The sequence below is a fragment of the Marinobacter sp. M5B genome, assembly GCF_042604615.1.
Classification (GTDB): domain Bacteria; phylum Pseudomonadota; class Gammaproteobacteria; order Pseudomonadales; family Oleiphilaceae; genus Marinobacter; species Marinobacter salarius.
Genome location: NZ_CP156894.1, coordinates 115,344 through 576,716, shown reverse-complemented (window position 1 = coordinate 576,716; position 461,373 = coordinate 115,344). Strand labels below are relative to the sequence as shown.

General features: G+C 58.6%; 421 protein-coding genes and 5 pseudogenes (1 of these 426 cut by a window edge). 206 read left to right on the top strand and 220 right to left on the bottom strand.

The annotated features are described in order from the left end of the window. The 8 genes from AAGD24_RS02620 to AAGD24_RS02585 all read right to left on the bottom strand — a co-directional run. On the bottom strand, window positions 1-157 hold the start of the coding sequence (locus tag AAGD24_RS02620; protein ID WP_227517975.1) for a bifunctional allantoicase/(S)-ureidoglycine aminohydrolase. 680 nt of this gene lie to the left of the window's left edge; 157 of the gene's 837 nt are visible here — the first part of the coding sequence; it begins with the start codon at window positions 155-157; its stop codon lies beyond the left edge, outside the window. An 11-nt stretch (window positions 158-168) separates the two neighbouring features. Further along, complete coding sequence (gene puuE, locus AAGD24_RS02615; protein WP_041334473.1) at window positions 169-1,119, bottom strand: allantoinase PuuE; 951 nt, start codon at window positions 1,117-1,119, stop codon at window positions 169-171. Between the two features lie 110 nt (window positions 1,120-1,229). Continuing rightward, complete coding sequence (locus AAGD24_RS02610; RefSeq protein WP_379866418.1) at window positions 1,230-2,468, bottom strand: urate hydroxylase PuuD; 1,239 nt, start codon at window positions 2,466-2,468, stop codon at window positions 1,230-1,232. A gap of 50 nt (window positions 2,469-2,518) precedes the next feature. After that, the gene (gene uraH, locus AAGD24_RS02605; RefSeq protein ID WP_075195336.1) at window positions 2,519-2,872 is read right to left on the bottom strand and encodes a hydroxyisourate hydrolase; all 354 of its coding nucleotides are present in this window, start codon (window positions 2,870-2,872) and stop codon (window positions 2,519-2,521) included. Window positions 2,873-2,948: 76 nt separating this feature from the next. Then, window positions 2,949-3,707 carry an outer membrane protein OmpK gene (locus AAGD24_RS02600; protein WP_085681759.1) on the bottom strand — a complete coding sequence of 253 codons (759 nt, stop codon included), beginning with the start codon at window positions 3,705-3,707 and terminating at the stop codon, window positions 2,949-2,951. A gap of 66 nt (window positions 3,708-3,773) precedes the next feature. Continuing rightward, on the bottom strand, window positions 3,774-5,150 hold the full coding sequence (locus tag AAGD24_RS02595; RefSeq protein ID WP_369810916.1) for an NCS2 family permease: 1,377 nt from the start codon (window positions 5,148-5,150) through the stop codon (window positions 3,774-3,776). A 232-nt stretch (window positions 5,151-5,382) separates the two neighbouring features. Then, on the bottom strand, window positions 5,383-6,684 hold the full coding sequence (gene guaD / locus AAGD24_RS02590) for a guanine deaminase (RefSeq protein ID WP_228210329.1): 1,302 nt from the start codon (window positions 6,682-6,684) through the stop codon (window positions 5,383-5,385). Window positions 6,685-6,874: 190 nt separating this feature from the next. Beyond that, window positions 6,875-7,564: a TetR/AcrR family transcriptional regulator gene (locus tag AAGD24_RS02585; RefSeq protein ID WP_075195340.1), complete on the bottom strand. Its 690-nt coding sequence runs from the start codon at window positions 7,562-7,564 to the stop codon at window positions 6,875-6,877. A 280-nt stretch (window positions 7,565-7,844) separates the two neighbouring features. On the opposite strand from AAGD24_RS02585, the gene xdhA reads away from it, so the two are divergent. The 8 genes from xdhA (at window position 7,845) to AAGD24_RS02545 (ending at window position 18,952) form a co-directional block, all read left to right on the top strand. After that, window positions 7,845-9,404 carry a xanthine dehydrogenase small subunit gene (gene xdhA / locus AAGD24_RS02580; RefSeq protein WP_379866415.1) on the top strand — a complete coding sequence of 520 codons (1,560 nt, stop codon included), beginning with the start codon at window positions 7,845-7,847 and terminating at the stop codon, window positions 9,402-9,404. Further along, the gene (gene xdhB, locus AAGD24_RS02575; RefSeq protein ID WP_075195342.1) at window positions 9,397-11,763 is read left to right on the top strand and encodes a xanthine dehydrogenase molybdopterin binding subunit; all 2,367 of its coding nucleotides are present in this window, start codon (window positions 9,397-9,399) and stop codon (window positions 11,761-11,763) included. The genes xdhA and xdhB overlap by 8 nt, the downstream gene beginning before the upstream one ends. Further along, window positions 11,748-12,626, top strand: a complete 879-nt coding sequence (xdhC, locus tag AAGD24_RS02570; RefSeq protein WP_075195343.1) for a xanthine dehydrogenase accessory protein XdhC — start codon at window positions 11,748-11,750, stop codon at window positions 12,624-12,626. Before xdhB ends, xdhC begins: the two co-directional genes overlap by 16 nt. Before the next feature lie 170 nt (window positions 12,627-12,796). Further along, window positions 12,797-14,152: an 8-oxoguanine deaminase gene (locus tag AAGD24_RS02565; protein ID WP_136632873.1), complete on the top strand. Its 1,356-nt coding sequence runs from the start codon at window positions 12,797-12,799 to the stop codon at window positions 14,150-14,152. Window positions 14,153-14,222: 70 nt separating this feature from the next. Further along, entirely contained in the window at window positions 14,223-15,620 is a 1,398-nt protein-coding gene (locus AAGD24_RS02560) for a uracil-xanthine permease family protein (protein WP_085681763.1), read from the top strand. 61 nt (window positions 15,621-15,681) lie between these two features. Next, on the top strand, window positions 15,682-16,101 hold the full coding sequence (locus AAGD24_RS02555; RefSeq protein ID WP_041334451.1) for a heme-binding protein: 420 nt from the start codon (window positions 15,682-15,684) through the stop codon (window positions 16,099-16,101). Window positions 16,102-16,149: 48 nt separating this feature from the next. Then, a complete protein-coding gene (locus AAGD24_RS02550; RefSeq protein WP_228210326.1) occupies window positions 16,150-18,072 on the top strand; it encodes a methyl-accepting chemotaxis protein in 1,923 nt (640 codons plus the stop codon). A gap of 67 nt (window positions 18,073-18,139) precedes the next feature. Beyond that, the gene (locus AAGD24_RS02545) at window positions 18,140-18,952 is read left to right on the top strand and encodes a substrate-binding periplasmic protein (RefSeq protein WP_379866411.1); all 813 of its coding nucleotides are present in this window, start codon (window positions 18,140-18,142) and stop codon (window positions 18,950-18,952) included. A gap of 41 nt (window positions 18,953-18,993) precedes the next feature. On the opposite strand, the gene AAGD24_RS02540 is transcribed toward AAGD24_RS02545, so the two are convergent. The 9 genes and pseudogenes from AAGD24_RS02540 to AAGD24_RS02500 all read right to left on the bottom strand — a co-directional run bounded on the left by AAGD24_RS02540 (window position 18,994) and on the right by AAGD24_RS02500 (window position 28,176). Further along, entirely contained in the window at window positions 18,994-19,596 is a 603-nt protein-coding gene (locus AAGD24_RS02540) for a hypothetical protein (RefSeq protein WP_036202760.1), read from the bottom strand. 117 nt (window positions 19,597-19,713) lie between these two features. Further along, window positions 19,714-20,535, bottom strand: coding sequence for an alpha/beta fold hydrolase (locus AAGD24_RS02535; RefSeq protein ID WP_379866409.1), 822 nt, complete (start codon window positions 20,533-20,535; stop codon window positions 19,714-19,716). Window positions 20,536-20,571: 36 nt separating this feature from the next. Further along, the gene (locus AAGD24_RS02530; RefSeq protein ID WP_379866407.1) at window positions 20,572-21,648 is read right to left on the bottom strand and encodes a hypothetical protein; all 1,077 of its coding nucleotides are present in this window, start codon (window positions 21,646-21,648) and stop codon (window positions 20,572-20,574) included. A 25-nt stretch (window positions 21,649-21,673) separates the two neighbouring features. Continuing rightward, entirely contained in the window at window positions 21,674-22,672 is a 999-nt protein-coding gene (locus tag AAGD24_RS02525; protein WP_369810917.1) for an oligopeptide/dipeptide ABC transporter ATP-binding protein, read from the bottom strand. Between the two features lie 99 nt (window positions 22,673-22,771). After that, window positions 22,772-23,698: pseudogene (locus tag AAGD24_RS02520) on the bottom strand (ABC transporter ATP-binding protein); the annotation flags it as partial. Window position 23,699: 1 nt separating this feature from the next. Further along, window positions 23,700-24,641, bottom strand: coding sequence for an ABC transporter permease (locus tag AAGD24_RS02515; protein ID WP_305937522.1), 942 nt, complete (start codon window positions 24,639-24,641; stop codon window positions 23,700-23,702). Then, window positions 24,642-25,559, bottom strand: a complete 918-nt coding sequence (locus AAGD24_RS02510) for an ABC transporter permease (RefSeq protein WP_305937523.1) — start codon at window positions 25,557-25,559, stop codon at window positions 24,642-24,644. A 2-nt stretch (window positions 25,560-25,561) separates the two neighbouring features. Then, window positions 25,562-27,103 (bottom strand): ABC transporter substrate-binding protein, encoded by a 1,542-nt coding sequence (locus AAGD24_RS02505; RefSeq protein WP_305937524.1) that lies wholly within the window; start codon window positions 27,101-27,103, stop codon window positions 25,562-25,564. A gap of 152 nt (window positions 27,104-27,255) precedes the next feature. Further along, entirely contained in the window at window positions 27,256-28,176 is a 921-nt protein-coding gene (locus AAGD24_RS02500; protein ID WP_228210317.1) for a LysR family transcriptional regulator, read from the bottom strand. 201 nt (window positions 28,177-28,377) lie between these two features. Between AAGD24_RS02500 and AAGD24_RS02495 the strand changes: the two genes are divergently transcribed. After that, window positions 28,378-29,631, top strand: coding sequence for a porin (locus AAGD24_RS02495; RefSeq protein ID WP_228210316.1), 1,254 nt, complete (start codon window positions 28,378-28,380; stop codon window positions 29,629-29,631). A gap of 267 nt (window positions 29,632-29,898) precedes the next feature. After that, a pseudogene (locus AAGD24_RS02490) lies at window positions 29,899-30,429 on the top strand (cytochrome b). An 86-nt stretch (window positions 30,430-30,515) separates the two neighbouring features. Here AAGD24_RS02490 and AAGD24_RS02485 read toward each other — a convergent pair. The 10 genes from AAGD24_RS02485 to AAGD24_RS02440 form a co-directional block, all read right to left on the bottom strand. Beyond that, window positions 30,516-31,952 carry an efflux transporter outer membrane subunit gene (locus AAGD24_RS02485; RefSeq protein WP_228210314.1) on the bottom strand — a complete coding sequence of 479 codons (1,437 nt, stop codon included), beginning with the start codon at window positions 31,950-31,952 and terminating at the stop codon, window positions 30,516-30,518. Window positions 31,953-31,963: 11 nt separating this feature from the next. Continuing rightward, entirely contained in the window at window positions 31,964-33,898 is a 1,935-nt protein-coding gene (locus AAGD24_RS02480; RefSeq protein ID WP_228210313.1) for a MacB family efflux pump subunit, read from the bottom strand. Between the two features lie 2 nt (window positions 33,899-33,900). After that, on the bottom strand, window positions 33,901-35,073 hold the full coding sequence (locus AAGD24_RS02475; protein WP_228210312.1) for an efflux RND transporter periplasmic adaptor subunit: 1,173 nt from the start codon (window positions 35,071-35,073) through the stop codon (window positions 33,901-33,903). A gap of 172 nt (window positions 35,074-35,245) precedes the next feature. After that, a complete protein-coding gene (locus AAGD24_RS02470; RefSeq protein ID WP_228210311.1) occupies window positions 35,246-35,869 on the bottom strand; it encodes an O-methyltransferase in 624 nt (207 codons plus the stop codon). After that, complete coding sequence (locus tag AAGD24_RS02465; RefSeq protein WP_228210310.1) at window positions 35,862-36,194, bottom strand: DUF2218 domain-containing protein; 333 nt, start codon at window positions 36,192-36,194, stop codon at window positions 35,862-35,864. The genes AAGD24_RS02470 and AAGD24_RS02465 overlap by 8 nt, the downstream gene beginning before the upstream one ends. A gap of 50 nt (window positions 36,195-36,244) precedes the next feature. After that, window positions 36,245-37,078, bottom strand: a complete 834-nt coding sequence (locus AAGD24_RS02460; RefSeq protein WP_228210309.1) for an ABC transporter ATP-binding protein — start codon at window positions 37,076-37,078, stop codon at window positions 36,245-36,247. Further along, window positions 37,075-38,157: an iron chelate uptake ABC transporter family permease subunit gene (locus AAGD24_RS02455; RefSeq protein ID WP_228210308.1), complete on the bottom strand. Its 1,083-nt coding sequence runs from the start codon at window positions 38,155-38,157 to the stop codon at window positions 37,075-37,077. The genes AAGD24_RS02460 and AAGD24_RS02455 overlap by 4 nt, the downstream gene beginning before the upstream one ends. A gap of 8 nt (window positions 38,158-38,165) precedes the next feature. Beyond that, window positions 38,166-39,191, bottom strand: coding sequence for an iron ABC transporter permease (locus tag AAGD24_RS02450; RefSeq protein WP_305937525.1), 1,026 nt, complete (start codon window positions 39,189-39,191; stop codon window positions 38,166-38,168). A gap of 5 nt (window positions 39,192-39,196) precedes the next feature. Beyond that, entirely contained in the window at window positions 39,197-40,150 is a 954-nt protein-coding gene (locus tag AAGD24_RS02445) for an iron-siderophore ABC transporter substrate-binding protein (protein ID WP_228210306.1), read from the bottom strand. Window positions 40,151-40,179: 29 nt separating this feature from the next. Beyond that, window positions 40,180-42,156 (bottom strand): ligand-gated channel protein, encoded by a 1,977-nt coding sequence (locus AAGD24_RS02440; RefSeq protein WP_305937526.1) that lies wholly within the window; start codon window positions 42,154-42,156, stop codon window positions 40,180-40,182. A 109-nt stretch (window positions 42,157-42,265) separates the two neighbouring features. On the opposite strand from AAGD24_RS02440, the gene AAGD24_RS02435 reads away from it, so the two are divergent. Continuing rightward, the gene (locus AAGD24_RS02435) at window positions 42,266-43,180 is read left to right on the top strand and encodes a LysR family transcriptional regulator (protein WP_228210304.1); all 915 of its coding nucleotides are present in this window, start codon (window positions 42,266-42,268) and stop codon (window positions 43,178-43,180) included. Between the two features lie 117 nt (window positions 43,181-43,297). After that, window positions 43,298-44,170 (top strand): ABC transporter substrate-binding protein, encoded by an 873-nt coding sequence (locus AAGD24_RS02430; RefSeq protein ID WP_228210303.1) that lies wholly within the window; start codon window positions 43,298-43,300, stop codon window positions 44,168-44,170. A 112-nt stretch (window positions 44,171-44,282) separates the two neighbouring features. Here AAGD24_RS02430 and AAGD24_RS02425 read toward each other — a convergent pair. The 3 genes and pseudogenes from AAGD24_RS02425 to AAGD24_RS02415 all read right to left on the bottom strand — a co-directional run. After that, a pseudogene (locus AAGD24_RS02425) lies at window positions 44,283-44,654 on the bottom strand (methyl-accepting chemotaxis protein); the annotation flags it as partial. Between the two features lie 204 nt (window positions 44,655-44,858). After that, window positions 44,859-45,590: pseudogene (locus AAGD24_RS02420) on the bottom strand (PAS domain-containing protein); the annotation flags it as partial. Window positions 45,591-45,753: 163 nt separating this feature from the next. Continuing rightward, window positions 45,754-46,644, bottom strand: coding sequence for a LysR family transcriptional regulator (locus AAGD24_RS02415; protein WP_075195350.1), 891 nt, complete (start codon window positions 46,642-46,644; stop codon window positions 45,754-45,756). A gap of 116 nt (window positions 46,645-46,760) precedes the next feature. Here AAGD24_RS02415 and AAGD24_RS02410 point away from each other — a divergent pair, with 116 nt between their 5' ends. Then, a complete protein-coding gene (locus tag AAGD24_RS02410; RefSeq protein ID WP_085681784.1) occupies window positions 46,761-47,105 on the top strand; it encodes a DUF1127 domain-containing protein in 345 nt (114 codons plus the stop codon). On the opposite strand, the gene AAGD24_RS02405 is transcribed toward AAGD24_RS02410, so the two are convergent. Genes AAGD24_RS02405 through AAGD24_RS02380 form a run of 6 tightly spaced genes read right to left on the bottom strand, consistent with a single transcriptional unit; the run spans window position 47,091 to window position 53,714 of the window. After that, a complete protein-coding gene (locus tag AAGD24_RS02405; protein ID WP_085681785.1) occupies window positions 47,091-48,893 on the bottom strand; it encodes a long-chain fatty acid--CoA ligase in 1,803 nt (600 codons plus the stop codon). The two genes, AAGD24_RS02410 and AAGD24_RS02405, sit on opposite strands and share 15 nt — an antisense overlap. Further along, window positions 48,890-49,699 (bottom strand): ABC transporter ATP-binding protein, encoded by an 810-nt coding sequence (locus tag AAGD24_RS02400; protein WP_036202733.1) that lies wholly within the window; start codon window positions 49,697-49,699, stop codon window positions 48,890-48,892. The genes AAGD24_RS02405 and AAGD24_RS02400 overlap by 4 nt, the downstream gene beginning before the upstream one ends. Window positions 49,700-49,707: 8 nt before the next feature. Further along, complete coding sequence (locus tag AAGD24_RS02395) at window positions 49,708-50,916, bottom strand: ABC transporter substrate-binding protein (protein ID WP_379866399.1); 1,209 nt, start codon at window positions 50,914-50,916, stop codon at window positions 49,708-49,710. 59 nt (window positions 50,917-50,975) lie between these two features. Next, a complete protein-coding gene (locus AAGD24_RS02390) occupies window positions 50,976-52,019 on the bottom strand; it encodes a branched-chain amino acid ABC transporter permease (RefSeq protein WP_041334440.1) in 1,044 nt (347 codons plus the stop codon). A gap of 1 nt (window position 52,020) precedes the next feature. Next, entirely contained in the window at window positions 52,021-52,899 is an 879-nt protein-coding gene (locus AAGD24_RS02385; protein ID WP_036202727.1) for a branched-chain amino acid ABC transporter permease, read from the bottom strand. Further along, window positions 52,899-53,714 carry an ABC transporter ATP-binding protein gene (locus tag AAGD24_RS02380; RefSeq protein ID WP_213479971.1) on the bottom strand — a complete coding sequence of 272 codons (816 nt, stop codon included), beginning with the start codon at window positions 53,712-53,714 and terminating at the stop codon, window positions 52,899-52,901. The genes AAGD24_RS02385 and AAGD24_RS02380 overlap by 1 nt, the downstream gene beginning before the upstream one ends. Before the next feature lie 248 nt (window positions 53,715-53,962). Between AAGD24_RS02380 and AAGD24_RS02375 the strand changes: the two genes are divergently transcribed. Continuing rightward, on the top strand, window positions 53,963-54,757 hold the full coding sequence (locus AAGD24_RS02375) for an enoyl-CoA hydratase/isomerase family protein (RefSeq protein WP_213479972.1): 795 nt from the start codon (window positions 53,963-53,965) through the stop codon (window positions 54,755-54,757). 3 nt (window positions 54,758-54,760) lie between these two features. Here the strand turns inward: AAGD24_RS02375 and AAGD24_RS02370 are convergent, their stop codons facing one another. Together AAGD24_RS02370 and AAGD24_RS02365 are read right to left on the bottom strand one after the other, a co-directional pair. Next, complete coding sequence (locus AAGD24_RS02370; RefSeq protein WP_041334439.1) at window positions 54,761-55,447, bottom strand: NAD-dependent epimerase/dehydratase family protein; 687 nt, start codon at window positions 55,445-55,447, stop codon at window positions 54,761-54,763. Continuing rightward, complete coding sequence (locus AAGD24_RS02365; RefSeq protein WP_169052541.1) at window positions 55,444-56,286, bottom strand: hypothetical protein; 843 nt, start codon at window positions 56,284-56,286, stop codon at window positions 55,444-55,446. The genes AAGD24_RS02370 and AAGD24_RS02365 overlap by 4 nt, the downstream gene beginning before the upstream one ends. A gap of 112 nt (window positions 56,287-56,398) precedes the next feature. Here AAGD24_RS02365 and AAGD24_RS02360 point away from each other — a divergent pair, with 112 nt between their 5' ends. Then, window positions 56,399-57,472, top strand: coding sequence for a mechanosensitive ion channel family protein (locus tag AAGD24_RS02360; protein WP_041334436.1), 1,074 nt, complete (start codon window positions 56,399-56,401; stop codon window positions 57,470-57,472). A gap of 3 nt (window positions 57,473-57,475) precedes the next feature. Here AAGD24_RS02360 and AAGD24_RS02355 read toward each other — a convergent pair whose 3' ends face one another. Continuing rightward, window positions 57,476-58,363, bottom strand: a complete 888-nt coding sequence (locus AAGD24_RS02355) for a chemotaxis protein (RefSeq protein ID WP_041334433.1) — start codon at window positions 58,361-58,363, stop codon at window positions 57,476-57,478. 173 nt (window positions 58,364-58,536) lie between these two features. Here AAGD24_RS02355 and AAGD24_RS02350 point away from each other — a divergent pair, with 173 nt between their 5' ends. After that, a complete protein-coding gene (locus tag AAGD24_RS02350; RefSeq protein WP_041334429.1) occupies window positions 58,537-58,956 on the top strand; it encodes a DUF4864 domain-containing protein in 420 nt (139 codons plus the stop codon). 103 nt (window positions 58,957-59,059) lie between these two features. Beyond that, a complete protein-coding gene (locus tag AAGD24_RS02345) occupies window positions 59,060-60,064 on the top strand; it encodes an AraC family transcriptional regulator (protein WP_041334426.1) in 1,005 nt (334 codons plus the stop codon). A 15-nt stretch (window positions 60,065-60,079) separates the two neighbouring features. Here AAGD24_RS02345 and AAGD24_RS02340 read toward each other — a convergent pair whose 3' ends face one another. The 17 genes from AAGD24_RS02340 to AAGD24_RS02260 all read right to left on the bottom strand — a co-directional run bounded on the left by AAGD24_RS02340 (window position 60,080) and on the right by AAGD24_RS02260 (window position 83,218). Beyond that, the gene (locus AAGD24_RS02340; RefSeq protein WP_379866395.1) at window positions 60,080-61,261 is read right to left on the bottom strand and encodes a thiolase family protein; all 1,182 of its coding nucleotides are present in this window, start codon (window positions 61,259-61,261) and stop codon (window positions 60,080-60,082) included. Window positions 61,262-61,277: 16 nt separating this feature from the next. Further along, window positions 61,278-62,429, bottom strand: a complete 1,152-nt coding sequence (locus tag AAGD24_RS02335; RefSeq protein WP_036202699.1) for an acyl-CoA dehydrogenase family protein — start codon at window positions 62,427-62,429, stop codon at window positions 61,278-61,280. A gap of 158 nt (window positions 62,430-62,587) precedes the next feature. After that, a complete protein-coding gene (locus AAGD24_RS02330) occupies window positions 62,588-64,216 on the bottom strand; it encodes an acyl-CoA synthetase (protein WP_126810713.1) in 1,629 nt (542 codons plus the stop codon). A gap of 54 nt (window positions 64,217-64,270) precedes the next feature. Beyond that, a complete protein-coding gene (locus AAGD24_RS02325) occupies window positions 64,271-65,656 on the bottom strand; it encodes a phosphomannomutase/phosphoglucomutase (RefSeq protein WP_041334423.1) in 1,386 nt (461 codons plus the stop codon). An 84-nt stretch (window positions 65,657-65,740) separates the two neighbouring features. Further along, entirely contained in the window at window positions 65,741-67,204 is a 1,464-nt protein-coding gene (locus tag AAGD24_RS02320; protein WP_379866392.1) for a mannose-1-phosphate guanylyltransferase/mannose-6-phosphate isomerase, read from the bottom strand. 81 nt (window positions 67,205-67,285) lie between these two features. After that, window positions 67,286-68,470 (bottom strand): alginate lyase family protein, encoded by a 1,185-nt coding sequence (locus AAGD24_RS02315; RefSeq protein WP_157665625.1) that lies wholly within the window; start codon window positions 68,468-68,470, stop codon window positions 67,286-67,288. A 33-nt stretch (window positions 68,471-68,503) separates the two neighbouring features. Further along, window positions 68,504-69,928, bottom strand: a complete 1,425-nt coding sequence (locus AAGD24_RS02310; RefSeq protein ID WP_075195358.1) for an alginate biosynthesis protein AlgX — start codon at window positions 69,926-69,928, stop codon at window positions 68,504-68,506. Next, a complete protein-coding gene (locus AAGD24_RS02305; RefSeq protein WP_041334419.1) occupies window positions 69,925-70,578 on the bottom strand; it encodes an alginate O-acetyltransferase AlgF in 654 nt (217 codons plus the stop codon). Before AAGD24_RS02305 ends, AAGD24_RS02310 begins: the two co-directional genes overlap by 4 nt. An 11-nt stretch (window positions 70,579-70,589) precedes the next feature. Beyond that, window positions 70,590-71,741, bottom strand: a complete 1,152-nt coding sequence (locus AAGD24_RS02300) for an alginate O-acetyltransferase (RefSeq protein ID WP_379866389.1) — start codon at window positions 71,739-71,741, stop codon at window positions 70,590-70,592. A gap of 11 nt (window positions 71,742-71,752) precedes the next feature. Next, the gene (locus AAGD24_RS02295) at window positions 71,753-73,171 is read right to left on the bottom strand and encodes an MBOAT family O-acyltransferase (RefSeq protein ID WP_379866387.1); all 1,419 of its coding nucleotides are present in this window, start codon (window positions 73,169-73,171) and stop codon (window positions 71,753-71,755) included. A 1-nt stretch (window position 73,172) separates the two neighbouring features. Beyond that, window positions 73,173-74,765, bottom strand: coding sequence for a right-handed parallel beta-helix repeat-containing protein (locus tag AAGD24_RS02290; RefSeq protein ID WP_379866385.1), 1,593 nt, complete (start codon window positions 74,763-74,765; stop codon window positions 73,173-73,175). 9 nt (window positions 74,766-74,774) lie between these two features. Further along, on the bottom strand, window positions 74,775-76,214 hold the full coding sequence (locus tag AAGD24_RS02285) for an alginate export family protein (RefSeq protein ID WP_075195362.1): 1,440 nt from the start codon (window positions 76,212-76,214) through the stop codon (window positions 74,775-74,777). Between the two features lie 5 nt (window positions 76,215-76,219). Continuing rightward, a complete protein-coding gene (locus AAGD24_RS02280; RefSeq protein WP_075195363.1) occupies window positions 76,220-77,596 on the bottom strand; it encodes a tetratricopeptide repeat protein in 1,377 nt (458 codons plus the stop codon). Between the two features lie 14 nt (window positions 77,597-77,610). Further along, a complete protein-coding gene (locus tag AAGD24_RS02275; RefSeq protein ID WP_051946516.1) occupies window positions 77,611-78,792 on the bottom strand; it encodes a PilZ domain-containing protein in 1,182 nt (393 codons plus the stop codon). A 63-nt stretch (window positions 78,793-78,855) separates the two neighbouring features. Then, a complete protein-coding gene (locus AAGD24_RS02270; protein ID WP_041334401.1) occupies window positions 78,856-80,340 on the bottom strand; it encodes a glycosyltransferase family 2 protein in 1,485 nt (494 codons plus the stop codon). Window positions 80,341-80,433: 93 nt separating this feature from the next. Next, entirely contained in the window at window positions 80,434-81,744 is a 1,311-nt protein-coding gene (locus AAGD24_RS02265) for a nucleotide sugar dehydrogenase (protein WP_036202667.1), read from the bottom strand. A gap of 712 nt (window positions 81,745-82,456) precedes the next feature. Continuing rightward, window positions 82,457-83,218: an SDR family NAD(P)-dependent oxidoreductase gene (locus AAGD24_RS02260; protein WP_007153315.1), complete on the bottom strand. Its 762-nt coding sequence runs from the start codon at window positions 83,216-83,218 to the stop codon at window positions 82,457-82,459. A gap of 102 nt (window positions 83,219-83,320) precedes the next feature. On the opposite strand from AAGD24_RS02260, the gene AAGD24_RS02255 reads away from it, so the two are divergent. The 15 genes from AAGD24_RS02255 to AAGD24_RS02185 all read left to right on the top strand — a co-directional run bounded on the left by AAGD24_RS02255 (window position 83,321) and on the right by AAGD24_RS02185 (window position 95,994). After that, window positions 83,321-83,767, top strand: a complete 447-nt coding sequence (locus tag AAGD24_RS02255; protein ID WP_041334396.1) for a MerR family DNA-binding transcriptional regulator — start codon at window positions 83,321-83,323, stop codon at window positions 83,765-83,767. Between the two features lie 25 nt (window positions 83,768-83,792). Next, a complete protein-coding gene (locus AAGD24_RS02250) occupies window positions 83,793-84,959 on the top strand; it encodes an isovaleryl-CoA dehydrogenase (protein ID WP_075195364.1) in 1,167 nt (388 codons plus the stop codon). A gap of 177 nt (window positions 84,960-85,136) precedes the next feature. Next, on the top strand, window positions 85,137-86,744 hold the full coding sequence (locus AAGD24_RS02245) for a carboxyl transferase domain-containing protein (protein ID WP_075195365.1): 1,608 nt from the start codon (window positions 85,137-85,139) through the stop codon (window positions 86,742-86,744). A gap of 14 nt (window positions 86,745-86,758) precedes the next feature. Then, window positions 86,759-87,562 carry an enoyl-CoA hydratase-related protein gene (locus tag AAGD24_RS02240; protein WP_379866381.1) on the top strand — a complete coding sequence of 268 codons (804 nt, stop codon included), beginning with the start codon at window positions 86,759-86,761 and terminating at the stop codon, window positions 87,560-87,562. A 5-nt stretch (window positions 87,563-87,567) separates the two neighbouring features. Beyond that, the gene (locus AAGD24_RS02235; protein ID WP_379866379.1) at window positions 87,568-89,565 is read left to right on the top strand and encodes an acetyl/propionyl/methylcrotonyl-CoA carboxylase subunit alpha; all 1,998 of its coding nucleotides are present in this window, start codon (window positions 87,568-87,570) and stop codon (window positions 89,563-89,565) included. Continuing rightward, the gene (locus tag AAGD24_RS02230; RefSeq protein WP_379866377.1) at window positions 89,565-90,470 is read left to right on the top strand and encodes a hydroxymethylglutaryl-CoA lyase; all 906 of its coding nucleotides are present in this window, start codon (window positions 89,565-89,567) and stop codon (window positions 90,468-90,470) included. The genes AAGD24_RS02235 and AAGD24_RS02230 overlap by 1 nt, the downstream gene beginning before the upstream one ends. Then, window positions 90,470-91,048 (top strand): peroxidase-related enzyme, encoded by a 579-nt coding sequence (locus AAGD24_RS02225; RefSeq protein ID WP_136633753.1) that lies wholly within the window; start codon window positions 90,470-90,472, stop codon window positions 91,046-91,048. The genes AAGD24_RS02230 and AAGD24_RS02225 overlap by 1 nt, the downstream gene beginning before the upstream one ends. Window positions 91,049-91,105: 57 nt before the next feature. Then, window positions 91,106-92,788, top strand: a complete 1,683-nt coding sequence (locus AAGD24_RS02220) for an AMP-binding protein (RefSeq protein WP_379867385.1) — start codon at window positions 91,106-91,108, stop codon at window positions 92,786-92,788. 217 nt (window positions 92,789-93,005) lie between these two features. Beyond that, window positions 93,006-93,263: a type II toxin-antitoxin system Phd/YefM family antitoxin gene (locus tag AAGD24_RS02215; protein WP_041334385.1), complete on the top strand. Its 258-nt coding sequence runs from the start codon at window positions 93,006-93,008 to the stop codon at window positions 93,261-93,263. Beyond that, the gene (locus AAGD24_RS02210; RefSeq protein WP_228210290.1) at window positions 93,251-93,553 is read left to right on the top strand and encodes a type II toxin-antitoxin system RelE/ParE family toxin; all 303 of its coding nucleotides are present in this window, start codon (window positions 93,251-93,253) and stop codon (window positions 93,551-93,553) included. The genes AAGD24_RS02215 and AAGD24_RS02210 overlap by 13 nt, the downstream gene beginning before the upstream one ends. 93 nt (window positions 93,554-93,646) lie before the next feature. Continuing rightward, window positions 93,647-94,141: an ATP-binding protein gene (locus tag AAGD24_RS02205; protein WP_041334381.1), complete on the top strand. Its 495-nt coding sequence runs from the start codon at window positions 93,647-93,649 to the stop codon at window positions 94,139-94,141. A 78-nt stretch (window positions 94,142-94,219) separates the two neighbouring features. Continuing rightward, window positions 94,220-94,531 carry a hypothetical protein gene (locus AAGD24_RS02200; RefSeq protein ID WP_228210289.1) on the top strand — a complete coding sequence of 104 codons (312 nt, stop codon included), beginning with the start codon at window positions 94,220-94,222 and terminating at the stop codon, window positions 94,529-94,531. Further along, on the top strand, window positions 94,528-94,851 hold the full coding sequence (locus AAGD24_RS02195) for a hypothetical protein (protein ID WP_041334375.1): 324 nt from the start codon (window positions 94,528-94,530) through the stop codon (window positions 94,849-94,851). Before AAGD24_RS02200 ends, AAGD24_RS02195 begins: the two co-directional genes overlap by 4 nt. Before the next feature lie 164 nt (window positions 94,852-95,015). Then, a complete protein-coding gene (locus tag AAGD24_RS02190; RefSeq protein ID WP_228210288.1) occupies window positions 95,016-95,414 on the top strand; it encodes a YciI family protein in 399 nt (132 codons plus the stop codon). A gap of 13 nt (window positions 95,415-95,427) precedes the next feature. Then, window positions 95,428-95,994 carry a GNAT family N-acetyltransferase gene (locus AAGD24_RS02185; protein ID WP_228210287.1) on the top strand — a complete coding sequence of 189 codons (567 nt, stop codon included), beginning with the start codon at window positions 95,428-95,430 and terminating at the stop codon, window positions 95,992-95,994. Between the two features lie 8 nt (window positions 95,995-96,002). On the opposite strand, the gene AAGD24_RS02180 is transcribed toward AAGD24_RS02185, so the two are convergent. Next, complete coding sequence (locus tag AAGD24_RS02180) at window positions 96,003-97,673, bottom strand: methyl-accepting chemotaxis protein (RefSeq protein WP_228210286.1); 1,671 nt, start codon at window positions 97,671-97,673, stop codon at window positions 96,003-96,005. A gap of 404 nt (window positions 97,674-98,077) precedes the next feature. Between AAGD24_RS02180 and AAGD24_RS02175 the strand changes: the two genes are divergently transcribed. After that, window positions 98,078-98,395 (top strand): antibiotic biosynthesis monooxygenase, encoded by a 318-nt coding sequence (locus tag AAGD24_RS02175; protein WP_228210285.1) that lies wholly within the window; start codon window positions 98,078-98,080, stop codon window positions 98,393-98,395. A gap of 12 nt (window positions 98,396-98,407) precedes the next feature. Here AAGD24_RS02175 and AAGD24_RS02170 read toward each other — a convergent pair whose 3' ends face one another. After that, window positions 98,408-99,340: an AraC family transcriptional regulator gene (locus AAGD24_RS02170; protein ID WP_228210284.1), complete on the bottom strand. Its 933-nt coding sequence runs from the start codon at window positions 99,338-99,340 to the stop codon at window positions 98,408-98,410. A gap of 196 nt (window positions 99,341-99,536) precedes the next feature. On the opposite strand from AAGD24_RS02170, the gene AAGD24_RS02165 reads away from it, so the two are divergent. Further along, a complete protein-coding gene (locus AAGD24_RS02165) occupies window positions 99,537-100,622 on the top strand; it encodes an aldo/keto reductase (protein ID WP_228210283.1) in 1,086 nt (361 codons plus the stop codon). 67 nt (window positions 100,623-100,689) lie between these two features. Here AAGD24_RS02165 and AAGD24_RS02160 read toward each other — a convergent pair whose 3' ends face one another. Continuing rightward, on the bottom strand, window positions 100,690-101,124 hold the full coding sequence (locus tag AAGD24_RS02160; protein ID WP_075195385.1) for a GFA family protein: 435 nt from the start codon (window positions 101,122-101,124) through the stop codon (window positions 100,690-100,692). 36 nt (window positions 101,125-101,160) lie between these two features. Beyond that, complete coding sequence (locus tag AAGD24_RS02155) at window positions 101,161-102,099, bottom strand: carbon-nitrogen hydrolase family protein (RefSeq protein ID WP_228210282.1); 939 nt, start codon at window positions 102,097-102,099, stop codon at window positions 101,161-101,163. A 144-nt stretch (window positions 102,100-102,243) separates the two neighbouring features. Here AAGD24_RS02155 and AAGD24_RS02150 point away from each other — a divergent pair, with 144 nt between their 5' ends. Together AAGD24_RS02150 and AAGD24_RS02145 are read left to right on the top strand one after the other, a co-directional pair. Continuing rightward, window positions 102,244-102,927: a helix-turn-helix domain-containing protein gene (locus AAGD24_RS02150; RefSeq protein WP_228210281.1), complete on the top strand. Its 684-nt coding sequence runs from the start codon at window positions 102,244-102,246 to the stop codon at window positions 102,925-102,927. Window positions 102,928-103,035: 108 nt separating this feature from the next. Further along, window positions 103,036-103,716, top strand: coding sequence for a DUF2959 domain-containing protein (locus tag AAGD24_RS02145; RefSeq protein ID WP_228210280.1), 681 nt, complete (start codon window positions 103,036-103,038; stop codon window positions 103,714-103,716). Between the two features lie 17 nt (window positions 103,717-103,733). Here the strand turns inward: AAGD24_RS02145 and AAGD24_RS02140 are convergent, their stop codons facing one another. Together AAGD24_RS02140 and AAGD24_RS02135 are read right to left on the bottom strand one after the other, a co-directional pair. After that, window positions 103,734-104,030 carry a type II toxin-antitoxin system RelE/ParE family toxin gene (locus AAGD24_RS02140; protein ID WP_041334366.1) on the bottom strand — a complete coding sequence of 99 codons (297 nt, stop codon included), beginning with the start codon at window positions 104,028-104,030 and terminating at the stop codon, window positions 103,734-103,736. Beyond that, the gene (locus tag AAGD24_RS02135) at window positions 104,030-104,269 is read right to left on the bottom strand and encodes a type II toxin-antitoxin system ParD family antitoxin (RefSeq protein ID WP_041334363.1); all 240 of its coding nucleotides are present in this window, start codon (window positions 104,267-104,269) and stop codon (window positions 104,030-104,032) included. Before AAGD24_RS02135 ends, AAGD24_RS02140 begins: the two co-directional genes overlap by 1 nt. Before the next feature lie 194 nt (window positions 104,270-104,463). On the opposite strand from AAGD24_RS02135, the gene AAGD24_RS02130 reads away from it, so the two are divergent. Next, on the top strand, window positions 104,464-104,586 hold the full coding sequence (locus tag AAGD24_RS02130) for a hypothetical protein (RefSeq protein ID WP_256713578.1): 123 nt from the start codon (window positions 104,464-104,466) through the stop codon (window positions 104,584-104,586). Between the two features lie 137 nt (window positions 104,587-104,723). After that, window positions 104,724-105,356: a glutathione S-transferase family protein gene (locus AAGD24_RS02125; RefSeq protein ID WP_228210279.1), complete on the top strand. Its 633-nt coding sequence runs from the start codon at window positions 104,724-104,726 to the stop codon at window positions 105,354-105,356. Window positions 105,357-105,404: 48 nt separating this feature from the next. Here the strand turns inward: AAGD24_RS02125 and AAGD24_RS02120 are convergent, their stop codons facing one another. Genes AAGD24_RS02120 through AAGD24_RS02110 form a run of 3 tightly spaced genes read right to left on the bottom strand, consistent with a single transcriptional unit; the run spans window position 105,405 to window position 106,811 of the window. After that, window positions 105,405-106,106, bottom strand: coding sequence for a helix-turn-helix transcriptional regulator (locus tag AAGD24_RS02120; protein ID WP_228210278.1), 702 nt, complete (start codon window positions 106,104-106,106; stop codon window positions 105,405-105,407). Further along, on the bottom strand, window positions 106,103-106,450 hold the full coding sequence (locus tag AAGD24_RS02115; protein WP_228210277.1) for an antibiotic biosynthesis monooxygenase: 348 nt from the start codon (window positions 106,448-106,450) through the stop codon (window positions 106,103-106,105). The genes AAGD24_RS02120 and AAGD24_RS02115 overlap by 4 nt, the downstream gene beginning before the upstream one ends. A 1-nt stretch (window position 106,451) precedes the next feature. Next, the gene (locus tag AAGD24_RS02110) at window positions 106,452-106,811 is read right to left on the bottom strand and encodes an NIPSNAP family protein (protein ID WP_075195391.1); all 360 of its coding nucleotides are present in this window, start codon (window positions 106,809-106,811) and stop codon (window positions 106,452-106,454) included. 129 nt (window positions 106,812-106,940) lie between these two features. On the opposite strand from AAGD24_RS02110, the gene AAGD24_RS02105 reads away from it, so the two are divergent. The 4 genes from AAGD24_RS02105 (at window position 106,941) to AAGD24_RS02090 (ending at window position 109,238) form a co-directional block, all read left to right on the top strand. Beyond that, window positions 106,941-107,555, top strand: coding sequence for a class I SAM-dependent methyltransferase (locus tag AAGD24_RS02105; RefSeq protein ID WP_228210275.1), 615 nt, complete (start codon window positions 106,941-106,943; stop codon window positions 107,553-107,555). Between the two features lie 42 nt (window positions 107,556-107,597). Then, complete coding sequence (locus tag AAGD24_RS02100; RefSeq protein ID WP_036202542.1) at window positions 107,598-107,810, top strand: hypothetical protein; 213 nt, start codon at window positions 107,598-107,600, stop codon at window positions 107,808-107,810. A gap of 96 nt (window positions 107,811-107,906) precedes the next feature. Further along, window positions 107,907-108,728 (top strand): YciI family protein, encoded by an 822-nt coding sequence (locus tag AAGD24_RS02095; RefSeq protein WP_228210274.1) that lies wholly within the window; start codon window positions 107,907-107,909, stop codon window positions 108,726-108,728. Between the two features lie 24 nt (window positions 108,729-108,752). After that, the gene (locus tag AAGD24_RS02090) at window positions 108,753-109,238 is read left to right on the top strand and encodes a VOC family protein (RefSeq protein ID WP_036202538.1); all 486 of its coding nucleotides are present in this window, start codon (window positions 108,753-108,755) and stop codon (window positions 109,236-109,238) included. 14 nt (window positions 109,239-109,252) lie between these two features. Here the strand turns inward: AAGD24_RS02090 and AAGD24_RS02085 are convergent, their stop codons facing one another. Further along, on the bottom strand, window positions 109,253-110,143 hold the full coding sequence (locus tag AAGD24_RS02085) for a LysR family transcriptional regulator (protein WP_228210273.1): 891 nt from the start codon (window positions 110,141-110,143) through the stop codon (window positions 109,253-109,255). Window positions 110,144-110,260: 117 nt separating this feature from the next. Here AAGD24_RS02085 and AAGD24_RS02080 point away from each other — a divergent pair, with 117 nt between their 5' ends. From AAGD24_RS02080 to AAGD24_RS02055, 6 genes are all read left to right on the top strand, one after another. Beyond that, window positions 110,261-110,698 carry a DoxX family protein gene (locus tag AAGD24_RS02080; RefSeq protein WP_228210272.1) on the top strand — a complete coding sequence of 146 codons (438 nt, stop codon included), beginning with the start codon at window positions 110,261-110,263 and terminating at the stop codon, window positions 110,696-110,698. Between the two features lie 16 nt (window positions 110,699-110,714). Beyond that, window positions 110,715-111,488: a DODA-type extradiol aromatic ring-opening family dioxygenase gene (locus tag AAGD24_RS02075; protein ID WP_379866366.1), complete on the top strand. Its 774-nt coding sequence runs from the start codon at window positions 110,715-110,717 to the stop codon at window positions 111,486-111,488. Between the two features lie 116 nt (window positions 111,489-111,604). After that, window positions 111,605-112,009 carry a DUF2946 domain-containing protein gene (locus AAGD24_RS02070; protein WP_228210270.1) on the top strand — a complete coding sequence of 135 codons (405 nt, stop codon included), beginning with the start codon at window positions 111,605-111,607 and terminating at the stop codon, window positions 112,007-112,009. Window positions 112,010-112,048: 39 nt separating this feature from the next. Beyond that, complete coding sequence (locus AAGD24_RS02065) at window positions 112,049-113,446, top strand: PepSY domain-containing protein (protein WP_228210269.1); 1,398 nt, start codon at window positions 112,049-112,051, stop codon at window positions 113,444-113,446. 56 nt (window positions 113,447-113,502) lie between these two features. Beyond that, entirely contained in the window at window positions 113,503-114,141 is a 639-nt protein-coding gene (locus AAGD24_RS02060) for a TetR/AcrR family transcriptional regulator (RefSeq protein ID WP_228210268.1), read from the top strand. After that, window positions 114,138-115,763 (top strand): NAD(P)/FAD-dependent oxidoreductase, encoded by a 1,626-nt coding sequence (locus tag AAGD24_RS02055; protein ID WP_228210267.1) that lies wholly within the window; start codon window positions 114,138-114,140, stop codon window positions 115,761-115,763. The genes AAGD24_RS02060 and AAGD24_RS02055 overlap by 4 nt, the downstream gene beginning before the upstream one ends. Before the next feature lie 4 nt (window positions 115,764-115,767). Here the strand turns inward: AAGD24_RS02055 and AAGD24_RS02050 are convergent, their stop codons facing one another. Beyond that, complete coding sequence (locus tag AAGD24_RS02050) at window positions 115,768-116,724, bottom strand: YafY family protein (protein ID WP_228210266.1); 957 nt, start codon at window positions 116,722-116,724, stop codon at window positions 115,768-115,770. 150 nt (window positions 116,725-116,874) lie between these two features. Between AAGD24_RS02050 and AAGD24_RS02045 the strand changes: the two genes are divergently transcribed. Beyond that, on the top strand, window positions 116,875-117,510 hold the full coding sequence (locus AAGD24_RS02045; protein ID WP_199447598.1) for a glutathione S-transferase family protein: 636 nt from the start codon (window positions 116,875-116,877) through the stop codon (window positions 117,508-117,510). 3 nt (window positions 117,511-117,513) lie between these two features. On the opposite strand, the gene AAGD24_RS02040 is transcribed toward AAGD24_RS02045, so the two are convergent. Next, complete coding sequence (locus tag AAGD24_RS02040) at window positions 117,514-118,431, bottom strand: LysR substrate-binding domain-containing protein (RefSeq protein ID WP_228210265.1); 918 nt, start codon at window positions 118,429-118,431, stop codon at window positions 117,514-117,516. 121 nt (window positions 118,432-118,552) lie between these two features. Here AAGD24_RS02040 and AAGD24_RS02035 point away from each other — a divergent pair, with 121 nt between their 5' ends. Together AAGD24_RS02035 and AAGD24_RS02030 are read left to right on the top strand one after the other, a co-directional pair. Beyond that, entirely contained in the window at window positions 118,553-119,275 is a 723-nt protein-coding gene (locus tag AAGD24_RS02035; protein WP_228210264.1) for an FMN-dependent NADH-azoreductase, read from the top strand. A 19-nt stretch (window positions 119,276-119,294) separates the two neighbouring features. Next, a complete protein-coding gene (locus AAGD24_RS02030; protein ID WP_036202511.1) occupies window positions 119,295-119,789 on the top strand; it encodes a gamma-glutamylcyclotransferase family protein in 495 nt (164 codons plus the stop codon). Between the two features lie 13 nt (window positions 119,790-119,802). Here the strand turns inward: AAGD24_RS02030 and AAGD24_RS02025 are convergent, their stop codons facing one another. Continuing rightward, window positions 119,803-121,086: an FAD-binding oxidoreductase gene (locus AAGD24_RS02025; RefSeq protein WP_228210263.1), complete on the bottom strand. Its 1,284-nt coding sequence runs from the start codon at window positions 121,084-121,086 to the stop codon at window positions 119,803-119,805. 259 nt (window positions 121,087-121,345) lie between these two features. Here AAGD24_RS02025 and AAGD24_RS02020 point away from each other — a divergent pair, with 259 nt between their 5' ends. After that, window positions 121,346-122,809: an aldehyde dehydrogenase gene (locus tag AAGD24_RS02020; protein WP_379867383.1), complete on the top strand. Its 1,464-nt coding sequence runs from the start codon at window positions 121,346-121,348 to the stop codon at window positions 122,807-122,809. A gap of 52 nt (window positions 122,810-122,861) precedes the next feature. On the opposite strand, the gene AAGD24_RS02015 is transcribed toward AAGD24_RS02020, so the two are convergent. Both AAGD24_RS02015 and AAGD24_RS02010 read right to left on the bottom strand, forming a co-directional pair. Continuing rightward, window positions 122,862-124,226 carry a glutamine synthetase family protein gene (locus AAGD24_RS02015; RefSeq protein WP_273622785.1) on the bottom strand — a complete coding sequence of 455 codons (1,365 nt, stop codon included), beginning with the start codon at window positions 124,224-124,226 and terminating at the stop codon, window positions 122,862-122,864. A gap of 120 nt (window positions 124,227-124,346) precedes the next feature. After that, complete coding sequence (locus AAGD24_RS02010; protein WP_305936218.1) at window positions 124,347-125,411, bottom strand: endonuclease/exonuclease/phosphatase family protein; 1,065 nt, start codon at window positions 125,409-125,411, stop codon at window positions 124,347-124,349. Window positions 125,412-125,568: 157 nt separating this feature from the next. On the opposite strand from AAGD24_RS02010, the gene AAGD24_RS02005 reads away from it, so the two are divergent. Next, the gene (locus tag AAGD24_RS02005) at window positions 125,569-127,521 is read left to right on the top strand and encodes a hypothetical protein (protein WP_379866360.1); all 1,953 of its coding nucleotides are present in this window, start codon (window positions 125,569-125,571) and stop codon (window positions 127,519-127,521) included. Here the strand turns inward: AAGD24_RS02005 and AAGD24_RS02000 are convergent. The 13 genes from AAGD24_RS02000 to AAGD24_RS01940 all read right to left on the bottom strand — a co-directional run bounded on the left by AAGD24_RS02000 (window position 127,518) and on the right by AAGD24_RS01940 (window position 140,980). Further along, complete coding sequence (locus AAGD24_RS02000; protein ID WP_041333636.1) at window positions 127,518-128,513, bottom strand: branched-chain amino acid ABC transporter permease; 996 nt, start codon at window positions 128,511-128,513, stop codon at window positions 127,518-127,520. The two genes, AAGD24_RS02005 and AAGD24_RS02000, sit on opposite strands and share 4 nt — an antisense overlap. A gap of 2 nt (window positions 128,514-128,515) precedes the next feature. Beyond that, entirely contained in the window at window positions 128,516-129,403 is an 888-nt protein-coding gene (locus tag AAGD24_RS01995; protein WP_075195407.1) for a branched-chain amino acid ABC transporter permease, read from the bottom strand. Between the two features lie 114 nt (window positions 129,404-129,517). Beyond that, complete coding sequence (locus tag AAGD24_RS01990) at window positions 129,518-130,732, bottom strand: ABC transporter substrate-binding protein (protein ID WP_075195408.1); 1,215 nt, start codon at window positions 130,730-130,732, stop codon at window positions 129,518-129,520. 92 nt (window positions 130,733-130,824) lie between these two features. Next, entirely contained in the window at window positions 130,825-131,547 is a 723-nt protein-coding gene (locus tag AAGD24_RS01985; protein ID WP_305936220.1) for an ABC transporter ATP-binding protein, read from the bottom strand. Further along, window positions 131,544-132,320, bottom strand: a complete 777-nt coding sequence (locus AAGD24_RS01980) for an ABC transporter ATP-binding protein (RefSeq protein ID WP_379866357.1) — start codon at window positions 132,318-132,320, stop codon at window positions 131,544-131,546. The genes AAGD24_RS01985 and AAGD24_RS01980 overlap by 4 nt, the downstream gene beginning before the upstream one ends. Before the next feature lie 70 nt (window positions 132,321-132,390). Then, a complete protein-coding gene (locus tag AAGD24_RS01975) occupies window positions 132,391-133,200 on the bottom strand; it encodes an alpha/beta fold hydrolase (protein WP_075195409.1) in 810 nt (269 codons plus the stop codon). A 4-nt stretch (window positions 133,201-133,204) separates the two neighbouring features. Beyond that, window positions 133,205-133,621 carry a PaaI family thioesterase gene (locus AAGD24_RS01970; protein WP_075195410.1) on the bottom strand — a complete coding sequence of 139 codons (417 nt, stop codon included), beginning with the start codon at window positions 133,619-133,621 and terminating at the stop codon, window positions 133,205-133,207. Beyond that, window positions 133,618-135,267 carry an AMP-binding protein gene (locus tag AAGD24_RS01965; RefSeq protein ID WP_379866354.1) on the bottom strand — a complete coding sequence of 550 codons (1,650 nt, stop codon included), beginning with the start codon at window positions 135,265-135,267 and terminating at the stop codon, window positions 133,618-133,620. The genes AAGD24_RS01970 and AAGD24_RS01965 overlap by 4 nt, the downstream gene beginning before the upstream one ends. A gap of 158 nt (window positions 135,268-135,425) precedes the next feature. Continuing rightward, complete coding sequence (mmsB, locus tag AAGD24_RS01960; protein ID WP_136633429.1) at window positions 135,426-136,319, bottom strand: 3-hydroxyisobutyrate dehydrogenase; 894 nt, start codon at window positions 136,317-136,319, stop codon at window positions 135,426-135,428. A 45-nt stretch (window positions 136,320-136,364) separates the two neighbouring features. After that, complete coding sequence (locus tag AAGD24_RS01955; protein WP_036202467.1) at window positions 136,365-137,459, bottom strand: enoyl-CoA hydratase/isomerase family protein; 1,095 nt, start codon at window positions 137,457-137,459, stop codon at window positions 136,365-136,367. Window positions 137,460-137,498: 39 nt separating this feature from the next. Further along, window positions 137,499-138,278, bottom strand: coding sequence for an enoyl-CoA hydratase (locus tag AAGD24_RS01950; RefSeq protein ID WP_036202464.1), 780 nt, complete (start codon window positions 138,276-138,278; stop codon window positions 137,499-137,501). A 35-nt stretch (window positions 138,279-138,313) separates the two neighbouring features. Further along, window positions 138,314-139,480, bottom strand: coding sequence for an acyl-CoA dehydrogenase family protein (locus tag AAGD24_RS01945; RefSeq protein WP_041333630.1), 1,167 nt, complete (start codon window positions 139,478-139,480; stop codon window positions 138,314-138,316). Between the two features lie 9 nt (window positions 139,481-139,489). Continuing rightward, window positions 139,490-140,980: a CoA-acylating methylmalonate-semialdehyde dehydrogenase gene (locus AAGD24_RS01940; protein WP_075195413.1), complete on the bottom strand. Its 1,491-nt coding sequence runs from the start codon at window positions 140,978-140,980 to the stop codon at window positions 139,490-139,492. A gap of 149 nt (window positions 140,981-141,129) precedes the next feature. Here AAGD24_RS01940 and AAGD24_RS01935 point away from each other — a divergent pair, with 149 nt between their 5' ends. The 7 genes from AAGD24_RS01935 (at window position 141,130) to AAGD24_RS01905 (ending at window position 149,941) form a co-directional block, all read left to right on the top strand. Continuing rightward, window positions 141,130-142,005, top strand: a complete 876-nt coding sequence (locus AAGD24_RS01935; RefSeq protein WP_041333627.1) for an AraC family transcriptional regulator — start codon at window positions 141,130-141,132, stop codon at window positions 142,003-142,005. Window positions 142,006-142,116: 111 nt separating this feature from the next. After that, window positions 142,117-143,172 carry an NAD(P)-dependent alcohol dehydrogenase gene (locus tag AAGD24_RS01930; protein WP_075195414.1) on the top strand — a complete coding sequence of 352 codons (1,056 nt, stop codon included), beginning with the start codon at window positions 142,117-142,119 and terminating at the stop codon, window positions 143,170-143,172. Between the two features lie 158 nt (window positions 143,173-143,330). Beyond that, window positions 143,331-144,524, top strand: coding sequence for a diguanylate cyclase (locus AAGD24_RS01925; protein ID WP_379866350.1), 1,194 nt, complete (start codon window positions 143,331-143,333; stop codon window positions 144,522-144,524). A gap of 34 nt (window positions 144,525-144,558) precedes the next feature. Next, window positions 144,559-145,365, top strand: a complete 807-nt coding sequence (locus AAGD24_RS01920) for a crotonase/enoyl-CoA hydratase family protein (RefSeq protein ID WP_379866348.1) — start codon at window positions 144,559-144,561, stop codon at window positions 145,363-145,365. Further along, window positions 145,362-145,982 carry a metallophosphatase domain-containing protein gene (locus AAGD24_RS01915; RefSeq protein WP_041333624.1) on the top strand — a complete coding sequence of 207 codons (621 nt, stop codon included), beginning with the start codon at window positions 145,362-145,364 and terminating at the stop codon, window positions 145,980-145,982. The genes AAGD24_RS01920 and AAGD24_RS01915 overlap by 4 nt, the downstream gene beginning before the upstream one ends. 9 nt (window positions 145,983-145,991) lie before the next feature. Then, window positions 145,992-147,692, top strand: a complete 1,701-nt coding sequence (locus tag AAGD24_RS01910) for a VRR-NUC domain-containing protein (protein WP_379866345.1) — start codon at window positions 145,992-145,994, stop codon at window positions 147,690-147,692. After that, window positions 147,689-149,941, top strand: coding sequence for an ATP-dependent DNA helicase (locus AAGD24_RS01905; protein ID WP_379866343.1), 2,253 nt, complete (start codon window positions 147,689-147,691; stop codon window positions 149,939-149,941). The genes AAGD24_RS01910 and AAGD24_RS01905 overlap by 4 nt, the downstream gene beginning before the upstream one ends. Here AAGD24_RS01905 and AAGD24_RS01900 read toward each other — a convergent pair. Then, a complete protein-coding gene (locus AAGD24_RS01900; protein WP_198324878.1) occupies window positions 149,938-151,134 on the bottom strand; it encodes an MFS transporter in 1,197 nt (398 codons plus the stop codon). The two genes, AAGD24_RS01905 and AAGD24_RS01900, sit on opposite strands and share 4 nt — an antisense overlap. 189 nt (window positions 151,135-151,323) lie before the next feature. Between AAGD24_RS01900 and AAGD24_RS01895 the strand changes: the two genes are divergently transcribed. From AAGD24_RS01895 to AAGD24_RS01880, 4 genes are all read left to right on the top strand, one after another. Beyond that, window positions 151,324-153,801, top strand: a complete 2,478-nt coding sequence (locus AAGD24_RS01895) for an ExeM/NucH family extracellular endonuclease (protein ID WP_379866341.1) — start codon at window positions 151,324-151,326, stop codon at window positions 153,799-153,801. A gap of 128 nt (window positions 153,802-153,929) precedes the next feature. Further along, a complete protein-coding gene (gene nadN / locus AAGD24_RS01890) occupies window positions 153,930-155,765 on the top strand; it encodes an NAD nucleotidase (protein ID WP_379866339.1) in 1,836 nt (611 codons plus the stop codon). Between the two features lie 79 nt (window positions 155,766-155,844). After that, window positions 155,845-156,849: an LLM class flavin-dependent oxidoreductase gene (locus tag AAGD24_RS01885; RefSeq protein WP_305936230.1), complete on the top strand. Its 1,005-nt coding sequence runs from the start codon at window positions 155,845-155,847 to the stop codon at window positions 156,847-156,849. A 19-nt stretch (window positions 156,850-156,868) separates the two neighbouring features. Next, entirely contained in the window at window positions 156,869-157,399 is a 531-nt protein-coding gene (locus AAGD24_RS01880; RefSeq protein ID WP_379866337.1) for an alpha/beta fold hydrolase, read from the top strand. Between the two features lie 11 nt (window positions 157,400-157,410). Here the strand turns inward: AAGD24_RS01880 and AAGD24_RS01875 are convergent, their stop codons facing one another. The 4 genes from AAGD24_RS01875 to recC are packed head-to-tail and all read right to left on the bottom strand — an operon-like array spanning window position 157,411 to window position 167,376. Then, window positions 157,411-157,869, bottom strand: a complete 459-nt coding sequence (locus tag AAGD24_RS01875) for an META domain-containing protein (RefSeq protein WP_075195423.1) — start codon at window positions 157,867-157,869, stop codon at window positions 157,411-157,413. A 35-nt stretch (window positions 157,870-157,904) separates the two neighbouring features. Continuing rightward, a complete protein-coding gene (gene recD / locus AAGD24_RS01870) occupies window positions 157,905-160,076 on the bottom strand; it encodes an exodeoxyribonuclease V subunit alpha (protein WP_379866335.1) in 2,172 nt (723 codons plus the stop codon). Next, window positions 160,073-163,780, bottom strand: a complete 3,708-nt coding sequence (recB, locus tag AAGD24_RS01865; RefSeq protein WP_379866333.1) for an exodeoxyribonuclease V subunit beta — start codon at window positions 163,778-163,780, stop codon at window positions 160,073-160,075. The genes recD and recB overlap by 4 nt, the downstream gene beginning before the upstream one ends. Next, the gene (gene recC / locus AAGD24_RS01860; RefSeq protein WP_379866331.1) at window positions 163,777-167,376 is read right to left on the bottom strand and encodes an exodeoxyribonuclease V subunit gamma; all 3,600 of its coding nucleotides are present in this window, start codon (window positions 167,374-167,376) and stop codon (window positions 163,777-163,779) included. The genes recB and recC overlap by 4 nt, the downstream gene beginning before the upstream one ends. 182 nt (window positions 167,377-167,558) lie before the next feature. On the opposite strand from recC, the gene dctP (AAGD24_RS01855) reads away from it, so the two are divergent. From dctP (AAGD24_RS01855) to AAGD24_RS01835, 5 genes are all read left to right on the top strand, one after another. After that, entirely contained in the window at window positions 167,559-168,587 is a 1,029-nt protein-coding gene (dctP, locus tag AAGD24_RS01855) for a TRAP transporter substrate-binding protein DctP (RefSeq protein WP_075195426.1), read from the top strand. Window positions 168,588-168,696: 109 nt separating this feature from the next. Beyond that, on the top strand, window positions 168,697-169,290 hold the full coding sequence (locus AAGD24_RS01850; RefSeq protein ID WP_036202413.1) for a TRAP transporter small permease: 594 nt from the start codon (window positions 168,697-168,699) through the stop codon (window positions 169,288-169,290). 33 nt (window positions 169,291-169,323) lie between these two features. Then, window positions 169,324-170,607 carry a TRAP transporter large permease gene (locus AAGD24_RS01845; RefSeq protein ID WP_075195427.1) on the top strand — a complete coding sequence of 428 codons (1,284 nt, stop codon included), beginning with the start codon at window positions 169,324-169,326 and terminating at the stop codon, window positions 170,605-170,607. Window positions 170,608-170,640: 33 nt separating this feature from the next. After that, the gene (locus tag AAGD24_RS01840) at window positions 170,641-171,081 is read left to right on the top strand and encodes a universal stress protein (RefSeq protein ID WP_041333611.1); all 441 of its coding nucleotides are present in this window, start codon (window positions 170,641-170,643) and stop codon (window positions 171,079-171,081) included. 23 nt (window positions 171,082-171,104) lie between these two features. Then, window positions 171,105-172,517 (top strand): sodium:alanine symporter family protein, encoded by a 1,413-nt coding sequence (locus AAGD24_RS01835; RefSeq protein WP_075195428.1) that lies wholly within the window; start codon window positions 171,105-171,107, stop codon window positions 172,515-172,517. 15 nt (window positions 172,518-172,532) lie between these two features. On the opposite strand, the gene AAGD24_RS01830 is transcribed toward AAGD24_RS01835, so the two are convergent. Continuing rightward, a complete protein-coding gene (locus AAGD24_RS01830) occupies window positions 172,533-174,770 on the bottom strand; it encodes a GGDEF domain-containing protein (protein WP_379866328.1) in 2,238 nt (745 codons plus the stop codon). A gap of 246 nt (window positions 174,771-175,016) precedes the next feature. Between AAGD24_RS01830 and phnD the strand changes: the two genes are divergently transcribed. The 5 genes from phnD to AAGD24_RS01805 are packed head-to-tail and all read left to right on the top strand — an operon-like array spanning window position 175,017 to window position 179,385. After that, the gene (gene phnD / locus AAGD24_RS01825) at window positions 175,017-175,967 is read left to right on the top strand and encodes a phosphate/phosphite/phosphonate ABC transporter substrate-binding protein (protein WP_305936236.1); all 951 of its coding nucleotides are present in this window, start codon (window positions 175,017-175,019) and stop codon (window positions 175,965-175,967) included. A gap of 20 nt (window positions 175,968-175,987) precedes the next feature. Then, on the top strand, window positions 175,988-176,806 hold the full coding sequence (gene phnC / locus AAGD24_RS01820) for a phosphonate ABC transporter ATP-binding protein (protein WP_126810761.1): 819 nt from the start codon (window positions 175,988-175,990) through the stop codon (window positions 176,804-176,806). A 2-nt stretch (window positions 176,807-176,808) separates the two neighbouring features. Next, the gene (gene phnE / locus AAGD24_RS01815; RefSeq protein WP_075195432.1) at window positions 176,809-177,612 is read left to right on the top strand and encodes a phosphonate ABC transporter, permease protein PhnE; all 804 of its coding nucleotides are present in this window, start codon (window positions 176,809-176,811) and stop codon (window positions 177,610-177,612) included. Between the two features lie 5 nt (window positions 177,613-177,617). Then, window positions 177,618-178,424 (top strand): phosphonate ABC transporter, permease protein PhnE, encoded by an 807-nt coding sequence (phnE, locus tag AAGD24_RS01810; RefSeq protein WP_198324879.1) that lies wholly within the window; start codon window positions 177,618-177,620, stop codon window positions 178,422-178,424. Between the two features lie 4 nt (window positions 178,425-178,428). After that, the gene (locus AAGD24_RS01805; protein WP_305936237.1) at window positions 178,429-179,385 is read left to right on the top strand and encodes an HAD-IIA family hydrolase; all 957 of its coding nucleotides are present in this window, start codon (window positions 178,429-178,431) and stop codon (window positions 179,383-179,385) included. Window positions 179,386-179,415: 30 nt separating this feature from the next. On the opposite strand, the gene AAGD24_RS01800 is transcribed toward AAGD24_RS01805, so the two are convergent. The 6 genes from AAGD24_RS01800 to AAGD24_RS01775 all read right to left on the bottom strand — a co-directional run bounded on the left by AAGD24_RS01800 (window position 179,416) and on the right by AAGD24_RS01775 (window position 186,053). Further along, entirely contained in the window at window positions 179,416-180,459 is a 1,044-nt protein-coding gene (locus tag AAGD24_RS01800) for a PotD/PotF family extracellular solute-binding protein (protein ID WP_041333606.1), read from the bottom strand. Then, a complete protein-coding gene (gene potC / locus AAGD24_RS01795) occupies window positions 180,456-181,226 on the bottom strand; it encodes a spermidine/putrescine ABC transporter permease PotC (protein WP_041333605.1) in 771 nt (256 codons plus the stop codon). The genes AAGD24_RS01800 and potC overlap by 4 nt, the downstream gene beginning before the upstream one ends. After that, entirely contained in the window at window positions 181,223-182,083 is an 861-nt protein-coding gene (gene potB, locus AAGD24_RS01790) for a spermidine/putrescine ABC transporter permease PotB (RefSeq protein WP_075195436.1), read from the bottom strand. Before potB ends, potC begins: the two co-directional genes overlap by 4 nt. Beyond that, window positions 182,076-183,206 (bottom strand): spermidine/putrescine ABC transporter ATP-binding protein PotA, encoded by a 1,131-nt coding sequence (gene potA, locus AAGD24_RS01785; protein ID WP_305936239.1) that lies wholly within the window; start codon window positions 183,204-183,206, stop codon window positions 182,076-182,078. The genes potB and potA overlap by 8 nt, the downstream gene beginning before the upstream one ends. After that, entirely contained in the window at window positions 183,203-184,273 is a 1,071-nt protein-coding gene (locus tag AAGD24_RS01780) for a TRAP transporter substrate-binding protein (RefSeq protein ID WP_075195438.1), read from the bottom strand. The genes potA and AAGD24_RS01780 overlap by 4 nt, the downstream gene beginning before the upstream one ends. Before the next feature lie 103 nt (window positions 184,274-184,376). Beyond that, a complete protein-coding gene (locus AAGD24_RS01775; RefSeq protein ID WP_075195439.1) occupies window positions 184,377-186,053 on the bottom strand; it encodes a methyl-accepting chemotaxis protein in 1,677 nt (558 codons plus the stop codon). Between the two features lie 267 nt (window positions 186,054-186,320). Between AAGD24_RS01775 and AAGD24_RS01770 the strand changes: the two genes are divergently transcribed. Next, window positions 186,321-187,682, top strand: a complete 1,362-nt coding sequence (locus tag AAGD24_RS01770) for a CHAD domain-containing protein (RefSeq protein ID WP_041333601.1) — start codon at window positions 186,321-186,323, stop codon at window positions 187,680-187,682. A 19-nt stretch (window positions 187,683-187,701) separates the two neighbouring features. On the opposite strand, the gene rarD is transcribed toward AAGD24_RS01770, so the two are convergent. After that, on the bottom strand, window positions 187,702-188,601 hold the full coding sequence (gene rarD / locus AAGD24_RS01765) for an EamA family transporter RarD (RefSeq protein ID WP_036202390.1): 900 nt from the start codon (window positions 188,599-188,601) through the stop codon (window positions 187,702-187,704). Continuing rightward, window positions 188,598-188,945, bottom strand: coding sequence for a YchJ family protein (locus tag AAGD24_RS01760; RefSeq protein ID WP_075195441.1), 348 nt, complete (start codon window positions 188,943-188,945; stop codon window positions 188,598-188,600). The genes rarD and AAGD24_RS01760 overlap by 4 nt, the downstream gene beginning before the upstream one ends. A 251-nt stretch (window positions 188,946-189,196) precedes the next feature. On the opposite strand from AAGD24_RS01760, the gene AAGD24_RS01755 reads away from it, so the two are divergent. Further along, the gene (locus AAGD24_RS01755; protein ID WP_036202386.1) at window positions 189,197-189,928 is read left to right on the top strand and encodes a sulfite exporter TauE/SafE family protein; all 732 of its coding nucleotides are present in this window, start codon (window positions 189,197-189,199) and stop codon (window positions 189,926-189,928) included. An 8-nt stretch (window positions 189,929-189,936) separates the two neighbouring features. On the opposite strand, the gene AAGD24_RS01750 is transcribed toward AAGD24_RS01755, so the two are convergent. Further along, window positions 189,937-190,617 carry a hypothetical protein gene (locus tag AAGD24_RS01750; protein WP_379866324.1) on the bottom strand — a complete coding sequence of 227 codons (681 nt, stop codon included), beginning with the start codon at window positions 190,615-190,617 and terminating at the stop codon, window positions 189,937-189,939. Window positions 190,618-190,890: 273 nt separating this feature from the next. Between AAGD24_RS01750 and AAGD24_RS01745 the strand changes: the two genes are divergently transcribed. The 8 genes from AAGD24_RS01745 to AAGD24_RS01710 all read left to right on the top strand — a co-directional run bounded on the left by AAGD24_RS01745 (window position 190,891) and on the right by AAGD24_RS01710 (window position 204,303). After that, window positions 190,891-193,527 (top strand): endo alpha-1,4 polygalactosaminidase, encoded by a 2,637-nt coding sequence (locus AAGD24_RS01745; protein WP_336146345.1) that lies wholly within the window; start codon window positions 190,891-190,893, stop codon window positions 193,525-193,527. Between the two features lie 4 nt (window positions 193,528-193,531). Beyond that, complete coding sequence (locus tag AAGD24_RS01740) at window positions 193,532-196,999, top strand: tetratricopeptide repeat protein (protein WP_228210246.1); 3,468 nt, start codon at window positions 193,532-193,534, stop codon at window positions 196,997-196,999. 11 nt (window positions 197,000-197,010) lie between these two features. Then, entirely contained in the window at window positions 197,011-197,535 is a 525-nt protein-coding gene (locus AAGD24_RS01735; RefSeq protein ID WP_379866322.1) for a hypothetical protein, read from the top strand. Between the two features lie 25 nt (window positions 197,536-197,560). After that, window positions 197,561-198,925, top strand: coding sequence for a PelD GGDEF domain-containing protein (locus AAGD24_RS01730; RefSeq protein ID WP_127402323.1), 1,365 nt, complete (start codon window positions 197,561-197,563; stop codon window positions 198,923-198,925). Further along, complete coding sequence (locus AAGD24_RS01725) at window positions 198,915-199,901, top strand: HEAT repeat domain-containing protein (protein WP_036202376.1); 987 nt, start codon at window positions 198,915-198,917, stop codon at window positions 199,899-199,901. The genes AAGD24_RS01730 and AAGD24_RS01725 overlap by 11 nt, the downstream gene beginning before the upstream one ends. Then, window positions 199,898-201,418, top strand: a complete 1,521-nt coding sequence (pelF, locus tag AAGD24_RS01720) for a GT4 family glycosyltransferase PelF (protein WP_036205546.1) — start codon at window positions 199,898-199,900, stop codon at window positions 201,416-201,418. Before AAGD24_RS01725 ends, pelF begins: the two co-directional genes overlap by 4 nt. Then, window positions 201,418-202,794: an exopolysaccharide Pel transporter PelG gene (pelG, locus tag AAGD24_RS01715; RefSeq protein ID WP_036202374.1), complete on the top strand. Its 1,377-nt coding sequence runs from the start codon at window positions 201,418-201,420 to the stop codon at window positions 202,792-202,794. The genes pelF and pelG overlap by 1 nt, the downstream gene beginning before the upstream one ends. 171 nt (window positions 202,795-202,965) lie before the next feature. Beyond that, window positions 202,966-204,303 (top strand): HD-GYP domain-containing protein, encoded by a 1,338-nt coding sequence (locus tag AAGD24_RS01710; protein WP_286810073.1) that lies wholly within the window; start codon window positions 202,966-202,968, stop codon window positions 204,301-204,303. Here AAGD24_RS01710 and AAGD24_RS01705 read toward each other — a convergent pair. Further along, window positions 204,268-204,696, bottom strand: a complete 429-nt coding sequence (locus AAGD24_RS01705) for a hotdog fold thioesterase (RefSeq protein ID WP_036202370.1) — start codon at window positions 204,694-204,696, stop codon at window positions 204,268-204,270. The genes AAGD24_RS01710 and AAGD24_RS01705 overlap by 36 nt on opposite strands. Window positions 204,697-204,915: 219 nt before the next feature. Between AAGD24_RS01705 and AAGD24_RS01700 the strand changes: the two genes are divergently transcribed. The 6 genes from AAGD24_RS01700 (at window position 204,916) to AAGD24_RS01675 (ending at window position 209,556) form a co-directional block, all read left to right on the top strand. Beyond that, window positions 204,916-205,077, top strand: a complete 162-nt coding sequence (locus AAGD24_RS01700; RefSeq protein WP_159265582.1) for a hypothetical protein — start codon at window positions 204,916-204,918, stop codon at window positions 205,075-205,077. A gap of 177 nt (window positions 205,078-205,254) precedes the next feature. After that, complete coding sequence (locus AAGD24_RS01695; RefSeq protein ID WP_199480295.1) at window positions 205,255-205,341, top strand: DUF1826 domain-containing protein; 87 nt, start codon at window positions 205,255-205,257, stop codon at window positions 205,339-205,341. A 51-nt stretch (window positions 205,342-205,392) separates the two neighbouring features. Further along, complete coding sequence (locus AAGD24_RS01690; protein WP_379866319.1) at window positions 205,393-206,706, top strand: hypothetical protein; 1,314 nt, start codon at window positions 205,393-205,395, stop codon at window positions 206,704-206,706. Window positions 206,707-206,755: 49 nt separating this feature from the next. Next, window positions 206,756-207,883 carry a hypothetical protein gene (locus AAGD24_RS01685; RefSeq protein ID WP_127402326.1) on the top strand — a complete coding sequence of 376 codons (1,128 nt, stop codon included), beginning with the start codon at window positions 206,756-206,758 and terminating at the stop codon, window positions 207,881-207,883. Continuing rightward, window positions 207,873-208,802: a metal ABC transporter solute-binding protein, Zn/Mn family gene (locus tag AAGD24_RS01680; RefSeq protein ID WP_379866317.1), complete on the top strand. Its 930-nt coding sequence runs from the start codon at window positions 207,873-207,875 to the stop codon at window positions 208,800-208,802. Before AAGD24_RS01685 ends, AAGD24_RS01680 begins: the two co-directional genes overlap by 11 nt. Next, entirely contained in the window at window positions 208,795-209,556 is a 762-nt protein-coding gene (locus AAGD24_RS01675) for an ABC transporter (protein ID WP_127402328.1), read from the top strand. The genes AAGD24_RS01680 and AAGD24_RS01675 overlap by 8 nt, the downstream gene beginning before the upstream one ends. Here AAGD24_RS01675 and AAGD24_RS01670 read toward each other — a convergent pair. Next, window positions 209,536-210,399: a substrate-binding periplasmic protein gene (locus AAGD24_RS01670; protein ID WP_379866315.1), complete on the bottom strand. Its 864-nt coding sequence runs from the start codon at window positions 210,397-210,399 to the stop codon at window positions 209,536-209,538. The two genes, AAGD24_RS01675 and AAGD24_RS01670, sit on opposite strands and share 21 nt — an antisense overlap. Window positions 210,400-210,487: 88 nt before the next feature. Between AAGD24_RS01670 and AAGD24_RS01665 the strand changes: the two genes are divergently transcribed. Then, window positions 210,488-211,171 (top strand): type 1 glutamine amidotransferase domain-containing protein, encoded by a 684-nt coding sequence (locus tag AAGD24_RS01665; RefSeq protein ID WP_379866314.1) that lies wholly within the window; start codon window positions 210,488-210,490, stop codon window positions 211,169-211,171. On the opposite strand, the gene AAGD24_RS01660 is transcribed toward AAGD24_RS01665, so the two are convergent. The 10 genes from AAGD24_RS01660 to AAGD24_RS01615 all read right to left on the bottom strand — a co-directional run bounded on the left by AAGD24_RS01660 (window position 211,172) and on the right by AAGD24_RS01615 (window position 220,643). Continuing rightward, entirely contained in the window at window positions 211,172-211,639 is a 468-nt protein-coding gene (locus tag AAGD24_RS01660) for a thioesterase family protein (protein ID WP_075195450.1), read from the bottom strand. Between the two features lie 51 nt (window positions 211,640-211,690). Further along, a complete protein-coding gene (locus AAGD24_RS01655) occupies window positions 211,691-212,866 on the bottom strand; it encodes a benzoate/H(+) symporter BenE family transporter (RefSeq protein WP_379866313.1) in 1,176 nt (391 codons plus the stop codon). A 125-nt stretch (window positions 212,867-212,991) separates the two neighbouring features. Further along, window positions 212,992-214,344: an MFS transporter gene (locus AAGD24_RS01650; RefSeq protein ID WP_379866312.1), complete on the bottom strand. Its 1,353-nt coding sequence runs from the start codon at window positions 214,342-214,344 to the stop codon at window positions 212,992-212,994. A 46-nt stretch (window positions 214,345-214,390) separates the two neighbouring features. After that, entirely contained in the window at window positions 214,391-215,170 is a 780-nt protein-coding gene (benD, locus tag AAGD24_RS01645; protein WP_336146337.1) for a benzoate diol dehydrogenase BenD, read from the bottom strand. Next, window positions 215,167-216,195, bottom strand: coding sequence for a benzoate 1,2-dioxygenase electron transfer component BenC (gene benC / locus AAGD24_RS01640; RefSeq protein ID WP_075195454.1), 1,029 nt, complete (start codon window positions 216,193-216,195; stop codon window positions 215,167-215,169). Before benC ends, benD begins: the two co-directional genes overlap by 4 nt. Before the next feature lie 20 nt (window positions 216,196-216,215). Further along, window positions 216,216-216,707: a benzoate 1,2-dioxygenase small subunit gene (gene benB, locus AAGD24_RS01635; RefSeq protein ID WP_075195455.1), complete on the bottom strand. Its 492-nt coding sequence runs from the start codon at window positions 216,705-216,707 to the stop codon at window positions 216,216-216,218. Continuing rightward, the gene (locus tag AAGD24_RS01630; protein ID WP_127402335.1) at window positions 216,704-218,095 is read right to left on the bottom strand and encodes a Rieske 2Fe-2S domain-containing protein; all 1,392 of its coding nucleotides are present in this window, start codon (window positions 218,093-218,095) and stop codon (window positions 216,704-216,706) included. Before AAGD24_RS01630 ends, benB begins: the two co-directional genes overlap by 4 nt. Before the next feature lie 32 nt (window positions 218,096-218,127). Beyond that, window positions 218,128-219,069 carry a catechol 1,2-dioxygenase gene (gene catA / locus AAGD24_RS01625; RefSeq protein WP_075195457.1) on the bottom strand — a complete coding sequence of 314 codons (942 nt, stop codon included), beginning with the start codon at window positions 219,067-219,069 and terminating at the stop codon, window positions 218,128-218,130. Between the two features lie 113 nt (window positions 219,070-219,182). Next, a complete protein-coding gene (gene catC, locus AAGD24_RS01620; protein WP_075195458.1) occupies window positions 219,183-219,473 on the bottom strand; it encodes a muconolactone Delta-isomerase in 291 nt (96 codons plus the stop codon). Window positions 219,474-219,521: 48 nt separating this feature from the next. Beyond that, window positions 219,522-220,643 carry a muconate/chloromuconate family cycloisomerase gene (locus tag AAGD24_RS01615; protein WP_379866309.1) on the bottom strand — a complete coding sequence of 374 codons (1,122 nt, stop codon included), beginning with the start codon at window positions 220,641-220,643 and terminating at the stop codon, window positions 219,522-219,524. Between the two features lie 106 nt (window positions 220,644-220,749). Here AAGD24_RS01615 and AAGD24_RS01610 point away from each other — a divergent pair, with 106 nt between their 5' ends. Next, complete coding sequence (locus AAGD24_RS01610) at window positions 220,750-221,652, top strand: LysR family transcriptional regulator (RefSeq protein WP_379866308.1); 903 nt, start codon at window positions 220,750-220,752, stop codon at window positions 221,650-221,652. Window positions 221,653-221,654: 2 nt separating this feature from the next. On the opposite strand, the gene AAGD24_RS01605 is transcribed toward AAGD24_RS01610, so the two are convergent. Further along, complete coding sequence (locus tag AAGD24_RS01605; RefSeq protein WP_136633856.1) at window positions 221,655-222,434, bottom strand: IclR family transcriptional regulator C-terminal domain-containing protein; 780 nt, start codon at window positions 222,432-222,434, stop codon at window positions 221,655-221,657. A 197-nt stretch (window positions 222,435-222,631) separates the two neighbouring features. On the opposite strand from AAGD24_RS01605, the gene AAGD24_RS01600 reads away from it, so the two are divergent. The 5 genes from AAGD24_RS01600 to AAGD24_RS01580 all read left to right on the top strand — a co-directional run bounded on the left by AAGD24_RS01600 (window position 222,632) and on the right by AAGD24_RS01580 (window position 227,329). Further along, the gene (locus AAGD24_RS01600; RefSeq protein ID WP_136633519.1) at window positions 222,632-223,447 is read left to right on the top strand and encodes a CoA transferase subunit A; all 816 of its coding nucleotides are present in this window, start codon (window positions 222,632-222,634) and stop codon (window positions 223,445-223,447) included. Then, window positions 223,447-224,223, top strand: coding sequence for a CoA-transferase subunit beta (locus tag AAGD24_RS01595; protein WP_075195463.1), 777 nt, complete (start codon window positions 223,447-223,449; stop codon window positions 224,221-224,223). Before AAGD24_RS01600 ends, AAGD24_RS01595 begins: the two co-directional genes overlap by 1 nt. 8 nt (window positions 224,224-224,231) lie before the next feature. After that, complete coding sequence (pcaF, locus tag AAGD24_RS01590; RefSeq protein WP_136633520.1) at window positions 224,232-225,434, top strand: 3-oxoadipyl-CoA thiolase; 1,203 nt, start codon at window positions 224,232-224,234, stop codon at window positions 225,432-225,434. A 14-nt stretch (window positions 225,435-225,448) separates the two neighbouring features. After that, entirely contained in the window at window positions 225,449-226,237 is a 789-nt protein-coding gene (locus AAGD24_RS01585) for an alpha/beta fold hydrolase (RefSeq protein ID WP_136633521.1), read from the top strand. Window positions 226,238-226,402: 165 nt separating this feature from the next. After that, entirely contained in the window at window positions 226,403-227,329 is a 927-nt protein-coding gene (locus AAGD24_RS01580; RefSeq protein ID WP_136633522.1) for a methyl-accepting chemotaxis protein, read from the top strand. 45 nt (window positions 227,330-227,374) lie between these two features. Here AAGD24_RS01580 and AAGD24_RS01575 read toward each other — a convergent pair whose 3' ends face one another. Next, window positions 227,375-229,273, bottom strand: coding sequence for a sigma-54-dependent Fis family transcriptional regulator (locus AAGD24_RS01575; protein WP_136633523.1), 1,899 nt, complete (start codon window positions 229,271-229,273; stop codon window positions 227,375-227,377). 340 nt (window positions 229,274-229,613) lie between these two features. Between AAGD24_RS01575 and AAGD24_RS01570 the strand changes: the two genes are divergently transcribed. The 9 genes from AAGD24_RS01570 (at window position 229,614) to AAGD24_RS01530 (ending at window position 239,071) form a co-directional block, all read left to right on the top strand. After that, on the top strand, window positions 229,614-230,525 hold the full coding sequence (locus AAGD24_RS01570) for a transporter (protein ID WP_075195468.1): 912 nt from the start codon (window positions 229,614-229,616) through the stop codon (window positions 230,523-230,525). A 55-nt stretch (window positions 230,526-230,580) separates the two neighbouring features. Next, window positions 230,581-231,177, top strand: coding sequence for a gluconate 2-dehydrogenase subunit 3 family protein (locus AAGD24_RS01565; protein WP_075195469.1), 597 nt, complete (start codon window positions 230,581-230,583; stop codon window positions 231,175-231,177). 16 nt (window positions 231,178-231,193) lie between these two features. Continuing rightward, window positions 231,194-232,759: an FAD-dependent oxidoreductase gene (locus AAGD24_RS01560; RefSeq protein WP_075195470.1), complete on the top strand. Its 1,566-nt coding sequence runs from the start codon at window positions 231,194-231,196 to the stop codon at window positions 232,757-232,759. A gap of 30 nt (window positions 232,760-232,789) precedes the next feature. Then, window positions 232,790-234,250, top strand: coding sequence for a benzaldehyde dehydrogenase (locus AAGD24_RS01555; RefSeq protein WP_136633954.1), 1,461 nt, complete (start codon window positions 232,790-232,792; stop codon window positions 234,248-234,250). 236 nt (window positions 234,251-234,486) lie between these two features. Further along, a complete protein-coding gene (locus AAGD24_RS01550; protein WP_136633955.1) occupies window positions 234,487-235,659 on the top strand; it encodes an ABC transporter substrate-binding protein in 1,173 nt (390 codons plus the stop codon). A 98-nt stretch (window positions 235,660-235,757) separates the two neighbouring features. Beyond that, window positions 235,758-236,621, top strand: coding sequence for a branched-chain amino acid ABC transporter permease (locus tag AAGD24_RS01545; RefSeq protein ID WP_136633956.1), 864 nt, complete (start codon window positions 235,758-235,760; stop codon window positions 236,619-236,621). 13 nt (window positions 236,622-236,634) lie between these two features. Then, on the top strand, window positions 236,635-237,591 hold the full coding sequence (locus AAGD24_RS01540; RefSeq protein ID WP_075195474.1) for a branched-chain amino acid ABC transporter permease: 957 nt from the start codon (window positions 236,635-236,637) through the stop codon (window positions 237,589-237,591). A gap of 2 nt (window positions 237,592-237,593) precedes the next feature. Next, a complete protein-coding gene (locus tag AAGD24_RS01535; RefSeq protein WP_136633957.1) occupies window positions 237,594-238,361 on the top strand; it encodes an ABC transporter ATP-binding protein in 768 nt (255 codons plus the stop codon). Beyond that, complete coding sequence (locus AAGD24_RS01530) at window positions 238,358-239,071, top strand: ABC transporter ATP-binding protein (RefSeq protein ID WP_075195476.1); 714 nt, start codon at window positions 238,358-238,360, stop codon at window positions 239,069-239,071. Before AAGD24_RS01535 ends, AAGD24_RS01530 begins: the two co-directional genes overlap by 4 nt. 25 nt (window positions 239,072-239,096) lie before the next feature. On the opposite strand, the gene AAGD24_RS01525 is transcribed toward AAGD24_RS01530, so the two are convergent. Beyond that, a complete protein-coding gene (locus AAGD24_RS01525) occupies window positions 239,097-239,978 on the bottom strand; it encodes a LysR substrate-binding domain-containing protein (protein WP_075195477.1) in 882 nt (293 codons plus the stop codon). A gap of 165 nt (window positions 239,979-240,143) precedes the next feature. On the opposite strand from AAGD24_RS01525, the gene AAGD24_RS01520 reads away from it, so the two are divergent. The 4 genes from AAGD24_RS01520 to AAGD24_RS01505 all read left to right on the top strand — a co-directional run bounded on the left by AAGD24_RS01520 (window position 240,144) and on the right by AAGD24_RS01505 (window position 244,209). Further along, window positions 240,144-241,262: an S-(hydroxymethyl)glutathione dehydrogenase/class III alcohol dehydrogenase gene (locus AAGD24_RS01520; RefSeq protein WP_227664798.1), complete on the top strand. Its 1,119-nt coding sequence runs from the start codon at window positions 240,144-240,146 to the stop codon at window positions 241,260-241,262. Between the two features lie 52 nt (window positions 241,263-241,314). After that, window positions 241,315-242,154 (top strand): S-formylglutathione hydrolase, encoded by an 840-nt coding sequence (gene fghA, locus AAGD24_RS01515; protein ID WP_085681855.1) that lies wholly within the window; start codon window positions 241,315-241,317, stop codon window positions 242,152-242,154. Window positions 242,155-242,274: 120 nt separating this feature from the next. After that, entirely contained in the window at window positions 242,275-243,279 is a 1,005-nt protein-coding gene (locus tag AAGD24_RS01510) for a porin (protein WP_036202354.1), read from the top strand. 120 nt (window positions 243,280-243,399) lie between these two features. Continuing rightward, window positions 243,400-244,209, top strand: coding sequence for an IclR family transcriptional regulator (locus AAGD24_RS01505; protein ID WP_136633959.1), 810 nt, complete (start codon window positions 243,400-243,402; stop codon window positions 244,207-244,209). Here the strand turns inward: AAGD24_RS01505 and AAGD24_RS01500 are convergent. From AAGD24_RS01500 to AAGD24_RS01405, 20 genes are all read right to left on the bottom strand, one after another. Next, the gene (locus AAGD24_RS01500) at window positions 244,206-245,162 is read right to left on the bottom strand and encodes an AraC family transcriptional regulator (RefSeq protein ID WP_199480274.1); all 957 of its coding nucleotides are present in this window, start codon (window positions 245,160-245,162) and stop codon (window positions 244,206-244,208) included. The two genes, AAGD24_RS01505 and AAGD24_RS01500, sit on opposite strands and share 4 nt — an antisense overlap. Window positions 245,163-245,339: 177 nt before the next feature. Further along, window positions 245,340-246,284 carry a ketopantoate reductase family protein gene (locus AAGD24_RS01495; RefSeq protein WP_228210241.1) on the bottom strand — a complete coding sequence of 315 codons (945 nt, stop codon included), beginning with the start codon at window positions 246,282-246,284 and terminating at the stop codon, window positions 245,340-245,342. 28 nt (window positions 246,285-246,312) lie between these two features. Continuing rightward, a complete protein-coding gene (locus AAGD24_RS01490; RefSeq protein WP_228210240.1) occupies window positions 246,313-247,011 on the bottom strand; it encodes a hypothetical protein in 699 nt (232 codons plus the stop codon). Window positions 247,012-247,049: 38 nt separating this feature from the next. Then, on the bottom strand, window positions 247,050-247,241 hold the full coding sequence (locus tag AAGD24_RS01485) for a 2-hydroxymuconate tautomerase (RefSeq protein ID WP_007152856.1): 192 nt from the start codon (window positions 247,239-247,241) through the stop codon (window positions 247,050-247,052). Window positions 247,242-247,250: 9 nt separating this feature from the next. Beyond that, the gene (locus tag AAGD24_RS01480; protein ID WP_228210239.1) at window positions 247,251-247,886 is read right to left on the bottom strand and encodes a glutathione S-transferase family protein; all 636 of its coding nucleotides are present in this window, start codon (window positions 247,884-247,886) and stop codon (window positions 247,251-247,253) included. Next, window positions 247,883-248,476, bottom strand: a complete 594-nt coding sequence (locus AAGD24_RS01475; protein ID WP_228210238.1) for a 2-hydroxychromene-2-carboxylate isomerase — start codon at window positions 248,474-248,476, stop codon at window positions 247,883-247,885. Before AAGD24_RS01475 ends, AAGD24_RS01480 begins: the two co-directional genes overlap by 4 nt. 33 nt (window positions 248,477-248,509) lie before the next feature. Further along, window positions 248,510-249,304 carry a 2-oxo-3-hexenedioate decarboxylase gene (gene dmpH, locus AAGD24_RS01470; protein WP_136633699.1) on the bottom strand — a complete coding sequence of 265 codons (795 nt, stop codon included), beginning with the start codon at window positions 249,302-249,304 and terminating at the stop codon, window positions 248,510-248,512. After that, on the bottom strand, window positions 249,301-250,338 hold the full coding sequence (gene dmpG, locus AAGD24_RS01465; protein WP_136633700.1) for a 4-hydroxy-2-oxovalerate aldolase: 1,038 nt from the start codon (window positions 250,336-250,338) through the stop codon (window positions 249,301-249,303). Before dmpG ends, dmpH begins: the two co-directional genes overlap by 4 nt. 12 nt (window positions 250,339-250,350) lie before the next feature. Continuing rightward, on the bottom strand, window positions 250,351-251,286 hold the full coding sequence (locus AAGD24_RS01460) for an acetaldehyde dehydrogenase (acetylating) (RefSeq protein ID WP_379866300.1): 936 nt from the start codon (window positions 251,284-251,286) through the stop codon (window positions 250,351-250,353). A gap of 23 nt (window positions 251,287-251,309) precedes the next feature. Beyond that, window positions 251,310-252,095, bottom strand: a complete 786-nt coding sequence (dmpE, locus tag AAGD24_RS01455) for a 2-oxopent-4-enoate hydratase (protein WP_336146330.1) — start codon at window positions 252,093-252,095, stop codon at window positions 251,310-251,312. Further along, on the bottom strand, window positions 252,095-252,955 hold the full coding sequence (locus tag AAGD24_RS01450) for an alpha/beta fold hydrolase (protein ID WP_379866298.1): 861 nt from the start codon (window positions 252,953-252,955) through the stop codon (window positions 252,095-252,097). Before AAGD24_RS01450 ends, dmpE begins: the two co-directional genes overlap by 1 nt. Window positions 252,956-252,962: 7 nt before the next feature. After that, complete coding sequence (locus tag AAGD24_RS01445) at window positions 252,963-254,423, bottom strand: 2-hydroxymuconic semialdehyde dehydrogenase (RefSeq protein ID WP_379866296.1); 1,461 nt, start codon at window positions 254,421-254,423, stop codon at window positions 252,963-252,965. 31 nt (window positions 254,424-254,454) lie between these two features. Then, window positions 254,455-255,378, bottom strand: a complete 924-nt coding sequence (locus AAGD24_RS01440) for a catechol 2,3-dioxygenase (protein ID WP_379866295.1) — start codon at window positions 255,376-255,378, stop codon at window positions 254,455-254,457. A 5-nt stretch (window positions 255,379-255,383) separates the two neighbouring features. Continuing rightward, a complete protein-coding gene (locus AAGD24_RS01435; protein WP_379866293.1) occupies window positions 255,384-255,719 on the bottom strand; it encodes a 2Fe-2S iron-sulfur cluster-binding protein in 336 nt (111 codons plus the stop codon). Window positions 255,720-255,732: 13 nt separating this feature from the next. Continuing rightward, window positions 255,733-256,794 carry an NADH:ubiquinone reductase (Na(+)-transporting) subunit F gene (locus AAGD24_RS01430; protein ID WP_286810081.1) on the bottom strand — a complete coding sequence of 354 codons (1,062 nt, stop codon included), beginning with the start codon at window positions 256,792-256,794 and terminating at the stop codon, window positions 255,733-255,735. Between the two features lie 10 nt (window positions 256,795-256,804). Further along, entirely contained in the window at window positions 256,805-257,164 is a 360-nt protein-coding gene (locus AAGD24_RS01425) for a phenol hydroxylase subunit P4 (protein ID WP_379866291.1), read from the bottom strand. Window positions 257,165-257,230: 66 nt separating this feature from the next. After that, window positions 257,231-258,778 carry an aromatic/alkene/methane monooxygenase hydroxylase/oxygenase subunit alpha gene (locus AAGD24_RS01420; RefSeq protein WP_286810082.1) on the bottom strand — a complete coding sequence of 516 codons (1,548 nt, stop codon included), beginning with the start codon at window positions 258,776-258,778 and terminating at the stop codon, window positions 257,231-257,233. A gap of 14 nt (window positions 258,779-258,792) precedes the next feature. Continuing rightward, window positions 258,793-259,062, bottom strand: coding sequence for an MmoB/DmpM family protein (locus tag AAGD24_RS01415; protein WP_041333559.1), 270 nt, complete (start codon window positions 259,060-259,062; stop codon window positions 258,793-258,795). After that, window positions 259,059-260,060: an aromatic/alkene monooxygenase hydroxylase subunit beta gene (locus tag AAGD24_RS01410; protein ID WP_041333558.1), complete on the bottom strand. Its 1,002-nt coding sequence runs from the start codon at window positions 260,058-260,060 to the stop codon at window positions 259,059-259,061. The genes AAGD24_RS01415 and AAGD24_RS01410 overlap by 4 nt, the downstream gene beginning before the upstream one ends. Before the next feature lie 48 nt (window positions 260,061-260,108). Then, window positions 260,109-260,360 carry a phenol hydroxylase subunit gene (locus AAGD24_RS01405; RefSeq protein ID WP_041333555.1) on the bottom strand — a complete coding sequence of 84 codons (252 nt, stop codon included), beginning with the start codon at window positions 260,358-260,360 and terminating at the stop codon, window positions 260,109-260,111. Window positions 260,361-260,741: 381 nt separating this feature from the next. On the opposite strand from AAGD24_RS01405, the gene AAGD24_RS01400 reads away from it, so the two are divergent. From AAGD24_RS01400 to AAGD24_RS01375, 6 genes are all read left to right on the top strand, one after another. Next, window positions 260,742-262,448, top strand: coding sequence for a sigma 54-interacting transcriptional regulator (locus tag AAGD24_RS01400; protein WP_379866289.1), 1,707 nt, complete (start codon window positions 260,742-260,744; stop codon window positions 262,446-262,448). A gap of 258 nt (window positions 262,449-262,706) precedes the next feature. Next, window positions 262,707-263,696: a YCF48-related protein gene (locus AAGD24_RS01395; RefSeq protein WP_041333553.1), complete on the top strand. Its 990-nt coding sequence runs from the start codon at window positions 262,707-262,709 to the stop codon at window positions 263,694-263,696. An 11-nt stretch (window positions 263,697-263,707) separates the two neighbouring features. After that, window positions 263,708-266,173, top strand: a complete 2,466-nt coding sequence (locus AAGD24_RS01390) for an RND family transporter (RefSeq protein WP_075195490.1) — start codon at window positions 263,708-263,710, stop codon at window positions 266,171-266,173. A 43-nt stretch (window positions 266,174-266,216) separates the two neighbouring features. Continuing rightward, window positions 266,217-268,118 carry a DUF1302 family protein gene (locus AAGD24_RS01385; protein WP_379866287.1) on the top strand — a complete coding sequence of 634 codons (1,902 nt, stop codon included), beginning with the start codon at window positions 266,217-266,219 and terminating at the stop codon, window positions 268,116-268,118. 15 nt (window positions 268,119-268,133) lie between these two features. Further along, a complete protein-coding gene (locus AAGD24_RS01380) occupies window positions 268,134-269,462 on the top strand; it encodes a DUF1329 domain-containing protein (RefSeq protein ID WP_379866286.1) in 1,329 nt (442 codons plus the stop codon). A 64-nt stretch (window positions 269,463-269,526) separates the two neighbouring features. Beyond that, window positions 269,527-271,098: a methyl-accepting chemotaxis protein gene (locus AAGD24_RS01375; protein ID WP_379866284.1), complete on the top strand. Its 1,572-nt coding sequence runs from the start codon at window positions 269,527-269,529 to the stop codon at window positions 271,096-271,098. A gap of 67 nt (window positions 271,099-271,165) precedes the next feature. Here the strand turns inward: AAGD24_RS01375 and AAGD24_RS01370 are convergent, their stop codons facing one another. Then, window positions 271,166-272,278, bottom strand: a complete 1,113-nt coding sequence (locus AAGD24_RS01370; protein ID WP_379866283.1) for an S-(hydroxymethyl)glutathione dehydrogenase/class III alcohol dehydrogenase — start codon at window positions 272,276-272,278, stop codon at window positions 271,166-271,168. A gap of 89 nt (window positions 272,279-272,367) precedes the next feature. Between AAGD24_RS01370 and AAGD24_RS01365 the strand changes: the two genes are divergently transcribed. From AAGD24_RS01365 to AAGD24_RS01350, 4 genes are all read left to right on the top strand, one after another. Beyond that, window positions 272,368-272,955, top strand: a complete 588-nt coding sequence (locus tag AAGD24_RS01365) for a TetR/AcrR family transcriptional regulator (protein WP_228210233.1) — start codon at window positions 272,368-272,370, stop codon at window positions 272,953-272,955. A gap of 75 nt (window positions 272,956-273,030) precedes the next feature. Then, on the top strand, window positions 273,031-274,152 hold the full coding sequence (locus AAGD24_RS01360) for an alkene reductase (protein ID WP_091641572.1): 1,122 nt from the start codon (window positions 273,031-273,033) through the stop codon (window positions 274,150-274,152). Between the two features lie 32 nt (window positions 274,153-274,184). Then, the gene (locus AAGD24_RS01355) at window positions 274,185-274,934 is read left to right on the top strand and encodes an SDR family oxidoreductase (protein WP_379866281.1); all 750 of its coding nucleotides are present in this window, start codon (window positions 274,185-274,187) and stop codon (window positions 274,932-274,934) included. 98 nt (window positions 274,935-275,032) lie between these two features. Then, on the top strand, window positions 275,033-275,512 hold the full coding sequence (locus AAGD24_RS01350) for a DUF6231 family protein (protein ID WP_085681862.1): 480 nt from the start codon (window positions 275,033-275,035) through the stop codon (window positions 275,510-275,512). 9 nt (window positions 275,513-275,521) lie between these two features. Here AAGD24_RS01350 and AAGD24_RS01345 read toward each other — a convergent pair whose 3' ends face one another. Next, the gene (locus tag AAGD24_RS01345) at window positions 275,522-276,349 is read right to left on the bottom strand and encodes a fructosamine kinase family protein (protein ID WP_379866279.1); all 828 of its coding nucleotides are present in this window, start codon (window positions 276,347-276,349) and stop codon (window positions 275,522-275,524) included. A gap of 35 nt (window positions 276,350-276,384) precedes the next feature. Here AAGD24_RS01345 and AAGD24_RS01340 point away from each other — a divergent pair, with 35 nt between their 5' ends. The 8 genes from AAGD24_RS01340 (at window position 276,385) to AAGD24_RS01305 (ending at window position 284,177) form a co-directional block, all read left to right on the top strand. Then, entirely contained in the window at window positions 276,385-276,804 is a 420-nt protein-coding gene (locus tag AAGD24_RS01340; protein WP_075195505.1) for a YkvA family protein, read from the top strand. A 64-nt stretch (window positions 276,805-276,868) separates the two neighbouring features. Then, entirely contained in the window at window positions 276,869-277,645 is a 777-nt protein-coding gene (gene pomA, locus AAGD24_RS01335) for a flagellar motor protein PomA (protein WP_075195506.1), read from the top strand. A gap of 2 nt (window positions 277,646-277,647) precedes the next feature. Beyond that, window positions 277,648-278,565 (top strand): MotB family protein, encoded by a 918-nt coding sequence (locus AAGD24_RS01330; protein ID WP_041333542.1) that lies wholly within the window; start codon window positions 277,648-277,650, stop codon window positions 278,563-278,565. A 223-nt stretch (window positions 278,566-278,788) separates the two neighbouring features. After that, window positions 278,789-279,997, top strand: coding sequence for an ammonium transporter (locus AAGD24_RS01325; RefSeq protein WP_075195508.1), 1,209 nt, complete (start codon window positions 278,789-278,791; stop codon window positions 279,995-279,997). Between the two features lie 214 nt (window positions 279,998-280,211). Further along, window positions 280,212-281,645 carry a circularly permuted type 2 ATP-grasp protein gene (locus tag AAGD24_RS01320; protein ID WP_091641618.1) on the top strand — a complete coding sequence of 478 codons (1,434 nt, stop codon included), beginning with the start codon at window positions 280,212-280,214 and terminating at the stop codon, window positions 281,643-281,645. Continuing rightward, window positions 281,639-282,577: an alpha-E domain-containing protein gene (locus AAGD24_RS01315; RefSeq protein WP_036202232.1), complete on the top strand. Its 939-nt coding sequence runs from the start codon at window positions 281,639-281,641 to the stop codon at window positions 282,575-282,577. The genes AAGD24_RS01320 and AAGD24_RS01315 overlap by 7 nt, the downstream gene beginning before the upstream one ends. Beyond that, a complete protein-coding gene (locus tag AAGD24_RS01310; RefSeq protein ID WP_036202229.1) occupies window positions 282,574-283,359 on the top strand; it encodes a transglutaminase family protein in 786 nt (261 codons plus the stop codon). The genes AAGD24_RS01315 and AAGD24_RS01310 overlap by 4 nt, the downstream gene beginning before the upstream one ends. A gap of 92 nt (window positions 283,360-283,451) precedes the next feature. Next, window positions 283,452-284,177 (top strand): proteasome-type protease, encoded by a 726-nt coding sequence (locus AAGD24_RS01305; RefSeq protein ID WP_336146314.1) that lies wholly within the window; start codon window positions 283,452-283,454, stop codon window positions 284,175-284,177. Between the two features lies 1 nt (window position 284,178). Here the strand turns inward: AAGD24_RS01305 and AAGD24_RS01300 are convergent, their stop codons facing one another. Genes AAGD24_RS01300 through AAGD24_RS01290 form a run of 3 tightly spaced genes read right to left on the bottom strand, consistent with a single transcriptional unit; the run spans window position 284,179 to window position 288,212 of the window. After that, on the bottom strand, window positions 284,179-285,279 hold the full coding sequence (locus AAGD24_RS01300) for a lipocalin-like domain-containing protein (RefSeq protein WP_136633991.1): 1,101 nt from the start codon (window positions 285,277-285,279) through the stop codon (window positions 284,179-284,181). Continuing rightward, entirely contained in the window at window positions 285,276-287,543 is a 2,268-nt protein-coding gene (locus AAGD24_RS01295) for an ABC transporter permease (protein ID WP_336146313.1), read from the bottom strand. Before AAGD24_RS01295 ends, AAGD24_RS01300 begins: the two co-directional genes overlap by 4 nt. Before the next feature lie 3 nt (window positions 287,544-287,546). Further along, entirely contained in the window at window positions 287,547-288,212 is a 666-nt protein-coding gene (locus tag AAGD24_RS01290) for an ATP-binding cassette domain-containing protein (RefSeq protein ID WP_336146312.1), read from the bottom strand. Between the two features lie 241 nt (window positions 288,213-288,453). Between AAGD24_RS01290 and AAGD24_RS01285 the strand changes: the two genes are divergently transcribed. The 3 genes from AAGD24_RS01285 (at window position 288,454) to AAGD24_RS01275 (ending at window position 291,405) form a co-directional block, all read left to right on the top strand. Beyond that, on the top strand, window positions 288,454-289,533 hold the full coding sequence (locus tag AAGD24_RS01285) for a GGDEF domain-containing protein (RefSeq protein ID WP_036202215.1): 1,080 nt from the start codon (window positions 288,454-288,456) through the stop codon (window positions 289,531-289,533). A 70-nt stretch (window positions 289,534-289,603) separates the two neighbouring features. Beyond that, the gene (locus AAGD24_RS01280; protein ID WP_075195512.1) at window positions 289,604-290,872 is read left to right on the top strand and encodes a sensor histidine kinase; all 1,269 of its coding nucleotides are present in this window, start codon (window positions 289,604-289,606) and stop codon (window positions 290,870-290,872) included. Further along, window positions 290,869-291,405, top strand: a complete 537-nt coding sequence (locus AAGD24_RS01275; protein ID WP_075195513.1) for a response regulator transcription factor — start codon at window positions 290,869-290,871, stop codon at window positions 291,403-291,405. The genes AAGD24_RS01280 and AAGD24_RS01275 overlap by 4 nt, the downstream gene beginning before the upstream one ends. Window positions 291,406-291,445: 40 nt before the next feature. Here the strand turns inward: AAGD24_RS01275 and AAGD24_RS01270 are convergent, their stop codons facing one another. Then, complete coding sequence (locus AAGD24_RS01270) at window positions 291,446-292,828, bottom strand: MATE family efflux transporter (RefSeq protein WP_199447657.1); 1,383 nt, start codon at window positions 292,826-292,828, stop codon at window positions 291,446-291,448. Window positions 292,829-292,958: 130 nt separating this feature from the next. Beyond that, entirely contained in the window at window positions 292,959-293,387 is a 429-nt protein-coding gene (locus AAGD24_RS01265) for a helix-turn-helix domain-containing protein (RefSeq protein WP_075195515.1), read from the bottom strand. A gap of 78 nt (window positions 293,388-293,465) precedes the next feature. Here AAGD24_RS01265 and AAGD24_RS01260 point away from each other — a divergent pair, with 78 nt between their 5' ends. Continuing rightward, complete coding sequence (locus AAGD24_RS01260) at window positions 293,466-293,957, top strand: DUF2938 domain-containing protein (RefSeq protein ID WP_199480269.1); 492 nt, start codon at window positions 293,466-293,468, stop codon at window positions 293,955-293,957. Between the two features lie 36 nt (window positions 293,958-293,993). Next, window positions 293,994-294,218: a DUF2798 domain-containing protein gene (locus tag AAGD24_RS01255; protein WP_227664787.1), complete on the top strand. Its 225-nt coding sequence runs from the start codon at window positions 293,994-293,996 to the stop codon at window positions 294,216-294,218. A 191-nt stretch (window positions 294,219-294,409) separates the two neighbouring features. Here AAGD24_RS01255 and AAGD24_RS01250 read toward each other — a convergent pair whose 3' ends face one another. Together AAGD24_RS01250 and AAGD24_RS01245 are read right to left on the bottom strand one after the other, a co-directional pair. Beyond that, entirely contained in the window at window positions 294,410-294,994 is a 585-nt protein-coding gene (locus AAGD24_RS01250; protein WP_379866274.1) for a class I SAM-dependent DNA methyltransferase, read from the bottom strand. A 100-nt stretch (window positions 294,995-295,094) separates the two neighbouring features. Next, window positions 295,095-295,316 carry a DUF3565 domain-containing protein gene (locus tag AAGD24_RS01245; RefSeq protein ID WP_199480267.1) on the bottom strand — a complete coding sequence of 74 codons (222 nt, stop codon included), beginning with the start codon at window positions 295,314-295,316 and terminating at the stop codon, window positions 295,095-295,097. A 99-nt stretch (window positions 295,317-295,415) separates the two neighbouring features. Between AAGD24_RS01245 and AAGD24_RS01240 the strand changes: the two genes are divergently transcribed. Beyond that, window positions 295,416-296,441, top strand: a complete 1,026-nt coding sequence (locus tag AAGD24_RS01240) for an IS110 family transposase (RefSeq protein WP_379866272.1) — start codon at window positions 295,416-295,418, stop codon at window positions 296,439-296,441. Between the two features lie 374 nt (window positions 296,442-296,815). On the opposite strand, the gene AAGD24_RS01235 is transcribed toward AAGD24_RS01240, so the two are convergent. Together AAGD24_RS01235 and AAGD24_RS01230 are read right to left on the bottom strand one after the other, a co-directional pair. Next, entirely contained in the window at window positions 296,816-297,172 is a 357-nt protein-coding gene (locus AAGD24_RS01235; RefSeq protein ID WP_379866271.1) for a hypothetical protein, read from the bottom strand. A gap of 113 nt (window positions 297,173-297,285) precedes the next feature. Further along, the gene (locus AAGD24_RS01230) at window positions 297,286-297,606 is read right to left on the bottom strand and encodes a hypothetical protein (RefSeq protein ID WP_379866269.1); all 321 of its coding nucleotides are present in this window, start codon (window positions 297,604-297,606) and stop codon (window positions 297,286-297,288) included. Window positions 297,607-298,043: 437 nt separating this feature from the next. Between AAGD24_RS01230 and cobS the strand changes: the two genes are divergently transcribed. The 4 genes from cobS (at window position 298,044) to AAGD24_RS01210 (ending at window position 302,308) form a co-directional block, all read left to right on the top strand. Continuing rightward, window positions 298,044-298,814: an adenosylcobinamide-GDP ribazoletransferase gene (cobS, locus tag AAGD24_RS01225; RefSeq protein ID WP_085681888.1), complete on the top strand. Its 771-nt coding sequence runs from the start codon at window positions 298,044-298,046 to the stop codon at window positions 298,812-298,814. Window positions 298,815-298,877: 63 nt separating this feature from the next. After that, a complete protein-coding gene (locus AAGD24_RS01220) occupies window positions 298,878-300,392 on the top strand; it encodes a DNA-3-methyladenine glycosylase 2 family protein (protein WP_305936271.1) in 1,515 nt (504 codons plus the stop codon). After that, entirely contained in the window at window positions 300,389-300,910 is a 522-nt protein-coding gene (locus AAGD24_RS01215) for a methylated-DNA--[protein]-cysteine S-methyltransferase (protein WP_305936272.1), read from the top strand. Before AAGD24_RS01220 ends, AAGD24_RS01215 begins: the two co-directional genes overlap by 4 nt. Window positions 300,911-300,994: 84 nt before the next feature. Then, entirely contained in the window at window positions 300,995-302,308 is a 1,314-nt protein-coding gene (locus AAGD24_RS01210) for an MFS transporter (RefSeq protein ID WP_305936273.1), read from the top strand. 5 nt (window positions 302,309-302,313) lie between these two features. On the opposite strand, the gene cbiB is transcribed toward AAGD24_RS01210, so the two are convergent. After that, the gene (gene cbiB, locus AAGD24_RS01205; RefSeq protein ID WP_305936575.1) at window positions 302,314-303,255 is read right to left on the bottom strand and encodes an adenosylcobinamide-phosphate synthase CbiB; all 942 of its coding nucleotides are present in this window, start codon (window positions 303,253-303,255) and stop codon (window positions 302,314-302,316) included. Between the two features lie 152 nt (window positions 303,256-303,407). On the opposite strand from cbiB, the gene cobT reads away from it, so the two are divergent. Together cobT and AAGD24_RS01195 are read left to right on the top strand one after the other, a co-directional pair. Continuing rightward, complete coding sequence (gene cobT / locus AAGD24_RS01200; RefSeq protein WP_305936274.1) at window positions 303,408-304,466, top strand: nicotinate-nucleotide--dimethylbenzimidazole phosphoribosyltransferase; 1,059 nt, start codon at window positions 303,408-303,410, stop codon at window positions 304,464-304,466. Between the two features lie 7 nt (window positions 304,467-304,473). After that, complete coding sequence (locus AAGD24_RS01195; RefSeq protein ID WP_305936275.1) at window positions 304,474-305,088, top strand: histidine phosphatase family protein; 615 nt, start codon at window positions 304,474-304,476, stop codon at window positions 305,086-305,088. Here AAGD24_RS01195 and cobU read toward each other — a convergent pair whose 3' ends face one another. Further along, window positions 305,089-305,604, bottom strand: a complete 516-nt coding sequence (gene cobU, locus AAGD24_RS01190) for a bifunctional adenosylcobinamide kinase/adenosylcobinamide-phosphate guanylyltransferase (protein ID WP_085682073.1) — start codon at window positions 305,602-305,604, stop codon at window positions 305,089-305,091. Between the two features lie 131 nt (window positions 305,605-305,735). On the opposite strand from cobU, the gene AAGD24_RS01185 reads away from it, so the two are divergent. Next, on the top strand, window positions 305,736-307,610 hold the full coding sequence (locus AAGD24_RS01185) for a putative nucleotidyltransferase substrate binding domain-containing protein (RefSeq protein ID WP_036202158.1): 1,875 nt from the start codon (window positions 305,736-305,738) through the stop codon (window positions 307,608-307,610). Then, window positions 307,603-308,325 (top strand): 3'-5' exonuclease, encoded by a 723-nt coding sequence (locus AAGD24_RS01180; protein ID WP_379866266.1) that lies wholly within the window; start codon window positions 307,603-307,605, stop codon window positions 308,323-308,325. The genes AAGD24_RS01185 and AAGD24_RS01180 overlap by 8 nt, the downstream gene beginning before the upstream one ends. A gap of 9 nt (window positions 308,326-308,334) precedes the next feature. Here the strand turns inward: AAGD24_RS01180 and msrB are convergent, their stop codons facing one another. The 4 genes from msrB to AAGD24_RS01160 form a co-directional block, all read right to left on the bottom strand. After that, entirely contained in the window at window positions 308,335-309,555 is a 1,221-nt protein-coding gene (msrB, locus tag AAGD24_RS01175) for a peptide-methionine (R)-S-oxide reductase MsrB (protein WP_075195528.1), read from the bottom strand. A gap of 118 nt (window positions 309,556-309,673) precedes the next feature. Next, window positions 309,674-311,155, bottom strand: coding sequence for a sensor histidine kinase KdpD (locus AAGD24_RS01170; RefSeq protein WP_091641519.1), 1,482 nt, complete (start codon window positions 311,153-311,155; stop codon window positions 309,674-309,676). A gap of 3 nt (window positions 311,156-311,158) precedes the next feature. Beyond that, window positions 311,159-311,869 carry a response regulator transcription factor gene (locus AAGD24_RS01165; RefSeq protein ID WP_036202148.1) on the bottom strand — a complete coding sequence of 237 codons (711 nt, stop codon included), beginning with the start codon at window positions 311,867-311,869 and terminating at the stop codon, window positions 311,159-311,161. An 84-nt stretch (window positions 311,870-311,953) separates the two neighbouring features. After that, a complete protein-coding gene (locus AAGD24_RS01160) occupies window positions 311,954-312,934 on the bottom strand; it encodes a nitronate monooxygenase family protein (RefSeq protein ID WP_075195530.1) in 981 nt (326 codons plus the stop codon). Between the two features lie 115 nt (window positions 312,935-313,049). Between AAGD24_RS01160 and AAGD24_RS01155 the strand changes: the two genes are divergently transcribed. Next, entirely contained in the window at window positions 313,050-313,571 is a 522-nt protein-coding gene (locus AAGD24_RS01155; RefSeq protein ID WP_174447638.1) for a QsdR family transcriptional regulator, read from the top strand. A gap of 138 nt (window positions 313,572-313,709) precedes the next feature. On the opposite strand, the gene AAGD24_RS01150 is transcribed toward AAGD24_RS01155, so the two are convergent. The 5 genes from AAGD24_RS01150 to AAGD24_RS01130 all read right to left on the bottom strand — a co-directional run bounded on the left by AAGD24_RS01150 (window position 313,710) and on the right by AAGD24_RS01130 (window position 320,720). Further along, a complete protein-coding gene (locus AAGD24_RS01150; RefSeq protein WP_228210214.1) occupies window positions 313,710-315,125 on the bottom strand; it encodes an aldehyde dehydrogenase family protein in 1,416 nt (471 codons plus the stop codon). A gap of 15 nt (window positions 315,126-315,140) precedes the next feature. After that, entirely contained in the window at window positions 315,141-316,247 is a 1,107-nt protein-coding gene (locus AAGD24_RS01145) for a zinc-binding dehydrogenase (RefSeq protein WP_379866263.1), read from the bottom strand. Window positions 316,248-316,252: 5 nt separating this feature from the next. Then, window positions 316,253-317,437: an acetyl-CoA C-acyltransferase gene (locus AAGD24_RS01140; RefSeq protein WP_228210213.1), complete on the bottom strand. Its 1,185-nt coding sequence runs from the start codon at window positions 317,435-317,437 to the stop codon at window positions 316,253-316,255. Window positions 317,438-317,508: 71 nt separating this feature from the next. Next, on the bottom strand, window positions 317,509-319,602 hold the full coding sequence (locus tag AAGD24_RS01135; protein ID WP_228210212.1) for a 3-hydroxyacyl-CoA dehydrogenase NAD-binding domain-containing protein: 2,094 nt from the start codon (window positions 319,600-319,602) through the stop codon (window positions 317,509-317,511). A 293-nt stretch (window positions 319,603-319,895) separates the two neighbouring features. Beyond that, a complete protein-coding gene (locus AAGD24_RS01130; protein WP_041335593.1) occupies window positions 319,896-320,720 on the bottom strand; it encodes an IclR family transcriptional regulator in 825 nt (274 codons plus the stop codon). Window positions 320,721-321,004: 284 nt separating this feature from the next. Between AAGD24_RS01130 and AAGD24_RS01125 the strand changes: the two genes are divergently transcribed. Next, a complete protein-coding gene (locus AAGD24_RS01125; protein WP_228210211.1) occupies window positions 321,005-321,934 on the top strand; it encodes a glyoxylate/hydroxypyruvate reductase A in 930 nt (309 codons plus the stop codon). Window positions 321,935-321,955: 21 nt separating this feature from the next. Here AAGD24_RS01125 and AAGD24_RS01120 read toward each other — a convergent pair whose 3' ends face one another. Next, entirely contained in the window at window positions 321,956-323,308 is a 1,353-nt protein-coding gene (locus AAGD24_RS01120) for a hypothetical protein (protein ID WP_228210210.1), read from the bottom strand. 196 nt (window positions 323,309-323,504) lie between these two features. Here AAGD24_RS01120 and AAGD24_RS01115 point away from each other — a divergent pair, with 196 nt between their 5' ends. Then, window positions 323,505-324,710: a 3-oxoadipyl-CoA thiolase gene (locus AAGD24_RS01115; protein ID WP_036205534.1), complete on the top strand. Its 1,206-nt coding sequence runs from the start codon at window positions 323,505-323,507 to the stop codon at window positions 324,708-324,710. Between the two features lie 34 nt (window positions 324,711-324,744). Continuing rightward, the gene (locus AAGD24_RS01110; protein WP_036202119.1) at window positions 324,745-325,914 is read left to right on the top strand and encodes an acyl-CoA dehydrogenase; all 1,170 of its coding nucleotides are present in this window, start codon (window positions 324,745-324,747) and stop codon (window positions 325,912-325,914) included. 142 nt (window positions 325,915-326,056) lie between these two features. Here the strand turns inward: AAGD24_RS01110 and AAGD24_RS01105 are convergent, their stop codons facing one another. Further along, window positions 326,057-327,379, bottom strand: coding sequence for a porin (locus AAGD24_RS01105; RefSeq protein WP_228210209.1), 1,323 nt, complete (start codon window positions 327,377-327,379; stop codon window positions 326,057-326,059). A gap of 331 nt (window positions 327,380-327,710) precedes the next feature. Between AAGD24_RS01105 and AAGD24_RS01100 the strand changes: the two genes are divergently transcribed. The 4 genes from AAGD24_RS01100 to AAGD24_RS01085 are packed head-to-tail and all read left to right on the top strand — an operon-like array spanning window position 327,711 to window position 331,333. Further along, window positions 327,711-328,907 carry an acyl-CoA dehydrogenase family protein gene (locus AAGD24_RS01100; RefSeq protein ID WP_091641505.1) on the top strand — a complete coding sequence of 399 codons (1,197 nt, stop codon included), beginning with the start codon at window positions 327,711-327,713 and terminating at the stop codon, window positions 328,905-328,907. Between the two features lie 10 nt (window positions 328,908-328,917). Beyond that, window positions 328,918-330,060 (top strand): acyl-CoA dehydrogenase family protein, encoded by a 1,143-nt coding sequence (locus AAGD24_RS01095; RefSeq protein ID WP_379866259.1) that lies wholly within the window; start codon window positions 328,918-328,920, stop codon window positions 330,058-330,060. 17 nt (window positions 330,061-330,077) lie between these two features. Further along, entirely contained in the window at window positions 330,078-330,839 is a 762-nt protein-coding gene (locus AAGD24_RS01090; protein ID WP_228210207.1) for a class II aldolase/adducin family protein, read from the top strand. Between the two features lie 38 nt (window positions 330,840-330,877). Next, window positions 330,878-331,333: a MaoC family dehydratase gene (locus AAGD24_RS01085; RefSeq protein WP_036202105.1), complete on the top strand. Its 456-nt coding sequence runs from the start codon at window positions 330,878-330,880 to the stop codon at window positions 331,331-331,333. A 78-nt stretch (window positions 331,334-331,411) separates the two neighbouring features. Here the strand turns inward: AAGD24_RS01085 and AAGD24_RS01080 are convergent, their stop codons facing one another. The 12 genes from AAGD24_RS01080 to AAGD24_RS01025 form a co-directional block, all read right to left on the bottom strand. Further along, window positions 331,412-332,560 (bottom strand): ABC transporter substrate-binding protein, encoded by a 1,149-nt coding sequence (locus tag AAGD24_RS01080; RefSeq protein WP_075195540.1) that lies wholly within the window; start codon window positions 332,558-332,560, stop codon window positions 331,412-331,414. A 53-nt stretch (window positions 332,561-332,613) separates the two neighbouring features. Continuing rightward, window positions 332,614-333,321 (bottom strand): ABC transporter ATP-binding protein, encoded by a 708-nt coding sequence (locus AAGD24_RS01075; protein WP_007155440.1) that lies wholly within the window; start codon window positions 333,319-333,321, stop codon window positions 332,614-332,616. Continuing rightward, window positions 333,308-334,078, bottom strand: coding sequence for an ABC transporter ATP-binding protein (locus AAGD24_RS01070; protein WP_036202098.1), 771 nt, complete (start codon window positions 334,076-334,078; stop codon window positions 333,308-333,310). The genes AAGD24_RS01075 and AAGD24_RS01070 overlap by 14 nt, the downstream gene beginning before the upstream one ends. Then, complete coding sequence (locus tag AAGD24_RS01065; protein WP_085681908.1) at window positions 334,071-335,102, bottom strand: branched-chain amino acid ABC transporter permease; 1,032 nt, start codon at window positions 335,100-335,102, stop codon at window positions 334,071-334,073. The genes AAGD24_RS01070 and AAGD24_RS01065 overlap by 8 nt, the downstream gene beginning before the upstream one ends. A 2-nt stretch (window positions 335,103-335,104) precedes the next feature. Further along, a complete protein-coding gene (locus tag AAGD24_RS01060; protein WP_085681909.1) occupies window positions 335,105-335,968 on the bottom strand; it encodes a branched-chain amino acid ABC transporter permease in 864 nt (287 codons plus the stop codon). 161 nt (window positions 335,969-336,129) lie between these two features. Continuing rightward, window positions 336,130-337,797, bottom strand: coding sequence for a long-chain fatty acid--CoA ligase (locus AAGD24_RS01055; protein WP_228210206.1), 1,668 nt, complete (start codon window positions 337,795-337,797; stop codon window positions 336,130-336,132). A gap of 22 nt (window positions 337,798-337,819) precedes the next feature. Continuing rightward, entirely contained in the window at window positions 337,820-338,599 is a 780-nt protein-coding gene (gene surE / locus AAGD24_RS01050) for a 5'/3'-nucleotidase SurE (RefSeq protein ID WP_379867381.1), read from the bottom strand. 14 nt (window positions 338,600-338,613) lie between these two features. After that, on the bottom strand, window positions 338,614-339,678 hold the full coding sequence (locus AAGD24_RS01045) for a phosphotransferase (protein ID WP_228210205.1): 1,065 nt from the start codon (window positions 339,676-339,678) through the stop codon (window positions 338,614-338,616). A gap of 169 nt (window positions 339,679-339,847) precedes the next feature. After that, a complete protein-coding gene (locus AAGD24_RS01040) occupies window positions 339,848-340,615 on the bottom strand; it encodes an SDR family NAD(P)-dependent oxidoreductase (RefSeq protein WP_228210204.1) in 768 nt (255 codons plus the stop codon). A 176-nt stretch (window positions 340,616-340,791) separates the two neighbouring features. Next, window positions 340,792-341,994: an acyl-CoA dehydrogenase family protein gene (locus AAGD24_RS01035; protein WP_228210203.1), complete on the bottom strand. Its 1,203-nt coding sequence runs from the start codon at window positions 341,992-341,994 to the stop codon at window positions 340,792-340,794. Between the two features lie 24 nt (window positions 341,995-342,018). Next, the gene (locus AAGD24_RS01030) at window positions 342,019-342,459 is read right to left on the bottom strand and encodes a PaaI family thioesterase (protein ID WP_036202088.1); all 441 of its coding nucleotides are present in this window, start codon (window positions 342,457-342,459) and stop codon (window positions 342,019-342,021) included. Further along, on the bottom strand, window positions 342,459-343,253 hold the full coding sequence (locus AAGD24_RS01025) for an SDR family NAD(P)-dependent oxidoreductase (RefSeq protein WP_228210202.1): 795 nt from the start codon (window positions 343,251-343,253) through the stop codon (window positions 342,459-342,461). Before AAGD24_RS01025 ends, AAGD24_RS01030 begins: the two co-directional genes overlap by 1 nt. 140 nt (window positions 343,254-343,393) lie before the next feature. Between AAGD24_RS01025 and AAGD24_RS01020 the strand changes: the two genes are divergently transcribed. Beyond that, complete coding sequence (locus AAGD24_RS01020; RefSeq protein WP_228210201.1) at window positions 343,394-344,980, top strand: class I adenylate-forming enzyme family protein; 1,587 nt, start codon at window positions 343,394-343,396, stop codon at window positions 344,978-344,980. A gap of 1 nt (window position 344,981) precedes the next feature. Here the strand turns inward: AAGD24_RS01020 and AAGD24_RS01015 are convergent, their stop codons facing one another. Then, window positions 344,982-345,722: an enoyl-CoA hydratase/isomerase family protein gene (locus AAGD24_RS01015; RefSeq protein ID WP_227544299.1), complete on the bottom strand. Its 741-nt coding sequence runs from the start codon at window positions 345,720-345,722 to the stop codon at window positions 344,982-344,984. 171 nt (window positions 345,723-345,893) lie between these two features. On the opposite strand from AAGD24_RS01015, the gene dctP (AAGD24_RS01010) reads away from it, so the two are divergent. The 4 genes from dctP (AAGD24_RS01010) to AAGD24_RS00995 all read left to right on the top strand — a co-directional run bounded on the left by dctP (AAGD24_RS01010) (window position 345,894) and on the right by AAGD24_RS00995 (window position 349,585). After that, window positions 345,894-346,943, top strand: a complete 1,050-nt coding sequence (gene dctP, locus AAGD24_RS01010) for a TRAP transporter substrate-binding protein DctP (protein ID WP_379866254.1) — start codon at window positions 345,894-345,896, stop codon at window positions 346,941-346,943. An 81-nt stretch (window positions 346,944-347,024) separates the two neighbouring features. Continuing rightward, window positions 347,025-347,573, top strand: coding sequence for a TRAP transporter small permease subunit (locus tag AAGD24_RS01005; protein WP_228210200.1), 549 nt, complete (start codon window positions 347,025-347,027; stop codon window positions 347,571-347,573). Then, a complete protein-coding gene (locus AAGD24_RS01000; protein ID WP_007155586.1) occupies window positions 347,570-348,880 on the top strand; it encodes a TRAP transporter large permease subunit in 1,311 nt (436 codons plus the stop codon). Before AAGD24_RS01005 ends, AAGD24_RS01000 begins: the two co-directional genes overlap by 4 nt. A gap of 123 nt (window positions 348,881-349,003) precedes the next feature. Further along, window positions 349,004-349,585, top strand: a complete 582-nt coding sequence (locus AAGD24_RS00995) for a hypothetical protein (RefSeq protein WP_091641494.1) — start codon at window positions 349,004-349,006, stop codon at window positions 349,583-349,585. Between the two features lie 69 nt (window positions 349,586-349,654). Here the strand turns inward: AAGD24_RS00995 and AAGD24_RS00990 are convergent, their stop codons facing one another. From AAGD24_RS00990 to AAGD24_RS00980, 3 genes are all read right to left on the bottom strand, one after another. Then, window positions 349,655-351,037: a sodium-dependent transporter gene (locus AAGD24_RS00990; protein ID WP_036202075.1), complete on the bottom strand. Its 1,383-nt coding sequence runs from the start codon at window positions 351,035-351,037 to the stop codon at window positions 349,655-349,657. A 153-nt stretch (window positions 351,038-351,190) separates the two neighbouring features. Then, on the bottom strand, window positions 351,191-352,768 hold the full coding sequence (locus AAGD24_RS00985; protein ID WP_085681917.1) for a PAS domain-containing methyl-accepting chemotaxis protein: 1,578 nt from the start codon (window positions 352,766-352,768) through the stop codon (window positions 351,191-351,193). Window positions 352,769-352,924: 156 nt separating this feature from the next. Continuing rightward, a complete protein-coding gene (locus tag AAGD24_RS00980) occupies window positions 352,925-353,791 on the bottom strand; it encodes an EamA family transporter (protein WP_041335698.1) in 867 nt (288 codons plus the stop codon). Window positions 353,792-353,956: 165 nt separating this feature from the next. Here AAGD24_RS00980 and AAGD24_RS00975 point away from each other — a divergent pair, with 165 nt between their 5' ends. Further along, window positions 353,957-355,345, top strand: a complete 1,389-nt coding sequence (locus AAGD24_RS00975) for an MATE family efflux transporter (protein ID WP_085682075.1) — start codon at window positions 353,957-353,959, stop codon at window positions 355,343-355,345. 14 nt (window positions 355,346-355,359) lie between these two features. Here the strand turns inward: AAGD24_RS00975 and AAGD24_RS00970 are convergent, their stop codons facing one another. Beyond that, a complete protein-coding gene (locus AAGD24_RS00970; RefSeq protein ID WP_085681918.1) occupies window positions 355,360-356,355 on the bottom strand; it encodes a GGDEF domain-containing protein in 996 nt (331 codons plus the stop codon). A gap of 240 nt (window positions 356,356-356,595) precedes the next feature. Between AAGD24_RS00970 and AAGD24_RS00965 the strand changes: the two genes are divergently transcribed. Continuing rightward, entirely contained in the window at window positions 356,596-357,717 is a 1,122-nt protein-coding gene (locus tag AAGD24_RS00965; protein WP_228210199.1) for an HD domain-containing phosphohydrolase, read from the top strand. Window positions 357,718-357,735: 18 nt separating this feature from the next. Here AAGD24_RS00965 and fghA (AAGD24_RS00960) read toward each other — a convergent pair whose 3' ends face one another. From fghA (AAGD24_RS00960) to AAGD24_RS00950, 3 genes are all read right to left on the bottom strand, one after another. Continuing rightward, on the bottom strand, window positions 357,736-358,581 hold the full coding sequence (fghA, locus tag AAGD24_RS00960) for an S-formylglutathione hydrolase (RefSeq protein ID WP_228210198.1): 846 nt from the start codon (window positions 358,579-358,581) through the stop codon (window positions 357,736-357,738). 36 nt (window positions 358,582-358,617) lie between these two features. Continuing rightward, window positions 358,618-359,037 (bottom strand): CBS domain-containing protein, encoded by a 420-nt coding sequence (locus AAGD24_RS00955; protein WP_036202051.1) that lies wholly within the window; start codon window positions 359,035-359,037, stop codon window positions 358,618-358,620. Window positions 359,038-359,155: 118 nt separating this feature from the next. Beyond that, a complete protein-coding gene (locus AAGD24_RS00950; protein ID WP_051946491.1) occupies window positions 359,156-360,127 on the bottom strand; it encodes an alpha/beta fold hydrolase in 972 nt (323 codons plus the stop codon). 243 nt (window positions 360,128-360,370) lie between these two features. On the opposite strand from AAGD24_RS00950, the gene AAGD24_RS00945 reads away from it, so the two are divergent. Both AAGD24_RS00945 and AAGD24_RS00940 read left to right on the top strand, forming a co-directional pair. Further along, the gene (locus AAGD24_RS00945) at window positions 360,371-361,729 is read left to right on the top strand and encodes a sodium:alanine symporter family protein (protein ID WP_036202046.1); all 1,359 of its coding nucleotides are present in this window, start codon (window positions 360,371-360,373) and stop codon (window positions 361,727-361,729) included. Between the two features lie 138 nt (window positions 361,730-361,867). Beyond that, a complete protein-coding gene (locus AAGD24_RS00940; protein ID WP_036202044.1) occupies window positions 361,868-362,521 on the top strand; it encodes a peroxiredoxin in 654 nt (217 codons plus the stop codon). A gap of 75 nt (window positions 362,522-362,596) precedes the next feature. Here the strand turns inward: AAGD24_RS00940 and AAGD24_RS00935 are convergent, their stop codons facing one another. The 3 genes from AAGD24_RS00935 to AAGD24_RS00925 form a co-directional block, all read right to left on the bottom strand. Further along, on the bottom strand, window positions 362,597-363,379 hold the full coding sequence (locus AAGD24_RS00935) for a MetQ/NlpA family ABC transporter substrate-binding protein (protein ID WP_036202041.1): 783 nt from the start codon (window positions 363,377-363,379) through the stop codon (window positions 362,597-362,599). A 180-nt stretch (window positions 363,380-363,559) separates the two neighbouring features. After that, window positions 363,560-364,237, bottom strand: coding sequence for a methionine ABC transporter permease (locus AAGD24_RS00930; RefSeq protein WP_036202037.1), 678 nt, complete (start codon window positions 364,235-364,237; stop codon window positions 363,560-363,562). Further along, the gene (locus tag AAGD24_RS00925; RefSeq protein WP_007155139.1) at window positions 364,237-365,244 is read right to left on the bottom strand and encodes a methionine ABC transporter ATP-binding protein; all 1,008 of its coding nucleotides are present in this window, start codon (window positions 365,242-365,244) and stop codon (window positions 364,237-364,239) included. Before AAGD24_RS00925 ends, AAGD24_RS00930 begins: the two co-directional genes overlap by 1 nt. Before the next feature lie 201 nt (window positions 365,245-365,445). On the opposite strand from AAGD24_RS00925, the gene AAGD24_RS00920 reads away from it, so the two are divergent. Further along, window positions 365,446-366,867 carry an HDOD domain-containing protein gene (locus tag AAGD24_RS00920; protein WP_379866249.1) on the top strand — a complete coding sequence of 474 codons (1,422 nt, stop codon included), beginning with the start codon at window positions 365,446-365,448 and terminating at the stop codon, window positions 366,865-366,867. 30 nt (window positions 366,868-366,897) lie between these two features. Here the strand turns inward: AAGD24_RS00920 and AAGD24_RS00915 are convergent, their stop codons facing one another. Genes AAGD24_RS00915 through AAGD24_RS00905 form a run of 3 tightly spaced genes read right to left on the bottom strand, consistent with a single transcriptional unit; the run spans window position 366,898 to window position 369,321 of the window. Beyond that, window positions 366,898-367,605 carry an anti-sigma factor domain-containing protein gene (locus AAGD24_RS00915; RefSeq protein WP_036202034.1) on the bottom strand — a complete coding sequence of 236 codons (708 nt, stop codon included), beginning with the start codon at window positions 367,603-367,605 and terminating at the stop codon, window positions 366,898-366,900. Next, entirely contained in the window at window positions 367,602-368,159 is a 558-nt protein-coding gene (locus AAGD24_RS00910; RefSeq protein WP_041335689.1) for a sigma-70 family RNA polymerase sigma factor, read from the bottom strand. The genes AAGD24_RS00915 and AAGD24_RS00910 overlap by 4 nt, the downstream gene beginning before the upstream one ends. A 31-nt stretch (window positions 368,160-368,190) precedes the next feature. Beyond that, window positions 368,191-369,321, bottom strand: coding sequence for a PLP-dependent cysteine synthase family protein (locus AAGD24_RS00905; RefSeq protein WP_379866247.1), 1,131 nt, complete (start codon window positions 369,319-369,321; stop codon window positions 368,191-368,193). A 262-nt stretch (window positions 369,322-369,583) separates the two neighbouring features. On the opposite strand from AAGD24_RS00905, the gene AAGD24_RS00900 reads away from it, so the two are divergent. From AAGD24_RS00900 to AAGD24_RS00885, 4 genes are all read left to right on the top strand, one after another. Then, window positions 369,584-371,059, top strand: a complete 1,476-nt coding sequence (locus AAGD24_RS00900; protein ID WP_036202030.1) for a DUF4331 domain-containing protein — start codon at window positions 369,584-369,586, stop codon at window positions 371,057-371,059. A gap of 10 nt (window positions 371,060-371,069) precedes the next feature. After that, entirely contained in the window at window positions 371,070-371,321 is a 252-nt protein-coding gene (locus AAGD24_RS00895) for a hypothetical protein (protein WP_041335685.1), read from the top strand. An 88-nt stretch (window positions 371,322-371,409) separates the two neighbouring features. Next, the gene (locus AAGD24_RS00890) at window positions 371,410-372,507 is read left to right on the top strand and encodes a tetratricopeptide repeat protein (protein ID WP_379866245.1); all 1,098 of its coding nucleotides are present in this window, start codon (window positions 371,410-371,412) and stop codon (window positions 372,505-372,507) included. Further along, window positions 372,504-373,625, top strand: coding sequence for a HupE/UreJ family protein (locus AAGD24_RS00885; protein WP_041335681.1), 1,122 nt, complete (start codon window positions 372,504-372,506; stop codon window positions 373,623-373,625). Before AAGD24_RS00890 ends, AAGD24_RS00885 begins: the two co-directional genes overlap by 4 nt. Window positions 373,626-373,673: 48 nt before the next feature. Here AAGD24_RS00885 and AAGD24_RS00880 read toward each other — a convergent pair whose 3' ends face one another. Further along, window positions 373,674-374,309, bottom strand: coding sequence for a hypothetical protein (locus tag AAGD24_RS00880; protein WP_036202020.1), 636 nt, complete (start codon window positions 374,307-374,309; stop codon window positions 373,674-373,676). A gap of 149 nt (window positions 374,310-374,458) precedes the next feature. Next, the gene (locus tag AAGD24_RS00875; RefSeq protein ID WP_379866242.1) at window positions 374,459-375,946 is read right to left on the bottom strand and encodes an amidase; all 1,488 of its coding nucleotides are present in this window, start codon (window positions 375,944-375,946) and stop codon (window positions 374,459-374,461) included. Between the two features lie 52 nt (window positions 375,947-375,998). Here AAGD24_RS00875 and AAGD24_RS00870 point away from each other — a divergent pair, with 52 nt between their 5' ends. Together AAGD24_RS00870 and AAGD24_RS00865 are read left to right on the top strand one after the other, a co-directional pair. Beyond that, on the top strand, window positions 375,999-377,117 hold the full coding sequence (locus AAGD24_RS00870) for a hypothetical protein (protein WP_379866240.1): 1,119 nt from the start codon (window positions 375,999-376,001) through the stop codon (window positions 377,115-377,117). 14 nt (window positions 377,118-377,131) lie between these two features. Beyond that, window positions 377,132-377,896, top strand: coding sequence for a sulfite exporter TauE/SafE family protein (locus AAGD24_RS00865; RefSeq protein WP_041335677.1), 765 nt, complete (start codon window positions 377,132-377,134; stop codon window positions 377,894-377,896). Here the strand turns inward: AAGD24_RS00865 and AAGD24_RS00860 are convergent, their stop codons facing one another. Next, window positions 377,897-380,251, bottom strand: a complete 2,355-nt coding sequence (locus AAGD24_RS00860) for a GGDEF domain-containing protein (RefSeq protein WP_091641489.1) — start codon at window positions 380,249-380,251, stop codon at window positions 377,897-377,899. Between the two features lie 217 nt (window positions 380,252-380,468). On the opposite strand from AAGD24_RS00860, the gene AAGD24_RS00855 reads away from it, so the two are divergent. The 6 genes from AAGD24_RS00855 (at window position 380,469) to AAGD24_RS00830 (ending at window position 384,400) form a co-directional block, all read left to right on the top strand. Beyond that, window positions 380,469-381,269, top strand: coding sequence for a MotA/TolQ/ExbB proton channel family protein (locus tag AAGD24_RS00855; protein ID WP_136632971.1), 801 nt, complete (start codon window positions 380,469-380,471; stop codon window positions 381,267-381,269). After that, entirely contained in the window at window positions 381,256-381,657 is a 402-nt protein-coding gene (locus AAGD24_RS00850) for a biopolymer transporter ExbD (protein WP_136632970.1), read from the top strand. Before AAGD24_RS00855 ends, AAGD24_RS00850 begins: the two co-directional genes overlap by 14 nt. Further along, complete coding sequence (locus AAGD24_RS00845) at window positions 381,654-382,064, top strand: biopolymer transporter ExbD (RefSeq protein ID WP_126810853.1); 411 nt, start codon at window positions 381,654-381,656, stop codon at window positions 382,062-382,064. Before AAGD24_RS00850 ends, AAGD24_RS00845 begins: the two co-directional genes overlap by 4 nt. Then, window positions 382,064-382,858: an energy transducer TonB gene (locus AAGD24_RS00840; RefSeq protein ID WP_379866237.1), complete on the top strand. Its 795-nt coding sequence runs from the start codon at window positions 382,064-382,066 to the stop codon at window positions 382,856-382,858. The genes AAGD24_RS00845 and AAGD24_RS00840 overlap by 1 nt, the downstream gene beginning before the upstream one ends. Before the next feature lie 198 nt (window positions 382,859-383,056). Further along, window positions 383,057-383,575: an Hcp family type VI secretion system effector gene (locus AAGD24_RS00835; RefSeq protein ID WP_007155157.1), complete on the top strand. Its 519-nt coding sequence runs from the start codon at window positions 383,057-383,059 to the stop codon at window positions 383,573-383,575. A gap of 123 nt (window positions 383,576-383,698) precedes the next feature. Next, window positions 383,699-384,400 (top strand): hypothetical protein, encoded by a 702-nt coding sequence (locus tag AAGD24_RS00830; RefSeq protein ID WP_136633637.1) that lies wholly within the window; start codon window positions 383,699-383,701, stop codon window positions 384,398-384,400. On the opposite strand, the gene AAGD24_RS00825 is transcribed toward AAGD24_RS00830, so the two are convergent. Continuing rightward, complete coding sequence (locus AAGD24_RS00825) at window positions 384,380-387,055, bottom strand: nitrate reductase (protein ID WP_136633636.1); 2,676 nt, start codon at window positions 387,053-387,055, stop codon at window positions 384,380-384,382. The genes AAGD24_RS00830 and AAGD24_RS00825 overlap by 21 nt on opposite strands. A gap of 477 nt (window positions 387,056-387,532) precedes the next feature. On the opposite strand from AAGD24_RS00825, the gene AAGD24_RS00820 reads away from it, so the two are divergent. The 9 genes from AAGD24_RS00820 to AAGD24_RS00780 all read left to right on the top strand — a co-directional run bounded on the left by AAGD24_RS00820 (window position 387,533) and on the right by AAGD24_RS00780 (window position 399,339). Then, the gene (locus AAGD24_RS00820; RefSeq protein WP_036201980.1) at window positions 387,533-388,159 is read left to right on the top strand and encodes an ANTAR domain-containing response regulator; all 627 of its coding nucleotides are present in this window, start codon (window positions 387,533-387,535) and stop codon (window positions 388,157-388,159) included. Between the two features lie 22 nt (window positions 388,160-388,181). Continuing rightward, the gene (locus AAGD24_RS00815) at window positions 388,182-389,423 is read left to right on the top strand and encodes a CmpA/NrtA family ABC transporter substrate-binding protein (RefSeq protein WP_379866234.1); all 1,242 of its coding nucleotides are present in this window, start codon (window positions 388,182-388,184) and stop codon (window positions 389,421-389,423) included. Window positions 389,424-389,635: 212 nt separating this feature from the next. Then, complete coding sequence (locus AAGD24_RS00810) at window positions 389,636-390,991, top strand: CmpA/NrtA family ABC transporter substrate-binding protein (RefSeq protein WP_036201974.1); 1,356 nt, start codon at window positions 389,636-389,638, stop codon at window positions 390,989-390,991. 24 nt (window positions 390,992-391,015) lie between these two features. After that, window positions 391,016-392,011 carry an ABC transporter permease gene (locus tag AAGD24_RS00805; protein WP_228210183.1) on the top strand — a complete coding sequence of 332 codons (996 nt, stop codon included), beginning with the start codon at window positions 391,016-391,018 and terminating at the stop codon, window positions 392,009-392,011. Between the two features lie 189 nt (window positions 392,012-392,200). Beyond that, window positions 392,201-393,070, top strand: a complete 870-nt coding sequence (locus AAGD24_RS00800; RefSeq protein ID WP_379867379.1) for an ABC transporter ATP-binding protein — start codon at window positions 392,201-392,203, stop codon at window positions 393,068-393,070. Window positions 393,071-393,365: 295 nt separating this feature from the next. Further along, window positions 393,366-394,595, top strand: coding sequence for an NAD(P)/FAD-dependent oxidoreductase (locus AAGD24_RS00795; protein ID WP_305936307.1), 1,230 nt, complete (start codon window positions 393,366-393,368; stop codon window positions 394,593-394,595). Between the two features lie 29 nt (window positions 394,596-394,624). Beyond that, on the top strand, window positions 394,625-397,138 hold the full coding sequence (nirB, locus tag AAGD24_RS00790) for a nitrite reductase large subunit NirB (RefSeq protein ID WP_379866231.1): 2,514 nt from the start codon (window positions 394,625-394,627) through the stop codon (window positions 397,136-397,138). 199 nt (window positions 397,139-397,337) lie between these two features. Beyond that, window positions 397,338-397,706: a nitrite reductase small subunit NirD gene (gene nirD, locus AAGD24_RS00785; RefSeq protein WP_379866229.1), complete on the top strand. Its 369-nt coding sequence runs from the start codon at window positions 397,338-397,340 to the stop codon at window positions 397,704-397,706. 265 nt (window positions 397,707-397,971) lie between these two features. Next, window positions 397,972-399,339, top strand: coding sequence for a wax ester/triacylglycerol synthase family O-acyltransferase (locus AAGD24_RS00780; RefSeq protein ID WP_305936309.1), 1,368 nt, complete (start codon window positions 397,972-397,974; stop codon window positions 399,337-399,339). A 3-nt stretch (window positions 399,340-399,342) separates the two neighbouring features. Here the strand turns inward: AAGD24_RS00780 and AAGD24_RS00775 are convergent, their stop codons facing one another. The 8 genes from AAGD24_RS00775 to AAGD24_RS00740 all read right to left on the bottom strand — a co-directional run bounded on the left by AAGD24_RS00775 (window position 399,343) and on the right by AAGD24_RS00740 (window position 408,068). Continuing rightward, window positions 399,343-399,750 carry a TM2 domain-containing protein gene (locus AAGD24_RS00775; RefSeq protein ID WP_041332848.1) on the bottom strand — a complete coding sequence of 136 codons (408 nt, stop codon included), beginning with the start codon at window positions 399,748-399,750 and terminating at the stop codon, window positions 399,343-399,345. 60 nt (window positions 399,751-399,810) lie between these two features. Further along, complete coding sequence (locus AAGD24_RS00770; RefSeq protein WP_136634151.1) at window positions 399,811-400,956, bottom strand: iron-containing alcohol dehydrogenase; 1,146 nt, start codon at window positions 400,954-400,956, stop codon at window positions 399,811-399,813. Between the two features lie 45 nt (window positions 400,957-401,001). Continuing rightward, window positions 401,002-402,387, bottom strand: coding sequence for an aldehyde dehydrogenase family protein (locus AAGD24_RS00765; RefSeq protein ID WP_041332845.1), 1,386 nt, complete (start codon window positions 402,385-402,387; stop codon window positions 401,002-401,004). A 9-nt stretch (window positions 402,388-402,396) separates the two neighbouring features. Beyond that, window positions 402,397-403,764 (bottom strand): glutamine synthetase family protein, encoded by a 1,368-nt coding sequence (locus AAGD24_RS00760; protein ID WP_091642578.1) that lies wholly within the window; start codon window positions 403,762-403,764, stop codon window positions 402,397-402,399. A gap of 102 nt (window positions 403,765-403,866) precedes the next feature. Then, window positions 403,867-404,913, bottom strand: coding sequence for a TRAP transporter substrate-binding protein (locus AAGD24_RS00755; RefSeq protein ID WP_379866226.1), 1,047 nt, complete (start codon window positions 404,911-404,913; stop codon window positions 403,867-403,869). Between the two features lie 90 nt (window positions 404,914-405,003). After that, window positions 405,004-406,326: a TRAP transporter large permease subunit gene (locus AAGD24_RS00750; protein ID WP_041332842.1), complete on the bottom strand. Its 1,323-nt coding sequence runs from the start codon at window positions 406,324-406,326 to the stop codon at window positions 405,004-405,006. Continuing rightward, window positions 406,326-406,832, bottom strand: a complete 507-nt coding sequence (locus tag AAGD24_RS00745; RefSeq protein ID WP_036201937.1) for a TRAP transporter small permease subunit — start codon at window positions 406,830-406,832, stop codon at window positions 406,326-406,328. Before AAGD24_RS00745 ends, AAGD24_RS00750 begins: the two co-directional genes overlap by 1 nt. Before the next feature lie 129 nt (window positions 406,833-406,961). Then, the gene (locus AAGD24_RS00740; protein WP_036201934.1) at window positions 406,962-408,068 is read right to left on the bottom strand and encodes an AraC family transcriptional regulator; all 1,107 of its coding nucleotides are present in this window, start codon (window positions 408,066-408,068) and stop codon (window positions 406,962-406,964) included. A gap of 244 nt (window positions 408,069-408,312) precedes the next feature. Between AAGD24_RS00740 and AAGD24_RS00735 the strand changes: the two genes are divergently transcribed. Next, window positions 408,313-409,203: a metal-dependent hydrolase gene (locus AAGD24_RS00735; protein ID WP_041332837.1), complete on the top strand. Its 891-nt coding sequence runs from the start codon at window positions 408,313-408,315 to the stop codon at window positions 409,201-409,203. 29 nt (window positions 409,204-409,232) lie between these two features. Here AAGD24_RS00735 and AAGD24_RS00730 read toward each other — a convergent pair whose 3' ends face one another. Together AAGD24_RS00730 and AAGD24_RS00725 are read right to left on the bottom strand one after the other, a co-directional pair. After that, the gene (locus AAGD24_RS00730; RefSeq protein ID WP_036201928.1) at window positions 409,233-410,330 is read right to left on the bottom strand and encodes a GGDEF domain-containing protein; all 1,098 of its coding nucleotides are present in this window, start codon (window positions 410,328-410,330) and stop codon (window positions 409,233-409,235) included. 139 nt (window positions 410,331-410,469) lie between these two features. Beyond that, entirely contained in the window at window positions 410,470-411,285 is an 816-nt protein-coding gene (locus AAGD24_RS00725) for an SDR family oxidoreductase (protein ID WP_041332835.1), read from the bottom strand. Window positions 411,286-411,523: 238 nt separating this feature from the next. Here AAGD24_RS00725 and AAGD24_RS00720 point away from each other — a divergent pair, with 238 nt between their 5' ends. Together AAGD24_RS00720 and AAGD24_RS00715 are read left to right on the top strand one after the other, a co-directional pair. Continuing rightward, window positions 411,524-411,982, top strand: a complete 459-nt coding sequence (locus AAGD24_RS00720) for an NfeD family protein (protein WP_041332833.1) — start codon at window positions 411,524-411,526, stop codon at window positions 411,980-411,982. A 2-nt stretch (window positions 411,983-411,984) separates the two neighbouring features. Further along, window positions 411,985-413,019 (top strand): SPFH domain-containing protein, encoded by a 1,035-nt coding sequence (locus tag AAGD24_RS00715; RefSeq protein ID WP_036201921.1) that lies wholly within the window; start codon window positions 411,985-411,987, stop codon window positions 413,017-413,019. Between the two features lie 32 nt (window positions 413,020-413,051). Here AAGD24_RS00715 and yfbR read toward each other — a convergent pair whose 3' ends face one another. Continuing rightward, window positions 413,052-413,645 carry a 5'-deoxynucleotidase gene (gene yfbR / locus AAGD24_RS00710; protein WP_041332831.1) on the bottom strand — a complete coding sequence of 198 codons (594 nt, stop codon included), beginning with the start codon at window positions 413,643-413,645 and terminating at the stop codon, window positions 413,052-413,054. Between the two features lie 110 nt (window positions 413,646-413,755). On the opposite strand from yfbR, the gene AAGD24_RS00705 reads away from it, so the two are divergent. Next, the gene (locus AAGD24_RS00705) at window positions 413,756-414,595 is read left to right on the top strand and encodes an amino acid ABC transporter substrate-binding protein (RefSeq protein ID WP_379866222.1); all 840 of its coding nucleotides are present in this window, start codon (window positions 413,756-413,758) and stop codon (window positions 414,593-414,595) included. 12 nt (window positions 414,596-414,607) lie between these two features. Here AAGD24_RS00705 and AAGD24_RS00700 read toward each other — a convergent pair whose 3' ends face one another. Beyond that, window positions 414,608-417,520 (bottom strand): DUF748 domain-containing protein, encoded by a 2,913-nt coding sequence (locus AAGD24_RS00700; RefSeq protein ID WP_379866220.1) that lies wholly within the window; start codon window positions 417,518-417,520, stop codon window positions 414,608-414,610. A 224-nt stretch (window positions 417,521-417,744) separates the two neighbouring features. On the opposite strand from AAGD24_RS00700, the gene pdxH reads away from it, so the two are divergent. From pdxH to AAGD24_RS00685, 3 genes are all read left to right on the top strand, one after another. Continuing rightward, window positions 417,745-418,380: a pyridoxamine 5'-phosphate oxidase gene (gene pdxH, locus AAGD24_RS00695; RefSeq protein WP_091642588.1), complete on the top strand. Its 636-nt coding sequence runs from the start codon at window positions 417,745-417,747 to the stop codon at window positions 418,378-418,380. Window positions 418,381-418,420: 40 nt separating this feature from the next. Next, window positions 418,421-419,008, top strand: coding sequence for a DNA-3-methyladenine glycosylase I (locus AAGD24_RS00690; protein ID WP_379867377.1), 588 nt, complete (start codon window positions 418,421-418,423; stop codon window positions 419,006-419,008). 219 nt (window positions 419,009-419,227) lie between these two features. Beyond that, complete coding sequence (locus tag AAGD24_RS00685) at window positions 419,228-419,680, top strand: DUF3429 domain-containing protein (protein WP_041332826.1); 453 nt, start codon at window positions 419,228-419,230, stop codon at window positions 419,678-419,680. A gap of 24 nt (window positions 419,681-419,704) precedes the next feature. Here AAGD24_RS00685 and AAGD24_RS00680 read toward each other — a convergent pair whose 3' ends face one another. From AAGD24_RS00680 to AAGD24_RS00645, 8 genes are all read right to left on the bottom strand, one after another. Further along, complete coding sequence (locus AAGD24_RS00680) at window positions 419,705-420,703, bottom strand: RNA polymerase sigma factor RpoD/SigA (protein ID WP_379866218.1); 999 nt, start codon at window positions 420,701-420,703, stop codon at window positions 419,705-419,707. Between the two features lie 119 nt (window positions 420,704-420,822). Beyond that, the gene (locus AAGD24_RS00675) at window positions 420,823-422,265 is read right to left on the bottom strand and encodes an aspartate kinase (RefSeq protein ID WP_075196330.1); all 1,443 of its coding nucleotides are present in this window, start codon (window positions 422,263-422,265) and stop codon (window positions 420,823-420,825) included. Window positions 422,266-422,316: 51 nt separating this feature from the next. Next, the gene (ectB, locus tag AAGD24_RS00670; protein ID WP_278368262.1) at window positions 422,317-423,585 is read right to left on the bottom strand and encodes a diaminobutyrate--2-oxoglutarate transaminase; all 1,269 of its coding nucleotides are present in this window, start codon (window positions 423,583-423,585) and stop codon (window positions 422,317-422,319) included. 131 nt (window positions 423,586-423,716) lie between these two features. Then, entirely contained in the window at window positions 423,717-424,232 is a 516-nt protein-coding gene (gene ectA / locus AAGD24_RS00665) for a diaminobutyrate acetyltransferase (RefSeq protein ID WP_036201897.1), read from the bottom strand. A 149-nt stretch (window positions 424,233-424,381) separates the two neighbouring features. Then, entirely contained in the window at window positions 424,382-425,344 is a 963-nt protein-coding gene (locus AAGD24_RS00660) for a metallophosphoesterase (protein ID WP_085678085.1), read from the bottom strand. Between the two features lie 11 nt (window positions 425,345-425,355). Further along, window positions 425,356-426,759, bottom strand: coding sequence for a sodium:solute symporter (locus AAGD24_RS00655; protein ID WP_085678087.1), 1,404 nt, complete (start codon window positions 426,757-426,759; stop codon window positions 425,356-425,358). A gap of 186 nt (window positions 426,760-426,945) precedes the next feature. Continuing rightward, complete coding sequence (locus AAGD24_RS00650; protein ID WP_228210666.1) at window positions 426,946-427,908, bottom strand: radical SAM protein; 963 nt, start codon at window positions 427,906-427,908, stop codon at window positions 426,946-426,948. Between the two features lie 76 nt (window positions 427,909-427,984). After that, window positions 427,985-430,174, bottom strand: a complete 2,190-nt coding sequence (locus AAGD24_RS00645) for an FAD-dependent oxidoreductase (RefSeq protein ID WP_228210665.1) — start codon at window positions 430,172-430,174, stop codon at window positions 427,985-427,987. 219 nt (window positions 430,175-430,393) lie between these two features. Between AAGD24_RS00645 and AAGD24_RS00640 the strand changes: the two genes are divergently transcribed. The 9 genes from AAGD24_RS00640 (at window position 430,394) to AAGD24_RS00600 (ending at window position 436,943) form a co-directional block, all read left to right on the top strand. Then, complete coding sequence (locus tag AAGD24_RS00640; RefSeq protein ID WP_228210664.1) at window positions 430,394-431,014, top strand: RNA polymerase sigma factor; 621 nt, start codon at window positions 430,394-430,396, stop codon at window positions 431,012-431,014. Further along, window positions 431,008-431,271 (top strand): zf-HC2 domain-containing protein, encoded by a 264-nt coding sequence (locus tag AAGD24_RS00635; RefSeq protein ID WP_379866214.1) that lies wholly within the window; start codon window positions 431,008-431,010, stop codon window positions 431,269-431,271. The genes AAGD24_RS00640 and AAGD24_RS00635 overlap by 7 nt, the downstream gene beginning before the upstream one ends. A 147-nt stretch (window positions 431,272-431,418) precedes the next feature. Next, a complete protein-coding gene (locus AAGD24_RS00630) occupies window positions 431,419-431,829 on the top strand; it encodes a hypothetical protein (protein WP_007154865.1) in 411 nt (136 codons plus the stop codon). Between the two features lie 81 nt (window positions 431,830-431,910). Continuing rightward, window positions 431,911-432,663, top strand: a complete 753-nt coding sequence (locus AAGD24_RS00625) for a YiiX/YebB-like N1pC/P60 family cysteine hydrolase (RefSeq protein WP_041332814.1) — start codon at window positions 431,911-431,913, stop codon at window positions 432,661-432,663. Beyond that, the gene (locus AAGD24_RS00620) at window positions 432,660-433,331 is read left to right on the top strand and encodes a TVP38/TMEM64 family protein (protein ID WP_041332810.1); all 672 of its coding nucleotides are present in this window, start codon (window positions 432,660-432,662) and stop codon (window positions 433,329-433,331) included. The genes AAGD24_RS00625 and AAGD24_RS00620 overlap by 4 nt, the downstream gene beginning before the upstream one ends. Window positions 433,332-433,349: 18 nt before the next feature. Continuing rightward, window positions 433,350-434,684, top strand: a complete 1,335-nt coding sequence (locus AAGD24_RS00615) for a DsbA family protein (protein WP_379866211.1) — start codon at window positions 433,350-433,352, stop codon at window positions 434,682-434,684. Between the two features lie 59 nt (window positions 434,685-434,743). After that, window positions 434,744-435,499 carry an amino acid ABC transporter substrate-binding protein gene (locus AAGD24_RS00610; protein ID WP_041332806.1) on the top strand — a complete coding sequence of 252 codons (756 nt, stop codon included), beginning with the start codon at window positions 434,744-434,746 and terminating at the stop codon, window positions 435,497-435,499. A 26-nt stretch (window positions 435,500-435,525) separates the two neighbouring features. After that, a complete protein-coding gene (locus AAGD24_RS00605) occupies window positions 435,526-436,200 on the top strand; it encodes an amino acid ABC transporter permease (RefSeq protein ID WP_075196337.1) in 675 nt (224 codons plus the stop codon). After that, a complete protein-coding gene (locus tag AAGD24_RS00600; RefSeq protein ID WP_036201846.1) occupies window positions 436,197-436,943 on the top strand; it encodes an amino acid ABC transporter ATP-binding protein in 747 nt (248 codons plus the stop codon). Before AAGD24_RS00605 ends, AAGD24_RS00600 begins: the two co-directional genes overlap by 4 nt. 26 nt (window positions 436,944-436,969) lie before the next feature. Here the strand turns inward: AAGD24_RS00600 and AAGD24_RS00595 are convergent. Then, a pseudogene (locus AAGD24_RS00595) lies at window positions 436,970-437,764 on the bottom strand (DUF547 domain-containing protein). Between the two features lie 218 nt (window positions 437,765-437,982). Here AAGD24_RS00595 and AAGD24_RS00590 point away from each other — a divergent pair. After that, window positions 437,983-440,070 carry a TonB-dependent receptor gene (locus AAGD24_RS00590; RefSeq protein WP_379866208.1) on the top strand — a complete coding sequence of 696 codons (2,088 nt, stop codon included), beginning with the start codon at window positions 437,983-437,985 and terminating at the stop codon, window positions 440,068-440,070. 33 nt (window positions 440,071-440,103) lie between these two features. On the opposite strand, the gene AAGD24_RS00585 is transcribed toward AAGD24_RS00590, so the two are convergent. Beyond that, entirely contained in the window at window positions 440,104-441,021 is a 918-nt protein-coding gene (locus AAGD24_RS00585; RefSeq protein WP_085678099.1) for a sucrase ferredoxin, read from the bottom strand. After that, window positions 441,018-441,884: an ABC transporter ATP-binding protein gene (locus AAGD24_RS00580; protein ID WP_379866206.1), complete on the bottom strand. Its 867-nt coding sequence runs from the start codon at window positions 441,882-441,884 to the stop codon at window positions 441,018-441,020. The genes AAGD24_RS00585 and AAGD24_RS00580 overlap by 4 nt, the downstream gene beginning before the upstream one ends. Window positions 441,885-441,995: 111 nt before the next feature. Here AAGD24_RS00580 and AAGD24_RS00575 point away from each other — a divergent pair, with 111 nt between their 5' ends. The 3 genes from AAGD24_RS00575 to AAGD24_RS00565 are packed head-to-tail and all read left to right on the top strand — an operon-like array spanning window position 441,996 to window position 444,993. Beyond that, complete coding sequence (locus AAGD24_RS00575; RefSeq protein WP_379866204.1) at window positions 441,996-442,952, top strand: ABC transporter substrate-binding protein; 957 nt, start codon at window positions 441,996-441,998, stop codon at window positions 442,950-442,952. Next, on the top strand, window positions 442,946-443,950 hold the full coding sequence (locus tag AAGD24_RS00570; RefSeq protein WP_085678108.1) for an iron ABC transporter permease: 1,005 nt from the start codon (window positions 442,946-442,948) through the stop codon (window positions 443,948-443,950). The genes AAGD24_RS00575 and AAGD24_RS00570 overlap by 7 nt, the downstream gene beginning before the upstream one ends. Beyond that, complete coding sequence (locus AAGD24_RS00565) at window positions 443,947-444,993, top strand: iron ABC transporter permease (RefSeq protein WP_085678111.1); 1,047 nt, start codon at window positions 443,947-443,949, stop codon at window positions 444,991-444,993. The genes AAGD24_RS00570 and AAGD24_RS00565 overlap by 4 nt, the downstream gene beginning before the upstream one ends. 49 nt (window positions 444,994-445,042) lie before the next feature. Here the strand turns inward: AAGD24_RS00565 and AAGD24_RS00560 are convergent, their stop codons facing one another. From AAGD24_RS00560 to AAGD24_RS00535, 6 genes are all read right to left on the bottom strand, one after another. Next, window positions 445,043-447,181, bottom strand: a complete 2,139-nt coding sequence (locus tag AAGD24_RS00560; RefSeq protein WP_075196345.1) for a TonB-dependent receptor — start codon at window positions 447,179-447,181, stop codon at window positions 445,043-445,045. Between the two features lie 119 nt (window positions 447,182-447,300). Beyond that, complete coding sequence (locus AAGD24_RS00555) at window positions 447,301-447,522, bottom strand: formate dehydrogenase subunit delta (RefSeq protein ID WP_075196346.1); 222 nt, start codon at window positions 447,520-447,522, stop codon at window positions 447,301-447,303. Then, window positions 447,515-448,405: a formate dehydrogenase accessory sulfurtransferase FdhD gene (gene fdhD, locus AAGD24_RS00550; RefSeq protein ID WP_083637256.1), complete on the bottom strand. Its 891-nt coding sequence runs from the start codon at window positions 448,403-448,405 to the stop codon at window positions 447,515-447,517. The genes AAGD24_RS00555 and fdhD overlap by 8 nt, the downstream gene beginning before the upstream one ends. Next, the gene (gene fdhF, locus AAGD24_RS00545) at window positions 448,386-451,292 is read right to left on the bottom strand and encodes a formate dehydrogenase subunit alpha (RefSeq protein WP_379866201.1); all 2,907 of its coding nucleotides are present in this window, start codon (window positions 451,290-451,292) and stop codon (window positions 448,386-448,388) included. The genes fdhD and fdhF overlap by 20 nt, the downstream gene beginning before the upstream one ends. Before the next feature lie 24 nt (window positions 451,293-451,316). Beyond that, a complete protein-coding gene (locus AAGD24_RS00540; RefSeq protein WP_036207822.1) occupies window positions 451,317-452,855 on the bottom strand; it encodes an NADH-quinone oxidoreductase subunit NuoF in 1,539 nt (512 codons plus the stop codon). Between the two features lie 17 nt (window positions 452,856-452,872). Continuing rightward, window positions 452,873-453,364 (bottom strand): formate dehydrogenase subunit gamma, encoded by a 492-nt coding sequence (locus AAGD24_RS00535; RefSeq protein WP_036207823.1) that lies wholly within the window; start codon window positions 453,362-453,364, stop codon window positions 452,873-452,875. A 132-nt stretch (window positions 453,365-453,496) separates the two neighbouring features. Here AAGD24_RS00535 and AAGD24_RS00530 point away from each other — a divergent pair, with 132 nt between their 5' ends. After that, window positions 453,497-454,573, top strand: a complete 1,077-nt coding sequence (locus AAGD24_RS00530) for a substrate-binding domain-containing protein (RefSeq protein ID WP_286810512.1) — start codon at window positions 453,497-453,499, stop codon at window positions 454,571-454,573. Window positions 454,574-454,673: 100 nt separating this feature from the next. Here the strand turns inward: AAGD24_RS00530 and AAGD24_RS00525 are convergent, their stop codons facing one another. After that, entirely contained in the window at window positions 454,674-455,303 is a 630-nt protein-coding gene (locus tag AAGD24_RS00525; protein ID WP_036207624.1) for a YbhB/YbcL family Raf kinase inhibitor-like protein, read from the bottom strand. A gap of 165 nt (window positions 455,304-455,468) precedes the next feature. Between AAGD24_RS00525 and AAGD24_RS00520 the strand changes: the two genes are divergently transcribed. Then, on the top strand, window positions 455,469-455,999 hold the full coding sequence (locus AAGD24_RS00520) for an ankyrin repeat domain-containing protein (protein WP_085678122.1): 531 nt from the start codon (window positions 455,469-455,471) through the stop codon (window positions 455,997-455,999). Here AAGD24_RS00520 and AAGD24_RS00515 read toward each other — a convergent pair. Beyond that, entirely contained in the window at window positions 455,977-456,924 is a 948-nt protein-coding gene (locus AAGD24_RS00515; RefSeq protein ID WP_379866198.1) for a putative RNA methyltransferase, read from the bottom strand. The two genes, AAGD24_RS00520 and AAGD24_RS00515, sit on opposite strands and share 23 nt — an antisense overlap. Before the next feature lie 11 nt (window positions 456,925-456,935). On the opposite strand from AAGD24_RS00515, the gene AAGD24_RS00510 reads away from it, so the two are divergent. Both AAGD24_RS00510 and AAGD24_RS00505 read left to right on the top strand, forming a co-directional pair. Then, a complete protein-coding gene (locus tag AAGD24_RS00510) occupies window positions 456,936-457,673 on the top strand; it encodes a spermidine synthase (RefSeq protein ID WP_379866196.1) in 738 nt (245 codons plus the stop codon). 137 nt (window positions 457,674-457,810) lie between these two features. Further along, window positions 457,811-459,913, top strand: a complete 2,103-nt coding sequence (locus tag AAGD24_RS00505; protein WP_085678127.1) for a NosR/NirI family protein — start codon at window positions 457,811-457,813, stop codon at window positions 459,911-459,913. A 31-nt stretch (window positions 459,914-459,944) separates the two neighbouring features. Here AAGD24_RS00505 and AAGD24_RS00500 read toward each other — a convergent pair whose 3' ends face one another. Beyond that, a complete protein-coding gene (locus AAGD24_RS00500; RefSeq protein WP_127402062.1) occupies window positions 459,945-460,499 on the bottom strand; it encodes a carboxymuconolactone decarboxylase family protein in 555 nt (184 codons plus the stop codon). Between the two features lie 122 nt (window positions 460,500-460,621). Here AAGD24_RS00500 and AAGD24_RS00495 point away from each other — a divergent pair, with 122 nt between their 5' ends. Beyond that, window positions 460,622-461,227, top strand: coding sequence for a TetR/AcrR family transcriptional regulator (locus AAGD24_RS00495; RefSeq protein ID WP_379866193.1), 606 nt, complete (start codon window positions 460,622-460,624; stop codon window positions 461,225-461,227). Window positions 461,228-461,373 lie beyond the last annotated feature (146 nt).

Below are 461,373 nucleotides of genomic sequence, written 5' to 3'. Positions count from 1 at the left end.
GGGTTTTTTCCCAATGCGGCAAGGCACTGGCGACGATATCCCGCATCACGCCCCTGGGAATGATGGCGTAGGCTTCGGTAAAAACCGCACGGTCAGACAACAACTGGGTCTGAGGTGGATGCCCGCCAGCGGGAGCGTAATACGTAGGTTTGTTCACAGATCGATTGCTCATTGCTGCTCCTTGGATGAGAGCGGGTGGTGGTGCTCGGCCCAATGGCGAGCAATATCCACACGTCTCGTAACCCAGACACGATCATGGGCTTCTATGTGATCGAGGAATCGCTGCAGGGCCCGGAAGCGTCCCGGCCGGCCAACCAGCCGACAGTGGAGACCAACAGACAGCATTTTTGGCGCGTCCTCACCCTCGGCATAAAGCACGTCGAAGGCATCCCGTAAATACTGGTAAAAGTCCTCGCCGGTACCGAAGCCTTGCGCTGAAGCGAAGCGCATGTCATTGGTGTCCAGGGCATAAGGCACTACCAGGTGGTTGTGCATTTCGCCCTCACTGTCGTACTGACGGGTCCAGAACGGCAGATCGTCCCCGTAGTAATCGCTGTCGTAGAGAAAGCTGCCTTCGTCCAGCACCAGACGGCGCGTGTTCTCGCTGTCGCGACCGGTATACCACCCTGCCGGTTTCTCGCCGTATAAAGCCTCGAAGATCTCGATGGCCCGGCGCATGTGCGCGCGCTCTATACCTTCCGGAATATTCTGGTAGTGAATCCAGCGCCAACCGTGACAGGCAACCTCGTGCCCCAGCTCTTTAAACGCATGGGCAAGCTCGGGGTGCCGCTCAAGGGCCATCGCCACGCCAAATACCGTCAGCGGCATGCCGCGGCGCTGAAACTCCTTCAGTACCCGCCATACCCCTGCCCGCGAGCCGTACTCATAGATTGACTCCATGCTCATGTGCCGGCTTGGGTAGGCCTCAGCCCCGGCGATTTCGGACAGGAACTGCTCCGAATGCGTATCGCCATGCAGGACGCAGTTCTCCGCACCTTCCTCGTAATTGAGAACGAACTGCACGGCAATGCGTGCCCGGCCAGGCCAATTTGCATGGGGAGGCTCAGAACCGTAACCAATCAGGTCTCGGGGGTAATGGTCTGGATTAGCCGGATTCATCAAGCAACTTCCTTCTTCCAATCCGTTTGGCAGGCCGTTGGTACCAGCTCGCCTTCAATATGCATTGTATACTTAAATATACTATATTGTGTCCAACTCGAACGCAACACTCATTCACCCCAGTTCTTGATGATTTCGCGTTCTTCTTCGGTCATGTTCGTGGCGTTGCCCAACGGCATGTATCCGTTCGCCACAACCTCCTGGATCTTGGCCTGATGGCTGAGGATCTGATCAACCGCATCAAACGCAAATCCCGCCGGCGGAGCCGAAAACGCCGGGTTCTCAGGTTGCTTCGAATGGCATCCCGCACAGTGTTGCTCAATGGTCGCGCCCACGTTGGCAGCAAGGGGGGATTCACTTGTCTCATGCGTCGTCGTATTGGGCTCGGCGTTTGCCTGAGCCGTTGCCACCTGGGACTCTCCCGTGGGAGCGGCCACCCAGAACGCCAGCAGAATCAGCACACCACCGGCCAGAAGGTAGGAAGGTTGGGTTTTGCCCGCGTGCATCAGTACAAAGAACTGGCGGATAACGGCGCCGGCAAATATGAGCAGCGACATGACCAACCATGCCTGAGCCTCTGTATAGGCGAAGGCGTAGTGATTACTGATCATCAACAGAACGACGGGAAGCGTGAAGTAGGTATTGTGGACAGAGCGTTGTTTACCGCGCTTGCCATCAATCGGATTGGGCTCCTCGCCCGCCTTCATGGCATCGACCATGCGGCGCTGGCCCGGAATGATCCAGAAGAAAACGTTCGCGGACATGGCTGTCGCCATGACAGCACCGGTCAGAAGGAACGCAGCACGGCCAGCAAACAACTGAGTGCTTACATAGGCAACTATGACAAGCAGCACCCCAACCGCAATACTCAGAATGCCGTCCCGCTCCATGTTCGGGCTTATGCGCTTGCACAGATCATTGTATACAACCCACCCGAATACCAGGAAAAGCACCGCCGCAACGTTGGCCTGCCATCCACTTAACTCAGCAGCCCACTGCCAACTGCTATTGGTGTTCACCAGGTAGAAGCCTGGGTTGACCATGTAGAGAATAACGAACAGCGCGAAACCCGACAGCCAGGTGGTGTACGATTTCCAGAACGACCAATGCAGGTCGGCAGGCAAGGTACCCGGGCTGGTGGCGTACTTTTGGTTGTGATAGAAACCGCCCCCATGCACGGCCCACATCTCACCAAAAACCCCCTTCTTTTTGCAGTTTTCGGCCTGTGGCGGCTTGAGGCTGTTATCCAGCATCACGAAGTAGATTGACTCACCAATCCACGCAATCGCCGCAATCACATGCAGCCACCGCAACATGAAATTCACAAAATCCAGAATGTAAGCTTCCATTAACCTGTTCTCTTGTTCGCACTGTTGTATTGATGACTGACCATCTCGACTCAGCTACCGCGGTAGGTGGAGTAGCTATAGGGAGAAAGCAGGAGGGGCACATGAAAGTGCTGGGAGGCGTCAGCCACGCCGAAACGCAATGGGATAACATCGAGAAAGCGCGGTTCGTCAGCCTCTACGCCCTGGCGCCGGAGGTAGTCTCCAGCGTGAAAGACCAGCTCGAACTGGCCCTCGGTAAAGGCCTCACCTTCAAGTATCGGGGCATCGCAACGGCCATCATCATTAGTGGTGACTTCTTTCAGCAAGGTGCGCGATTCACCCTCCAGTCGGTAAACCTCGATACGAATACCCTGCCCGGGGCGTCCCAGCGAAGTATCCAGTACGTGTGTGGTAAGGCGTCCCATAAAGTTCTCCTGTCATGTGATGGCAGCTGGACCGCTGAAACCAGCGGCCCAATGGATCCGATGATGATAGCGCGGGTCAGAAATGGAACTTGACCAGTGCGCTAACAGCGTTCTCCGTATCTATGTTTGGGCTACCGAATTTATTACGCCAGTACGAGTACTCTATACCGGCATACAACACGCCAGCCTCTCCCGTGAAATGACCAAGGTCGAGTTTGAACTGCGGGTTGATGTGCAAGTCTGCACTCTGAGCACCGCTTACCCCCGATGAATAGTCGATAAAACCGTCAAAGAGAAACGCCGCGCTGCCCAGTTCGAACGGCACCCCCCATGTTACGGTCAGCTGCCAGTCGTCCGGCGTGTCGAACGCGGTGTTGTTTTCAACATAGTAGGCATTGGTGTTGAAGTATTGGAATCCAGGGATGTCCCAGCCCAATCCAAGACCGTACATGTAGTTGTTCGCCTCTACCCCACCATCGAACTCATACTGGGTTGCCAGGTAGACGTCATTAACCGGCCCGAAGCCCAGATCCTGGCCGCTTAGCCAACTCAGGCTCAACCGGGGCGCGAACTCCCCATAGGTGGAGTCAGCGTTACCGGAATCCCCCTGAACCTGATAGCGGTCAATGAAGAAGAACGTATCCCCCCAGTTGTGGGCGGTCACGTTTTCAAAGGTAAACACGGTCGCAGACTCTTTTTGAGAGCCAAAGATTTCATAGTCATCGCTATAAAGCAGCGACACACTGGAACTGCCGAAGAACTTTTCAGCGTGAACAACCGGAACAAACGCGGTGAAAACGCACGCCGCCAGCAGGATTTTTTGCAACAGTTTCATTTTTACTACCTCTCGTTTTGTTGTTTTGGGGTAAAACCTCGGGTTCGGGTCAACCGTGTGCCTTGATCACAGGAAGGCGAACTTGGCGATGAAGATGACACAGAGAACATACAGGCTGACGGATACTTTCTTCCTCTGCCCGGTAAGCAGCTTCAACGTGGCATAGGTAACGAAGCCCAGCGCAATGCCATTGGCGATGGAGAAGGTCAGCGGCATCATCACCACAGTAATGATGGCCGGAATGGTGTCGGTGATGTCCTTCCAGTCGATGTGGGCCATTCCACTCATCATCAGCATAGCGACGTATATAAGTGCGCCTGAGGTCGCGTAGGCCGGGATCATTCCCGCAAGAGGTGCAAAGAAGGTTGCCAGCAGGAATAGCACGCCGACAGTGACGGCTGTCAGACCAGTGCGACCACCCGCGGCTACGCCTGAAGCGCTTTCAACGTAGCTGGTTACCGGCGGGCAACCCACAAATGAGCCCAGGACACTGGATGTACTGTCCGCTTTAAGGGATTTGGAAAGGTTTTCTATCTTGCCGTTCTCGTCAACCAGGTTTGCACGATGAGCCACCCCCATCAGTGTTCCCGCGGTGTCGAACATGTTCACGAAGAGAAACGCGAGCACAACGCTGATCATTCCCACGTTCAACGCGCCCGCAATATCCATCGCCAGCCAGGTTGGCGCCAGGCTGGGAGGGAGCGACACAACACCGCCATACTCCACAAGCCCCATACTCCAGCCGATCCCCGTTACAATGAGCATGCTCAATAGGATGGCGCCAAACACATTGCGGTGGCTAAGCACCGCGATCAGCAAGAAGCAGATGGCGGCCAGTAGTGCCGAAGGCTCACCAAAAGACCCCATCGTCACCAGCGTCGCGGGGCTGTCGACGACAATGCCCGCCGTCTTCAGGCCAATGAGCCCGAGAAACAGACCAACCCCTGCCCCCATGGCAAAACGCAGGCTCATCGGAATGCTGTTAAGCAGCCATTCGCGGATTCGCGAGAGGCTCATAATCATAAACAGGATGCCGGAGAGGAAGACCGCGCCAAGGGCAACCTGCCAGGTGTAACCCATTTCACCAACGACGGTGTAGGTAAAAAACGCGTTGAGCCCCATGCCCGGCGCCAGTCCCACCGGCCAGTTGGCGTAGAACCCCATGAGCAGGCAGCCAAGTGCCGCCCCCAGACAGGTGGCGACGAACGCAGCACCATGATCAAGGCCGGCCGCAGCCATAACATTGGGATTAACGAAGATAATGTAGGCCATGGTTACGAAGGTGGTCAGGCCTGCTATCAGCTCAATCTTGACTGAGCTTCCATGCTGACGGAGCTTGAAAATGCGCTCGAGCCAGTCCGTTCTCGCTAACGCTCCGAGCGAGCGCTTCTGCTGATCGATGTTTTCCACAAGGTATTCCTCATCATTGTTGTTTTCTATCACCCAGAGCAGAGCCCTTGAGGCAGGTGATGGCTGGTTTGCCATATCGGCATTTCCTGACTTATCGGTCAGGAACCACAACTCCGATTATGCTTTTGTATACAACAATTGCAACAAAATTCTTATAACGATTGTGCACAAGAAAAAAGAAGGACCCGAAGAGGCGTGGTAGAAAGATTCTGGACCGAGGGTGGGCGCGCCCATCAGCGGCAACGGGCAGCCCACCAGTGGCACGCTATCGGCGGTGAACGGACATGCCCGCGCTGAAGGTTTCCTTCACCACGCGGTCATCGCCAAGAATCATGAGGGCAAACAGTGTTTCCTCGAGGCTCTTGGATTGCTTCAGGCGGTAACTGATCAGCGGCGTGGCTTCGTAATCCAGCACAACAAAGTCCGCTTCTTTCCCGGCCTGCAGGCTGCCAATCCTGTCATCCAGGTAGAGGGACCGGGCTCCGCCGAGCGTTGCAAGGTAAAAGGCTTTGAAAGGATCCAGTTTCTGCCCCTGCAGCTGCAACACCTTGTACGCCTCGTTAAGGCTTTGAAGCTGGGAAAAGCTGGTACCCGCCCCTACATCCGTGCCCAGGCCAACGCGAACCCCATGGGACTCCAGGTGCGCCAGGTCGAGCAAACCACTGCCAAGGAAGAGGTTCGACGTCGGGCAAAAGGCAACCGCAGAGCCAGTGTCGCCCAGCCGCCTGCACTCGTCGTCATGCAGGTGAACACCGTGTGCAAACACTGACCGTTCACCAATCAGGCCATGGTGGTCGTATACATCAAGGTAACCATCCCGTTCAGGAAACAGCTCTTTAACCCACTCAATCTCCTGTCGGTTCTCGGAAATGTGGGTGTGCATGTACAAGCCCGGGAATTCCTTGAAGAGCTTACCCGCCAGCTCGAGTTGCTCATCGGAGCTCGTCGGCGCAAATCGGGGCGTCACCGCATAGGACAAACGGCCCTTTCCATGCCAACGCTCAATAAGCTCCTTGCTGTCCGCATAACCGGATTCCGCTGTATCCACCAAATAGTCAGGCGCGCAACGGTCCATCAACACCTTGCCCGCAATCATCCGCAGGTTCAGCTTGGAGGCATGTTCGAAAAAGGCATCCACCGACTGCTTATGGACGGTTCCGAAGACCAGGGCCGTCGTTGTCCCGTTTCTCAACAGTTCACGGAGGAAGATCTCAGCCTGGGCATGAGCGTGCCGTGAATCATCAAACTGTCCCTCGCAGGGAAAGGTGTAGGTTTCCAGCCAGTCCAGCAACTGGGCGCCATAGGAGCCGATGATTCCCACCTGCGGATAATGGATATGGGTATCGACGAAGCCCGGGGTTATCAGGGCATCCTCGTAGTGGACGACCTCGATACCAGGAGACAGTGATGGCAACAGGCTCTCCGCCGCGCCTATCTCGACGACCGTGCCGTCCTCGACCACTAACAGGCCATCTTCAAAATACTCGTAGGAACGTTCCGCACCCACCACGCCCGGGTCGGCGATGCAGTGGAAAACAGAGGCACGGTAGGCTTTGCGCTGGGACATGGTCACTCTCGTCAGTCTTGTTGTCGCATTGGTATTGTTGGCGACGATTGGATTGCGTGTCTCAGGGAAATTTAAACAGGATTGGTAGCCTGGTCAATAAAAAACTGACCAATAAGTCAGGAAATTTTCAAGACCGAACGCCATTGAAGGCATACGACGGGCGGTATGCCAGGCATTCCGGAGTCAGGCGTTAAGGCTCGGCGAGGCCACAACCGCGCAGGATGACAGACGTCAGGAAATCCGCAGCGTGCTGAAAGTCACTTTCGGTGTATTCGCTCTTGTCCTCAATCGCGAGGATCTGGACCTGGAAGTCAGCGTAGTGTTGCGTGGATGACCAGATCAGGAGGATGAGTTGCACCGGATCAACGGGCGCCATTCGCCCCGCGTCGATCCACTGCTGAATCACACCCGCTCGCGCCTGCACCCACTCACGCATGGTCGTAGACAGATGGTCCTTGAGGACCGGCGCCCCCTGAATGATTTCCAGCGCAAACAGGCGCGATGCCAGGGGGTGGGTCCTGGATAGCTCTACCTTGGCGTGAATAAAACTGGCCAGGGTCGTGGCGGGGTCATCTTCTGGCTGTATCTTCGAGAACATCTCGTTCCACCGCCCCATGATGTCATCCATCAACGCGTAGTAGATGCGTTTTTTATTGCTGAAATAGTAAAGCACGTTGGATTTCGGCAGCCCCGCCCTGTCCGCAATCTTCTGAACGGTGGTTGCCCCGAAGCCGTTCTGGGAAAACTCCTTTTCCGCGGCCATCAGAATACGCTCACGATTGCGCTCACGGATTCGGCCCGGACGCACTTTCTTGCGCTTGCTGCCTGATGACGTTGTTCGCTTCGTTTCGGGGGAGTCTGGTTCGATTTGACGGGTCATGGTGTCGAGTAGCTTCAGGTTGGAACGTCGAGGCTCCGACGATAGCCGATCTCTGTGCGGCAATCAAAGGAATAGTCTTTACACAAAAAACTGGACTATTTGGTCAGGAAATTGTAAAAAGAATAACGGGCCCATGTGACTTTTGGCATCCGTGATGCGGCATCGCCTGTGCAACTACTGAAATCAATCAAGGGCTTACGCCAATGACTCTGATGCTCAGTCTTAAACAAAGAGAAAAGCAGAAAGAGACAGGCGCAAGTGCAGAAGAGCGGGAAAATTTGTGATCAGATTCTACTTGAACGGCCAACTACAAAAACTCAACCAAGTCGACCCGAATCTAAGCATCCTCGACTGGCTGCGCACCAGGAAGCGACTGACAGGCACCAAGGAAGGCTGCGCATCGGGTGACTGCGGGGCTTGCACCGTGGTGATCGGATCGCCCGATCCTGAGCAGTCCGGGCAACTCCGCTACGACAGCGTGAACAGCTGCATCGCGCTCGTCGGAAGCCTGCATGGCAAACATCTGGTGACCGTCGACGCGCTAACCCAGGAGCCAGCTCACCCGGTACAGAAGGAGATGGTGGAGTGTCACGGAGCCCAGTGCGGCTTCTGCACACCAGGCATCATCATGTCGCTGTTTGCCCTGCATACAGAAAGCGCAGCGAACGGTTCCGTGCCCGACGACGACGCCTTATTGGAGGCGCTGTCCGGCAACCTTTGCCGCTGCACGGGTTACCGGCCAATCATCGAGGCCGGGCGTCGGGCTTGCGTGCAAACGTGGGAACCCGGCACCGGTAACGCGGTTCTGAGCCGAAGCAGTGCGCTCAGCGGCCCGGATGGCGCGGCTCCGAACAACCCCGCGCCGGGCCTTAGCGGCATAGCCTGGCTGCAGAACCCCGAAATGATCGCCGACCTGTTAAGCGTACAGAATACGGCTGGCGAACTCACCGACGATCACGGCTACCGATACGATGCGCCAGCCACTCTGGACGCGCTTCGTGGACTGTGCCGCCAGTTTCCCAAGGCAAGGTTGATTGCCGGCGGCACCGACCTGTCCCTTGAAATCACCCAACAGCTCAAAGACCTTGATCACCTGATCGGTCTGAGTGGCATCAAGGAGCTGCAGGAGATCCACGAGGACGAAGACGGGATCTATCTCGGAGCCGGAGTGACCTACCGCGCCATGTTCCATAAGCTCGAGGAGCGTTGGCCGCACTTCGGGCCGATGCTGGAGCGCCTGGGTTCGCGCCAGATCCGCAACCGCGGGACTGTTGGGGGCAATATCGGGAACGCTTCGCCAATCGGCGACATGCCGCCCGCACTGATTGCACTGGGCGCAGAGCTCGACCTGGACAGCGTTGATGGCACCCGGCGCCTGCGCCTTGAGGACTTCTTCCACGGCTACAAGCAGACCGACCTCCAGCCTCACGAATTCATTCGGGGCACCTGGATCCCCAACCCGGCACCTAACGAAAAGCTGTTCATCTACAAAGTCTCCAAGCGCATTGATGACGACATTTCGGCAGTGCTGGGTGCCTTTTGGCTCAAGCGCGACGGCGACACCATCAAGGACTGCCGACTGGCCTTTGGCGGGATGGCGGCAACGCCAAAGCGGGCCAGTGGTGCTGAAGCGGCGCTTCGAGGCCAGCCCTGGAATGCAGACACGGTTGCGGCCGCCATTGCCGCACTGGAACTCGAATTTGAACCCATGACAGACGTGCGGGGGTCCGCAGCCTATCGCCTGCAAGTAGCCGGCAACCTGCTGCGCCGCGCGTTTTTGGAGAGCACTCAAGACACCACAACAACAAACCAGCCCCTCATGGTGACTGACTATGCGTAAACTACCTCCCAATATTCCGCGGCCCACCACAACGGCGAAAGGGCTGACAGGCACCCAGGCATTTCATGACAGTGCCTGGAAGCACGTTCGTGGACAGGCCCGCTATATAGACGACCTCCCCGAGCCCGCAGAACTCCTGCACGCGGCCGTCGGCCAGAGTACGCACGCCCACGCCCGTATCACCGCCATGGATCTCAGCGAGGTTTGGGCCTACCCCGGCGTGGTTTCGGTCATGACAGTCGAGGACGTGCCCGGCCATACCGACATCGGGCCGGTCTTTCCTGGCGATCCGGTTCTGGCCGGAGATGTGGTCGAACATGTGGGCCAGCCGCTGTTTGCCGTTGCGGCAACGAGTCATCGGGCGGCCCGCCAGGCGGCCCGACTTGCGAAAGTCAGCTATGAACCCCTTCCTGCCGCGTTGACCGCGGAGGCCGCGCTTGATCAGCAGTTGTTCGTGCGCCCCAGTCATACCCAGCTGAGGGGCGACCCGGATAAAGCACTTGCCGAAGCGCCGAATCGCCTACAGGCCCAGATGCACGTTGGCGGACAGGAGCATTTCTACCTGGAAGGACAGGCGTGCCTGGTAGAGCCTACCGAAGACGCGGGCGTGTTTGTTCATACCTCCAGCCAGCACCCCTCCGAGGTGCAAAAGCTGGTGGCCGAAGTGCTTGACCTCCCCATTCATGAAGTCCAGGTGGAAGTACGGCGCATGGGTGGCGGCTTCGGCGGCAAGGAAACCCAGGCCGCACCGCTGGCCTGTATCTCGGCCCTGCTTGCCCGACGCACCGGGCGGCCCGTTAAATACCGGATGGCGCGCTACGACGACATGGTACAAACGGGCAAGCGACACGACTTTTTCAACACCTATGACATTGGGTTCGACAACGAGGGTGTGCTGCGGGGGGCCGACATCATGGTGGCTGGACGCTGTGGCTTTTCGCCCGACCTGTCCGATGCCATCGTCGACCGCGCCATGTTTCATTCCGACAACGCCTATAGCCTGGGGCAGGCGCGTGTTGTTGGCCACCGCTGCAAAACCCATACGGTTTCCAATACCGCCTTCCGAGGCTTCGGTGGCCCCCAGGGCATGATGATCATTGAGCGGGCAATGGACGATATCGCCCGCCATCTCGGCATGGACCCGCTGGATGTGCGCAAGCGCAACCTGTACGGACCTGGCCGTGATGTAACCCACTATGGTCAAATCGTCGAGCAGCACGTTTTACCGGACCTGATCGACACGCTCGAGGCCAGCTCGGACTACCGTCAGCGTCGTACCGAGATTTCCAGGTTCAACAAAGAAAACTCGATCCTGAAACGGGGTTTGGCCCTGACACCGGTGAAGTTCGGCATTTCATTCACGGCCAAGCACCTCAACCAGGCCGGTGCACTGGTGCACGTTTACACCGATGGCAGCATTCACCTCAATCACGGCGGCACCGAAATGGGCCAGGGGCTTTACATCAAGGTAGCCCAGGTCGTAGCCGCAGCCTTCCAGGTAGACCTGGACCGGGTAAAAGTGTCCGCGACCCGGACCGACAAGGTGCCCAACACCTCACCAACGGCTGCCTCCTCGGGCACTGACCTGAACGGCATGGCTGCCCTGGATGCCTGCGAGAAAATCAAGCAGCGCCTGGTCGAGTTTGCCGCCGAAACCTACGGTGTGAGCGCGGACTCGGTACGGTTTGAAAACAACCAGGTCAATGTCGGTGAGCAGCAGTTCGGCTGGGCGGAGTTCGTGCAGCAGGCTTACATGGCGCGGGTTTCGCTGTCTTCCAACGGGTTCTACAGTACACCCAAGATTCACTATGACCGAGAAACCGGTCAAGGCCGGCCCTTCCTGTATTACGCCAACGGGGCTGCCTGCGCAGAGGTGGTGGTTGATACCCTCACCGGAGAGTACAAGACCATGCGGGTGGACATCCTTCACGACGTGGGGCAGTCGCTGAATCCGGCCGTGGACATTGGCCAGATTGAAGGCGGCTTTGTTCAGGGCATGGGCTGGCTCACCACCGAAGAGTTGGTATACAGCGACGAAGGCCGACTGTTGTCCAACGGCCCGGCGACGTACAAAATCCCGGCTGTGTCAGACGCGCCACCGGATTTCCGGGTGGCCCTGCTGCCTCACAGCCCCAACCGGGAAGCCACCGTATTCCGCTCAAAGGCTGTGGGCGAACCGCCACTCATGCTGGGCATGGCAGTATGGTCTGCCCTGCGTGACGCTGTTTCGAGCGTGGCGGACTATCGCTACAGCCCGCCCCTGGACACGCCTGCGACACCAGAGCGGGTGCTCCAGGCTGTCACGGCAACCGAGCGCTGGGTAGCAGCTCAGGGGGAACCGTCATGCAAGAACGCCTGACCTGGATCCAAGCCGTTGCTGACTGCGAACGTCGCGGTCAGCCCTATGTTTTGGTCACGGTACTGGGCGTAACAGGCTCGGTACCACGGGAGCCGGCCAGTAAGATGGTCGTCACCCGGGAACACAGCTACGACACCATCGGCGGCGGCCACCTGGAATACCGGGTGATCGCCCGCGCCCGCGAGCGCCTGGCAAACCACGAATACAGCTACGAGCTGGCGCACTTCCCTCTGGGTGCCAGCCTTGGACAATGCTGTGGTGGTAGCGTGGCGGTCCTGCTGGAGGCCCAGTCCGGCGGCGATGCCCGCCTTGTGGTCTTTGGTGCGGGTCACGTCAGCCATGCCCTGATGCGTATCGTGGGTGATTTGCCCTGGCAGATCACCTGGGTCGACTCCCGGCAGGAATGTTTTCCGGACAGGACGCCCGACAACACCACGGTTCATTGCACCGACGACCCAGTTGGGGACGTTCCCGAACTGTGCAGCAACGCCCATGTACTGATTCTGACCCACAACCACGCACTGGATTATGACCTCTGCCAGGCGCTGCTGAAACGGGACGATGTGCGCACGATCGGCCTGATCGGTTCGCAGACCAAGGCGGAGCGTTTTCGCCAACGCCTTGCTCACCGCGGGTATACCGAAGCCGATATCGACCGCATCCGGTGCCCCGTCGGGCGCAGTGACATCCCGGGTAAGCGGCCCATGGAAGTCGCGGTGTCCATTTCCGCCGAGCTTCTTAGCCTGGTCGCTTCCGACACGGCCGAGAAACCATCAAAACGAGGCCTCTCCTGGGGGGCTCTCAAAGCGCTTACAAAAGAAGTTAAGCCTAACGAGGTTGAAGTCGCGGGCCAGAAAACGTAACCCAGCAGACAACCTACATCGCTGCCAACCCCGGGCTGGCGCCCGCTTGAGCGCTGGCCCGGCAAATACCCTGTCATTAAAAGTTCAATTTGCTCACAATTTTTATTGACAAGTAATACATATTTGTACGAAGTTATCGGTCATAATGTATACAACAAAGAGCTGTAGAAATGACCGAAACAGACCACAGATTATGGATTCGCAATCCGCTTGCCTGCTCTGACCCAGGCGCAGCCGGCGGTATTGTCGTCACGGGAACAAGAATTGTGGAAAAAGTGGCCGGGGGGCAACAACCTCACCAGCCCGTTAACGAGACCTTCGATGCTTCCGGGCATGTCCTGTTACCCGGCTTGGTAAATACCCACCATCACTTCTACCAAACCCTGACCCGAGCCTATTCCCCCGCGCTCAATAAAGAGTTATTTCCCTGGCTGACCACGCTTTACGATGTCTGGGCCAATCTCAACGACAGCCAGATGGCCCTGGCCAGCGAGTTGGCGATGGTCGAGCTGCTGATGTCGGGATGCACCACCGTAGCGGACCATCATTACGTCTTTTCCGGTGCCTTGGTAAACGCGATTGACTGCCAGGTCGAAACCGCCCAGCGCCTTGGCGTTCGTGCGGCACTGACTCGCGGGTCCATGAGCGTCGGGCGCGACGATGGCGGTCTGCCGCCACAGACCGTGGTGCAGGACGAGCAAACCATTGTCGATGACAGCCAGCGTCTTATCGACCGTTACCACCAGCGTGCTGAAGGGGCCATGACCACCATCGCCCTGGCGCCTTGTTCACCGTTTTCAGTCAGCCGGGAATTGATGCGCGAGAGCGCGCGGCTTGCAGAGAACAACGACGTTCGCCTCCACACCCATCTTGCCGAAACCGAAGATGAGACCGCTTACTGCCAGAAGCTGTTTGGCATGCGCCCGCTGGATTATCTCGAGGACAGTGGCTGGCTCACCGATCGCACGTGGCTGGCCCATGGCATTCATTTCAATGACGACGAGATTCAGCGCCTTGGCCGTGCAGGCACGGGCATCGCTCACTGTCCCTCGTCAAACATGGTTCTGGGCTCAGGGCTGTGCCGGACCCTGGAACTCGAAGCGGCGGGCTCACCGGTCGGATTGGCGGTCGATGGATCAGCATCGAGCGACCACTCGAACCTTGCCTCGGAAATGCGTCAGGCACTGCTTCTGGGCCGCCTGCGTTACTCGCCGAGCCAGGTAACACACGAAGCCGTCATCCGCTGGGCAACGCAAGGCTCGGCCCGTTGCCTGGGACGAACCGATATCGGTGGACTGGAGCCAGGCCAGCAGGCTGACCTGGCGCTGTTCAAACTTGATGAGCCGCGTTTCTCAGGCGCGGAGAATCCACTGGCGGCGTTGCTGCTGTGTGGTGCACAACGCGCTGACCGGGTCATGGTCGCCGGGCGCTGGAGAGTGACCGGCGGCCTGCCCTGCGACGTCGATCTTGACGCGTTGATGGCACGCCATGATGAAGCAGCCCGCCAACTAAGGAGAGCTATTTAGAAAATCTTTGTAGAGCTATTGGTAGTCAACAGTCAGGCATTCCTACAAAAACAACACCTAGGAGAGACTCATGACAACAAGTACATCCGAACGGCCAGATACCGGTCCAGGTGACCGTTATAGCACCCGCGACGTTAATTCCATGCCGCCCTTGCGCCGCGCGATACCGCTGGGCATTCAACATGTTCTGGCGATGTTCGTTAGCAACGTGACCGTGCCAATCATCATCGCCGGGGCGGCGGACCTGCCTCCCGATCAGACGGCTTTTATGGTTCAGGCCGCGATGTTTGTCGCAGGCATCGCTACTCTGTTGCAGTCCCTGGGCCTGGGGCCCATCGGTGCTCGCCTTCCTATTGTTATGGGGACCAGCTTCGGATTCGTACCGGTCCTGATTCCCATAGCCATCGGCATGGGGTTGCCCGCCGCCCTTGGAGCGGCGTTGTGCGGTGGCGTCGCGATGGCGCTAATGGGGTTGTTTCTTCCCTGGTTCCGGTTTTTGTTCCCGCCAGTGGTGACTGGAACCTTTGTCGTGATGCTGGGCATTCTGTTGATGCCCGTTGGTCTTGCCTACGCCGGTGGTGGTTTCGGCGTGTCGGATTTCGGCGCCCCCCATCACATCGGACTGGCCTCGCTTGTTCTCGTCGTAACCGTGGGACTTCATCAGTTCGGCCGAGGTATCTGGAGTGAAGTTGCCCCACTGGCCGGCTTGCTGGTTGGCTTCGTTGCTGCCGCGGCTTTTGGCTATGTCGATTTCTCCAAGGTGGGCGATGCCGACTGGGTGACGTTCCCCACCCCACTGGGCATTGGTATCGAGTTCCATATGGCCGCCATCATCCCCGTGGTGGTGCTGTCGCTGGTCACCGTGGCCGAATCCATCGGCGATATAGTGGGTACTACAGCGGGCGGGCTGAACCGTGAACCCACCAAGAAGGAGCTCTCCGGCGGTGTCATGGCCGATGGCATCGCGAGCGTGTTTGCCGCTGTTTTCAATGCGTTCCCCCAGATCAGTTTCAGCCAGAACGTAGGCATGGTTGCATTAACGGGCGTCGTTAGCCGCTATGTGGTGGCGATTGGCGGCGGATTCCTGGTGTTGGCCGGCCTGTTGCCAAAGCTCGGCGGTCTCGTTTCCAGTATTCCCAACGCGGTGCTCGGCGGTGCGGTACTGCTGATGTTCGGCATGATCGCCAGTGCCGGCATTAAGATGCTCAGCCAGGTGCCGTTCGACAAGCGCAACATGCTGATCATTGGCACCTCTCTGACCATCGCAGTGGGTTTGCCAGCGCAAGAAGGGCTCTATGCCAACCTGTCCGAAAACCTGCAAGCGATGATCGAATCCGGTTTGATCCCCGGGGCCATTACCGCCATCGCGCTGAACCTTATTCTTCCCAAAATCCCAAACCCGGTGCCCGATAGCTCTGAGTGCCCTGAAAGCTCCAAGAGCACGGAAATGAGGCCGGACTCACTTTGAATATCTGGGTGATTGAGGGCCGAACGGCCATGTTTCCCAGCGATAAACCAAGGATAACTCGATGAAAACAAAACCAGTGCTAGGCTTAACAGACGTCAATCTGATTCTCGACGCGGCTCAGAAAGAGGCCGACGCCAACGGCTGGCCGGTAACCATCGCGGTAGCGGACGATGGCGGCCATGTCCTGGGGCTGCGTCGGCTGGACGCAACGGCGCCATTCACCGCGCATGTCGCCATGGAAAAGGCCCGTAGCGCCGCCATGGGCCGAAAAGAGACACAGATTTTCGAAGACATGATCAACAATGGGCGAAATGCTTTTCTTTCAGCACCGCTCCAGGGGCTTCTCGCCGGCGGCGTGCCGGTGATCCTGGACGATCAGGTGGCCGGAAGCGTGGGAGTCTCCGGCGTCAAACCCGATCAGGATGTGCGGATAGCCAAGGCTGGCATTGAGGCGATCACCTCATCCGTGAATCGCCTTTGAAAAGTGGATTGCCCCATTAACCACTGAAGCCATCGCACTGGAGTATCCATGAGCATTCGCCTAAAGCTAATCATCGGAATGGGGGCAGCACTGCTTGCCAGCACGTTGCTGTTGGTTTCCCTTAATATCGTCCAGATGCGAGGGCTTCTTGATCGATACCTGCTCAACTCCGCCCTGCCATCCAGTCTGGAAGCGATAGCAAACTCCGTTGAGCGCGACCTCCAGGCGCCTATTACAGCGTCACGGCTGATTGCGGGGAACAGCTACCTCAAAGAGTGGATCGGTGACAACGAACCACAGCAGGGGCTCGACCCCGCCACCCGATATCTGGAGGGAGTCAGGCGCAGCCAGGAAGCCGCCTCCGCCCATTTCGTGTCGGTAAATACTGGCAACTACTACACCCATCAGGGCATCGACAGGGTGGTGACTCCCCAGGCGGACCGCTGGTTCTATAATTTCCTGGAAAGCGGCGAGACCATGGAGCTATCGCTGGACGTGGACAAAGCAACGGGTAAACCTACCCTCTTCATCAATGCCCGCATGGAGGATGGCGGCGAGGCTATCGCAGTAACCGGCGTCGGAATCGGGCTTGATCAGATGGCGGAGCGAATCAGGGAATTCCGCTTTGGTGAAACCGGTATCGTTTACCTGGTGTCTGAAACCGGCCAGGTCAACATTCATCCTGACCTGCAGCAAACAGATCAGCCCCTATCGAAGGTTATTTCTCCAACGGCCGCCGCCGAACTGTTGAAAGACCCGACATACCATCTGACCGAGTTTGATCGTGATGGCCGTCGCTTCATCGCCGCCAGCTTGCCTCTGTCGATCACAGACTGGCGTGTCGTTGTAGAGGTTCCGTCTACCGAGATCTACGGCGAAGCCAGCCGGGCCAACCAGACCTCCTTGCTCGTCGGCGTCCTCGTGGCTCTTGTTTTCCTCGGCATCATAGCTTTGGTCGCCACTCGCATGACGAAGCCACTGACGAAAATCACTCGGGCGTTGACCGAAATTGCCAAGGGTGGCGGCGATCTCACCCAGGAACTGGCGGTTGAACGCAAAGACGAGCTGGGCCAATTGGCGACCGGGTTTAACCAGTTTGTCGGGGCACAACGAGAGATGGTTCGGGGTCTTTTGGAGACGGCAATCCGGCTCAAGGCCTTTGTCGATCAAACCTCCACCGTGATGACGGCCAACACCGACCGGGCCAAGGAACAAAGCAGCCTGACGGACTCCGTCGCCACGGCGGTGTGCGAGATGGAAGCCACGGTTCAGGAGATTGCCAAAAGCGCCACGGAAACGGCAAACCAGCTGGAGCAGGTCGGCAACAGCGCCAGTGACATTCGTGAAGGCATGTCGCGTTCCATCGCCCAGGTCGAGGGAATGGCGAATAACATCCGCGAATCGGCCTCGGCGATCCAGCAGTTGGCTACCGAAGCGCGGGATATTGGCCAGGTGATCGAAGTGATCAATGCCATATCCGATCAAACCAATCTACTGGCTTTGAACGCAGCGATCGAAGCAGCACGTGCTGGTGAACATGGGCGCGGGTTCTCGGTGGTTGCTGACGAAGTTCGCAGCCTTGCACAGAAGACGCAATCATCTACCAAGCAAATTCGAACCATTATCGAGCGTTTGCAGGAGGGCTCCGAGCGTGCGGTCGAGACGATGGCCACAAGCGAGAAAGCCACCGAAGAAACCGTCAGCACTTCCGCCAGCATGGGCAAAGCCCTGGATGGAATCGGCGAGAACGTGGACCGGATTGTAGAGATGAGCCACCAGGTGGCTGCAGCAACCGAAGAACAGAGCTCCGTCACCGAGGAGATCAGCTCAAACGTTCAGGACATCTCTCATCTCAGCGCACGTTCGAGTGAGGACATGACCACAGCCAGCCGTGAAATCGAAGAATTACGTGCGATGGCGGAAAAGCTTGAAGCTCAAATGAAAGCGTTCCGGCTCGACCGTGAAGACTGACTTAATGAAGAAAAGATTCGGGCGCTATACAGCTCATCCAACAACGACTAACTAGAGGGAGCCATCAGTGAAACAGATATTCGCCGCCTGCCTGCTGTTTGCCTTGACCGCCCAGGCAACTGCGCAGACATACGTGGTTGGAGTAGAACAGGGAAACTTCCTGCCCCATTACGGGGTTGACGAACAAGGCCAATACAATGGCTTCGCCCGTGAACTACTGGACCTTTTCGCCGAACATGCCGGTGTAACCTTCATCTATAAACCCTTGCCGGTCGATGAATTGATGCCGGCCCTCGTTGAAGGCGAGGTGGACTTCAAGTACCCGGATCATCCCGACTGGGCCCGTTCGGCAAAAACTGAGGACAGGATCAGCTACAGCCGCCCCGTCGTGGAATATGTTGACGGCGTTCTGGTGTCTCCGCGGCGACTCGGCCTGGATGGGGACCACCTCAAACGCATCGGCCTTGTCGATGGCTGGACGGCCCGGGGATACGAGGAAAAGATCGAAGCCTCACAGATACTTCCGGTGCCCAGCGACAGCCTGCCCGAAATGATTCACCAGGCGTTGCTGAAGAACAGCGACGGCGCTTACTACAACGTGGTGGTCGCCCTGCACCACATCAACAATGTTCGGGTAAGACCGGGCGTTCTCGTGTTCGACCCCAACCTCCCGCATACCCGAAGCTCCTACCGGCTTTCAACGATCAGGCATGGGGATTTTCTGCCACGCTTCGACAGTTTTCTTGATGAGCGCCACGAACAGGTCGCGGCGATCAAGGCCAAGCATCGGGTAGAGGCCAACATTGGCACCGAGTACTTTGGCATGGAGCAATGGAAAGTGGACTTTCTCAAACGGCAAAAGGCGAGAAACACTCAGTGACACTGCCCCTCTCGCCGTATTCTTGCCCAAACAGACCAAGGCTATTGAGGGCACAGCTCCGTTTCCAGCCAGCGGCGCACTTCATGCCGGTGACGCCTGCGGTTGAGCTGTTCACTGTGGATATCGCGGGGGAAAATTTCCGATGCACCGTCATGTCTTAGCCAGAAACGCCGGCGTACACCCACGGCATAGCGGCTGGGGCCGTGAACCACTGCGGCCCGAATTTCTACAGCAGTAACATCCTCGAACAGGTAGTCGCTGTCACTGTCGCTATCGTCACTTCGGCGGCCCAGGATAATGTTGCGAAACGAACCCAACACCAGGTACCCGCCGGGCTGCAACGGCCCCTGCCGCAGTACCTGGTGTACATTGCTGTCGTCTGCCCCAACCCGGCGATACTCGGTAACGGTCAGGGTTCTCTCTTCACCGCTACGGGTTTGCAGCACCACCTGCACACACTGCACATGGATGGTTTCCTTGCCCATATTCACCAGCAGACACAGGGCGTCCGGGTTCTCGTTCTGGGCATGGTGAATAACCATATAGGGGCGGTTATTGCGCTGATACTGGATCAGGAACAACTGAAAATAGACGATCCAGATAACCGCCATGACGGCGCTGCTGATGGGGCTTATGTATTCCATTTGCTCTCCTGGTTCAGCCGATGTATCCATGGTCATGTTCTATCGCGACACCGGAATTTCAAGCCCGGTGTCTCGACAGGTTAGCTGATTCTGGAACAACGACTGGGAGGCAACCCCCTATGCCCCCGCGATCAGGAACTCCTTTAACACCGTGTTATACCAACGTGCATCCTCCATATAGGGCGCGTGCCCCAAGCCGGCCAGTTCCACATGCCGCACATCCGGTATCCGGTCCAGTAGCGGCTGAGCCTTGGTCAGTGGCGCCACCTTGTCCTCATCGCAGGTAATGACCAGCGTGGGCGCCTGGATTCTGGTCAACTCGGGTTGCAGGTCTTCGGTCTGTATCGCCCAGGCGGCGTTGGCAACGCCTTCTGAGCGGGATTCCGCAGCAACTCGCGCCACTTTCCGGAAAATACGCTCGTCGGTGCCCGCAGGCAGCATGCCTTTTGCCCGCCGCTCACCGTAGACCTCCGGCGGAAGGTCCCGGAGCTCTTCAAGCCGGCGCCGATAGCGCTCGTTGGCGCCACCACTCTGCCCCAGACCATGCCCGGGATGGGTGCAGGACAGCACCAGCCGCTTGATCAGTTGCGGTTCAAGCACCGCCATTTTCATGGCCACCAGCCCCCCCATGGAATGGCCAACCACGTTGATGGGCCCTGGCCATACCCGTTTTGCAAACGCGCTCGCCACGCGGGCGAGCGCCTCGACCGTATTGCCAGCGGCGTCCGATTTGCCATAGCCGGGCGCATCCCAGGCGACCATTTTCATGTCCGGCGCCAGCTCACTGAACTGGTCCTGCCAACTGGACGCATTGCCGTTGAGGCCATGAAGGAAGAGCACCGGTTCACCGTCGCCACTTTCCAGAAAGCTGACCCAACCGTGGTCCAGATTGACCCCGAATCGCGGAGCCGCGCCTTGTGTACTGCGTGCATCGTTCATGTGGGAACTCACTCTGTGTAGCGTGTCCTGGATCAATCAGTCCATGTCCGCAAACGGGTCGTCTTCCGCTCCGGAGCCCTGGAGTAACTCGTTCTTTTCCCGCGGTTCACCGCTTTCTCCACGGTCGGACTCGTTGTCCAACGGGAACAGTGCCCGTTCCTTCTCACCCGCCAGCAGGTATCGGGCGCCGGCTACCGACATCTTCTGGCCGCTGTGGCCGATGCCGTAGACGGTTTCCAGTTCCCAGTTGAATTCCGTACCCAGTTCTTCCGCCTTGGCCTTGTTCGCGGCGTAGAAGTTCTTGCCCTTCTCCAGGCGGTGGGCACCCTGGGCGATGGCGATATCCAGCTTGCTGAGCAGGCGGTGGGAGGGGTCGTTGTCGGCAGTGCCGAGCATAACGACGAGGTGATGCGCATAGGAGGGCTTGAGATCGTCTTCCTCAACACCGGTATTCTTGAGCCCGTAGCGCAACGGCAGGGTCCAGTCCGGGAAGGTGTAGGTGCCGGAGTTGGCGGCCACGGCGGTGCCAATCCGGGCCTGCGGGTAGAGCATCACCATGCGGGTGACAAACTGGGCACCGCTGCCGTGGCCCCAGATGTCGTATTCGGTGGCCTCCAGCGCGAAGGCGTCCCGCAGCTTGTCGAACGCCCGCTCCAGAGCGGCGAAAGAGGACTGCTCTGGCGGGTTCCTCTGCCCCTTGGTTTCGTCCACCGAGGACGAATCCGGCGTGACCCAGTTACCGGTCTGGTAGCCCCAGCCGGTCGGGAAGTCGTCGTCCGATATTTCCGGGGCCATAATCAGCACATCGTATTCATTGGCGTAGGCGCCCCAGTAATCCCGGTACACATCGGCATCACGGCGGCCGCCGTGCATTACCATCATCACCGGCGTATCGGCGGTCAGTTCGTCCGGGCGTGTGTACCACAGCCGCATGTCCACCGGCTTTTCCGGGGTGCCGGCCTCGACCACGATCGAGCTGTAGCGCTCGAAGGTTTCCGGGTCAAAAAGGTCGGATTCACTGTCTTCCGAATAGGCGACAGGTTCGGTTGTGACTGCCTGACAGCCCGCCAGCAGCGAGAAAAGCGCGGCTAAAAAAATGGCGATCATCTTCATGGCGCAAATTCCTTCCTATTGTTGTTTATGGATGCTTTGCCTGATGGCTGAAAGTCCGTGCCTTCCAGCATTTCACAAAGGTGGTATCGATGATTTCCGGTTTGGGAACCTCTTCCCGGCACTGCTGTTCCGCGACAGGACAGCGGGGATGGAACGGGCAGCCGGATGGCCGGTTCATCGGGTTCGGAAACTCGCCGGACAAACCGGGCGCTGGCACGCTCAGGTCCGGTGAGATGCTGAGCGCGGAGTCCAGCAACGCGCTGGTGTACGGATGCTTGGGATTGGACAACACCTGGCTACGTTCCCCGCACTCCACGATCTCCCCGAGGTACATCACCGCCACCCGGTCGGCCATGTGCTGAACAACAGAGAGGTCGTGGGTGACGAACAGGTACGTCAGGTCCAGTTCATCCCGCAAATCGAGCAGCAGGTTCAGGATCTGTGCCTGCACCGACACGTCCAGTGCGGACGTGGGCTCGTCACAGATGACGATCTCCGGGTCCATGATCAGGGCGCGGCCAATCGCCGCCCGCTGGCGCTGCCCACCGGACAGCTGGTCCGGGTAGCTGTTGAACACGCGCCGTGGCAGGCCCACGTGCTCCATCATTTTGTGGACCTTGGCGAGCTGTTCGGCTTTGGTACCCATACGGTTGACCACCAGGGGTCGCCCGATAATGTCGCCAATGGTCTTGCGGGGATTCAGTGACGAATACGGGTCCTGGAAGATCGGCTGGATCATACGAGCTCGCTGCCCGGCCGGCAGGGTACTGATCTCGTGCTGGCCCAGGCTGACGGAACCGGTATCCGGTTGCTGCAGCCCCATGATGGTTCGCGACAGGGTGGTCTTGCCACATCCGGATTCACCGACCAGCGCCAGTACCTCGCCCTTGCGGATATCCAGGCTGATACTATCGAGTGCTTTCAATGACTTGCGCTTGCCGAACAACCCACGACGTACCGAGAAGGTACAGCTCACGCTGTCGACCGTCAGCACCGTGTCACCCGGCGTTTTCGGAAGCTCCACCGGCACTTCGTTGGCGGCTTCTTCCGCACTGAACGTGTCCTGGTTCCTCGTTGCCTCAGGATCGTGGCAGACGTAGGTTCGGCCTGGCCCCAACTGCTTTCTCGGTGGCAGGTCAGTCTTGCAGGCGTCCACGGCTCTCGGGCAGCGGGAGGCAAAGGCGCATCCCCTAATGGTGCCGGTCATGGAGGGGACAATGCCCGGAATCGAGCCCAACCGGTGGGCATCGTTGCCGCGATAACCCGGCACACACTCCAGCAGGCCCTGGGTATAGGGATGCTGGGGATTCTTGAGCACCTCTTCCGCGGTGCCGGTTTCCACAATGTCGCCGGCGTACATCACCGCGATCTTGTCGGCTGAACGGGAGACCACACCCAGGTCATGGGTGATCAGGATCATCGACATGCCCAGTTCTTTCTGCAGATCCTGCAACAGGTACAGGATCTGTGCCTGGATGGTCACATCCAGTGCGGTGGTGGGCTCGTCGGCAATCAGCAATTCCGGCTCATTCATTAGCGCCATGGCGATCATCACCCGCTGGCGCTGGCCACCCGAGAGCTCGTGGGGGTATTGCTTCAACCGACTGGCCGGGTCAGGCAGGCCCACTTTCTCCAAAAGGTAAATGGCACGTTGCTCGGCCTCGGCCCTGGACACATTGCGGTGCAGGGTCATGGTTTCAGTCAGTTGGCGTCCGATGGAGTACACCGGGTTCAGGCTGGTCATGGGTTCCTGGAAGATCATGCCAATGCGCTGGCCGCGCACCTTGGTGGCCAGTTCCCGTTCACCGGAATGGGTCAGGTCGCTGCCATCAAAGTTGATGCAGGCGGCAGCGCGCCTGGCGGAAGGCGGCAGCAAATTCATGATCGCCAGCGCGGTCATGGACTTGCCGGAACCGGATTCGCCGACAATGCCCAGAGTCTCGCCGCGCTTGAGGTCCAGGCTGATACCCCTCACCGCTTTCAAGGTGGCGGAGTCTGTGGGAATCTCGACGGACAGGTCCTGGATATCCAGGATGGATGCCGTGGTCATATCAGTTCCTCCGGTTGGTAACGGTGACATCGCGGACCCCATCCCCCAGCAGGTTGATGGCAATCACGAGGATAAACAGGGCGATACCGGGCAGGATCACCAGCCAGGGCTGGAAGAACATGGCGGTCTTGCCTTCGGCGATCATCAGGCCCCAGGAGGGAAGCGGCGACGGAATGCCCAGGCCAAGGAACGACAGGGTGGCCTCATTGAGGATGGCCACGGCCACTTCCAGGGTAAAAATCACCATGATCTGGTTCACCAGGTTCGGCAGCACTTCGCGCACCGCAATCTGGAACTTGCTGCAGCCCATGGCGTTGGCGGCGGCGACGAAATCCAGTTCCCGCAGCCGCAGCGTGGCGGAGCGCGTGACCACCAGGTAGAACACCCAGTGGGTGGCGCCGATCACAAAGATCACCACAGTGACCGACTGGCCGATAACAAATACCAGCGCCATGATCAGCAGCAGGCTGGGTACGGCCAGTTGGCAGGTCACCAGGAAGTTGACGGCCTGATCGATCCAGCCACCGAAATAGCCGGCAATCAGCCCCAGGGTGACACCAATCACCGCACCGATGGATGCAGCACCCAGACCGATGGTCATCGAGATGCGGGCACCGTGAATAAGGCGACTGAGGTAATCCCGCCCCAGGTGATCGGTACCCAGCAGGTACTCCCAGTTTCCACCCTCGTTCCATACCGGAGGCAGCATGCGCAGGGACAGGTTCTGCATGTACGGGTCGTGCGGTGCCAGCCAGGGCGCGAACAACGCGAAAACGGCCATCACCAGCAGAATGCCAAAACCGATCTTCAGGCCGTGATGTTTGCGGGCCCGCTTCAGGGCGGCCATGGTGGGGCTCAGCCCCAGGCCGCCCTCCTCGAGCTCGGACGGTGTTTCAACGGTGGCGATGTTGGCATCGCCGAGTGCTTGTCCTGTGGTCATCATTCACCCCATCCGGATACGAGGGTCGAGCCAGGCGTTGATCAGGTCAGCGGCCAGCGTGAGCAATACAAAGGTCAACACGAATATCAGGATCAGCGACTGCACCGTAGGGATATCCGAGTTAAAGATGGACTCCACTGCCAGCCGGCCCAGGCCGTTCATGCTGAACACCGATTCGGTCACCACCGAACCACCCAGCTTGTGGCCAAGCTGCACCGCCAACACGCTGACGATGGGGAGCAAGGCGTTGCGCATGGCCTGCTGCAGGATCAAGCGATAGCCCATGAACCCCTTGGCGCGAGCAGTTCGGATGTAATCCGACGACAGCACATCCAGCAGTCCGGTCCGTGTCAGCCGCATCACAGCGGGCACCGAACTGGCACCCAGCACCAGTGACGGCAGCACATAGTGTTTCCAGGTGGCGTCACCGGACACCGGGAAGATCGGAAAGGTGACGGCAAACAGGATGATGAACATCAGCCCGAGCCAGAAATTGGGTATGGCCTGGGCCGATACCGCCGTTGATAATGCGAGGCGATCCACCCAGCTGTTGGGTTTGAGGGCGGCACTGATGCCCAGCGGCAGCGCAATCACCACCGTCACCATCAGGGCCGACAGCGCGAGCAGGATGGTGACCTTGGCGTGTTCCTGGATCAGCTCAACCACCTGCTGCTTCCAGAAATAGCTCCTGCCGAAATCCCCCTGCAGCACGCCGCCCAGCCAGTCGCCGTATTGCACCAGCACCGGGCGATCGAAACCGTATTGCTCGCGGATCTCATCCACCATTTCCTGGGGCGCGTCCTCGCCAGCAATGGTCTGGGCCGGATCGGTGGCGAAATGGAACAACGCAAAGGTTCCGAAGGACACCGTCAGGGCCACCAGCAGTGCCATGAACCCTCTGCGCAGCACATAGTTCAACATGATTACTGCCTCCAACTGGCTTGCCAGAACCGGGGAACGCCGTCCTTGGGCACGGAGAATTCCAGCTCGGGTGTTAATAGGAAGTTCTGGCTGTAGGAAAACATCGGCGCCCAGTAGGCCTGCTCCGCAATGCGGTTAAGGGCCTGCCGATACAGGCGCTTGCGCTCCTCGGCATCGATGGTCTGTTCCGCCGCGATCACGGTCTCCGCAAGCGCTTCGTCACCGCTGTAATTACGGGCGGAATTGGCCGCGAAATGAACCCCGGTAGAGGCAGACGCGTCCGCCGTGCCGCCACTGCCGTAGGAGGCGAAGAACGCCTGCATATCCTTGCTGTTGCGAACCTTGGAAAACACGTTCAGCTTGACGAACCGCAGGTCTACATCCAGGCCAATGGCCTTCAGGTTGCTGACCACGGCCTCCGCAATGATCTTTTCCCGGTAGGCCCACAGCTTGAAGGAGAACCCGTCCGGGTAACCGGCTTCGACCAGCAGTTGTTTTGCCTTCTCAGGGTTGTAGGGATAACGCGGGCCATCCGCATTGCACCCGAACTGGCGTGGGTGGCAGGCGAAATGAACCACCTCGGCACTGCCACGCATCAGGTATTTGGTGATTTCCTCACGATTGATGGAGTGATTGATGGCCTTGCGCACCTTGAGCTTGGTAAACGGTGAGTCCGGGTCGACATAGCCGGCGGCATCCAGGGTGATATAGCCGATGCGGATATCATTGCCCTCCAGGCGTTTGACGCCCGGCAGGTGGCTGACGTTGTCGGCCACATCCGGCGGCACGTCCATCATGATATCGATACCGCCACTGAGCAGTTCCGCCTGTTGCGTACCCTGGTCCGGGATGACCCGAAACACCATGTTCTCTATGGCCGGATTCGCCTTTGGACTGGCCTGGTAATAGTCCTCGAAACGCTCAAGGACAATTTCGCGGCCAGCACTGAAGGCCGTCACTTTGTACGGACCGATCCCGTTTAACGGCTGCTCGTCCGTCTCGTCCCCTGCCTCATCGTAGGTACCCTGCTTGCGCAACGGTATGCTGATCGCCATATCGCGCAACGCCATGGGGTAAGGCAGCTTCAGGTTAAAACGAACCTTCCCGGGGGCCAGCTTTTCGACGCTTTCAAGCCAGCTACGGATCACCGGCCCACGGCTGGTGTCCGAGTCTTCGTTGATCACCCATTCGAAGGTGTAGACAACGTCTTCCGCCGTCAGCGAGCTGCCATCGTGAAACACCACGTCGTCACGAACAGTGACGTCTAGTTCGGTGTCTGACACCCATTCATAGGAGGACGCCGCGAGAGGGACAAACTCGAGGGTGTCCGGGTCCACGAAGAACAGGCCGTCGTCGGTCAGCCGGGAAAGGATCAACCCTTCGCGCTGAATGGAATACAGCCGGTCAACCGTTGTCAGCGGCTTGGAAAGCGCCACCACCAGGGTGTCGTCTTTCGGGCCAGCGCTGGCATGAAAAGGCAGTACGCAAAGGGCTAGCAAGCCAATAAGGCAGTGACCGATGGGCACCGGGGGCCGGATCCTCATATCTCCTCCTGTTGTAATTATTGGAGCACCTGATGGTTGTTTGGTTCGCATCCAGATCAGGGATTGGAAATCAGTCTAGGCAGGCCGAATTGATTTTAAAATTGAATATAAGTCATATTTCTATGCAATTAATGCATCTATAAACACCCGGGTTATGCGGTGCCCGTCATCGTGGCGTGCTCCCCCAACGCGGAAGCCACCTCTTCCTGAAGACATCGCACCAGGCTGGTGGTGGCCGGCGTTTCTTCAAAACCCGGCGGAAACAGCAACACAAACTGCAACCGGTAGTTAGGGCTTAATGGGCGCAGGCAAAACCGTGACTGGTCCACTGCCAGCGCAGCCAGCCGATCAATGATCGTGACCCCCAGCCCCTCCACCACCATCTGGCACGCCAGCACGCTGGACGTGGTTTCGATCTTGCAATCGAGGGCGACGCCGGCCGCGTTGAAGATTTCCTCCATCTGGAAACGGGGACGTAACCCGGGCGCCAGGGCAATGATGTCGTGCTCCGCCATCTGGGCCGGGGAAACGGATTCCAGAGCTTCCAGGGGATGCCCGCGAGGAATCATCACCATCGCGTCGGTGTCAAAAAAGGGCCGTTGAATAACGGAGGGGTGATTGCAGGGCTTGGTCAACGCCACGGCAATGTCGTAGTGGCGACCGGCCACCCATTGCTCGATGTCCCGATGCCCTCGCACATCCACACTAAAGCGCTGGTCCGGGTGCTCCTTCACGAATCGCGCCAATGCCGGCGACACCAGACTGTTCGCCAGCCTGGCCAACGCCACAATCCGCAGAGTCCGGGTCCCCCCCGCCTTGATCTCCTGCACGATGCGGGGCAGATCATCCAGGTTCGACAGGATCTTCTCGGTTTCCCGGTAAAACTCCTTGCCTTCCGGCGTCAGCACCAGGCGCCGCTTCTCCCGCTTGAACAGTTTCAACTTCAGTTCGTCCTCCAGCGTGGAGATCAATCGGCTGGTCGCAGGCTGGCTCAGGTTCATCACATTGGCGGCCGCCACCAGGGAGCCGTGAATCACCACAGCGCGAAAGCACTTCAACTTTTTGATATTCAATGGCTTCTCCAAATTACATGCAGAAAACGCATATACCTATCTAATGTTTTCAATTTACATAGGTATCAATAGTAGCCGATAAAGTAAGCGTGGAAAGCGCCATGAGACCAGACTGATAACAAAGACACGTCTCGAATTGGCCGAATACAAACAGGTGAACTCTGCGGACGAAACCTTACAAAACAAGAAACCGGAGGCAATATGAGGTTTTTCAAATCGATGCTGGCGGCTGGCGTAGTTGGCCTGACGGCACTCCCCGTATCTGCGCTGGAAGTCGAGGTCGGCGGCCAGGTAAACCGCGCTGTCATGTACGCCAAGGATGGCTACAGCGCGAACAACCTGGGCGTGGGTTCGGACACCGAGTTCTACCATGTGGATAACCGCAACAGCCCGACGCGCTTCAACATCGGCGGTACTCAACGGTTGTTTGACGGCTGGACAGCCGGAGCGCTCATCGAAGTGGGCGTGTTTTCCAACGCCTCGAACGACGTGGACCCGGATGCCAAGAACACAGGGCCGGAAGTGGATGAGCGCATTACCGATGCGTTTGTGGATACACCCTACGGCAAGGTGACCCTCGGCCTGGGCGAGGGTGCAGCCTACAATGCCGGACGCCGGGATTATTCCGGTACAGGCGTCATCAGTTTTCGTAACCCGAACCTGATCGGTGGCAGCCTCCGTTACGAACTGAAATCGTCCTCTTTCAAGCGCACCTTTGACGGCAGCGGCAATTTCACGGGCAATGAGCCGTTCGACCTGGCGAATCCCGCGCAGAACGAGTCGTCCATTTCCGGCAGTATTCGTGACTACAATTTTGAAGGGCGGCACAACCGGATTCGCTACGACAGCCCCCGCATCGGCCCTGCCACGGTGTCGGTCAGTGCCGGCCACGATGGTGACGATGGGCACAACTCCGTTCTGCAGGTAGGTGTCAAATCCGGCCTCCGGGTGCCGGGCGGCCGCATGCTGGTCGGCGTGGGCTATTCCCGTGCGACCCAGAACAATGAGGACCCGGGTGGCTCAGACGGAGAAGACGTCAACATCTACGGTGGTTCGGTCTCGTACTTTCACAGCAATACCGGCCTGAACCTGTCTTTAGCAGCGGTTAACCGGGCCCAGGAACTGACGGAAGAGGAGGCAACGGACACGTTTGATGCAACGAACTCGGAACTGGGACAGTTCCGCTACGTCAAACTGGGCTATCGCCCGAATCGCCAGCACGCGTTCGACATTCACTACGGTGAGAACCGCGACCGCAACAAGGAAGACGAGAAAGGTTCCGTGATCGGGGTTGGCTACGTCTGGAGCCCCACGGACATGTTCGACGTCTACGGTGGCGCCAAGATACACAGCTTCGAGCGCGCCGAATGGTGCACCACTTCCGGAAGAACCTGCTACAACCCGGAATACGAGGACATCACCATCGTAACCACCGGTCTGCGCGTGAAGTTCTGACCGGGCAGCAGGGCCGGGACCCGGCCCTGCAACGCTCCGCACGGCGTTATCGTTTTGACCTTCTGCCCCTCTTGTAGGGGCTTTTTTAGGGGCTTTTTTGTCTCACATGTTGGTTGCCTGTCGGCTTTGGTGAGAACCTGCGTTCTTTGGGTTTCGGAACATAGGAGGTTAGCATGCATCAAACCTCCAAGGTGAGATTAAGACGGGCGTATTTGACAACCATCGGCGTTGCGATAGCCTTGTTTGCAGGATTAAAGGAGATCACTGATGACAATGGCTGACGACACTGATCGTTACGGACGTGTAAGTAGAGTTCTTCACTGGGGCATGGCGCTTCTAATCCTCTGGCAATTCCTCAGCGCAGGGGCGCACTTTCTTCTGGGCGATACTGCTGTCGAGGAATTCTTCTGGGCTACCCATAAACCGCTTGGTCTCCTGCTTTTCGTGCTGATTTTCGTCCGCGTCCTATGGGCATTGATGAACGTCTCTCGTCGGCCACAATCCGTAAACGCGGCTGCAAAGGCCGGTCACATTGCACTGTATATGCTCCTGGTTATTGTTCCCGGACTGGCTCTGCTTCGGCAATATGGCTCCGGAAAATCCTTCGAGCCATTCGGCATTCCGCTTTTCTCAGGGTTTGAGGGAGACGAGACCCCCTGAATGGTCGCTCCGGGAGATCTGCTTCACAGCTGGCTCGGATGGGTGTTGCTCGCCATAATCTTGGGACACATTTTTATGGTGGTCTGGCACAGAAGAAGTGCGAGCCAACCCGACGTGCTCCCGCGTATGTGGCGGTAGGAGTACCCACAAAAAAGGGATATCCGACTAACAATGGGGCTCATCATGGTTGGCAGGATTATTCCCTGCTTCATGGGTTCCTCCGTCTAATGCGAGTCCAGAGCCACCTCATTCCGATACCTACCCTTCCAGCCACCCCCCAACGCCTTATACAGATCCACCGTTGCCACCAGCCTGGCCAGCCTCAGTTGCACCAGTTGGTCACGGGTCTGGAACAGGGTGCGCTGGGCATCCAGCAGGGTCATTAGTTCATCGCTGCCTTCCCGGTAACGCAGTTCGGTCAGCTCCAGGGTGCGGGCGGCACGTTCGTTGATGGTTTGCTGTAGTTCTTCCCGGTGTTGGCTGGTCTGCACGCGGTCCAGGGCGTCGTCGGTTTCCTGAAGCGCGATGAGTATGGCACTGCGGTAGCTTTCCACCAGTTCCAGCCGCTGGGATTCGCTAATCGCTTGCTGGGCGTCGAGGCGCCCGCCGTCAAACAGGGTCTGGGCCAGCGACATTGTCCAGCCGGCGGTTTCCACCGGGTTTACCAGGGTCAGCAAGTCAGCGCTGCTGGCACCGGCACTGAGCCCAAGGGAGACCGACGGCAGAAAGGCGGTGCGGGCCTGTTCCACATTGGCATCCGCCGCCTGCAGCCGGGCCTCGTCCCTGGCCAGGTCCGGCCGCCGGATTAGCAGATCGGATGGCACGCCGGCATCAACGGAAGGCAGCACCATGGCCAGCAGTGTTTTATCAGCGGTATCCATATTGAACCCCAGGGGCGAGACACCCACCAGGACAGCGAGCGCGGATCGGGTTTGCCGGTACTGCAATTGAAGCGGCACCAGACCGGCTCTCTGATTCAGCACTTCCGTCTGCTGGCGCAACAGTTCCGCCCGGCTGGCGGCGCCGTTGCGGTAACGGGCGCCCACGATCTGCTCGGTGCGCTCAGCAATATCCAGGTTTTCCCGTGCCACCCGCAGTTGCTCTTCCAGGGCAAGCAACTGGAACCAGGTGGTGGCTACGCTGCTGGCTAGGGTCAGGCGAACGGTGTCGTAATCGAACGTCGTCGCCCGGAAAGAGGCTTCCGCTTCCTCCCGGCTGGCGGCAAGGTTGCCCCAGACATCCAGCTCGTAATTGGCGCTCAGGGTGGCGGAGGTGGATTCACTGCGCCGGGATGTACCCTCTCCATCGGTCAACCGGGCGCCGGTGCTGCCGTTCAGGTTCAACGAGGGCAATAGGCTGCTGCCGGCAATGCGCGCCTGCTGCTCTGCCTGGAACACCCGCTCGGCCATGGCGGCCAGGTCCGGGCTCTGTTCAAACGCCTGCAGGATCAACCGATCCAGCTCCGCCGAACCAAAGGCCTGCCACCAGAGCGAGTCTGGCGGCACGGTGTTTACGGTGACGACTTCCGGGGCGTTCCAGGCCTCCCCTATCGCCAGCTCGGGCCGGTCGATCGGGGAGGTCGTGGCACAGCCAGAAAGGGTGACGGCTGCCACCGCCAGGACCAGCGCACGGAACGAATTCTTTCTGATATCAATCGACATTCAACAACACCTTATTCCGTCGCCAATGCGGCCACCGGGTCCAGCCGCGCGGCCTTGCGCGCCGGCAGGAAACCGAACAACAGGCCGGTACCAAACGCACATCCGAACGCCAGCAATACCGGCAACAGCGAATAGCTTACCGGTGTTCCAAAATGGGCCACCACGGCCGCTGCGCCCAGCCCCAACCCAACACCAATCACGCCGCCCAGCGCCGAAACCGCCAGGGCCTCCAGCAGGAATTGCTGCAGGATGTGCCTTGCGCGGGCACCGGTAGCCATGCGAATGCCAATCTCCCGGGTGCGCTCGGTCACGCTGACCAGCATGATGTTCATCACGCCGATACCGCCTACCAGCAGGGAGATAGCGGCCACCGAGCCCAGTAGCCAGGTAAAGGTATCCTGAGTCTCGGAAACGGTATCGATCAGCGAGGCCATGTTGCGAATCTGGAAATCCTCTACGCCGTGGCGCTGCAGCAATAACTGATGCACCTGGGCCTGGACTTCATCCATCAGCGAGGTATCGTCCACCGCAATGGTGACGTTGCGCAGGTGGCGCTGGCCGAAGATCCGCATGCTGCCGGTGGTGTAGGGCACCAGCACCACGTCGTCCTGGTCCTGCCCCATGGGCGAGGCACCGCGTTCACTCATAACGCCGATCACCTGGAACAGCACATTGTTCATCAGGATATAGCGCCCGACCGGGTCTGCCTCGCCGAACAGCGCTTCGGACGCAGTCTTGCCCAGCACCGCTACTGGCGCGTATTCCCCCTCATCCGCTTCACTAAAGAAACTACCCCGAGCCACCGGCCATTGGCGTGCCATCGGGAATTGCCAGGAGGTGGCATTCACTTCCGCCTGGTGGTCTGCGTTGTCGTATCTCAGGGTCTGGCTGCCAGTCAGTTCCGGAATGGCGGCGGTGATATTGGGCAGGGTGTTGATGGCATGAACATCCTCAGGCACCAGGGTGGCGATATTCCAGCCACCCCGTCGCTGCCCCGGAGCTCCGGGGCGAACCAGCAGCAGGTTGCTGCCCATGGCGCTGATCCGATCCACCACCGATTCCCGGGCACCGTCGCCAATGGCCAGCATGGTAATCACCGAGGCCACGCCAATCACGATGCCCAGCAACGTCAGGGCGGTACGGAACAGGTTGCCGGTCATTGAGCGGATGGCGGTGCGGGCACCCTGGTAGAGCTCCCTGGCGAGGGACGGCCTGTGCGCCAGGGGTTGACGTTGCAATGACGCATCCGAGAGCGACCCAGCGCTACCCGGATCGCTGACGATCTCGCCATCGGCAATCTCGATCTGGCGATGGGCATGTTCCGCCACGTTGCTGTCGTGGGTAATCAATATGACGGTATAGCCTTCTGCAGACAGCTCCTTCAGCAGTGCCATAACCTCCCGACCACTGTGGCTGTCCAGAGCCCCCGTCGGCTCGTCCGCCAGGATAATCTCGCCGCCATTCATCAATGCACGGGCAACGGACACTCGCTGCTGCTGGCCACCGGACAGCTGGCCGGGCTTGTGGCCCATGCGCTCATCAAGCCCCAGTCGCTGCAACAGTTTCGCAGCCCTGGCCTGACGGTCGCGGGACTTGAGGCTGGCGTAACTGGCAGGCATTTCCACGTTTTCACTGGCGGAAATACCGGGTAGCAGGTTGTAACTCTGAAATACAAAACCGAAGGATTCCCGACGCAATCGGGCAAGGCCGTCGCTGTCCAGGCTGAACACGTCCCGCCCATCGAAGCGGTACTCGCCAGTCGACGGCCGGTCCAGGCAGCCAAGGATGTTCATCAGGGTGGACTTGCCAGAACCCGACGCCCCCATAATGGCCACGAACTCGCCCCGGTGAATCGACAGGTTGATGCCCCTCAAGACCGGCACCGCCACTTCGCCGTTGTAGTAGGTGCGGGTGATATCCCGCAGTTCTATCATTGGCTGGGACATGCCTACATCCTCATGCCAAGCATCCGGCGCGGGCCACCTTCGCTGCTTTTACCGCCAGCACCGCGCGGGCTGCTGACAACCCGGTCGCCCTCTTCCAGGCCATCCACAATCTCCGCCTGCACCCGGTTGGTAACACCGACGGTTACTGCCCTCTGCTCCGGCTGCCCATTGCTGCCCAGTACCTGAACGGTGGCACCCGGGCCCCGCCCGTTAAGGGCTGTCACCGGCACCAGCAAGGCCCCCCTGGCCTCGGCGTTGACGAAAAACACCTGGGCGGTCATTTGCGTCATCAGCCGGCCTTCGGGGTTGGGAACCTCGAACACCGCGTTGTACAGCACCACGTTGTTCTCCACCACCGGGGTGGGCTCTAGCCGGTCGAGCCGGCTCTCCCAGCGCTGTTGCTGACTACCCAGAGTGGTGAAGTATACCGGCATGTCGGGTGTCAGTTTGCCGATGTCCGCTTCCGACACCTGGGCTTCCACGGTCATGGCGGAGAGGTCGGCAATGCGCATCAATATCGGTGCCTGCTGGTTCACGTTCAGGGTCTGGCCCTGCCGCGCTTCAATGGACACCACGGTGCCGTCCATTGGGGCATAGATCCGTGCGTACTCCAGATTGGCTTCTTCTGCGCGAAGGGTGGATTCGGTCTGTTCAATCTGGGCACTGATGGCCTCAATCTGAGCCCGCGCGGACTGCAGGGTGGCTTCGGCGGTTTGCGCCGCTTCACGGCTGGTGGCCTCTTCCCGCAACAGGTTCTGTTGCCGACGATACTGCAGTTCCGCCAGGGTCAGTTGGGCCTTGCGTTCCATCAACTGGGCTTTCTGGTTGCGCAACTGGGCGCGAGTGGCGTCCACCCGTGCGACATAGAGAGTGGGGTCAATTTCCGCAAGCAGGTCTCCCTCTTTGACGTCATCCCCGATCCGCACGTGAAGCACTTCGAGCTGGCCGGACACCTGGGCGCCCACATCCACATAATCCCGTGGCTGCAGCACGCCGGTGGCGGTCACCAGGTCTTCCAGGTCCCCACGCTGTACCGACACCGTCAGCAGATTCTGATTCGGCTGACGGTCACTCTGGAACCACCAGCCACCAACAGCAACCGCAGTAACCAGCACCACAATCAACAGAAACCAGATGTGTTTTCGGCGGGAAACCACAACAGCCGGTGAAGCCATACATACCTCGCAAGAGAGATCCATTCAGCCAACCCTTCCCGGGGCGAGAAGGGCGGAAGGCCTGGGTGAAAGTCTGGAAAGTTCAGGTGGATTATGGGGAATAACGCGGTGGCGTAGTATGGCCTGCCAGCGATTTTACGTAACCTTTACGCTTTGCTGGCAATCGTGGTCTTCACTCTCCCGCAGTCGCCAAGCGGCTGATTTCCAGCCCACTGCCCACCGGCAACATGACACTACTGATACCCGGTTTGGCACGGATTGCCCTGGCGTATGCTTCCACACCCGTATTGGCAGGGCGAATCATGTTGTCCGCGACTACGATCGCACCCGGGTTAAGCTTCGGATAGAAAGCCTCAAGGCAGGGTACGTAGAGGTCCTTCCACAGGTCCAGCAGAACGAAATCCACGCCACCCTGCAGTTGCTCAATCAGGGCCACCGCATCGCCCACCTGGAAGTCGATGAAGTCCGCCAGCCCGGCCTCCGCAGCCATTTTCTGCGCATACCGCGACTTATACTCGTGCATTTCCATGGTGATCAGCCGGCCACCACTAGCCCGCGCCGCCTCTCCCAGCCAAATGCCGGAGTATCCGAAGGAGGTACCAATTTCCAGTATGCGGGGGGCTTCAAGGCTCCTGGCCAGTATGTTAAGCAGTTCCCCGGTTTTTGACCCCACGGCTCGCATGCGCATGTCCTGGCCGCCATCGCGACCACCCGGTGGCTCTGTACGCGGCTGCGTTCTCTCCTCATTGATCCGGTCGTGGTACACATCGAGAACGGCCTGTATCCGATTATCCATTGGTGGCCTCTCCTTCGGTTCCAGAGTCGCTGGTCTCGCCCCAGACGACGGTCAATTCTTCCGCCTCTTTTGCACCGGCCGCGAAACGCTCCAGGTGGGATCCAACCACCTGACAGAGTTGCTCCAGATTGTTGTTGTCGTTCGCGTCTGATCGCAGTCGCAGCGTTGTATCCGAAGCATGCAAATGGCAGGTGCCCATGGGAAACCGGATTTCACCCTGCTGTTTTTCCCAGCTTGCCGGAACCTTGTGGCTGAAATGTCGACACAGGCGGGCAATATAGCGGTCGGCGTTGGGCGTCAACACATGAGCGGTGCGTGTTTTCATAGGGTTTTCCTTATTTACGGACACCGGCCTGGTGGCCGGTGTGGTCAGGTTTATCGGGACTCCGGCGCACGCTGGATATTAACCAGCAAGGGTGCGCCAGTGATTGGGTCTTCCATCAGTTCGCAGGTGATGTGATAGAGGGACCGGAGCAGTTCCGGCGTCACCACCTCTGCGGGACGGCCTTCGGCAACAATCTCCCCTTCCTTCATGGCCACCAGGTAGTCAGCGTAGCGACAGGCGCTGACAAGATCATGCACCACCATGGCGATGGTCTTGCCGGCCCCGGCCAGGTTGCGGATCAGTTCAAACACTTCCACCTGGTGACCAAGGTCCAGCGCCGAGGTGGGTTCATCCAGCAACAGCAGCGGAGTTTGCTGGGCAATGCTCATGGCAATCCAGGCCCGCTGGCGCTGCCCTCCGGACAACGTGTCCAGCGCCCGGTCCGCAAGCTCGGCCATATCTGCCGCTTCCAGGGCCTGTTGCACCGCCGCCTGGTCCTCCGGGGACCACTGCCTGAGCCAGTCCTGGTGGGGCTGGCGGCCGAAGCGGATCAGGTCGAGCACGGTCATACCTTCCGGTGCCGAGGTTTCCTGGGGCAGCAGCGCCAGCTTGCGGGCCACCTCGCGGGACGGCCGTGTCAGGATATCCCGGCCATCGAGCAACACGGCACCGGCGCGAGGCCGATGAATCCGCGCCAGGCCATTGAGCAGGGTGGATTTTCCGCAGCCGTTGGGGCCAACGATGGCCGTGACCTTACCATTGGGGAGCGACAGGTTCAGCGCGTCGATGACCCGATGGTGGCCATGGGCCATGGCCAGCTCTGTCGCGGCCAGGCGGTCGACTTTCGTCTCTGGGCTTATGTCGGCGAATGCATTATCGGTCATTGCAGGTGTCCGGAAGGTCGTTTCAATAAAATCCACAGCAGGTAGGGGCTGCCGGCGAGCGCGGTGACAATGCCTACCGGCACCTCAAGGGGCGACAGCATCACTCGCCCCGCCAGGTCCGCCAACACCATCACGATAGCTCCGATCAGCGCCGAAGCCAGCAGCGGCACATAGCCGGCGCGGTTAAGCGCCCGCGCAAACTCCGGGGCAATCAGCGCCACCATCCCGACGGGGCCGGCCACGGCCACCGCCAGCCCGGTCAGCAGCACCGACACCACCAGGCAGCCCGCCCGGATACGCCCAGGGCGCCGGCCCAGGCCAATAGCAACGGCATCCGGGAGCTGGAGCGTTGTCAGCCCGCGGGCGAGCATCAGGCACAGGGGCCAGGCCAACAGACAACCACCTGCCAGAATCTGCGTGGCCAAGGGGTCCCGGGCGTTCAGGCTACCCACCGTCCAGGGATAGGCGGCATTGGCATCGTCTATGGCCACACGGCTGAGCATGAACTGGGTCATGGCACCGGCAATGGCACCGATACCCAGGCCGGTAATGATAAAGCGATAACCCCGGGTGCCGCTGGCGCCAGACAGGCCGAAGGCCAGCGCGGTTGCCGTAGCAGCACCGGCCAGCGCCATCATCGGGGGTGCCACGCTGATACCGGTTCCGACAACGGAAGCCACCGCAAAGGCCGTGGCGGCGTTATCGATGCCGATGATGCCCGGCGTTGCCAGGCGATTGCGGGCCAGGGTCTGCATCAGGCAACCCGCCAGCGCGAAACCGGCACCCGTCAATGTCGCCGCCAGCAGCCGTGGCAGCCGAAGTTCCCCGATGACGAAACGACTCACCGGGTCCCCGTTCCCCATCAATGCTTGCAGCACCTGTTGGATTTCCAGGTTAACGGTGCCGAGGGAAAGACTGGTGATCCCGCACAGCGCCAAACCGAACATCAACGCCAGATTGACCAGCGTTGCCCGGCGGTTGAACAGCAGGTTGCGCCCCAAACCCTCTCCCTTCCCCGGCAACAGACATTGCCAATAGCCGGGAGGCGGGGTGCAGGAGGCGGACCGGTTGAACAACATTGGGCTTCTCATAGTGTGGGCATCCTCCGGGCTCGGACAATAGCCAACAGCACCGGTGCACCGATCAAGGCGGTGACCACCCCCAGTGGCAATTCAGCGGGCGCCGCTAACAACCGGGATACCGTATCCGCCAGCAGCACCACGGAAGGGCCGAGGGGCAGGCAAAGCCACAAGGTCTTGCGAATGTCCGCGCCGGCCAGTGCGCGGGCCAGGAACGGCACTACCAGACCCACGAAGACCAAAGGCCCGGCCAAAGCCGTTGCTCCACCCACCAACAACGCCACGGCAAGCACCACCAGCAAGCGGATTCGGCCCGGATGGTTGCCCAGACCGGCGGCCACCCTTTCACCCAGCGTCAGAGAAGCCAGGGGTTGCGCCACCGCCACCACCATTGCTCCCGCCAGCAACAGCGAAGGCAGGGCCGTAGTCAGTTGCGACCACTGCCGGCCGGCAATGCTGCCGGTGACCCAGAAGCGAATCTCATCCGCGGCCCGCTGGTCCACCAACATGAGCAGGGAGGTCATGGCCAGCAGCAGACCGGACAGGGTGGCGCCCGCCAGCACCAGACGGATCGGATCATTACCCAGCCCTTTCATCCGCGATGCGGCAATCACCAGGGAGCAACCGCCCAGGGCACCGGCCTGGGCCACCAGGGTTGTCAGTGTGACCGTGCTCGCCCCAAGCAAGATCGCCAGCGACACCGCAAAGGCGCTGCCGGCGCTGACACCGAGCAGCCCCGGTTCCGCCAACGGATTACGGGTCATCGCCTGCAGCAGGGCGCCAGCCACGCCAAGAGCCAGACCGGTAGTGACTCCCACCGCCAGCCGGGGTAGGCGCAGTTCCATAAGTACGAACCGGGCTTCCTCACTGCCCTCGCCCACCAACACCGCCAGGGCATCTCCGGGCGCCACGGGCCCGGCACCTAACACAAGGCTCGCCAGACTGATGATCGCCATCACCAGTACGGAAAACCCAAAAGCCTTCGTACGAAGGCTATGGGGCAAGGCTATCTGTGTATGCAAAACCGTGGTCAAGGAATCTATCTGCCAACTGCCGCTTCAAGGGTGTCCAGGATCTCGCCGGCGGCCAGGGGACCGGAGGCACTGGTCCATATCTGACCATCCACCGGCACCACCTGCCCGCTCTCAACGGCCTGCAGGCGGTTGAAAGCCGGGGATCGCCTGGCAGCTTCCAGAGCTTCCTGGCCATCGGCGTTCAAGGTCGCCAGGAACAGCCAGCTCTGATCGATCATAGACAGGTTTTCCTCGCTCAGGGGATGGCTATGAGGCCGTCCTTCCTTCACCAGGTCACTGTCGTTGACGTCAAAACCGACACTCTCCACCAGGGTGGCCGAGAAGATACCCGAGGCCATCACCAGCGCGCCCTGGGGCATCCAGCGAACCACGGAGGCATTACGCTCGCCTTCCGGCACATTGGCGCTAACCTGCTTAGAAACCTCAGCGATACGGTCCCTCACCTTGCGGATGGCGGCCTCGCCCTGCGCTTCCCTTCCCAGCGCCCTGGCGAACAGCCGGGTTTCCTGAATCCAGGAATCGCTCTGGTACGGCGTCACATCCGGCACCACCGTGGGGGCGATGGCCGACAGCAGTTCATACTGTTGCTGGTTGGTCCGCGCGGAGGCCAGGATGAGATCCGGTTGTAGGGCGATCACCGCTTCCATATTGGTCTCGCCGGGTGTGCCCACAATCTGGATATCGCCAGCCAGGGGCTGGATGTATTCCGCTACCGAGGTGCCACCCCGGGTGATGATCGCTCCTACCGGCTTGGCACCGGAGGCAATCGCCGCATCCAGGGCACCCTCATACAATGTGACGATTCGCGTTGGCGTGCCATCGACTTGCACGGGGCCATACTTCGTCTCGATGGAGCGAGGATCCGCGTCGGCCAGCCGTGTTGCCAGGCCCAGGACGGCAATGCAGGCCGCCATGGTCATCAGGCGCATCAGTGGGCGGTAGAGATTGGTCATGGTCATCAGTTCTCCGCAAAAGGTGTTTAAAAAATTCAGAAGCCGATATTCAGGGCCAGCCAGTAACGGCGACCGTCCTCAACCAGGCCGTACTCTTCGTCGGTAATTTCCTTGTCAAACAGGTTGTATACCCCTGCCTTGATCTGGGCGTTATCGGTTAACTGGTAGCCCAGGCCGGTGTCCAGGATGGTGTAGGACGGTGCAATCAGGGCATCCTGGGAGGGGCCGGTGTTAGGTTGGCTTTCCTTGCCACGATAGGTGGCCTTGATCCAGGGCGAGAGCCGGTCGGTCGGGAACCAGTTCAGTGACAGCGTTGCCAGGTGTTCCGGCAGTTGAGTCAGCGGCTCTCCCTCATATTCGCCGCTCTTCTGCTCAGAGTCGGTATAGGTGTAGCTGGCGCTGGCTTCCAGTGCTGTGCCAATCGGGCTGTTAAAGCCCACTTCCACGCCCTGGGTGACGGCCTCATCCACGTTGACGCGGTAGGTGGGGTCGGAACCAAACTGGTTAGGGCCGGCGTCACAGATGTCGATCGGGCAGGCAATCCGCGTAATCTTGTCCTCGAAGTCGTTGTGGAATACGGTCACATTGCCACGCATCCCGCCGGGAACCGTATAGTGAACGGACATTTCCTTGTTGAGGGATGTTTCCGGTTCCAGGTCCGGGTTGCCATAGACATCGCCACCACGGCTGGTCTGCCCCCAGTTAGGTACCGTTTCACGCAGGTTTGGTGAACGGAAACCGGTTGAAACACCGCCTTTCAGTGTCCAGCGCGACGCCATCTGCCAAACGCCGTATAGCCGTGGACTGACATGACTACCGTAGTTCTCGTCTTCATCCAGTCGAGCTCCGCCGGTAAGAGCGAAATCCTCGGTCAGCATCCATTCGTCTTCGGTGAAAAACGCCCACTTGTCGCCTTCCACCTCTGTCAGGTCCGATATCTGGTTCGACGTTTGGTCGTCCAGCGCCTCCTTTTCATAACTCGCGCCGACGGTCACCATATGGTTACCCAGTAGCACCACCAGACTGCTCTTGGCAGTCGTGTTTGTGATTTCCATCTGACGGCCTTCGTTCTTCACCGACTCCTGCTGAACGTAAGAGTTCGTGGTTCCCAGCTGCCAGCGTCCGGTATGAGAGAGAGCGTAATATTCGCGGAAGTGACTGCTGTCGGAATCCGTACAACCACCGCGGCAGCCATCCACGGGCCCGGACACACCCACAAACGAACGCCGGCGCTGATCCACGATACCGGATTCCAGCACGATGTCGTGGTCCTGGTTGGGGGTGAAGGATAGGCGGCCGGTCACGCTCTGCAATTCCTTTTCCTCGAAGCCATTGATAATCCGGTCTTCCTCACGGTTGTATTGCCGGCCATATATCTGCAGGCCGAGCAGATCGGACACCAGCGGACCGCCTACGTGGAAATTGGTCTGGAAAATATTGCCGGAGTCCTGGTTTTCCTGCAGGACGGTATCTAGTTGGAGCTCACCGCTCCAAGACTCGGGAACCTTGCGGGTGATCACGTTGATTACACCGCCAATGGCGTCGGAACCGTAGAGGGTCGACATAGGCCCGCGAATCACTTCAATCCGCTCGATCGCTCCCATCGGGGGCAACCAGTCCTGTTCAAAACCCGCACTGCCGTTGGGGCGGCTTTCCCGGCTGGATACCCGCTTACCGTCCACCAGCAGGAGCGTATAGGAAGCCGGCATGCCCCGCATGGTGATATCAGCACCGTTGTCGCCGGCACCGCCCCCGGTCACAATCACCCCGGGCACATCACGGAGTACATCGGTAATGTCCTTGTAAGCGCCACGCTCGATCTTTTCCCGGTTAATGACACTGATGGACGCCGGTGCATCCGTCAGTTCCTGCTCGTAACCGGTGGCACTGACCACCAGCTCATTAAGCTCGTGCGGCTCCTCGGCCAACAATGGCATCGCGCTGAGGGACACGGCCAGCACTGCCGTTGGCCGTGCCAGGCATCTGCGGAAAACGGGGAATGAGTCGCTCATGGGTGCACCTTATCTGGCTTAAAAAGTGCGAGAATGATAATACTTCGCATTAGCTTTAATAAGGTGATACTCTGGTACGCGTTGTTGCAAAAAGTGGAACCCTCCCGTCATGTATGACCTGAAAGAACTCGAAGCCTTCGCCGCTGTAGTCCGCTCCGGCAGCCTGAGCCTGACCGCTCGTGAACTGAACCTGCCCAAATCCACACTCAGCCGTCGAATCCGGCAGTTGGAAGCGGGCGTGGGGCAATCCCTGCTCCGGCGGGAATCCAACCAGTTGATCCCCAACGAAGCCGGGCACGTGTTCTACCGCTACTGCGACGAGATACTGGGCCTGGCCAGACAGGGGTCGGAGGCGCTGAACGAGTTGCACGAGGTGATTACGGGCGAATTGGTGCTGCGCTCCCATGAGGCGTTTATCCGGGGCTGGTTTGCGCAGGTAGTGGAAACATTCCTGGCACGGCATAGCAACGTCAACGTCCGGGTGCACACCCAGACAGAGACACCGGACGACCAGACGGACGGCATCTGCCTGTGGCTCGGCGAGCCCGGGGAGAACCGGCTGCGCCAGGAGCGACTGGGCTCACTGAGCCAGGGCATATACGGCCACCCCGAGTATCTCGAAAAGCGGGGGCGGCCGCAGACTCCCGGAGACCTGCAACACCACACTTGGGTGGACCTGCTGGGCCAGCGTGAGGGAGCGCGGCCACTCACCCTTCACCACAGTGTCCACGGCAGTTATCCCCTGCAACCAGCGGCCTCTTGCCTGCGGTTCGACCAGTTCTGCCTGCAGGGCGACGCCATTGTCCGCCAAAGCGGCCTCGGGCTGATGCCCCACTGGATGGTGGAGCGCCGCCTGCAGGCCCACCCGGGAACCCTGGAACTGTGCCTGCCGGAATGGCAGGGGCCATCGCTGTCCATCTGGCTGCTCTATCCTTACGGCAGCCTGCCAAGACGCACCCGGGCCTTCTTGGCACATTTGCGGGAATCCCTGCCCTCCGCCTGGTGTAACCGACGGGCAGCGTGAAGCCTGCAAAGCGTTGCATTTTCCGGAACGACGCGTGCAAACACTTTCCCGAAACACCGTGGTAGCCTTTTGTGCATGATACTCATTCCCATCTGAGAAAATGCATCAGGAGACTCCATGACGCTCATTAAACGCATGGCCCTTGCGGCCACCATAGGCGCCACCCTGGCACTTCCCGCCACTGCAATCGCCAGCAATGCCAGCCCCGGCGTCATCAGTTTCAACCACGGCAGCCTGGATACCCTCGAGGCCCTCGATCTCGGCGACCATGTCCTCGCCGTTCCCAAGCAGAGCCTGCCGGGCTACCTGTCAAAGTACGCCAGTGACGACTACCCTGACGCCGGCGGCCTGAAATCGCCGGACCTTGAGGTCATCGGCAACCTCAAACCGGACCTGGTGCTGATCACCGGTCGCCAGGGCGACATGCTTGATGACGTGGCGGAGGGCATTGAGGTTGTGAACGTCGGTCTGCCCGAGAGTGATTTCGCGGAAGGCGTTAACACCCGGGTGCTGGAACTGGCCGCCCGATTCAACGCAACCAATCGTGCCGAAAAGGCCCTGGACGGGCTCTGGCATTACGCGGAAACGCAAAAGCAGACCATCGAAGGTTCGCCGCAAGTGCTGGTAATCACCCACAATGACGGCAAATACGGCCTGAGGCACGAACCGGTGGTTGCCGACCTGTTGGGGCTTTCATCACCGGAGATTCCCGAGGGTACGGAAACCTTCACCCGAGGACCCCGTACCTTCACGCCGCTGACACCCGAGGTGATTGCCGCCATGGCGCCGGATGCCGTGCTGGTAGTGGATCGCAGCGCGTCCATCGGCCAGCCGGGGTTGGAAAAGGCCACGTTGGTTGGTCAACTGGAGGCGGCCGGCATGGACAAGCCCGATGTAACGATCCTGTCGCCGGGGCTGTGGTACCTGTCCGGAGGTGGACTTCAAAGCATCCGCCTGCAGATTGAGGAAGTGATCCAGGCCCTGCGTTAACCAGCTGCATCATCTCAGATCCAGGAACGTTTCCTTCACATACCTGGCCCGGCACCGCTCCACACGGCATTATCGTTTTGACCTTCTGCCCCTCGCGTAGGGGCATTTTTGTTTACTGCTCATTACTCAACCGCGCCACCACCGCCGCCAGATCCGTCATGCCCTTTTCCACCTGCTGAATACCGGTAGCAATGCCGGAGATTTCATCCGAGCTGCGGCGTGAAAGCGTTGACACCCCGTCCATATTCGCGCGCAGGGACTCGATCAAGTGGCTGTTCTTGCCCACTACCGTGGAAATTTCTTCCAGGGATTCAGCGGTCTTTGCCGCCAGTTTACGTACCTCGTCGGCTACCACTGCGAACCCCCGCCCCATTTCGCCGGCACGGGCGGCTTCGATGGCAGCGTTCAGGGCCAACAGGTTGGTCTGCTCAGCCACAGAGCGAATGGTGCTGACAATACTGCCAATCTGCTCGGCCTGGGTTTCCAGATCCCGGCTTACCTCCGTGGCGCTGGCCACCTCAGCCAGAGCCGATGCCGAGGTTTCCACCGCAAGGTTGAGGGCACGGGTAGCTTCAGCCGCAATCTGTGAGGTCTCCTCGGAAGTGGCGGCAGCCACGTCGGCTGCCTCGCGGGCGTTGTTCACCCGCGCGGTAATGTCCGAGGCGAATTTGATCACCTTGTATACCTGCCCGCCAGCATCCAGAACAGGGCTGTAGGTGGCTTCCAGCCAGATACTCTTGCCGTTCCTGTCCCTGCGCTCAAACTGCCCTGAAAAACTCTCACCACGGGCCAACCGCTTCCAGAAGTCAGGGTTATCGCGATAGAAATCATCAAAGCAGAACATCCTGTGGTGCTGATGGATGATCTCGTCCTTGGCGTAGCCGGTGGTGGCCAGGAAGTTCTCGTTGGCCTCCAGTATCGTGCCGTCGGGCGTGAACTTGATGACGGCCATGTAGCGGTCGAGGGCATCAAGCATGGCGGTATCATCCGCCACTTTGTCCTGGGCGGCAGTCGCGTCTGTTGCCAGTTTGATGACCTTGAAGATTTTCCCGTCCTCATCGGTGACGGGAAAATAGGTGGCCTCCAGCCAGACACGCCGACCATCCTTGGCAAAGCGGGGGAATGTGCCCTGTTTCTTGATACCGCGCCCGAGATCCTCCCAGAAGTGCTGGTATTCCAACGACGCCGTATAGCTTGAGTCACACAGCGCCCGGTGGTGCTTGCCAATGACCTCCTGGCGCTCGTACCCGACAATGGATAGCAGGATATCATTGGCAGACTCTACAATTCCCGAAGGGCTGAACTCGATATACCCGATCTGGGAGGCAATGGCATTCAGGGTTTGCTGAATCCTCTCCTGTTCGCCCCTGGAGACCGTTAACTGATCCGTCAATTCCACAATACGATGGCGCCCAAACATGACATTCTCTCCCTGATGGATGAAGCAGCACATTGCTCAATATATGCTCAACCCATCGGGGAAATAAGTAGCTTAAGGTACAGTTAAGGCAACGAACTGTAAGAAGCAATTACATTACATGTTTATCGATATGACCATCTTGAGACCAAGAGATCTCCGGAGATCATCTCCAATCCAGAAACGCATCCTTCACATGCCCCGCCAGCGCGTCGTTGACCGGGTTGCTGCCACTTCGCACCAGTGCAATCTGATACTCCGCCAGCGCCGGCAGCCCTTCCCGGTCGAGTTTTCGTAGCGGCGGGCGCACCAGGCTGACGGGGAACGGTGCAACCGCCAGGTCCGACAACATCGCCGCTTCCTGGCCGAAGCAATTATCGCAGGTGTAGGCAACCCGATAGGAAATATGGGCGTCATCCAGGGCCGTCAGCGCTGCCCGGCGCCATACGCAACCATGGCTGGCAAGCGCCACCGGCAGGGGTGACCGGTTGGCAGCGACACCCCCTTCGCGGCCGGCCCACACCAACGGTTCGGTGTGTACAACTTCACCGCGTCGCTCCTGCCCCTCATTGCCAATGGTGACCAGCACCATATCCAGCTCTCCCGCATCGAGCCGGTCCAGGTTCTGCTGACTGGAGCCAACCACGACATCCACCTGAACCGCCGGATACGAGCGCGCGAACTGCGCCAGTACGCCCGGCAGGATACGGCTGCCCACATCGTCTGAAGTGCCCAAACTGACCCGGCCTTCCAAAACGGGAGAGAGGAACTGCCGGATAGCCTCCTCGTTCAATCGCAGCAGTCGCCGGCCATACCCCAGTAGCACTTCTCCCTCGGGCGTCAGCCGGACGCGACGGGCTTCGCGCACAAAAAGTACATGACCGAGAATTTCCTCGAGCCGTTTGATCTGCATGCTCAGGGCCGAAGGGGTGCGAAAAACCTGCTTCGCGGCCCGGGTGAAACTTCCACTCTCGGCAATGGCCACGAAGGTTCTCAATACGTCGGTATCCAGTAGCGGGCCAACCTCGCGGTTAGGCGCAAGTTCGGTACTGTTCATAAGCCACCTTTCAATTTTTCTTAACTCAGATGTTAAATCTTTTCGTTTGTTTGATCAAAGGTGACGTTGCATGCTGATAACCATGCCCCCGCAAACACGCGAGGGCACCCATACTGATGACTGAACTGGAGATTGAAACGATGAGCCATTATCAGGATTTTCGCCGCCCCCAGCTTCGTCCAGACGCCCCCGCCAAGCCCCCGGAGCTGGAGCTTTACATGCCGGCCACCCCGCCACTGGCGTTCATGGCAACGGTTGAGTTCTGGGTCAGAATCTTCCGGCGCAGGCACCATTTTCGTCGCCTGTTCCTGCCTTTGCTGAAGGAAGATGACGAGATGCTGGCGGACATCGGCTTCGAGAGGACGGATATTCAGTGGGCGCTCAATCTCCCACTGAAAATCGACGCCCTCAAGGCGCTGGAGGCATGTCGCAGAGCGCGGGTTTGTTCAAACGTAAAGTGACTCGATCACATCCGTATACTTCTCATAGATGTTGCTTCTGCGCACCTTCATGGTGGCTGTCACTTCATCGTCGTCATGGTCGAGCTCTTTGGTGAGCAGGTGGAAACGCTTGATCTGTGCCACTTGGGGTAACTGATCATTACCCCTGCTCACCTCGGCCTGGATCAGTTCGTTCACCCGCTGCTGTTCTGTCAGGCTGCGGAAGGTGGTATAGGCAATCCGTTGCTGTTCGGCCCACTTGGCCACCGTGTCAAAATCGATCTGTATCAGGGCGGAAACGTATTTCCGGGCCTCACCGATCACAATGCATTCCTTGATATAGGGGCTGGCCTTGATGGTGTTCTCAATCTCCGTCGGCGACAGGTTCTTGCCGCCGGCGGTGATCATGATGTCTTTCAGCCGGTCGACAATCTTGAGCTGGCCATTCCGCCACTCGCCTACGTCGCCGGTATGCAGCCAGCCGTCTTTCAGGGTAGAAGCAGTCGCCGCGTCGCTCTTGTAGTAGCCCTTGAACATGCTGCCACCGCGCATAATGATCTCGTTCTGATCACCGAGTTTGACCTCAACGCCGGCGATCGCGACACCCACGGTTCCCAGCTTCACGTCATCCACCGGCTGTGCGGTTGCCACGCCGGTACTTTCCGTCTGGCCATAGACTTCCAGCAGCGGAACACCAATGGTCCGGAAGAATTCCAGAATCCCGGTGGAAATGGGGGCCGCTCCGGTCATCGCGATGGTACATCGGCGCAGGCCAATGAAATTCTGCAGGGCCCGGAACACCAGCCAGTAACTGAGGCTGTACAGGCCTTTTTCTTTCAGGCTCCACTGCGCCCGGGATTTGGTCGCCATAGGCGAACACGCGCGGATGGCCCAATCGAACAATGCCCGGCGGAAACGCCCTGTTTCCTGGACCTTGATATAGATGGCGGAGTGCAGCTTCTCCCAGATTCTGGGCACGCCCAGGAAAAAGGTCGGCGCAATTTCCCGCAAATCCTCCTGAACGGTCCGCAGGCTCTCGCCAAAGCTGACGGAGCTGCCTGCGTAAACCGGCGCAATGTTGGTTACCGCCTGCTCCGCCACATGGCACAGAGGCAGGTAGGAAAGGCTAGAACCGCGATCGTCCGCCTGCAGCAATTCAATAAGACCGGGAGCGGCAGCGTGAAGATTGCCCCAACTGATCATCGCGCCCTTCGGCCGTCCGGTGGAACCGGAGGTGTAGATCATCAGTGCGGTGTCATCCATCCGCTGGCCATCCAGCAATTCATCCACCAGTCCGGGATGGTCTTTTTCATACTCCCGGCCTCTGGCCTCAATGTCCTCGAACGCCGCCGGGGGCTCTGGATAGTAGCGAAGGCCTTTCATATCAATGGCAATGGTGTGCTTCAATTGGGGCAGTTGGGGCCAGGCTTCCAGCACCTTGTCGGTCTGCTCCTGATCCTCACACACCACAATGCTTGCATCGCTGTGTTCGAGAACGTAGGCCACTTCATTCCAGGGACTGGTCGGGTACACCCCAACACAGATGCCCCGAACCATGCCAATACCCATCTGGGCAATCACCCACTCCACCCGATTTTCCGAGATGATGGCCACATGGCCGCCCTCCTCCAACCCCATGGCGCGGAGGCCAAGACCAAAATGCCGGGCGCGATTGTAGTAGTCCCGCCAGGAATAAGCCTGCCAGATACCGAAGTCTTTCTGACGCAGGGCCAGGGCATCCGGCCGCTCTTGAGCATGGGCCCGCAGCATCTGGGTCAGGGTCAGATCAGGTAGGGAAGGTGTTGTCATGACAGCCACCGTTTACGGCGTTTATAGTGCTTGATATCACGGTAACTGCGGGCTTCACCTTCCTTGCCACCCACACCCAGGTAGAACTCCTGAACGTCCTCGTTCGCCGTGAGCTTGTCTGCCGGCCCGTCGATCACGATTTTGCCGTTCTCCATGATGTAACCGTATGAGGCAATCGCCAGAGACACGGCCGCATTCTGCTCCACCAGAAGAATCGCGGTGCCCTGTTCACGGTTGATCCGCGCCACGATGGTAAAAATCTCTTCCACCAGCAGCGGTGCCAGGCCCAGGGAGGGCTCATCAAGCATGATCAGGTCCGGCTGGGCAATCAGCGCCCGGCCCAGAGCCAGCATCTGCTGTTCGCCACCGGAGAGGTAACCCGCCAACTGCTTGCGGCGTTCCCTCAGGCGCGGGAAATAGTCATAGACCAACTCGTAGCTGTCACTCAACGAGGGCTTGCTGCCACTGAGTGCGTAGGTGGCGGCAACCAGGTTCTCCTCCACCGTGAGGTCTTCAAAGACACGGCGGCCTTCCATGACATGGAAGAGTCCGTTACGCACCAGTTTTTCGGGAGGCGTACCCTTTACATCCCTGCCCCGGAAACGTACTTCCCCGGCGGTCACCTCCCCGTCTTCCAGGGTCAGCAGGCCGGAGACGCTCTTCAGCGTGGTGGATTTGCCCGCACCATTGGAACCGAGGAGCGCCACAATGGCGCCCTCCGGCACCCGCAGCGACAGGCCCCGAAGAACCTGTACCGACTTGTTGTAGACCACCTCGATATTATCGATTTCCAGTAAGGCTTCCATACAGCCCCTCAGTCGAGGTGAATCCAGTCCGATACCGGCTCATAACGGCCTTCTTCAGCATTCACCCGCCAGATACGGCCGACCGGGAAGGACATGTTCCGCACGGTGACCGGAATGCCGATGATGCCGCCAGTATCCCAGTCCTCAATAGAGGCAAGAGATTCCGCCATGTTGTCTCCGGTCAGTTCTTTCCCCGCATCGAGCGTGCGCTTGACCACTTCTGTCCAGACCATGGCATTGAACCACCCCTGCATGTAGCCGGTAGGACGGTAGCCCGCTTCCGGATCGCTCTTCTCCGCCTGGGCACGGAGGGCATTAAGCATGGGCCCGCTTTCCTCGCTGTCGTAATAGTTGTAGGGCATTACGCCCATGTAGCCATCGGCATCCGCTCCCATCTTGTCGATGATCAGTTTGTCCGAGGACCAGAAGGTGCCCATGAACTGGGTATCGAGGCCCATCTGGCGCATCTGCACCATGAACTCGTTGATCGGCGACAGTACGTAGCCATGAAACACCACAAAGTCCGGTCGCACCCGGCGAAGCTTCAAAACCTCGGCGGACACATCCACACTGCCGGGCTTGGTCACAATCTCCTCGACAACCTCGATGCCCAGCTCGCCCGCGCGGGCTTTGCCGTTTTCGATGGGGTCCTTACCGAATTCGGTATCACTGTAAACAAAGGCCACGGTAGGCATATCACCGCCTTCACCCTGGGTGGCGATGTACTCCAGAATGATGCCGAACATCTGACTGTAGTTCGGGCCGGGAATGAACTGGTAAGGGTATTGCTCGTTATCCGTCAGCGCGGTCGCGAACGACGCCCCGCTCATCAGAGTATTGCCCTGGCTATTGAGCTCAGCGGCAATGGCTTTCATGAAACCGGTGCTGTCGCCGTAATAGGTAGCCGGGGAACTGCTACCGGAAATTTTCTTGAAGGCCGCCACCGAACGATCCACCTCATAGGCGGTGTCTTCCATCACATACTCGACCGGGTGGCCATTGATGCCCCCCTGGCTGTTGATCCAGTTGGTGTAGTCGGTCAGACCGGCGTGGATGTGAATACCGGCAAACGCAAACACGCCGGAGAGCGGTATGGAGCCGCCAAACACGACGGGCTCCTTGTCCTGTGACATCACCGGCGCGGCGACTGTCAGCGCAGCAACCAGGCTACCAAGCCCGGCAAGCCGGCGACCTTTTTTGAGGATGTTTCTGAACATGTTCATTCTCCTTGCGGCTTCTTGTTGTTGGTGTTGCACGGGTTCCCGTGAGAGAACCATTAATTCCGGAACGGCCAGAGGCGGAAAAAGCGACGGATACGGTGCCAGATTTCCGCAAGCCCATGAGGTTCAAAAATCAGGAAGCCCACGATCAGGGCGCCAAAGATGATTTCCAGCATCGGCGACATGAACACGGGCGCGTTGGGGTAGAACGGCGTCAGGGCCGCTGTCAGCAGTTTCAGCGCTTCCGGCACCAGGGTCATGAAAGCAGCACCGAGGATGCCCCCCAACAGATTGCCCATGCCCCCCACGATCACCGCCGCCAGATAGAAAATGGACATGGAAAGCGGAAAGCTCTCCGGGGTAACCACACGGTAGAAATAGGCAAACAGGCCACCGGCCACGCCGGCGTAGAACGAGCTGAGCGCGAACGACATCAGTTTGTAGCGCAGAAGGTTAATGCCGAGAATCTCGGCGGAAATATCCCGGTCTCGAATGGCAATAAAGGCCCTGCCGATTCGTGTCCGGAACACATTCCGGGCCGCCAGCACCATCAGCACCGCCAGCGGCACGATGATGAAATACATCATGAAATCACTCTGGAACGTCAACCCGAACAGGTGCGCTGGCTCCAGGCTCAGGCCACCCATGCCACCGGTGACGGATTCCCACTCGGCAAAAATGAAGTGCAGGAACACGCTCGCGGCCAGGGTGGCGATGGCCAGATACAGGCCTTTGACCCGCAGTGATGGCAGGCCCACCAGAATCCCGACGGCAGCAGCCATAAGCCCGGCCAGCACCAGAGTGACCGGGAACGGCAGGCCGGTGTTGATGGACAGCCAGGCCACCGTGTAGGCGCCAACGCCCATGAACCCCGCCTGCCCCAGGGAAATCAGCCCGGTAAAGCCGGTCAGGATGTTCAGGCCGGTGGTGCTGATTACGGCAATGCCAACCAGGCAGCCCAGGTACAGCAGGTAAGAGTCGACGGCAAACGGGAACACCACAAGAATCAGCAGGAAAAGACCCAGCCACAGCTTCTGGGTCTGGCTGGTCCAGATTGCCTCATCGGCCTCGTAACTCTGTTTCGCGTCACCGATGCGCATCTTACACTCGCTCTATTTCGTGGGTGCCAAAAAGGCCGTAGGGACGGATCACCAGGATCACCGCCAGCACCAGGAATGTTGCCGGCATACGGTACTCGCCCCCGAGGTAGGCACCGGCAACCGTTTCCAGCCAGCCAATGAACACGCCAGCCACCAGGGCACCGAGAATGCTGTCCAGGCCGCCAACGATCACCACCACCAGCACACTCAGACCAATGATCCCGAACTGCGGACTGAGGCCGCCGGTGGCGGCCACCAACACACCGGCCAACGATGCCGCAAGAGAGCCAAACACCCAGGCCATGTTGAATACCCGGCGCACGTTAATGCCCATGGAATAGGCCGCCGCCTGATCCGAGGCCGTTGCCCTCAGGGCCACGCCACCCCTGGAGAAGCGGAAATAAAGCAGATAAATAATGAGCAGGGCCGAACCGATCAGAAAGCCGTAGGCAATTTTTGGAGCGAGGTAGAGTGGGCCGATAAACACCGGCTCCCGTGGCAGAAAACGGGGCAACAACTGCGGATCGGCGGTCCAGATGAACTCCACCAGGCCCACAAGGATACTGCCAATGCCGATGGTGACCATCACCACCGAGATGGGGGACTCACCCAGCATGGGCCGGATCATGGTCTTCTCGATCACACCGCCCAGAATACTGCCACCGATCACCGCCAGCGGCAGGGCAATCCATGGTGACAACTCCATGCCACCAGCAAAGGCCAGGAACAGATAGGCGGCAAACATCATGATCTCGCCAATGGCAAAATTGATCACCCGGGTGGCCTTGTAGATGATCACAAACCCCAGCGCGATAAGGGCGTATAGCCCGCCCATGGCCAAACCGGCGAGGCTGATTTCACCAAAGAACAACCAATCCATCAGGCAACCTCCCCTTCTGGATTGAGCTTTCTTCGCAAACTGTCGATGTCACTGTTGCCCAGATAAGCCTTGATCACCTCGGGGTTGTTCTGAACATCCGCCGGCACGCCTTCGGTAATAACCTGGCCGAAATTCAGCACCGCGATATGGTCGGATATGTCCATCACCATGCCCATGTCGTGCTCTACCATCAGCACGGTAATGCCCCACTCTTCCCGGATATCCAGAATAAATCGGGCCATGTCCTCTTTCTCTTCCCGATTCATGCCGGCCACCGGTTCGTCCAGCATCAGCACCTTTGGTTGCATGGCTAGGGCCCGGGCAAGCTCAACCCGTTTTTGAAGCCCGTATGAGAGGCTGGCCACCGGCTGGCGTCGTATATGATCGATTTCCAGGAAGTCGATAATCCGCTCTTCCACTTCCCTGCGAACAGCCATTTCCTCCCGGCGGGCCGGCCCGAAATAAACCAGCGCACTGAGCAGTCCGCTCTTCATGTGCACATGGGCGCCAAGCTTGATGTTGTCGAGTACTGTCATACCCCGAAACAGGGCTATGTTCTGGAAGGTTCGGGCAAGGCCAAGGGCGGCTCGCCTCGGCGGCTTGATACTGCCCGGCAACTCTTGGCCATGGTAGCGAATGGTGCCCTGCTGCGGTTTGTAAAAGCCGGAGATGCAGTTAAAAAGCGAGGTCTTGCCCGCACCGTTCGGGCCGATAACGGTCGTGACGGTGTTTTCAGGCACCTGAAAACTGACATCCTGCAGCGCCTTGACGCCACCAAATGAGAGAGACAGGTTACTGATCTCAAGGATGCTCACATTACCTCCCGGCACCCCTGGCGCCGGGCAGACAGGCTCGCGAACACGCCCTGCTGGTACCCATCTCACGCCCGAAGATGATTGTCGTTGTTGTTTTTTCTTGTCATCGGGAGATCCCCGATCCAGATTAAAAGTAGTCCATTCAGGCAACATTGGGCAAACCCTTCTACCCTGTTACCTGTCAGACACCGAAGGGCGCTGAACAAATAGTGAAACCATGGCCCACTACGATGAGAGAAACATCCACCATGTCAGACTCATTGGTAACCACCGAATTCGACGCCGATACGGGCATCGCAACGATGACTTTCAACCGGCCAGCAGCCCTGAATGCAATCAGTGTGCCCATGGCAGAAGCCTTTCTCGCGGAGGCTCAGGCACTGAAAGACCGATCAGGCCTTCGATGCATCGTTCTGACCGGCTCCGGGCGCGCTTTTATGGCGGGCGGGGATATCGCCAGTATGACCGGCTCTCCCGAACAGGCGGGCAAAGCCGTCAGCGCCATCCTGGGTGCGGTCAACCCGGCCATCCTCCTGTTGCGCAGCATGGACGCCCCGGTGATCGCGGTGGTCAAGGGGGTTGCCGCTGGTGCCGGGCTGAGCCTGGCACTGATGGCGGACCTTGTCATTGCTCAGGAAGACACCAAGTTCTTGCTGGCCTACAACGGCATTGGCGCCATTCCTGACTGTGGTGGTAGCTGGTTCCTGGCCCACAAGATCGGCGCTGGGCGGGCAGCCGAGTTAATGCTGCTGGGCCGAACCCTGAGTGCGACCGAAGCCAGGGACTGGGGCATGATCACCGAGTCTGTTACGGAAGCCGACTTTGAAAAACGAGTAACTGAGATTACGAGAAACGTCGCGAATGGCCCCACCCGAGCCTTCGGTGCCTTTCGACGGCTTACGGACGGAGCCTGTGGCGATCAGTTGGCTGCCCAACTGGAAGCCGAAAAGGAAGCGTTCCTGGAACTGACCCGGACCGGGGATTTCGCAGAAGGCGTCGCCGCGTTCCTGGCCAAGCGCCCCCCTGAATTTCACGGATCCTGACTGTCAGGATGCTACATCCTGGGCAGCCAACGCCTTGATGTCCGGGTACTCGTGTACCCGAACCTCCGATTGCGCGGGCGCCTGCTGAGCAAGCGCCGACACCTCATTAACCATTGCCCTGGCCACGGTGACCGCCTCAATACCGCGAAACTTTTCCAGTGGGCCGATCAACGCCCGGTTGATGAGAGGCATGGCTTTTATGCCCAGTGCTTCGGCGGTGCGCTGCTCGCTGCGTTCGCCCAGCAGCAGACTGGGTTGGTAGATGGACAGGCAGGGATAGCCCAGCGACTTTATGCCGTCTTCCAGTTCACCCTTCACCCGATTGTAGAAAACGGTGGAAGACGATGAGGAGGCAATGGCAGACATCAGCACGAATACCTGCGCACCGTTTGCCCGGCCAAGCTCCGCCGCTTTCATCGGGTAACCGTAGTCCACTTTACGGAACTGCTCGCGAGAGCCGGCCTTCTTGATGGTGGTGCCCAGGCAACAGACGATGGCATCCACCGCGAACAGATCACTGTGTTCATCCAGGCGGTCGAAATCCACTTCCTGCTGATGCAGTTTTTCATGGTTCAGCGGCAACGCTCGACGCACGGGCGCGACGACCGATGACACGTCTTCCCGCGCCAGCAGACCCTTTAGCACCTGGCCACCGGTCAGGCCAGTGGCACCCAATAGCATCACTTTCATAGAATCTCCCTCAACCACGAAACAACACCCGGACACCCACTAGTATCCAGCACAAACTCCTGCCCCCGCGAGGCACTTTTCAGAGTGCAGTATTCCCCGTCCCGGGACCAGCGGGCGAGGTTACCGTGAAAACTCATCGCGGTGTCCGCCGAATCCGGATAGAAACACCCGGGTAATCGCCATTGCGTGGTCGAAGCGGCATCCGGTGCCGTCAGGCGTTGCCGCTCCTCCAGGCGTCCAAACACCCCGGCACCCGGAAGGCCGGTTGATCGCCCCTCAAGCTGCAGGGCATCGGAGGCCACATAGAGCGTATTGCCACCATCTGGCTGACCATGGAAGTGTGGATGGTAGCGGGCCCACCGCAGGTCACTATCCGACAACTCATCAATGCGGTAAACATCGCCAATCTGGAGCCAGCCCCACAGCCCGTGAAACGGGCGGGCCTGTTTTACAAACTGCCAACGTCTGCCCTGTTTTTCCACGTCCCGAAACAGACCGAAAAACAGGAACAGATCCCCCACCCCCACCTGCTGTTTACGGAGGTGCCCCTGTGCGGCGCCGGTTTGCCCCAGGCAGGGCCGCCAGCCGGTTTCCCGGGGATAAGCGTCAGCGATCAGGTCCGGGTCGAGGTGGGCCTTTCGGGCGCCACCACGCCGGTTGCCGGTCAGGTCGGCCACCAGCTTGCCAACATTCAGACCATCGTGATGGATATCATGGTAGGTGATCCGGGAACGCGAGTCCGGGATCGGCAGGGTATAGAAAGACCTGTCAGGGAACACCGGGCTGGGACAGCCGCCTGCGGAGGAATCAAAGCCTTTACGGCTGAGGATCAGTTTCATAAACGCATTTTGGAGCAAGGAACGAAGCGCAACCATATCACGCCATTGAAAAGCAGTTTAAACTGACGACAACAACAGACTGGCCCACCCGCTGATTCAATGCCGATCGCCCATGACTGATTTTGAAACCCTGAACACGCTGAAGGCAGGCCTTGAAGCCTGGTGGCACCCGGGCGTTACCGTCCTGCTCTCAATGGCTATCACCTTTCTTGTGTACAAGGGGTTGCTGGCAACGGTTCAACGCTTAACCCGCAGCAAAACAGTTCCCCGCCTGTTCCTGGATGCCTCATCAACCGCTCTGGGCATTGCCATTACCCTGGTGGTGCTCAACGCCATCCTGGAAGCGGCGTCCCAGGACCTGCCTCTGATCAACCACTTCCGCCACGCCGCCACGCTGCTGCTGATTGTGGCCGTCACCTGGGCGCTGGTGCGCTGCACGTCAGCCATCGGCGACGTCATCGTCTCTCTGAATCCAGTCCTGGAAGGCCAGTGGAAACGCGCCCGCAAAGTGGAGACACAAACGCGCTTCCTGGTGAGGGTGCTGAACATTCTCATCGTCATCGTGGGCCTGGGCGCCGCGCTGGTCACGTTCGAGCCGGTTCGTCATCTTGGCAGCAGCCTGCTGGCATCTGCGGGCATTGGCGGCATTATTCTCGGCTTCGCCGCCAAACCGGTGTTGGGCAACCTGTTAGCGGGCATGCAGATCGCCCTCACCCAACCGTTCCGCATCGATGACGTGCTGCATGTACAGGGCGAATGGTGCTGGGTGGAGGAAGTCACCGCCACCTACGTGGTGCTGAGGGTCTGGGATTTGCGGCGGCTGGTAGTGCCGCTGCAATGGTTTATCGAAAACCCGTTCCAGAACTGGTCGAGAAACGACACCGAAATGATGGGAACGGTGTTCATCACCGTCGATTATTCCATGCCTATCGAACCACTACGAACCGAGTTTGAGAGGCTGCTGGAACAGGCGCCGGACTGGGACGGGAAGACCAAGATCGTGCAGGTGACCGAAGCCGGCGAGGCCAATATCGAGGTGCGCTTCCTGCTCAGTGCCAGGGACTCAAGCTCACTCTGGAATCTCCGCTGCGCCATCCGCGAGGGGTTGATCACCTTTATACAGGCGCAGTTTCCGGCGCATCTACCAAGGGTTCGTGCCAGGCTGGTGGAAACGCCCGACCAGTAACCCTCACCCCTGCTCTGCCCCGCGCAGCATGGCGTGCAGCAGCTCTTCGGCATCGAATTTGGTCAATGCCTCGTCTGCCCCCACCTGTTTGGCGTAACTCACGCTCATTTCACTGTTCAGGGAGGTATGCAGAATGATGTACGGCTGCTTCAGGGCGTTGCCGCTGTCCCTCACATTGAAGGTCAACTCGTAGCCGTCCAGGCCGGGCATTTCGATGTCGCTCACCAGGATGTTGATGGGTTTTCCATCGCGGTTGGCGTTCAGCATCAGGTCCAGTGCATCCTGCCCGTTGGTGGTGACAAAATAGCTCACATCCTTGCTGTCCAGGGCGTCCGAGAGCTGTTTGCGAGCCACCTGGGAGTCGTCCACCAGCAGGATATTCAGGCCTTTCAGAGTTTCCCGTTGAACGTCTGTCAGCGTGACTTCCCGGGGGTTTACGGACTCCGGGTACACCCGTGCCAGCAACAGTTCCACGTCCAGCAACTGCACGATCTGATCATCGATATTCACCAGGCCGGTAATGAAGGCACGGTCGCCAAGACTCTTCGGCGGGGGCATCACCTTCTTCCACTCGGTTTCCACGATTTTCCGCACACTGCGCACAAGGAACCCGATTTCCTGGCGCTGAACATCGGTCACAATGATCGAAGCGGTCTTGCGTTCTTCCACCGTCAACGGCTGGTAACCCACGGCAGCAGCCATGTCGATCACCGGCACGGCGGAGCCGCGAAAACTCATGGTACCGATCACCGCCGAATGGCTGTGCGGTAGCTTGGTCAGCGGAACAAAGGGCATGATTTCCCGGATTTTCAGGGTGCCCAGGCCGAATGGCCTCTGATTGGTCAGATAAAACAACAGCAGTTTCTGGGGGTGTTTGGTACCCTCGGCCATAACCTCAAACCTGTCAGGAGCTTTGGAAAAAGTATAACAGGCGAAAGATAACATGCCGCCCAAACCGACATTGTAAGATTTTGCAGCCCTTCGGAGGTCGCATCGGCTGCCAGTGAATCCAGCGCTTCCTCTCCCGCGTATCACCTATACTGTTGTCATCGGGAGGCTATTCGATGAAACGCGCCTTTGCACTAATATCGGTATTCCTGTTCTTCGCCGTCTTGGCCGTGGGTGGTCATGCCGACGACGACAATATCGATGACGCCATCCAGAACACGATCCTGTCGCAGATTGAAGCCTTCGCCAATGACGACAGGCAAGCTGCCTGGGACCATGCCTCGGAAGGCATCAAGCAGCAATCCGGCTCGATAGAGTCGTTCTACGATATGGTGAAGCTATCCTATGCGCCCGTCCACCGGGCCTCGTCCATTGAGTTCATGGAGCGCATACCCCACCCCGGTTTCCAGATTCAGGTGGTACGGTTGTTGGGGCCGGAGGGCAAACGCTGGATCGCCCACTACCATATGGTCAAGAATGGTGATGACTGGAAAATCGGCGGCGTCGGGCTCAAAGAGGGTCCAAGCTCTATATAATCGCTGACCGGCTAATGGTTTCTGACGCCTATGTCTTTCAGCTCTGTCCGTCCGTAAGATACAGTCCATGAACCTGATTGCCGGCAGAGCCTGAACACCACCTATGAAGAACCTGACCTTCTCCTCTCATTACGCCAGGGCCGTTCTTTATGGCCTGGAGAAGGCCGGTGGCTATTCCGACGAACTGCTTCGCAATAATGGCATCGACCCAGAGTTCATCCACTCGCCACGGGCACGGGTGCCCACGGAACAGTTTATCCGCCTGTTCCGGCTGGTGTGGGGCAAACTGGATGACGAGTTCATGGGCCGTACCACACAGCCCTGCCGCGTGGGGCACTTTCACCTGATGGGATCGTTGGTGGTACACAGCAGCAACCTGGAAGAGGTGATCCGCCAGAGCATTCGCTGCTACCGGCTGTTCTCCGATGACATGGTGATTGAGCTGGACACCCGCGGCGATGAAGTGGAGCTGAGCATCACCCACCGCCATCCGGAACTGGACCCGGACAACTTCCTGGTGGAATGGTTACTGATGGTGTGGCACCGATTAATCGGCTGGCTGATCGGACGCAAGATCGTACTCAGCCACGCCACCTTCCAGCATGATTTGCCCGGACACTTTGACGAGTACCGGTTTGTTTTCCCCTGCCAGTGTTTCTTTAACCGCGACCGCAACAGCCTGTTTTTCAGCCACAATTATCTGGACATGCCGGTGACGCGAACACCGGAGGAACTGGATGGTTTTATTGAGAAGTCGCCGCGCAACCTGCTGATCTGGACCGATGAGGACGACAGCCTGACAACCCAGGTTCGGCAGATTCTGGAAAACGTGGACGATGATCGCCTGCCCACGCTGGAACAGATCGCCGGGCAGCTGCATATGACCGCCTACACCCTGTCGCGCAAACTGAAGGCGGAGGGCAGTTCCTACCAGAAGATCAAGGACAACCTGCGGCGGGACCAGGCCGTGATTATGCTCACGCGGCAGAACCTGACGGTGTCGGAGATCTCATCACAGCTGGGATTTACCGAGCCCGGCGCTTTTTCCCGTGCCTTCAAGCACTGGACCGGGCTCAGCCCACTGGCCTACCGCAAGCAGGACCAGTAGTTCTTCTTTCTCCGCTTACAGCAGTTCGATCGCGACAGCGGTACCTTCCCCGCCCCCGATACACAGGGACGCCACACCGCGCTTGAGACCACGCTGCTTCAGGGCGTTGATCAGGGTGACCATGATCCGCGACCCTGAGGAGCCGATGGGGTGACCCAGGGCGCAGGCGCCGCCATGGACGTTGACCTTGTCGGCATCGAGCCCAAGCTCATTGATGGCGGCCAGGGTAACCACGGCAAACGCTTCGTTGATTTCGAACAGGTCGACGTCGTCGCGGTTCCAGCCGGCTTTCTTCAGTACCTTTTCGATGGCACCGATGGGCGCAAGGGTGAACTCGGCCGGCAGGCGGGCATGTGTCGCGTGGGCGACGATGCGGGCCTGGGGAGTGAGGCCGCGCTTTTCGGCTTCTTCGCGGGTGGCCAGTACCATCGCGGAGGCGCCGTCGCTGATGGAGCTGGCGTTGGCGGCGGTGACAGAGCCGTCTTTGGCAAAGGCCGGTTTGAGGTGGGGAATTTTCTCGGGTTTGGCTTTGCCGGGCTGTTCGTCGGTATCCACCACGGTGTCGCCGCCACGGCCGGAGATGGTCACGGGGGTGATTTCGTCGGAGAATCCGCCGTTCTTGATGGCCGACAGGGAGCGCTCGAGGGAGGCGATGGCGAAGTTGTCCATGGCCTCGCGGCTGATGTCGTATTTGTCGGCGGTGCGCTGGGCGAAAACGCCCATGAGGCCGCCTTCGTAGGCGTCTTCAAGGCCGTCGAGGAACATGGAATCCATGACCTGCCCGTGGCCCATGCGCATGCCGGCTCGGGCTTTTGGCAGCAGGTAAGGTGCCTGGCTCATATTTTCCATGCCGCCGGCGATCATGATGCTGTTGGTGCCGGCTTTGATCTGGTCGTGGGCCATGATGACGGCTTGCATGCCGGAGCCGCACATTTTGTTGACGGTGGTGCAGCCGCTGGAGTCGGGGATGCCGGAGGCGCGGGAGGCCTGGCGTGCGGGTGCCTGGCCGAGGCCACCTGGCAATACGCAGCCCATGATGACTTCCTGGATGTCGGCGGGTTGCAGGCCGCTTCTTTCGATGGCGGCCTTGATGGAGATGGCGCCGAGATCCGGGGAGCGCACGGAGCTGAGATCGCCCATCATGCCGCCCATGGGAGTTCTTGCTGATCCTGCGATGACTACATCGTTGCTATTCATGTCTTCAATCCTCTGATTAAGCCTTACCTAAAACCGACCGTGCGATGATTTCTTTCATCACTTCCGAAGTGCCGCCGTAAATTCTCTGCACTCTGGCGTCGATAAACGCTCTCGAAATCGGATACTCGCTGGTGTAACCGTAACCGCCGAACAACTGCAAACAACCGTCGGCTACCCGGCACTGCATTTCCGTGGCGCTGTACTTGGCCATGGAAGCTGTGGGCGCGTCGAGTTCGCCTTTTTCGTACAACGCAATGCACTCGTCGACAAAGGCGCGGTTAACGCGGCAGTCGGTTTCCATGCGGGCGATTTCGAAGCGGGTGTTTTGCAGTTGGGCCAGTTTCTGGCCGAACAGTTCCCGTTCCTGGGCGTAGTTGATGGTCAGGTCCAGTGCGCCGCGGGCGGCAGCAACACCCAACGCACCGATGACGAGGCGCTCGCGAGGGAGTTCGCGCATCAGGTACATGAAGCCCTGGCCTTCTTCACCCAGCAGCGCGGAGGCGGGGATGCGCATGTCGGAGAAGAAGAGTTCCGAGGTATCGCCGGAGTGCTGGCCGATTTTGTCGAGGTTGCGGCCTTTGCTGTAACCGGGCAACGAGGTGTCGACCAGGAACAGGCTGATGCCACGGGCACCGGCCTTGGGGTCGGTTTTGGCGGCAACGATGACCATGTCGGCGTGTTGGCCGTTGGTGATGAAGGTTTTGGAGCCGTTGAGGATGTAGTCGTCCCCGTCTTTCACCGCGCTGGTGCGGATGGCCTGGAGATCGCTGCCGGCGCCGGGTTCGGTCATGGCGATGGCACCCACGGCTTCGCCGGAGACCATTTTCGGCAACCAGTACTGGCGCTGTTCTTCGTTGCCGATATGGCTGAGGTACGGGGCGACGATGTCGGAGTGCACCATGACGTTGGTGGACAGGGCGCCGAAGCCCATGCGGGCCATTTCTTCGCCCACGACGACGGAGTACAGGAAGGGCGCACCGCAGCCGCCCCAGTCTTCGGGTACGTCCACGCACAGCATGCCGGCGTTGCCCAGGGTGTTCCAGAGTTCCCGGGGTACGATGCCGGAGTGTTCCCACTCTTCGTAGTGGGGCGTTACTTCGGTTTCCAGGGCCTTGATGACGGACTCCCGGAACATGTCGAGTTCTTCTTTATCAACAGCGCTGGTCATGGGTGTCTCCCGTCGGTGATTAGTGTGGCCTTGATTGGATAACGGTCAGTCTGTCGCAGTCACGGTCTGAGCGCCATGACATAACCGGGCAGGAAATTTGATAAAAAATAGCACCCCGGGACTGCATCGCTGGCAGCCCCGGGGTTTATAACGCGCGGTCAGAGGTTTTTGGCGTCGTCCCGCAGCACAAACTTCTGGATCTTGCCGGTGGAGGTTTTCGGCAGTTCGCTGAACACAATGGTCTTGGGCACTTTGAACTTCGCCAGTCGCTCCCGGCAGAAGGCGATGATGTCGTCTTCGCTGACGTCCCCGGCTTCGGGCTTGAGGGTGACGAAGGCGCAGGGTGTTTCGCCCCACTTTTCGTCCGGCCTTGCTACCACGGCGGCTTCGAGGATGTCGGGATGACGGTAGAGTATGTCCTCCACCTCAATGGTGGAGATGTTCTCGCCGCCGGAAATGATGATGTCTTTCAGGCGGTCCTTGATCTCCGCGTAGCCATCCTCATGCCAGACGGCCAGGTCCCCGGTGTGGAACCAGCCGCCGCGGAATGCCTCTTCGGTGGCTTTGGGGTTTTTCAGGTAACCCTTCATTACTGTGTTGCCGCGCAGGAAGATCTCGCCGATGGTGTTGCCGTCTTTCGGCACTGCTTCCATGGTTTCCGGGTCACCCACCATCATGCCGGCCAGGGTATGGTAGCGAACGCCCTGCCGGGCCTTGATTCTGGCCCGGTCTTCCACTGGCAGGTCGTCCCACTCGGACTTCCAGGCGCATACCGTGACCGGTCCGTACACCTCGGTAAGCCCGTAAACGTGGGTCACGCGAAAGCCCATGTTTTCGATGGCTTCGATGACTTTGGCCGGGGGTGCCGCGCCTGCGGTCATTGCCTGAACCGTATGGCTGAAGCTGGATTTTGCAGCGTCCGAAGCGCCCAGCAAGGTGTTCAGTACGATAGGCGCACCACACATGTGGCTGACTTTGTGTTCGCTGATCAGCTGCAGGATTTTCTCTGGTTCTACCTTACGCAGGCACACATGGGTGCCTGCAAAGGCGGTGATGGTCCAGGGGAAACACCAGCCATTGCAGTGGAACATCGGCAGTGTCCACAGGTACACCGGATGCATACCCATGGACCACACCGCCTGGTTGCCCATGGCGTTCTCATAGGCACCGCGATGGTGATACACCACGCCTTTCGGGTTACCAGTGGTGCCGGAGGTATAGCACAGCGAAATCGCATCCCATTCATTTTCCGGCATTTGCCAGTCAAAGGCCGGGTCGCCGCTGGCCACGAAAGCGTCGTAATCCAGATCGCTCACCTGGGTTCCGGCACCACTGAATTCGGGGTCGTTGACGTCAATCACCTGTGGCGGGTTGTCGAGCATGCCGACGGCTTCGTTGATGACGTCGCCAAACTCCCGGTCGGCAATCAGCACTTTTGCCTCGCCGTGCTCCAGCATGAAGGCGATGGCTTTGGCATCCAGGCGGGTGTTCAGGGCATTGAGTACTGCCCCCAACATGGGGATGCCAAAATGACACTCCAGCATGGGCGGAATGTTTGGAAGCATGGCAGCAACGGTGTCGCCCTTGCCGACACCTTTGTCAGCCAGCGCGGACGCCAGGCGGCGACAACGCTCGTAGGTCTGCTGCCAGTTGCGGCGTGTGGCACCATGAATCACCGCCGGGTATTCCGGGTACACGCTGGCCGTGCGGGCCAGGAAATCCAGCGGTGTCAGTGTGGCGTTATTGGCGTCGGTTGGCTCTAATCCCTTGTCGAAGATGGAGTTCATACTGGTCTCCTGGTGTTGTTATCCAACACCTGACTATAGGGCACAGCCGACGTTTCAGCGAGCCCCCGCAGCCGTTCGACGGGTATCCGGCTGATCCAGCCGCGCCATTTCCGCCAGCAGCTCCGAGGTCTTTTCCTTCATCAGGGCAATGTCCCCCCGGGACTCCACATTCAGCCGCACCAGCGGCTCCGTGTTCGACATCCGGAGATTGAACCGCCAGCGTTCAAACTCAACACTCAGGCCATCAACGTGTCCCACAGATACCGCATCGGCACCATAGATCTCCTCGATCACCGCAAGCAACCGGGCCGGATCATCCACCGTGCGGTTAATCTCCCCACTGGCGGGGAAAGCGTCAATGCGGGCGTCGATCAGCGACGATAACGGCTGCCCGGTCTGGCACAGGCGTTCGGCAACCAGCAGCCATGGAATCATGCCGCTGTCGCAGTAGGCGAAGTCCCGGAAGTAGTGGTGGGCACTCATTTCACCCCCATACAGGGCATCTTCCTCGCGCATGCGCTGTTTGATGAACGCGTGTCCGGTTTTGCTTTCGATAGGTGTTCCGCCAGCCTTTCGAACCAACTCCTGGGTGTTCCAGGTCAGCCGCGGGTCGTGAATGATCTTGCCGCCGTCTACCTTCTGCAGGAACTGGTCCGCCAACAGGCCCACGATGTAATAGCCTTCGATAAACCGGCCATTTTCGTCAAAGAAAAAACAGCGGTCGTAGTCGCCGTCCCAGGCGATCCCCATGTCGGCCCCTTCGCGCAGAACCGCCTCAGCCGTTACCGCCCGGTTTTCCTCCAGCAGGGGATTGGGAACCCCGTTCGGGAAGTGCCCGTCGGGTTCGTGATGCAGTTGTACGAAATCAAAGGGCAGCCATCGTGACAACGCGTCGATGACCGGGCCCGCACCGCCATTGCCCGCGTTAACCACCACCTTCAGAGGGCCAATCGTGGTGCCGTCGATGTATCCCAGCAAGTGATGGATATAGTCGGCCTCCACTGACAGGCTTTCCAGGCGCCCGGGAATGGCAGCATCCATAAACGGCTGGGAGACTCTGTCACGGATGGTGTTCAGGCCGTTATCCGAGCTGATGGGGCGCGATTCGCGGCCAACCAGCTTCATACCGTTGTGATCCTTGGGGTTATGGCTGGCCGTCACCATAATGCCGCCATCCATACTGTAATGACTGGTGGCAAAGTAGATCTGCTCGGTACCGCAAAGACCGATGTCATAGACATCTGCCCCCGCCGCCCTGAGCCCGATGGTCAACGCTTCTGCAATCTCCGGGCTGGATAACCGGATGTCATACCCCACCACAACCCGGCGGGCACTTGTCAGCTCCACGTAAGCACGCCCGATTCGCTCTGCCAGTTCAGGATTCAACTGGTCGGGAACCCGGCCGCGCAGGTCATAAGCCTTAAAACAGGACACGTCCATAGCTGTTTCTCCGTCTAACCTTCGATCAATGGCGCGGCCCACCCTGCTGCCCCTGGCGGTTTTGCAAAGCGGGCCGCGTTGGTCCTATACCTTTTCCGACATCACCGGAATCTGCTCTTCCTCCACGTCCGGGGTGGGCGCCGCGCGACCGTACCGGTCGTCCAGGCGTTCAATGTCATCCTCGCCAAGGTAGGCGCCGGACTGGACTTCAATCAGCTCCAGGGGAATGCGACCGGGATTGAACAGCCGGTGTACCGCGCCGATCGGTATGTAGGTGGACTGGTTCTCGGACAGCAGGAACGTTTCCTCGTCACGGGTCACTTCGGCAGTACCCTTGACGATGATCCAGTGCTCAGCCCGGTGATGGTGCTTCTGCAACGACAGCTTCTCGCCCGGCTTGACGCTTATGCGCTTCACCTGAAAACGGTTGCCCATGTCGATGCTGTCGTAGCTGCCCCACGGGCGATACACCTGCCTGTGCGTGCGGGTTTCCGAGCGCTGGTCACCGTTCAGCCGCTTCACCAGTTTCTTGACGTCCTGCACCTTGTCCTTGTGGGCAACCATCAACGCATCTTTGGTGTCGACCACCACCAGGTCTTTCACGCCCAACATGGCCACCAACTTATCTGAGGTGTGCACCAGGCAGTTGTTGCTGTCTTCCAGGCAGGCATCACCCAGGATGGCATTGGCGTTCTCGTCCTTGTCGGTCACATCCCAGATCGTGGACCAGGAGCCAACGTCGCTCCAGCCTGCATCCATGGGCACCAACAAGGCTTTCGATGTTTTCTCCATCACTGCGTAGTCAATGGAATCGTCCGGGCAATGCTCGAATATCTCGGCGGGAATACGGGTGAAATCCATGTCGCGCTCGAGGCTTCGGGCGGCCAGAAGACAGGTGTCGTAAATGTCCGGGCTGTGTTTCTTCAGCTCCGCCAGGTAGCTGTCGGCCCGGAACATGAACATGCCGCTGTTCCAGTAGTAACCACCGGCAGACAGCAGCGCGGCGGCTTTTTCGGCGTCCGGCTTCTCGATAAAGCGGGACACCGGCCGGGCAGCGCCAGGCGCCTCTCCGGACTGGCCAGCAGCGATATAGCCGTAGCCAGTCTCCGGCCGGGTTGGCGTAATACCAAACAGCACCAACCCTCCGGACCTGGCGGCTTCCTGTCCCTGGGTAACAGCCCGCTGGAACGCCTCGACATTTTCAATGGCATGATCCGCGGGCAACACCAGCATGATGGCTTTGGGATCTTTTCGCGCCACTTCGATAGCGGCCATCGCGACCGCCGGGGCGGTGTTGCGGCCAAACGGCTCCAGCAGTATCGACAACGGTTGACGGCCTATGGCCTCCAACTGCTCTTTGACAATAAAGCGGTGCTCATCGTTGGCCACCACAACCGGCGACTCGGCGTCGTCGACCGGCAGCCGGCACAGAGTTTCCTGCAACATACTTTGTTCCCCCACCAATGGGAGGAACTGCTTGGGATAGGCCTGGCGCGAGAGGGGCCAAAGCCGTGAACCGTTACCACCTGAGAGTATGACTGGAATCATCGTTCTGCTCCTTTGCTCTACAAAGACGTACCACAGGGACGTCCGTTGGCGTATTAATCTGGACCCTTGAACCAGGGCCCGTTAGAACCGTTTACTTAGGGTGATGTTGCTGGGTGGATCCGGCTGCGCGCCCTCGGGCCACAGCGGGTTAATGCCGTACAGATAGGAAATATCGCCACCCAGACGGGTGGATTTCATCGGCCGAAGTTCATCCAGAAAGGCGGGCATTCCCTCAACAGGTCCCCAGGCGGCCTGCCAGGGTTCCATCCAGGCCAGGGACCAGGCCTTATAAAGCCCGTCGACAATCTGCTCGTCTCCGGTGATGTCTTCAATTCGTTCCGGATCATCCAGCCCCGCGACGACATTTCCGGCCATTTTCGTAAACTGATCCTGGTAACGCTCATAAACAGAGTTGCCATTGACCTCGGCAAACAGCGCGATCATGGTCAGGGGCTGCATGGCGTAGTTCATGTATTCCAAGGCCCGGGTTTCCCGGCTGAGTTCCTTGGGCAGGTAACCGTCCTCATTGATCTGCCCCATGGCTTCATCGAACTTGGCCAGCGACCAGTTCCAGTCGTCGCAGTCCTGGGTTGCCACCGATGCCGACATCACGGCCCAGGCGGCCCAGTAATCATGGTTGTTGACCTTCTTGGCTTTTCGATCCGTGTAGTAATCACGGACCCCATCACTCAAGCGCAGAAACCAGTCTTCAATTCGGCGCGCCCGCTCCAGATCCATGGCGGCCTCCGGCGCCGACGTCCACATCCTGAGATAGGCGTTCGCAGCGGCTGCCAGTGCCCATTTGCGTACCGCCTGACCGACGTGATTGATGTCATCCGTCAACAGGGCATCCGATGATGCCCACGCGTCGAGATTGTCCAATACGCAATCCAGCGCTTCGGGGCCATCGCCATCAACCTGGTAGTCATCGGCGGCAGCGATAACAGCCTTCTCGAAATCACGCACGTTGCTGGTGGCCTTCTTGTACTCTTCATAGGCCTGCTTGTTCAGATTGTTGCGAGCGCTGTCACTGCCCTTGTACTTACTGGTCAGCGACAGCGAGCCGACGTGCGGCTCCACCCGCTCGCAGTCGTAGTCACCGCCATCCTTGTCTTCCGGCGTCTGGTAATAGCCCACCGGAGCACGCAGTTGTCCGTTCAGGCACTGCCCGGCGTGAACGCTGCTCACACCAAAGACGGCGGTTATCGCCGCAGACAGCAGCACCCGGCCCCATTGTCGATGTTCAGAGCGTTGTTGGATTCGCATAACCATCCTCTCTATGCGTTGGATGAATGTGCGTCAGATGTCCTGACGGCGACAGATTTTCGTGGTTACCGTTAAGCCTTCCGAGACCTGCTCCGGTTTCAGCGCGAGGTCCAGCGACATGAACATTTCATCGTTCCAGTTCGGCCCTTCCGGGAGCTCGAAGACAAACCGGCCAGGGGTTTCAACCCGATCGCCGTACTCCATATCCACGCGGTCCTTGCGCCCGAACACGTACCAGATGAAGGCATCAACCTCTTTCACCCCCGGGTCACTGAACTGCAGGTCGACGACGTACTCGTTGCTCGGCATTTCGATGAACTGTCCACCGCCGTTGTAGAGCACTTCGGTGGTCCCGGCCTTGACCGGCGTGGTTTTCTGCAACACCGGCTCCTGGCTCTCACAGGCACCACTGATCATCGGTGTGACCTGCCGATAGAACTCCGCACTGTCGAGGTTGTGGTAACCGGGCACCTCCCAGATCATGATCTTGGGTGGCGACTCCCGGAAGTTGTCGGAAAGCAGGTATTCGAACATGGAGCCGTCGTAGCTACCGCCGGCAACCGCCACGTTGAGCACCTCGACACCCAGAAACTCCTGCAGCGCCCCGACAAAGTTGTAGTCCTGGGCACCCTTACTGTTACTGGTGCCCACCAGGGTGATGGGGGGCAAGTCCTGGTCGCCAAACAGGGCGCTGGCTTCAGCGGATTGGCCGGTACCGGAGGACTCGGTGCGAAACTCGTCCACGTACTGCGAGCCGTACTCGAAACCGCATATCCGTTTAACCGCGTCCTGAAGCGACCCGTCCTTTCGGATCAACCCGGACCGACGAGTCACGAATTCCTGCTGCGACAGCGACTGATAGGCCGGCATGTCCTTGATTCGCTCCGCCACGACCTCTGCGGTCCGCCGGGCACCATAAGGTGTCCAGTGGTGATCCCGCTTAAAGAAGAAGGCGTCTTCACGTGTCTCTTCGTCCAGAAGGGGCGTCAGGTCTGGAACCACCAGCCCTGCCTGGCGAAAACGCATCAACGCGTCAGCGTAATTTTTACGGGCCACGTTCCAGCTGAACGGCACCGGCGATGTCGCGGGCAGATGATTGGGATGAACCAGGCCTTTTGTCGGCTGGAACACCATCACCAATTCGGTACCGGTGGTTTGCTTCAGGTGCCTGGCAAAGCGCTTCAGGTGTTTCAGGCCTTCCAGGTTCGGCCCGAACTGCTCAACCAGTTCCGCTTCCGAACGGAACAGCCAGCCGTCTTTGCCCTGAACCAGCATCTTGAAGTTCTTCAGATAACCGGTGTCGTAGCTGGATGGGTATGCCGTGAGTGGGCACAGGTCACAACAGCGTTCGATGTTGTACTCGGGCAGTTCGGCGGCGCTGGCCTTTACACCCGCGACGCTGAGCAGCCCGAGCGCAACCAGCGCCCATAATCCACGGCCTCTGAACACCTGCTTCATACCGATGTATCCACTCGGTTTTCAGCGACAACCAGCCTCGGCTCGCCACCAACGTCGATGGCAAATACGCTGAATACCTTGCCGCGCTGCAGATTGACTTCACTGGTGGTTGCCAGCGCCTTGTTGCTTTGGAAAGCGCCCAGCGCAATGCTGACGGCGTTGATTTCGCGATTGGCCACATCAAGGGAGCCCACTGCATCAATCACGGCTACCTTGCCGTCGGACGTTTTCAGAGTGACCCCGCTATTGCTGGTCAGGTTGTAGAATGAAAGCAGTGCCTTGCGAGGGTTGTCGAAGGCGACATCCTTCATCACTTTCATCTCACCGGAATCCAGTACAACCACGGTGTAGAACTCGTTCTTTTTCATGTTGACGGACGTCTTCTGACCGGCAACGTCCACCTGATAGTTACCCTCAGAGAGGTAAATGTAGGGGCTCGCCTCCAACGGCGATACTTCCTTGATCACCTTGTCGCCCACAGAGGCGCGAGCGATGGCGCCGCTGGCATCCGCGTTCACCACGCGAATGAAGGCCGCCCCGTCCGGCGCCTCCGCGGCATAAAGCGCGTCCTCGCCGGCCTGGGCCATGTTCATGGAGACCAGCAAACTGCTGATCAGGGCAAAAAAAGCGGTATGCATCAGTGCTCTCATTTTCATCATCCTCAGGGGTTGGTTTCAGAACGGCTATCCGCTTGCGCGGTCAGCGTGTTATCAGCCCGGCGGAACCAAGCCTGGGCCTGTTCGGACTCCAGTGGCTGTGCCAGGTAACGCTCGGGAAATTCCCAGATCACCAATTGCGGCGGTTGATCCCGGAAATCGGAAGAGTTCAGGTAATCGATCATTGGTACGATAGGGCCGTCGCCTTCTTCGGCCACGTTGATCAGGTCCTGCCCCAGGTGCTTTCGCAAGGCGCCGGGGAAATCCCACTGTTCATTGGCGCTGTAACTTGTGCCAACCAGAACGGTGTTAGTGACGTCATCGCCAAACAGGGCGCTGGCGTTCGCCTGGCCGTCGTTCTGGGCGCGCGTCGTTCTCGGTTCCAGTTGGTCAGGTGCAGGACCGAAGTCGGTAAACGCTGGCTCCACTGGAATGTAATTGAGCAGGTCACCACGGTGCTGGACCGGTTGGCCAATGGATGTCACAAAGCTCTGCTCGCCCCAGGACAGGCCATTGAAGCGATCGCGGATGAACTCGGCAGCGCCTTTCGCGTAGAGGTTTGCGCCGTTCGGCGACCAGTGGGTGTCAGTTCTCAGGAACACCGATTCTCCATGACGTGTCGCCTGCTCCAACAACGGTTTCAGCTCCGGCGCGGGAATGCCCGCTGTCGCCAGTGACTGCTGGAACCGGTCGTACAGTGACATCATCGTCGGTTCGGGCTTCGTACTGCCCAGCATGTCCGAATGGATTCGGGCCTTGGCGGGCACCACCAGCACAACCAGCGGAACGCCCTCGGCCAACAGATAGTCGGCGACGCGCTGTACACGACTCAGGTTGCGATCGACCACCTCGCCGTCACGGCTGGCCGGGTAGATTTCCTCATCGGTAAACAGCCACTCGTCTTGTCCCACGACAACGCCTTTCCGGCCCTCGTCAAAGAGCGTGTAGTTGATCGCGGCCCAGAGATTGGTTCCCAGATCCTTCGCCGGGAATTGATCGTCGTAATGGCTCTCCAGGTTGCGGGCCAACTCACCGTTGACCGGGCTCAGCCCCGTTTCAGCCTGATAGCCCAGCAAGGGCCGCAAGGACAGCACACCCAGCCCCAGAACCAGCGCGATGAAGAGAACAGCTGTGATTCGTGCAGACGTTTTAGTCATCAAATCCACCCTCAGAACTGGAAGTACAGGAACGGTGAGAAACTCTCAGCGGACAGTTTCAACACGGCGAGCGCAAACACCGGAACCAGCAACGGCGCAGCGGCGGACCGCCAGCCGGACAGGATGGGGCCAACCTCACGATGCCCGAGCCGATCCTTCAGCCCCATCATCGCGATCACTCCGAAAGCCACGACCAGGATCGCCAGGTTCAGGTCCCGGATGCCCTGGACAAAGACATCACTCAGGCCGGCACCGTCGAAGCTGAACATGGCACCGTAGAAGCCGAAGGCCTCGGTGAGCGTGCTGGCCCTGAAGGTGACCCAACCGAGCATCACGAACAGGAAGGTCAGCGCCCACCGGAAGAACCGGAACCCGGACGGGCTGCCCGACACACCCAGCGCCCTTTCCACCGACAACAACAGACCGTGCCAGGCACCCCACAACAGGAACGTCCAGTTGGCGCCGTGCCAGAGGCCGCCGAGCAACATGGTGAGTAGCAGGTTGCGATAAGTTTTGACGGTACTGTTGCGGTTGCCGCCCAGGGGGATGTACAGGTAATCCCGCAGCCAGGTGGACAGGCTGATGTGCCAACGACGCCAGAACTCGGTAATGCTCTGGCTGATGTAGGGCTGGTTGAAGTTCTCGTTAAACCGGAAGCCCATCATCAGACCCAGGCCGATGGCCATATCGGAGTAGCCGGAAAAGTCGAAATACAACTGCGCGGTGTACGCCAGGATGCCCAGCCAGGCATCCGCCGTACTGGGGTCAGACAACGCAAAGGCACTGTCCGCCAGCGGTGCTATCGAATCCGCAATGAAGACTTTCTTGATGAAGCCCTGCATGAACCTGAACGCGCCCTCACCGAACTTTTCCATGGTATGGGTGCGGTAGGTGAACTGATCCGCCAGGTCCTTGTAACGCAGCACCGGCCCGGCAATAAGCTGGGGGAACAACGCAATGAAAGCCGCGAAATCAATAAACCGCCGGGTCGGTTCCGTATCCCCTCGATAGACATCCACCACGTAGGAAATGGCCTGGAAGATGTAGAAGGAAATGCCGATGGGCAGGATGATATTCGCCAGTTCCAGCGGCTGACTGCCGGCGCTGACCAGCAGGTCGTTCAGGCTGTCGACACCAAAGTTGGCGTACTTGAAGTAGCCGAGCGTCGCCAGGTCACCACCAACACCGATGGCAACCCACTTGCGGGCACTCGCGGTGCCAACACCGGCGCGGTGTATTGCCAGGCCGATGAAATAGTTCCAGAAGGTCACGGCCACGAACAGCAACAGGAAATCCACCCGCCACCAGGCATAGAAGGCGTAGCTGCCGATCAGGATAACCAGTGAGCGGTGCCTGAACGGTGTCAGGTAATACAGCCCCAGGAAGGCGGGCAGGAACAGAAACAGGAAGATATTGGATGAAAAAACCATGTCAGTTCTCCGCCTGCGTAACCTGGCCCGACACCACAGCCGTGGGCTCTATGAATACTGCACGCCCCTGGTTCCGTAGTGCGTCAAAAATCTGCATCTGGTATTTGCCAAGCACACCCTCGAAGTGGATCCCCACGTCTGACCTGGGGAATCGCATTCCAACGTCATAAATTGCGATGTAAGCAGGGTTGTCGGTCGACAGGGGGCCGCTGGCGTTGGAGGCTAGTTCGCCGCCCACCACGTTCATCGACACCTCGTAGGAGTAGAAGTCTTCTTTGAAATTACGGTCGGTGGCGGACAGGTCTTTCAACTGACCATAAATACCCCAGGTGCCGTTGAGCACCGCAACGTTGTGGTAGACATTCACATTGCTGCTGTTTCTGACCCGGATGCCATTGCGCAGATTGTTCATCAACCGGTTGCCCCAGAGCAGGTTGTCCGGCGACTCGTAGAGCCCGATACCGTCACCCTGGTTGTCATAGGAAACGTTATTGGCCACCACGTTGTTGGAGCTCTGACGATCCAGAACGATGCCGGATAGTCCGTTGTCGTAGCTACGGTTTCCAACAATCCAGCTGTTATTTACCTCGCGGGAGATGATGATGCCGTGCTTCTCACGGGTGCCATAAACCTCGTTGTTGGCAATCAGCAGTCGGCTGGAGTAGTCATGGGGGTCGATGCCATACACGATGTTGTCTCGGTAGACGTTATCGACGATGGCAACGTCTTCCGCCTCATAGCAGTAAAACCCGTAGTAGAGATCCTCGAAGGTGGATTCCACCAGCCAGGCATGGGGCGCGCTGCGCTGCAGACGGGCGTTGTCGTACTCAGAGTACTGGGCCACGGTAAACCCATAGGATTTACTCTGGAGATAACCCAGATTTGCCATGGTGGTGCCGAGAATAAAATTCTCGCTACCGCCCCAGCCCACATAGAACGGACGGAAGTTGCTTTTCTTCTGGAACGTGGCCGGGCCATTGGCCTCCTCGCGCCACCCAATAATCTTGCTGTCAATGGCAAACAGCCAGCCGTCGTTGGCAATAAACGAACCACGCTCCTCCGAAAGCCGCAGAGTCTCATCGCGCAGAACCAGGGTGGCCTCTTGTTTGACCGCCAGCGGCAAACGAATGATGTAAGTACCATCGCCGACCTGTTCCATGTAGCGACGATCATTCACCTGCCGATAGACATCCTCCAGCGTCACCTTCCCGCTGTTAACCATAATCGCCTGAGGATGTGAAAACTGACGGATCACCCACTCGCGCGCCCGCCCTTCGTCCACGAAATCCCCCAGTGCACTGACCCCGCCCATACGTTCCACCGTTACATTCGGTGCGGAATCCTGCCGACCGGCAAGCTTTGACTCGATGGCGTCACGGCTATAGCCGGATACATCAGGGATCTCAGGCTCAGGCAAATACAGCTCCTCGCCAGACTTTATCTCGATGTCATAGTCTTCCTCCAAGGGCGCAATCGCCGGCGGCGCATTTACCACATTGCCATCGTCGGCGCTGGCTGCAGCCAACGCATTCAGCGGCAATATGAGCACCGTGGTAAGAAGGCAAAAAGCCCATCGGGTTTCCAGGATTTTCATGAGTTCTCCTCAGAACCGCTTCGACACGTCTACAACTACCCGATGCCTGGCGTCATCTGCGTCCTCGCCGTAGGCATCCCCTGGCATGAAAACGCCACCACGCAAACGGACATCAAACGCCGCCCAGGAGGTTGAAGCGCTATCGCCGTAGTAGCCCAATACCAGATCCACAGATTGGCCCAGGTCATCACTGCTGCCGGTAAAGCCTGGCTCGACCAGGTCGGAACGCACGGCGCCGTTCTCATCACTCAGCCAGTAACGGTGGTACAGCAGGTTGGCGTCCCAGGTATCGCGGTCAGACAATGCGGTGTAGAAGGTCAAGACCCGGATATTGCTCCACTCCGGTTGAATGGCTTCACCAAACCGCGGCACCTGGGAGCGGGTTCCCGTAAACCTTGAGCGGTTGCTTTCCAGGCTGGTTTGCTGAAAGGCATCACTTTCGCCAGGCTCACCACCACCGGACGCAACGGCACCGTGAGCGCCGACAACCCAGCGGGGCGTATCCAGCAATTGGGCACGCGCGCCCAGGTCTGCCGCCCAACCGGAGACATCGCGTTCACGATCGCTGAAGCCATTGGGCGCACTGGGGTCTGTGCCGACCACAGTGTCCGTACCATTCACTGCCGCAACCGACGCGAAATACTGGAACGTATCGTGGGAGTGCCAATCGAAATAGCTCCGATCCGCCTGGAGGGCCGTCCAGGTCAGCGAGTCCGTGAAACCTTCATCCAGCGTCTGGCCTCGCAATGCGTATTCTTCAGCCTGATCTCCGTAGCCCTGGCCATGGGTCACCAGGAAGCCCAGGTAGTGACCTTTCCGCCACTGCCAGCGTGTATGGGCAAAAAATCGAGCAATGTCCTGCTCTTCGTCCTGAAGTTCGTTGTTGTCAGTCCGCAACTCGGCGAACTTCTGGGCGACACCCACGGTGGTGTCCAGCAGCGACGTGTTGAAGATCCATCGCGTGAGGGTAATATCGTCGTCCCACCACATACCGCTGTTTTCCTTCAGACGCTCACGGCCAAAGCGAATCGACTCCCCGGGATAGTCGCTCAGGCCGTTGTAATCCAGCCAAGCCTCCCTGAGCGCAAGAAAGCCGTCGGTGGTGGTCGTGCCGCCAATTTCGTCGCTAACATCCACCTGACCGGTTGCGCCAAACGCCTGCAGACGCAGTTTTGAGCGCCAGTGAGGTGACAATTGCCAGACCCACTCGGGCTTGATGTCGAGGCCGGCTTCGTTGGATTTGGTCTCGCCATTGGAGCCCAGTCCAAGGCGCCGGTCGCCTTCGCTGATAAAACTGAGCTTGGACTTTATGTTCTGTTCAACCAGCCGCGGATAACTCTGGTTCGCCTCGTCTGTAGACTGCGCTACGGCGGGCGCTACGCCGAGTGATGCCAGGCAACTGACAGAGAGTGCGAGGCGAGTTAATCGATAGTTCGTTATAAGCTGCATTGAGCTTATCCTCCTTGTTTTGTGGTCGTTGCCGGGCCTGAAGTGCCTCCGGCGATCATCTGTCGCCGCGCGGCACGTTCCTGCCTGTACAGGGCCTCAGCTCTCTTTTCGGTGTGTTCGGGTAGCGACAGAACCATATCCACCATCAGTTCTTTGGCACGCTCAACGCCGCCCTCCACTGCCAGCAACGCGAAACTCCAGGCATAAACACGGTTCACCTCGATGCCTTTTGCTTCCCAGTAAAGCTCGGCAAGGGCGTAATCCGCCTTTGGAAAGCCTCGGCGTGCCGCCGTCAGAAGATGCTGCTTGGCCTTTTCGGGATCTGGCTCCCCGAGATAGCCACGCTTGTAGATGCGCCCGAGCAGGTATTCCGCCGAGGGGTATTTTTCACGCGCTTCCATGGCGTACTCGATCGCCTTCTTCGGATCGGTCGGCACAATGCGGCCTCGCTCATAGGCCCGGGCCAGTGACAGCGACGCCTTCAGGTCACCGTTGGCTCGCGCCTCCCGAAGCATCTCGATAACGACCTCCGGTTCAGCGAGGTAGTTGTTCTCCATGATCAACTTGGCGCGCGCCGTCAGGGCGGGCACGTAGTCGGGCGTCAACATCTGGTAGAGTTCGTTGGTGGCAGCCACCTGTTTTTGCGGGGTTTCGTCGTCCGACAACCACCGCGCGAACAGGTACAGATCGCGATCTTCAATACTGCCCTGCTCCCAGGCCTGCTTGGCCCGGTCAACAAGTGCCTTCAGATCCTCACTCCGGCCATCAACCAGATACACTCTGGCGAGCAGTTGGAAGCATTCGGGCTGGGCCTCGGCAATGGGCGCGCACAGGCCTTCAATCTCGTCCGTATGATTCTCGAACTGGCCGGTCAGAAGGTAGTAACGGGCCAGCGCCACGTCGCCTTTCGGATCTCCGGCGGCGCGGGCCTGCTGAATCAGCTCAAGCGGTTTGCCGTTGGGGAACTCCCGGGGGAAATGGATGTACAGGTTGATCAACGGGATCAACGCCGTCTTATCACCTTCCGCAAGCGCTTTGCGCAGGTAACGGGCGCCATTGGCCCGCTGCTCCGGGGTTTCCCCTTCCCGCGCATTCATCTTGCCTATCCGGATAGCAGCTCGTTCACTACCCTGCTCCGCGGCCTTCCTGTACCAATCCAGCGCCTTCTGGCGTGCTTCCGGTGTGTCCTGCGCACCATAAAGATCCCCCAGCTCCACCTGGGCGTCCGCCAGGCCAAACTTCGCCAGCTTTTCCAACTGCGCCCGGGCCTCCTGAACGTCACCTTCGGCAGCAGCCTTCTCAGCCCGCTGAATGTCGGGCAGGTTGCCACAACCAGACAGCACCAGAGTGAACAGACCGGCAATGCACGCTACTCGCTTCATGCTCCGCAACTCCCTCAACCTTCCGAAAACCGTTCAACAACCTTCTGCAGGCTCGGCATCCGGAACTGGTCGACCGTGACACCAATGGGGCGTCCGATTGCTTCAATCGGCAGCGGTTCGGCGGATTCGATAGACGCACTGATAACGTCGACCAGCCCGCCCTGAGCCTGGGAGTTCACATACAGCGACGTAATGTGCCCGGTCTGTTCCTTGCCGTTGGGGAGCCGCAATATCACCTGCTGCCCTTCTTCGAGCTTTTCACCCTGGTTAAACGGGAAGTTGGCAACAACGTGGGCGGACGAGTCCATCGGCGCCATAACCGCAAGCTGCTCACCCTTGCTCATGTACTGGTCTTCCGCCGGCCTCATGTTCACCACCTTGCAGTCACAGGGGCTGGTGATCGTTCCCCGAACCCGCTGGTCCAACAGCTCTTCGATCTGGCCGACGCTGTAGTTGCCCTCTCCAACCAGGTCATTCACATAAGACATCATGGGCGCGTCAAAAGTAGCGATAGCCTCGCCCGCCTTGACCTCCTGCCCAGGCTTGACCAGCGTTGTAACCTTTGCGTCTTTGGGAATCCGCAGGGGAATCTGCTCCGACGCCACCATGGCGGACTCCGCCTTGGTTACGAAGTAGATGTCCCACAGTTCGGAAACCACAAAGCTGATCGCAAACAGACCTATCAACATCACGATCAGGCTTCCGACCATGGCGCGAAGCTTGCCGAAGAATCCAAGGTCATTGCTGCCCTTGCCTTTGCGGGCCTTGGTGAAGTTTTCGCGGGACAGCGTGTTGAGCACATCGCCGGCGGAAACCACTTCACCGCTGAGGAATGCGGTAATGAGGTATCTCAGGGCGGAAACCTCCCGGGCTCCCAGATCCTGAAACTCACACCCACAGCGATCATTCATCGAATCGAAACTGCGCGGGACAAAGTTCACGTCAATGGCAAGATCAAAGCCGTCAACCTTGAACACCAGGCGACCCTTGTAGACCCGGCCCTGACGAAACGACTCCAGGCCCGTGTTGACACTGAACCCACCGGCCGAAAGATCGGCCACCGGAAAGTTGTGGGTTGAGCCACCAAGGTTTACAAACAGCTTGGCCGGAATTCTTACCCGGGCATACTGTCGCTGTGCCTCGGATTCATGGACAAACTGCGGTTCAATATCTGCCCTACTTGCTGCCATATTCATTGCTTTGATCCTTGTGTGTTGTCCCAACGATGATTGGTGTACATAAGAAAAACTCCCCTTGCGCTATACCAGCTTCATCACCACCGCCAGAAAGACACTGCCTGCGGATATCGTCATCACTCTTGACGACCAACGGTTCATGCGTTGTTGGAAAGACGCGTTGTTCGCGCTGAACCGGGTTTTCTGGCGTGTCCACGACTGTCGGTCGAGCCGGAAAAAGACATAGATTTTCACCAGCGAGCCGAAGATCTGGTTGAAATAGAGAATGCACGGATAGGCTGGCCCGACCGAGTGTCCGGTAGTGATAAGCAGCAACGTCAGCACCAAACGGGTAAGCCCAATCCAAAGCAGGTAGGCCACCAGCACAATACCGGAGTACTTGATGGACGCGACGATAGCCGCAGTCAGCCCCAGGATGCTGGTCCACATTGAAATGCGCTGGTCATAAAGCACGTACCAGGTAAACCATCCAAGGCGCCGGGGGCCAAGCTTGGTAGCCCGTGAATTCTGCCGCAGGGAGTTGCCATACCAGCGAAACATCAGCTGACGGGCAGAACGGATAAAGCTGGGATCAGGTGGATGCTCCACTGTGCGAATCGTGGCGTCCGGCACATAGAAGGTGTCGTAGCCCAGGCGCATCATGCTGAACCAGCTGGACTTGTCATCGCCGGTCAGAAAGCGGAATTCGCCCAGCCGCCAGTGCTTCAGGGAGTCATACTCCACGTCGCTGATGAACTCCGGGCGCGTAACCACGCTGGCCCGGAATACCGACATGCGACCGGTGAGCGTCAAAACCCGATACGACAGCCCCATCGAGCACATATTCATGTGGCGCTGGGCGAACCTCAGCTTGTGCCATTCAGACATCAGATAGCTGCCGCGCACCTCGCAAAACTCGTTGGTGGTCAGCGCGCCGATGTTCGGCATCAACCGGAAGTAAGGGGCGGTTTTACGTACCACTCCGGGTTCCAGCACGGTATCGCCGTCCACCACGGCCACCACGGCATTCTCGTCAGGCAGATCCCGTGAAATGGCACGAAAGCCGTACGCCAGACCATCCCGCTTACCGGTCCCCGGAATGCGCACAATCTTGAGCCTGATGTGGCTGGGTGGGTCAAGCTTCCGCCACATTGCCCGCATGAGCATTTCATCGGAAAGCTCCACCACCGATGCCACCACCGTTGTCGGCCAACCACACTCAACCGCTTCGCGGATAATAGAGTTGTAAACCATGGCCGTGGTGTCGGCATCGATACGGAAACTGGTCACCATCAGATAGACATGGGACGGAGCGGCGTCTTCGCCCAACGCCTTTGCCCGGCGCCGAATCTTGGGGAATGCCCATTTAAGGAAATACATCGCACGCAAAAAGTGGATAAACCCAACGGAGTACCGCCAGATACCAATCACCCCGATGACCAGGAGGAAGTGGGCGCCGCCCCTCACCGTATAGGTAGTGGGCAAAGAGATCGCCAACGCCCCGAGTACGGAGAGAAAAAGCAGCCAACCGCCTGTTCTGGACACTATGTTGTCTGAGATATAAGACATGCCGTCCGTTCCTGAAATAACATTCCGTGCGTTTTCTGAGCGTGACGCCCCGCCCCACCAGGGCACCAGGACGTCACGCATGGGGGTGAAGACTTACCAGCAGATGCCTTCCAGCACCTCGGTACTTGTGGTCTTCATGAAGCCCACAAGGTCAATCACCCGCTTGCCCTCAGGCACCTCCGAAATCACCGTTTCGAACAGCTCGTCGTTGTTGCCGACCACGATCACGTCCGCGTGATCAATCACGCCACGCAGGTCGCTGTGCATCAGGTTCGAGAGGTGCGGAATCTTCTGGTTGATGTATTCGCGGTTGGCGCCGTGGGTGCGGGCGTAATCCACGTTGCGGTCGAAGATCTGCAGGTCATACCCCTTGCCAATCAGCATCTCGGCCAGCTCCACCAGCGGGCTTTCCCGCAGATCATCGGTGTTGGACTTGAAGCTCAGGCCGAGCATGCTCACCTTGCGACAGCCGTAGCCGGTGAGGATCTTGAAGGCATGAGCAACCTGCTCATTGTTACTGCTCATGATCGAGCTCAGCAGAGGGTGCTTCACGTCCATCTGATTGGCCCGGTAAGTCAGTGCGCGCACGTCTTTGGGCAGACAGGAACCGCCGAAGGCGAAGCCCGGGCGCATGTAATAGCGGGAAATGTTCAGCTTCTTGTCCTGGCAGACAACGTCCATGACGTCCCGGCCGTCCACGCCCATCGACTTGGCAATATTGCCGATCTCGTTGGCGAAGCTGACTTTGGTCGCGTGCCAGATGTTGCAGGTGTACTTGATCATCTCAGCCACTTCGATGGGCTTACGGATGATGGGGGCATCAAGGTCCTGGTATATCCGCGCCAGGAACTCGCCGGAGCGTTCGTCGAGCTCACCAATGACCGTCATCGGAGGGTGGTCATAATCCTTGATCGCCGTGCTTTCCCGCAGGAATTCCGGGTTCACACACACACCGAAATCAACGCCGGCGCGTTTCCCGGACGCTTTCTCCAAAGCCGGGATGACCACCTCACGAACCGTTCCGGGCAGCACCGTGCTACGCACCGCTACCAGGTGCCAGTCACCCTTGTCCTTCAGGGCATTACCGATATCGCTACACACTTTCTCGACAAACTGCAGATCAAGATCGCCATTTGGCTTGCTGGGCGTGCCCACGCAGATCATCGACAGCTCACTCTCCTGAACCGCGATGTGCCCGTCGGTAACGCCGTTGATGAATCCGTTCTCGCGCCCGCTCCGGAGCAGCTCCTCCAGCCCCGGCTCCACAATGGGAGACCTGCCGCTGTTGATCAGATCAATTTTGATGGGCGACACATCCACACCGACCACGTGATGCCCCCGCTGGGCCAGACTGGCGGTACACACCGCCCCGACATAACCCAAACCAAAAATACTGACTCGCATATCCTTTACTCCCCTGACTGTCATCCAGCGACTCCCACCCGGGAGCCGCCATGAATCCAACGACTGACTACTGGTTGACTGATGACACTCAAAAGGCTCGGTACAGCGACCCCGAAATCGGAAAGAGGTTCTTTTTTGAACTTTTCCCCGCGACCGGTGTCTGATTACGAACAGGCACGCTCAACAGAAAACGTTGCCCTGATGCGCCTTTTGAGTATCCAGTTTGAGTTGGGGGAACACGAAGACGGACAAATCACCGGCAAGCGATCTACGTCGTCCACAGCGTTCCAACAGCCAGAAAACTATCGTAACGAAACGTTAAATGCCTGTTACGAAAAGATAATTTCAACTATAGGCAAGGGATACATGTCTTGATTTTTGGTGTGCACAATTGGAATACAGGAAAGACCTAGTCGCCTGACAACGCAGAAGAAATGAAAAAGGAAATCATCAGAGCATGCACCGATAAGGTACATATGAGAGAAAGGAGTGCGCTTTTCTATTTCGTAATCGCAAAAAAATAAAAATCGATATTATAAAATCGAATCAAACGCGATTTTTTCGTATGGAACCCATTTGAATCTTTCGTCGTTATACAGGGTCGTATCGAGAAAAATACCCCTCAAAGACAGTGAAACTCAGCCGATCACCGACTGAGCCCCACCACTGAACCTCACCAAAGAGGTGAGATTCGTGTTAACGCGCAGCTGCTTTATTTAGGCGCCATGCGCAGTGCACAGTCCAGGCGGATAACCTCCCCGTTGAGGATCGGGTTGCGCACCATTTGATCTACCAACATGCCAAACTCTTCAGCCTTGCCCAATCGCTTGGGGAAAGGCAGCGTGGCCGCGAGACTGTCCTGCACTTCCTGTGGCATGCCCGCCATCATTGGCGTCATAAAGATTCCCGGAGCAATAGTGTTGACCCGAATACCTTCCCGGGCAAGCTCGCGGGCGGCCTGAAGTGTCAGCGATACCACGCCACCCTTTGACGCACTGTAGGCTGCCTGGCCAATCTGGCCCTCGTAAGCCGCCACAGACGCCGTGTTGATAATCACACCCCGCTCGCCATCCGCGTTGGGCTCCCGCTGGGCCATATCGGCCGCGGCGAGACGCAGAATGTTAAAGGACCCAATCAGGTTGACCTGAACCACCTTGCTGAATGCCTCAAGCGGCATCACACCATCCCGGCCCAGGATCTTTGCGGCCGGAGCAATACCCGCGCAGCTGACCGCCACGCCACAGGGCCCATGCGCCTTACGGGCTTCGCTGAACGCAGCTTCCGCACTCTCAGAAGACGTCACGTCGCAGTAAATAAAGACGCCCCCAATGTCTTCCGCCACTTTTCTACCCTGCTCCTCCTGAACATCCAGAATCGCCACACGGCACCCAGCTGCCGCCAGGGCACGCGCTGAGCCCTCGCCCAAGCCGGATGCACCGCCTGTTACAATCGCTGCCACATTTTTGAATTCCATCATTCACTCCTGTTTCACATATCTGTTGGTTGAAATCGGGCCTTAAAAATACTTTACGTTTACGTAAACTTTATCTAACCTAAGTCTAAAAAGGAAATCTCTATGGACATCAAGAAAACTTACAGCATCAGCGAGCTGGCCAAAGAGTTCGACGTGACGACACGAAGCGTACGCTTCTACGAAGATCAGGGTCTACTGCACCCTACCCGGCGCGGCCAGACCCGGATCTTCAGCTCGAAGGACCGGGTGCGGCTGAAGCTGATCCTCCGGGGCAAACGCATGGGCTTTTCCCTGGCGGAAACCAAGGAGCTTTTTGACCTGTGGGACGAAACCCTCAGCGGCAACGAAAAACAACTCCTGCTGATGCTGGACACCCTGGCCCGTAAGCGGGCGCAACTGGAGCAACAGAAGAACGACATTGCCCAGGCTGAAATGGAAATGGACACCGCAGAAGCAAGATGCCGCGAGGCGCTTGCTGACCTGCAACAACGAAAGCGTAAACAGACAAAGGCCACCACCAAAGAGCCTGAGTCCACCGAGCAGAAATAACAGCAAGATCAAAAGGTAGCCAACCATGAAATCACAATACTCAGAGTTCAACTTCGGCCTCGGCGAGACCCTGGACATGCTGCGCGAGCAGATCAACGGCTTTGCCGCCAGTGAAATCGCCCCCCGCGCCGAAGCCATCGACCATGACAACCTGTTCCCCAACGACCTGTGGAAAAAGTTCGGTGACATGGGCCTGCTGGGTATTACCGTTGACGAAGCCTACGGCGGCTCCGGCATGGGCTACCTCGCACACGTCATCGCCATGGAAGAAATCAGCCGCGCCTCGGCCTCCGTGGGACTCTCTTACGGCGCGCACTCCAACCTGTGCGTTAACCAGATCAACCGCAACGGCTCCGACGAGCAAAAGGAGAAATACCTGCCCAAGCTCATCAGCGGTGAACACATCGGCGCCCTGGCCATGTCCGAACCCAACGCCGGTTCCGACGTCGTCTCCATGAAACTCAGCGCCAAAGATGCCGGCGACCACTACGTGCTCAACGGCAGCAAAATGTGGATCACCAACGGCCCCGACGCCCACGTCTATGTGATCTACGCCAAAACCGACCCGTCAGCCGGCCCGCGCGGCATCACCGCCTTTATTGTGGAACGCGACACCCCGGGATTCAGCCAGGCCCAGAAGCTCGACAAACTCGGCATGCGCGGCTCCAACACCTGTGAGCTGGTGTTCGAAGACGCCAAAGTGCCCAAGGAAAACGTCATGGGCGGCGAAGGCAACGGCGCCAAAGTCCTGATGAGCGGCCTCGACTACGAACGCCTCGTGCTCTCCGGCGGCCCGCTGGGCATCATGCAGGCGGCCATGGACGTGGTGGTTCCCTACATCCGCGAACGCAAACAGTTCGGCCAGGCCATCGGTGAATTCGAACTGGTGCAGGGCAAAGTGGCTGACATGTACACCTGGATGAACACCGCCAAATCCTACGTTTACATGGTCGCCATGTCCGCCGACCGCGGCAACACCACCCGCAAAGACGCCGCCGGCGCTATCCTCTACTCCGCCGAAATGGCCACCAAACTGGCCCTCGACGCCATCCAGTTGCTGGGCGGCAACGGCTACATCAACGAGTACCCGACAGGCCGTTTGCTGCGGGACGCCAAGCTCTACGAAATCGGCGCTGGCACGTCCGAAATCCGCCGGATGCTGATTGGTCGTGAGCTGTATCTGAACAATTAAAGGCAGTGGCATCGCAAGGCCAGCACCCAAGAACGACGAGGGTCTGGTGGCATGGCGCTCCGGGACCGTAAAAAACAGGGATGTTTTTTACGAGCCTACAGGGACGTATTCACGGCGTGTCCCGGAGCGCCATGCCATCAGACCCGACGCACGGACTAAAAAACGGACTAACAAGCCATGACCATACTCCAAAGCAAAGTGAACCCAAGGTCCGAAGAATTCCAGGCGAACCAGGAATCCATGGCCAAGGCCGTGGCCGACCTGCGGGACAAAGTAACCACCATCCAGCAAGGCGGCGGCCCCTCCTACCAGGAACGCCACATCGCCCGCGGCAAACTGCTCCCAAGGGAACGCATCAACCGCCTCCTGGACGACGGCTCCCCCTTCCTGGAAGTCGGCCAGTTCGCCGCCTACAACGTCTACGATGAAGAAGTGCCGGCCGCAGGCGTCGTCGCCGGCGTCGGCCGCGTCTCCGGCACCGAATGCATGATCATCGCCAACGACGCCACCGTTAAAGGCGGCAGCTACTACCCGTTGACGGTCAAGAAACACCTGCGCGCCCAGGAAATCGCCCTGCAGAACCGCCTGCCCTGCATCTATCTGGTCGATTCCGGCGGCGCCAACCTGCCACGGCAGGACGACGTCTTCCCGGACCGCGACCACTTCGGCCGCATTTTCTACAACCAGGCCCGCATGTCCGCCGACGACATTCCCCAGATCGCCGTCGTCATGGGCCTGTGCACCGCCGGCGGTGCCTACGTACCCGCCATGGCCGACGAATCCATCATCGTGCGCAACCAGGGCACCATCTTCCTGGCCGGCCCGCCGCTGGTAAAAGCCGCCACCGGTGAAGTCGTCAGCGCCGAAGACCTGGGCGGCGCCGACGTGCACTGCAAAGTCTCCGGTGTGGCCGATCATTACGCCGAAAACGACGCCCACGCCCTGGAAATCGCCCGTCGCTGCATCTCCAACCTCAACCGCCGAAAACCGGCCGACGTGGAGATCCGCAAACCCAAGGCACCGCTGTACAACGCCGAAGAAATCTACGGCATTGTCGGCACCGACCTGCGCAAACAGTTCGACGTGCGCGACGTCATCGCCCGCATTGTCGACGGCTCCGAATTCGACGAATTCAAACGCTACTACGGCCAGACCCTGGTGACCGGTTTTGCCCATATCCACGGCTACCCGGTGGGCATCATCGCCAACAACGGCATCCTGTTCAGCGAATCCGCCCAGAAAGGCGCGCACTTTATTGAGCTGTGCTGCCAGCGCAACATCCCGCTGCTGTTCCTGCAGAACATCACCGGCTTCATGGTGGGCCAGAAGCACGAATCCGAAGGCATCGCCAAGCACGGCGCCAAGATGGTCATGGCCGTGGCCTGCGCCGAGGTGCCCAAGATCACCGTATTGATCGGCGGCAGCTTTGGCGCCGGCAACTACGGCATGTGCGGCCGCGCCTACAGCCCCGACTTCCTGTGGATGTGGCCCAACGCCCGCATCTCCGTCATGGGCGGCGAACAGGCCGCCGGCGTACTCGCCACCGTCAAGCGCGAAGGCATGGAGCGCAAAGGCCAGGAGTGGAGTGCCGATGAAGAGGCCGAGTTCAAGAAGCCCATCGTCGACTCCTACGAACACCAGGGCCACCCCTACTACGCCAGCGCGCGGCTGTGGGACGACGGCGTGATCGACCCGGCCCAGACCCGGGAAGTGGTTGCCCTCAGCCTGTCCGCCACCCTTAACCGCCCGGCCAAGCCAACACGCTTCGGCGTGTTCCGGATGTAATCGGGGAGACTGACATGACAGACAACGAATCCGCAGTCCTGCTCAGACACCGGTCCGACGGCATTGCCGAGGTGGTTCTCAACCGCCCGGACAAACGCAACGCCTTCGACGACGTGATTATCCAGCAACTGATTACCGCGCTTGAGAACGTCGACGCTGACAACAACGTGAAGGTCGTCATCCTGCGCTCCGAAGGCAAACACTTCTCCGCCGGGGCGGACCTGGGCTGGATGCGCCGCATGGCGGACAACAGCCGCCAGGAAAACCTGGACGACTCGCGGGAACTGGCGCGGCTGATGAACGTGCTTAACCACCTGTCCAAGCCGGTGATCGGCCTGGTGCAGGGTGCCGCCTTCGGCGGAGCCGTCGGCCTGGCCGCCTGCTGCGACATCGTGCTCGCCACCGAGAAAGCCAGCTTCTGCCTGAGCGAAGTGAAACTCGGCCTGATCCCCGCTGTGATCAGCCCCTACGTGGTACGCGCCATTGGCGAGCGCCAGGCCCGCCGTTACTTCCTGTCCGCCGAAGTGTTTTCCGCAACGCAGGCGCAGGAATACGGCCTGGTGCACATCGTCTGTGACGATGTTGAAGCCATGAACGCACGCTGTAACGAGATGCTGCAGCAACTGGCCATCAACGGCCCAGAAGCCATGAAAGCGGCGAAAGACCTGGTGTTTGCCGTCAGCCACAAGCCGATCAGCGCCGATGTAATCGACGATACCGCACAACGCATTGCCGACATCCGGGTGGGTGCCGAAGGGCAGGAGGGACTTGGTGCCTTCCTGAACAAACGCAAGGCCAACTGGGTTCCGGAGGAATAACAACCATGTTCAGCAAAATCCTGATCGCCAACCGGGGCGAAATCGCCTGCCGGATCATACAGACCGCCCACCGCATGGGCATTCGCGTTGTCGCTGTCTACTCTGACGCCGACGCCGACGCGCGCCATGTCGCCATGGCCGACGAAGCCTTCAACATCGGCCCCGCCGCCAGCTCCGAGAGCTACCTCAAAGCCGACAAGATCATTGAGGTGGCGAAAGAAAGCGGCGCCCAGGCCGTTCACCCGGGCTACGGGTTCCTCTCCGAGAACACCCAGTTCGCCGAAGCCTGCGAAGCCAACAACATCGTGTTCATCGGCCCGCCCTCGTCCGCCATCGCGGCCATGGGTTCCAAGTCCGCCGCCAAGGCCATTATGGAAAAAGCCGGTGTGCCGCTGGTGCCGGGTTACCACGGTGACGACCAGACTCCGGACACCCTGCGCAAGGAAGCCGAGAAGTGCGGCTTCCCACTACTACTGAAAGCCGTCGCCGGCGGTGGTGGCAAAGGCATGCGCGTGGTCGAGCGCATGGAAGACTTTGACGATGCCCTGGCGGCTGCCAAACGGGAGTCGAAAAACGCCTTCGGCAACCCGGACATGCTCATCGAACGCTACCTGACCCAGCCACGCCACGTGGAAATTCAGGTGTTCTGCGACAAGAGCGGTAAGGGTGTGTACCTGGCCGAGCGCGACTGTTCGGTGCAGCGCCGCCATCAGAAAGTGCTGGAAGAAGCCCCCGCTCCGGGCCTGAGCGAAGACACCCGCAAAGCCATGGGCGAAGCGGCCGTCAAAGCCGCCCAGGCCATCAACTACGTGGGCGCCGGCACGGTGGAATTCCTCTACGACGTGGACGGTTCGTTCTTCTTTATGGAAATGAACACCCGCCTGCAGGTGGAGCACCCGGTCACCGAAATGGTCACCGGCCAGGACCTGGTGGAATGGCAATTAAAAGTCGCCTGGGGCGATGCGCTGCCGCTGGAACAATCCCAGGTGAAAACCCGGGGCCACGCCCTGGAGGCACGTATTTACGCCGAAGACCCGGACCAGGATTTCCTGCCCGCCACCGGCAACCTGCGCTACCTGAGTACGCCGGATGAAAGCGCCCACGTGCGGGTGGATACTGGCGTCACCGAAGGCGACGACATCAGCATCCACTACGACCCGATGATCGCCAAACTGATCGTGTGGGACGAAACCCGGGACCAGGCCATCAACCGCATGGTGCAGGCTCTGGAGCACTACCGCATCGCCGGCGTGAAAACTAACATCCGTTTCCTCCACGCCCTGGCCGACGCCCAGCCGTTCCGGGAAGCGGATCTGACCACCGGCTTTATCGAGGACCATCGCGAACTGCTGTTCCCGAAATCCCGGCTCGACACCCACAAGGCCCTGGTGCTGGCCGCCGGCTTCGTGCTGGAACAGCGCAAGTCCCGGGAAGTGATCAGCACCGACCCCTGGTCGCCTTTTGGCCGCCAGAACAGCTGGCGCATGAACTCTGAATACGCCCAGCCCCTGCAACTGCAGGTGGGTGAGGACATCCACGAACTGAAAGTGCTGGAACGGGACGACCGCTATCAGGTGTTTGTGGGTGACAGTGTCTACAACCTGACCGCCAAGCTGGACGATGACTACCTGCAGGCGGTCATCAACGGCCATCGCATCAGCGTTCACGGCAATCTGCACGAGGACAAGCTGGTGCTCTTCTACGAAGGCGACACCTTCCAGTGCATCCTCTACCGGGAAACCTACGGCTTCGAGGAAATGGCCGGTGAAGGCAGCCTGGCCGCGCCCATGAACGGCGCCATCGTGGCGGTACAGACCAAGGTGGGCGACACCGTGACCGCCGGCCAGAGCTTGGTGATCATGGAAGCCATGAAAATGGAGCATGCCATCAAGGCCCCGGCCGACGGTGTGGTGACCGACATCTTCTTCGCCGAAGGCGATCAGGTGTCCGAAGGCGCCGAACTGATCGCCATCGAAGTCACCGACGACGAGGAGGCAGGCTAATGGCCTTTCCGACGCAGGTAAGACTGGTTGAAATGAGCCCCCGGGACGGCCTTCAGAACGAACCCGGCCCGGTGATCGACACCGCCATCAAGACCGGCCTGATCGACCGGCTGGCCGACTGTGGCCTCAACCACATCGAATCCGCCAGCTTCGTGTCGCCGAAATGGGTTCCCCAGATGGGCGATGCCGCGGACGTGATGGCCGGCATCAAGCGTAAAGCCGGTGTGCGCTACTCCGTGCTCACCCCCAATCTCAAGGGCTTCGAAAACGCCCTGGCGGCCGGGGTGGACGAAGTCGCCGTGTTCGGCGCTGCGTCGGAATCGTTCAGCCAGAAAAACATCAACTGCTCCATCGCCGAAAGCCTCGAGCGCTTCCTGCCGGTGATGGAAGCGGCCAAACAACACCACATCCCGGTACGCGGCTACGTCTCCACCGTGCTCGGCTGCCCCTACGAGGGCGACATCGCCCCCGAACAGGTGGCCAAAGTCGCCAAGGCCCTGGCCGAACTCGGCTGCTACGAAATCTCCCTGGGCGACACCATCGGCGTGGGCACCCCGCTGAAAGCCAAACGCATGCTCGAAGCCGTGGCCGCCGAAGTGCCGATTGAGAAGCTCGCTGCCCACTTCCACGACACCTACGGCCAGGCCCTGGCCAATCTTTACGCGGTGCTGGAAGAAGGCATCTCGGTGATTGATGCCTCCGTCGCCGGCCTCGGCGGCTGCCCTTACGCCAAGGGCGCCTCCGGCAACGTCGCCACGGAAGACGTGCTATACCTTCTGAACGGATTGGGCATCAAGACCGGCGTCGACCTGGACAAACTGGTCACCACCGGCGAGTGGATCAGCGAACAACTCAAACGCCATAACGGCTCAAAAGTCGGCCAAGCTCTCGGAGGAAACTGCTAATGAGCCATCACAACAACGTCGTCGCCCTGGATCTCCCGATCCCCGAGATCAAGGACATGCCGGAAGACACCCAGAAGTACTTCCAGATCTGCCAGGAAAAACTCGGCATGATCCCCAACGTGCTGACCGCATACAGCCAGAACCTGAAGCAGCTTGAGGGCTTCACCCGCCTCTACAACGAGCTGATGCTCGGCGAAGGCGAACTCAGCAAACTGGAACGCGAGATGGTCGCTGTTGTGGTGTCCTCCGAAAACAAGTGCTTCTACTGCCTGGTGGCCCACGGCGCTGCCGTACGGGTACTGAGTGGCGACCCCGTGCTGGGCGAACACATGGTGATGAACTACCGCAGCGCCAAACTCGACAAGCGCCAGCGCGCCATGCTCGATTTCACATCGCACCTCACCCGCTCCCCGGCGACCGTTACCGAAGAGCACACCCAGGCCCTGCGGGACGCTGGCCTCAGCGACAGTGCCATCTGGGACCTGAGCAACCTGATCGGTTTCTACAACATGTCCAATCGAGTGGCCATCGCCAGCGATATGCAACCGAACCCTGAGTATCACAGCCAGAGTCGCTAGCAGATTTCACACTGCTTGCCCTCGACGACAAAAACAATGGAGGCAGACACCATGAGCATGACTCTTCCCAGCTACACCAGCGGTACCTCCGAAGTACCCCTGCTGGGCATGACCATCGGCGCAATGCTCGACCGCACCGCCGAGAAATACCCGGACACCGAGGCCCTGGTCGCCCTGCACCAGGACATCCGTTGGACCTATAAAGAGTTCGTGGCAAAGGTCAACGAAGCCGCCCGCGCCTTCATGGCCATCGGCGTCAAACGCGGCGACCGCGTAGGCATCTGGTCCCCCAACCGCTACGAGTGGACCGTCACCCAGTTCGCCACCGCCAAGGTGGGCGCCATCCTGGTCAACATCAACCCGGCCTACGGCGTGCACGAACTGGATTACGCCATGAACCTGGCCGGCATCTCCGTACTGGTCACGGCAGACAGCTTCAAGGCCTCTGACTACCGCAAAATGGTCTACGACCTGGCTCCCGAACTGAAAGCCGCCGCCCCCGGCAAGCTCAAAGCCCAGAAAGTGCCCGAGCTGCGCGCCGTGATCAACCTGGACAAAGACAAACACGACGGCATGTGGACCTGGGCCGAGTTTGTCGGCTTCGCCAGCGACGTCAGCCAGGAAGAACTGGACAAGGTACAGGGCCAACTGCAGTTCGATGACCCCATCAACATCCAGTTCACCTCCGGCACCACTGGCAACCCCAAGGGCGCCACCCTCACCCACCACAACATCCTCAACAACGGATATTTTGTGGCGGAGAGCCAACTGCTCACCGAGAAAGACCGCCTGGTGATTCCCGTGCCCCTGTACCACTGCTTCGGCATGGTGATGGGCAACCTGGGCTGCATCACCCACGGCGCTACCATGATCTACCCGGGTGAAGGCTTCGAGCCCCAATCCGTACTGCAGGCCGTGCACCAGGAAAAAGCCACCGCCCTGTACGGCGTGCCCACCATGTTCATCGCCGAACTGGCCGAGCCAGACTTCGAAACCTACGACCTCTCCACCCTGCGCACCGGCATCATGGCCGGCTCCATCTGCCCGGCGGAGGTGATGAAAAAGGTCAACGGCAAGATGAACATGAAAGAAGTGCAGATTGCCTACGGCATGACCGAAACCAGCCCCGTATCCACCCAGACCAGCTCCCTGGACCCGTTCGAGAAACAGGTCACCACCGTGGGCCGCACCCAGCCACACCTGGAAACCAAAATCGTCGACCCCGGCAACGGCAACGTGGTCCCACGCGGCGAAATCGGCGAGCTGTGCACCCGTGGCTACAGTGTGATGCTGAAGTACTGGAACAACGACGAGAAAACCCGCGAAGCCATCGATAGCGCCGGCTGGATGCACACCGGCGACCTGGCCACCATGGACGAAGACGGCTACATCCAGATCGTCGGCCGCATCAAAGACATGGTCATCCGCGGCGGCGAGAACATCTACCCGAAAGAAATCGAGGAATTCCTCTACACCCACCCCGCCATTGAGGAAGTGCAGGTCACCGGCATCCCCGATGACAAGTACGGCGAAGAACTCATCGCCTGGGTGAAACTGCGCCCGGACGCAGACCCGGTCACCGGCGACGAGCTGCGGGAATTCTGCAAAGGCAAAATCGCCCACTTCAAGAACCCCAGGAACTACAAGTTCGTGGATGAATTCCCGATGACCGTCACCGGGAAGATCCAGAAGTTCAAGATGCGGGAGATTTCTATTGAGGAGATGGGGTTGAAGAAGTAAAAGCCCCTCTTCCAGTCCGTTCCTACCTCAAACCCCAGCCATGTGCTGGGGTTTGTGCTTTGTGTACTCTGCGTATACGCTCCTAGAGAAATTGGAATCATGCGGCGGTCAAATATACGCAATCACTGCGACGTCGATCCAACTGCTGTTAGCTATGATCGCCTCACCCGAAAAGTGATACTATAGTGTCACTATAAATTTGGACCAGGGTGGGCCCATGAAAATTGAGCTTGTTACAAACCTTAAGCGCCAAGCTACAAAAATCTTGGCAGACCTGCATCTGTCTAAAGAGCCGGTATTGATCACCGAGCATGGCCAGCCATCGGCTTATCTTGTTGATGTGCAGGATTACGAATTCATGCAGCGTCGGCTTGAGCTACTTGAAGGGCTCTCACGAGGAGAGCGTGCTGTACTTGAGGGAAGAACGTACAGTCAAAATGAGGCCAGGGAGAAAATGAGTAAATGGCTGAAGTAATCTGGACTGAGCCGGCCCTTCAAGAGTTAAGCGCAATCGCAGAGTACATTGCTCTGGATAATCCCGCCGCTGCAAGCCGCCTGGTAGAAGAGGTTTTCGATAAAACCGACCGTTTGGAAGGTTTTCCGCAGTCCGGGCGGATTCCTCCAGAGCTTCCTAATTCGGTATACAGGGAAGTAGTTGTTCCACCGTGTCGCATTTTTTATCGTGAGGATGAGACGCGGGTTTTTGTCCTCTTTGTCATGCGAGAGGAGAGGCTGCTTCGTGCATACATGCTTGGGAGCAGCTAACCAGGCGCGTCACTCGAATGCCCTTGTCTCCGCTTCACTACGTCAAGGCCACCGGTGCGCTCAGCGTTATGCACCAAAAGAGAATCACGACCAATGGCGAGACTAATTATTGTTACCGGTCCAACAGGTGTTGGGAAGACCACATATTCCTTATCTTTATCTAAGGACATTGGGGCAGTCCGCTTCTCTATAGATCCGTGGATGCAGAATCTGTTTTCAAAAGATATGACCTCCCTTGATTATGCCTGGATGATTGAGAGGGTATATCGGTGCTATGTTCAAATCTGGCAGGTTGGTGAACAGATTTTAAAATTGAACGGCAACGTGGTTTTAGATTTAGGCTTCACTACTAAAGAGCAGCGCGGTCATTTTGCTGCTCTAGCAAAGGAGCTCGACATTGAGTCAGAAGTACATTATTTAAGTGCGCCAAAAGATGTTCGCAAAAAGCGCGTAGAAAAAAGAAACGTAGAGAAAGACCCTAGCGTTTACTCCTTTGAAGTTACTGATTTCATGTTTAACTTTATGGAGCCAAAGTATGAGATCCCTGACGAACAAGAGTTGGCAAATGGCCGTGTCATAAATGCCTAAGTTATTGTAGTTTGTTCTGGACTTACCCCGATGCAGTAGGCACTCCTAGCCTATGATCAGAGCATAGGAGGAATTGTCATGAGCAGCCAACGTTATCCCCCGGAATTCAAGAACGAAGCAATCCGAAAAGCCCAGCGCAATGGAAACATGCTGGAAATCATGTTGCCGGCAGTTGTGCTGACAACGATCTTCCTCGGCAATAATTCAGCACAAGCTGCGTACAACATCCACTCCACGGACTGGGCCCAGTTTGCGGAAGCAATGACCCACATTTCGCCGATGGTCAGGAAAAGAATTGTGACCATCTCCCAGATGCAACGCCTACGCGCCGGCTTGTCCTACGAACAGACTCAATTCTGGCGCGCAGTAGAAGCGGGGGGGCAGCCATGAGAATTCGTAAATCCGCCATCCTGCTTTGTCTGGGTTTGCTTTCCGCAGGTTGCCAGGCCGGAGGGGGCCCGTCTGATGCACATCGGTATATACAATCAGTTATTGAGCAACTGGAGGCATCTACCGCCTACACAGAGGTGGAAGATTTGATCTCCAGCGTCAAGCCACTGATCTACGGGAAAGAGACCTGGGCTCTGAAAGAGCGATACTTCCAGTTGCCAGAAGCGATGAGGAAGGAACTGGAGTCGATACCCTATTTTCGCGAGCCTTTTCGGAACATTCCAATCATCAAAGAGCTGGAATCTGAGAACAGGCCATAACGATTCGGCACCCATCATGGTTCGGTTGTTACAAAAAAAGGGACAAGTTTATTTCCTGACCGCATCGAAAAAATTCGCTCGATTGTCGAAAACCGTGATGCCCGATCGACTACCCGATGAGCCTATTAAAGGTTTTTGATGAAACGACAATCGGGAGAAACGCCATGAAATACATGCTGCTGGCCTACGGAAACGAAGAAAAGTTCAACAAGATGAGCAAAGACGAACTGGCCGAGGTTGGAGAGAAATGCGAGCGCTTCGACGCCGAGATGCAGGCGGCGGGCGAGGTCACCTGGGCCGGAAGCCTGGACTGGAGCTCGAAGTCGATGCGCCTCAAGGACGGCAAACTGATAGTCACCGACGGGCCGTTCGCGGAAACCAAGGAAGTCGTGGGCGGCGTGGTGATCATCGAAGCGCCGGACTTTGACGCAGCGGTTAAGCTCGCCTCGCTGCACCCGGCAGCGCGTATGGGCGAGGAACTAGGCTGGGGCATCGAGCTCCGCCCGATAAACTTCTGCCCCGCGATCCGCGAGGCAGCTTCTAACGTCCGTCGTCAGGAGTAAGGCTCATCCAGTTATGGCAGAATTATTGGAATTTCAAACCGAACGACTACGTTTGCGCCAATGGCGCGACAGTGATCTCGAGCCGTTCGCTGTTCTAAACGCAGACCCAAAGGTTATGGAGTTTTTCCCCGAGCCTCTGAGTGGGCATGCAAGCAACGAGATGGCGGAGACAATTCGTTCGCTCATCAAACAACGTGGCTGGGGGTTCTGGGCGGTAGAGGTCAAGGGCGTCGAGCCCTTTATTGGCTTTTGCGGGCTACACGTCCCCGTTGCAACGATGCCTTTTTCTCCGTGTGTGGAGATCGGTTGGCGCCTATCGTTCGCCCACTGGGGGAATGGCTATGCGTCAGAAGCTGCTCGCGGCGCCCTGGATGTCGGGTTTCAACAGCTGGGGCTTTCTGAAATTGTCTCCTTCACCACCGTTGGTAACCTGCGATCACGCAGTGTCATGGAGCGAATCGGCATGACGTACAGTGGCGAGTTTGAACATCCCAGTTTGCCCGAGAGTAGCCCGTTGCGGCCACATGTGCTTTACCGGTTGCAACGAGAGCAGTGGGAAGTAGAAAAGCCTAACCATTAGCCCTTACCTCAAGTTCTGAATTGCACGACTATCGATTGCAGCTCGCTCGCCATCCGGGTGAGATCCCGTCCAGCCGTGGCCGTTTCCTCCGCGCCCTGGGCCGTTTGTTCACTCATTGCGTTGAGCCGAACAATGTTCGAGTTAACCTCTTCCGTGACGCCTACCTGCTGTTCCGACGCGCTGGCGATCTGCGTTGCCATCTCGTTGATCGACGACATAACCTGAGTAATGGTGGCAAGCTTGGTGCCGGCACCAGCGGCAAACTCGACGGTTTTACCGACCTGTTTTCGATTGTTATCCATAGAGGTAACCGCCTCATGGGAGACCGATTGCAGCTTGCCGATCATTTCGTCAATTTCCCGGGTCGACGAATGCGTGCGGGAGGCCAGAGCCCGAACTTCATCGGCGACAACCGCGAACCCACGTCCATGATCACCGGCCCGAGCGGCTTCAATAGCCGCATTGAGGGCCAGCAGGTTAGTCTGCTCTGCAATCGACTGAATAACCTGAAGCACGCCGCCGATCGTGGCGCTGGTCTCTTCGAGCCTCTTGATGGCCTGGGTGGAGACTTCGATTTCGTCGGAAAGGGCGTGAATCTCGTCAATGCTTTTCTCGACCGTTGATCGTCCTTCCTGGGCATGCTGGTTCGCCTCGGTGACGGCCGTGGCGGTGTCGCTGATGTTGCGGGCAATCTCCTGAGCGGTAGCGGACATTTCGTGGATGGCCGTTGAAAGCTGTCCTGTTTCATTACCCTGCTGATCGATGGTGTGGGCCGTCTGCTCAGTAATCACCGACATTTCTTCCGCGGCAGCGGCCAACTCAGCTGTGATGTTTGAAATCTGGCCGATCATGGCCAACAGTTGTTGACGCATACCATTCATGGCCTCAAGTAACTCGCCAACTTCGTCACGACTGTCGACTACAATTTCCTGGGATAGATCACCCGAGGCCGTCACGATTGCTTTCCTGATACCTCTTATTATCGCGCTGGCCACTATCCAGCTCACCAAAAGACCCACTACGATGCTGATCGCAACAAGGAACATAGTGGTGTTTAGCGCTGTCTTTTCGTGGGCTGTCGCAATGACTGCACTCTGTCTGGTGAAGGCGACTATCTCCTGCTGCAGATCCTCCAGGGCATGATCAAGCTCTTCAGCATGGTCATCTATGCTCGCCGACACGGATCCGACCGTCTCAAAGTCCGCTCTGAGCAATGCGTCAAAGGCCTGCTCTACTTCCTGCTCAAAAGCCTTATGGCTTACAGTGATATCCTTGATAGCGGCATCGATCTTCTCGAATTCACTTCTGGTGCGTTCGTCCGATGTCTCGTTGGCCGAAATCGCAATGTCGTGTGCGCGTTCAATTTCCTCATCGACCGCGATCGATAGCGTCCGGAATCTACCGATGGATTCTTTGACGGAAGCACTTTTCACTCCGTCTGAATAGGCGAACCGAATCGCATTCCCATACGCTATCGTTTGTTCCAACTGGTGGACCGTAACTTCAGAAATCACCTGAGTGAGGGGAAGATCTTTCTCTGAGATGAGAGTCAGTTCATTGCTGATACCCGCCATTGAGTACAGCGTGTAACCAGAACTGATCGAGAAAATCAGAAGAATAAGGACCGCAGTCCCGACGATTTTTGTTCTGAGATTTAGTGCATTGAGGAAACGGTTCACGGCAACTACTCCACAGCCGCGCCTGACCATTTATTTCGGATCACACCTCCTAGATCCAGCACAATGTACAGGACATCACCAATTCCCTCTTACCCTCCGGCCAAGCTATGGAAGGGCTGCAGAGAAAAATTACCCCAGGTCGGATAATTTGTAAAACTAATTAGTGCATCAACCTGTTGCGAGAATGAAAAACTTTTTGAAAGGTATATTCACCTAACTACCAAACTTCTAAATATTGTTAGAGAAAATCTAAGAGTTTTCTTAACCCTGCGACCATCCGCCCCAGTGAATACTCAGGATGCTGAACGCCCGGCTCAAAAACGTTCGTAAATGCGGATGATCTCGAGGATCATTTACAATGAGCGCACGTCTACTACACAACTATGACTCGCCTGGAGTGACCAATGTCCGACATCGCTGATACGCCCAAGCCCCCCTATTACGCTGTCATCTTCAGCAGCCACCGCACAGACGGCGACAACGGCTACGGCGAAATGGCCGAGCGAATGGCTGAACTAGCGGCACAACAACCCGGATACCTGGGTCTGGAATCCGCCCGGGAAGATCTGGGCATTACGGTGTCCTACTGGGAAAGCCTCGAGGCTATTCGCAACTGGAAGCAGAACGCGGAGCATCAGGAGGCCCAGCGGCTCGGCCATCAGCAATGGTATTCCAGTTTCCGGGTGCGGATTGCGAAGGTTGAGCGGGAGTACGGTATTTGACCGGCAACCCCCTCATACACCACTCTCAATCGCCACGCTGGAACGCATCACGGCCTTGTCCCGCCCCGGTGGTGCGCCAAACAGTTTGCGGTAATCGCGGCTGAACTGGGACGGGCTTTCATAGCCGACCCGGTAGCCAACACTCGCCACTTCCTGATCGCTTAACAGCAGCCGCCGGGCTTCCTGCAGGCGCACCAACTTTTGGAACTGCACAGGCGTTAAACGGGTGATACTCTTGAAATGCCGGTGGAAGGTCGCCGGGCTCATACTCGCCATTGCCGCCAGCTCGGCCACCCGGAAGGGCTGTTGGTAGTTCGCCTGCATCCAGGCCGTTACCCGGCCAATGCGGGCGGTGTCGCTGTCCTTCAGGCCGATCTGCTGCAGGGCCGGCCCCAGCGGCGAACGCAATATACGCCAACAGATTTCCCGACGGACAAGCGGCTCCAGAACTTCATGGTCATCCGGTTGATCAAGCAACCGGAGCAGGCGGATGACAGGATCGTACAGTTCATCCGGCATCCCGGCCGTGACCAGTGCCGGTTGTTTTGGGCCCCGATACGCCATTTCCGGATGGGTCACCAGCAGCTCGGAAATCATCGCCGGATCAATCGACAGGCTCAGCGCCAGATACGGCTTATCGGGGAAGGCCTGCACGATCCGGGAGTTCACTGGCACATTGACGGACGCCAGCAGGCACTCGCCCTGGCGATAATGAAAAGCCGACTCCCCAACCGCCGTTACCTTGGCCCCCTGCAATACAATGCAGAACGAGGTCTGATAAAGAGCCCGGATGGTGCCGCTGGGTTCCAGGGCGCGGGTCAGGCGTAAACCGTCTATCGCGCTCTCCGGGCCATGGGTCTGCCATTGCTGCTCAACAAGATCACGGAGCCGGCTCAGGGATGGGTTGTCCGGTTGCATTGGTATGACGTTGGGCTGGGCGGTCATGGTGGTCTCCTGTTCTGATGGGATCATAAACCGTCCGGCGCCGCACTTCAGCAGGGACGTCCCCGCGCTGAGATCAGGTTGAGAGGATTGTGCAATCCTCTGAGAGTTTCCGCCAGCTCGATTGGCCGTGCGTCGCCTAGTATGAACCCACGGCCCTGCTCCGGCAGGTTCATCCATAACGAAAAGGTGATCGGCTATGACAACGCCCAACTTACCCCAATCCACCCATGACGCACCCCTGCGCCTGCGGACGCTGGGCAACTCGGGGCTGTTTGTATCGGAACTGTGCCTGGGCACCATGACCTTCGGCGGCGGGGACGACATGTGGGGGCTGATCGGCCAGTTGCAGCAGGAACAGGCCGACGATCTGATGAAGACGGCCTTGGAGGCGGGCATCAACTTTATCGATACCGCCAACGTGTACGGTGGTGGTGCCAGTGAACGCATCGTGGGGCAGTCCCTAAAGAATCTGGACGTTCGCCGCGAAAATGTCGTACTGGCCACCAAGGTGCTCGGGCCTATGGGTGAAGGCCCCAACGCCCGTGGTGCCTCCCGTGGCCACATCATGAGCGAGTGCAAGGCCAGCCTGCAGCGACTGCAAACCGACTACATCGACCTGTATCAGATCCACGGCTTCGACCCGGCCACGCCGATAGAGGAGACCCTGGAGGCGCTGAATACCCTGGTGCATCACGGCCATGTCCGTTACGTCGGCCTGTCGAACTGGGCCGCCTGGCAGGTGATGAAAGCCGTTGGCATTACCCGAGCCCGCCGCCTGTGCCCGATTCTGTCGCTGCAGGCTTACTACACCCTCGTGGGCCGGGATCTCGAACGGGAAGTGATCCCCATGCTGGAGTCCGAAAACATCGGCTTGATGGTGTGGAGCCCGCTGGCAGGCGGCTATCTCTCCGGCAAGTACGAAGGGCCGGACGCCTCCGAGGAGAACCGGCGCGCCAAGTTTGATTTCCCGCCCGTGAACCGGGAGCGTGGCAGTGCTGTCATCGCCGTGATGCGGGAGATCGCCATCAGCAAGAAGGTCGACGGCCAGCCCGTCAGTGTGGCTCAGATTGCGCTTGCCTGGCTTTTGCACCAGAACGCCGTAACCAGTGTGATTGTCGGGGCCAAGCGGGTAGACCAGTTGCGGGACAATCTCCTGGCGGCACAGGTCCGGTTCTCAGCCGACGAACTGGCAGCTCTGGATGAGGTCAGCCGCCTACCGGCGGAGTATCCGGGCTGGATGCTGGAGCGACAGGGGGAGTATCGGGCGCATATGAAGGCGTGATATGCGGCGCTGCCCCGGCGTTACAGGTCGGGGCAGGCTGTTTTACTTGAAAGCAGTTAGACTCCGCCTATTCAGCCACCTCGACCCCACTACCACCCATTTCCGAAGGCACATCCTTCAGTTTCGGAAGGCCATCGCGGATTCGCAGCACAGCCTCCTGATAGTGAACATGCACACCGGGCTCATAGGGGAACTCCGGAATGATCCCAGCGTAGACATCCGTCAGCCCCATGGAAGGGTGCTCGGTGAACAGGTGACCGCCACAGGTTTTGCACCATTTACGGCTGCTTCCCGGTGTCTTGTTGTAGGTGCCAATGTTGTCTGAGCCCTGTTGGATGGAAACAGCGTCCGGCTTCCATAGGGTGAATGCGTTCACCGGGCTGGCCGACCAGTGCCGGCAGGATTCGCAATGGCAGTAGCCCATGGCTTCCGGATTACCCCTGACGGTTAACTGGACCGCCCCGCAAAAACAGCTTCCGTGGTAGACCTTTTCTTCGTTCATGACACATCCCCCTCATTGATTCCGTCACTTGTCTCCCTATTCATTGAAGCTGACCGGCCTTTGCGGCCGGGTGTTCACTTGCAGTGAGAAGATGTCCGGCCGGGCGTAGTGGCCGACGATATCAAGGCTGCGCCTTGCCGCGTTCACTTCGGTGACATCAATGTCTGCCAGCAGGAGGCCGGTCTCCTTTCGCAGGGGGCCGGCTACGATTTCCCCGGCGGGCGAAATGACCACGGAATCACCACAGTTAATCCATTCTTCCTTGTCCGGATACAGGCGGTCAACCTCCGGAAAGTCATCGGGCAGATCGCTCGTGCGTAGCACATTACCGGCGCCGAGCACCCAGCACCCGCCTTCCCTGGCAATGTGCTGAAGGGTGCGAACCCAGCGGTCGCCGCTGTCGTAGGTGGGGGCGATGTATATATCGATGCCCTGGGCGAACAGTGCGTAGCGCGCCAGTGGCATGTAGTTTTCCCAGCACACCAGTGACCCGACCCGGCCAACGGGGGTGTCGGTGACTTTCATCCCGCTGGCATCGCCGAAGCCCCATACCATGCGTTCCGGGTTGGTGGGCATGAGTTTGCGGTGGCAGTTCTGCACCGTGCCCTCGGGGCTGATGGTGATTACCGAGTTGTAGAGGGTGGCACGGCTGGTGTCTTCGTCGCGTTCGTCGATGCCGCACACGATGGTCACCTGCATTTCCTTGGCGACCTCCAGCAGGGGCCGCAACTGGTCAGAACCAAGCTGGACAGCGTTGTCCAGCAGTCGCCGGTGCAACTGCTCCGAGAGCCCCCAGTCACCGCCCGGTTTCAGCCGCCATATCCAGGCGGGATAACCGGGGATGAAGGCTTCGGAAAAAACGATCAGCCGGGCCCCCTGGTTGGCGGCGTCCTGCACCAATTGCACTGCTCTTGCGATGGTCTTTTCCCGGTCCAGAAAGACCGGTGGTTCCTGAACGATGGCGAGCTTGATCATGGTGTTCCCCTTTCCCGTGGTGTCTGCAATCACTATCCCCCCGGCCAGGTACCGGCGATAGTCCAGAAAATGGAGCGCCAGCCATGCGAAAAAGGGCTAGGATGAAAGTTCGGGGCACTCACGCCGCCCAGGGAGCCAAAGCCCATGACCAACTATGGACAGTTCTGCACCGTTGCCCGGGGCTCGGAAATACTCGGGGAGCGATGGACACCGCTGGTGGTGCGGGAGCTGCTGTGTGGCAGTACCCATTTCAACGAGATACGGCGGGGGTTGCCAAGAATGTCAGCAACGCTCCTGGCCCAGCGTTTGAAAAAGCTTGAGGAAGTGGGCGTGCTTCGCCGCGTGCAGGAGGGCAACAACCAGGAGTATGTGCTTACACCGGCCGGTGAGGAATTGCGCCCGATCATCCTGGCAATAGGTCACTGGGGAGCGAGATGGATTGGCAGCCGCTTGCAGGCAAACCAGCTCGATGCAGGCTTCCTAATGTGGGATATCCGCCGTTTCGCACACATTGACGAATTCCCTTCTGACCGCAAAGTGGTCATTCACTTTTTCCTGAACGACGCCCGGCAACGGGAACGGCACTGGTGGCTGGTGGTTGCCAACGGCGAGATCGACCTGTGCCGTGAAGACCCGGGCCACGAGCTGACCCTGGTGGTAGAAGCCAGCGTCGCCAGCCTGACCGAAATCTGGACCGGAGACAGCGACCCGGATGCCGAGCAGCAGGCGCGCCGCCTGCTCGTGCGTGGCGGTCGGCGGGATACCCGGGACCTATGGCGGTGGCTGGGGCGGAGTGTGTTTGCTTCCAGTAAAGTCCCTGTGAAATAAACCCAGCGCGTCCCTAGTCATGGCGATAGCTGGCAGAAGCTTGTCATTGCACCATCGCCATGCTTCACTTTCCGGGGTCGCACCCATGCCCCAACCGGAGACAACTCTATGCCGCATCCAGTGACTGCCAGCTCAATAACACCATCCATCGCAAGGCGTCTGGGGCTGGTGTTTTTCAGTGTCGCGCTGCTCGGAGGGTGCTCCTCGCTGTACTACAACACCATGGAAAAACTCGGCTTTGAAAAACGCGACATCCTGGTGGACCGCGTGGAAAACGCGCGGGACAGCCAGAACGATGCCCAGGAGACGTTCCGCTCGTCCCTTGAACGTTTCCAGAGCGTGGTGGACACGCCGGATACCGATCTCAAAGATCGCTACGCCGAGATCAGCGATGCCTACGAAGACAGCAAGTCCAGCGCGGAAGATGTTCGCGACCGTATCGACAAGGTTGAAGACGTAGCAGAAGCCCTCTTCGAGGAATGGGAAGACGAACTCGGTGAATACGAAAGTGACTCCCTGCGCCGCAGCAGCGAACAACAGCTTGATGAGACCCGCGCCCAGTACAGCCAGTTGATCAGCCGCATGCACGACGCCGAAGAGCGCATGGACCCGGTACTGGAGGCATTTCAGGATCAGGTGCTGTATCTCAAGCACAACCTGAACGCCCAGGCGATCGGTTCGCTGGAGAACGAGCTGGTGGGTATCCGCCAGGACGTGGATGCGCTGATTCGCAATATGGAGCAGTCGATTGCGGAATCCGAGGCGTTTATCCGGCGTTTTCGTCAGTAAGTCAGAGCGACGAAGCCCTATAGCAAATGCCCCTCGGGCAACATGCGCTTATGAAGGATCCGGATAATTTCAGTTGCACCGTCTGCAGCTAACCGATAAAAAATGATATGGCTGCCCTGAGGGTATTGCTGGTAGCCAGGGCTGATTTCGTGGCAGGCCCGCCCCAGGTTCGGGTTTTCGCCCAGGAGGTGGAAACACTGGTCGAACTGAAGGAGGTAATGATTTCGTTGATCTCGACCCCATTTACGTTCCGTGTAAAGTGCAATCGATCTAAGATCAGCTTTGGCCTTCCTGGAAAGCTTGAAGTTTGGCATTATCGTTTTTCGCTATCCAGCTCCTGAATGAATGAATCGTAGGAGTAGTCTTCAAAACCACTGTCCTCTCCTTCCTTAAGTAGTTTTCGGAGTGTTGTCAGACGGGTTTCAGACTCTTCAAGCAGGCGCAACCCTGCACGTACAACTTCGCTGGTCGAGCTGTATCGGCCATTTTTGAGCTGTTCTGTAATGAACGCATCAAAGTGTTGGCCTAAAGTGATGCTGGTATTCTTTTGCATCGTGACACCTCACTGGTACCAATAATTGGTATATTTTGATCTAGACTGGGGTGCATTTCAATCCGTGCGATGCCTCCCTTATCACCGCCACCCGCAGAGTCAGAGCGACAAAGTGTCTAAGGTGCATTCAGGGTACCTTCGACGACCTCCACAAAGCTGCGTTCCTATAGTGAAAGGGGGCAAGTTCATGTCTGGTGCCGGGAACGCCCCGCTACGCCAAGAGCCCGGTGCGGGACGAGGAAACCTACCGTAAGAAACTGGCGATCACTCAGGGATACTTCCGGCCAGACTGGTCGGTTCTGGATCGGTTTTCCTAATCGCCCGGAAGTGACTCGTTAACTTCAATCATTGCTCAAAGGTAAAATTACAATGTGATGTCGATTTCACATGCTCCGGTTCGACTTAATTAAGAACCCATCGAACAAACGGTGCCCACGCATCGGAGAACCAGGACATGCTGAAATTATACGGAACACCCCCAACCCGCGCCTTGCGCGTTGTCTGGCTGCTTAACGAACTGGGCCTTGAGCACGAACTGCACCCGGTAGACCTTATGCAGGATGAGCATCACCAAGAGGACTTTCTTTCTCTCAACCCTGCCGCCAAGGTGCCGGTATTGGTGGATGGGGACCTTGTGTTAACTGAATCGGCCGCAATTCAGCTCTACCTGGCCGAAAAATACCCTCAGGCCGGATTCATTCCCGAGACACTGGAAGACAGGGCGCAGATGCACCGCTGGATGTTCTTCCTTGTAACCGAGGTTGAACAACCTTTGTGGCGCATCGCCCGCCACACGTTCGTTTACCCGGACGAGAAGCGAATACCTCAGGATGTCGAGCTGGCGAGACAGGAATGCCTGGAAATGATAGCGGTGCTTGAACGGCACATGTCTGAACGCGAGTTCATAGTCGGCGACCGGCTAAGCGTGGCGGATTTCAACGCGGCATATACACTGGACTGGGCCAACACAGAGGAGATGCTTGAGAGCGCTCCGCGGTTGCGGGACTATCTCAAGGCAATGTACTCCCGTCCCACAGCTCCGCCAACCATCGTTGAAGCGTTCTCCGCGATGGAGAGCAGCGGCTGAGGGCCAACAAGGGTATTGTCCACGGTCTTCGGAAACGCTTCGCCACAATTACACCTCACTCCAGCGTTCCGCACCCAACCAGCGACTCAAGGCTGTGGCGCCTTTCGCAGTCACTTTTAATTCGCGACCTGCCTCACGCCGTCGCAGATAGTCGTTATCGAGCAGGTGGTTGCAAATTTGCTGTCCCAAAGGGCCGGCTATGTGAAACCGGCGCTCGCTCCAGTCGAGACATGGGCGACACCAAGACACGGAGTTAACAGATTGGGGCTGGCCGAACGACAATCCAATGGGCGCCAATGCTGCCTGCAGCCGGTCTGTTAGAGCGCCCCCATCAGGTTCGAGCACAATGGCTTGCTCTGCCACCAAATAGTCTGCAACGGCAACACCCAGGCGACCACCAAGATGGTCGTAACACATCCTTGCCCGCCTCATGCCGGGATCGCGTGGACCGGTATCGACCCTGGGCGGTTTCCGGCCCAACGCGGCGACCTGCATGATGCCCTCCAGCATTGTCGCCACCTCCCTTGACGCCAGGCGATGGTATCGATGCCGCCCTTGTTTCAGCAACACCAACAACTCCGCCTCAACCAGAAGCGACAGATGACCGCTGGCGGTCTGAGGAGAAACCCCTCCTATTCTCGCCAACTCATGCGCGGTATACGCACGGCCATCCATGAGTGCCAGCAACATGGTAGCGCGGGCAGGAACTCCCACTAGTGACGCTATTCGGGCAATTTCGTTCGTGTTCACGAGTTATGATGAGCCTTTGAATCGTTAGGCGCTGCTGATCGATCAGAAAGCCCATAATCCCGGACAACGTCCGCCACTCTCAACCGATAGTCGGAAAAGATATCACTCCGTCCTTTTGCCTGGGCGTGACGATGGGCTTCCATGTTCCGCCATTGCGCAATGGCGGCTTCATCCCGCCAGAGCGACAGGGACAGTATCCGGCCAGGGTGCGTGAGGCTCTCGAAACGCTCAATGGATATGAAGCCGTCTATTTGTTCTAACAGCGGCGCCAACGCGGCTGCTTCATCGAGATATTCGGCGGTTTTACCCGGGCGTGGTTCCAACTCAAATATCACTGCCAACATTTTAGATCTCCTCCACAGAGTCAGAGCAACGACGTGTTGAAGGTACATTCACGGTGCCTTCGGCGGCTTCCACAAAGCTGCGCTCTTCCCGTAGTATAAAGCGCTGGGATTCAGCGAGCGCAAAGTTCCTTTTTCCGGCCTCATCCGCCTTCAGGCGACACCGATACGATTCGTAGCTTGCAAGAGAATCAAACCCGATAAGGCCCCAGGCGATGTCGTTGGTTCCTTCCGAGGGCAGGAAGTAGCCGATCAAGTCACCGCCGCAACGCGGAATGATGTCACCCCAGTTTTTGGCGTAAACTTTAAACTGCTCTTTCTGGAACGGGTCTATCTGATAGCGAATGACGCAAACGATGGGCATTGAAAGCCTCCTGAACCGTTAGTTTAGGCGCCTATTGTGCAACTTAATTCAATGCGAATGTTTCGCTGTGGACCGAAGTGAATCCGGGACAGATTTTACTGACAGCCTGCTTACAGGAGCGTTTGCACGATGAAGGCATCAAAGGAATTTTGGGACAAGAGCGCACGCCGCTACGCCAAGAGCCCGGTGCGGGACGAGGAAACCTACCGTAAGAAACTGGCGATCACACAGGGATACTTCCGGCCAGACTGGTCGGTGCTGGAATTCGGCTGCGGCACCGGCAGCACTGCCCTGGTTCATGCGCCCTATGTAAAAGAAATTCTTGCGACCGACATATCCGGCAAAATGCTGGACATCGCCACGCAGAAAGCCCGCGATGCCGGCATTGAGAATGTGCGCTTTCAGCAGGGCACCCTGGAAAGCCTGGCGCTGGAGGCGGAAACCTTTGATGCGGTGCTGGGGCTCAATATTCTCCATCTGCTGGACAACCCCGAAACGGCGATTGCCCGGGTTCATGAACTGCTGAAACCCGGTGGCGTTTTTGTTTCCAGCACTGCTCTGGTGGGTGAACTGATGGTGCTCTGGCGGCTGTTGATTCCAGCCATGCAGGCGGTGGGGTTGGCGCCGTTCGTGAACCGCTTTAGCCGGCAATCACTGGTAGCGATGCTGGCCAAGGCAGGGTTCAGCATCGATTATGAATGGCAGCCGGGTAAGTCGTCAGTGTTTTTGGTGGCCCGGAAGTGACCCCGTCAACAGAGAACCCTGTTGGCTCAACGAGGATTTAGTATGGCAGAAGTACCTCAAAAACAGTCCGGAACCAGCGGCTACTCCTGGAAACTGTCTGCCGTTGCAGCCGTGGCGTCTGTCATCGGCGCGGTAGTCTCGTTCGGGGAGGTGTCACCAATTATTACCGGGTTGATTCTCCTTGCCGCCGTTGGCTGGGGCTTTACCGCACGGGACAACAAACGAGCGGCGGAACAGGCAAAAGACGCACAATAAACGACGTTCCTGAAAATTTTTCCTTCCCCTGTCGATTTCGTCCCGTCCCACGCGACTAACCAGTGAAACCACCAACAATCACTGGAGAACGACGACATGAAATACATGCTGATGCGCAAGGCCGATGCGGACACCGAGAATGGCGTAATGCCCACGGATGACCTCTTGCAGGCGATGGCGGACTATAACGAGCGTATGACGCAGGCAGGGGTGTTTACCGGTGGCGACGGTTTGTGGCCCACCCGCGAAGGCTGCCGCATTCAGTTCCGCAACGGTGAGCCAACTGTTATCAACGGGCCCTTCGAGCAGACCAGCGAGCTGCTGGCCGGCTACAGTGTGCTTGAGGTGGATTCTTTTGAAGACGCCATCGCCTGGGCAAAACAGTGGCCAAAAGAGGATGCTGGCGGCAATGTCACCCTTGAGTTACGCCGTTACTTTACGCTGGAGGATTTCGCGCCCAGCCCCGCACTTGAGAAGCATCGTTCGCAGGAAAAACTGCCACGGGAGATGAACGTGCACGTGGCGTTTGGCGGCAACTGCCGGGAAGCCATGGAATTCTATGCGGAGGTCACCGCCGGCACTCTGGAAGCCGTGATTACCTACGGCGAAACGCCAGCGGCAGAGGATGTGCCGAAGGAAATGCACGACCGCGTTGTTCATTCCTCCCTTAACATCCGTGGCCGTCGGCTGATGGGGGCGGATATGGCGGGAGACTGTTATCAGGCGCCGCAGGGTACGCAGATCCACCTTGAATACGATGATACCAAGCAGGCGGAGCGGGTTTTCCGGGCACTGTCCGAAGGAGGCGCAGAGATCATGCCGTTCGAACAAACCTTCTGGGCGCATCGTTTCGGAATGACCAAGGATCGATTTGGGGTCCAGTGGATGATCAGCAGCGGGCTTGAGCAGTGCCAGTAAATGACAACAACCGGGAGCCATTCAATGACCAAGCGAGCGAAAAACACCATATGCCTCTGGTACAACGGCGATGCTGAGGAGGCGGCAAATTTCTACGCCAGAACCTTCCCGGATTCGTCCGTGGATGCTGTAAATCATGCGCCGGCAGACTACCCATCAGGTTCGGAAGGGGATGTACTGACGGTGGAGTTTACCGTGCTGGGCATTCCCTGCCTCGGGCTCAATGGTGGCCCCATCTTCACGCACAGCGAAGCGTTTTCATTCCAGGTGGCCACCGCGGATCAGGAGGAAACCGATCGCTACTGGAACGCGATTGTGGGCAACGGCGGCGAGGAAAGCGCCTGCGGCTGGTGCCGGGACAAGTGGGGTATTTCCTGGCAGATTACGCCGCAGGTGCTGTCAGACGCCATTGCCGACCCGGACCGCGCAACCGCGAAACGGGTGTTCGAGGCGATGATGACGATGGGTAAAATCGATGTTGCGGCTATTGAGGCGGCACGGCGAGGGTAGAAACACAGCTACGCCTACACAACCTCCGGAAACGCCGACACCAGGAAATCCACCAGCGCCCTCACCTTGGGAGTGACGAATTTGCGGGTGGGATAGACCGCGTACACACCCAGTTCGTCGGAGCGGTAATCCGGCATCAGCTCCACCAGTCGGCCTGCGTCCAGGTCATCCTGCACCAGAAAACTGGGCTGGTGGATCACCCCTTGACCGGCCAGGGCGGCGGCACAGCAGGTTTCGCCGTTGTTGGCATGCATCCAGGGGCGTATCCGTGTGCTCACTGATCCATCGGGGCCGTCAAAATGCCAGTCGTTACCCGTGGCCAGGTTGCTGTAGGCGATGATCTTATGATGGATCAGATCCTCGGGATGTTCTGGCGTGCCGTGGGCGCTGAGGTATCCGGGAGAGGCGCATACAACAAGCCGCGTGGTGGTGAGACGCCGGCTGACCAGGGTGGAATTTCTCAAGCTGGCAATTCGGATCGCCAGATCAAAGCCTTCCTCAACAATATCCACAATGCGGTCGGACAGGTCGATGTTGAGTTCCACATCCGGATATTCACTATGAAACTGCCCCCACAAGGGCGCAAGGTGGCGAATGCCAAAACTCACCGGGGCATTAATGCGCAACACACCCTTGGCGACGCCGCTGCGTGAGGTCAGTTCTGCCTCCGCCTCTTCCACTCCCGCGAGCAGTTCCCGGCATCGCACGTAGAACACTTCCCCTTCCGCGGTCAGCGACAGTCGCCGGGTGGTGCGGTGAAGAAGTCGCACCCCAAGCCGGGATTCAAGTTCACCAACGTAGCGGGATACGGCGGCTTTCGACATCCCCATTGCCTCCGAGGCGGCCACAAAACTGCTCTCGTCCACAACGGCGCAGAAGGTCTGCATCTCCAGCAATCTATCCATTCTATTGTTCCAATTTTTGAGACAGTTAATCCAATAAAAGCATGTTTATCCCAAAATAAGATATTCGTAAAGTATCCCCATGCTCAACGCACATCTCATACACAAGGAAACAGGATCATGAACAGTACATTCCTCAACAAACTGCTCGACACCAACGCTGGCTGGGGCGCGCTTGCCCTGCGCATTCCCGTCGGCATCATTTTCGTGGCTCACGGCGCCCAGAAGCTGTTTGGCTGGTTCGGTGGCTACGGTCTGGAAGGCACCGGGCAGTGGTTGGATTCCATCGGCCTGAGCCCGGGTTACCTCATGGCTCTTCTGGCCGGTGGCACCGAGTTCCTGGGCGGCTTGGCGCTCATTATTGGGCTACTGGTTCGCCCCGCCAGTGCAGCACTGGCCTTCGCCATGTTGATTGCCATCTTCAGCGCGCATTTCCAGAATGGCCTGTTCATGAGCAACAACGGTTATGAATTCGCGCTGGCACTACTGGCGGCTTCAGTTTCCCTGCTGTTTAGCGGTGCCGGGCACGCTTCCGTAGACCGTTTGGCAACGAAATAAACAGGAGTATCGCGCCATGACCAGTCTGTTCGTATCCCACGGCGCTCCCACCTTTGCACTGGAGCCGGGCCTGGCAGGCCCGGCCCTCTCGCAGCTTGGAACGGAACTGCCCCAACCAACTGCGGTGCTGGTGGTGTCGCCCCACTGGATGACACAGGAAGTGCAGGTGGGGCTGTCAGAGGTACCGGCTACCATCCATGACTTTCGAGGCTTTGAGCCCGCCATGTACGAACTGGAGTACCCGGCGCATGGTCATCCCTCGCTCGCAAAGAAGGCTCTATCTCTGCTGGACAATGCCGGATGGAAGCCCGTCGCCGATGCCCAACGCGGTCTTGACCATGGTGCCTGGGTGCCGCTGACGTACCTTTACCCGGGGGCGTCGGTGCCGGTTTTCCAGGTCTCTCTGCCGGCAAACCTCAACAGCCAGTCCGCCTACCAACTGGGCCAGGTGCTGGCTCCGCTGAAAGAGGAAGGTGTGCTGATCGTCGGTTCGGGCAGTCTGACTCATAACCTCTACGAGGTACGCTGGAGGGATAACAACAGTGCAGAGTACGCAAAGGCCTTTAGCCAATGGGTTCGTGAAGCGGTTCTGGAGAACGACCAGGCACGCCTGATAAACACTCTGGCGCTCGCGCCCCATGCCCAACGCGCACACCCCACCACGGAGCACTTTCTGCCGTTGCTGGTTGCACTGGGTGCCGCTGGCCCCGACGCACGCGGCTCGGTCATCGAGGGCGGCATTGAGCATGGTGTGCTGTCGATGGATTCCTTTATCTTTCGCAATGCCTGAAACCCGGAACCTTTGCTGCCGTATCTAATTCCGTTGCCCTGAACTGACCGATAACGGTAAAGTTCCTGCAGCAAAACGGACGCGGGGATGACCAGCCCCATGGATACGGGTGGAATGTGACACTACAACGGCACAATCGATGGCCTGTATGGATAGCCCTGCTATCCATGCTGCTCATCTATCTGGGGCCATTGCTCACCAAAGCCCAGCTGCCCCAGCACGCCGAACCAACGCATCACTCGGCCGAGCCTTCCCATCACGCCAAGCACAAACACCACGGCCACCCACCTGAGCACGCTCCCGACAAGCATTCTGACCCGTTCGAGCACCTGGCCCATGGGGACTGTGGCTACTGCGTTTTGCTCACCAAACTGCCGGCCATGTCACCCCAGGGCGCCCAAGGTGCACCTTCAGACCATCCTGGCAGCCGTCACCCTGCATCGCTGACCTCGATCTCTGCCCCACGGGGCATTCCAAGTTTTCCCAACGCGCCTGTTCGCGCCCCACCGCTCATCGTCTGACCTCCGCACTTTCCCTTTAAATCCGTAGTGAGGAAGACCATGAACGAATCACGATCCACCGGCGCGCCGCGCTGGGGATACACTCTGCTATTGCGCCTGCATTTCTACGCAGGACTTCTCGTTGGCCCGTTTATATTCGTGGCCGCCCTTTCAGGCGCGCTGTTCGCACTGACGCCACAGATTGAAAGCTGGCTCTACCACACCGAACTGACCACCGAGTTCACTGGCAATGCTCACCCACTGGCCAGCCAGATCGGGGCTGCACGGAACCACATTGGCAACGATGCCGCCCTCGCTGCAGTCCGCCCGGCACCGGAAGCGGGCCAGACCACGCGGGTCATGTTTGCGGTGGATGACCTGCAACCCTACGAACATCAGGCGGTGTTTGTGGACCCGGTTTCCCTGGCGATTCGCGGTGACCTGGTGGTTTACGGCACCAGCGGCACCCTGCCGTTCCGCATCTGGATCGATTACGTACACCGGCATTTGCATTTGGGTGAGGTTGGTCGCTACTACAGCGAACTGGCCGCCTCCTGGCTCTGGCTGGTGGCACTGGGGGGCCTGTTCCTGTGGTGGCGACGCCGCTCAACCAGCCGAAGCGGCAAGGACACGGAGAGAAGCACACTTAGCAAATGGCATAGTCGTATTGGCGTGGTGTTGTTGATGGCCTTTCTGTTCTTCTCGGTAACCGGCCTGACCTGGTCCAAGTGGGCCGGTGCCAATATTGCCGAACTGCGCACGCAACTGGATTGGGGCACACCAGGGCTGAACACGCAGATCGCCGATTCAGCCGCCGCTCAGGCTCACAGCCATGGTGAACACGCCGGACACGGAATGGCCATGCCAATGGCCACGGGCAGAGACAACGCACCCACCTATGATGCCGTACTGGAACGTGCCCGGGCTGCGGGCATCGATGCCGGCATGGTGGAAATCAAGCCGTCGGCAGACGCTACCCGTGCCTGGGTGGTTCGTGAAATCGACCGCAGCTGGCCGACACAGGTGGATATGGTGGCGGTTGATCCCAAGTCCATGGCTGTGACCGACCGGGTGGATTTCGAAACCTTCCCGATCGCCGCCAAACTCACCCGCTGGGGCATCGACGCCCACATGGGCATTCTGTTTGGCCTGGCCAACCAGCTCTTTGTGGCGGCCTGCGCCTTGGGTCTGTGCGTGATGATCGCGTTGGGCTATCGAATGTGGTGGCTGAAGCGCCCGACGCGAGGGGCATCCAATCAGCGGTCCGCCCAGCGGGTGTGGACAGAATTGCTCAAGGCACCGCCCCTGGCAATGCTGGCCATGGCGATAGTTGCGGTCGGATTAGGATGGTTTGCGCCGGTGATGGGCGTCAGCCTTGGGGTGTTTCTTGTTGTGGATGGGTTTCTGGCCTTCCGGAGCTACAAGCAAAGCGAACAAGCAACTTCCGAATACAGTTGACAATCTCCTGCGCCCTATGATGTTATCACCGGTAACAATGTTATCGGTGATAACTTATGACTGTTAGCTCCACCCCACTCAAAACCAATTACCACCATGGTGACCTGCCCCAACAGGCGCATCAGTTAGCTCTGGAAATTCTGCGGGAACATGGCGATGCGGCGATCAGCCTGCGGGCCCTGGCCAAGCAGATTGGGGTCAGTGCACCTGCGCTGTATCGACACTTCGTTGACCGGGATAGCCTGCTCGCAGAGCTCGCCATCACCGGTTTCAATGCACTACGGGAACGACTGCTCGCCGTTGATCAAAGCGACCCCAGGCGGGCGCTGATTGATATCGGCCTGGTTTACGTGTCGTTCGCCCGGGACGAACCCAACTTGTACCGGCTGATGTTTGGCGGGCGGGTGCTGCCCAAAGGTATTCACCCGCGCCTGGACACCGCCGGAAAGGGAGCTTTCCAGGTCCTGGAAGACACCATTGCACAAGCGCAGGCGGTCGGTTACGTCAAACCGATTCCGTTGTCACTGATGACAGCTGCCGCCTGGTCCCTGGTACATGGCCTGTCCCAGTTGTCTATCGACGGGCACCTGCCCAGCACGAAGGCGGAACCTCACCTGACCGAAGGTGTTGTCACACTCCTGCTCGATGGCTCAATTGCCGAAAACAAACAACACAATAAGGACACCACATCATGAGTAGCCCCAAACCCAGTACTATCCGTGTCGGGCGGCGCTATCGCGCCAATCGTCTTGATGGCCCCTATGACGCCATTGTCATCGGCTCCGGTATTGGCGGGCTCACCACCGCCGCCTGCATGAGCAAAATGGGTAAAAAAGTGGTGGTGTTCGAGCAGCACTACACCGCCGGGGGCTTTACTCACAGCTACGATCGCAACGGCTACGAATGGGATGTAGGTGTGCATTACATTGGTGATGTGGGCGCGGACCACACCCTGAGCAAACGACTGTTCGACCACATTACCGACGGCCAGTTGAAGTGGGCGCCTATGGACAGCCACTTTGACCGCATCTTTATTGGTAACCGCCATGTGGATCTTGTCGCCGGCCCGGACGCCTTCAAAGCAGAGTTAAAGAAGGAGTTTCCCGGCGAGGAACAGGCCATCGATACCTACCTGGGTTATCTGCGGCAAGTGGCCAAGGCCATGCCCGGGCTGGTGATAGGCAAGGTACTGCCGGACCTGGCCGCCGGCCCCCTGCGCAAGCTGGTCGACCGCACCGCGCCTGCGTTCCTCAACAAGCCCACTCGAGAAGTTCTGGAGAGCCTGACCAACAATCAGGAACTGATCGCGGTGCTCACCGGCCAGTGGGGCGACAACGGCCTGCCACCAGCAGAATCCAGTTTCATCATCCACGCCCTGATTGCCCGCCACTACCTGTACGGCGGCTACTACCCCATCGGCGGTGCCTCTGAAATGGCGAAGACCATTATTCCGGTCATCCAGCAGAGTGGCGGGGAAGTGTTCACCTATGCCGACGTAAAAGAAATTCTGATCGAAAAAGGCAAGGCCGTGGGTGTGCGCATGGCAGACGGCGAGGACGTTCGTGCCCCGCTGGTGATCAGCAATGCCGGCGTATTCAACACGTTCGACAAACTGCTGCCGGAAACGGCACCCCACCGGGACTATTACCAGGAAAAGCTGAAAACCGTGGAACGCTCGATGGCCAGCAACTGCCTGTACATCGGCCTGGAAGATACCGCTGAGAACCTGAAGTTGCCGAAGACCAATTACTGGATCTATCCGGGCACCAACTACGAGAAGCAGGTCAGCGACTTTGTGGCCGCGCCGGACGAACACGACATTCCGCTGACGTACATCTCGTTCCCTTCCGCCAAAGACCCAAGCTTTGCCGAGCGCTACCCCGGCCGCGCCACGATCGAGATCGTCGCCCCCGGGCCTTATGACTGGTACGAGGACTGGGCGGACGAGACCTGGGGTAAACGTGGCGACGAGTATGAGGCAAAGAAAGAAGCCTACGCCCAGCGGCTACTGGCGAAGCTGTATGAGAAGTTCCCGCACCTGGAAGGCAAGGTGGATTACTACGAGCTGTCGACGCCGCTGTCTACCGATTACTTCTGCCGCTACAGCAAGGGCGAAATCTACGGCCTGAACCATTCGCCCAGCCGCTTTGAACAGGACTGGCTGAAGCCCAAGACCCGCATTCCCGGCCTGTACCTGACCGGCCAGGATGTGATGACCTGCGGTGTGGCCGGGGCCATGATCGGCGGTCTGCTCGCCACCGTGGCGGTCAGTGGCCTGAAGGGGTTGCCGTTGGCGAAGAGGATGTTTGTGGGGTAAATCCTCACTCACAACATTCCAGCAACCGCGTGGCATGCTCCCGCAACGCGTCCTTGAGCCCATCCGGCTTGAGGATGGTAAACCGGAACGGGAGCTGTGCCAGCCACCAGGAAAACCACTCAAAGCTGTCGGTTTGGGTGGTTAGCAACAAGCCATCTTCACGCTGTTCGAATCCCTCCGCACAGGAGGAATGAAAACCAAACACGGCTGAGGCCGACTCACGGTCCGTATGGAGCACCAGCGACACCTCGTGGGTACGCCCCCAGGACAGGAAGCTCTCACTCAGGAAATCCGCCGCATCAAAATCCGGTGGCCGCTGAAAAGTGGCCGTTAACAGATGGACATGGCTGATGCGGTCCAGCCGGAACGAGCGCATGGCCTGGCGGAGATGGCAAAAGCCAGTTAAATACCAGCGCCCCTGACGGAACACCAGGCCGTAGGGATCCACGCTGCGGTCGATCCCGCCGTGGTCCGGGGAGTGGTAGGTAAACCCCACCGAGCGCATCGCTTCCGTGGCAACGGTCAGGGTTTGAAGGGCGCGGTCGTCCAGGCTGGGTTCGCCCCGGGGAAGGATCACCCGAGTGGTGTCGCTGACACCTCGTACCCGCTTTTTCAGGTTGGCCGGCATTACCCGTTCCAGCTTCGCCTGCACGCTGGCAATGGCCGGCGCAGCATCCGCCAGCCCGAGCTGTCGGGCAGCCAGTAGCCCAAGGGAGACCGCCAGGGTTTCCTCGTCGGTAAACATCATCGGTGGCAACTTGAAGCCTGCCACCAACCGGTAGCCGCCGTAGCGCCCCTGCTCGGTCATCACCGGAATGCCCAGGTCTTCAAGCACCGTGATGTAGCGGCGGATGGTTCGCCGGTCCACGCCCAACCGCTCCGCCAGTTCGGCACCGCCGATCTGGCCATGGGTCTGCAACAATTCCAACACGGTTAACACGCGGGTCGTGGGACCAGACATCGTGGCCTACCTCCTGGCAGCTTTTCGGCTTTTCTACATTAAAAATGCATCTTCCCATTTATCTAGGACAGATATTCGCCTAATTCCACATTAATCTGATCTCGCAGTAACCCATACCCCTGAAAAAACAGGCTCGAAAAGGAGATCAGCATGTCGGAACTCACCTTTTACACCCACCCCATGTCACGTGGCCGCGTTGTACGCTGGATGTTGGAAGAAGTCGGTATCCCCTACACGGTAGAGACGATGGATTTCGGCCCGGACATGAAAACCCCGGAATACCTGGCCATCAATCCCATGGGCAAGGTGCCCGCCATCAAACACGGCAGCACCATTGTGACCGAGGTGGCGGCCATCTGCGCTTACCTGGCGGACCAGTTCCCGGACAAGAAGCTTGCCCCACCGGCTGCCTCTCCGGAACGTGGCGCCTATTACCGCTGGCTGTTTTTCATGGCGGGCCCTTTCGAGATGGCTACCAGTGCGCTGGCCCACGGCTGGAAGATCGACAGCACAAACGTGCAGGCCGTCGGTTGCGGCCGGGTGGAAGACAGTATCAACACGCTGGAGAAAGTGTTGGGCAAGAGTCCCTACATTTGCGGTGACACGTTTACCGCAGCGGATGTGCTGGTCAGCAGTTACCTGTGGTGGGAAACCATGCAGAAAAACATTCCGCCGAACAAGGTATTCCAGGAGTACATCCAACGCACGGAAAGCCGGCCAGCGGCCAAGCGTGCCAATGAGCTGGATGATGCCCTGGTGGAGTCGATGAAAGCTGTCACAGCCTGACGATCAGGCGGAAGCAGCCGGCGATACTGGGCATAATCCCCCGGGTACATTCAGTACCCAATCGCGGATGGCCAGTATCGTCGGGTCCTGCCGGCGGCTTTCCGGGTACACCAGATAGAAAGGCTTACCTTCAAGCTCCGGGCCGAAGGGCTGCACCAGCCGACCTTCGGCCAACTCATCCTCAATCAACGGCCGGCTCATCAACGCCACGCCCTGGCCACCTACCGCAGCGGAGATGGCGTGGGTTTCATCCGAAAACACCAACCCGGCACTGACATCCAACCCCGATATTTCCGCCTGTTTCTGCCAACCCGCCCAATCTATCGGGTTGACTATGGTCTGCTGGGGACGAAAGTGAATCAACGGATGGTTGGGCAGATCTTCAGGCCGTTTCAGCCCGAGGTGGGGGCTGCAAGCCGGTATAAACGTGTTATCGAACAGCTTCTCCGCGACCAAACCCGGCCAATGACCATCACCGTAGCGAACGGCGAGATCCGCCGTAACCCCGTCCAGGGCCACTGGTTCGTGTGAGGCGTGGATGCGCAGATCAATGTTCGGATGGCTGTCCCGCAACATACACACCCAGGACAACAACCAGCGCACCGCCACAGCCGGCGTGGTCGAGAGAGTAACCGCCTGGCGCGATGGCACCGCCTTCAGCCGCTCTATGGCATTGCCGATGTTATCGAACGCAGCCCCCAGCACCTCCTGCAGTTCTCGCCCTTGGGACGTCAGCACCAATTGCCGGGGTTTGCGAATGAATAGCTCAACCCCCAGTGCCTCCTCAAGCCCGCGAATCTGATGGCTGATGGCCGTGGCGGTCACCGACAGCTCCTGGGCAGCCTGCTTAGCACTCTCATGGCGGGCAGCAGCCTCAAAGGCTCGCAAGGCGGATAGCGAAGGCAGACGACGGGGGTTCATGGGTGAATTTGTCTCATCTATAGGTGCGAAAAATCATCGTTTGTGGCCCTTTAAGTATGGTTTTAGGCTTAATTCACTGTCAACAACAGATGAATTTACTTACAACCTGATGGAGCCCAAAATGACTCATATCCTGCAACTCGACGCCTCTGCCCGCCCTGGCCGCGCCGGCATCCACGAACACGGCTCCCACAGCCGCAGCCTGACACACCGGTTAGTTTCCCGGTGGCAGGCTCAACGCCCTGGCGATACCGTGACCTACCGCGATATCGGCGGCACGCCCCCATCCTTCATTGATCAGCAATGGATACAGGCGGCCTTTACTCCGCCCGAAAAGCACGAGCCCTGGATGAACGACACACTGGCAGAAAGTGACCAACTGATCGATGAACTGGTCGCCGCAGACATCCTGGTCATTGGCGCGCCACTCTATAATTTTGGTATGCCAGCAGCGCTGAAGGCATGGGTGGACCTGGTGGTTCGCATGGGCAGGACTGTGGAATACGACCCCTCCACTCCCGAAGCCCCCTTTACCCCGCTACTCGCCGACCGCCCGCGCCATGCGGTTATCCTGTCATCCCGCGGTGGCGTTGGCTTTGGACCGGGAGGCGAGCTGGCACATATGAATCACCTTGAGCCAGGCCTGACCACGGTGCTTGAGTTTATCGGCATCACCAATGTGCACAGCATTGCCATTGAAAATCAGGAGGAAGGCGGCGAGGTGTTGGCGCAATCCGTTGCCGAGGCAGAACAACAGGTGGATGAACTGGTGCTGGCGTTGCTGGAAACACTCACCAAGGCGACACCTGCCATGACGTCGTCATCACTGGTAGGCTCGGTGTAATCGCCAACAAGGACATTGCATGCTCTGCTTCAGCTATGGCTCCAACATGTCGCAACGACGACTCCAGGCCCGGGTTCCATCAGCCCGATTCATAGCTGTCGCAGAGCTTACAGCCCATCGGCTCCGCTTTCACAAATCCGCCAGCGACGGCTCCGCCAAATGCGACGCGGAAGAGACCGGCAACCCGGGGGACTGGGTGACCGGCGTGGTGTACGAAATTGATGATTCAGAGAAACCAGACCTGGACCGACATGAAGCTCTGGGGTTTGGCTACGATGAGAAGCAGGTTGAGCTGAAAACCGAACAAGGCACCCTGCACGCCTGGATGTATTATGCCACCCGCATCAACAACTCACTTAAACCCTTCCACTGGTACAAGGACCACGTGCTCATCGGCGCCCGGGAAAACGGCTTGCCGGCGGACTACATTGCGCAGATTGAAGCCGTGGAGTCCATTGATGACCCCAAACCAGAACGGCACGCCCGGGAGCTGTCGATTTACAGCAACACATAGGCTGCCGGCTTCCTTACACCCCCAACCGATCCCGCAACGCGTAATACCAGGCCCCTATTGCCGTCAAAGGCACCCGAAACGCCCGCCCTCCCGGAAACGGGTAATGCGGCAGGCTGGCGAAGGCGTCGAAACGTTCGGCCTGGCCCTGGATGGCCATCGCCAACGCCTTGCCGGCAACGTGGGTAAAAGTTACGCCGTGGCCGGAGCAGCCCTGGGAATAAAACACGTTATCCTGCAGCCGGCCCATTTGCGGCAGGCGTGACAGGGTGAGGAGGAAGTTGCCGGTCCAGGCGTAGTCGATCTTCACGTTGGCCAACTGCGGGAAGGTTTTCAGCATATTGGGGCGAATCAACCGTTCAATGTTGGCCGGGTCGCGGGCGCCATAGACCACGCCACCGCCGTAGATCAGGCGTTTGTCGCCAGACAGGCGGAAGTAATCCAACAGGTAGTTGCAGTCTTCCACACAGTTGTCTTGTGGCAGCAGGCGTTTAGCGACCTCATCATCAAGCGGCTCGGTGGCGATGATCTGGGAGCCACAGGGCATGGACTTGGCGCCCAGTTCCGGCACCAGGCCGCCGAGATAGGCATTGCCCGCCAGCACCACAAACCGTGCCCGCACTTCGCCTTGATCGGTTTTTACCGTGGCCGGCTGGCCATGAACAATCCCGGTAACGGCTGAATGTTCGTGGATCACGCCACCGAGGGATTCCAGGGCAGCCGCCTCGCCCAGGGCCAGGTTCAGGGGATGGATATGGCCGCCGCTGTGATCAATCGCACCGCCCACATAGCGCTCGGTGCCGACCCGGGCACGAACCCCTTCCCGGTCCAGCAATTCCAGTTCCCCGTATCCAAACCGCCGCCAAAGTGCCTGCTGGGTTTCCAGATGGCCCAGTTGCCGTGTGTTCAGGGCCGCGAAAATCCCACCCTCTTTCAGGTCGCACTGGATGCCGTAGTCCCGTACCCGTTGACGGATGATCTGGCTGCCTTCAAACGCCATGGACGCCAAGTGGGTCAGGTGATCCGCTGTGGTCTGGCGTTCGATTGCGTCGAGGTCACGGCTGAAGCTGTTGACGATCTGGCCGCCGTTACGGCCGGAGGCGCCCCAGCCCACGGTAACGGCTTCGAGCACTACCACCCTGAAACCGGCTTCAGCCAGGAAGAGCGCCGTGGACAACCCGCTGTAGCCGGCACCAACCACGCATACATCGGCCTCGCAAGCGCCTTGGAGCACCGGCCGTGTCGGGGCCGGATTGGCCGACGCTGCGTAATAGGATGGAACCGGGGAATACTGGGTCATGGAGGTGCGCCAAATGGGTTATCAAAAGGGTTCTTGGGCAGGCAATGAAAAGGGCAATCCTGTTGCCCGTCGAACTCAGTCTATGCCGGCTTTCAGCCCACGGGAAGACACGTTCTTGTACCTATATGGAAGGCCGTCGACGCGGCTCAAACACCTGCTATGATGACGCCATTCCTTTGCCTTCGAGGCCGCCATGTCTGACCCTGTATCCACCAATGCCATTTCCGGAACACCCACTAGCCAGCCCGAGTGGCAGGCAATGGCCGACACCCTCGCCATAGAGGGCCGCGCCTATGTAAAGGGCAGTTATCGCTGGGCGGTAAACGGTGAAACCTTTCCGTCGATCAGCCCGGTAAACGGCCGCGAACTGGCCCAAGTGGCCAGTTGCGACAAAGCCGATGCGGACAAAGCCGTAGCCATCGCCCGAAAAGTCTTTGAGCGCGGCGACTGGCGTGAGCTGGCCCCGGCCAAACGCAAAGCTGTGCTGATTCGCTTTGCGGAATTGATCGAAGCCCACGGCGACGAACTGGCCCTGCTGGATACCCTGGATATGGGCAAACCCATCAGCCATGCCCGTACGGTGGACGTACCGGCCACCGCCCGCGCCATACGCTGGACCGCCGAAGCCATCGACAAGGTGTATGGGGAACTCGCCCCCACGCCCCATAACCAGATCGGCATGATTTCCCGGGAGCCTATGGGTGTGGTGGCCGCCATCGTGCCCTGGAACTTCCCGATGATCATGGCGGCCTGGAAAATCGCGCCGGCGCTGGCCACCGGGAACTCAGTGATCCTCAAACCCTCGGAAAAATCGCCGCTCACAGCCATTCGCCTGGCTGCACTGGCCACCGAAGCCGGCATACCCGACGGCGTGTTCAACGTACTCCCCGGTTTCGGCCATACCGTGGGTAAGGCCCTGGCCTTGCACATGGACGTGGACTGCTTGGTGTTCACCGGTTCCACCAACGTGGCCAAGCAACTGATGGTCTACGCCGGCCAGTCCAACATGAAACGGGTGTGGCTGGAGGCCGGCGGCAAGAGCCCCAACATCGTGTTTGCGGATGCCCCGGACCTGAAAAAAGCCGCCGCCGAAGCCGCCAGTGCCATCGCCTTCAACCAGGGCGAAGTCTGCACCGCCGGTAGCCGTTTGCTGGTGGAGGAAAGCATCCGCACCGAATTCGTTGGGCTTATCCGCGAGGCCCTGAAAACCTGGCGCCCCGGCCATCCGCTGGACCCAGCCACCACCTGCGGCGCCATCGTCGACCAGGCTCAGCTTGATCGCATCATCGACTACATCGGCATTGGCCAGTCGGAAGGGGCAACACTGGTGGAAGGCGGTCAACGAGTGATGGCAGAGACCGGAGGTCTGTTCGTGCAGCCCACGGTGTTCGATGGCGTGAACAACCGCATGCGCATTGCCTCGGAGGAAATCTTCGGGCCGGTGCTCTCGGTGATCGGTTTCACCACCGCCGAGGAGGCCATCGAGATTGCCAACGATTCCATCTATGGGCTCGCAGCCGCCGTATGGACCTCCAATATCAATACCGCCCACAAAGTGGCCAAGGCACTGCGGGCCGGCAGTGTGTGGATCAACCACTACGACGGCGGCGACATGACTGCACCGTTCGGAGGTTTCAAGCAGTCCGGCAACGGGCGCGACAAGTCCCTGCATGCATTCGATAAATACACGGAACTGAAGGCCACCTGGCTGGTGCTTGAATAGTTCCCACGAAAAACGGCGCCCTGTGGCGCCGTTATCGGATGACGGGAAGCCATTAAACCGTATGCAGGTACCAGAGATATTCGAGATCTGAGATGGTCATCTCGAACTCGTTCAGTTCGTGCTCCTTGCAGGCGACGAACACATCCAGAAATTCCCTTCCCAGATAGTCCGCCATCACCGGCGACTGACCGAGCTCCCGCAACGCATCCCGCAGGTTATTCACCAGACTGGCTTCGTGCTGTTCGTGGGCATTGCCCACGGTCACGGGCGGTGGCTCGATGCGGTTGGAAATACCGTAGTGAATGCCCGCCAACACCGCCGCCATCAGCAGGTACGGGTTGGCATCAGCACCCGCAACGCGGTGCTCAATCCTCAGCGCCTCGGGATCTCCACCCGGCAGGCGCAGGCTGGCCGTGCGGTTATCCACGCCCCAGGTCGCCGCACTGGGCACGTAATACTCCGGGCTAAACCGGCGGTAGGAGTTGATGTTGGGGCAGAACAGCGCCATGGCGTCGTTCATGGTGGCCACAAGCCCACCAACGGCCCAGCGCAGCATGTCGTTAGGTTGCTCGGCGTCGCCGGCAAATACATTGCGCCCTTCCCCATCAATCAGGCTGACATGCAGGTGCATGCCGCTACCCGCCTGGTTGTGATACGGCTTGGCCATGAAGGTGGTGTCCATCTCATGGTCGTAGGCCATATTCTTGATCAGGCGTTTGAGCAGGGTGGCGTGGTCGCAGGCCTGCACGGCGTCATCCACGTAATGCAGGTTCACCTCAAACTGGCCAGGGGCGGATTCCGCCACCAGGGCGTCCGCCGGCAACTCCTGCTCATGGGCCGCATCCAGCACATCCGCCAGAAATTCCGCGTATTCATCCAGGTCGTCAATGGAGTAGGCCTGGGTGCCCGCCGGGCGCTTGCCGGAAATGGGCGACTTGGGAGGCTGGGGTCGGCCGGCGAGGTTTTCCTGGTCGATCAGGTAGAACTCCAGCTCATAGGCGGCGACCGGGGTCAGGCCCAGTTCCTCGAACCGCTTGACGATGTTCTGCAGCACCACGCGCGGGTCCGCAAAAAAGGGTGTCTCACGATCCAGCTCATACATGGTCAGCAGCAGTTGGCCAGTGGGCCGCTTCTGCCAGGGTTCCATGGTGAGCGTACCGTCGATGGGCAGACACACTCGGTCCGCCTCGCCAATATCCAGGCCCAGACCGGTCTCTTCCACGGTGGTGCCCTGGATATTCAGGGCAAAGATGGACGCCGGCATGGCGATGCCCCGCTCAAACACCTTGGGCAGGGTTGAAGGGTCCACGCGTTTACCGCGGACAATGCCGTTCATATCCGGGATCAGCAGGTCAATAAACTGCAGTTCGGGGTGTGCCTGAAGGAATGCGTCAGCGCTCGCAAAACCAGAACCCATAAGGTCAGCCTTTCAAAACTCAAACAGGCCTGTGGCGAGGGGCCGGCACAGGAGATTTTCAAGGCTCCTTTATCCTGCTTTCCGGGGCAATTTGCAAGATAGGGACATACCACAGCGCGCCTAGTCATCCTGCTCCCGAATCTTGCCTTCGCGGATGTTCTCACGGGCTTCCTGGTGCTCGTCGCGGTCCGCTTCCGGAGCCTCGTGCTCATCCGCTCTTGAGGGGCGGAAGCACAGCGTGGTCAGTATCGGAAAGTGGTCGGAACCAAAGGGGGCGAGCCTTTCAATTCTGCCCAGCGTAAAATGCTCGGTGGTGAAGACGTGGTCCAGCGGCCAGCGCAGGTACCAGCGTTCGGCGTGAAAGCTGTTGAACATGCCCCGCCCCCGACGCGGGTCCAGCATGCCGCTGACGCGGCAAAACAGCCGCGTGGTGCGGGACCAGGCCACATCGTTCAGGTCACCGGCGACAATGGCGGGGTAACCATCTTTATGAATCTGTTGGCCGATCAGTAACAGTTCAGCATCCCGCCACAGGGACTCCTCACTTTCACTGGGTGCCGGTGGGCGCGGATGCACGGCGTGCAGTTTCACACGATCACCCGAGGGTAACCTCAACCAGCCGTGGATCGAAGGGATATCGTCCTGAATCAGGTAGCTCACCTCGGCCTCTTCCAACGGCAGCCTCGAATACAGATGCATGCCATAGAGGTTGTCCAGCGGCACGCGGATAATGGTCGGCCAGTCACCAAAAGCCGCATCCAGCTGATCGCCCCACCACTGATCCGATTCCAGAGTCAGCAACACATCTGGCCGGTGTTCCTGGACCTGGCGAATCAGACCCTCGCTGTTGCGGTTGGGCGTCAGTACGTTGGCAATCATCAATGTGACACAGCGGTCTTCCTGGCCGGACTCCGCTGATTGCACCTGCAGGGGCCATAAGCGTGTCCACGGCAAAATGCGGTACAGCTGCAACGCAAGCACCACCACCAATATCGCAAGCACCCACTTTTGCAGGCCATCGTTCTCCAGCCATAGCGCTGCGAACGCCACCAATACCGCCAGGCTGACAATCTGAACACGGGGGAACTCACAGGCACGGATCCACCAGTCATGAAGGCGCACTTTGCCGAGGACGGTCACCGCGAGCAGGGCGATGGCCAATGTCAGCAGGGTATAGTCGATCAAACAGGCCTCCGAGACAGAGTCGTATATCTGTACCTACACCATAAACGATTGACACGACTTCTGCTGGACGACCTGATCATCGCCAGCTTTGTCTCTGGCCCGGGGCCGACTACACTGCCAGTGACGGAGCGAGGAAAAACGAAAAAGGAGTTAACCCTTGGATCTTGCCCAGGCTTCATTGCAATTCGATGCCGCTCTGGCAGACTTTGCCCGCGCCCGCAGCGCGTCACCACAAGCCTCCAGCCTGGGGCTGCTGGAGCGTGCGCGCCTTCTAATGACGCTGCCGGGAGGTTTCGATGTCCTGTACCGCCGGGTTCGCGCTCTGGAATCCGCCGGTATATTCGGCACCAGTGACTGGTCCAAGCCCGCCATACTGCAACCTGCCCTGGCCAAGCACTCACTGCGAGAAGCCGGTGCGGTTACCACCGTTGTCGAGGCGATCAGCGAAATACGGCTGCTGGCGGTGGTGCGCGGTGACTATTTTCACCCTGGCATTTCCTCCGAGCAGGCCCGGCATTTCCTCACCCAGGTGATGGCCCTGAACCTGGACCTGCTGTCTGGCACTCTCACCGAGGCCGATCGCGAACGGCCCAAGCAACTCGGCCCCTTGGTGCTGGGGCTTTACCAATACCTGATATCCCACCTTGGCTACGAGAACCTGCTGGACAGCCTGGTGGCTGAGGTGTGGCGGCTACTGGAACAAGGTCCTGTGCAGGTGGACAGCATCTGCGACATGATTGGCCAGATCGCCAAATGCCTGTACGACCCGGAACTGAAAACCACCGGCACGGCCGACGCCACCCGGCTGGTACGGGCCCTGTTCGCACCCACACCCGGCAGCCGCGAAGACCCCGGATTGGACGTTTACCAGCTACGCCTGACCCAGATGGACGACGTTGAACTGTCCGCGGAAGCCAGCGAGTTCGCCCGCAACATGCACGACACCGGGCTTGCGTCGCCCTATCATGCCGTGTTCTTACGGTTCCTTCGTACCAGCGACGAGGACGAACTTATCCCCACGGCCCTGGGCCTGACAATGACCGGGCTGGATGACCTCTACTGCTACAACCAGCTTGTGGATGCCTTGATTGATGAAGCCATCCATCCGGAAACCTGTCAGGCGGTCTACGGGCTGACCATGATGCTGGAGCGGGGTTCGCTGTTCACCCCACCGGTCGCCCAGGCACTGTGGCGGCAGATCAAGCTTAAATTATCGGCGGAAACCGAGCAGGCTCTGTCAGAAGCGTTCGGCGATGAGGTTCCACCAAGAGTGTTCCTGCTGGCCGGCGTGCTCAACCTTCTGGGCCAGCCACTGGGCGTGGGCCAGGGCAACAACCCCAGTTGCCAGTCTGCCATAGGATTGTCCATGTGGGCGGCCAACGAGGCTGATTACCTGCTGCAGGTACTCACCTGGGCAGCCCGCGACAACGAGGTACTGAGTCGGTTTGAAGGCTGGGAAGTATCGTCCAAGAACCTGGAGCCGGGTCTGGTCAAGGACACCCCGGTGGATGTGGACCCGGTGTCACTGATCCTGATTCCCCATCTGGACCGGATATACGGTGAGATGTGGCGGCGCTGCGAAGACCGTAACGACGACGCCCACCGCTGGATCAACCCGGAGTTCTATGGCTGGTGGGTCAGCCACGGCTTCAAGGTGGTGGCCGACATCCATACTGGAGAAGTCACCGACTACGACGATTTCATCCGGCACTTCTACGCCAGCTATCACCCCTACTACAACGGCAACATTCCGGTGATTCACCACCAGCCTGCCGGTATCGCCGTTACCGACAGCGCCGCCCGCTTCGTCGGCCGACATGCCATTACTATCCTGAGAGTGGCCCTGAGCCCCAGAAACGAAATGCGGGTGTACTTCTTCAACCCCAATAACGACAGCGGCCAGGACTGGGGCCAGGGCATCACCTGCTCAACCCGGGGAAACGGAGAGATTCGGGGTGAGGCATCCCTGCCGGTGGCGGAATTCACATCCCGCCTCTATGTGTTTCACTACGACACCCTGGAACTGGGCGATCTGGCAGCCATACCCGAGGCCGAAGTGGCCCGGGTCATGGCGTTGGGGTATGGCAGTTGGGCGGCCAGCGACGATTAACTCATGTTCTTGCGCATGAAGTTCTGGATCTCTCCCACAATACCCGAGCGGAAGGCCATCACCGTCAGCACGAAGATACCGCCAAGAATAGGATCTACCCAGTCACCCAGCGGCCCCTGGGCCAGCTGATATTCCAGGTTCACCACGAACGTGGCGCCGACCACCGGGCCCAGCAACGTGCCGGTACCACCCAACAGAGTCATCAGGATGACTTCGCCGGACATGTGCCAATGAGCGTCGTTGAGAGACGCAAGCTGGAACACCACGGTTTTCACCGATCCGGCCAGGCCGGCCAGGCCTGCGGAGATCACGAATGCGAGGAGCTTGTAGCGATCCACGTTGTAGCCAAGGGACACCGCCCTGGGCTCGTTCTGCTTGATCGCCTTGAGCACCTGCCCGAAGGGCGAGCCGACAATGCGCTGCACCGCCAGATAGCCTCCCAGGAAGACCGCCAGCACGAAATAGTACATGGCGTAGTTGTTACTCAGGTCAACAAAGCCGAACAGGTGGCCGCGGGGTACGCCATGCATACCGTCCTCACCACCGGTAAACGGGGCCTGTACGAAGAAGAAGTAGACCAGTTGCGCCAACGCCAGGGTGATCATCGCGAAATAGATTCCCTGGCGGCGAATGGCCACAACCCCGAAGCCGAGCCCCAACACCGTTGCCGCCGCCGTGCCCACCAGAATCCCCATTTCAGTCGTCAGACCGGAGAAATTCGAGAGCAGGTAACCGGTGGTGTATGAGCCCGCCGCCAGGAACGCAGCGTGCCCGAAAGACAGCAGGCCGGTGTAACCCAGCAGGAGGTTGAACGCCACTGCGAACAGGGCGAAGCACAGGATTTTCATCAGGAACACGGGGTACATCACCGCCGGTGCCAATAGGAGCAGCGCCAGCAGCACAAGATTCAAAATCTGCTTCTTGCGTTGCTCGGATTTCTGCTGCTGAATAATACTTTGCTGGATATCTGTCTGCGTGGTTGCGTTCGCCATGACTATGCCTCCTTACCAAACAGGCCCGACGGGCGAATCAACAGGACAACCACCATCACCAGGAAGATCACGGCTGCCGACCCTTCCGGGTAGAACACTTTGGTAAACCCTTCTACTACCCCCATCATCAGGCCGGTAACGACGGCCCCGGCGATAGAACCCATGCCGCCGATGACGACCACAGCAAACACCACGATGAGTATGTTGGAGCCCATTACCGGCGATACCGAATATATGGGTGCGGCAAGCGCACCGGCGAAGGCGGCGAGCATGACACCAAAACCGTAAGTGAGGCTGATCAGCAGTGGCACATTGATGCCAAAACCCTGCATCAGCTGGGAATCTTCCGTGCCGGCCCGCAGGTAGGAGCCAAGCCGGGTTTTCTCAATCATGAACCAGGTTGCGAAGCACACCAGCAAGGCAGCCACGATCACCCAGGCTCGATAGTAGGGAAGGAACATGAACCCGAGGTTCATACCACCTCTGAACACCTCCGGCATGGAATAACGCAGGCCGGAAACGCCGTAAATATTGGTCAGAACACCTTGAAGGATCAGTGCAATCCCGAAGGTCAACAACAGGCTGTAGATGTGATCCTGGCCCGCGATGCGGCGCAACAGGAAGTACTCCAGCAGAATGCCGAAACAGCCAACAATCACGGGTGCGACGAAAAGCGCTACCCAGTAGTTGACTCCGAAGGCATCAAAAATCAGTACGGTACACATCGCACCGAGCATGTACATGGCACCGTGGGCGAAGTTGATGATTTTCAGCAGGCCAAATATTACCGCCAGGCCGAGGCTCAGCAGAGCGTAAAAGGCACCATTGATCACCCCGAGCATCAACTGGCCAGACAGCACGGCCACGGGGACTCCCAGAATCTCGGTCATGTTACAAACTCCAAAAGCAGCGCAACGGATCATTCACAAGTTGCGTGTCTGCAGGTCAGTGGCCGCCCCGCCAGCACTGCTGGATAGCGCGGGACGGCCCAGTCGGTCAGAACATCAGTTTTTGGTTACGAGCTTGCACTTGCTCTCAGACAGCGGGCGATAGGCCTCGTCCCCTGGGATGGTGCGTACGATGTCGTACAGGTCCCACTCGCTCTTGGACTCCTCGGGCGTTTTCACTTCCGCCAGGTACATGTCGTGAACCATACGGCCGTCCTCACGAATGATGCCGTTCTTGGCAAACATGTCGTTGATCGGCGTATCCATCATCTGCTTGCGTACCGTTTGGGCGGCATCCGAACCGGTGGCCTTCACGGCGTTCAGGTACTGCATGGTGCTGGAGTAGATACCGGCGTGAACCATGGTGGGACGAACGCCTGTTTTCTCCATGAAACGGTCAGACCAGGCACGGGTTTCGTCGTTCATGTCCCAGTACCAGCCGGTGGTGAGCTGGATGCCCTGGGCAGACTGAGCACCCAGTGCGTGAACGTCGGTCAGGAACAACAACAGCGCCGCCAGGGTCTGGCCGGACTGGGTCAGGCCGAATTCACCGGCGGTAGTGATGGCATTGGTGGTGTCTGCACCGGCGTTTGCCAGGGCCACCACGTCAGCGCCTGAGGACTGCGCCTGCAGGATAAAGGACGAGAAGTCAGAGGTCGGGAAGGGATGACGCACTGCCTGCATCACTTCGCCGCCATTCTCTTCCACCACACGGGTTACGTCGCCTTCCAGGGCGTGACCGAAGGCATAGTCAGCGGTCAGGATAAACCAGCTCTTGCCACCTTCTTTAACCACCGCGCTTGCCGTACCGTTGGCCAGCGGATAGGTGTCATACACGTAGTGGATGTGGTTCGGCGTGCAGTGCTCGTTGGTAATACTGGACGCGGCAGAACCGGAGACGATACCGAGTTTGTCGTTTTCTTCCAGGATGTTGCTGACGGCAATGGTGACCGAGGAAGCAACCAGGCCGGCGATCAAATCAACGTTCTCGTTCTCCACCCAGCGCCGGGCAGTACTGGAGGCGGAATCCGGGCTGTTACGATCATCCGCGCTGACCACTTCGATCTTGGCGCCATTGACCGTGCCACCGAAGTCCGCGATGGCCATTTCCAGGGCTGTCTGGCCATTGGGGCCGGCCAGGTCACGATAGGTGCCGGACATGTCGGCCAGGTAACCGATTTTAACGGTGTTGTCGGATATCTCAGCCTGGGCAGCACCCACAAACATGGCTGATGCAATCGCTGATGTCAGAAGCTTTTTGGTGATTGTCATTGTTGTTTCTCCGCTACTGTCTTTGCGTTGGTTTTCGGGTTTCGTTCTTATTGCTCTTGTTGCACTCTTTATTTCACTCTCATCCCCAGGCCTTACACACCCAGGTACTTGTCCAGCATCGACTGCTTGGCCTCAAGCTCATCGGCGCTGATCTCCTCCACAATCTGGCCGTGTTCCATCACATAGTGACGGTCCGCCAGGGGTGCGGCGAAATGGAAATTTTGCTCAACCAGGACAATGGTCAGGCCTTTTTCCTTCAGCTTGACCAACACCTCGCCCAGTGTTTCAACGATGACCGGAGCCAGGCCTTCGGTGATTTCATCCAGCAACAGCATGTTGGCGCCCGTTCTCAGAATCCGGGCCATGGCCAGCATCTGCTGCTCACCACCCGATAGTTTGGTGCCAGGGCTGGCACGGCGCTCGTACAGGTTGGGGAACATGGAGAAAATTTCCTCCAACCCCATGCCGCCACTTCGGACGACCGGCGGAAGCGTCAGGTTTTCCATGACATTGAGTCCGGAAAAAATGCCCCGGTGTTCGGGGCAATACCCTACTCCCAACCTTGCAATGTGGTGAGGCGCACACGTCATGGTCTCCTCACCGTTAATCATGATCGAGCCGGTGCGGCGGCCCACCATATTCATAATCGCTTTCAGGGTTGTGCTGCGCCCGGCCCCGTTGCGGCCCAGAAGAGTGACCAGTTCGCCGCGCTGAACCTCCAGATCAATGCCATGGAGAATGTGGGACTCGCCATAGAACGCGTGAAGCCCGGAGATTCGTAGCTGTTCGTAATCTTTCGAGTGGGCCTGGGTCATTCCGCCGCCTCCTGCTTCTTGGTGGCCGTGCCACCCATATACACCTCACGCACACGGGGGTCATCGGACACCTGTTGGTAGTCGCCTTCGGTGAGCACGGCCCCCTGTGCCAGCACGGTGACCCGGTCGCACAGTTTGCTGACCACACCCAGGTTGTGTTCCACCATCAGCACCGTGCGGCCTTGAGCGGCCTTGCGCACCAGTTCAACGACCCGCTCCACGTCTTCACTGCCCATTCCCTGTGTGGGCTCATCCAGCAACAGCAGCTCCGGCTCCATGGCCAGAGTGGTGGCCAGTTCCAGGGCGCGTTTACGACCGTAGGCGAGTTCGACGGTGGTGGTATTGGCGAATTCAGTCAGCCCCACACTGTCCAGCAGTTCCATGCAACGCTCATTGAGCTTGTTCAGGGACTCGCCGGATTTCCAGAAGCGAAAGGAGCTTCCTTCAAAGCTCTGCAGAGCGACGCGAATGTTCTCGAGCGCCGTCATATGGGGGAAAACCGCAGAAATCTGAAAGGAACGGACCACCCCTTTGCGGGCAATGGCCGCCGATTTCATTGAAGTGATGTCCTCACCCTTGAACAGGATTTTGCCTCGGGTAGGAATCAGGAATTTGGTGAGCAGGTTGAATACCGTGGTCTTGCCCGCGCCATTAGGGCCGATCAGGGCATGTATGTGGCCACGCTGCACCTTCAGGTTAACGTCATCGACCGCCACAAAGCCCTTGAACTCTTTGACGAGGCTTTGGGTCTCCAGAACGAACGGGTCACTCATGAGCCATTCTACCTTTGTTATTGTTGTGCGTTTATACTGTGTACAGAGTAGATTGACGTCTACGTAAACGTCAACCGAAAATCGTACTTTTTTGGCCAATCGCCATTCGCAAAAAATCACTGACCAACGTCAGCGCCTGGGCAGGCTGCTGCAAGTGGGGCGAATGCCCCGTGCCAGCCATGAACACCGGTTCAGCCCGATGCCCGATACCCTCCACAATCCGGGTCACCTGTTCTGGAACGCCGTATTCATCATCGTCCCCCTGAATGATCATAGCCGGGCAACGAATGGCGTCCAGCCAAGGGCCAAAGTCCATGGACTCTTGAAATCCCTCATCCAGCCAGACGTCCTGCCAGGCGTAGAACAACGCATCAGTGCGTTCGCCGTGATGGCGCAGTAACTTCTCGCGAATACCTTCTTCCAGGTAGCGACGGCGCATGTCGCGGATACCAGCCAGGGTGAGGTGATCGGCCCAGGTATGGGCGGCCATGGTGACCAACCCTTTTACCCGCCCTTCCAACGCTGCTGCGGCAATCAGGGCAATGGAGCCGCCATCGCTGTGGCCCACCAGAATCACCTCATCAATCGCCAGCGCATCCAGCAGCCGGGGCAACCACACGGTGCCTTCCTGCTCCAGATAATCGTAGGGACGGGGCAACGGCTCGTCACTGGAGGCACCGTAACCACGGCGCTCATAAATCAGCGCATCGAGGCCCGTGACCTCCGCCAACTGGCGCGGGAACTGCTTCCACAAGGCAATGTTGCCCAGGGATTCATGCAGGAACACCAACACAGGTCCGGTACGGTCACCGTGGCTCAGGCGCTGGGCCTGAACCCTGACGCCCTCCCCCAGGGAAACCGAAAGATTGCTGACGTTCATGCCGTCACCGCTGCGCCGGAATCGCGTAGGTGATGGTGGCATGGGCAACCGGGTCTTCCAGGCCATCGGAGAGAATATAGACTTCACCCACCCCACTGGTCTTGCCGATTCTCAGCATGCTGGCCCGCGCCCGGATCGGGCTGTGGGCCACGGGCTTGCGCAGGAAGTTGATGTTTAGGTTACTGGTCACCGCCAGCGGCACCAGGCCGATTTTTCCCAGCAGTGCGGCATACAGGGCCACGTCCGCCAACGCCATCATCGCGGGGCCGGACACCGTGCCGCCGGGGCGCAGATGCTCTTCAGCAACCTCCAGCTTCATTTCGGCCCAACCGTCGCCCAGTTCCTGCAGGGTGCCGTAGCGGGCACCCTGGGGAAACTGTTCGGCGAGGAAGGCCTGCAGCTCCTCGAAGGTGACAATCATCCCTGTTTCTCTTCCTTCGCCTGGTTACGCAGAACAAAGCGCTGGATCTTGCCACTGGGGGTTTTCGGCAGCTCATCCACGAATTCAATTTCACGGGGATAGGCGTGAGCGGAAAGGCGATGGCGAACCAGCTCCTGCAGCTCGTCCTTCAGGGCATCTTCGCTTTCAGGCTCCTGGTCACCCTTGATAACCACATAAGCCTTGATGATCGAACCCCGCTTTTCGTCGGGCTTCGCCACCACACCAGACTCGGCCACCGCCTTGTGCTCCAGCAGGGTGCTTTCCACATCGGCCGGGCCCACGCGGTAACCAGCAGTGGTGATAATGTCATCGTCACGGCCGCTGAATGAGAAGCAGCCACCGCCGTGATTCACCACCATATCGCCGGTGAGGTAGTAGCCATTCACGAACGGGTCTTTTTCGCCCCAGGTGTAGCCGTCGAAATGGAACAATGGCGAGGCCTTCACATCCACTGCCAACTGGCCGATCTCACCTTCGCCCACAACTTCATTCTTTTCATTGAGGGCAACGACTTTGTGGCCAGGAGAGGAATAGCCCATGGAGCCCTGGCGCACCGGATGATCAAGGCCATGGAAGTTACAGCAGGTCATGCCGGTTTCGGTCTGGCCATAGTGGTCCTTGACCGGGCAGAAATGACGCCGCTCAATCCAGCTCACCACTTCCGGGTTCAGCGGCTCACCAGCACTGCTGGCCACCCGAAGGCCAAGACTCTCTCCTTCCGGAAGAACGTGGTCATTGGCTTTCAGCAACCGATAAGCAGTCGGGGCCGCCGCCAGGTTGGTGATCTTGTACTTGCGGATCATGTCGTAGGTGGTTTCCGGGGTAAACGCGCCCGGGTTGAAATGGGTGGCATGCCCCATCAGCAACGGGCCCACCACGGCGTAGTAAAGACCGTAGGCCCAGCCCGGATCAGCGACGTTCCAGAACACATCATCGTCCCGCAGGTCGATGGCATATTTCATGTACACGTAAAACGCCAGCAACGCCTTGGCAGGAACCGCAACACCCTTGGACTTACCAACCGTACCCGAGGTAAACATCTGCAGGAACGGATCACCACCCTTGATCAGTACCGGTTCAAACTGGCCAGACTGCTCTGCCAGTGTCTTTTCAAAGTCCGGGATATCGCCACTGACTTCGGCCGCGCTCACGCACACCACAGGTGCGCAGTCCTTGACCTCGGTAAGTTTCGGGTAGTTGACGGGGTCAGTGACCACCAGTTTGGTGCTGGCGCGCTCGAAACGATACTCGATGGCACCAGGGCCAAAGGCGGTGAACAGCGGCTGGTAAACGGCGCCAGCGCGAAGGGCGCCCGCGATGACAATCAACAACTCAGGGCTGCGAGGCAGCAGGGCGGCAACCCGGTCGCCCTTGCCGATACCGCGGGAGGTCAGGTAGTTCGCAAAACGGGCGGATTGTTCTTTCAGCTCGGCGAAGGTCAGCTTGCCGGAACCGCCATCAGCTTTTTCGTAATAAAGCGCAACCCGTTGGGGGGCGTCTGCCCATTTGTCACAGATTTCCGTACAGACGTTCAGGCCATCGTTCAGGTTACCCTCCAGAATCTCGGCTTCGAGGCTGGCGGGGTCGAAATTGTCATAGACCGATTGGTAATCCGGGAGGCTCATAATCCAGTCCTTTTATTGTTGTGGCAAATTCTGAACTCAATGTGTATCACAGGCTATAGTTTACGTAAAGGTAAACTTCAAGCTAAAAATAAGCGCCTTCAAAACCCATCAGCATGAACGAAAAGCTCGACCCAGATGGTCCTGAAGGCGCTGCCTGTTCAGCCCTGCTCGCGGTAATAGAACTTCTGTATGCTGGAGAAATCCAGCCCGCCATTACCCTCGTTGGCATGGAGCGCAAACAGGTTACGGGCCAACGACCCCATGGGGATGGGGGCCTGATTCTTGACCGCATTGTCGAAGGCCAGCCCCAGGTCCTTGTTCATCAGGTTCACCAGGAAACCGCCTTCGTAGTCACGGGACGCCGGAACACCCTCCATGACACCCGGCCAGGGGTTGTAGACGTTCAGCGCCCAGTTACCACCGGAACTCTGTTTCATGATTTCCGACAGTACCGCAGGGTCCAGGCCGTTCTTCACGCCCAGTGCCAATGCTTCGCTGGTACCGCTCATCAGGATGGCCAGCAGCATGTTGTTGCAGATCTTGGCAACCTGCCCGGAACCGTGGGGGCCAGCGTGGAAGATGTTCTTCCCCATACCTTCAAGAATGGGTTTGGCGCGCTCGAACGCGTCCGCCTCACCACCACAGATAAAGGTCAGCGTGCCCGCCTTGGCGCCACCAACACCGCCGGAGACCGGCGCATCCATAAAGGTGATACCAGCCGCCACAGCTGCTTCGGCCACACCTTTCGCGGTTTCCGGTGCGATGGTGGAGGAGTCGATCACCAATGTGGTGGACGGCAGGTTTTTCAGCAGGCCGTTGTCGCCCAGGTAAACCGCTTCCACGTGCTGGCCCGCAGGCAGCATGGAAATCACCACCTCGGCACCCTCCACTGCTTCCTGAATCGTCGCTGCAGATTTCGCACCTTCGCTGGTGAGCGCCTTGACCGCCTCGGAAGACAGATCAAACACCGTCAGGTCGTGTCCCGCCTTAACGAGGTTGGCGGCCATAGGGCCACCCATGTTGCCAAGACCGATAAATGTGATAGTCGCCATATTGTTGTTCTCCATTTTTGATCAGTGTTGGTCTGTTCGGTTTTTTCAGGGCTCGATAAAGAATCGGTCGATCCATTCCGGGTCCACGCTCTTCAGTGTCGGGAAATGCCAGCGTGGCTTCAGGTCCTTGTCGATCAACAGTGCCCGGACGCCCTCGGCAAACTCACCCATCTTCAGGCAGCGTTTCGATATTTGAAGCTCCTTGTCGAAAACCTGGGACAGGCTGTCGTGCAAGGTGTCGTGATAGTGTTGCCAGGTCAGAGTCAGGGACGCCGGCGACGCCGCCGCGACCGTCTTGACCGCCTTGATCAGCCAGGGATCTTCGCCGGCGTACTGGCTCAAGTTATCCACCACGTCCACCAGCGAATCGCCGTCGGTAAGGGCCTGGATCACATCAAAGTGCTCGCGTACCACGGCCTGTGGCATTGCCTCGCGGGAGCCCTCCTCGAATCTGCGCAACACTTTGCTAACAGCGGCATGGGCGCCACCCTCAAGGCCGGCAAAGCCCGACTGCTGCAAGGCCTGCTTGACCTCCTCGCGCATGTCGTGGCGAATAAACCGATCGGCCAACCCGGTAAACAGCGCATCAGCGCCGTTCATCCGCGCCCCGGTCAGCCCCAGGAACAAACCGATCCGGCCCGGCATTTTGTTGAGGAACCAGCCAGCGCCGACATCCGGGTACAGGCCGATACTCACTTCCGGCATCGCCACACGTGAATGCTCCGTCACCACGCGATGGGAGCCGCCAGACATCAGGCCGATGCCGCCGCCCATCACCACGCCATTGCCCCAGACAATAAAAGGCTTGGGATAGGTGTGAATCTGGTAGTCCAGTTCGTATTCGTCGGTGAAGAATCTATCCCCTTCACTGACGGCACGACTGTCAGAGCGCGGCTCTGTCATGTCGCGATACAGCGCCACAATGTCCCCGCCGGCGCACAGGGCCTTGTCGCCCTCGCCTTCCAGCCACACGGCGCCGATGGTGTCGTCCGCGGCCCACTGGTCCAGCTTTGCCTTCAACAGGTGGATCATCTCCAGCGACAATGCGTTCATGGCGCGCGGAGCGTTCAGCCGTGCCACACCAATGCGGCTACCGCCAGCGGCTTCCAGTTCCTCAAAAATGACTACTTGATCGCTCATACCATTCACTCAGTAATCCGGCCCGATTTATCGATGCTTTTAACGGTTTTTCCATTCCGGCGTGCGCTTTTCAAGGAACGCATTCACGCCTTCGCGCTGGTCTTCGGTGCTGAACAGTTCGATAAACAGTTCCCGCTCCATTCTCCAGCCATCGTCGTGACTGCGACCGTCACGGGCGCTCATCACCAGGGTCTTGCAGCGGGCAACAGACGACGGGCTCTGCTTGCCGGCCATCTCCGCCAGCTCCAGCGCCTTGTCGAGGGCTGCGCCCTGCGGCACCACTTCCTCCACCAGCCCGATGCTCAGGGCCTTGTCGGCCTTGATACGCTCACCACACAGGATCATGCGCTTGGCCCAGCCTTCGCCGACCAGCCAGGGCAGGTTCTGGGTGCCACCGGCACAGGGCAACAGGCCAACGGTGGCCTCTGGCAATGCCATCTGGGCATGCTCCTCGGCAATGCGGATGTCACAGGCCAGGGCACACTCCAGGCCACCCCCCATGGCATAGCCGTTCACGGCCGCAATTGACACGCCACGGAAGCGAACCAGGGCATCGAAAGCCTGGCCAAACGCCTGCGCCATGACACTTGCGTTACCAATGTCGCCATCGGCGAAGGCCTTGAGGTCGGCACCGGCGGAGAAAAACTTTTCGCCCTGGCCAGTGACCACCAGCGCAAAGATATTGCGATCGGCGTTGAGCGCCTCAATCGTCTCTTCCAGCGCTTTCAAAGAAGCCTTGGTCCAGGTATTGGCCGGTGGATTGTTAATGGTGATGATCGCGGTGTGACCGCGTTTTTCCAGCTGAATCAGTTCGCTCATGTAAATTCTCGCCTTTTGTTAGTTGGCAGAAGCGTTTATTGAATAGCTTCAGCGACACCAGGCTCCAGTAGCCGGCGGGCTACGATCAGCCGCATGATTTCGTTGGTGCCTTCCAGAATCTGATGCACCCGCAGGTCGCGTACGTAGCGCTCCAGCGGATACTCGCGGATATAGCCGTAACCACCGTGGAGCTGAAGTGCTTCGTTGCACACCTCGAAACACGCATCGGTGGCGAAGCGTTTGGCCATGGCGCAATGCAGCGTGGCTTCGGTATCGCCCTGATCCAACCGATAGGCTGCCAGGCGAACCATCTGCCGTGCGGCTACCAGGTTGGTTGCCATGTCCGCCAGCTTGAACTGCAATGCCTGGAAGCCCGCCAGGGCCTGGCCGAACTGCTCGCGCTCGTGCATGTAATTGCGGGCACGCAGCAGCGCCGCCTGGGCACCACCCATGGAGCAGGTGGCAATGTTCAGGCGCCCGCCGTCCAGGCCTTTCATGGCGATCATGAAGCCCTGACCTTCTTCGCCCAGCCGGTTATTCGCCGGCACGCGCACGTTCTCGAAGGTAATCTGGCGGGTGGGCTGGCTGTTCCAACCCATTTTTTCCTCGGCCTTGCCGTAGTGGATGCCATCACTGTCAGCGGGCACCACAAACGCACTAATACCCTTGGGACCACTGCCCGGCTCACCGGTACGGGCCATTACCACCAGCATCTGGGTGGCGCCGGCGCCGGAAATAAACACCTTGCTGCCATTCAGTACATAGCTGTCGCCGTCCCGTGTGGCCTTGGTGCGCAGGTTACCGGCGTCAGAGCCGGCACCCGGTTCCGTCAGGCAGTAGGAACCCAACCATTCACCACTGGCCATTTTCGGGGCGATCTGTTTCTGGATATCGGCATTGCCAAATTGCGCCACCATCCAGGTCGCCATGTTGTGGATGGTGATGTAGGCGGCCGTGGAAGGACAGGCAGCCGCCAGCTCTTCCACGATCACGCTGGTATCCAGCCGCGACAGCCCCATGCCGCCCTGGGCTTCCGGTGTATAGATCCCGCAAAAGCCCATTTCGCCGGCTTCGCGGATCACTTCCACCGGAAACACATGCTCGGCATCCCATTTGGCAGCGTGAGGCGCCATGGCCTTCTCTGCGAAGGCCCTGGCGGCCTCGCGGAAGGCCAGCTGATCTTCAGTCAGATCAAAGTTCATGGGCTCCCCTTACCGCATGCGGATGGAGAAGTTGGTTTCAGCCACCGCATCGCTGCTGAACCAGCGACAGGTAATGGTCTTGGTCTCGGTGTAGAACTTCACCGCCTGCTTGCCGTAGGCGTGCTGGTCACCGTAGAAGGAGCCTTTCCAGCCAGTGAAGGAGAAGAACGGCAGGGGCACCGGAATGGGCACGTTGATACCCACCTGACCCACTTCGATCTCATGCTGGTAGCGACGTGCTGCTCCACCGGAGCTGGTGAAGATGGAAGTACCGTTACCGTAAGGGCTGTCGTTGACCAGGTTGATGGCATCTTCCAGGGTGTCCACTTCCATGCAGGCCAGAACCGGGCCAAAGATCTCTTCCTTGTAAACATCCATCTCCGGCTTGACCCCGGCGAACAGCGTCGGCCCTACCCAGTTGCCGTCAGGCAGACCATCAACGGTGCAGTTGCGGCCATCCAGCAGCAGCTTGGCGCCTTCTTCCTCACCGCGGGTAATCAGCGATTCCACGCGCTGCTTCGCCTGCTTGCTGATAATCGGCCCATAATTGGCTCCCTTGTCGTTCCAGGCACCGGGTCTGACCGCAGCCAGGGCTTCCTTCACTTCCGGAATCCACTCCTGGGCCTCGCCCACGAACACGGCCACGGAAATCGCCATGCAACGCTGGCCGGCAGCACCAACCGATGCGCCTACCAGAGCTTTGACCACCTGATTCTTGTCCGCGTCCGGCAGGATCACCATGTGGTTCTTGGCGCCGGCAAAACTCTGTACACGCTTCATGTTACGGGTGCCGGTTTCGTAGATGTAACGGCCCACCGGTACGGAGCCAACGAAGGACACAGCCTTGATGGCCGGATCGGTCAGCAGCACGTCTACCTGTTCTTTACCGCCGTGGACAACCTGCAACACACCCTTGGGGGCGCCTGCTTCTTCAAACAGCTCCGCCAGACGCATCGGGGTCAGCGGGTCCTGCTCGGACGGCTTGAGAATGAAAGTGTTACCGGAGGCAATGGCCATCGGGAACATCCACAGCGGGATCATGGCCGGGAAGTTGAACGGCGTGATACCGGCACAGACACCCAGCGGCTGGGTGTAGGAATAGGTGTCGATCTCGCGGGCCACGTTCTCAACGGTTTCACCCATCATCAGTGAGGGGATGTTGGCTGCGTGTTCCACAACCTCGATACCACGCCATACGTCGCCTTTGGCATCTTCGAAGGTTTTGCCGGTTTCGCTGGACAGGATCTCGGCGATTTCATCATGGTGTTCTTTCAGCAGGGCCTGGTAACGCATCATCACCCGGGCGCGCTCGGAGACCGGGACCTCTTTCCAGGTCTTGAACACTTCGCCTGCGTTGTCGATAGCGCGACGCATCTCGGCGTCGGTGGTGCAGGGTGCACGGGCAATCACTTCATTGGTAGCTGGGTCAGTAACGTCAATCCACTGCTCAGTCTGGCTTTGGACGAACTCACCACCGATATAAAGGGGTACGTTTTTCATAGCAATATTCCCTGTCATTGTTGTAGGTCTTTGGGCCTGTGCCCTATGGTTGTCATCGATCCTAGCACAGCCTTCTGCCGCTTAATGATTGACTAAGTTTCGACCATGATGGACTATCTTTCGAAACCATCATGAAACAGGCGCCTACGATGACCAAAACATCACAGTGGCCCGTACCGCCGGACAGCATTCGTTATGTCATCCCTGACCCGGTCATACGCGGCCTGTCACGACATCCGCTGACCCGCGACCTGTACCCGCTCGCCTTCGGTCACTATCGCCGCGCCGCAGGCCACCACATGCACCGGGAGCACCACAATGACGATCTTTTGATCCATTGCACGGAGGGGGAAGCCTACCTGAATGTCGAAGACGAACCCTGCCTGATACGGGCGGGCGACCTGGTGCTGATACCGGCCGGCGCCGCCCACCGATACACCGCCGCACCGGAGAACCCATGGACAATTCATTGGGTGCACTATGCAGGCCCATTGGCGGAACACTTTCGGGAACACATGGGATTTACCGACGGCATCCGCGTTCAGCACATCGGTCGGCAACCCCGATTGCTGGTGGACTTCAACGGCCTGCTTTCGGTACGGCAGACCGGTTTCCGCACCCCCGGCCTGGTCCATGTGGCCAACCGGCTACGCCAGTTGCTGGCGGCCGTTCCGCTGAGCGTCGGCGAGGCCGGCCAGGCGCAGCAGCCAGACCTGGACATCATTCATAACTTCATGCGCGAGCATCTGGATGAGCGCATCACGCTCAATCAACTGGCGGACCTGACGGGGCTCTCACCCGCACACTTTGCCACCCGCTACCGGGCCCTGACCGGCGTCTCCCCGATCCAGCATTTCCTGCACCTGAAAGTGGAACAGGCCTGCCAGTTACTGGACACCACGGACCACTCCTTTACCCAGATCAGTAGCCTTCTGGGCTATGACGACAACTATTATTTTTCGCGACTGTTCAAGAAGGTCATGGGCCAGTCCCCCACCGACTACCGCCACACCCATCGTCATTAACCCTTGATGATATTCCTTTCATAAAAGGAACTTGCGGTTGAAAAACTGACTCACACCCGGAGTTACTGCGTATAGGTTTGAACATTTACCGACAAAGAAGGAACACGGACCATGGCGACTGCAAAAGGCTACGCAGCTGAATCAGCCGACTCAAAGCTGGCCCCCATCAGCTTCGAACGGCGCGAACCGCGCCCGGACGATGTCTCCATTGAGATTGACTACTGCGGGGTCTGCCACACCGATATCCACTTCGCCCAGAACGATTGGGGCGTCACGCAGTTTCCGGTAATTCCCGGCCACGAGATCATTGGCCGTGTCACTGCTGTTGGCTCCGACGTGACAGACTATAAGGTGGGCGATACGGTCGGCGTAGGCTGCATGGTGGATTCCTGCCGTAGCTGTTCCGCCTGCGAATCCGGCCTCGAACAGTATTGCCTGGAAGGCATGACCGCCACCTACAATGGCGAGGACCGTTATGACGGCTCCATCACCTACGGCGGTTATTCCGACCGGGTTGTGGTCAGCGAGCGCTTTGTGGTGAAAGTCCCGGAAAAGCTGGACCCAGCCTCCGCCGCCCCCATTCTCTGCGCAGGCATTACCACCTACTCCCCACTACGCCACTACGGCGTTCGACCTGGCGACAAAGTGGGCGTTATCGGCATGGGCGGCCTCGGCCATATGGGCGTGAAATTCGCCAAGGCCCTGGGCGCGGAGGTCACCATCTTCACTCGCTCCGAAAGCAAGGTGGCCGAGGCGAAGAAACAGGGCGCCGACCATGTTGTCGTCTCCACCGACGACAGCCAGATGGAAGCGGCCGCCGAATCCTTCGATTTCATGCTGGATACCGTGCCGGTACAGCATGACCTGAATCCGTACCTGAACTGCCTGACGTTCGACGGCACCCACATCCTCGTGGGCTTACTGGAACCGGTCGATCCGCCCCTGGAAGCCGGCGGCCTGGTATTCAAGCGCCGCGTGCTGGCAGGCTCTCTCATCGGCGGTATGCCCGAAACCCAGGAAGTGCTGGATTTCTGCGCCGATCACGGCATCACCTGTGACGTGGAAATGCTCGACATCAAAAACATCAACGAAGCCTACGAGCGCATGAAGAAAGGCGATGTGAAGTACCGTTTCGTGATCGACATGAAGACACTGAAAGCCGCATAACCAAACGGCCAGCCGCCAGCCACGCTCTGCCGGCGCTGGCGGCTGCGGCTGCTCCCTGTTAGCTTATGCACTAAGAAACGACACACAAAGCTTACTGATCGTAACGTCCCTGGGGGCGTACTCTGTGAAACTGCGAAAATCCGTCACCAGGGATGACTATGGGATTTACCGTTCACCTGCCGACTTTGCTGCTGCTTTCTGTCGCGATCAATCTATTGATCGGTGGGTTATTGTGGGCCATTTTCCGGCTGCGTTCCCGCCAGCATTGTTTCCGGTTGTGGGCACTGGCGTGTATGACCTTCGCGGTGGGTACCCTGTTCGCAGGTACACGCGCCTTTATCGATACGCCCTGGATCACCGTGTTCCTGGCTCACCTGTTTCTCGGCCTTTCCCCGTTGCTGGTATTGGCGGGCCTGCAGCGCTTCTCCGGCAGTGCATCGCGTAAAACCCGCCGCTCCCGCCATGCTCTGCGCTTATCCGCGGCCTGTTATCTGCTGATCCTGCTGCTCACCTTCCAAGGCGATCCGCTGAATGCCCGCCTGCTAACAGCCCTGTTCTCGGCCGCCATTTTCATTTTTGCGGTCTACACCCTGTCGAAACTGGATACCACACCGTCACTGCCCGTCAGGATTCTGAAAGCGCTGTTTACGATGCATGGGGTACTGATGATGTCCCAGGCACTGGTGATCGGCATGGACTGGCTTGGCCTGAATCAGGCCAATACCGGTTTCGTGCTGCAGTTAATCCTCGTCAACCATATTCTGCTGGCTACCGCGACGACCCTGGCACTGCCATTGCTGGCCTTTACCCATTCCGAACAGCGCCTGAGAGTGATGGCGGAGCGCGACGGCCTGACCGGGCTCTACAACCGCCGCTCCCTGTTCCGGGAAGGCATCCGGGCCTTTGACCAGGCGACACAGTCCCAGACGCAGTTGGCCGTACTGATGTTGGACCTGGATCACTTCAAACAAGTCAACGACCGCTGGGGACATGCAGCCGGAGATGACGCCCTCCGCCTGGTCGCACGCACGCTGAAAAACGAACTCAGGGATGACGACATCATTGGCCGTGTCGGGGGAGAAGAGTTTGCGATGGTGCTTCGCATCACCGGTGATGACGACGTGCGCACCATCACCCGCCGTCTGCTGGACACCATCGCCACCAACGGCCAGGAAATAGACGGGTTGCCACTGTACATCTCCGCCAGCATAGGGGGTGTTGAAAAAGCCGGCCATCACAAAACCTTCGCAGATATGATGATCGAAGCCGACGCGGCGCTATACAATGCCAAGGACAAGGGCCGGAACCGGGCAGAATTCGGAAGACTGACGCCGGAGACCAGCGTTAGCTGAAACGGCCCGACAACAATAATTCGTTGGAGGCCATGTGACACCCCCACCCGTATACTCTCAAGCCAGCGGTCATGTGCTGACCATTGTTCTCGCCCGCCCGGAGAAACGAAACGCCGTCGACCGCGAAACTGCCAACGCCCTGCGCCAGGCGTTCACCGACTTTGAGGCTGATGACACCCTCAAGGTGGCTGTGCTCTGGGGCGAGGGTGGCAATTTTTGCTCCGGCGCCGATCTGGAAGCCGTCGGCGATCCGGAGCGCCGCAACGAGATCGAGGCAACCGGAACAGCCCACGGCCCAATGGGCCCTTCCCGCATGTCATTGTCGAAGCCGGTGATCGCTGCCGTATCCGGCTACGCCGTGGCCGGGGGGCTGGAGCTGGCACTGATGTGTGACCTGCGAGTCGTAGAGGAATCCGCCACCTTCGGCGTGTTCTGCCGCCGCTGGGGGGTACCGCTGATCGATGGAGGCACCGTACGCCTGCCACGCATTGTTGGCCACGGCAACGCCATGGATATGATTCTGACCGGTCGACCGGTCAATGCGGAAGAAGCCAAGGCGATGGGGCTTGCAAATCGGGTGGTGCCTGATGGACAGGCGCGATCCGCAGCAGAAGCTTTTGCCGCCGACATTGCAGCGTTCCCGCAGAAGTGCCTGCGCGCCGACCGACACTCTGCCATTCACCAGTGGGACCTGGAACTGTCCGAAGCCTTGGCGGCGGAAGGCGCTGGCGGCTATCCTGTGGTGTTCGAGGAAGCCATCGAGGGCGCCGGCCGGTTTTCCGCTGGTGCCGGACGCCATGGTGTTTTTTATAGTCCCGACGAACCCGGCGAGCCATCATGAGACTGGTCTGCATATCCGATACCCACAGCATGCACCGCCAGGTGGTGGTGCCCGATGGCGACGTGCTGATCCACGCCGGCGACTGCCTGGGAGTGGGCACCCTTGAGGAACTCGAGGACCTGGACAACTGGTTTTCCGAACAGCCCCACCGCCACAAGATCCTGATTGCCGGCAACCACGACTGGTGCCTGCAGGATGAGCCTGCGGACGCCGAAGCACTGATCAGGAACGCCGTTTACCTTCGGGACAGAAGTATCGACATCGAAGGACTGAAATTCTGGGGCAGCCCCTGGACACCGATCTTTTTCGACTGGGCATTCAACCTCGAGCGTGGAGCGCCTATTGCTGAGCGCTGGGCACAGATACCGTCAGACACTGACGTTCTTATAACCCATGGTCCGCCAGCAGGCATCCTCGATAAGGTGAACGAGTCACTGGCGGTAGGCTGTAGCGATCTGGCCAGGGAGCTGGAACGGCTCACGCTCAAACTCCACATCTTCGGGCATATCCACGAAAGCTATGGCCAGCAAATGCTGAATGACTGCCTGCATGTCAACGCCAGCACCTGCACCGGCCAGTTCAAGCCGCTGAACCCACCGATTGTCGTGGATATCTGACGCCCAGCCATGCCCCTCGCATCAGACCAGCAGACTCACATTCCCGGCACCGCGGACCTGGACAATCCGCTGTACTATCTCGAGAACTTCGAGACAGTGGTGCGCTGGGTCCGGCGTTTTCACAGCGATCTGCTGACCGCCGATGAAATCGGAAAGGTAGATGGCCTGCTGAGCCTGGATCAGCCGGCAAGGGCACTGCTGGCTCGTATGGTCATGCGCACCGGCGACCTGTTCCGGGTGGAGAAGTTCAACTACCCGGAGATCGGTGTACCGGTGAATGACGCCGTGAGCGCGCTCGCCACCAAGGGCTGGATTGAGGACAATCCGAGCGTTCCCCTTGCCGAGCTGTTTCGCCTGTTCACGCTCGGCGAGCTTCGCACTGCCCTCGCTAACCAGATCTCAGCGGCCGGCCTGCCAGCGACGGCCGCCAAGGGTCTTCTGAAAGACACCCTGATTCCACTGCATCCCGACATCGCTCCTGTGGACCTCTGGCTACCAGACGTCTCCACACAGGTAATCCGCCTGAACCACATGGCCCTGTTTGACCGACTGCGGCTGATGTTTTTCGGCAACCTGCGCCAGAGCTGGTCCGATTTCGTACTGGTGGAGCTGGGCCACCAGCAGTATGAACAGGTACCGCTTTCTGCCGAGTCCCGGGCTTTTGACGAACGTGACGACGTGGATCGTTATCTGGTGATGCACCACTGCCGGGAACGCCTGGATCAGGGCGAGGCGCCAGAAACGGTATGGCAGGACATCCCCACGGCCAATGAGAATGCCTGGTTGGAAAGCCGGCGCGGCCGCTTGCTGTTCGAACTGGGCAAGCTGGCGGAGCGCGGCGGTAACACCGAGCTGGCGTTGAAGGCCTATCGCCTCAGTGGGCACCGCGAATCACGGCTGCGCCAGCTACGCCTTCTGGAACGGCTGAAGCAACACCACGAGGCCTGGAAGATTGCCCAGGCCGCCACCGACGAACCCAGGTTTGGCGCCGAGGAACGCGGACTCGAACGCATCCTGACGCGGTTGGCGAAGAAACTGGGAGAGGCGCTACCCCAGCAAAGCGAACGCCCGCAACTGACGGCGTTCACCCTGGAACTGGACAATCCGGACGGCCACTCGGTGGAGTGGGCGGCCATGCAACACCTGAGCGAACCCGACACCCCCGTTGCCTATGTGGAAAACACCCTCATCAATGGCCTGTTCGGCCTGCTCTGCTGGCCCGCCCTGTTCGAACCTTTGCCCGGCGCATTCTTCCATCCCTTTCACACCGGGCCGGTGGACCTGTACCGGGAGGATTTTGTAGAACGTCGTCAGGCACTGTTTGACGACTGCCTCGGCACGCTGGCCTCTGACAATTACAAAACCCGAATCCGCGATACCTGGCAGGAAAAACAGGGCATCGCGTCGCCGTTTGTGATCTGGCCAATACTCTCGGAGGAATTGCTTGAAATGGCGCTGACGTGCATCCCGGCCCAACACCTGGAGCGGATGTTCCGGCGCCTGCTGGGCAACCTGCGCGAACACCGCAGCGGCTTTCCTGACCTGATCCGCTTTCGGCCCGACCACAACGATCCAAACCGGCGCTATGAAATGATCGAGGTCAAAGGCCCTGGCGACCGCCTGCAGGATCATCAGACCCGATGGCTTGAGTTCTGCGTTGACCACGGCATTCCCGTCTCCGTCTGCTATGTGCGCTGGACCGACCGATGACCGACCTCAACGTCGCGGTACGAACGCTGTGTGAATTCGCCGCCCGCAAGGGCGATCTGGACCTGCGCTACACCCCGGCGCCCACGTCGGAAGAAGGCATTGCCGGCCACGGTTCGGTGCGGGCCCGTCGCGGGCCGAGGTATCAAAGCGAAGTGGCGCTGGCCGGCCAATGCGGCAAACTGATGGTCAGCGGGCGGGCCGACGGTTATGACCCGATCGCCGGCCGCCTGGAGGAAATCAAGACCCACCGCGGTGACCTGTCCCGGGTACGGGAAGCCCAGCGCAATCTACACCGTGCACAATTGCGGGCCTATGGAGCACTACTGTGCCGACAGGAAAAGTTGAGCCAGATCGATCTCGTCCTGATCTACTACGATGTCGGCAAGGACAAGGAAACCCCCATCACCGAAACCGCCCTCGCAGAGGAATTGTGGCAGGAGCTGGAACATCTCTGTGAACACTACAGCGACTGGGCTGAACAGGAAGCCAATCACCGGCATGAGCGGGATCTGGCGCTGAAAAACCTGGCCTTTCCCTTCCCGGACTTCCGACCTCAGCAGCGCGCCCTGGCGGAAACCGTCTACAGGAACAGCGTCCGTCAACAGACATTGTTGCTGGAAGCACCCACCGGCCTAGGCAAGACGCTTGGCACCCTTTTCCCGGCCCTGATGGCGATGCCCACGGCCAGACAGGACCGCCTGTTCTACCTGACCAGCCGCAATACCGCCCGGCAACTGGCCGTCGATGCCGTTCACCTGTTGCGGGAAAAGCAACCCGGCCCGTTGCCCCTGCGAACCCTGGAACTGGTGGCCAAGGATCATGCCTGCGAGCACCCGGACAAGGCCTGCCATGGGGATTCATGCCCGCTGGCCAAAGGCTTCTTCGACCGGCTACCGGCCGCCCGGGCAGATGCCGCTAATCACACCGGCGCCCTGACGCAGACAGTTCTGGCGGATATCGCCAGCCAACACGGCATCTGCCCCTATTTCCTGGCCCAGGAAATGGCCCGCTGGTGCGATGTGGTGGTGGCCGATGTAAACCGGATGTTCGACCAGTCCGCCCTGCTCCATGCCCTGGTTCGGCAGAACGACTGGAAAGCCAGCCTGCTGGTCGACGAGGCTCACAACCTGGTGGACCGCGCCCGCGGCATGTACTCCGTGGAGCTGAGCCAGGCACATCTGCTGCGGGTTCGGAAACAGTCGCCCAAGGCTTTGAAATCAAAACTCGATGGCGTGTCCCGGGCGTGGCAATCGGTGATCCGCGACCATTGCCCCGAGATCAGCCGCGAACCGGTGATGCTGGACAACCTGCCAGGCTCGCTGACCGGCGCTCTGAATCGACTGGTCTCCGCCATTACCGACTACCTGGCGGACCATCCGCCGGACCTTGCCCTGCAGGAACTGATGTTCGAGAGCCTCGCCTTTACCAAGCTGGCGGAGGTGTTTGGCGATCATTCCCTGTGCGAGCTGATCAGGCCGGCGAGAGGAAAGGCCAGACTCACCATCCAGAACCTGATCCCGGCGGACTTCCTGGCCCCGCGCTTCGAAGCCGCCGACAGTACGCTGATGTTTTCCGCGACCCTGTCGCCTGGTGTCTATTACCGGGACCTGCTGGGCATGCCGGAGGACACCTGCTTCCGCTCCCTGCCAGGCCCCTTTACCCGCGACCAGCTTGAGGTGAATTTCACCCCGGACATCAGCACCCGGCAGCCGGACCGGGAACGCTCGCTGACGCCCATCGCGGAACTGATCCACCGGCAGTACCAGCAGCGGCCCGGCAACTACCTGGCGTTTTTCAGCAGCTTTTCCTATCTCAATCGGGTACAGGACACTCTTCTGCAACAGGCTCCCGACCTGCCGCTTCGAGCCCAGCGCCCCGGCATGTCCACCGATGAGCGCACGGCGTTCCTCAAGGCCTTCCATGAGGACAATACCGGCGTCGCACTGGCCGTACTCGGAGGCGTGTTCAGTGAAGGCATCGACCTGCCCGGCGACCGACTCATCGGCGCCTTCGTCGCCACCCTGGGCCTGCCGCCCTTCGACAAGTGGCATGAAATCCTGCGCCAGCGGCTGGAGCAGCGCTTCGGTGCCGGCCACGCCTACACCTATCTGATTCCCGGCCTGCAGAAAGTCGCCCAGGCCGCCGGCCGCGTCATCCGCACGCCGGAGGACCGGGGCGTGATCTGGCTGATCGACGACCGCTTCCTACAACCGCAGATCCGCAACCTGCTACCGGCCTGGTGGGCTTAGGTCGGTTCCACGGAGATCTTCTTCTGGCACATCATCAAGGCAATGGTCAGCAGGCAAAATGCGGCACCGGCATAAAACGTCAGCGCAGGGCCGGCCCAGGTCCATAACATTCCCGCAACCGCACTGGCCAGAAACAGAGCAACACCGCCAACCAGATTGAAAAAGCCAAACGCGGTACCACGCAGGGCTTTGGGTGCGGTATGGGCAACCATGGTAGCCAGCAGTCCCTGAGTCATTCCCATGTGCAGCCCCCAGATAACGGAACCAACGAGCGTCCACAGCCAGTGGTTGCCCAGCGCCAGGACCAGGTCCGCGATGAGCAAGACCACCAGGCCCGTAACCAGTAGCTGGCGATGGTCCATACGATCAGACAACTTGCCGAACGGGTAGGCCGATAGGGAATAGGCAATGTTCATAACGACCAGAACGACCGGCAGCCAGGCAACACCCAGCCCTCCGTCTTCCGCTCGCAACAGTAGGAAGGCTTCGCTGAATCGGGCCAGGGTGAACAAGGCGCCGGTGGCCACCACTGCCCAATAGGCTCGGCTCAGTTGCTTCAGACTCTCACGGCTTATGGGATTGGCCCGCCGCTCAGTAAGCGGCTGTTCCGGCTCGCGAATTCCAACGATCAATAGCAACACGGCCAGAGCTGCGGGCACCACCGCCACCCAGAACACCGCCTGATAGTCGTTTTGCCAAAGCAGCATCAAGCCGATCGCCAGCAGGGGACCGATAAACGCCCCCACGGTATCCAGGGACTGACGCAGACCGTAGGCAGCGCCTCGCATTTCAGGGGGTGCGAGATCCGCCACCAAGGCGTCGCGCGGCGCACCTCTGATGCCTTTTCCGACACGATCGGTAAGCCGGGCCGCCAGAATCCACCCCAACCCCGGTGCGAGGGCAAACACCGGTTTGGTCAGTGCGCCCAGACCATACCCCAAAACCGCCAGCCCCTTGCGCTTACCCAGATAGTCACTCAGGGCGCCCGAAAACACCTTGACGATCGGCGCGGTCGCTTCCGCCGCGCCCTCAATCAGCCCGACCATTAGCGCGCTCGCGCCGAGGACGGAAACCAAATAGATCGGCAACAGGCTGTGAATGATCTCCGAAGAAATATCCATCAGAAGACTGACAAATCCGAGTATCCAGATGCCTGTTGGTAGCTGGCGTTTGGCAAGCGTGGATGTCGTCACACGTGTTCCTTGATGCTGCGATGAGGCTTTTCCGAAAGCGGATCATTGTGCCTCAAATGCAAATGTATATCGATATCATTAATAACTGATTCATAAAACCAACATCCCCTCGTCACAGTCCGTTCCCAGACTGGAACAGGCGGCGCCGATCGCCCCCGACAACTTCAATGACCACTCAGGGAAAGAACCATGACGATAAAACAATCCGTACTGGCTGCAGCCATTGCCAGTACCCTCACCGCCCCCGCCTTTGCGAAGCTGGTGATCAGTGAATACGTGGAAGGTTCCAGCAACAACAAAGCCATTGAACTGCTCAACACCGGCACCAGCGCCGTTGATCTCACCGCCTGGGAACTGCAGGTTTTCTACAACGGCAGCAACGCAACTGGCCTGACCATCAACCTCGACGGCACGGTTGCCCCCGATGGCACTTTCGTTTTCGCCCACAGCCAGTCCGACCCCGCCATCCTCGCGGTCGCCGACCAGACCACCGGTGCCGGGCTTTTCAATGGCGACGACGCGGTGCTGTTGCTGAACGGTGGCGTGGTTGCCGACAGCATCGGACAGGTCGGTGTCGATCCCGGCAGCTACTGGGGCGACACGGTGCGCACCCAGAACCAGACCCTGCGACGTCGTGACGGCACCAACGCAGACAACAACCCCGACGATGCGTACGATCCCGCTGTCGTCTTTGACAGTTTTGCAGTGGACAGCTTCGATGACCTCGGCAACGGTGCGGGCGACGGTGGCGAAGAACCGACAGATCCCGGCCTTCCCGATATGGCGTGCGGTAATCCCGCGAGCCTGATCTCGGACATTCAGGGCGCCGGTGATGTCAGCCCGCTTGCCGGTGAAAATCTGGTTGTGGAAGCCGTCGTGACCGCCGCATTTAACGGCGACGATGGCCTTGGCGGTTTCTATATTGAAGCTGAGGCCGACCAGCGCGACAGCAACCCAAACACCTCGGAAGGTCTGTTTGTCTATGCGCCGGGCGAGAGCGTCACGGTCGGCCAGCGCCTGAGGATCGCTGGCGAAGTGACCGAGTTCGGCAACCTGACCGAACTCACCAATGTGACGAACCTGGCCGACTGTGGCACCGCAACACTTCCGGCACCCGTCAGCATCACACTGCCCTGGGCCTCCGCTGGTGCCCCGGAAGCCTTCGAGTCCATGCGTGTCCAGTTTGACGAGCCGTTGACCGTCAATGACAACTACGACCTGGCCCGCTATGGCAGCCTGACACTCGGCAGTGGCCGGCACTTCATTCCGACCAGCATCGCCGAGCCCGGGGAAGACGCCGCCATTGTGGAAGAACTCAACACCCTGGATCGCCTGATCCTGGACGACGGCAGCAATCGCCAGAACCCGGCGGTGGTCCCCTACCCATCCCCGGAACTGAGCGCAACCGCCACCGTTCGCGCCGGTGACACTGTGAACGACCTCGTCGGTATACTTGACTATCGGTTCTCCGAATGGCGCCTGCAGCCGCTGTCGGCCCCCAGCTTCACTCAGAGCAACCCGCGCAACCCCAGCCCCGAACTGGAAGACAGCGGCAACCTGATCGTTGCCTCCTTCAACGTACTGAACTATTTCAACGGTGATGGCATGGGCGGTGGCTTCCCCACCGCTCGCGGCGCCGACGATGCTGAAGAGCTGAGCCGCCAGACCGCCAAACTCGTCAGTGCCATTACGGCACTGAACGCAGACATCGTGGGCGTGATGGAAATTGAAAACGACGGTTACGGCGACAGCAGTGCGATTGCACAACTGGCGGACAGCCTCGGTGGTAATTGGTCCTACGTCGACCCCGGCCTGCCACAACTCGGTGGCGACGCCATCGCAGTGGGCTTTCTCTACAACGCCGACCGGGTGGAAACCGTTGGCGACGCGGCAACACTGGCCACCGCACCGTTCGACGACCTTAACCGCCAGCCTCTGGCCCAGACCTTCCGTGCCATCGACAGCGATGATGCGTTGACCATTGCCGTTAACCACTTCAAGTCCAAGGGCTGCGGCAGCGCTGAGGGGACCAATGCCGAACAGGGTGACGGCCAGGGCTGCTGGAACCCGGTTCGCACCCAGGCGTCAAACGCGCTGGCGAGCTGGCTGGCCTCGGACCCCACCGGTACCGCCGAGGAAGACGTACTGATCATCGGTGACCTGAATGCCTACGCCAAGGAAGACCCGATCCGCGCACTGATCAACAACGGCTATACCGATCTGGCCGCACAGGCGGACGGGGAAAGCGCCTACTCCTACGTGTTCTTCGGCCAGGCCGGCTACCTAGACCACGGCCTTGCGAACAACTCACTGGCACCGAAAGTGACCGACACCACGGTGTGGCACATTAACGCCGACGAGCCCCGCGCGTTGGACTACAACACCGACTTCAAATCGCCTGAACAGCAGGCCAGCTTCTACGCGCCGGACAGCTACCGCGCCTCTGACCATGATCCGGTGATCATCGCCCTTGAGATGGTAACCGCGTCGATGGCAGACCGGGCGGACCTGAACGGGGATGGTCGCGTTGACGGCCGGGACGTCGCACGATTCATCCTGGCAAGGCTGTTTGGCCGGGCCTCCGTTGAGCATTACGACGTCAATGGCGACGGTCGCGTTAACTACCGCGATCTGCTGGCGATTCTGGAGTCGAAACACCAGCGCTGACAGTCATTGATACTCACAAACGCCCGCCTTCGTGCGGGCGTTTCTTATTTCGGCAACAAAAGCATCACATCACTGACATCCAGGACATGGAACATGCGGGGAATAAATCAAAAAGCAGGAGCAAGGAAATGATCCGCAAGTCAGCCTGGGTATTACTCCCCTTAATCGCACTGGTCGGCTGTAACAGCGACGATGACGACAACGGCAGCAACGACAACACAGCCAGCCCGTTGAGCCTGAACGTACTGCACATCAACGATCACCACTCGCACCTTGAGAGTGGATCGCAGTCCCTGACCATTGCCGGCCAGGAAACTGAATTCTCTGCCGGAGGCTTCCCCCGCGTTGCCGCCAAGATCGCGGAGCGTGAGACGGCTCTGGAGAACGTGCTGAAGCTGCACGCTGGCGACGCCATCACCGGCACCCTGTACTTCACCTCCTACGAAGGTGAGGCCGATGCCGAGCTGATGAACCTGGTGTGTTTCGACGCCTTTGCGCTGGGCAACCATGAATTCGACCGTGGCGACGAAGGCCTGAAGAAGTTCCTGGATTTCCTCGCCAGCGGCAGCTGCCAGACACCGGTCCTGGCGGCCAACGTGGTCCCCGAAGTCGGCACGCCGCTGGCGCCGACAGCCGTTGACGATTACATCAAGCCCTATGTGGTGAAGGATGTGGCCGGGCAGAAAGTGGGCATCATCGGCATTGATATCGCCAACAAGACCCAAAACAGCTCCAGCCCGCTGGACACCACTCAGTTCTTGGACGAGACCGAGAGCGCCCAGGCCGCTATCAATGAGCTCGAGGCCGACGGCGTCAACAAGATCATCCTGCTGACCCACTACCAATACAGCAACGACCTGGTGCTGGCTGAGGCGCTGTCTGGCGTCGACGTCATCATCGGTGGTGACTCCCACACCCTGCTGGGCGACTTCGCCGATTACGGCCTGAGCTCCGGCGGTGCCTACCCCACGGAACTGACCAACGCCGACGGCGACAAAGTCTGTGTTGCTCAGGCCTGGCAGTATTCCCAGGTGGTGGGCGAACTCAACATCCAGTGGGATGCCGAGGGCGTTGTTGAATCCTGTGCCGGAGTGCCCCACCTGTTGCTGGGCGACGAGATTGTCCGTGAGGACGACGGTGGCAATGAGTACACCCCCGAGGGCACCGAGCTACAGGCGATTCTGGATGCCGTCGAAGCGGCTCCGCAACTGAGCATCGTGACCGAAGACGCCACCGTGGCGAATGCCCTGGCCAACTACACCCAGCAACTGGACACCTTCCGCAACGAGGTGGTGGGCACCGCAACGGAAGACCTCTGCCTGGAGCGCATTCCCGGCCAGGGCACCAGCAGCCTGCCAAGCTGCGCCGGCACAACCGATGAACGCGGCGGTGACATCGCCAATATCGTGGCCCAGGCCTTCCTGTTCCTGAGCAAGAACGCCGATGTGTCGATACAGAATGCGGGCGGCGTGCGCACGGATATCGAGGCCGGCGACATCACCATTGGTGACGCCTATACCCTGCTGCCCTTCGCCAACACCCTGGTCGACCTGACCATGACCGGCGCCGAGATCCGCCAGGTGCTGAACGAGGCCGTAGCCTTCGCACACGCCCCGGATGGCTCCACCGGCGCCTACCCCTACGCCGCCGGCCTGCGCTGGGACGTGGACATGACCCGCGCCGAGGGTGACCAGCTCTACAACATCGAAGTGAAAGGCCGCGACGAGACCCAGTGGCGCGCCCTGACCGACGCCGAAACCCTGAATGTGGTCACCAACAGCTTTACCGGTGGCGGCCAGGACGGCTACGTGACCTTTGGTACCGTGACCGACGACGGTCGCTCGGTGGATACCTTCCTCGACTACGCCCAGTCCTTCGTGGACTACGTCAGTGAGCAGGGCACCATCAGTAAACCGGCATTGGATGAGTACTCAACCCAGTCCTACACCCCGTCGGCTCCCTAGGAAATGCTCTCGCACCGGCCCGCTTTATCGCGGGCCGGTTTTTGTTATGCTGCCGGATAGTTCAGACCCGGAGCATTCAATGACGCAGTCTTCCCGTGCCCAATTCCCTGCCTACTCCCTTCTGGAACTGGCCTCCGTTCGCGAAGGTGATTCCGTGGGGCAGACCCTGACCAACAGCGTCGCCTACGCCCGCCATGCCGAAAGCCTCGGCTTTAACCGCTTCTGGCTGGCCGAGCATCACAACATGGAAGGCATCAGCAGTTCCGCAACGGCGGTACTGGTGGGGCACATTGCCGGCGCTACAAGCACCCTCCGTGTGGGCTCCGGCGGCATCATGCTGCCCAATCACCCCCCGCTGGTGATCGCCGAGCAGTTCGGCACCCTGGAGAGCCTCTATCCCGGGCGGATTGACCTGGGTCTGGGCCGTGCGCCTGGCACCGACCCCGTGACCAGCCGGGCGCTGCGCCGGGATGGCATGGGTGCGGAACAGTTCCCCGAGGATGTAGCGCGGCTGCAGATGCTGCTGGGGCCACTCCAGCCCGGCCAGCCGGTGAAAGCCATTCCCGGCGCCGGCACCAATGTCCCCATCTGGCTACTGGGTTCCAGCCTCTACAGCGCCCAGCTCGCCGCCATGCGGGGACTGCCCTACGCCTTTGCCGGCCACTTCGCGCCCCGGCTCTACCGCGAAGCGATCCAGACCTACCGGGACAACTTCCAGCCTTCGGATCAGTTGGACAGGCCCTATGTGATTCTGGCGGTTCCTGCCGTACCGGCGGAGACCGACGAGGAGGCGCGGTTCCTGGCTACTACCAGCTACCAGCGCATCCTGTCCCTGTTCCGCGGCCAGCCACTGTGGATGCGGCCGCCGGTCACATCCATGGACGGTCTTTGGAACAGTGGCGAGAAGGCGGGTGTGAAGGATTTCCTGTCACTGCAGTTACTGGGCAGCGAAGACAGCATCCGCGAACAACTGGAGCGGTTGTTGCGGACTGTGGACGTGGACGAACTGATGTTTACCGTGGATCTGTACGACCCCGAGAAACGGCGGCACGCGCTGGATATCCTGGCCGCCACCCGACACTGACCTCTTACCGGAGACAACCATGGCCACGCCCGAATTTCATGTTTTCCTGTCCCACGGCCTGGAAAGTGGCCCTAGAGGCACCAAAGTACAGGCGCTGAAAGCCGAAGCGGAAACCTTTCCCGGTGTAACCGCGATTGCCGTGGATCATCGCAGCACGAAAGATCCCGCCGAACGCCTCACACAGATGAGAGCAGCCATCTCCGAGGCGGGTGCCGACCCGGAAAGAACCATCCTGGCCGGGTCCAGCATGGGAGGCTGGGTGTGTGCTCGCACCAGTGCAGAAACACCGTTACTGGGGTGCTTCCTTCTGGCGCCGGCTTTGGCGATGTCGGCCTATCCGCAATCCAGCCCCCGGATTCAGGCCCGGCACACCCAGATCATTCACGGCTGGGACGACGATGTGGTGCTGCCGATGCCGGTGATTGAGCTGGCACGGGAGCAGAAGTTGCCGTTGCTGGTACTTCCGGACGGACACCGCCTGGAAAACAGCCTGGCGCGGCTGGTGATCGAATTCAGGGGCTTCATGACCGACTGTCTGTCTGACGCCTGACGACCGGCGCCTTATTTCATCCGTGAGGCTTCGAACACTGCCAACTCTTCGCCGGCTTCACCCAACAACCGAAGCTCGATGCCTTCGAGATTGACACCAACGGTCTTCGCCAGGGCCGCGAACAGCAACTGTTCCGTCTGATTATCCGGGCAGGCCCTGCGAGTGCTGCTCATGGAATCAAACAGCAGGTTCTCACCCGTGACCTGATAGTTACCCATGTATTGATTGCAGCCACTGAAGCCACTTACCCGGCCGTCGTCCAGAAACAGAATGTGGGGTTTCTGGTCGGCGTTGGTTTCTGACACCGGTTCACCCCCGATGCTCAACAGCTGCCAATAGGTGTTGGTCAACGGCATCGCCACGATGTCATCGGCTGAACGGCTGGTAGCAGGTGACCCGACGCAACCGGCCAGGAAAAGCAGAGCAAACAGAATTGCCACATGCCCAGGTACCGACACGACTCCTCTCATGTGCTTTCTCCCTATAAGGGTTAACAATAGACGCTTCAAGCCAACAACCCAGCCAGCCCTGACGCCCTGATCACGCTACGCCCCACTGCCTCTTTCAGCACACCGTCCTGGCATACCGCCAGGCTGAGCCAGTGACGTGCCCGCGTGATGCCGGTGTATACCAGCTCCCGGGTCAACACCGGGGTCAGGCGGTCCGGAATCACCAGGCAGGCGTGGGTGAATTCCGAGCCCTGGGACTTGTGCACGGTCATGGCGTAGACCGTTTCCATCGATTGCAAACGGCTGGGCGATATCCATCGGACACCTCCGCTACCGTCACTGGACGGAAAGGCGACCCTCAGGGTCTCAACCGGCTCACCCGCGTCGTTACGATCCCAGGGCACGCTCAGGGTGATGCCGATATCGCCATTCATCAGCCCCAGATTATAGTCGTTTCCGGTGATCAGTACCGGACGACCGGCGTACCAACCGTCGGTGCGCTCGATCAAACCGGCACCGTGTAAACGCCCGGCAATGCCATGGTTAAGCCCTTCCACTCCAAACGGCCCCTGACGCAACGCGCAAAGCACCTTGAAGCGATTGAACGCCGTGAGCACTTCGGTTGCCCAGGCGTCCCATGATTCACGCCCATCCGCCTCGACGTCGATGACAGGTTTGCGGTCACGAATCAGCTTTAGATAGTGGCCGTAGCCAACCGGAGGATCAACCGGCGCAGCGCCAACCACGCGCTGCATGCCCTGGTTGTGGAAGCGTTCCGGGCTGCCGGTCAGGGCGTGATTTGCCAACCACCCCATGTCGTTCTCACCAGTCAGCCAGGCCACATCCTCAAAGCCCTGGTTGCGGCATTGGCCGATCAATTCCCTGCTGAGCTGGCCCGCATTGGTGGCCGACGCCAGCACGCCGATACCGCTATGCTCGTCAAACCGATAGCTCTTTCGCAGCATGGCAACCGCCTGGTCCAGGGCCAGGCCTTCGGAGTCCAGCAGCTCTGATGGCAATTGACATCCGGTCACCGCTTGCAGCCATTGCGACGTTTGCGGCAGGTAGTGTGCGCCTTCGGCGCGCTGGCAGAGCTCCCCCAACACCGCACCAGCGTCCACCGACGCCAGTTGATCCTTGTCCCCCAGCATAATCAGCCTGGCCTTGTCGGGCAGGGCGGCAAAGACCGACGCCATCAGGTCCACATCCACCATGGACGCTTCATCAATCACCAGGATATCCAATGGCAACGGATTGTCCTCGTTGTGACGAAAACTCCGTGAACCCGGGCGACTGCCCAACAGCCGGTGTAATGTAGTGACCTGGGTTGGAATGGCGGATTTATCCGGTGCACCCGGCAGGCTTTCCAGCGGCAGACGGTCAACGGCACCCCCGATGGACTCACTGAGCCTTGCGGCCGCTTTTCCGGTTGGCGCCGAGAGGCGGATGCGCAGGTAAGGGTTGGCACCGGCGGTCTCAGCCGATTCACAAGCCATCGACTGCAAAGCCGCCAGCAGGTTGACTACCGTGGTGGTTTTACCGGTGCCGGGACCGCCGGTAATGACACTGAAGCGGTTCCGTGCTGCCAGGGCACAGGCCACTTTTTGATAATCCGGCGGGCCATCGGAATCGTTTTCCGTGCCGAACAGGGTATCCAGTGCCGTTTTCAACGGAGCGGTATCCGTCAACGCCACACGGTTGTCGAGACGTGCCCGAATACCGGCGGCAATAGCCTGCTCATAGCGCCAGAATCGACGCAGGTACAGCCGCGAGCCATCCAATACCAGCGGTGCTGCCTGCTCGCCGTTGCTGACAGCGCAGCTTTGCCCCAGCATCCCAATCAGTTGGTCAGCGTCGACACTGGCAAACAGATCCGACGGCCTAGGGCTGTTTTCAGGTAGAGAACCGACGCCTTCCGGCGGCAGCACCAGCGTTGGTTCCGTGGCACGACAGAGATGACGCACATCCAGGCAAACGTGCCCCCTCCCCACCTGGTGTGACACCATCGCTGACAGCAGCGCAAGCATGGCCACCGGCTGCTCTCCCTGTTCACGGACCATCGTGCAAACAAACGTCGCGAAGGCATGATCGAGGGCACGAATCCAGTCGCGCTCCACCCACTCATCCAGCAGGGCCAGAGCGTCGGCAGCGGTTTGGGGCAACCGTGGTGCCGGTTCGGGCTCAACGGCGTCGAACAGGTCCGCAATGGTTCCGCTTTCTCCGGTCATGCTGCTTTCTCCCCCTGGCCACTGAACAGCCGGTCCAGTTCCTCAATCAGGGCCCTGTCCGGTCGTTCGGTAAAAGCGCCGGCGCCCGGTGCATCACAGCCACGCAGGAACAGGTAGACGGCACCTCCCATGTGGCTGTCGTAATCGTAGTCCGGCAGGCGCGCTTTCAACAGGCGGTGCAACGCCAGCAGGTAGATGACGTACTGCAGGTCATACCGTTTCTCAAGGATTTTGTCTTTCATCACGTCACGGATATAGGCCTGATCGTCCTCCCCCAGGAAGTTCGACTTGTAGTCCAGCACGTAATAGCGGCCTTCGTGTTCAAACACCAGGTCGATAAACCCTTTCAGCATGCCATTGAAGGTGGCTTGCTGAGCCTCGGGACGCGGATCACCACCCAGCGTATGCCGGCGGACCAGTCTGTCCATGGCGAGGGTGTTCACCTCATGGCTTTCAAACCAGAACTCCAGTTCCGGCCGAAAGGTTTCAAGGCCCGCCAGGGAGCATGTCCTGCTGCTGCCCGGAAGCGGGATGTCCATGGTGATCAGGGTGTAGATCCAGGTTTTCAGGGTGTCAGTCCAATCACTCCAGTTGCGTAACTGGCAGCGTCGCTCCAGCAGCTCGTGGAGATCCTCCGGCGCATCAGCCACCTTATGGAACCCCTCTCCAGCGCACCACTCCAGAATATCATGCAGGAAGGTGCCGGGGCCGGAGCCTTTCGGGAAAGCATGCTGGTTGACCGGTTGCGGCCCTTGCCAGTCGGGAATCATTGCGGCCAGGGTATCGGCCACAACGGGCTCGTCCTCGTCACGCAGGTTCTCCTGCTCCGCATCCTCACTGGCCGGTGCGAAGTCGTTCCCGTAGCCACCGCGGGCGCCATAGGTGATCGCGGAATAGCTTGCGATCCACCAGTTTTCCCGGGCTTCCCGCACTGGCTCCAGGGCGTTGCCAAGCTCCGGCTCCTCGTCGCCCGCGTAAACGTCGTCTCCTGGCTCAGGCATGGGCGCCACATCGATTGCGGGCTCGCCGGTGGCCACGGACTGCAGGAAGGGCATCAGGTCCGTGTCTTCATCGCTGGCAGAGCGGCCAATCAGGTGCCCCAGACCACTCTGCCGCCAGCCTTTGATGCCGCTGGCGCCAACCCAGGTGGCGTGACGGGATCGGGTCAGGGCAACGTAGAGTTTGCGAATATCCTCACCCAGTCGTTCGCGGTCGGCCCTGGCCAGGGTGTCTTCATCCGGCTCCAGGGAAATCTGCAGTCGGCCTTCGTCATCGTGGTACTTGATAAACGCCTGGTTCGGCTTTTCCTCGCGGAATTCGGTGGCAAACGGCAGGAACACCAACGGGTACTCCAGGCCTTTGGACTTGTGGACAGTAACCACCTTGACCAGCCCGGCATCACTTTCCAGGCGCATGGTGCGGTGTTCGTCCTCATCGTCGGAATCCTGCAACATCTCGGTGTAGTGGTGAATGAGCGCATGTTCGCCGTCCAGCTGCTGGCTGTCCTGCTGAAGCAGTTCGGCAATATGCAGAATGTCAGTCAGGCCGCGTTCGCCGTCAGGCCCGGACAGCAGCTTCGCCGGCACGTCATAGTCCATCAGCAGGCGCCACAGCATCGGCAGTACGCCCTGTTGCTGCCAGAGTTCACGGTAGCCCTGAAAGCGGTTGATCTCGCGGTCCAGCGCATTTTCGTCACTGAACAGACGGTCCAGCTCCTGATAAGCCAGGCCCATGGTGGGCGTGGCGAGTGCCGCGCGAATCAGCGGAAGCTGGCCCGGTTCGGCGCAGGCCTGCAGCCACTGCAACATCTCCAATGACTGGACCGACTGCAGCACGGAATTACGGTCTGAGAGGTACACACTGCGAACGCCCCGGGCGCCCAATGCTCGCCGGACGGCATTCGCCTCGTCACGTTTGTTGACCAGCACAGCAATGTGCTCCGGTCGCACGGGCTCAAACGACGTGCCCTCGGCCCCAAAGCCCGCCTCGCCGCTCTGCCCCAGATTCAACAGGCGGGCAATCTCCGCCGCACAGGCCTCGGCCATGGCCTCCCTGCCGGTTTCCTTGGCGATAGGGCGCTCATCGGTCAGGGTCCAGAACGTCAGTGGTGGTCGCGGCTGCCCGTTAACAAGCCATTGCTGGCTGGTACCTTTGGCCTCCACGGGGCTGAAGGGCAACGGGTTGTCGTCCCCGGCTCGAAACAGGAAGGCCCCTTCGGGCAGGGACTGGTCGGCTTGGGCGAATACCCGGTTGACGCCGTCTACCATGGCGACAGCTGAGCGGTAGTTGGTCCCCAGCGTGTAGGTTCGGCTGCTGACCGCCCGACGGGCATCCAGATAGGTGTAGATATCAGCGCCACGGAAACCGTAAATCGCTTGTTTGGGGTCGCCAATCATCAACAGGCTGGTGTCCTGGTCGTTGCTGGCCACCCGGTATATACGGTCAAAAATCCGGTACTGCACCGGGTCGGTATCCTGGAATTCATCGATCATCGCCACCGGAAACTGCCGACGAATAGTGCCTGCCAGGCGTTCGCCCTGGGGGCCGCCCAACGCGGCATCCAGTCGTGTGAGCAGGTCGTCAAAGCCCATACTGGCCAGGCGCTGTTTTTCGCTGTCCAGGCGACGGGCGATCCAGCAGGCGGCATGATTGAGAATGTCCGCTTTCGCCACCGGCATGGTTTTCAATGCCGGTTTGAGTTCGGTGATGGCGTCCATGGCAGGATGATGCGGAGGCTCATCCTCGCCGGTCCATTTTTCGGCAAACGCGTCCGCCTCCAGGGTATCGAAACCCTTGGTGCGTTTGCTCGACAGGAACTCATGCGGTTCAGCCGCATCGGTTGTGGCCCATTCCCGAAGGTGTTCCACGGCTTTTTGAAGGGAGTTTTTGGTGGTGCCATGCAGCGGTTTCGACTTTCGCTTCGTGGTTTCCGCCAACAGCTCGTCCAGTTCGTCGCACCAGGCCGGCCAGGGGGCTTTCAGAGCCTGCAGTTCCACCTCCCGCAGGCGTTTCGCCTCCTCCGCAGCGGCCAGTGGGTCACGTTCCGGCACTGGCAGGGCATCAACGTGTGGCAACAGGTTGCGCACTGACTGGCGCAGGCTTTCCGGGGTTTTCCAGGTGTCCAGCACCTCCCCCATCAACTCCGGTGGCATGGGGTAGATAAAGGTGCGCCAGTAATCCCTCACAACGTCATCCAGCAGGTCCGTCTGACTGGTCTCCAGGGTCTGACGGAACAGGCTGCCGCTGTCGAAGGCATGCTCGCTGAGCATGCGATTGCACCAGCCGTGGATGGTGGACACGGCAGCCTCGTCCATCCATTCCGCGGCCAACAGCAGCTTGCGGCGGCAGGCTGGCCAGTCGGCCGCTGGGCAGGCGTTGCGCAGATTCACCAGTGGGTCTTTTGACATCACCGTGGTGTCGACGGTGTCCGGTTCAGCCGCGAATAACGCCGCGGCTTCGGTCAGACGGGCGCGAATCCGGTCCCGGAGTTCCTTGGTGGCGGCCTCGGTAAAGGTCACCACCAGCAGGTTGGGCGGCATGATGCCCTCACCGAGGGGTTCTTCCACGGTGCGATGGCCTAGTACCAGGCGCACGTACAGCAGCGCCAGGGTAAAGGTCTTGCCGGTGCCGGCACTGGCCTCGATCAGCTGGCTGCCACGCAACGACAGTGTGAGGGGATCCAGCTTGCGGATCTCTTCCGTCATTTTGTCGACTCCTTTCCCGCACCGCCAGGCTTGGCCCGACCGGCCTGTTCGGCGTGCCAGAGTGGCTCATACAGTGCCGACACCAACCGCGGGAATTCGTCATCCGCCAGCAGATGATCTACCTCCGGATAGGCCCGGCGCAGGTAACCACTGTCGCGCTCCAGAGCCTTGCCGTAGGCGTCCGTCGCCTTCAGCAGTGCTTTGTCTTCACTGCCCTCGCCCCTGGCGGGAAAAAGGCCCCGCAAATAGCCGAAGGCCGCACCCGACTCTATCGGCAGCGGCCGCGTCTGGCCCTGAATCCAGTAGCCCAGGATGCCGGCCAGGTATTCCCTGGCCTGGTCGGTGTCCAGAGGCAACAGGTTGACGACACGCTTTTCCTCTTTGGCGATCATCAGGGTGTGGAAAGCGTCGTAGCGAATATTACCTGCCAGGTGTGCCACCCAGTGTTCCAAGAGGGCCGGGAACTTTAGCTGGCGAGCGCTTCCGGACCCTTCCAGCAAATTGCTACTGGCGATCACCACCCGGCAGAGGTCACCGCCCGGGCGGGTACGCAGGTTGCCCAGCCTGTCGTTAACAGTGACCGCCGCGTCGCCATGCTCATGGCGGTACTCAAAGCCTGAGATATCTTCCACCGGCTCAGGCCAGAGCGCCACGGCCTCCTGATAACGCCGGTACAGGTCTGGCATGCGGCTTTCCAACTGCCGGGTCAGGGCGGTTTCGGTCACTCCCATGCCCAACTCACCTCGCCGGGTCATGCTCGCCAGGGCAGCCTCCAGCCGCTGATGCAGCTCGTCCTCGGTGCCCGATTTCATCACCGCATGACGGATCAGTTCGTCCTCCAGGCGCCAGTGGTGCAAGCCGTCCATGGCGAATGCCTCGTTGTCGGTGTCCAGGCTCTCCACATCGGTAAACCGGACCTGCAGCCGGCGCTGGTAAAAGGTGTCCACTGGTCGCTTGAGGAAAGCGCCAATATCAGCAATCGTCAGTGGCTCCGCCGGAGGCAGGAAAGGCAGTTCGACGCCCACCACATCGGTTTCCCGTTGCTGGTGCGCACTGAGCCATTCACTGTCATAGGTGAACAGGCGCCGCGTTGCCAGCACTGCGTTCACGTCCGGCGAGCCATTGTGCCCGGCTCCGCGATTTCCGGCGGGAAAATACTCACGGCTGAACGGCTGCAGCGGGTGTTTGATCGTCAGGGCCGGAGAGGCTTTTCGGTCCGACTTTTCCACCTGCCACACCGCATCAAGATGGTCACAGAGCTGGCTGACCAGTACCGAGGGTGGCCGTTCCGAATCATCACGGATGCTGCGCCCTACCCAACTGATGTAAAGCTGCTCCCGCGCGGAGAGCAATGCCTCCAGAAACAGGTAGCGGTCGTCCTCCCGGCGGGAACGGTCGCCCGGCCGGTAATCCACGGCCATCAGATCAAAATCCACCGGCGGTCGCGAGCGCGGGTAGTCACCGTCGTTCATGCCCAACAGGCACACCCGCCGAAAGGGGATGGCGCGCATGGGCATCAGGGTTGCAAAATTGACCTTGCCGGCCAGGAAGCGCTGATTGAGGCCGCCTTCTTCCAACCCTTCCAACAGAATTTCCCGCACGATGCTCAGGGGCAGTTCCACGTCTTCCATGCCCGCACTGTTGCAATCCTGGAGCCATTGCTCTGCCTGCCGGCGTAACCGATTCACCAGTAGTAAATCGTCGTCAGACAGTTCAGCGAAGAAGCGTTCGAGGATGGACTGCAGCCGATCGAGCCAGCCGGCCGGCGTTGCAGCGGACCTGAGCTCGTGCCAGAGCTCTTCCAACCGATCCACAAAGCGGTAGAGATTGCCCGCCACACCTGCCTGCAGGCCGCCGATTTCCTCGAACGGTTCAATGCCCTGCCAGGGATCGTCGCGGCCAGCGCCATAGCCCAACAGCATCCGCCGCAGCCCCGCCTGCCAGGTGTTGCGTTCCAGCCCCTCAGGCAAGTCGAGACTGCTGCGATGTTCGCTGTGCAGGCCCCAGCGAATGTTGGCGCCGTCCACCCATTGGCGTACCAATGGAAGATCGCCCTCGGCGATACCGAACCGGCTGCGTACGGCCGGCACTTCCAGCAGGCTGATGATCTCGCTGACGCCAAAACGGCTTTCGGGGAGCGCCATCAACGTGTCCAGTGCAATCAGCACCGGCTGACGATGCCGCTGGCCCTGGTCGGAAATGGTGAACGGGATGTAGCGCCGGGACGACGACGGGTAACGGCCAAACACCGCCTGGATGTGAGGTGCGTAGGTGTCGACGTCTGGCACCATGACGATCACGTCGCGGGGCCGAAGCTGCGGGTTGCTGTTGAATGCCGCTAGCAACTGGTCGTGAAGAATCTCCACTTCCCGTTGCGGGCTGTGGGCATTGTGAAACACCACGGAATCGTCCTGGAACGGATCGAGGGTCCGTGCCTGCCCCAGCATCTCTGCCTGGGAAGTGAGCGAACGAATGTCGTTCTGGATCTGATGCAACAGCGCAGGCTTATCCGGATCTCCGTGGGGCGTGAAAATATCGATCCGGCCCTCCGGAGTTGCCACGCGGCCCTGGTACGCCTCGGGGTTGTCGAATTCGTCCAGCAGGCGAATGTAGTCCCGCCCCTGTTTGCCCCACGCCGCCAGCAGGGGGTTAGCGTGCTGGTGGAGAGCATCAGGGTCGGTCAGTGCCGCCAGTTCCGGGTGGGTCTTGCCGCGCTTGCGGTCCGCCGTCAGCAGGTCACGGTCGCTGATGATGTCGGCCCAGTAAAATTCGCTGGGATTATGGACACAGAGCACCACCTGGCTGACCCGGCTGAGAACGGACAGGGCTTCCAGCGCCTGCTTCGGCAGGGATGACACACCGAAGACCACAATACGACGGGGCAGGTTTGGAGGCCGGTCTGTGGCTGTCAGTGCCTGCCCTTGCGCCATGAACCGGGTGTGAATGCGTGAACGGCTGGTACCCGCGAGTTCGCCCACATCGGCCACCAGCCTGCGCCACAGTACCGCCTGCCAGCGCAGCTCATCGCCCAGCTCACGGTATTCGCCGCGCGCCATCCGCAGCCGGTCATGGCCGGCTTCCCAATCCGCCAGCCAATCGGCGCGGAAAACCTGATACTGGTCGAACAGGTCCGCAATCTTGCCGGCGAGCTGGTAGCGTCGGGCTTCAGTATCCGTTCCGGCCATGAATCGTCGCAACGGCGCAAACACGTCGTCGTCCGCGATCAACTCCGGCAGTAGTCGGAACAGGCGCCAGACCAGTCGGGACTTATCAAACGGGGACTGTTCCGGTACGCCCTCCGAGGTCAGTACCGCACGGTAGGCCTGCCAGATAAAGCGGGCGGGAAACAGAAAATCCATGCCGGCCGCAATCCCCAGGCCGCCGACCCCGACATCAGCACCTTCCTCGGACGGGTCTTCAGCCAGTGCCAGCTTGAGCCATTGGGCAATACCATTGCTCTGCACCAGAAAGGTTTCACTTTCCAGCGGTGGCAGGGGGCTTTGCCGGCAGATCCAGACCACAGCCCGGCGCAGGTCTTCCAGATGATTCGCGTGGATGGCGTGAAAGCCGGGCTCGATGGATGGCGTTACTGGCATACCTGCCCTGTGTGTTGTTTCCGGTAAGAAACAAAAGCCTACCACAACTTGCATGGGCGACCGGAACGCGTCGCTTTCGGCCCCAGGTAAATTCGCCAATTTCTTGCGAAATCGGGATTGTTTTGCCAGTCTAAATAAATGTAACAGATCATTTCAGCAAAAAAATAAGCGGAGACAACGCGATGAGCACCATGAGCAAGTTCAAGAAACTGGCAGGATTTTCTGCGTTTGCCTTTGCCGCAATGACAGCGGCGAATTCGGTGAATGCTGCCAACTGGCGCTATGCGCACGAAGAATATGAAGGTGATGTCCAGGACGTATTCGCTTACGACTTCAAGGAATACATCGAAGACAACTCCGACCACACCTTGCAGATTTATCGTTTTGGTGAGCTCGGCGAATCCGACGACATCATGGAGCAGACCCAGGCTGGCATCCTTAACTTCGTCAACCAGTCTCCCGGCTTCACCGGCTCGCTGATTCCGGAAGCGCAGATTTTCTTCATTCCTTACCTGATGCCGACCGACATGGACACGGTGATCAAGTTCTTCCGTGAAAGTGAGGCGATCAACGAGGACTTCCCGGAGCTGTATGCCCAGAATGGTCTGGAGCTTCTGCAGATGTACCCGGAAGGCGAAATGGTTGTAACGGTGGACGAGCCCGTCAGCAAACCGGAAGACTTCAACAACAAGAAGATCCGTGTCATGACCAACCCGCTGCTGTCGGAAACCTATTCAGCGTTTGGTGCAACCCCCACGCCGCTGCCCTGGGGTGAAGTTTACGGCGCCCTGCAGACCAACATGATCCAGGGTCAGGAAAACCCGATTTTCTGGATCGAATCCGGCGGTCTTTATGAAGTTTCCCCGAACCTGGTCTTCACCAGTCACGGCTGGTTCACCACTGCCATGATGGCCAACAAGAACTTCTACGACGGCCTGTCCGACGAAGACAAGAAGCTTGTTGAGGACGCTGCGGATTACGCGTTCGAGAAAATCATCGTTCACATCGATGGTCTCGCTGAAGAAGCCCTTGAGAAGATCCAGAAAGCCAGCGACGAAGTCACCGTCACTCGCCTGAACGACGAACAGATCGAAGCCTTCAAGGCCCGCGCGCCGCAGGTTGAAGAGAAGTTCATCGAGATGACTGGCGAAAGCGGTAAAGAACTGCTGAACCAGTTCAAGGAAGACCTCAAGGAAGTTCAGAGCAACTGATCCTGAAGGAACCATTCCCGCCGGCCCTGCCCGGCGGGAATCTGTTTTAACCCCGCCCCGCCGGGGACCTCCTGCCGGCTGGGAGCGATATGTTCTGGAGCAACCCCCCATGTCCGAGAACTCCCCGGATCTAGAAGACGATACCGGCACCTACGAGTCCGGCCTGCCCGGGTTTCTGGGAACCATTGATGAAGTTATTGCCAAAACTGAGGCCGTGATGCTCGCGGTTGGCGTCATCCTTATGGCCGTCAACACATGCATCAACGTTATTGCACGCTTTGTCTTTGGAGAAGGCCTGTTTTTCTCCGGCGAGATTAACCGGATTCTTATTATCCTGATCACGTTTGCCGGCATCGGCTACGCGGCCCGCCATGGCCGCCATATCCGCATGTCTGCGGTTTATGATGCGATCCCGCCAAAAGGGCGCAAAGTACTGATGATTTTCATCGCCCTGTTTACCTCTTTGGTAATGTTCTTCCTCTGCTACCACTCCTATGGATACGTCGAGACCCTTTACAGCCGTGGGCGAATTCTCCCTGCGTTGGGCTTTGAGATCTGGTGGATTTACGTTTGGGCGCCAGTGGGCTTTGCGATTACCGGCATTCAGTATTTCCTCACAGCGATCAAGAATCTCACCAGCAAGGATGTTTATCTCTCCACTGGTGTGATCGACGGCTACTCTGATAGTGAGTCGGAAGTCTGAACCTGCAGCTGCTTTAACAAAGGATAGAAACTCATGGCGACTATAATGATGGTAATCATGATCGGGCTGCTGCTCCTGGGCTTCCCGATGATGGTTCCGCTGATTACCGGTGCGGTGGTCGGTTTTGTAATGATGTTTGATGGCTTCGGCCAGATGGGCACGTTCGTCCAGCAAATGATGGGAGGTATCCGTCCAGCCTCTTTGATTGCTGTGCCCATGTTCATTCTGGCGGCTGATATCATGACTCGCGGGCAGTCCGCCGACCGCCTTATCCATATGGTGATGGCCTTTATCGGGCACATCAAAGGCGGGCTGGCGATCAGTACAGCCACCTCGTGCACCCTCTTTGGTGCGGTATCCGGCTCCACCCAGGCGACGGTTGTGGCTGTTGGTTCTCCCTTGCGTCCCAAACTGCTTAAAGCGGGCTATTCCGACTCGTTCTCACTGGCGCTGATCATCAATTCCAGTGACATTGCCTTTTTGATCCCCCCCAGTATCGGCTTCATTATCTACGGGGTTATTTCCGGAACCTCCATTGCCGAACTGTTCATTGCAGGCATCGGCCCGGGCGTCATGATTCTGATGATGTTTTCAATCTACTGCCTGATCTATGCATACATTAACAAGGTCCCCACCGAGGAAAGGGCCGGCTGGAGAGAACGGGGGGTCGCCGTCCGCGAAGCACTATGGCCTCTTTTCTTCCCGGTCATCATTGTTGGTGGTATCTACGGCGGTATTTTCAGCCCAACGGAGGCCGCCGCTGTGTGCGTGCTGTACGCCTTCTTACTCGAATTCGTGGTGTTCCGCTCGCTGAAATTGCCGGATATCTATCGGATTGCCAAGTCCACCGGCCTGATTACCGCTGTGGTTTTCATACTGGTTGCCGTGGGCAACGGCTTTTCCTGGATTATCTCGTTTGCACAGATTCCACAAACAATACTGGAAGCAGTTGGCGTCAATGAAGCCGGCCCGGTAGGTGTCCTGATTGCGATCTGTATCGCCTTCTTTGTTGCCTGCATGTTTGTTGACCCGATCGTGGTGATACTGGTGCTGACGCCGATCTTTGCACCGGCGATCGAAGCCACCGGTCTGGACCCAGTGCTCGTCGGAGTTCTGATTACACTGCAGGTCGCCATAGGCTCTGCAACGCCACCCTTTGGTTGTGACATATTCACCGCCATCGCCATATTCAAGCGCCCATACTGGGAAGTAATCCGTGGTACGCCACCGTTCGTCTTTATGCTGGTGGCAGCGGCCGGGCTGATCATCGCCTTCCCGCAAATTGCGCTGTTCCTTCGTGACGTTGCGTTCCGCTGAGGGATATAGAGACCGGACTTCAGGGAGAGTGAAATGTTCAAGAAAATTCTGGTGGCCGTTGACGGTTCCAAGTCATCCTTCAAGGCCATGGACAAGGCCATTGAGCTACAAAAACTCATGGACACCGAGATCTATCTGATCTGTGTTTACAAGCATCACAGCCTGTTTGAGGCATCTCTGTCGATTGGCCGGCCGGATAGCATGGATATCCCTGACAAGGTGCTATCGGAATACGCCAAGGAGATCGTCAACCATGCCAAGGAAAAGGCCAAGGAAAAGGGGGCGGTAAAGGTTCGGGGCTTTGTTAAAGCCGGCCGTCCTTCCAGCGTGATCGTCAAGTTTGCCAAGGACAAGGAAGTAGACCTGATTGTGGTCGGTACCCGGGGCACTCACAGCGATAAAGAGGGTATGCTGCTTGGCAGCGTGTCCCACCGCGTCGCTTCCAAGGCGAAATGTCCAGTGCTGGTAGTTTAACGACAACTGTTTAAGGAAGAACTATGACCACTATCGTAGATTCGCTGAACTCCATTCTGTGGGGCTACGTTCTGGTCTACGGCCTGCTGGGCGTTGGTGTCTTTTTCACCATCCGTCTGGGTTTTCTGCAATTCCTCAATTTTGGGGAAATGATCCGCGCCATTCGTGGCTCCCGTGACAGCGATGTCCACGGTATATCGCCGTTCCAGGCCCTATGCACCAGCCTTGCCTCTCGCGTGGGCACCGGCAACCTCGCCGGTGTCGCGGTGGCCCTGTATCTTGGCGGTGCTGGCGCCATCTTCTGGATGTGGATGGTCGCCCTGGTCGGTATGGCAACCGGCTACGCGGAGAGCACGCTGGCACAGCTCTACAAGGTACGTGATGGCAAAGGCCAGTATCGGGGTGGGCCTGCGGTCTACATAACCAAGGGCCTGAAGGCGCCGTGGGCGGGCAGTATTTTTGCCGTCTGCCTGATCCTGTCCTTCGGACTGGTCTTCAACGCTGTTCAGGCAAATTCCATTGCCGATGCCATGCAGGGTGCCTTTGGAGTGCCCAAGATTTGGGTTGGCATTGTGATCGCTGTTCTCGCGGGCATTGTCATCTTTGGTGGCCTGCGCTCCATCGTCCGGTTCGCAGAACTGGTAGTGCCGCTGATGGCGGGTCTCTATGTGCTTATTGCTCTGGTGATTATGGCCATTAACATCACTGAAGTGCCGGGCGTGCTGATGACCATCGTAAAGAGCGCTTTCGGGCTGGAAGAAGCCGCCGGCGGCGCGGCGGGTTCCATTACCGCCGCCATGCTCAATGGTATCAAGCGCGGGCTGTTCTCCAACGAGGCCGGCATGGGCTCGGCGCCCAACATTGCGGCAACGGCCACACCAGCGCCCCACCACCCGTCATCCCAGGGATTGGTGCAGGCTTTCGGCGTGTTTGTCGACACCATCATTATCTGCACCGCAACAGCAGTGATGATCTTGCTCTCCGGCGTCATGGAACCAGGCTCGGGCATTACCGGAACCCAGCTTACCCAGGATGCCATGCAAAGCCACATTGGTGAGTCCGGCGCCTATTTCATCGCCATTGCCATCCTGTTCTTTGCATTCACGTCCATTGTCGCCAACTACACCTACGCAGAGAATGCCCTGATCCATCTGGGCGGTGACAGTACCATCGCCATTACACTGCTTCGCTCTGCCGTCCTGGGGATGGTTGTCTGGGGCAGTTACGAGGCGGTGGTGACTGTTTTCAACGCCGCTGACGCATCCATGGGTTTGATGGCAACCATCAACCTGATTGCCATTGTCATGCTGTCAGGTACGGTAGTGAAGCTGACAAAAGACTATCTTGCCCAGCGCAAACAGGGCGAGGTACCCCACTTCAAATCAAAAGACTACCCTGAGCTGCACGAAAAGATCGACGGCAACATCTGGCATTAGTACCCGTTCCGGCGCCTATGAAATTTCTACCCGGTCCCTGCCCGCCTCCTTGGCGCGGTAAAGGGCCCGGTCGGCAAGTCCGAGCAAGCTGTCTGGGGAATCGCTGCACTCGGGCCAGCTGGACACCCCCACCGATATGGTTACGTGGCCCAACTCAAAGCCACCATGTTCCACCGGCATAGCACGGACGGCATGGGCCAGTTCTCGCGCCTTATCGTAAGCGGCTTTTGCGGTGGAGCCGGCCATGATGATGACAAACTCCTCGCCTCCAAAACGACAGACCACATCGCTGTCGCGGAAATGCCGCGCCAACACACCGGCCACGGCTTTCAGAGCGGAATCGCCGGCTTCGTGGCCATGAGTGTCGTTAAAGCGTTTGAAATGATCGATATCCACCATCAGCAGTGACAGCGGCTGGTCACCACGCAAGGCCACCGCCGACTCGTGCTCCAGAAGCTGATCAAAATAACGGCGATTCTTCAGGCCGGTGAGCGCATCCTCATACGAGTATTTCTGCAGTTCCTCCCGCAAGCTGATGCTTGAGAGCGCGATACCGATTTTCTGCACCCCCTGACTTAACGTCTGGAACAAGCGGGCCACGCCGTAATCCGTGCCGTCAGCCGCAAACTCGTCCGGCACTTCCACAAACAACAGCGCCATTGTCACCGCCCCCTCGGTTGCCGACTGCAGATTGATCCACAAACACAATGACTCATCCTCGTCCTTCTGCCACCCGGACCAGGACTGATCCAGGTCCTGAACATGGCGGGCCGGTATCTGGCTATGGGGCGGCGGGCCCTCAGGAGTTTCGATGCGTAATGGTGATTCCGGTTCCCCGGCATACCCCCAGCGAGTCAACAGTTCATAGGCGCTGCCGTTTTCCACACGCTGATATAGCCTTCCCCGCAGAGGACTGCACAGGTCAGGAAGTCGTCGCGCCAGGATATGGAACGTCTGGTTGAGGCTGATGCAATCCTGCAGTTCCCCGTTGATGTCGTTCAGAACACGGGTTTTTTCATTCTCGAACGTGAGCAGCCTCACCCTGGCCTGCTCACGGCGAGCCAACGATTCCGCCTTCTGGGTTCGCTCTGTTACCTGCTGCTCCAGCGACAGGTTCAACCGATGGAGCGCCTGTTGGGTTCGTGCATAATGCCAGAGGGAAATCATCACTACGGCCAGCGAGAAGACCAGCGTTCCCCAACTGACCGGTACCCGCCCCCAGGGCAGGACGCCGTGGGCAACGGCCATATCCACCACCAACAAGCTGCAGAACACGCCATAAGCGGCGAGGATGATCTGCTGTTCAATCTTCAGTTGTCTGAACCGCTTTACGACAACGACCGTGACGGTTGCAAGGGACGCTAACAGCAGCGCATCAAACGGCGGGTACGTTGATGACAGGTCAACCACACCCATTAATGCCAGCCCTATCGCCACCACCGCGTAGACAAGGTGAATCTTCCAGACCAGATTAATCAACCAGGGCCGGCGATCACTGAACCACTGCTCCAGCAACAATGCCATGGCCACCGGCAGCATGTAGTAGGAACCAGCGGCCAGATAGTCCCACATCATCGGCAGGTTCCAGATCAACTGACTGGCCTGGCTGTCGGACAGAAGCAGAACAGCGGACGACAAAGAGAACAGGGCAATGCTGCCGAAACTCTTCTTTTCCGTTTGCAACAGGGCAAAGATCATCGCTAGCATGGCAATCAGGGCTGAAAAGCCGGAAATGACCAGGGCTTCGAGGGAGTTTTTCACGATAAACAGGGTCAGGGCCGGCTGCTCCATAATGGAGACTTCACCCCACAGACCAATGTCGGTGTAATCAGAGAAAATGCGAAAGTAGATCGGCGTACCCGCAAACTCTTCAGGCAGCGGAATCGCGTGCCAGGGCCAACCTTCAAAACGCCCCCGGCCCTGATCATCAAACGTGCCGTACTGGTAGATGTTCTCGCCGTCGAGCCAGACCTGGACAATCAGATCGACACTGTAGATATACAGAACCGGCTCCTGCCACTCGCCCTCCGGAAGGGTGACGCGATACCACACATGTTCTTGTCCGTTGCGACCAGGCGGGTTGGATGGAAAGCTGATAGCGTTCCATTGCCAGGGGGCCTGACCCAGAGTCCACTCCGGCACCCCCTCCTCGGTCAATGGAGAATCGCCCCACCGATATTCCCATCCCTCGTCCAGGTCCACTGCCGCATACGCCGCCGAAGGCACCAAAAAGCTCAAAGCGATCAGGAGCATCAGCCTTACGGCGTTTAGGGAGTACAACATCTGCATACAGTGGGCTTGCCTGTCGCCAAATAGTACAGTAGTGCAATTATACAACATCTATGGAGTTAAACTCGCTCAGGCGCGCCATAAAAACAAGTGCTAACTGAAGCCATAGCAACGCTTTCGCGTTTTTGCCCGTTCTACCTGTCACAAAACCATCACACAGTTTCCGTAGTGTCATATTCACGTCATCAACAGGACACAAGGAACTGCCTCATGAACCGTACCATTGCTGCTATCACCATTGCCTCAATACTCCTGCCCGTCGCTGCCCACAGCGCCTTCAAGCTGGATTCACGATACCAGGATCGTGATGGCGACCTTGTTGCCGACATCCCGGAACAGACCGAAAAGCAGACCGACCCGTCCACCCTCGTATTTGCCTATACACCGGTTGAAGATCCAGCGGTCTATCGTGAGGTGTGGTCCGGTTTCCTGGACCACCTGTCGGGCATCACCGGCAAGCAGGTGCAGTTCTTTCCGGTTCAGTCCAACGCCGCCCAGATTGAAGCGATGCGTGCGGGTCGCCTTCACATTGCCGGCTTCAACACCGGTTCCAACCCCCTGGCCGTTGCCTGCGCTGGATTCCGTCCATTCACCATGATGGCTGCCGCCGATGGCTCCTTCGGATACGAGATGGAAATCATCACCTACCCGGGCTCTGGTGTTGAAAAGGTGGAAGACATTCGCGGGGGAGAGCTGGCGTTCACCTCCCAGACCTCCAACTCCGGCTTCAAAGCGCCGTCAGCCATTCTCAAGGCCGACTACAACATGGTTCCTGACCAGGACTTTGAGCCAGTGTTCTCAGGCAAACACGATAACTCCATTCTTGGCGTCGCCAATAAAGACTACCAGGCCGCGGCGATTGCCAATTCGGTACTCAACCGAATGTTGCAACGGGATGTCGTGAGTGACGAACAGATCGTCAGCGTCTACAAATCACAAACCTTCCCGACCACCGGCTACGGCATTGCCCATAACCTGAAACCGGAGCTCCAGGAACAGATCCAGGAAGCCTTCTTTACCTTCGACTGGAAAGGCTCCGAACTGGAAGAAGAGTTCTCCAAATCCGGCGAGGCACAGTTCATTCCCATCACCTTCAAGGAACACTGGGAAGTAATCCGCAAGATCGACGATGCCAACGGCGTTGAATACAACTGCCGTTAATCCGGCCACGGCAGGTTACTGTGCTCGAACTCAAACACCTTTCGAAAACCTACCGCACCGGCGACCAGGCCTTGACCGACATCGGCTTTACCGTGCCGGCAGGGCAGGTCGTTGGCCTGATCGGCCCGTCCGGTGCGGGAAAATCCACACTGATCCGCTGCATCAACCGGCTGGTTGAACCGTCCCGGGGCTCAGTCGTCCTGGGCGATACCGAACTGACAACCCTCCGCGGCCGGGCGTTGCGCAAAGCCAGAAGGCGTATCGGTATGATTTTCCAGGAGTACGCCCTGGTGGAACGACTGACCGTGATGGAGAACGTCCTGTCGGGGAGACTGGGCTACGTGGCCGGATGGCGGTCGTTTTTGCGCCGTTTCAATCGCGAGGACATTGCCCTGGCCTTTTCGTTGCTGGAAAAAGTCGGCCTGGCAGAGCACTACAATAAGCGCGCGGATGCCCTGTCGGGCGGCCAGCGACAGCGTGTGGGAATCGCACGGGCGCTGGAGCAGAACCCGGAGCTGCTTCTGGTGGATGAACCCACCGCCTCCCTGGACCCCAAAACCTCCCGTCAGATCATGCGCTTGATCCAGACGGTTTGCCGGGAACGCAACCTGCCCGCGATCATCAATATCCACGATGTCATGCTGGCCCAGCAGTTCTCCGACCGTATCATCGGCCTGCGCGCAGGCGAGGTGGTGTTTGACGGCAAACCGGAAGAGCTGACGGACGACGTGCTAACACGCATCTATGGTGAGGAAGACTGGGCCCAGGTACGCAAGGACCAAACAGATGAAGACAACGACAGGGCATCCCCAGCCGTTGATCTGGCGGAGGGTGTCTAGTTTTGTCCAACGCCACGCCCTCTACCTGGAGACGCCCGCCCGTTCTGCTGAAAAACCCGCTCTGGCGACGGGCATTCTACCTTGGCGCGATTGTCTATCTGGCACTGGCCCTGCAAAGCGTCGAGGTCAACTGGATGCGGGTGTACGATGGCCTTGAGCGCGGCTGGCGATTTGTGGAAGGCTTCCTTGTACCCGATTTCACGTCTCGTTGGACCGATATCCGGGCAGGGCTGATCGAAAGCCTGACCATGACGGTTACTTCTACAGTCGCAGGCATCCTGATCTCGGTGCCCATCGGCATAGGCGCTGCCCGCAACCTGGCGCCTGCACCCGTTTACCTCGCCTGCCGGGCCATTATTACCCTATCCCGTTCCTTCCAGGAGGTGATCATCGCCATCCTGCTGGTGGCAATGTTCGGATTTGGCCCCTTTGCCGGCTTCCTCACCCTGGCGTTTGCCACCATCGGCTTTCTATCGAAGCTGTTGGCCGAAGATATCGAGGCCTGCGATCGCAACCAGATTGAGGCGATCCGCGCTACCGGCGCAGGCTGGTGGCAAGTGGTCAACTACGCGGTGCAGCCCCAAGTGATGCCCCGCCTTGTGGGTTTGTCCCTGTACCGTCTGGATATCAACTTCCGAGAGTCAGCGGTGATCGGCATTGTCGGGGCCGGAGGTATAGGCGCCACCCTCAACACCGCCATCGATCGTTACGAATACGACTCCGCTGGCGCCATCCTGATTATCATCATCGCCATTGTACTGGCGGTTGAGTATTCCTCTTCACATATCCGTAGGTGGGTCCAGTGATAGACGTGAGCGCACGACACCACGCAGACTGGCAGTTCCGTTCCGGTAAACAGCAACTGGCGCGATGGGTCGGATGGTTTTGGCTGGTGGCCCTGACGGTATTCTGCTGGGAGTTGATGAACCGGAATACCATTTGGGCTTTCGTATCGGACGCACCGGACCAGGCCGCCGATATTGGTGAACGGATGTTTCCACCCGCATGGAGCTACGTGAACCAACTCTGGACGCCACTGTGGGACACTCTCAATATCGCAACCCTGGGCACGATTATCGGTGTGATTATCGCCATCCCAGTAGCCTTTCTGGCCGCCAGCAACACCACGCCCAGCCGTCGTTTCGTGCGGCCAGTGGCACTGCTCATCATCGTCTCCTCCCGCTCCATCAACTCGCTGATATGGGCGCTGTTGCTGGTAGCCATAATCGGTCCTGGTCTATTGTCGGGTATTGTCGCTATCGGACTGCGCTCCATCGGGTTCGTCGCAAAGCTTCTGTACGAAGCCATTGAGGAAATCGACGTCAAACAGGTTGAGGCGGTGCGCGCCACCGGAGCCTCCGGAGCGCAGGTCATTGACTATGCGATTGTGCCGCAGATCCTGCCCGCCTTCTGGGGCATCAGTGTTTTTCGCTGGGACATCAACATCCGCGAATCCACCATCCTTGGGCTGGTGGGCGCGGGCGGGCTCGGCCTGCAGCTGCAAGCATCCCTGAGCACCCTGGCGTGGAATCAGGTCACCATGATTTTCGTGGTGATACTGGTCACGGTGGTGGCCTCGGAATGGGTTTCCGCGAGGGTGCGCCAAGCGGTACTCTAGGCCAATGACCGATACCCACCCCACCTCGTTTAATGGCATAAAACCCACTCCAGCCTGGGCTTTCCACCAGTATGAGCAGATCCGTCGCTGGCTGCCTGCGGGCCTGCCGACCTCAGAACAGCCTCGACCAGTCACGCTGGAGGATATGGCGCCGCTGGCGGACCGGTTCCAGGTATACGTGTTCGATGCCTTTGGGGTGCTGAATGCCGGACCCAGGGCCTTCCCCGCAGCCATTCAACGGTTTCGCGAGCTGCAACGAATGGGCAAACACGTCCAGATTCTCTCCAACGCGGCTACCGCCAGCCACGCCAAACTGGTGGAGAAGTATCGGCGCATGGGGTTCGACATCACGCCGGAACAGTTGATTTCCAGCCGCTGGTTGTTGGAGCAGTCTCTGTCCGACCGGGGACGCGAAGGGCTATGGGGTGTCATTGCCCCGGAGAATTCCGAACCGGACACGCTGCCGCTAGACTGGCAACCGGTGCGGCCCCCCGTCACGGAGCAACTGAAACGAAAACTGGATAGCTATGACGGCCTGATCATGCTCAGCAGCGAGGATTGGAACGAGGAGATGCAGGCGGCACTGGAGGCCACACTGACAGAACGGCCGAGGCCACTGGAAATCGCCAATCCAGATTTGGTGGCCCCCCGCGGCGACTGCCTGACGCTGGAACCCGGATTCTTCGCCCACCGGGCCCGTGAGGCCAGCGGTGTCCAACCGCAGTTCTACGGCAAGCCCTATGCACCTGCTTTCCAGGCTGTGCTTGAGCGCTTCGCGGACGTGCCGCCGGGGCAGATACTCATGGTGGGCGACACCCTTCATACGGACATCCTGGGCGGGCAGAACGCCGGCATGAAAACCCTGCTGGTGACGGCCGAGGGCTCCCTGCAGGGTATGGATATACCGCGCTGCATCGCGCAGTCTGGTATCGCGCCTGACTTTATCGCCCCGGAGATCTGATTTCCGGGGCGGATCAAGCCGTTTGCGGGTTTACTGCCCGGACTTCAGCATTTCCCAGTATTTGGTATAGACCTGCATGGCATCGTCACCCACGTCCTTCTGGAACTCGGCGTTGGTCAGGTCTTCCGGTGTCGGGTAGCTGGTGCGGTCGTTGGCCACTTCATCGCTCAACAATTCGCGGGCCGCAAGGTTGGGCGTGGCATAGCCGATGTCTTCACTGATCAGCGCGGAGATTTCCGGCCGCATGACAAAACTGATGAATTGATGGGCAGCGTCTGCATTCTCGGCGTTCTTGGGAATCACAAAGCTGTCGAGCCAGACAATGATGCCCTCTTCCGGATAGACGTATTCAAGGGACGGCATGTCCTCCTCACCCATCACGGCTTCACCATTCCAGATCATGCCGATGTCGGTCTCGCCTTCAAGATAGGGCATTCGCGGTGCATCCGAGTTGAAGGTACGCACCGCAGGCATCAGTTCGGTCAGCTTGTCATAAGCCGCCTCGATCTCTTCGGGATCGGTGCTGTTGCCAGAGTATCCGAGCACTCTCAGCCCGATGTGGAACACCTCGCGCATGTCGTTGGTGAGCATCACGCGGCCTTCGTATTTCTCGTCCCACAGATCCGACCAGGCCGTTACCTCTTCGCCCTCAACATCATTGGCATCGTAGGCCAGCCCTGTGGTGCCCCAGAGGTAGGGAACGCTGTATTGGTTTTCAGGGTCGATATCCAGGTTCGTCAGCTCGGGGTCGAGCTTTTCGAAGCCTTCCAGTTTCTCGTGGTTGATCTTTTCCAGCAGCCCTTCCTTACGCATTTTGTTGACGTAATAGGTGGAGGGCAGCGCAAGATCGTACTGGCCGCTGTCATCCAGAAGTTTCAGCCGCGCATACATAGCCTCATTGCTGTCATAGGTGGTGTAGACCACCTGGATACCGGTTTCCTCCTCAAAGCGGTCCAATACCTCCTGGGGCATGTACTCAGACCAGTTGTAGAGGTTCAGTACCTGCGGCTCTTCCTGCGAGCTGCATCCGGTCAGGGTTGCAGCCATCAGGCCCGCCAACGCCAGTTTCTTCATCGTTTGCTCCTTGTCAGTATCCATTGGGACAGCATCAACATTGCCAGGGAAAACACCAGCAGCAGGGTGCCCAGGGCATTCACTTCGGGTTTCAGGCCCACACGCACCATAGAGTAGATGCGAAGTGGCAGAATTTCATAGCTAGGACCACTCACAAAGGTGCTCACCACCACATCGTCCAGTGACAGGGTGAAGCCCAACAGCCATCCAGCCAGCAATGCTGGCATGATTACCGGAATCAGTACCGTGCGGGTCATGGTGAAATCATTGGCGCCCAAATCCCGCGCCGCTTCGGGCAGGCTTTCATCGAACCCGCTCAATCGTGCCATTACGGTGATCACCACAAATGGCAGGCAGAAGGTAACGTGGGCCAGCAGCAGAGAGACAAACCCCAGTTGCAGGCCCACCAACAGGAACAACGCCAGCAAAGAGATGGCCAATACAATCTCGGGCGACATCATCACCACAAACAGCATCCCGCGCAGCACACGCTTGCCACGAAAGCGATACCGGTGAAGAGCCAACGCTGTCAGCGCGCCAATAATGGTCGATACCGTGGCCGCCGCCAGTGCCAGCCAGAGGGAATTCCACATGGCCTGGACCATGGCGTGGTTATTGAACAGCGACTCGTACCATTGCAGACTGAGCCCGCCCCAGCGGTACCCGGTGCGGGAACTGTTAAACGAAAACACCACCAGCACCAGGATCGGCAGGTAGAGCAACACATACACCAGGGTGAGATAGGTTTTCGGCAGCCAGCGATTCATGCCCTGGCCTCCTCACCGAGCCGCCGCTGGCTGAGCCGGTGCGCAAACAGCAGGACAGCCATGGCAACCGTCAACAGAATGCTGGCGGCGGCACCGAAGGGCCAGTCACGGGCGTCCAGGAACTGGTTCTTGATGACATTGCCGACCAGCAGATTGCGGGAACCACCCAGTATGTCCGCCACGAAGAACAGGCCCATGGCAGGCAACAGCACCAGCATCACGCCCGCCAGCACGCCCGGCAAGGTCAGGGGTATCGTCACGTGCAGGAACGTCGAAAGCTTTCCCGCTCCCAGGTCGTGCGAGGCCATCAGCAGCTCTTTCCTCAGGTCATCGAACACGGAGTACAGAGGCAGGATCATGAACGGCAGCAGCAGGTATACCAGCCCGATGATCACAGCACCTTCGGTGTAGAGCATTCTCAGCGGCTCGTCGATCAGCCCCAACCCCATGAGTGCATTGTTGATCAGGCCGTTGGTGGCCAGCAGCAGTTTCAGGGCGTAGGTGCGCACCAGGGAATTGGTCCAGAAAGGCACAATCAACAGGAAAATCAGCAGCATCTGGCGCTGTTTGCCCAGGCCCGATAATGCCCAGGCAAAGGGATATCCTATCAGCAGGCAGAAGACGGTCGTCATGCCGGCCATGTAGAGGGAGTTCAGGAACACGTCCAGGTACAGCGGGTCGAACAACTGCCGGTAACTGTCCAGGTTCAGCGGCAACGAGAGGAAGGTGCCGGGGTCTCGTGTCATCACACTGGCACCCACCACCAGTAGGTTCGGGGTGAGCACAAGAAGCAACAACCAGCCCCAGACCAGAATCAGCACTGCGGTTTTGAAGGGCTGCTGTAACACCCTATGCATTCGTACTCAGCCCTTCTTCTGCGTCGTTGTTGACGGGCTCCAGTTCAACCGGCAACAACCATTCCCAGCCGTCGACCCAACTGACCCGCACGGGCTCGCCCAGTTTATAGTCAAAGGCAGGATCGTCCTCATCAAAAAACTCACTGGCCAGCACTTCAGTACCGTCCTCAAGATGAATCACTGAGTCCAGCGTGCTGCCCTTGTAGTTTCGCTCCACAATCCTGCCGGCCAGACCCTTTTCGTCTTCAGGAGCCAGCACACGAATATCCTCCGGACGCAGCAGGACATTCACCTGCTCACCTTTGTGCAGCGTAAACCCGGGCTTCTGAAGGGTACGGCTCAGGCCCAGGATATCCAGGGTAATGCCAGTATCTTCAACCGAGGTCAGATATCCCGGAAAGAGGTTGGTCTCCCCAACGAAGCGCGCCGTAAAGAGATTGGCGGGCCGCTCATAGATTTCCCGGGGCGTACCCAGCTGTTGAATCGCGCCGTCTTTCAGGACCACCACCCGGTCCGACATCGACAGGGCTTCTTCCTGATCGTGGGTCACGAATACAAACGTGATGCCCAACTCCCGTTGCAGTCGCTTCAACTCCACCTGCATGGTCCGGCGCAACTTGTAGTCAAGCGCAGACAGAGGCTCATCCAGCAACAGAAGTTGCGGACGCTTGACCACGGCACGGGCAATGGCCACCCGTTGCTGCTGTCCACCAGAGAGTTGATGCGGTTTGCGGCGGGCGAAATCCTGCAGTTGCACCATGGCAAGCACTTCATCCACGCGCTGGCGAATTTCGTCCCTGGGCCGTTTCTCCATCTTCAGGCCATAGGCGACGTTGTCGTACACCGACATATGGGGAAACAACGCATAGTTCTGGAACACGGTATTCAGGGGGCGGTGTTCGGGGGCGGCATGGGTAATGTCATGGCCAGACAGGCTGACTGCCCCGGTGTCTGGCTGCTCAAAACCCGCCATCAGGCGCAGCAGGGTGGTTTTGCCGCAACCCGACGGCCCCAGAAGGGTGATGAACTCGCCGTCCAGGATGTCCAGGTCCAGCGAGTTCAACACGGTTTTGTCGTCAAACGCCTTGGAGACGTTTTTCAACGAGAGAAGCGTCTCTTTCATTCACCCGAAACGCTGTTCAGATAGGCCTTATCGGAAATGTTGGTCCACTGACGAACCTGCTTCAGATAATCCTGCTGGGAAGTGATGATTTCCCGTGCCAGTTCATCCTTCTCCGCCTCTTCGGCCAACAGCTTCTCTGTGGCATCACGAAGCGCTTCAATGACCTCTGGCGGGAAGGTTTTATGGGTAACATCCGGATAGTCTTCCTTCATACGATCCCAGGCCACGCCACTTTCATGCATGCTCTGGATGTACATGTCGTAGGCGGCGGTCCGCATAGCCACCCGCAGTACTTCCTGGAGCTCTTCGGGAAGCTTGTTCCAGGTTTTCTCGTTAATCAGGAACTGAACTTCAGCGCCAGGCTCCTGCCAGCCGGAGTAGTAGTACTTTGCGATCTGATGGAAGCCCATCTGAAAATCCAGTGCCGGGCCGACCCACTCCAGAGCGTCAATCGTGCCTCGCTCCAGCGCGCTGTAGAGCTCCCCGGGGGGGATGTTGGTCACCGCAACGCCCACTTCGGACATCACTTCGCCGGCGAACCCGGGTGTGCGCATTTTCAAACCCTGGAGGTCCTCAACACTGTTGATTTCCTCGCGGAACCAGCCACCCATCTGGTTGCCGGTATTGCCACCGGGGAACGACAGCAAGCCATGGGGACGATATACCTTTTCCATCAATTCCATGCCGCCACCGTAGTAAAACCAGGCGTATTGCTCAGGTGCAATCATCCCGAAGGGAACGGTGGTGAAATACATGGCATTGGGAATCGAGCCTTTGTAGTAATACGAGGCGGTATGCCCCATATCGTACTGGCCCGCCTTCACCATATCGAAAATACCGAATGGCGCCTTGTGCTTGTTGGATGAGTCAATGCGGAACTGCAGGCGGCCGCCCGACATCTTCTCAGCCATCGAGGCCATGTGGCGCGTTGTTTCACCCAGAATCGGAGAGTTGGGCCCCCAGGTTTCTGCGAGGCGAAGCGTATAGGTTTCCTGGGCCGACAGCGACGCGCTTGCCAGCGCGAACACCAATGCCAGGACGGTCATGAAAGATTTGCGAATAGTCATAGCGAGGTCAGGTTCCGTTTTTTGTAGTGGTCGGATCAGATCGCCCACATCATAGCTTGCTGGCCGGCTGACGCCAATCGTCGACCGACCAGAAGCAACGGTTCTATACCTTGAACTGGCCTACCAGCTCACGCAGACTCTCACCAAGCCGCGCCAACTCGTGGCTCGCCTCGTTGGTCTGGTTCACACCAGTATCGCTACGCTGCGCCGCGTCCACGATGCGCACCACGTTCTGGTTGATTTCCTCGGCCACCTGGCTTTGCTGTTCCGCCGCGGTGGCAATCTGGGTCACCTGATCATGAATATGGCCCACAGACTTCTCAATGGTGCGCAGGGCGTCAGTGGCGTGGTTAATGCGCTCAACCGTTTCGCTGGAGCGTTGGCGGGACGCATCCATCCGCTCCACCGCTGCGCGGGACTCGGTCACGAAGCCGTCAATCATACCGCGAATCTGATCAGCGGATTCCGCACTGCGTTTGGCCAGCTGGCGGACTTCATCGGCAACCACCGAGAAACCACGGCCATGCTCACCGGCCCGGGCGGCCTCAATGGCTGCGTTGAGGGCCAGCAGGTTGGTCTGGTCAGTGACGGCGTGGATGACGTCCAGCACCTGGGTAATCTCGTCGGTTTTCTCAGCCAGATTACTGATACGGCCAGAGCTGGATTCAATCTCCTCCGACAACTGATTGACGGACGCCTGTGCGTTGGCAATGGTCTCGCCGCCATCCCGTGCAAGCCTGTCGGCGTCAGAGGCGGCGCTTTCCACCGAGTTGGCATTGCCGGAAATCTGCTGGATCGTGGCCGCCATCTCATTAATGGCGGAGGCAATCTGATCGGTTTCCGAACCCTGTTCCTGCACCGACGCACGGGTTTCATTGGCAACACGGCTGAGCTCTTCCGCGGCCGAGGCAACCTGGTCAGTGGTCGCGCCGACATCGCGGATGGTGTCCTGGATTTTCACCACGAAGGCGTTGAAGCGACGCCCAAGCTCGGCGAGTTCGTCGTTTCCTTCGTCCGGCAGACGGTGGCGGAGGTCGCCCTCACCCTCGGCGATGTCCTTCATCATGGCAATAACGGTGTTCAGCGGCTTCGTTACCGTACGGCCGACAAACATGCCGATGAGCAGTGCGATAATCACCACAACCACCGTAACCAGAACGATAAAACCGAGGGTTTCGGCTATCTCCGCTTCAATATCCGCGCGAGCGGCAGAAACAACCCGGTCAATGTCAGTGACATAAACGCCAGTGCCAATCATCCAGTCCCAATCTGGAATAATCGTTGAATAAGACACCTTTGGTTCTACCTCGCCTGACTCTGGATTGGGCCAGTCGTATCCGAAAAAACCACCATCCTCGGCCGCATTGAACAGTGACCGAACCAGTTTCTGCACGTCTGGATTGGTTGTGGGGCCTTCGCGAGAAGGGTCGGGGGCGTAGGCCAGATTTTCCAGGTCGCGAGCATATGCGAAAACATAGTTTCCGCCCTCGTACCTGATTGAACGCAGACGCTTCCGTGCTTCCTCCTTCGCTTCGCGATCCGAAAGATCCGGATTGTTCTTGGCGTTCAAAACCAGAGAGCGCGCAGTATCCACAAGGTTCTTTACACCTTCCTTTCGTGCCTCAAGCAAACTTGCTTCAAGGCGCTCAAGCTCAGCCTCACCACCGCTTTTGATCTGGGCGACCGTAATCCAGGCAAGGGTTGCCGCCGTTATTACTACCGGGATCAGAACGCCCAGCAGAAGACGGGAACGAATGCGTAACCGGCTCAGCAATGTCATCAAGAAGTTCTCCGTATGAGATCAAATGTTCAGCGTAATTATCCACAACCGGGCACCCAGGGTGTGTTCCAGTTTGTAATACCGGTGTGTGCGACTTCGGGGTGTAAAGCTGCGACACTGCCACAACTCATTCATGCATTTGCTTTTATTGTTAAAAGTCTTAACGGCCGGTAGCGGATGGACTTGAACCAGCGTTAGACTAAAGGTCTAGCCCCAAACGTCCGATTCATCAAACCTGGCCCAATAAAACCAGTTTCAGGGGCACGGATGAAACACCTCTATTTGATTCGCCACGCCAAATCCAGCTGGGCCGATGATGGCCTTCGTGATCACCAGCGCCCCCTCAACAACCGGGGCCTGAAACAGCTGGCTCCCATGAGCAGGGCAATCCGTGCGGATGGGGCGTTCGATGGAACGGTCTACTGCAGCAATGCCACCCGCGCACAACAAACCCTGGAAGGCCTGATCCCGAGCAACCATCAACACGCCGTCAAACTGGCGCCTGTTCTATACACGTTTAACCATGAGGTCGTGCTCGACTGGCTGCGCGACCGGAACGAAGACAGCATTACCCTGGTTGGCCACAACCCTGCGCTGGAGGATCTGGCAGGCTTACTGCTGAAGCACGCACCCGACACCTTCCCCACGTGCAGCTACATGCACATCACCCTGCCCATAGAGCACTGGTGCGAGATCGGCAAGAACAGGGGCCGGCTTGAACGGTTCCTGACGCCCAAAGACGTCAGCTATGAGCAGTTTCATCGCAAAAGGACGAAAATCCGTATCGACGAGCACTCTCCGCTGGCATGGCACATCCCGGAATCGCTGTTACACCAGTATCAACGCATCAGGGATCTGGAACCGGGCGTATTGCAGGGGTACGACGACGAGTTTCTGCATCAGTACCGTATTGCCATTCGCCGCAGCCGGGCCATCGCCGAAGCAGTTGTCGACATCAGTGGTGACAGCGATTTACGCAAGGCCGTCAAGAGTCTGAAACGGCATGGCCAAGCCACCAGCCGGCTCAGAGACCTTCACGTGCTACTGGGTGACCTGGCGCAATGGCCACTGGAGGAAGATACCCGGTTGGCCCTGGTGAGCTCCGGCGCCCGCAGCTATTTTGCCAACCTGGCAGACATTGAACACCAGGAGCTGACCAAACGCCTGAGCAGCGGCCAATACCGCAAAGACATGGATGAGTGGTACCAGCTTATCACCTCCCGCCACTTGAAGAAGATAACCCGGAAACTGGCTATCGAAGACATCCACAAAGCCCTGAAAAAGCACATACACAAGCACGACGCCGTGGCGCGGCAACTGAACGAACAGTCCCCGGACGATCACTTTCACGACCTGCGCAAACGGCTGAAACGCATACGCTACCTGGCCGAGTTGAACAAACCGGCGTTTCACGACAGGCTCAGGCCATTAAAACATCGACAACAACGGTTCGGAGACTTTCAGGACCTGCACGTGCAGATTGACATGCTGCTGGCCTTTCGCAACAGCATTGCCACGGAGCCGGACATGCTGGCGCCCGTGGCGGGCCTGAACACGCTGATTTCAGACCTTGCCGTGGAGAAACATCGCGTACGGGCTGACATACTGACCCTCGGCGGTATTGCCTGACAACCCACTAGGCAACCCACTATTTGGGGGTGGGATTCATCCCACGCCCTATCCAGGCCGACCAGGAATAAAGCCCCAGCGCCACCCAGATCATCACGAAGCTCGCCAGCTTCTCCCCACTCATGGGTTCATCAAACACAAACAGCGCGATGAAGAACTGCAGCGTGGGGTTGATGTACATCAAAAAGCCCACGGTTGCCAGGCGTAGCCGGCGGGCCGCACCGGCGAAGAACAACAGGGGGATGGCGGTGACGATACCGCTGGACATCAAAAGCAAGGCAATGGTGATGTTGTCATTGAAATGGGATTCTCCGGCCGAGCCCAGAAACCCGAGAGCCAGCAGACCGACCGGTAACAGAAGCAGCGTCTCAACAAACAGGCCCGAAAGACCATCCAGCTCCACCTGCTTTCGAAGCAGGCCATAGGTTCCGAAACTGAACGCAAGTACCAGGGTGATCCAGGGCACCACGCCCAACAGAAAAAGCTGATAAAGGATGGCGATGGTCGCCAATGCAACCGCCACAATTTGCAGTCGGGTAATGCTCTCCCGCAGCACCAGCATGCCCAGACCGACGTTCACCAGGGGCGTGAGGAAATACCCCAGGCTCGCCTGGAGCACATGACGGGTTTCCACGGCATAGATATAGACCCCCCAGTTCAGCGCAATGAATACCGCACAGCCGAATACGAAACCAAGCTTTTTAGGGCGTGCCAACGCAGCAGTGATGGGTTTCCAGCGCCCCAGGAAACTCACCACGATGGCGAGAAAAACACAGGACCAGACGATCCGGTGAACCAGCACCTCGTAAGAGGGCACACCCTCGAAAAGCGCGAAGTAAATGGGGAAACAGCCCCACAAGGTATAGGCGGCCAGGCCGAAACCCACGCCTTTTGCTGCATCAGGCGTAGCATGTTTCACAGACAACAGGCCTTGTATTTTCTGCCACTTCCGCAGGGGCAGGATTCGTTCCGGCCAGGCTTGAGGGTCCCTTCGCGGGTATCGCCCGACACGTAGTACCAGCGCTCATCATCGCGGACAAAGCGGGAGTTCTCTTCCAGATACCCCCAGCCGCCGCCTGCCCGGTAAAGGGCGCGAAAGTGCACCGTGCCTTCGTGTTCACCTTCCTCTGACGACAGTACCTGCAGCGACACCCACTTCGGCGCCTCGGTCAAATCAAGGTCTTGAGGCCGGGTGCTGGTGTGCCATGTGGCTTTCAGATAGTCCGTCAGATTCAGTACAAACGCGCTGTAGCGAGATCGCATAAGGGCTTCCGGTGAGGATGCCGGTTTGCCCTGATGGCATGGCTCGCAACAAGTACTGTACGGTTGGCGGCTGCCACAGGGGCAGTCGTCCGGGGTAATCTCTGGCGCCATCGGGTCGTCCTTATCGCCGGTTAGTGCTGTTCACGGACCCGGCAGACCCAGGACACGTAAATGATTCATTTTAACAGTTTTAGTTGCCCTGCGGCTGTGCTATCAACAATCATCAACTGACCTGATCGAGTAGCCCGATTGTGACTGACCTCTCCCTGCTGCAGATACTCCTTGCTAACCTGGCTTTGCTGGCCGGCGCCTGTTTGCAAGGCGTGGCAGGTTATGGCATCGGTACGCTGGCGGCACCATTGCTGTTCCTGATCAGCCCCATACTGATACCGGCGCCGCTGGTTCTGAACGCCGTGGTGCTGACGATTCTCATGCTACTGAGGAACCGGGGCGCGTTACAGGTCCGCGAGGTGCGTTTTGCCATTGGCGGGGGCGTTGGCGGCATGATCCTGGCCGGGATCACGCTGATGCTGATTTCACCCACGGGGTTCGAGCTGGCGTTCGGCGTTCTGATCCTGATTGGCGTATTACTGAGCGCAGGGGGTTTGCGACCTGCCCTGAACGCTCGCAACAGTATCCTGGCCGGCGCTGCCTCGACCTACATGGGAACCATTACCGCCGTTGGCGGCCCACCGATTGCACTGATCTACCAGAATCAAAAGGGGCCGCTGGTGCGGGCCAATATGTCGGCCTTCTTCCTGGTGGCGAGTTTTTTCAGTATTGCCGCCCTGGTGGTTTCCGGTTACCTGGGGCAGCGAGAGCTACAGTTGTTTGCGGTCACCTTTCCAGGGGTTCTCATCGGCTTCTGGCTTTCCGGCAAGCTGGTCAACCGCATGCCTTTTGACGGACTGAGGCCGGTCATTCTTGGCATCGCCGCCGTTGCGGGTGTGGCGGCACTGGTTCGCGGGCTGATGTCGCTCTGACCCCGGGACTACTCGGCCCACAGCCTCGCCCGGAAATGGCTCTGTTTCCACAATACCGCGACCCATATCGCGTGAAGATTGATCAAAAACGCCAAAATCCACTCGAAGGCGTCGTCTATCTGGCTGTACACCCCTGGCACAACGGCTGTGAGGATAACCGATAGAATACCCACCGCCAGTATCAGCCCACACAGCCACAGCAGTCGCTTGCCATTGGCATGCCATCGCGGGTGTCCCTTCAGGGCCGAGCTGATCAGCAACTGTGCAATGAACGTCAGCGAAAAATACAGCACGACACCTATTCGGCGAATCAGATTGAAACCGTCCCCTTCGTGGCCCAGAGCCAGCGTGTATGCGGCCAGCGACATACACGCGACAAAGCCCAGCCAGGAGACCCAGGGCCGACCGCGGCTGGTGGCACCCAATTGCTGTAGCCAACGACCGTTGAGGGCCCAGAACAGAATGCCGAGAATCGCCGCCGGCAACATGGTGCCCTTGAAAATGAAATAGCTGGTACCGTATCGGCCGGTGCGGCTAATGCTCGTGCAACTGTCCCAATAGGGAATACACCAGGAAATATGCCCCTCCAGCACCGACACCGCGAAGGTTGCGTGAATGGTGACCAGCGGCGTCAGCGTGGCGGCGAGCGCCAGCCACCACAGGGGGATGCCATTCCTCACGGAGGTCATAACGTTATTCTCTCATTACAAAATAGTTGGAAAATCGAGTGCTTGCAGACTGTCATCTATAATAGATTAGCAACGTATTACTCATTCGCGATGACTTTGTGCGCATCATTCAGTCGCTTCTCTACCTGATTTCGGTTCCACATGATAAGACGACACCCTCTGCTTCAACTGCTTGCAGTCGCCCTACTTTTACCCTTCGGTTTTGCCAATGCTGTGGGTCAGCCGCCTAACATCGCGTTCTATTACGGTAACGAAGCCCCAATAGGCAGCTTGATGGCCTACGACTGGGTGGTACTGCAACAGGATCAGGCCAGCGATGCACGTATCGACCTGCTGACCGAAGCCCGCACAACGCCCATTGCCTACGTCAGTGTCGGAGAGATGGCCCGCAGCCACCGCCTGTTCGCAAGCCTGCAGAACAGCTGGCTGATCGGCAAGAACCCGGCCTGGTCGAGCGCAGTGCTGGACCTGCGCAACCCCGAAGTCCGCGCCTTTCTGCTGGACAACCTCATTGACCCGGCCTTCGAACGCGGCTTTCAGGGGGTGTTTCTCGATACTCTGGACAGCTTCACGCTTGCCGCCAGTGGCGAAGCGCAAATGCAAGCCTTCGCCGAAGCCCAGACAAAACTGATTTCAGACATCCGCGCCAGGCACCCGAATGGCAAGATCATCCTCAACCGCGGTTTCCACCTGCCGGACAGCGTTATCGGCCAGGTCGACGGGCTTGCCCTGGAGTCCTGGCGTAATGGCTACAACGCCAAGGACAAGCGTTATTACAAAGTCTCTGAAACGGATCGCCAGTGGCTGGACAAACAGCTACAACGCTGGCGTGAGGCACGACCTGACATGCCCCTGATTGCCATCGATTACGTCGCGGACGCCTCCCAGGCCGAGGAACTAGCAGGCCAGCTACGTCGCGACGGTTTCGTGCCCTGGGTGGCCAACCCGGCCCTTGATCGCCTCAGCCCGTCCAAACCCGTCCAGGTGAAACGCCACGTTCTGGTGATTCATGACTTGCCGGAATTCAACATGGACCGAAGCGCTGCCCATCGTTTTGGTGGCATTATCCTGGAGCGTTCTGGATTCATCCCACAGTATCATTCCGCGCTAGAGCCCCTGCCAACGGAGCCCACCGAAGACCGGTATGCGGGTATTCTGGTGTGGTGGGAAACCGGGGATCGCCACAGCGGCCTTTGTTCATGGCTTGCCCGGCAGCAGGACAAGGGCGTACCCGTGGTGCTGATGGGGCTGATTCCCGGCAACCCGGCGTGCAGCGGCGTGATGGCCGCCAGCAGTACCGCTGTGCCTGCTGCGCCTCTGAGTCATGAGCGCGCACACCCATCGGTGACCAACTACGAAGGTAGGCGGCTTCCTTCCCTGACCACACAGGCCATGCCGAAAGTAGAAGGACACACGCCCTGGCTGACCATCACTGACGCGCAGGGCCAGCAATTCTCGGCCATCTACACCCATGACAAAGGCGGCGTGGCCTCAGCGCCCTTCCTGTTCGAAACCGGACCCGACGACGAAGCCTACTGGCTGTTCAATCCCTTCGAGTTTATCCAGCAGGCCTTCAGTGCACCTGCCATGCCGGTAATTGATACCACCACGGAGAATGGCCGCCGCATACTCACCGCCCACATTGACGGCGATGGCTTCGTCTCGCGGGGGGAATTCCCCGGCAGCCCGCTGAGCGCCCAGGTCATCCAGGATGAGATTCTGTCACGGTATGAGGTGCCCCACACCGTTTCGGTCATCGAAGCGGAAGTTTCACCCGAGGGCCTATACCCGCGCGCCAGTAAAGAGGCAGAACGCATCGCCAGGGCCATATTCGGAATAAATTCGGTGGAAGTTGCATCTCATACCTACAGTCATCCGTTCTTCTGGCAATCGATAGAAGGTGGCCCCGCACCGAGGCTTGAAAACACACTGTATGGCTATTTCATGAACATCCCGGATTACCAGGCTTCCCTTGAACGCGAAATCGAAGGCTCGGTGGGATACATCAATCAACGCCTGGCCCCGGCGAACAAGCCCGTATCGGTGTTCCTCTGGACAGGCGACGCCCGGCCCGGCGCCAATGCGCTGAAACGGGTTCGGGAAGCCGGTCTGGTCAACGTCAATGGCGGCAACACCAAGCCATTGCCTTACGCTTCCGAACTGGCGGATACCTGGCCCGATGCCAGGCCGGTAGGCGATGAGTTGCAAGTGTACGCACCGGTGATGAACGAAAACGTCTATACCAACAACTGGACAGGCCCCTATTACGGGTTTCGCAATGTGACGGACACTTTCCGAATCCTTGAGGACAAAGGCCGGCTGAAACCCATGGGCATTTACTACCACTTCTATTCGGGCACCAAACCCGAGGCCCTCGGAGCCTTACATGAGGTCTACAAATACGCCCTAGATCAACCCGTCACACCGCTCTATCTCAGCGACTACGCCAAGCGCGTGCAAACCCTCTATTACTCGGCGTTGCTCAGGGACGATAACGGTGGCTGGCACTGGCGCGGTATTGGCCAACCCCACACCGTCACCATTGAGCAGGACCGGTTTCCCGACCTGGAGAGAAGCACTGGCGTCGCCGGTTTCCACGATGCTGCCGGCCACCGCTACGTGCATCTGACCGGTGATTCGCCCCGCCTGCTCCTGACCGACTCCGCCCCGAAAGGCCCCTGGCTGGCCCACGCCAATGGGGTACTTACCCAATGGCAGCGCGAGCAGGTAGCCGGGAAATGGCGGATAACGCTGGGTTTGCAAAGCCATCGGAACGTGGAATTCACCCTTGCCGGAACCCGCCGATGTACAACCAGCGGCGGTTCGGCACGGATGTCACGGTCGGGTGAACAGGTGCGGATTGTTCTCAGCAGCCGGCAAACAGAATCCCTGATGCTGGAGTGCCAATAGCGTTATGCGTCGGAACAGGGAGTCCTTTTTCAGCTTGCCCGCGCTGGTCCTTATGGGAGCGCTTATCGCGCTGGCGTTGTATCTGCTGTTTCCGCGACAGGCAGTGTTCGAGAACCCGGAGTACCTTGAAACGCCAGACGCCCTTTCCATCGCCTATCTGGAAGTGCTACTGCGTTCGGATTCAGACAACGTTCCCTTACGCCTCAGCCTGGCCCGGGCCCTGAGCACAACCGGCCAACTGGAACGCGCAGACCAGGTACTGGCCCCCTTGATGGCACAACAGACGGTGCCGGAGGAGGCCTTTGAGTTTTACCTGGAACTGCAGGCTCAACGCCTGTTTGCAATCCCAGAAGGCCCCCGGAGGGAGGCCCGGAAAGACCAACTCTTTGCCGACGCCCAGGCGCTGGTCCGCCAATCCTATGAACCGGAACGCATTCTGGAGCTCTTAAGGCCAGCCTCCAGCTGGCTGAGCCAGCCCCGTTACCTGACACTGCTGCAAGGCGTCGAGGACCGGATGACCAGCCCCGGCCAACGGCTTCAACTGGCCCGTGAAATCGCTCGGCTGGAGGAAGCAGAGGGTCGGCCTGGAATGGCTGCAGCGACCTTGCGCCCTTATATTGACACCGTCCGCCCCGAGGCCCGCGATGAGTTCATCGACAACATCATTCGCCTGGAGCTTGCCGGCGGCAATCCAAAAGCGGCGCTGGCACTCTTCAAGCAAAAGCTCCCGGACACCCGGATGTCGGAACCAGCACAGACCGAAGGTATCCGGCTGGCAAGACTGGCTGGTTCGGCTACGGACGAAGCCACCTGGATTCGGCAACGGGCGGACCGGCATCCCGACAACACAGAGTTCCAGCGAGAATTGCTGGCCTTTCAACTCGCCGCCGGGAATCTGAAAGCAGCGCTCAATGCTATCCGGAGGCTACAGAAGACACCGGACAGACTCACTCGCGAAGATCGGCAAACCATTGCTCAAGTGCTGGAGTGGAACGGCCTGCCGCAGGAAGCGCTGCCTGTATGGGTGTCCCTCTATCAACAAACCGGTTCCGCGCAAGCCTTCCAACGATCGGTGGATCTGGCGCGCGGACTCTTCCAGTGGGACACACTGCGAATGCTGTTAACCGAGGGGGCCAGGCAGGAGCGTTTGCAACCGGAAGGCTATATCACCCTGGCCGACGCATTGGTGGGTTCCGGGCGTTTCAATGATGCAAGGGAATGGCTAACGGAAGGCCGATCACGATTTCCCCGGTCCGACACGCTTAGGGAACGACTACTGACGCTGCTGGTTAACCTGCGTGATTTCCCCGCCGCCATTGAACTGCTGGAAAACGAGCCACGGTTATCCGACGCCGACCGCATACAACTGGCCTCTCTTTACTGGCGCACACGGCAACCTGAACGCGCCCTGGCGCTGTTGAATTTCGAGCCGCAAGACCGGCAACTGGCCGAGACAGTTCAAATCATGCGGATGGACCTGGCCAACAGCCTGGGTAGAACCGACATCCTGAAGCGGGATTATGAAAGTCTCCTGGCCAGAAGCGACTCTGAGCTTACGCCGAATTTAAAGGAGCGCCTGCTCAACCTGGCAGCCCTTTTCGAGGACTACCCAAGGGCCCTGTCGTTGAGCGAACATCTTTTCCTTGAAACCGGGGAACCCCGGTTCCTGGCCGCTATCGCTGAATACCAGTTGGCGCTCGGGCAATGGCAGGAACTGGAGCAAACCCTCGAACGCTGGCAAACGGACGTTCCCACTGCCCGCAACAACCCGCGCTACTGGTCACTTCGGGCATTGATTCACCAGCGCAACGACGAGGTCCTGGCAGCAAACGATGCCTACCGCGCCGCGTGGGAGTTGGCACCCGACGATGAGAACCTGATGATCAGTTGGGCCTGGCTGCAACTTGCCAATACGGAACAGTTCGCCGACACCCTTCCGGCCCTGCTGGCCCGAATCGGTGATACACCTTCTCCCGCCGCCTATCCGGTCCTGGCGTACGGTTACAGTGCCCTGGGCCAGCCGAGACGGGCTCTGAACTGGTTTCGTCAGGGTATGGATACCCGCAGTGATGACATTGAGTGGCTTCTGGCGACGGCAAGACTGCTGGATCAGACCGGTGCACCCGGCACCGCAACCGATCTTCGCCAAAAGGCCGCGAAAAGATTACAGGAAGACCCATCCACCCGCTCCAGCCGCTTTGCGGTGTACAGTGAGGAAGGGCTGCTCAAACTGGCCTGGCAAACCTTGGCGACCTTTCCTCGCAGCGGCGAAGGCGACGACCCTGACCAGAGGGGATTACGCGAAACCCTGGCGTACTTTGCGTCCAATCAGGGTGACACGCTGGTCGCGGAGGCCCTGCTACCGGCACCGGACGGCCGAAACGCAGCGGTGCGCCAACGCATCGGACAAACCCTACGGTCTGCGCCGGAAAACCGCGAACAACAGACAGGCCGCTATGTTCGGCAGCTTGATCGACTCAACAGTCCGATGACGGCGGAACAACAGAGGGTGACGATGCAGGACACGGTAAATCTACACCAGACGTTCAACCGTGCCATTCAAGTGGGCAGCCGCTGGCAGAACCTGGGTAACTTTACCGTTCAGCGCAGCGGGATAACCGGGCAGTTCAGCGAAGACGAGTTTCGCTGGAAATTGTCTGCCAGCACTCTCAAGGCGAGCGATTCCGGGCGACTGATAAGCACCCCCGGTCGCAGCAGCGAGACTTCTTTCGAGGTGGACAGGCGCTCAGGCAATAGCGCCTGGTCGCTATCGGTCAGCCAGTTGCCACGCTACCAGCAGGATGACCTGGCCATCAGCGCTGCCTTCGACCAGCAATGGTCTGACCGCATCGCCTTCGGCGCCGGCTACCATTTCCAGGAACGCACACCGGACAGCGCCGAAGCCTGGTGGCTGACCCGCCGCGACCGCGCCTACGCCAGCGCCAGCTACACCCCTTTCTCCCGGCTTAACCTGAATGCCCAACTTGAGCAACTGACGGTCAACAGCCTGGAGAACGATCAACTGGCGGACGGCTACGGGCTGGACCTGAATGCCACCTACACCATTTTTCGCAATGACCCGGCCTGGATTATCAGCGCCGGTTATCGAAACCAGCAGCTATCCCTGGCCGAAACCCTGCCCTCATCCACCCTTGCGGCACTGGATCAGCCACTGGAAACCGCCAGCCTGCTGACCGAGGAGTATGAACGTATCGGTGTGGGCACACGTTGGTTCCATGGCTCACCCCACGCTCTGTATCGCTCGACACCCTCACCCCGCGCATTTCTCGGTTTGGACGCCGGTTATGTATTATCCACTTCAACGGCGGAAATCGGTGTGGAAGTGGGCCTGGGTTGGCGGGTGCTGGGGGATGATGAACTGGCCCTGTCTGGACGCTGGTCGTCGGAAGGGCTGGACGGCAACGGCCGAACCGAATTCAATCTTACGTACACGATTTACCCTGGTCGCTGAAGGAGACTGTTATGAAAACACTACGCCATAGCCTCTGGCTCACCCTGTTACTTCTGGCTGGCTGTTCGGTTATCCAGAGCCAGGAGGGCTCGCCGATTCCGAAGGATGGACAGTTTGCGGTGCTGCCGCTGATCAACCTGTCACAGACACCCCAGGCCGGAGACCAAGCCGCCAGTGTGCTGTCCGCGATCCTGAGAGCCAAGGGCAGCGAAAACGTGACCCTCTACCTGCCCGATGACCGCAACCCCCTGCTGTACGAAAGCAGTGAACGACAGCAAACAGCTCTCGCCACGGCCCGCAACGATGGCGCGGACTACCTGTTCACGGGCACCGTGGAAGAATGGCGCTACAAAAGTGGGCTGGATGGCGAGCCCGCCGTAGGCATTACCCTGGAAATACGCAACGCAGACGACAATCGCGTAGTGTGGTCCGGCACCTCGGCCCGCACGGGATGGGGTCGTGAAAGCCTGAGCGTGGCGGCCCATAAGGTTCTGGACGAGCTGGCCAACGCCATGCCACTGATCGAAAGCCAATAATACCGCCTGAGCAACAGGGTTCACTATGGACGAAGCAGAGCAGATAACGGGCGAGAAGGTACGGGTACCCATTGCACTGAAGTGGCTGGAAACCCTGCTGATTACCGCGTTTTTCCTGGCCTTTAGCGTTTGGCACCGGCCGGATGATCCGTTCTATCTGACGGGAAACTTTCCCTGGCCCGTGCTGGGACCGCTACTGGTAGGCCTGAGGTACGGCTTTTTCATGGCGCTGATTTCAGCCCTGATCATCATCGCCGCCCTGGGTTTTCACTTGCGGTTTGAGATCACCAGCGGCACCCGTGATTTTCCCTACGTGTGGACCACCGGGGTACTCGGCATCAGCCTGTTGGCGGGTGAGTTTCGGGACTACTGGGGCCGCCAGCAGCAAAAACTGGAAGCGAGCAACGACTACCGCGGTTCCCGCCTGGAAGAGTTCACCCGCAACTACTATCTGCTCAAGGTGTCCCATGACCGACTCGAGCAACAACTGGCCGGCAGTTCCAGCAGCCTGAGAGAGGCGCTTAGACGCCTGTACGCACAGATTGGCGAAGCCGATCAGGCCGGCCTGAATCAGGAGACGGCCTCATTGATGCTCCAGCTACTGGGGCGTTACGGACAACTGCAGATTGCCGGCATCTACGCCGTCAATAATGGCGTACCCGAACCGGAACCACTGGCAACGGTCGGTCGCTTCCGCAAGGTGGACCTGAAAGATCCACTGCTGCTGCACGCACTGGCGGAACGGAAACTGGTGTCGGTGCAGACTGAGTTCCGCCAGCGTATGGGCGACCTCGACACCGATCTGCTGGCAGCCATTCCCCTGATTGACTCCGAAGATCGCTTTATCGGCCTGTGTGTTATCGAGGCCATGCCCTTTTTCAGCTTCGAGGCTCGCTCGTTGCGACTGCTGGCGATCCTGGCCGGGCACATGGCAGACATCGCCCATGAACACTCGGAAATACAGGCCGGCGGATCACCGGAATGGCGTTACTTCCGGCGCCATCTGGCCCGTGCAGGCCGCGACGCGGAATTCTTCAACCTACCCGCAGCGATGGTGGGCTTGCCGCTGGCCGACAGCCGCAATGGCCAGTTGATTGCCGACCATATTCAAAAAGTCCGCCGGGGCCTTGATGTGATTGCCGAGCATCGGGCCGGCAATCAGCGCTACATCGTTGTTTTGATGCCGCTCACCGATGAACTGGGCCTGGCCGGCTATCTACAACGGCTGGACGACGGACTGAGGGAACAGCTGGGGTTGCATGCCAGTGACCTGGTGACACCGCAAACCCTGCAAGTCCGTAATCGGGCCCAGGCCGATGAGTGGGTGCAGGCCTTCCTGTTCGACAACCAGGGAGAGCACAACCAGGGAAAGAACAGCCATGGCCAATAGCTGGTTTGCACTGCTCGCCCTGGCGCTGGAAACCGGCGGCGTCACCGGACTGCTATCACCCACCGCCGGCAACCTTGAGCTGGCCGCTTACCTGATCGCCCATGCCATGGCCTGTGCGCTGCTCACCCTGATCCTGCTGCCATTGATGCCGTCGCGCTATCGCGGGCAGCCCATTACCACAGGTGTCTTCCTGTTCACCCTGCAGTTTGCCATCCCTTTCATTGGCAGCGTGGGCCTGGTACTGGGCATGTTGCTGGCACTGTATCTACCGCGGTCCAGTCGCGACATACCCTGGCAGGAAGTGGACATCCCCGAACTGCCATTCCAGCCGATCGATATGGATCTACAGGTGGTTTACAGCCAGGGCGGCCTTCGCCAGGTACTGCGCGAAGCCATTAGCACCGACAAACGCCTGAAAGCACTGATGGCCACTCGCCAGATGAACGACCGGGACGCCATTGAAATTCTGCGTGAAGCTCTGAAAGACCCGTCTGACGATGTGCGATTGCTGGCCTATTCCATGCTTGAGCAAAAAGAGAAAACCCTGGCCCAACGGGCCGGCACTCTCCAGCAGTCACTGCAGAACGCCGACGACCTGACCAGTGTTTCCCTTCAGCGGAGGCTGGCACAGGTTTGGTGGGAAATGGCTTATCTGGGCCTGGCCCAGGGCGGCCTGCGACACTACTACCTGGACAGTGCGGGGAAACTGCTACGACGACTGGTGGCCCGACGCTCCCAACACAACGACTGGCGCCTGCTCGGCCGTGTGGAACTCGCCCTGGGTAACATCGACAACGCGGAAGAGGCCTTCCGTTCGGCGCTTGCCGGCGGCTCGTCACCGGAATTGATCATGCCCTACCTGGGGGAAGTCGCGTACCTGCGCCGGGACTTTGCTCAGGTGCGCCAACATCTTTCGGCCTGCCCTCTTGAGCGTTTCCACCCCGCCAACCGACCGGTTATCGAGTCATGGTTATGACATTACCCAAAACCAGCGTAACCCCCAAAGCTGACATCGCCCTGTTGCTGGAAGGCACCTATCCGTTCATCCGGGGCGGGGTGTCCTCCTGGGTGCACCAGGTCATTACCGGCTTGCCGGAATACACCTTCGCCCTGATCTTTCTGGGCGGCGACCGCGCACATTACGGCGAGCAACAGTATGTCCTGCCAGACAATGTCACTCACCTGGAATGCCACTACCTGATGGACACCGAAGCTGCTGGCAAACCCCGGCCACGTCGGGGTAACAAGGCCGCCTTCGAGGCCCAGAAGTGCCTGCACGAGCAGTTCAAGTCCGAAAAGTCAGTACCGCCAGACATCCTCCACAAGGTGTTTGCCGACCTGGGCCAGAAGCAGGGTATCAGCCGTGACGACTTCCTCTACAGTGAAGAAAGCTGGGAGATGATTGACGAGAACTACCGTAAATACTGTACGGAGCCGTCCTTTGTCGACTATTTCTGGTCGATCCGTATCATGCACGCGCCATTGTTCCAGCTCGCCGAAGTGGCGCGAAAGATGCCGGCCGTGCGCATGCTGCATTCCATTTCCACCGGTTACGCGGGCTTGCTCGGCGCCATCGCCAGCGAGCAGCGGGGCATTCCCTTCGCGCTCAGTGAACATGGCATCTACACCAAGGAACGCAAGATTGACCTCTCCCAGGCCCAGTGGATTCACGACCCCACGGACCAGGTCAGCGGTACGCTGAATGAGCAGTTGGGATACATTCGCCGGCTCTGGATCCGTTTTTTCGAGGCCCTTGGACGACTGGCCTACCAGCAGGCGGACCCGATCGTGTCGCTATACCAGGGCAATCAGCAACGGCAGTTTCAGGACGGTGCACCGCCTGAACGTACCTGTATCATTCCCAACGGCATTGAGCCCACCCGCTTCGACGCCGCAAGGAAGGCCCGCCCCGACCACATCCCGAAAGTGCTGGGACTGGTCGGGCGGGTCGTTCCCATCAAGGATATAAAAACCTTTATCCGTGCCATGCGCTCGGTCAGCGAAACCATTCCCGACGTGGAGGGCTGGATCGTCGGTCCGGAAGACGAGGACGAAACCTACGTACGCGAGTGCAAGGAACTGGTGGATAGCCTGGGCCTCAACCAACGAGTGAAATTCCTGGGATTCCAGAACGTCAACGACATTCTTCCTCAGCTTGGACTGATGGTACTGACGTCTATTTCCGAAGCGTTGCCGCTGGTAATCCTGGAGGCCCACGCTGCGGGCCTGCCCTGCCTGGCTACCGATGTGGGCGCTTGCCGCGAATTACTGGAAGGCGCCAGCGACGAAGACCGTGCACTGGGCGCCAGCGGTGCTGTGGTGCCCATCGCAGATCCTGAAGCGACCGCGCGGGAAGCGGTGCGGCTGCTGTCGAACCCCGAGCAATGGCAACAGGCTCAGAAAGCGGGGCTGGAGCGGGTACAGAAGTTCTATACCCTGGAAAGCATGTTCGGGGCCTACCGCTCCATTTACAACAAGGGGCTGAACGGCTAATGGCAGGCATCGGTTTCGAGATACGCCGCATCCTCAAGCGCGACAGTTTCCTGAACCTGTTCGAGGCCTACGGCCTGGCCGGTATCATCAGCTCCGGCCCCTGGGTGCTGTCGGTGCTCGGCGTCATGATGATCGGGGTGATCAGTTTCACACTGGCGGTATCTGATACCGAGGTGGTTCAGTTCCTGGTATCGGTGACCTACCTGATGGCCGTCTCTCTGACCCTGTCGGGCCTGTTCCAGCACGTCTTCACCCGCTGGGTGGCAGACCGGCTGTACGCCAAGCGCAATGACCTGATCCTGCCCAATTTGATGGGGCTGATCTGGGTCACTACGGTACTGTCATTGGGGCTGGGGTTGATGGCCATGGTGCTGTTCTTCAGCGACACTTCGGTGCTGTACCGCCTGCTGATGCTGGCCAACTTTGTCGTGCTGTGTAACCTGTGGCCGGTGACAATCTTCCTGTCCAGCATGAAGTCCTATCGTCGCATTGTGGTGGTGTTTGCGCTGGGTTACGCCACCGCCGTAGTCAGCTCCATGGTGCTGTCACAATTTGGCCTTGAGGGGTTGCTGGCCGGCCTTCTTCTGGGCCACAGCCTGCTTTTCTTCAGCTTCTTCTACACCATTATCCGGCAGTATCCGGGTGACCACTTCATCCGATTTGATTTTACCCGGCGGCGGCAGATTTTTCCGGCGCTGATCCTCACCGGCCTGCTGTTCAATGCGGCGGTGTGGGCCGACAAATTCATCTTCTGGTTTCACCCGGACACCTCACAGCCTATTATCGCCAGCCTGCGCGCGTCGGTGATCTACGACTTGCCCATCTTCCTGGCTTACCTCTCGATTATCCCCGGTATGGCGGTCTTTCTGGTTCGCATGGAAACCGACTTTGCCGAGGCCTACGAGCGTTTCTACAACGCGGTACGGGAGGGCGACACCCTGGAACGGATCAATCGCTTCCGGGACCAGATGGTCATCGTGGCCCGCAACGGAATCTACGAGATCTTCAAGGTGCAGGGGCTGACGGTCATCGTAATCTTCCTCTGGAGCGAGGAAATCCTGGCGGCCATCGGAATATCCCCTCTGTACCTGCCGCTATTCCACATTGACCTGGTCGCCGTTGGCATCCAGTTACTGTTGCTGGCGATCCAGAACGTGCTGTTCTACCTCGACGCACGAGGCATTAACGTCACTCTTTGTGCACTGTTTTTCTTCGGCAATATTGCGTTTACGTTCATCACCATCGAACTGGGAGCGTCTTTCTACGGCTATGGTTTTGCCGCCGCCGCCCTGCTCGCAGCGCTGACCGGCCTGTGGCTGCTGTCGCGCAAGTTCGACAAGCTGGAGTACGAAACCTTCATGTTGCAGGGACGGTAGCGCATGCTAGGCTGAAATGACCGGCACGTTTTCTTTTGGTTACAGCATTTGACACTATTTTAGGATTCAAGCGATACACGGGCGTAGCGTTCACTCATACTTTGGTTGAGGCGCACAAACCCGGAGTTTGATCGGGCGATCGCGCCAATCCTGGCTTCGAGAAAATCTACTATGCCAATGGGCCGCGAAGACATCATAGAGACTGAAATCCCGGTATCCCAACTGGCAATAGGGATGCATGTGATTCGTCTGGACCGGCCGTGGGAAGATACCGATTTCCTGCTGCAGGGCTTCATTCTTCAGACTGAGGAAGATGTGCTTGCCGTGCAGCAACAGTGCGAAACGGTCATCGTGGAAGGACGTGTACAAGTCGCTCCAACTGCCGAGAGACACGCGCCGGTGAGCCGACGTAAAACATCGGCTAAAACCAGCAAGCCCAACGTTTCTCAACAGCCTTCGGCCATCCCCAAGCGGAAAGTCACCTACGTCAATAAAGTGGACGCCAGCCGGGAAATGGCAACGGCACGGATGAACTATGCCGATGCCAAAGCCACGGCTAAAAACATCATGTCCAGCCTGCGGCTCGGGCGGACCCTGGAAATGAACCAGATCCACCAGGTGGTGGATGATTGCGTGGATAGCGTACTGCGCAACGACAATGCTCTGCTACTGCTCACCAAGATCAAAAACAAGGACGAATACACGGCCGAACACTGCATCAACGTATCAATCCTGTCAGCTGCGTTTGCCAAGCACCTGGGGCTGCTGGAAGGCGAGATTCGCACTGTGGCACTGTGTGGCCTGCTTCACGATGTCGGCAAGATGCGCATTGATGACGAGATCCTGAACAAGCCCGGGGCCCTCACGCCCGAAGAGTTCGCGGTGATGAAAAACCACACCACTTTTGGTCGCGATGTGCTTGCGGCACTCCCCCGACTGGCACACGCGGCCGTTGATGTTGCTTATTCCCATCACGAACGAATGGATGGCAAGGGCTATCCACGAGGCCTGTCCGGGCAGCAGATTCCACTGTTCGCGAAAATCGTGGGGCTGGTCGACACCTACGACGCCATCACCAGCTCCCGGGTTTACGACAAGGGGCGGGCGTCCATGGAAGCGTTGCAGATTATCCACCGCAACAAGGGCGCCCAGTTCGATGCGGAGCTGGCGGTGGAGTTTATCCGCATGGTTGGCGTTTACCCGCCCGGTTCCATCGTGGAAATGACCAACGGTGAGGTAGGCATCGTAGTGGCCACCCATCCCACCAGTAAACTCAAACCGCGGGTGCTGCTTGTGCGAGACGCAAACAAGCAGCCGCTGGCCATCTTTCGCGAAGCAAACCTGTTAAAAGAAACGCAGGACAGCTCCGGACAACCCTACAAGATTGCCCGGGAAGTGCCGGACGAGAGCTTCGGCATCGTAATGAAGGACTTCATCGAACAGGGCATTCTCAACCGTAAAGCACCGGACGTGTCAGCTTCGGTCGATGACGGCCATGGTGAGTCTTGAGATACAGGTCAGCTTGCCTTCCTCGTTTTCCAGCTTTATTTCCCAGACCTGCGTTGTGCCGCCGATATGAACCGGGCGTGCGGTTCCGTATACCCAGCCCTTGGTAACGGAGCGGATGTGGTTGGCGTTGATGTCCAGCCCCACAGCAATCTGGTTCTCCTTGCGCAAGCAATAATTGGCCGCCATGCTCCCCAGGGTCTCCGCCAACACCACTGACGATCCACCATGGAGAATGCCAAACGGCTGAACCGTGCGTTCATCGACCGGAATCCGGCCAATCACGTAGTCATCACCAATCTCCACGTATTCAATACCCATGGTCTCGACAGCGGTGTTTTTACTGGCTTCGGCCATTTGTTCGAGGGTGGGGATACTGCGGGTCCAGATTGCCATCGACTGCTACCTCCTAGTGTTGTGGGCCCTGTAAGCTGAGGGGCCCCAAAGCTCTTTAGTGTATACAGATAGGTAGCGAACGACCATAGGGTGGGTATCCAATAAACGTATGCCATCAGGCAAGATCAACCACACTCCAAATTGTTATTGATAATCGTTTGCATTAAAGATTATTACTGCTAGTCTTTCAGTGAGTCGATGCAAACAGGAGACGGTGTGATGAGCCGAGCAGCAACTCAACTGGCCGGCAACGCCAGCAGCATTTTTCAGGCGTGGCTGGATCTGAAACAGCAGTCCCGCCACGACACGAAGCGCCCAGCCACCCAGGCCAGTCACTCGACCGGCGTCAGAGCTCTTCCCAGGCCGGGAACGGATCGTTGAGCGTTTGCCAAAACGCCTTCCCTGCCAACAACTGCTCCTGATCCACCAGTAGGTCAGTCACACTTCGCTTTTCTTCTTCCCCCAAGGTCTATCTCTGGGTTGAGCACAAAAGGCAAAAGCTTGGCTTTCGAATTCGTTATGTTATAACATAACATTAATGTCGAAATCGGCAATTGAATGGGTAATGAAGGGAAAGGGCTGGTCCACAGGTCGCCTTCACCTGGCCGCCATCCACGGTTGGTTCTGGCGCTGGACTGGCTTTGAGCTACCTCTGAAACGAAATGTTATAACATTTAACACAACAAGGAGTTTGGAATGACAATTCAAGACAATTCGAAAGCCGAACGGAATTGGGCTCTTTCAGGCCGTTCATCCATGGCCATCGCCTTTTCCGCCATCCTGATCGCAGGGTGTGGCGGCAGCAGTTCGGATGACGATGATTCCCATGAGCATACCGACATCGATACCGCCGGCCGTCTAGCGCTGTTCGATACTGACGCTAATGCCGTAAAGGTGTTGGACATCGACGACAACGGTCAAACCCTGGCCACGTTTGAACTGACGGGGGAAGCCCCCAGACTGTTCAGCAGCCCCGATAGCCGCTATGGGGTCGTTATTCAGCGTGGCGACGATCTGGTTTCTTTTTTCGACAGTGGTCTGTATACCGAGGACCACGGCGACCACATGCATGATTACGCGGAAACGCCAACCAAGCTCAACCTGACGTTGAACGATAACCGCCCCACTCACTACTCGCTGGGCGACGATCGGGGCATCGTTTTCTTTGATGGCTCAGACGCCGCCAGCTCCAAAGTCACCGTGTTCACCGACGAGTCGCTGGGTGGAGGAACCGCCGAAGCCTCCCTGGATCTGGACAACAACATGCACGGCGTTGCCAAACTTGCGGATAGCAAACTGTTCGTTACATACCGCGATGCCTCTGTCACCGACACCACCTTGCCCAGCCAGGTCGAGCGCTACGATTTCGCCAACGGCGCATTCGCGTTCGAGGAACGCTACAGCGAAACCTGCCCCCGGCTCCACGGTGCAGCGGCCAACGATCACGTTGTCGCCTTTGGGTGCAGCGATGGCGTCCTGGTCATTGATCTGCACGGCGTCTCTTATCCGGCGACCAAGCTTGGCAACCCTGACACCCTGGAAGACGGCAGCCGGATCGGCACACTGGCGAGCCACCACAACGTTGAGGAAATGGTCGGCATTGCCGGTGATCAACTGTTTGTGATCGATGCAGAAGCGGCCACAGATAACTACAGCGAACTCGCGCTTGAAGACGGCGTTGGCCGTATCGCCCAGGGCTTTGATGCCCACGGCGAGGTTTTCTATGTCATGGGCGACGACGGCAAGCTGCGGATTTTCCATCCGTCCGACGAATGGGCCCTGGCCGCAACCCTTGATATCACGCCCCCTCTGGCGGAGACGGATGCGGCTCCAGCCATCGCACAGTCCGCGTCGGAAGACCGCTTGTTCGTGCTGAACCCCAACGATCAGACCATCATCGAGATAGACACACACGACGGTGACATCGTTCGCACGATCACTCTGGACTTCGCCGCATCCGGACTGGTCTGGCTTGGCTTGCCAGACCACGATCACGATCACGAAGAATGACACCAGAGAACGCTCCATCCGCACACAATCCTGCAGTCAGAGGACCTCTATGACACACCGATACATTGGTGCCAGCGCTCTCGCGCTGGCTCTGTTCCCGCTCGCCACCATCCAAGCCAACCAGGCCAACGAACTGAACCCTGACGTCAGCGTGATCCTGGACGGCTATTACAAACAGAACCAGACGGCCCTGTCACACCGTGATCAGGGTTTTGGTCTTGGTCATACCGAACTGTCCCTGTCTTCGCCCATCGATGATCTGTTCGAGGGCCGTCTGACAGCGGTTCTGGAAGATCACGAAGGTGAAACCGAACTGGAGCTTGAAGAAGCCTTCCTGCAGACCACCGGCATGCCCTACAACCTTAGTGTTCGCGGCGGGCGGTTTCTGTCTCAGGTGGGTTACCTGAACAGTCGCCACCTCCACGAGGACGACTTCGTCGAACGCCCTGCCGTGTATCGAGCCCTGCTGGGAAGCCATTATTTCGACGATGGCCTGCGCCTCAACCTGTTACTTCCCACGCCTTTCTATTGGCAGATTGGCGCTGAGGCCTTTGATGGCGGCAGACTCTCCGAAGGTGACGAAGACATTGGCGTGTATACCGTCAATACACGAGTCGGGGGCGACCTCTCCCGGTCACAGAGTTGGCAGGCGGGCTTCTCGTATCTGAACAACCGTCAGACTCACAGCGAAGCCCACGAGGAGCACGATGACCATGATCATGAGGGAGACCACAGTGGGCACTCTCATGGTGCCGGCTACACTGGCGAAAACCTCTACATCACCGATCTGGTGTGGAAATGGGCCCCCGGAGGCAACAACCGCCAGCAGCAACTGACCCTGAGTGGTGAATACCTGTACGCCGACAACCTGAATGAGCATGCCACCTCGGACGATGTTCATGAAGGGTGGTATGCGTCGGCGGTATACCAGTTCGCCCCCCAGTGGTCCACGGGTGCCCGCTACGGACAGGTGGAACTCCAGGACGCTCACGGCGACCACTTTCATCATCAGGAACTGAAGGAAACGGACGTCATGCTGGCCTGGTCACGCTCGCACTTCTCAACGGTACGGCTGCAGTACACGCACCAGGAGGCAGAAGGATTTGAGCAAGCCGACAATACCGTCATGCTGCAATACGTAATGAGCTTCGGAGCACATGGTGCCCATGGATTTTAAGCGGTTACTATCGGGCGTCCTGCTGGGGCTGGTCATAACGCCAGCCCAGGCAACTCTCAACGTGTTTGCCTGCGAGCCGGAGTGGGAAAGCCTTGTACGGGCCCTGGTTCCGGATGCGGACATTCACACGGCGACCACGGCTATGCAGGATCCCCACTATATTGAAGCCAGGCCAAGCCTGATTGCAGCCATGCGACGTGCCGACCTTGCCGTCTGTACCGGCGCGTCGCTGGAGGCCGGCTGGCTACCAGCCCTGATCAGCAGGGCATCCAACCAGGACGTACAACCCGGGAAACCGGGATTGTTCTTTGCGGCAGAACAGGTCCACCTGCATCAGCCTCACCAACATGTAGACCGCAGCATGGGCGACGTCCATCCGGAAGGCGATCCACACATCCATCTGGACCCACAACGTGTGCCAGTGATCCTGAATGCACTGGCAGACAGAATCGTTGATCTTGCGCCCAAACAAACCAATGGTATCCGTTTGCGCCAGCAACAATGGAAGGTTCACTGGCATCTGAAAGCCGCACAATGGCGTGACGCAGCGCGGCATTTGGAAGGCATGTCTGTGGTGGTTCAACACTCCACTTTCGGATACCTTCTGCGTTGGCTTGGCATTGACACTGCCGTTGACCTGGAACCCAAACCGGGGCTGCCTCCAAGCGCATCCCACCTGAGCAATGTGCTTTCAGACCCGGTGATTCCAGAACTGGCGTTGATCCTGATTGCCACTTACCAGGACGAGCGTCCCGCACACTGGCTAGCCGAGAAGGTCAATCTTCCGGTTGAAGTGCTCCCCAGCACCGTCACCAATGACGCGGACACCGATCACCTTGCGGCGCTGATCAGCCACATCATTGGTCGCCTGGAACATTATCGTTCGCAGCGCCCGAACGAGAGTGCCAGCAATGACTAACTGGTTGTGGCTACTGACACCCCTGGGGGCAAGCATGCTGATGGCCCTGAGCCTGGTCCCTCTGGGCTACCGGGTACTGGCGCGGGGCGTAGTGTTTGCAGACCTGGCGATTGCCCAGTGGGCGGCCCTCGGGTCGCTGGCCGGGATGTCCCTGTTACCAGACCACACCGTTGCAGGTCTTCCTGTCAGCGGGCTGTTATTTGCACTTGTAGCCGTCGCGATGGTGCACCTGATCCTCAAATGGGTGCCCGAACATCGCGAGGCCATGATTGGCATTCTCTATGTCGCCGGGGCAAGCTTCGCCACTCTGGTGGTCAGCAACGATCCCCATGGGGCGCAGCAACTGGCCAGGACATTGAATGGGGATCTACTGTGGGTCACCGGCCCGGCGCTGATACCGCTGGTCACCATCACCGGTGCCGTGTTGTTGTGGCAGAGTACAGCGTCGGAACGCACACGCTCGTTGAGCTTTCTACCTTTGTTTGCGGTCGCCGTGACCACGACCGTCAACATGGCGGGAATCTACGTCGTGTTTGCAACCCTGATTGTCGCGCCGCTGATGCTTTGTTTTCTTCGTGGACATGGCCTTTTCGCAGCCGCAGCATACTGTTTTTCAGGACACAGCGTCGGGCTTTGGCTATCCGCCAGCCAGGATATCCCGGCGGGGCCTGCAATCGTGGTTTCTATTATTGCCTGCAGTCTGTTCGGAGCGATCGCTACCCAAAAGCTCCCTTCACTCCGTTCCTCTATATAGCCGGGTGTAGTCATGAATCAACTGCCTGGCCCGGCCCGCACTCACCAGTTTGTACAATCGGTCGGCTATGGCTTCCCGCAACTCAAACGTGTTACACAGTGATGCCTTTGAGAACGTAAAGAATAGGCCCTCCCTGCTGACAGGAGGCTCCAGCGCCTCAAACCGGTCCGCAACACCCAGGCTGTCCAGCTTCACCTGCCCCTGCAGCACCTCGTAGAGAACATAATCCACCCTGCCGGCAAGTGCCATTTTGAAAGATTGCTCGATGCTTCTCACCCCTTCGATTTGAAGGTTGTTGTCTGCGTAACGATCAAAGTTCTGCCCAAAGCTGTTGTTGATCAGCGTGCTGCCGCGCTTCCCCAGCAAGTCCGGCCAGTGGCGGTAGATGAATTCACCACCCTTGGGAACCCAGACAGCCGTGGGGAGATGTGTGATCGGGGGGAGCAGGTAATCCATGTAGCCGATACGCTCTGAGGTAATGAACGCGCCCGCGACCATATCGATATCACCCTTGCGAGCCATATGCTGAACCCGGGCCCAGGACCCCAGGTCCCGGACCACAACCTCCAGCCCCATGGGCTCGACGATTTCCCGTAACAGCGCCGATACGGCACCAACCAGAACCCCCTCCTTCTCTGTGCTTCGCCACAGCAGGGGTGGGTATTCGGGGTTACCACTCACCGTCAGAGTCTTGCAGTCGGTGTCCTCAGACGCCTGGACAGCAACTGGCACGGTCAGCACCGCAGTCAAGACACACAGCGCACAGAACAGTCGCAACGTTGGTTCAAACAGTTTTTTCAACATCATTCCGCCATGAGTGTTCTGGTGCGATCGCTCGTCCACACGGTTGAATTCCAGCCGGATCACCGCAAGTAAGAAGGTTATAAGGCAGTTGTCAGAATACATCCCTTGATCAAAAAGGACAGGTTACATGAAAGTACTGATGGTTCTCACCTCGCACGATCAGATGGGAGATACCGGCCACAAGACCGGCTTTTGGCTGGAAGAGTTCACCGCCCCCTATTACGTTTTCAGGAATGCCGGCGCAGACATCACCATTGCCTCTCCCAAGGGCGGGCAGCCACCCATCGACCCCAACAGTGAAACTGAGGATGCACTGACGGAAACCACCCGTCGCTTCCAGCAGGACGCCCATGCCAAGGAAGCGCTCGCCAGCACGAAGAAACTGGCGGATGTGGATATGAACGACTACGACGCCCTGTTTTACCCCGGAGGCCATGGCCCATTGTGGGACCTGGTCAACGATGACAAGTCCGTCGCTCTGATCAAGGCAGCCTACGAACAGGACAAGGTCATTGGCGCCGTATGCCATGCCCCGGCGGTCTTCAGAGACGTCGAGATCAAACCAGGGCAGAACCTGGTCGGCGGTCGCAACGTGACCGGCTTCAGCAACAGTGAGGAAGAGACCGTTGGCCTGACCAACGTTGTGCCATTCCTGCTGGAAGACATGCTGAAGGAGAAAACCGCCACCTACACCTGCGGGGATGACTTCACACCGCACATCGTGGTGGACGGCAAGCTGATTACCGGGCAAAACCCGCCCTCCTCGGAAGGCACCGCCAAGGCGGTGATGCAGGCCTTGCAGCAGGGCTGATCAGCGATCCTGAACCTGCTCCCCGGCGTGACTGATCAACACGCCGGGAGCGCCTTCCTCCAGCGTTTTCCGGATCGCATCCGGCACTGGTGTCTTCGTCATTGTCGACGGCTGGATCAACACGTAGGTGATATCAGCCTCTGCCACCAGCAATCCATCCCCGTACCGATAGAATTCAAGGTGCACCGTGAATGAGGTGTTACCGATACGGCCAGCTCGTATCCTGGCTTCCAACACATCATCAAATCGCGCAGGTGCCCGATAGTTCACGGTGAGACTCACTACCTGAATGTCCAGATCCTGATCCAGCAGATTCTGGTAATCCCCGAACAGAACGCGGATATATTCATTAACGGAAATGTCCACGTAATCCGCGTAGCGTGCATTGAACACCACACTCTGGGCATCGCATTCACCGTAGCGGACGCGAAACCGAAACCGGAATGGCAGGTCGGTCGATTCAGTCATGGTCACTCAGCCCCAAAACCCGAGAAGCCCCCAGCCTACCCCATCCAGAAATCATTTTCTGCCGGTACTGCCATTCAGCACCAGGTAGCAACCATAGCCGATCACAACACCCCAGAACGCAGACGACAGCCCGAACACCGACATGCCAGAGGCCGTCACAATAAAGGTGATCAATGACGCTTCACGATGGCTGGCATCTTCCAGCGCGGCAAACAGGTTGCCCGCAATAGCCCCCAGCAACGCCAGCCCCGCAAGTACCGCAACAAAGGCCGCAGGCAGTGAGGTGAACAGACTGACGATGGTACCGGCAAACAGGCCACCCACCAGATAGAACACCCCGTTAAACACACCGGCAACGTATCGACGAGAGGGGTCTTCGTGGGCATCCTTACCCGTGCAGATGGCGGCGGTGATTGCCGCCACCACCGTGGTGATACCGCCAAAGAACGCCATCGGCAGCGATACCAGGCTGGTCACCCCGATGATCGGTTTGGCCCTGACGGAGTACCCTGCCCCCTGAAGGATTGCCATGCCTGGGAGGAATTGCCCGGTCAGGCTTACCAGTACCAGCGGAATCGCCAAGCTCAACGTTGATCCCAGGTTCCACTCCGGCTCAATGAACTGTGGGACTGCGATACTCCAGCGCACGCCAGACAGTGATGCCCCTTCCAATACCACCGCCAGAATCACACCGGCAATCAACAGCAAAACCAGGGTGTACTTGGGAAACAGACGACGGAACACCACGTAGGAAAGCAGCATGCCAATCGCCAGCGCCGGGGTTGTTTCAATCGCGGTAAACGCCCCCACGCCGAACTGGAACAGGATGCCCGCCATCATGCCCGCCGCAATGCCCTTGGGAATGGCACGAACGAACGTGTCAAAGGTGCCTGAGACACCAATGATAAAAATGATGACCGCCGCCGTAATATAGGCGCCTACGGCCTCGTTCAGCGACAGTTCCGGAAACAGCGCCACCAACAACGCGGTGCCGGGCGCCGACCAGGCAGTGACGACCGGCGCCTTGAGCCAGATCGACAGAATGATGCCGGAGATCGCCGCCCCCATGGAGATTGCCCAGACCCAGGACGTCATCATCTGGTCGGAAATACCAGCACTTGCTCCGGCCTGGAAGAGAATGGCCAGCGGACCGGAGTAGGACACCAGAACGGCCAGAAACCCGGCCACAATGGCCGGCAGCGAAAGGTCTTTCAGAAATCTCGACATAAGCGCAATCCATTGTTGGTTTTATGATTCTGCTTAACGAAAAAGGGCCCCAGGCGCTTACACGCCGGGGCCAAGGAGGGTCAGACTGACTGTCTACCCTGGGGTCACATCAACACTCCAACGCTTTAGCTACCGCTAACAGCCATACCGTCGCTCGGAGCCACCGGCTCACGCCGGAAGCCAAATCCACGACTACCGACCAGAGCAATGGCCACCGTGGCAATGGCACCCGGCACCGCCAATGCGAGGAAGTTCATCTGGTGCGGCAGCGCCATGGCCAGCAGCGCGCCACCTAACAGTGGCCCGACAATAGCACCATTGCGACCAATGCCGGATGCCCAGCCCAGCCCGGTGGAACGGATACTGGTCGGGTAGTACTGGGCAACATAGGCGTAAAGCAGGATCTGGGAGCCGATGGTTGTCGCACCGGCAATGCCCACCAGGATATACAGGAACCACATCGGGCTTTCGTACCCCAACAGCACCAGTGACCCGGAGCCCAGAATAAAGAAAGACACCAGCACCGAGCGCAGCGACAGTCGGTCGGCCAACCAGCCACCACCGACGGCACCTATGATCGCCCCGACGTTCAATACCATCAGGAACATCAGGCTGGAGCTCAGAGCATAACCGGCATTGGACATCAGCTTCGGCAACCAGGAACCCAGCGCGTACACCATCAGCAGACAGCAGAAGAACGCCACCCAAAACATCATCGTGCTCATTGCCCGCCCATCGCGAAACAGCTCGAGCACCGGGGCCTTGCTGTCGGTGGTTGGCGGCACCGTCAACACGTCCTGTTCGTTGATGTGCTTGAGCGGAGCTACCTGGGTCAGGATATCGCGGGCTTCACCCTCGCGTTTCTGTGCCATCAGGAAGGCCACCGATTCCGGCAGGAATTTCAGCATGAACGGCAGCATCAGCATCGGCACCACCGCCAGATAGAACATGATTTCCCACCCGTAGTTGGGCACGATCCAGATGCCCAGGCCGGCAGACATCATGCCGCCTACCGCATAACCACTGAACATCAGCGCCACCAGAGTGCTGCGACTCTTCTTGGGTGAGTATTCACTCATCAGGGACACCACATTCGGCATAACACCGCCAATACCGAGGCCGGCAATAAATCGCAGGATACCGAACTGCCAGGGCGTGGTGGCAAAACCGTTAATAACCGTGGTCACACTGAACAGCACCACACAGGTGATGATGACTTTCTTGCGCCCGAGCCGGTCCGACAGCATGCCGAACCCCATGGCCCCGAACATCATGCCAAACAGAGCGCTGCTGCCGAGCAAACCGGCTACGTAGGGGTTCAGGCCCCACTGGTCCATCAGGATGGGAAGCACCACCCCGTAGATCACCAGATCATAGCCGTCGAAGATGATAATCAGAGTGCACCAAAAAAGAACTTTCCAGTGGAATTTGTTGAATGTGGCGTTATCAATAACGTCGTTTACGTCGATGTTTCTCATGATCTCTCACTTCCGCTCTTGTTCTTGTGCGGAGCTGTGTAATGGGTTATCCCAGGTCACCACCTGCCACAGGCAGCACGGTACCGGTCATATAGGAAGACGCATCCGATGCCAGGAACAGGATAGGTTCGGCCTGTTCGTCCAGGGTTCCATAACGATTCATGAAGCTGTTTTCCGTGGTCTGGTCAATCAGCGTCTGATACCAGGCCTTCTCCTGCTCACTCTGCTCTTTTGCATTGCGCGGCGTCAGGCGCGGGGGCGCTTCTGTGCCTCCGGGGGCGGCGGCATTTACCCGAATATTGTGCGGCGCGTATTCATAGGCCAGGTTCACCGTCATCGCATTCACGCCGCCCTTGGCCGCGCCATAGGGCACACGCATCAGCCCGCGCGTTGCCACCGACGATACGTTCACGATGACACCACCCTTCTGCTGAAGCATATGAGGCAGAACCGCCCGGCAGCACCACAACGTGGTAAACAGGGAACGCTGGATCTCCTTCTCGATCTGCTCCGGGGTGTAGTGTTCAAACGGCTGCGCCCAGATCGTACCGCCGACATTGTTGATCAAAATATCGATGCGACCGTACTGCTTCTGCGCTTCTGCCATAACGCTTTCAGCACCGTCCCAGGTTTCCAGGTTGGCCTGGACAGCCACGGCATCAGCACCCTGGTCACGCAACTCGGCGGCAACGCCCTGAACGTAATCCGCAACATCAACCAGAAGCAGCCTGGCGCCCTCGGCGGCGGCCAGTTCGGCCACGCGCTTGCCAATCCCCTGGGCGGCGCCGGTAATCACCATGACCTTGTCGGTGAAGCGGTCTTTCATGCGACCTTCTCCCTGGCCGACGGTGCACTGGGTGTGAACTTCTCGTAGTGGAAGGAGTTCGGTTCAATGCCCTTCTCACGGAAGAACCCGAGCACGGAATCCACCATGGGAGGGGGACCACAGAGGTAGACATCCACATCGCCGTCGTTCACCGGCGCTTCGTCCATATGCTGGGTGACATACCCCTTGCGCGGATGGTCACTTTCTTCGCCGGAAACAACCGTCACGTAGCTGAAGTTGTCCAGCTCCGCGGCAAAACGGTCCAGAATATCCAGGCACACCAGGTCATCGTCATTGCTGACGCCATACACCAGGTGAGTAGGCTGATCACAGCCATTGGCTTTCAGATACTCCAGCTTTGCCAGCATCGGCGCCAGGCCGGTGCCACCTGCCAGCATCAGTATCGACCGTTCAACGGGACGCAGGTAGAAGCTGCCCATCGGGCCGGTCAGGGTGACCTTGTCGCCGGTGCGGGCCTCGCCCACGAGCCACGAACTCATCAGCCCGCCCGGCACGTTGCGAATCAGGAAACTGAGATCGCGGCTGCCAGGTGGCGAGCTGAAGGAGTAGGCCCGGGTCTCTTCGGAGCCCGGAACCTGAATATTCACGTACTGTCCCGGCAGAAAGGCAATGTCTTCATCGGCCGTGATTTTCAGCTCGATCGACGTGGGCGAGATCAGGTTCACCTCGGCCACCGTCCCCGCCACTTCCGCATTGCCGGTCTTGCACATGGTGGAAGCGACAGGCACTTCCACCACACAATCACTGGAGGGCACCATCTGGCAGGTCAGCACCATGCCCTGCTCGGCTTCCTCGTCAGACAGCGCTTCGTCAATGTATTCATCACCCATGTCGAACTCGCCCTGACGGCAGGCACCCTTGCAGGTGCCGCAGACGCCATCGGAGCAGTCCATGGGCAGATTGATCTGCGAACGGTAGGCGGCGTCCAATACCGTCTCGCCTTCGTTGCAGGACACAAAACGGGTAACGCCGTCTTCAAAGTTAAGCGCGATGTTATAACTCATGATGATGCTCTCCCCATCAATTACAGGTGATAAACGTCCAGCACCTGATTGATGCAATCGTTGTTCAGGACCATCCTCTTCTCCCGGATCAGCGGCTGGTCGCCGGTGACATCCAGGGTGTAGAAAGACGTTCCAAAGAATTCCGCTGTTTTCTTGTAGCGATAGGACTTGGTCAGCCAGTTAAACCGCAATGTCACTTCACTCTCGTTCTGGGACAGAATCTCCAGATTGCTGGTGAAATGGGTCGTGCGCGGCTCGGGCATGGAGCTGGCGCCGGAACGCTCGGTTTTGATCCGGTAGATCCGGTCTTCCAGGCCTTCCTTGTTGGGGTAGTAGATGAGCGAGATCTCGCTTTGCGGATCTTCTGTCAGCTCATCGTCATCGTCCCAGGCCGGCATCCAGTAGGTGACGTCCTCGTGGTAGCACTCCAGCCACTTGTCCCACTCCCGGTCGTCCAGAAAACGGGCCTCACGGATGATGAACTGTTCGATATCGTGATAGCTCAGGCTCATGCGGAAGCCTCCTCTGAATCTGTTGAACTCGAAGCCAAAGGAATGAAACGGGCACGCTCGGCCTCGATGGCGCGAGTCATTTCTACCTGCCAGTGTTTGTGGTGGTTCACATACAGGCCTTCGTCGTCCGGGCGGGCGCCGCTCATGGTCGGCTTCATGTCGATCTGGTTGGCGTGCTCATCCGGGCCGTCGATCCAGTGAGCGGCACCGCGGCTCATGTCGTTCCAACGCATGTCACGGGCTTCGTAGCCGTTCTGGCAGGCACGGAATTCCTCCAGATCGTCCGGAGTGCCCATACCGGTCACGTTGAAGAAGTCCTCGTACTGACGGATGCGCTTGGCGCGCAGCTCTGCCGGCTCATTCTTCGGGCCAAAGGCGTAAATGGTGACTTCCGTCTTGTTGACATCGATCGGCCGGGTCACACGGATCTGAGTCGAGAACTGATCCATCAGGTAAACGTTCGGGTACAGGCACAGATTCTTGGTGGTACGAACGATGGAATCGGCACGGGCCTCGCCGTAGGTCTTCTCCAGGCGTTCCAGCTGGCTGAAGATCGGGCGCACTTCCGGGTTCAGCAAGCGGGTCCACAACATCATGTGGCCGTTCTCGAACGAGTAAAAACCACCCTCGGCGGACCAGCTCTTGGCATCCACCGCTTCGGTGCCGCCCTTGTCGTAATTACGCTGACCCATGGTGGAGAGATAGTTCCAGTGCACGGTGCCCACGTGGTAGCCGTCCGCACCGTTTTCGGCGGTCAGCTTCCAGTTACCTTCATAGGTGTAGGTCGAACTGCCCCGCAGAATTTCCAGGCCGTCTTCCGACTGATCCACGATGTTGTCGATGATCTTGGTGGTTTCACCCAGATGTTCCTCGAGCGGAAGCACATCGGCATTGAGGCTGCCAAACAGGAAGCCACGGTAATTGCCGAACTTCGGCATCTGCTTCAGATCGTGGGAGCCGTCGGTATTGAACTGCTCCGGGTAACCGCCCTTCTTCTGGTCTTTCGCCTTCAGCAACTGGCCGTCGTTCCGGAAGGTCCAACCGTGGAACGGGCAGGTAAAGGAGGTCTTGTTGCCACGCTTCTTGCGGCAGAGGGTGGCGCCACGGTGCGAGCAGGTGTTCAGTATGGCTTTGAGCTCGCCATCCTTGGTGCGGGTGATTACTACCGGCTGGCGACCCACGGTCACCGTGAAGTAGTCGCCCGGCTCCGGAATCTGGCTTTCATGGGCGAGGTACACCCAGTTGCCTTCAAAGATGTACTTCATCTCCAGGTCAAACAGTTCCTGGTCGGTGAAGATACCCCGATCACACTGATAACGGCCGGTTTCCGGATCCGCGATCACCGCGTCGCGTACTTTGTCTGCAAGCTTGTCGAGTTTGCTAGTCATGTCGTTCACTCCGTCTTGTTCTTGGGTGGCGCTTAGGCAACGTCGGTTTCCAGGGCGCGACGGCGTGCGTGGCGTTCCTGGAGCTCGGGCTTGTCTGTCGCAACCAGAGTGACGTTGAACTCAACCTCGGTAATCGGTCCGTTCACGCCATGCTGTGCACCTGTTTCCGACTGCTCAACACGATTGGCGGCAACCACCAGTTCTTCGCGGGTGGCAAATGCAAAGTCGTCGTAGGTGTACTCGTCACCGGCAATGTTGATCTGCGTCGTCAGGTGCTTGTAACCCGGCTTCGACACAAAATAATGAATGTGCGCGGGGCGTTGACCGTGACGGCCCAGATGATTCAGCAACTGCTGAGTGGAGCCTTCCGGCGGGCAACCGTAACCGGACGGCATGATGCTCTGGGCGGCGTACCGGCCTTCGGCGTCGGTTTTGATACGACGGCGCAGGTTGTACTCGCTCTGCGATTGGTCGAAATAGGAGTAGGCACCCTTGGTATCCGCGTGCCAGATATCCACGACCGCGTTCGCCAGCGGCTCACCGTTTTCATCGGTGATCCGGCCCTTGATCAGGATGGCTTCGGCGTCCTTGTCGGAGCCGTCGTCCATGCGATCAAAGCCTTCGCTCATGGGGGCGCCGGCAACGTACAGCGGGCCTTCGATGGTGCGCGGCGTACCGCCGGTCAGGCCGGCCTGCTCGTCTTCGGCGTCCTGGCGAATGTCCAGGTAACGGTCCATACCCAGGCCCGGCGCCAGCAGGGCTGCCTCACCATTTGCGCCCAGTTCGCCCACGTAATAGACGGCGCTCCAGAACTCCTCGGGCGTGACATCGAAATCTTCCACGATCTGGAAAATATCGTGCATGACGCGATGAACGATCTTCTTCATACGCTCATTGCCACCGTCCTTGTCGAAGCCGGCTACTTTCTCCAGCAGTTCCTTCACATCTGCGGATTGCATGGTCTTAACGGTCATTGTTGGTCTCCTCGGTCTTTTGTTGTTGTTGCTCCAGACATCCCAATCAATTGGCAACAAGTTCTGTGTGGCGCCTGAAAACATTGGGCGCCGGTATTGGCTGATTACGCCCGTTAGCGGTCATCCTCGCGAATGGATGACGGGTGACGGCACAGGGGCGCAACGGTGATATCCATGTACGGGAACAGCGGAAGGTTGCCGACCAGGTCCTGCAGCTCGGCGTTGTCCTCCACATCAAAAATACTGACGTTGGCGTAGCTACCCGCCACACGCCACAGGTGGCGCCATTTGCCCTTTTCCTGCAGGTCCTGGGCGTAAGCTTTTTCCCGGGCCTTGATGTCCGCTACCACATCGGCGGGCATGTCGTGGGGGATGTTCACTTTCATCTCGACTTTGAACAGCATGTGCTTTCCTCCGTTATCCATTCTTGCGGCGTACATACGGCCGGCGCCCTATGCGTCTCTGCGATAGACCGCCAGCTTGTCTTCATCAATCTCGACACCCAGGCCCGGGCCCTGCGGCAGGTCCACGCCGTTGGAGTGGAAGTTCAGCGGGCGCACCACGATGTCGTCTTTCATCAGTAGCGGGCCGAACATCTCTGTTCCCCAGTGAAGGGTTTCCAGCGTGGACCAGGCGTGCAGGGACGCGGCGGTACCGATGGTGCCTTCCAGCAGGGTGCCGCCGTACAGTCCAAGCCCCGCAGACTGGGCAACCGTCGCCTGTTCCAACGCTCGGATCGGACCGCCTGCCTTGGCAATTTTCATCGCCACCGCACCGGCAAATCCTCCGGCCGCCAGGGCAAACAGGTCCTTGGCGTCGGCTACGGATTCATCGGCCAGAATCGGGATATGGAATTTTTCAGACAGGCGTACCAGGGCGCCAAAATCCTTCATCGGGGTAGGCTGCTCCACCAGATCAATGCCGGCGGCCTGCAACTCAGCCATACCCTTGGCTGCCGTGGCTTCATCCCAGGCCTGATTGACGTCAACACGCACACTGGCCCGCTCACCCACGGCTTCCTTGATAGCCGCCACATGGCGCACATCATCCATCACCGCGCGAGAACCAATTTTCAGCTTGAAATCGCAATGGCGTTGTTGCGCGATCAGACTGTGCGCCTCATCGATATCTTTGGCGGTATCACCACTGGCCAACGTCCAGAGCACCGGAATGTGCTGATGCAGAGCGCCGCCGAGCAGATCGGAAACCGGACGATTCAGGCGCTTTCCCTGCAGATCCAGCAGCGCGGTTTCAATGGCGGACTTGGCCAGGTTGTTTCCGCGGGTCGCACGGTTTAGCCTTACTCTAAGAGTATTGATGGCATCCGCTGGTTGATCGATCAGCAGTGGCTTGAAATAGGTGTCGATGGTGAGTTTCACGCTTTCGGGGCTTTCCGGGCCGTAGGCCAGGCCGCCAATCGTGGTGGCTTCACCCAAACCTTCCAGGCCATCGGAATCCTTCATCCGCACGATCACCATGGTCTGAACCCCCATGGTTGTCATGGATAGTTTGTGCGGCCGGATGGTCGGGATATCGACCAGGATGGCTTCAATGGACTGAATGGTGGCGGACATGTGCTCTCCGAATCGCAAGTTAAAATGCCTGTCATTCGGACAGTACGAAGTTTCACGTATGGGAACCAATATTGATTAAGTACGAAGCGATACCCTGGAGGTATGGATGGAGCTGAGACACTTGCGCTACTTCGTGGCAGTGGCAGAGGAACTGAACCTCACTCGTGCTGCGGAAAAGCTGTTTATCGCCCAGCCACCTCTGACCCGTGCCATCAAACAGCTGGAAGAAGAAGTGGGGGTTGCGCTGTTCATTCGGAAGCCCCGGGGGCTGGTATTAACGACCGGCGGTGAATACTTTCTTGAGCAGGCACGGCAGATTCTCGACAAGATGGCCGCAACCGTCAGCGACACCCGCCGGATCGCCCAACACCGCAAAACCGTTTTTTCCATCGGCTTCGTACCCTCCGTGTTCTACGGGCAACTGCCACTGATGGTCCGGCGTCTGCGGCGCAACAAGAACCTGGAAATCATCCTGCACGAACTGAAAACACGGGAGCAGGTAGATGCGCTGAAATCGGGGAAGATTGATATCGGTTTTGGCCGGGTGCGCATCGAAGACCCGGATGTTGATCAGGAACTGTTGTTCGACGAACCCATTATCGCGGCCATTCCCGCCGGCAACCCCCTGACCCGGCATCCGCCATCGATGAAGGAGCTGTCGGAATGGCCGATGATCACCTTCCCGTCCGGCCCGGGACCGAACTTCGCCGATCTGACCCAGGGCCTTTTCCACCGCCGAGGCCTGCGAGTCAACGTGATGCAGCAAGTCAATGACCTGCAGACGGCGCTGTCACTGGTGGCTTCGGACATGGGTTTTACCCTGGTGCCGGAGCAGGTCCGACGGCTGAACCGGGAAGGTGTGGACTACATGCCTTTGGAAGATGACAACATCAGCGTACCGGTCATTGCGTCACGGCGACGGGGAGAAAACCCCAATGCGGTGATGCGGCTGGCGAACACGATTCTGGATGAGCTGGTGGAAAACCGGCTGACGGGCCGGTATCCGTGATTTCAGCGGGTCGTTCGCCGTACCGCCTCGGCCGCCTGCTGCAACCGGGGCAAATACCCCCCCATCAATGTCTCCATATCCACTCGCGCGGCATTGGTACTGATATTGATCGCACCCAGCAGCTCGCCATTGCCGGCAAACACCGGCACCGCTGCGGAACGAAGGCCTGAGTCGAGCTCCTGATCCACAATCGAATAGCCCTGCTCCCGAACCTTCGCGATGTCTTTCTTCAGGGCATTGGTATTGGTAATGGAAGAAGCGGTATAGGGCACGAGCTTCACCCGAAGAAGAAACGCCTCCAGCTCCGCTTCCGGCAACTGCGCCAGCAGCACCCGGCCCATAGAGGTATAGGCCGCCGGCAGACGTGTGCCCACAGAAAGGGTAATCGCCATCAGCCGGTGTCGGGCCGAAGAGCGCACCACGTACACCACATCGTCACCGTCCAGAACCGCCAGTGAGGATGACTCACCCAACTCGGCCGTAACGTCCTCAAGGTATTGCTGGATTACCGCCCGGTACTGATTCGACGATTGGTAGGCATAGCCCAGCTGCAAGACGCGAGGGGTCAACTCGAACTGTCGGCCGTTACGTTTTACGAACCCCAGCGCGTGAAGAGTAAGCAGGAAACGACGCGCCTTGGCCCGGTCCATATCCGTCCGTGTCGCCACCTCGCTCAGGGTCATCCGTGGATGCTCAGCGTCAAACGCCTGCAACACCTCCAGCCCTGACGCCAGTGCACCTACATAGTCCCGGTCTCCGGGCCTGAGAACCTGATCGTCCATTCCTGCTCCTTACTCGCCTGAACACAGCCTCCGCAAATGGTAACAGCTCGTTCGCTATCCGAACATCCGTGCATTTTTGGCAACTGGTGAAAATTTGTACTTGACGACGCCAAAACCTTCGAGTCATTATGTTCGCATATTAAACTTATGTTCGCATATCGAACTTTTCAACAATGCACTGCACTGGAGATTCTGTAATGGCTGAATTTCTCTCTCTCAAGGAAGCCGTGAGCCGCTATATCAGCAATGGCGACACGGTCTGTATGGAAGGCTTTACACACCTGATCCCCTTCGCTGCGGGCCACGAAATCATCCGCCAGGAAAAGCGCGACCTGACGCTCATCCGCATGACACCGGACCTGGTTTACGACCAGATGATCGGTGCGGGTTGCGCCCGGAAACTGATCTTCTCCTGGGGCGGAAACCCAGGCGTGGGCTCACTGCATCGCCTGCGAGATGCCGTCGAGAAAGGCTGGCCGAATAAACTGGAGATCCTGGAGCACAGCCACGCTGCCATGGCCTGCGCCTATGAAGCCGGTGCTGCCGGCCTGCCACTGGCAGTGCTCCGTGGCTACGTGGGCAGCGATCTGCCAAAGGTGAATGACCAGATCAAATTCATCGAGTGCCCGTTCACCGGAGAGCGCCTGGCCGCCGTGCCATCGGTACGTCCGGACGTTGCTGTGATTCATGCCCAGCGGGCCGACCGCAAAGGCAATGTACTGATAGAAGGCATTGTGGGTATCCAGAAAGAAGTGGTTCTGGCCGCCAAGCGCAGCATCGTGACCGTTGAAGAAGTGGTGGACGATCTGGGCGCTTCGGTGAACGCCTGCGTGTTGCCGTCCTGGGCGGTTACGGCCATTGCCGAGGCCCCGAAAGGCGCCAGCCCGTCCTATGCGCTGGGCTACTACGACCGCGACAACGCTTTCTACAAAGAGTGGGACGGCATCGCCCGGGACCGGGAAACCTTCCAGAGCTGGCTGAAAGACAACGTATTTGAAAAAGGAGCTGCGTGATGAGCCTTGAATTTACCTCTTCGGAAATGATGAGCGTCACTGCCGCCCGCGCACTGACCAACGACATGACCTGTTTCGTCGGCATCGGCCTGCCCAGTGAAGCCGCCAATCTGGCACGCCTGACCCACGCGCCCGACGTCACCCTGATTTACGAATCCGGCACCCTGCAGACCAAGCCGGACGTTCTTCCGCTGTCCATCGGTGATGGCGAACTGTGCGAATCGGCGTTGACCACCGTCGGCGTTCCGGAAATGTTCCGCTACTGGCTCCAGGGCGGCCACATCAGTGTCGGCTTCCTGGGCACCGCCCAGATCGACCGTTTCGCCAACCTCAACACCACCCTGATTGGAGACTACCGCGAACCGAAAGTGCGACTGCCAGGCGGTGGCGGTGCCCCTGAAATCGCCACCAACGCGAAGGAAGTGTTCATTACCGTGAAGCATTCCAAACGCACCTTCGTGAAGGACGTGGACTTCGTCACCACCGTTGGCTTTGGACGTGACGGCACCGCACGGGATAATGTCCCTAATATCGGTCGCGGCCCCACGGTGGTGATTACCGATCTGTGCATTCTCAAGCCCGATCCGGACACCAAAGAACTGGTGGTCACATCCTTACACCCGAACGTAACCCGGGAAGAAGTGATCGAAGCGACTGGCTGGGAGATCCGGTTTGCGGAACAGCTGGAAACAACGCCGGAACCCAGTGCCAAAGAGCTGGACATCCTGCGTGACCTGAAAGCGCGCACCAACGCGCATCATGCCGGCCAACAGTGAGGACTATCATGACTGACGTTTATCTCTGCCACCCCCGCCGTTCGGCCATTGGCCGTTTCGGCGGCACCCTGGCCAGCGTTCGCCCCGATGACCTCGCGGCACATATCTTCAAGGCTGTACTGGAACAGGCCCCGGAACTCGACCCCGCCGCCATCGACGAAGTGATGATGGGGTCTGCCAACCAGGCCGGTGAAGACAACCGCAATATTGCCCGGATGTCTGCCCTGCTCGCAGGCCTGCCCACCTCCGTGCCCGGCACGACCCTCAACCGCCTGTGTGGCTCCGGCATGGACGCAGTGGGCACCGCCTTTCGCGCCATACGCGCCGGCGAAATGGAGCTGGTACTGGCCGGCGGCGTGGAATCCATGTCCCGCGCGCCCTATGTGATGGGCAAGGCTGACTCGGCTTTTTCACGGGGTCAGAAGATCGAAGACACCACCATCGGCTGGCGCTTCGTGAACCCGCTGATGAAGAAGCAATACGGCATCGACTCCATGCCGGAAACCGCGGAAAACGTCGCCGAGCAGTACCAGGTGTCGCGGGAAGATCAGGACCTGTTTGCCTTCCGTTCCCAGGAAAAAACCGCCCGGGCACAGAAGGAAGGCCGCTTCGCAGAAGAAATCGTGCCGGTATCCATTCCGCGCCGAAAACAGGACCCGCTGGTATTTGATGCCGACGAACATCCCCGTGCAAGCACCCTGGAGAAACTCGCCTCCTTGCCAACCCCTTTCCGGGAAGGCGGAAGCGTGACCGCCGGCAATGCTTCCGGCGTCAACGATGGTGCCGCGGCTATGCTGGTTGCCAGTGAAAACGCGGTAGAAGCCCACGGCCTGAAACCCATGGCCCGCATCCTGGGCATGGCCACGGCCGGCGTGGAACCGCGTATTATGGGCATTGGCCCAGTCCCCGCCGTTCGAAAACTGCTGGAGAAGCAAGACATCGGCATTGACGACATCGACGTGATCGAACTGAACGAAGCCTTTGCCGCGCAAGGACTGGCCGTACTACGGGAACTGGGCGTTACCGACGACGACCCCCGGGTCAACCCGAACGGCGGCGCCATCGCCCTTGGGCATCCACTGGGCATGTCTGGCGCACGACTGCTGCAAACGGCAGCCCACCAGCTGCAACACACCGGCGGCCGATACGCGCTTTGCACCATGTGTGTGGGCGTCGGCCAGGGTATTGCAACACTTATCGAACGCGTCTGAGGCAAGGAGCTACCATGGCTTTTCTGAAACATAACGGCCGCACTGTCTGTTACCGCCTGCTCGGTGATAGCGCGAAACCGCTGCTGATGCTGGCACACCCCCTGGGCATGACGCAGGCCGTGTGGGACGACATGCTCCCTGCACTGCTGAACAGCTTCCGGGTACTCACCTGGGACTTGCCAGGACATGGCGCCAGCGCGGCCTGGCCAGAGGCCAGTGACCAGATCGCCCCTGAAGATCTGGCACAGGAGGCCCTCGCACTCGCCACTGCCGCCGAGGCACAGCGCTTCCACTTCGCGGGCACGTCCATCGGGGGCGTGATTGGCCAACAGCTCGTCAGCAAGCATGCAGACCGATTGCTGTCCGCCACACTCACCAACACCGGAGCCGTCATCGGTACCCCCGACGCCTGGAACACCCGTTCTGCGAGCGTTCTGGAACTGGGCCTGAGCACCATGGCGGTGGATATTGTGCCGCGCTGGTTCGGCCCCGCCGTCTGCGAACAGCAACCAGCGCTGGTGGAAGGCTGGCGCGTGATCATGGGGCGCGGCGATAACCGTAGTTATGCCCTGCTGTGCGAAATGCTGGGGCGGGTCGACTTCCGCGAAATGCTCGGCGAGCAACGCGTACCACTCCAGTTGGTGGGAGGGTCCGACGACGTGGCCACACCGCCAGACACCCTGAGGGCGCTGGCCGACGTCAGCGGCGCGGCGGAGCCGGTCATTCTGGAGCAGGTTGGCCACGTGCCTTCCGTTGAGTGCCCGGATAAGCTAACCCGGATCCTGGTCAACAACCTGGCCTGATCGACATACAAGCCAGGCCCGTGTGTCTCCCGGCCTGGCTTTCATTCCCGTCCGCACCCAACTTCACTATACGGACACACCTCTGCACTCTTCGGATAGTGGCGCCGCCAAAAAAGCCTTAGCGTTTCAGCACAATCAGAACTATTGCCCTGCGGAAACACCACTATGGCTGACACCCTCGCGTTCGAACAGGAACCGACACACTCCAGAACCTCCAAAACTCCCATCTACGGCGCACTGATCCTGGCGTTAGCGGGCATCGTATTGCTGCTTGCCACGGCAGCCAGCCTCCTTCAGGTTGTTGCCGCAACTCTGACCCTGGGCCTTGTTGCCTCCGCTTTCACCCTGTGCGTCAAATGGCAGCCAGAAGTTATCACCGTCCGTGAGGAAATACCGGTGCCCGTACCGGAACCTGTCGCAGAGCCGGTGCCGGAAACCAACCTGCAAGAACAACCGTTAGCCCCCGACCCCATGCTCATCAGCCACCTCGACGATTTGCGCAATAATGTCGAGGTCATCCTGGAAGAAATGGGCGAGGCCGGCAAACTCGCCAAGGCATCGGGCGCCAAAGTCACCCACAGCGCCAGCTGCATTTCCGACTCCGAAGCCTCCATCCGGGAACTGGCCGATTTCATGGGACGCATTGACGAGGTCTTCACCCAACTGGGTACACAGTCCGAGGAAATTGGCACCATCGTCGGCAACATTCAGGATATTGCCAAACAGACCAATCTGCTGGCCCTGAACGCTTCCATTGAAGCCGCCCGGGCGGGGGAACATGGCAGAGGGTTCGCCGTGGTGGCAGACGAAGTGCGCCATCTTGCGGTTCGTGCCAACGAATCCAGCGAAGGCATTCGCGCCATCGCCAACAGCCTGACAACCACGTCGGTGGACGCGGGCAATGGCATGGAGAGAATCCGCGAGTCGTGCAACCAGTGCCTGGGCCAGTCCGGTGAAGCCTTACAGGCAATGAAGGATATTCAGGCCGGGGCCGTGGCCCGAATGGAAGTGGTGCAGGGAATTACTGATCGTCTACAAGTTCAGCGTGAGCTGACCCATCAGCTTTATACCGACCTCAGTACTGCACGCTGATCCGTGTTTCCGGGCCCTCCCTCCGCCGAGTGACAACCACAGACACTAGGGCCCGTTCTCACTGCCGGCTTTGAAGCGGCGATACAGTGTCGCTCGACCAATGCCCAGCCGTTTCGCTGCCCGGCTGACATTGCCCCCCTCAATAGCCAGCGCCTCGTCAATAACAGCACGTTCCAGGGTCTTGAGGGTACCGCCTCTATTCACCGTACGATTGCTTCCAACGGCCACGGTTGTCGGGGCCGCTATTTCTTCCGGAAAATGGCAAAGTTCCAGCACTTCATCAGGCTCCGCCAGTGCGTCGGCATGGGTCAGAGCGTAAATGAGCTCACGGACATTTCCCGGCCAGTCGTAACGGATCAATCCATCCAGACAGTCTTGTGAGAGCTCGCGACTGCCCTGTGTCAGAACCCGGCACCGGTCGACAATGAAGTTTTTCAGGTCCGAACGTTCCGCCAGCCTTGGCAAGCGTACTGTCATACCTTTAATGCGATAGAGCAGGTCTTCGCGGAAATCCCCGTTTTGGGCGGCTTCCGATAGGTTCCGATGGGTTGCGCAGATCAACTGGAAACGGACCGGCTTTGGTGTTGCACTTCCGAGACGGGTCACTTCCCGAGTTTCCAACACTCTCAATAACCGCGACTGAAGTCCCAACGGCATGTCACCAATTTCGTCCAGAAACAGGGTGCCACCATCCGCATGCTCAATCTTGCCAGGAGCACCCCCTCGCCGAGCACCCGTGTAGGCGCCCTCGGCATGGCCAAACAATTCGCCTTCAATCAGCGACTCCGGGATGGCGGCGCAGTTGATGGCAACGAACGTGCCGGAGGAAGACATGCTGCCACTATGAAGCGATTTCGCCATCACTTCCTTCCCGGTTCCGGTCTCTCCCAGTATCAGCACCGGCAATCCCTTCTCCATCGCTCTGCCTGCAAGGGTGGCCTGACGGCTGATGGCAGGATCACCAAAATCCGTGGAGTCCGGCAAACGCTTCGCCGGAGGATTCGCAGAACTGCGCCTGACGGTTTTTCGAGCATCGGTATTCACCGGGCGAAGCGAAAATGACAGCCCGGAGTGCATCCTGGCCGTCATCGGCTGCTTCCGACCACGAAACCCATCGACCAGCTCATCAAAGCGCAGGTCAAACAGATCCTGAAAGCACAACCTCTCATCCGTTGAGGCCAGCCCCGTCAACTCACGCACCCGCGGCGACAGGCCCAGCACCTGCCCCTCCTGCCCAAGCGCTACCAGTAGATCACCAGAGGCACGAAGATCATTCTGCTCCCAACCTAGGCTGACCATGAGCCAGGGCGACAACATCCCCATCAACTGGCGTTCGACCCGAGCCGAACACTGTTGCACCAACGAAAGAGCGCTTCCCGGCTCCAGCGGATTACCACGAGTAATATCGATGGCACCTAGTACCCGGCCCATGGGGTCGACAATGGGAGAAGCCGCACAATTGAATACCCGGTTGGCATGCAGGTAGTGCTCAACTCCAGAGACCAGTACAGGACGCCGTTCTGACACGGCACAAGACATCGCAGAAGTGCCGATGGTCGCCTCGGAAAGGTTGACGCCCTGCCGGAACGCACCGTTAATCAGAGTGTTAGCGCATCGCCCCGAACGTCGCGCCGCTAGAGCAACCCCTTTGTCATCCGTCAGTAGGACGGAATAGCCGGCGCCATTAACGGTCTGGCCTAACTGTTCCAACGGCTGGGTGGCCGCCTCCAGCAGGATTTGGTTGCTGTCCATGAGCTCCAACAGACCACTTCTGGACACAGTGTCGAATTGAACCCGTTCACTGACGTTTTTGCTCGCTGCGGAACAACGCTGCCAGGAATTGACAATAGCATCGTCAATCAAGCCCGTTGGAATCTGACCATGTTCGAAAAACGTTTCACGTGCCTTGGCTCGCCTGTGGTCGGCAGGAATAATGGCGTTCATAATGTTACCTCTCTCGCAGGGCTGATTATCTTCGTTTGATGCGACCCTGCGTTCTGGCCATGTCGGCTCTTGTTGTCATACCCGTGAAACTTTAACACGTTTATTTGTAACGATTGCGCGGAAATTCGTTGGTATGCCACGCACTGTCTCATTATGAGACAGTGTCTCCATGTTTCCCGAATTGAGACATTCATGACCCTACCCAACCCTGCCCCAGAAATAGCGATAAATACTTAACTAACTGTATATAAGATATTTTTTTGAAAATCCGATTTTCTGGCACGATCGTCGCTATCCGTTTTCGCGTTGACAAAAACAACACGATATCTGGAGACCAACCATGCGATCGACGCTGAAGAACACACCGTTCAAATCATTGGCCATGGGTTCTGCCCTGGCACTTACCACCGGCTTTTTCTCCGCCACGACCCAAGCAGCCGAAATTGCCACTGACCCAGGCGACTACACGCCACTGCCTGCGGGCGTGAACCTCGGCATCCTCTATGGCCAGTACGCAACCCGCGATACTGTCTACGCCGATGGCGACAAGGTACCGGTGGATGCTGGACTAAATACCATCATCGGCCTCGCCCGTTTCGTTCACTACATGGACATTGGCGGTGTGATCGTGGACCCACAGATCATCGTGCCTTTCGGCAAGGTGGAACTGGAGGAGCCGTTTGGCCCGCTTCAACCCACCTCGGAAAGCGGCGTCGGCGATCCCATCATTGGCGCAACTGCCTGGGTTCTCAACAACCCCGACGATCAACAATGGGTTGGCCTGTCCGCTTTCGCCTCCGTACCTGTCGGCCAGTACGATGACGACAAGGGACCAGTGAACATTGGCGAGAACCGCTGGAAGGGCATTTTTCAGGCGGCCTATGTCAAGCATTTGAGCAACAGTGTGGTTCTGGATCTGATCGCGGAGTATTCCGTGTACGGAGACAATGATGATTTCCTGGGCTTTAAACGCGAACAGGAAGACGCCCAGAGCCTGCAAGGTCACCTCCGCTACCTGTTATCCAAGCAAAGTCATGTGGCGCTTTCCTACTACCATTCCTTTGGAGGAGAAACCACCGTTGGCGGACAGGATCAGGACGACCGCGTCAACACCAACCGCTGGTTGGCCACCTATGCCACCTTTGTCGACCCGACCGTGCAACTGCAGGTCCAGGCCGGCCAAGACATTAACGTGGAAAACGGTTTCGAAGAGGATACCCGCGTGAACTTTCGCGTACTGAAGGTATTCTGAGCCCATATTCACAAGTAAGAGCCTGCTAACCCAGGCAATGATTCCGGAGAAGACTATGAGTCAGATGAGCGATCAAACAAAAGAAGCCATCGACCAGATCAACGGCCTGAGCCGCCGCAGCTTCCTGAAGGCCGCCAGCGGCCTCGCGGTGGCGGCTTCCGTAGGCACCGGGCTTCTCGGTGCTGCGAATGCCTTCGCCTCAATGCCAGAGGGCATTAAGGTAATGTCCGCCAGCGAATACCAAGTCATGCATCGGCTCATGAAGGTCATGCTGGTAACCGAAGGAACTGGCTTGGTTCCCGCCAGCGAAATTCCGGTCATGCAGACACTGGACGCCGCGCTGCTGGCCACCATGGAACCTCATATCCTTGAAGGCCTGAAAGGCGGTATCGCCTATTTCAACGACGGCCCCAAAGCCGAGTATGGCAAGCCCTTTGTGGACTTATCCGACGAGCAGGCCGCTACCTTCTGTGACACCTGGGCCGATTCCGATGAGGTGCCTCATCGGGCACTGGCCATGGGCCTGAAAAAACTGGTTGGCCTGTCCTACTGGGCGAACCCGCCAACTTGGGCACCTCTGGGCTACGGCGGGCCCGTAACGGATAAGTGGAACCTGGAATCGTTGGGCAACGCCCCTCTACCGAAAAGCTGAAAGGCGGGAGTAGACCATGCAAGAAACAATCAAAGCTAAAACGGTGCCTGCCCATGGTTTGCAGGTCACCCAAGCGTCAGATGTCACCAATGACAACATCGAACTCAATGCTGACGCCGTCATCATCGGCTCGGGTGCCGGTGGTGCCATTGCCGCCTACGAGCTGGCGAAAGCAGGCAAAAAAGTGGTGGTACTGGAAGCCGGCCCTTACGTGCCTTCCGAGAAATTTACCGAAATGCACGCTGTGTCTATGGACACCCTCTATGCCGATCATGGCGGCCAGTCCAATTCCGCGGGCGACATATCGATTCTGCAGGGTGCCTGTGTTGGTGGCTCTACCGTCGTCAATGCGGCATTGTGCTTTCGCACTCCGGACTACTATCTCGATCGATGGGCGAAAGAGTTCGGTCTAACCAACCTGACGCCCAAAGTCATGGCTCCTTACTTTGACAAAGTCGAAGCCAACCTCGGCATCGCCCCCAATAAGGCGTTTGAAACCAGTGCCGGCGCCCAACTGCTCAAAGGAGGCATGAAAAAACTGAACCTTCCCGAGGGCAACGCCAAACGCAATATCCGTAACTGCGCCATGACCGGCTTCTGTTTCGCTGGCTGCAAGTCAGACCGCAAACAGTCCATGCTCATTACTTACCTGCCCTGGGCCGTAGCCTATGGCGCTACGATTTATTCCGATACGCGAGCCACTCAGATCCTGGCCAACAACGGCAAGGCAACGGGCGTACTGGCGGAAATCGTCGATCAACAGAGCAAAACGGTTAAAAGCAAACTCAGGGTCAACGCGCCGATTGTGGTCGGTGCCGCCGGCCCGATCCAGATGCCGATCCTGCTGCAGAAAAGCAATCTGGCCAACGGTAACGGGCAGGTTGGCAAGAATTTCGCCTGCCATCCCACCATGTCAGTCACCGGCATGTTCGATGAGGATATCGATAATTTCTACGGCGCCACCCATTCCCTATACATGGACAAGCACACCATGCCAAAAGACGGTGGTTACCTGCTTCTGGACGCCATTCAGGATCCAGTAGAAGCCAGCTTCCAGGTGGAGCCTGGCACCGGAAAACCCTACGCGTCCTACATGTCCAAATACCGGAACACCGTTCGCCTGATCACCCTGATCCACGACCAGAACGTGGGCGAAGTGAACTGGAAAAACGGCGCCAAGGAGATCAAGTACTTCGTCGATGATGGCGATTTCGACATCATGAAGGAAGGCCTCAAGACCAACGCGAGAGTACTGTTTGCGGCCGGTGCCAAGCAGCTTTATATTCCTACTTCCCAGAAACTGACCATCGACAGCGTCGATCAGATCGATGCCGTGATCGACAGCCTCGACAACGAGCCCGCTCGCTATCGGTACACGTCGTTCCACCCCCAGGGCACCTGCCGCATGGGCGCGGACCCCAAGACCACCGTGGTTTCACCCATGGGCGAAACCCACGAGATAAAGAACCTTTACATCGTGGATGCGAGCCTGCTGCCTACGTCGATCGGCTACAACCCGTCGGAAACCGTGTACGCACTGGCACATTACATCAGCGACCAGATCAACCGGGCCCACGCCTGATCACGACGGAAACATTAAGGAGGACAGATCATGGATATGCCAGCAAACCCCGTGTGGCAGCAGCGCCTGTTCCTGGGATCATGGAAGAGCGGGAACGGCGAGCAGATCAACGTTACGGAACCCGCGACCGGAGAGGTTATTTCACAGCTGAAAGCCGCGACGCCGTCTGACGTTGACCGGGCTGCAACCACTGCCAGGGACGCCCAGACGCAGTGGGTGGCGGTTCCCTTTGATCAAAAAGCCGAGATCCTGCGTAAAGCCGCCACCCTGCTCAAGGAACGCGCGGATGAAATCAACGGATGGAATACCCGTGAGTGCGGCTCCATCGGTCCAAAGGCGGACTGGGAGTTGCAGGCCACCTATGAACAGGCTCAGATGGCGGCGGCCCTGCCAATGCAACCCAGTGGCGAAATCTTCCCGTCCAATATGCCAGGAAAACGAAACTACTGGAAGCGTGTGCCCATTGGTACCGTGGGCGTTATCGCCCCCTGGAACTTCCCTATCCTTCTTGCCATGCGGTCCGTATTTCCGGCGTTGGCCATGGGTAACTGCGTGATACTGAAGCCCGATCCCAAGAGCAGTATTTGTGGTGGTGTGCTGATGGCAAAAATTCTGGAAGATGCCGGGCTCCCTGAAGGAGTATTCCACGTGCTGCCTGGTGGCCCCGACGTCGGCCAGGCACTGGTTGAGCATCCGCTGGTCAAGATGATCTCATTCACCGGCTCAACCGCCGTGGGCAAGAAGATCGGTGAAACCTGTGGGCGAATGCTGAAGAAAGCGGCACTGGAACTCGGCGGCAATAACGCCCAGGTGGTGCTTGAGGACGCAGACTTGGACATCGCCAGCTCCTGCGGGGCCTGGGGCTCGTTCCTGCACCAGGGGCAGATCTGCATGCAGACGGGGCGTCACCTGGTGCATCGCTCGGTGGCGGATGAGTACATTGAGCGTCTGGCCGCCCGTGCTGGAAACCTCGCTTGCGGTAATCCTGCACAGGAGCAGGCTCACCTTGGCCCCCTGATCAATGAGGCTCAGGCAAAACGCGTCGAAGACATCGTCAATCGCTCGGTCGAGATGGGTGCCAGAATTGTCGTCGGCGGAAAACGCAACGGCAACTATTACGAGGCTACCGTCATGTCCGACGTTACCCCGGACATGCCGGTTTTCTCCGAGGAAGTCTTTGGCCCGGTAGCACCTGTGATGACCTTCGACTCTGATGACAACGCCTGCAGTCTGGTCAACGAATCACTCTACGGCCTGGCGGCAGCCATCCACTCGAGATCGACAGAGCGCGCCCTGCAAATCGCCAACCAAATCCAGGTGGGAATGATCCATATCAACGATCAAACGGTGAACAACGAGTTCCAGGTGCCCTTCGGCGGCCTGGGCAGTTCCGGCAACAGCGGCCGCTTTGGCGGACCTGCCAACATTGAAGAGTTCACCACCAGCCAGTGGGTCAGTGTGATGGAGAAAGGTATCCAATACCCCTTCTGATACTCGACCTGAACCTCGCTTTCCTTGTTGAGTGGCGATCCCTGAGGGGATGATCTGCTCTTGCCCGAGGAGCTCCCCTGCTCTTCGGGCTTTTTTATCCTTCAAATACCTGAATTTCAAAGTGTCGTTAATAGCGCTGCAACCACAGGACACCGGTGTGCAGAAAACGGATATTGCTCTTTCGCCTCGAAGACTCTAATGACAGAACCGCAAAACAAAAATTTCGAGGTGTTGAAATGAACAGGACCAAATCCCTTGCCAGCGCTGTACTGGCAACTACCCTGACCGCAGGCATGAGCCTTGGCGCACATGCCGCCGGCGATCCGGTAAAAATTGGCGTCATGCTGCCGTTCAGTGGCATCTACGCACAACTGGGCGAAGCCGGGCGCGACGGCCTGAAGCTGGCGCTGAAGGAAAACGCCGCCAACCTGCACGGCGCGGACATTGAATTTATTGAGCTGGATACCGAAGCCAAACCATCACGGGCTCCGGAACTGGCGTCGTCGCTGCTGAACCAACACGAAGCGGACTTTATAATTGGCCCGGTTCATTCCGGTGTTGCCATGGGCATGATCAAGATGCTTCGTGGCAAGGACACCGTGATGATCATTCCGAACGCAGGTGCGGCAGCGGCCACAGGCCCATTGTGCTCGCCCAACATGTTCCGGACGTCCTTCTCATCCTGGCAGCCATCCTACCCCATGGGCAAAGTCGCTCTGGAAAAAGGGTACAAGAAGGTTTATGCCATCAGCTGGAACTACGGCATGGGCCGCGAGAGCCTGGACGCTTTTGAAGAGTCGTTCACTGCCGGTGGTGGCGAGATTGTCGAGAAAGTGCTCCTGCCCTTCCCATCTACCAACTTCCAGTCCCACGTGAGCTCCATCGCGGATACAAATCCCGATGCTGTATTCACCTTCTTCGCTGGCGGCGGCGCCATCAAGTTCGTGAAGGACTACGATGCCATGGGCCTGCGCGGCAAGATTCCGCTGCTGGGGTCCGGCTTCCTCACCGAAGGCACTCTGAAGGCGCAGGGCGACGCTGCCGAAGGCGTGATGACCGGTCTGCACTATGCAGAGCAACTGGATGTTCCCAAGAACCGGGAATTCCGCGAAGCCTTCAATACCGAATACGGCCACTACCCGGACATCTACGCCGTACAGGGCTATGACGCGGGGCAGGCTATCGCTAACACCATCGACCAGCTCAAGGGTGACATTTCGGACAAGCAGGCCGTGATCAGCACCATGGAAAAGCTGACCATCGACAGCCCGCGTGGAGAATTCACCTTCTCCAAGGCCCACAACCCGATCCAGAACGTCTATCTGCGGGAAGTGAAGGACGGCGTGAACGTGGTGCAGAGCATCGCCGCCGAAGCGCTGGAAGACCCTGCCCGTGGCTGCAAGCTCTAAGCACGGGTTCTGAATCCCCCGGCGAAAGCCGGGGGCTCATCTGAAGCTCCCTTGCCCACACCTGAACTGACTTATCCGTAAAACCGTTGGGTATCACTATGTCTACCGAACTTTTCTTCGTGCAACTTATTAATGGTCTCCAGTATGGGTTGCTTCTGTTTTTGATCGCCTCCGGCCTGACCCTGGTGTTTGGTGTCATGGGCATCCTTAACCTGGCCCATGGCTCCATGTACATGGTCGGTGCCTATCTGGTGTGGTACTTCGTTGCGGTAACCGGCAGCTTTACGGTATCCGCCATTCTCTCGGCGGTCATCGCCCTCGGCCTGGGCATACTGATCGAACGGATATTGATACAGCGATTGTATAACCGCAACCACCTGGATCAGGTACTGCTGACCATCGGCATGATCTTCGTGTTCAACTCGCTGCAAAGCATTCTCTGGGGCAACGACCCTTATGGCGTCGCGGTTCCTGACGCGCTGAGCGGCTCCGTACCCTTCACCGACAACTCCAGTTACCCGGTTTACCGCATCTTTGCGGCATTCATCTGTATCGCCATCGCCGCCGCGCTTTATTTCGTGGTGAGCAAGACCCGCCTGGGCATGCTGATCCGTGCCGGAGAATCCAACCGGGAAATGGTGGAAGCCCTGGGCGTCAATATCAAAAGCCTCTACACCATCGTGTTTGCGATTGGCGTCATGCTGGCCGCGGTGTCTGGCATTATCGCCGCCCCCATGCGCTCCATTGTTCCGGGTATGGGCGAAAGCGTCCTGATTACCTGCTTCGTGGTGGTGGTCATCGGCGGCATGGGTTCGATCAAAGGCGCCTTTGTGGGAGCCCTCCTGGTGGGGGTTATCAGCACATTTGCTGCGGTACTGATGCCCACCATGTCCAACATGATTATCTACATCTTTATGATCCTGGTGCTGCTGGTGAAGCCCCAGGGCCTGTTCGCCAAGTAAGCGGGAGCCGAACATGATTTTCGAGAAACGCACCGAGCGCATCTTTCTGGCGATCTTCTTTGTGATCGCCCTCTGTATTCCTCTGTTCCTTGAGGACAATTCGTTCTTCGTCGGCAAAGCCACCACCATCCTGATCCTGGCGGTGTTCGTGATGTCACTGGATTTTCTGGTAGGGCGTGTTGGCCTGGTGACCTTGGGGCACGCACTCTTCTACGGCTTGGGTGGATACCTGTTCGTGATCGTTACGCCGGAATACGAAGCCGTCAATTTCTGGCTCTACGCCCTGTACATCATGGGTATCAGCGCTGTGGTCGCTCTGGTTGTTGGTGTTGTGGTGCTGCGAACCTCTGGCATCTATTTCATCATGATCACCCTGGCGATATCGCAGATGGTGTACTACTTCTTCTTCGACTCCCTGGAGTTCGGGGGTAACGACGGTCTGTTCATTTTCATGAAGCCGGAAACCAGCATCTTTGGCCTGAACTTCCTGAACCTGGACAACCCCACGCACTTCTATTACCTGTCGCTGCTGGCGGTGTTGGTCACCCTGCTGGCCATCAAGATCATCCTGCGTTCGCGCTTTGGCCGCATTGTAGAAGCCAGCCGCCTGAATCCGGAACGCACCGAGGCCCTGGGCTATAACATTTTCGCGTTCCGCCTGATCAGCTACATCATCGGCAGCACCCTGGCGGCCTACGCCGGACTGTTGTTCGCCCTGCAGTATGGCTACGTCAATCCGCAATTCATGACCTGGGAAATGTCCGGTACCGCCCTGGTGATGTCCATCCTCGGTGGTATGGGCACCATCTACGGCGCCATTCTCGGCACTATTACCTATGAAGGTCTGCAGTATTTCTTCGAGCACATGAGCGAAGACTGGATGCTGTTCATGGGCGGCGCGATCATCCTGATGGTCCTGCTGCTGCGCAAAGGCCTGGCCGGTTACCTTGAAAAGCTGCTGGAGAAATAATCATGGCCAACGACATCATTCTGGAAACCGAATCCCTCAGCAAACACTGGGGCGGCATCAAGGCACTCAACGACATTTCCCTGCAGTTTCATGACCGACAACTGCACGGCGTGGTCGGTCCCAACGGCGCGGGCAAAAGTACGCTGCTGAATATGCTGTGCGGCACACTGACACCGACCAGCGGGTGTATTTTCCACAAGGGCGATCAGATTGAGGGTATGAAACCCTGGAAATTTGTGCGCCGGGGCATTGGCCGCAGCTTCCAGAAAACCAACATCTACGCCGATGTCACCTGCCTGGAAAACTGCGCCGTGGCCGCTCAACGCCGCTTCACCGGCAGCTTCAATCTGTTCGCGTCGCGTCATTCCAACAAGCTGGTTCGGGAAGCGGCTGAAAAAGCGCTGTGCCAGGTGGGGCTCGAAAGCCGCATCCACACCGTCGCAGCGGAAATATCCTACGGTGAGCAACGCCAGCTTGAGTTGGCGATGGTGCTGGCAACCGACCCCTGCATCCTGCTGCTGGATGAGCCTATGGCGGGCATGGGACACGAGGAATCCCAGCGCATTATCGCGCTGCTGAACGAACTCAAGCAGACCTACAGCATTGTGCTGGTAGAGCATGATATGGATGCCATCTTCGAGCTGTCTGACCAACTGACCGTACTGGACAACGGCACCCATCTGATCACCGGCACCGTGGATGAAGTACGTAACGAGCCCCGGGTGAAAGAAGCCTACCTGGGCAAGGAAGACGAGGAGGAAGCGGCATGAGCAACAGTCTTCTGGAAGTTAAAAACCTCAACACCCTGTATGGTCGAAGCCACATCCTTCACGATCTGTCGTTCCGGCTGGATAAGGGGCAGTCCATGAGCCTGATGGGGCGTAATGGCATGGGCAAGACCACCACGCTCAAGTCCATTCTTGGCATCGTGCCGCCCCGCAGCGGTCATGTGTATTTCGACGGACAGGACATCAGCAACCTGCCGACCTGGAAGCGGATGCGCCGCGACATAGCCTATGTTCCCGAAGGCCGGGGCATGTTCCACAATCTGACGGTGAAGGAACACCTGCAAATGGCCGCCCGCCCCGACAGCAACGGCAACACCGGCTGGAATTTCGATCGGGTCATGGATACCTTTCCGCGCCTTCAGGAGCGCCTGTCAAACCTGGGCACGGAGTTGTCCGGGGGCGAGCAGCAGATGCTGGCGATCGGTCGCGCGTTGGTCACCAATCCCCGACTGATGATTCTGGACGAGGCGACCGAAGGTCTGGCGCCGCTGATCCGCCAGGACATCTGGAACGTGATTGCCACCATTCGTGAGTCGGGCATTTCCACACTGATCGTGGACAAGAACATCAAGGCGCTGAAAAAGCTCTGTGACCGTCATGTGGTGGTGGTGAAAGGACAGGTTCACTTTGATGGCAGCTCCGAAGAGCTGGACCAGAATCTGGAAAAGGTCGAAACCGCGCTCAGTGTCTGAATACCCTGATTGGGCTTAGCCCCAATCAGGCGTTTGGCACGCCCAGTGAATCCACAAAGTAGTCCAGCAGCATTCTCACCTTTGGCGACAGGTGACGGTTATGGGGATACACCGCCCAGATACCGTCATCGTCTTCCTGGTAATGAGTCAGAAGAGGTATCAGTGTACCCGCGTCGAGTGCCGGCCCAACGTAATAATCCGGCAGCTGGACAATACCAACCCCCTTCAGCGCTGCATCCAACAAGGCTCTGCCGCTGTCACAACGCACATTTCCACGAATCCGGACATTGCGGGGATGACCCGCATCCTGAAATCGCCAGTAACCCAGATTCCCCTGAAGGCAATTATGGTGTTCCAGCTCAGACAGAGAGTGCGGGGTGCCATGGACAGCGAGATAAGCTGGCGAGGCGCATACATACAGAGTCCGGGAAGCAAGACGCCTGGCCATCAGGCTCGAATCGTCCAGTTTACCAAGCCGTACCGCAAGGTCGTAACCTTCCGCCACCAGGTCCAGTTGCTGATTGGTCAGTTTCATTTCAACGTCGAGTTCGGGATACCGCAGTACAAAATCGTTGACCAGCGGTGCGATCGACTTCTCTCCGTAGGTTACCGGCGCCGTCAGTCGCAGCCGGCCCTGGGGCACCAGCTGCATATTGGTCATAGAGCGCTCCGCCTGTTCAAGGGCGTCCAGTATCTGGCGACAATGCTGATAGTAGATCTGCCCGGCCTCGGTAGTGGAGACGCGCCGGGTCGTTCGATAGAACAGACGGGTGGATAACCTGTCTTCGAGCGCGCTGATCTGTCGGCTGACGTGAGCGGTCGAGACGTCCAGGCGTTTTGCCGCCCGGGTGAAGCTCTCCGTTTCAGCCACCGCCACGAATTCGTTTACACCTTCCCAGCGCTGCATGTCACCACCCTACTTTTGCTTCAGCAATTCTGATTATTACACATGAGTAAAAGTGATTTCACGAATATGGTCATTATCAACATCTGTGCAGCAAATATAATGACCAGGTCATTCGGGCAGTGTCCAAATACAGATGCATCACAAACGGAGAGAATTATGAGCGATATGATCAAATCAAAAGCAGCCATTGCCTGGGGACCGGGGCAACCACTCTCCATTGAAGAAGTGGATGTAATGCCGCCGAAAGCTGGTGAAGTTCTGGTGCGAGTGATCGCTACCGGCGTCTGTCACACCGATGCGTTTACGCTTTCCGGAGACGATCCCGAAGGTAATTTCCCCGCGATTCTGGGCCATGAAGGCGGCGGCATCGTTGAGGCCATCGGCGAAGGTGTCACGAGTGTCGAGATTGGAGATCACGTTATTCCTCTGTACACGCCAGAGTGTGGGGAATGTAAATTCTGCCTCTCCGGTAAAACCAACCTGTGCGGGAAGATTCGGGAAACCCAGGGCAAGGGCCTGATGCCCGATGGCACCAGCCGTTTCTACAAGGATGGCCAGCCAATCTATCACTACATGGGCTGCTCCACCTTCTCCGAGTACACCGTGCTGCCGGAAATCTCTCTGGCCAAAGTGAACAAAGAAGCGCCACTGGAAGAAGTGTGCCTGCTGGGCTGCGGAGTAACCACCGGCATGGGCGCCGTCATGAACACTGCCAAGGTGGAAGAAGGTGCCACCGTGGCGATCTTCGGTCTGGGCGGCATCGGCCTGTCTGCCATTATTGGCGCTACCATGGCCAAGGCCAGCCGCATCATTGCCGTCGATATCAATGAGAGCAAGTTCGACCTCGCGAAGCAACTTGGTGCAACCGATTGCATCAACCCAAAAGCCTATGACAAACCCATTCAGGAAGTCATTGTCGAACTGACAGATGGCGGCGTGGACTACTCCTTTGAGTGCATTGGCAACGTCGACGTGATGCGTTCTGCCCTGGAATGCTGCCACAAGGGCTGGGGCGAATCCGTCGTCATCGGTGTCGCAGGTGCTGGCCAGGAGATTTCCACCCGCCCATTCCAACTGGTGACCGGTCGAGTCTGGAAAGGCTCCGCGTTCGGCGGCGTCAAAGGCCGCTCCGAGCTTCCTGGAATTGTCGAGCGGTATCTGCAGGGCGAGTTCAAACTCAACGATTTCATCACCCACACCATGGGGCTTGAAGACATCAATGAGGCGTTCGAACTGATGCACGAAGGAAAGAGCATTCGTAGCGTGATCCATTTCGATAAGTGACCGGCGCGGTCGCCTGCCACCCATGGCAGGCGACTCACCCACGGAGTTCTTGATGAGCATCGAAAACCTGAGCAGCAACAAAAGTTTCGGTGGCTGGCACAAGCAGTACAGCCATCAGTCCGACACCCTTGGTTGTGTCATGCGTTTCGCGATTTACCTGCCACCACAGGTGGCTAGTGGGCAAAAGGTACCCGTCGTTTACTGGCTATCGGGCCTGACCTGCACCGACGAAAACTTCATGCAGAAAGCGGGCGCCCATCGGGTGGCCGCCGAACTGGGCATTGCCATTGTGGCCCCGGACACAAGTCCCAGAGGCGACGACGTCGCCAACGATGACGGTTACGATCTTGGCCAGGGGGCGGGGTTCTATGTGAATGCTACCGAGAGCCCCTGGAACACGCATTACCGCATGTACGATTACGTGCTGAATGAACTACCGGCACTGGTGGAGTCGGTGTTCCCAGTGACCGGCCAACGCTCTGTCGCGGGACATTCCATGGGCGGGCATGGCGCCCTGGTGCTGGCATTGCGCAATCCACAGACATACCAGTCGGTGTCTGCTTTCAGCCCGATCAGCAATCCGGTCAGTTGCCCGTGGGGCAAAAAAGCCTTTGCCGCCTATCTCGGCAACGATACCGGGCGCTGGGCTGCCTACGATGCCAGCCTGTTAATGCGCAAGGCACAGCAATTCGTGCCGGCCCTGGTGGATCAGGGTGACGCTGACAACTTCCTGGCCGAACAGCTTCGCCCCGAAACCCTTGAGGCGTCAGCCCATATCAGCGGTTACCCGCTGGAACTGAATCTGCGCGAGGGCTACGACCACAGCTACTACTTCATTGCCAGCTTCATTGAGGACCATCTGCGATTCCATGGACGCCATCTGGAACGGTGACGGAACCCTGCACCGTGCCGGAGATAAGTACAAAAAACGGATAGGGATGTTCATTAACCGGATATTTGCCCACGCCTGAATAACCGATAGTTCAAATGCCAAACAACAAGGAGAAGGCAAATGAACTATCGACATTCATTACTAGCGCTCGCTATTGCATCCGGTCTCAGCGCGGCCCCCGCCGTTCACGCTCTCGAACTCGGCGAGTTCAACGACACCAAATTCAGCATCGGTGGCTATTTCAAAGCCGAAGCCATCTATGAAAAAGTCGATGATGGGGATTCCCGCATCTTCGGCCGTTCCAACCAGTCCCGCGTTAACCTTAAAACAGTCACCCAGAAGGAAGGCCATACGATTGTCGGCTTTGTGGAAGGCGACTTTTACGGCGGCACCTTTCCTGGCGAGAATAACGACCTACGGCTTCGCCACGCGTTCATCAAGGTGGATCAGACCACCGTGGGGCAGACCTGGACCGGCCAGTTCTGGGCCGTTGCCTATCACGATTACCTGGATTTCCTGGGCGGGCCGCGAGGCACCCTGGGCGGGTTCAACTTCCGCACTAACCTGGTTAGTCACGAGGTTGCCGGCTTCCGTTTTACTGCACAGGACCCTGTCAACAACGACGCCGACACGCCTGATCTTGCGGTTAACTACAACCTGAGTCTCGACGGTGGTCACCGTGTTATCCTCACCGCATCAGGTCGCGAAGTTGAAAATGGCGACTTCGTGGGTGGCGGCGCCATCGGCTCGAAGTTCATGATCGGGCCTCACAGCCTGAACGTGAATGCTCACTACGGTGAAGGGCTTGGTGCATTCACCGGTGTTGGCGTAAACAACAGCCTGTCGTCACCGGATGTCGAAAACGACGACGCTGTCAGCCAGGCAGGGTTTGACGTTGGCTTTCGCTACGTCATCAACAACGAGTGGCGGGCAAACGTCGCTTATACAGCCGTCGAAGTGGATGACGACGCCGACACCAACTACGAAGCCCATCGCGTTAACCTGATCCACAACATCACCCAGGATCTGGAAGCCGGGATAGAGTGGCGAAAGTACAATCTCGCCTTCGGCCCACTGTTGCCGGAAGGCCAGCAGGTTGAGGTCATGGCCAAGTACAAATTCTGATCCGGACCTTCAGAATTGGTATCCTTGCCAACAACCCGCAAAACAGGTGCCCGCCGTCTCCAGGGCACCTGTTTTCCGCTGGTACAAGGCAGCACCAGTCAATTGCAAACGGTAACGTCCATGGCAGAAGAAAGCCCAAAGCGGCAGGGAATCGGTTCGCTGGAAATCGGATTGCATATCCTCAACTACATCTCCGTGGCTTCCAGGCCACCCACCCTCAAAGAGCTGTCGGGGGCCCTGGATCTCTCACCCAGTCGTGCCCACAAATACCTCGTCAGTTTGCTGAGAGAGGGCTACATCAATCAGGTAAACCAGACCCAATACACCCTGGGTAACTCCAGCCTGACCCTCGGCATTTCCGCGCTCCGTCGCATCAATCCCATTCAACTGAGCTATGAAGCCGTTGACCGGCTCAACGAGGAAACCGACAAAACCGTGTCGGTCACCGTCTGGAACGGGAACGGCCCGCTGATCATCAAGTGGCTGGATTCAAGCCAGCCGATCTCGGTCAACGTCCGACTGGGCGCCGAACTGTCGCCACTGAATTCAGCGTCAGGAAGGATTTACCTGGCTCACCTGCCGGCAAAACGACGAAAGGAACTGGTGGACCAGTATTACAAGAGCTCCAAGTCACTCCCGAAACATCGGGGCAAACCCATTACCCGGGAAGAACTGCAACCCCATCTGGAAACTATCAAGCGGGATAACTACTGCGCGTTTTTCAGTGACTATCTACCCGAAATCAATGTGCTGAGCCGTCCGGTCTTCGACATCAACGGCAGCATCGTCACCGTCATCACCCTGTTGGGCCTTGATCGGGACACCGACATCAGCGAAGGCTCATTCCTGTTCGAACAGGTCCGGGAATGCAGTGACCGGGTGACACGGCAGATCTGCGGGCAACAGCGGGAAGGCAATGGCCGGGGTTAACCGGCCATTCGCATGGTTTCGGAGGGCAATTCGCCAAAGGATTTTCGATAGTCCGATGAAAACCGGCCCAGGTGGCTGAAGCCATAGTCCAACGCGATCTCGGTGACGTTCCTGCATTTTCCCTGCAGGAGATCTTCCCGCAACTTCTGAAGTTTAAACTGCTTGATGTAACACTTCGGGGTTGTTGCGAAGGCCTTCGAAAACGCATTGTAGATGGATCGAACACTCATGTTGGAGACACTGGAAAGCTCTTCAATATCAATGTTGCGATGCACGTTCTGTTCAATGTAACGGAGCATTTTACCGAGGGTAGGCGTACAGGCCGGCCCCTTTTCCTGAGATGACCAGTTGCTGGGAAACACCTTCAGCAGCTTCTTGAGGATGATTTCACGATAGGCGCCGCAAACCGGGTTGATATCCTCGTCTTCGGCATCTTCAAGCTCGGAGAGCACGGCCTCCATGATATTGATCAGTGCCGGACACAGCCGTAGCTCCACAGGCGCCCGAGTAAAGCGAATGCCATCCTCCGGCAACCGACCGTGTGACAACTCACGGGCATTATTGAGCACATGCTCCGGAACCTTGATGATCAGCTTTTCGCAATCATCCGAATACTCCAGATCAATCTTTTCATAGGGGTTCACCATAACCGCCTGACCACTGCGAACCTTCATACGCTCGCCCGCCTGATGCCAGACACACTCACCCCGGGTGACCACCTGAAAGTGGTAGATGGACTCAAGTTCGGGGCTTTTTACCCGTACATGGTTACCGTAGCTGAGCTGGGACATCCCAAACCCGGCAAATTCCCTGAAGCTGAGACTGGACTTCCGTTTCTGCTCTCCCAGCATTTCCAGGCGATGCTGCCCGATATGCTGATTAACGAACGAAGACACCTCTTCCGGATGTGCCCCCTGAAGGACGGTAGCGCCCGCAAGTGATTGACCAAACATCTCTCGCCTCATTTACTTATTGTTAATGAGTTCACTTTATATAAATTTAGATGGTCAATCAACAACCAATGATGGCACCACCTAAACAGCATACGTCAGGTCATCAAAGAAGAACGCGAACATGAGATACAACGGGGTATACGAGAGCGGCAAGTGCGCCAACTCACTTCAGGAAGGTCAGGAGGCCTGTTGCTTCAACAAAGTGGCGATGGTCGAGGTGTATGGGGAATCGATGCCAAGACTGGTGCAACGTTTGAGTACAGCACCGGCAATACTGTCCAACTCAAGGGGGCGCCCCTTCTCTCTGTCTATCAGCATGGACGTTTTGATCGCATTGAAGGAACTGATCAGCTCGAACATTTCGTGGAGGTCTTTCTGAGTGAGATTCACATCATCGGCCCTTGATGCTTCAACGGTTTCCGCCATCATGCCATACACAATCCTGCTGAGCTCAGGATGATGAGTAAGGCTGCGGGTGTCTAGTCCTGTCAGTGCCGAGAGCGGGTTTACACCATTGTTGATCACCAGCTTACGCCATAGCTCGTAGCGAATGTTGTCGGAAAGCGTGGTGGGAATACCCGAGTCATCGAATACCGCCGCGAGTTTCTTCAGCAGCAACGAGCGCGCGCTTCCGGGTTTACCCACCGCAGGCCATTCGCCCATGACGATCTCGGCAACGCCTTCTGCTTCAACAACCCCTGGCCGGGCAATATGCCCACCGATCCGCACCGCAAGCCCGCCAATTATTCGCTCCGTACCTATGACATCGGCCAGCAACGGCTCATTGTCAACGCCATTCTGTAAGGACAACACGGGAACCCGGCCCTGTCTGAGCCAGGTTCCGAGCTCTTTCGTAACCAATACGGTGGCTGTCGACTTCAGGGCAATGATGATTACGTCAAAGTCGTCAGGGTGGAATCCGGCCGCCAGTTGCTGGTGGCTGAGCGCCTCTGGACGATGAATCAGCTCCCGCCCCTCGTAGTAAACTTTCAGGCCATGGCTGGCAAGGGCATGCAGATGGTCCCCTCGAGCAGTGAGTATCACCCGGTGCCCCGACTCCAGAAGCCTGGCAGCATAGTAACCTCCAATACCACCGGCCCCAACCATCAATAGTTTCAGCATTTATGGAACCTTCTGTATTTCCAACAGATTATTGCATCCATCCATAACCTGCGAGGGATTGACTGGTCTCGTTCAGCGAAAAGCCAAACAGGCGCTGAGGTGCCTGCATTCCACCCAGACTGAAGGCGGTATTGAGCACACATAACGTCGGGTCGGCAACGGGGGCTTTGGCTCCCGGACTGGAATTAGAGGCACCAAGGTCAGATTTCGACATGGCTTTTGCCCATCGGTGTTCATCTTCCCACTGACGAATCAGGTTACGGATATAACTGTCAATTGGCTGAGGATGATCCACATTGTTGCCGACGTTTTCCAGCCGGTCCAGACATATCAGCAACACGCCCTGGTTTCTCAAGGCTTCCAGGCAATGACCAATGGCCCTGTAGTGTTCACTGGTCATGCCCGTGTTGAGCTTCAATTCAATCACCTCATCAGGCGCGAGGTGCGTCATGCTCTCAGCCAATTCCTTCAAACCCTGTTCCCGAGATCCGCGAACGGCGGCATCAAACCCCCGTTCCGCCATTTCAGACTGCAGACGCCTGGCAAGAACTCCCTCGCCACACTGGTAAAAAATTTCCGGCTGTACGCCCCCTTTTGCCGAGGTAATAAATGCTACGTTGGCAATCACGAGATCCGGCCGTATCAAGCGGCGCAGGCTTGCCTGCCCTTTGGGCCCTATCAGCGCTTCGGTTTCACAGGACAAATACAGCACAGGCAGCTTGGTCACATTACTCACCCGCAAGACACGTTGGTTTGAAGACAACTTTAAGGACGGACTTTACTGGCCGGCTCCCCTGCTATCCCGAAATGGCTTTTAGGCATTTCGGTAATGATTACCCGTACGCGTTCAATCGGCGAATCAATTGAGCGTGACATGGCTTCCGACACCTCACGAATAAGGCGCTCTTTCTGTTCGTCCGTGCGACCTTCAAGGATATACAGTTGGGCTATTGGCATGACGGTTCCTCACGCAAAATCAACAAGAACGTTCCTGACACGCTCCGGGCTCGACGACAAGAAGGCCGGGTAGGTGGCCAGGCGACCAAACCATTGGCGAGTTCGGGGAAAATCGGCAGGGATATCCACGCCGTAGAGCAGGGCCAGAGCAAACCTTGGAAACAAGGCGCACTCGGCCAGGGTTGGCTGGTTCCCGAGAAGGAAGCTTTCGTCTTGCAACGCCATCTCGAGTGCGGCTAGCCCGCCCAGAAATCCGTGTGTACCCTTACGAATCCTGTCTTGATCCCATTCGTTCTCCGGTTTATCGCGTTTCTCAAAGACCACTTCCCGCAGGGATTGCCCCAAAATTCTATCCCCGTACACGACCCAGCTTCGTGCTTCCGCCCTTCGGCGTGGAGAATCCGGCAGCAAGGCCGGCCCGGTTTCGGCCAGGTACTCAAGCATCGGGCCAGAGTCCGTCAGTACCAGGTCATCCTCAATCAACACCGGCACCGTTTGACTCGGCGATAATCGCTGCCACTCGGCGAGAACATCCGGATCTGACCTGTCCATACTGTGCATCACCCGCCCCTGCATAGCTGCGGCAATTCGGACTCGCCAGCAAAACGGACATTCAGGCTTATCAATCAGTCGTATCCTGCTCATTGGCGTGCCGCTCCCAAATCCCTCAGGTGCTCCCCCACAAAATCCAGCCTGTCCTGACCCCAGAAAATCTGGTCGCCGATAACAAACGTGGGAACACCCAGGGCACCTTTTTCCTGTGCTTCCTGCCAGTTCCGGTCAAGTTGGGCATGGAGTTCGGGATCATCGACCGCCCTGGCGAACGCCTCTCTGTTCAGTCCAACGCTTTCGGCAACTGAGGAAAGGACCGCTGCATCCCCTATGTCCAGGCCGTCCGCCCATTCGGCGCGCATCACTGCCACCACGTAGGGTTTGAGCAGTCCTTCCTTCTCCGCCAACAGTGAGCCAGCCCCGGCACGGGTAGGATCCGTACTCTTCGGAGGTGGAGTCAGAGGCATGCCAAATCGACGTGCCCAGCGTGCCACGTCCTGCCTTGCGATAGGCATCTTGACCTTCGCACGGTCCGGATCCGAGCGACCGCGCCATCCCCCCAAAGGCCTCCAGAGCAGATTGACTTGGTACTGGTCAAACAGCTCGAACATGCGCTCGCTGGCCAGATAGCAGTACGGGCTGCGAAAGTTGAAATATAAACGTAGATCAATGGTATCGCTCATAATTCCCTGCTCCGTTGGCAGTGTCTTTGAGGCTTAGATAAACCTTCCGGTTACGGTCCCCAGCCCCTGATAACGCACGGTGATATTATCCCCAGGCTCCACGGTGATGGCAGCGGTTATGCCACCGGTCATGATGAAGGTGCCCGCGGGAATGTGCTCACCCCGCTCTGCCAGCAGATTCGCCAGCATCGCCACGCTGGAGGCCGGATGGCCGAGCACGGCGGCACCCGCGCCTACATCGACAACTTCACCGTTCTTCTCGACCACCACGCCCAGGGTTTTCAAATCCACATCCGCCACATCGGCCATCTGGCCGCCAGTGATAAACCGGGTTGATGAGGCGTTATCCGCCACGACACTCACCAGGTCGAACTTGAAGTTCTCATAGCGGGAGTCAATAACTTCCACGGCGGGAATCACAAAGTCCGTCGCCGCCAGCACTTGGCCGATATGGCAGCCGGGGCCTTTCAGGGGTGCCTTGGTGACGAAGGCAATCTCGGCTTCGATTTTCGGATGGATCAATTCCTTGGTGTTGACCACGCCGCCGTCCGGCACACTGAAATAGTCTGCCAGGAAGCCATAGATCGGAGTCTCCACACCCATCTGGGCCATCTTTGCCCAGGAGGTGAGGCCCATTTTCATGCCAACGATCTTGTTGCCACGCTCTTCCTTGCGGCTGCGTATTTCCCACTGCACGTCGTAGGCATCCTCGAAGGTCATGTCCGGGTAGTCATTGGTGACCTTGGTGATGTCGTGGGCCTGCAACTCGGCGTTTTCCACGTGTTCGGCCAGGGCCAGCACCTGTTCACGGCTCAGTGTCTTGCTCATGTGTTCTGCTCCTTTTGTGCCGCCAGCAGATCCAGCGCCACGTCCACGATCATGTCTTCCTGGCCACCCACCATGCGGCGTTTGCCCAGCTCCACCAGAATGTCCACGGTTTTCAGTCCGTACTTCTGCGCCGCCACTTCGGAATGGCGCAGGAAGCTGGAATAGACTCCGGCGTAGCCCAGGGCCAGGGTTTCGCGGTCAACTCTGACGGGACGGTCCTGCAGCGGGCGTACAATGTCATCAGCGGCATCCATCAGGGCGTACACATCGGTGCCGTGCTCCCAGCCCATCTTGTCGAAGGCGGCGATGCACACTTCCAGCGGGGCGTTACCCGCGCCTGCGCCCATGCCGGCGAGGCTGGCATCGACACGGTCACAGCCTTCCTCGACCGCCACGATGGAGTTGGCCACACCCAGGGCCAGGTTGTGGTGGGCATGGATGCCGGTCTGGGTTTCGGGTTTCAGAACATCCTTCAGGGCCCGGAAGCGGTCGCGGATGTCGTTCATGTTCATGGCACCGCCGGAGTCGACGACATAGAGGCAGGTAGCCCCGTAGTCTTCCATCAGCTTGGCCTGTTCCGCCAATCCTTGCGGGGTCTGCATGTGGCTCATCATCAGAAAGCCGACGGTGTCCATGCCCAGTTTGCGGGCGTGCTCGATGTGCTGCTTCGACACATCCGCTTCGGTGCAGTGGGTGGCCACTCTGACGATTCTTGCGCCGGCGCTGTAGGCGTTGTCCAGGTCGTGGACGGTGCCGATGCCGGGCAGCAGCAGGGTGGCAATTTTCGAGTGGGTGACTACGTCCGCCACCGCTTCGATCCACTCCAGGTCCGTGTGGGCGCCGAAGCCGTAGTTGAAGCTGGAGCCCTGCAGGCCGTCGCCGTGGGCTACTTCAATACTGTCGACTTTTGCCTTGTCCAGGGCCCGTGCAATGTCCTGCACGTTCTTGATGGAGTACTGGTGACGAATGGCGTGGCTGCCGTCCCGCAGGGTCACGTCGGAGATGTAGAGTTTCTTGCCGGGGTTATAAGTCATGGTTCAGTCTCCTCACTTGACCAGCGATTCGGCGATGCGCTCGGCAGTACCAAGAGCCGCGGAGGTCATGATGTCCAGGTTGCCCGCGTAGGCCGGCAGGTAATGGGCAGCACCCTCCACTTCCAGGAAGATGGAGGTCTTCAGGCCGCTGAACTTACCCAGGCCCGGGACGTTCATGGGCTGGTCTTCAGGAATCACATCAAACTGCACTTTCTGCTTGAGGCGATAGCCGGGCACGTAGCTGTTGACGGCCTGGACCATTTCTTCCACGGAGGCTTCGATTTCCGCCTCGTCAGCGGCCTCGGACAGCACGTAGACGGTGTCCCGCATCAGCAGGGGTGGTTCGGCCGGGTTGAGGATGATGATGGCCTTGCCCTTGCCGGCACCACCGACCACTTCGATGGCCTTGGAGGTGGTTTCGGTGAACTCGTCGATGTTGGCGCGGGTGCCGGGGCCGGCGGATTTACTGGAAATGGATGCCACGATTTCCGCGTAATGAGCCTTGGCGACTCGGGAGACCGCTGCGACCATGGGAATGGTGGCCTGGCCACCGCAGGTGACCATGTTGACGTTGCCCTCGGCCAGATGTTCCTCCAAATTAACCACGGGCACGCAGTAGGGGCCGATGGCCGCCGGGGTCAGGTCGACCACGCGAATATCGGGTTTGTGCCCCCGCAGCAGTTTGTCATTGTGAACGTGAGCGCCGGCGGAGGTGGCGTCGAACACCACCTGAATTTCGGCAAACTCGGGCATTTGCACCAGACCTTCCACACCTTCGGCGGTGGTGGCCACGCCCATGCGTTTGGCACGGGCTAAACCATCCGATTCGGGATCAATCCCCACCATCACCCCCATCTCGATGTGTTCGGCGGTGCGCAGGATCTTAATCATCAGGTCGGTGCCGATGTTGCCCGAACCGATGATCGCAGCTTTGATTTTGTTGCTCATGATGTTGTCCTCTTCAATCCGGATCAGGCGAAGCGCACGGAAGCACTGCCGATACCACCGATGTCCACGCGCATGTAATCACCGGCCTTGACCGGCTCAAGCGGTACCAGGGAACCGGACAGGATGACCTCACCGGCTTTCAGGGTGATGCCGAACTCGCCCAGGGTGTTAGCCAGCCAGGTCACGCAGTTCACCGGGGAACCCAAGGCCGCAGCACCGGCTCCGGCGCTCAGCACGCTGCCGTTCTTTTCCACCACCATGCCGCAGGTCACCAGGTCCACCTTGCGGGGAGAAACCGCCTGATCGCCCAACACAAACAGACCACAGGACGCGTTATCCGCCACGGTGTCCTGGATGGCGATCTTCCAGTCCTGGATGCGGGAATCGACAATCTCGAAACAGGGCATCACACACTCTGTGGCTGCGAGTACGTCGGCATTGGTAATCCCGGGGCCGCTCAGGTCTTTCTTCAGGATGAAGGCAATTTCGCCCTCGGCGCGGGGTGCGATCAGCCGGTCGCTGATGGGCACGACTTCGCCACTGTTGAACACCATGTCGTCGGTCAGATAGCCGAAATCCGGCTGGTGAACATTGAGCATGTTCTGAACCGCCTTGCTGGTCACGCCGATCTTCTTGCCGATAATCGAGGCGCCATCCGCCAGGCGGCGTTCAAGCATGCGCAGGGAAATGTGGTAGGCATCGTCAATGGTGATGTCTTCGCCACGGCCGGTCAGCGGTGCAACTGCTTCCCGGCTCAGCATGGCCTGGTAAAGCTCGTCACCCAGCGCCTGTATACGTTTCTGTTCCATTATTCTGCTCCTGAAGCCTCTTGATCGGCCTCGGTCAGGAAATCGTTCACCAGCCGGGCAAACCGGTTGGCATGTTCAATCTGGGTCCAGTGGCCGCAACGGCCAAACACATGCAACTGGGCTCGGTCGATCAGTTCCGCCAGTTTCAGTGAGGCAGCAAGCGGTATCACCTCATCCTCGCGGCCATGAAGAACCAGGGTTTCGTGGGGCAGCGCCCGGATGTGCTTCTCCTCGCTGGCCAGGTTGTCGACCCAACGCTGACGCGGTGCCGGGAACATGGCGGCAAAGGATTCCTGGAAACCGGGGCGGATGCTGGCCTGATAGCGCATCTCCGCCAGTTCGTCGGTGAGCAGGCCTTTGTTAAAGGCAAACACATCCATCAGGCGGCGCATGTTTTCAAGGGAAGGCTGATAGCCCCAAACATCATCCAGGCCCTCAGTGATTGGAAAGCTGACACCGACAGAGCCCATCAGCACCAGGCGACGAACCCTCTCCGGGTACTCGATCGCCAGTGCCAGGGCCAGGCCGCCACCGAAGGAGTTGCCGACCAAATCCACCTGTTGCAGATCCAGTGCATCCATAACGCCGATGGCATGGGAGACCCAGCGTTCCCGGCTGTAGGTGTTGTCTTCCGGACGCTGGGTATATCCGAAGCCGAGCATATCCGGGGCCACCACACGGCGGTTCTTCGCCAGCTCCGGAATCACCAGGCGCCAGTTGGCCCAGGCGGTCACGCCGGGGCCGGAGCCGTGGATCATCATTACCGGAACACTGCCCTTGCCATGGTCATGGACATTGGTGCGGTAGCTGGCGGCGGTTATATCACGCCCGATTTCCGGGCTGTTTTCAGGTGCAGTCATGGTCAACTCACAATTTCACACAGATGTTTTTCATCTCGGTGTAGAACTCCAGGGAGTGCACACCACCCTCGCGGCCTATGCCGGACTGTTTGCTGCCGCCGAAGGGTGTGCGCAGATCCCGCAGGAACCAGCTGTTGACCCAGATGATGCCGGCTTCGATCTGGCCTGCGACTCGGTGAGCGCGGGTAATGTTCTCGCTCCAGATTGCTGATGCCAGTCCGTAAGGAAGGCTGTTGGCCAGTTCGATAGCTTCCTCTTCGGTGTCGAACGGGCACAGGTGGACACAGGGGCCGAAGATTTCATCGGTAATCACCGTCGAACTTTCCGGCAAACCGGTCCAGATGGTGGGCTGAACCCAGGCACCACCGACCAGCTCCTCCGGCATACCGGGAACGCCACCACCGGTCACTACCGTGGCACCGTCATCAACGGCTTTCTGGTAATAGGACAGAACCTTTTCCCGGTGTTTGAGGCTGACCAGTGGCCCCATATCCGCCTCGGCATCATCCGGCGGACCAATCTTCATGCCTTCTGCGGCTTCTTTCAGTCGGCCAACGAACTCGTCGAAGATGGAACGCTCGACGTAAACCCGCTCGGTGCCCAGGCAAACCTGGCCACAGTTGGCGAAGGCTGAGCGCATGGTGCCCTCGATGGCCTTGTCCATATCGCAGTCGGCGAACACCAGGCCGGCGTTCTTGCCACCCAGCTCCAGGGAGATATCCCGGATGCCCTTGGCGGCAGCCTTCATGATGACTTCGCCGGTGCCGGTCTCGCCGGTAAAGGTGAAACCATCCACCAACGGATGCTCGGTGAGGAAAGCCCCGGCGGAATCCCCACCGAAGCCGTGAACCACGTTGAACACCCCGTCCGGTACGCCAGAGTCTTTCATCACTTCGCCCAGCAGGGCGGTGGTGGTGGGGGTTTCCTCGGAGGGCTTGACCACCACGGTGTTGCCACAGGCCAGAGCAGGCCCGACTTTCCAAGTCATCAGCAGCAATGGCAGGTTCCAGGGGCTGATCACCCCGATCACGCCCTTGGGGCGGCGTACGGCGTAGTTCAGCGCGCCGGTGCCGTCCGGCGTGGGCATTTCGAAGGATTCCGTGGGCACGTTCTTGATCATGTCCGCAAACACTTTGAAGTTGGCTGCGCCCCGGGGGATGTCGATGTGGCTCGCCAGGGATCTGGGCTTGCCGGTATCCAGGCATTCCGCTTCCAGGAACTCGTCAAACCGTGCGTTGATGCCGTCGGCCACCTTGTGCAGGATGCCCGTGCGTTCCTCCAGCGTCATCTTGCCCCAAGGGCCACCCAGGGCCGATTTCGCGGCCTTGACGGCAGCATCCACCTCCTCCCGGCCGGCTTCGTGAACCTTACTGATCACCTGGCCGTTGGCTGGGTTGACGTTGTCAAAAAGCTTACCGCTGGCCGAACCAATGTACTGTCCGTTGATGTAGTGTTTTATGTCTTTCATTGCTGCTCATTCCCGTGAGGCCAGTGTTGGGTTAGGTCAATACCGTCAAGAACCGTTCGTTCAGTACCCGGTCGTGGTAGAAAATCGCTTTACCGAGATCTTCCGCTTTCCAGGTGATCGGTTTGTGGTCCGGGTAGGTGTAGTCACCACCACAGAACACTTCGTTGCGGTTGCCGGACGGATCGAAGAAATAGATGGTCTTGCCATGGGTCAAGCCATGACGGGTAGGACCGATATCAATGGAAGTATCAGTCATGGAGATCAGGTCCGCGGCCCGCAGGACGTCCTCCCAGGTTTCCAGGAAGAACGACGCATGGTGGAATTTTCCCGGTTCTTCATGGTGAATGAAGGCGATGTCGTGTTCCTTCATAGAGACGGTCAGAAACTGGGCGACGCGGGTACCTTCCGGGTCCAGAACCTGCTCGGCCAAGTGGAAGCCCAATACATTGACAAAAATGTCGTAGGTTGCGGCCAATTCCGGGCCGTAAAACAGGCAGTGATCGAAACGTACCGCTTTCATACCCTCAAGACCGCGTGGCCAGGCTTCTGGATTAACCTCGGTGACCCCCCATTTTCCGGTGTATAACTTGTCGGCATACAGCTCGAAGGCGTGCCCCGAGGGCACACTGAAACGAATCCGGCGACCACAGTCTTTCAGGTCACCCTCGGGAATCTGATCGACATCCACACCAAAGCTCACCAAGTCATTTTCAAGCTGGACCAGCGCCGCCTCATCAACCACCTTGAAGCCCATGAAGTCGCAGCCAGGCTCGTCTGCTTCGCGCAGGACCACGGAGAACTTGTCCACCTCGGACCAGGCCTTCAGATACACCCTCCCCAGGTCATCACGGTCGGTTTCGATCAGACCCATCAGGTCCGTGTAGTGTTTGACGGCTTCATCCATATCGAGAACACGGATCTGGACATGGCCGGGACGCATTACACCTTTTTTCATGACAGTTACCTCAACGCTGTTGTTTTTGTCTGCTTGCTTGTGAGACCGGGCTGCGATGGCGGCCGGCACTCGATGGTCAAATCAGTCAGGGGATACACCCGGCAGGCCAGGACTTCCCTTTTCTCCAAGGCTTCCGGCGGAACATGGACCTTGCTCATCTTTCCGCACTCGAACTCTCCTGCCAGAACCTGGATCTTGCAGTAGCCGCAGCCACCGCCCCGGCAGCCCACGGGCACGCACTTCATGCCCCGTTGTTCCATCGCCTTGAGCACACTCTGGCCGGCCTCGCATTCAAAAGACTTGCCGCTGCACCGCTCGGTTATCCGATAGACCTGAGCCATATCGCACCTCCGGTCAGATCTTCTTAAACAGGGCTGAACGCTGGGTTTCTTCCGCGCCGTCTGCCGCTGTCAGGAACTTTTCCATGAAGATGTCCCGCTCAAACAGCCGGCCCTGCATCAATGCGGTAATCGCCGCATCGATCATCGGCGGTGGTCCGCACAGATAGGCTTTGTGCTCAGCAAAACGACCATCGAAGTGTTCCCTGGCCGCATCGTGCACATAGCCCCGGAAGCCAGACCACTCACCGTCTTCGTCCGCCTGGCTCAACGCCGGCACGTAGGTGAAGTTGTCGTTGTCCCTGGCAAGGGCCTCGAACAGCTCACGGTTGTAGAGCTCGGCACGGTTACGGGCACCCTGGAACAGGGTGATCTGGCGGTCATCGCCCTGCTCCAGCAGGTCGATGATCATGGATTGCGGGCTGGAGAGACCGGAGCCGCCGGCAATGAAAATCAGGTTGCCGGGCTGCGAACTGCGCACGAAAAACTGGCCGTATGGACCTGACAGATGCAGTTGCTCACCCACGTTCAGTTGCTGGTGAATGTAGGTGGTTGCGGCACCGCCCTCGACCAGTCGCACATGAAGCTCTACCTCATCCGCCTTGCTCGGCGGATTGGCCAGGGAGAAGGCCCTCGGGCCATCAACGCCCGGCAGTTCGATATTGATGTACTGGCCGGCCTGGAAGGTCATCGGGCGGTCGAGCTTCAGGCGGATGCCCTTGATGGTCGGAGACAACTCGACGATGTCTGTGACGGTTGCGGTGTAGTCCTCCACCGGATAGCCCTCGAAGTCTTCGTCGACATCGATATCCGCCTCGATGGTGACGTCGCTTTCAACGGTGGCACAGCAGGCCAGCACCTTGCCTTCGTCCCGTTCCACATCCATCAGGGCAAAGGGCGAGGCATCGCCGATTTCAACATCGCCCTCGATGACCTGGACCTTGCAGGTGGCACAGGTGCCGTGGCCGCACGCAAAAGGCAGCCAGACACCCTGGCGCAAAGCGGCGGCCAGGATGGTCTGGCCATCCTCGACCTCAATCTGTTCACCAATGGGTTCGATAGTAACGGTGTGACTCATAGCGCTACCCTCAGAATCCGGCGCCGGCAAGGCCATTAAGGCCCGGCGTGGTTACCGTCAGCATGCTCTTGTGATCAATGCCATTGTCTTTGAGGCTGGCATCAACATCCGGCGTAAACGGTTCATCATTCAGCAGCCACTGCGCCTCCAGGAAGTCAGCGTTCGCTGAATCCGGATGGGATGCCGTAGCCGGTTTCAGGATCTCTTCAACCATGGCTTCGAAGGTCATGTCCGGTTGCACCAGCAGGGCAAACGGAGCACAGAACATCAGATGATTCGGCCAGAGTACATACAGCAACTGCATGCCGTTGAAGTTCTCGACCTTATCCCGTGGTTCAAACTTGTAGTCGTATAAAGCGTTAACACTCATGGTGGTCACCTTGTTGTTTTTGCGGGTGAATCACCCGGCGTCAGATGACACCGGGTAATCTCCGTATCAGGCCGCGTCCTGCTTGGACCCTTCAGCCTTGTCATCAGACGACTTGCCCTTGATGGACAACCAGCGTTTGTGGTCCGGCGAGCCGACATACTCGAAATTGTCCTCGCCAATGTTGATGTGGTAGTACTTCTGAACCACCGTCTCGACGTCGCCACCTTCACAGTTGCCCTGGTAGATCTGGTGTACCGGCAACCACGCCTGAACGTACTTCTCCGGCTCGTGCTTGAAGATGTCGCAGCAGGCTTCCGAGCAGAAGTGGTAACGCTCACCTTCGTAGTTCATCTGGCGGTGGCTGAGCTTGGTGGGCTCGCCCATCTCGGTAAACAGCGTCGGTACCTGGCATACCTGGCACAGTTGCGGCAGGGTGTTGTTGTAGAAGCGGCGGCCTTCAGCATGCTCTTTGGCCCAATGCTCGTAGCGCGGGCGGTAGTACTTGTCGAAAGTCTCCGGATACTTCTCGGACATCCAGTCCATTTCTTCCTTACCGGGAATCCAGGTATGGAAGTTGGTGGCCTGGCTGTACTGGTAGAACGTGCCCCATAGCTGATGGCTGATGTGGTGCTTGGCATCGTTGGCCACATCCTGATATTTGGGCGGGCGGATGCCGTAGCGCTCAAGGTCTTTGAAAAGGGCGCCGCCGTTTTGCTCGTAATACACTTCCCAGGCTTCCGACCAGGACATGACCTTGTTCGGCAGCATGTAGTCCATCATCATGCTGACTAGGCTCAGCAGGCGGAAACCGCGCCAGAACCACTTGTCGATCCAGCGCTGTACGATCGGCACATTGTCCTCATGCTGTTCGAGGATGAACTTGATCACTTCAAGGCCCAGGGTCATGTGCCGTGCTTCGTCGGACTGCGCCGAGAAACCAAAGGTGACGGTGGCCATGTCGCCGTTATAAGCAGCACCGGACATGAACGGAACGAACAAAAGGTTAGTCAGCACATACTCGAACGAGAACGAAATTGCAGTCAGAAACTCGAACGGACCGGCCGAACGGGCATCATCGAAGAACGACTTGGGTACGGACAGAAACCACACCCGGTCGTGCATGTAAGCCGCATCGTGCAGGCCATTAAAATGCTTGTTGTAATGGCTCATCGCATGCTGCTGGGTCTGTGAATGGCGCAGCTCGTCAATGGACTGCATCTGGCACGCCACCCTGGCTCCGGCGCCACTGAACTGGCGCCCCACCTTGGCGTAGCCCTGGAAAGCCGCGTGTTCCAGGGGCGACACACCGGTCAGGAACAGTTTCAGCGCATTCACATAACGGCCGTCCGAAATGTTCTGGTGGCCGTTGTTCTGGGCAAAGGCATCGAAAATGGCGTACAGCTTTTTCTCTTTTTCAGCCTGGTACTTCCAGTAGGCGTCCATGGTCAGACGGAATGGATCTTCCCATTGGGACCAGTCGGTAATCTTGATACCTTCAAAGTCCTCGTCCGGGAAAATGTCCTTCTTCTTTTGATAGGTTGGTTCCCAGGCCATGTCCCGGGTCAGGTACTGGTACTTGTCCTTGAGATTCAGCTTCTTGTTTTTAACAGCCATGATAAGTCTCCCAATTAGGTCCACTGAAGAATGAAGTGGTCGTCGTCTTCGTCGACATTGCCGCCGATACTGATCACGTCGATGAGCATTTCCTGAACATCCCATTCGCGACCGAGCTTCTCTTCCATCGTTTCCCGGTTGATCACCAGGCGCTTCTCGGCCTGGATCCGGATCATTGCCGGCTGGTGCTGAACTTCCGCTTCCGGATTGTCTTCGGCGATGGCTTCCACCAGGTAGCGGGCGTTGTCGTTGTCCTGAAAGGCAATAAATACGAGCTGGCTCATGCGGATACTCCCTGGCTCTGCAGCTGGAATTTCTTGAGTCGGGTGGAGAGTTGAGCGCGGGTTTCATCCAGGGCCTCAATGCCGGTGCTGGCCTCAGCCAGGGGCTTGAGTGCGCTGTACACCTGAGGTTCCCACTGATCGATCCAGGCCTGGAGCTGTTCGCGGTTGGCATCGCTTTCCGCTGCCACAACCTTGATCATGGCGTTGGTCCAGCGCAGGGATTCCTTGTACCAGTCCCGCATGAATTCGGTGAGCATGGAAACATCTTCGGCATCCTGCTCGCCCAGCCACTGGTCCATCCTCTCGTACACCAGGGGAAACAGCAGGCCATCCACCAGCACGTTCTGGACCAGCGTCAACTCGAACCAGTCATCCACCACCAGGGTGTCTTCCACCAGCTTGCGCATTGGCTGCCACAGCTCGTCATCCATCCAGTAGCACTTGGATTCGTCCAGTGCTGCACCGGTACTGCCATCCAGCATCAGGGCAATTCGAGACAGGTACTGGCCAATGCCCAGGCGATCCATGGCGGTATATATGTGCATCTGCGAGACCGTCGTGGCGTTAACATCGCCCGCGATCTTGCTGTTGTTCATGTTGGCACCCAGCTCCACGTGGCGCAGAGGCACCAGCAACCTCAGGATCTGCTTCTGAGTGGCTTCGGGAAGTCGGGTCAGCAGATTGCGCTTTTCGCAGAACCCGAAGCTGGTCTCCGCGGCCTCCTGCATCTTGGCCCGGTTACCAACATAGGCGCCGTAGTAGAACTGGCGGGGATCGGTGACGGCGTACCAGTCTTCCATGCGGATCGACGTGCGTGTGGGGTCGTTCAGCGTATGCTTTGAATCCCACAGCGGGCGGTAGTGAAAGTTGGTTTTGGCTTCCAGGTCATAGCTGGCTTCCTGGTAGCGGGAGGCCGGCTTGTCGCCGAAGCGACGGGCGATGTGCCCGTATGTCTGGCGGATGGGTTCCACCGAATTGGTTTTGATCTCAATGCTCATATCAACTTACCGTTTGTTGTTTTGAGTGGATGATCGATTTGGTGACGTTCAGCGGTGACCCTTCTCGCCGAAGCGCCACTTGACCATGTCCGCATCAATCTCGCGGATCATGTCGGAATCCATGTGAACGACATTGTTGTGCTTGCAGAAGATTTCGAACGCTTCGCGGGGAAGGACAAGCTCAACAAACAGTTCGGGATGTCCGATGGCAAAATCGAACTCTACGAATCTGTCCTCTGGCCCACTTCGGACCCGGATGTAGCGGGTCAGCTCGTCGAAGCTTTTTGCATGCTCAGTCATCGTTGACACCCTTGTGTTTGTTATGGGTTGCCACAGCTGGAGCAACCGCTGTGCCAAGCATCGAAACCTGCCGTCAATAAAAACCCAGACTTCTGTTTTAAAAGGCTTTATATAGAAAGGCGGGCGCTGATACAGAGTGGATTATCGAAGGGTGAGATCAGGAAGCCAGACGAATTTTTCATCATTTGATCAACATGAAATCGTGATCTGAGCAAATGCTCAGATCAGCAGCCAACCGTGACTTTCGCCTGAAATTTCATCATTTGATTGATTTGTGACAAGGATAGGGTGTTATATGAAAAAGGCGGCGTTCGGCTGCCTTCGCGCTGGACGACCTTTCCAGGGTGCGACCCCATACAATTACAAACGGGGCTCCTGAGCATGGCTATTACCTACAAACCGCAATTACAATACTTGGATTTTCAGGATCTTACGGAGCAGATCCGATTCCAGAGCACGGAAGGCAAAATCTGGTTTGGCGAGCAGCGCATGCTACTGATGCAAGTCAGTGCCATGGCGGCCTTTCGGCGCGAAATGGTGAACACCATGGGCATTGAGCGTGCGAAGGGCTTTCTCCTACGCTTGGGATACCAATCCGGACTGAAAGACGCCGAACTCGCTCGAAAGCTTCGCCCGCACTGCAGTGAACTCGACATCTTTCTGGCTGGCCCCCAACTACATTCACTCAAGGGAATGGTCAAAGTCGTTCCCATGGAGATCGACATTGATCATGATTCCGGCAGTTTCTATGGCGAGCTGGAATGGGTCGATTCGTTTGAAGTGGATATCTGCCAGACCGAACTTGGGCAGATGGATGAACCAGCTTGCTGGTCGCTGCTCGGATACGCCTGCGCCTATACATCCTCTTTTATGGGTCGTGAGATCATCTTTCGCGAGGTCAGTTGCCGTGGTTGCGGTGACGAGAAGTGCATGATTGTGGGCAAGCCCGCCGAGGAATGGGAGGACGCTGCCGAATTTGCCCAGTACTTCAAGGCAGACACCATTATGGAAGAACTGTATGACCTTCAGAGCCAGGTCAGTTCTTTACGCAGCAGCCTCGAGAAACAGGAGGGGCAGTATTACGGCATAGGCCAGTCCGCCTCCTACAACAAGGTCTGCAAGATGATCGACAAAGCCGCTCAGGGCAAAGTATCGGTTCTGTTGCTCGGGGAAACCGGCGTTGGCAAGGAGGTGATTGCCCGCAGCGTTCACCTTCGCAGTGAACGAGCCGAACAACCCTTTATCGCCGTCAACTGCGCCGCTATTCCCCCTGACCTGATCGAAGCGGAACTGTTCGGCGTGGAAAAAGGCGCCTACACCGGTGCCAACCAGTCCCGGCCAGGCCGGTTTGAACGAGCCAACACCGGCACTATTTTTCTTGACGAGGTGATTGAACTGACTCCCCGGGCCCAGGCCACCTTGCTGAGGGTGCTGCAGGAAGGAGAGCTTGAGCGGGTGGGCGACAACCGCACAAGGGCTGTCGATGTGAGGGTTATTGCAGCTACCAACGAAAGCCTGGAAAAAGCCGTGGAAGAGGGGCGTTTCCGCTCCGATCTGTTTTACCGTCTCAATGTATTTCCGGTGAAGATTCCACCGCTTAGGGAACGGCTGGAAGACTTGCCACTGCTGGCCGAACACTTCCTCAACAAGTTCCACTCAGAATATAACAAGCGCACTCTCGGGCTCTCCGACAAGGCCCTTGAACTCTGCCTGCACTACCATTGGCCGGGAAATATCCGGGAGCTTGAAAACGTTATCGAGCGTAGCGTCATCCTGACCGACAACAACGAGTCCATCAGTCGCGAATCTCTGTTTGCAGGTATTCCCGAGCCGCAACCCAGCCAGCCCCAGGGCGTTGTCGACAGCCACGGACAACTTGTTGAAAAGACTTCCGAAACCTCCAGGGGCGACTGGGCCAGCCAGATCCTGGGCAACGGTATCGGCCTGGACGATGTCGAGGAAACGCTGATGCGGCGTGCCATGGAAGAGGCCAACCAGAATGTTTCCGGCGCGGCGCGTATCCTCGGACTGACCCGTCCCGCTCTCGCCTACCGGCTCAAAAAGTCCGGCATTCTGGCTGAAAGCTGAACCACAACCGTCGCGCCATGACAGGGATGTCCACGGTTCGTTTTCTGGTTTGACGATATCAACAAACGCCCCACCCGTTTCATCATTTGATAAATCTCAATCCTATTAACTGCCCCACCAAACTTCCCTAAAGCTCTCTAAAACCGTCACCTTCACCATTAAATACAGACAGTTAACAGCGCGAAAACGTGCATGGCACACGCGTTGCTAAATCACCGTCAGTCGCGTTATCCACAAAAACAAAGACGGTGACATAAAATGCGAAATGCCCCCCTGCGCAAATGGCGCACTACCGGCGCAGCCGTATCGCTGGTCGGATTGTTTTCGGTTCTGTTAACGGGTTGCGAAGCGCCCCTGGATCTTGACGCGGTTCGAGATCAGTCGGGACAGGCCGTTAAACGGACCGATTTCTATCAAGCCATTGCTCGCAATGACGAGGTTATCGTGCTGACTGGCAACAACGGTGTTGTGTTGGTCAGCTCAGACAACGGAGAAAGCTGGAAACGGCAGACGCCAACGTCGGAAAGCTTCCTTGCGTTGGACGTATGCCCGGACAACAGCTTTATTGCGCTGACGTTCAACAACGAAATCTGGCATGGCGATACCAGCGGAGATAACTGGACGGCGCATTCCCTGCCCAGCCAGGAACAGATGATGACCGCCGCTTGCGCTCCGGACGGCAACTGGTGGGCAGCAGGTGCTTTCACCACTATTCAGGGCAGCGCTGACCAGGGTGAGACCTGGACTGAGACTTCACTCAACGAAGACGCCATCCTCAACAACCTCCAGTTCATCGATGCCGACCATGCTTTCATAACCGGTGAGTATGGCCTGGTACTCAAAACCACGGACGGCGGAGAGAACTGGGACTATGCCGGCTACCTTCCGGATGAGTTTTACGCCCATTCCAGCTATTTCCGTTCAGACAATGAAGGTTGGGTTGGCGGCCTGAACGGTTTCATCTACCACACCGCCGACGGCGGAGAGAACTGGGAGAAATCCCCCACCGGCATCAACGCCCCGATATTCGGTTTCGTTGCCGGCCCTTCAGGGTTATACGCCCTGGCGGATAACGCCACCGTATTGCAGCAGACGGGGCGATCCTGGCAGAAGATCTCCGCGTCCGACCAACCCCTGTATTTGCGTACCGGCCTGATTCTCCCCGACCACCGACTACTCGCCGCTGGTGGCCGTGGCCTGCTGCTGAACCTTGAAACTCCCGTGGCCCACTCGGCCAGCACTGACTGAGGAACTCCGCCATGCCTGGACTGCATCGATTCACCCATCTCCTGCATTCGCTGGAGCTATGGATCTTCAACAACCCGCGCAAGGTATTGAGCGTGATCGCCATCCTCACGCTGGCGTTCGCCCTGCGTATCCCCGGGCTGAAAATCTACACCGACTTCGCCGACCTGCTGCCGCAGCAACATCCCTATATCGAACTGCACAACAGCATCAAGGACAGCTTTGGCGGCGCCAACGTTCTTACGGTGGGTGTCGAATTCGAAGATGGCGACATTTTTACCAACGAGAATCTCGCCAAGATCGACCGAATCACCCAGGCCGTGGACAACCTGCCTGGGGTTAACCACAACCTTGTGTCCAGCGTGACTCACCGGAATTCCCGCAAAATCTGGCTTACGGAAGTCGGCAGCATCAACTCGGAACCCTACTACGACTCCACCTCCGGCGAGTACTCACGGGAAGCACTGGCTGCCATGAAAGCCGATGTGGCGGCCAACCCACGGGTGTACGGCCCCCTTGTGTCTCCAGATATGAAAATGGCCCTGGTCAAGGCGCAACTGATTGAAGGCAAGCTGGATTACGAAAAGACGTTTGCACAGTTACAACAGCTGCGTGAAGCGGAGGAAAGCGCGGGAGTCAGGATCTACGCCACGGGACAGCCAGTCCTGGTGGGGTGGGCCTACACGTACATGGAGCAGATCCTCCAGATCTTTATTTTCACCGTAATCACCATGCTGGCCTTACTCGTTTTCCATTTCCGCAAGGCCTACGGTGTGCTGATCCCCCTGGGCGGCGTTTTGGTCTCCACGATCTGGGGGCTTGGGATCATCAGCCTGCTCGGTTACAACCTGGATCCGCTCGGGCTGGTGATCCCCTTTTTGATTGCAGCCAGGGCGATGAGCCATGGCGTACAGCTCGTTGAACGCTACTATGCGGAAACCCGCGAACTGGGTAGTGGCCCCAAAGCCGCAAAAGCGACCTTTGACAGTCTTTTCCGCCCTGGTTCCCTGGGTGTTGTGTCGGATGCTATTGGCCTGTCGCTCATTGCCATCGGGTCCATTCCGTTGAATACCCATCTGGGCATCTATGCTTCCCTTTGGGCGATCACTGTTGTGTTCACGGTGCTGATCGGCGTGCCACTTCTGTTATCCATTCTGCCAACGCCCAAAGACCCGAACCTGCGCGAAACCGCCCTGCGCCATATCGGCGCCAGTTGCTCACGCACGGTTGCACGGCCAGGCGCGGCGAAAGTGGTGCTGAGTGTCGCGGCACTGGCGATGGCCGCAGGACTATTAGCGGCGTCCAACGTGCAGATTGGCGACTCGGAGCCAGGCTCTCCCATCCTGTATCCCGACCACGACTACAACGTTTCTTCCCGCGTGGTGAATGAGCGCTTCCCGGGCTCCGAGGAGCTCTACATCGTGGCGGAAACCGAAGAGAAAGGGGGCCTGAAACGTCCGGAGGTACTGGCTGCCCTTTCTGATCTGCAATCCCACATGCTGAAGGACCCGGAAGTAGGCGGCAGCAAAGGCCTGCCCGACCTCGTTAAGCAAGTTAACCGCCTGATGCACAACGACGACCCCCGTTGGTACCAGATTCCTCACGATGCGGGCTATGTCGGCGGGCTGATGTTTACCTACATGGCCTCCAGCCCGATTCCCGGGGCCCTTGATGAATTCAACGACACCGACGACCGCGTTGCCAACTTGGTGTTCTATTACAAGGACCGCCAGGGCGAGACCATCCGCCGTGCCATTCACATGGCCAAGGAATGGATCGCGGAGAACGGTGACAGCGTTGAGGGCCTGACCATCAAACTCGCGGGGGGAACCCTTGGTGTTGCCGCCGCAATGAACGAATCAGCCTTCGAGACCAATGTCATTGTTCTGCCACTGGTTTTCCTGCTGATCTTTGCCTTTGTCATGCTGTTCTACACCTCATTACACGCCGGGCTGATGATGCTGTTGGCGATGATTTTCGCAACCACTCTCACCTACGCCTATATGGGCTTTAATGCGCTCAATATCGACATCAATACCGTGCCGGTGATTGCCGTGGGTATCGGCGTCGGCATCGATTATTCCATCTACATGATGGACCGGATACGGGAAGAAATGGCCCGACTTGGCAACCTGAGGGACGCCGTCAGGCGAGCCATATCCACCACCGGCATGGCCATCAGTTTCACCGCGCTGACGTTGATGGCGGGCATCATCATGTGGGTCATTTTCTCAGACCTCCGATTCCAGTCTGATGCAGCATTGCTGCTGTGCGTCATGATCGTGATCAACGGCATCGCGGCCATGCTTCTGGTGCCTTCCTGGGTACTGGTCTTCAAGCCCCGCTTTGTTACCGATGTTTACGCCGACGAAGACGGCATTCTCCATGCTGATCGTCACCCACCAACACCATCTCCATCGTCCGGTTCCCCACGGGAACAAGAGGATGGGTTCGTGCCGGGAGAGCCGTACCGGGCCTGAGCCCGGTAGGACACTCCACTAAAACCTGTAACGAGGACATGCCATGCAAACAACAATAAAAGGCCTGAGGCTCTGGTGCTATACCCTTGCGGGAAGTGCCGGCCTGGCGCTGTTACCAATCAACTCCGCCGTCGCCCAGGAAGATACCCGGGTAAACGGCTTCTACGAGAATGCAACCTACGGCCGGGATGGCGTAGGGCTTTCAAAATTCCGCAACACACTACAGCTGGAAGCAGAGAAACGGGCTGGAGATGTCGGCATTTTCAGTAATGTCTCCGTCAACGCCACGCTCCGTGGTAGCTATGACGGTGTTTACGACCTTAATGATGACGAATACGGCCGCAATGCCGGTGGACCGGTCCGCCTGGAAAACCGGGCAGCGGGACCCAACGCCACCGTGCCCCACGGTGGCGGCCTGAAGCTGCCGAACTCCTTCAGTGAAGCGAACAACCCCAACGAAGGCATGATCGTGTTGGGTGAAAACCTGCATGATACCGACGGCGGTGTAGCCTTCGGCGTGCCGGTTCGCCCCTGTGACGAGGACGAACGAGGGTGTATCAACGGTTATTTGGACAAAGACACCAACGACATGCGATTCCAGGAGTTCAACGACCGCGCCGATTTCATCCGCGAACTCTACGTGGATTTCGATTACAACTTCTCGAACGGTAATATCCTCAGCACCCGATTGGGCAAGCAGCAAGTCATCTGGGGACGTACCGACCTTTTTCGGGTGTTGGATGTGATCAACCCGGTGGATTACTCCCGCAACAATATCTACGACGAACTGGAAGACATCCGGATTCCCATGTGGATACTCCGGACCGACTACCGCATGGGGCCAACCGAGGTGTTCGATGGCCTCGCCTTCGACGACCTTAATTTCCAGTTGGTATGGAACTTCGACAAGTTCCGCCCGCACGATATCGGCCAGTGCGGTCAGCCCAACGTTATTCTCGATGCCGGCTGCTTCTTCCGCGGCATGAACAGCCTCTGGGAAAATGGTGGCACAGTGGCCAACTTCGCAGGCGGCGAAGCGGCAACGGATTTCGGCCCCGGCCAGATCGGTATCCGCGAAGCGCACATGCCAAGCTGGAGCCTGGCGAATACCCAGGTCGGCCTCAAGATGGAAGGTGTTTATGGTGATCTGGGCTTCTCGCTCAACGCCCTGACCTATCGCTCCCAACTGCCCTCTCTTCGGGGCGGTATTCCCGCACAAAACGGCTTTACCGGTGAAACCGGTATATGGCCAAGCCTGATTGCCTTCGATATCCACTTCCCGAGGGTCAACCTGTTCGGTGGCTCCCTGGATTACTACGCCCAGAGTGTTGATACCGTCCTCAGGCTTGAAGCGGCCTATACCACCGGCGAGGAATTCGCCAATACGCTGGAGGAAGATCTCTACTCCGAGAGCGACGTGGTTCGCTACGTGGTCGGCGCTGACAAGAACATCTTCATTCCCTTCCTGAACGAACACCAGGCATTCCTGTTCTCCGGCCAGGTATTCGGTCAGCACATCCTGGATCACGAGCGCGAGCAGCGTCGGTTTGGTGAAGCCGGTATTCCCGACTGGAAAGAAAACTGGACAGGCACCCTGCTGATCAAAGGCTTCTACATGAATGGCCGCCTCAGCCCGCAGATCATCACCGCACATGATTTCCGAGCCGGGGCAACCGCGATCGCGCCGTCTGTTGAGTGGCTGGTCAGTGACAACTTCCGTGTCACGGCCGGTGCAAACATCAAGGTGGGTACCGGCGCGCGCAAATTCGATGACTGCCGTAGCTGCAACCCCTGGGATCCGTTCACCGCCACCTATCCGGGGCAACCGGCCGGGGAGTCTGCCGGCCTGGGTGGATACGAGCCGCTGGGCCGCTTCCAATCTGGCCCCATTGGAATGGCTCAGGAAGAAGACGAGCTTCAACTGACCATGCGTTACAGCTTCTGATATAGAGGAAACATCATGAAACGAGCATTCCGAAAATCCGTGTTTAATGGCCTGGTGATCGGTCTTACGGCGGGCGCCTTCTCCGCTGGCGCCTTTGCCAGTGACAAGGTCATCAACGAATCGTTCCATCCATACAAGGATCAAATGCCAAGCCACGAAGGGCTTAGCGCCGGCATGACCATCGACGAATCCAACGTGGCACAGTTCAAGGACGTGATCGATCCGGCCTTCTATACCTTCATCGAGAACGGCTGGACATCCATTGCCGTGGGAAAGACCACGTCCTTCGACCTGCACCCTGCCTATGTGGACGCAACCCGCAACGCCCTGGGTGAGGTTTCCCTGGGTGAGCAGGTCGGGGAAATTAACGGCTGGAAAGCCGGTCGCCCGTTCCCGCAGGAGCCGGATGCGGATGACCCCCGCGCCGGCGAAAAACTGGCCTGGAACTACAAGTACGGCTACAACTGGGGCGACAGCGCCGCCATCATGCCGTTCTACTGGAAGTACCGGGACATGGAATCAGCCAAGGTGGAGCGGACCATCAAATTCAACTTCCACTTCCTGAATTACAAGGGCCGAGTGATACAGGAACCCACCCCGGAAATCACGCCCAACCCGTCTGACCTGTTCCGCGCCATCTATGTACAGGTACTCGACCCAGCGGACGTCCGCAATACGCAACTTCTGATTCACCGGGCCGCCGACGACCTCAAACGTGATAACTCCTGGCTCTATTTGGGCTTCCAGCGCCGCGTGCGCCGCCTGGCCACAGGCCAGGTTACCGATGCCTTTCTCGGTTCGGACCTAATGATCGAAGACTTCGAGGGCTACAACGGCCGCATTTCCGACATGGACTGGACCTATAAGGGCACCCGTTACATGCTGATGCCGTTCTACAATCACAACGAGCTGAAGCTGGACGAAGAAACCCACAGCGACAGCGATGGTTACCAGGTTGTGGCTTTCAGTGGCAAGGGTGGCTGTTTCCCGGACATCACCTGGCAGCTCAGAAAGGTGTACGAAGTGGAGGCGAAACCGGTGGATGAAAGCCATCCGCTGTCGAAACGTATCCACTACATGGACGCCCAGACGTTCACCATTCCCCGCACCGTCGCCTATGACCGTAAGGGCAGCCTGTGGAAAACCTTCACCATCGGACAGGCCCATCCAGACCACCACCTGCCCAAGAACGAGGGTACCGGTGTATCCATTGACGACAGCTTCAGCATGATCGACGTGCAGGCCAGCCACTGCACCACCGGCCAGTTCAAGGGCCAGGTCGACCCCGAGCTGTCCCCCCCCAATATGTTCAACGTGCAGCATCTCCGCGCAACCGGCAGCTAAGCCTGGTGCTAGCCCTTGGGCCCGCTTTGGCGGGCCCCTTTTTTGGTTTCGGAGGATAAGATTTATGTCCCGATATGAGCCCCTACCCGACGCCCTCCACGAAGACGACCAACTGCTGGTACTCACTGACAGCAAGGGTGCCATTACCTACGCCAGCAACGCCTTTTGCAGAACCTGCGGCTTCTCGGAACAGGAACTGAAAGCCATGTCTTTCAGCAAACTGCGGCACCCCGACATGCCCGGAGGGCCGCTGAACGACCTGTGGGAAACCATTGGCCGCGGAGAATCCTGGATGGGCATGATCCGCAACCGTAAGGCAGATGGGACCAACTGGTGGCTGGATGCCTTCGTTAGCCCGATTACCGACACGGACGGAACACTGTTGGAATACCAGGCCATTTACCGGTTACCCGATGAAGCCACCATTCGGAGAACCGAACAGGCTTACCATGCCCGCAGCCAAGGCCGGCAGCCCCTTGCCCTCAGGATTCCACGGCTGCCCCCTGCTATCCTGCAGTGGCTGGTCGCCAGCCTCTGTTTTGCCCCCGCCACGATAGCTGGGATGTTCGGCATGCCAACGCTGGCGGCCCTCTTGTTCGTCCTTGGCAGCACACTGTCCCTTGGCCTCTTCTACCAACTCAATCGCCCGCTAGCCCAGCTGTTCATGCGTTGTCGTTCTGTTGTCAGCCATCCCATCAAGCAACTGGTCTACACCGGAAACGCCGGCGTCGCGGGCCAGATTGAGCTGGCCATGCGGCTGGTGGAAGTCCGGCTGAAGGTCATGGTGGCACGTATCAGCGACAGCGGCGGACAGATCGAAGACAATGTCCTGCGGGCCAACTCTCTGCTACAAGGCGGTTCCGAGGCCTGCGGTCAGCAGCAATCAGCACTCTCCTCCGTGGCGACCTCCATCGAGGAATTCACCGCTACCATTCGCGAAGTTTCGGAGAATACCCAGCAGGCTGCTGGTCTCAGTGCGCGAAACCGTGATTCCGGGGAAAACAGCGCCCGTTCTGCAGCCGCCGCGCGCGACAGTATTCTTGCCCTGGCGAGTGAGCTCGAGGAAACCAGCCAAACCGTGGAGGAACTTGATCGGAACAGCCAATCGATTGGCCGGATTCTGGATGTGATCGTCGCGATCGCTGAACAGACCAATTTGCTGGCCCTGAATGCCGCCATTGAGGCCGCCCGGGCCGGCGAAAGTGGGCGCGGTTTTGCGGTGGTTGCCGATGAAGTTCGTTCCCTGGCAAAGCGCACCCAGGAATCCACCAATGAAATCCAGCAAATGATCACTGCCTTGCAGGAAGGCTCCCGCCGGGTGGTCGAATCCATCGCACAGGGAAAACAGCAGTCCGAGAGGAGCGTGGAGCAGGTATCCGCCACCGCAGAGGCAATCCGTAATATTGTGGCGGGCATTGCCGAAAGCGACGGCCTGAACCAGCAGATTGCGGCTGCCAGTGAGCAACAGAGCCAGACCGTTTCACAACTGAACGAGGAAATTCACGACATCCATCAACTGGCCATCAAGACAAGCGAACAGCTTCAGGATACCGTCGAAGCAGGCCAGGCGGTTGGCTACCATGTGGGGCGCCAGCAGCTGTTAGTACGACACCTGGTACCTGGGCGGAGGGGCTAACCGAAATGCTTAGAAATCTGGAATGCGGGCGTCCCTGCCCGGACTTTAAGAATGGTTTTGTGCCCTATCAGAAATGAATCACCGACCGAATACTCTTCCCTTCATGCATCAACTCAAACGCCTCGTTGATGTCCTCAAGAGGCATGTTGTGGGTGATAAACACGTCCAGTGGAATGTCTCCTTTCTCGGCCTTTTCGACATAGCCGGGCAGTTCCGTCCGGCCCTTCACGCCACCAAACGCAGAACCTTTCCAGACCCGGCCGGTAACCAGCTGGAACGGCCGGGTGCTGATTTCCTCACCGGCACCGGCCACGCCGATGATGATGGATTCACCCCAGCCTTTATGACAGCACTCCAGGGCTGAGCGCATCACGTTGACGTTGCCGATACACTCAAAGGAGTAGTCCACACCGCCGTCGGTCATTTCAACAATCACTTCCTGAATCGGCTTGTCGTAGTCCTTGGGGTTCACTACATCCGTGGCGCCCAGCTGTTTGGCGATATCGAACTTGCCGGGGTTGATGTCGATGGCGATGATGCGGCTGGCCTTGGCCATGGTGGCGCCAATAATCGCCGCCAGGCCGATTCCGCCGAGACCGAAGATAGCGACCGTCGCGCCTTCTTCCACCTTCGCTGTGTTCAGCACCGCGCCGATACCGGTAGTGACGCCACAGCCCAGAAGGCAGACTTTGTCCAGTGGCGCATCCTTGGGAATCTTCGCCAGGGAAACTTCCGGCAATACCGTGTATTCAGAGAAGGTGGAGCAACCCATGTAGTGATAGACAGGCTCACCCTTGTAGGAAAAACGGGAGGTGCCGTCCGGCATCACACCTTTGCCCTGGGTTTCGCGCACGGAACCACACAGGTTGGTTTTACCGGACGTACAGAACTTACATTTTCCACATTCGGCGGTATAAAGAGGGATCACGTGATCACCCACTTCGACGGAGGTGACACCTTCTCCAACCGCCTCAACAATGCCACCGCCTTCATGGCCCAGAATGGCTGGAAAGTTCCCTTCGGAATCGGCGCCGGACAGCGTGTAGGCGTCCGTGTGGCAGACGCCGGTGGCAACGATACGCACCAGCACTTCCCCTTTCTGGGGCGGGGCAACATCCACTTCCACAATTTCCAGCGGTTTGTTGGGGGCAAATGCCACCGCGGCACGGGATTTAATCACTGGCAGACTCCTTGAACGTGGTTCGGAATAGAATGTCTCGGGTTTTACGGGTTTGACGCTTACTAGACGACCGGTCTAATATACCAGCCATGACATCGAACGACACCCGCAATCACATCATCCACACCGGCGCCGACCTGATTGGTCAAAAAGGCTTCGGCGCGACGGGCATCAATGCCGTGCTGACCGCCGCCGGTGTACCCAAAGGGTCGTTCTACCATTACTTTAGCAGCAAGAACGATTTCGGGTTGGCTGTCATCGACACCTTTGCGCAGGAATACGACACCAAGCTGGATTTGATTCTGAACGACCACAGCCGCTCGGGCGTGGATCGCTTAAGGGCCTATTTCGACGCCGGGCTGGAAACCATGACCAGCTGCGAATTCACCCGGGGCTGCCTGATTGGCAATCTTGGCCAGGAACTGGCCGGGCAGAACGAAACCTTCCGCAGGCGCCTGGACACCGTTTTCCAGGGTTGGGAAAAACGCTTTGAGCGTTGTGTTGAAGAGGCTCGCCAGGCCGGCGATATCGATGCATCCATCGACCCTGCCGACGTCGCCAGCTTTCTGCTTTCCGGCTGGGAAGGCGCCATTCTCAGAGCCAAGGTTCTGAAGTCTACCGAGCCCATGGAGCGGTTTGTGCGGGTCTTTTTCCGCCAATGTCTTGGCCTTCACTGAACGCCCACATTTTTTTCAGTCATTCCTAGTAGACTGGTCTAATTACACTCAGTTAATCCTCAAGGAGAGTGATCAATGAACAACGTAAACGACGCACTGTTTCAACCGCACGATCTCGGCACCCTGACGCTGCCCAACCGCGTTCTGATGTCTCCCCTGACCCGTTCGCGCTCCAGCCAACCTGGAGACGTACCGAACGACATGAACGCGCAGTACTATCAGCAGCGGGCCGGTGCAGGGCTGATCATCAGCGAAGCAACCCAGGTGTCACCTCAGGGTAAGGGCTATGCATTCACGCCAGGCATCCACTCGGAGGAGCAAATCGAAGGCTGGCGCAAGGTCACCAGTGCGGTGCACATGGCGGGCGGACGCATTCACATGCAGCTCTGGCACGTTGGCCGAATTTCCCATACGGCGCTGCAGCCGGATGGCAACAAGCCTGTAGCACCATCGGCGATCAAACCCGAGGGCGCCAAGACCTTCATCAGCGCCGACTCCGGCATGGTGGACGTGCCCGAGCCCAGGGCTCTTGAAGCCGGCGAAATGGCGGACATCGTGGAGCAGTATCGCCAGGGCGCGCTGAACGCCAAAGCGGCCGGGTTTGATGGCGTTGAAGTACACGCCGCCAACGGATACCTGCTGGACCAGTTTCTCAAGAGCGGCAGCAACCACCGCAGTGATGAGTTTGGCGGCTCCGTTGAAAACCGGATGCGCCTGCCACTGATGGTGATCGAGGCCGTGATCGACGTCTGGGGCAAGGACAATGTCGGCGTTCGGGTCAGCCCGACCGGCAGCTTCAACGCCATGTACGACGAGGACCCGGTCGAAACCTTTGGTGAATTCGCGAAGCGGCTGAACGACCTGGGCATCAGCTACATCGAGGTCGTGGAAGACTCGTTCCAGGGCAACCATGCGAACGGCCGCCCGGAATCGGTGATCGATGCCATCCAGGCTGGATTCCACGGCACTTACATCGCCAACGGCGCCTACACCGCTGAGGAAGCTCGCAAACGGATCGGCAATGACCGCTGTGATCTGGTGACCTTTGGCCGTCCATTTATCGCCAACCCCGATTTGCCCGAGCGTTTCCGCCAGCATGCGGAACTGAACAAATGGGATGACAGCACCTTCTACGGCGGCGATGAGCGCGGCTATACCGATTACCCGACGCTGAAGGAACTTGAACCCAGCGTCTGAACATCACTTTCACAAGAGTAAGGAGTCAAACCATGAGCAATACCAACGACCCAATCAATAGCAAAGTCGTGATTATCACCGGCGCCAGCAGTGGCCTGGGTGAGGCAACTGCCCGCCGCCTGGCAGCGCGAGGAGCCCGGCTGGTGCTTGCGGCCCGTCGCGAAGACCGCCTGTCCAAACTGGCAGAAGACCTGAAAGCCGAGGGTGCTGAAGTCACCTGGCAGATGACCGACGTGACTGATCGAAACCAGGTCGAGTCACTGGCTGCCACCGCGAAAGAAACCTTCGGCCGGATTGACGTACTGATCAACAACGCCGGCCTGATGCCACTGGCACCGCTGGACGCTCTGAAGGTCGATGAGTGGGACCAGATGGTGGACGTCAACATTAAAGGCGTGATGTATGGCATCGCGGCTGTGCTGCCGATCATGCGGGAGCAACACAGCGGGCATGTGATCAATTTGTCGTCCGTTGCCGGACACAAACTGTTCCCCGGTGCCGCTGTGTACTGCGCCACGAAATACGCGGTGAAAGCGCTGTCTGAAGGCTTGCGCATGGAAGCCGGCGACGAGATCCGCAGCACCAATATCTCACCGGGCGCCATCGACACCGAGCTGACCAGCACCATCACTGACCCGAACGCCAAACAGGCAGCGGATGAACTCTACAAGGTGGCGATTGATTCCGATGCGGTGGCGCGGGCCATCGTCTATGCCATCGAACAGCCTGCGGACGTGGATATCAACGAAATTATCCTGCGGCCAACGGCTCAGGAGCTGTAAGGCTGTTGTTTGCTGAACGCTGTCGGCGTGCATCTGGTTGATGCCGCCGACAGGCCGGTGTGATACTGGTTATTCCATTGCAGACGGACGCACCAAACATGACCACTGTGCAGCAGGCCCTGGCCCGCATTATCGACACCTGCCAACCGGCCACACTGGTGGTTTGCGGCGAGATCGCTGGTGAGGTCGGGGATCACTGGTGCCGGCACCACAGCGAGTCGGCCATGACCACCCTGGATACCAACGCCCCCAACGATGCCTTCCCTCTGCCCGAGACCCAGGACCTGGCCCTGGTGACCAACACGCTCGAACACCTGAACCACGACGAGGGCCAAGTACTGCTGGGCCAACTGCGCAACTACGGCACCCACCAGATTGCCGTTGTGGTGAAAGACTGCCCCGGTTGGTCGTTTACGGATTTCATCGGGCTGGGATTCCGCCGGCAGGCTGAGCTTGGTGACGAAGAGAGCCCTCTCACGCTCTACACCTACAACATCGACAGCTACAACCACAAACGCGCCTGGAACAATCCCGACAACTGGGCCAATCCGGAAATGTGGGACAAGGCCTGGTGGTAGCTGCCACGCTTACAGCGAGGCCACCACATCCAGGTTGTGGCGACAGGCGCTCAGATAGGATGCCCCAAAAAGGTTGTAGTGATTGAGGGTGTGGTACAGGTTGTAGATGGCCCGCTTGGTGTTATAGACATCCGTTCTGGGGTAGCCCCGGTCATAGGCACGATAAAAAGCCGAGGAGAAGCCACCAAACAGCTCTGTCATGGCAATGTCCGCCTCCCGGTCACCGTAATACACCGCCGGATCAATGAGCCAGGACCCGACGCTGTCGAACAGGACATTCCCGGACCATAGGTCGCCGTGGAGCAGGCTTGGGTGTTCGCAATGCTCATTCAGAAACCCGGCGAGCGTGTCGCCCTGACGCTCAAGCACCGTTTCAAACTCTTTCCGGACATGGTCATTGCCGACCATGCCTACCTGCACACCCAGTCGATCTCTCAGGAAAAACGCACCCCAATCGTCCGTCAGGCGGTTCTTCTGGGGTGACATCCCAATCATGTTGTCGGCGTCGAATCCGTACTCGGGCTGACGTACCGCATGCATTTGCGCCAAGCCTTCGCCAAGCGCGGCCATGGCTTCCTCGCTCGCCGGGCCGGGGTGGATCTTCGGAATCACCAGTTCGTGGGCTGAGACAGCTTTCACCTCCGGCACATGCACTCTGCTGACACCAGCCGCCTTGAGAGTGTCTGCCAAAACCTCAAGGCCGCGGGCTTCGCACAACAACGCATCGGGAAAGGACGAAGGATTCTGTTTCACGTAATCGGTCATGCCACCAGTATAACCATGATCGGAAATCGCCTCGCAAACATCCTTGGCTTTGTCACAGGCTTCATGGATCATGGAGCTGCAAGGCCATCCCACACAGGAATAGCCCGATGACAGGTTTTAGCAAGCGCACGGCAAACGAACAGTTGAATCAAGAGGCGGACAAGGTTCACCGCAGAGATGTGGGCGCCCTGCTCGACCGCCAGCAGGCCATCGAGGACAAAGTCAGGAACAGTGGCAAACTGAGCCGGTTCAGCACCGATATCCGGCTGATGTTTTCCATGCTCAGGGACTACTGGCAGGGCAACTATCGCGAAGTACCCTGGAAAAGCATTGCGGCGATCGCCGGTGCCCTTGTTTACGTGCTCAATCCCCTGGATTTGATTCCGGACCTGCTGCTTGGATTCGGCCTGCTGGACGACGCCGGTGTGGTGGCCGCATGCCTGGCCCTGGTGGAATCCGACCTGCTTCGTTACGCAGCGTGGAAAGATCTTAAAATAGAAACACAAACGCTTACGGATAGCGATTGATTCAATAGTGGACTACCGTTAATCTTCGAAAGCCCTCTGAATCACAAAACCCTTTGGAGCTAATGTGGATTTTGCCACCCTGATCGGCCTTGTTGGGGCCATCCTGCTTATAGCCTCAGCCGTCATTCTTGGCGTGTCGCCGGATGTTTTTATCAATCCCCCCTCCATACTGATCGTGGTCGGTGGCACCATGCTGGTTGTGCTGGCGAAATTCAGCTTCAACCAGTTTTTCAGCGCCTTCAAAGTGGCCGCTCGAGCGTTCAAATTCCGCTTGCCGGACACCCGTGAAAGCATTGATGAACTGATTGAAGTAGCCAATGTTGCCCGCAAGCAAGGCATGCTCGGCCTGGAAGAGCGCGAAGTTGGCTCGCCGTTTCTCGGCCAGGGAATACAGATGCTGGTCGATGGCCAGGATGCTGAAACCATCAAACACCTGCTGTCCAAGGAGCGCCTACTGACGCTGGATCACAACCGGTCTGGCGCAAAAGTCTTTACGGCAATGGCCGATGTGGCCCCTGCCATGGGGATGATCGGAACCCTGATCGGGCTGGTGCAGATGCTGTCCAACATGGAAGACCCGAAATCCATCGGTCCTGCCATGGCGGTTGCCCTGCTCACCACACTCTACGGCGCAATGATTGCCACCATGATCGCCACCCCCATCGCGGACAAACTCTCGCTGCGAATGACTGAGGAAGCGCGTCTGCAATCGCTCTATATTGATGCGCTGGTTGCTATCAAGGAAGGCACCAATCCGCGGATTATCGAACAGATGCTGTCGAGTTACCTGACCCCGAAAGAACGTGAGAAAAACTCAGAAGCCGAGACCGCAGGCGTTTAGCCATGGACGAATTACCAGAAGAGGAAAAAGCGGGCATTCCCGCCTGGGTAGTGACATTCGCGGACCTGATGTCGCTGCTGATGTGCTTTTTCGTCCTGCTGTTGTCGTTCTCCGAGATCGACGCACAGAAGTTCAAACAGATCGCTGGTGAACTGTCGAAAGCGTTTGGTGTGCAGCGCGAGGTGCCCGTCCTTGAGGTACCCATGGGCACCAGCCCGATTTTCGATCAGTTTTCTCCGGCACCGCCCGAGCCCACCGTCGTCAACGAAGTCAAACAGACAACCACCGACGAGCAGCCCGAACTGGAAACCCTGAAAAGCCCTACGGATGTGGCTGTGGAATCCGCCATCCAGGAAGAGCTCGAGAAGACCCTGGAGCAGGTTCGATCGGTTCTTGAGACAGCCATCGAAGACGGCCGGGTCAACCTCATCCAGGACAATCATAGAATCATTGTTCGCGTTGAGGAGAAGGGGGCGTTTCCCTCCGGTTCGGCGGACCTGACCTGGGAGTTTGAAGGTCTGTTGCTGGAAATGGCCGACATACTGGTGCAGATCCCCGGCAAGCTGACCATCGAAGGCCATACCGACGATGTTCCCATCCGTACGCAGCGGTTCTACAGCAACTGGGATCTATCCGCCGCCCGGGCGGCAGCGGTTGCCAATGCGCTCCTCGCCGAGGGTAATCTGAAGCCTGCCCGGCTGGCGGTCACCGGTCTCGCTTATACCGAGCCACGAGTACCAAACACCTCTTCGGAGAACCGCGCCAAAAATCGCCGGGTGGAAATCATTATCGATCTGTCCGGACCGATCGAGGAACAGGAGATGCGGTTAAGGGAACTCATGAACCCCGAAGCCGATGTGTCTGCTGCACCGGATTCCCGCAGTTCCGACGACTCCGACCAGGACGAATTACTGTGGTAGACGGCCATATTGGTGCGCTCGGCCCATTAATGCACCATTAAAGAGCGCAAACACCCCGCCTTCAACTCAACTCCGCCCAATTTCAGAGCGGAAAATCACCTAATCGACTACCCGCTCTGAATTTGCCTCAAAATGGAACACTCCTTGCTTGGTGTGCACGCTATCAATGCACAACCCGCCCGTGACAGGTGGATAAAACCAAAAAATCAGGAGCAACCAACCCGTGGACATCACGAGTGCAGTACATACCCTGACCGAAAGCGCCAACACACTGTTCATTCTGATCGGTGCCATCATGGTACTGGCCATGCATGCTGGCTTCGCCTTCCTGGAAGTCGGCACCGTGCGTCACAAGAACCAGGTGAATGCCCTGGTAAAAATCATGACCGACTTCGGCATCTCCGCCGTGGCCTATTTTTTCATTGGCTACTACATCGCCTACGGCAGCCACTTTATGGCCGGCGCTTCAGAGCTGACGGCCGCAAATGGCTATGACCTGGTCAAGTTCTTCTTCCTGATGACCTTTGCCGCCGCCATTCCCGCCATCGTCTCCGGCGGTATCGCCGAGCGTGCGAAGTTCTACCCCATGCTTATCGCCTCCGGGCTGATCGTGGCATTTGTATATCCCTTCTTCGAGGGCATGATCTGGAACGGCAACTACGGCTTCCAGGCCTGGCTGGAGAACCAGTTTGGTGCAGCCTTCCACGACTTTGCCGGCTCGGTCGTGGTGCACGCCGTGGGCGGCTGGATCGCCCTGGCCGCCGTGCTCCTGCTGGGCGCACGTAAAGGCCGTTACCGCAATGGCCGCGTGGTGGCGTTTGCCCCCTCCAACATTCCATTCCTGGCGCTGGGCGCCTGGATTCTCACCGTCGGCTGGTTCGGCTTTAACGTGATGTCCGCCCAGACTCTGGATGGCATCAGCGGCCTGGTGGCGGTGAACAGCCTCATGGCCATGGTGGGTGGCGTTCTGGTGGCCATGCTGGTCGGCCGCAAGGACCCGGGCTTCATCCACAACGGACCGCTCGCCGGCCTGGTGGCGGTGTGCGCCGGTTCGGACCTGATGCACCCGGTCGGTGCGCTGATTACCGGTGGCATCGCCGGCGCCATCTTCGTGTACATGTTTGAGTGGGCCCAGGACAAGATTGAGCGCCTGGACGATGTACTGGGTGTATGGCCCCTGCACGGTGTGTGCGGTGTATGGGGTGCCATTGCCGCCGGCATCTTTGGCCAGGAAGCGTTCGGGGGCCTGGGCGGGGTCAGCCTGATGTCGCAGATCATCGGTGCGGTTGCCGGTGTTGTGGTGGCTTTTGTCGGCGGCCTGATCGTCTACGGCATTGTTAACGCCATCTCCGGCCTGCGTCTCACAGAAGAAGAGGAATTCAACGGTGCGGATGTCAGTATTCACCGCATTGGCGCTACGTCCCTGGAATAACCCTTGCCCGCCAGCCGCCTTTCCCGGCGGCTGGCAATGCTTTTTATTGACACTTCCCTCCGTCTGGCCTTTTCTTAAATAACCCGTTCCGGTGATAAACCCACGGTTTGCCGCCAGAGTGGCCTGCCTTTTGCTGTTCCTTTACATCATGGGAATGGCTGAATACCGACCGCCCACATCCGGTGGACGGCGTGTTCAGGAGAGGGTCATGGTTATGTTGATACAAACCCCACCCGAGGGTATCTACGACGAACTGTTCGACCAGAATAATCGGGTACGACCCAGCTGCAGGATGCTGGAGGACTGGCTGATCCGATCCGACGAAGCCCTGTTAGCCGAGAAGCGCCGCGAGGCAGACGTGCTGTTCCAACGCCTGGGCATCACCTTTAATGTCTATGGCGAAGACCAGGGGGCCGAACGGCTTATCCCGTTTGATCTGATCCCACGAGTAATCTCCGCCAGCGACTGGCAACGTCTGCAAGCTGGTTTGCGCCAGCGGGTGCAGGCGTTGAACCGCTTCCTGTTCGATATCTATCACGAGTTCGAGATTATTCGCGCCGGTGTCATCAGTGCTGAACAGGTATTCGCCAACCCCCAGTACCAGCCCGGCATGCAAAACCTCAAGCTACCACGTAATCTGTATTCCCACATAGCCGGCATCGATTTGATCCGCCACAACGACGGCGATTTCTACGTGCTGGAAGACAATCTCCGCTGCCCCAGCGGCGTCTCCTACATGCTGGAAAACCGCCGCATGATGATGCGCCTGTTTCCAGAGCTGTTTGCCAAGGCCCCGGTAGCACCGGTTGAACATTACCCGGCCCTGTTGGGCGAAACTCTGCGCGCGGCGTCGTTGAACCCCAATCCCACCGTGGTGGTGCTCACCCCCGGCCGTTTCAACAGTGCCTATTTTGAACACGCCTTCCTGGCCCGACAGATGGGTATCGAACTGGTGGAAGGGGCGGACCTGTTTGTACGTCGCAATAAGGTCTACATGAAGACCACCGTCGGCCCCCAGCAGGTGGACGTGATTTACCGGCGGGTCGACGACGACTTCCTCGATCCGCTGGCTGGCAACCCGGATTCCATGCTGGGTGTCCCCGGGCTCTATGCAGCCTACCGCACCGGCAATGTGGTGCTTGCCAACGCCATGGGCACCGGCGTCGCCGACGACAAGGCCATTTACCCCTTCGTACCCGAGATGATCCGCTTCTACCTGGGTGAAGAACCGATCCTGAAAAATGTCCCCACCTGGCAGGGCCGCAAGCCAAAAGACCTCAAGTACATCCTCGACAACCTGCCGGACCTGGTGGTCAAGGAAACCCAGGGCGCTGGTGGCTACGGCATGCTGATCGGCCCCAAGGCCAGCAAAAAAGAGCTGAGCCATTTCCGCTCGCTGTTGCGGGCCAGGCCAGACAACTACATTGCCCAGCCCACACTGAGCCTGTCTACCTGCCCGACGTTTGTAAACGAAGGCGTAGCGCCCCGACACCTCGACCTGCGGCCTTTTGTGCTTTCGGGCAAGAAAGTGCAGATGGTACCTGGTGGATTGACCAGGGTGGCCCTGAAAGAAGGGTCGCTGGTGGTGAATTCATCCCAAGGCGGTGGCACCAAGGACACCTGGGTACTGGAGGGCGAGGAATGCTGAGCCGAGCTGCATCAAGTCTGTTCTGGATGGCCCGCTATCTTGAGCGGGCGGAAACCCAGGCCCGTCTGCTGGACGTCAGCCTCACCATGGCGTTGATCGACGTTCCCGAAGACCGCGAGGAACAGCTATCCGTGCCATTGCTGGTGACCGGTAGCCGCGAAACCTTTCACGAGCTCTACCCGGAAATCACCCCCCAGAACCTGATTGATTTCCTGCTTCTGGACGACCGCCACCCTGCCAGTGTGTTCAGTGTGATCCGCAGCGCCCGGGATAACGCCCTGCACGTGCGAGGCAATCTCTCCGCAGATGTCTGGGAGAGCATTAACCTGGCCTGGATGGAGCTGAAGGAACTACGCCATAAAGGGGTGACCGAATCCAACGCCAGCCGGGTGTTTGACTGGACCCGCGAACGCTCAAACGTGTTCCGTGGTGCGGCCTATGGCACCCTGCTGCGCAATGACGCCTTCCATTTCCTGCTCCTGGGTACGTTTATCGAGCGTGCAGACGCCACCGCCCGCGTGCTGAACATCCGCCACCACATGGCCACCAAATCCCTGGAAGGGCACCCCACCCAGTCGTTCTTCGAATGGACGGCGCTGCTGCACTCGTTGGCCGCCTTTGAGGCCTACCAGAACACCTACGGCCACAATATCGAACCGATGAATGTGGCCGAACTGTTGATTCTCAAACCGGATGTTCCCCGTTCGCTCCACGCCTGCCTGGAGGAAATCGCGGATCTTCTGGAGCAGATCGAAAGCGGCGAGGCCCGCCGGGCCCGGCGCCTGGCCACAAGCCTGTATGCCAACATCCGCTACGGCGACCGCGAGTACATTGCCGAGCGCGGCCTGAATGAGTATCTGACCGACTTCCTGCAACGCATCCAACGCATCGCCGGCCAGATCCAGAAAGACTACATGGGGTGGAAACAATGAAGCTGAATATCCGCCATGACACCACCTATAGCTACGACGAACCCATGCACAAAGGCATCCAGTATCTACGCCTGACACCCCGTAACACACCCCAGCAGAAGATACTGGAGTGGCACCTGAGTGCCCCTGGCGAAACCAGCCAGATGACAGACGGCTTCGGCAATATTGTTACCGTCATGACCATGGACAAAGCGACCAGGGAGATCACCCTGACGGCGGAGGGCGTGGTTGATCTCACGGGCAAACCATTAACCAAGGACGACTCACCGTTTCCGCCCGAGGTGTTCCTGCGCCACACTCCGTTAACCGACGCCGACAAAGCCATCAAAGCCTTCGCCAGCCAGTTCTCCGCCAACAAGCGCAGCCTGGTGCGCATGATGAATCGTATCCTCGAGCACATCGAATTCACGCCCGGCGTCACCACGGTGACCCACACAGCCGCCGAGGCCTTCCAGCAGAAGGCGGGGGTGTGCCAGGACCATACCCATGTATTCATCTCCTGCTGCCGCCACATTGGGGTGCCGGTGCGGTATGTCAGCGGTTACATCCACACGTTCAGCGATGACCACCTGGCCACCCACGCCTGGGCCGAGGCCTGGCTGGGCCACAACTGGCATACCTTTGATGTGGTGAACCTGCTCAATGTTGCTGAAAGCCATATCAAGCTGGCAACCGGACTGGATTACCGGGATGCAGCACCCGTGCGGGGCATTCGCAGCGGCGGCGGCATGGAGCACCTGCAGACCCGTGCCTGGGTCACCATGGCCGGGGAAAGCCAGTAACAAAAAGCTGTGCAAATTCCACACGCCGCCCCATGCTTTCTGCGCAGAAACGGGTAAACTGAGCGCATTCAGTACGACCCGAGGGTAGCCCCATGACCTATTGTGTGGCGATGCGCCTGGCCGACGGCCTGGTTTTCGCATCCGACTCCCGCACCAACGCGGGCTTTGACCAGATTTCGACCTTCCGCAAAATGCATGTCTTCGAACAGCCGGGGGAACGGGAACTGGTGATTCTATCGGCGGGCAACCTGGCCACCAGCCAGAGCGTGATCAGCCTGCTGGAAAACCGCGCCGGCTCCGAAGACCCCAATGTGTTCTCCACCGCCTCCATGTTCGAGACGGCAGAGGTTGTCGGCAGAACCATCCGCGAGGTTATTCACCGCGACAACCCCGAGGGCAAAGTGAACCATGTGGACTTCAGCTGTTCACTGATACTGGGCGGCCAGATCCGGGGCGAACAGGTACGCCTGTTCAACATCTACCCCGAAGGCAACTTCATTGAAGCCACTGAAGAAACGCCTTATTTCCAGATTGGCGAGTCGAAATACGGCAAGCCCATCCTCGACCGCGTCGTGAACTACAATTCCTCACTGGACCGGGCCTACCAGTGCGCCCTGATTTCCTTCGCCTCCACCATGAAGAGCAACCTGTCGGTGGGGATGCCGCTGGATGTGGCCATATACCGCAACAACGAACTGAAGCCCTGCTTCGTCGACCGGGTGGACGAACACAACGACTACTTCCACCAACTCCGCCAACAGTGGCACCGGGGCATCCAGGAACTGATCAGCGGTCTGCAGCCGCCGGCGATCCGCTAGCTCAGTTGCGGTAACCGGTCAGTTCCATATACCCCACACCATCGTGGGAACCTGTCACCGTCACCGGGCTTTCCCAATACGGGTAGAGCCCGGCGTTCCAGTAGTCGCCGGGCGGCGCGGCAACCTGTACATCCACGTTTTGCTGTGGCATCCGCAGGCGCCACTCCACAGGAACCCTGCCCTGCGGCGAGGATTGCCAGTCGAGTGGGCTCAGGCTGATGTCGTTTCCGTTCAACGTTTCAACCTGCCCATTGGCGTTTATCCAGCTGCCAGACACGAAGGCGCCTTGGTCTTCCCGCAGGCGAAACGCCATCAGTTTATGGCCGTCATCCAGATGCAGGGCGAACCAGTCCCAGCCCTGCTGGCCAGCCTTCAGGAACTGACTGCTCCACTCGCGATCGAACCAGCCCTTGCCGGAAACGGCCAGGGTTTCATCGCCAAGGGTCACCGTACCCTCAATGTGCAGATCCACCAGGCTGAAATACATTGAGCCCTCGCCACTGGCGGATTTGGCACTGAACCCGTTTTTCCCATGGGGTACCGGTTTGCCGGTGTTGCTCAGGCGCAGATCGTAGCGCCAGTTACCGCCCTCAACCTGCAAATGCCACTGTTCGGAATCCGGTTGCGATACCAGCCGCCAGTCATCCAGCCATACCTGTAACGGGTCCGCCCTGGCCCCGGCATGCCCCAAATCACCCCGGGCCAGCTTTTCTTCAAACCAGTGCTCACCCTCAAATGACACGGCGGCGTGTGCCATCCACGCCGCGTCCAGGGGCCAGGCACTGGCCTCTGGTGGTTCCGCATTGGCGGGTCGCGGTTTCAAAGCCTGACGGAACTGTGTCCACTGCAGCCCCAGCGGTCTGCCGTCCTGGGTTTCCAGGTTAGCGGTCAGGTACCACCATTCAATACGGTGTTGCGGATGGGGCCCCCAGTCCTCGGGAAAAGTCAGGGGGTCGCCTGGCTCCGGCTGCTGGAATTGCGATTGCTCCACCTCGCCTGTCTGCTGCGCAAGCCCGGCGAATCCGGTGTCGTTCTCCGAATCCGTACAGCCCGCAAGGACGACCGCCAGTAGGCCGGCAACAACGCCGGTTTGGATATTCATGGCTCCACCTGTTTAATGCTGTCCATGTGGCCAAGCTGCCGGCGCATCAGATGGGCGATTATCAGCCCTGTCGCCACGGCCACCAAACCCAGTTCAATCCAGAACAATGGGTACAGGTCCATCGGCAATGACCACCCAAAAGCCAGCGGGTTGATGCGACTGACCAGCACCCAGGTCAGCCACACGCCCAGCGGTAGCGCAGCAATGGTCACCGTGAGGGTCAGCGCCACCGACAGGCGCCGGAGCTGACGCCTGACCTTCGATGCAGGCAGTCCCCAAACGCCCAGCAGCTGAAAGTATTTCACCCGGGTGGTGAAAAAGACCCATCCCATAATCAGCAGGGCCATCGCCGCCAGCAACAAGGTCAACAGGCTGATGGCGCGAGTAAGCAGGAACGTCTGACTGAAGACCTTCGACGCCAGGGCCCGGATGCTGTTGTTGTCCCTGATGGTGAGTTCCGACGTCTGCCAGGTGTCCGACAGGCGCCCGCGGATGTCGGACATCGCCACGCTGCCGGGCGTCACCGAAAAGCTTTGGAAGTGGGGCTTGAATGCCGCCGGCAGCGCAGAACCAGCCATCAAAATTTCCCCCGCAGGCCGCCCGTAGTCGGCGTAGATAGCCACCACTTCTGCATTGCGATTGGTATCCGCTAATCTGATGTCGAGGGTGTCGCCCACCTCAAGCCGGTAGCGCCGGGCCAACTGCTCATTGATCATTACGCTATCGGTCTCAAGCTTTTGCCAGGGCTCCTCAACACTTTCCAACAGAGACCATTTTGTCACCAGATCACTGATTGGTATCAGGGCAAACAGGTCCACCGCAATACGCTCATCGCCAAGGTCGCGTTGGCTGCCGGGGTCCGCCATCGCAATGCTTGCCTGGCCGCGGATCACCCGATGCCACGGCCCGATGCCGTCCAGGCTCTGCAATTGCGCAGCCGCCGAGTCAGCATCCGCGCCTGCCGGTACCTCCACATAGAACTCTGCTTCCAGGCGCTGGGCCAGCCATGTCTCGAAGGTGCCTTCAAAGGTCGTCACCAACGCCTGCACCGCCAGTACCGTGGCCACTGCAAATTGCAGTGCCACCACCGGCAATGCCAGGTGCCGGAACATCACCGCCAGTTCCCGTTGCCGCCAGCGGGCAAGTGGGTCTTCTCTTCGTGAGCCGGTGCGATTGGAAAGCCGTTGGGCAAGCAGCGCCAACCATTCAGGTGTCAGCCAACCGGCGCCCGCAAACACCATCGCCGTCGCGACAAAGACCCAGGCCAGGGCCGGGGCAACCCCCACCAACCCAACCAGAAACATCAGGAAGGCAATCGTTCGCCCCCGGGCCTGGACCTGGCCAGCCATCGCCCGCCAACGCGCCGGGACCACCCAGTCCACCAGACAGGCCGCCAACACCAGAAAGACCACGATGGAGGCGGCCCTCCAGGGCAGTGCTTCTTCAACGCCGGCATAGACGGCCACATCAAACAGACTGTCGAGGGCCTGGCCAAAACCGCTACCCAGCATCCCGGCTAGCCTTGCCCCCAACCATAACCCCGGCACAACGCAAATACCGGTCAGCACCAACAGCTCCAAGGTCAGCCACTGCGTTATCCGTTGGCGAGGCACTCCGAACCGGTGCAGCAGGGAAAAGCTGCCGTGCCGTTGAGCAATCCCCAATCGATGTACGCTGCGCACCAGAAGGCCCGTAATCAAAAGCACCAGGAGGCTCAGGGCATCCAGATTCAGCAGGAAACTGTCCGCCAGTTCACCGGTGGGTGGGCCCATGGAAAACTCACGCAGGATATAACCGGTTGGCAAATCACGGTTCTCATCCCGCGTCAGCAGGTAAAGCCGGCTGCCGTACCCTTCTTTCGAAAGTTCTGCGGCCTCGCTGATATCGAGGAAAGGCGCACCATCCAACGTGTCGGCACCACTGCCGAGGCCAGTGTCACCGAAACACCCCATCGCCAGCGGGTCGATGCCGATCACCCGCCCTTCCGGCGGCGGTCGCTGCAGCTCCAGCCAGGGCGCCACACACACGCCGGCCATACGCAGGGCCGCAAAGTCATCCACACCCACCGGTCGCCCATCCGAGCGAATCACATGAGCGCGAGCCGCCACCGCATTCTCGCTCTGCAACAGACTATTGCGGGCCTGGTCGGTCAGTACCGTCACCCCGGTCCAAAGCATGGTTGCCAGCACAATCATCAACGCCAGAGCCAACAGCTGGATGGGGTGGCGGCGGTAGTGGCTGACGAAGGCGCGCGCAAGCATCATTGGTCAAACAGTCGTGCTGAGATCAAGCAAGTGGTCGCAGCGGGACGCCAGCTCCCTGTCGTGGGTAGCAAGGACCAGTGCACAACCGGTTTGCTGTTGCACAGTGAACAGGCAGTCCGCCACCTCATCAGCGGTGTGACGATCAAGGCTGCCGGTGGGCTCGTCCGCCAGAATCAACGCCGGAGCCATGGCGAATACCATGGCCAGTGCCGCTCGCTGGGCCTGGCCACCTGACACCTGATCCGGGTAACGGTCAGCTTCGGCCCCCACACCCAGGCGCTCCAGCCACTCACGCTCGCCGCCAGCATTGTGGCCGGCCAAATGGGAGCGCAGGCGAACGTTGTCCAGCAGCGAGAGCGCGGGCATCAGATTAACGTCCTGGAACACCACGCCAATGGTGCGCCGGCGGAGTTCTGCCCAGCGCACTTCGGCGCCTGCGCCAGTTGCTGCAAAGGACTCACCCGCGACGGCGATGCGTCCGTCATCCAGTGTCTGCAGGCCACACAACAGGTTCAACAAAGTGCTCTTACCGGAACCTGATCGTCCCACAACCGCCAGGGACTCCCCCGAACAAACCGACAGGGACAGATCCGCCAGCACGGACACCCGCTGGTGACCGCTGATATAACCTTTGCTTAACCCTTCAACGGCCAATACCGGACTTCCCATCATGCGCTCCGCTGGACAGTATCTTTAAGTACTATACAACCCGAATGCCCTTATGGATCCGGGCCGGGACGTTGGTGAATCTGGATTTAGAGGCAGAAATGCTACGACTTTAGTCTTAACTCCCCTCACTTTTTTGTTGAAAATCTGATCTAATTCGCCCCTCTTTACTTGTGCTTACATTACCTACATATTTTTACCGCCTGGATACATTGAGTTACCGGGCCACCAAAGATCTCGCCTCATGGATAGCTACAAAGAACCCCTGAAAGCCCTGGCTCGCCCCTATCGCAAGGCGGTATTAAAGGCGTTGCTGGTTCTCACCATGCTCGGGGGCGCCCTGTTTGCCATGCTCAACCTGCTCACAGGCAGTTATCCGTTAGCCATCGTCGAACTCGCAATGGGTGCATACGCCATTCTCGTTTACAGGGCGGTACGCAACACACAGCATCTTGAGCGCTGGATCATTGCTTACGCCATCCCGTTTTTCACCGCCATGATGTTCGCCATGACCATCCCCAGAGCCTCGGCCACCGTACACGCCTGGGTGCTCCTGATTCCGATCGTCTCTCACCTGCTGATGGGGCGTCGACTTGGCCTGGCTATATCCGTGTTCTACATGAGCGTCGCCGGCATTATTTTCCTGCTCAGGTATCACGATGAGCCGGCCATGATGCAAGCGCTGCCAGTTGCCAACATTGCCGTCATCTCCCTGTGCATCCTGGTGTTCTCCCACGTCTACGAAGTGACCCGGGAACAGTCACAGCGCCAACTGCTCAAGATTGCCCAGACCGACACCCTCACTGGCCTTGCCAACCGGGCCAGGCTCAGTGACATCTTCAAACGGGAGCAACAGCGCAGCCGACGCTATAACACGCCGATGACCCTGCTCGCGCTCGACCTCGATCATTTCAAAGAGGTCAACGACCGCTATGGCCACGACACCGGCGATCTGGCCCTGCAACACGTTGCCCGTATTTTCCGGGAATGCCTGCGTGCAACCGATCTGGCGGCACGCCTGGGAGGGGAAGAGTTTGGCATACTGCTGACCAATACCAATGGCCAGCAAGGCCTGGAGGTGGCTGAAAAAATCCGTATTGCGGTCGCCTCTACCCCATTGACCGTCAACAACGACGTTATCCGTCTGACTCTCAGTGGTGGCGTCGCGGAGTTCGGGCCAGACGGCGAGACCCTGCGCCAGTTGGTAAGAGAAGCCGACAAACGTCTGTACGAAGCAAAGGACCGGGGCCGCAATCTGATCATCCCGGCGGAGACAACCGCCAGCCTTCTGGAACCGCTGGAGTCAGACACCCACCGCGCATGAGACAGAATGCCGCATCCGACTGAAGACATTCCCGCAGTAGCACCGTCGAAAACCCGCTAGAATGCATGCCATGGAATGGCTGACTCACTCACAAACCGGTTTTCAACAGGCGGCGCGCTACCTTCTCACCATGCGTCTGGCCATCGTGGTCATTCAGTTGGTCGCCGTTGCCATCGCCGACACCATGGTCACCCTGGCCCATCGGCCAGAAGCCCTGTTGATATGCCTGCTCTACACCGTACTGGCAACCCTTGGCTGGCTCTGGTTTACCCGCCGGCCTCCCCGTTTGACGGTTACGGTCAGCCTCGGGCTCGCCCTGGATCTTTTCCTGATCAGCGCCTGGCTATTCCTCACAGGAGGCTATACCAATCCGCTTGTCTCGCTGCTGCTGCTTCCCATTGCCGTTGCCATCATCCTGGTCCCCTTGCGCGAAAGCATTGCTCTGACGATCATCGGTTTTGGCTTCTACACCGCCATGGTGCTGTGGCACACGCCGCTGACCCACGAACATCACAACGCCAACCTGACCCAACTGCACCTGATGGGCATGTGGGCCACCTTTGCCATCACCGCCACCATGCTGTTGCTGGTGGTTGGCTCACTGGCCCGTCGGTTGCGACAGAAACAGGGACAACTGGCCGAATTCCGGGAGAACCGACTCAGGGATGAACAGGTGATTGCCCTGGGCCTGTCCGCCGCGGCGGTGGCGCATCGGCTGGGTACGCCGCTGAACACCATGGCCCTGCTGGTGGATGAAATGAAATCCGTGCACACCGACCCTTCGCTTGCAGACGACCTTGGGTTGATGGAGAAGCAACTGGGCCTTTGCAGCAACCACCTGCACCAACTGTCCACCGCCGCCATGCAGGCCAAGGCCGCGCAGCAGGAAGTCCTTCCGCTGCACTTCTGGATGATGCGGCTGCGGGAGTCAGCCACGCTGTTGTGGCCGGCGTCGCCCATCCACTGGCAGGCGCCATTCCCTGACCAGCCCGTCGCCGTGGATGCCACCCTGGACCAGGCCATACTGAACCTTCTGGCCAACGCCCTGACGGCCAGCCCATCGTGGGTCGCGGTCAGCGCGGGGGACAGCGAAGAGGGACGGGTCGCAATCGTGGTTGAGGATCATGGCAAGGGTCTGGAACTCTCACTGCAGAACACCGCCGGCGATGGCGTTGTAGACTCCGAACATGGCCTGGGCGTAGGGTTGTTCCTCTCCAACGCCACCATCCAGCGCCACGGCGGCACCCTCAAAGCCAGGGCCGACCGCACGGGCACCACCATGATCATCGACCTGCCACAAGCGCAAGCCCATACCCAGGGCGACAAGGAGGCGGAATGAACGGCCAGCCGACCTGGTTGCTGATCGACGATGACGAAGCCTTCGTGCAGGTGCTACAGCGTTCCCTGAAGCGCCAGAACATCGAGGCCACGTGTGCCCTCAACCGTCTGGAGGCCATAGCAGCACTGGAATCACAGACCTTTCATCGCTGCGTGCTGGATCTCAACCTGGCCGGCGAAAGCGGCCTGCAATTACTGCCAGAGCTGCTGGCCCTTCAACCCGAACTGGAGGTGCTGGTACTGACGGGGTACGGCAGCATCGCCACCGCCGTGGAAGCCATGCGCCGGGGTGCCGTCAACTACCTGTGCAAACCGGTCACACTGAGCCAACTGACGGCCGGTTTCAGCCCACTGGACGGCCCACCGGCAACCCGTGAAGAACCCCCAACGGTGGAGGAAATGGAGTGGGAACACATTCAACGGGTGCTGAACGAGCACGACGGCAATGTGTCCTCAACGGCCCGGGCGCTGAACATGCACCGGCGAACCCTGCAACGGAAGCTTCAGAAGCATTCCCGCTGGCGGAATCAGTGATGCTATGAACACGCAGCCGTTGGGTGCGGGTTAAACGGCGTCAGGCCAGGCGCCGTAACCAGGTTTCACGCCGCAGGTAGATCACCATGATAACGGCTTTCACCACTTCATCCGCAACAAAGCCGGCAAACACACCCCAAAGGCCAAACCCGAGATAGAGCCCGAAGTACCAGGCCACGGGCACCCCGACACCGGCAAAGCCAATCAGGGTGATCACCATCGGTGCGCGGGTATCGCCACCGGCCCTCAGAATGCCCGGAATAATCATGGTTAACGCCGTGGCACCGCTGTAAAGAACGCTGAGGGCCACCATCCAGATCACCCGCTCCCGGGTTAAATCGCTGATTTCGTAGAACTGCAGGAACAAGGGGGTAAGCAATGCCACGATCAACGTCAGCAACGGCAGCACCAGCAACACCATGCGGATACCCATGGCGGTGTACGCTCGTGCCCGCTGCGGATGCCGGCCACCCAGCGATTCCCCCAGGGCAATGCTGGCGGCTTGCTGTAATCCGACACCCGGAGCCAGCGAAAACCCACGAATAATCGACGCCACCAAAAAGGCCGCGTAGGCTTCCGCACCCACCCGGTTAAACATCATGGTGTAAATAAACGCCGACCCTTGCCACAGAAAACCATCCACGGACAGCGGATACCCCAGGTACAGGATTCGCCTGAGCCGTTGCCACGCCAGCCCGGAGACGTCCCTTACCCGAGCATTGACCGCCGGATGGCGGAGAACGGCGCGTAGCATGAACACCGCCTGAAACAACCACGCCAGCACAGTGGCGATTGCAACACCGGGAAGCCCAAGAGGTGGGAACAGGGGCTCGGTTACGCCCTGAATGGCACCGCCAAACAGCAACAGGTAGTTACCCAGGGCGTTAAGCACATTGCCATACAGGGCCAGTCGCATGGGGGTGCGGGTGTTGCCGAGGGACTGGAGCACATACATGGCCACATGGGCAATCACCAGAGCAGGCAACCCCAGCCCGATGATCCACAGATAGCCATAGCCAATGCCCGGCAGCCCGGAGCGCTCCGCCGGAGCACGGAACAGGTCCGTAGTCAGCAAAGCCAGAAGCGACTCGCCAAAGACAATATACAGAGCCCCAATGGCCATGCCCGTAAACAGGCCGGCGGTCAGCAGGGTTGCCAGGGTCTCACGGATCTCGGCGTGCTTCCGGGCGCCGCGCAACTGGGCGGTAATCACGGCGCCACCCTCGGTCAAGGCCGCGTAGCAAAGCACCACCAGGAAGTTCAGCTGCAGGCAGATTCCCAGCGCTGCGATGGTCTGCTCACCGAACTGACCCACCATCAGGTTGTCCACCACGCCGGTGAGCTGAAACAGATAGAACTGGATAATGATGGGCCAGGCCAGGGTCATCAACCGCTGGCGCACGGGGCCTGAACTGGGGACCATAGGCCGTTCCGGAAAGGGTATTGCCAGATACTAACAAGCCGGGGCTGGCTTGCAGTCCTCCCCGAACGCCTTTTGGGGGGCGTAGGTTGCTCCTGGGCTATCGGTTGCTGAAAACAACACCCAGGATTCCTCACCGCCGCTTTTGCGGCAGTTTTCCCGTGTTTTTACTACGAATCGCCCCACTTTGCGCCAATCCCAGCAGGCGGCGAAACTTGGGGCACTCCATATGACTGGGCGCAGAACAAATCGCGGCATGCCTAAGACCATCGCGCATCGCTACCAATTCGTGAATGGTCCGATCCAGTTCGTCGGCCTTACTCACCAGCAGTTCCCTGTCGATGTTCGGATTTCCCTTCGACCCAATCATGCGGGCGATTTCATCAAGTGAAAACCCCACCGCACGTCCCAGCGCTATCAACGCCAGCCGCTCCAATATGCTGTCGTTGAAAACCCGGCGCAACCCTTGTCGGCCAATGGAGCTGATTAGCCCTTTCTCTTCATAGAAGCGCAACGTGGACGCCGGCACGCCAGACCGTTTAGCGACTTCAGCGATATCCATAAACACTCCTTGACCTCAAGTTGACTTGAAGTTGTACGATCTCAACAACGCGAAATCAAGAGGAATAAAGGACGAGTTATGAACCAACTACTTTTTATCGTATTCATCGGCATCGGAGCGACGGCTGTAACGGACTTGTGGGGGATCGTACGCAAGACACTGCTAGGCATTCCGCCCCCAAACTACGGGATGGTAGGACGCTGGATTGCCCATATGGCTCACGGGCAATTTCGCCACGACTCTATTGCAGCATCGTCTCCCAAGCGTGCGGAACACTTCATAGGGTGGGTAGCCCACTATCTGATTGGCACGGCCTTCGCTGCCTTACTCATTGGCATCTGGGGTGAGTCTTGGATTGATAACCCAACGATTGGTCCTGCACTCGTCGTTGGCATCGGAACCGTGGCTGCACCGTTCTTGCTGATGCAACCGGGCATGGGCGCAGGATTTGCCGCCTCCCGAACAAAAGACCCAACGGCAGCGCGACTGCAGAGCCTGATAACGCACACAGTGTTTGGTCTCGGCTTATTCGTATCCGGCTGGGCCACCCAAATCACTCAGTCACTGTGAACATCTCAGTCAGCAAACGATATCCAGGAGAACAGAATGCATATTCCAGCACGATTTTCCTCAATCTTATTCAGCGCCATGCTCTCGGCCATCATGGTCTGTATCGTATCCGCCTTTGTTCTTGCGACCTCGCAGGGGCTCCATTCCGGTTTCGCTGCACAGTGGCTCAAAAGCTGCCTGACAACCTGGCCAATCGCCTTCCCGACAGTCGCGATTGTGGCGCCGTGGGTGCGGCGGATCGTTGGGCGACTGACCGGTTAGATTCGGAGGTGATGATCACTCGCTGTAGGGCGACCGGTTAGTTGTAATGACTACCCTAGTTCCCTAAAGCGTGTAAATGCTGATGCGATCAGCGCTCCATAGATCGGAAGAAAAACCACTAAAAACAGCATGCGCGCCCTTGGAATGGAGCCGAAGTCGCAATGAAAAGGGCGTCGCTGTGCCTGCGCTGGTTAGCCATTTTTGGCGACACCCATGAGTACATCCAAAGCGCTACCTTCACTTTGCAGAGAAAAGGGAACCGATGTCGAACACTCAGCAAACCCCGCTTCCGTCAGTGCCGATTTAATCTGTTGCTCTGTGAATCCATACCCTTCATCGCCCTCTTCTTTGAGCCAATCCCACTGAACCAAGCAACCACCTTTGTTAAGTAGTTGTTTCAAAAGCCTGAGCGTTTTTACGTAATCGGGCACAAAGGCCAGCGCTGAGGAAGCCACCACAAGATCAAACTTCGGTGACAAAAGATTATTATTTTTGATCAGATCTTGATCTAGCTCTGATGCGATTGTTGCAACATTCTTCAGGCACTTATTTTCGAGTACTGAAATCATTTTTTGCGAAGCGTCGAGACCCACCACTGAGCTCGCTGCGTTCGACAACCTTTCGGTAAGCAAGCCCGTGCCGCAACCAAAATCAAAAATGCGAAGCCCCTCTAGCTGCACAGTATTTTGCAAGGCAAGGTAGGCGTTATCGGCATAATCAATGACGGCTTCATTGCTGTCCCACTCAGCTGCGTATTCATCCCAACTTCCACTCATTCTAGAAGGTTCCTTCGTTTATCTAATCTTTCCTAGCGCCAGCCGCAAAACGGCTGCTTGGGCGTCCCTCTATCAGCCTTTGTTAGGCGGACATGACTCGCTACGGCCTAATTTGAACTTTCTCATCTGGCGGAGCGCCTTCCTCGCACTTCTTACAGTTAAGAAGATGTCCGAGCATTTCATTCCGCGTATCTAACGTTTCCACCCAAGGTCGATTCTGCCAGGGCGGATTGTGCCTCACATGCTGAAAATGCCCGCATGACAGTTCCGCAACCCAATCGTCGAACTCATCTTTGTGGAATCCCGTGATTGGTTGGTTCATGGTCACCTAACGAATGATATGGACTCCCCCTGCTCCCTCGGCATCAATGTGCCACATTGAAGGTGTCGACATCTTCAACCCGAAGCAGGAGGAGTCATCATGAATGTTACAACCATTGGCATTGATCTGGCGAAAACTGTGTTCAGTATTCATGGCACCGACCAACACGGCAAGGTCGTGGTTCGCAAACGATTGAATCGGCCCAAGCTTTTGCCCTATATCGCACAACTGCCGCCGTGCCTGATTGGCATGGAAGCCTGCTCTGGTGCCCACTACTGGGCTCGTGAAATGACCAAACTCGGCCACGATGTCCGAATCATTGCTCCCCGCTTCGTCGCTCCCTATCGCAAGAGCAGCAAGAACGACGACAACGATGCCGAAGCCATCTGCGAAGCGGTTGGCCGCCCCAATATGCGCTTCGTGCCCATCAAAACCGAAGACCAGCAAGCCGTGCTGTGCCTGCATCGCATTCGTCGTGGGCTGACCAAGGAACGCACTGCGCAGATCAACCAGGTTCGCGGACTCCTAGCTGAGTTCGGACTGATCATCCCTCAAGGGCGTTATGCCGCAAGACGACGGGTTCCAGAAATCCTGGAGGATGCCGAAAACGGCTTGCCGATGCTCACGCGCCGCTTACTGAACAACATCAATCAGCGCATTCTCCAGCTTGATGAAGAAATCCTGGCTTATGACCGGGAGATCGAAGCCATGGCCCGACGCGATGAGCAGGCGCGGCGTCTGATGGCCATACCGGGTATCGGACCACAAACCGCCACCGCTCTGTTAGCCAGTGCGCCCGATCCCAGGCAGTTCAAAAGCGGGCGACACTTTGCTGCCTGGTTGGGCCTGGTGCCCCGACAATACTCGACCGGTGGCAAAGTTCGACTTGGGCGCATCACCAAACGTGGGGACAAATACTTGCGAATGCTGCTGATCCACGGCACCCGAGCGGTGATCGCGAAACTACCCGACAGGAACGATCGGCTCAGTGGCTGGGCCAGGGATCTGGTGGAACGACGCGGATACAAACGGGCAGCGGTCGCATTGGCCGCCAAGAATGCCCGGATTATCTGGGCGCTGTTAATGAACCAAACCGAGTTTAAAACACAGCCTGTAGAAGGCTGATAACGGGCAACAACGACAGGCAGAACACGCCTGCCAGCCGAGTCTTGCAACGGCAAGCGATGACGGAACGGTCAGACCGAGAGTGATTGAACCTGATGAATAATACGGCTGGAAAAGCCGACTAACGAATGAGGTTATCACTCACACGCATCATCATCCTGGCCCGGGCAACAGTGCCCACAAAGAGGCCGAATGTAGAGCTGCAGTCTAAAACCGCTTCGGATTCAAATGGCGTTGCTTGACCGCAGGGGGAGTCCATGTAGCCATTGTTCAGCAGCAGCCTTGGCATAGCGAAGCGGCGACAAGGCTGTCCGGTGGAGGGCCTCCAGGCCCGGAACGAACTGCAACTATTGGTTAGAAGATGCCTGACCCTCTTAACGGACTCGACGGTATTTTTCTGGTTTTTCGTTATTTGCAGTCAACGTCAGCACATTCCCAGATATAGATACCTCAGCAACGATTGCCCCCGCCAACCAAGCAATTCCGCCCAGACGTAATTTGATGCGATCTTTTTCAATGAACTCATAATCACCTGAAAAGGTGAGCCCTTGGTCACTGAAAATCACGGTACCTTCACTCAGGAATTCAACCTCTTCAGTACCATCAATTTCTCGCCACTCTCCTACAATTGCTTCCCGAGGATCAGTTGAACATGCCGTCATGGCCATGAGAGCCAGTAAAATCAAAACCCCTTTATAACACCTCGACGCCATCACTTTGACCCCAATCATGAATCGATCTGCTTTCCCCGTTTAGGGCTTCAAACTTCTAACGCTGAGCTAAGCGGCGCCCCGACAGGGGCGTCCGGTGGAGGCCGAAGGCCGGAACAAACTTAAGCGACTTGTTACATTTTGAGCTCGTCAATACGTTTGGCAATAGCTTGGCGATCTAGGTACTGGATAGCAATCTTGTTTTGGTTACTTAGCCTATTGATTATCGCTGCACCACCAATACAAAGGCCGCTCATGAAACACATAAAGAATAACCAGATCCCCGATAAAAATTTGTACTCAGTAGCGCCATAAACGATGATCAAGAGGAGAATCCCGAGTCCACCGAATACACCGCACCACAAGCCATTATTAGTCGCTATAGGCTGATCGATTGCCGTCAAAATTGACCGCAAGGTATTGAGTTCAAATTGTTGAGGGTCTTCAGCAGGCATAAAATTTCTCTACATGTAACAGCGTATTATACGAACCCGCTCGTATATCACCCATTCGTATAGCTCCAATTTCAGCCGCGCTGCCCGATTTAATAAATCACTTTAAAATCAAAAACTAACCAGAAATCTCCACGGCTACCGACGGAGTTATACGCCCTTGTTCGCCTCTAAGTTCCCCCCAAACATGGGCGTATAACTCCACAACACTATAGTCAGGTTCCAACAGTATCAGATACTTACAAGGGGTTCCCGCTCCTAACCTGGAGTTTTGCGAACCGGTTCGTATAACTCCAGCGTGCAATATCGGTTGTAGGTTTGGCCTTTTCGACATTCAGGGGCTCGCGGAAACGCTAAAACATCGGTGTACAGCAAGCTCGCCCGACGATAATGCTAAACTGGCCGCAGACTTATACCACCTCCAAAAGCAGGGCAACGCATTGAGCCAACTGAAACCTCTCGTTTCCAGGGAATGGCAAGCCTTCTGGCTGGCCATCGGTTTCCTGACACGCATCCCCATGCTGGTGCGTATCGACTATTCCCCCCGCCTGATGAATCAGTGCAGTGTCTATTTCCCTCTGGTTGGGCTGGTGCTCGGCGTCATTTATGCGGGGCTGTACATGGCTGTGGTGCAGCTTTGGAGCCCGCTGGTCAGTCTCATTCTTATTCTGGGTTTTCACCTGTGGATTACCGGCGCGTTCCACGAGGATGGATTGGCCGACAGTGTCGACGCGTTGGGCGGCGGGTATACCCTAGAAGCCAGGTTGCGGATCATGAAGGACAGCCGCATCGGCACCTACGGTACGGTGGCGCTGGTGGTCGCGTTGGTGCTGAAACTTGCGCTGCTGGCTGAAGCTCAACCGGTGTGGCTGGCGCTGATCCTGGCCCCGATGGTGTCGCGTCTCGCGCCACTGATGATCATGGGCTTCCTGCCGTATGTGACCGACCCGGACAAGAGCAAGAGCAAGCCGGTGGCCGAAGATTTCTCGCGTTCACGACTGGCGATTGCCACCGTGTTCACCGCGATTGTCTCTCTGGCCCTCATCCCGTTTGAGACCAGGGCACTGCTGTGGCTCGTTATCGCTACGCTGGGTACGGCCATTGTCTGGGGCGGGTATCTACGCCGGCAACTGGGTGGCTATACCGGCGATACCCTCGGGGCCAGCGTGGTGTTTGCGGAACTGGTCCTGCTGCTTGGGCTTGCGATGTAAAGGTTCAACGGTCAGTTCCGAATCCGGCGAGTTTTTCCGGATTTCGCTGGTACACTTTCCATCATGGACACATTAAACGATGACCTTTGCTACCAGGCACTGAAAACCCGTGACGCCCGATTCGACGGTCGCTTCTACACCGCTGTGTTGACCACCGGGATTTTCTGCCGCCCCATTTGCCCGGCGGTGACGCCCAAGCGGGGGAACGTGCGTTTTTACCCGTCTGCAGAAACGGCCATGGCCAACGGCTTTCGACCCTGTCTGCGGTGCCGGCCAGAAGCGGCACCTGGTAGCCCGGCTGCTGCCGGGGTTCACACCACCGTGGCCCGGGCAGTGCGGCTGGTGGACGAAGGTGCTCTGGATAACGGCTCCGTGGCGGACCTGGCCGAACGGCTGGGCATTACCGACCGCTACCTGCGACAGCTCTACAAACGCCACACCGGAGCCACCCCACAACAGCACGCCCAGGCCCGGCGTTTACTGCGGGCCCGGCAGTTGATTGTCGACAGCAACCTCAGCATGACCGAGATCGCGGAGATTGCCGGTTTCAGCAGCCTGCGCCGCTTCAATCACACCCTGAAAGAAGCCTACGGCAATGCACCGACGGCATTCCGCAGAGGTCTCAAGCCACCGCTCAAAGCCACACAGAACGGTGCAGACGATCTTTTTCTGCCGGCACACGACGACCTGGTTCTGTTCCTGCGGGCCCGGCCACCGTTCGACAGTGAGCAGTTACTGACCTTCTTTCGGGCACGGGCCATTCCGGGCCTGGAAGCGGTTGGCGCGCACCACTACGCGCGATCGCTCTGCATTGCTGGGCAACCGGGGCTGGTCATCTGCCGCCCAAGCGACAATCCCCCGGGGGTGCAGGTTATCCTTCGTGGGCCGGCACGGCAGTCCATTCTGGAGGTGAGTGCGCGGATACGCCGTTTGCTTGATCTGGATGCGGACCTGCCCGGCATCAGCGAACACCTGGCGCAGGACCCGCTATTGGAACCACTGGTCGCACGGCATCCCGGCCTGCGCGTTCCGGGCAGCTGGGAACGGTTCGAGTTTGCGGTTCGGGCCATTCTGGGGCAGCAGGTGTCCCTCTCCGCGGCGCGAACCCTGGCCGGGCGGCTGGTGGCTCGTTATGGGCGGCCCCTTCCCGACGATCTTGCCGGGGGCACGGGTATTACCCATAGATTCCCGGAACCGGCAGCACTCGTCGGCCAGCCGTTGAACAAACTGGGTATGCCCGGCAGCCGTGCAGACACCCTGGCACGAATCACCGCCCGGTTTGCCGAACCCGGTTTTGCCGAGCAGGATGGCAACACCCTGCTGGCGCAGTTGGCCCCCATGCGGGGCATCGGCCCCTGGACACTCCACTACCTGGCCCTGCGCGGCCTGGGGGATCCAGACGCGTTTCCCGCCAGCGATCTGGGCATACTCAAGGCTTCGGCCCATCTGGGCGGCCCGCAAGACGCCAAAGCCCTGACGCGCCACGCCGAACGCTGGCGGCCATGGCGGGCTTACGCAGCGCAGTACCTGTGGACATCACTGAACACCCATCCACCCCGGCAGGAGACACCATCATGACAACTCAGATTCATGTTAGCCGCTTTCCCAGTCCCGTTGGCCCCCTGAGCCTGGCCACGGTGGATGACCAACTGGTGCACCTGGACTTCGACGACAACGAAGAGCGCATGCACTCGCTGCAAAACCGCCGGTTCCGGCAGCCGGAGTGGCGCGAGCAACCGAACAGCGCCCCCGGGACCATTATCGAGTGGCTGAACGCCTACTTCTCGGGGGTGATCAAGCCCCTGCCGTGGAAGGACATCCGCTTGACCGGCACTGAGTTTCAACAACAGGTCTGGCAGGGGCTGACCGGGATTCCAGCGGGTGAGCACCGCTCGTACAGCGCGCTGGCAAACACCCTGGGCAACCCGAAGGCGGTGCGTGCCGTGGCTCGTGCCAATGCCCTCAACCCCATTGCCATTCTGATCCCCTGCCACCGGGTGATCGGAGCCAATGGTACGTTGACGGGCTACGCGGGCGGCCTGGAACGCAAGGCGTGGTTGCTGGACCACGAATCACGGAACCTGAAGAGGGTTTAACCCCACGGGGCTGTGCATTTGTGGCGATAATGGCGACAATCACTGCACGGATTTACCTTGCAAGGATCAGGAGCCCAGCCCCACATGTCATCGCAATCGCCTGTCGCCCCCACACAGGGCAAGCCGGAAGACAAACGCGCGCTCTGGTCCTGGGCGCTCTACGACTGGGCCAACAGCGCCTTTTTCACCATCATTCTGACCTTTGTCTTCGCTCAGTACTTCAGCGTGTCAGTGGTGCAGGACGAGGTAAAAGGCACGGAAGCCTGGGGCAACATCGTTGGCATTGCCGGTGTGTTCATCGCAATCCTGGCACCGATATTGGGGGCCATTGCAGACCAGTCCGGCCGTCGTAAACCCTGGTTTATCAGCTTCACCCTGCTTTGCGTGGTCTCCTGCGCCATGTTGTGGACGGTCACGCCGGAGCAGAATCAGTTCTGGAACGCAGCACTGTGGGTCGGCCTGGGTACACTCGGCGCCGAGTTTGCGTTCATTTTCTACAACTCCATGCTGCCGGATCTCGCAAGCCCGGCGCGAACCGGGCGCTGGTCAGGCTGGGCCTGGGGGCTGGGTTACACCGGCGGCGTGCTGAGCCTTATCGTGGCGCTGTATGGCTTTATCGAAGCCGATGCCAACCTGTTCGACCTCAATCGGGACAGCGCCGAGCACGTGCGTGCCACGTTTGTGCTGGTAGCGGTATGGTATCTGGTATTTGCCCTGCCGGCCTTTATCTTTGTTCCGGACCGCCCATCCACCGGCCTGGGAATTGCCGCCGCCACCCGCGCCGGGTTCCGGCAACTGAAGGAGTCCATCGCCCAGGTTCGCCAGTACAAGGACATCGTGCGCTTCCTGATCGCCCGCATGCTCTACACCGATGGCCTGGCCACTATCTTTACCTTCGGCGGGGTGTACGCGGCGGGTACCTTCAATTTGGGCTCTACGGAAGTGCTGCAATTCGCTATCGCCCTGAACGTCACCGCAGGCCTGGGTGCACTGGGATTCGCCTGGGTGGATGACGCCCTCGGCGGGCGCAATACCATCCTGCTGTCACTGATCGGGCTGGGCTGCAGCGCCCTGGCCATTCTGGTGGTGGACGGCGCCACCGCGTTCTGGGTATGGGGCATGATCCTGGGCATCTTCGTGGGGCCGTTGCAGTCCGCCAGCCGTTCCCACCTGGCCCGCATCGCCCCGCCGCACCTGCAAACGCAGATGTTCGGCCTGTTCGCGTTCTCTGGCAAAGCCACCGCGTTTGCTGGCCCGCTGTTGGTGGGTTGGGTCACGGCCGTCACTGACAGCCAGCGCTGGGGAATGAGCACCATTCTGGTGTTCCTGGTGATTGGCTTCCTGCTGATGTTGACCATACCGGCCAGCGAAACACGGGAATCGGAAGCAACCGGCTAACACCTTCAGGGCGCGGCGCTGGCTATCCATCCGATAATGGCGACCGCGGCCAACAGTCCGAGCCACAACCACACGCCGCGATGTACAAGTTGGATAGCCGCATCAATGGTCTCGGCCGATGCCGGTTCACCCTCACCAAGCACGGGCCGTTGCTTGATGCCTGAGGCGTAGGGCGCAGGGCCACCGAGTACAACACTCAAAGCCCCGGCCCCTGCCGCCATGACCGGGCCGGCGTTCGGGCTGTCCCAGGCCGGCGCCTGTGCCCGCCAGCAACGAAAGCCGCCACGGACATCGCCAAGCAGGCTGTAGGTCAGCGCCGTGAGGCGAGCGGGTACCCAGTTCAATACGTCGTCCAGCCTCGCCGCAGCGCGGCCAAAATACTGGTAGCGATCAGTTCGATACCCCCACATGGCGTCCAGGGTGTTCACCAGCCGGTGAAGCAATACGCCTGGAACGCCGGCTACGAGAAACCAGAACAGGCTGGCGAACACGGCATCGGCGCCGTTTTCCAACATGGACTCGGTCGCGGCTATCGCAATGCCATTGTCATCAAGCGCCGCTGCATCACGACTGACGATACGGCCAACCTGCTCCCGGGCATTCTCAAGATCGCCCCCATGCAACGCGTCAGACACGGCACGGCCATGCTCCGTCAGGCCACGAATGGACAAGGCGAAATACAACACCACAGCCTGAACCAGCATGTATTCCCAGTTCCCCAACCACCAGCGCAACCACTCGGCTGCCGCCAGTACGGGTATCACCGCGATGAACAGGGCCAGGAACCCGAGAACCATCGATCCTGCCATTCGCTCAGGTAGACGATTCATTCTCTGTTCCAGGAAGGCGGCGACATGCCCAAAGCCAACGAGCGGGTGCCACCGTCGCGGCTCACCCAGCCAGCGGTCCAATACGACGGCGATACAACAAGCTGTCACGGCAAGAATGAAGGCGTTCAAATCAGCAATGTCTCTTCGAGCGGGCGGTGGGTTGTCGTGATCGAAAGGAAGTCTAACCGAGTGGCTGCTATCCTTGACACTTTTTCAGGCCGGGTAGACCATCTTCGGCTCCCGACACTTTGCCACCTCAGGATCCAACCATGCCGCTGCCTTCCTGCTGGACACAGCCGTTGCCACCCTCCGACACCCATTTTTGCGAGCGGGCACGGCAACGCCAACACGTGCTCACCAAGCCCCGGGGGTCTCTGGGGCAGCTGGAAGACGTAGCGATTACACTGGCGGGCCTTCAGCGCACGCAACATCCGCAGGTCGACCCTGTCCGCATCGCTGTTTTCGCGGCGGATCACGGCGTCTGTGCGGAGGGCGTATCCGCGTACCCCCAGGAAGTCACCGCCCAGATGATTGCGAACTTTGCCAGCGGGGGTGCGGCTATCAGCGTGTTGGCTCGGGAACTGGGAGCCTCGCTGGAAGTGGTAAATCTCGGAACCGTCGGCGACGTTCCGCCGTTGACCGATGTACGTGATGAGCAGATCGCAGCGGGCACCGCCAATCTGACCACAACCGACGCGATGACGCCGGGCCAGTTTGAACAGGCGCTGGCCAGTGGTGACAGGGCCGCCGCCCGCGCCGCGGATGACGGGTGCCGACTGTTTGTGGGCGGCGATATGGGCATCGGCAATACCACCAGTGCCACCGCCGTGGCCTGCGCGTTGCTGGAACAAAGCCCGGAAAACCTGGCTGGGCCGGGCACGGGGCTGGACGCAGCCGGCGTGTCTCGAAAGTGTGAGGTCATCGCCCGGGCGCTGGCCGGGCATGGCAACAACCGTGATCCTCTGGCGGTGCTGGCCTCCCTCGGCGGGTTCGAGATTGCTGCGCTGGCAGGCGCCATTCTGGGCAGCGCGGCGCGCGGCATTCCCGTACTGGTGGACGGATTCATTGTTTCCGTTGCCGCCTTAGTAGCTGTTCGCCAACAACCACAACTGCGGCACTGGCTTGTGTTCGCCCATCGTTCGGCGGAACCGGGGCACCAGGCCGTGCTCGACGCCATGAATGCCAGGCCGTTGCTGGATCTGGGCATGCGCCTGGGTGAAGGCAGCGGCGCTGCGGTGGCGGTTCCGCTGCTTCGCAGTGCCTGTGCCCTGCACAACCAGATGGCCAGCTTCGCTGACGCCGGCGTGACCGACAAGGACGAGGGCTGAAGCGGGGATGACCAATAACCAGAACAGCACTGCGTTTTTCGACCTGATCCGTCATGGTGAACCTGCCGGCGGGCCCATGTTCCGGGGCAGCAAGGATGATCCACTGAGCGACACCGGCTGGCAGCAGATGAACGCGGCTATCAGGGACGATGACCAGTGGGATGTGATCATCACCTCCCCACTGCTGCGCTGCCGCCTCTTCGCAGAACAGTTGGCGGAGCAACGTCAGATTCCGTTGCACCAGGAGCCACGGCTGAGGGAGATTGCGTTCGGTGATTGGGAGGGCAGAACCTCCGAGAACATCATGGCCGATACGCCCGAGGCGCTGAACCGCTTCTGGAGCGACCCGGTTCGTTATCCTCCGCCCGGTGGAGAGGCTATCACCGAGTTCCGGCAAAGGGTCAGCAGCGCCTGGCAGGATTGGCAAACCCAAGCGGCAGGCAAGCGGGTACTCGTGGTATGCCATGGCGGCGTGATTCGCATGCTCCTGGCGGAGGTGATGGGTATCCCCACTGAACGCTCTTTTTCAGCGTTAACGGTACCCTACGCCTGCCGCAGCCGTATCCGCGTGGACATCTCGGAGCATGGCCTGCTCAGTTGCCTGCAAACGCACGGCGCATAATCAGCCTTTCAACGTTTGCGACAGCCCCGCCACGCTCATCAGCACCCGCTCACAACGGGCGGCAAGATCCTGGTTGAGCCACCCCAGTTCATCGCAGAAACGGCGGGTGAGCGGGTCCATGCCGATGGTACCCAGGCCCACTTCATTACTGACAATCACGATTGGGCCCGGGTAGTTCTCCAGTGCCCGCAGGAAGGCGGTACGCTCACGGGCAAACACTTCATCGCCGGCAAACAGCAGGTTGCTCACCCACAGGCTCATGCAATCCACCAGCAACAAGGGTGGTTGTGGTTCCCTGGCGTAACCATCCAGCAGGGAGGCCAGCTTCAAGGGCTCTTCTGCCAACCCCCATTCCGGCGGCCGATTCTGCCGGTGGCGGGCCACCCGCCGGGTCATTTCTTCATCGTCGGCGGTCGCCGTTGCAACATAGACCACCGGTGAACCGGCGTCACAGGCAATACGCTCCGCCAGCGCGGTTTTGCCGGATCGAATGCCCCCAAGGACCAGTGTATGAATAGCAGACAAAACCCAACCTCTCGTGTGTAAACCAACGCTATCTTGCCCAACATCATGGCCGTAAAACAGCGCCACTGCTATATTGCGTGATAAATTCCAGAGGCGTAACCGGTGCGAAAAGGAAGCGAACAATGCAGGCAGAGCTGATCGAGATACGCAACCACCTGGCCCAGCACGCCCCGTTTGATGAAATGCCGGAGAATGTCCTGGATCGTATTGTCTCCAGCATCGAAGTCGCCTATTTCCGCGCTGGCACAGACATTCTCACGCTGGGCGAACGAAACACCTACCTGCACTATGTGCGCAGCGGCGCCGTCGAGATTTATCGCCGCTCTGGCGAGCTATACAACCGCATTACCGAAGGTGAGATTTTCGGTCAGTTTGGTCTGCTGATGAACAAAACCGTGCGGTTTCCGGCCAAGGCTATTGAAGACTCCCTGATCTACCTGATTCCCGACGAAATATTTCAATATTTGTGGGAAAACGACGAAAATTTCACCGATTTTGTCGAAATTGAAGACCATTCACGTCTTCGGTCGGCACTTTCACGGCGGGAGAAATCGAATCAACCGATGACAGCACGGGTGACCCGGCTGATTTCCCGCGAGCCGGTTATGGCACCCAATACCGTGCGCCTTCAGGAGGCCGCCCGAATCATGACGGACCGGGGAGTGTCGGCCCTCTTGCTGATGGACGAGAGCGGCAAACAGCCCCGGCTTTCAGGCATCATTACCGACCGTGACCTGCGCACCCGCGCCCTCTGCGAGGCACTGCCGTCGGAAACACCCATCAGCGACATCATGACGGAAGAGCTGATCACTACCCGTTCCGACGCCTTCATTTTCGAGGCCATGCTGACCATGCTGCACAACAACGTGCACCACCTGCCGGTAATGGAGGGTGACAAGGTGCGGGGTGTGATTGCACTGTCGGACATCGTCAAACACGAATCCCAGAGCAGCCTGTATCTGGTCAGTAACATCTATCATCAGCAGGATGTGAAGGGCCTGAAGCGCTTGAGCAAGGACGTGCCCAACACCTTTGTGCGCATGGTCCGTGAAGATGCGAACTCCCATATGATCGGCAGTGCCATGGCTGGCATCGGGCGCACCTTCAGCCAACGACTGCTTGAGCTGGGAGAGGAGAAGCTGGGGCCACCACCCGTGCCTTATTGTTTTATGGCACTCGGCTCCATGGCCCGGGACGAACAACTCGTTGTCACCGACCAGGACAACGCCATGGTGCTGGACGACAGCTTCGATCCGGCCCAGCACGACGAGTATTTCCTCGCCCTGGCGAAGTTCGTCAGTGATGGCCTGGCAGAGTGCGGCTACAGTTACTGCACCGGCGATATCATGGCCACCAACCAGAAGTGGCGACAACCGCTGCGGGTGTGGAAGGAATACTTCGCCGACTGGATCGAAAATCCCAAAGCGGAGGCGCTGCTCAACAGCAATATTTTCTTCGACCTGGACGGCATCCATGGCCGCACCGAATACACCGAAGAATTGAAAACCTTCATTGCGGATAAAGCGAGCAATAGCCAGCGCTTCCTGGCCATGCTGGCCCGCAACGCCCTCAACCGCACGCCACCGCTAGGCTTTTTCCGTACCTTTGTGATGGAGGAAAGCGGCAAGCAGGCCAAGACCTTCAACCTGAAGCGCCGCGGCACGGCACCGGTGTCGGATCTGATCCGGGTGCATGCCCTGGCCTGTGGCTCACGGGCACAGAATACCTTCAACCGGCTCAAGGCCATTGGGCAAACCAAACTGATCCCGGAAGATGGCGTTGATAACCTTCGGGATGCCTTCGAGTTTATTGCCATAGTACGTATTCGACATCAGGCCCTCTCCATCGAAGCAGGAAGAGAGCCAGACAACAATGTGCGGCCGGAAGACCTTTCGCCATTCGAGCGCAGTCACCTAAAAGACGCTTTTCAGGTGGTCGGCCAGGCACAAAAGTTCCTCAAATTCCGCTACAACCCCCAGGCTACCCGGAATGTCTGATGGTAAGACAGCACAGATCGACACTTTGTCCTGGCCCGAACAGTACCGGGAACGGGCAACACAAACGAAAGACCCGCGACTGAAGACGTTCTACGAGGCAGGTTGTGTGGCGCCGGAAACGCCTCTGAGCGACGTCCCGTTTGTAGCCGTGGATTTCGAAACCACCGGCCTGGACCCTGACAGTCACTCCATCGTCAGTATCGGTGTGGTGCCCTTTACCCTTGACCGTGTGCAACTGGGTGGTTCGCGGCACTGGCTGGTGAAACCGCAACTGCCGTTACACCAGACCTCTATCACGATACATGGCATAACCCATGCCGATATCGACAAGGCCCCGGATCTGGCCGACGTACTGGACGAATTTCTGGAAAGCATGGCCGGGCGCGTACCGGTGGTGCACTACCGCAATATCGAACGTCCGTTCCTGAACATGGCACTGAAGTGGCGAATCGGGGAGGACATACGCTTTCCGGTGATGGATACCATGGCCATTGAGGCTTACCTGCATCCGAACCGGAAACGCTCCTGGTGGCAGAAGTTGAAGGGTCAGCAGCCGATCTCAATTCGGCTGGCAGACAGCCGGCGGCGGTATGGGCTGCCACACTACCCACCGCACAATGCCCTGGTGGATGCGCTGGCCAGCGCCGAGTTGCTGATGGCGCAGGTCCAGCATCACTTTTCGCCAGAGACCCCCATCGGGGATCTCTGGCTGTAACGGGTTGTCTTAGTTGGAAGCGGTACGGCTGGCTTCTTTCACTTCACTGATCAGCGCGCCATAACCTTCCTTCTCCATGTTCTCCAACGGGATGAACCGGAGCGCGGCCGAGTTCATGCAGTAGCGCAATCCCGTTGGCGCCGGGCCGTCGTTGAACACATGCCCGAGGTGGGAATCCGCATAGCGGCTACGGATCTCCGTACGGGTCATGAAGAAGCTGTTGTCCTCTTTCTCCACCACCATGTCCGGGCTGATCGGCTTTGTAAAGCTGGGCCAGCCAGTGTTGGACTTATACTTGTCACGGGAAGAGAACAGCGGCTCGCCGGACACAATGTCCACGTAGATACCGGCCCGTTTTTCATCGTAATACTCATTACGATAGGCAGGCTCGGTGCCATCCTCCTGGGTGATTTCGTACTGCGTCTCGGTCAACCGTGCCTTGAGTGTTTTGTCGTCAGGCTTGGTGAACGTGTCCGGATTGAATGCCTCAACCCGGCTGAGGTTCATGCCGGTATTGCCCTCAGATGCTTTGTTAACAGTGGCCTGTGCGGAACCACCGTTGTTCTCGGGGCGATACTGCGCATAGTCCACTTTCTCGTCCTCGCCCCAGACTTTCTCGATAAACTGGTAGCGGCCGGAGTTGAAGGTGTAGAACTGGTAGCGCACCGGGTTCTTCTTGTAGTAATCCTGATGGTATTCCTCGGCGTCGTAGAACGCTTCGAAAGGCACCACTTCAATCTTGACCGGATGATCGTAACGGCCGGATTCTTCCAGTGCCTTTATCGAGGCTTCGGCAGCGCGCTTCTGGGCGTCGTTGTGATAGAAAATCGCCGGCCGGTACTGTTTGCCCCGGTCCACATACTGGCCTTTCACGTCGGTCGGGTTGGCCGTACGCCACAGAGCCTGGAGCAGGCCTTCGTAGGTGATCGTGTCAGGGTCGTAGTACACCTGGACCGCCTCGGTATGGCCTGTGCGGCCACCAGCTACCTGTTTATAGTTCGGGTTCTTCTCGTCGCCGCCACTATAACCAGACACCGCCTCAACAACGCCGGGTACTTTCTCTTCATACGCCGCTTCCACGCACCAGAAACAGCCACCAGCGAACGTAGCAACCGCCAGGCCTGGGTCATCCGGGGCGTATTGTGATTCCGTCCCTTTGGAGGCGCCAACCTGGAAACCGGTCAATGCGAACGCTGCCGCAATAGACGTCAGTAACAGATACCGTTTCATAACCTTAACCTCTTGCCTTTTGAATACTGAGACCAGTTTGCACGGGATTCATCACATCACTTTCTCCAGTTTATTACGTTTGTATAACGCCGGAGAGATCATTATGGATGCAGGCAGCCTATTCGGGTGGCCCTACCGGTAAGCGTATGCAGAAGGATGCCCCGCCGGAGCTCAGGTTCTCAACGCAGATATCACCGCCCTGAAGACTCATGATCCTACGGGCGATAGCCAGCCCCAGGCCGGCGTGGCCGGAACCGCCGGACGACTCGCCCCGGTAGAAAGGATCGAAAATGTGGGGCAGGTCCTCCTCCGGAATACCGGGGCCACTGTCGTGCACACAGACCTGCGGCAGCCCATCCGCCTGCCCGAACACCACTTCAATGCGGCTCTCCGAGGGACTGTAGGCAATGGCATTGCCGATCAGGTTGTCCAGTACCCGCTCGGTCATGGCCAGGTCCGCGTACGCCAGGGGGAGGTCCGGATCGCCATCCACCACAAGTTCCAACTGCCGGGTGCTGGCTTCCTGTCCATGTTTCTGGACTACATCGTGCACCAACTCCGCCAGCGGAAAGGGTTCCGGCACGGGCTGCTTTTCCCGGGCCTCGAGAGCAGCAAGCTCAAACAGCTCGTCCACCAGGCGGCTCAGGCGTCGGCCCTCCTTTAGGGCAATGTCGAGAAAGCGGTCCTGCTCTTCCGCGGTCAGCCGGTCACGCCTGAGCTTGAGGCTTTCGATATAGCCCTGCATCGAGGCCAGCGGCGTACGCAGGTCATGGGACACCTGGGCCACCAGTTGCCGGCGCTGGGCGTCTTTTTCCGTCAGCAGTTCGATCTGGGACGCAATTCGGCTGGCCATGTCATCAAAGGTGGCACCCAGGTAGTCAATTTCGTCGCGCACCACTGGCCGCCGGCCCCGCCAGGTGCTCTGTAGGGCCTGTCGACTCATGTCACTGTGCTCGAAATCTTCCACCAGCCGGGTCAGCAAGGTCAGCCGTCGTGTCAGCAGCCGGAAGACCGCCAGCCCCGCTATCATCACCACCGCCAGACTGATAATCAGAGCCCAGGCGCTCAGTTCCACCAACTGGCCACCCCGGGCCATGGTTTCCGCAGCATCGTATTCCTCGCCGCGCAGCACCACATAGAGATACCCTTCAGGGTTTTCAACCGACGGCACCGGCGTTACGGAAAAGACTTTCTGCCGGTCATGGCTGCGGGGGTCGTCGCCCAGTACCGGGTAGCTGTCCATATCGTTCATCAGGCGGCGGATGGGTTCGAGCGAGACCTGCTTGCGTTTGATCTTCGCCGGATCAGCGGAGTAAGAGAGAATGGTGCCGTCCAAATCCAGCAGGTAGATTTCAATGCTGGGATTGATGGTCATGTACAGCGCAAAGAGTTCTTTCAGGGCGCCGCGGTCGAGTTCCCCTTCACTGACCAGATTCCTGTCTGCCACCAGGTCTTTCGCCAGATCCCGGTGCAGCTCCTGATTAACAGACGCGTTGTACTCCCGCAGGGAATACAAGCTGAAAAAGGTGTACAACAGACCAACGGCCAACAGTAGCAGGAAAAGACCTAACGTCAGCCGGGTGTAGAGTGTCTTCAGCATGGTTCAGTCCCGGAAGCGATAGCCCACCCCCCAGACGGTTTCGATAAACTCCGGTCGCGCCGGGTCTTGCTCAATCTTGCCGCGCAGACGATTAATGTGGGTATTGACGGTATGCTCGTACCCTTCGTGATTGTATCCCCAGACCTTGTCCAGCAGCTGAACCCGGCTGAAGACTCGTCCCGGGTGGCTGGCAAAGTGCCAGAGCAGGTCGAACTCGCGGGCCGTCAGTTCCACCTCCTGTTCCCATACGAACACTCGGCGCCGGGCCGGATCGATACGCAAACCTTCAGTGTCCAATTCACCCAACTCTTCGGGCCCGGACGTTTCGCCTGACGAACTCGACATGGCGTCCACCCGCCGGAACAGGGCTTTCACCCGTGCCGACAGCTCGGCCACGCTGAAGGGTTTGGTGAGGTAATCGTCCGCCCCCATCTCCAACCCCAGTACACGATCCAGCTCCGTGCTTTTCGCTGTCAGCATCAGCACCGGCACATACCCGGGGCCGGAGCGAATCTCCCGACACACCGAGAGACCGTCCATTCCAGGCAACATCAGATCAAGCACCACCAGGTCGATGTCCCCTTCGCGAAAACGCTCCAGCCCGGTATCGCCCCGGTCACAGAGAACCGCATTCATGCCAAGGTCCGCCACGTGCATTCGCACCAGCTCCCCGATACCCGGGTTATCCTCAACAATCAGTACGTTTCGTGTCATAAGTTACTGGCTCTGGAAGCTCGCAAATTACCGTTAGTTGATACCAGTGTAGAGCCAAAAGTTCACAAATGTATCACGCCGATATCAGGCCTCCAGGCTGCCCAGCAGGCGTTGACGGATAATATTGTCTGCTTCATCCATAATGCGGCCAATCAGTTCCTCACAACTGGGAATGTCGTGAATCAGTCCCGCCACCATGCCACAGCTCCAGGCGGCCTCATCCATCTTACCTTCCTGAAGCACCAATCTGCCTTTCACTCCAGTGACCAGATGGCGAATGTCATCAATGGTTTCGGTACCGGCTTTCGCGTGCTCGATGCGGATGATTTCTTCCACGGCAGCGTTGTTCATTACCCGCTCGGTGTTACGGAGGTTCCGCATAATGAGGCGGGTCTGGAGTTCGTCCGCTTCGACAATGGCCTGCTTGACGTTATTGTGGATGGGGGCGTCTGTGGTGGCCAGAAAACGGGTACCCATGTTCATGCCCTCTGCACCCAGTGCCATCGCGGCTACCAGGCTGCGACCGTCCGCCATACCACCTGACGCAACAAATGGAATGGTGAGTTCTTCCGCAGCGCGGGGCAGCAGGATAAAGTTGGGAATGTCATCCTCGCCCGGGTGGCCGCCACATTCGAAGCCGTCCACACTGACCGCATCGCAACCAATTTTTTCGGCCTTCAGGGCATGGCGCACCGAGGTGCATTTATGGATAACCTTAATACCCGCGGCCTTGAGCTGCGGCATGTATTGCTCGGGACTGCGCCCGGCGGTTTCCACCACCTTGACGCCACCGTCGACAATGGCCTGGATATAGTCCGGATAGGGGGGCGCCTTGAAGGATGGCAGGAAGGTCAGGTTTACTCCGAAAGGCTGGTCGGTCATCTCAGCACAACGTGCAATTTCCCGAGACAGGTCTTCCGGGGTAGGCTGGGTCAGCCCGGTGATTATACCAAGACCACCGGCGTTGGAGACGGCTGCTGCCAGCTCTGCATAACCCACGTGATGCATGCCACCCTGGATAATCGGGTGACGGATACCAAACAATTCGGTGATTCTGGTCTTCATAGCGGGCTTCCTGTTTTGTCGTTAGAATGAAATCGAGTACCGATACGAGGTTGCAGTGACAGAAAAAACAACAACAAGGGCGACACCAGCAGATGCCTTCCGGCGTGCACGGAGAATGTGGCTGAAAGGTGAACGCATTCATCTGGCATCGCTGTCTGCAGAATTGAATATTGGCAGGGCCACCCTGTTTCGCTGGGTTGGCAACAAGGATTTACTGCTGGGGGAAGTGCTCTGGTCACTCTACGAACCCCTGAGGCTGGAAGCGCTGAACGCAACACCGGGGAACGGCGTCGACTTTGTCGTCGGGGTTTACCGTCACATTAACTCCACTCTGTTGCACTCTGAACCTTTGCGGCGGTTTATCCGCGAAGACCCGGAGTACGCGCTCAAAATCCTGACGTCATCCCAGTCCACGCTTCACAGCCGTACTGTTGAGGCCAACACCCGCACCCTTCGGGATCAGATTGCGGGCGGACATATTAATCCCCCCCTGAACGTGAACAGCCTGTCCTACTTCATGGTGCGCCTGGCCGAATCCTGCCTGTACAGCGACATCATCAACGGCCGCGAACCTCGTGAAGAGGAGCTGGAGGACGCCTGTACCGCTGTTCGTGTAATGCTTGGCGGAACGGCCTGAACAGAGACCTATCCGCCACAGTCCGTCAGGCACGGGGTGGGGCCCTTTTCTGCCGGGAAAAAGATGTCTGAGCGAAGCGAGTTCTTTTTCCCAGAAGAAAAGGGCCCCACCTCGGGCCTAGCCCGCTGAAGAGCAGGCTTAAAGCTGCAGGGACCGCACCTCCAGAAACTCCTCCAATCCCCACTTACCAAACTCACGCCCGATACCGGAGTGGCCGAAGCCGCCAAACGGCGCTAACGGGTTGAAGTCCCCACCGTTGACGAACACCTGACCGGTGCGCAGTTTGCCTGCCACTTTTTTCGCGTGGGCGTCATCGGCCGACCAGACAGCGCCGGACAGGCCATAGGCGGTGCCATTGGCGATCTCGATGGCCTCGGCTTCGTCCTGATAAGGAATCACGCACAGCACTGGGCCGAAGATCTCCTCCTGGGCAATGCGGCTGTCAGGTTTGACGTTGCCGAACACCGTGGCCTTGACGAAGTAGCCCTTGTCGCAACCTTCCGGAGCTTCCGGGCCGCCGGCAATCAGGGTGGCGCCTTCTTTGATACCGATGTTGATAAAGTCGATGACTTTGTCCCGCTGCTGGGCCGAAGCCAGCGGGCCCAGGCGTGTGGTTTCTTCCAGCGGATTGCCCAGCGTCATTTTCGCCACCGCATTAGCGGCCAGTTCGCAGGCTTCGTCATGCTTCTGGGCCGGCACCAGCATGCGGGTCAGCGCGGTGCAGGTCTGGCCTGAGTTCAGCAGGCAGTTGTTAACAGTTCCCTTGACCGCTTTCGCCAGGTCAGCATCCGACAGGATAACCGAGGCGGACTTGCCGCCCATCTCCAGGGCAAAGCGCTTGAAGTCATCGGCAGCAGCGTGGGCAATCAGGCTGCCGGTGCGGGTGGAGCCGGTGAACGACACCATGTTGACGTCCGGATGTTTGATCAGGGTGTCGCCCACGGTGTGGCCTTCGCCGCAGACCAGGTTGAAAACACCCTCGGGCAGGTCTGTCTGGTCCAGAATATCCGCCAGGATATAGGCACTCTGGGGCGCGATTTCAGACGGCTTGAGCACCACCGTGCAACCGGCGGCAATGGCCGGAACCACCTTGAGGATGACCTGGTGCAGAGGGTAATTCCAGGGGGTGATGCATCCCACCACGCCCACCGGCGTGTACTGCACCTCGGAGTTGCCGACCTGTTCAGCAAAGGTGAATTCGGGCAGCATTTTCAGGTAGCTTTTGGTGATGGTGGCCGGCAGCCCCGCCTGAATGCCGGTGGCCAGTTTGATGGGCATACCCACTTCCCGGCATACGGTTTCGGCTATCTCACCCGCCCGTTCTTTCAGGCCGACATGCAATTGCTCCAGAACGTGCAATCGCTTTTCCAGTGTGCTTTCCGACCAGCTTTCGAAAGCAGTGCTGGCAGCGGCGATGGCCTTTTCCATTTCCTCGCGACCGGAGGCGGGAACCTTGGCAATCACGTCGCCAGTGGCCGCTTCGTGAACATCAATGGTCTCACCATTCCAGTTCTGCCATTGGCCGTTGATGTAGTTTTTGCTGAGATCATTCATGGTTCTGCTCCTGAATCAGTCGAACACGATCACGCCACGGGCGTTCTTGCCAGCCAACATATCATCGAAGGCCTGGGGTGCGTCATCAATGTGGTAAGTGCGGGTGACAAGTTCGTCGAGTTTGAGCTTGCCCGCCTTGTAGAGCCCCAGGATACGTGGGAAATCGTATTGTGGACGTGCGGTGCCCAGCCAGCTGCCCTTGAGGGTTTTCTCGTCGGCTGGAAGCGTCAATGTGGTGATAGAAGTTCTATCCTTTGGGTCTGAAACGCCCACCACCACGGCGGTACCACCCCGACCCAGGCATTTGTAGGCCTGTTCAACCACTGCGCCGGCGCCCACGCATTCGAAGGCGTAGTCCACGCCGCCCGTGAGTTTTTTCACGGCTTTGGCGCCGTCCTCCACCTCGCTGATATTGACGGTGTGCGTGGCACCGAACTCACGGGCCATTTCCAGCTTTTTCGCGTTGTTGTCCACTGCCACGATCATTTCCGCGCCGGCGGTGACGCAGCCCTGAATGGCGTTCAGCCCCACGCCGCCTATACCGAATACCGCCGTGCGGGACCCCGGTTCAACGTTGGCGGTGTTGAACACGGCACCAACGCCGGTCATCACCGCGCAGCCCACCAGAGCGGCGTTCTGCATGGGCACGGATTCATCCACTTTGACGCAGTTGTCCACGTGCATGGTGGCATATTCCGCCATCACGCCGCAGGCGCCGAACACGTTGAGATCCTCACCATCCGCGCCTTTGGTGCGAACAGTGCCATCGGGCAGGGTAAACATGGCTTTACGGGCGTTTTCACAGAGCACCGGGCGGCCACGAACACACTGACGGCATTTGCCGCACATGGAAATAAAGGAACTGACCACGTGGTCGCCTTCCTTGAAGGCGGTGACACCCTCGCCCACTTCAATAACAACACCGGCGGCTTCGTGACCGAGCACCAGGGGCGCGGGGTAGGGAATTTTGCCGGTGGTGGCGGACTGGTCACTATGGCAAACGCCACAGGCTCCGATCCTGATGGTGATTTCGTCCCGCCTCGGACCTTCCACGGTAATGGTTTCCACCTGAACGGGTTGGCCCCATTCGCGGCAGACGACGGCTTTGGCTTTTCTGTCCATTCTGTTTACACCACCTCGAAAAGACCAGCCGCGCCCTGGCCACCGCCAATGCACATAGTTACGACCACATACTTGGCACCACGGCGCTTACCTTCGATCAGGGCATGACCGGCCAAACGAGAGCCCGTGACACCGTAGGGATGGCCAATGGAGATAGAGCCGCCGTTGACGTTCAGCTTTTCCATGGGAATGCCCAGGCGATCACGGCAGTAAACTACCTGCGACGCGAAGGCTTCGTTCAATTCCCACAGGTCGATATCGTCCATCTTCAGGCCATTCCGCTCCAACAGGCGTGGAATCGCGAAAACAGGGCCAATACCCATCTCATCCGGCTCACAGCCCGCCACCGCGAAGCCGCGGAAAATACCCATGGGCTCGATGTTGTTCTTCTCGGCATAGGCGCTGTTCATCACCGTACACACGGACGCACCGTCAGACAGCTGGGACGCGTTACCGGCGGTGACGAACTGATTGTCTCCGCGCACCGGATTCAGGCCCTGGAGGCCTTCCAGAGTGGTGTTGGGGCGGTTGCACTCGTCACGGGTCAGGGTGACGTCCTTATAACTGACATCACCCGTCTCCTTGTCCTTCACCATCATAGTGGCGTCAAAGGGCACGATTTCATCGTCAAACCGACCCGCTTCCTGAGCTGCGGCGGTGCGCTGCTGGGAGACCAACGCGTACTCATCCTGAGACTCACGGCTAACGCCATAGCGCTGCGCGACAATGTCGGCGGTCTCAATCATCGCCAGATACAACTCGGGCTTGTTCTTCATCAGCCAATCGTTGGTAGCGTGGAAGCTGTTGAGCTTCTCGTTCTGCACCATGGAAATGGATTCGACGCCACCCGCCACCATGGCCGGTACCTTCTCCGACACCACCCGCTGGGCGGCAATGGCGATGGACTGAAGGCCGGAACTACAGAAACGGTTGATCGAAAGCCCTGCCGTCGTCACCGGCAGACCGGCACGAATCGCCGCCAGCCGAGCGATGTTCTTGCCCTGGGCGCCTTCATGGAACGTAGCACCGAGGATGACATCTTCAACAATATTCGGGTCGATACCCGCACGCTGCACAGCCTGCTGGATCACATGGCCGGCCAGATCCACGCTGTGGGTGTTGTTCAGTGCGCCACGGTAGGATTTACCAAGACCGGTACGGGCAGTGGACACAATAACGGCATCAGACATAACAAACTCCTTCGTAAACGTGTAGGTGGCTCAAACCTCGGGATCAGCCCCAAAACCAGCGGGCCAGGCTTTTAGAGATCCCCAAACCGGCGACCCTCACTGACCAGTTCCTGCAACAACCCCGCCGGCTTCCACTGCTCGCCCCCCAGGTCATCGTAGAACTGTTCAACGGTGCCAAGTATGTTGTCCAGACCAATCTGATCCGCCCAGAACATCGGCCCACCCCGATAGGCCGGGAAGCCGTAGCCATAGATCCAGGTAATGTCGATATCCAGAGACCGGTCCGCAATGCCCTCCTCCAGAATCTTGGCACCCTCATTGACCATCACGTACATGCACCGCTCCAGAATCTCCTGGTCGGTGATCTCGCGGGACTTGATACCCTGCTCCTGACGGAACTCGACAATAACCCGGTCCACTTCCGGATCGGGAATCGGCTTGCGATTACCCTCTTCGTACCTGTACACGCCCGCCTGGGTCTTCTGGCCAAGGCGCCCCTGCTCCGCCAGCTTATCCATCCAGCTCGCCGGCACGTCCTCACCTGCCTTGCGACGCTCCTGACGGATGCTGTAGCCAATATCGATACCGGCCAGGTCCGACATCGCAAACTGCCCCATGGGGAAGCCCAGGTCGGTCAGTACCTTGTCCACCTGTTGCGGGCTCGCACCTTCGTTGACCAGCGCCATGGCCTCTGCACCTCGCTTGTGCAGCATGCGATTGCCAACGAAGCCATAGCAGTTGCCCACCATGACCCCGACCTTGCGAATCTTCTTCGCCAGCGCCATGGCGGTGGCCTTGACCTCATCAGAGGTTTTTTCGCCGCGCACAATTTCCAGCAGCTTCATCACGTTGGCGGGGCTGAAGAAATGCAGGCCAATCACGTCCTGCGGACGTTTCGTCGCCGCCGCAATGTCATCGATACTGAGGGTGGAGGTGTTGGACGCCAGAATCGCACCCGGTTTGCAGGCGTCGTCCAACTGACCGAAGATCTTTCTCTTCAGGTCCATGCTTTCAAACACCGCCTCGATCACCAAATCCACATCGCTGAAATCGTCATAGGTCAGGGTGCCGCTGATCAGGCTCATGCGCTCCTCAACCTGGGCCTGGGTGATACGGCCTTTCTTCGCGGTGTTCTCGTAGTTTCGGCGAATCACTGACAGACCCTTGTCCAGCGCCTCCTGCTTGACCTCGGCGATGGTCACGGGTATCCCGGCGTTGGCGAAGTTCATGGCAATGCCGCCGCCCATGGTGCCTGCACCGATAACACCCACTTTATGGATGTCACGAACAGGTGTTTCCTTGGGAAGACCTTTCACTTTGGAGACTTCCCGCTCGGCAAAGAAGGCATGAATCAGGCCCGCACGCTGTGGGGACTCCATGCACTCCATAAACAGTTCACGCTCACGCTTCATACCGTCTTCAAAGGGCAGGCTGAAGGCGGCTTCCACCGCATCCACGCACTTGAACGGGGAAAACTGGCCCCGAGCTTTCTTCTGCAGGCCAGCGCGGAACTGTTCAAACACCTCGCTACCCTTGTCGGCCTCAAGCTTATCGGTCAGATCCCGTACGCGACGAACTGGCTTTCCTTCATCGGCAATGTTCTGTGCGTAGGCCAGGCCAACAGCCTTGATGTCATTGCCATCTTCAACCGCATCAACAATGCCCAGGGCCAGAGCGTCTTTAGCGCCAACAAACTCACCGGAAGTGATCATTTCCAGGGCTTTCTGCGCACCCGTCAAACGTGGCAGGCGCTGAGTGCCCCCGGCTCCGGGCAACAAGCCCAGCTTTACTTCCGGCAATCCCACCTTGGCGCTGCTCAAGGCCACCCGGTAATGGCAACCCAAAGCGGTTTCCAGGCCACCGCCCAGCGCAGTGCCGTGAACAGCCGCAACAATTGGCTTATCGCTGTTCTCATATTGGTCAACAACGGACGGCAGCCCCGGATCCTGCATGGGCTTGCCGAACTCGCTAATGTCGGCCCCGGCAATATAAGTGCGGCCTTCGCACACCAGCAACAGTACCTTGGCGTCGGCGTCTTTCTGGCCCTGCTCCAGTGCAGCCACCAGGCCGGAACGAACCGCATGGCTGAGGGCGTTCACCGGCGGATAATTCACGGTGATCACGCCGATGGAGCCTTCCCGGTTATAAGTCACGACCTCAGACATAATATCTCCTCGCCATATATGGAATGTAGTTTTAACAAGCGAAACATAGTCACGATTTAATACAAGTTTTCGGCAGGTTTCAACCATGAACTAAAATGCAGGCATAAAAAAACCCCAGAACGAATTCTGGGGTTTTTCGAGAAAATCGGCTCGGGGAAGGCCCGGACGGGGACCTCTCTCCGAAACACGCTGTAAATACATCCCTGTACGCTCGGCTCCGCCATCCATGGCTTCGCACGGTTTCGGAGAGAGATCCCCGTCCGGGCCCACGCTTTATCAGTTAGCCCGCAAAATCAAACACCAAGCGATTCAATATCGCTGGCCAGCATCGCCAGTTGGTGAGCAATGGATTCCCGCAGCTTTTCCCCGGAAATCAGATAGGAAGGCGCCGCACAAGTCAGCGCCATAATGGTGCCATCCTGCAGGTGAATGGGCACACCCGCAGAGTTGATGTTGCGATCCCACTCGCCAAGCGACAGGCAGAAGCCATACTTCTTGTAGTCTTCCATCGAACGTTCGAGGCCCTCCTGCTTCTCAGGCCAGGCGTCACCATATTTGGCTTCCATGGCGTCCGTGATGACCTTGCGGCCTTTATCCGAAATGGCACAGTAGTAGGCTCGCCCGGCCGATGTCGTGGCCATGGGCAGCTTCAGACCGATATCCATACGCAGCAGCGATGCTTCCGGCGGCAGGCGATTTTCCACATAGATCATGTGCAGACGATCGCGGCACGTCAGGCCCACGGACATGTTGGTCTGACGGGCAAACTCGTCCATGTAAGGCTTAGCCAGCTGGCGCACTTTAAGGTTGGAAACGTAGGCGTAACCAAGTGCCAATACGCCGGAGCTGAGCTGGTACTTTTCCAACTGGGCGTTATAACTGAGGTAACCCAGCTTGGTCAGGGTGTAGGTCATGCGCGAAACGGTGGGTTTCGGCAGCCCGGTCAGGCGCGCGATGTCCTGATTGCCCAGAATCACCGAGCCCTGGCTAAAGGCGCGAAGCACATCCAGGCCACGGGAAAGTGCCTCTACAAACTTGCGATCTTTCTCAGGCTTTACCGGTTCACCATCACCGGATGCTGCCAGGAGTTCCGGCGGGGTAGCTTGTGCTTTTGTCATAAACGGGCGTCCTCCAACAGCTGCGCCTGATCCGCTGTGCCCGGACTACCGGGGCTATGTTCGGATAGTAAGAAAAGATGCGGTATTTTAATCGCTGCAGATATCAAGTACCAGAAACCATTATCAAAAGTCGTGCCAAATATGAAACACTCTTCCTTTATGTTTCAATTCTCTTCCAATATCGCGACACAAGACCCCGGGTTTACGGATAGTTTGCGGTATATTATTCTGCAATGTGAAACTTGGTAACTGAATTAGAAGCCGATGACAACCCCGGAGAGCACATGAAAGTTCTATTTGTAGCAGGAGACCCCAAACCGGAGCGCTGGACCGTTCCCATAAAGGAGCTGCTTCCGGAAGCCGAGGTTCACGTATGGGACGCCAACGGCCCGGCGGTGGATGCCGATTACGCCATTGTCTGGCAACCACCGGAACAACTGTTTGAGCGCGAAAAAAAGCTCAAAGCCGTGTTTAACCTGGGCGCGGGAATCGACGGGTTGCTGGCCGCGCCCAATCTGCCACCTCAACTGCCCATCGTGCGTCTGGAAGATGCCGGCATGTCCGCGCAAATGGCGGAATACGTGTTGCACCAGCTACTGGAAGCCAGCCGGGGCATGGAAACCTACCGCGAGCAGCAACGCCAGGGTACCTGGAAAATTCATCGCCCGATCAAGCGCAGTGAGTGGCCAGTAGGCGTCATGGGCCTTGGCCATATTGGCAAGCGGGTGGCACGTACCCTCGCCGGCCTGGATTACCGGGTCAACGGCTGGGCCCGCAGCAAGCACGACCTGGACGGCGTCTCGACCTTTTCCGGTACCGAAAACCTGACCGATTTCCTGCAATCAACCAGGGTTCTGGTGAACACTCTTCCACTGACCGACGAAACCCGGGACATCCTCAATCATAAGCACCTCAGCCAACTCATGCCCAATGCCGTGGTGATCAACGTGGGCCGGGGAGAACACCTGGTGGAAGAGGACCTGATCAAAGCCATCGAAGACGGCCATGTCGCCCGGGCCTCCCTGGATGTGTTTCGCCAGGAACCCCTGTCCGCGGATCACCCCTTCTGGCAGCGGCCGGAGATCACCATTACGCCACATATCTCGGCGCGCACCCTGAGGGATGCCACCCTGGAGCAGATCACCGGTAAGATCCTGGCACACCACAACGGTCAGCCGATTTCCGGCATCGTGGACCCCAGCCGAGGCTATTGAAACCCTATACATTTGCGCCGGTCAGCCAGTGGCCGGCGCCACCACAAATATCCCCCACAGCATCAGTAATAACAACGGAATGGAGAGCAGGACAAAAGCGCCGTTCCAACCAAACGCCACCACCCAGCGTGACACCTGCCCGAATCGTGACAGCAGCATAACGGCCGGGCCGAACGGCGACAGCATCATGGCGAGGGAGAAACCAATCACCAGGGCGACCGCAATCGGCAGGGGGTTCACGCCCTCGGCGACCAATTGCGGCATCAACCCTGCCTGAACACTCAGCACAGTAATCGGGATGATGCCGATGGCTGAGAGCATCGGCATCATTAATAACCCACCCACAGCCAGTAAAAATACGCCCAGCTCACCAGTCGCCATGCCTGCCAGGGCATCCGCCGGAATCACCGAGACCAACGCCACGCCCAACCCGGCGGAACCTGCGAAGATCGACATCTCGTTGCTCATACCGAGCATATTGTCGGTGGCTTCCCGTACCGCCATAGCTGGCGAGCGATCGTGCCAGAACATATAAAGAAGGGTGACCACCGGCACCGTCAGCATCGCGGCCACTGACACCTTCAGTTCCGTTAACTGCACCAGCAGGCCCATCGCCGTGAAGATGATCAATACCAGCAACAACAGCCGCCCACTTCCAGCCGGCCAGGCATCCAGCGGTTCGCGCTCACCGCTGACTCGACGAAAACGCTTGTGCTCCAACCCCCATCCCACCAGAACCAGCAACACCGCGCTGCCAATGCCATAGGGCAGCAGGCCCGACCAGCTCAGGGAGGGTACTTCACGGGTAATAATGGCGACCGCAACACTGGTTGGCGCAACCAGCGGCACCAGCGCAAATCCTCGCAATGTACTGATCAGCACACTGCGCAACCAGCGCACCCGCGAAGCCCCGGTAATACCCCGCTGCCGCAGGGTATCCGACAACGTGCCGCAAAGCAGGTTCATCACGCCGAAGTTCAGCACTGACGCAATGCCGCAACTCACCACCGCGTATTTCGGGTACAGCAACGCCGGACGACCACCTAGCAGCACATCGTGTATACGCTGCAGCACCTCAAGCCGTCGAACCAGGCATTGCATCATCCCCAGGCTTCCCAGGAACGCCGCATAAAAGGCAGCGTTGGACGCGGCACGCATCAGATCCTCGGCGGTCAGTTGCCGGATAACCCCCAGATAACCGATCACAACCAGCGAGATCAGGAACAGGTAACGGGAATACGATTGCAGCCGCCTCAGCGCCAGCGTGAAATAAAGCACAAACAACACACCCGCAAAGGCACTGACCTTTATGCTGGAAAGGCAAAGCGCCAAAAGCTCCAGAAAAACCGCAGCAGGAACCAGAAAACGGCTCATAGCAGATTACTGACCTTGGTTGGTGGTATCGGTTGCATTTCAAACAGACCCGGATTAGTCTTCAACAATCAATATACAAAACTTAGTTCCGCTATACGAAACTATATCAACACTAATGACATGACAAGCCCACCCCTTCCCTCCTTACAAACGGAAGATCACAATGGGAACCATGTCTGATCAAATGGGAGATGCCATGAGCGCTTTCATCTACGATGGGCTACGAACACCCTTCGGTCGACACGCCGGCGCACTGGCCAGGGTTCGCCCTGACAACCTTCTAGCCAGCGTTATCAAAGCGCTGGTTGAGCGCAACGCCTTTGCCCTTGAGGCCTACGAAGACGTTATTGCCGGTTGCACCAACCAGGCCGGCGAGGACGCCCGAAACCTGGCCCGCCACGCCGGACTGTTGGCCGGCCTTCCTGTTGAAACCGGTGGCCTGACCGTTAACCGCCTGTGTGGCTCTGGCCTGGCAGCCATCATCGACGCCGCCAGGGCGGTTCGCTGCGATGAGGGCGAGCTGTTTGTCGCCGGCGGCGCTGAAAGCATGAGCCGGGCACCGTTTGTGATGGCCAAGAGCGAAAGCCCGTTCAGCCGCGACTTTCGTGCCTTTGACAGCACCATCGGGGCCCGCTTCCCCAACCCTCGCATTGAGGCCGACTTCGGTGCCGACACCATGCCCGAAACCGCCGACAACATTGCCAGGGAGCTCAACCTCAGCCGGGACACCGTGGATCAGTTTGCCGCTCAGAGCCAGGCCCGATACGACGCTGCCCTGAAAGATGGCTTCTATAATGAAGAGATTATGCCCATTGACGTCCCTCAGGGCCGCAAAAAACCACCCGTCAGCGTGAACAGCGATGAGCATCCGCGGCCTCAGTCCACCCACGAGGCACTGGCCGGCCTGCGCCCGCTGTTCGAAGGAGGCGTGGTGACTGCCGGCAACGCCTCGGGTATCAACGATGGCGCCGCGGCCCTGATCATCGGCTCTCGCAAAGCCGGCGAAAAGGCCGGTATTCAGCCCCGTGCCCGTATTGTATCCGCAGCGATCGCGGGTGTTCCGCCACAGGTCATGGGCTACGGCCCGGTACCCGCCAGCGAGAAGGCCCTCGCCCGCGCGGGTCTCGGCATCAACGATATGGACGTCATCGAGATCAACGAAGCCTTTGCGGCCCAGGTTCTTGGCTGCACCCACAAACTGGGCATCGACCCGACCGATTCCAGGCTGAACCCCAACGGTGGCGCCATTGCGGTTGGCCACCCCCTTGGGGCGTCCGGTGCACGGATTGCATTGACCGCCACCCGCCAGCTTGAACGCAGTGGCGGACGTTACGCATTGATCAGCATGTGCATTGGCGTTGGCCAAGGCATTGCCGCTGTTATTGAGCGAGTATCTGATTAAAAGAGCAACCGACTAATTTCTGAGGAGACACACCATGGCTTCCGCACCCTGGGATGACCTGTTGCAGTTCGACAAGCAACTGGATGAAACCGAGCGTCAGGTACGTGACAGTATCCGTTCGTTCTGCGATCAGCGCCTGATGCCCGGCATTACCGAAGCGAACCGGCATGAGAAGTTCGACCGTTCCATTTTTACCGACATGGGCGATCTGGGCATGCTCGGCGCTACCCTGCCGGAAGAATACGGCGGCCCCGGCCTGAACCACGTGTGCTACGGCCTGATTGCCCGCGAAGTGGAACGGGTTGATAGCGCCTATCGTTCAGCCCTGAGTGTCCAGTCGTCATTGGTTATTCACCCGATTCACGCCTTTGGCCAGGAAGCCCTGAAAAAACGCATCCTGCCCCAACTGGCATCCGGCGAAAAAGTGGGCTGCTTTGGCCTGACCGAGCCCAACCATGGGTCTGACCCGGGCAACATGGAAACCCGCGCCAAGAAAGTCGACGGCGGCTATCTGGTCAGTGGCTCCAAAACCTGGATCACCAACTCCCCCATTGCCGATGTTTGTGTGGTCTGGGCCAAGCTCGAGGGCAAAATCACCGGTTTCGTGATTGAACGCGAAGGTGCCAAGGGCCTGGACACGCCGAAGATTGAGGGTAAGTTTTCCCTGCGGGCTTCCGAGACCGGGTCCATCTTTATGGACGAAGTCTTTGTCCCGGACGAGAACAAGCTCGACGTAGAAGGCCTGAAAGGTCCTTTCAGTTGCCTGAACAAGGCCCGTTTCGGCATCAGCTGGGGCTCCATGGGCGCTGCCGAGTTCTGCTGGCACGCAGCCCTCAATTACACGCTCGAGCGCAAGCAGTTTGGCAAGCCTCTGGCGGCCAACCAGCTGATCCAGAAGAAGCTGGCGGATATGCAGACCGAGATCACCCTGGGCCTTCAGGGCGCCTTGCAACTGGGCCGTATGATAGACGCCGGCAACTACTCGACGGACGCCATCTCCATGCTCAAGCGCAACAACTGCGGCAAGGCCCTGGACATTGCACGGGTAGCCCGTGACATGCACGGCGGCAATGGTATCGCCGACGAATACCATGTCATCCGCCACGTGATGAACCTGGAAGCGGTGAATACCTATGAAGGTACTCACGATGTCCACGCCCTGATTCTGGGCCGCGGACAGACCGGGATTCAGGCTTTCAGCTGATCCTGCTACCCATAGCGCCAAAAAGCAGAGCTCCGGCTCTGCTTTTTTTATGCCCACAAAAAAGCCCCGGAGCGGGGGGAGCACTCCGAGGCAAGGATGCATAAAAGCACCTTAGAATTGGTTTATGTCAGACGTTTATCGATCAGAAGCTCAATTTCGCGGAGGCCATGACCTGCTCATACTGCATGCTGCTACTGGTGGCAATCTCACCGAAATCCCAATAGGCGTACTCCAGTCCCAGCGTCAGATTGCGGTGGGCAGACCATAGTATGTTGGCGTGAACCGAGGTCGACGAGTCGAAGTAACTCAACGTTCCGGCAGGCGGTGCAACCAGATCATCAACAATTTCCGTGTGCGAGACCGTCAGGGTGCTACGCCATGCAGGCGACCAGAAGTGGCGATAGGCCGCTGTGGCACCATAGGTCTTGAGAGGTTCGACATCGCCTTGGGCGAGAGCTGCCAGATCCACGTCCGGGTACGTCAGCAGGCCCATGTACCGGCCGAGCGCGCCATAGCTGTACTGCAGGCGCAGATCATCACGGCCAACCGTCGGAATGCGGGCACTCAAAGATACGGCTCCGTCAGTTATGATTTCATCCGCTGCGTTGTCTTCAAAATTCCGCAGCAAACCGGCAATGGAGTAAAACCCGTAGTTACCTCGGATCTGGTACCGCATTGCGAGATCCGGGTAGGACTGATCGTCGTAGGAGTTGCCGTAGTAGCCGTCTTCGGGATTCTCCAGGGAAACCATCAGCTTCCCGCCTGGCGCAGCCATGTTGTAGCGAATCATAGGCTGGGTTGCGTAGATAAAAGCCGCTTGCTTGCCCTGATCAAGGATTTCCGGCATGGCCGCCAGGTCGGTGAACGTGGTGTAGGTCTGACCAAAATCCCAGCCGTTCCAGGAACCGTAGGCCTGGCGCAAACGGGGGGAATAACTGTTGGACACGATCTCGTTACCGGTTTCATTCATGCCGTCGTTAAGGTCCTGGTTAAAGTCCATCTCCAGGTAGGTGGTCAGCGTGTGGCCGACGACATCCTCGGTTTTGGTGCCGATACTGATCCGTGATTCCCGGGCCGAGAAACCGGTCTTCCAGTCGCTTTCATCCGAAGCCGCGGCACTCGCGAAGGTTCTCGGCAAACCAATGCTGTAGCTGTTCAGGCTGCCATTCCCGTGGGAACCAAAAATAGCGTCGGCCTTGATAAAACCACCGAATGAAATCGTTGTGCTTCCAATCTTGATCCCGTCGCCGTCTCGCAGCAAATAGGGGTTGTCTTCTGTCAATTCAGGCGCGGTAGACACCGCGCCTTCCAGTTTGTTTTCCAGCTGTTGGACCCGCTCTCGCAGTTCGTCCAGCTCAGTGCTTTGCGCCAGCGCGGAGCCGGAACCGATGGCCATCAGCGGCAGCCCGGCAATAACCACGGCTCGGAGCAAGGGACGCACTTGGGAAGGTATTGTTGTTGTCATCTCAAACCTCTTAACGGAGTTGATTTCATGTCGTTGTTATTGGACGTTCCGGTGCCGGCACTGGGACACACCAAATCAATCACGCTGTTTCACTGTGCGGTATTTTGTGATTGTTAGGTTTCGCATAGCAGTACCAGCTTCCGTGTTTTCGAATATAGACAATACTTTTGTCATCAACAAGTGAGTGAAACCAAATTTTAATGAAATCGGTAATTACTCTGTGTTTTGTTGTTTCATTAGCATTGACAGACGAGCAACCCATGAAAGATCATTGAGTAATTCTGCTATGCGGTATATATTTTCGCTGTAATGCATTAACGAGGTTGATTCGATGAACATGAACTACACCGCCGAGGAACTCGCCTTCCGTGACGAAGTGCGTGCGTTCCTGGATGAAAAGCTGCCGGCCGACATCGCCGCCAAAGTGAAAGGATTCCGCCGCCTGTCCAAAGAGGACCATCAGCGCTGGCAGAAAATCCTTTGCGAGCAGGGCTGGTACGCGACCCACTGGCCGGAAGAGTACGGCGGTGTAGAGTGGACGCCCGTGCAAAAGCACATCTGGGACGAAGAATCCTGCCGTTACGGCGTTCCCCGCTCCATCCCGTTCGGGGTGAATATGGTGGCGCCGGTGATCATCAAGTTCGGCAGCGAGGAACAGAAGCAGACGTACCTGCCGCGCATCCTCAGCGGCGAGGACTGGTGGTGCCAGGGGTATTCCGAACCCGGCGCGGGCTCTGACCTGGCGTCTCTTAAAACCCGTGCTGTGCGTGATGGCGACCATTACATTGTTAACGGCCAGAAAACCTGGACCACCCTGGGCCAGCACGCCAACATGATCTTCTGCCTGGTGCGTACCAACACCGAGGTCAAGAACCAGGAAGGTATTTCGTTCCTGCTCATCGATATGGACACACCGGGCATTACCGTGCGCCCCATCATCACTCTGGATGGTGAGCATGAAGTTAACGAAGTGTTCTTCGAGGACGTGAAGGTGCCGGTTGAGAACCTGGTGGGCGAAGAGGATAAAGGCTGGACCTATGCCAAGTATCTTCTGACTTACGAGCGCACCGGCCTGGCCGGTATCGGTATGTCCAAGGCAGCACTGTCGCACCTGAAAAACCTGGCATCACGCCGCCTGAAAAACGGTCGGCCGCTGCTTGAGGACCCCTCATTCAGTCAGCGCATCGCCAAAGTGGAAATCGACCTCACGGCAGCCGCCATCAGCAACCTGCGTATTATTGCCTCTGTTGAAGGTGGCGGTGTGCCGGGTGCGGAAAGTTCCATGCTGAAAGTAAAAGGCACCGAGATCCGCCAGGCCATCAATGATCTCGCCCGCCGCGCGATCGGGCCCTATGCCCTGCCGTTCCTCGAAGAGGAGATGAATATGGATTACGAGGGCGACTTCCTGTCGGATAAAGATGCCGCTCCCCTGTCGGCCCAGTACTTCAACAACCGCAAGCTGTCGATCTTCGGCGGATCCAACGAGATCCAGAAGAACATCGTGTCGAAAATGATTCTCGGGCTTTAAGGAGACGACCATGGATTTCCGACTTAATGAAGAGCAGCAGATGCTGCAGGACACCGTGGAACGGCTGGTGCGCGGTGAGTACAGTTTTGAAAAACGACTGGCGTTCAGTGAGACGGAACTGGGCTTCAGCGCCGATTTCTGGCAGCAGCTTAGCGAGCTGGGCCTGACCGCTGTACCTTTTTCCGAGGAACTCGGTGGCTTTGGCGGCAGCGGTGTGGAAGTTCAGTCCGTTATGACTGAGCTGGGCCGCGGGCTTTGCCTGGAGCCATATGTGCAGTCCATTATTCTGGGCGGCGGCCTGATTGGCCAGGCAGGCAACGACAGCCAGAAAGACACCTGGCTGGCCGGCATCGCCAGCGGCGAACTGAAAGCCGCTGTAGGCCTGCAAGAGCCCCAGAGCTTCTATGACCTGAATAACGTGGAAACCCGTGCCGAGAAAAACGGCGAGGGCTATGCTCTGAACGGCCGCAAGGCCGTGGTGATCAGCGGCCACTGTGCCGACCTGATCGTGGTGTCCGCACGCACCTCAGGCGACGCCCGCGATGCCGACGGCATCAGCCTGTTTGCCCTGAGCCCGGATACCGCTGGCGTTGAGCGCCGAGCTTACCCCACTATCGACGGCTCCCGCGGCTGTGACATTACCTTGAACAACGTCCAGGTCGGTGCCGACGCGTTGCTGGGAGAAGAAGGCAAGGCTAGCGGGGTGATCGAGTATCAGGCCGGTCGCGCCATCGCCGCCATCTGCGCCGAGGCTGTGGGTGTCATGGAAATGGCCAATGAGCTGACTCTGGATTACCTCAAACAGCGCAAGCAGTTTGGCGTGCCTATCGGCCGGTTCCAGGTGTTGCAGCACCGTATGGTGGATATGATGTCGGAACTGGAGCAGGCTCGTTCCATGGCAATTCTTGCCGCCAGCGTCGCCGACAGCGAACCCAGTGATGAACGCCGCCGCGTGCTGGCCGCCGCCAAGAACGTGATTGGCCGTGCCGGTCAATTCATCTCCGAGGCCGGCATTCAGTCCCACGGTGGTATCGGCATGACCTGGGAGTATAACTTTGCCCACTACGCGAAGCGGCTGATCGCCATCAATCACCAGTTGGGGGATGACGATTACCATCTGGAGCAATACGCCACTTTGTTGCAGGTAGGCTGACAGCTGAGGCTCTCATCATGACGACAACAGACGATCAGTCATCACAACGGGATCTGAGAAAAGCCGAATGGAAGGTCCGCACCGAGCTGGCCGCCGCCTATCGCCTGGTGGCGCTGTTTGGCTGGGACGATCTGGTGTTCACCCACCTTTCGGCACGGGTGCCGGGGCCGGATCATCATTTCCTGATCAACCCCTATGGGCTTCTGTTTCATGAAATCACCGCGTCGTCACTGGTGAAGGTGGATAAGGACGGCCAGGTGGTGGAGTCTGGCGGTCTCTCCCGTGTAAATCCGGCCGGATTCACCATTCACAGTGCCGTTCACATGGGCCGCGAGGATGCCGGAGCGGTGATGCACCTGCACGCGCCGGATGGGGTGGCTGTGTCAGCGCACCGGGATGGTCTGTTGCCCCTGAGCCAGACGGCGATGCTGTGCCTGAATCATCTGAGCTATCACGATTATGAAGGTGTGGCGCTGAACCTGGATGAGCGCGAGCGGCTGATCAGGGACCTGGGTGACAAGTCGATGATGATGCTGCGCAATCACGGGGTGCTGACGGCGGGCAAGGACGTGCCGGAGACGTTCACCTATCTGTATTTTCTGATGAAGGCCTGCGAGATCCAGGTCAAGGCCCAGAGCTGCGGGCCAACCTGTATGCCGTCAGAGCAGGCCATTCAGACAACCGCTGACCAGTCTCAGTCGCTGGGTAGTGCGGCGGCATTGACCTGGCCCGCATTGGTTCGGCTTCTGGATAGCAAAAATCCCGGGTACGCTGTTTGAGTCTCTGACTTTGCACCTTGTGCACCATGGAAGCAGATATGCTCTCTGTTGAATTAAACGATCTTGAACATTTTTGCGGCACTACCATTGGCCACAGCCCTTGGAAAACCGTCACCCAGGAGATGATTCAGGCGTTTGCGGACGCAACGGGCGATCACCAGTGGATTCATCTGGATGTTGAGCGGGCCACGCGGGAAACGCCGTGGAAAAGCCCCGTCGCCCATGGGTTTCTGACAGCGTCGCTGATTCCACTGCTGAATCAGGAGGTCATTGACGTGCAGGGCAAAGGCGCCAGCATAAACTACGGCATCAATAAGCTGCGCTTTCCTGCGGCGGTGAAATCCGGGGCGGATATCCGTAGCAAGATGGAATTGCTGGATGTGTCCAGGGTGGATGATCAGCGCACGCTGGCCACCTACCGAACCACCGTGGAAATCCGTGGAGAGGACAAGCCTGCCTGCGTGGCAGAGAACCTGGTGATGTACGTGGCCTGAGCGGTCAGACGCCCGAAGCAACACTAAAAAAGGGGCCCTTGGGCCCCTTTTCTCATTCAGATGGGTGCTGAACCCCCATCACTTGATCTCTTCCCGAACAATCTCGCCGTCTTTCACCACGGCCAGGGTCGTCTCCGTCACGAAACCACCGTTTTCGGTGACTTCGGTGACTTCGTACGGGTTCTTGCGGGTGTCCATGTTTTTCAGGGCATCGCCGATCGCAGCGCGGATGGTTTTCGGGTCGGTGGACTCGGTGGCGTCCATGGCTTCCACCAGGGCGTGCAGCGCCAGGTAGTTGTAGGCGGCTTCGGATCCAGGCATTTTGTCGTACTCGGCCTTGTAGCGCTTGATGAAGTCTTTGGCCGCCGGGGTGTCATAGACGCTCAGTGGAACCACGCCGATGGCGCCTTCCACCATGTCCAGGCCACCGGCTACCTGGGCCACTTCGTCAATCTTGGCCTGGTCCATCACGATAAAGCCGCCCTGAAAGCCCATCTGGCGGGCCTGTTGCACCACCAGACCGGTCGGCTCGGAGGCGCCGCCCACAAACATCACGTCCGGGCTTTCTGAAATGATACGGCTGACGCCGGTAAAGAAATCCGCCGATTTGTTGTAGTCCATGGGGTTGTCAGAAACCACTTCTCCCCCTTTGGACTCCCACTCTTTCTTGATCATGGCGCCCCAGATTTTGGCGTATTCATGGGTTGCGCCGCCCATGCCCAGCTTCTTGCCCTCGTGCTCAAGGGCGTAGTCGGTAAAGGCCCGCACGTAGCCATCAAAGGTGGGAGGAATACGCAACGTCAGGCTGTTGCCCTTTTCGGTGATGCTGGGCACGCTGGAGTAGGCCATCACCAGAAAATTGTCTTTCTCGTTGAAGTCCTGGAGGGCAAAAATACCACCGGAGTGAGGCACGAACACCGCCGACACGTTGGACTCCTGCTTCAGTCGCTTGGCATTGGTCGCCGCCTGCGCCGGTGAGTAACGATCGTCCAGGGGGACCAGGTTGACCGTGGTCTTTTCGCCGTTCAGGTCAAAACCGCCCGCCGCGTTGATTTCCGCCACCGCCATTCGCAGCCCGGACAGCGTGTTTTCACCGTATAAAGCAGCGCCGCCACTCAGCGGGCCGGTGAATCCGATGTTGACTTCGCCCGCCATTGCACCGGCGGACAGGCTCATCCCAAGGGTTGCCGCCGCGACAGCCTGACCCAGTTTTCTGACTATTTTCATTGTTGTCTCCTGGTTGTGTTGTGCGTGTCACTCTGATTGTTGTTGTAGGCCGGTCAGGCCCCGATATACGCCTTGCGAACCTGTTCGTTGCCCAGCATCGTCTCCCGGTCGCCTTCCATGACCAGATGGCCGTTCTCCATAACATAAGCACGGTGGGCAATCTTCAGGGCCGCAAACGCATTCTGCTCTGCCAACAGCACGGTTGTGCCCAGGCTGTTGATTTGTTTGACGGTTTCGAACACTTGCTTGACCACCAGGGGAGCCAGGCCAAGGGATGGCTCATCCAGCATCAGCAAGCGGGGGCGGCTCATCATGGCGCGGCCGATGGCCACCATCTGTTGCTGCCCCCCGGACAGAGATCCGGCAGGCTCATCGGCCTTGTCTGCGAGGATCGGGAACAGCTCCAACACTTCGTTCAGGCGCTTGCGGTTGCCCTGCCGATCACGTCGGTGCACGTAGGCCCCCATCATCAGGTTCTGCATGACGCTCATCTGCGGAAACAGTTTTCGGCCTTCGGCACACTGCACTACGCCGCTGGCGACGACCGCGCTGGCTTTCATACCGTTGAGCTGTTTGTCTTCGAACTGGATCTCGCCGGCCGTCGGCTTTACCAGGCCACTAATGGCATTGAACAGGCTGCTTTTACCGGCGCCATTGGCCCCGAGTAGAACAACCAGCTCCCCGGCATCCACCGTCATCGAAATATCGGTCAGTGCCTTGAAGCTGCCATAGCAGACGTCGACATGGTTAAGCTGCAGCATCTTCGTCACCTCCCAGATAGGCTTCGATCACCACCGGGTTGTTGCGTACTTCTTCCGGCGTGCCCTCGGCAATCTTTTCACCGTGATCCAGCACCATGATCTTGTCTGCCAGGCTCATGATCATGTCCATCTTGTGCTCGATCAGGCACACGGTGAGTCCTTTTTCATCCACCATTTTCCGCATCAGCGCGGCGAATCCGACGGTTTCTTCCGGATTAACCCCGGCCGCCGGCTCATCCAGCAGGACGATCTTGGGGTCGGTCGCCAGTGCCAGGGCAAAGGCCACCCGCTTGCGTTCTTCCTGGGTGATGTCGGCAATAAACTGCCCGGCAACGTGGGCAAGGCCCACAAATTCCAGGGCTTCCATGGCCTTGTCCCGCGCCGCCTTCTCTTCACGTTGCAGGCGTTTGCTGTTGATCAGCACGTCCCACAGGCCGGATTTCGTCCGCAGCCGGTGCCCCACGATCAGGTTGTCCAGCACGGTTGCCTGCTCAAACAGGTTGGTCGTCTGGAAGGTCCTTCCCACACCCAGGCGTGCGACCCTGTCGCTGGGCAGGTTAGTGACGTCCACGCCGTCCAGCAGGATACGGCCGGAGGTGGGCTGGTGCAGGCCTGAAATAAGGTTGAAAAAGGTGCTCTTGCCAGCACCGTTGGGGCCGATAATGGCGTTGATCCTGCCGGCTTCGAACTCCACCGACACATCGCTCACCGCCGCCAGACCGCCAAACATTTTGGTGACGTTTTCTACCTTAAGCATTGCTCTCTGCCTCCCGGTTCTGTGCGGTGTTGACCTTGTTCTCCTGGCGCTTTTTCGTTGGCGCCAGTGCCTGGGACTTGCGATGCATCCAGGTCAGGAAGGAGCCGGTAATGCCCCGGGGGAAGAAGATCACCAACAGCACCAGCAGCGGCCCGAAAATGATCATTCGGTACTCTTCCAGGAACTGCAGTGACTGGGTAATCCACACAATGCCCACGGTGCCCAGCAACGGCCCCATAATGGTGCCGATACCGCCCACCAGCAGATAGGTGATCATGTCGAAGGTGTGGTTGATATTGGCCTCTTCCGGGCCGATGAAACGGACCATCCCGGCATACAGGGCACCTGCCAGCCCGGCATAGGTCGTGGACAGTACAAAGGCGAGGACTTTATTGCGCATCAGGTTGATCCCGAGGGACTGGGCCAGTTCATCACCGTTGCGGATGGCAATGAAGGTACGACCCAGCAGGGACTTGGACAAACGCCCCATGAACCAGATTGCGAACACCAGGAAGGCCAGCACCAGGTAGTAGAACGGGGTGGTGTCTGTAAAGTCCACCAACCCAAAGCCATAGGGTGCGGCGATATCTCGGACACCGATGGCGCCATGGGTCAGCTCTTCCCACTTGTCGATCAGCAGGTAGATGATAAAGCCCACACACAGGGTGAAAATCGCAAAGTAATGCTCTTTCAGGCGCAGCGAAACGATGCCCACGAGAAACCCGAGCACCGCCGTCATCACCAGCGCACCCAGGAAGGCCGGCCAGAAGCTCCAGCCATAGTCGGCAGTCAGCAGGCCAAGGGTGTAGGCTCCGATGGCAAAAAAACCGCCGTGGGCCAGGTTCAGCTGGCCGCAAAAACCGGTAATGATGTTCAGGCCGTAGACCGCGATCGCCCAGACAAAGGCGGTCGCCATCACGTACACCTGGTACTCATTCGCGGCGACCAGCGGGAACAGTATGGCGAAGGCCAGCATCAGGTATTTGGCGGCTGGCGTCATCAGCAGGGAAGCGACTTTGAACATGATCAGTGCGCCCCCTTCGCGAACAGGCCCTGTGGACGAACTGACAGAATCAGCACCAGCAGACCAAAGGCAATAATGTCTTTATAGGACGTCGAGATGTAAAAGCCGCCAAGGGCTTCAGCGAAACCGATAATCATGCCGCCGGCAATGGCGCCAGGCACGCTACCCATGCCACCGAGTATGATAATGACGAAGGCTTTCATGATGACCAGGTGCCCCATGGCGGGATACACCAGATTGATGGGCGCATAGAGTGTGGCGGCAAACGCGGCCAGCATGCCCGAAATCGCAAACGTCATCATCGCCACCCGGTTGGCATCAATGCCCACCAGGAAGGCACCTTCACGGCTCTGCGCCATGGCGATAATGGTCGCCCCCGTCATGGTCTTGCGCAGGAAGAGTTGCAGGGCCACCACCAACACAAACGCCCCCGCAATGATCAGCAGGCGCTGCTCAGGAATAATCAGTCCGTCGAAATTCAGGATGCCGGTAAACGGCGATGACATACGGCGGAAGTCCGACCCCCAGAACATCTGCACCACCGCTTCCAGGAACAGCAGAATACCGATGGCGGCGATCTTGTCGTGGATCGGTGGAGAATGCCTCAGTGGGTGGAACACCAGACGCTCACACAGTATTGCCAGGACAGCGACCACCGCGGCCGAACCGGCCATGGCAATCCAGTAGTGCGCGCCCAGGTCCACCATGAAAAAGTAGGACATGAATGCCCCGACCATATAGAGCGCGCCATGGGCGAAATTGGGGATATGAAGTATCCCGTAGACCAGGGTCAGGCCCAGGGCTACGAGACCGTAGATACTCCCCAGGGTTAACCCGTTGATGATTTGTTGTAGAAAAAGGCTCAAGTGTGCTCCTCCGCTGTTTTGTTGTTGTTGCGAGTTCTGCGGTTTTGGGCAGGGCCTTGCGACCCATCTATCAGCTTAATGAAACAATTGCACCGAACGTCTCGTATGTCAATATTTAGAACGTTATTCCGCAGTGCGGAATAATAAGCATGAATTAACGCTTAGGCTTTAGCCTTCCACTCTTCTTCCTGCAGCGCTCGCCACATCAACTTGCCCGTGGGTGATTTCGGCAACTCATCCACGAACTCGATGATTTCTGGCACTTTGTAGGCAGCCATCTGCTCCTTACACCAACTGACGATGTCCCCTTCGGTGGTACTGGTCTCCGCATCCGGCGTCAGTACGATGCAGGCTTTCACAGTCTCACCGCGTTTGGGGTGGGGCGATGAAATGACACACACTTCGTGGATGGCCGGATGCCGGTACATCAATCCTTCCACTTCCGAGGGCCACACCTTGAAGCCTGAAGCGTTGATCATCCGTTTGACCCGGTCCACCATGAAGAAATAGCCCTCTTCGTCGTAATAAGCGAGGTCACCGGTGCGGAAAAAGCGTTTGCCGTCGATGTCCACGAACGCCGCCTCGGTTTCAGCCGGGCGATGCCAGTACCCCTGGGTTACCTGAGGACCATTGGAAACAATCTCCCCCACCTCGCCCGGGCCTTTCTCTTCCAGGGTCTCAACGTCAATGATGCGGCTATCCACATCGAATACCGGAATACCCAGGCACTGGGGCTTGGGATGATCCGACGGGTTGATGTGGGTGGCGGCCATGGTTTCCGACAGGCCATAACCCTCGATGTAATCCAGGCCGGTCATGGCTTTAAGCTTGGCAGCCACCGCTTCCGGCATTGCCGCTCCACCACCGCCAATGGTGTTGAGGCTGGAAAGGTCGTATTGCCCGATGTCCGGATTCGACAGAAAATCCACCGCCATGGTGACAATGTTGGTCCAGCCGGTGACCTGGTAACGTTCTATCAGCCGGGCGGCGGTTGTGCGATCCCAGCGCGTCATAATGATGGTGGTTGAACCACTGTAGATGGGGCTGTTCATGGAGCCGGTCATACCGGTCACGTGGAAGAACGGCAACGTCGCCAACTGGACAGTGTTGGCGGTGCTCAGATTCCAGAACGCCCGGTGAACCGCTGTGGCCATGACACTGCGGTGCGTATGCATGCATCCCTTGGGCGCGCCGGTGGTCCCGGAACTGTAGGGAATCACCGCCAGGTCGTCCGGGCCTGCGGTGTGCTCTGCCGGCTTGTGATTACCGGCCAGCGCCTGTTCCCAGCTCACCACGCCGGGTACGTCTTTGGACCAGGCCGGTGCAGCCACCTCTGCCGGCAAATCCAGGTCGGTGTCCTTATTGATGTAGGTGTTATAGGACGCCACCACCACCCGCTCAAGATCCGTGCTGTCCAGCATCGGCAGGATAAAGCCGGCCAGTTCCTGACCGGCCAGGCACACCCTCGAACCGGTATCGGCAATGTAGTGTTCCAGCTCTGCAGCCCGGTTCATCGGATTCACCGGAATCACCACCGCGTCGGCTCGCAGTATGGCGTAGTAGGCAATGGCATACTGGGGGGAGTTCTGCATGTAGAGCAGAACACGGTCACCTTTCTTCACTCCTTGAGCCTGAAGATAGCCGGCCATCGCTTCCACTTCCGTCAGCAGCTGCCTGTAGCTCATGGGCGCATCGTAGTAGATGGTCGCTGTATGGTCCGGATACCGCAGGGCAGATATTTGCAGGTTGGTGAAAACGCTGGTGTCAGGCAGCGTCATGCTCTTTGGTAACTCTTTTGGCCAGACGCTGTGGTGGCGTGTAAATGTCATTGTTGTCATCCCATCAGTCAATTCAGTGAGCCGCAGCGGCGGCCAGATCGAATATTCCAGTACCACCGGGCAGGGCTTCCCGGTGACGCAATGGCGTTATCGCAATGGCTTTTTCCCGCAGCACGGTGACGTCTTCATCCGGTGCCGTAATGTGCCGGGAACTGCGATCGAACCCCAGCCACCAATAAGGCAGGCTACGGGCATCCTGCCCTGCCACCAGGCGGGGCCGCTGAATGGAGCCGGTGGATTGGTTGCACCATTGCGCTTGCCGGATCACACCGGCGTCGCAGGCCGGAAAGTTCACATTCCAGGCCCGGTTTTCGCCCGGTTGCCAGAGCTTGCGGATTACCTGCTCCCCGAACGCCGACACCGGCGACCAGTCAACGCCTTCCCGGCTCAGGAAGGCCTGGCTCAGCGCAATGGCGGGTATGCCCATATGTTCGGCGCTGAGCACCGCGCCCACGGTTCCGGAGTACTGCACCGAATCACTGATATTGGCGCCGCAGTTCACACCGGACAGCACCAGATCCGGCGGATTATCACCAAACCAATGGGCCAGCGAGTACAACACACAGTCTGCGGGCGTACCGGACACGGCGTAGCGTTTCTCACCGTTTTCATACACCCGCAGCGGGTCGTGAATGGAGATGCTCTGCCCGGCGCCACTGCGATTATGCTCCGGCGCCACCACCCAGACTTCTTCCGCCAGGTTGCGGGCAATCCGTTCGAGAATCGCCAGCCCAGGTGCGTTGATGCCGTCATCGTTGGTGATCAGGATGCGACGGACCATCGGTTCCGTGATTGCAGCAGTCTGGCTCATGACCGGTCTCCTTCACTGGCTATTTTCCAGCCCGCTTCCGCCAGCTGGCTTGCACGTTTGCCAACCTGCAGGGCATCGGCATTGGCGGCATTTCCCTGCAACGCGCGGGCATAGACCCCCTGAACAATCGCCGCCAGACGGAACAGGGAAAACGCCAGGAACACATGCCAGTCCGCAATGCCATCGCGACCGGTCTGTTGGCAGTAACGGGCAATGGTTTCCTGCTCGGTGGGAACGCCCAGTGCCTCCAGATCCTCCCCCAACAAACCGCGGGAACCTTCCATGTCCGAAGGCAGGTGGTACGGCAGGCAGTAATAGGCAAGATCCGCCAGCGGATGACCAAGAGTAGACAACTCCCAGTCCAGAATGGCGATCACTTCCGGTTTATCCGGCGCCAGCATCAGGTTGCCAAAGCGGTAGTCACCATGGGCAATAGCGCACTCATCGGTGGATGGCAGGTTTTTCGGAAGCCACTCCATGAGCTTGTCCATGGCGGGCATCTCGTCGGTTTTGGACGCCAGGTACTGCTTGCTCCAGCGCGCGACCTGCCGAGCGACATAACCTTCGGGTCGACCATAATCACCCAGGCCCACCACATTCACGTCTACCGAATGCAGTGCCGCCAGGGTATCAATGGCCGACAGGTGCGCCGGCATCCGCTCTTGACGATTCAGCGCCCGCAACGCCGGGTGGTTGACAATGCGGCCTTCCAGAAAATCCATGACGTAGAACGGCGTACCGATAATATTGCTGTCTTCACAAAGCGCCCGGGTGGTTGGTACCGGCACGTTGGTGTGCTCGAACAAGGCACGCATGACCTTGTATTCCCGTTCCACCATGTGGGCGGATGGCAGCGTTTTCCCGGGCGGCTTTTTGCGCAGCACGTATTGGCCGCTGTCGGTGTCCAGCAGAAAAGTAGGGTTGGATTGCCCGCCTTGAAATTGTTTCACGTCCAACCTGGCACCAAAACCATCAATGGCTCCCTGAAGCCAGGCGAGGAGTTGCGCTTCATCGAATTGGTGGGCTGGCAGAACGTCTACCAGCTCTGGGTTCATGGTCATCTTTTCTGTTGCCTTCATTTATTGCGTAACGGCCCGGTAATGGGGGCAGCGGCAGGCGGGTGGGGGTGTCTTTCTTCCGGGAAAAAGAACTCGCTGCGCTCGGACACCTTTTTCCCTGCACAAAGGCACCCCAGCCCACCTGCCTCGGCATGCTTTTGGTGATGCCTTCTTAACAAATCGTTTCGCCGCCGTCGGCTACGATGACCTGTCCGGTGACGTAGGCACTCGCCTTTGTTGACAGGAAGACGGCCAGGCCGGCGATGTCGACCGGGTCACCGATTCTGCGCAGCGGGGTTTTGTCTTCCGCGCGTTTGACGCGGACCGGGTCTTCCCACAGGGCTTTGGCAAAGTCGGTTTTGATCAGACCGGGTGCGATGCTGTTCACTCGAACACCCTTTGGCCCCCACTCCACTGCCAGATTCCGGGCCAGCGCTGCTTCGGCGGCCTTGGATACGCCGTAGGTACCGATGGTGGTATTGCCACGGATTCCGGCGATGCTGGACAGAAGAACAACTGCACCTTCACCCTTCTCGGCCATCTGCGGCAGCACCATGTTGGTGAGCCAGAAGGTGCCTTTGACGTTGGTGTCCATGATCTTGTCCCAGGCTTCGTCGGTCATTTCGGCGGTGGTGCCGTAGACCGGGTTGGTGGCGGCGTTGCACACCAGCACATCGATGGAACCCCAGACTTCGTTGGTTTTATCCACCAGGTTCTGCAGGTCTTCCTTCTTACCCACATGGCAGGGAATGGCGATGGCTTCGTACCCCTGCTCTTTCAAATCGTTGGCGACCTGTTCACAGGCATCGGCCTTGCGGCTGGAGATGACAACTTTGGCCCCCAGGCGAGCCATTTCTTCGGCGATGGAACGGCCAATGCCTTTGGTGGAACCGGTGATCAGGGCGACTTTTCCGGTCATATCGAAAAGCGGGTTGTTCATACAGACACCTCATTGTCGAAAATCTTTCTCAGAGCTATGGGAACGAACGGGGAGGAACCTGCCGGGACCGTCAAAAACATGGATGTTTTTGTCGAGCGTACATGGACGTATTCACAGCGCGTCCTGGCAGGTTCCTCCCCGTTCGTTCACGCACCCGACAAAGCGGGCCAAAACAATTACCGGTATTGATTGAGCTCCAGCTTGGCAACAGAATCCAGATGCACCTCATCCGGCCCGTCCGCCAGCCGCAACGTCCGCACCTTGGCCCAGGCTTCGGCCAGGAAGGTGTCCTGAGACACACCCGCGCCACCGTGCACCTGAATGGCGCGATCCAGCACCTTCAGCGCCATGCTCGGCGCGATCACCTTGATCATCGCAATCTCCTGACGAGCCACCTTATTGCCAACGGTATCCATCATGTGCGCCGCTTTCAGAGTCATCAGCCGAGCTTGCTCAATTTCCATGCGACTGCGGGCAATATCCTTGCGAATGGAATCGAAACTCGACAGCGGCTTACCGAAAGCCTCGCGGGCATTGGCACGCTTGCACATCAGCTCGAGGGCACGCTCGGCAACCCCGATGGTGCGCATACAGTGGTGAATACGGCCCGGCCCAAGGCGGCCCTGGGCAATTTCAAAACCACGGCCCTCACCCAACAGAATGTTGTCCACCGGCACCCGCACATTGTCATACTGAATCTCAGCGTGGCCGTGAGGGGCATGGTCGTAGCCAAACACCGTCAGCGGGCGGATCATCTTCACGCCCGGCGTGTCCAGCGGCACCAGAATCATCGACTGCTGCTTGTGCTTCTCAGCCCCCGGATCGGTCTTGCCCATAACAATGGCGATTTTAGAGGTGGTGGTCATGGCACCTGACGACCACCACTTACGGCCATTGATCACATACTCATCGCCTTCGCGACGGATTTCACAGGCAATATTGGTGGCATCGGAAGAGGCCACGTCAGGCTCGGTCATGGAGAAGCAGGAGCGGATCTCGCCATCAAGCAGGGGCTTCAGCCACTTGTCCTGCTGCTCTTTGTTGCCGTAGCGGGCGATGGTTTCCATGTTGCCGGTGTCCGGCGCGGAGCAGTTGAACACCTCCGGCGCCATGGCCGAGCGCCCCATGACTTCACACAGATGGGCGTACTCATAGTTGGTCAGACCGGCGCCGAATTCACTGTCGGGCAGGAACAGGTTCCACAGCCCCGCGGCTTTCGCCTTGACCTTCAACTCCTCGACGATCGGTACCGGCGCCCAGCGATTCTTCGCCTGCTCGACCTGTTCATGGTGCTTGTGCTCATTCGGGTAAATATGGGCGTCCATGAATTCGTGAAGCTGTGCCTGCAGTTTTTTGGCTTTATCAGACAGCTCAAACATTCCAGTACCTCATTGGTTGAAGGATCAGATTGGCACGCCTTCCGGTTTCTCACTCCCGGAGCGAATGCGGAAGGTGCCTTCGGCGATGGCCAGGAGATTCCCCTTGTCGTCGTGAACCTCTCCGGTGCTGTTAAAAATTCGGGTGCCGCCGGCCCGTTTGCGGCCGGTGACCCGGATAGTTCCACCGGAACACTGCCCGGTGAACGTTGTCGTCAGCGACAGGGTAATGGCTTTGCGTATCCGGCCGGGATACGGACAGTAGGTGCCGGCCTCGGCCATTGCGATATCCAGCAGCGAGGTCAACACACCGCCGTGAATCACGCCGCCCAGATTAAGGTGGCAGGGCTGCAGTTCCAGGCCAATCACCGCTTCGTTCTCCTCCCAGGACACCTGGTGATACCCCAGCAGATTGTGAAATCCTGGCAGGTCCTGGCCACCACGAATATGCAGGCTGTCTTCACTCATTACACTTTCATTCCAGGCAGGTTCAGAGAAGCGGTGTTGCCGCCGTCTACGGGCAGAGACTGACCAGTGATGTAGCTGGCGTCATCACTGGCCAGGAACAGAATGGCGGCGGCAATTTCTTCCGGCGCACCATAGCGCCGCAATTCACACCGTGATCCAAGCTTATGGGCTTTCTCATTGGCGCGGGCATAGTCAAAAACAGCCTGGGTCATGCCGGTTTCCACCAGCCCCGGGCACACCGCATTCACGCGTACATTGTCGTTCCCCAGATCGCAGGCAGCAGTCATGGTGAGGTTAACCACACCAGCCTTGGACGCGCTGTAAGCGTTACCACCGGCACCGGAGCGAATGCCCGCCACCGAGGCGGTATTAACAATCGAGCCCAGCTTGCGGGCCTGCATGTGGGGCGCCACATGCTTTATAAACAGCATGGTGCCAATCAGGTTCACCGCCAGCACCTGTTCCCATTCGCCCCGGTCGTTACCGGTAATATCGGGGTGACCACCACTGGTGCTGGCGATGCCGGCAACGTTACACAACACGTCAATGCGACCGAAGGTCGAGACAGTTTCGCCCACCAGGGCGCTGACCTGCTCTTCATCAGCCACGTCTCCAATGCGACGCAGGGTTTCCGCTCCCTCGGGCATCAGGCCCTCGGTATCCAGCAGGCCCGCTTCGGACATATCCATCATCACCACCTGCGCGCCCTCCCGCGCCAGGCGAACCGCCGTGGCCCTGCCGATACCACTGCCGGCCCCGGTGACGATGGCTACCCGCTTGTCGAAACGCCCCATGCCGATGCTCCTTTTTATAGTTTGTTGCGTCGTCGCGAATTCACCTTCTACTGTAATTTGTCACGCCTTCCGGTTTTGAGTCAATATATTCGGAAGTAAATTTCACTAGATAAAACACCGGAACTACAATAGGCGAAAAAATGAAAAACACGCAGCACATGCCCGTCTATGCCCCCACCGACCCCGATGAGTCCATGGACGCTATTGGCCAACCCATCCAGCACCTCGCCCTCGAACGCCCCGACCATATCGCACTCATCGATGGGGAGACCCAACTCAACTGGCAGGCGCTTGTCAGGCGAGCCAACCGCATCGCCAACCGGCTGCGATCCGCCGGTCTGAAACAAGGTGACGCCGTAGCGGGTTTGTCAGAAAACAGCATCCATTATGTTGCTCTGTACCTGGGGACGTTGGTGGCCGGCGGTTGCATGGTGCCGCTTTCAGGCATGGCGAGTGGCAGCAGCCTGGCACTGATGCTGAATGACTGCAGAGCCCGCTTCCTGTTTGTTTCCAAGAAGAACATCGAGCTGTTTGAAGGCATTGCCGACAAGCTCGATACGCTCGGGCGCGATCAATGTATAGCGCTCGACGGCCACAGCCCGGGAATGCGTCAGGATCTTGAGTCCTGGCTGGGCGATATTGGCGCGGAGGCGCGCCCGGCCACGGTCACCCTGGATGATCCGTTCAATGTCATTTACAGCTCGGGCACGACCGGCACCCCCAAGGGCATTCTTCACGATTACCGTTTCCGCCAGCGCCAGATGGTCCGAATGAGTCGCTTCGGGCTTGATGGCAACGCCGTTAACCTGGTGTCCACGCCGATGTACTCCAACACTACGCTGGTGTCCGTACTGCCAACCCTGTTCTACGGCGGCACCCTGGTGCTGATGGCAAAGTTTGATGCCCGGCGGTTCCTGGAAATGGCTGAACGCTACCGCGTGACCCACGCCATGCTGGTGCCGGTTCAGTACCAACGCATCCTCGCCGATCCGGAATTCAATCGCTTCGACCTGTCCGCGTTCCAGCTCAAGTTGTGCACCAGCGCTCCCCTCAGGGCGGACGTCATCCGGGAAGCCATGGAGCGCTGGCCGGGCAACATCCGCGAGGTGTATGGCCTGACCGAAGGCGGCATCTCCACCAGCCTGGACTGCGCGGCCCACCCGGACAAATGGGACTCCGTGGGAAAACCCACCGAAGGCGCGGAAGTTCGGGTAATTGATGAGGAGGGCAACGAGCTGCCCCGGGGCGAGACCGGGGAGATCGTGGGCCGCGCCATCTCCATGATGCGGGGATATATCAACCGCGAGGAACAGACCCGGGACATGCTCTGGACCAGCCCCGAGGGCTTGGTCTTCTATCGCAGCGGTGATATGGGCCGAGTCGATGAAGAAGGTTTTGTGTATATCCTGGACCGACGCAAGGACATGATCATCTCCGGCGGTTTCAACATCTACGCGGTGGATCTCGAAAAGGTACTGCTGGCCCATCCGGCCGTCGCCGACGTTGCGGTGATTGCCATTCCCAGCGAACAATGGGGCGAAACCCCGCTGGGGCTGGTGGTGCTCAAGCCCGGCTGCACAGAGGATGAGGCGGAGATCCTCGAGTGGACCAATGGTCAACTGGGCAAGGCCCAGCGCCTGACGGCCATTGAGTTCCGCCCGGAGCTGCCCCGTTCCACCATTGGCAAGGTGTTGAAGCGCGATCTGCGGGCGCCTTACTGGCCCTGAACTAGCCCTTGCCCATGCGCGCAAGGGCGGCCCGGCAATCCTCCGACCGTAGTCTGTCGGCAAACACGGCGCGCTCCCTCTCAAGGGCCTCGCTCACCGCTTCCCGCCAGGGCGCCTTGATGAGGCGCTTGGTGGCCCGCAGGGCTCCCCGGGGTTTAGCCGCGAGCGCGTCAGCCTGTGCCAATGCCTCATCCACCGCCAGCCCATCATCAACCACATGACTGACCAGGCCACATTCCCTAGCTTCCTCGCCGTTCAGAGTGTCTCCCATCAGTAGCAGATCCGCGGTACGCCGGGAACCCAGATGCAACGGCATGGTCACGGTAGAAGCCGCCTCCGGCACCAGCCCCAGATCCACAAAGGCGGTTTTGAAACGTGCGGAGCGGCCAGCGATGACGGAGTCACAATGCAACAACAGGGTAGTGCCGATCCCGATGGCAAGTCCTTCCACCGCAGCAATGATGGGCGTATCGCACACCATCAGGGCTTCGATAAATGCCAGCCCCGCAGAGGGCTTGGGATTCTTATCCGTAGCGCGGGCGCGGAAATCATCGAGATCATTGCCGGCGGTAAAAACACCACCGTCACCGCTGAGCACAATGGCATGCACGCTGGTATCTGCCGCTGCTTTGCTCACACCTTCGGCCAGCGCCCGGTACATATCGCGAGTCAATGCGTTTTTTTTGTCCGTCCTGCTGATCACCAGGTGGGCCACACCTGGCTGATTTTGGGTGATGATCACGATGAATGCCTCCATGAACTAAACTTTGGTAATGGAATATCGGCAACCATCCTATTGCAAAAAGCAAAGTGTGTGATAGATTCAGATACACGGATTCATTCTGCAGTCACTAATTCCGCACAGTGAAATCGCAAACAGGACGTCCAACACAATAATGATCGAGGTCCAGCAATGAAGATGCTAACAACCGCCAGAAAAACCCTGATCACGTACGGTTCTGCCCTGACCCTGGGCCTGACCGCCGCACTGGCCAGCGCTCCGGCAGCTGCCGCTGAAGAAAGCTTTACCTGGAAGGTCCAATCCCATTGGCCTGGCTCCAGCAGTTCCTATGAAGACAGTCTGGTTCGACTCAAGACCATTCTTGAAGAGCGCACCGATGGCCGTCTGGAGCTGGAACTTTACGAAGCAGGCTCGCTGTTTAAAGCCAAGGAGATCTTCAACGCTGTCAGCCGGGGCATCCTGGAAATGGGCACCATTTCCCCGGCTTACGCCCAGGACAAGATCACCCTCGCGGGTATTGCCTCGGGCCTGCCGTTTGCCTTCCGCAATGTCTGGGAAGCCGCCTATTTCCACCAGGGCCTCGGGTTCGAACAGATGCTTCGCGATGAAGCGGCCAAACACAATGTCTACTGGGCGACTGACAAGGTCTACCCGACTGAGATGGTGGTCAAGCAGCCTATTAATAGCTGGGAAGACTTCACCAAGCTGAAAATCCGCTCCTCTGGTGCGCTGCAGAGCTTTCTGACCGACGCCGGTGCCGCCGCATCCTACATCCCGGGCAGCGAACTCTACTCCGCCCTGGACTCCGGCATTGTTGACGGTGCCCACTGGGGGGCTTCTCAGGGCGCATTCAGTATGGGCCTGTATGAAGTGGCCAAATACCACGTGCAGCCAGCACTGAACATTGCCGGCACTGACGTCATCATTGTCAGCCAGAAAGCGTTGGACAAGTTGCCCGAGGATATGCAGAACATCGTCAAGCAGGCCCTTGAGGAACAGTTCTGGTTCCGTACCAACGAGTATCAGTACAAGGAACGCATCACGCTGGCCAAGGCCATCAGCGAACACAATGTTCAGGTCAACACCTTGCCGGAGGACGTTCAGAACCGTCTGACCCAGACCGCACAGACGTTGTGGGATGAGGAAGGCAAGCGCAGCGACAACGCCCAGAAGGCGCTGGACATGCTGAAAGACTACCTGTCAGAGCTTGGTTACCTGTAAACGCCTGACACCTGAAACCGGCCGGGCCAGCTTTTCAGGCCCGGCTTTTCTTTTGAACGAACCGTTTCCCGGAGAATACCAATGGGTGTGTTGAGCGCATTCATGAGAGGGGTTACCCGTCTCAATGATGTCATCGGGCGCGGGATAGCGCTGATCGTTTTTGCCATGTTCGCATTCCTGATCATGGAGGTGGCGTTTCGCTACCTGTTCAACTCACCCACGGTATGGACCAACGAACTGACCCAGATGCTGTTTGGCATCTACGCCGTCATGTCAGGGGGTTACATCATGGCTCACCGTGGCCATGTGAACGTTGATCTGCTGCACTCACACCTTCCGCCCCGCGGTCGGGCCGTGCTCGACGTTCTGACTTCAACAATATTCTTTATATTCACCCTGGCCCTGCTGTACTTCGGCTACGACATGGCAAGCGAGTCCATTGCCAGCTGGGAAACCTCCTATTCCGCCTGGAACCCGCCTATCTGGCCGGTGAAAGCCGCCATTCCGCTGGGTACAGGCCTATTGGTTCTGCAAGGCATCGTCAAGTTACTGGAAGATATCGCAGTGGCCTTCAACCTCAGTTACTACACCCCCGAATCCCAGGACGACGCTAAAGGAGAGCCATTGTGAGCATTGAAATCCTCACGTTGCTGTTCTTCGGCTCCCTGCTGTTTTTCCTGCTTCTCGGCCTGCCACTGGCTTTTGTGCTGGGCGGCGTATCCGTTGTCTTCCTCTACTTCACCTGGGGATTCGACTCCTTCTATATGGTGTCCTCGCAGATCTGGGGCACCATGGAAAGCTTTACCCTGGTGGCGATCCCCCTGTTCGTCTTCATGGCGATGATTCTGGAGCGAACCGGGGTTGCCAAAGACCTGTACCGCATGATGCATCTTTGGTGCGGTGGCCTGAGGGGTGGCCTCGCCATTGGCACCCTTGGTATTTGCGCCGTTTTTGCAGCTATGGTTGGCATCAGTGGCGCCGCGGTCGTCGCCATGGGCACCATCGCACTGCCGTCGATGCTTGAGCGGGGCTACGACAAGAAGATGGCCCTGGGTGTGATCAACACCGGTGGGGGCTGGGGCATACTGATTCCTCCCAGCATTCTGATGATCCTCTATGCCCTGATTACCGGTGTGTCGGTGGGCAAGATGTTCGCTGCCGGCATCATGCCCGGTATTCTGCTGATGGTACTGACCGCCATCTACATCCTGGTGCGCTGCCACCTGCAGCCCGAACTGGCCCCGGCGCTGCCCAAGGAAGAGCGTGGTACCTGGCCGGAGAAGTTGCGTGCCCTGCGGGCGGTACTGCTGCCCATCGGTGTTGTGATCATGGTTCTGGGCTCTATCATTGGCGGCATTACCACGCCAACCGAAGCCGCCGCCATGGGCGTGCTCGGCGCCCTGATATCCGCTGCGGTGTACCGTCAGTTCAAGTGGAGCATCCTGCAGGAAGCGGCGATCCGCACCTTCAAGCTCACCGGTATGATCATGTGGATCCTGTTCGCAGCCCACGCCTTCAGTGCTGCCTATCAGAGCATGGGGGCCCAGGATCTGATCGAGGGGCTGATGAATATGATTCCCGGCGGCCCCTGGGGCATCATCGTCGCCATGATGGTGATCGTGTTCCTGCTGGCCATGGTGCTGGACCCGGTTGGCATCATGTTGATCACGCTGCCGGTATTCATGCCCATCGTTGAGTCCCTGGGATTTGACCCGATATGGTTCGGCATCCTGTTCGTGATCAATATGGAAATCGGCTACATGACGCCGCCTTTCGGTTTCAATCTGTTCTATCTGAAAGGGGTGGTGCCACCGAGCATCACCATGAAGGATATCTACTCATCGATCATTCCCTTTGTGATTGTTGAAATTGTTGGCCTGGGGTTGATCATGATCTTCCCGCAAATTGCCACCTATCTGCCGGATCTGCTGTTCTGAGCCGACCCTGATCATGGTCGATCATAACCCGGCATGGGTTGTTGCAGGCGGTTTGACAGAGGACTACCTTTAGGGAATCCCGATCAATGGAACCGGGATTCCCAATCACAAGGAGACGTTCTCATGAACCGATTCAGCCCTGCCTTAGCGCCCCTGCTTCTCCTGCTCTTGCTTGCCCCCTTCGCGGCCCAGGCCGAAACCCTGACCGACCAGACCATTCGCTCATTCATCAGCAGCCTGGAAACCCTTCAGGGGATGGAGAGTGAATTCGATGAGATGACGGAGGATTTCCCGGCCGAGAAAGGTGAGCGCGGTGGCGAGATGCCAGACATGTCGCGAATATTCTCATCGTCCATCGAGCGCATGAAGGGTCATGATCTATATAACCGGCTGGAAGACGTGGTGGAGCAACACGGATTCGCCAATCCCGAGTCGTGGGCGAAAACCGGTGACCGCATCTTCCAGGCCTGGAGCGCCCTGGAAATGGGCGAGCAGTCCAACACCATGAATCAGGAAATGGCCAAAGCCATGGAAGAGATCAACAACAATCCACACATGAGCGAAGCCCAAAAACAGCAGATGCGGGACATGATGGGTGGCGCCATGTCTGCCATGGAAACGGCAAGCAACGCACCGGAAGCCGACAAGCGTGCCCTGCGACCGCACCTGGACGCACTGCGCGCCGCAACCGATTCAGACCGTTAAGCAGCACACGCCCCGAAACAAAAAGACCCGGCCGCGTGGGCCGGGTTTCTTTCAATCCCCTGACGGCCTTTACGACATCAGGTTGTAGACAAACACGATCGCAACCGCCACCGGTGTTACGAAGCGAACCAGGTTGTACCAGAGCGCAAAGCTGCCTCCGGAAAGGGCCAAATTGCTCTGCAACGACTCTTTCGCCACGCACCAGCCGACAAACAGCGCCGTCAGCAGGCCGGACAGCGGCAGCATCACGTTGGCGGTAAAGAAGTCGAGCAGATCGAAGATGGTGTTGCCCTCGAAACGCTCGAACATGCCCAGGGGCGCGAAACCAGACCACTCGTTCAGGGACAGGATGGACGCAATACCCAGCAGCCAGCAGGCAACCCCCACCACCACCGTGCTTCCCACACGGCCAACGATCAGTTTGTCTTCCAGCCATTCAACCACTGGCTCCAGCAGTGATATAGCGGAGGTCCAGGCCGCGAACAACAGCAGCACAAAGAACAGGGCACCAAATATGCTGCCCATCGGCATCTGGCCGAAGGCCAATGGCAGGGTCTGGAAAATCAGGCCGGGGCCCGCACCGGCTTCCAGGCCATTGGCAAAGACCACCGGGAAAATCGCCAGGCCGGCCATCAGCGCCACCACGGTATCCATGATGGACACGGTCACTGCAGTCCGCCCGACCGACACATCGTCTCCCAGATAGGAACCGTAGGCCATCATGATGGCCATACCCAGGCTCAGGGTGAAAAACGCATGGCCCAACGCTACCAGCACGCCATCCATGGTCAGGGCGCCAAAATCAGGTGTAAACAGGAAGGCGACAGCAGCACCGAAGTGGCCGGTGGTAGTGGCATAGCCCACCGCAACCAGCAGCAACACGAACAGGGCGGGCATCAGGATGGTGACGGCTCGCTCCAGGCCGGACTTGAGGCCACGGGCCACCACGAAAATCACCAATGCCATAAAGATGGTGTGCCAGATCAACAGTGTAACCGGGCTGGCCAGCAGGCCGCCGAACAGCTCACCGATGGCGTCCGCGCTCTGGCCGGTAAAATCGCCCATGGCCGCGTGACCAACGTAGGACGCCGCCCAGCCCCCGATGACAGAATAGAACGACAGGATAATGAACGCTGCCAGCACACCCACAATGGCAGAGATCCGCCATACCGGTGACGCCAGGTTGCGCTCGGCCACCAGGCGGAAACTGGTGATCGGATTATGTCGGCCACTACGGCCGATATAAACCTCCGCCATCATGATGGGAATACCGACGATGGCGATACACAGCAGGTATACCAGTACGAAAGCGCCACCACCATTTTCGCCGGTGACATAGGGAAATTTCCAGATATTGCCCAGCCCGACGGCCGAACCGGTCGCGGCCAGGATAAAGGCCATCCGGGAGGACCATAGCCCACGATGGGCCGGGGTAGATTTGGAACCAGTCATTGTTTCATCCTGTGCTTTTGGCTGATGAATCGATTAGAAGAGGTATGCCGAAGGCCTGCTTCAGCAGATGGGGCGGGATTTTGCCAGCAGTATGCGCAGGATGCCAGCCAGGGCCGGCACCGGGATGTAAACATCTCCGGGGCCGGCCGATAACTAGCCGTTTTTACTCACGAACCGGGAGACCAGATCTTTCAGCCCGCGGGACATCTGGCTCAGACTGTTACTGCTGTCCTTGGCGGAATCCGCCTGCTGGGTACTGTGATCGGCCAGTTCGGCAATATTGACCACCTGATGGTTGATCTCCTCGGATACCTGGCTCTGCTCCTCAAAGGCCGCCGACATGCTGATGAAGCTGTCGGAAATATCATGGATCGAAGACACGATTTCCTGCAAGGACGTTTCTGCCTCCCGCACCTTCTCCAGGCCCTTGCCTGCATCCTGCTCCCCTTCACGGGTGGCCTGAACGGCTTGTTCCACCTGGCTACGGAAGTCGTCAATGACCTGCTGTATACGTACTGTGGAATCCCGGGTGCGGCGGGCCAACGACCGGACCTCGTCCGCCACCACGGCGAACCCTCGACCCTGCTCGCCAGCACGGGCGGCTTCGATGGCCGCATTCAGTGCCAGCAAGTTGGTTTGTTCAGCAATGTCTGAGATCAGGCTGGCGGCCTCACCAATGCTTTCTGTTGAGGCACCCAGTTTCTGGATGGCCGTGCCAATGCCGTTCACCCGGGTGACCAGCTGTTCGATGGCCGTCAGGGCCTCACCGCTGCGCTTGCTGCCGGTGGCCGCCATCCGGTTGGCTTCTTCCGCCACTTTGGCGTTGCCATTCACGGTTTCAGTCACTTCCTGGATCGACACCGTCATTTCGTTAACGGCCGATGCGGTCTGGTCGGTCTCGGCCCGCTGTTTGGCAATCGACTCGGCGCCCTCGCTGATGTAACGGTGGCTCGCCCTGGCATGCTCATACAGTAGCTCCGCCTGGTCATCAATACGGGCCAGGGCGGTACGAATCCTCGCTTTCTCGCTCATGATCAGCATGGCCATCTGCGAGAACAGGCCGCTTTCATCACTGTAGGTCCGTGCCACAACGGCATCACGGAAGGCGTCAGGGCGCAGATCAAGCAGGCTCTGCAGGCGAGCGGTTATGGACCTGAGGGTCAGCCCCGCTGCCAGCACGTGAGCTACCACGATCACGCCGATGGCCATCCCGGAATTGCCCAGCATGGTCAACGCCACCAGGCTCAGGACCAACGACAGGACAAAGGGCCACCCTGACCGCAAGACAGATACAATCCGACTTTGGACACTGACGACCGCCTTGCCGGCAGACAGCTTCGGATAGAGCTTTTCAGCCCGCGCCACTTGCTCACGGGTTGGCGAGACTCGTACCGACTCGAAGCCAATCATTTTTCCGTTTTCAAGAATCGGGGTCACGTAAGCGCTCACCCAGTAGTGGTCACCGCTCTTGGTGCGGTTTTTGACCACACCCATCCAGGGTTTTCCGGCCTTGAGGTACTCCCACATTCCCTGAAATACAGCCGACGGCATATCCGGATGACGGATTACGTTGTGGGGCTGGCCGACCAACTCCTCTCGAGAGAAACCGCTAATGTCGACGAACTCGTCATTGCAGTACGTAATGACGCCTCTTGAATCGGTGGTGGTAATCAGTCGACCGCTTTCGGCCATTCGGACTTCACGCTGGGTAACCGGAAGGTTTTTTCGCATTACAGGCTGTCTCCCTGACATGGCCATTCCACATTTGGTTTGGCAATTATGGCAACTCTAAGCGTAGACGCCGTCAGCAAACATTGTGAAATATCCGATATCCAGAGGATGTCAGAGTGAACCGGGACGACCGTTTACAGACAACGGGGAGTACCGTTACACCGCCAGCCTTGCCCGCGGATGAAAGCGCGCATTCAACCACAGCGACAGGGCGATAACACCGCCTCCTATGGCCAGTCGCAACAGGTCGGCATCCCGGTTCCAAATCACCAGATTGACCAGCAACCCGGCGGGCACCAACATGTTGTTCATGATTGCCAGAGTGCCGGCATCCACATGGCATGCCCCCCGGTTCCACAGGAACAGCCCGATACCGGACGCTGCCAGGCCCAACCAGGCGAGAATGCCCCACTGCAATGAGGTCGTGGGCAGACGACTGGCGTCGCCAAAGATCAGGAAGGATGGCAGGGCAATGATCAGCGCCCCGAAAAAGAAATAACCAAACGTACGGTAGGCCGGCAGTTCCGTCGGGAAGCGCATCATGGTGTGCTTATAGCCGACCTGGCCCGCCGCAAAGGTGAAGTTGGCCACCTGCAACAGCAGGAAGCCAGTGATGAAGCCCTGGCTCAGGCCGTCGTAACGGATAATCCCCGCACCCAGCGTTGCCACGGCTGCGGCAACCAATGCAATCGGCGAAAAGCGCCGGTACAGGGCGTCATCGATCAGGGTGACGTACAGTGGCGTGAAAATGGTAAACAGCAGAACTTCCGGCACGGTCAGGTAGCTGAACGAGCGGTACAGGCACAAATAGGTCACACCGAACTGCAGCATACCGGTGACCAGTACACCCAGCTTCAAGCCTCCGGGAACCCCACGCCAACGGGTCAGCGGCAGAAACACCAGGGCGGCAAGCACCACACGGGTCAATACCGCGAAATCGCTGTCCACACGCCCGGCCAGAAATTCGCCAATCAGACTGAACGAAAACGCCCACAGGACTGTTACGAAAATCAGAAGACCCATATTACCCGCACCTGAAACATTGGAAGGCGGCACTTTACCCGCTACTGCACTGGGTTGTACACAGTGCCACGGAAACACCCTATGACATCCGGAGTGGAGAATGGGGTACCATCCAGCGCTCCTGACAGTTTCCAATTTATCTCTCCGGCCCGGGCTCACGATTCCATGGACGAAACCCACCAGCCATTACCAGAAGTCCGCCAGCCTCTGGTCCAGCGCACACTGACCGAGTGGCGCACGCTGGCCGTCCTGGGCGGACCGATCCTGATTGCCCAGGTGGCGCAGATGGCCAACGGGGTCATTGATACCGTGATGGCAGGCCACGCCAGTGCCGAAGACCTCGCGGCCGTGGGCATTGGCAGTAGTCTGTGGATGCCGGTGTTCCTCTTTTTCATGGGCCTCCTGGGGGCCCTGCAGCCGATCATTTCCGGTTATAACGGGGCGCGCACCACCGAGAAGATCATGCCCGCGACCTGGCAGGGGCTTTATATCGCAGCCGGCGGCACGGTGATCATGATCCTGCTGCTGACCAACGTGCACCCGGTGCTGGATGCCCTGAATCTGGAAACCAACACCGCCCGTATCACCCAGGGCTACCTGGACGCCTTCGCCTGGGGCATTCCTGCGATGTTGATGATCATGGCACTGCGAGGGCTGACGGACGGGCTGGGCCATACCCGGGTGATTATGGCCTTCTCGGTGCTGGGAACCCTGATCAACCTGCCCCTGAACTACATCTTCATTTACGGCAAACTCGGCCTCCCGGCCATGGGCGGCATCGGCTGTGGGTGGGCCACCTCCATCTCCAACGGCGTTGCGGCCCTGGCGTTGCTGATCTACCTGAACCGCAGTGCGGTGTATCGCCGTTTTCACCTGCTGGCAGACTGGGCCAAACCGGACGCAGCGGGCATCCGCTATATCCTGCGCCTGGGCATCCCCATTGGTTTTACCATCTTTGTGGAAGCCAGCATGTTCTCGGTCATAGCCCTGTTCCTGGCACCGCTGGGGCCAGTGATTGTGGCGGGGCACCAGATCGCGCTTAACGTGGTATCGCTGGTGTTCATGCTGCCGCTGAGTATCGGAATGGCGCTGACCCTGCGGGTGAGTTTCCTGGTGGGTGCCAAGGCGCCGGATACTGCCCGGCTCATCGCCCGCAGTTCGCTGATTCTGGCGTCAGCGGTGGCGCTGGTATTTGCCGTGCTGCTGTTTGTGTTCGCAGAAGGAATTGCAGCGCTCTACACCGGTGAGCGGGACGTTCAGGCCGTGACGGTGACACTGCTGTTGTATGCGGCCTTCTTCCAGATTGCCGATGTGATTCAGGTGACCTGCATCAGCGCCTTGCGGGGCTACAAAGACACCAGCATTCCCATGCTCATCATGCTGTTTTCGTTCTGGGGCGTTGGATTGCCGCTGGGGTGGGTGCTGACCTTTACCGACTGGTTGCTGCCTGCCATGGGGGCCGCTGGTTTTTGGGTGGGGCTTACCTGTGGGCTGGCGTCCGCCAGTATCCTGTTGGGGCTGCGATTGTTTCTGTACTCGCCAAAACCAGAGTAGTCTTGCCGGGGCGATCACGCAGGGCTGGCGACCATGTCGTCAGCGTAGACAATACGGTCGCGCCCGGTGTCCTTTGCTTCATAAAGTGCTTCATCCGCCCGCGCCAGCCAATCATCAGGTTTTTCGCCAGCCTGGAACAGGGCAACGCCAAAGGAGGCGGTAACCTGCCCCCCGGGGTGGCGCAGGAACTTGTGCATGATGTGCTGCAGGTTGTGCATGACCGCCTTCAACCCGGTTGAATCCACCCCGGGCATCAGCAATACAAACTCTTCACCGCCAAAGCGGAACAGTTGATCGGACTTGCGGATGTTCTGTTCGATCAACGCCACCATTTCCACCAGCACGTCATCCCCTACGTTGTGCCCATACTCGTCGTTGATCTTCTTGAAGTAGTCGATATCCAGCAACACCAGGGCGTAGGAGATGCCGTTTCTGGAGGCGCTGGCAACGGCCATTGCCAGCTCCTGATCCATGGAGCGGCGGTTTTTGACGCCCGTCAGGGGGTCGATTGTGGCCAGGTGTTCCAAGCGCTCCCGCTGGTTCTCGTTGCGATGGGCAAACACATAGGCGCAGCAGCTGACGACCATAGCCGTGGCGGCGAAGGTCCACATCTGGACAAGAGAACTGAAGGCCACGCCATGCACCATCAAGGCAACAACGGCGGCCAGATTGATAAAAATTGCGTAGCGGGGTTCCGTCAGGAAGAAGCTTGTCACCAGGCACGGATATAACCAGAACAGCCCAGGCTCTCCGACCAATGCTCCGACTGTCACCGCCCCGCCGCAGGCCACCAGGGCCATTGCAAAACCACTGCGGGCGGTATCGCCTGTTATCCAGGCGTAAATCATTCCGGCGGTGATCGCCAGCATAATACCCAGATCGACCACCCCGGCCAGCACGTTGCCCTGGACAAACCGCATCACCGCAAAGGGGGTTATCCCCAGAATGGCACTGATGGCCAACAACGTGATGATGGACAGCCTGAAATCTGTTTTCAGACGATAGAGCATAGTGACAGTACATTCCTACCAAGGTCTTATTAGCAAACTATCATAGCGCAAGATCTACCCGGCCAAGACGGACGCAACGAAATTTAACAAACGCACAAATGAAATACTTTGTTAAATCAAGAGACGCAGATTCCCATATCACTGCAAACGTCCCACTCCCGACCGTTCAACAACTGGAGTTGGCATCGGCTTAAGGGGTAAACTTAAGCATTATTAGAATAAGCACCAGGAAGCCATTGAGTGCAGAACCTTCTTCGTATCGCACCCGGCGCATTGACCATCGGAAAGCCCTTGCCCTGGACGGTCTATGACGCCGATGGCAATGTACTGCTGAGGCAGGGCTACGTCATACAGAACGATCTTCAGCTGGAACAACTGTTCGAGCGTGGCCTGTTCCAGCCCCGGGTGATTGAGCGCCCCAACGAGGATATTCAGGAAGATATCCGTCTCCGCAACCCGTTTGCGGATTATCCCGTATTACTGCAAACCCTGGAATCCTCGCTAAACGCCATCACCAACCAGGATGACAGTGCCCGCCAACGGGTACTTGGCCTGTCACGGATGATTGACCAGATGTGCCAGGAATCCCCGGAGGCCAGCCTGGCACTGGTGCACCTGTACTCGATCGAGCCCACCATCCATGAACAGATACTGTTCTATGCCGTTCTCTGTCAGTTTACTGCACGGCGGTTCGGTCTCGATGACAAGCGGATCGCCGTACTGATCAGTGCTGCGCTAATGGCAAACCTGGCTCTGGTGCCGGTGGCCGACAAACTCAATGCTTCCAACCGGGTATTGACCGACGAGCAGCGCGCGGTGATACGCAAACACCCCGAACGCAGCGTTCAGGCACTCAAAGAGGCCGACATCACCAGCCCACTGCTACTCAAAATCATTGCGCAGCACCACGAACAGGCGGACGGTTCGGGCTATCCCAATGGGTTGAGTGGTACCGACATACGGGGTGAGGCGGAAATCCTGGCGCTGGCGGAACGCTATGTGGCAATGATAACGAAGCGGGCTTATCGCGAACGAATGAACATAACCGAAGCCCGCAAACTGATCGCTTCGCTGGCCGACGGCAAACTACGCCCTGCCATTCCGCGGGCTCTGCTGGCCATTCTGACCGATCATCCGCCAGGAACTCTGGTGAGGCTCGCCAACAACGAAGTGGCGGTGATTGTCCGGCGCCCGCACCGTCACCGTGGCCCGTTTGCCAAAGCCATCATTGGTCCCAGGGGCAATCGTTACAGCGGCACCTTTGAGCGGGATTGCAGCCAGCCGGATTTCAATATTATCAACGTTGAACAGCCCGAAGTGATGCCCTCCATGGACTTCGGGCTACTCTGGGGTTTCCACTAACGCTCTACGCGCTCTGTATTATCTCAAGCCCAACGCCTGGGCGTGATGCTCAAGATGGTCATCGATGAACGAGGCGATGAAGAAGTAGCTGTGATCATAACCCCGGTGCATTCTCAGATTGATGTGGTGATGCACCTTCTCACATGCCTCGACCAGCGCCTCGGGATTGAGCTGACTTTCAAGGAAGTCATCCGCTGTACCCTGGTCCACCAGCAGCGGTAAGCGTTCGCTGGCGCCGGGAATCAACAGCGTCGCATCCCACTCTTCCCAGGTTTTCGGGTCGTCCCCCAGATAACCGCTGAAGGCTTTTTGACCCCAGGGGCACTCGCTGGGGTTGGCAATCGGCGCAAAAGCAGACACGGATCTGTACTGCCCGGGATTCTTCAGCGCCGCGATCAGCGCCCCGTGACCACCCATGGAATGACCACTGATACTGCGATCCTCTGTCACCGGCAAGTGGCCTTCCACCAGTTGCGGCAATTCCTTCACCACATAATCGTACATTCGATAGTGAGGGGCCCAGGGTTGGCGTGTGGCGTTAAGGTAAAAACCGGCACCACTACCGAAATCGTAACTGTCATGTTCACCGGGCAGGTCCAGACCACGGGGGCTGGTGTCAGGGCACACAATGGCGATGCCCAACTGCGCCGCTTTTTTCTGGGCCCCGGCCTTCTGCATGAAATTCTGGTCGGTACAGGTCAGTCCCGACAGCCAGTAAAGAACCGGCACTTTTTGAGGGTTGCTGCCCACGGCAACAGGAGGTAGGTACACCGCAAACTCCATATCGCATTCCAGGGCTGCCGAGTGGTGCTGGTAGCGCCGGTGTTCGCCGCCAAAACAGACGTTGGTGGAGAGCAGTTGCATGGGTACCTCTCAGTCGGAAAATTCACAGCCTTCTGACTACGCGTATTTCGGTACTTCTATGCCATAACCGGCCTTTGCAAACTCTGCCAGGATGGCGGTGCGGGTCACAATACCGATCAAACGATCATGGTCAACCACCGGGTAGACCTTGGGCTTGCCTGCACCCAGGTTCTGGGCCAGATCCACAACAGACATTTCCGGGGATATGGTGACCGGATTGCGAAACATAACGTCGTCCACGATCGGGTCGCCTTCGTGGTGGTAGTTGCTCACCAGCAGGGCGTGGATGCAGTCCTGTTCGGAAACAAACCCGATCACCTTGCGGTGGTCATCCACGACCGGCAGCCCAGTGACGTGGTTGTGAAGCAGTGTTTTGACCACTTTGGTTAAGGGCGTTCCACGACGAATGGGCTCGATGTGGTTCCACATGACATCGGATACTTTTAGCGATTGCATTGGCAGACTCCCTGACCAGTCATATTCTGGATTCGTCCCTCTTTAAACATAGGCAATGGGGGCGAAAACTGGAAGTATAAACCCGCAACCGGCCATCTCTTTCTGCGGGCACCGGCCGTCAGCCGTTGCCCTGCCTCGGCTGTTGCGCCATGGTTTCGAAGCCGATCTGGGCAAACCGCGACAACAGAGGTTCCGGAAGATCGTGCCCCATGCCGTCAATCATCTCAACGCGGGCATGAGGCATCAGGTATCCCAACTGCTCCGCAGCCACCGGCCGCACCAGCGGGTCGGCCTTGCCATGAATCACGGATACCGGCACCCGTATGCGCCGTGTGGCTGATGACAGGCTGCCAGTGGCAAGAATGGCACGGGTCTGGCGGAGAATGCCGGCGGGATGATAGCTGCGCCGGAACTCCCGTACGATCCGGTCCCTCACTTCCTGTTCGCGAGGTGGGTAGCCCGGACTCTGAATCGCTTTCCAGAACTCCAGGGAGCGTGCGACAACTGCGGCTTCATCATGCCCCTTCGCGCCAATACCTGCCAGGCGCCAGATCAGCTTTGATTTTGGCATTGGCAGGCGCGGGCTGTTGGTGGAGGTCATGATAAGGGTTGCCGAGCGCACGCGTTCGGGGCGATTCGCAGCCACCAGCTGGCTGATCATGCCGCCCATGGAAACACCCACCAGGTGAGCGCTGGTCAGGCTGAGGGCGTCCATCACCTTACAGACATCGTCCGCCATGTCATGCAGGGTATAGGGCGCGGCGATCGGCAGGCCCATCCGGTGCCTTGCCATGACCGCAACCGGATGACCCTCCAGGCGATCCTTCAGGTGCGATGACAGCCCGATGTCGCGGTTATCAAACCGGATTACCCGAAAGCCTTCACGAACATACTGGTCCAGCAACGCCTCCGGCCAGAGCGTCATCTGCGCCCCCAATCCCATCACGAAGATCACTGGCTCCCCGGCGGGATCTCCCCGGGTTTCCACACAGAACGACAGCTCGCCTGCCTGGACGTGAAGGGTCTCGGGCATGGCGTTGACCGACGTATCGGCAGAACTCCAATCAGAGTGGCTTAGGGTTTCCGGCATAGAGGGACTCCTGAGATAACCAGTCCACAGCTTAACCCGAGAGGCTACGAATCCAATAGCTTTGCAGACCCATGGTGCGTCAGAACGGCTAATTCTTTGCAGCGAATATTTACAGACAAAAATAAGTATATAAACTCAATGAGTTATAAGCTCCCGCCGAACCCGGATCTGTATTATTCAGATCCATATCGCCGTTGTCGCGGAAGCTCCTCACTACCAAGGCACAAACACAGGGAGATTCCCATGGAAGCCTTTGAGTCGTTTATTAGCAGCATTAACGCACTGGTCTGGGGCCCGCCCATGCTGGTGATGATTCTTGGTGTCGGCCTGTTTCTGAGCATTGGCCTGAAGCTGATGCCGGTATTGAAACTACGAGCCGGTTTCCAACTGATGTGGAAAGGCCGTACCGGGGCCGAATCAGAGGGCGAGATTCCTCCATTTCAGGCCCTGATGACCGCGCTGTCGGCTACCGTTGGTACTGGTAATATTGCTGGCGTTGCCACCGCGGTATTCCTGGGCGGCCCTGGAGCGCTGTTCTGGATGTGGCTGACCGCCCTCGTGGGTATGGCGACCAAATATTCCGAGGCGGTACTGGCGGTACGCTTCCGGGAAGTGGACGAACGCGGCGCCTACACGGGTGGCCCGATGTACTACATTCGCAACGGCCTGGGTAAAAAATGGGCCTGGCTGGGCGTGCTGTTTGCCATCTTCGCCGCTGTGGCCGCGTTTGGCATTGGCAACACCGTGCAGGCCAACTCGGTGGCCGATGTTCTGGAAACCAACTTCAACCTGCCGCACTGGGTGACCGGCCTTGTGTTGATGGTACTGGTAGGCCTTGTGCTGATCGGTGGCATCAAACGCATCGGGCAGGTGGCGAGCACGTTGGTGCCCTTTATGGCCATCGCCTATATCCTGGTTGGCCTGATGGTACTGGCCATTAACGCCGAGCAGATTCCGAACGCCATCGCCATGGTATTTACACACGCGTTCAGCCCGGTTGCCGCCGAAGGTGGCTTTGCCGGCGCCGCCGTCTGGGCCGCTGTCCGCTTTGGTGTGGCCCGCGGCATTTTCTCCAATGAGGCCGGTCTCGGTTCCGCCCCTATCGCTCACGCGGCAGCCCAGACCAAGAACCCGATCAACCAGGGCATGGTCGCCATGCTGGGCACGTTCATCGACACGATCATCGTGTGCAGCATCACCGGCCTTGTCATCATCAGCTCTGGCGCCTGGACGTCAGGTGAGACCGGTGCGGCACTGACCTCACTGGCCTTTGAAACCGGACTGCCCGGGTTTGGCAATTACGTTGTCGCCATCTCCCTGGCGATTTTTGCCTTTACCACGATTATCGGTTGGTCGTTTTACGGCGAACGCTGCATTGAGTTCCTGTTCGGCGTCAAAGCCATCGTGCCGTACCGCGTGATCTGGATACTGGCGATACCGGTCGGTGCCACCATCAACCTTGGCCTGATCTGGCTGATCGCCGACACGCTCAACGCCATGATGGCGCTGCCAAACCTCGTGGCCTTGCTGCTACTGAGCCCGGTGGTGTTCAAGCTCACCCGTGAGCATTTTGAGAAAGAGCGGTCAGTCGGCGTTAGCTGATACGTAAGTGGAGTCGGATGAGGCAAATCAAGACCCCTTGGTTTTCTCCCATCCGCCTCCACTGTTTATCGTATAGACTGAATCTTATGCCGGCGCTTCGTCTGGCCGGGCTTTCGTATCATCAAAGGAGGAAACGCGATGAGTTTACGTCTGGGAGATACCGCACCGGATTTTGAGCAGGATTCCAGTGAAGGCAGGATCGATTTTCATGACTGGCTGGGCAACAGCTGGGGCATACTGTTCTCACACCCTGCTGATTTTACGCCGGTGTGCACCACGGAGTTGGGCCTGACGGCCAAGCTGAAAGACGAATTCGCCAAGCGTGACGTCAAGGCAATCGCTCTGAGTGTGGACCCGGTCGATTCCCACAAGGATTGGATCAAGGACATCAACGAAACCCAGGGTTGTGCCGTTAACTTTCCGATCATTGCCGACCACGATCGCAAGGTGTCTAACCTTTACGACATGATCCACCCCAGCGCCAGTGAGACGCTGACCGTGCGATCGCTGTTCGTGATCGACCCGAATAAGAAAATCCGCTTGATGATCACCTACCCGGCCAGCACCGGTCGCAACTTCAACGAAGTGCTGCGGGTTGTAGACTCGCTGCAGATGACCGACATTCACAAAGTGGCAACACCAGGCAACTGGGAACCCGGCGGCGACGTGGTGATCGTGCCGTCCCTGCAGGATGAGGATGAAATAAAAGAACGTTTCCCGAAAGGCTATCGGGCGGTGAAGTCCTACCTGCGGATGACGCCGGACCCGGGATCGAACTGGAGTGGCGATTAAGCGCTGAACGCGCAATCCGCTGAAACGAAAAAGCCGGGCTGATGCCCGGCTTTTTTATGCCTATCGTTCCTGGCCTCAGAATGCCGGAACCACGGCTCCCTCGTACTGCTTCTTGATAAACGCCTTGACGTCATCCGTTGTCAGCACCTTCGCCAGCTTCTGGATTGCCTCATCGTTGGCGCGGCTTTCATGAGCCACCAGAATGTTCACGTACGGCGATTCAGCCCCCTCAATAACCAGCGCATCTTCCGTCGGATTAAGGCCGGCTTCCAACGCGTAGTTGGTGTTAATGAGCGCCAGATCCACCTGGTTCAGGATACGCGGCAGGGTAGCAGCCTCCAGTTCCTTGAATTCCAGGTCTTTCGGGTTATCAGCGATATCACGCGGCGTAGCGGTGATCTTGCTGCCGTCCTTCAGGGTGATCAGACCGGCTTTCTGCAGCAGAAGCAATGCACGGCCACCGTTGGTGGGATCGTTGGGGATCGCCACTGTGGCCCCGTCTTCAAGCGCTTCCAGAGAGTCGATCCGGCTTGAGTAGGCACCAAACGGCTCAACGTGGACACCCACTACGCTGACCAGGTTGGTACCACGGCCATCGTTGAATTCGTCGAGGTACGGCTGATGCTGGAAGAAGTTCGCGTCCATCCGCTTCTGATCCACCTGCACGTTAGGCTGGACATAATCGGTAAACACCTTCACATCCAGCTCCACACCCTGCTCCGCCAGCTTGGGCTTAACAAATTCCAGGATTTCGGCGTGGGGCACCGGCGTTGCCGCCACGGAAAGCTTTTCCGCAATCGCGGCGGAAGAGAATGTTGCAACGGCAGCCACTGCCACCAGGGTCTTTTTTAAGTTCATAAGCACGTTCTCCTGCGGGTATTGTCAATGAATGCATCTAGCCTGTGAGTACGGCAGATGGTGGGAGGCAACTTCCGAAAAACGCCCGTGAATACGTCCCTGTAGGGCTCGGTCGCGCCATCCATGGCGCTCCACGTTTTCGGAAGTTGCCTCCCACCATCCGCCTATATCGGGCTGTTGTTATTTGCGGCTGAAATATAGAACCAGGCGATCGCCAGCCATTTGTAGCAACTGTACGAAAATAACCAGTAGGGCTACGGTAATGACCATTACATCGGTCTGGAATCGTTGATAACCGAAGCGGATGGCCAGATCGCCCAAGCCGCCACCTCCGACAACGCCGGACATCGCTGCATAAGAAACCAGCGTAATCGCGGTTACGGTAATACCGGCAATGATCCCGGGCAACGCCTCCGGCAGAAGGGCTCCGAATACGATCTGCTTTACTGTCGCGCCCATGGCCTGGGTAGCTTCGATGATTCCCCTGTCCACTTCGCGCAAGGACGTTTCGACCAAACGTGCAAAAAACGGGGCACCCCCAGCCACCAACGGCGGAATCGCACCGGCAACGCCCAATGACGTGCCGATCAGCATGACAGTGAACGGGATCATTACAATCAGCAAGATGATAAACGGTACGGAGCGCAGCACGTTCACCACGAAAGACAGCACCGCGTAGGCGATGGGCTGCTCCAGCAATTGGCGCTTGCCAAACAGGAACAGCAGCACGCCCACCGGCAGGCCGATCAGCACGCTGAACAGCAGCGACATGCCCACCATCACCAGGGTGTCCCAACTGGCCCAGCCGATCTCGGTCCAGTCCACGTTGGTTAGCAGGTCTCCCATCAAGGCTTCCATCAGCGCAGCACCTCCACGTGAACGTCCGCCGCCTCAAAGGCCTGCATGGCGGTATCGAGATTGCCGCCCACCAGCGAGAGGGTCAGCTGGCCGTAGGGCGTGTCCTTGATGTGGTCAATCCGGCCGGAGAGGATACTGAAATCCACGCCGGATTCCCGCGCCACGCTGCCCAGCAGTGGCGTGTAGGTGGATTCGCCACGGAAGGTGAGACGCAGAATGCGGCCTTTGGCGTGCTGCAGGTCCTGCTGCATTTCCTCATGGTCGATGCTTTCGCTCTCGAAGACGAAGTCCCGGGTGGTCGGGTGCTTCGGGTGCAGGAAGACATCACTGACCGCGCCCATTTCGACGACTTCGCCGGCATCCATCACCGCTACCCGGTCACAGACACGGCGTACCACGTCCATCTCATGGGTGATCAGTACGATGGTCAGGCCGAGTTCGCGGTTGATGTCCGCCAGCAACTTCAGGACCGATTGGGTGGTTTGCGGGTCGAGGGCGCTGGTGGCTTCGTCGCAAAGCAGGATCGTCGGGCGGCAGGCCAGGGCGCGGGCGATGCCAACACGCTGCTTCTGTCCACCCGAGAGCTGCGATGGGTACTTATTGGCCTGATCCACCAGGCTGACCCGTTTCAGCAACTCGTCCACCCGGTCACGAATCTCGGTGCGGGAATAAATGCCCGCGAGTTTCATGGGGAAGGCAATGTTGTCCGCCACCGTTTTCGAGGACAGCAGATTAAAGTGCTGGAATATCATGCCCACCTTGCGACGGAAGGCCCGTAGCTCGCTGGCGTTGTAGCCGGTGATATTTTCATCATCAATCAGGATGCGACCACCGGTGGGTGGCTCCAGAAGATTGATCAGGCGCACGAGGGTGGACTTGCCCGCGCCGGAGTGGCCGACGATGCCAAACACCTCGCCGGTGTCGATGGTCATACTGGTGGGGTGTAGCGCGGGGATCGCCCGCCCACCTACCTGGTAGGACTTCTGTACCTGGTCAAATACAATCACAACGTTGCCTTGTGAACGCTTTGTCAGCGCCTTGTGGGTGCAGAGGTAAAACGCGCGATTATAAACCAAACCGATGGCAAACCCGAATCCGCCACCTTGGTAAATCCCCTTACACCATTTGCCACCTGACACGAAGACCACGACTGAACTAGACTGATTCATTACAAGAACATGACTAACAATCCCGAGGCGCGCGCAATTTTGACCACAAAAACCGAGACTCCGCCCTCAAGGATGAACTCGACCCAGGCATGGGTGACCTACCTCAGCAAAGTGGAACTGCCGGTACTGGCAAACACTCTTCGCAGAATTGGTGAACTGACTGACAGCAGTAACAGCACGGTTAACGAGCTTGCAAACGTTATTCTCAACGACGCCCAGCTCACTTCCCAGGTGCTTCGTCTGTCCAATACGGTGTTCTACAACCAGACTCGCACCCAGGTAAGCACCGTAAGCCGCGCCATCACCCTGATCGGCTTCGACGCCGTGAAGTCCATGGCCATCTCGTCCCTGATCGTGGACTCCCTGCTCAAACGCAACGACCGCCCACACCTGCTTCGCTGCCTGGCCCGCGCCATCCACGCCGCCGTCCAGGCCCGCTGCCTGCTGCCAAAGCGCAACGAGCACGCCCTGGAGGAAGTGTTCATCGGGGCCCTGCTGATGAACATTGGCGAGTTGGCTTTTTGGTCCTGCGAGACCGAGCAGGCCAGTGAACTGGAATCCCGGCTGCGCGAGGGGGAGCCGACACTGGAAGCCCAGAAAGCCGCGCTCCACACCACCTTTACCGAAATTACCCGTGGCCTGGTGGACGCCTGGTCACTCGGCCCCTTTATTCGCGAGGTGGTTGCGCCCGGGCAGGCCAATTCGAAGGCCGCCAGCCTGGTGCGCCACTCCGTTGAGATGGCAAGACTGTCCGAGAATGGCTGGCGCGGCGACGACATGGAAAAGGTCATGGAAGCCCTGGGGCAGGACATCGGAGAGAACCCTGCAGCCGTTCGGGACCAGCTCAAGGTGAATGCCGGAGAAGCCGCGCGGGTCGCGGTGTCGCTGGGCATTCCCCAGGTGACCGCGCTGATGCCTGGCAGCCAGGGCAGCTCCGGCGAGGAGGCGGTGCGCGCACCAGAGGTGGACCCCAACCTGCAGTTACAGATTCTCCGCGATCTTACCCACAGCCTTACCGACAAACCGGACATCAACGAAGTCTGTCAGCTGGTCATCGAGGGCATTCACCGGGCAATCGGCATGCAGCGGGTTGTGTTGCTGATGAGCGACCGCAGCGGGCTTGAACTGGTGCCGCGCAAGCTGGGGGGCAGGGGCACCGAAGCCTGGAAGGACAACTTCACCATCCGCAAGGATGGCACCGGTCCTCTCGGGGCGCTCTTACCCCACGCTGATTGCAGTGTCTATCTGCCAAAATCGAAAACCGAAGGGGTTGCCTATGATCGCTGGCTGGGGAACGTGCCGGCGCTGATCGGCCTCCTGAAAGCGAAGGGGCGACTGGTCGGCCTGTTTTACGCGGACAACGCGGCGGCGGACTATGTGCCCTCCGACGATCAGCTGACGGCGTTCGGACACTTTGTCCAGAACGCCCAGCTGTGCATCACGCTGCTATCGAGCCATTAGTCTGCCGAGCCATTCATCCGCACTCAACAATCAGAGCTCATACAGTTTCGCAACGTGCAGGATCGGCCCGGTCGGCTGGCCGGTGGGAGAGCCTCCCACCGGCTCCAGGCTGATCGCCAGTGTTCGGCTATTGCTGAGAAGCGCACGCGCCTCATCATCCAGAGTTACCTGATAGGTTCCACCCACCGGAATAACGCCGAGCGACAGGGGCTGGCCATCCGCCGGCACGATCCACAATTCGTAATCCTTGCCCTGCTGGGCCGCCGTCGCGGCAACGGGACGCAGTTTCAATTGCCTGTCGAGCGATGACTCACTGACCAACCATAGGGGATCGCTCACGTCCGCCTGTACGATGGCGCCTGAAAGACGGTCATCCACCTCTGGCTCTGGCTGTTGCACCAGGACAACGGCCAGCACCAGCGCCGCAGCCGTTGCCAGCATGCTCCAGCCAGGCCAGAACCAACGGCCGGACGCATCATTGGCCGCAACTGCCGACTCGGGTTTATCCTCCCGGGCCCAAAGCCGGCGTTCGATGCCAGCCCAGACCGACGCCGGAGGCTGTTCTTCCTCAATGCGTGCGCCCAGGTGCCCCAGCTTCTCTTCCCAGAACCAGACTTCCTGGCGAACTCGAACCGACTCCATCATCCAGCGCTCGAAACGCCGACGGGCTGCCCCATGAAGGGAGCCAAGCACGTACTCCGCTGCCAATGCTTCTATTCTTTCCGGTGTCTTTTTCATCGTTCCAGACACCTCTTCAAAGCCATTAATCCGCGCCGAATCCAGCTTTTTACGGTTCCAATGGGAGAACTCAGGGCCTCGGAAAGCTCATCGTGGGTAAACCCCCGATAATAAGACAACAGGATACTGTCCCGCTGCGTCTCTGAGAGTTCATCCAGGCACCCGCGAAGCTCGGCGCTGCCCGCGACCCGAAGTGATTCGTCCAACGGGCCGTCACGTTCATCGGCAACACGCTCAAGGTGGGCATCGCCGGATGTCGGCCGCGATTTCCGATTCCTCATAAGATCGAGTGTGCGATAACGGGCAATCGTCAGCATCCAGCTCAGGGGAGCGCCACGCTCACTGTGATATTCACCGGCGTGGTGCCATATCTGCACAAAGGCATCCTGAACGGCCTCTTCTGCCAGATCTCGCTGACTGGCCAGTTTCAGGCAAAGCCCGAACATCCTGCCGGAAATTTTTTCATACAGCCGCTGAAAGGCCAGTCGGTCTTCCCGGGACACTGCGATCAGCAGTCCCATCAGATCATCCTGCTCAGAATTGCTGGTTACCATCTATACGATCCCTTGTTTTGTTCTACAGGTATTAGTCGACCTTACGTTCAGAATGCCCATCAGGATGCATGCAGGTCATCAGATCGGGCTCAAACACGCCGCTTTGGTCAAAATCGTCCAGCGCTTTTTCCCACTTGGTTAACTCCAGGCCCTGGTTGGCAAGCCACGCGGGATTGAAATAGGTGTCGGTGTAACGGTCGCCACCATCGCACAGAAGCGTGACAACCGACCCGCCCTCTCGGGCGCTTTGCATTTCACTGGCGAGGCTCAGTGTGGCAATCAGATTGGTACCGGTAGAGCCGCCACAACGCCGGCCAAGATGACGTTCCAGATACCGGAGCGCGGCAAAACTGGCCGCATCGGGTACGCGAACCATGCGCTCAATCACCGTCGGGCTGAAAGAGGGCTCAACCCTGGGGCGACCAATACCCTCAATCCGCGAACCGCACTGGCCGACAATATCAGACCGCCCGCTAGCGAAGGCGTCATAGAACACCGAGTTTTCCGGGTCCGCCACGCACAGCTCACAGCCCCGGGCAAGATGGCCGCCGTAGCGGATGTAACGCCCGATGGTTGACGACGTGCCACCGGTGCCCGCGCTGACAACAATCCAGCGCGGTATGGGGTGGGGTTCCCGTCGCAACTGCTCGAAAATGCTTTCGGCAATGTTGTTGTTACCCCGCCAGTCTGTCGCCCTCTCAGCGTAGGTGAACTGATCCATGTAGTGACCACCGAGCTCACGGGCCAGACGCTGAGATTCAGCGTAGATCTCACTGCCGTTCTCCACCAGGTGACACTCGCCCCCATAGAACTCGATTTTGGCAATTTTCTGTGCCGACGTCGTTCGGGGCATGACTGCGATAAACCGCAGCCTGAGGAGCTTGGCAAAATAGGCCTCGGAGACCGCTGTCGATCCACTCGAGGCCTCGATGATCGGGGTGCCTGGCGTAATCCAGCCATTACAGAGCCCGAACAGAAACAGTGAGCGTGCCAGCCGATGTTTGAGGCTGCCGGTAGGGTGGGTCGACTCATCCTTGAGATAGAGATCAACGTCACGCAGGCCCGGCAGGTCCAGCTTGATCAGATGGGTGTCTGCAGAACGATTGAAATCCGCATCAATGCGGGCAATGGCGTCGGAAACCCATTGGGTGCGATGGAGCATGTAGTTGGCCCTGAAATCAAACAAACACCATGAAGCATAGTCGCTCTGGGTCGACTTGAAGAATAACGCTGTGTTGGACCGCCAGCCCCGCCACCTGACACACGCCTCACAAGTTGGCTGAACGTGATGCACTCACTATTCGTACTAAGTCAGCCTGCTTCCGGATAAGACGCTTTCAATTTTTTTTGGTGAGAACTGCATCCTTTTCTCTAATCGCTCCGTAACCCCCTTTGCAACACCAACAATAGAAGAGGAAAACGGAATGAATACTTTACTAAAACGCTCCGGCCTCGCCATTGCGGTTGCCGGACTCTGTATCAGTGCCGGCGCAGCAAACGCCTCAAGCCACCGCGAAGCACCCTTTATCACTGAAGTACCCAAGGTGGACGGGACCGATTTCTACATGTTCCGCAGTTACGAGACGGGACGTGCGGATTTCGTCACCCTGATCGCGAATTACCTGCCACTGCAGGATGCGTATGGCGGTCCCAACTACTTCGATCTGGATGAAGACGCGGTTTATGAAATCCACATCGACAACAGCGGCAACGCACAGGAAAACCTCACGTTCCGCTTTCAGTTCTCGGATAACCTAGAGGATAAACAGTTGCCGGTCGGCCCCGACGGCGACCAAAGAATGGTGTCCGTACCGCTCAAAAACATCGGTGATGCCAGCGACGAAGCGAACGTACAGTTCAGCCAAGACTATACTGTATCGGTTATTCGGGGCGACCGTCGTACCGGTACTGTCGAGACCGCGACCAACGTCACGGATGGCACCGCCACCTTCGACAAGCCACTGGACAACATCGGCGAAAAATCGTTTCCCGGCGGATACCAAGCTTACGCCAACCAGCACATCTTCGAGATTGGCATTCCAGGCTGCGCCACCAACGGGCAGGTCTTCGTGGGTCAACGCAAGGAAGCTTTCGCGGTCAACCTTGGCGAGATCTTCGACCTGGTCAACACCAACCCGCTCGGCCCACGTGACGGCGAAGGTGCCGGTGATCTTGCAGACAAGAACGTGACCTCCTTCGCCCTGGAAGTACCGACCGAGTGCCTGACCGGCACCGCAGTCACCGGAATGGATCAGCCCGTCATCGGCGGCTGGACCACCGCCAGCGTTCGCCAGGCCCGAGTCATCAATCCGCAACCGACCGTTGATGGCAAAGGTGCAACCGTTGAAGGCGGCGCATGGACCCAGGTATCACGTCTCGGTATGCCGCTGGTAAACGAAGTCGTGATCGGCCTGAAAGACAAGGACCGGTTCAACGCCAGCGAGCCCATGAACGATGGCCAGTTCGCTACCTACGTGACTCATCCGACCCTGCCCGAACTGCTGGAAATATTGTTCAGCAGCGCAGGCGCTGAGGCACCGAATAACTTCCCGCGGACCGATCTGGTAACAGCGTTCCTGACCGGCGTACCCGATGTAAACATGCCGGTAGGCGTGCAAACGTCAGAAATGCTGCGACTGAACCCGGAAATCGCAGCCACACCTGCAGCCTCGCAAAATGACCTGGGTGTTCTCGGTGGTGACAACGCCGGCTTCCCGAATGGCCGTCGCCCGGTGGATGACACCGTGGATATTGCCCTGCGTGTAGTCATGGGCGCATTGACCACTGATGCCCCGAACAAGGACGCCCCGTTTACCGACGGTGTGCAACTTGACCCAGCTGAGCTCCAGGAAGTGTTCCCATATCTGGCAACTCCGCTGGCCGGCTCACCCAACTCATAAGGAGTGAATCATGAAACTCACTATGAAGTTAGCCGGAACGGGCCTGATAACCCTGGCACTGGCGGGGTGTTTCGACGGCTCCAGCAGTAGCGGCGGCGGTGGCGGTGACAGGCCAGATCCGGCGGTGGATTTCTCAACCTTTGTGAAGGCTGAGATCGCAAACACCGACGACACCCGTGAAGCCGTTCAGATCAACGACAAGGAGTTCAGCTTCAATGACCAGAATAATGAACAGGCCTTCGACGATCTGTTCATCCAATAGGACCCCTTGCCGGCCTTCAGTACGCCTGAAGCCGGCAAGCACATTCCCTGCCCTTCGGGGCGGGGCTTTTTGTGTCGGGCTGTGGTTGATGGCCGGTTTTCCAAACGTCGCAACCGCTGCACCCGGACCTATCGAGACAGATTTTTCCGACACCGATATTCTTGTTGAACTGCCAGAACCGGCACTGACCACGTCCGAATTACCGGATTCGCCCGAGCAGTTGGCAGACACCGTACAAAATCAGATCTCCCGTGCCAGAAGCACCGGAGACCCCCGTTTCCTGGGCTATGCCGACGGGATGTTGCAGCGATGGTCCGGAGAAATGACCGACCGGCTGCTTACCCTCAGGGCAACACTGGACCAGAGCCTCCACCGCTTTGACAGTGCCAGGAAAGACCTGGAAACCGTCATAGCCCGATCCAGCGCCACACTCCAGAAAAACCAGGCTCGGTTGCTGTTGGCCAACCTGGAAATCGTTCAGGGCAATTATGAAGACGCACGAAAGCACTGCGCCCAGTTGCAACAATCCTACCCCGGATTGATTGCCGACAGCTGCACCGCTCAGGTTGATGCCCGCACGGGTAGCCCCGAAGCGGCCTACCAGAAACTCCAACGACGAACAGACGCAACCGATGCCGATGTCACCAGTCGGCTTTGGGCGGAGGGAACCCTGGGGGATATCGCCGCGCAGATAGGTAGCCCCGCTGCTGAGGATCACTGGCAAACGGTGCTCAGCATCGCCCCCGACGATCTCTATACCCGCACCCAACTGGCAGACTGGTATCTGGGCCGAAACCAGAATGACAAGGTACTGACCCTGACCGACGACTATGAACAAGTGGATTCGCTGGCCGTTATTCGGGCGATTGCCATGGCTGAGTCCGGGCACCCGACTGCAGAGACGTTGGCCGAAAGCCTCAGGGAGCGCTTCGCAGAGGCTCGTTGGCGCGGAAACCTGCTGCATCAGCGAGACATGGCACGCTTCCAACTAGACGTGGAAGGCAATGCCGATACGGCACTGACCTTTGCGGCAGATAACTGGCGCAGCCAGCGCGAGCCCCTCGATACCCGGCTGCTGCTGCGTGCCGCCGATGCGGCGGGTGACAACGAGCCAGCCCGGAAGGTGAGAACCTGGCTGAAAGAGCAGGGGCAGACCGATGCACGCTACCCGGAGGCTGAATCATGAGGGGTATGAAACAATGGGGCAGCCTGGTGGTATCCATGGTCCTGCTGGCCCTGATCTCCGGAACGGCATGGGCCCACAAAGCCAGCGACAGCTTCATCTACCTGAACCAGGACCGGGGCGAGATACGGATCGATGTGGCACTCCGGGACGTCTCGGTGGCCTTGCCGCTGGACCGGAACGGGGATCGCCAGCTCAGTGGTGCGGAGCTCCGTGCTGGCCGGGACCAGATTACCCGATGGGTAGAGCAGGGCGTAATCTTGTCCAGCGCCCAGGCCGATTGCCGCCTGACCGGCCAGCAATGGGGGCTTGCCAGCCATAGCGACGGCCCCTATGCCGCCGGTCTCTACACCATTAGCTGCCCCGATGGCGCCACGCCCGACACCCTGACATACAACCTTCTGTTCTCACAGGACCCGCTCCATCGCGGCCTGATAAGCCTTGAAAGCGGCGGCACCAGCACGCTGGGGGTAGTAGGCCCTGACAGTCGCCAACTGGCGCTTTCCGCCGGAGACGCACCAGGAAGCCTGCAGCTGTTCGGAACCTTCCTGTACGAAGGTGTCATCCATCTGCTCATCGGCCTCGACCACATACTGTTTCTTCTGGTGCTGATGCTGCCGGCCACACTGAGAAAAAACGATGGCAGCACGCCGGTGGGGCTGAAGCAGCGGCTGTGGGAACTGACGGGGATCGTGACCGCGTTCACGGCGGCCCATTCCGTAACCCTGGCACTGGCAGCCCTTGGCATTGTTCGTCTGCCCATCGCCTGGGTGGAGACCATCATCGCCCTGTCCATAGCGGTGGCCGCCATGAACGTGATGTGGCCGATACTGGGCAGGAAAACCTGGAAGCTGGCCTTTGGGTTCGGGCTGATACACGGATTCGGGTTCGCCAGCGTTCTGGGGGATCTCACCAGCGGTGTTTCCCAGACCGTCGTGGCCCTCGCCGGCTTCAATATTGGCGTAGAGCTCGGGCAGTTGGGCCTGCTGGTTATTGCCTTCCCGCTGCTTTACCTCTGGGGTAAAACACACCTTTACGGCAGGGCAGTCGTTCCGCTGACACTGATTGCAGTAGGCGCAATCAGCCTTTACTGGGTAGCCGAGAGGGCAATGGCCATCTGAGCCTGGCCCCGGTGCCTTTCGACACCGGGGCTCCCAATGGCATATTAATCAGTGCAGTGCACGGAGTTGGCGTGGATACAGAGCGGCGCTGACCTCCGGTTCATCCAGCAGATCCGCCAGTTCCATATCCACCTCGGTTTCCTCGCCTTCATCAGGCAGCGGCTCAAACAGGGTGTTCAGCCAGGAGGTTACTGACGGTGCTTCGTCACGACCGTATTCGGTGGACAAGGCCTTGATCCGTCGGAAGCCGATAATGCGCTGGTGCTTGGGATCACGGATCTGCTCAAAGCCACGCCAGTAAATGCGGTCGCGGGTGTGCAACTGCACAAACAGTGTGTCGATGGGCTCTGCCGGATCCTCACCACGCGCAGGCTGCTCTTCGTCGCTATCTGCCACTGACTGGGTGTCCTCTGACCCTGCTTCGGCTTTCGCCGGTTTCTTGCTGCGGATGGTGGTCCACGCCGGGTACAGCACGGCAACCGCATCGGCTTCCACATGCTCTCGGGCCGCGCGCAGGATTAGTCCCCAGCGGGCCTTGTCGGCATCGGTTTCAAGAGAGTTAATGGGCAAGTCGTAGCTTTGTTCGCTGGACAGTACGATCGCCATCATTGGGGCATCAAGCTCCCCCATGGCCTCGGCCTGTGCTACAGACACCAGTTCGTCGATTGCCATCGGTTGGTTCATAATACGCTCGCCTCCTCGATGCCATCAGGGTCGTTCAGGAAGAATGGGCTCTTCCTGACTCACAGCATAGCCTGTTCCTGCCATAAAGATAAACGTGGATACGGTGATCCCGGATCACAATGCGTTATTTATTGTTTCAGTGCGTGGCGTCAGATCATTGCTTCCAGCAGTTCGTAGCGCCCAAACCAGGGGTTGGCCTCTTCCAGTTGTGCCGCCAGCTGAAGTAGGGTGCCTTCGTCTCCGTGCGGAGCGCCAAACTGCACTCCCACCGGCAACCCGGCGGCTGTCCAGGCGAGCGGGACAGACATCGCAGGTGTACCGGTAAGGTTGGCAAGCTGGGTAAAGGGCGTGCGGGCGAGGCTTTCCATAGCCATCTGGTCGACTTGCCCACTGCGGTGTACCAACTTGCCGGCTTTCAGCAGCAACATCAGCCGGGCAGCCACCTGCAGATGGGATGGAGTATCCAACTCGCCAATCTTCGCCGGCAACTGGCCAGCCGTCGGGCACAGGTACATGTCGTAACCTTCAAAAAACGCCCCCAGGGCGCGAGCAAAATCGTTCCACTGCTGGCGACGGCGCACGTAGTCCGGTAGAGGCATGGTCCGCCCCAACATACCGATCAGACGGGTATCCAGTTCGAAGTCGTCATCGCGGGCACCAAACTCGGCTTTCGCGCGGTCCATCAGCGTAGATACTTCCCCGAAATACAGCCCCAGATAACAGCGGGCGAGGGCCATGCCGTCGAATTCCGGACGCGCATACTCCACCCGGTGCCCCAGGTTTTCCAGAGTGCGCGCAGTCTCCTCAACGGCATCCACACACTCCCTTGCCACGTCGGTTTCGTAGGGCGACGACGTGAATACACCAATCTTGAGACTGCGTGGCGCCCGCTGCATCAGCTTGGCATAGGGGGCGGCCGGCGGTGCAATGGTAAAGGGATCTCCCACCGCGGGGCCAGCCAGCACGTCCAGCATGGCGGCGCTGTCTCGAACCGTGCGGGTGACCACGTGATCGGTCGAGGCGCCCGTCCATGCCTCACCCACCGAAGGGCCGGAGGAAATGCGACCGCGCGACGGTTTCAGCCCGAACAGTCCGTTGTAGGCCGCCGGAATGCGAATCGAGCCGCCACCGTCATTGGCTCCCGCCATGGGCACGATACCCGCCGCCACCGCAGCACCGGAGCCGCCGCTGGAACCACCCGGTGTCCGATCCGTATCCCATGGATTACGGCAGGCTCCCCAGAGTTTCGATTCGGTGACTGCCTTCAGCCCGAACTCCGGCGTTGCGGTGCGGCCCAGGAATACCAGGCCTGCAGCCCGTACACGGCGTACAAACTCCGAATCCCGGGATGCGATGTTTTTCTTCAATCCCCGGCTGCCGTAGGTACAGGGCTGGCCTTGCTGTTCCTGGGCCAGATCTTTAAGCAGCATGGGAACGCCCGAGAAGGTACTATCCGGTGTAGGCGCCTGGTTCAGTGCATCGGAGAACTGGGGGTGGCAGATGGCGTTGAGCTTGTCATTCACCGTGGCCGCACGCTCAATAGCGGCCTCACAGATGTCACTGGCCGCGACTTCTCCGCGGCGAATCAGGTCGGCAAGCGCTACCGCGTCGTATCGGAGGTATTCGGATTGCTTCATGATCGATTCCGTTTGTTATTCTGTTTTCGGGAGATTGGGGAAACCGGTGTTTATGAACATGAGCTTTAAGCGTCACTTTCTTGCTGTCGTTATAATAGTCACATCTGTTATCGCGTCCACTTCGCAAGCGAGTAAAAAACCGCCGGAACCTGCCGAGAACTGGACCAGCGTTGTTCGCAGCTCACCCTACTGGTCAAGCCAGGGGGTTTACCAGAACATCACAACCATACGCCGCTGGGTATTGAAGGAGTCCGGTTACTGCAGTAACCCCGATCGGCATATTCTGTTTGATATGCGCGGCCAGTTCCTTGGCTATATCGACGATGGCTCCGACCGTGAAGCCACCCAGGTTCGCCTGAATGATACCAGAGCCTCTCTGGCAGCCACTGGCCGCGCTGACGACTGGACCCCGGGCGGCCCCGACAGGACCGGATACCCCTTCGCCCTGTCCTGTCGACAGCCGCACGTCAACCTGGATGAAGCCGTGGCACGCTACCTTGGCACCCTGCCTTCGGAACTGATTTGGGGTGCCTGGGACGATCTGTCGTTCGCCTCTCAGGAAGCACCACAGCCACTCCACGAGGCACTGATGTACGTTTATGGCCTGCGTGAGCAGCAGCAACGCCTCGATCTGCCGGCGAGCCTGCCCAAGTACCTCGGCGGCCAGGTATTGATCGAGAGCAGCGGCCAGCAAAGGGCGCACTCTGCCGCCAACGCCAAAGGCATCCTTCAGCTCTCACCCTCGGCGCTCAAAGACTGCCGGATCAAACCCGCCAACCACTGGCATCGATTGGCACAGATTGACTGCGCCCTCAAACTGATGGATCAGAATGCTCGCAACCTCAGGCCGCCCTTCGAGGCGCGCTTCGGTCACCTGCCCGACGACAAAGGGGATCAGCTTTTCACGCTGCTTCTGGTTCAGGCTTATCACGGCGGTGCCAGCCGCGTTCAGTCCCTGCTGGAGGACGAGACACTGTCGAAGCCTGCGATTTATTTTGCCCAGGAGCATGAGCGATTCAGTGCGGGAGACATTGCCTTTGGCATGGTGTTCCACAATTTGGGGCGGGATCGCTTCGGGCTGGCTTCGCTGTATTATGTGGCGGATGTTCAACTCGCCACCGAGGCGCTGTGTAAAACCGCGCGACTCGCTGATACCCGCTTCTGCCAATAAACCCGGAGCCCGCCTTGGAACTGACGTTCATCCCGGAAGGCCTGAACACCGCAACGGCCGTTTTCCTGCTGCTGAGCTCTGTCATTACGTCGATGATTACCGCCAGCCTTGGCGCCGGGGGCGGGGTTCTGCTGCTGGTATTGATGGCGTTCTGGATACCACCGGCGGCGATCATACCGGTTCACGGTATGATCCAGTTGGGTTCCAACGCCGGGCGAGCCACACTGACCTGGCAGCACACCGACTGGAAAGCCATTGCAGCCTTCGCACCAGGGGTACTGGTCGGAGCGGGGCTTGGCGCCTGGTTGCTGATCGACCTGCCGCCCTATCTGTGGCAACTGACCATTGGCGCTTTCGTGCTTTACCTGTGCTGGGGCCCCGCTCTGCCAAAGGGAGCCTTCGGCAGCATCGGGATCTTTCTTGCCTCTGCGTTAACCAGTTTCATTTCCCTGTTTGTGGGCGCAACCGGTCCCCTGGTGGCCTCCTTCATCAAGCAGATGCACACCGAGCGTTTCACCACCGTCGCGACATTCGCCACGGCGATGACGCTCCAGCACGCACCCAAGGCGTTGGTTTTTGGACTCGCTGGTTTCGTTTTCCGCGACTGGCTGATGTTCATACTGGCCATGATCGGCTTTGGTTTTGCCGGCACCTGGCTGGGGCTCCACGTGCTCAAGTCCCTGAGCAATCGGCACTTCAGCCGCGTGTTCAACGTTCTTCTGACCCTGCTCGCTCTGCGCTTGCTGTGGCAGGCGGGCAGCTCTGCGGGGTGGTGGTGATCAATCCGGCTTCTGCCGTGACGGTAAGGGAACCGTCACCACACGATTTCGCCCCTGGGCCTTGGCGGCGTAGGTGCCTTCGTCAGCACGCGCAACGACTTCCCGGGGCCCTGTATCCGCGACACCCATCTCGGTCAGGCCGATGCTGGCAGTCACTCCAAACGTCCTGCCGTCCTGCTCTATACGCAAGGCTTCAATACCGGCTCGGATTTTCTCGGCAAGCTCGACAGCGCGCTGCTGACCACAGGCAGGCAGGATAATACCGAATTCATCGCCACCAAGACGTGCCACCGTGTCCGACTGGCGCACGGACTGCGTGAGCAGGTCCGATAGTCGCCCCAGCAAATCATCTCCCAGCAAGTGCCCGCCTTCGTCGTTGACGGGCTTGAAGTAGTCCAGGTCGATCAGCATCAGAACGCTGGCCGCCGTTTTCTTGTTGGTATCCGTCAGGCATTTGACCAGGGAAGAATTGAACGCCCGACGATTGAGCAAGCCCGTCAGGCTGTCGTGGGTCGCTTCCCAGGACAGTCGCTCTTCTTCGCGACGGCGGGCGCTGTCGTCCCGGATCACGAATACCATACGGTGATTATGGCTTTCCCGGCGAAGATGAAGCATTGCCAGGTCTATATCGAAGAGTTGGCCCGCCCTGTTTCGCAGGGTGGCATACAGGCTATCCACATCGGCACTGCGCAGAAAATCGTCAGCCTCCCAGCGATGGTTCTCGTCTTCAATCGATACCAGCGTGAAAAAGTTCTGCCGCTCGCCGTTTTCGGCCAATCCAAGGAACCCGGACGCGGCCTGGTTGGAGTACCGGATAATGCCTTCGGCATCCACCATCAATACGCCTTCCTGCAATACGCCCAGAATACTGTCCGCGCGTTTCTGTTGCTCGGCCAGTTCCGCCTCGATCTCCAGTTCGTGGGTGATGTCCCTGACTACGGTGATGGTACCCAGTGAACGCTCCTCCGTCTCAATCACCGCCGTCATGGCATCCGCCCACACCACGCCACCTCCGGAGCGGCTTTTCAGGCGGAATCGCCCTCGGAACACTGTTTTGCTGCGCAGAGCCTCTCGCCACGCTTCAACCGTGCCAGCCTGATCCTCTTCGTATACGCCTTGAATCAGGGGGGTATGCTGGAGGTCACTGGAGCTGACCCCGATGATCCGCTCAAACGCCGGGTTCACGAACTCAATCCTGCCCAGAACATCGGTCTGGATAATGCCAATCGGCGCACTCTGGGTGAGCGAGCGGAAAAACGCCTCGCGCTCGGCCAGGGAGGACAGCACTTCGTCACGCTCTTCCATCACGGTGTTGAAGGTCTCCGCAACCTGGCGGATTTCCGTGCCTCCCAGAACGTCCACCGGCTCGGTCCGTATCCCCAGGTGGCGCTCACTGATCTGGAACCCCAGATTTCGCATGGGCGCCATCAACCGACGAAACACAACCAGCGCCAAGGGTGCCACAATCAGAATCACGATCAGGAGAGTCTGCGCAAAGCTGTCCGTCAACCGGCTGAGCGGCGCATAGGCCTCATTCACCGGCCACACAGCGGCCACAAACCAGGGCACCTGTGACATCTGGCGCACCGAGGTGATGGTTTCGGTGCCTTCCTGGTCAAGCGTCTGCAAAGTGCCTTCGAAGCCCGCCATCGCCTTCTTGTGAGCCTCGTTTTCAAGCCTGAGCGGCACCATGGTTTCACCGGTACGGCCGTGGCCCAGGGTTACACCGGTACGTGTGGCAATGCTGATATAGCCGGTTTTACCAATACTCACACCGCTGGTGTCTTCCATGAAGTTGTCGCCGTCGAGAAAAACCGCCCCTCCCAGCACGCCGATAAACCGTTGACGATGATCGAAAATCGGCGCCGTCATCATAACGGCGGGCCGCTCCCGGTAGTTCGACACATAAGGGTCACTGATAATGGAGGTGAGCTGGCTTGAGGTCTGGCGGAAATACTCACGGCCGCTGACATCCAGCCCCGTCTGCCGGAAGCTTTCTGGATACTCCGCAATGACCTTGCCACTGGCATCAAATACGTAGATCCCGTCGAACATATGTTGCAACGCAATCTCGCGACGGACGAGAAGGCGGGAGCGGGAGCGCAGCACCACCTCTTCCATGGTGAATCCTTCCGCGACATGGGTCAGGGTATCCCGGCGCTGGGCCAGGCGTGCATCAAGATCGCTGGCAACCAGTTCCGCGATGGTCTCCACCTGCTCCCTTGTCTGCCCCGCCAGTTCCGAGCGTCCCACCAGAGAACTGACCACGGCCACCGCCAGAGCAGCCAGCACGATGGCCAGGATGACAAAGGCAACAGCACGATTAACCAGGCTTGCTAGCCAGCGTCTTATCATCACAGCGGAGTGGCTCCCGCTTCATGGACGCAGGATAGGTTCGGGTTGACGTCCCTTAATGCTAAATATCTGTTTTTCACTGGATAACGTGTCGATTACTGGAGGATTTAATATTGGTAAGTCTAACAGAGACTCGGGTTTCAGCAGGTTACAGAACTTGCAATTTCAATGATAATCGTTACTATTTAGACCTATTTTCTTAACTGAGGTTTCCCCAATGTCCGAGTCCCTGCTCGCCGACGCCACCGGAATCAGCGCCGGCCCGGTCAGTCAGCTGCTGGAAATGGGCGGCCCCGTCATGATTGTGTTGCTGGCGATTGCCCTGGCAGGTGTTGTCACCTTTCTTTACCTCATGTTATTCGGCACTTTTTTTGCCCCCAGGTTTACTGCCAAACTTAAAAAGGCCATTACAAAATGGCAACAAAGGCCTGGCGACAACGTGGCGGAGGATCTGCAACGGTCCGCTGGCCGATACGCCCGACTGAACCCACTGCACCACTTGATCGTCAACACCATGAACGCCCGCAATGCCGGCACCGATCCCCAGCAGATTCGGGAGTCCGTCGCCAGGGACGCCCATGAAGCCCTCGAGCCGTTCGAGGCACCGCTCAAGATCATCGAAGTGATTGCCGCGCTGGCACCGTTGCTGGGCCTTTTAGGCACCGTTCTGGGCATGATGGAGGCGTTTGGAGCCATGGCCGCCACCGAAGGGCGCGCCAATGCCTCCCAGCTAAGCGGCGGCATCTACGAAGCACTCACCACAACTGCGGCCGGCCTGGTTATCGCCATTCCGTTTGCCGCACTGGCCGCCTGGATTGAATTCCGCCTGCGGCGTATCCAGAAAACCATCAATAGCGCACTGGTTACCATTCTCTCGGTCCCCGTCGCCACAACGGAAAGCGAATCGGCGTTGGAGACCCACGATGAGTCGGCACCGGCCACCGGCACCAGGACCGGGCGCGTTGTGGAGTATTCCGGGGACGAGCATCAGGGTCGCCTGGCCAATGCAACTGGTTGAACCACGCCCGGCACGCCCGATCCCGATCCGCATCACCCCACTGATCGATGTGGTCTTCATTCTGCTGGTGTTCTTCATGCTCACCAGCCGTTTGCTGCCGGTCAGTTTCATGGAGCTTAGCAACAGCACGGGCGACACCAGTTCAGTCACCGGAGAGCCGATCCCCGAAGTGGTCGTCCAGCGTGATGGCCAGGCTCGCTGGCAGGGAGAAACCTATGGAGTGGACAGTCTGGTCCAGCAGCTCCGGGCCGGTGGCGTCAGCGAAATCAACCTCGCCACAGAGTCTGCCACCCAACTGACCCATTTCACCCAGGCCTACAGCCAGCTCACTGACAGTGGCGTTACCACCCACTGGAAGCGCACCCCTGACGCTGCGGAGCAGCCATGACGGATCTGGTACCGCCGCCCGTTACCTCGGGCAAATCATTGATGGAGCGTCTCGAGGACGCCCTTCTGCCGCTCATCAACCTGGTATTCCTGCTGCTGATGTTCTTTATCGTGGCAGGCCAACTGTCAGACACCCCGTTGCCAGAGCTACCGGGTACCGGGCAACAAGCCGGTAATGAGCAGCCCTATGCCGATCTGACCGTCACTGCAAAAGGCGAGTGGCAAGTCGACGGCCGCACCGTAACGACGCAGGGCCTTCCCAAGGCATTGCCAGCGCCGGATGAAGAATCCCCGTTGAAAATCGCCGCTGAACGCGAGATTGCCATGTCTGATCTGGAGTCGCTGCTTCGTGTGCTGGAGGACAACGGCTATCAGGAAGTCATCCTGCTGACGGAGCCCGCCAGTTGATGGGTGCCAGCAAGACCGTCCGTTGCCTTCTTCTGCTCGTTTCCGTTGTTATCACTGCAATTGTGGTGGTAATCGCCACGCCCGAGCGAATTCCTGAACTGAAACCGCTCGGAAACGCCGCCGTTAATTCCGCGCCTGCTATCAAGATTTCCCTGGCCGGCAAACCGGCGCCCGAAACCCCCGAACCCCAGCCCCCCGTTGAACAGGAAACGCCCCCAGAGCCAACTCCGAAACCAGAGCCAGAGCCAGAGCCAGAGCCAGAGCCAGAGCCAGAGCCAGAGCCAGAGCCAGAGCCAGAGCCAGAGCCAGAAATTGTGCCGGAACCGGAACCCGAGCCACAACCCGAACCTGAGCCGACACCGCAACCCGAAGTAACAGAGCCTGAGCCCCAGGTTGATGCGACTGAAAGCGACACGAGCACGGAGCAAGTGTCCGAAAACACTGCTGAAACTGCTGAAGAAGAAAGCCTCAGCCAGCAGGTTGAACTCACTGCCGGACAGTCCTCCGATGTGGACCGCTACCTCACGGAACTGAGCCGGCATCTGGGGCGCTACTACGAATACCCACGTCGTGCCCGTCGTCTTGGCCAGGAAGGCGCTCCGGTGGTGGTTTTCGAGTTCAGCCGTGATGGCACTCTGGTAGACCACTCTTTGCACGCCTCCTCAAACCATGCGTTGCTCGATGATGCTGCGCTGGACATGCTCAAGGACGCCGAACCACTGCCGGAAGTACCCGACTCCATGAAAGGCCAGACCTTCACCTATACCCTGCCGATTAATTTCAACCTACGTTGAGCAATTTTTTGCTCGACCAGCAAAATCTCGCCCCAAAGCCAGCAACCGATTGCCTGGCCCAGCCTTAGGCTATCAACCTGGAGACCGTTACTTACTGTTATTAAAGACATTTATGTTTCTGGCACGGCCTTTGTTATGTGTTAAGTGTCCAGGGAGATCCCGAGGACACTTACTCATTCACACGTCATGGAGCAGACTATGCCAACTCCTTGTTATATCAGCATCGAAGGCCAAACTCAGGGCAACATCACCGCCGGCGCATTCACCTCCGACTCCGTAGGCAACATCTACGTTGAAGGTCACGAAGACGAAGTGCTGGTACAGGAATTCAGCCACGTTGTCACCGTTCCGACCGATCCCCAGTCCGGTCAGCCTTCCGGTCAGCGCGTTCACAAGCCGTTCAAGTTCACCTCCGCGCTGAACAAAGCAACCCCGCTTATGTACAACGCCCTGGCTTCTGGCGAAATGCTGCCGAAGGTTGAGCTGAAGTGGTACCGCACCTCTGTTGAAGGCAAGCAGGAGCACTTCTTCTCCACCATCCTGGAAGATGCCACCATCATCGACATCCAGTGCAACATGCCGCACTGCCAGGATGCCGCCAGCGCTGACTTCACCCAGCTGGTAACCGCGTCCCTGTCCTACCGTAAAGTGACCTGGGAACACGCTGTTGCCGGTACTTCCGGTGCGGACGACTGGCGTTCGCCGATCGAAGGCTAAGCCTCCGGTCCACGAAGTCACAACGGCCAGCCTTTGCTGGCCGTTGTTGTTTTTACGGCAAGACCAACACCCGGTATCATCAGGGCATGAGTGTTTCCCGCCACCTCCACATGCGCCTGATCGATGACTATTGAAGCACCCATGGCTCGCAGTATTGGCCAACTAATGTGCGATACAACGCACGCCATACTATGGACGCCCGCCCGACAATGGGTTCGCGATCAACTCCCTTCCACTACCCTGCTATGCCGTGTCGGCTCGGGCCAGGCCACCTACCATCGTTTTGACCCACGCCTGAAACAGCACCAGATCACCTACGGCAAGCGCATGATTATGGATAAGCACCAGCCTGATGCCGTTGGCGGCTGGCTATCCGGGCGGGAGATTCGCCAGAGAGAATATTTCGGGGGTACGGTCACCACATTGAACCTGCTGGCGCACACCTGTTGCCACGAATTTGCGCACCTACTCCAGCATGTGTCAGGCCAGCGCTACCGGGGCTCCGTCCATAATCAGCATTTCTACCGGATACTGGACGAGCTCCACGCCAGCGGCGGTGCTGAGGCAGCCAGGCGTCATCTCGCCATCCAGGCCGAAAAGGCAGGGCTTTCCGTGCCCGACGATCCCATTGAGGCGCCAGATACACGCCAACTCATAGCGAACTGGACGATCGGGGATGCGGTGAGCTTTGGCGCCGGCAAACGTGAGCTGGAAGGTCGGATCATTCGGGTGAACCGGAAAACCTGCACCGTGGAGGGCACCGGGCGCAGCCGTGGCTTGCGATACCGGGTCCCCCTGGTTCTGTTACGCGCTCTCGCGGACTGATACCGCAAGCAGGTCGCGCAACTCCGGAATGCAGGACCCGCAATTGGTGCCGCACTTCAGGCTATTACCCAGGGCTTCTATCGACTGCGCCCCTTCAGCAATGGCACCGGCTATCTGGTTTTCCCCAACCTGAAAACAGCTACAGATCATGGCGCCCGGATCTTCCACGTCGACGTCCCGTGCAGCCAACAGCGCCCGGCGGCTGGAGTCGCAAAGTTCTGTTTCGGCAAAACAGCGATCCAGCCAACTGGTCTCCGGTATCAACGCCGGATCGCTGTCGACCATCAACACCGCTTCCAGTTGCCCGTTGACCAGCCGGGCGGCGCGAAACCGCCCCTGCGCCACATCGGCCATTACCAGATGCGCTTTTCCGCCCAGCCACTCTGTCATCGACGCCGGCCAGTCAACTGGCTGCCGCCCGGCCAGCCACCAACTGTCGCTGTATTGCAGTGGCACCTGGCACCAGTAGTCGGCCTGCCAGCCCCGGGGCCGATTGCGCCTGACCAGCAATCGTGCATGCCAACGGGCGCGGAATGGCGTTATGTCGGCTCGCCCATGTTTGGCCTCCGGCTGGCCCGAAACTGGGTCTGTCACTGATTCGGTCAGCAGTGTTGCAACCCCACTGGACGCAAACTGTCGATTCCAGTGGATGGGTATAAATACCTCGCCACGACGCTGATCGGGGCTCTTTCGGACTCGCCCCACGTAACCGCCGTCACCGAGGCTCAACCGCGCCAGATGCCCCTCCTTCAGCTGGTGCGCAACCATGTCGTCGGGATGCACGTCGACATAGGGCTCTGAGCGGTGGGTCAGTAATCGTGGGGTGTTGGCGGTTCGGGTCATGGTGTGCCACTGGTCCCGTATACGGCCGGTATTGACCACCATGGGGTAGTCGTCACTGGTTTGTTGGGCGGGCAATCGGGTGTTGATGGCGACAAAGCGGGCACGCTGGTTGTCGGTGACAAAACGGCCATCGGAAAACAGTCGTGTCGAGCCTTCAGCCTCCACTCCAGCGCCCTCCATAACTGGCCATTGCACCGGGATCAGCGCCTCATAGCCGGCGTCCGAAAGGTTAGCCAGCCCGGCAAGGTTAAACAGGCGCTCACCGTTGTTCTCATGGGCGGACAGGGCTGCGTGTTCGCGAAAGATATCCGCTGGCCGCTTATAGTTAAATGCCTCGCCGAACCCCAGTTTTCCGGCCACGGAACTCATGATCCACCAGTCCGGTTTTACTTCCGCGGGCAGGGGTAGGAAGCAACGCTGCCGCGAAATACGGCGTTCCGAATTGGTGACGGTGCCATCCTTTTCCCCCCAGCCAGCGGCGGGTAGGAGGATGTCCGCGAGGTCCGTGGTATCAGTGTGGGCGACGCAGTCTGAAACAATCACGGTGGGACAACGCGCCAAGGCCTCCCGAACCCGGGCCGAATCCGGCAGACTGACCGCCGGGTTGGTTCCCATGATCCAGATCACCCGGATATCACCACGGTGAACCGCCTCAAACATGTCCACGGCCTTGTAGCCCGGACCATCGGCCACCGCACCGGTACCCCAGAAATCCGCCACTCGTGATCGGGCTCCCGGGCTGTCGTAATCCATGTGAGCGGCCAGGGTATTGGCCAGCCCGCCCACTTCCCGTCCACCCATGGCATTGGGCTGGCCGGTCAGGGAGAAGGGCCCCGCTCCGGGCTTACCCACCCGGCCTGTCGCCAGGTGGCTGTTAATAATGGCATTGCCTTTATCGGTGCCGGCAATCGACTGGTTTATGCCCTGGGAAAAGCCGGTGACGGTGCGCGGCGTCTGAGCAAACCAGGCATAAAAGGTTTCGACATCCTCCGGCGCAAGATCACACTGCTCTGCGACCGATTCGACGCTTGGGGCCGCCGCCCGTGCACTTGCCAATGCGTTATCGAAACCCTGGCAGTGCGCATCAATGTAGGCCTGATCCAGGCCACCGTGATCGGCGAGCCAACTCAGCAAACCGTTGAACAATACCGTATCCGTACCTGGCCGCAACGCCAGGTGAAGGTCCGCCAGTTCACTGGTGGCGGTGCGGCGTGGATCAATAACAACCACTCGACGCCCATCCCGCGCACTGGCCTTCATACGCTGGTAAAGCACCGGATGCGCCCACGCGGCGTTACTGCCAGCCAGAACCAGCAGGTCCGCCAGTTCCAGGTCCTCATAGCAACCCGGAACCACATCCGCCCCAAAGGCCCGTTTGTGAGCAGCCACAGCCGACGACATGCAAAGCCGGGAGTTGGTATCCACATGAGGTGTGCGAATGAACCCTTTGGCCAGCTTGTTGGCGACGTAATAGTCCTCGGTCAGCAACTGGCCCGACAGGTAAAAGGCCACCGACTGTGGGCCGTGAGTCTTGACGCTGTCCTGTATCGCATGTGCCACCTCGTCCAGCGCCTGCTCCCATTCGCTGCGGCGCCCCCTGACAATCGGGAACAGCAACCGTCCGTCTTCCTGGCCGGTGGTTTCGTGAAGGCTGGCACCTTTCACACACAGACGCCCCTTGTTCGCAGGGTGGTCTTTGTCCCCGGCCACCGGTGTGCCGCCGTCGGAATAGGCCATCACGCCACAGCCTACCCCGCAATAGGGGCAGGTGGTATGAACCGGGTCCGGGCCAGTAGTGTTGAGTAAGTCCACGGTGTCTCCTGAGTGTTACACGCACAAAAAAGCCCGCAATGTCCGGAACTCCCTGAACAGGCAGGAACCGGGCATGCGGGCTTCGTTGCCAGCATTCAGTACCGGGATCAAGTAACCCCGGGCCTGGCAGTTTATGGTTGGCGTGTCAGCTTTCGCTACAAACGTTTCCCAAAGCCCGTGCAAATCCAGGGCCACTCCCGGAGAAAACCGGCCAGCAGGTGTTTCAGCAAACTCTGGGACCGCTCAATACCCCCGTGCCAGGAGTCATAACAGTGCAAAACGCTCAAAAACGCCCAATCAGAGCGCACAGTTAACGAATAAAAATATTTGCCCATGACCTTGAGAAACGGCTATTCCCCTGCTCGCAAGGCACTTCCCGTGACCCTGGCAAATTTATTGCACTGACACTGATGGAACCGTTTTGCTGACAGCGTTAAAGAGAAAGGCATCCAATGCCTGTACATCGAGGAAACCATCATGAATTCGCCAGAACCCCTTCGCATCCTTCTGATCGACAAGGACCCCGAACGGGCAAGCCAGGTTTGCCAGGCGCTCAGACATGAGGGCCATGAAGTCATTCGCCAGCGCCCGGATGCTACCGGCCTGACCGCAGCGGTTGCCCGCGACCAGCCGGACATGGTGATCATTGATATGGACTCGCCCGACCGGGATACCCTGGAGAACATGAGCACCCTCAACACTCACGCACCCCGGCCCATCGTTTTCTTCGCCGACCAGCCCGGTGATCGCGCCACCATCCATGCCGCAGTGAAGGCGGGGGTCAGCGCCTACGTTGTCGACGGCATACAGCCGGACCGGGTTCGCTCGATCATTGACTCAGCCGTAGCGCAGTTCGAATCCTTTCAGGCACTGAGGGCAGAGCTGGAGGAAACCCGCTCGGCACTGGAAGACCGCAAGGTTATTGAGAAAGCCAAAGGGCTGATCATGCGGCATGAAAACTGCGACGAGGAAACGGCCTATCGTATGCTGCGCAGCTCTGCCATGGAGCACAGCGAACGCCTGGCGGTGATGGCGGGGCGCGTTATCAAGCTGTTGGAACGACACAGCCAGGGCTCGGCCGGTGCCATCCAGAAAGCATCCTGATCAACGCTGTTAGGGAGCATCCATGGTTCGTCCAACCCCGCTTCACAAGCATCCCGGATTCAATGTCCGCCTCGGCTTTGTGCCGCTGCTCGATAGCGCACCATTGATTGTTGCGCGAGAGCTGGGGCTGTTTGATGCCGAAGGGTTGGACGTGGAACTGGTGCGTGAAGGCTCCTGGGCATCATTGCGCGACAAGGTCAGTTTTGGCCTGCTGGACGGCGGCCACATGCTGGCGCCGATGCCGCTGAGTATGTCCCTGGCGACCGACCGCCCCAAAGTGCCCGTTGTGGTCGGCATGGTGCTGAGCCGCAACGGCAACGGGATTACCCTCAGCGCTCGGCTGCATCACGAACTGACCCATTCAGCCACGGATCTGGAGAACCCCATTGCCACCGCTCGCGCGCTGATACGCGTGGCCAGGGGCAGAGGCGAGCCAATACGATTGGCCTCCGTGGCGCCCTGGTCCAGCCATGACCTTCAGCTCCGGGACTGGCTGGCCTCTGCCGGGCCAGACGCGGAAAAGCACGTGCAGATCATCCCCGTATCCCCGATACAGATGGTGGACGCGTTTCGATCAAATACCATCGAAGGCTGCTGCGTCGGTGAGCCCTGGAACAGCTTGCTGGAGTACGAGAAGCTGGGGCATATTCTCCATTCCGGCCACCAGATCTGGCAGAACGCCCCTGAAAAGGTTCTGGGTATGCGCGCCGACTGGACGGAGCAGCACAACGTGATGCACCGGCACCTGTTGCGGGCACTGCTTGCAGCCTGTCAGTGGCTGGATAACCCTCACAACCATCGCCTGCTACGGGACATCCTGGCCAGGCCCGAGTATCTGGGTGAACAGATCAACGTGCTGGATAACCACCCGTACAGTCTGTTCCATCCGCGATTGCATCAACACTTTTTTCGCCACTCCGCCAACTTCCCCTGGCTGTCGCAAGCCCATTGGCTGGCAACCCGCCTGACGCTCCGGGGTCAACTCGGCCCGGTGGACGGCGCCATGGTTCGTCAGGTCGTCAGGCCGGATCTGTTCCGCAACGCCGCAGCTTCCATGGGCATTGACGCACCGGTTATCGACAGCAAGACCGAGGGCCGGCACCAACTCCCCTTTACCCTGTCGGGGCGCTACGGCCCCGTGGATGTTGCCAGCGACCGCCTGTTGGGAGAGCACCTCCACGACTGGCTGGCCGACAACCCCAAGGCTACGCCCAATAAAGAAGCGTCACGCACTAAAACAGCCACGAAATCCCGCCCTCAATAACACTCATTTTTGTGCTCATTCATTATTATTTATAAATATCAATAATTTAAAAACATGGCACGCAGACTGCTTTGTCAACATGGACGATCTTGCATTCACTGCGCGGGTAAACGGCAGTGACGAAAACTGACAGAACATCAGGCATTGAGGCCTGCATCCCGGAAACGGGGGGCAGGCTTTTTTTTGTCTGAATAATACTCCGGGAGAGCACCATGCAACTGAGAACACTGGCAGCGACATTCTTGATCTTGACGGCGGCGGGCTCAGCACACGCCGACATCGGCCCGGCCGAAAAGCCAGACCTGAAGCTCGGCTTCATCAAACTGACGGACATGGCGCCACTGGCCATTGCCTGGGAACAGGGATTTTTCCTGGATGAAGGCCTGTTCGTGGAACTCGAAGCCCAGGCCAACTGGAAAGTCCTGCTCGACGGCGTGGTGACCGGCACCCTTGATGGCGCCCACATGCTGGCAGGCCAGCCACTTGGTGCGACCATTGGTTACGGCACCCAGGCGGACATCATCACCGCGTTCAGCATGGACCTGAACGGCAACGGCATTACCGTATCGAACGACGTATGGGAGCAAATGCGCCCACACATTGAAGACGGCAGCGACGGCAATCCCGCTCATCCGATCAGCGCCACTGCTCTGAAACCGGTCATCGACCAGTACCGTGACAAGGGCGAGCGTTTTCGCATGGGCATGGTTTTCCCGGTGTCCACCCACAACTACGAGCTTCGTTACTGGCTCGCTGCAGGCGGCCTGAACCCGGGCTATTACGCTCCCCAGCGTGGTGACACCAGCGGCAACATAGACGCCGACGTTCACCTGTCGGTCACGCCGCCACCGCAAATGCCGGCCACCATGGAAGCCGGCACCATTCAGGGCTATTGCGTGGGTGAGCCCTGGAACCAGCAAGCAGTGTTCAAAGGCATCGGCGTGCCGGTCATCACCGACTACGAAATCTGGCCCAACAACCCTGAGAAAGTATTCGGTGTTACTGAAGCCTGGGCAGAACAGTATCCCAACACCCATCTCAGGCTGCTTCGTGCACTGATCCGCGCCGCCCACTGGCTGGATGAAAATGACAACGCCAACCGTGAAGAGGCGGTGAAAATCCTGTCCCGCTCAAGCTACGTGGGCGCCGACGAGGAAGTGATCGCTAACTCCATGACCGGCACCTTCGAGTACGAGAAAGGCGATGTCCGCAAGGTGCCGGACTTCAACGTGTTCTTTCGCTACTACGCCACCTACCCCTATCCCTCCGATGCCATCTGGTATCTGAGCCAGATGCGCCGCTGGGGGCAGATTGCCGAGCCGAAGTCCGACGACTGGTATATGGAAACCGCAGCCAAGGTCTATCGCGCGGATATCTACAAGGAAGCGGCCCGAACCCTGATCGAGGACGGCACGCTCAAGGCAGAGGATTTCCCGGACCTGGATGCGGAAAACTTTGCGCGCCCGCACCAGGGCGAGCTGATCGATGGCGTGGCCTTCACTCCGAGGGAACCGAACGCCTACATCGACAGCTTTGAGATTGGCCTGAAAGGCTCGCAAACCCCTTAAGACTTGAGTGTCAGGAGACATCACATGACCACGCTCAGCCAGACCGACTCGTTATCATCAGGCCAACGCTGGCTCCGTGCGTTGACGGAAAAGCTGTCCGGCCAGAACCTGGCCGAAACCTTCCGCCAGTTGCTGCTGCCAGCTATCGGTATCGCGCTGTTCCTCGGCTTCTGGCATCTGGCCGCGCCCCAGGTGCAAACATCGCTGGGGGCCTTCCCGGGCCCCGCCGATGTGCTGGAGCAGTCTGGGCAGTTGTGGCAGGAGCACAGCAACCAGCGGGACCGGGCGGCGCAGTTTGTCACCATGCAGGAGGATCGCAACGAACGCATCCTGGCGGAGAACCCGGACGCGGAGGTGAAAATCCGCGACTATCCCGGCGCACCCACGTTCATTGACCAGATCTTTACCAGCCTGGGTACGGTGTTGGCCGGTTTTGTACTGGCAACCCTTATTGCCGTGCCTCTGGGCATCATTATCGGCCTGAACCGCCACTTCTCGGCGGCCATCAATCCTCTGATCCAGATCTTCAAACCGGTATCGCCACTGGCCTGGCTGCCGCTGGTCACGATGGTGGTCTCCGCCACGTATGTCAGTGATGACCCGATGTTCGAGAAGTCGTTCCTGACATCGATGATCACCGTCACTTTGTGCAGCCTCTGGCCGACGTTGATCAACACGAGCGTTGGGGTTTCAGCGGTAAATCCCGATCTTTTAAACGTTTCAAAAGTGCTGCAACTGTCATTCTGGACTCACGTTCGCAAGGTCGTGTTGCCGTCATCTGTTCCGATGATCTTCACCGGCCTGAGAGTGTCCCTGGGCATCGCCTGGATGGTTCTCATAGCGGCCGAAATGCTGGCTCAGAGCCCCGGCCTCGGAAAATTTGTCTGGGACGAATTCCAGAACGGCAGCAGTGAATCCCTGAGCCGAATAATGGTGGCGGTACTGGCCATCGGTTTTATTGGCTTCCTTCTTGATCGAATCATGTTGTTGATTCAGAAGCGGGTTGCCTGGAACGAGTAGCCTCTGACTTTGGTGAAGGCCGCACCGGGCGGTATTGGCCTCCCGGGACACGCGGTGAATACGTCCCTGTACGCTCGACAAAAACATCCATGTTTTTGACGGTCCCGGGAGGCCAATACCGCCCGGCGCTCCGCAAGTTTTGAGGAGATTGTTATGAGTAAGTCGCATCTTGAATTGACCAATGTGCAGATGGCCTTTGATACAAAAGATGGGCCATTCGTAGCACTGGAAAACGTCGACCTGAAGATTCGTAAAGGGGAATTCGTTTCCCTGATTGGCCACTCCGGTTGCGGTAAGTCCACTGTGCTGAATATTGTGGCCGGCCTGCTTCAGGCTACCCGCGGTGGCTGTGTGCTGGACGGTCATGAGGTGAACACACCGGGGCCGGAACGGGCGGTGGTGTTTCAGAATCACTCGTTAATGCCCTGGCTGACGGTTTACGAGAACGTTGAACTGGCTGTGCAGCAGGTATTCCGCAAATCCATGAGCAAAGCGGAACGGAAAGAGTGGATTCTTCACAATCTGAAACTGGTCAACATGGACCACGCTCTGGATAAACGCCCCGGAGAGATCTCTGGGGGTATGGCCCAGCGGGTCGGGATCGCCCGGGCACTGGCGATGAAGCCAAGCGTACTGTTGATGGACGAGCCTTTTGGCGCACTGGACGCGCTGACGCGTGCCCACCTGCAGGATTCGCTGATGAAAATTCAGCAGGACCTGAACAGCACCGTGATCATGATTACCCATGACGTGGACGAGGCGGTGCTGCTGTCGGACCGCATTGTGATGATGACCAACGGGCCGGCTGCCACTATCGGGGAGGAGTTGCACATTGAACTGGAGCGACCCCGCAACCGGGTCACCCTGGCCGACCATCCAGAGTATGTGCGCTACCGTCAGGCGGTATTGTCCTTCCTGTATGAAAAGCAGCGCTTCCCCGGCAAAGGCGAGGATGAACAGGATAAGCCCACCGCTGAAGCCGAAGCGGCGTCGCAGGAAGACAGCTCACCGGATGTCGATAACGAGCATTCTGAGAGCCCCGTTCGCCGCATTGCATGAAATCAAACGGAGACGCTCGCGCCCTTCAGAAGCACTCATCCGGTGCACGTCGCCCTGTCAGAGCGCACAGTTTTCGGGCCAAGCTCAAAGCGACATCTTTCAACTTACTGTAAATAAAGGACTAATAATTTTGGCACGGCGTTCGCTAATGTAAATACAGGGAAGAATGTCCCGGCTAAGGATCGGCCGGACCATCAGATCATTGTTGTTGGCATTGGCGCCGGACCATCGAGTTCCTTCGGGAATCAGATGCTCCGGCTTTTTTCGTTTTGGACACAAGAAGGGCATCACCATCATGAGCGCAAAGGCAGAACAGACTCTCGTTATCTGCGGACACGGCATGGTGGCCCAGCGTCTGCTCGAAAAACTGGTTGCTCAACCGCATCGGCCTTTTGCACGCATTGTGGTGTTCAATGGCGAGGCAAGCCCTGCCTACAACCGCATCCAGCTTTCGGCCCTGCTGGCCGGCGATGCCAACGAAGACAGTCTGCAATTGCAGCAATCGGACTGGTATCAGCACAACAACATCACCTTGCATCAGGGAGATCCCGTTACCGCCATTAACCGGGAAGAGCGCACGGTTACCACTGCCAGCGGGCGGACTCAACACTACACCAGCCTGGTTCTGGCCACCGGTTCCCGCTCCGCCAGTCTTGGCCTGAAGGGTGAGGAGTTGGACGGTGTGATGGGCTTCCGCGACCTGCAGGATACCCGCCGTCTGATCAACATCAGCCAACGCCATCGCCGCGCGGTGGTCATCGGTGGTGGTTTCCTGGGTCTGGAGGCGGCTGAAGGCCTGCGCAGCCGGGGTATGGCGGTGACCGTACTGCACCGTAGCGGCCATCTTCTCAACCGGCAACTCGACCCGGCCGGCGGCGCCCTGCTGGAAGAGGCCCTGACCAAACGCGGGCTGACCATTCGCACGCAAACATCTCCCGTGGCCCTGCTAGGTCGCAATGTGGTCCGTGCCGTGCAGCTGGACGACGAAACCCTGATCAGCACCGACCTGGTGGTGATCGCCGCGGGCATTACCCCGAACACGGAACTGGCTCTGGAAGCGGGGCTGGATTGTGAACGCGCCATCCGGGTGAATCCGCAGCTGCAAACCAGCGACCAATACATCCATGCACTAGGCGAATGCTGCCAGGTCGGCAGCCAGACCTTCGGGCTGGTGGAGCCCGGCTATCAACAGGCGGACGTGCTGGCACAGGTGCTGTGCGACGAGAACAGCCAGGCGACGTTTGAGCCATCCATCATCCCGACGCGCCTGAAAATCAGCGGCATCCCGATATTTTCCTGCGGCCAGACCGACGCGGACGCTGAGACCGAATCGGTGGTCTGGCAGGACTACGACACCAATCGCTACTGCCGCCTGCTGATTCGCGACCAAAGACTCACAGGCGCCGTGCTCTTCGGTGAAACCAGCGACGGCCCCTGGTACAGCGAACGCATTCAACAGGCCGATGACATCAGCCCTTACCGGGCCCATCTGGCCTTTGGCAAGCACTACTGCGAAGCCGCGTAAAGCGGCCGGGAACAGAGAGAGGAATTACCATGAGCAAGAAAACCCTGATCGTGATTGGCAACGGCATGGTCGGCCACCATTTCCTGGAACAGTTGGTGGAAACCCCGGCAGCGGCCGATTTCGACATCAAGGTGTTTGGTGAAGAAAAACTGCTGGCGTATGACCGGGTTCACCTGTCCGAGTACTTTGGTGGTTCCACCCATGCCGACCTGGCCATGGGCACCGCCGACTGGTACGCCGAGAACCACATCGACCTGCGCCTGAGCGAACAGGTAACCGGCATCGACCGCGCCAATCAAACCATTACCACACCGATGGGCGATTACGGCTACGACGAACTGGTGCTGGCCACCGGTTCCTATCCGTTCGTGCCGCCCATCAAAGGCAACGAGCACCCCCACTGCCTGGTGTATCGCACCCTGGAAGACCTCGACAGCATCCGTGCCAGCGCCGACGGTGTTAAAACCGGCGTTGTGGTGGGCGGTGGCCTGCTGGGTCTGGAAGCCGCGAATGCGCTCAAGAGCCTGGGCCTGGACGCCCACGTGGTGGAATTTGCACCCCGGCTGATGCCGGTGCAGCTCGACGCTGACGGCGGCGCCCTGCTAAAGCATAAAATCGAAGAGCTCGGGGTGCAGGTTCATACTGAGAAAGCCACCACTGAAATCGTTGAAGGCGAAGAAGCCCGCTTGCGGATGAATTTCAGTGACGACACCCATTTGGAAACCGACCTGATCGTGTTCTCCGCCGGCATCCGCCCCCAGGACGCCCTGGCCCGTTCCAGCGAACTGGCCATGGGTGAACGCGGTGGCATTGTCATCAACGACCAGTGCACCACCTCCGACCCCCACATCCACGCCATTGGCGAGTGCGCGCTGTGGAGTGAGAAGATTTTTGGCCTGGTGGCACCAGGCTACACCATGGCCCGCACCCTGGCCTCCGTGCTGAATGGTGACCGTGAGGCCGCCTTTACCGGCGCCGACATGAGCACCAAGCTCAAGCTGTTGGGTGTGGATGTCGGCTCGATCGGCGATGCCCATGCCCAGACGCCGGGCGCCCGCAACATCCGCTTTAACGATGAGCAGGCCGGCCACTACCGCCGCATGGTGATCAGTGAGGATGGCAAGACCCTGCTGGGCGCCATCCTGGTGGGCGACAACAGCCACTACGACACGTTGCTGCAATACGCCTTGAACGGCATTGAGCTGCCGGAGAACCCGGAGACCCTGATTCTGCCGGAAAACCAGGGCGGTGCTCCCGCGCTGGGCCCGGATGCCCTGCCGGAAACCGCCTCGATCTGCTCCTGCCACAACGTGTCCAAGGGCGATATCTGTGGCGTGATCGATGCCGGCTGTACCGACCTTGCCGGTGTTAAGGCAGAAACCAAGGCCAGCACCGGCTGTGGTGGCTGCGCGGCGCTGCTGAAAAACGTGGTGGACAGCGAACTGGAAAAACGCGGCGTGGAAGTCAGCAAGGACATCTGTGAGCACTTCCCGTACAGCCGCCAGGACCTGTTCAATATCGTGAAGGTCAATGGCATCCGCACCTTCCGGACATTGATCCGTGATCACGGCAAGGGCCATGGCTGCGATATCTGCAAACCGGCCGTCGCGTCCATCCTTGCCACCTGCTGGAACGAGCACATCCTGGCCACCGACCACGTGCCCCTGCAGGACACCAACGATACCTTCATGGCCAATATGCAGAAGAACGGTACCTACTCCATCGTGCCCCGGGTGCCGGGCGGCGAAATCACCCCGGACAAGCTGATTGTGCTGGGTGAAGTGGCCAAGGAATACAACCTGTACACCAAGATCACGGGGGGTCAACGGGTGGACCTGTTCGGCGCCACCCTGAGCGAACTGCCCGAAATCTGGGAAAAACTCATCGCCGCCGGCTTCGAAACCGGCCACGCCTACGGCAAGTCCCTGCGTACGGTGAAGTCCTGCGTCGGCAGCACCTGGTGCCGCTACGGCGTGCAGGACAGCGTGGGCATGGCGATCTTTCTGGAGAACCGCTACAAGGGTCTGCGTTCCCCCCATAAGCTCAAGATGGCGGTGTCCGGCTGCACGCGCGAATGTGCGGAAGCCCAGAGTAAGGACATCGGCGTGATCGCCACCGAGAACGGCTGGAACCTGTACGTATGCGGCAACGGCGGCATGCGTCCGCGCCACGCGGATTTGTTTGCCACGGATTTGTCCGACGAGGAACTGATCAGCGCAATCGACCGGGTGCTGATGTTCTACGTGCGCACCGCGGACCGTCTGCAACGCACCAGTGTGTGGATGGAGAACCTGGAAGGTGGCCTGGACTATCTGAAGCAGGTGGTCCTGGAGGACAGCCTGGGTATTGGTCAGGAGCTGGAGCATCACATGGCGGATCTGGTGGATACCTATCAGTGCGAGTGGAAGACGGCGGTTGAGGATCCTGAGAAGCGGAAGCGGTTCCGGGAGTTTGTGAATGCTCCGGAGAAGAAGGATCCGGTTCAGGAGTGGACTACCGAACGGGAGCAGCGTCGACCTCTGCTTGAGGGGGAGCCTGCTTAGGACTGGTGGCTTGGGGTGGAGCGCGGGGGTCGATATTTTTTCCCTTGGGAAAAAGAACTCGCTGCGCTCGGACACCTTTTTCCTGGCGGGAAAAAATATCGACCCCCACGCTCATTGGATCACCAGTTATCGCTGGTTAGATGCTTATCAAATTACGAGTTAACGCCTTTGGCGAACCTGAACGACATTGGAGAACGTTATGAAATCACGCACTTCCTGGGACGTTGTTTGTACCGTTGATGATCTTGTGCCGGAGTCCGGTGTGGCGGTCTGGACCGAGGATGGGCCGGTGGCGGTGTTTTATCTGCCGCATCGGTTGCCGGCGTTGTTTGCGATCAGTCATACCGATCCGTTTACCGGTAAGAACGTGCTGGCGCGGGGGATTACCGGGGATCTGAAAGGGCAGCCGGTGGTGGCGTCTCCGCTGTACAAGCAACACTTCAACCTGCAGACCGGCCACTGCCTGGAGGACGAAGAGGTAGCCGTGAAAACGTACCCGGTCTTGTTGGACGGCAACAACGTCCGAATCGAAATCCCGACGTCCAACAAAGAATCAGCCGTAGCATAGACTATGAGTCAGTTCCCCGGCAGGCCGCACCATGGTGCGAAAAGCCGATTTGGGGGGTGGGGTTATTTTTTCTGCCAGGAAAAAGGTGTCTGAGCGAAGCGAGTTCTTTTTCCCAAAGAAAAAATAACCCCACCCCCCGAAGCGGCGACTCCCCCCAAGACCAACAAAACAGGCCTGTTCAGCACAAACCCGAAACTTCCCCCAAACCAGAAATGCTGCAACACTGACTCCCAGACAATAATCACAACAAGGCGAGATCTGTTTCGTGAAAGCACTAAGCCCGGTAGACCAGGTATTCCTGTGGCTGGAAAAACGCCAGCAGCCCATGCACGTTGGCGGCCTGCAGCTGTTCTCGTTCCCCGAGGATGCACCGGATGACTATGTGGCCCAACTTGCGGACCAGTTGCGGGAGGAAACCATCGTCACACCTCCCTTCGACAGGCGCCTGGGCAGTCGGTTCGGTCAACCGGTCTGGGTAGAAGACGAACAGCTGGACCTGGAGCATCATTTCCGCTTTGAGGCTCTGCCCACGCCAGGCCGGGTCCGGGAGTTGTTGTCGTTTGTCTCCGCCGAGCACAGCCACCTGATGGACCGGGAACGGCCCATGTGGGAGTTCCACCTGATTGAAGGCCTGAAAGACCGGCAGTTCGCCGTTTACACCAAGGTACACCATTCTCTGGTCGATGGTGTGTCTGCCATGCGCCTGTTCCAGCGCATGCTGTCACAGGACCCGGAGCAGCGAAACATGCCGCCGATCTGGTCGCTGCCGCGCCGCAGCCGCAGCGGTGACGACGATGAAGGCCCGTCGATGTGGCGCAACGTTGCCCATCTGCTCGGGGAATCGGGTAAACAGCTGGGCACGGTTCCGGCGGTCACCAAGGCGCTGCTGAACACCGTTAACCGGGCCCGCAAGGACCCGGCCTACGATTCCATCTTCCACGCGCCGCGCTGCGTCCTCAACGGCAAGATCACCGGCTCCCGCCGTTTTGCGGCCCAGTCCTATGATCTGAAACGCATCCGTGCCGTATGCACCGCCTTCGGTACAACGGTTAACGACGTGGTCATGACCATGTGTGCCACGGCCCTGCGGACCTACCTGATGAATCAGGACGCGTTGCCAGAAAAACCGCTGGTCGCCATGGTACCGGTTTCCCTGCGCACGGATGACAGCTCCGGTGGCAACCAGGTGGGTATTATCCTCGCTTCCCTGGGCACCCACCTGAACGACGCGGCTGAGCGGCTGCGCTATATCCACGAAGACGTCAAAGCCTCCAAACAGCGCTACGCGGCCATGTCGCCGGAGGAAATCCTGAATTACACGGCGCTGCTGCTGGCCCCGGCGAGCTTCAACCTGCTAACGGGGCTGGCGCCGAAGTGGCAGACCTTTAACGTGGTCATCTCCAACGTACCAGGGCCCAAGGAACCCAGTTTCTGGAACGGCGCGAGGCTTGAGGGCATGTATCCGGTGTCCATCGCCATGGACCGGATTGCCCTGAACATGACCTTGACCAGCTATTGCGACCAGGTGGAGTTCGGGCTGATTGGCTGCCGTCGCACCCTGCCCAGCCTGCAGCGCATGCTGGATTATCTTGAAGACGGCCTGAGCGAGCTGGAGCAGGCGGCCGGGCTGTAACGCCTAGCCGAACTTCACTTCCTGATTCCGCTCCGAGATCTGGCTGTTCAATGTCCAGAAATCATAAAGCACACCCACCAGGAACAGACCGCCCGTCAGCAGGTATATGATTCCGGTGATCCACTTGCCCATGTACATCCGGTGGATACCAAATACGCCAAGGAAGGTCAGTAGAATCCAACCGATGTTGAAACTGACCTCGCCCTCACGGAACCGGTGATCCGCCTCCCGATCCATGGCCGGTATCAGGAACAGGTCGATGATCCAGCCAATGAACAGCAACCCCAGGGTGAAAAACCAGATAGTGCCGGTGATGGGCTTGCCGTAGTAGAAGCGGTGCGACCCCAGGAAACCGAAGATCCAGAGCAGGTAGCCGATGAGTTTGCTGTGGGTGTCCTGATTGTCTGCCATTTGCGTTCCTTTTGGCTCGGGTTTTGGCGTGAAATTTGGCCAAAACCGACAATAGATCAATCAGATGCAGGCTTCAAACAAAGCTCGCGTGTTTTCCGCTGTCATCTTCACCGGGTTGCCACCGGCACTTGGGTCTTCAAGTGCCATTCTGGTCATTTCCTCAATGCGATCCGTCCCCACACCCATGTCCCTCAAACGCTCCGGCACGCCAAGGGATTCCCGCAACGTCATGATGAACTGGGTGAACCCGTCAAAGCCATTGGCAATGCCCAGGTAGCGGGTAATGTCGTCGACCCGGTTTTCGATCGCTGGTCGGTTCATGGTGATGACCGACGGCAGCACCACGGCGTTGGTCATGCCATGGTGGGTGTTATAGATCGCGCCGACCGAATGGGAGACCGCGTGGGTCGCCCCCAGCCCCTTCTGGAAAGCTACAGCGCCCATGGCGGCGGCGACCAGCATCTGCCCGCGAGCCTCGATATCGGCAGCATCCGCATACACCCGGGGCAGGTTTTCTTTCACCAGCCGCATGCCCTCCAGCGCAATACCCTGGCTCATGGGGTGGAAGTTGGGGGAGCAGAAGGCTTCAAAACAGTGGATAAACGCATCCATGCCGGTTCCCGCAGTGATAAATGGCGGCATACCGACCGTCAATTCGGGGTCGGAGATCACAATTGATGGCAGTATCCGGGGATGAAAAATGATCTTTTTGACGTGGCTCTGACTGTTGACGATGACACTGGCTCGACCGACCTCCGACCCCGTGCCTGCGGTCGTTGGTACGGCGATGATGGGGGCAATCCCATCGGCATCCGCGCGTTTCCACCAGTCACCAATATCCTCGAAGTCCCACACCGGCCGGGTCTGACCGGCCATGAAGGCCAGCAATTTACCCAGGTCCAGCCCGGACCCTCCGCCGAAGGCGATCACGCCGTCGTGGTTGCCATCGAGGAAGACCTTCCGGCCCGCTTCCATGTTGATTTCCGTGGGGTTGGGATCAACCTCTGAAAACATGGCTCGTCCAAGGCCAGCCTTCTCCATTAAATCGAGCGTGTCCTGGGTAATGGGAAGGCTTGCCAACCCTCGGTCGGTCACCAGTAACGGCCGGGTTATACCTGCCTCCTTACAGCATTCGCCGAGTTCGGCAATACGGCCGGCGCCAAAACGAATATCCGTGGGATAGGACCAGTTTGCGGAGAGTGTCATTGTCAGCCCCTCGTCAGAGAATCGGGTTGTCTGTTGATCCGGATATCAGTTCACCGGTTTTTTCAGGTAATACGATTTCGGGCGCGTCAGGTTGTGGTAGCCGATGATCGAAAGCCCTCCACCGCGACCGGTGTTCTTGCAGCCGGTCCAGCAAAGCGCCGGGTCCAGATAATCACAACGGTTCATGAACACCGTGCCGGTTTCAATCTGATCGGCCACCCGCGTGGCGCGGTCAATATCTCTGGTCCACAGGGACGCGGTCAGGCCGAACTCGCTGTCGTTCATCAGTGCGACCGCTTCAGCGTCATCTTTGACTTTCATGATGCCAACCACCGGGCCAAAGGACTCCTCCCGCATGACCCGCATGGAATGGTCCACGTCGATAAGGATCTGCGGCATCAGATAGGCGCCGCCCTGTTCAGGGAAGAGTTCGGGGTCGATCAGTCCCCTGGCACCGCTGGCAACGGCCTCTGCCGTCTGCTCCCGGACATGGTCGGCAAAGCGGACATGCGCCATCGGGCCGAGCGTTGTGTCTCTGTCCAGCGGATTGCCAAGCCGGTAGCCGCTGACGATGGCAACAGCTTTCTCAACAAACGCCTCAAACAGGTTTTCGGCGACGTAAATGCGCTCAATGCCACAACAACACTGGCCGGCGTTGAACATGGCGCCGTCGATCAGTGTCTCCACGGCGGCATCCAGATCCGCATCGTCCATCACATAACCGGGGTCCTTACCACCAAGCTCCAACCCTACGCCGGTAAACGTGCCGGCGGCGGCCCGTTCTATGGCCTGCCCCCCATTCACCGAGCCGGTAAAGTTGACGAAACCGAAGGCCTTTTCCGCGATCAGCGCGGAAGTGGTGTCGTGGGACAGGAACACATTCTGGAAGATCTCGCTGGGGACACCGGCGGCATGGAACGCCTCCGCCATGTGCTCACCGACCAGGGGCGTTTGTGACGCGTGTTTGAGAAACACTGCGTTACCGGCAATCAGGGCGGGAACGACCGTGTTCACCGCCGTCATGTAGGGATAGTTCCAGGGCGCGACAACCAACACAGCGCCGTGAGGTTCGCGCTGAATGTAGCGATGAAAGGAGGCGCTGTTTTCAATCTCGATGGGGGCAAGTCCTTCTTCCGCCAGATCGGCCATCATCCCGGCACGCTCATCCACGCCGCCGAACTCGCCGCCGTAGCGCACGGGCCGCCCCATCTGCCACGCCAGTTTTTCCACGATGTCGTCGTTCATGTCACCGAGTCGGGCGATGCCGTCGCGAACCCGCTGAACCCGCTCTGACAGTGGCAGGGCGGCCCAGTCCGGCTGCGCGTTTTTTGCCCTGGCAACGGCCTCCCGCGCGGCTTCCAGGGAAAGCGTTGTGCGCTCCACGTACACGGAACCATCGATGGGCGATATGCATTGAATGGGTGTGCTCATAGCTGTGTCCTACGCCTGCTCAAATCCACGTTTGACTTCGTAATCGGTAACCACACGATCAAAATCTTCCTGCTCCCACTCCGCACAGCGCACGTAGTGATCAATGACGTCGTTACCCATGGCTTCCCGCAGCATGGTCGAGCCGCGTAACGATTCCGTGGCTGCCCTCAATGTGGCTGGGATACTGCGCGCAGACTCGGCGCCATAGGCATTGCCGGAGAACTCCGGCTCCAGTTCGAGTTTGCCTTCGATACCGGCGATGGTGGCGGCAATCTGCGATGCCAACGCCAGGTACGGGTTCAGGTCCGACCCGCCGATGCGACACTCCACTCGCACGGCGTCCGTGTTCGGTGCGACAACGCGGTAACCGGCCGTACGGTTGTCGATGGACCAGACAGTGCTGGTCGGGGCAAAGGTGCCGGCGGCAAATCGCTTGTACGAGTTAACGTAAGGCGCGAGAAAGAAAGTGGTGTCGTTGGCGTATTCCAGTAGCCCCGCCAGCGCATGCTCCATGGTTCTGGACATACCATGGGCACCATTGGGGTCATAGAACACTGATTTTCCGGCACTGTCCGAGAGGGCCTGATGAATATGGCTGGATGACCCGGCGGCGTTGTGGTTCCACTTGGCCATGAAACTCACGCTGCGCCCGTGCTGCCAGGCGATTTCCTTGACGGCATTTTTCACCAGAACGTGAGTGTCGGCCATGGCGAGCGGGTCGGAGTAGTGAATGTTGAGCTCGGCCTGACCAGCGTCGGCCTCACCCTTGCTGCTCTCGACCGTGATCCCCGCCTGGTAGAGCCCATTGCGGATGGGCCGCATCACGTCTTCCTCACGGGTGGTCTGGAAGATGTGGTAGTCCTCGTTATAGGGGCTGATGGGCGTCATATGGTGATACTGACGCTTCTGCATCTCCTCAAAGGTCTCCCGGAAAATGAAAAACTCCAGTTCGGTGGCCGTGGTCATCTGCAGCCCCATGGCTGACAACCGTTCCAGCTGTTTTTTCAGCACCGCCCGGGGCGAGTGAGGTACCGGCTCATGGGTGGCGTGATCAATCAGATCACACAGAATAAAGGCGGTACCCTCGAGCCATGGCAGGCGGCGCAGGGTGGTCAGGTCCGGCTTCATCACATAGTCGCCATAGCCGGCCGCCCAACTGGTCGAGGCGTAGTTCTCCACCGTTGTCATTTCCAGATCGGTCGCCACCAGGTACTTGCAACAGTGGCTCTCTTCCCAGGCGGTGTCGATAAAGTACTGGGCCTGGAAGCGCTTGCCCATGAGACGCCCCTGCATGTCCGGAATCGCCGCCACGACCGTATCAATGGTGCCGTCCTCGACACACGTTTTCAGTTCCTTAAAAGACAGTTGAGCTGCCATCTCACCGCTCCGCAATATCAGTTAGGCTAAAAGGCGCCGCGCTCAGTGACGAGTAAATCCGGTAGTGATCGCCACTGAACGCAGTGTTTCTCTGCGATCCCATCAGGTGTATCGATAGGGCCGCCCCGCCTTCTCCATTTTCTCGTTGTATTCCTTGAGGATCTTGACCACCCGGGCCTTGGTTTCGGATTCCTGGGCAACCTCGTCCCAGAACACGCGCGCGGCCTTTTCAACTTCTGCCCACTCCTTGTCCGGAATGGTGGTCAACTTCATCTTCGCGCCGTCTGTACGCAGTTTGGCCTCGCCTCCCCAATACCACCACTGACGGTAGTAGTGGGAGCTGTCCATGGTCAGTTTGAGCAGTTCCTTGAGATGATCCGGAAGCTCGTTGTAGCGGTCCATGTTGGCGAAGAAGGATCCCGCCCAGGCACCGGAGATGTTGTTGGTCAGGAAGTAGTTGGTCACATCCGCCCAGCCCACCGTGTAGTCCTCGGTAATACCCGACCAGGCGATCCCGTCCAGCTCACCCGTCTGCACCGCGACTTCGATGTCTTCCCAGGGCAGTTGAACCGGTACCACGCCGAACTGGCTCATGAAACGGCCGGCAGTGGGGAAGGTGAACACACGCTTGCCCTTGAGATCCTCGAGGCTGTGGATCGGCTCTTTGGTGGCAAAGTGGCAGGGGTCCCAGGCACCGGCGGACAGGTGTTTCACGCCCACCTTGGAATACTCTTCATCCCAGATTTCATTCAGGCCGTACTGATTGAACAGCACGGGTACGTCCAGCGAATAGCGGCTGGCGAACGGGAAGTAGCCACCGAAAACAGTAACCTCGGTGGGTGAGGCCATGGAATCGTCATCGGACTGAACCGCGTCAATGGTGCCTTTCTGCATGGCGCGGAACAGTTCCCCCGTGGGCACAAGCTGATCGGCAAAATAGAGCTCGATCTGCATCTCTTTGCCGGCAATACGGTTGAAACTGTCGATCGCCGGCTTGACCACATGCTCTGCCAGGGCCGGCCCGGCGTAGGTTTGCAGCCGCCATCGTATTTTTGGCTCCTGCGCGTAAAGTCTGGGTGGCGTGAGGGCGGCGGCCCCGGCCAGTGCTGCTACGGATGCTGATGCGAGAAAATGACGTCTTGTGGTCATGTCGACCTCCTTGACTGACGCTTGTTATGGAAGCCGGCCGGCCTCCGGGGTGTTACTCGACATTCGTACTCATCCAAAAACGTTGACGGTTCACCTGTTGTAAACGTACTCCGGCAGCCAGAGCGCAATCTGTGGAAAGGCCATGATCAGCGACAGTGCCACCAGCATCACGCAGACAAACGGGAGAATTGAACTGTAGATATCGCGCAGGGAAATCTCAGGCGGCGCCATGGCCCGCATCAGGAACAGGTTGTAACCGAAAGGCGGCGTCATATAGGCAATCTGGGTGGTAATCGTGTAGAGAACGCCATACCAGATAAGATCAAAGCCAAGAGCTGCCACCAACGGCACGTACAGGGGCGCCACAATCACCAGCATTGCGGTATCGTCCAGGAAGGTACCCATCAACAGAAACGACAACTGCATCATGATCAGGATCATCCAGGGGTTCAGCCCCAGCTGCTCGGTAAACAGGCTGTCGATGGCCTTTACCGCGCCCAGCCCATCAAACACGGCACCGAAACCCAGGGCGGCGAGGATGATCCACATGAACATGCAGGAAATGGCCAGCGTCTGGCGTACGGAGGCTTCAAACACGGCCCGGGTCATCCGGCGTTTGAGGATCGCTGCGACGAATGCCGCCATGGCACCGATGGCGGAACTCTCCACCAGGCTGGTCCAGCCTTTGACGAACGGCACCATCATGGAGGCGAAAATAACCACCGGCAGAACTCCTGCACGCAGCAGGCGTAACTTCTCGCCCAGGCTGACCTGGCGCTCCTCTTTTGGCAGCACAGGCCCGAGCTCGGGCTGGAGACGACACCGCACCGCAATGTAGACGATAAACATCACCGCCATGATCAGCCCCGGCACAACGCCCGCAAGCCATAGCTGCCCCACCGGCTGGCGGGCAATCATGGCGTACAGCACCAGCACCACCGAGGGCGGCACCAGAATGCCCAACGATGAACCCGCCTGAACCACGCCCGTGACCATACGCTTGTCATAACCCCGCCGGAGCAATTCGGGCAGGGCGATGGTGGCTCCAATGGCCATACCGGCAACCGACAAACCGTTCATGGCTGACACCAGCACCATCAGGCCAATGGTGCCAATGGCAAGCCCGCCATGAATCGGCCCCATCCAGACATGGAACATCCGGTAGAGATCGTCGGCGATTTTCGATTCCGAGAGCACGTAGCCCATGAAGATAAACATCGGCAGCGTCAGTAGCGGATACCAGTTCATCAGCTTCATGGCGGATGAGAAGGGGATATCAGAACCACCGGTCCCCCACAGCGCTAGTGCTGAGGCCGCGGCAACGGCACCAATGGCACCAAACACGCGCTGGCCGGTCATCAGCATCAGCATCATCGAGGCAAACATGAAAATGGCGATGAGATCGTAAGACATCAGATGTCTTCTCCCCGAATGCGGGCGATGTCTTTGAAAAGCTCCGATATCGCCTGCAACAACATGAGTGAGAAGCCGATGCACATCACCACCTTGATCGGCCACATGTAGGGTCGCCACGCGGATGCGCTGCGTTCGCCGTATTGAATCGCATAGCTCGTGCTGTCGTAGGCGCCGTAAAGGAGCACGCCCAGAAAGAAAATCAGGAAGAAAATGGTGAAGACATCGAACCAGGCTTTTCTACGGACGGACCAACCGCCGTAAAACAGGTCCATGCGTACATTGGCGTCCAGCTGGATGGAATAGGGACCGCCCAGTATGTAATACGCCACCATGGCGAACTGCGCGGCTTCAAGCGTCCATAACGAGGGAAGGAAGAACGCTTTGGAAATGGACGACCACAGCAGAATAGCGACCATGACAAAGATGCCGTACATCACCGCTCGACCAACACGGTAATTCACGGCATCCACGAAACGGATGTATCCGTTGACGAACGGTGGCATCCACAGACCCCACTCAATGCGTTAGTGAGCCAGTCAGACAGCCGAGTGGCCATGGACTGCTGTTTTTCTGTAGCAAACTTTTAAGCTAGCACAGCATTTTTATTCTGTCGCATGACCGGAAGATCGTTGTCAGGGACCAACCTCGGGTGCCGGGTCCGGACCGCCTTCGCGGAACTCGCTGGCCGACTTTCCGGTCCACTTGCGGAAGGCACGGCTGAAGTTGGACAGGTCAGCGTAGCCCAGCTCATAGGCGATCTCGCTGACGGACTGATTGGTGTAACGCAGCAACTGGATGGCGCGGTCTTTCAGTACCGCTTCGACAATTTCCCGGTAGGTGGTGTCCTTCTCCGCCAGCCGTCGCTTCAGGGTGCGGGACGACACGCAGAAGCGCTCCGCCATGGCCTCCAGGGACGGCAGCGGCCCGGGCATCATGTGGAGCATGTTGCGGATGGCATAGGTGATGTCGCCCTGGTCTTTCAGGGCTTTTTGCAGTTCGAACTCGCACTGGTCCCGTGCCATCCGGGATGCTTCCGCATCCGCCAGGCGCATGCGGGTGTCCAGCAGGCCCTTGGGAAACACCATGGTTTCCTCGGGCTGGCCATACTCGAAAGGTACCGGTAGCTGGGGCGCAAACCTGGGGTAATAGGCCGGCTCCGGAGAAGTCAGTTGTACCTTCACGCCAGGGAGCTTGCCATCCACCAGCGGGAATCCTCGTTTTTCCGCATCCTCCCGGTCGATCAGTTGTTCCGCCAGCATCATCAGTGTGGCACTGACGGTTTCCGCCAGAAAACGGTATTGGGTGGGCACGTCGAACTCGGAGCGCAACCGCACCAACACATGGTCGCCGGTATCGGTCAGGGTCATAGTGAGGAAGGGCACACGCAACTGCAGGTAGCGCCTTACCGAATCCAGGGCGCCAGCGAGTGTGGGGCTGGTCAGGGCGGCGAAGCCGAGGGTGCCATGGATGGTGACCCGCAGTTCCCGCGCCAGCATGAAGCTCAAGCCGTCTTTGCTGGCCAGGTTCAGAGCCCGCTCCACCATTACAATCGCATCGGTGACAAACACCCGGCTGTCATTGGATTTCAGATCCTGGGGCGTGAATGCCATGCCTTCGTACAGAGCACGGTCGTTGTGGCCCAACTGCCGCACCACATCCGCCAGCACCCGGAGGTACACACCGGGAACCAGGAACAGTCCCAGCATCTGCCGTTCTTTTTCCGGGCCCGGGTTCGCCATGCAGGTTCCTTTTCGTTGTGTGAGATTTGTTGTGGGAAGACTCACTGCCACCGATGCTATCAGAAGCCCGGCGCAGCCACACTGTGACTGGAGGCACCGGCAACCACGTCAGCATAGTCAATTGAGGCCGCCCCTGGCCCCTAATCCACGATGGCCGTCCCCTTTTCGCATTCAAAGCCCGCGTTGACTCACACACACTGGTCCCATCACATCAGCCATAGCGCCCAAGCGCAGGAGTAACGATATGCTGAGAACGAAAACCACTGAGTCAAAGCCGGTTGCACGCACCCCGGACAACGTTGCCATCAAGCCACAGCGCATGGGGTTTGAATTCGGGGAGAAGGTTCCCCACTACTGGCTGGACAACAGCTACATCCTGAGCCACACCATGAACGCCCTGTCTGTGCTGTTCCCGCAGGGCGAGCAGTTTTTTGTGGATTCGGTCCGCTACTATCAGGATCAGATCAACGACCCCAAGCTGAAAAAAGAAGTCAGGGGCTTTATCGGCCAGGAAGCCATGCACTCTCTGGAACACAAGTCCATGAACCAGCACGTGCGGGATCAGGGCATGCCCGTGGAGGAACTGGAAGAACACCTGGAAGTGGTGTTGGGCATTGCCAAGAAGCTTCCCAAACGGCACCAACTGGCCATCACCTGCGCCCTGGAACATATGACCGCGATGATGGCGGACATGCTGCTGGAGCGCAGCGACGTTCGCGAAGACATGCATGAAACCATGCGCCCGCTGTGGGTGTGGCACGCCATTGAGGAAACCGAGCACAAAGCGGTGACCTACGACGTGTTCAATCAGGTCGGCGGCACCTATGCCGAGCGCACGTTTTACCTGGCATTCAGTACAGCCGCATTGGGCGTGATGGCCAGTTACTTCACCACCCGGATGATGCTGAACGATCCAAAGAACTTCTCACTGAAAGACTCTGCCCGCGGCTTGTGGCGGATGTGGGGCAAAAACGGCACCTTCTCCAGCCTGATCCCCACCTGGCTGGAATACTTCAAACCGGGATTCCATCCCTGGGACCACGACAACAGCGAACTGATTGCCCGCTTCAAGGAGCAGATCAACGAGTACATTGCCCCGCAGTATCAGAAGGGAAATCGCCGGACTATTCAGTAACCCTGTATGTCAGTAACCCTGGATGATCACTAAGTCCTTGCTGTCGCAAGCGGGCCTTTGACCGGCGAAAGGCCCGCCCTGGCGACCCGATTGCGCCCGGCCCGCTTGCTGCTGAACAGGCAGCGGTCGGCAATCCGGAACAAGGACTCGGCTTCGATGGCATGATCGGGATAATGCGCAATTCCGAACGATGCGGTCACCCGGATCAGGGCATCACCATAAGGAAGTTCGCTGTCGGCAATACGCTGGCGCAACTCGTCCATTAACTGGAACGAATCCTCGAGTTTCACATCCCGCAGAATCAACCCGAATTCCTCTCCGCCCAATCGTCCCACTGCGTCGGTGGTCCGCAGACGTTCGGTGAGCTGCTTGCCAATGTTTTGCAGAACGTGGTCTCCGGCGTCATGGCCCATGGTGTCATTCACTACCTTGAAGTGGTCGATGTCCATAATCACCAGGGCAAATCCCGAGCCACTGCGGGCACACTCTGCGATGGTGCGGGCCAGGGTGCTCTGGAAGTTCGCACGATTGGCCAGCCCTGTGAGTGCATCAGTCTGTGCAAGAGTGAACAATTTTTGCTCGGCTTCCTCACGACGGGCTTCATAAAGATGGATAAAACTCAGCATCAGGATGGCGCAGAGCACCATGTTTAGCAGGTCGATCACGCCGCCGGCATCAGCGACGAACTCCAGGTGGAAGTAGTAAGTGACGCAGCCCGCCACCACGAACGGCGCGCTGAGCAGGAAACCTTCTTTCTTTCCCAGCAGCAAATACGCCAGAACCGGTATCATCAGCACCCACACGAAGGCAGACACCGAGGCTTCGGGTACCAGCATGATCATCAAGGCGAAGGAAAATCCCGTCACCAGATAACTGTAGATCCAGACCTGGAGACGAGGTGTGCGATTGATTCGGGTAACCCCAAAGAAAAGGATAAGGCTCGCAATGAGCTCCCCCGTCGCGAGCCAGATATAGCCGTTCAGAATCTGCAGGCAGCCAAAAACCACCAGTGCAGAGGCGGTCACGAGAAACAGTGCTCGCATCAACGAACGACGGTGGGTGTCCCGGAGGCCTGAGCGGCTTTGTTCAAGCGACGCACCAAGGTCCGGGTGCTGGGGAGTGTTCATGCTGCCTCTTTCCCTGAAATACAGCGAGATTGGAATATCGGTGGCTGTATGCAAAATATACAGCGGCAGTCACTGGGCTTCAATCATCCCGGCGAACTGCCGCGAAACCACCGAAATACGGCAAGCATGAAAAAGGGTTTCAGACGTAAAGATTTTTCCGCGAAAAACGCTCAACCAGAGGCTGGTAGGCGGACCCCAGAACCCGGTTCAGGGCATCGATACCCCAGGCATCGGGCCCGACCAGAATTCGGGATTCATCTTTCAGAATGCCACGGACGATAATATTCGCCGCCTTTTCCGGAGTGGTCATGGCGATCTTGTCGAAGCCCTTGCGCTGGGCTTCGGCGTTCTCCGATTTACCCATACGCGCCGCATTCGCAATGTTGGTGCGGATGCCACCGGGATGAACGCAGCTCACCGCGACCGACTGCTTTTCCAGCTTCATTTCCTGGCGCAGTGACTCGGTAAAGCCACGAACTGCGAATTTAGCCGCGTTATAAGCGCTTTGCTTGGGTACGCCAATAAGTCCGAACACGCTGGAAATATTCACCACGTGACCATCCCCGGAGGCGATCAGGTGCGGCAGGAAGGCCCGGGTACCATGGGCCACCCCCCAGAAATCGATGTCCATGATCCACTTGAAGTCATCGTCGGTCATCTCCCGCACAGATGCGGACAGGGCAACGCCGGCGTTGTTAATCACCAGGTTCACCTGGCCGAAATCCCTGGCGACCTGCTCAGCATGAGCGTAGATGGCATCCCGGTCTGAGACATCCAGGGTATAGGTGCGAACTTCCGCCCCGCTACAGCCAGCTGCGGTTTCCGCAAGGCCTGTCTCGTTGACATCGGAAAGCGCCAGGCGACAGCCCTTTTCCGCCAGTGCCACGGCCAGCGCCCGGCCTATGCCGGAACCCGCGCCGGTAACCACGGCTACCCTGTTGTTCAGATCTTTCATGAACGATGACCTCTTGTTGTGCGATGTGTTGCTTACTCTAACAGGTGTCGGGCCGCTGGATATGGCAAAAGCGCGCCTATGACCGGGGCATTCGGGCCACCCGATACCCGGGGTTCAGCAACACCACGAATATCGTGACTCCGTCCCCACGAATGTGCACAATCCGGGACGACGTTGGCCGGGTTTGGTTACAATCTCCTGGCCAACCCTTTTTCCTGTCACTAGTGGATGTTGCTGTATGGAATGGAGTCTCACGCATTTCTGGCTGATACTCGCCCTCGTATTGAGTCTCGCAGAACTGACGTCTGGTGTGCTGGTGCTACTGGCACTGGGGATCGCAGCTGCTTTAACGGCGCTGTTGACCGCTCTCGGCGCGCCTTTCGAATGGCAACTGGTCGGTATGGGCGTGTTTTCGGGCATTCTGGTACCCATTGCCATTCGCTGGATCAAACCGAGGTTTTCCCCCAAGGGTGTCGCTTACGGGACAACCGGCACCGGCGTCGAGCAGGGCAAGCAGTATCGCACGCTGAAGCGCGATTTTGACGGCGCCAGTGGCATCAAGGTCAACGGCGACTTCTATCGCCTGCGTACCAGCGATACCGGCATGACCGAACTGCCCGCAGGCACCGAGGTTACTTTCGAACGTTTTGACGGCACCACTGCCGTTGTTCACACGATCACTAAAAAGGAGCAGTAAACATGGAAAACGTGGTTTCCCCGGGGCTGGTGATCAGCCTTATTTTCGTCGTCATTGGCATTTTCATCATCGCCAAGGGCCTGGTGATTGTGCGCCAGTCCGAAGTGATGGTGATCGAGCGGCTAGGGTCATTCAATCGCATACTGGAGAGTGGTGTTAACATCATCATCCCCTTCATTGAGCGCCCGCGCGCCATCACCATGACCCGCTACGTGCGCATCGGCGACGAGTATCATCCAAGCAGCAGTTTCGAAACCCGCATTGACCGCCGCGAAACCGTCATGGACTTCCCCGGACAGCCGGTGGTAACCACCGACAACGTCACCGTAAACATCAACGGCGCGCTTTACTACCAGATTATCGACCCACGCCGTGCGGTTTACGAAGTGGCCAACATGAGCCAGGCGGTCGAGGTTTTGGCCAAAACCACCCTGCGCTCCGTGGTGGGTAAGATGGAGCTGGACAAGCTGTTTGAATCCCGTAGCGAAGTGAACAACGCCATCCAGGCCGAAATGGAAGAAGCGGCGTCAAAGTGGGGTGTGAAGCTGACTCGCGTTGAAGTTCAGGACATCAGCATGCCGGAAGAGGTGGAAGAAGCCATGCGCCTGCAGATGGCCGCCGAGCGTAAGCGTCGCGCCACGGTGACCGAGGCCGAAGGTGAGAAGTCCGCCGCTATTGCCATGGCCCAGGGCCAGCGGGAATCCGCCATTCTCAACGCTCAGGGCGACAAGGAATCTGCCATCCTGCGTGCCCAGGGTGAGCAGGAATCCATTCGCCTGGTCTTGAGTGCCATGGGTGACACCGAAGAGAACAAGCAGACCGTTATCGGCTATTTGCTGGGGCAAAGCTACATCAAGGTACTGCCGAACATGGCCAAGGAAGGGGAACGGGTCTTCGTGCCCTACGAGTCATCCGCCCTGCTGGGTTCCATGGGCATGTTCCGGGAACTGGCAGGCAGCCCCGAAGACATCGTGCGCCAGAGCGTGAAACAGGATGGCCTGCGCGGTGGCATGGTGGCGTCAGCCGGCAACAGCTAGAACATCCGGACACTCAGCGGCTTCGGCAACCTCTATTCCAGGAGGTTGTCGAGGGGCCGCTGATAACCCGGCGCAAACACTTCCAGGAAATACATCACTTCCGGCAGGGCGTCATCCTCCAGCTTTTTCAGGATGTGACCCGCCGCAGGCTCAAACTCCTTGTTGCCCGCCTGTATCTCAGCCTGGCATTTCAACAACGCCGAGAGCCGGTCGGCCGCCTTGATCAATTCCTTCTCCTCCTGCTCCCATCCGGATTCGCGAACATAGGGCGCAAAATCCTCCTGCAGGTCCGCCGGTAGCAGCGCCAGTAGCTCGGCCTCCGCCTTGTGCTCGATGTCTCCGAACGCTTCCCGCATAACCTGCGAATGATATTTGACCGGTGTCGGCATATCGCCTGTAATAACCTCTGTGGCATCGTGGTAGAGCGCTGCGGCAGCGATCCGGTCAGCGTTGACCTGCCCGCCAAAATGCCGGTTACGGATAATCGCAAGCGCATGGGCCAGGGTAGCCACCTCCCAGGAATGAGTGGCGACATTTTCCTCAATGGCGTTGCGCATCAGCCCCCATCGCTTGATCCACCGCAGGCGAGACACATAGGCAAAGAAATGACTGAGAGGGCGTTTCATAATGGGCGCTTCACGTTTTGCATGAGTTTATTGTTGGCCTCTTTTGACTAAGATTAAACAGTGGTAATGTGAATGGACGTTCAAATCTTGATGCCGGGAAGCACTCTACCTTGAAACACCAACTCGGATTAAAGCGCAGACATCCGCTGAAAGTCACCCTTCTGATACTGGGCTTAACGCTGACTCTCGGCGTTACAACCACTGTTTCGGCCCAGACCAACATCGCTGTCGGCGTCTATAATTTCCCTCCGGTGGCCAGTGTGAACAGTGAAAACAAGGTGGAGGGCTTACTCGGTGACCTGTTAAGAGAGCTGGATTCAACAAACGACAAGGTCACGTTCCGGATTGTCTACACTTCCCCAAAACGCAGACACCTAGATTTCCACGCCGGATTGTACGACGTTATTTTCTTTGAGAACCCGAGTTGGGGCTGGGAAAACCTGCCTGTTAACGCTACCCGACCAATTCTGATGGACGAAGACGTCTATGTCGCCCTCAACAAACCCGGCCGTGACCAAAGCTTCTTTGACAACGTCACCGAGCGACAGCTCGTTGCTATCTCGGGCTATCACTATGGCTTCGCCGGCCTGTCTACGGATAACGCCGAGCTTGAGAAACGATTCAATATCGAGTTCTCCCATAGCCACAGCCGTAATCTTGACCTGATCAAGGCGGACCGTCCGTCACTGGCCGAAGTGGCTGTGGTCAGTCGCTCCTATCTTCAGAGCCACCTGAACGACAACCCCGAGGACAGTGACAGGTTCCTGGTGTCCGATACCCCCGATCAGACCTATCTCCTCCATATCATGGCACGGGACAACGGCCCCATCGACGCAACCACATTGGAGCAACTGCTGTCGCCGCTGTTCAAAGACGGGCGGTACCAGCAATTTGTCGATAAACGCGACCTCCAGTTGCCGCCGGGCATCCCCGAGCCAGCAGCGCCTTGATCCCAGCCGCTGTCACCGCACATCCAGCTCAAAGCTGACGGTGACAGTGCCGGCCTCATCGGCCGTCGCGTCGCGCACAGGGTCAAGCAGGTATACCTGATTTTCTGATGCTCCATGCTCCTGCAGCATTTGCTCCCGGAGCCATACGCCTCGGGATGTTGCCAGGTTGCCCAAAGCCTCCGGTGGCAGTTCCACATCGGCTATCAGTCGCTTCACCAGCGCCTGCTCCCATTCCTGTTTGCCGGGTTCTACGTTCCCGCCGGCAACGTCGTTTCGGAAAGCTTCCACCGACGCCACGTAATCCGAATCCGCGTACGCCTGCTCAAGCCGAGCGATACGTGTAGACGCGGAAGCTCCATCCGCTATGCCCAGTTGCTCGAACAGTTTCTGCCGCCGTAACGCGTCTCCGTCTGCCTCTGGTGCGACCGCTCCACGAACATTGAGCGCCAGACCAGGGCGTTCATTCAAGGCCTTGCCCAGTGCCTCCAGCTTGACGCCTTCCCCATCGGCAAGCTCGGTGCGCCCCGCTTCAAAACGCACATTGCCCAGTTCTTCTCCCGACAGGCCCGCAAAATCCGCAATCGAACCCAGCATGCTGAATGGCGACGTGGCGGCTTTGGCAACGAGGTTTACGAATGTCCTCATGACAACCTGACCGATACTGAAGTCCGGGCTTTCCAGATCTCCGCTGATGGGCAGGTTGATATCGATGACACCCTGCCGGTCACGCAGCAACGCCAGACCAAGCTTGACCGGTGCACTGACGGCCTCGTCACTCGGAACGGGGCCTCCAAGCTCCAGCCGATCCAGGATGACGCTGTTGGCAGCATCCAGACGGCTGCCGGAAAACTCATAATCCAGATCAAGCTTGAGCTTGCCACTGTCCACGCTGTATCCCAGGTAACGGCCAAAATACGGTGACAGCATGGGCAGTGACACGTTCTCCATGGTCAGCTTCAGATCGCTGGTATCATCGGTGCCCAGGGCGCCCACGGAACCATCCAGCGTCATGGTTGCCACATCGCCAACCCGCCCCTGGATCGAGATCTGGCCCTGTTGCGGCGCCACATTGCTAAGCCCGGTTACCGAGCCGCGCAACTGGTCGAACCGAGTTGCGAATGTCGGGTCCAGGGTCCGATCGGTGTATGAGATGGCACCTTCTTCCAGCATCAGTTGGCCAATGCGGAAGATGAAGCCGGGTTCGCCGTCGCTACTGGTTGTTTCTCCAGCTGGCGCGGATTCGTCCGACGGCGAGGACCTGACAATCCGTTCAACATTATGAGTGCCGTTGCTGTCACGGACCACGTTCACCGCAGGACCCACCAGGGTAATGGTGCCAATCTGCAGCCGTGCCGGCGCGACGTTGTACTCCAATGGTTCCAGGCGCACGCTCTGCCAGCGGATCAGGGGCTGATCGCTGTCGCCAAGACGCATATCCAGGGAGGCCACCTCGCCAGTGCCGCTAAAGGTACCCGTCAGCGGGTCTTGCTGTTGATCGAGATCCAGATTGCCATCGACAGACAACAGGCCATCCCTGACATCCAGGTTCGCCGCCTGGTTGATATAGGCGCCAAACTGCGACAGGGCAATCCCGCTGCCAGACAGCCCGGCTTCCAGCGTGAAAGGTGCCAACGTGGCCTGACCATTGATCGACAGTTTCCCACCACCGTTCAGCGCACCACTGGCGTTGTAATTGACCGGTTCCTCCAGGCGATGGGAGATCTCATCGATGCTGATCGACAGGTCCTCAAGGACCAGTTCGGCGGGCAGTTGCGGCTGCTCGTCCCGCCAACTGACGGCGCTGTTGGCCAGTTCCACGCCGGCCACCGTCCAGCGGAAAGGCGCTCCTGTGCCAGTGTCGTCACCACCTGATTCGTCCGCACTATTCTGAAGTGGCGCCAGAAGATTGAGCTGGCCGTTCGCATCACGGAGCAGTGACAGGCTGACACCATCGATGTTCACGGTGCCAGTGGACAGCTCCTGCTCGTTAAGCCCGAAACGGATATTACCCACGCTCAGACGGTTCGCGCTCAGCAGCCCATCATCGGCATCAGCCTCAACGCCGAGATCGACATCGTCGATCGTGAGCTGACCCTCCGAGGTGGTCAGATACAGTTCACCGGCAGAACGCAGTTCGTACTGCGAGCTAAGGGTCACACTGCCGTTACGAAGCTGATAGGGAAGATAGGGCTTGAGAAAATGCTGCAGGGTTTCGTGGGACACGTCACCCAGTTTGAGGAACCCTTTTGAATAGAGAGGGGCGATACTCAGACTGCCTTCCCACTCAATAGTCTGGCTGCCGACTGCCGCCAGCAGGTAATAGTTGCTGTCGGCGTCCTCACGGGGCCAGGTAGCCAGATCGTTCAATGCCAGATCCAGAGGCGTAACCCGGAACTCTTCCTCGCCTTGCTGGCTGAAATCCCGGAACAGCAGTTCGCCACCCGAGACCCTGATCCGGTCAAAATAGATTCTGGGCGGTTCTCCGGAATCCGCCTCCTCGGGCGCCGGTTGTTCGCTACCCGGATTATGGGCCTGCCAATCCCGGGCGAAGTTGACACTGTAGTCCTCCAGCAAATCCAGGCGAACGTAAGGGTCTTCCAGTTCGATGTCCTGCAGCGCGACAATTCCGGTGAGCAATCGCCAGACGCCGAGGTTGGCGTAAAGGCTGTCAAAGGCAACCACCGGTTCGCCTTCAGCGTCCCTGGCCTCCAGGCCGACGGCTTCAACGCTCATGGCGAAGGGGTTCACCTGGACCTCTTCAATCTCGGCCTTCCACCCCATGTGTTGTTCCAGCCGCTCCGGCAGCGTTCGCTCCAGCCACCACGGCAATAGCGCAAACCCGGCGATGGCATAGATCACCACCAGAACCAGTACCACTATCGAGATATTTCTGGCAGACAATCGTCGTTTGCGGTTCGCAGGCACCGAGCTCTCCTTGTTGTCCATTGCTGACAGGCGCGATCTGTCGCCAATCTATCCACCAAGGATAGCCCGCCGGTGACCGGTTTGTCAGCCGGATAGGTTGATGAGGAGGGTGATGAGGAAGGTGATGGGGGGTTATAGAGGGTGATGGACTGACATGGGGCAACGAACCCGATATTCTGTTTTCACCATATCAGGCAATGAAATCCCTCATTCAGGAAACCCGGATGGATATTAGCGATATGCGCCGAGACTTCGAAAGCGAAGGCCTTGAGCGCGATGCCCTTGATGACAACCCCGTCAGACAATTCCAGGTCTGGTTCGAGGATGCCCGTGAGGCCGGCATTCTCGAGCCCAATGCCATGTCACTGGCCACCTCAGGCGGAGACGGCATGCCCGACATACGGACCGTCCTGTTGAAATACTTCGACGACGCCGGTTTCGTGTTCTATACCAACTACGGCAGCCGCAAGGCCCACGAAATGGCAGAGAATCCAAAAGCCGCCCTGCTGTTCCCCTGGATCGGGCTGAACCGCCAGGTGCGGATTCAGGGCCATGTAGAAAAGGTCAGCAAATCCGAATCCCTGAGGTACTTCACCTCTCGCCCCCGGGGCAGCCAGATTGGTGCCTGGGTATCGGAACAGAGCAGGGCGATCAACTCCCGCGGTTTGCTGGAACAGAAAGTGGCCGAGATGAAACGCCGGTTCAAGGACGGGGCGATCCCGCTACCCGATTTCTGGGGCGGTTACCGCGTGGTGCCGGAACGAATCGAGTTCTGGCAGGGGCGACCAAGCCGCCTGCATGACCGCTTTGAATACGTCAGGCAGGACGATGGCTGGCACATCGACCGTCTACAGCCGTAACCCGCACGGCTCCACCAACCTCAGGCGAGAAGGCAGGACTATGGACAATCAACAACGCTGTCCCTGGTGTGGCGATGACCCACTATACGTTCACTACCACGACACCGTATGGGGCCGCCCCGAATACGACGACCTGGCGCTGTTTGAGAAGCTGTGCCTGGACGGCCAGCAGGCGGGCCTGAGCTGGATCACCATACTCAAGAAACAGGACAACTACCGCGCCGCCTACGACCATTTCGACCCTGAAAAAATCGTCCGTTATGACGAGGCCAAAGTCGACGCCTTGATGCAGGACAGCGGCATCGTCCGTAACCGCCTGAAAGTCGAGTCCATCATTCGCAACGCCCGGGGCTACCTGGAGCTACGGGATCAGGGCCACTCGTTCAGTGACTTCCTGTGGTCGTTTGTCGGTGGAGAGCCTATCCAGAATCACTGGCAGCGTTTTGCCGACGTGCCGGTTTACACGCCCGAGGCCGAAGCCATGTCCAAGGCACTGAAAAAACGCGGCTTCAACTTTGTGGGGCCCACCATTGTATATGCCTTCATGCAGGCCACGGGCATGGTCAATGACCACCTCGTTCAGTGCCCTCAACACGCCGCCTGCCGTGAGCTCGCGGACAATGTCTGACTATTATTTCCTCGGCGTTACACGACTGGAATGATCCCAAACGATCCGTTGCTCGTAAGTCCGTGGGTAGCACATCATCCCCGCGTTTTACGGTGAGAGTCATACGGTGAGAATAACCCTGGAAGAACTCAGGCAGTCGATCAACCCGGCCATTGAGTTGGTGGGCGCGGAGCCCGCCGCTATCGAACCAATGAGGATTCGGGTTCAGGGGAAGCACTCGTGATTGCCGTCGCCAGACTGGCGATCGTCGTGGGCATTGGCGGGCTGCTGCCTTTCCTTGCCGCCATTTTCGGACTCTTTGCGTTGCCTGAACAGAGCCTGGCCATCTCCCGCTATTTCTACCTGTACAGCGCGGGCATTCTGGCCTTTATGGCGGGCATCTACTGGCCACTGGCCATGCAGCTTGAGAATCGCTGCTACCCGATTTCCCCCCTGGTAACCATGTTGTTGAGCCAAGTGTTCTTCATCACCGCCGGCATTGGTCTGCTGCTGCCCATTGCCGGCCAGATCCTGGTTTACACGCTGGCCTATGTCGCGCTGTATGTGGTCGACGCTCGCTGGATGAGGGGTTATTGGCCGGACTGGTATCTGAAGTTGCGGCTGGGACTGACAGCTGTTGTCCTGGCGTGCCAGGTAGCGGCGGGCGCCTGGTTCATTCTGGCCCAGGGCTAAGCCGGTCGATACCGGCCCTGAATACTAGCCCCGGAGCTCGTCGTTAGGGTCGATAAAACGGCCCCGTAACTTTTTCAGGGCGCTTTTCTCTATCTGCCGCACCCGCTCCCGGCTTATTCCCAGGTCATCGGAGATCACCTGCAGGGTTTCCGGTTCTGGGAGACCCAGGCCGTAACGCCTGGCCAGGACATCCTTTTCCCGCGAACTCAATTCCGCCAAGAGAGCGGTCAGTGTCCGTTTGCGGTCACGCTGGGCCATGTCGTGGTCCGGCGCGGACTGATCGTCTGCACTGAGACTGTCACCCAGCGTAATGCCACCCTCCATGCCCACCGGCAGATCCACCGACACTTCCAGACTGGCCAGCGCCCGCAGCTCACCAATGCGGGAAGGCGACACCTCAATCTCCCGCGCCAGTTCGGTCTGCGATGGTGTGCGGCCCAATGTCTGGTGCAGTACCAGGGATTTTTTCTGCAACAGGCGGATTTCATCGGCCACGTTTTCAGGGGTATGCACAAGCCGGGTTCCACGCTTCATGCACCGCTTCACCTCTTCGCTGATCCACCAGTAGGCATAGGTCGAGAAACGAAAGCCCTTGGTAGGATCAAACCGCTCCACGGCCTTGATCAGACCGACATTGGCATCCTGAATGACATCCGACATGGGAATGCCGCGGTTGGCGTAGCGCCGTGCGATGTGCACCGCGAGCCGGAGATTGCTGCGAATCAGCCGCTGACGACTTGCGGTGGCGAGATGGTAGGCACGACGACACCGCCTCGAAAAAGCACAGGCGTCGCCCAGGCTTCCAACCACTTCGCGGAATGTCTGAGGGGTGCCTTCCGGCAAGGCAAGCTCGGTAGATATGATCCGATAGCAGAAGGTCAGGCGCCGTGAAAGTCGGCGCTCGCCCTCATTGGTGAGCAATTCGTAACGGGACGCATCCCTGAAGTACAGCCCTACCAGGGATTCCGTTTCGCCGGAATGGGCTATGGTCGGAGACGGCCCCGGGCTCTGAACGTCAGTCATGGCACAGGTTCCGATCGCGAATTTCCAGAGAATACGCGCGGAACAGCGTCATGGATCCCCCGTTGCCGGGGGCACAGACTGTCCGTTGTGGCAATTACCGACGTAGAGAAACCAGCAGGTTACGCTGCAACGATCGCGTACTCGTGGTTGTGAGGCTCAATCAGCGCGCCATGAAGCGCCACAATGGTCTTCTCATAGGCGTCTTCGTCCACTACGAACTGGATGTCCACCTGCCGCATGCACTGGTGCAGGGCCAGAACGCTGATATCCTCGTCCGCCAGGGCCTTGACTGACCGAGCCAGGATGCCCGACACCTTGATATCGCTGCCAATGGCAGACACGATCGCCACCTTGCGAGTGCTGATTTCGGCGTTGGGAAATTCGTCTTTCAGCGCCCTGACCACCCGTTTGACGTGTTTGAGCGTACTGTCCACGTAGTGGGTAATGGTGTTGGCGTTGGTGTCCTTGGATACGAAACGCACCTTGAAGCGACCCAGCACTTCCAGAATGCGACGGTCGGAACCGGGCTCACCCTGCATGTCCTGATCGAACACCTCAATGGCAAACACGCCTTTGTTACCCGCGATGATCTCTACCTGAGGCTTCTCACTGACGTAGTCGCCGGTGATCAGGGTACCGGTGTGCTCCGGCTCGAAGGTGTTCATCACCCGCAGCGGAATCTCGTTCTGACGCATGCCCTTGCCAGCGCGCGGGTGGATCGCTTCCATACCGAGGTTCGCCAACTGGTCAGCAACGTCATAGTTGGTGCGCCCCAGGGGGACGACCTTATCCGCACCGACAATGTTGGGGTCCGCGGAACTGAGGTGGTATTCCTTGTGGATGATCGCTTCGCGGGCGTTGGTAATCACCGCGACCCGGCTGAAGGTCATCTCGCTGTAGCCCCGGTCGAAGGTACGCATCAGGCCTTCCTTGCACTGGGCATACCCCGTCACGATCGGCAGCTCACGGCTCAGGTCCACCGCGTCGAATGCCTGCTTGAGCTTTTCATCCAGCGGCAGCAGTTCATTGTCGCGCCACCCGGTCAGGTCCACGAACCGCGCATTGATGCCTTCCTGCTGAAGCTTCAGGGCAGTGTTGAAGGCACTGTGGGCCTCACCGATACCGGCCAGCATTTCACGAACCGTCAGCAGATGCTCCTCAAGCTGGAACTGCCCGTAGGAACACAGACGTTGCAAATCAATCAGGCAGCCGCGAACGCCTTCGATGCGGTCGGTGATGAACTGGTCCGCCTGCTGCTTGAGCATGGGGTCCGGGAACAGCTCGCCATTGATGTCGGTCAGGAACTGGATCAGTTTGGTGAGGTCGTCGCCCCAGGCCCAGTCCGACTCGGCATCGGCGAACAGGGCATAGACACCCGGTTCTCCGGTTTTCTTGTGCTCCAGCAATTCGTCGGTGACACCGCCATAGGCGGAGACCACGAAGATGCGCTGGTACAGGTCGTCCTTGGAGCGCCCGCCGAGAATGATGTTGTCGCGCACCGCCTCATAATTGCTCATGGAGGTGCCGCCGATTTTCTCTACGGTATGTTGTTCGCTAGTCATAATGTTACCGTCGTTATCCTGCAGAATGAGTGTCGGGAGATGGCAGGCGTCTCAGGACGCCTTGCTCATTCCCTCCTGCATGATTTCGTCCACGCTTTGACCTAGAAGTTTAGCACCTTTGCGCAGATCGTCCTCGCTGGTGGTCAGCGGCATCAGGCATTTGATCACTTCGTCATTGGGGCCGCTGGTTTCAATAATCAGGCCCTTCTCAAAGGCGCGACCGGTGATCTTGTCCGTCACTTCAGCGTCGGTGGCTTCAATGCCACGCATCATGCCCCGGCCTTTCATCCTGAACTCGCCCGGGTACTTGTCACAGATTGCCTGCAGCCCTTCAGCCAGAACCTCGGTCTTGGCTTTCACTTCATTGGCAAAGGCATCGTCTTTCCAGTAGGTCTCGACCGCTGCGCGGGCGGTTACAAAGGCCATGTTGTTGCCCCGGAAGGTGCCGTTGTGCTCGCCCGGCCCCCAGACATCAAGCTCCGGCTTGAACAGCACCAGGGCCATCGGCAGGCCGTAACCGCTCAACGACTTGGATACCGTTACGATATCCGGCTTGATGCCCGCAAATTCGAAACTGAAGAACTCGCCGGTACGGCCGTTCCCTGCCTGGATATCGTCGACGATCAACAGAATGTCGTACTTTTTGCACAGCTTCTCGAGGCCCTGCAGCCATTCAGCGCGGGCGGCGTTCAATCCGCCTTCGCCCTGGACCGCTTCAACGATGACCGCTGCCGGCAGTTCAAAGCCGGAGGAGCCGTCGGACAACACCTTGTCCATGATTTCCAGGGTATCTACGTTCTCACCCAGGTAGCCGTCATAGAACATGAAGTCCACATTCCCCAGCGGGGTGCCAACGCCACCACGGTGGTGCTTGTTACCTGTGGCCGCGACCGCGCCCATGGTGACGCCGTGGAAGCCATTGGTGAAGGACACGATGCCATTGCGGCCTTTCACCTTGCGAGCCAGTTTCAGGGCCGCTTCCACGCAGTTGGTGCCGGTAGGACCGGTAAACTGCATTTTGTAGTCCAGGCCACGGGGGTCCAGGATGTGCTTCTTGTACGACTCAATGAAATCGTGCTTGGCGGTGGTAAACATATCCAGGCCCTGGCTGACACCGTCGCTTTCAATGTACTCGAGCAGCGCTTTCTTGAGAATGTCGTTGTTGTGGCCATAGTTCAGTGACCCGGCGCCGGCCAGGAAGTCCAGGTATTCCTTGCCATCTTCGGTGTACAGGTGCGCGTTCTTGGCACGGTTAAAGATCACCGGAAAGGCACGGGAATAAACGCGTACTTCGGATTCGGTCGACTTGAAAAGTTCCATTGTCTTGCCTCTTAGCATGTCAGGTTCGAGGTAACTGTGCGGTAGCACGTTGGTTGAAGCCGTTGTGACAGATTCACCTCAGCAATCTGCCGGCTAGTCCAAACAGGGGGATCGGTCGTTCGGGAAGGCTGCTACGCCGTCTTTGTGAAAGGCCCGATGCGGAGCAGGAACTCGGAGTCGTGCTTGCCGCCAAAGTGGGTGTCTTTCTCAAAGTGCTCGTGGTAAGTCAGTTCAGCACCCATGTCACGGGCAAAGGACCGGAACAGCGCCCAGGAAGCCTCATTGTCTTCAGTGATGGTGGTTTCCATGTGGGTCACGTCTTTACACGCGTCCCTGGCCACAATCGCCTTCAACATCCGCTTGGCAAGACCTTGCCCACGACCTTTCTCGTGAACGGCCACCTGCCAGACAAAAACGGTTTCGGGCTGTTGGGGGGGAATATATCCGGAAATAAAGCCGACCAGATCGCCGTCTATCTCCGCGGCCACGCCGGTTTCGGCAAAATGGCTGCACTGCAGGAGGTTGCAGTAGATCGAGTTAGGGTCCAGCGGTGGGCATTGTGCCACCAACTGGTGAAGCCTGTAGCCATCATCCTTGACCGGCGTGCGGAGGGTGATGGCGGTGGTATTCGAGCCTTCTGATGTCATAACGTGATCGATTCGCCTCAAAAAGTTAGCGTTAAATTATATAGACCACAAAATATATTTCAAGTCGGCGCTCCGGGGCCGCCAGCCCCGATGGCTACCTCTCACCTTCAGAATAGACATTATTACACCAACCGCCAGTGACAAATTCGTTACCCTATAGGGGCCCTTCCAGGGGGAAACGTAATATCGTCTGCGGTTATCGAAGTCCCTCCAACGATCCGGTCCCGGTACGACACAGCGGCGGCCGAACCCGCCGGCCAGAGCCGGTCAAACTGCGTTAACCAGGCGTCGACGTCATAGTCCACGGGCAACAGTGAGACATTCAGGCCCTGCCGCTCAAGACCGGCAACCGGCTCAGCCACGGGGCTCGCCAGACCGATCCGGGTGATCAACCCACGGGGGTCCTGCCGCAGATTCCCCATTCCGGCTGCCCCGTTGTTGGCAACCACACAACGTCGCTCGTTCACCATTCCCGACCACAGTACTGGCAGGCAGGTGTGGGTGGAGACAATTACATCAGCACCGCTGGCCAGGAACCACTCCGTCAGCTTCGCCTCGTTACCAGCTACAAAGGATTCATGGGCCAACCCCCAACCGGCGAGGGACTCCGGATCGCCGTGAATCACCAAAACCTTTAGGCCTCCAAATATCAGGCAACGGTAGCGGGGTAAGAGGGATAACCGCGCCTGAATATCGGAATGCTCCCCGGCCACCCCCTGCAGCCGCTCCATAATGGCGTTGGAACGTGCCACGACGCCCTCATCCACGAAATCCGGATAGGCACAACCGCAGCCGGCGCCATCATTGGGGTTGGCCAGTTCATAATCCACGTTGCCCAGGCTGACGGTGTGCTCCAGCACCCGATTGTTGATCTCCCGGAACAGCCCGTCGGTGGCGTTAAACCAGTTAAAATCCCCGTTAAACACCAACGTCACCCGGCGGCCCTGTCGCTCCTCCGCCCGTGCCAATCGCTCGATTTCATCCAGGGCAAGGGGGTTTCCGTACAGGCCACCGATAACATACAGCACGTCCCCGGCCACCTGTTGCGGCTCAGCACACAGCGACGCCGGATCGTAGCGATACGCCAGCGGACAACTCCGGCCCTCGGTCACGACACCACCTCCTAAACCTCCCCGGCCGCCAGAGAGCGCCCGGCAAGTCGGCGGACGACCAGCGGCACAAAGAAACCGGCGGTGCAGATCAGGAAGCCGTAGGCGTTTACACCCAGCAGCATGGCGTATTTGCCGTCACCGATGGCCCAGCTGGCGGGAATCAGCCCCGTTGCCAGCAGCACACCCAGGCCCAGGCCGGTCCAGAAACTGAGATGGAAGCTCCAGGGCGACCAGCGGGTAAAACCGTAAAACAGGAACACCGGTGCCAGCCCCATCACCATGGTGCCGGAAATGGTGGTGGCCTTGAGAATATCGGTGCCGGCAAACATCGGCAGGTTACCCAGCAGCGCGAACACAATCATGATCACTGCACCCACGCGAACGCTCGGCAAGCGGTCTTTGGCACGTTTCGCCAGCCGTGGCAGATCCACCGCCAGGGACTTGGCCAGTGAGCTGAAGGTGGAATCCAACGTGGAGCCGGCGGAGGTCATCATCACCACACTCATGAAGAAGAGCGCCGCCAACCCAAGCGATTGCCCGACAGCCGCGGGCGCATTACCCATGGCCTCAATGCCATTGAGTCGGGCGTGAACACCGACGAGGCTGAAGATAAACACCGCCACAAAGCCCAACAGTCCGGCCACCACGAAGCTCTTCAGCATGGTCTTTTCCTTGTTCACGAAGCCGCGGTCGGTTAACACCGGATCGTGGAAGGGGTAGCTGAACATCTGCAACAGCGCGACGAGCAACAGGTCAAAGCCGGCATTGAGCTTGAACTCACCGGCGGTGAGCAGGGCACTGGTGTCATTGGCCGGCACAATCAGGAACAGCACCGCACCGACAAAGAACACAAACACGAACGCCTGAATCACATCCGTGAAGATCGACGACCGCAGGCCACCTTTCAGGCTGTAGGCGAGGGTAAAGACGGTAAACAGCATCGCCGCGGAGTAATACTCCCACTCACCCGGCAGCCCGAAATAGCCACCCACCACGGCGGTGTTACTCCAGACTTCGTTATACAGACGGATCAGGATGGCCGCCGCAAACGCCAGACTGGCCAGCCGGCCAAAGCGCGACGTGAGGAAATCCTGCAGGCTGCGGGCACCGGTCTGGGTCCGAATCAAATAGATGATGTAGCCAGCCACGGGAATCGACAGCCAGTAACTGGCGTACGCCAGACCGCCGGTGACACCATAAGCAGCCCCCAGGTTGGCCGCGTTGGTCACCGACTTGGCAAAGATCCAACTGATGAAAATACTCGCCGTCAGCGACCACTGACTTACCGGGTTACCCTGATCATCCGCACCTTTATAGAACGAATTGGCGTTTTTGCTCTTGGGCGACAACACATACATCACTACCCCATAAACCACCAAAAACCCCCAAAACAGGGTCGCTTCCGTGAAATTCATCGTCTGTCTTTTCCTCGTCCGTTCTTTGTTCTAATCCAGCGAATTGCAGTCATTCAACCGCGGTCTGGGGGTGGTGTTTTATTTCCGCCAGGAAAAAGGTGTCTGAGCAAAGCGAGTTCTTTTTCTCAAGGAAATAAAACACCACCCCCAGACCGCCAACTCCCAGCAACCAGTCCTAAAAAAGAATCACCCAGGCGCCGAACAACTAGCCCCAAACCGATAACAGGCAAAACACCGGTGATGCCGCAACATAATCCGCTCATCCATGCTCTCCGCCAGCGTCCCGCCAAGGTCATACTGCGGATCGTCATCCACCAACGTACAGGCATACACCCGCACCTGGTCATCCCGCTTCACCAGCATGCGCGTATAAGTGCACATGAAGTGCGACCGCGCCTCTTTGGTGGGGTATTTCTCCATGCAGGTTTCGGTAATCTCCGGGCTGCCGTCTTCTGAGCCGGGCGTCCCCAGATCAGGGAACGCGGTGAATGCCAGCGTTTCAGGAATGCCCCAGTCCCGCAGAATCTCGCGGAAAGCCGCTTCCACATCTGCCGAAATCTCCTCCGGATCGGTCTGGCGAGCAATCGATACCTGAAAACCCTGGTCGACCAGCCAGCGAATACCCTCCAATGCCTTATCGAAACTGCCTTCACCCCGGTCCACGTCATGCCGGGCCCGGTCAGGAAAATCCAGGCTGACGCGAAAATGGATCGGGTAGGCGTTGTCCAGTAACGGCAGCACCTGATGACGGCGTTTGAGCAGTGGATCCGTGGCATTGGTCAGGACAAAGCAGGGACGGTGCTGGCTGGCGTAATCGAGGATATTGATGAAATCCTTGATCACGAAAGGCTCACCGCCGGTGAAGGAGAACTGCTCCACCCCCATATCCAGGGCTTCGTGAATAAAGGGTTTCACGTCGCTCAACTTCATGCCCGGAATACGGCCATCACCGGGGTGTGACCCTTCCAGGCAAAACGGGCAGGCCAGGTTGCAGGCGGTGCCGGTATGAATCCACAGTTCCTTGAGCTTGTCGGAATCAATGTAGCCGCGCGGGTCGCCGTTGCGGGTGTGGGTCCAGCTGTCGCGGGCCCTCGGTTCCAGCACTTCCACAGCGGGAATACGTCTTTCGGCGGTTTGGGTCAGGGGCATAGCTGCTCCGTGTTGACGATGAATCTATGAGTGCCAAAAAAGGTGCAGGCCCTGTAACACCTGCACTTATTCTGTTTTACGTTGTTACTTCCCGGCCGGCCTTGTCGCCGGTCTGTTTGCCACGGCGCCAGCCGTGAAGTTTCTCAAGCAGTTTGAGAATACCCTGGGGTGCGTGTTCGCGCTTCCACTCTCCAGCGGCATACTTGGCTGATTCGTTCCAGGTCGGGTAAGGGTGGATAGTGCCCAGAATTTTGTTCAGGCCCAGGCCGTGCTTCATGGCCAGAGTGAACTCGGCCAGTATCTCGCCGGCGTGCACACCTACCACGACGGCACCCAGAATCTTGTCCTTCCCTGGCGGCGTGAGCACCTTGATAAAACCGTAATCCTCACTCTCAGCAATGGCACGGTCCAGGTCGTCCAGGCCATAGCGGGTGACTTCGTAAGCCACACCTTTTTCCTTGGCTTCGGCCTCGCTAAGGCCGACCCTGGCCACTTCCGGCGAGGTAAAGGTCACCCAGGGCATCACCCGGTAATCCACCTGGAAACGCTTGAACTCGCCAAACAGACCGTTCACTGCCGCGTACCAGGCCTGGTGAGCCGCCGCGTGGGTGAACTGATAGGGCCCGGCCACATCGCCACAGGCGAAGACGTTGGGGAAGCGCATGCTCATGTCTTCTGCCACTGGCACAGTGCCATTGGGCAGGGTTTCCACCCCAATCTTTTCCAGCCCCAGGCCGTCAGTTCGAGCGGCACGACCAACAGCAACCAGAACCTGGTCAAACACGATCCTCACGCGCTCGCCGTTGAACTCGCAGTAGGCCACCTTTTCTCCGTCCTCGACAGCGAACTCCTTGGCGGCGTGGTTAAGCCGCAGATCAATGCCATCCTGTTCAAACTGTTTCCGGATGACCTCGGAGACATCGGCGTCTTCCTTGGCCAGCAAACGCTCGCCCATTTCCACCTGGATCACCTTGCTGCCAAGCCTCGCAAAGGCATGGGCCAGTTCCGAGCCAATGGGGCCGCCACCAAGTACCAGCAAGCGCTCAGGCTGGGTCTGCAGGGACCATAGATTGTCCGATGTCAGCGGCTCCATGTCCGCCAAACCGGGAATGGGCGGCACTGCCGGCTTGCCCCCAGTGGCCACCACAATACTGCGCGCGGTCAGGCGCTCGGTGTGACCGTCGCTATGGACCACTTCCAGCTCCCAGGGCGATACGAAGCTGGCGGTACCGGAGATGCAGTCAACACCCAGTTTGCGGAAGCGCTCGGGCGAGTCGTGGGGTTCCACCTTGGCGATGACTTCTTTCACCCTCGCCATGATATTGGCAAAGGAGCCTTTTACCGGTACCGACTCCAGGCCATAACGATTCGCCTGGCGCAGGGTGTCGGCCGCCTTGGCACTGCGAATCAGCGCCTTGGACGGCACGCAACCGGTGTTGAGGCAGTCTCCGCCCATTTTGTCTTTCTCGATCAGCGCCACCTTGGCCTTAACCGCTGCGGCAATGTACGCCGACACCAGGCCCGCCGAGCCACCGCCAATCACCAGCAGGTTGTAATCAAACGACTCGGGTTTCTGCCAGCCGGCGTACACCCGGCGCTTGCGAATGAAACCGACAACAAACTTGGCGATCAGCGGGAACACCCCCAACAGCGCGAAAGACAGCAGAATATTGGCCGACACAATGTCGCTGGTGGTTTCAATCGTCGACAGCTGGGTGCCGGCGTTTACATACACAAAGGTCCCCGGCAGCATCGCCGCCCAGCTCACCAGAGCGTAGGTCTTCAGCTTCATGGCGGTCAGGCCCATCGCCAGGTTAATCAGGAAGAACGGAAATACCGGTACCAGACGCAGGGTGGCAAGATAGAACGCACCGTCTTTTTTGATGCCACGGTCCATCTTTGCGACGGTTTCCGCGTACTTCTCCCGCAAGGTATCCCGCATCAGAAACCTGGCCACCAGGAACGCAAGTGAGGCACCGATGGTCGATGCGATGGATACTGCAACCAGACCATAGACATTACCGAAAAAGGCACCGCCGGCCAGCGTCATGATCGCGGCACCGGGCAGCGACAGCGCCGTTACCACCACATACACTCCAGCAAACCCAAGCACCGCCGCCAGCAAATTCTGATTGATCCACTGTTCAATGGCAGACTGGTGTTTCTGCAGGTTTTCCAGCGTGAGTATCTCGTGACCGCCAAAACTGACAAACAGTGCAACCACGACACCGATAACCAGCAGCAAAACGAGCTTTTTGGAGTTCATAGCTAAATCCATAAATTAAAAGTGAAAACGGTTGCTCTGAGAGACACGCCAAAGCGCTGGATGTTACAGCAGCCAGGGTCTAAAATTTTTTTGAGCAGTGACTCATCATTACTGGAACTAATGGCTGCGACTATAGACATACCATTGTCCAGGCCGCTCTGGATGTCCAATAACATGTTTATAACAACGCTCTAACGCGGGTGTCCTGGGGTATACGGAATGGAAACCACAACGCACCAATCTGACGACGACATCCTCATCACCGGCCTGAAGTCGGGGAACCAGGGCGCCTTTCGCGAGGCTGTGCGTTTATACACCCCTGGCATGATGGCCGTCGCCCGCTTTTACCTTGATCACGCCTCGGCAGAGGAAATTGTCCAGGATTGCTGGGTGACGGTTATCGACGCCGTTCAGACATTTGAGGGCCGTTCCGGCCTGAAGACATGGTTGCACCGTATCGTGGCAAACCGGGCCAAGAATCATCTCCGAAAGACCAAGAGGGAAGTGAACGCAGATTTTTCGGAAGCGCTGGACCCGGACCTCGCCGCCCGCTTTGCGCCCAATGGTCGCTGGGCCACACCGCCGAGCCTGAAAACCAATGAGTCCGCCCAGGCACTGATGGAGAACGGTGCACTGAGCAACTGCCTTGATCGACACCTGTCCGCACTGCCGGAAACACAACGATCAGCATTGATGTTGTACGAAGCGCATCAGCACAAATCCGACGACGTGTGTAACATTCTGGATGTCAGCGCCTCTAACCTGCGCGTGCTCCTGCATCGGGCACGGCAGAAAATCTTTCTGATGGTTGAGACATTTCAGGAGACAGGCGAATGTTAATGTGCCGGGATCTGGCTCGCATCGCCAGCGATTACATTGACGGTGAGCTGGGCACCGGGAAAGTAATGTCTGTGAAAATGCACCTGCTGATGTGCGGTCGATGTCGTAGCTTCATTGGCAGCCTGCGGGCCAGCATAGAGCTTATGAACGCCCACTCGAGCCAGCAGCTGGACGAAGATCTGGTACGCCGGATTGACGAAACTGTCAGTGAGTCGCTCAACGCTCGGCACTCCGGAAACGACACGTCGGACCCGTGATGCTCTTCGCTTTCGTTTAACGACACCCGCCCCTTCCGGACGTTACACCAGGCTCTGACAGAACCACTCTTTTCGCTTGCCAATGGAACTCCCACACCGCCGCTCTGTCTCTGGAACGATCATTCAAAATTCGAAAGGAGATATGGAATGCCCAAGCAGTTACCCCTTGCCCTGCTGTTACTTCGACTTGGTGTTTTCGTTGTTTTTCTGGTCTGGACCCTGGATAAACTGGTTCAGCCCGAGCACGCTATCAAGGTTTTCGATTCATTCTACGGGCTCGATGGCCTTGGCGAGACAGCCGTCTACCTCATCGGCATCGCACAACTTGTGCTGATACTGATGTTTGTTGCTGGCCTTCTGAAAACCTGGACTTACGGCGCACTCCTGATCTTCCACGGTGCTTCCACCCTGTCCTCATTCGCGAAATACCTGCAGCCTTTCGATAACCTCCTGTTCTTTGCGGCCTGGCCCATGCTCGCCGCATGCGCGGCGCTGTATCTGCTTCGTGATTACGATACGCTTACGCTTTCGAGGCAACCGGCTCCCACTGCTGCGTAAAACGGCGCCAGGGCGTTGTAACAGTCAGTCCGGTTGTTTGTCCTTGTTGCTATCAACCTACCGCCAACAACCGGAGTACCGATGCTACTGAACTGGCTGTCACGGCGCCTGACCACCTATCTTTCAAAGCAGGTCACCCAACACTCGGTGCGCACCTCCGCCTGGGAGGCCCTGGAAAAAACTCTTCAGCCCGGCGACGTTTTACTGGTGGAGGGAAATACGCGAATCAGTGTAGCCATCAAGTACCTGACTCAGTCAACCTGGTCGCACGCCGCCCTTTACCTGGGACCGAACGCGGGCCTTGGCGCCGCCGGCAATGGCGAGCCACATGTACTGATCGAGGCGGATCTTGAGGAAGGTATTCGCCCGCTTTCGTTGTCGGCATACCGCAACACCCATACCCGCATCTGTCGCCCGGTCGGACTCACCGACAATGATATCGACAAGCTTGTGGATTACTCGAAAAGCCGGCTCGGCCACCAGTACGACCTGAAAAACGTCTGGGATCTGGCACGCTACCTGTGCCCGACGCCACCGGTACCGTCCCGTTACCGACGTTCGCTTCTGGCCCTTGGCAGCGGTGATCCCACGCGGGCGATCTGCTCCACATTCATCGCCGAGGGATTCCAGGCCCTCCGTTACCCGATACTGCCCGTAAGCCTGTCCGAATCAGAAGGTGATCCGGCTTGCGACGCGCAAAAACGCGAGTACTTCCGGATTCGCCACCATTCTCTATTTGCGCCCCGGGATTTCGACGCCTCCCCCTATTTCGACGTCGTTAAACCCACACTGGAACAAGGGTTTGATTACCGGGGGTTCCGGTGGGCGGAATGACACTGAGAATCGCCATCGTTGTTGTGGTAATGGCTGCCCTGGCAGGTGCCTGGTGGCTGCTGCAGATATTGGGAATACCTGCGGACCTGTCTCCAGATGCCCTTGCACAATGGCTGAAAAGCCAGGGGGCTGCCGGCCCACTGTTGCTGATGCTGCTGATGACGATGGCGGTTGTGATAGGCCCGATTCCCACGCTTCCGGTCAGTGCAACCGCAGGTCTGGCGTTTGGTGTGCTTGAGGGAACCGCCATTGCAGCAACCGGTGCCCTGCTGGGCGCCATGGCGGCGTTCTGGGTTGCCCGTTGCCTCGGACGCGAGGTGATCTGCAAACGTTTTCCGGACAACCCTGTGCTTGCACGGGATGGCTCGCAACGCTTTCTCACCATTGCCATCCTGCTGACCCGGCTGATACCCGTTTTCTCGTTCGCCCTGATCAGTTACGCCGCCGGCGTCACTGCCATACGCGCCTGGCGCTTTGCGATTGCCACCTTCGTTGGCATGCTGCCAATGACGGTGGTGTTTGCAGGCCTGGGGAACACGTTCACGTTGAATCCGGTACTTACCGTCGCCGCAGGCGCGATTATCCTGGCAGTGATGGTATGGTTGCCGTGGTCCATCAGCCGAAACCCCGGCTCGCAGCTGGCGCGCTGGCTTCAACTTAACCAATAACAACAAAGAGACGACCTTATGCGCCGTCCGGTCAAAGCCGATGTTATGCCCTGGCTCGCCCGTGCCCTTTCCAGTGCGCCCCGATACGCTCTGCAACGATCCCTTCACAACCTACGGGCAAAGACGCGGGGTGAGAGCGATCTTGTCCAGGTGTTCGTAAACCCCCGAGACCCATTTGGGCTGCCCCTGTTGCAAGCGCTTATCCAGCTACAGGAACGTTTTTATGTGCGTTTCCGGGTCCATACTGTCTGGCAACTGGACGACAACATGTACCCCGAGCCGGCTCTCTGGCGCACCTGGGCGCAACAGGACGCCACAAGGCTCGCACAACTATACGGCTTCACGCCTCCAGACCGGCCGACGGCGCCCTCCGAGACCGAACTGACGACAGCCACGGCCCGTCTGCTCAATGCAGAAAAAACCGGTGAAGGGCTGATAACCGCCGTGCGTGTGCTGGAAGATCTATGGCATTCACATTCCGGCTCGCCACCGGACACAGCGCCCGCAAGGTATGACCTCGCACAGCTGTCCGAGAATGAACGGTTGCTCCGGAGGCTAGGGCACTATCAAGGCAGCATGACGAGGTACCTGGGTGAATGGTTCTGGGGTGTGGACCGCCTGGATCATCTTGAGCGGCGTCTAAACGAACAGGGACTGAACCGGGACGTCCCCGATGCGGTCCTTTTCACGCGCACATGGTCCGATTTGATGAGTAGCAGCCCCAGCCCGGCTGACGGCCATCGAGCGACCACCACCCTTGAGGTCTTCTTTTCCATCCGCAGCCCATACTCCTATCTGGGCCTGGAGCGAGCAGTCCAGTTGGCCAAGGCGTGGAATATTCCTCTTCAACTGAGACCGGTTCTGCCCATGTTGATGCGCGGGCAGTCGGTACCGGATGCCAAAAAGTGGTACATCTTCCACGACACCAAAAGGGAAGCCAACAAACTGGGCATTCCGTATGGTTTCGTCGCCGATCCTTTGGGGCCGGGCGTGGAAAGATGCTATGCCTTGTTCGAATACGCCCGCTCACTCGGTCGCGAGACCGACTACATGCTGGCCTACGCTAGGGCCGTCAATGCCGAAGGCATCCGCTCCGAAACCGATGCCGGTCTGAAAGTAATCGTCGAACGAGCCGGCCTGAACTGGCAGAAAGCCAAGGCTTTATTGAACGATCAAAGCTGGCGTGAGTGGGCGGAAAACAACCGCAAAGCCATGTATGACTGCGGGCTATGGGGCGTTCCCAGCTTCCGTTACGGGGAGGTCAGCTGTTGGGGGCAGGATCGGTTGTGGGTGATCGAAAAGAGCATCGTCGCGGCTACCGCGACTCTCAATAAACGCCAAGGGCGCGTATGATAACTCCATGCTCGTCCCAATGTGGGCCGTGAAGGCGACAAACTCTGGAAGGAGGTTCTATGAAAACACTATTGATTCATTCGTTGATCATCGTATCCATGATGGTAAGTGCTCCTGCTCTTGCCCAGGGAGACCCCTTGAGAGTCGGAATGTCCGGCCAGTATTTCCCGTTTACCTTTGTGGAGCAGGATACCCTCAAAGGGTTTGAAGTTGATGTGATGAACGCAATTGGCAAGGAAATGGGGCGTGAAATCCAGTACCAGACCGCCAACTTCTCAGGCCTGTTTGGCATGTTGGAATCCGGGCGCATCGACACCGTTGCCAACCAGATCACCATCACCGAGGAGCGCCAGAAGGCCTACATTTTCAGCGAACCGTATGTCTATGACGGTGCTCAGGTAGTAACCAAGGAAGGCAACACCGAGGTCGAGGGTGTGGAAGATCTGAAGGGTAAAACCGTCGCGGTGAATCTGGGCTCCAACTTCGAGGCCCTGTTGCGGGAACTGCCCTATGCAGACCAAATCAACATCAAAACCTATGAGAGCAATCTGGAGCGTGATACCGCTCTGGGTCGCGTGGACGCCTTCGTTATGGACCGGGTCAGTGCCAGCCAGATCATCAAGGAGAAGCCACTGCCGCTGGAGCTCGCCGGCCCAACGTTCTCCCAGATCACCAACGCCTACCCGTTTCGCGACACGGACGCCGGACGAGCGTTGCGTGATGAAGTAAACGCGGCCCTGGCAGCCCTGCGTGACAACGGAACCCTGGCCTCCATTTCAGAGAAGTGGTTCGGCACCGACATCACCCAGCCCTGAGGGGCGCCACCAAGGCCTGACTCGCTATGGACGTGTTGAACGTCGAATACATGCTTGGGCTGGTACCTGTGTTGCTCGGGTACCTGCCCCTCACCCTGCAACTGGCCGGCGTCGGGATGGTGCTGGCGCTGATCCTTGCCTGCCTGTTCGCCGTCGTCCGGGTGCTGCGCATCCCGGTGCTCAATCAGCTGACCATCGTGTTCATTTCCTTTTTCCGGGGCACTCCGCTGCTGGTGCAGTTGTTCCTGTTCTATTACGGGCTGCCGCAACTGGTCAGTGCATTGACGGTCATAGACGGCGTTACGGCGACCATCATGGGCCTGACCATGCATTTTTCGGCGTACATGGCGGAATCGATACGTGCCGCCATCGTGGGTGTGGACCGCAGCCAGACCGAAGCCGCCCTGTCGATCGGCATGACCAACGGCCAGCTGATGCGACGGATAGTGTTGCCCCAGGCCACACGTGTGGCACTGCCCACGCTGATGAACTACTTCATCGACATGATCAAGGCCACCTCCCTGGCATTTACCCTGGGGGTTACCGAGCTGATGGGTGCCACCCAGAAAGAGGCCGCTGGCAGTTTCCTGTACTTCGAGGCCTTCATTGTTGCCGCCATCATGTACTGGATCGTCGTTGAGATGCTCTCCAAGCTTCAGCACTACCTGGAAATCCGTCTGAACAAGGCCTACAGCCGATGATCAAACTGGAATCACTGAGCAAACATTTTGGCAAGGCCGTGGTTCTCGACGGCATCGATCTCGCCATCGAAGAAGGTGAGATCGTGGTGATCATCGGTCCCTCAGGGACCGGAAAATCCACCCTGTTGCGCTGCGTCAACTTTCTGGAACAACCCACCAAAGGCACCATGACCGTGGGTGATCTGACCGTGGACGTGAACCGCGCCAGCCGCGCGGACATTCTCTCCATGCGCCGGCGAACCGCGTTCGTTTTCCAGAACTATGCCCTGTTCTCCAACAAGACCGCGTTGCAGAACATCGCGGAACGGTTGCTCGTGGTGGATCGCTGGCCGAAAGAAAAAGCCTACCAGCGCGCACGGGAGATACTTGATCGGATCGGCCTCGCCGACAAGGCAGATGCCTATCCGGCGTCCATGTCCGGCGGACAGCAACAGCGGGTCGGTATCGGCCGTGCCATGGCGACGGGCGCGGAAGTCATCCTGTTTGACGAGCCCACCTCGTCACTCGACCCCGAGTGGGTGGAAGAAGTGCTGGGGCTGATGAAACAGTTGGCCTCGGAACGCCAGACCATGATGGTGGTTACCCACGAAATGTCCTTCGCGCGGGACGTGGCCGACCGTGTGATCTTTATCGACGGAGGTCGAATCGTGGAGCAGGGGCCTCCCAGTGAGATTTTCCATAATCCCAAGGACCCACGAACCAAGGACTTTCTGAAGAAAATCCTGGCCACCAATCCGGTATGAACGGCGGTCGGGCCGACCAACACCGATTATCGGAATTCAGAAAAATTGTCGGGCTTGTTAAGCGCCCAGTCGTAATCGATGTACTCCATCGCAGACGTTTGCGCGACGCGACTCGCCACTGACGCATCCGCCCAGGCCCTTATAAACGCCTTTGGTGTTCCCGATGCCTCTTCGAAATCCGTCGCGTACCACTTGAACAGTTCGGTGACATACGCAGTATCAGCATCTATCCTCAGATGCCGATCCGTATTGAACGCACGCCGGGTATTCTCTGCCAGCAGGTTTTCCAGATTGTCAGCCGTGTAGACAGTCTCCCGCAATGGCGGGCAGCCAACGGACGCACAATTCACCGCGAAGTGTACCCGCGCGTCTTTCCACCCTTTATCTGCGTATTCCTCCCCAAGAAGGATATCTTTCTACATCTGGTTCAGGCTGTATTCCTGTCCGCCTATCTCAAACTTTTCCCGGTCAAAAACACTGTCCACAAAGGGATTGACGCGACCGCCGTAGTCCCAGACCGAGTCGACGAGTTCTCCGTCCGGTCGCTCAGTCAGGATCTGGTCGATCATGAAAAAATTATAGGCGTTGAGCCAGAAGGCGACGGATTCAGCCTCGCCATCGAGGGTGCCGGGATCGAAATCTGCAAGACGGTCACGCTGATCCGCCAGCAGGCCGTCGGTCTGCGATGAGGCCAGGGCCGCCTCATAGTCAAATGCGGAAACCAGGCCACCCTCGGTCGTTGTCGACTCTGTCAGGTACTGTGTTAGCAGACGCTGAAACGGGTCAAACGTTGCTTCAGCGGCGGCAGCGGTCACCGGCATGATGACGGCGAACATCATCAGGCCTATCAATCGTCCAGGTTTGTTCACATCACTCTCCAAAGATCTACAGGTTCCACAGGTCTACAGGTTCATCGACTTTGCTCTTTCACCGACACGAAAAGCCGGCCATTGTTACAATGCAATTAGTATTGATAATCGATTACATTTAGTTTAGTTTCCGCATCGTGATGAAAAACAACCATCAGGTGCCGAGAACCATGCTCAAACAACCCAACCCTCTTCGCTATTCCCTGATCTTCGCGCTTGGATGCGCCACAACCGCAACTGCTCAGGAAGGCACCGATCAGGCACCGAAATCTCTTGATACACTTGAAGTAACCGCCACTCGCGGTCTCGACTCCCTCAACGTTAACCCCGGTGCGGTCACCGTGGTTGACCGCGACGCCATCGACAAACAGTCCTCATTGGGTGGCAACGTGGGCGATATTCTGGCCAAAACCGTTCCAGGCCTGTCGCCCTCTACCCACGGTTTAACCAGTGTGGCGCAGACGCTGCGTGGCCGAAACCTGTTCGTACTGATTGACGGCATCCCCCAGACCATCAGCCTGCGCGACGGGCTTCACTCCCTGAACTCCATTGACCCGTCATCGATCGAGCGCATCGAAGTAATCCGGGGCTCCAATGGTGTGTACGGCTTTGGCGGTACCGGCGGCATCATCAACATCATCACCCGCAAGAACGAGAAAGGCACCCCCTTATACCGCACCGAACTGAATGGTGGTTTCTCGACCGAGCACATCAAGGACAGCGAACAATTCGGGCTATCCCAGAGCGTGACCGGTGGCTCAGGAGCCTTTGACTACCAGCTCCGAGGCTCCTACGAAAAACGCGCTAATGTCTTCGATGCCGATGGCGACCGCATCCCGCCGGACCCGAACGGCCAGGGTGGCATTGCCGACTCCCGCGAGTTCGACGTGCTGGCAAAGCTCGGCTTCGACCTGGACGCCGACAAGCGCCTGGAACTGACCACCAGCTACTACGACATCAAGCAGGACACCAATTACGTCCTTGAAGCGGGCGTGTACGGCGAGCAGAAAACCCGCGCCGTCAAAGGCGACCCGGGCGGCGAGGATCAGGGCACTGAAAACCTGAACGTGAACCTGACCTACAGCGACCAGCAACTGTTCGGCAATACCTCACTGGGTGCGCAGCTGTATTATCGCGACTACATGACCCGCTTCGGGTACTTCGCCACCTTCTATCCCGGCGGTGGACAGTCGCTGACCGAATCGGAGCGCATCGGCTCCCGTCTGGACTTTGAAACGCCGTTTGACGTCATGTCTGGCGCCAAGTTGCTCTGGGGCCTGGACACACTGATGGAAACCACGGCCCAGCCCCTGGAAGACGGGCGGACGTTCGTACCTGAAATGGACCAGAACAGTGTGGCGCCGTTCCTGCAGGCGGAACTTCGGCTGAATCCGAAGTGGACCGTTAATGCCGGCGTCCGCTACGAGAAATTCTGGTTCGAGGTGGACGACTACACCACGGTGTTTGGTGCAGACGTCGAAGGCGGTGAGCTGGAGTACAGCGAAACGGTCTTCAATACCGGTGCCCGATACCAGGTGAACGATGTCTGGGCAGCAACCGCCAGCTTCTCTCAGGGCTTCACGGTGCCGGAGATTGGCCGCACCCTGCGCCAGCCCCAGCAGGGCACATCGCTGGATCAGATCCGCCCTGAGCCACAGGTGGTCGACAACTACGAGGTTGGCACCGAGGCCGTCTGGGATCGCGCCGATCTTGCACTGACGCTGTTCTACAGTGAGTCGGAACTGGGAACCAGCCTCGCGGCAGCCAACGCCAACGAGCCCATTCCCGTGCTGCGCAGCCCTGAACGCATCTACGGTTTCGAGGCAGAGCTCAACACCTATCCCACCCGCGACCTGAGTGCCGGCGGCACCTTTACCTGGATGGAAGGCAAAGTCGATTCTGACGATGATGGCAGCTACGACACCTATCTTGCCGGCAACCGGATTTCACCACTCAAGCTCACCGGCTATGTGGAACACGATACTACTGCGCGCTGGAGCAATCGCCTGCAGGCCATGGTCGTGGGTGATCGCGACCGCTTTAGCGGTAGCGGTTTTGGCCAGGGCGAGGTGGAGTCCTTCACGGTTCTGGATCTGACCAGCACCTGGCGGACCGGCAACGGGGATATCACCCTGGCCATCAACAATCTGCTGAATGAGGATTACTTCCCAGTGATCTCGCAGATCTACAATTTCGACACCCAGTACACCACTGCACCCGGCCGATCGGTGATGGTCAGTTACGGGGTCGACTGGTAAACGGAAGATTGTCGGGACCACACATAAGGCCGCTCAAAGCGGCCTTATGTTTTTTACCACCCAGCAAAGCGACGCCGTAGGGCCCTCGTCCAGGTCCGCACAGGTATCGACGCGCACGACCTCCATGGTGCCGCATCGGGCTGTCAGTGCCCCGGAATCATCATTCGACGCCCAGTCCACTTGCACCACAACCTCCTTGCTGTCATCACAGGAAGCTTCCGGACCAACTGACAGTGCCGCACAAATGTTTCTGTCAGAAAGCCACTCCAGGGCGGAGATTTCAGCGCACTGTTGGGCAGGCGTCAGCAGCGACTGGCCACGATAACAGGGCAGGTAGGGAAGGCCATCTGCCTCATGCTGCAGAAAAGGCAGCACCTGTTCCGGCGCAACGCGGCCGTATTTGCGCATGGACGGGAACACCATGATGCTCGCCGCAAGCCGGCATCCGCCCAGATGGGAACTTTCCCAGACCTCAAACGGCAGGTCCCGGTCTGCGACTGTACGGGCGAGCTCCTGATAGGTCGCATATCCAAACTTGGCACAGCACTTGTCCTTGCGGCCATGGGTGCAACACAGCACCAGGGAGTCCGTCATCGCTGTGCCAGCCCACCCACTCAGGTCGTTGCCGGACTCCAGGGCCTCCAGAAACGCCGGCAGGTCACGCCGCTCAACGTCAAAGCTGCGGCCTTCCGGCAATAGGTAAAGTCGGTGACTGAGCGCCGGCCGACCACGCTGGTGAATCAGGTTCACCCGCCGTCCACTCGCCGCAAGACGGTTGACCCGTGATGCCAGGTCGTCATCCATATCACGGGCGATTCGCAGGCTTCGTGACCACTTCGGCCGCGGCCAACTGATCAGCAGATTACTCTCGGCATGGGTTGCTGTGCCGGCAAGAGGGTCGCCGGCCTCAATACTGTCGACAGCACAGAACCGATGGGCGGAGGCACTCATGCCGTTACCACCGGCGAGGTAAAGGAGGCGGTCTCTGCCACGGTTCGTTTTATCGGCACACAAACCGGCCGGCCCGCCAAAGGTTCACGGATAACCTGGGCATCAAGATCAAACACCTGCTTGAGGTTGTCGGCGGTAAACACGGTCTCCGGTGGGCCGTCGTGCAGAATCCGGCCCGCCTTCATCATTACCAGCCGGTCGGCGTAGGCCGCAGCCAGGTTGAGGTCGTGGAGAACTACCAACAGCGTCCGCCCTTGTGTGTGCGCCAGGGATACCAGTAGTTCCAGCAGGTCCACCTGTACCTTCAGGTCCAGAAACGTGGTGGGTTCATCAAGCAGAAGCAGATCGGTTTCCTGGGCCAGCACCATGGCAATCCAGCAGCGCTGACGCTGCCCGCCACTGAGCGCATCCACCGGCCGGTCAGCAAACGTCGCAACGTCCGCCACGGCCATGGCCTCCTCAACGGCGGCTTCGTCGTGCCGGGACCACTGGCGCATCAGGCTCTGATAGGGGAAACGCCCAAGCCCTACCAACTCCCTGACCGTCAGCCCATCCGGGGCGGTGGGGCTCTGTGGCAGTATTCCGAGCTGTTGCGCGACGGTGCGGGTGGGCTGACGATGGATGTCGTTGCCGTCAAGAAGCACCTTGCCAGCGCTGGGGGCCAGCGTTCGGGCCAGGGTTTTGAGCAGGGTGGATTTGCCCGAGCCATTCGGTCCCAACAGAACGGTGACACTGCCCTCGCGCACCGTGAAATCCACGTCCGTCAGCACCGGTCGGCCGTCGTATCCCGCGCACAATGAGTCACCCCGCAGTCGTGGCTGGCGATCGTAGTCCGGAGATGGGGAATGTCGATTCAGGGGCATATTGGCGTCGCTTTCGAGTGAAGTCAGATGATATTATCTCCCATTCTCATTATCAAATTGACCCCATCAAATCAGCCCATAGTTGCTGTCCGCTAAACAACCGGATTTATCATGCACCGCTACGCCAGCTTCCTGCTGATCGTTACCTGTCTCCTTCAATCCCCCGCAGCCATCGCTGCCATCACAACTACCCCGGTAACCACCGTGGAGCATGCCCTTGGTGAAGCTACCATCGCGGGCCGGCCTGATCGTGTGGTATCCCTGTATCAGGGCGCCACCGATACCGCTGTGGCGCTGGGGATCAACCCCATAGGCGTGGTGGAGTCCTGGACCGAAAAGCCGATGTATCAGTATCTGCGTGAAGACCTTCAGGGCGTGACCTATCTGGGGTTGGAAACCCAGCCTGACCTGGAGCGCATCGCCTGGCTGTCGCCGGACCTGATTGTTGGCGCCAGGAACCGGCATCGCACCATCTACCCCTTGCTGGAACGCATCGCGCCCACGGTCATACCGGGCAATGTGTACGACTTCAAGGCACTGCTTACGATGATGGCAAAGGCCACCGGCCGCACGGCTCGCGGTGAGGAATTGCTGACGCGCTGGCAGGAACGGGTTGAGGATTTCAGAACCCGAATCCGCCAAAAGCTGGGTGAACAGTGGCCCCAGGAGGTGGCAATCCTGAGTTTTCGGTCCGACCATGCCCGCATCTACTACGGCGGCTTCGCCCGCTCCGTGCTGGACGAGCTTGGCTTCACTGCCCCAGCCTCCCATCGCCAGGAAAGCTGGGGCATAAAGCTCACCAGCCAGGAAAGCATCCCGGCCATGGACGCCGAGGCCGTCTTCATCTTCATGGAGGACGATCCCGCCGTTCAGCGCACGTTCAACACCTGGTCCAGCCACCCCCTTTGGAAAAACCTGAAAGCCGTGCGGCAAAACGACGTCTATCAGGTGGACCCGGTCACCTGGAACATGGGCGCTGGCATTATTGCCGCCAATCGGATGCTGGACGAGCTCTACCAGCACTACGACCTTCATCAACCTGAGCGTCAGGGGTGCCCACGATGCTGACCACCCCACCGGCAAAAACGCTGGGAACCCTACTCTGCCTGGGCCTGCTGCTGGCCGCTACGGTATCCAGCCTGATATTCGGTCACATTCCTGTATCGCTGGCGATGCTGATCAACAGCCTGACGGACTACGACCCCGGCTCCCTCGAGCATCTGGTCATTCACTCGGAACGCTTTTCGCGAACCGTGACCTCCGTGGTCGTAGGTGCCGGCCTGGCCCTTGCCGGAGCGCTGATGCAGACACTCACCCGCAATCCACTGGCATCACCCGGCATTCTCGGCATCAATGCCGGCGCCATGTTTTTCGTGGTTGTCGGCGCCACGCTGTTTTCGCTGACCTCGCCATCGCAACTGGTATGGGCCGCCTTTACCGGCGCCGCCACGGCCGCCGTGCTGGTGTATTTCCTGGGGCAGGAAGCCGGGCGCGGTGTTTCGCCCGTGCGCACGGTGCTCGCCGGCGTCGCGGTGACAGCGCTGTTTGTCTCCTTTGCCCAGGGGTTGCTGATCCTCAACCAAGACCGTTTCGAAAGCATCCTGTTCTGGCTGGCGGGTTCCGTTTCAGGGCGCGACCTGGATGCGATAGCGCCATTGTTGCCGCTGTTCGGCGGCGCCCTGATCCTAGCGTTGCTATTGTCCCGGCAACTGAACCTGCTCGGGCTGGACGATGAGGTCATCCGCGGCCTGGGGCTCAGAGTAGGGCAGGTGCGATTGTTGATCGGTCTGGTGGTGATTGTCCTGGCAGGCACTTCGGTGGCCATGGCGGGGCTGATCGGCTTTGTCGGCCTGATCGTGCCACACATGGCTCGTGGCCTCTTTGGCACGGATCATCGCTGGCTGCTGCCTCTGTCGGCCATTATTGGCGCCACGCTGCTGCTGGCTGCCGACACCCTCGCCAGGCTGGTGATACCACCCCAGGAGATTCCCGTGGGAGTCATGACAGCGCTGCTGGGCACACCGCTGTTCCTCCATCTCGCCCGACACGTGAGGAAAGTATCGTGAGCCGAACCCTGATACTTCGCTCCCGTAAGGACCGCTGGTCGATCAAACTCAATACCAGAGTTCTGGTGGTCACCGGTGCGCTCGCAGTGTTACTGGCAGTCAGCAGTGTTCTCGCGCTTACATCCGGCAGCCATCCCACCTCGTTTACAAACGTACTCGCCACACTGGTCGCCCCGAACCAGTCAGAGCTGGCACTGATTATTCTGGAAATTCGCCTGCCCAGAATACTCATGGCGATACTGGTGGGCGCTGCTCTGGGCTCAGCTGGACTGATCCTGCAAGGTCTGGTGAGAAACCCGCTGGCGTCACCGGATGTCATTGGCATCACCAGTGGGGCGTCGGCCGCCGCGGTGCTGTTCCTCTGGCTCGGGGGTGTCACCGGAACCTCGCTGCTACTGGCGCCCGTCGCCATGGGGGGCGCCTTTGTCGTGGCCCTGGGCATTACGGCCCTGGCCTGGCAGAAGGGGATCAGCCCCGCCAGGCTGGTGCTTGTGGGCGTCGGGCTGGCAGCCGGGCTGACCGCAGTGACCACCCTGCTGTTGGTCCTGAGCCCCGATGCCACCGCAATGAACGCCTATATCTGGCTCACTGGCAGCCTCTACGCCTCGCAGTGGCACGACGTCACCGCCCTGACTCCCTGGCTGATGGCGTGCTGGCCCCTGGCGCTGATCAAGCTCAGACACCTCGATGCACAATCCATGGGGGAAGATATGGCGCTGGGCCTGGGTAGCGCCCTACAGGGCCATCGTTTGCTGTTTCTGATGCTGGCAGTGGCCCTCGCCGGCTCTGCCGTGGCCTATGCCGGGGCGGTCGGGTTCATCGGCCTGATTGCGCCACACATGGCGCGACGACTGGTCAACAGTGGCCACACGGGGCTGTTGCCCATCGCGGCACTGATCGGCGCATTGATTCTTCTCTATGCGGACTGGGTGGGTCGGGTAGCGTTCATACCCAGGGATCTACCGGCCGGCATTTTCGTTGCGGGCATCGGTGCGCCCTTCTTCGTGTACCTGCTGTACCGACTCAGGCGGGAACTGGGGTGACAGTAAAAGCCCGGAGCACTGAGGCCCCGGGCTTTGGGATGCCGACTGCTCAGAAGTCGAGCTGATAACCAAGGGTGACGGTGCGGCCACGGCCCTGGAAATAGTACTCGTCACTCACCCGGGCAGACTGGGAGTAGTACGTGAAGTAGTCCTTATCCAGCAGGTTCTCGATGCCCAGGGAGAACTTCCCGGCACGGGTCCGGTAGGCCATAGAGCCATCCACCAACCCGTATCCGTCGAAGTCCAGGTCATCTCCTTCGATGTCCCGGTCCAGGAACTGGGTGAACTGAAGGTGGCTCGACAGCCTCTTCGTCCAGGCAGCTGACCAGCTCAGTTTCAGGGTTTCCGGCGCAATATTGATGCCGCTCAGCTCAGTGTCTACATCGCCATCACCGTCGGTGTCGGACTCACCATCCGCATAGGTGTAGGAAAACGCCAGGTTATGCGCGTCGTTCAGGTCCGCATCGGCGGTGACTTCCACGCCCTGGATTTCGGTTTTTTCACGCTTGCCGACCCAGGTGCCATTCACTTCGGTCAGGCGCTCACCAAAGTCAGAATCCGACTCGTAATAACTCACCTCCAGATGGTAACGGTCCCAGTCAAAACGACCACCGATCTCACGGTTATCGGTTACGATCGGCTCCAGCACCAGCAGGTTGTCAACATCCTGACCTTCGTCGCTGATTCCGCGTAGTACACGGCCAACATCTGGCATGCCAAACCCTTCGGAATAGTTGGCAAACAGTTGCACATGATCCGTCGCCTGATAGACAACACCCGCATTGAACAGGGTTTCGTTGAAATCCGGATTGCCACCCTGGACGGTGACGTTGTCCTGGGTGACATTGCTACGGTCGATGGTGTTGTAGGTATCAACCTTAAGCTCCGCATGTTCATAGCGGACACCGGTGTGCAGGGTCAAACGGTCGGTGGCTGCAACATCGCCCTGCAGGAAGGCTGCGTAGTTGCGGAACTGCGATTTGGGTACGTAGGTACGCCCGGTTTCCACCAGCGTCTGGCGGGTTTCATCCTGAAGAACATCCAGGCCCGTTGTCAGGGTCAGGTAATCGTTCAGCAGGCCGTCGCGGGTGAGGGTGAACTTGGCGCCCACCTTGTCGGATTCGTTGCGGGTCTGGTCGAGCTGATCGTTGCCATTGGCGTCCACATAGGGGAAGAACGGCGTGGTGGCAAACCGGGCCCGGAAGGTCTGGCTGTATAGCTGGGTATCCACCTGGTTGCCCAGCCAGTCGCCGTGCGAGTAGGAAAGACGAGCGGTGGTAACCTCATTTTCTCCGGGCTTACCGTCAATGATGCCCGGGCGTGCGGTTGTGGGCACGCCGCGGTCACGGTCTCCAGGTTGTGGCTTTACCGGTACGTATCCACCCTTGCCTTCAAGTTGAAAACGGTTGATGAAAAATTCCACGTTCTGGTCATCGTCCAGCCAGTAACCCAGCTTGGCCAATACGTCATAGCTTTCGGTGTTCTGGAGTTCACCGGGATAAGCCACACCGATCAAGCGATCCTCACCGTCGTAGAACACACCGCGCTCCTGAATGTTCCCGCCCAGAAGATAGTCCCAGCGGCCCTGCTGACCGCTGATCCGGTAGCCCACTTTGTAACCCTGGCCATCGGAGTCCACGTTGTCGTCACTGGTCACGCTGGCCGACACAGACTGGGAAACCTCACCGCTGTCGGGCCTGCGAGTTACAAAATTGATGATGCCACCCGTCGCACCCAGGCCGTGCTCAGCACTGGCACCGTGGATTACTTCGATACGTTCGACCATATCCAGATCGATGGTGTAGCTGTCCCGCGCGCTGTCCCGCAGTGGATTGCTCTGCGGCACACCGTCCACCAGGAACAGGGGTGACCGGCCCCGGAAGGTTTCACCGGCGTTGGACAGTTTCTGACGGCCCGGAGAGTAGGAAGGAATCAGGTTGCTCAGCACCTGGCCGGGGTCATTGGAAATCGCCTGCTGTTGTTCGATCTGCTCGCGGGTAATGATGGTTGTCTTCTGCGGAGTCTCTCCCGCTGTGCTTTTGTTGCGGGTGGCCGTGATAACCAGGTCCGGTAACGCTTTGGCGTTGTCGCCGGATTGGGTATTGGACGAAGATTGCGCCAGTGCAGAACCGTGAACAGCCGCTATGGCCAGCGCCAGCAGCAGGGGACGTGACTCCGGAGTTTTCATAGACAAATCTCGAATGGTTAATGCATTTTGCCCGCACCTTCAGGATGACAGACATTACCTCATGTTAACGAGGTGCAAATGCTAACAATTCTCATTGTCTAAATCAAAACCATCAGTTCTTACAACGAGAGGCGCTCGACGGCCAGCCGGGAAACGGCATTCAACTCTGCCCCGTCCGACGTTGCATAATCGCTGATCTGCTGTTTCATACTCCGGGCCCAGAACTTCCTGATGTGGGTGGCGACCACCTCCGCCGCCTCGCCCTCATCGCCATGATGGAGGTTGTTATCACTGATCTGGTTGATCATCTTGATCAGGTTCCGCAACTGCTGGTCACTCATGCTCGCGTTCCTCGGAAGGTTGGCCACTGTCGCCCCGATTGTAGATGACATGCCGCCCAGGGCGGGCGAACCCGATCAGGGTCATGCCGGCCGTTCGCGCTTCCCGGACCGCCAGTGCCGTGGCCGCAGAGACAGCCACCAGGCAACCGATACCGACACTGGCACTTTTCTGCACCATCTCGAAGCTGGCGCGACTGGAAACCAGTGCAAAGCCATCGTCGAAGGCCGACTCGCCCTTCTTGTGTATCCGTGCGCCGATCAGTTTATCGAGTGCGTTATGACGGCCGACATCTTCCCGAACCAGTTCGATGCGGCCCTGGCTATCGCACCAGGCTGCACCGTGGGTGGCGCCGGTCTGTTCCTGCAGGGGCTGGTAGTGCCGAAGGCTGCTCAGAGCGCGCTGAACGTCTTCATCATCCGGTATCGGGCGAAGCGGCACGCGTGGGATCGCCCGGACCGCATGGGCCAGGGATTCGGTGCCGCATAGCCCGCAGCCGGTTCGTCCGGTCATATTCCGTCGCTGTTGGCGCAAACGGGCAAAACAGTCGCCGGCGATGTGCATCTCGATAGCGATGCCCTCGTCGACGGCATGTACGTTCAGGTTAAACAACTGCCCGGGGCTGTCGATAATGCCTTCGGTCAGACTGAAACCCAGTGCAAAATCCTCCAGATCACAAGGCGATGCCATCATTACCGCATGGGATATGCCGTTATAAACCATCGCCACCGGCACCTCTTCGGCGACACTATCCTGACCGGGGGCGCCCTCAATGCCCCCATGAACCTCCACCGGGAGGTCACAGGACGCTGGCGCACCCTTCTCAGGGTCCGGCCCCATCACTGGCATGACTGCCAGCTCCGGGTTATTTGAGTGCCGTGGCATCGGGTTGCTCCATATGGCTGGCCGACGGTTCCAACAACCCTTGCTGGCGCTGGTCAAACTGCTCGAAGTGGCGTTGCCATTCCGACGGCTGCGAGACCTTCTCCACCTGCACCGCAGTCACCTTGTATTCCGGGCAGTTGGTGGCCCAGTCAGAACTGTCGGTGGTAATCACATTGGCACCGCTGCCCGGGTGGTGGAAGGTGGTGTACACCACCCCCGGCAACATGCGATCACTGATTCTTGCCCGCAGGACCGTCTGGCCCACACGGCTGGTGATGCCCAGCCAGTCGCCCTCGCGGATGCCCCGGAGTTCGGCATCGCTGGGATGAACTTCCAGTACATCCTCCTGATGCCACTGGCTGTTCTCGGTGCGTCGGGTCTGGGCACCGACATTGTACTGGCTCAGGATGCGACCGGTGGTCAGCAACAGCGGGAACTTGCGATTGGTTTTTTCCTCGCTGGCAACATACTCGGTGACCGCAAACTTGCCCTTGCCGATCGGGAAATCGAGGGTGTGCATGGTGGGCGTGCCGTCGGGATGCTCGTCGTTACAGGGCCACTGGATGCTGCCCAGTTCGTCCAACTTGTCGTAACTGACACCGGTAAACGTCGGCGTCAGCCGGGCGATCTCATCCATGATATCGGACGGATGACGGTACTGCATCGGATAGCCCAGCGCGTTCGACAATGCCATGGTGACTTCCCAGTCTTCCATGCCCGCCACCGGCGCCATCACTTTACGCACCCGGTTAATGCGGCGCTCGGCGTTGGTGAAAGTGCCGTTCTTTTCCAGGAACGTCGAACCCGGCAGCAGCACATGGGCGTACTTGGCGGTTTCGTTGAGGAAGATGTCCTGCACGATCAGGCAATCCAGCGAACTGAGCGCGGCTTCCACATGCTGGGTATTGGGATCGGACTGGGCAATGTCCTCGCCCTGCACATACATAGCCTTGAAGCTGCCGGCGATGGCGGCATCAAACATGTTGGGAATCCGCAGGCCCGGCTCATCGTCAATGGCCACATTCCAGGCCTCCTGAAACCTGGCTCGAACGGCCGGGTCGCCCACATGCTGATAGCCCGGCAGTTCGTGGGGGAAGGAGCCCATGTCGCAGGAACCCTGAACGTTGTTCTGCCCCCGTAACGGATTCACGCCAACGCCTTCACGGCCGATGTTGCCGGTGGCCATGGCCAGGTTGGCAATGCCCATCACCATGGTGGAGCCCTGGCTGTGCTCGGTGACCCCGAGGCCGTAATAGATGGCGCCATTACCCGCTTCACCATAGGCCCGCGCGGCCTGGCGTACCAGGTCGGCAGACACCCCCGTGACCGCCTCGAGGGCTTCCGGAGAGTGTCGCTCCTCGGCAATGAATTCCCGCCATTGTTTGTACTGCGCGGGCTCACACCGGCTTTCGATGAACGTTTTGTCTTCCAGGCCCTCGGTCACAATCACATGGGCCAGGGAATTGATCATCGCCACGTTGGTGCCCGGGCGTAGCGGCAGGTGAATGCCTTCGGTGCCGTGAGGTGTTTTCAGCAGGTCGATGCGGCGTGGATCGATCACAATCAGCTTCGCGCCCTGGCGCAGCCGCTTGCGCATCTGGGAGGCGAACACCGGGTGGGCGTCGGTGGGGTTGGCACCGATTACGATCATGGTGTCAGCCTTCATCACCGAGTCAAAGGTCTGGGTCCCGGCGGACTCGCCCATGGTGGTCTTCAGACCAAAGCCGGTGGGTGAATGACAGACCCGCGCACAGGTATCAGTGTTGTTGTTGCCGAACGCGGCGCGGATCAGCTTCTGCACCAGATAGGTTTCCTCGTTGGTGCAGCGTGAGGAGGTGATACCACCGATGCTTTCCCGGCCATATCTGGCCTGGGTGTCCTTGAGCTTTCTGGCGGAGAACTCGATGGCCTCCTCCCAGGACACCACTTTCCAGGGGGCGTTGATGGAGTCCCGGATCATCGGCTCCTTGATGCGGTCCTTGTGGGTGGCATAGCCAAAGGCAAAGCGGCCTTTCACGCAGGAGTGACCGTGGTTGGCATCGCCGCCCTTGTAGGGAACCATGCGCACCAGCTGGTCGCCTTTCATCTCCGCCTTGAACGAGCAGCCCACGCCGCAGTAGGCGCATGTGGTGACCACGCTGTGCTCGGGCTGGCCGGCGTCGATCACGCTCTTTTCCATCAATGTGGAGGTGGGGCAGGCCTGCACGCAGGCGCCGCAGGACACGCACTCGGAATCCATGAACGGATCGTTCTGGCCCGCAGATACCTTGGAGTCGAAGCCGCGGCCGTCAATGGTCAGGGCAAAGGTGCCCTGCACTTCCTCGCAGGCGCGCACGCAGCGGGAGCAGACAATGCACTTGCTGGGGTCGAAGCTGAAGTAGGGGTTGGAATCGTCCACTTCCACGTCCAGGTGGTTCTCGCCCTCAAAACCGTAGCGCACTTCCCGCAAACCCACGGCGCCGGCCACGTCCTGCAGTTCACAGTCGCCGTTGGCCGGGCAGGTCAGGCAGTCCAGCGGGTGATCGGAAATATACAGCTCCATGATGTTGCGCCGGAGCTTGCCCAGCTTGCCGTTTTGGGTGGTGACGGCCATGCCCTCGGACACCGGCGTGGTACAGGAGGCCGGATAGCCGCGGCGGCCCTCGATCTCCACCGCGCACAGGCGACAGGAACCGAAGGCTTCGAGGTTGTCCGAGGCGCACAGTTTGGGGATGTTGATACCCGCCAGTGTTGCCGCCCGCAGCACCGAGGTGCCTTCAGGCACGGCAATGTCGGTGCCGTCAATGGACAGGCTGACCAGAGTTTCGGAGGTGCTGGGCGGCGTACCGTAATCAATGTCCGGATTCAGGGTTGGTTCGGCCGTGTTTGGATCGTAATAGTGCAACATTGTTCGTGCCTCCACTCGCGTCGGTCAGGCCGTCAGGTCGTCCGGGAAATGTTTCATCACACTCTGTACCGGGAACGGGGTCATACCGCCCATCGCACAAAGAGAGCCGTCAACCATGGTCTCGCACAGCTCTTCCAGCAGCACCAGATTGGCCTCCCTGTTTTCGCCGGCCCGAATGCGGTCAATCACTTCCACACCACGCACCGAGCCGATCCGGCACGGCGTGCATTTGCCGCAGGACTCCACGGTGCAGAACTCCATGGCGAACCGGGCCTGTTCACCCATATCCACGGTGTCGTCAAACACCACCACGCCGCCATGGCCGACACCCGCGCCAAGCTGGCCGAAGGCCTCGTAATCCATGGGCGTGTTCCACTGACTTTCCGGCATATACGCCATCAGCGGGCCACCCACCTGGACCGCTTTCATGGGGCGGCCCGAGAAGGTGCCGCCACCGAAATCTTCGAGGATCTCCCGCAAACTAACGCCAAAAGCCAGTTCGATCAGGCCGCCCTGGCGGATGTTGCCCGCCAACTGGATCGGCAGGGTGCCCCGTGATTTCCCCATACCGTAGTCCGCATAAGCATGGCCACCCTGAGCCAGAATGAATGGTACGGCGGCAAACGACAGTACGTTATTGACCACGGTGGGCTGGCCGAACAGCCCTTTGATCGCGGGCAGGGGCGGCTTTGCTCGAACCAGGCCGCGCTTGCCCTCCAGGCTTTCCAACAGCGAGGTCTCCTCACCACAGATGTAGGCGCCCGCCGCCAGCCGCACTTCCAGATCGAAGGCACGACCGCTGCCCCGAACATCCTGGCCCAGATAGCCTTCGGCTTCGGCACGACGGATCGCTTCATTCAGAATGCGGTGCGCCACCGGGTATTCCGACCGCAGATAGATGAATCCCTGGGTCGCCCCAACCGCCAGCCCGGCAATGGTCATGCCTTCGATCAGCATGTAAGGGTCACATTCCATGGCGAGCCGGTCTGCGAAGGTGCCGGAATCACCCTCATCGGCGTTGCAGACGACGTACTTCTGCTGCTGCCAGGGCTCATCGTGTACGGTCTGCCACTTGATACCGGTGGGAAAGGCTGCGCCACCCCGACCACGGAGGCCGGAGGCTTTGACCTCGTCGACAATGCCCTGGGGCTCCACGCTGATCGCCGTTTCCAGGCCGTCAAAGCCGCCATGATCACGATAGTCGGTAATCGACAGCGGATCGGTGATGCCAATACGGGAAAAAGTCAGGCGTTGCTGGCGTTTCAGGTAGGGAATATCGGCCACCGGGCCAAGAAACAGAGGATGGTCGGACGCACCATCGAACAACCCGGCCTCCACCAGCCCCTGAACGTCATCCGGTTCCACCGGGCCATAGCCGATCCGGCCGCTGGCCGTCTCGACTTCCACCATTGGTTCAAGCCAGAACAACCCTCGGGAACCGTTACGAACCAGTTCAATAGCCACACCCTGAACTCCGGCATGGTGTTCTATCAGTCTCGCCACGTCATCCGCGCCCATGGACAGGGCGGTGGTATCGCAGGGCACGTAGATTCTGGTTGCCATCATCGATGCTCCCGTGATTACCGGATGTCCAGCGCGGACGTGGTGAGCTTGTCCGCCAGGCGATCAAACTTCTGCGGCGTCATGCGGCCGTGGATATCGTCATTCACGCGGATGGAAGGGGCACAGGCGCAGTTGCCCAGGCAGTAGACAGGCTCCAGGGTAAACTCGTTGTCGGCTGAGGTGCCGTGATAGTCCACCCCCAGGCGGTCCTTGATATGCGCTTCAAGCATGCGCCCACCCATGGCCTGACAGGCCTCGGCGCGACACACGTGAATCACCTTGCTGCCCACCGGATGAGTGCGGAAATGGTGGTAGAAGCTGATCACACCATGGACTTCGGCACGGGTCTGCTGCAGCGCCTCAGCGATGATGGCCACGGCGCCCTCGGGGATGTAACCAATCCGGTTCTGGACGGCGTGCAGGATGGGGAGCAGGGCGCCAGGCTTGTGTTTCAGGGCGTCCATTTCCGCCCGGACCATGTCAGGTGTCCAGTCGCGGGCGTAAGCCATGGCGCCGAGTGATTGCTGATTCACCTCTGACATATGCATATTTGTTCCTATTATTTCTTGTTCTGTTACAGTATCTGAACAGTGATAGCCATACGCTACCACTCCATCATCGCCGACGGAATATGAATAGGAATGCATAAGAAAAGGCTGTCTATTTCCCCTGCCTGGGTCTTCCGAACCGATAACGGTGAGCTGTTCGAGCCGGTATTATTCCGCCTGCTCGAAACGATCCGCGACAGTGGCAAACTGACCGCGGCGGCAGAGGCGGCCGGCGTGTCTTACCGCCACGCCTGGAACTTGCTCAATCGCAGTTCCGATGTTTTCGGAATGCCACTGGTGATCATGCGCAAGGGGCACGGCACCGAGCTGTCCGCCCTGGGCGAGAAATTGCTGTGGGCAGATCAGCGGGTCAAAGCCCGGCTCGGGCCTCAGATCGACAGCATGGCGTCCGAATTTAACGACCAGATCCAGCAACTGCTGGCCGGTGAGCACCCGGTCCTTCGTCTTCACGCCAGCCACGGGTATGCCGTGGCCCTGCTCCCGGAGTTCTCTGACCGCGTTGAAGTCAATCTCCAATACCGCAACCCCGAAGAGGCACTGACCGCCCTCAATCGCGGCGAATGCGACCTGGCAAGCTTTCACTTTCCCACCTGCCCGGAACGGGCCCGGGAAATCATGGCCCATTACCAGCATCAGCTGGCCGGCAAACGATTCCGGCTGATTCGTTTTGTCACCCGGCGCGAAGGCCTACTGATGCGCAAAGACGCCCCGGTGAAGGTCCACAACCTGTCGGAACTGGCCGCTTCCGGGCTCCGTTTTATCGGCCGTGACCGCCATTCCGGCACCCGCATCCTGTTCAACCTTCTGCTACGTCAGGCGGGACTCACTGAAAAGAGCATCAACCGCTCGCCTCAGCACGAGTTCACACACACTGCCGTCGCTGCCTTTGTCGCGTCGGGAATGGCGGATGTAGGCTTCGGCGTGGAAGCGGCGGCCAGCCAGTTCAACCTTGATTTCGTGGAAATGGCCAGCGAGCACTACCTCCTGCTCTGCCATGAAGAGCGGCTGGGGCAGGACAACCTGTCGCACCTGATTGAGCTGATGCGCTCGCAGGCCTTTATCGATCGGATCGAACACCTTCCCGGCTATGAGCCGGACAGTCCGGGAACCATCACTACCTTTGAACAGTTACTCGCAGGCACAGGCTGAACCGAGTCGAAAATCCCCTTAAATGGTCTCGCATAAAAAAGCCGGACGTCGGTCACCCGACATTCCGGCTTTCTTGCGGATGGCGCCAGCCTGTGGCTGCTCAGTCTTTACGTAAATCCGGATTCAGCGTGTAGGTACCGGTCACCCGGGCGCTGGCCAGAACGTGACCTGCCATGGCTTCACGAACTGCGGCACCATCGAACTCACCATCCAGCCCCAGAGTTTCAACATCCAGCGCGTGCACTTCGTAGTGGTAATGATGGAGGATCTCATCGTTCCAGGGCGGACAGGGACCATCGTAACCGGCATAGGTTCCTGCCATGTCGGGATTGCCAGCCAGGAACTGGGTGTAGTTGTTCACGCCACGAATACCGATCGGGCCCGGACCGGGCTCCTTTCCCTTGGGAATCACACCATCGCTGTCCTCGCCCTCGGGGATGCGGGACGTGGCGGCCGGCACGTCCACCAGCAGCCAGTGGAAGAAATCCACCCGGGGAATGTCCTTCGACACGGTTTTGCCTTCCTGATTGACGTCGTCCGCCACGCTGGGCACGTCCGGGTCAAACATCATCACCACGAAACTCCTGGTGCCCTCCGGCGCGTCCTCCCAGACCAGTTCCGGGTTGCGGTTGGGGCCAAAGCTCATGTGGTCCTGTTCGCTGTAGACACCAAACGCGAATTTCTCCGGCACCGGCTGGCCTTCTTCAATACCTCGAACCTTGATTTTCACAGTCCTGTTCTCCTGTACCCTTGATGGTTTTGCTTACCTGATAGCACGGTTTTAACAGTGGCGTTGTGGGTCTGTCCAGATCCATACCGTACCCAAGTTCAATTCTTGGCTGGCTCCAGGCGTGTTACGGTTGCTCAAGATTCGCTATGAAACCAGAGGAAAACCATGAGCCACGACAAGCCAACCAGGCCCCAGAACCCCGACAATCAACAGGACGAAGACGCCATTGCTTTCGCCCAGGGGTTGTTCGAACTGGCCCGGAATGGTGGTGCCGGCCCCCTCAGCGTGATGCTCAACGCCGGCGTACCCGTGGACATCCGCACCAACACCGGTGACAGCCTGCTGATGCTCGCCTGCAGCAACGGCCACAAAGACACCGCGCGCCTGCTGCTGGAACAGGGTGCCGACCCCAACCTGGCCAACGACCAGCTACAAACGCCCCTGGCCAGCGCGGTGTATCAGGGCAATACCGACATTGTAGACCTGCTGCTGACCTCCGGCGCCGACGTCGACCATCGCCCGGCAGGCGCCAAAACACCGCTGATGGTCGCCGCCATGTTCAATCGGGTGGATATGATTGGGCGTTTGCTGGAAGCAGGCGCGGATAAATCGTTGAAAGATGAGGATGGGCAAACGGCAGAGGATCTGGCCCGGACCATGGAAGCGAACGAGGCTATCGGGGCGTTGTCGTCGTAGCGGCAGAATCACGAACAAAACGCCTCAGCGTGACTTCGACCGTCACCGCCAGGGTTTCGAGTGTCTCGGCACGAACCCGCCCCTCCGCAGGCGCCCGGTAAAAATGCGGCGTCATCGCCAGCAGATCGGCAATCGCCTCCTGGCTTTCCAGGGTCAGTGAATAACGAATCGTCTCTGTCCCCAGACTCAAAAAACCTTCAGGCACGTCAACAGCTGGCGGCTTTTCGGGTTTGAGCGACGGATAGATAATCTCCCGCAGTTCCCGCAGGTGATCGGGGCCAGCGTCGGCCTGGATCAGGATGCCGCCGGGTTTGAGCACACGGGCAAATTCGCTGTAGACGGGAAAGCCGAACAGGCAGAGTACGCGGTCCAGGGTGCCAGGCAATACCGGCAGGTTGGCATTGCTGCCCACCACCCAGCGCGGGCGCTTGTCCTGTTTGGCGGCGGCCAGGGTGGCCCATTTGGAGATATCCAAGCCCATCAGCGAGAACGACGCTTCCGGGTTTTCCGCCACCAGTTGCCGCAGGTAGTAGCCCTCACCGCACCCTGCGTCCAGACAGGCCAGCCTGGTGTCGCTGGCATTGCCGGGCATCACAGCTTTGCTGACGGCCTCGACAACCGGCCGGTAGTAACCGGCGTTGAGGAAACGCTGTCGAGCCGCCACCATCTCCTTGCTATCACCCGGGTCCAGCGAACGCTTCTTCTGTACCGGCAGCAGATGCAGGTAGCCCTGGCGGGCGACATCGAAACTGTGGCCAGCCGGGCACTGCCAGCAAGTACCAGAATTGCTGAGAGGGTCACCATCCAGCGGGCAGGCGAGGGCGTTGAACGCGTCCGTGCTCATGGGCAGGAAACCTCCGGAGTTACCATCCGGCTTGAGAACCAGCGGGCAAATGCCCAGAATAACGACGCAGCGATCAGACAAGGGACGCCACCGTGAAGGGCGAGATTATCCATTACACCCGGGACGCACTCGGTGGCATTCTGGTGGTCGACTATCGCAAACATCGGGTGATGACCTTTGATTCGGTGTTTGAGCAAAGCAAGATAGATCGCCGCAGGCCCCATCTTCCCGTTCATGAGTACAGCCGCGCCATGCTGTTGCCAGTTGCCTTTGCACAGCCCGCACACGCCACGATTCTTGGCCTCGGCGGCGGCGTGATGGCCAGTGCGCTGCTGCACCTGCTGCCGGAGTGCCAGGTCCACGCGGTGGAACTGCGGCCCCGGGTGCTGGAGGTGGCCCGCGAATACTTCAGCCTGCCGCATTCCGCTAACCTGACGATGACCATCGGCGATGCCAGGGACGCCCTCGGCAAAGCGCCGGACGGTAGCAGCGACCTCATCCTGGCCGACATGTACAACTCCGACCGCATGAGCCCGGCCCAGGCCCAGCGGCAGTTTATCAGACAATGCAGCCGGGTACTTGGCGACGACGGCTGGCTCGCCATCAACTATCATCGCACGCCGGACATCAATGGTCCGTTGTTCCACCAGCTGCGCGCGGGGTTTGCAGTCCTCCTGCTGTTCAAGAGTAAAACCAACAACACGGTGATCTTCGCCAGCAAGCGTCCCTTTGAAGCCCTGCACACCAAAGACCCCTCCCTGGTGGCGCTGGAAAACCGCCTGCCTATCGACTGGCGACGTTTAATGGGGCGGGTGATTCGCCTGAACTGATCGACCTCTGCTTTCCTTCTCAGCCTTCATTTCTCCTCACAAAGTAGCACCTGCCCGGCCCGGAGGTCGCATTGTGCCCGCATGGCAAATCTCTAGCATGGATCTGACCAACAACAAGAAATCGATGGAGAGAGACCATGCCCTTGCGGCTATTGCTGCTGTTGGTCCTAGCCTGTTTTCCCCTGGCGACGTATGGCGCCCTGGACGATGAGAAGCAGACGTTAATCCAGGAACTATTCCCCAAGGCCACAGACATTCGTGACCGGTTGCCGGACTACCCGGTGTACCCGGTGTATCAGCTTCAGGAGCTGATAGGCTACGCCTACGAATCCCGCGATATCAGTCCACTCCAGGGCTTTGCCGGGAAACCCGTCAGCATGTTGATCGGGCTCGACAGCCGCGGCCGCTTTACCGGCATTCGCATTCTCAACCATCACGAACCGGTGTTTCTCCATGGGCTGGGCGAGGAGCCACTGTTCGAGTTCATTGATCAGTACGAGGGCCGCTCACTCACCGAACAGATCATTATCGATACGTCGGGCTCTCGCAGCGGCAAAAGCCCGGATGGCAACGTGGTGCATTTCGATGGAGTGAGCAAAGCCACCGTGTCGGTGCTGATTATTAACGACACAGTTCTCTCGTCAGCTCTCAAGGTGGCGCGGAAAAAACTGGAGGGGTTTACCCAGGCACCTGCTACCCGGGCGAAAACCGATCTCTACCAACCGCTGTCGTGGGCGCAACTGATCGAACGGGGGTACATCGGCCACTGGCGTATCAGCTCTGCGGCGATCGAACAGAAACTGGGCTCGCCCCTGGTGGATTATCCCGAGGCGTCGCAACCTGACCCTGGCGAGCCTTTCGCCGAGCTGTTTTTCGGCTACATCAACGCACCAATGGTGGGCCGCAATCTGTTGGGCGACGAAGGTTTCCAGCGGCTGAAAGAAAAGACGGGGCCAGACGCCCAGATACTGGCCGTCATGTCCCGCGGACTTTACCCACACCTACCGGATGGCTTCACCCCAGGAAGCTCACCGGATCGCCTGGGATTGCAGCAAAATAGTCTGTCGCTGGACATTCGCGATATCAACGTGTTCGACCAGAACATACAGATCAACGCCGACGGCATGCCGGAGTTCGCCCGGACAACCCTGTTCCGGGTCGGCGGCAACGCAGGCTTCAATCCCGGTGCCGAAGCGACTCTGAAGCTGGGCGTCACATTGCGGAAGAATCACCTGGTTGCCGACAGCACCGAGCTGGAGATCCCGATGGCCTTTGCGCAGGAGCTGTTCGAAGCCGTCGAGGTGGCACCACGGCCAGAAGACAATCGCCAACCGGTGTGGATCGGGCTATGGAAGGAACGCTGGTTGACCATTTCCCTGTTGGTCCTCAGTCTCACCCTGTTGACGGTGTTCTTCGCCCGTCAGCGCACCCTGAGCCGATATCCGAAACTGGTGCATCGGTTCCGCTGGGGCTTTCTGTTCTTCACCCTGTTCTTTATCGGCTTCTATGCTCAGGGTCAGCTTTCGGTGGTGAATATCTACACCCTGTTCCTGGCCATTTGGGACGGTTTTTCACTCAACGTATTCCTGATGGACCCGGTGCTGTTTATCCTGTGGACCTACACCTTTATCAGCCTGTTTGTCTGGGGGCGCGGGCTGTTCTGTGGCTGGCTCTGCCCCTTTGGCGCGTTGCAGGAGATGGCGGCCTGGTTGGGCGAGAAACTGAAGCTCCGCCAGGTGAAAGTACCGGAAAAATGGCATCGGCGGCTGATTCTATTGAAGTACCCGATACTTCTGGTGCTGGTGGGAACGGCGTTCTATTCACTGGAACTGGCGGAGAAGCTGGTGGAAGTGGAACCGTTCAAAACCGGCATCACGCTCTTCTTCGTGCGTTATTGGCCGTTCGTCGGCTATGCCGTTGGCCTGCTGGTGGTGGGCATGTTCATCCACAAGTTCTACTGCCGCTACCTTTGCCCGCTCGGGGCCGGCTTGGCGGTTCTGGGCAAGCTACGCCTGTTCAGTTGGCTGGACCGGGTGGAGCTGTGCGGCAAGCCTTGCCAGCACTGCAAGAACAGTTGCGGAATCAATGCGATCCATAAAGATGGCCGGATTGACTACAACGAATGCATCCAGTGCCTGGAGTGCGTGGTGATTCTGAAAGACCAGAGCCAATGCGTGGACAAGGTGCTGGAGAAGAAACGCCAGCGGCAAGCGCAGATACTGGCAACGGATGCGGGCTGAACCGCACCCGTAGCGTCAGGGAATCGTTCCGTTACTTCTTCTTTTCCCAGGCAAACTTCTGGAATGGCTCGTCAACCGGCGTTTCCGCAATGTGGTTGATGTAGTTGCTCATGACTTTCTGGGACAGCACCAGAATCACTTCCAGTACCTGACGATGCTTGTAGCCAGCACCATAGAACGCATCCAGGTCTTCCTTACCGACATTGCCTTTCTTGTGCATGACAGCCAGCGTGAACGTCCTCAGGGCTTCAAGCTTGTCACTGGGCAGTGGCGTCTCGTCGCGCAACGCGTTGATGATGTCGTCCGACACTTCCATCATCTTGGCGATTCCGGTGTGCGCCGGTACGCAGTAATGGCAGGCGTTCTCTACGTTGATGGTCTGCCAGACAACGGTTTTCTCATCATTGTCAAAACTGCTTTCCAGCACCAACCGGTGCAAGGCCTGATAACCCTCAAGAGTTCCTGGTGCTTCTGCCATGATCCCGTGCAAACTGGGAATCATGCCAAAGCCCTTGACTGAATTTTCCAGAAGCGGTTTTGATTTTTCAGGCGCCGATTCGACATCGTGAATGGTGAAATCCGTCATAACACTCTCCTTTCGGTTAATATTGAGCGTTCGTTCAATTACAGGTCCACGGTAACTGTTTTTGAGCGATCACTCAAGTTATCATTACGAGGAATTAAATCACCCGTCGTTGGCAGGTACCCATGGCCAGAAACGCTCGTTACGATCGACAAATCGCGCTAGACAAAGCAATGAACCTGTTTTGGGAGCGGGGCTATGCCGGCGCTTCCATGAAGCAGATTGAGCAGGCTCTGGACATGCGCCCTGGCAGCATTTATGCAACCTTTGGCAGCAAGGATGGACTGTTCAGCGAAGCGCTGGCTGCCTATGCACAGAGAAGCGGGCTGGAACTGCGCGAGCACCTGGCTGGAAGTCCGTCGGTGATGGACGGGCTGCAAGAGCACCTTCGTTGCATCGCACGACAGGCCAGCCCCGGCGGCGAGTCGCCATCCCGCGCCTGCATGGTCGTCAAAACCCTGCTCGAAGCCAGCAACACCAATACGGCCATTGCAAACCAGGCGAACACGATCCTGAGCGCCATTGAGCAGGCCCTGACTGAACTTCTGGAGCAGGCGAAACGCCAGGGCGAGCTGGCACCAGGAACCCATTGTGCCCGGCTGGCAAGACTGCTTCAGGCACAGATCATTGGCCTCCGGTCTTTTGCCCAGCGGGAGATCAGCTCTGAACAGGTCGCTGAGCTTGCCGAAGACATGGCAGCCATGCTCGATCACTATCGTGCCCGCCACTAAACCCCGCCCGCTCAGGGCCTGCCCCGGATATAGGTACTAACGGCGAATTGTCCCTGTCACAACAGTGCGTTAGCATTACCGCTCTGTGTCGTTGCCTTCCCCAGTGAGGACAGCCAAGGGTTTTTGACGAGAGTTCTTGGCTATCT

Bases quoted from the DNA above. Each gene is read 5' to 3' on its own strand.
- AAGD24_RS02375 (WP_213479972.1), top strand. From the start codon at position 53,963: ATGTCAGACTCATTGGTAACCACCGAATTCGACGCCGATACGGGCATC.
- AAGD24_RS02300 (WP_379866389.1), bottom strand. From the start codon at position 71,741: ATGACTAAAACGTCTGCACGAATCACAGCTGTTCTCTTCATCGCGCTG.
- AAGD24_RS01140 (WP_228210213.1), bottom strand. From the start codon at position 317,437: ATGTCTGATGCCGTTATTGTGTCCACTGCCCGTACCGGTCTTGGTAAA.
- AAGD24_RS01275 (WP_075195513.1), top strand. From the start codon at position 290,869: ATGAACGGCCAGCCGACCTGGTTGCTGATCGACGATGACGAAGCCTTC.
- AAGD24_RS02230 (WP_379866377.1), top strand. From the start codon at position 89,565: ATGGCCTTTCCGACGCAGGTAAGACTGGTTGAAATGAGCCCCCGGGAC.
- yfbR (WP_041332831.1), bottom strand. From the start codon at position 413,645: ATGAAACGCCCTCTCAGTCATTTCTTTGCCTATGTGTCTCGCCTGCGG.
- phnD (WP_305936236.1), top strand. From the start codon at position 175,017: ATGAACCGTACCATTGCTGCTATCACCATTGCCTCAATACTCCTGCCC.
- AAGD24_RS01495 (WP_228210241.1), bottom strand. From the start codon at position 246,284: ATGCTGAAACTATTGATGGTTGGGGCCGGTGGTATTGGAGGTTACTAT.
- AAGD24_RS01250 (WP_379866274.1), bottom strand. From the start codon at position 294,994: ATGAGTGGAAGTTGGGATGAATACGCAGCTGAGTGGGACAGCAATGAA.
- AAGD24_RS02610 (WP_379866418.1), bottom strand. From the start codon at position 2,468: ATGGAAGCTTACATTCTGGATTTTGTGAATTTCATGTTGCGGTGGCTG.
- AAGD24_RS01555 (WP_136633954.1), top strand. From the start codon at position 232,790: ATGGATATGCCAGCAAACCCCGTGTGGCAGCAGCGCCTGTTCCTGGGA.
- AAGD24_RS01425 (WP_379866291.1), bottom strand. From the start codon at position 257,164: ATGAGTGTTAACGCTTTATACGACTACAAGTTTGAACCACGGGATAAG.
- AAGD24_RS01540 (WP_075195474.1), top strand. From the start codon at position 236,635: ATGATTTTCGAGAAACGCACCGAGCGCATCTTTCTGGCGATCTTCTTT.
- AAGD24_RS02355 (WP_041334433.1), bottom strand. From the start codon at position 58,363: ATGGCCGAGGGTACCAAACACCCCCAGAAACTGCTGTTGTTTTATCTG.
- AAGD24_RS01030 (WP_036202088.1), bottom strand. From the start codon at position 342,459: ATGAGTGAAGACAGCCTGCATATTCGTGGTGGCCAGGACCTGCCAGGA.
- AAGD24_RS02395 (WP_379866399.1), bottom strand. From the start codon at position 50,916: ATGTTCAGAAACATCCTCAAAAAAGGTCGCCGGCTTGCCGGGCTTGGT.
- AAGD24_RS01145 (WP_379866263.1), bottom strand. From the start codon at position 316,247: ATGGACAGAAAAGCCAAAGCCGTCGTCTGCCGCGAATGGGGCCAACCC.
- AAGD24_RS00555 (WP_075196346.1), bottom strand. From the start codon at position 447,522: ATGAGTGACCAGCAGTTGCGGAACCTGATCAAGATGATCAACCAGATC.
- AAGD24_RS01985 (WP_305936220.1), bottom strand. From the start codon at position 131,547: ATGACCCAGGCCCACTCGAAAGATTACGAACAGCTACGAATCTCCGGG.
- AAGD24_RS00690 (WP_379867377.1), top strand. From the start codon at position 418,421: ATGGACAATCAACAACGCTGTCCCTGGTGTGGCGATGACCCACTATAC.
- AAGD24_RS01265 (WP_075195515.1), bottom strand. From the start codon at position 293,387: ATGGATATCGCTGAAGTCGCTAAACGGTCTGGCGTGCCGGCGTCCACG.
- AAGD24_RS01760 (WP_075195441.1), bottom strand. From the start codon at position 188,945: ATGCGATCTCGCTACAGCGCGTTTGTACTGAATCTGACGGACTATCTG.
- AAGD24_RS02345 (WP_041334426.1), top strand. From the start codon at position 59,060: ATGAAGAACCTGACCTTCTCCTCTCATTACGCCAGGGCCGTTCTTTAT.
- AAGD24_RS00990 (WP_036202075.1), bottom strand. From the start codon at position 351,037: ATGACTGGTTCCAAATCTACCCCGGCCCATCGTGGGCTATGGTCCTCC.
- AAGD24_RS02340 (WP_379866395.1), bottom strand. From the start codon at position 61,261: ATGAATAGCAACGATGTAGTCATCGCAGGATCAGCAAGAACTCCCATG.
- AAGD24_RS02140 (WP_041334366.1), bottom strand. From the start codon at position 104,030: ATGCCAAACTTCAAGCTTTCCAGGAAGGCCAAAGCTGATCTTAGATCG.
- AAGD24_RS01270 (WP_199447657.1), bottom strand. From the start codon at position 292,828: ATGGTCCCCAGTTCAGGCCCCGTGCGCCAGCGGTTGATGACCCTGGCC.
- AAGD24_RS00585 (WP_085678099.1), bottom strand. From the start codon at position 441,021: ATGAGTGCCTCCGCCCATCGGTTCTGTGCTGTCGACAGTATTGAGGCC.
- AAGD24_RS02085 (WP_228210273.1), bottom strand. From the start codon at position 110,143: ATGGATAGATTGCTGGAGATGCAGACCTTCTGCGCCGTTGTGGACGAG.
- benD (WP_336146337.1), bottom strand. From the start codon at position 215,170: ATGAAAGACCGCTTCACCGACAAGGTCATGGTGATTACCGGCGCCGCC.
- AAGD24_RS02000 (WP_041333636.1), bottom strand. From the start codon at position 128,513: ATGGCGAACGCAACCACGCAGACAGATATCCAGCAAAGTATTATTCAG.
- AAGD24_RS01210 (WP_305936273.1), top strand. From the start codon at position 300,995: ATGTCATCGCAATCGCCTGTCGCCCCCACACAGGGCAAGCCGGAAGAC.
- AAGD24_RS00580 (WP_379866206.1), bottom strand. From the start codon at position 441,884: ATGCCCCTGAATCGACATTCCCCATCTCCGGACTACGATCGCCAGCCA.
- AAGD24_RS01510 (WP_036202354.1), top strand. From the start codon at position 242,275: ATGAACTATCGACATTCATTACTAGCGCTCGCTATTGCATCCGGTCTC.
- AAGD24_RS00755 (WP_379866226.1), bottom strand. From the start codon at position 404,913: ATGACCACAAGACGTCATTTTCTCGCATCAGCATCCGTAGCAGCACTG.
- AAGD24_RS01165 (WP_036202148.1), bottom strand. From the start codon at position 311,869: ATGACACGAAACGTACTGATTGTTGAGGATAACCCGGGTATCGGGGAG.
- AAGD24_RS01120 (WP_228210210.1), bottom strand. From the start codon at position 323,308: ATGAGCCGTTTTCTGGTTCCTGCTGCGGTTTTTCTGGAGCTTTTGGCG.
- AAGD24_RS01150 (WP_228210214.1), bottom strand. From the start codon at position 315,125: ATGAATGATCTCAGCAAAAACTACATCAACGGCCAATGGCAGAACTGG.
- AAGD24_RS01255 (WP_227664787.1), top strand. From the start codon at position 293,994: ATGCATATTCCAGCACGATTTTCCTCAATCTTATTCAGCGCCATGCTC.
- AAGD24_RS01245 (WP_199480267.1), bottom strand. From the start codon at position 295,316: ATGAACCAACCAATCACGGGATTCCACAAAGATGAGTTCGACGATTGG.
- AAGD24_RS01020 (WP_228210201.1), top strand. From the start codon at position 343,394: ATGAAAAACACGCAGCACATGCCCGTCTATGCCCCCACCGACCCCGAT.
- AAGD24_RS02290 (WP_379866385.1), bottom strand. From the start codon at position 74,765: ATGAAAATCCTGGAAACCCGATGGGCTTTTTGCCTTCTTACCACGGTG.
- AAGD24_RS00750 (WP_041332842.1), bottom strand. From the start codon at position 406,326: ATGTCTTACGATCTCATCGCCATTTTCATGTTTGCCTCGATGATGCTG.
- AAGD24_RS01410 (WP_041333558.1), bottom strand. From the start codon at position 260,060: ATGAGCATTGAGATCAAAACCAATTCGGTGGAACCCATCCGCCAGACA.
- AAGD24_RS00610 (WP_041332806.1), top strand. From the start codon at position 434,744: ATGAAAACACTATTGATTCATTCGTTGATCATCGTATCCATGATGGTA.
- mmsB (WP_136633429.1), bottom strand. From the start codon at position 136,319: ATGGCGACTATCACATTTATCGGTCTTGGCAACATGGGTGGCCCTATG.
- dmpG (WP_136633700.1), bottom strand. From the start codon at position 250,338: ATGACTTATAACCCCGGCAAGAAACTCTACATCTCCGACGTGACCCTG.
- AAGD24_RS00655 (WP_085678087.1), bottom strand. From the start codon at position 426,759: ATGAATTTCACGGAAGCGACCCTGTTTTGGGGGTTTTTGGTGGTTTAT.
- AAGD24_RS00645 (WP_228210665.1), bottom strand. From the start codon at position 430,174: ATGAACTCCAAAAAGCTCGTTTTGCTGCTGGTTATCGGTGTCGTGGTT.
- AAGD24_RS00775 (WP_041332848.1), bottom strand. From the start codon at position 399,750: ATGGCAGACAATCAGGACACCCACAGCAAACTCATCGGCTACCTGCTC.
- AAGD24_RS02440 (WP_305937526.1), bottom strand. From the start codon at position 42,156: ATGAGCGACTCATTCCCCGTTTTCCGCAGATGCCTGGCACGGCCAACG.
- AAGD24_RS01545 (WP_136633956.1), top strand. From the start codon at position 235,758: ATGTCTACCGAACTTTTCTTCGTGCAACTTATTAATGGTCTCCAGTAT.
- AAGD24_RS01195 (WP_305936275.1), top strand. From the start codon at position 304,474: ATGACCAATAACCAGAACAGCACTGCGTTTTTCGACCTGATCCGTCAT.
- AAGD24_RS00630 (WP_007154865.1), top strand. From the start codon at position 431,419: ATGCCCAAGCAGTTACCCCTTGCCCTGCTGTTACTTCGACTTGGTGTT.
- AAGD24_RS01915 (WP_041333624.1), top strand. From the start codon at position 145,362: ATGAGACTGGTCTGCATATCCGATACCCACAGCATGCACCGCCAGGTG.
- AAGD24_RS01460 (WP_379866300.1), bottom strand. From the start codon at position 251,286: ATGAGCAACAAAATCAAAGCTGCGATCATCGGTTCGGGCAACATCGGC.
- AAGD24_RS01235 (WP_379866271.1), bottom strand. From the start codon at position 297,172: ATGATTGGGGTCAAAGTGATGGCGTCGAGGTGTTATAAAGGGGTTTTG.
- AAGD24_RS01485 (WP_007152856.1), bottom strand. From the start codon at position 247,241: ATGCCAATAGCCCAACTGTATATCCTTGAAGGTCGCACGGACGAACAG.
- AAGD24_RS02565 (WP_136632873.1), top strand. From the start codon at position 12,797: ATGACCGAAACAGACCACAGATTATGGATTCGCAATCCGCTTGCCTGC.
- AAGD24_RS00570 (WP_085678108.1), top strand. From the start codon at position 442,946: ATGCTGACCACCCCACCGGCAAAAACGCTGGGAACCCTACTCTGCCTG.
- AAGD24_RS00940 (WP_036202044.1), top strand. From the start codon at position 361,868: ATGAGTTTACGTCTGGGAGATACCGCACCGGATTTTGAGCAGGATTCC.
- AAGD24_RS02135 (WP_041334363.1), bottom strand. From the start codon at position 104,269: ATGCAAAAGAATACCAGCATCACTTTAGGCCAACACTTTGATGCGTTC.
- AAGD24_RS02250 (WP_075195364.1), top strand. From the start codon at position 83,793: ATGAAATCACAATACTCAGAGTTCAACTTCGGCCTCGGCGAGACCCTG.
- AAGD24_RS01680 (WP_379866317.1), top strand. From the start codon at position 207,873: ATGGATTTTAAGCGGTTACTATCGGGCGTCCTGCTGGGGCTGGTCATA.
- AAGD24_RS01105 (WP_228210209.1), bottom strand. From the start codon at position 327,379: ATGACAACAACAATACCTTCCCAAGTGCGTCCCTTGCTCCGAGCCGTG.
- AAGD24_RS01925 (WP_379866350.1), top strand. From the start codon at position 143,331: ATGGGATTTACCGTTCACCTGCCGACTTTGCTGCTGCTTTCTGTCGCG.
- xdhB (WP_075195342.1), top strand. From the start codon at position 9,397: ATGCGTAAACTACCTCCCAATATTCCGCGGCCCACCACAACGGCGAAA.
- AAGD24_RS01440 (WP_379866295.1), bottom strand. From the start codon at position 255,378: ATGAAAAAAGGTGTAATGCGTCCCGGCCATGTCCAGATCCGTGTTCTC.
- AAGD24_RS01160 (WP_075195530.1), bottom strand. From the start codon at position 312,934: ATGAAGACCAGAATCACCGAATTGTTTGGTATCCGTCACCCGATTATC.
- AAGD24_RS01630 (WP_127402335.1), bottom strand. From the start codon at position 218,095: ATGACTAGCAAACTCGACAAGCTTGCAGACAAAGTACGCGACGCGGTG.
- AAGD24_RS01355 (WP_379866281.1), top strand. From the start codon at position 274,185: ATGAGCAATACCAACGACCCAATCAATAGCAAAGTCGTGATTATCACC.
- AAGD24_RS00890 (WP_379866245.1), top strand. From the start codon at position 371,410: ATGGCCGGTTTTCCAAACGTCGCAACCGCTGCACCCGGACCTATCGAG.
- AAGD24_RS01025 (WP_228210202.1), bottom strand. From the start codon at position 343,253: ATGGGGCGTTTCGACAAGCGGGTAGCCATCGTCACCGGGGCCGGCAGT.
- AAGD24_RS01405 (WP_041333555.1), bottom strand. From the start codon at position 260,360: ATGACTGAGCATGCAAAAAGCTTCGACGAGCTGACCCGCTACATCCGG.
- AAGD24_RS01570 (WP_075195468.1), top strand. From the start codon at position 229,614: ATGCGATCGACGCTGAAGAACACACCGTTCAAATCATTGGCCATGGGT.
- AAGD24_RS02330 (WP_126810713.1), bottom strand. From the start codon at position 64,216: ATGAACTCCATCTTCGACAAGGGATTAGAGCCAACCGACGCCAATAAC.
- AAGD24_RS01775 (WP_075195439.1), bottom strand. From the start codon at position 186,053: ATGACATTGCTGAGCCGGTTACGCATTCGTTCCCGTCTTCTGCTGGGC.
- AAGD24_RS00540 (WP_036207822.1), bottom strand. From the start codon at position 452,855: ATGGCAACCAGAATCTACGTGCCCTGCGATACCACCGCCCTGTCCATG.
- AAGD24_RS00495 (WP_379866193.1), top strand. From the start codon at position 460,622: ATGGCCAGAAACGCTCGTTACGATCGACAAATCGCGCTAGACAAAGCA.
- AAGD24_RS01285 (WP_036202215.1), top strand. From the start codon at position 288,454: ATGGATAGCTACAAAGAACCCCTGAAAGCCCTGGCTCGCCCCTATCGC.
- AAGD24_RS02080 (WP_228210272.1), top strand. From the start codon at position 110,261: ATGAACAGTACATTCCTCAACAAACTGCTCGACACCAACGCTGGCTGG.
- AAGD24_RS00720 (WP_041332833.1), top strand. From the start codon at position 411,524: ATGGAATGGAGTCTCACGCATTTCTGGCTGATACTCGCCCTCGTATTG.
- recC (WP_379866331.1), bottom strand. From the start codon at position 167,376: ATGCCAGTAACGCCATCCATCGAGCCCGGCTTTCACGCCATCCACGCG.
- AAGD24_RS00795 (WP_305936307.1), top strand. From the start codon at position 393,366: ATGAGCGCAAAGGCAGAACAGACTCTCGTTATCTGCGGACACGGCATG.
- AAGD24_RS00820 (WP_036201980.1), top strand. From the start codon at position 387,533: ATGAATTCGCCAGAACCCCTTCGCATCCTTCTGATCGACAAGGACCCC.
- AAGD24_RS01360 (WP_091641572.1), top strand. From the start codon at position 273,031: ATGAACAACGTAAACGACGCACTGTTTCAACCGCACGATCTCGGCACC.
- AAGD24_RS02390 (WP_041334440.1), bottom strand. From the start codon at position 52,019: ATGCGCATCGGTGACGCGAAACAGAGTTACGAGGCCGATGAGGCAATC.
- AAGD24_RS00930 (WP_036202037.1), bottom strand. From the start codon at position 364,237: ATGGAAGCCTTGATGGGAGACCTGCTAACCAACGTGGACTGGACCGAG.
- AAGD24_RS02220 (WP_379867385.1), top strand. From the start codon at position 91,106: ATGACTCTTCCCAGCTACACCAGCGGTACCTCCGAAGTACCCCTGCTG.
- nadN (WP_379866339.1), top strand. From the start codon at position 153,930: ATGATCCGCAAGTCAGCCTGGGTATTACTCCCCTTAATCGCACTGGTC.
- AAGD24_RS01725 (WP_036202376.1), top strand. From the start codon at position 198,915: ATGGCCAATAGCTGGTTTGCACTGCTCGCCCTGGCGCTGGAAACCGGC.
- AAGD24_RS02100 (WP_036202542.1), top strand. From the start codon at position 107,598: ATGGCAGAAGTACCTCAAAAACAGTCCGGAACCAGCGGCTACTCCTGG.
- AAGD24_RS02185 (WP_228210287.1), top strand. From the start codon at position 95,428: ATGGCAGAATTATTGGAATTTCAAACCGAACGACTACGTTTGCGCCAA.
- AAGD24_RS01655 (WP_379866313.1), bottom strand. From the start codon at position 212,866: ATGTCGAGATTTCTGAAAGACCTTTCGCTGCCGGCCATTGTGGCCGGG.
- AAGD24_RS01320 (WP_091641618.1), top strand. From the start codon at position 280,212: ATGTTGATACAAACCCCACCCGAGGGTATCTACGACGAACTGTTCGAC.
- potA (WP_305936239.1), bottom strand. From the start codon at position 183,206: ATGAAAGAGACGCTTCTCTCGTTGAAAAACGTCTCCAAGGCGTTTGAC.
- AAGD24_RS01830 (WP_379866328.1), bottom strand. From the start codon at position 174,770: ATGCTCCTGATCGCTTTGAGCTTTTTGGTGCCTTCGGCGGCGTATGCG.
- AAGD24_RS02385 (WP_036202727.1), bottom strand. From the start codon at position 52,899: ATGGATTGGTTGTTCTTTGGTGAAATCAGCCTCGCCGGTTTGGCCATG.
- AAGD24_RS01290 (WP_336146312.1), bottom strand. From the start codon at position 288,212: ATGGGAAGTCCGGTATTGGCCGTTGAAGGGTTAAGCAAAGGTTATATC.
- benC (WP_075195454.1), bottom strand. From the start codon at position 216,195: ATGAGTTATAACATCGCGCTTAACTTTGAAGACGGCGTTACCCGTTTT.
- msrB (WP_075195528.1), bottom strand. From the start codon at position 309,555: ATGAAACGGTATCTGTTACTGACGTCTATTGCGGCAGCGTTCGCATTG.
- AAGD24_RS01845 (WP_075195427.1), top strand. From the start codon at position 169,324: ATGGCGACTATAATGATGGTAATCATGATCGGGCTGCTGCTCCTGGGC.
- AAGD24_RS00600 (WP_036201846.1), top strand. From the start codon at position 436,197: ATGATCAAACTGGAATCACTGAGCAAACATTTTGGCAAGGCCGTGGTT.
- AAGD24_RS02305 (WP_041334419.1), bottom strand. From the start codon at position 70,578: ATGAGAGCACTGATGCATACCGCTTTTTTTGCCCTGATCAGCAGTTTG.
- AAGD24_RS01170 (WP_091641519.1), bottom strand. From the start codon at position 311,155: ATGCTGAAGACACTCTACACCCGGCTGACGTTAGGTCTTTTCCTGCTA.
- AAGD24_RS02245 (WP_075195365.1), top strand. From the start codon at position 85,137: ATGACCATACTCCAAAGCAAAGTGAACCCAAGGTCCGAAGAATTCCAG.
- AAGD24_RS01710 (WP_286810073.1), top strand. From the start codon at position 202,966: ATGCCAATGGGCCGCGAAGACATCATAGAGACTGAAATCCCGGTATCC.
- AAGD24_RS00650 (WP_228210666.1), bottom strand. From the start codon at position 427,908: ATGCCCCTGACCCAAACCGCCGAAAGACGTATTCCCGCTGTGGAAGTG.
- AAGD24_RS01705 (WP_036202370.1), bottom strand. From the start codon at position 204,696: ATGGCAATCTGGACCCGCAGTATCCCCACCCTCGAACAAATGGCCGAA.
- AAGD24_RS02055 (WP_228210267.1), top strand. From the start codon at position 114,138: ATGAGTAGCCCCAAACCCAGTACTATCCGTGTCGGGCGGCGCTATCGC.
- AAGD24_RS01100 (WP_091641505.1), top strand. From the start codon at position 327,711: ATGAACATGAACTACACCGCCGAGGAACTCGCCTTCCGTGACGAAGTG.
- AAGD24_RS02485 (WP_228210314.1), bottom strand. From the start codon at position 31,952: ATGTCGATTGATATCAGAAAGAATTCGTTCCGTGCGCTGGTCCTGGCG.
- AAGD24_RS02535 (WP_379866409.1), bottom strand. From the start codon at position 20,535: ATGAACGATGCACGCAGTACACAAGGCGCGGCTCCGCGATTCGGGGTC.
- AAGD24_RS01450 (WP_379866298.1), bottom strand. From the start codon at position 252,955: ATGACTGCACCTGAAAACAGCCCGGAAATCGGGCGTGATATAACCGCC.
- AAGD24_RS01595 (WP_075195463.1), top strand. From the start codon at position 223,447: ATGAGCCTTGAATTTACCTCTTCGGAAATGATGAGCGTCACTGCCGCC.
- AAGD24_RS02295 (WP_379866387.1), bottom strand. From the start codon at position 73,171: ATGGTTTTTTCATCCAATATCTTCCTGTTTCTGTTCCTGCCCGCCTTC.
- AAGD24_RS01070 (WP_036202098.1), bottom strand. From the start codon at position 334,078: ATGCTTAAGGTAGAAAACGTCACCAAAATGTTTGGCGGTCTGGCGGCG.
- AAGD24_RS00910 (WP_041335689.1), bottom strand. From the start codon at position 368,159: ATGGTAACCAGCAATTCTGAGCAGGATGATCTGATGGGACTGCTGATC.
- AAGD24_RS00765 (WP_041332845.1), bottom strand. From the start codon at position 402,387: ATGAGCACACCCATTCAATGCATATCGCCCATCGATGGTTCCGTGTAC.
- AAGD24_RS02480 (WP_228210313.1), bottom strand. From the start codon at position 33,898: ATGTCCCAGCCAATGATAGAACTGCGGGATATCACCCGCACCTACTAC.
- AAGD24_RS01940 (WP_075195413.1), bottom strand. From the start codon at position 140,980: ATGAAAAACGTACCCCTTTATATCGGTGGTGAGTTCGTCCAAAGCCAG.
- AAGD24_RS01875 (WP_075195423.1), bottom strand. From the start codon at position 157,869: ATGAGAGGAGTCGTGTCGGTACCTGGGCATGTGGCAATTCTGTTTGCT.
- AAGD24_RS02430 (WP_228210303.1), top strand. From the start codon at position 43,298: ATGACGCTCATTAAACGCATGGCCCTTGCGGCCACCATAGGCGCCACC.
- AAGD24_RS01580 (WP_136633522.1), top strand. From the start codon at position 226,403: ATGGCTGACACCCTCGCGTTCGAACAGGAACCGACACACTCCAGAACC.
- AAGD24_RS00760 (WP_091642578.1), bottom strand. From the start codon at position 403,764: ATGGCAGCTCAACTGTCTTTTAAGGAACTGAAAACGTGTGTCGAGGAC.
- AAGD24_RS01395 (WP_041333553.1), top strand. From the start codon at position 262,707: ATGCGAAATGCCCCCCTGCGCAAATGGCGCACTACCGGCGCAGCCGTA.
- AAGD24_RS01995 (WP_075195407.1), bottom strand. From the start codon at position 129,403: ATGACCGAGATTCTGGGAGTCCCCGTGGCCGTGCTGTCTGGCCAGTTG.
- AAGD24_RS01375 (WP_379866284.1), top strand. From the start codon at position 269,527: ATGTCCCGATATGAGCCCCTACCCGACGCCCTCCACGAAGACGACCAA.
- AAGD24_RS00905 (WP_379866247.1), bottom strand. From the start codon at position 369,321: ATGCTCCATCGCACCCAATGGGTTTCCGACGCCATTGCCCGCATTGAT.
- AAGD24_RS01260 (WP_199480269.1), top strand. From the start codon at position 293,466: ATGAACCAACTACTTTTTATCGTATTCATCGGCATCGGAGCGACGGCT.
- AAGD24_RS00535 (WP_036207823.1), bottom strand. From the start codon at position 453,364: ATGGCTTACGCCCGCGACTGGACACCTGACATGGTCCGGGCGGAAATG.
- catA (WP_075195457.1), bottom strand. From the start codon at position 219,069: ATGACCGTTAAGACCATGCAATCCGCAGATGTGAAGGAACTGCTGGAG.
- AAGD24_RS02400 (WP_036202733.1), bottom strand. From the start codon at position 49,699: ATGGAAGCCTTACTGGAAATCGATAATATCGAGGTGGTCTACAACAAG.
- AAGD24_RS02030 (WP_036202511.1), top strand. From the start codon at position 119,295: ATGCTCTGCTTCAGCTATGGCTCCAACATGTCGCAACGACGACTCCAG.
- AAGD24_RS00745 (WP_036201937.1), bottom strand. From the start codon at position 406,832: ATGCCACCGTTCGTCAACGGATACATCCGTTTCGTGGATGCCGTGAAT.
- AAGD24_RS01080 (WP_075195540.1), bottom strand. From the start codon at position 332,560: ATGAAAATAGTCAGAAAACTGGGTCAGGCTGTCGCGGCGGCAACCCTT.
- dmpE (WP_336146330.1), bottom strand. From the start codon at position 252,095: ATGGAACAGAAACGTATACAGGCGCTGGGTGACGAGCTTTACCAGGCC.
- AAGD24_RS01905 (WP_379866343.1), top strand. From the start codon at position 147,689: ATGACCGACCTCAACGTCGCGGTACGAACGCTGTGTGAATTCGCCGCC.
- AAGD24_RS00870 (WP_379866240.1), top strand. From the start codon at position 375,999: ATGAACATGAGCTTTAAGCGTCACTTTCTTGCTGTCGTTATAATAGTC.
- AAGD24_RS01155 (WP_174447638.1), top strand. From the start codon at position 313,050: ATGTGGCTGAAAGGTGAACGCATTCATCTGGCATCGCTGTCTGCAGAA.
- AAGD24_RS02370 (WP_041334439.1), bottom strand. From the start codon at position 55,447: ATGAAAGTGATGCTATTGGGTGCCACTGGCCTGACCGGTGGCCAGGTG.
- AAGD24_RS02265 (WP_036202667.1), bottom strand. From the start codon at position 81,744: ATGCGAGTCAGTATTTTTGGTTTGGGTTATGTCGGGGCGGTGTGTACC.
- AAGD24_RS01445 (WP_379866296.1), bottom strand. From the start codon at position 254,423: ATGAAAGACATAAAACACTACATCAACGGACAGTACATTGGTTCGGCC.
- AAGD24_RS01685 (WP_127402326.1), top strand. From the start codon at position 206,756: ATGACACACCGATACATTGGTGCCAGCGCTCTCGCGCTGGCTCTGTTC.
- AAGD24_RS01650 (WP_379866312.1), bottom strand. From the start codon at position 214,344: ATGAGAAACATCGACGTAAACGACGTTATTGATAACGCCACATTCAAC.
- AAGD24_RS01750 (WP_379866324.1), bottom strand. From the start codon at position 190,617: ATGACCTCCGTGAGGAATGGCATCCCCCTGTGGTGGCTGGCGCTCGCC.
- AAGD24_RS02205 (WP_041334381.1), top strand. From the start codon at position 93,647: ATGGCGAGACTAATTATTGTTACCGGTCCAACAGGTGTTGGGAAGACC.
- AAGD24_RS00605 (WP_075196337.1), top strand. From the start codon at position 435,526: ATGGACGTGTTGAACGTCGAATACATGCTTGGGCTGGTACCTGTGTTG.
- AAGD24_RS01345 (WP_379866279.1), bottom strand. From the start codon at position 276,349: ATGATCCATGAAGCCTGTGACAAAGCCAAGGATGTTTGCGAGGCGATT.
- AAGD24_RS00740 (WP_036201934.1), bottom strand. From the start codon at position 408,068: ATGGCGAACCCGGGCCCGGAAAAAGAACGGCAGATGCTGGGACTGTTC.
- AAGD24_RS00520 (WP_085678122.1), top strand. From the start codon at position 455,469: ATGAGCCACGACAAGCCAACCAGGCCCCAGAACCCCGACAATCAACAG.
- AAGD24_RS00885 (WP_041335681.1), top strand. From the start codon at position 372,504: ATGAGGGGTATGAAACAATGGGGCAGCCTGGTGGTATCCATGGTCCTG.
- AAGD24_RS00880 (WP_036202020.1), bottom strand. From the start codon at position 374,309: ATGAACCAACCGATGGCAATCGACGAACTGGTGTCTGTAGCACAGGCC.
- AAGD24_RS02315 (WP_157665625.1), bottom strand. From the start codon at position 68,470: ATGCGAATCCAACAACGCTCTGAACATCGACAATGGGGCCGGGTGCTG.
- AAGD24_RS01065 (WP_085681908.1), bottom strand. From the start codon at position 335,102: ATGTTCAAAGTCGCTTCCCTGCTGATGACGCCAGCCGCCAAATACCTG.
- AAGD24_RS00810 (WP_036201974.1), top strand. From the start codon at position 389,636: ATGCAACTGAGAACACTGGCAGCGACATTCTTGATCTTGACGGCGGCG.
- AAGD24_RS00805 (WP_228210183.1), top strand. From the start codon at position 391,016: ATGACCACGCTCAGCCAGACCGACTCGTTATCATCAGGCCAACGCTGG.
- pelG (WP_036202374.1), top strand. From the start codon at position 201,418: ATGGCAGGCATCGGTTTCGAGATACGCCGCATCCTCAAGCGCGACAGT.
- pelF (WP_036205546.1), top strand. From the start codon at position 199,898: ATGACATTACCCAAAACCAGCGTAACCCCCAAAGCTGACATCGCCCTG.
- AAGD24_RS02555 (WP_041334451.1), top strand. From the start codon at position 15,682: ATGAAAACAAAACCAGTGCTAGGCTTAACAGACGTCAATCTGATTCTC.
- AAGD24_RS00640 (WP_228210664.1), top strand. From the start codon at position 430,394: ATGGAAACCACAACGCACCAATCTGACGACGACATCCTCATCACCGGC.
- AAGD24_RS02495 (WP_228210316.1), top strand. From the start codon at position 28,378: ATGAGGTTTTTCAAATCGATGCTGGCGGCTGGCGTAGTTGGCCTGACG.
- AAGD24_RS00715 (WP_036201921.1), top strand. From the start codon at position 411,985: ATGGAAAACGTGGTTTCCCCGGGGCTGGTGATCAGCCTTATTTTCGTC.
- AAGD24_RS00955 (WP_036202051.1), bottom strand. From the start codon at position 359,037: ATGCAATCGCTAAAAGTATCCGATGTCATGTGGAACCACATCGAGCCC.
- fghA (WP_085681855.1), top strand. From the start codon at position 241,315: ATGAGCATCGAAAACCTGAGCAGCAACAAAAGTTTCGGTGGCTGGCAC.
- AAGD24_RS01090 (WP_228210207.1), top strand. From the start codon at position 330,078: ATGACGACAACAGACGATCAGTCATCACAACGGGATCTGAGAAAAGCC.
- AAGD24_RS00985 (WP_085681917.1), bottom strand. From the start codon at position 352,768: ATGCGAAAAAACCTTCCGGTTACCCAGCGTGAAGTCCGAATGGCCGAA.
- AAGD24_RS02050 (WP_228210266.1), bottom strand. From the start codon at position 116,724: ATGTCTGGTCCCACGACCCGCGTGTTAACCGTGTTGGAATTGTTGCAG.
- AAGD24_RS01035 (WP_228210203.1), bottom strand. From the start codon at position 341,994: ATGTTTGAGCTGTCTGATAAAGCCAAAAAACTGCAGGCACAGCTTCAC.
- AAGD24_RS02240 (WP_379866381.1), top strand. From the start codon at position 86,759: ATGACAGACAACGAATCCGCAGTCCTGCTCAGACACCGGTCCGACGGC.
- AAGD24_RS02090 (WP_036202538.1), top strand. From the start codon at position 108,753: ATGACCAAGCGAGCGAAAAACACCATATGCCTCTGGTACAACGGCGAT.
- AAGD24_RS01575 (WP_136633523.1), bottom strand. From the start codon at position 229,273: ATGAACGCCATTATTCCTGCCGACCACAGGCGAGCCAAGGCACGTGAA.
- AAGD24_RS01420 (WP_286810082.1), bottom strand. From the start codon at position 258,778: ATGGCTGTTAAAAACAAGAAGCTGAATCTCAAGGACAAGTACCAGTAC.
- AAGD24_RS02515 (WP_305937522.1), bottom strand. From the start codon at position 24,641: ATGATGACCACAGGACAAGCACTCGGCGATGCCAACATCGCCACCGTT.
- AAGD24_RS00615 (WP_379866211.1), top strand. From the start codon at position 433,350: ATGCGCCGTCCGGTCAAAGCCGATGTTATGCCCTGGCTCGCCCGTGCC.
- AAGD24_RS00915 (WP_036202034.1), bottom strand. From the start codon at position 367,605: ATGAAAAAGACACCGGAAAGAATAGAAGCATTGGCAGCGGAGTACGTG.
- AAGD24_RS00840 (WP_379866237.1), top strand. From the start codon at position 382,064: ATGGGTGCCAGCAAGACCGTCCGTTGCCTTCTTCTGCTCGTTTCCGTT.
- AAGD24_RS01665 (WP_379866314.1), top strand. From the start codon at position 210,488: ATGAAAGTACTGATGGTTCTCACCTCGCACGATCAGATGGGAGATACC.
- AAGD24_RS02280 (WP_075195363.1), bottom strand. From the start codon at position 77,596: ATGAAGCGAGTAGCGTGCATTGCCGGTCTGTTCACTCTGGTGCTGTCT.
- AAGD24_RS00680 (WP_379866218.1), bottom strand. From the start codon at position 420,703: ATGACTGACGTTCAGAGCCCGGGGCCGTCTCCGACCATAGCCCATTCC.
- AAGD24_RS01415 (WP_041333559.1), bottom strand. From the start codon at position 259,062: ATGAGCCAGCTCGTATTTATTGCCTTTCAGGACAACGACAACGCCCGC.
- AAGD24_RS01980 (WP_379866357.1), bottom strand. From the start codon at position 132,320: ATGAGTGACCCGTTCGTTCTGGAGACCCAAAGCCTCGTCAAAGAGTTC.
- AAGD24_RS01735 (WP_379866322.1), top strand. From the start codon at position 197,011: ATGAAAACACTACGCCATAGCCTCTGGCTCACCCTGTTACTTCTGGCT.
- AAGD24_RS00975 (WP_085682075.1), top strand. From the start codon at position 353,957: ATGGACGAAACCCACCAGCCATTACCAGAAGTCCGCCAGCCTCTGGTC.
- AAGD24_RS01005 (WP_228210200.1), top strand. From the start codon at position 347,025: ATGGGTGTGTTGAGCGCATTCATGAGAGGGGTTACCCGTCTCAATGAT.
- AAGD24_RS02350 (WP_041334429.1), top strand. From the start codon at position 58,537: ATGAAACGCGCCTTTGCACTAATATCGGTATTCCTGTTCTTCGCCGTC.
- AAGD24_RS02405 (WP_085681785.1), bottom strand. From the start codon at position 48,893: ATGACAACACCTTCCCTACCTGATCTGACCCTGACCCAGATGCTGCGG.
- AAGD24_RS02225 (WP_136633753.1), top strand. From the start codon at position 90,470: ATGAGCCATCACAACAACGTCGTCGCCCTGGATCTCCCGATCCCCGAG.
- AAGD24_RS01215 (WP_305936272.1), top strand. From the start codon at position 300,389: ATGACAACTCAGATTCATGTTAGCCGCTTTCCCAGTCCCGTTGGCCCC.
- AAGD24_RS02460 (WP_228210309.1), bottom strand. From the start codon at position 37,078: ATGACCGATAATGCATTCGCCGACATAAGCCCAGAGACGAAAGTCGAC.
- AAGD24_RS01365 (WP_228210233.1), top strand. From the start codon at position 272,368: ATGACATCGAACGACACCCGCAATCACATCATCCACACCGGCGCCGAC.
- AAGD24_RS01945 (WP_041333630.1), bottom strand. From the start codon at position 139,480: ATGAACTTTGATCTGACTGAAGATCAGCTGGCCTTCCGCGAGGCCGCC.
- AAGD24_RS01895 (WP_379866341.1), top strand. From the start codon at position 151,324: ATGACGATAAAACAATCCGTACTGGCTGCAGCCATTGCCAGTACCCTC.
- AAGD24_RS02235 (WP_379866379.1), top strand. From the start codon at position 87,568: ATGTTCAGCAAAATCCTGATCGCCAACCGGGGCGAAATCGCCTGCCGG.
- AAGD24_RS02365 (WP_169052541.1), bottom strand. From the start codon at position 56,286: ATGAAACTGATCCTCAGCCGTAAAGGCTTTGATTCCTCCGCAGGCGGC.
- AAGD24_RS02035 (WP_228210264.1), top strand. From the start codon at position 118,553: ATGACTCATATCCTGCAACTCGACGCCTCTGCCCGCCCTGGCCGCGCC.
- AAGD24_RS02145 (WP_228210280.1), top strand. From the start codon at position 103,036: ATGCCGCATCCAGTGACTGCCAGCTCAATAACACCATCCATCGCAAGG.
- AAGD24_RS02150 (WP_228210281.1), top strand. From the start codon at position 102,244: ATGACCAACTATGGACAGTTCTGCACCGTTGCCCGGGGCTCGGAAATA.
- AAGD24_RS01435 (WP_379866293.1), bottom strand. From the start codon at position 255,719: ATGGCTCAGGTCTATCGGATAACCGAGCGGTGCAGCGGCAAGTCTTTT.
- AAGD24_RS02475 (WP_228210312.1), bottom strand. From the start codon at position 35,073: ATGGCTTCACCGGCTGTTGTGGTTTCCCGCCGAAAACACATCTGGTTT.
- AAGD24_RS01475 (WP_228210238.1), bottom strand. From the start codon at position 248,476: ATGAGCGATACCATTGATCTACGTTTATATTTCAACTTTCGCAGCCCG.
- AAGD24_RS00620 (WP_041332810.1), top strand. From the start codon at position 432,660: ATGACACTGAGAATCGCCATCGTTGTTGTGGTAATGGCTGCCCTGGCA.
- AAGD24_RS02075 (WP_379866366.1), top strand. From the start codon at position 110,715: ATGACCAGTCTGTTCGTATCCCACGGCGCTCCCACCTTTGCACTGGAG.
- AAGD24_RS02045 (WP_199447598.1), top strand. From the start codon at position 116,875: ATGTCGGAACTCACCTTTTACACCCACCCCATGTCACGTGGCCGCGTT.
- AAGD24_RS00950 (WP_051946491.1), bottom strand. From the start codon at position 360,127: ATGCCGGAAACCCTAAGCCACTCTGATTGGAGTTCTGCCGATACGTCG.
- AAGD24_RS01530 (WP_075195476.1), top strand. From the start codon at position 238,358: ATGAGCAACAGTCTTCTGGAAGTTAAAAACCTCAACACCCTGTATGGT.
- AAGD24_RS02210 (WP_228210290.1), top strand. From the start codon at position 93,251: ATGGCTGAAGTAATCTGGACTGAGCCGGCCCTTCAAGAGTTAAGCGCA.
- AAGD24_RS00850 (WP_136632970.1), top strand. From the start codon at position 381,256: ATGCAACTGGTTGAACCACGCCCGGCACGCCCGATCCCGATCCGCATC.
- AAGD24_RS00625 (WP_041332814.1), top strand. From the start codon at position 431,911: ATGCTACTGAACTGGCTGTCACGGCGCCTGACCACCTATCTTTCAAAG.
- AAGD24_RS02530 (WP_379866407.1), bottom strand. From the start codon at position 21,648: ATGAAGATGATCGCCATTTTTTTAGCCGCGCTTTTCTCGCTGCTGGCG.
- AAGD24_RS00560 (WP_075196345.1), bottom strand. From the start codon at position 447,181: ATGAAAACTCCGGAGTCACGTCCCCTGCTGCTGGCGCTGGCCATAGCG.
- AAGD24_RS01110 (WP_036202119.1), top strand. From the start codon at position 324,745: ATGGCTTCCGCACCCTGGGATGACCTGTTGCAGTTCGACAAGCAACTG.
- AAGD24_RS02065 (WP_228210269.1), top strand. From the start codon at position 112,049: ATGAACGAATCACGATCCACCGGCGCGCCGCGCTGGGGATACACTCTG.
- AAGD24_RS02415 (WP_075195350.1), bottom strand. From the start codon at position 46,644: ATGAACAGTACCGAACTTGCGCCTAACCGCGAGGTTGGCCCGCTACTG.
- AAGD24_RS01075 (WP_007155440.1), bottom strand. From the start codon at position 333,321: ATGCTGCAGCTTAACCATGTCGACGTCTGCTATGGCAGCTTCAAGGCA.
- fghA (WP_228210198.1), bottom strand. From the start codon at position 358,581: ATGCAACTGCTCTCCACCAACGTCTGTTTTGGCGGCGAACACCGGCGC.
- AAGD24_RS00590 (WP_379866208.1), top strand. From the start codon at position 437,983: ATGCTCAAACAACCCAACCCTCTTCGCTATTCCCTGATCTTCGCGCTT.
- AAGD24_RS00935 (WP_036202041.1), bottom strand. From the start codon at position 363,379: ATGAACTTAAAAAAGACCCTGGTGGCAGTGGCTGCCGTTGCAACATTC.
- AAGD24_RS02470 (WP_228210311.1), bottom strand. From the start codon at position 35,869: ATGGATAATCGGATACAGGCCGTTCTCGATGTGTACCACGACCGGATC.
- AAGD24_RS01115 (WP_036205534.1), top strand. From the start codon at position 323,505: ATGAGCGCTTTCATCTACGATGGGCTACGAACACCCTTCGGTCGACAC.
- AAGD24_RS00835 (WP_007155157.1), top strand. From the start codon at position 383,057: ATGCCAACTCCTTGTTATATCAGCATCGAAGGCCAAACTCAGGGCAAC.
- AAGD24_RS00970 (WP_085681918.1), bottom strand. From the start codon at position 356,355: ATGCTCTATCGTCTGAAAACAGATTTCAGGCTGTCCATCATCACGTTG.
- dctP (WP_075195426.1), top strand. From the start codon at position 167,559: ATGAGCACCATGAGCAAGTTCAAGAAACTGGCAGGATTTTCTGCGTTT.
- AAGD24_RS02270 (WP_041334401.1), bottom strand. From the start codon at position 80,340: ATGTCTTATATCTCAGACAACATAGTGTCCAGAACAGGCGGTTGGCTG.
- AAGD24_RS01135 (WP_228210212.1), bottom strand. From the start codon at position 319,602: ATGTCTGAGGTCGTGACTTATAACCGGGAAGGCTCCATCGGCGTGATC.
- AAGD24_RS01180 (WP_379866266.1), top strand. From the start codon at position 307,603: ATGTCTGATGGTAAGACAGCACAGATCGACACTTTGTCCTGGCCCGAA.
- AAGD24_RS02040 (WP_228210265.1), bottom strand. From the start codon at position 118,431: ATGAACCCCCGTCGTCTGCCTTCGCTATCCGCCTTGCGAGCCTTTGAG.
- AAGD24_RS01400 (WP_379866289.1), top strand. From the start codon at position 260,742: ATGGCTATTACCTACAAACCGCAATTACAATACTTGGATTTTCAGGAT.
- AAGD24_RS01480 (WP_228210239.1), bottom strand. From the start codon at position 247,886: ATGAGCAGGATACGACTGATTGATAAGCCTGAATGTCCGTTTTGCTGG.
- AAGD24_RS01730 (WP_127402323.1), top strand. From the start codon at position 197,561: ATGGACGAAGCAGAGCAGATAACGGGCGAGAAGGTACGGGTACCCATT.
- AAGD24_RS01295 (WP_336146313.1), bottom strand. From the start codon at position 287,543: ATGATGCTTGCGCGCGCCTTCGTCAGCCACTACCGCCGCCACCCCATC.
- AAGD24_RS01935 (WP_041333627.1), top strand. From the start codon at position 141,130: ATGACCAAAACATCACAGTGGCCCGTACCGCCGGACAGCATTCGTTAT.
- AAGD24_RS00730 (WP_036201928.1), bottom strand. From the start codon at position 410,330: ATGAACACTCCCCAGCACCCGGACCTTGGTGCGTCGCTTGAACAAAGC.
- AAGD24_RS01950 (WP_036202464.1), bottom strand. From the start codon at position 138,278: ATGAGCGAACTGATTCAGCTGGAAAAACGCGGTCACACCGCGATCATC.
- AAGD24_RS02025 (WP_228210263.1), bottom strand. From the start codon at position 121,086: ATGACCCAGTATTCCCCGGTTCCATCCTATTACGCAGCGTCGGCCAAT.
- AAGD24_RS00575 (WP_379866204.1), top strand. From the start codon at position 441,996: ATGCACCGCTACGCCAGCTTCCTGCTGATCGTTACCTGTCTCCTTCAA.
- AAGD24_RS00635 (WP_379866214.1), top strand. From the start codon at position 431,008: ATGTTAATGTGCCGGGATCTGGCTCGCATCGCCAGCGATTACATTGAC.
- AAGD24_RS02600 (WP_085681759.1), bottom strand. From the start codon at position 3,707: ATGAAACTGTTGCAAAAAATCCTGCTGGCGGCGTGCGTTTTCACCGCG.
- AAGD24_RS00875 (WP_379866242.1), bottom strand. From the start codon at position 375,946: ATGAAGCAATCCGAATACCTCCGATACGACGCGGTAGCGCTTGCCGAC.
- AAGD24_RS02505 (WP_305937524.1), bottom strand. From the start codon at position 27,103: ATGAGGATCCGGCCCCCGGTGCCCATCGGTCACTGCCTTATTGGCTTG.
- AAGD24_RS01780 (WP_075195438.1), bottom strand. From the start codon at position 184,273: ATGACTATTCGCAAATCTTTCATGACCGTCCTGGCATTGGTGTTCGCG.
- AAGD24_RS01850 (WP_036202413.1), top strand. From the start codon at position 168,697: ATGTCCGAGAACTCCCCGGATCTAGAAGACGATACCGGCACCTACGAG.
- AAGD24_RS01745 (WP_336146345.1), top strand. From the start codon at position 190,891: ATGGCCTACGACTGGGTGGTACTGCAACAGGATCAGGCCAGCGATGCA.
- AAGD24_RS01125 (WP_228210211.1), top strand. From the start codon at position 321,005: ATGAAAGTTCTATTTGTAGCAGGAGACCCCAAACCGGAGCGCTGGACC.
- AAGD24_RS00980 (WP_041335698.1), bottom strand. From the start codon at position 353,791: ATGGGTCTTCTGATTTTCGTAACAGTCCTGTGGGCGTTTTCGTTCAGT.
- fdhF (WP_379866201.1), bottom strand. From the start codon at position 451,292: ATGTTGCACTATTACGATCCAAACACGGCCGAACCAACCCTGAATCCG.
- AAGD24_RS01700 (WP_159265582.1), top strand. From the start codon at position 204,916: ATGAGCCGAGCAGCAACTCAACTGGCCGGCAACGCCAGCAGCATTTTT.
- AAGD24_RS02410 (WP_085681784.1), top strand. From the start codon at position 46,761: ATGACTGAACTGGAGATTGAAACGATGAGCCATTATCAGGATTTTCGC.
- AAGD24_RS02455 (WP_228210308.1), bottom strand. From the start codon at position 38,157: ATGTTGTTCAACCGGTCCGCCTCCTGCACCCCGCCTCCCGGCTATTGG.
- recD (WP_379866335.1), bottom strand. From the start codon at position 160,076: ATGACCGGAGAAAGCGGAACCATTGCGGACCTGTTCGACGCCGTTGAG.
- potC (WP_041333605.1), bottom strand. From the start codon at position 181,226: ATGAATCGCTGGCTGCCGAAAACCTATCTCACCCTGGTGTATGTGTTG.
- AAGD24_RS02125 (WP_228210279.1), top strand. From the start codon at position 104,724: ATGCTGAAATTATACGGAACACCCCCAACCCGCGCCTTGCGCGTTGTC.
- AAGD24_RS02160 (WP_075195385.1), bottom strand. From the start codon at position 101,124: ATGAACGAAGAAAAGGTCTACCACGGAAGCTGTTTTTGCGGGGCGGTC.
- AAGD24_RS01970 (WP_075195410.1), bottom strand. From the start codon at position 133,621: ATGATTGTCACCTTCGAGGAGCTGCAGGCCTTCCTCGCCGAACAGTTT.
- AAGD24_RS00675 (WP_075196330.1), bottom strand. From the start codon at position 422,265: ATGACTAGCGAACAACATACCGTAGAGAAAATCGGCGGCACCTCCATG.
- AAGD24_RS01430 (WP_286810081.1), bottom strand. From the start codon at position 256,794: ATGAGTCACACCGTTACTATCGAACCCATTGGTGAACAGATTGAGGTC.
- AAGD24_RS02360 (WP_041334436.1), top strand. From the start codon at position 56,399: ATGACTGATTTTGAAACCCTGAACACGCTGAAGGCAGGCCTTGAAGCC.
- AAGD24_RS00500 (WP_127402062.1), bottom strand. From the start codon at position 460,499: ATGACGGATTTCACCATTCACGATGTCGAATCGGCGCCTGAAAAATCA.
- AAGD24_RS02550 (WP_228210326.1), top strand. From the start codon at position 16,150: ATGAGCATTCGCCTAAAGCTAATCATCGGAATGGGGGCAGCACTGCTT.
- AAGD24_RS02165 (WP_228210283.1), top strand. From the start codon at position 99,537: ATGACAACGCCCAACTTACCCCAATCCACCCATGACGCACCCCTGCGC.
- AAGD24_RS00530 (WP_286810512.1), top strand. From the start codon at position 453,497: ATGCATAAGAAAAGGCTGTCTATTTCCCCTGCCTGGGTCTTCCGAACC.
- AAGD24_RS01880 (WP_379866337.1), top strand. From the start codon at position 156,869: ATGGCCACGCCCGAATTTCATGTTTTCCTGTCCCACGGCCTGGAAAGT.
- AAGD24_RS01990 (WP_075195408.1), bottom strand. From the start codon at position 130,732: ATGACAATCACCAAAAAGCTTCTGACATCAGCGATTGCATCAGCCATG.
- AAGD24_RS01840 (WP_041333611.1), top strand. From the start codon at position 170,641: ATGTTCAAGAAAATTCTGGTGGCCGTTGACGGTTCCAAGTCATCCTTC.
- AAGD24_RS02015 (WP_273622785.1), bottom strand. From the start codon at position 124,226: ATGGGTTCTGGTTTTGCGAGCGCTGACGCATTCCTTCAGGCACACCCC.
- AAGD24_RS01380 (WP_379866286.1), top strand. From the start codon at position 268,134: ATGAAACGAGCATTCCGAAAATCCGTGTTTAATGGCCTGGTGATCGGT.
- AAGD24_RS01975 (WP_075195409.1), bottom strand. From the start codon at position 133,200: ATGAACGTCAGCAATCTTTCGGTTTCCCTGGGGGAGGGCGTCAGGGTT.
- AAGD24_RS01600 (WP_136633519.1), top strand. From the start codon at position 222,632: ATGGCTGAATTTCTCTCTCTCAAGGAAGCCGTGAGCCGCTATATCAGC.
- AAGD24_RS02255 (WP_041334396.1), top strand. From the start codon at position 83,321: ATGGACATCAAGAAAACTTACAGCATCAGCGAGCTGGCCAAAGAGTTC.
- AAGD24_RS02170 (WP_228210284.1), bottom strand. From the start codon at position 99,340: ATGACCGCCCAGCCCAACGTCATACCAATGCAACCGGACAACCCATCC.
- AAGD24_RS01330 (WP_041333542.1), top strand. From the start codon at position 277,648: ATGGACGAATTACCAGAAGAGGAAAAAGCGGGCATTCCCGCCTGGGTA.
- AAGD24_RS01185 (WP_036202158.1), top strand. From the start codon at position 305,736: ATGCAGGCAGAGCTGATCGAGATACGCAACCACCTGGCCCAGCACGCC.
- recB (WP_379866333.1), bottom strand. From the start codon at position 163,780: ATGACGGAAGAGATCCGCAAGCTGGATCCCCTCACACTGTCGTTGCGT.
- dctP (WP_379866254.1), top strand. From the start codon at position 345,894: ATGAAGATGCTAACAACCGCCAGAAAAACCCTGATCACGTACGGTTCT.
- AAGD24_RS00860 (WP_091641489.1), bottom strand. From the start codon at position 380,251: ATGATAAGACGCTGGCTAGCAAGCCTGGTTAATCGTGCTGTTGCCTTT.
- AAGD24_RS00900 (WP_036202030.1), top strand. From the start codon at position 369,584: ATGAATACTTTACTAAAACGCTCCGGCCTCGCCATTGCGGTTGCCGGA.
- AAGD24_RS00770 (WP_136634151.1), bottom strand. From the start codon at position 400,956: ATGACACTCTCCGCAAACTGGTCCTATCCCACGGATATTCGTTTTGGC.
- ectA (WP_036201897.1), bottom strand. From the start codon at position 424,232: ATGACATCAGAAGGCTCGAATACCACCGCCATCACCCTCCGCACGCCG.
- AAGD24_RS01385 (WP_379866287.1), top strand. From the start codon at position 266,217: ATGCAAACAACAATAAAAGGCCTGAGGCTCTGGTGCTATACCCTTGCG.
- AAGD24_RS02190 (WP_228210288.1), top strand. From the start codon at position 95,016: ATGAAATACATGCTGCTGGCCTACGGAAACGAAGAAAAGTTCAACAAG.
- AAGD24_RS01300 (WP_136633991.1), bottom strand. From the start codon at position 285,279: ATGAATATCCAAACCGGCGTTGTTGCCGGCCTACTGGCGGTCGTCCTT.
- AAGD24_RS01560 (WP_075195470.1), top strand. From the start codon at position 231,194: ATGCAAGAAACAATCAAAGCTAAAACGGTGCCTGCCCATGGTTTGCAG.
- puuE (WP_041334473.1), bottom strand. From the start codon at position 1,119: ATGAATCCGGCTAATCCAGACCATTACCCCCGAGACCTGATTGGTTAC.
- nirD (WP_379866229.1), top strand. From the start codon at position 397,338: ATGAAATCACGCACTTCCTGGGACGTTGTTTGTACCGTTGATGATCTT.
- AAGD24_RS01740 (WP_228210246.1), top strand. From the start codon at position 193,532: ATGCGTCGGAACAGGGAGTCCTTTTTCAGCTTGCCCGCGCTGGTCCTT.
- AAGD24_RS01955 (WP_036202467.1), bottom strand. From the start codon at position 137,459: ATGAGCGATCAAGTAGTCATTTTTGAGGAACTGGAAGCCGCTGGCGGT.
- AAGD24_RS00735 (WP_041332837.1), top strand. From the start codon at position 408,313: ATGCTGAGAACGAAAACCACTGAGTCAAAGCCGGTTGCACGCACCCCG.
- xdhC (WP_075195343.1), top strand. From the start codon at position 11,748: ATGCAAGAACGCCTGACCTGGATCCAAGCCGTTGCTGACTGCGAACGT.
- AAGD24_RS01505 (WP_136633959.1), top strand. From the start codon at position 243,400: ATGGCAGAAGAAAGCCCAAAGCGGCAGGGAATCGGTTCGCTGGAAATC.
- AAGD24_RS01695 (WP_199480295.1), top strand. From the start codon at position 205,255: ATGGGTAATGAAGGGAAAGGGCTGGTCCACAGGTCGCCTTCACCTGGC.
- AAGD24_RS01660 (WP_075195450.1), bottom strand. From the start codon at position 211,639: ATGACTGAATCGACCGACCTGCCATTCCGGTTTCGGTTTCGCGTCCGC.
- AAGD24_RS00995 (WP_091641494.1), top strand. From the start codon at position 349,004: ATGAACCGATTCAGCCCTGCCTTAGCGCCCCTGCTTCTCCTGCTCTTG.
- AAGD24_RS02540 (WP_036202760.1), bottom strand. From the start codon at position 19,596: ATGGAATACATAAGCCCCATCAGCAGCGCCGTCATGGCGGTTATCTGG.
- AAGD24_RS02585 (WP_075195340.1), bottom strand. From the start codon at position 7,564: ATGACCCGTCAAATCGAACCAGACTCCCCCGAAACGAAGCGAACAACG.
- AAGD24_RS02215 (WP_041334385.1), top strand. From the start codon at position 93,006: ATGAAAATTGAGCTTGTTACAAACCTTAAGCGCCAAGCTACAAAAATC.
- AAGD24_RS00945 (WP_036202046.1), top strand. From the start codon at position 360,371: ATGGAAGCCTTTGAGTCGTTTATTAGCAGCATTAACGCACTGGTCTGG.
- AAGD24_RS01525 (WP_075195477.1), bottom strand. From the start codon at position 239,978: ATGCAGCGCTGGGAAGGTGTAAACGAATTCGTGGCGGTGGCTGAAACG.
- AAGD24_RS01230 (WP_379866269.1), bottom strand. From the start codon at position 297,606: ATGCCTGCTGAAGACCCTCAACAATTTGAACTCAATACCTTGCGGTCA.
- AAGD24_RS02200 (WP_228210289.1), top strand. From the start codon at position 94,220: ATGAGCAGCCAACGTTATCCCCCGGAATTCAAGAACGAAGCAATCCGA.
- AAGD24_RS02275 (WP_051946516.1), bottom strand. From the start codon at position 78,792: ATGAATATGGCAGCAAGTAGGGCAGATATTGAACCGCAGTTTGTCCAT.
- AAGD24_RS01045 (WP_228210205.1), bottom strand. From the start codon at position 339,678: ATGACCATGAACCCAGAGCTGGTAGACGTTCTGCCAGCCCACCAATTC.
- dmpH (WP_136633699.1), bottom strand. From the start codon at position 249,304: ATGAGCAAGACACTGAGCCGTGAACAGGTGCTGGCCCTGGCCGAACAC.
- AAGD24_RS01095 (WP_379866259.1), top strand. From the start codon at position 328,918: ATGGATTTCCGACTTAATGAAGAGCAGCAGATGCTGCAGGACACCGTG.
- AAGD24_RS01055 (WP_228210206.1), bottom strand. From the start codon at position 337,797: ATGACATTTACACGCCACCACAGCGTCTGGCCAAAAGAGTTACCAAAG.
- AAGD24_RS02195 (WP_041334375.1), top strand. From the start codon at position 94,528: ATGAGAATTCGTAAATCCGCCATCCTGCTTTGTCTGGGTTTGCTTTCC.
- AAGD24_RS01835 (WP_075195428.1), top strand. From the start codon at position 171,105: ATGACCACTATCGTAGATTCGCTGAACTCCATTCTGTGGGGCTACGTT.
- AAGD24_RS02465 (WP_228210310.1), bottom strand. From the start codon at position 36,194: ATGAAAACACGCACCGCTCATGTGTTGACGCCCAACGCCGACCGCTAT.
- AAGD24_RS02445 (WP_228210306.1), bottom strand. From the start codon at position 40,150: ATGACCATGACCAATCTCTACCGCCCACTGATGCGCCTGATGACCATG.
- AAGD24_RS01550 (WP_136633955.1), top strand. From the start codon at position 234,487: ATGAACAGGACCAAATCCCTTGCCAGCGCTGTACTGGCAACTACCCTG.
- AAGD24_RS02060 (WP_228210268.1), top strand. From the start codon at position 113,503: ATGACTGTTAGCTCCACCCCACTCAAAACCAATTACCACCATGGTGAC.
- AAGD24_RS01910 (WP_379866345.1), top strand. From the start codon at position 145,992: ATGCCCCTCGCATCAGACCAGCAGACTCACATTCCCGGCACCGCGGAC.
- AAGD24_RS01305 (WP_336146314.1), top strand. From the start codon at position 283,452: ATGACCTATTGTGTGGCGATGCGCCTGGCCGACGGCCTGGTTTTCGCA.
- AAGD24_RS01340 (WP_075195505.1), top strand. From the start codon at position 276,385: ATGACAGGTTTTAGCAAGCGCACGGCAAACGAACAGTTGAATCAAGAG.
- AAGD24_RS01220 (WP_305936271.1), top strand. From the start codon at position 298,878: ATGGACACATTAAACGATGACCTTTGCTACCAGGCACTGAAAACCCGT.
- AAGD24_RS01690 (WP_379866319.1), top strand. From the start codon at position 205,393: ATGACAATTCAAGACAATTCGAAAGCCGAACGGAATTGGGCTCTTTCA.
- AAGD24_RS00725 (WP_041332835.1), bottom strand. From the start codon at position 411,285: ATGAAAGATCTGAACAACAGGGTAGCCGTGGTTACCGGCGCGGGTTCC.
- AAGD24_RS00815 (WP_379866234.1), top strand. From the start codon at position 388,182: ATGGTTCGTCCAACCCCGCTTCACAAGCATCCCGGATTCAATGTCCGC.
- AAGD24_RS01040 (WP_228210204.1), bottom strand. From the start codon at position 340,615: ATGAACAACCCGCTTTTCGATATGACCGGAAAAGTCGCCCTGATCACC.
- ectB (WP_278368262.1), bottom strand. From the start codon at position 423,585: ATGGAACTTTTCAAGTCGACCGAATCCGAAGTACGCGTTTATTCCCGT.
- AAGD24_RS02510 (WP_305937523.1), bottom strand. From the start codon at position 25,559: ATGTTGAACTATGTGCTGCGCAGAGGGTTCATGGCACTGCTGGTGGCC.
- AAGD24_RS01500 (WP_199480274.1), bottom strand. From the start codon at position 245,162: ATGTTTGGTCAATCACTTGCGGGCGCTACCGTCCTTCAGGGGGCACAT.
- AAGD24_RS01240 (WP_379866272.1), top strand. From the start codon at position 295,416: ATGAATGTTACAACCATTGGCATTGATCTGGCGAAAACTGTGTTCAGT.
- AAGD24_RS02115 (WP_228210277.1), bottom strand. From the start codon at position 106,450: ATGTTGGCAGTGATATTTGAGTTGGAACCACGCCCGGGTAAAACCGCC.
- AAGD24_RS02155 (WP_228210282.1), bottom strand. From the start codon at position 102,099: ATGATCAAGCTCGCCATCGTTCAGGAACCACCGGTCTTTCTGGACCGG.
- AAGD24_RS02560 (WP_085681763.1), top strand. From the start codon at position 14,223: ATGACAACAAGTACATCCGAACGGCCAGATACCGGTCCAGGTGACCGT.
- AAGD24_RS01615 (WP_379866309.1), bottom strand. From the start codon at position 220,643: ATGTCCGCCACCATTCAGTCCATTGAAGCCATCCTGGTCGATATCCCG.
- AAGD24_RS00855 (WP_136632971.1), top strand. From the start codon at position 380,469: ATGTCCGAGTCCCTGCTCGCCGACGCCACCGGAATCAGCGCCGGCCCG.
- uraH (WP_075195336.1), bottom strand. From the start codon at position 2,872: ATGGGACGCCTTACCACACACGTACTGGATACTTCGCTGGGACGCCCC.
- potB (WP_075195436.1), bottom strand. From the start codon at position 182,083: ATGCATAGGGTGTTACAGCAGCCCTTCAAAACCGCAGTGCTGATTCTG.
- AAGD24_RS01280 (WP_075195512.1), top strand. From the start codon at position 289,604: ATGGAATGGCTGACTCACTCACAAACCGGTTTTCAACAGGCGGCGCGC.
- AAGD24_RS02020 (WP_379867383.1), top strand. From the start codon at position 121,346: ATGGCCGACACCCTCGCCATAGAGGGCCGCGCCTATGTAAAGGGCAGT.
- AAGD24_RS00830 (WP_136633637.1), top strand. From the start codon at position 383,699: ATGACTATTGAAGCACCCATGGCTCGCAGTATTGGCCAACTAATGTGC.
- AAGD24_RS01770 (WP_041333601.1), top strand. From the start codon at position 186,321: ATGAAACACCTCTATTTGATTCGCCACGCCAAATCCAGCTGGGCCGAT.
- AAGD24_RS01805 (WP_305936237.1), top strand. From the start codon at position 178,429: ATGACCGATACCCACCCCACCTCGTTTAATGGCATAAAACCCACTCCA.
- AAGD24_RS02335 (WP_036202699.1), bottom strand. From the start codon at position 62,429: ATGACCAGCGCTGTTGATAAAGAAGAACTCGACATGTTCCGGGAGTCC.
- AAGD24_RS01520 (WP_227664798.1), top strand. From the start codon at position 240,144: ATGATCAAATCAAAAGCAGCCATTGCCTGGGGACCGGGGCAACCACTC.
- fdhD (WP_083637256.1), bottom strand. From the start codon at position 448,405: ATGCCACGGCACTCAAATAACCCGGAGCTGGCAGTCATGCCAGTGATG.
- AAGD24_RS01585 (WP_136633521.1), top strand. From the start codon at position 225,449: ATGGCTTTTCTGAAACATAACGGCCGCACTGTCTGTTACCGCCTGCTC.
- AAGD24_RS01390 (WP_075195490.1), top strand. From the start codon at position 263,708: ATGCCTGGACTGCATCGATTCACCCATCTCCTGCATTCGCTGGAGCTA.
- guaD (WP_228210329.1), bottom strand. From the start codon at position 6,684: ATGTCCCAGCGCAAAGCCTACCGTGCCTCTGTTTTCCACTGCATCGCC.
- benB (WP_075195455.1), bottom strand. From the start codon at position 216,707: ATGAGCCTGAGCTATCACGATATCGAACAGTTCATCATCCGTGAGGCC.
- AAGD24_RS02310 (WP_075195358.1), bottom strand. From the start codon at position 69,928: ATGAAGCAGGTGTTCAGAGGCCGTGGATTATGGGCGCTGGTTGCGCTC.
- AAGD24_RS00505 (WP_085678127.1), top strand. From the start codon at position 457,811: ATGCCCTTGCGGCTATTGCTGCTGTTGGTCCTAGCCTGTTTTCCCCTG.
- AAGD24_RS01885 (WP_305936230.1), top strand. From the start codon at position 155,845: ATGACGCAGTCTTCCCGTGCCCAATTCCCTGCCTACTCCCTTCTGGAA.
- AAGD24_RS01085 (WP_036202105.1), top strand. From the start codon at position 330,878: ATGCTCTCTGTTGAATTAAACGATCTTGAACATTTTTGCGGCACTACC.
- AAGD24_RS02260 (WP_007153315.1), bottom strand. From the start codon at position 83,218: ATGGAATTCAAAAATGTGGCAGCGATTGTAACAGGCGGTGCATCCGGC.
- AAGD24_RS01605 (WP_136633856.1), bottom strand. From the start codon at position 222,434: ATGGACGATCAGGTTCTCAGGCCCGGAGACCGGGACTATGTAGGTGCA.
- AAGD24_RS02435 (WP_228210304.1), top strand. From the start codon at position 42,266: ATGTATGACCTGAAAGAACTCGAAGCCTTCGCCGCTGTAGTCCGCTCC.
- AAGD24_RS01930 (WP_075195414.1), top strand. From the start codon at position 142,117: ATGGCGACTGCAAAAGGCTACGCAGCTGAATCAGCCGACTCAAAGCTG.
- AAGD24_RS01675 (WP_127402328.1), top strand. From the start codon at position 208,795: ATGACTAACTGGTTGTGGCTACTGACACCCCTGGGGGCAAGCATGCTG.
- AAGD24_RS01565 (WP_075195469.1), top strand. From the start codon at position 230,581: ATGAGTCAGATGAGCGATCAAACAAAAGAAGCCATCGACCAGATCAAC.
- cobT (WP_305936274.1), top strand. From the start codon at position 303,408: ATGCCGCTGCCTTCCTGCTGGACACAGCCGTTGCCACCCTCCGACACC.
- AAGD24_RS02285 (WP_075195362.1), bottom strand. From the start codon at position 76,214: ATGCAGCTTATAACGAACTATCGATTAACTCGCCTCGCACTCTCTGTC.
- nirB (WP_379866231.1), top strand. From the start codon at position 394,625: ATGAGCAAGAAAACCCTGATCGTGATTGGCAACGGCATGGTCGGCCAC.
- AAGD24_RS01310 (WP_036202229.1), top strand. From the start codon at position 282,574: ATGAAGCTGAATATCCGCCATGACACCACCTATAGCTACGACGAACCC.
- catC (WP_075195458.1), bottom strand. From the start codon at position 219,473: ATGCTGTTCAAAGTCGAGATGAAAGTGAACATCCCCCACGACATGCCC.
- AAGD24_RS01965 (WP_379866354.1), bottom strand. From the start codon at position 135,267: ATGAGCCTCCCGGATTACCAATCGGTCTATGACAATTTCGACCCCGCC.
- AAGD24_RS01610 (WP_379866308.1), top strand. From the start codon at position 220,750: ATGGAGCTGAGACACTTGCGCTACTTCGTGGCAGTGGCAGAGGAACTG.
- AAGD24_RS00800 (WP_379867379.1), top strand. From the start codon at position 392,201: ATGGCCTTTGATACAAAAGATGGGCCATTCGTAGCACTGGAAAACGTC.
- AAGD24_RS02105 (WP_228210275.1), top strand. From the start codon at position 106,941: ATGAAGGCATCAAAGGAATTTTGGGACAAGAGCGCACGCCGCTACGCC.
- AAGD24_RS00895 (WP_041335685.1), top strand. From the start codon at position 371,070: ATGAAACTCACTATGAAGTTAGCCGGAACGGGCCTGATAACCCTGGCA.
- AAGD24_RS01315 (WP_036202232.1), top strand. From the start codon at position 281,639: ATGCTGAGCCGAGCTGCATCAAGTCTGTTCTGGATGGCCCGCTATCTT.
- AAGD24_RS01800 (WP_041333606.1), bottom strand. From the start codon at position 180,459: ATGAAGAAACTGGCGTTGGCGGGCCTGATGGCTGCAACCCTGACCGGA.
- AAGD24_RS02095 (WP_228210274.1), top strand. From the start codon at position 107,907: ATGAAATACATGCTGATGCGCAAGGCCGATGCGGACACCGAGAATGGC.
- AAGD24_RS01350 (WP_085681862.1), top strand. From the start codon at position 275,033: ATGACCACTGTGCAGCAGGCCCTGGCCCGCATTATCGACACCTGCCAA.
- AAGD24_RS02110 (WP_075195391.1), bottom strand. From the start codon at position 106,811: ATGCCCATCGTTTGCGTCATTCGCTATCAGATAGACCCGTTCCAGAAA.
- AAGD24_RS01130 (WP_041335593.1), bottom strand. From the start codon at position 320,720: ATGACAAAAGCACAAGCTACCCCGCCGGAACTCCTGGCAGCATCCGGT.
- AAGD24_RS00845 (WP_126810853.1), top strand. From the start codon at position 381,654: ATGACGGATCTGGTACCGCCGCCCGTTACCTCGGGCAAATCATTGATG.
- AAGD24_RS02175 (WP_228210285.1), top strand. From the start codon at position 98,078: ATGTCCGACATCGCTGATACGCCCAAGCCCCCCTATTACGCTGTCATC.
- AAGD24_RS01535 (WP_136633957.1), top strand. From the start codon at position 237,594: ATGGCCAACGACATCATTCTGGAAACCGAATCCCTCAGCAAACACTGG.
- pdxH (WP_091642588.1), top strand. From the start codon at position 417,745: ATGGATATTAGCGATATGCGCCGAGACTTCGAAAGCGAAGGCCTTGAG.
- AAGD24_RS02320 (WP_379866392.1), bottom strand. From the start codon at position 67,204: ATGATTCCAGTCATACTCTCAGGTGGTAACGGTTCACGGCTTTGGCCC.
- AAGD24_RS02325 (WP_041334423.1), bottom strand. From the start codon at position 65,656: ATGGACGTGTCCTGTTTTAAGGCTTATGACCTGCGCGGCCGGGTTCCC.
- pcaF (WP_136633520.1), top strand. From the start codon at position 224,232: ATGACTGACGTTTATCTCTGCCACCCCCGCCGTTCGGCCATTGGCCGT.